The sequence below is a fragment of the Bacillus sp. 204(2023) genome, assembly GCF_037027505.1.
Classification (GTDB): domain Bacteria; phylum Bacillota; class Bacilli; order Bacillales; family Bacillaceae; genus Bacillus; species Bacillus subtilis.
Genome location: NZ_JAXCHE010000003.1, coordinates 115,344 through 446,340, shown reverse-complemented (window position 1 = coordinate 446,340; position 330,997 = coordinate 115,344). Strand labels below are relative to the sequence as shown.

The following is a 330,997-nucleotide window of genomic DNA, read 5'->3' as shown; positions in this document are numbered from 1 at the left end:
TCAGACTTAAGAAACCGCCTGCGAGCCCTTTACGCCCAATAATTCCGGACAACGCTTGCCACCTACGTATTACCGCGGCTGCTGGCACGTAGTTAGCCGTGGCTTTCTGGTTAGGTACCGTCAAGGTACCGCCCTATTCGAACGGTACTTGTTCTTCCCTAACAACAGAGCTTTACGATCCGAAAACCTTCATCACTCACGCGGCGTTGCTCCGTCAGACTTTCGTCCATTGCGGAAGATTCCCTACTGCTGCCTCCCGTAGGAGTCTGGGCCGTGTCTCAGTCCCAGTGTGGCCGATCACCCTCTCAGGTCGGCTACGCATCGTCGCCTTGGTGAGCCGTTACCTCACCAACTAGCTAATGCGCCGCGGGTCCATCTGTAAGTGGTAGCCGAAGCCACCTTTTATGTTTGAACCATGCGGTTCAAACAACCATCCGGTATTAGCTCCGGTTTCCCGGAGTTATCCCAGTCTTACAGGCAGGTTACCCACGTGTTACTCACCCGTCCGCCGCTAACATCAGGGAGCAAGCTCCCATCTGTCCGCTCGACTTGCATGTATTAGGCACGCCGCCAGCGTTCGTCCTGAGCCAGGATCAAACTCTCCGATAAATGGATCACAGGTTAAGTTCACCGCATCTGCGGCGACACCTGTGTGACCTGCGTCGTGCAGGCCCTAGTTTGACTGACTACGCACATCGCTGTGCGATTTTTAAAAATGAATTAACAGGTACGTTTTGTCTTGTTTAGTTTTCAAAGATCATTCAATAATGGAGCGGGTGATGAGAATCGAACTCACGACATCAGCTTGGAAGGCTGAGGTTTTACCACTAAACTACACCCGCGTGGTATCTTAAATGGCGCGCCCGAGAGGAGTCGAACCCCTAACCTTTTGATCCGTAGTCAAACGCTCTATCCAATTGAGCTACGGGCGCTTATCAAGCGACTTAACTATCATACTATCATTTGATGGTGAAGTCAAGAAGTTTTTTTAAAATGTTTTTTCGAATCTTTTTCAATTCGACTTTTCTTATTATACACATTTTTAAAATCTTGTAAACACCTTAGAAAAACTTTTTTTGTTTTTCGTTTTGTTTCACGCTGTTCATCAGCGACGTTTAATAATATACCATGCCTGTTTTATTTGGTCAACACTTTTTCTGTATTTTTTATTCTCTTCTTTCACCCCTTCTCATGTATATATTTTATCTCATCTTACAAATAATATAAGAAAATCTCTTAAGAAGAAATGAGGCGTGTTATGTATTACTACAAAGAGGAACTGATTAATATCATTAAACCGGACAAGCCAGACCCGGCAGCTGCTAAGGTCCTGCAGGAGATATTAGGCGGTCATTACGGAGAAATGCGTACAATGATGCAGTTTTTTTTCCAAAGCTCTAATTTCAGAGGAAAGCAGAAACAGTATCGCGATCTGCTTCGCGGCATTTTTTTAGAGGAGATTGCCCACGTTGAACTGGTTCAAAACACAATCAATGCTTTATTAGATGAATCAGGCGGTGAAGGTGTCGGCAGTCAAGGTACAGATCAAGCGCCACTTGATGAAGCGGTTAAACATGCTAATCCTCATCATTATATTATTGGAGCGCAAAGTTCCCTTCCTGTTGATGCAGGGGGCAATCCGTGGAACGGGTCATGGGTGTATAACCACGGAAACTTAATTACTGACCTGCTGGATAACCTGCTTCTTGAGTCGACAGGTGTGCTGCAAAAAACAAGAATTTATGAAATGAGCTCTAATCAGACGTTCCGCGAAACACTTGCTTTTCTGATTGTACGCGACAATGCTCACCAGAATGCATTCGCGAAAGCGCTCGAGACATTGGGCGTTGAATGGGCGAAGCTGCTCCCTGTGCCAAATTATGACATTAATAAATATCCTGAGTGCAGAAAGTATGTCGAATTAGGCTACCATAATGCACAGTTTAACTTTAGGTTGGATGAAACGAGAATCAGTGAAATCTATCAAGGGAAATCTCCAAGCCGAAATGGCGGAGAGTTACAAGTAATAGATCCTCCGGCAGGGTTTCCCGTACCAGTGCTTCCTGAAATACCGAATGAACACAGTCCTGGGTTAGGCGATATGAATGCTTAATCCAGTGGGAAGGTGCTCAAGAAACTTCTTGAGCACCTTCTTATTGTACATTACTGATTCATTCAACGATTGGCGTTAAAGAATCACCATTCCATATTTCTCCCTTGTTGAGTGTCCAGCTGTCATGATATAAAGCTGAAGCACCCTTGTTTACTGCTGGGCTCCATTCATCATTCCATGCCAGAAAGTAAATGGTTTTAGGATATTTTTGTTTTATTGCATTGATGAACAGGCTGTAATCGAAGCTGCCGTTTGCTGTTTGCGGGCCGACTTCTGTAAAAGCAAATGGTTTATTAAGCGTTGTTAGCTGATCGTATCCATTGATCGAGTAGGCATCTTGAAAATACGCATCTAATCCGACAATATCCACGTAAGACGCGCCCGGGTAAAAATCAGTTTTAAAATCTCGGTTGGCGTCGGGAGAGTAAACCCAAATCAAATGATCAAGTCCTCTTGTGTCGGTCATATAATGATAGATTTTCTTGTAGAGCTGTTTATATAGAGAGATTCTTTCATTATCCTTTTGGTTATATGATGTAAGTCCCCACCAAAACCATTCGCCGTTCATTTCATGCAGCGGCCTGAACAGAACAGGCACACCTTGGTTCTCCAGCTCTTGAAGTCCGTCAGCAATTTTGCTGAACATGGCATTTAGCCGCTTTCCTTCTGCTGTTGAAGAATCTAGTATTTTTTTATACTGATCGTTTGTAATCGGTGTTTTAAAATGCCCTGACTGAAAAGCAGGGTTCGCCAGGTGCAAACTAATTTGCGGAATTCCGCCATTTTTCCAATACGAAATTAAATCACCGTTGCAGCTTACATCTATTGAATCTTCAATTTTAGCTGTTTCAAGCCACCCTCTGGCATAATCGCAGCCGTAAATAGCAGGCGATTGCCCGGTGGCGCTTCGGATTCTATCAGCCTCAGCCATAGAAAATGTGTCATGACTGTAACCTCCGAACGCTCCGGAAAGGACTCTGTTTTCCGTTCGGTTCGGCAGGTGTGCAAGCCAGTTCATCACTGCTTTTGTTGTCTGCTGGGCATTAGGATTCACAGGCGACACAGTATGCGCTTCAATTGGTTTTGCTAAAACAGCAGACGCAAGTAAAAATATAATGAGCAAAGAGATCGTATGTTTCTTAAACAAATGCAACTCCCCCATTCATTAAGGATGAGATATCATGAATTCACATGTTCCTTCTATTGAAAACTCGCCAAAATGCGCAGGCAAGACAAAGTGTGAGCCTGCATTGCATTCATACTGAATACCATTATTTATGATTCGTCCTGATCCGCTCAGAACACTCCCCAGCAAATAGGTTTGATGTGAAGGAAAAGCAGCTCGGCCGCTAATCTTCCATTTGTACACTGAGAAATAATCTGATTGCACATAAACAATGATCTCAGCGTTACCAACTTCTTTTACTTCCGGTGTATGCACTTTATCGATATGCGGTATCGTTATAACTTCCATGGCTTTTTCTATATGAAGAGTTCTTTTTTGGCCCTGGTCATTACAGCGGTCATAATCGTATACGCGATACGTTGTATCAGAGTTTTGCTGGATTTCAAGGACAAGGGTTCCCTCACATAAAGCATGGAGTGTACCGCTTGGCACATAAAAGAAATCTCCGGGCTTGATTTTGATTCGCCTCAGCAGACCGTTCCAATCACCGCTTTCTATTCGTTGTTTGAACTCTTCCTTTGTGCTTGCATGATGTCCCAAAATTAGTTCGGCGTCATCTTTGCAATCAATGATATACCAACACTCCGTTTTACCAAGGTCGCCATTTTCGTGCAGTTTTGCATAATCATCATCAGGATGGACTTGCACGGAGAGATCCATATTGGCGTCCAGCAGCTTTACCAGCAGCGGAAACACCTTCCTATCTGGAAAACCGAAAATCTCTGGATGATCTTGCCATACTTGATCTAGTGTCTTTCCTGCCAGCAACCCATTTTTTACAGCCGACGGGCCATGGGCATGTGCAGAAACGGCCCAGCACTCACCTGTTTTTTGTGAGGGTATTGCGTAGCCAAAAGCGTCACGAAGCTTCGTCCCTCCCCATAGTCTTTCTTTAAAGACAGGCTCTAAAAATAAAGGATGCGTCATGATCGCACCTCCCCGGATGCTGCCTCTGCTTGTAAGGCCTGATGCGCCAAAACTAGCGTGCCGATGATTCCGGCGTTACTGCCTAAACGTGGAGGTACAATATAATTACTTATATCATCTGACAATTCAGAAAAATCTAAGTAGCTGTTCATGATTTTTGGTACATATTGATAGATATAAGAAAACACTTGTTTCTGTTGCATGACGCCGCCGCCAAGAATGATTTTTTTAGGTGCAAGGATCAAAATATACTGAGCCAGTGCTTGGGCAATATAGTACCCTTCCAGTTCCCAGACTTGTGCTATATCTGATAAATCCGCGGCTTTTTTTCCCCAGCGCGCTTCAATGGCGGGACCGGAAGCCAAGCCTTCAAAGCAATCTCCATGATAAGGACACTTCCCTTGGTATGCGTCATCCGGGTGCCTCCGGATATAAATATGGCCCATCTCTGGGTGCGACAGCCCCTGAAGGAGCCTGCCCCCTACAATTGCGCCCGCGCCTATGCCAGTCCCAATCGTTATATACAGGCAGCTGTCGAGCCCCTTCGCTTCACCGAAAAGGAATTCACCCAGCGCCGCAGCGTTGACATCTGTACTAAATCCGACTGGGATTTTCATTTCGTTCTTAACGGTTTGCAAAAAGGGGTAGTGTCTCCAGCCCGCTTTCGGCGTGGCCATAATGGTACCGTATGTTTGACTGGTTTTATCGTTATCAACGGGACCAAAGGAGCCAATGCCGATGGCCTGTAATGAAAATTGCCGAAAATATTGAATTACTTTCTCTATCGTTTCTTCCGGCATCTTTGTGGGGAATTCTATTCGGTCAATGATTGTTCCATCTTCCTTACCGACAGCACAAACAATCTTTGTGCCGCCTGCTTCAATACCGCCAAGCATGCAGATGGCCTCCTTGTTGTCTCCGCAATCAGCGCCGTATGTTTACAGAAGTCACAACAAACTTGTCATGCCGATGACGTGAAAAGGAATATTCAAATGGAATCCCGGTATCTAAGAAGCCCACATGTTCCACTTCAAGAATTGGATCATCCTGTTTACAGCCCAGATGCTGCTGGTCAATATGATCAGATTTGCAGGCTCTGATTTTCCGATGCGTTCCGGCGATTTTGAGCTGCAGCACATTTGTAATATGATTGTAGATCGAATCATGAAGGACATCGTCATTAATGCCCGGTATTAAATGAGTCGGCATATATGTTTTTTCTAATACATAGGGTTCACCTTCTACAATTCGCAGCCGAACGACATAATAAACCGGTGTTTTCTGATCAATAGACAAATGGGCGGCCACTTCCTCAGTGGGAAATTGCACTTCAAACTGAATGACCTTGCTTTGGATTTTTTTATCTTTCAGCAAGTTGGTCAATCCGAGAATCTCATTGCTGACTACATGGACATGGTCATCCTGTATTGCAGATTGAATAATAAACGTGCCATGGCCTCGTTTTCTGAACAGCAGACCCTCGGCAACTAAATTATCCAAGGCTCTCTTCATCGTCATGCGGCTTGAGTTAAATTCTTTTGCAAGAGATACTTCATCAGGAATGGGCTGATCGATCGGATATACGTTATTTTTAATTCTATTTCTCATTTCATTTGCAATAATTTCGTATTTATTCATTGGTATCCTCCGGCAGCTGTTAGAGTCTGATATCACATAAGCTTTTACGGATATCATAAGTTCTTTTCCCTATTTCATCAATGTTGCGGATTTTCGTCATCTCTATTCGTTATGATGATTGCCGGAAGATCTTGACCTTTAGGAAAATCTAGAAACCGCTATGCTCAGCAACCTTTTTGAACCATTTTCCGCTCTTTTTGACGGTTCTTTCTCCGTCTTTCTCAAGATTGACTGATACAAATCCGTATCGGTTTTTATAGGCATTTGTCCAAGACCAGTTGTCCATGAACGTCCATAAGTGATAGCCTTTTACGTTTGATCCTTCCTGTATGGCGCGGTGAATCCATTTGAGGTGCTCTTTTATAAATTCAATCCGGTAATCATCTTGAATGATGCCTTGTTCATCCCTGAATCGCTCTTCACCTTCAACCCCCATACCGTTTTCAGAGATAAAACACTCGATGTTGCCGTAGTTTTCTTTTAAATTAATCAAAATATCATAAACGCCTTTTTCATAGATCTCCCAGCCGCGATGCGGATTCATTTTGCGGCCCGGCATGACGTAGGGATCAAAATACCTGTCAGGCAAAAAAGGAGCGTCGGGATTCGGAAGATGTTCTTTCGCTTTCACACGTCTCGGCTGGTAATAATTCACTCCCAACAGGTCAACCGTGTTCTTTTTGATGATGTCAAGATCTTCAGCGTTGTAATCTGGCATAAAGCCTTCATTCTTCAAAATGTCAACCAGCTCTTTGGGAAATTCGCCTTTGACAGATGGGTCTAAAAAAGATCTGTTAAAAAACGCGTCTGCGATTTCCCCGGCTTTCACATCCGCCGGATGGCTGCTTCTCGGGTATGATGGAGTCAAATTTAAAATGATTCCGATTTTTCCGTCCTGCTCCATCTCCCTGTAAACCTGAATCGCACGGGCACTTGACAGCATCGTATGAAATCCAACTTGGACAGCCTCTTTAAAGTCGACCTTGTTTGGATAATGAAAATCATATAGGTATCCGCCTTCTACGGGAACGATTGGTTCATTATGCGTGAACCATTTTTTCACCCGTCCGCCATACAAACGGAAGCAAGTTCTTGCATAGTTTTCATACGCGTCAACCGTCTCTCTGTTGACCCAGCCGCCGATTTTTTGAAGCGCCATCGGCATATCGAAATGAAACAAATTGACAAATGGTTCAATTCCGTTAGCGATCAGCTCATCAATGACATTGTTATAGAAATTTGCGGCTTTATCGTTGATCTCGCCCGTTCCGTTTGGTATTAAACGTGACCAGGAAATCGACATCCGGAACGAGTTGTGGCCAAGCTCCTTCATCAGCCTGATATCTTCTTTATAATTGTCGTAAAATTGGGATGTGGCTGCGGGTCCGACATGGTCAAAAAAACGATGCGGTTCTTTTTCAAACCAATAATCCCATATATTCTGGCCTTTTCCGTCTCTGTCGGCGGCACCCTCCGTTTGTGTTGCTGAAGCGGATGATCCCCACCAAAAATCCTTTGGAAAACGATATTGTTCTGTTTGTGCCAAGTCTCTCTCCCCTTATGTCACATTTTTATGCTGTTATCATTTTGCTGAGCAGCTGTTTCCTGTACAGCCTGTTCTTTTTCTTTTGCCAGATTTAATTTATCCATTGCTTTTAGAAACGGAAACCAAATCACGAAGACAATCAGCAGATTGATAAGCTGCATCACGCCCCCCATGATCGAGTTCGTCGCCATGATGCCATTAATGAATAATGGAACCGTCCACGGCACCGTCACACCAGTCGGAGGCGGAACGAGCCCCGCCGACATGGCCAAATAGGTGACGAGCGTAACAACCATCGGCGCCAGCACCCAAGGCACAATAATGATCGGATTCATGACAATCGGAAGCCCGAAGATAATCGGTTCGTTGACGTTAAAAATACCGGGAGCGAGGCCAAGTTTTGATACTTGCTTCATCTGCCTGCTTTTCATGAATATGAGAATGGTAAACACAATCGCAAGCGTCATCCCGGTTCCGCCCATCCCTACTGTATAAATCTCCATAAACGGTTTTGAAATAATATGAGGGATTTCTTTTCCCGCCGTGTAAGCAGAAAGGTTTTCTACCTGCAGTGTATTCCAAATCGGGTCCATCACGGAGTTGATAATGATCTGTCCATGCAGTCCGAAAAACCAAAGAATTTGAATGAAAAACACGGCAATCAGAGTCGGGATGATACCGCTTCCAAGTCCGACAAGCGGAGCCTGAATCGCGTGATAAATGACGTCGTGCATATTTGTTTTAAAAAACAGAGTCACCATTACGTTAATCAGCAAAAATACGGTCAATGTGATAAAAGCCGGAATAAGTGCGGCGAATGATTTTGCTACAGCAGGCGGAACGCCGGCTGGCATTTTGATTGTCAGGTTTTTTTGAACGATTCTTCTGTAGATTTCGCCAGAAAGAAATGCCGTAATCATCCCAAGAAACATCCCTTTTGCACCGAGACGGTCGACCGGGATAACCCCTGTAATGGCATCTCCTGTTTCTGGCTGAATGATAAATGGCGTTAAGAGCAAAAAGGAAACCAAAGCGATCGCTCCGCCAAATACAGCTTCGACCTGATAGCTTTTTGACAGGTAATAGCCTATCCCGAACACAACAAAGACAGACATAATGCCCATTGTCGCCGTGGAGGCAATGCCGAAATGAGACTGAAACGATGTAAGCATTGAGGCGTTCATGATTTTGTTTAGAAACGGCAAATTCGTTAACACGACAAAAATGGACCCGAATATCGTCAGCGGGAAAGCCAGCATAAATGCATCACGCAGCACTTGCAAATAACGATTATTGTTTAACCTCCCTGCAATTGGAACAAGGAATTGGCTGATTTTCTCGAACACCCTATCCACCCCGATTATTTATAGATTCTTGGTTTTAAAGAGATCAAGCATCTCTTTCACTAATTCTTTCATGGATAATGTTGACATCAGATGATCCTCTGCATGCATAAGCAGCAATGAGAAAGCTTGTGCTTCTCCGCCGGATTCCTTTTGTATCATTTGAAAGTGAATGTCATGGGCCGCGGATAAATCCTGCTCCGCCTTGGCAATGAGGGCATCAGCCTCGTCCTTGTTCCCTTCTTTATAGCTGCGCAGTGATTGTATGATGCAGCTGCGGGCATTTCCGCTGTGCAGGATTAGCTGAAAACTGATTTGCTCGTCTGTTAAATTCGTGATTTTCACCTGTTCCATTATTGATTCACCATTAAGGACAATGCCTGCTCATACGCTTTTTTCCCATCTGCCATTCCGTAGGCCATCATGTCAATGACTTCAACTTGAATGTTGTATTGATCTGCTTCTTTTTGGAGCTCGCTTTTCAGAAAGCTCATTTGCGGACCAATCAAAACGGCATCTGCTTTTCTCATGTCTTCTTTTGCCTTATCTTGGCCAACAGCCCAAATCTCTGCTTCCTCACCGATAGACTGTGCGTATTCCTTCATTTTTGTCACCAATAAACTGGTAGACATTCCTGAACTGCATGCGAGTAATATTTTTTTCAACTGCTATCCCCCCTTGTGATTAAAACGCTTACATGGATTATTATAGTCATTTATTTTTAAATGTCTATACTTTTATAAAATAAATATAATCATACACTTGTCCGGTTCATCACTTTGTAAATTTTTCTATGGAAGATTCATTCATAATGTGGTACACTCATCAACGGAAACGAATCAATTAAATAGCTATTATCACTTGTATAACCTCAATAATATGGTTTGAGGGTGTCTACCAGGAACCGTAAAATCCTGATTACAAAATTTGTTTATGACATTTTTTGTAATCAGGATTTTTTTTATTTATCAAAACATTTAAGTAAAGGAGTTTGTTATGAATTTCAAAGTTTTCCTGCTTGCAGCTTCTACGATTGCAGTCGGATTGGTTGAGTTAATTGTGGGGGGAATTCTTCCTCAGATCGCAAATGATTTAGACATTTCCATTGTTTCAGCCGGACAGCTGATCAGTGTGTTTGCGCTGGGATATGCAGTATCTGGGCCGCTGCTTTTGGCATTGACTGCGAAGATTGAGCGGAAGCGCTTATATTTAATTGCTTTATTTGTTTTCTTCCTTAGCAATCTTGTCGCCTATTTCAGCCCTAATTTCGCAACACTGATGGTATCTAGGGTATTGGCAGCAATGAGTACAGGGCTGATTGTTGTGCTTTCTTTAACAATTGCCCCGAAAATTGTAGCGCCTGAATACAGAGCCCGCGCAATCGGAATTATTTTTATGGGATTCAGCTCTGCTATCGCATTAGGCGTGCCGCTCGGAATCTTAATCAGCGATTCCTTCGGGTGGCGGATTTTATTCCTTGGCATCGGCCTGTTGGCGCTGATCTCCATGCTGATTATTTCAATCTTCTTTGAAAGAATACCAGCGGAGAAAATGATTCCTTTCCGGGAACAACTCAAGACGATCGGTAATCTGAAAATCGCGAGTTCACACCTCGTCACGATGTTTACATTAGCTGGCCACTACACGCTATACGCTTACTTTGCGCCGTTTTTAGAAGAGACTCTTCACCTGAGCTCTTTCTGGGTCAGCATTTGTTATTTCCTTTTCGGGATATCTGCTGTATGCGGAGGCCCTTTCGGAGGAGCGCTATCTGACCGGCTTGGTTCCTTTAAGAGCATTTTGCTGGTGACCGGTTCCTTTGCCATCATTATGTTCTTACTGCCGCTGTCTACATCGTCTATGATTTTCTTTTTGCCTGTCATGGTGATTTGGGGTCTTCTGAGCTGGAGCCTCGCCCCAGCTCAGCAAAGCTATTTAATTGAAATTGCACCTGATTCGTCTGACATTCAGCAAAGCTTTAACACATCGGCCCTCCAAGTCGGAATTGCCCTTGGCTCAGCCATTGGCGGTGTTGTTTTGGATCAGACGGGTACTGTGGTGTCAACAGCATGGTGCGGCGGATCGATTGTGATCATCGCTGTCCTGTTTGCTTTCATTTCTTTAACAAGACCTGTTCAGACAGCAAAAAAATCCTCCTTGTAAAAGGAGGATTTTTTATTATTTAGCTGAAAGCTCATCTTCTGTGACCCATTTGTGGTTTTTCACTTTTTCGCCGCTCGTTGTCGATGTATAGTCAACCATGTATACAGTTGTTTTTTCCGCGGAATCGATCTCGGCTGTTGCTCCTTTCATGCCTTTCATATGAGAAGCCTCTAAAATCACCTGATCTCCGGGCTGTAACGTTTTATCTCCAGCATCTTTGATTTCTTCTTGGATCACCCATTTGTGATGATCCACACGCTGTCCCCCATTAGTCGGAGTATAAGAAACAACATACGCCGTTGTATCATAGGCGCCTGTTACCGTAGCTTCGGCACCTTTCATGCCTTTCATATGGGAAGTATTGATGGTTACCTGGCTGCCTACTTTGTATTTCGGATTTTTAGATTCCTGTAATCCCTCTGGAACGTCAGCTGATCCAGAATGGTCCATCTCTTCATGTGTTGAGGAGTCTGAATGATTGTCATGTGTGCTTTGTTTCGTACTGTTGTTATTGCCGCATGCTGATAAAACTAAAACAAGAGATAACATCAGAATTCCCAGTGCATTTTTAGAGATTTTCATGTTCATTCTCCTTTGCTTCATTTTTTTCCTGTAACTTTTGCCCGCAGATAATGAAAACATGCCCTCTCGATAATACTATACCCCCGAACGGTATGTAAATACGCTGATATTCTCATAAAGCGTTCCCGCAGTTTGTCCTATTCCCCTTTGTTTGCAAAGCCAAACATGAAAAAAAGCCGCTGTCAGGCGGCAATTACTGATTTAAGATTTTTATATACACACCTTTTTTTGCTTTTTGATAAGCGGCCTCACCCATTTTCCTCACCTTTTCAGAAGCATCTGAGGATTTGATCCATTCGCCATCAAGAAAAATGGATGGATCGATTAGGCGCATTTTCTTCTTTTGATGGAAATCGTACTGGATGTCATCTTCTATTACTTGTATGCCGGGATGAATAGATGTAAGCAAGCTCAGGACTTCTTCATTTTTTGATGCACGCAGGATGTTCAGTACCTCTTGGTCTGTTTTCAGGAGGTCCTCTGCGGATATGACATCTTGCCGCAGCGCTGCCTTCAATGCTCGCGCTAAATATTCATATCCATATACATTCACAGGATTCAAAAAGAAATCAATCACTTCCTTGTAGTACACACTGACAAACCATTCGGCGGCTTCAATACTATCAGGAAACATCCTTCCGTTTCTCACAATAAGATGATCCAAAAAGGTTTGCGCTTCGTGCAGGCTAATGTGTCCATATCGGTACATATCACGCAGCGTATAGTCTGTCCGATCAGCACACAGCTCCGGTGCGGGCTGTTCGAGCAATGTCCACCTTGAATCGTCAGATAAAAGTTCTTCAGTATGATAGCCGTGTTTTTGTAAAATGTCCGGGATTTCAGAGTGAACAATGACTTGTTGAAAGATGTTTTCATGATAGTCTTCTGCTTGATTTTCAAAGACAACGTCGACCACATGAGAAAAAGCTGTGTGTGATACGTCGTGGAGAAGACCTGCAATCTGTTCTTCTATCGTTCCTCCGAGCTTTTTGATCAGGAGCATTACGCCGATGGAGTGCTCATACCTAGTCACATTCCACTTTCGATTGACTAAAAAGCTTGCTCCGCCTTGATAGATTCCTTTTAATCTTTGCACAGGAGCGCTTTTGATAAGCTCTTCCAGCACTCCATCTATATGGTGATGCCCGTAAATAACATCGCTGATTTCCATGCCGTCACCTCAACATCTATTTTTTTTGTTATATATTGTTTATATTGATAGTACATATGCAATCTTTCAATAGAGGAGTGTTACGATGATCATCATCCCAAACAATGAGATAGCGAAACATATGTTGACCGATTTTTTTGCCAAGCATTGGAGTACACCCGAGATGGCGATTTCCAGCGGCATTTTTCGGTGTGATGAATTAGATGGCTATGCCGTTGTAAATGAGAGTGACGAAATCATCGGTTGTATTACATACTTGATAGATGGGAAAGATTGTGAAATTATTTCATTAGATAGTATGATTGAAAATAAAGGAATCGGCACAGCTTTACTTCAGCAGGTTGAAGAGACGGCTAAACATGCACATTGTCAACGAATAAAGCTTATCACAACGAATGATAATGTACATGCGATGGCGTTTTATCAAAAGAGAGGCTATCAATTCGCCGAAGTGTTTCCGAACGCAGTTGAAAAAGCGCGCCGACTCAAGCCGGAGATTCCCGAGGTGGCTGAAAACGGCATTTTGATTCGGGATGAAATTCTATTTTCGAAGGTAATTGATTAAACGAATAGGAGTCTTTTATGTCCAGTCATTATAAATATCCTCTCATTTTCACGGCATTCCTATTAATCGCTTTCTGCTTGATCTTTTTTTCCTATCACCTGATTCATCATGTTCGTTTGGAGTATCCGAATTGGCAGGGAGAAAGCAAAGACCAGAATTGGGAAGCTGTTTTCAAAAAAAATGAAGATGCACCGAATGAATACAGCGGTAAACTTTATTGGATCGGTGATACAATTGAAACAGACAACACTTATTTGGAATCACTGATTGTAAAAAAGGATGATGAAGTTCTGCTGAGTTCTGACACGGAAATCCCGATGCATGATTATGCTGGAGGCACTTTTTCTGATGGAAGCGCAAAAGAAAAGTCCGTTTCTTTTTTAGAGCGGTTAGATGGACATGAGCTTGAAGGCCATGATATTACGATTGAAGTGAAATGGAAACAAGGTAATCATTATTCTGCGAGCCAGCTTACGCTCAATGAAAAGACCTTGTTTGAAGAAAAGCAGCAATAGATGATCAAAACGAAAAATAGACAAATGAAAAGGCATAACATATTTTATACAGCTCATATGTTATGCCTTTTTCTTCATTTCCGCCAAAAAGTGGAGCAGTCTGCCTTATCCCGAATATTAAACTCAATCATGTTCTCAAGTAGCGTGTAATCAACTGGACCGTTCCAAGGGATACGTATCAGCTGCTCGGTGTAATCATATCCGGCCTTCACAATATCATCCTCTACGTGCGCTATCGTTACTTTTTCAGGAGCGACAGCTAAATGCTTTTTAGAAACACTAAAGCCAATAATAAATGTACCGTGATCCGTAAACATCGGCTGGTTCCATTTTATTTCTGTATGTAAATTTGGATATTTATTTATTATCCAAGTCAACACCTCATCCGTTCTTTCTCGGTGGAACGGGTCATCAATCCCCGCTAAATACTCAGAAAAAACGTCCATGTTGTTCCCTCCTAAAATAAAATGATGCCACTCCATATGAATTGCTCAGACATGTGCTTACTCAATACCTCTTTCCAACGTAATACTTAAAATTGTTCAAGATGTAAGCGGGTTGCTTCTATGCGACTATAGCAGATTTCAGTCCGCCTATCCACGGCCAGTATCTATTCCTCCAATTTATTTCTTTAGTACTATAGCTCTTTCCTTCTAAAACTTCTCATAAAAGAATAACCATTATTTAAGGGTGCCAGTTCATTATTCTTGTAAATCCAATCTTTAAAATCCATTAATACTAGCTTAACAGTTTAAAAATATAATTGGGTTGTCATTGAGATTCATCTATATTTAGGAGGTTATCCAGTTGAAAAAATTCCCGAAGAAATTACTGCCTATCGCGGTTTTATCATCAATTGCGTTCAGCAGCTTAGCCAGCGGCAGTGTGCCTGAAGCCAGCGCCCAGGAAAAGAAAAAGGGAAACCAAGACGAAATTAAAAATGTTATTGTTCTGATTGGTGATGGTATGGGTGTGTCTTATACGTCCGCTTATCGATACTTAAAGGATAATAAAAAGACAAAAGTTGTGGAGCCTACGGCTTTTGATCAGTATCTTGTCGGCCAGCAAACAACTTACCCCGATGATCCAGAACAAAATGTAACGGATTCTGCAGCGGCGGCAACGGCTATGTCTGCGGGAATTAAAACATACAATAATGCCATAGCCGTTGATAACGACGGGTCAGAAGCCAAAACGGTACTTGAAGCGGCGAAGGAAAAAGGAAAAGCAACAGGACTTGTGGCCACTTCTGAAATTACACACGCTACTCCGGCCTCTTTCGGTTCACATGACCACAGCCGAAAAAATATGAACTCGATTGCTGATGATTATTTTGATGAGATGGTCAACGGCAAGCACAAAATTGATGTCCTTCTAGGCGGAGGAAAGAGCAATTTTGACCGTAAGGACCGTAATTTGATCAAGGAATTCAAAAAAGCGGGATACAGCTATGTGGATAACCGCAAGGACATGCTGAAAAACAAAGACAGCCAAGTTCTCGGCCTATTCGCTGACGGCGGCCTGCCTAAAAAGATTGACCGGACGAAGGATGTTCCATCACTTAAAGACATGACAAACACAGCCATAAAAAAATTAAACAAGGATAAAGACGGATTCTTCCTCATGGTGGAAGGCAGCCAAATTGACTGGGCGGGCCATGACAATGATATCGTCGGCGCCATGAGCGAGATGGAAGACTTCGAACAAGCTTATAAGGCGGCTATTGATTTCGCTAAAAAAGACAAGCACACATTGGTTGTCGCAACGGCTGACCACTCAACCGGCGGATATTCCATCGGTGCGGACGGCATCTACAATTGGTTCAGTGAACCCATTAAAGCCGCAAAACGCACACCAGACTTTATGGCAGAAAAGATCGCTGACGGCGCGGATGTTGAAAAAACGTTGAAAACATATATCGATCAAAAAAAATTGGCTTTAACAAAAGCCGAAATTCAATCTGTTGAAGAAGCGGCAAAATCGAAGGAAGTACTGGATATCGATAACGCAATCGAGAACATCTTTAATAAACGCTCTCACACTGGATGGACAACAGGCGGACATACCGGTGAAGATGTTCCCGTCTATGCATACGGTCCGTCTAGTGAGACATTTGCCGGCCAAATCGACAATACAGAAATCGCCAAAAATGTCTTCAAGGCTTTACAATACAACATTAAGATTAACGATAAGTAAAAGAATACAAGGTGTCCCGTTGCTTGTATGAAGTAACGGGATCTCTTTTTAATGGAGGAATCATCATGAGAGGAATTCTTTCGATCTTCGTTTTTATCGTCGTGCTCGCGGGCTGCTCATCGAACACCAATACAGAAAAACAAAGTGCTGGCGGAGAGCAAGCGGTAAAAGCTACACCGCAAAGCACATCATCTCAAAAAGACAGCATAGATGACTACCAGCCTAATTCCCAAGTAACCGATGACCGGTCATTGCTGAAGGTGGGCCAAACGTTTTCTGATGACAAGGGAAAAGCTGCTTTAAAGGATATCAAGCAAGTGAATCAAACATATAAGATTAGCGACGTGGAGTTAACAGTAAAAGAAATGAAGCTGATCCACTTGCGCCCAGACTACAGCATGATTGATTACTTTCATGTGTTAACACACGATGAAGAGTTTGATTTTGTTAAGGTCTTTGTTGACATCAAGAACACATCTTCAAAGAAAGTAAATGTTGCGCCGATTGCCTTGATGAAAACAAATACAGGGGAAACTTTTGATTGGAACAAAGATATTTATCTTGAAGAGTTAAATGGCGAATTGGAAGGCGGAGCCGAAAAGTCCGGAAATCTCGGTTTTATTGTAAACGCATCAAGCGGCCATGCTCATGATGAACAATCAGCTGATAAGAAGAAAAAAGAGATCAAGTGGATTGAAATTACAACAAGTGACGTTTTTGACCAAAACCATAAGAAGATCAGTAATTCTAAAAAGATCAAAATTGAATTTTAACGATTGCCTTCCAACATGGAAGGTTTTTTTATCGGTGAAGTTAAACAGATACGATCTTATTTTTTTGGGCGAAAATAGAATAATTCATCTGTTCATCAAGCCCTAACTTTGGAGCTGTTCTTATCGATGCTAAATTGTTAACTTCACTATCCTATCTTGGTGATGGCATATCCAAAACGTTTAGTTGAGCTGTTTGTAGTCATTTCTTCGTCAATTCTTTTTATAGTGCAATCTTTAGATGCTGTAAACCCTGTTTAAGCGATTAAAAGAAAAGGTATATCTTCTCATTTCTACAATACCGATTTTTAGTGTTTTACGCACCCTATCCCAGTTATCACTTGAAGGAAATAAAGTAAATCGAACTTCTTTTTCTTTGCTATAGTGATAAAAGTCTATCAGTGAGTTATGAAATTCAGTATTTTTTTCTTCTCCCCATACAAAATAAATACCTGAGATAAAAAGGACTTGGATCGTTTGTATGATTAACATAAACAAGATCAAAAAAAAGCACTGTTGAAGTATTAAGTACTAGTAAAATCAATAGAGTACTTTTTGTTTGTTCATGACACAGTGCTGATTGTTAGTCTAATTTTTTAATTACAATTGAAGCGTTTACGTTAGTTTGTGTCCCTCCTGCCAAAGTCTGCAGAGTCACTGCGGCAGCGGACGTATGATTTCGAAGAGTTAGAACATCGCCAGCTGCTATGGCTATTATAGCCTGACCATTGTTTTGCTGAGTACCTGCACCCGAACCGTAGACTGTATTCGTAATCGGCGCACCATTTAAAAATAGTGTGAATTGGTTAGGTTCTACTCCCGAAACAGAAAAAGTGACCTCATAGTCTCCCGGAGTGGTAATTGCAATTTGAGAAGTTCCGGGAGCATGTGTAATTCCTGGGGTGGTTATCCCTGTTGAATCAAAAATGACATCAGCCTCTATAGCTACCGTTTGAGCGCTTAAGTTATATATATACCCGTATTCGGATAACCCAGCTGCTCCTGTGCCGGTGGCTCCGGTGGCTCCGGTGGCCCCTGTGGCTCCTGTGGCCCCCGTGGCTCCTGTGGCTCCGGCTGGTCCGGCGTCCCCTGTAGCTCCTGTGGCCCCTGTGCCTCCGGCTGGTCCGGCGTTCCCGGTTGCTCCTGTGGCTCCCGTCGCTCCGGTGGCTCCGGCTGGTCCGACGTCCCCTGTAGCTCCCGCGGCTCCCGTCGCTCCGGTGGCTCCGGCTGGTCCGGCGTCTCCTGTGGCTCCCGTGACTCCTGTTACTCCGGTCGGCCCTGGTGGTCCTGTGGCTCCCGTCGCTCCCGTGGCTCCGGCTGGTCCGGCGTCCCCTGTGGCTCCTGTCGCTCCGGCTGGTCCGGCATCCCCTGTGGCCCCCGTGGCCCCCGTAGCTCCTGTCGCTCCCGTGGCTCCCGTGGATCCGGCCAGCCCTGGTGGTCCGGCGTCTCCTGTGGCTCCCGTGACTCCTGTGGCTCCGGCCGGCCCTGGTGGTCCTGTGGCTCCCGTAGCTCCGGCCAGGCCTGGTGGTCCTGTGGCTCCCGTAGCCCCGGCCAGGCCTGGTGGTCCTGTGGCCCCTGTTGCTCCGGGCAGCCCTGGCAGCCCCGGTGGTCCTTGTGGTCCTTGTGGTCCTGTGGCTCCAATACTGCCTGGAATACCGCGTAATCCGCGTGGTCCCTGCGGCCCTCTTGCTACCCTTACGCAACAGCAGCACATACATGAATGTTTAGGCTCATGATTTTTTTTGGGGCCCACTCTACAACTGGGGCTTGAAGAGTTAGATCCACAGTAAGGGCACCTATGTGACGATTTCCAAGACATAGTTTCTATTCACATCCTTTTATAACTGCACTTTCCATACGCTTATTCATAATATGAAAAATGATTTTGAGTGTGAATTAATCGAAAGTATTCCTTCTGTTGCCGTCTCCCTCTGAAAATGAGCCCTTACATATATCATCCTTTTGCCAAAACCGATGATCCGCAAAATGGCTCCGGTTATCTCCACAATGCCAATAAGACTCTATCAGTAAAAAAGAGTGAGACCGTTTTCATCTCACTCTTTTTTCTTATTTCATGCGAAGGTATTTTTTGCTGTTTATTTTCTCTGCTCTATAAATTGATCGATCCGCTCCATTGCCTCTTCCATATTCATGCAATTATGAAAGCTTTGATTGATTTTTTGAATCCCTTCTATATATCGATCGTTATTCAACACTTCTTCCACTGCATGTTTTAATGACTGCGCGGTTACATGGTCTTTAGATACTGTATAACCGGCTTGTAATTCAGTCAGCCGCTGGGCCACCATTGGTTGGTCCTTATCGTGCGGCATTACAACTAACGGAACGTTAAAATGAATGCCTTCATTTACACTGTTCATTCCCCCGTGAGTGATGAAAACATCTGATTGTTCCAGCACTTCCAATTGAGGCACATACGAAGCAATGATAAAGTTCTCAGGCGCTTGCTTTAATTTTGTCAGATCAGCTTTTTCTCCCGCAGCTATCACGACCTTGCCTTTGACATCAGAAAATGCATCTATACATAAGTTGAAAAACTCTTCTGTTTCGTCTAATACAGTCCCCATTGAAATATAAATGACCTTTTCACCTTTTAGCTGTTCTATCGGGAAATCTGTTTTTTCCGCTCTTTTTGGAAAGCTGGGACCGATAAACAGATATTCATCCCCGAAACGATCGCTTTCAGGCTGAAAATAACGGCTCGTATACACCACATTCAATTCCCCTTTATTGTTCATGAATTGAACCAGGTTTTTCGGGGCAACACCGTACGTTTCTTTCATTTTTGCCAAAAGGTCTTCGCACTCTTGATCCAATTCAAGCGGCGCTCCAGACTCCGGATGCAGCGGCAGGATTTTCAGGTGCTCCTCGCCAAACAAGAAAGACGCCGATGAAGAGACTCCTGGAATATCTAAGTAATCCCTTACCAATTCCCCCGCGCCGAATTTATCATAATAAACAAAATCAAATTGAATGCTCTTAGATAAGTCTTTGACAATCTGTAAAATGTCCAATGACGTTTTGATATGGATTTTCACGAAATCAAGAATGCCATTGGGCGAACCGACATGAATAGGTGTTGTTCGCAGCAGATCCCGGTGAAGATGGACCGTTGCTCCCGTTGCTTCTAATCGTTTTTTATATTTTTCAGTGGATATATAATGGACATCATATCCCTTATCGGAAAACGCTTTTGTAATGCCTAAGGTAGGATTCACATGGCCTTCCGCAGGAAAATTCAAAATCAATACTGTCTTCATGTAGACAACTCCCTCTCAAATCGTATTCTGACTCTTTGTTTGATCAGACTACTACTAATCGTAAAATGGGAACACAACCCATGCAAGGTACAAATGAATGAACTATTCTGCTGCTCTGGACTTAATCAAAAAAAAGACACCCCAGCTCTGGTGTCTTTTTTTACACTTTTCTGATCGTAAAAAATTTCCGCAGAAGCCATGGGCCCGGTGTAAAGCCCAGCGTTAACTGCCAAGCGCCAATAGCCTGCAATCTGTATTCGCGGACGGTCTGCATCTTCCGGCTCATGCTCCTGACATCCTCAAACCATACCTCATGCGTCCGCCCCTGCCGATCACTGTACCGGAAAAACGGTGATTGATATTCGGCTGAATATTGTATCGGGGCTTGGTACCTCATCGCTCTTTCGATTGCATTTTGATTTGAAATCGCTGAAGCAACTGTGCCCGGCTGGTACGGGATGATCCAGTCGTACCCGTAGAGCGGGACTCCGATAATGATTTTTCTGCTCGGCACCTGCGCAATCGTAAACTCAATGGTTCTCCTTATTTCAGTAATCGGCGCTACAGGACCCGGCTCACTTCCGGCATGATGCCAATCATAAGCCATGATAAACATATAATTGACAACCGCTCCTATCCCCCCGTAATCGTAGCCTCTCAGCCAGGGAATATTATCGCTTGTTTTTGCCGGAACAGCTATCGTCAGCACATATCCTCCCGCCTGAAGGCGATCTCTCAGCTGACGCAAAAAACCAGTGAAAAGGTCACGATCCTCGGCGCTCACCTTTTCAAAATCGATTGTCACACCGCCATATCCCCTTGTGGAAACTAAGTAATAAATATTGTTGACCAGATTGGTTCTCGCTGTCGGGTTGTTCAGGACTTGGTGAACGAGTTCTGTACTGAATCCTGTTGATGTAAGGTTTGTTATGGTCGCAAGCGGCGTCACCCGTCTTTGCCAAGTTGTCTCAATAGCAGCCGCATCATTCAATTGGTTTGCAATGTCGCCGTTCGGTGCAAAATGGTATTCGAAAATCGAAATCGAAGACGAGTATGGCGCATAATCATTGATTAATTCCCGATCGAGGTCAGGATTTCGGAGCACGTAAAAACTCAATGTCCCCGCAATGTAATTTGAGATCGAAGGAATCGTTATTTTTGCTCCCGCTTGTAAAGCATTTGGGCTGATGCCCGGATTGGCGGCCCGCAGTCGCTCTAATGGCACAAACGCTTTAGCTGCAATGGCGGTAAGCGTATCTCCCGGCTGGACTGTATATACATAAAGAGGGATAAGCAGAGCCTGCCCCGGCACGATATTCGTTTCATCTAAACCATTCACACCCCGTATTTGATCAACAGAAGCACCGTATCTTCTGCCTATCGAAAACAAAGAATCACCAGGCCCGACGATATGGATAAACATGTTTAACCCCCATTATTCGTTAGTCAAACCATCATAAAATCTTATTAACGGGGCCTCTTAGATATGTGGTGAATACATAAAAAAATACCAAGGGTTCTGCTCCCCCTTGGTACCGGATCATAGAAATCAATTCTCTTTTCCTTCTTCAAGCACATGCTTCAAATGCTCACAATCATGGTTGAAATGAGCCAGCACATACTGTTTGGCTGCTTCTTTGTTTTTCTTTTTCACTTCTTCAAATATCCTGCGGTGCTCACTCAGTATCGTTTCTGCACGGTGGTCGCCGGTATAATTAAGGATTCTGCAAAAATGAATCAGGTCATTTACATGCTCAAGCAAATTTTTCAAATGTCTGTTATGGCTGAAATCAACCAGCAGCTCATGAAATTTTTGGTTTAAACGAATGATTTCCGTATCTTCCGTGCCGTTGTGAATCGCCTTCTCTGTTTCTTCAAGCTGTTTTTCGAGTATGGTCAGCTCTTCTTCGTCCGCTTCGTCTATGACTAATTCGACTGCCAGCTGCTCCAGCGGAATTCTGATTTTATAAATCTCATCTACATCTTTTGCCGTTAATGACGTGATCGAAAACCCATTTCGGTCATCCGCTTTTAACAACCCGTCTTTCTCAAGCAATCGCATGGCTTCCCTTATCGGAGAGCGGCTGACGCCAAAGCTTTTCGCCAGCTGTGTTTCGTTTATCCGTTCCCCAGGCTTAAAAGTCCCGTTGAAGATCATTTTTTTTAGCTGGTTATAAAATTGCAGGTAGTAGGGAGTCGGCTTATCTAATTTAAAATCGTCCATATATAATACCTCTTTTGAATATATTCAAGGGCTTTTCTTCATCAAAATCATATAACAGATGGTAATGGGAAGCAACAAACTGCCTTGTCAGATCCCAGAATTTGAGGTACGATATGTTTGCTGAACGACGGTCGACGGACTACTGGCAACTGAAAAAACGGCGTGTTTTTCGTCGTCAATAGGACACCATACCTCCGCCAGAATAGCGCACGATTACATTTTTACATCTTTTCAATGGAGGAAAAAATATGCTCATTATTCTTGTTATGTTTCTTCTCGGAATTATTTTAGGCTTTATTGGCGCCGGTGGAGCCGGCTTTGTCATTGCCCTTTTAACGCTTCTTTTCCATATCCCTATTCATACGGCTTTAGGCACTTCGCTTGCTGGCATGGCTTTTACAAGCTTATCAGGGGCATACAGCCACTATCGCGAGGGCAACATTCAAATGAAAATCGGCTTAATAGTCGGAGGCTTTGCTGCGGTTGGCTCATTTTTCGGCGCCAAGCTGACATCTTTTATTCCGGCTGATTTGCTTCATTATTTGACGGCTGGAATGTTATTTTTATCAGCAATTCTCATTTTAATCAGATTATTTATTTTAAAAGAGAAGGCTCAAGTGAATCAAAGCACTCTTTCAACGTATACGAGAGCGATCATCTTAGGAATTGCAGCCGGCGTTCTTTCCGGCACATTCGGCATCGGATCGGCACCTTTTATTCAAATCGGTTTAATGATTATGCTGAATCTGTCCATTCGCCATTCTGTCGGAACGACGATGCTTGTGATCATCCCTCTGGCTGTAGGTGGAGGCATCGGATATATCACAGAAGGTTTTGTTGATTACGTTTTGCTTGTCAAAGTTCTGGTCGGGACAATGTGCGGTGCCTATGTAGGCGCGAAATTCACCAACCTCATGCCAAAGGTGGTTTTGAAATCAGCCATCTTTTTGACTCCGGCGATTGCAGGCCTGCTGTTGTTACTCTAAATAAAACAAAAAACCTGACGTCATGTCAGGTTTTTTTATGAATTCTGCCCTACTCGTTCTTTCGTTAATCCAAAAAACGCCAGTGAGCCGATGACAGCTGTCACAAACATGATGGCTCCCATCGGAACGGCTGTTGTCTCATTAATGCCTACAAGCGGTGACACGATTGAACCGAGGAGCAGCGGAAGCATTCCAAGCAGCGCACTTGCACTTCCGGCGCGATGCCCCTGCCTTTCCATGGCCAAGGTAAACGTGCTGGTCAGAACCATGCCAATCGTAATCATGTAAATGAAAATGGCTATGACTAATGTAGCAAGAGGACCGTGAATCATGGTCATGCTTAATAGCACAGCCGTCGCAATCATAGCCGTAATGACCGCTATACGAAGCAGGCTTTTTTCATGAATGATTCCGCCAAAGCGTCCGATGATAAAGCTGCCCGATATAATCGCCAGCCCGTTAATGCCAAAAAGAATACTAAATACCTGCGGAGACACCCCGTAGATATCCTGGTATACAAAAGGCGTACCAGACACATATGCAAAGCTTCCCCCGTGAATAAATCCGACAGTTAACGCGTACCCCATAAAGGACCGGTCCTTCAGCAGGCTGCCCATCGTTATGACGGATGTTCCGATTGAGCTTGGAATCCGTTTTTCCGGCGGAAGCGTTTCTTTTAACCTCAATGCAATCAGAAGGACTAGTAAAAATCCGATGATCATGAGAACGTGAAAAATTGTATGCCACGTTGCGAACGGCAAAAGCAAAATGGCACCGCCTGTCATAGGCGCAACCATTGGCGCCACCGCGGTAATGACCATTAACAGCGAGAAAAATTTAGAAAGCTCTCTTCCGGTAAACACATCGCGGACAATTGCGCGAGACAGCACAAGCCCTGCAGAAGCAGTGAAGCCCTGTAAAAAACGCGCAGCCACTAAAGTTGTTATATTGGGCGACAGTGCACAAAACAGAGAAGATAACGCAAATAAAAAAATACAGATTAATAGCGGTTTTCGTCTTCCCTGCGCATCGCTGACCGGCCCGACAATCAGCTGGCCGATCGTAAGCCCGACCAGACAGGCTGTTAAACTTAACTGAACGAGTGAAGCACTTGCTGATAAATCTTCCGCGATTTCAGGAAAACTTGGCAAATACATATCTATATTAAGCGGGCCCAATATAGCAAGCATGCCGAGCAGAAACGCTAGTGCCAAGCGTTCTTTTCCAGTTGGATTGTGCAGCATGTTATCAAACCTTCCCTTCAACCTAGTCCCTTATATAATGGATGTCAGCTCCAACTATGGATTGAAGCTGTGAAACATTTGTATATTGTATCATAACTTTCAGCCTGTGAAAGCCGCTTGAGCATGGGCTCGGCAAAGTGATATTCCGCTGGGAGGTTTTTCGAAGATGCAAATGGCTTGCAAGATGAAATCAATCGTTGTATATTAATTGACGTGTCAATCATTGATATATCAATTAATAGTTTTGACAGGAAAGAAGGGATGGGTTTTGGCGTCATTTTGTTCAGAGGAAGCCGAGATTTTATATCAGCTGCAAGGCGTGAACAAGGTGATTGGCGTGAAGTTCGAGGCATGCACGGGCATCAGCCAATCTCGTTTGGAATTGCTGACATTGCTTTATCATGCAGATGAGATCAGTCAAAGCGACCTTCAAAAGAAAGTAAATATCGATAGCGCAGCCGTTACCAGACACCTGAAACAGCTGGAAGCCAAAGGCATGGTATCAAGGCGGCGCAAGCCCGAGGACAACCGCATCACCCTTGTTCGGTTAACAGACCAAGGAAGAGAGCGAATTGAGTCTTCTAAGAAGGAAAAGGAGCGTTTCATGAAGGAAATGCTCGCAAATGTAAGCGCAGAAGAACGCCGCCTGCTCATTGATGTGCTGGCGCGCATGCGAAACAATATAAATAATATCGAAGCTTAAGAGGAGTGTATCAACATGATCAAAACAAACGATTTTATGGAAATTATGAAAGGCCGCCGTTCTATTCGCAACTATGATCCGACAGTAAAAATCAGCAAAGAAGAAATGACAGAGATCTTAGAGGAAGCAACAACTGCGCCATCTTCTGTTAACGCGCAGCCATGGCGTTTTCTTGTCATTGACAGCCCGGAAGGAAAAGAAAAGCTCGCACCGCTTGCAAGCTTTAACCAAACACAAGTCACAACATCATCTGCTGTCATCGCTGTATTTGCAGACATGAACAATGCAGACTACTTAGAAGAAATCTATTCAAAAGCCGTGGAACTTGGTTACATGCCGCAGGAGGTCAAAGACAGACAAATCGCTGCGCTGACCGCACATTTTGAAAAGCTTCCGGCACAGGTCAACCGTGAAACGATCCTGATTGACGGAGGTCTCGTTTCCATGCAGCTGATGCTGACTGCACGCGCGCATGGCTACGATACAAACCCGATCGGCGGATACGATAAAGAAAACATCGCGGAAACCTTCGGATTAGATAAAGAACGTTATGTACCGGTTATGCTACTTTCTATCGGAAAAGCAGCAGACGAAGGCTATGCTTCCTACCGTCTGCCGATTGATACAATTGCAGAATGGAAATAAAACAAAGAGCCCGGGAATGTTTTCCGGGCTCTTTGTTTTTAAGTACAGCCGCCGTTTGATCGTCTGACCTTTTTTGGGTAACACGTCTGAAGTTCGTCGTTTAGATCATGAAAAAAGAGTGATGACCATTCATCACTCTTCTCTCGATTACTCTTTTCCTTTCTTCCTGCCGAACGGCCACCAGTTTCCTTCTCCAAAGGTCGCAATGATTGCCGGGATGAAAAGTGGAAGTATGACAAGGCCGTAAAGCAAGAGCCCGATGATAATAACACTTGCCACCTGCATCAGTGTATTGACGCCTGAAGGCATCATCGCCGCGAACGTACCGGCCAATATAATGGCAGCTGTAATAATGACAGATCCCATTTTGCTCATTGACCTGACAACACCTTGCTCAATGCCAAGGTGCACCTCTTCCTTAAATCGATCCAGCAAGAAGATTGAATAATCTACCCCTAACGCGATCAAGATGACAAAGCTGAAGAATGGTACTGCCCAGCTGACACCCGCGTTTCCTAAGCCGTTTACAAAAATTAATTCTGTTATGGATATCGACGTATAGTACGTCAGCAGCAGTGACGCGAGCATATAAATCGGCACGATCATGGAGCGGAACAAAATGGTTAACACGATAAACAGGCCTATAATCATGATCACCATTGTTCTGGAGAAGTCCGTTGTGGACAGCTCTTTTAAGTCCGCATTCATACTCGTGACCCCGCCGTACACGATCTGAGCATCCTCCAAAGGAGTGCCGTCAACTTCGTTTGCGACAGCTTTTTTGATTTGGTTTATTGTCGTAATAGCTTGTTCTGAGTACGGATTTGAATCCAGAACGACACTTAATTGAACACCTTTGCCGTCTGCAAAGGAATACTGGTCAATTGACTTCTTAAAGTCTTTGTCCTTCATTACTTGATCAGGAATGAATATGCCTGTATCTCTTACAGTTGGACTTTTGCTCATGTCCTCTAACATATCACTGGAAGCTGTAATACCGTCAGAGACTTTCGTCAGGCCATCATTTGCGCTTTTCACGCCTTCGGACAGCTTCTTCAGGCTTTCTGTCAGCGTTCCGGCTTGTGCCTGCTGGCCTGAGAGCTGTTGGTTCGCTTGTTCAAGGCCGGTTTGAATCTGGCCAAGCTGTCCGCTGATTGCCGTAAGCTGCTGCACGGTCTGTGCGGTGTTGCCGGTTTGAGAAATCTGTTTGCTCACGAGCTGCAGCTGCTGATTGATTTTGCCCAAGCCATCTGCCGCATTCTCCAGTGAACCGCCAGAGCTGCTGCTATTTGAGGCCGAGCCAGTTTGCCCTGCCATTTGATTCAGTCCGTTTTCTATATCCGTTAATCCGCTTTGGACATCAGCAATCCCTTTTACCGTCTTATCCAGCCCGTCTGAAACCGATCCTAGCTGGTTATCAATATATAAATCTTTGATTTTTTCACCAGTCGGCTGCGTGATGGTCATGACAGAGTCAACATGATCGACTTTCTCGATCGCTTTGCTGATATTTCCTAGATAAGGGATTGTATCAGCTGTTGTAAGATCTTTGTCTCCTTTTACGACAACATTGATCGGGAACGCTTTTCCTTCCCCGAATCCATCCTTAATGGCCTCGAGGGCTTTTATAGATTGATAATCGCTGCTGATTTCCGCAGTTGAGTCGAATGAAATCTGGTCATCATAGGTCAAGATGAACGGAAGCGTGATAATGACCGTGATGACTATAAACAGAAACGGACGCGCAACGGAGTGTCTGCCGAGAAACGCCCATAGTTTGTTATCACTGTGTGACAGCACCTTCTTAGAAGGCCAGAATAATTTTTCACCCAGCGTCACCATAAATAATGGCAGCAGTGTGTAGAGGATGATCATTAAAATTCCCACACCGACTGCTACCCCTACTGCGGATTGGAAAATCGCAAACTTCGCAAATCCTAAGGCGGAAAATCCGATCAATACCGCAAATCCGCTGATAAATAAGGTTTTTCCCCCTGTGCGGTAAGCGATAAGCGCCGCTTCTTTTTTATCATGCCCGTTTGCCAATTCTTCACGGAATCGTGTAAGAAGCAGTATGCAGTAATCTGTTCCAATACCGAACAAGATCGCGACTAAGAAGGTTTGCGTAAACGTCGAGATAGGAAAATCAACATTGTATACAAGGATGCCCAGTATGGATTGACTGATCAGATAAGAAAAACCGACAACCACAATCGGGATAAAAGGCGTCACAACAGATCGGAACACGATCAACAGTAAACCGATAATCAGGCAGACTGTGATCACTTCCGTTTTCTTAAGCCCTTCCTCTGAGCTGTGAGCGAAATCCTGGTTGATAAGGGAAGCTCCCGTAATATATGCCGTCAAATCATCAGGAACGATTTGATAAATCTCGTCCGCAATTTTTTCCGCCTTTTTATCAGAACCTGTAATCGTGACAGGCACGAGAACGGTTTTCTTGTCTTTCGACATCAACTGGTCTTTGACTTCTTTTTCCGCTGACAGAGGAGATGTTACCTCTTCTACACTGTCGATCTTTTTGATTTTATCGATCATTATCCGAAGCTGATTCTCTGTTTCTTTCTTTAGAGCATGGTCTAATGTAAAGACGACACTGATCGAATTATTGTCTTCTCCCGCTTGTTTTAAAATGGCGTTTGCCCTTTCTGAAACCGCATCAGCGGGAAGCTGGGCCTGCCCCTTTTGATTGGCCAGCTCCGTTAAGTTCGGAGAAAACAAACTCAAAACGACGGTTAGTGCTAATACTATGGCTGCAATTGCCCACTTGAATTTGATGATTGCTCTCATTCGGCAGAATCTCCTCCTTTAAATTTGCTTTTTAAAATGGTGAATATCTCGATGATAGAATGTAAGTGTTCCTCATCTATATCATCGATCAGCGGTTTGAGCGCGTTAAAGATGGCAGAATCTAATTCTTCTAGTATGTGTTCACCACTGGGTGTAATGTTAATAAGCTTAGAGCGCCTATCATTTGTTGCCGGACAGTCGCCCCATTGAACCAATCCCTTTTCGAGCAGCTTTTTCAGTCTGTTAGAGATCGCGCTCTTATGTACATTTTGGTACATGGCCAGGCTGCCGGGAGAGGTTGGGCCCTTGACTTTTAAAATTTTCAACAGGTCTGCCTGTTCCCTTGAGATATGCTTGAAGACATCCTGATTGATTTCACGATGCACAAATTCTGTCCCTTCAAGCAGGACTTCCACAAACAGGTTTATCGCCTGACATAGCTTTTGTTCATTCAATATCTTCCCCTCCTCATTATAGTTTACCCCGCTAAACTTTATGTTCAATGTCAATTAGTTTATTCCCCTAAACTATATATGTCAACAAATTTTATTCACGAGCACTCTCCATAAGAACGCACGTTCGTGTATAATAGAAGCTATACACACGAAAGGGGGAATTTTAACATGTCAGATTTTGCATTCGAATTGTATGAATATAACGTCTGGGCCAATCAGCAAATATTCAACCGATTAAAAGAGCTTCCAAAAGAGGTATACCATCAAGAAATTCAAAGCGTGTTTCCATCAATATCCCATGTATTGTCTCATGTTTATCTTTCTGATCTCGGCTGGATTGAAGTGTTTTCCGGCAAAACCTTGAGCGATGCGTTGGCTTTAGCTGAACAGCTTAAAGAACAGACAGAGGCAAAAGAAATAGAGGAAATGGAAGACCTTTTTCTGAGGTTATCCGAGCGCTATATACTATTTTTACAGCAAAAAGAACAGCTCAATCAGCCACTCCAGATTCAAAATCCCTCAAGCGGAATCATGAAAACAACTGTTTCCGAACTGCTTCCCCACGTTGTCAACCACGGGACATACCACCGCGGCAATATCACAGCAATGCTGCGGCAGGCAGGCTACGCATCCGTACCGACAGATTATGGGCTTTACCTGTTTATGAAAAAAAATGAAAAAGCATAAAAAAGCGGCTCCCTAAATGGAGCCGCTTTTTTCGGGAAATAGTCCAAATCACATTAAAATTCTTTTCATCAATCCTTTTTTAGTAAAAAAGATAGAAATTTTAGTGTTATAATAATCATTAAAAATAGATTGCTGACTCAATAAACAATTTTCAATGGAGGAACACATAAAGTGACAGACGACATGACGAAAGACAATATAAATCAGCAAACGTTGCAGAGAGGCTTGAAAAACAGGCATATCCAGCTCATCGCCATCGGCGGAGCCATTGGGACAGGCTTATTTCTCGGCTCGGGCAAATCGATTCATTTTGCCGGACCTTCGATTTTATTTGCTTATATGATCACAGGGATCATTTGCTTTTTAATTATGAGATCGCTGGGTGAACTGCTGTTATCAAACTTGAACTATCACTCTTTTGTGGATTTTGTACAAGACTACCTAGGCGATATGGCAGCATTTATCACCGGCTGGACATATTGGTTCTGCTGGATTTCCATTGCGATGGCTGATCTGACAGCAGTCGGGCTCTACACTCAATATTGGCTCCCGGGTGTGCCGCAATGGGTGCCTGGCTTAATCGCTCTTATTATTTTACTGATTATGAATCTGGCGACAGTCAAGCTTTTTGGAGAATTAGAATTTTGGTTTGCTTTGATTAAAGTCATTGCCATTTTGGCGTTAATCGTCATTGGCCTTGTGATGATTTTCAAAGGCTTTTCCACAAGCTCAGGGGTGTCCAGCTTCACAAATCTCTGGAGCCACGGTGGCCTGTTCCCGAATGGCATGCATGGGTTTATCCTTTCGTTCCAGATGGTTGTGTTTGCTTTTGTCGGCATTGAGCTTGTCGGGCTTACGGCCGGTGAAACAGAAAACCCTGAAAAAGTAATTCCTAAGGCGATCAACAATATCCCTGTCCGTGTGCTGCTTTTTTATATCGGGGCTCTTCTCGTGATTATGAGCATTTATCCTTGGGATGTCATCAATCCCAGCGAAAGCCCATTCGTACAAGTATTTGTCGCTGTTGGCATCGTCGGGGCTGCAAGTATTATCAACTTTGTTGTGTTGACTTCCGCTGCTTCAGCATGCAACAGCGCTGTATTCAGTACAAGCCGTATGGTCTATTCCCTGGCGAAAGATCACAATGCGCCTGAGTCAATGGCGAAACTGACTCAGCGTAAAGTGCCTAGAAATGCTTTATTCTTTTCGGCTATCGTGATTTTAATCGGTGTTACGTTAAACTACATCATGCCAGAAGGCGTATTCACCCTGATCACAAGCATTTCAACCGTATGCTTTATCTACATTTGGGGGATTACGGTCATCTGCCATATGAAATACCGCAAAACAAGACCTGAATTAGCGAAAACAAACAAGTTTAAGCTTCCGCTTTATCCGTTTACAAATTACCTGATTCTTGCGTTCCTGGCGTTTGTTCTGGTTGTGCTGGCACTGGCACAGGATACTCGTGTTTCCTTATTTGTCACACCGGTTTGGTTTATTTTGCTGATTGTGATTTATAAAGTGAGAAAAGCGAAGCATCAATAACACTCGAAACTCCTGCCTCAAAAATGAGAGCAGGAGTTTTTTTGATGAAAATGACCTTTGCTTTTGAATTTGAAGATATGCTATAGTGTTTGTAATCAAAACAAGAAGGGATGATGGGTGGACAATGATTAACTAATCTTATTTTTACCGTTTGAAATCAATATTTCAAATCAAAAAATAGGATTAGTCTGCCCATTTTCTATATATACGACACTGCTATTTATAAAAAATAGCTTATTTGATCATGCACAGGCACGGCTAATCCTTCCAACACATTTGGGAGGATTTTTTTATTCTCCCTTTAAAGCGAGGGATATGGATGAAAGAGATCGTAACATTAACAAACGTTAGCTATGAAGTAAAGGATCTGACTGTTTTTAAACATGTAAATGCCAGTGTTCAGCAAGGAGATATCATTGGGATTATCGGAAAAAACGGCGCTGGGAAATCTACGCTGCTGCACCTCATTCACAATGACTTAGCCCCTGCACAGGGTCAAATCCTTCGGAAGGATATAAAACTGGCTTTGGTTGAACAGGAAACAGCGGCATATTCCTTTGCGGATCAGACACCTGCCGAAAAGAAGTTACTGGAGAAATGGCATGTGCCTCTTCGTGATTTTCATCAGTTAAGCGGCGGTGAAAAACTGAAAGCGCGGCTGGCGAAAGGACTATCAGAGGATGCAGATCTGCTGCTGTTAGATGAACCGACAAACCACCTTGATGAAAAAAGCTTGCAATTTCTCATCCAACAGCTGAAACATTATAGCGGCACTGTGATTCTCGTTTCTCACGATCGATATTTTTTAGACGAAGCCGCAACAAAAATATGGTCGCTTGAGGATCAGACGCTGATTGAATTCAAAGGGAATTACTCCGGGTATATGAAGTTCCGGGAGAAGAAAAGACTCACCCAGCAGCGTGAATATGAAAAGCAGCAAAAAATGGTTGAACGAATTGAAGGACAAATGAATGAGCTCGCTTCTTGGTCGGAAAAAGCCCACGCCCAATCGACGAAAAAGGAGGGGTTTAAAGAATATCACCGGGTAAAAGCGAAGCGTACGGATGCCCAAATAAAATCCAAGCGGAAGCGGCTGGAAAAAGAGCTGGAAAAAGCAAAGGCGGAACCCGTTACCCCAGAATATACAGTCCGCTTTTCAATCGATACAACCCACAAAACAGGAAAACGTTTTTTAGAAGTTCAGAATGTAACAAAAGCGTTTGGAGAAAGGACTCTCTTTAAAAACGCAAACTTTACAATTCAGCACGGCGAAAAGGTTGCGATCATAGGCCCCAATGGCAGCGGAAAAACGACATTGCTGAACATCATTCTTGGACAGGAAACAGCAGAAGGAAGCGTATGGGTGTCGCCGTCCGCAAACATCGGCTATTTAACGCAGGAGGTGTTTGATTTGCCATTAGAACAAACACCGGAAGAGTTATTTAAGAATGAAACATTCAAAGCAAGGGGGCACGTTCAAAATCTGATGAGGCACTTAGGTTTTACAGCCGCCCAATGGACTGAACCGATCAAGCATATGAGTATGGGTGAGCGTGTAAAGATCAAGCTGATGGCATATATTCTGGAGGAAAAAGACGTGCTGATTTTAGATGAGCCGACAAACCATCTCGACCTGCCGTCACGCGAACAGCTGGAAGAAACACTGTCACAATACAGCGGCACATTGCTGGCGGTTTCACATGACCGATACTTTCTCGAAAAAACAACAAACAGTAAACTCGTCATCTCGAACAACGGCATCGAAAAGCAGTTAAACGACGCTCCTTCAGAAAGAAATGAGCGGGAGGAGCTTCGGTTAAAGCTTGAGACAGAAAGACAAGAAGTACTGGGAAAGCTCAGTTTTATGACGCCAAATGATAAAGGGTATAAGGAGCTTGATCAGGCTTTCAATGAGCTTACGAAACGAATAAAAGAGCTGGATCATCAAGACAAAAAAGACTGAGGGAGAAAGTTCAAGCGGCATTGAAAAGGACAACAGCTGTTGTCCTTTTTTCTTTATATGTTCAAGCCTTCCCATGACCTTAATGTTTCTAATGATGACTTATAGTACCCCTATCACCGCTTCCAGATAGGCATGCTGTGTTTGGGTAACGTAGCGGCTTTTCAGCTTAGCTGTTTCCGCATACGTATATTGGTCATGGCATAGCCCATCTTCTGATAAAGATAGACGGCTGTCTCGTTGTGCGCAAACACATGGAGGGCCAGCCTTTCCGCACCAAGCTCTCTTGCTCTTTCATCAAGCGTTTGAAGCGCCAATTGAGCAAGTCCTTTTCCGCGAAAAGCTTCATACAATCCAAAGGAATAGATAAACGCTTCCTTTTGCGGGTGAAACGGATCAGCATACAGCCAGAGCCAGCCCATTCTTTCCCCTTGTACATTTGTGATGTTCCAAAAATAATGATTGCTGCTGTCTCGCCCGTTCGGAATCATGTTCTCATATGCCTGCTCCGATTTCTCAAGCGCCTCTTTTTCCGTCCAAGTTCCCGACGTTATGTTTTGTTTCGCATAATTTTGCACGGACATCCCGCGAAAGGCTTCGAATTCTTCCTCAGTCATGTCTTCCAAAGTGAATGCCATCCTGTATTCCTCCTTTATAAAAAAAGCCCAGCTGATGCCGGACGAATAACGCAGAAATGGAGCTCTTTTTTTACTGATTCAGTTAATTCCTGGACTTTCTATTATTCGATAAGAAAAGGAGATTTCCTGCAAATGGGCTTGTTCTTAAACATTAGTGAAAAGCTTACGTGTAACTCCCCATGATGATCATGATAGAAACAATCAAACAAATCATCGCTGGTATCGCCATGATGACCGATTGTCTTGCTCGAAACATATGCGCATGAATGGCTCCCGCCATGAGAACGACAAACAGAACACCTGCTCCAATCGCTGCATACCGATTCCAAATTCCCGCTGTCATAGCAAGTGCCCCGGCTACTTCAAGAATGCCAGTAACTGTCAGAAACCATAATGGATATTGATAATGCCGCCAATGCTCAACTTGAAAGGGAACGCGGCTTACCTTTATGATGCCTCCCGCAAACATAAAAACTGTCAAACTGACTTTCATAATAATAGATATCATCTTACGTCATTCCCTTTCGGAAGCATCCCGTATATCAAAAGATTCACAACCTCTGCTGCGAGGCTTGCCGGATCTTTGATTCCGGTTAACAAAAATGAATCGGTTAAATGTTCAATCATGCCGACCAAACACTCAGCGACAGTTTCCATATCCAGTTCAGAGTGAAAATAGCCAAGCCGCTGTTCTGCTTCTAAGTTCTCTTTCAAAACCATCGCCAAGTCTTTTTTCATTTGTTTTGCTTCCGGGTTGAGAAAAAAGCCGATCTTGGTTAAATCCTTATCCTCAGCCAAAAATTGAAAAACAGTCTCTACAGCTAGCAGTACCCGTTTTGACACATCCTCCGTGTTTAATCCGTTTTCCAAAAGAAGTGACTCTGTCAACTTTCTGACTCGAAAGTGAAAATCGGTTATTAACTCGGCAAAGATGGCTTCTTTGCTTTGAAAGTACAGGTAAAATGAAGGCTGTGTGAACCCAGCTTTTTTCACAATTTCACTTACCTTCGCGTCATGGAATCCCCGAATCGAAAATTCATTAGCGGCAGCTTTGAGTAACCGTTTCCGGCTTTCTTCTCCTTTACGTCCTTTTTTGCTTTTCAACGAGGACCGCCCCCAAAAATAATACTCGAAAGTAATGTTATTCACGAGTATTATTTCATGGCATTAGCTTCATTGTCAATGATTTCAAACTGATCCTGTTTGCCAGCTTCTGAATCAATTCATTGATTACTATATCAATGGCTTTTCATTCACTGATAGGTATTTGCTGAATAGGTTGACACTTAGGCTGTGACAAACTTTATTCTTTTTTTCTAACGAGCATCACTCCGGGGCCAGATAGAGTTTTGCCCGTAAATGCAAGGAACAATTGGGTGCAGCGGCGCATAATGTACTGTACAGAAAGATGGAAGGGTGTGATGGGATGCCGTCTACAGTAATCAACCTATATTATTTGAAGATCAACAGTATTTCGGGCAATGGTTCAATTACAATAGGCGAAGCTGCTTATAACAGCCCTACCAACAATCAAAAATCTCAAGGGACCAACTCTTCTTTCGGTGATACATCACCTACAGAATCCGTAATGGAAAACTTCTTAAACGATCCTGATGTAAATGACCAGACATCTATCGGCAACTCTGATACATCCAACGTTAATGCTCCTCCGATTGCACCACCGCCAATTTTAGATTAAAGGGGTTTCGTCTATGCCATATCAAATTAATATCGCAAATATTAAGATCAACGGCGTCACGCAAAACGGAAATATAGATGTCGGACCGACTGTTCACAACAGCCATACTGCGAACAGCAAATATTTTGGAGCAAACTTTTCCTTAGGGGATCTTTCGCCTACGTCTTCACTTTTGAACACTGGAAATATTGATTCAGACGTTAGTGACCAAGACCAAATCGGAAACCCTTCTGCACCGATCGCAAATCAAATTTAAGGAGAATCTCATATGGATTTCGAAAAAATTCGAAAGTGGCTTGAGATTACGAATGAATATAAACAAAGTGACTTTTGGACAAATGTGCTCAAATATAAAGCCCCGGAACATTTTTTTGATTCCGAAGCTTCTACGTTTGTTTACGACTTTTATCAGGATGAAGAATATAATTTTATCATTGTGGAAATGCCCGGTGTGTATGAGGAAGAATTAACGATCCGCTTACTATCTAAAACCCAGCTGCTGATCAAAGGAACGATCACGCCTGTTTTTCCAGCCGAAATGGAAGTGCTGCGTGAACGGTATTACGGAGAAATTGAGCGAATCATTCAGCTTCCCGAAGCCACTGAATCTCATTTGTTACAGATTCAGCTGTTAAACGGGCTTCTGCACATTTCGTACCCAAGACAAGTTGAAACCATTGCGTTCAATAAGGGACTTTAAGATTGATTGTTCCTTCATTCCTTATCCATAGGGACTGATATATGGTCTTTATATTGATCCACATAAATATCTCCATTACCCAGCAGCACTGCGTACACGGTCTCTTTCACCTTTATGTCTCTTTTTCGCAATTCCTCCAAAAGCCAGGATTCCGTCAAACGATTCTGCTTTAAATTATTCTCAATGATTTCTCCGTCCATAATAAGCTCTATCGGAAGCCTGTGTTCTTGGTTTACCGCAATCATTAAATCCTGTTTGGTCACATGCCGGAATTGCGGTTTTCTTAACACAGTCAGCCGACCATTCGTTTCAAGAATGGCAAAAAGAACTTCTTCGATATTAAATATTTCTTTTTCCCGTAATTGCTGATTTAAATAATCAAGTGTGTAACGCATTTTCCTCATATTTGATTCAAGTATGTTCCCGTTTTGAATCAGCACTGTTGGATCTCCGGCAAAAAATTTCCTCAGCTTCCTGTTCTTTATCGACAGAAACGAAATTAGAAAAATGGTTAGCACAAAAATACTAAACGAAATGGCCATATTGTGCGGTTTTATTGAAGTATTGTAAGCTAATCCGGCAGCAATCGCCCCTAGTGTGATCGCCGCAATAAAATCAAAAATCGTCATTTGAGAGATTGTCTGTTTGCCTAAAATTCGTTCTGCGATTAACAGCAAGCCAAAGCTGGCAACCGTTCTAATGACAACTTCAAGTTCAATCATGCTATGGCGCTCCCCGCTTCCCAGATTGTTTTGGCCAAAAACTCCTGCTGCTATCATTGTTTGGCTTACTATATCCATCTATACCAAAAATATTGTTCGGTTCAGGACAGAATGAACCGACTGCCTTTCGGATATATTAAATTGCGATTGGTCAGAAGGAAAGCCAATCCCATGACAAATCTAATTCATCATTGGTCAGGTGGTAGCATGAATTTCACTTGGGAATCTCTTGTTCTCATTGTAGCCGGAGTCATTTTGCTGAGAGTTTCAGGAATGAAATCAATCGCACAAATGACTTCAACTCAAACGGTTGTCATGATTTCGATCGGAACTATTATCGTTCAGCCAATCATCGAGTACAGCCTCTTCAAAACATTAATTGCGGCGGCAATTTTCACAATCACACTCATCGTTATGGAATGGATCCAAATGAGATCGAACTTCATTGAAAAGATGTTAACCGGAAAAGCAAAAATTGTTATTGAAAACGGACAGCTTCATATCGAAAACTTAAAGAAGATGAGACTTACAGTTGATCAGCTTGAAATGCAGCTACGGCTTCACGGCGTTACGGCTATACAAGATGTCAAAATTGCGACATTAGAGGCAAACGGGCAATTAGGAATAGAATTAACTGATGACGCCAAACCTTTAACTGTCAGGGATCTAAAAAAACTCATTCACCCGAATTTCATTAATAAGGACGGACAAGCCCATTTGTCTAGCAATCAGAATATTTTTGATGAAATTGGCAAAAAGAATAAAAAAAACATCCCTAAAAAACTGCATTAACAAAAGGCACTTGGAGAATTTTGCAGGTTTTTGTCTCTCACTGAATGTTTTTGCCGTTTTGTTTAAGCAATTGCTGCTCACACACCATATTGTATAAACAGTCATAACGGAGAGGAGAGATGAATGATGAAATTCCCAGTTTATATTCATTCGATATCCGGAAACAGCGTTTTTAATAATGGTTTTGCATTCTCCATCAGCCCTTTCTCTGTTTCTAAAGAGACAGATGGTTCCGGAGGGAATAATACAGGTTTGGTTTTTGAATCAAATGCTTTAAGCCAAACAAGCTCGGCCAATCAAGCCCTACATGTTACAAATGCGGTCCAAGAACTGCTTTCCAAGCTTTTAGCGTAAAAATAAGAAATGAACACTTCATGAGGTGCCGTATGGATTTTCCAATTATTCACACAAACTTTTGGGATGCTGTGATAGCTGTTCCAATCATCATATTGATAACCCAAATCCTCAAAATATTATTGAAAATCCCCAAAACTTTTGTACCGTCAGTTGCCTTAATAACAGGCCTTGTCATTTCTGTTTTCATAAGCCATCGACACAGCCTCTTTTCTGGCGTATTTATGGGCTGGTTTTATGGCTACGCTGCTATAGGCTCCTACTCATCATTAAAAACGACCATCTTATCCTTTAGGCAAACGAAAAACGATACATCAAATTCATAGATGACATATAACGATCTGCCGCCTCTTTATCAGGCGGCTTTATTTCTGCTGATAGTTTGACCATCTTCAAAAAAGGTGCTCATTCACTCGCTTAAAGAGGCGCTATTATTTTTACCATTATGTTGATGCAATGATATAAAAACGCAATATCATAGAAGTAAACAGACTGCCAGCGTCCTCTATGACGGCTACTTCTGAGTGAAAGGAGTTTTTGAAGCATGCGATCTCAAATCAACATCTCAAATCTCACGATAAATGGAATGACACAAAACGCCAATACAGATATCGGACAAAACTTGCAAAACAGCCATACTGCGAACAGCAAAAATTACGGAGTCAATTTCACATTAGGAGATTACTCTCCATCTCATTCAATTATTATTTCAGCAAGTTGTGATAATGATACAAGTGATCAAGGGCAGGTTGATAACCCTTCTTCGCCTAGTGAAGAATAAAAAAAGAACTCATTTGAGTTCTTATTTCTTTATTCGCCTTCATATAATCGATAAACCCTTTTCAGCTTTTGTTCAAGCTGTTCAAAATGAACAAAACGGGCTTCTCTTAGAAACTCAGTCCCATCAATGAACAAAAGAAGCACAGGAACGGTGAAAACTGAAAATCTGCCGGCGACCTCTGCTACATCGTCAGCATTGATATGCCCCAATTTGATGTTTGGAAACTGATCCAATACTATTCTGAGCTGGGGCAGAACTGCGTGACATACTGTACAGGCAGGCCTTGATATATAAATAAAACTGAATTTGTGCTGTTTGATAAAGTTTTCTATAGAAACTAATGAATGTAATTCTGTCATCTCTTTCATCCATTTACTCCTTCAAATAGGTCTGTTTTTCATGACCAAGCTCATCAATACGTATCATTCACTATACAGATTTTTATTTATGATATCCGCTTTTTTGCTTTGCAGAGTACCTGCAAGCTTGCCGGAAAATGTAAAAACAAAAGAACAGTTACTGACAAGCAGCAACTGTTCTTACATACTTTCTTATTAAAAATGCAAAGCGTAAGCTCCTGAACCGATGAGTGCAACCCCTATGGAAATTGCAATGAGCACCAGGTTATATTCAAAACCTCCCGCGCCATTCGCAAAACCTTTCGCTCCATGGACTTTTACGATGGCACCTAACATAATGATCGTTATGATAGCAGCTCCAAGCGGGAGGAATACGCCTAAAATAAATAGAATTCCGCTTACTAACTCCCCAAGACCTGATAGCGCGGCCGCAACGTTTCCTGGCTTCACCCCAATTGATTCGAACCATTGTCCGGTTCCTTTAATCCCGTATCCGCCAAACCAGCCGAATAATTTTTGTGTGCCATAAAACAAAAACACCACACCAATCATTATACGAATAAGCAACAGTCCTGCATCTTCCATTTGTATCTCTCCTCATCTTTGATTTCATCTGATTCTTTGCTGACAGTATCCAGCAATCATCAATTGAATATATGTTTCTTTATTTTTTATGTGTCAAATCAATCTAACTCTCTTACTTCAAACGGCAGCAGCCCTTGTTCAATTTGTGTGCGATGCGGTTCATATTGTACAGGCAGCATCAGTTTTTCGCCCATTGTTTCCTGTGTTTCATCATGTGCAAAGCCTGGGGGATCAGTTGCGATTTCAAACAGGATTTCCCCGTGTTCCCTGAAGTAAATGGCATTAAAGTAGTTTCTATCCCGAACAGGAGTTACACCATATCCGTGGGAAGCAATATATCTTTGCCAATCTAACTGATCTTCATCATCGTTAGCCCGCCAAGCGATGTGATGCACCGTTCCGGCCCCCATTTGCCCGCGGCCAATAGGCGTTAACTTAAGGTCAATCACATTTCCGATATCACCGGCGGAACGATAACGAACGAAGTCTCCTTCTTTGCCGACTCGCTCCAGCCCCATGATGTTTTCTAAAAGGTCAGCGGTTTTGTCAGGCTGCGCTGATAATAGGGTTGCACCCCCAAAACCTTTAATGGCAACATCGGGCGTTACATCTCCGAAAGTCCACGTATTAGCCTCTCCTTCTTCTCTTTCCACGATTTCTAAGTGCAGTCCATGAGGATCATCAAATTCTACATATTGTTCCCCAAAGCGCTCGATTTTGGTGTATGGAACGTTGAACTTTTCTAGTCTCTTTTCCCAAAATGCCATAGCCCCTTTCGGCACGACATACGAAGTCACGCCAACTTGACCGTCTCCAATGACGCCTTGGCGGGCTCCGGTCCACGGAAAGAAGGTAATGATTGTTCCCGGCTTCCCGCCTTCATTCCCAAAATAAAGATGATACGTACCTGGGTCATCAAAATTGACAGTTTGCTTGACCAAACGAAGCCCAAGCACTCCTGCGTAGAAATCTGTGTTCTCTTGAGGGTGACCGACAATCGCTGTAATATGATGAATTCCCATCGTTATTTTCGCCATTTTTATCCGCTCCTTTTACATATACTCAACAAACTCATTCACAGGCTTCCGGTAGCCGCGCGGTCTTCTGCTCTCTGTTTTTTCTTTTCCAATCGTAATCATCATGACAACCTCAAATTGGTCGTCTATGTTCAAAATCCGTTTTACGGCTTCCGCATCAAAGCCGATCATCGGGCAGGTATCCCAGCCTTTTTCCTTAGCACTCAGCATAAACATCATCGCAGAAAGTGAAGCATTCCTTATCGCCTCATCTCTCTTAAATTGTTCTCCCCTGTTTTCATAAAACGAAACGGTGTCGTGCACCATGTGGTCATACTCTTGCTTATTTAATATCCCCAATACCTTTAAACCTTCATAGATATCAGCCGCTTGTTGATATGCCTGCTTATCCCCTAATACCAAGAGAACCGCAGAAGAGCTAACCACTTTAAATTGTCCGTTTGCGGCCTGCTTCAGTTTTTCTTTTACGTCCTGGTCAAGAACCGTCACATATTTTGTATGCTGCAAATTAAAAGCCGATGGCGCCAATGCAACCAATTCAAACATTTCATTGAGGTCTTCTTTTGTGATTGGATGACCTGAAAGAAAATTGCTTGCAGATCGTCTTTCATTGACTAACTGTATAAATTCAGCCATTATGATACACTCCCTTTTATCTCGAATTCGAGATATTATATTATAAAAAATCCATATTGAATATTGTGTAAAAGAAATGACAACGATTGAACACTTAGAGTTGCGCTTGATCGCTGATCTTTTCAACTAAATGTCTCGAATTAAAATATCTTGAATATGAGATAATAATAAAATATAGATCTTCTCATGTCAATAGGTTTTTGAAAATTAGGTGGAAATTTTTCACTGACGGCAGCATTTTAATAGCGAATCATCACTGTTGTTACATAAGAACTCATTTGTTTGCTTTATGACCTTTTAGCACAGCTCCAACTTTTTTTCTGTCACCTTATTTATTAGTAAACAGGAAACAACGTTGCTGTAGACCCACTCGAAATTGAATTGGTATGATAAGCAAAGTGATTACACAGGAAAGGATACGGAGAGCGTATATAGAGCACTCCTATTTTTTTGTGCAGTTTTATAGGAGGAAAAAATGGCAAGTGAAAGAGAACAAATAAGCAGAAAAGTTGCTTTGATTGCATTGATCGCCAATCTGATCTTAATGGCAGGAAAGGTCTTTTTTGGGCTGGCAGGCGATAGTGAAGCCGTGTTTGCAGACGGAATACATTCCGCGGCAGATGTCGTTGCTTCGATTGCAGTCTTGGCAGTGATCGGCATTTCCAATAAACCGCCCGATCAAGACCATCCTTTTGGTCACGGAAAAGCTGAAGTCATTAGTGAGGCGATTGTAGGAATTATCTTAGTGATCGTATCCGTTTATATCCTCATAGAAGCGATTCTGTCCTTTGTTAAAGGGCCAAGCGTTCCCCAATACAGCGCATTGTTTGCGGCTCTGATTTCGTACGTGGCTAAGGAAATCTTATATCGTTATTCTATAAAGCAAGGGGAAAAATGGAACAGCAAAGCGATTATAGCGATTGCGTACGATCATAAAGGCGATATCGTTGCCTCTCTTGCCGCTTTTATCGGCGTCCTGTTGGCTATCATCGGAAACACCCGCGGCTGGCCCTATCTGTTGTACGCAGATGCCATTGCCAGTGCAATCGTTGCTTACCTCATTTTTAAGATTTCAATGGAATTAATCAGGCCGTCTGTTGATGTGCTCATGGAAAAGAGTGTTGATCCCGAGCTGATAGAGGAATATAAAGCTGTTATTTTTCAATGTGATCAAGTAAAACGAATTGATAGAATCCGCGCGCGAGAACATGGCCACTATAAATTGCTTGATGTCCGTTTATCTTTGGATCATGATTTGACAATTAAGCAGGGACACGATATTGCCCGCGAAATTCGAAATGAAATCAAAAGACAGTTTTCAGATGTGGAAGAAGTGCTCATCCATGTAAATCCTTATTTCGAAGAATGAAAAGCTCCTTTTTAGAAGGAACTCAAGCTGTCGAGAAAATCCCGACAGCCTTTATTTTTCCTTAAAATATCCATTCTCCTGTAATAAAATAAAAGAAAGACGACTTAAAAGGACAGTGTCTTTCTCATGTTCCACACAAGAAACTTTTCTCAAAACACAGCCGAATTTGTTCTGCTTGACGAAGAGGATCACCTGTTTCGGAAAATTGATCAGTACATAGACTTCTTTTTCATCTTTCATCATTGAAAAGGTTAAACCTTACTACAGTGAAAATAAAGGCCGCCCCTCACTTGATCCACTTATTTTATTTAAAATGATGTTTATCGGATACCTCTATGGTATCCGGTCAGAAAGACAGCTTGAAAAAGAAATTTACTACAATATAGCGTACAGATGGTTTCTCGGATTGAACATAAACGATCCAGTTCCGCACCATTCCACCATCAGCAGGAACAGAATCACACGCTTTAAAGATACTACCATCTTCCAAGACATCTTTGATGAAATCGTTCTCCAAGCCATCAATCATGACATGGTGGGCGGACGAGTCCTATTCACTGACTCCACACACCTTAAAGCCAATGCCAACAAGCATAAATACACAAGAAAAACAATTGCGCAGGATACCCAAAACTATATCAAGGATTTAAATGAAGCCATTCAAGAGGATCGGGAGGAACACGAAAAAAAGCCATTAACAGCCAAAGAGGAAGTGAAAGCTGAAAAAAAGATCCGCCACAGTACAACCGATCCAGAAATGTCCATGATTCTATACCCTATCTTGACCGATTGGATCATCAAATCGCACGATTTAGTTTTCAAGTAGAAGCCATTGCCCTTGATTACGGATATTTAACGACTCCGATCTGTAAAGGATCATCTGACTGGAAAATCTTTGGTGTAATCGCACATAGACGTTATCACCCTATCCGAGGCTTGTTTCCAAAATAGAAAATTCATTATGACAGTGAACAAGTTAGATATATTTGTCCAAATCACCAAACACTTACATACTCAACAACTGACCGAAAAGGCTACCGATCATACAAATCAAATCCTGAAATATGTTCCTCATACCCGTTGCTTGAAAACTTTACAAAATCAAAAAAGCGGCAGAAAGTGATTACTCGACATGTATGAGAAGATCATAAAGAAAAGGTCAGACAAAATCGCTTGTCTGTTTCAGGAAAAAAACTCTACAAAAAAAGAAAAGAGAAAATAGAGCGAAGCTTTGCAGATTCAAAACAACTGCATGGGCTTCGCTATTGCAGGTTGAGGGGAAAACGAAATGTGAGTGAACAAGTTCTCTTCACAGCCGCATGCCAGAACATGAAAAAGATTGCCACATACCTAGCCAAGCAGGGCTAGGCATGTGGGATCGCTTTTTCTGCATCTGAAACTTGATGAATATCTACAGAAACTGTATAAAACAAAAAAGCTTGTAGAAAAAACATTGTTTTCTCTACAAGCTGAGGGTTCTATGCCCCCTTTTTTCATCAGTCAGTTTGACCTTTGTTTTTATATTTTTTTATAGTAAACGTTGCAATCCCTACTACAATTAAAGCTGGTACACCATAAGCAAATACTTGATACACAATATCTCCTGCTGGCATTTGATAACCCCCAAGTAATCTTAATAGTAAGTGTTGCCCTGGGCTTTAGCTTTATCTTTACCTACGATGAGGGAAACACTTCGTGTTATACTGCCTACTCCTCCACCGATATTCAATGTAGCTGAAAGTCTAGCTTCGGCTTTTTTGAAATCAGTTTCTTTTTTTCTAATGATTCTCATCTTCGGGTTAGTGTAACTACCTGTAACCGTCCAAATGTTCCACTTTCCAGCGCTAGAGATTGAATCAAATCCACCCTGGACGAGTGAATAGCTGGCTTTAAAACTTAATGAAAATGTACCATTATTGTTGTAATAAACTTTCCTGCCTGAGCAGTTAGTGTAACCTGATCCACCTTGGCACTTTCCATCTTTAATACCTACACCAGCCACAGAGAAATCAGGTTCATCCACAGCCGCTTGGGTATAGGAACCATCGGCAAAAATGTAAGTTATTTCATAACCATTATCCGTTTCTTTCTTAATCGTGTCAACAGCTTTTTCTTCCGGTAAAACAAAAGAATCTAGGGCTTCTCCTTTAGCAAGCTTGTCCAAAAGCTTTTCCTGAGTCTCAGAAGATACTACTCCTTCAATCTCCATATTTTGCTTCACCTTGTCTAGCTGTTCCTTAGTAAAACCGAGCTGCTCTTTAGGACTATTGCTTTGAGTTTCTTGGGCAGATACTTGTTGCGGCAAAGATAATCCAATTGTTGCAAAAGCAATTACAAACAAAAGAACTAATTTCTTCATTTTTTCCCTCTCCCTTAACAATTCTTTTTATCCAAGAGCCTATACCTACATCTCAACCAACACTCTAAGCATAATACAATAATCCTATAAGCACCCCTCCTCAGGAAAAACACTAACACATCAAATATCCAAAAATAAACATTTTTTACGCTAATTGGTTCTAAATTACTACATAATTTGGAATTAAATAATCACAAAGACCTATTACTTGTGACACCCCACACAATGTCTGTCACTTTATGTTTTTAACTGTTTTGAAATTTCCTACAATACATGATTATTTCACCTTTACATTTATTTCCGAGGCTGTATAAATAGGACAAGAAAGGGATTTGCCGACTTGGATACTGAGAAAGTAATCCCTTATGACTTAGTGGCAACCAAAATGAATCACTGGTATCTCGCATTAAAGAATAATTGGGTTGCCGGTGCGAAGGGGGTTGTCATTATTTCAGAGTTTTAAGCTTATTTTCAGGTCTTGGTGCATTTGAGAAGGCCCTCAGAAGAGTTCATGTCAATTCGAAATAGATAGGTTTTGCGAGAAAGAATCCGCAATTGCTAAAACTTACTCGCCGCTACATAACATACCTGAATCAAAGAACCTAGGGGATATTAAATCGCTCGTACCTTTTTCATTTTTCCGCAAACTTTACCTTTAGAACTCAGCGTACTATATAATGTGTGTATATCAATCATAGGGACAGAAAGGTTGTTAGAATGAAGGAATTTTTTTCGATTGGAGAAGTGTCAAAGTTATTCAATGTGAAAATCTCTGCTCTTCGGTATTATGATGAAATTGGCCTTTTGAAACCGGAATATAAAGATGAGCAAACGAACTATAGATATTATTCTACCCAACAGTTTGAGCGGCTGGATACCATCAAGTATTTGAGGGCCCTAGGCCTGCCAATCAATAAGCTTCTTGATTTTTATAACTCTCAAAATGCAAACACTCTTCTTCATTTACTAAAAAGCCAGCAGGCTGAAATTGATCGCAAGAAGAAAGAATTGGAACGCATCGAACGAAAGATCTCCCGACGCATCGCACATATAGAAGATGCCGTTAACATGCCGTTACATCAAATTTCAAAAATCAAACTTCCTGCAATGCGTGTGGCTTACTTGCAGCATGAATATGTTCTCGGCCATGATATCGAACATTCGTTAGCTGAATTGAGAACCCACCTGAATGTGAACGAAGATATATTCATAGGCAAGATCGGTTTATCCATATCAGCAGCAAATGTGAAAGCAAAACAGTTTGACAAATATTCCAGTATATTCATGATTCTTGAAGATGAAAATGAAAAAACTTCTTCAGAAATCATCTTTCCTTCAAAAGAATATCTGCAAATTAGGTTTAAAGGGTCACATCCAGAAGCCGAACCATACTACAAAAAATTACTGGCATATATGAAAAAACATCATTATGAGGTAGCAGGGGACTCAATCGAAATCACACTCATTGATTATGGCATTACGAATAACCTAGATAATTATGTGACTGAAATCCTGCTGCCCATCAAATAATCTCATGAATATGTTTTTATCTCCCTTGACTCTCTACTAACTAGAGGGTTTATTTTTTATGCAGGAATGATTTTTGGAGGAGAAGCTTATGTTTGGAACGATTTTTAACACAGTGATGATCATTGCAGGAAGCATAATCGGGGGGATATTCAAAAAAGGCATTAAAGATGAATACCAGGATATTTTGATGCAGGCAATGGGATTCGCTGCGGTCGCACTGGGGATCAACGCCATTACACAGCATTTGCCTGATAGTAAATACCCCATTCTATTCATCGTGAGTTTAGCCATTGGAGGTTTGCTAGGCCAGATCATCAATTTAGAATTACGATTCAACAAGCTGGTGAACAAATTTTCTAAAAGCAATTTAGCAGAGGGCTTATCAACTGCGGTCTTATTATTTTGTATAGGTTCGCTGTCAATATTGGGCCCTGTTGAAGCCGCTTTGCATGGAGATTATACATACCTCCTGACAAACGGGATGTTAGATGGGATCACCTCCATTGTGCTCGCTTCAACTTTTGGTTTTGGAATAGCGGCTGCCGCCATTGTATTATTTGCCTGGCAAGGCTCCATCTATTTATTTGCTAAAGTAATGGAGAGCGCAATCAATACAGACCTTATTAATGAAATCACAATTGTGGGAGGCATACTCATCCTCAGTTCAGGTCTAAGCATTCTTGGAATCAAGAAGTTCAAAACATTGAATTTGCTGCCTTCCCTCTTGATCCCTCCTGTTGTGATTTTTGTGATTCATGCATTTGGATTGCGGTTTTAATAAAGCGGCTCCACAAAGGAGGTTAATATTCTGTTATATTGATTTTCAATAATCTGTTCCAATCGTTTTATTTCCTTTTCATCTTGGATTTGACGCCTAATAACAACTGTATTATATTGTAAATAAAGTCTGTTATATCAAAATCAGATTCCCCATCACGAAACGGCACATTCATTTAAACAAAATTGGGAGGGGCATTTGTATGTCAAACCATTCATCTAGTATTCCCGAATTAAGTGACAACGGTATCCGCTATTATCAAACTTATAATGAAAGCCTTAGTCTTTGGCCAGTCCGTTGTAAATCATTCTATATATCTACTCGTTTTGGTCAAACACATGTGATTGCAAGCGGCCCAGAGGATGCCCCGCCGCTTGTATTACTCCACGGAGCATTATTCAGCTCGACGATGTGGTATCCCAACATCGCCGATTGGAGCAGCAACTACAGAACTTATGCAGTTGATATCATAGGTGATAAAAACAAGAGTATTCCTGAGAATGTAAGCGGTACAAGAACGGATTACGCCAATTGGCTTCTTGATGTGTTTGACAATCTGGGGATCGAAAAGTCCCACATGATCGGACTTTCGCTTGGCGGTCTCCATACGATGAATTTCCTTTTACGTATGCCTGAGAGAGTAAAAAGCGCAGCTATACTGAGTCCGGCAGAAACGTTTTTGCCATTTCATCACGATTTCTACAAATACGCTCTTGGCCTTACAGCGTCAAATGGAGTTGAAACATTCTTAAATTGGATGATGAATGATCAGAATGTGCTGCACCCGATTTTTGTGAAGCAGTTTCAAGCAGGGGTAATATGGCAGGATGGAGCAAGAAATCCAAATCCTAAAGCCGACGGATTTCCGTATGTTTTTACCGATGAGGAATTACGTTCAGCAAGAGTTCCTATCCTATTATTACTTGGTGAACATGAAGTCATCTATGATCCCCACTCAGCCCTGCACCGAGCCTCTTCATTCGTTCCAGATATTGAGGCGGAAGTCATTAAAAATGCCGGACATGTTTTATCGATGGAACAACCCGCTTACGTAAATGAACGTGTAATGCGTTTTTTCAATGCAGAAACAGGCATTTCACGGTAAGGGCTTATAAGATAGTGATTTGCATTCATAAAGTCCTGCAATATGCTTCTAGCCGGGCATTTCAAAAAATAGAGTCCCTCTTATGGACTCTATTTTTCTTGGACAAAACCCGCAGCTGGTTTTGTGTGCTTGTTTCTTTAGGTTTCTTATATGATCAGTTGGTTTATTCTTAGAATTATCAAGAACCTAGGCATTATGGAGAGAAGGCAGCGTCAAAAAAATCATTTGATGTGCTTTATGACTTTCACCGGATTCCCTGCCACGACAGAATTAGGGGGAACATCCTTCGTCACAACCGAGCCCGCAGCGATAACAGAGTTATCTCCTATTATCACGCCAGCAAGGATGACACAGCTTCCGCCAATCCATACATTGTCTCCAATACTAATTGGAATGCCGTACCCGCTTTTATGTCTGTCTTTAGGTTCGATTGAATGTCCCGCTGTATAAATGCCTACATCAGGACCTATCATGCAGTTATCACCTATCCGTACTTCAGCAACATCCAAAACCGTACAATTATAACCCGCGTAAAAATGATCACCCACATGAATATTGTATCCAAAATCACAGTGAAAGTTATGTTCAACGTTGGGATTAATCCCTACAGTTCCAAACAAATTCCTAATGATTTCTTCCTTTTTTTCAACTTCTTCAGGTTCAGCATGATTAAATTCTCGAACAAGTTTATGTGCGCGAATGTTTTGTTTTCTTAATTCTTCAGTGCCGCGTTCATAGTAAATCTTGTTTTTGGAGTTCATCTCTTTAGCCTCCGTTCAATATGAAATATACACCTATTTAAGTTCATTAGATTTTCACTGGTGCCGTGCCGCTCAATACCCTTTTATTTTCAGCCCTGGCAGCAATGTTTTCAGCTCAATTAAATCATGGATGACAAAGTCAGCTTGAGCAAGTTCCTCTTCCTGTGCAAAATCAAAATGGCATCCTATGGCCAGCAAACCATTATCTTTAGCCGCATTTATGTCAGACAGACGGTCTCCGACAACTGCCGCCTGCTGAATGGATAGTGTTTACTAAATCGCCTTTATTCAGTGTATGTATTTGTTGAATACTAAACGTTTCAGTCACCCATCTGTCCAACTGATAAAAACTCACAATTGCTTTGAGGTATTCTATTAAGCCGTTACTTGCTATAAAAATTGAATAATTGTTGTCTCTCAAATAACTGAATATCTCTTCAACGTGAGGATATAATGCGCCTTTCCCTTGATTGATATTAGCGATTAACCTTTCTAAAAAATAAGCATCCATCTTTTCTCTAATTTCATTGGAGTGGTTTGGCAATAAAACCTTCCATACTTCAGGTAAAGGAACACCCATGATCTCCCTGTATTTCTGAATAGGGGTGACCGTGTCCCATTTGCCAAGTGACCTTAAAAAATCATAAGCATCTTCTAATGACAATTCTAAAATGTGATCAGTTTGAAACAAAGTTCCATCCATATCGAAAATGAGTGATTGCGCCATAAGCGTCTCCTTTTAACTGCCGACTTCATCTTCTAAATACTACCATAAGCAAAAAAGCAGATCATTAAAGATCTGCTTTTTCTATTACACACTGATTTGTTTCTTTTGTTCATGATCTATTTCTGGCTGTATTTCCTTTGTCAGTTGATGCCCTTCTATATCCACATTCGGAATCATCTTGTCCAGCCATTTCGGCAAATACCAGGCTGCATTCCCCATCAGCTTCATGACACTTGGAATCAATGTCATTCTTACAATAAAGGCATCAAAGAGCACACCAAAGGAAAGAGCTAATCCGTTGGCTTTAATAGAAGCTTCGCCGGCAAAGATAAATCCTGCAAAAACGAAGATCATGATCAAGCCGGCTGCTGTAACAACAGGACCGCTATGTTTTAATCCAGCCTGAATGGCTTGTACTGGATTCTTTGTTTTTACATATTCTTCACGCATTCTGCTGACAAGGAATACTTGATAATCCATGGCTAACCCGAACAGAATCCCAATAGATAAAATCGGCAGGAAGGCGAGTATCGGCCCTTTTTCAGGTATTTTGAAAAAATCGATGAGATTGCCGTCTTGCAAGACAAATACACAGATTCCAAGAGTGGCTGTCATCGTCAACATGAAACCTGCAACAGCAACAAGCGGCACAAGCAGCGAACGGAAAACGATGGTCAGCAATACAAACGCAAAGCCAACAATAAGTACAGCAAACACCGGTATCGCATCATTCAGGCGATCTGAAATGTCAATATTCACTGCAGTCGATCCAGTAACAAGCAAATCTACTCCGTTTTTATCTGACAAACTGCGTACATCGTGTACCAAATCTTTCGTTGTGACATCATTTGGACCTGTTTCCGGAACGACCGTAATGATGGCAAAGTTCCCTTCTTTATTAGGCATTGCAGGGGTGACACTTGCTACATGGTCTAAACCCTTTATTTCTTTCACTGCATCTGCGAAAGCCTCCGCCTTATTTTCTGCAGCATTTGTGGCATCCGCTACGATTGTTAATTGGCCATTAAATCCTTCTCCAAAGCCTTCGGCAAGCAAGTCATATGCCCGGCGATCCGGATTATCCTTAGCTTTCATCCCAGCATCAGGCAAGCCCAGTTCCAAATGCATAGATGGGATACTAATGACGAGCAAAATCAGAATGCTGCATACACTTAGCATGATAGGATGCTTGGTGACAAAGCGTCCCCAGACATTTGTTTCAGTGCTTTGTTTTTCTATTTTCTTGTTTGATTTCGGAATCATCCGCTTCCCTGCAATCGATAAGACCGCAGGCACAAGTGTGATGGAAGCCAAAACAGCCATCAGTACACTAAGCCCTGCTGTCAGCCCCATCGCAGACATAAAAGGAATGTTAACGACAGTCAATCCGCAAAGTGCAACGATAACTGTAAGTCCGGCAAAAACGACTGCGCTTCCCGCTGTTCCCACGGCTCTCGCAATTGATTCATTCTTTTGTATGCCTTCGCCTAAAAACTGGCGGTGTTTCGTAAAAATAAATAAAGCATAATCAATACCAACAGCAAGGCCAATCATTCCGGCTAATGAAAGACTGACGGAAGCAATATCAAATACTTGTGTCCCAATCAAAACCAGTCCAATACTTACACCTAAACCAATCAGTGCAGTTAAAATCGGCAAACCTGCTATTAATAAAGAACCGAATGTAATGGCTAAAACGACAAAAGCCAAGATAATGCCGACAATTTCAGAGACACCGCCTATCTCCATCTCGGCTCCCGGTACATCTCCGCTTAGCTCAGTTTGCAATCCTTCATCATCAGCCATTTTCAAACTGTCTTTTAAGTGTTTGATAGAGTAATCCTTTATATCATCTGCTGATGATTTATACTTGATATCAGCATAGGCAACTGTGCCATCTTTCGCGATTGTCCCTGTCACAAAAGGACTTGCAATCGAGTCAACAGAATCATCTTTACTGATTTCTTTGAACGTATCTTCTATTGCTTTTTTTGCTGGCTTCCCAGTAAGTTTCTCCCCATCACCAGCACCGAAAATAACCCGTATGCTCCCTTTATCAGGACCGTGAGGAAATTCTTTTTGAATCACATCCATCGCTTTTTCCGAAGGTGTGTCAGGTATGGACATATCCTCAGAAAAACTTGGTTGTAAGGTGACTGCAAGGCCTATCGAAGCAACTAACACAACGATCCACGCACATATTACTTTTATGCGATTGCGAGCAACCCATCCTCCTAATGTATATAACATTTTTGACATGATAATCTCCTTTCAACACATTGCTTGATCACATTCTTTCTCATTGTAGTTGACAATGAAATGAAAAAAACGTACATTCGGGCATGTACGTTTGGGCAATTTTCAAATATGCAGTTTAGTTGTCTATTGTCAGAATACCTTTTTGCATGGCAATCGTTACCGCCTCAGTTCTTGAATTCGCGCCTAATTTATTGTAAATGGACGTTAATCTGGACTTTACTGTTCGCTCAGAGACGCCCAAATCAAAGGCAATCGCTTTGCTTTTAAGACCTTTAGCAATTGCTTTTAGAACAATGACTTCCTTTTCTGTCAGCTGCGTCTCATTGCGCTGCTTTTTCATCCGCTCAAATTGGATTTCTTGCAGACGTTTGAGGATATCAGGCTGCAACAGCACATTCCCTCTGATCGCTGCATCCATTGTGTGAAAAAGGGTTTCTGAACTCGTATCCTTTAACAGATATCCTTTCGCCCCTAATTCAATCCCTTCAATCATTAAGTGATCTTCATTATATGTAGTCAAAATAATGATGGGGGTATCGTGTTTTTCTTTTATTTGTTTAATGGCCTCTAACCCGCTCATCTCCGGCATATACAAATCCATCAGAATGATATCCGGTTCTAATTCATCTGCAAGACGGACTGCGACTTTTCCATTTTCCGCCTCTCCTATAATGGTGTATTGATCATTCGTTTCAATTAAAAGCTTCAGACCTTCCCTCACGACAAGATGGTCATCAACGATTAAAACCTTATTCATCTTGCATCTCTCCCTGAATTGGTACAGTGATCTCAATTTGTGTTCCTTTCAATTTTGTACTCTTGATATTGAATTGGCCATTTATTGCCCTGACGCGTTCTTGTATGCCAAGAAGCCCATAATGTCCTCTCTTTTTCTTTCCTTTTTCAACATCAAATCCCTTGCCGTTATCCTTAACTGTTAAATGGAGCCTTCCCTTTTCATCATCCCAAATGGATATCCAGATTGTTTTCGCCTCAGCATGCTTTGCCGCATTCGTCATGCATTCTCCAATGATGTAATAACAGTTTTCAGCTGTACGCACATCCAGCACCTGATGCAATCTGTAATCTAATAAACAAGCCATGCCTGTCGACTCTATAAAATGATCCATTAGCGAGGTAATTCTTTCTTTTAAAACACCGATTTCTTCTGATTTGCTGCGGAGATCGTCAATAGCTGAACGTGCATCAGCTAATGTGCTTTTCACTCTATTCATCGATTGTTGAACGATTTCTTTTGCTCTCTCTGTGTTGCCTTTGGCGAGATGAACATGAATCGCATCCAGCTGCATATTTAAACTGACAAGACCTTGAGCAAGCGTATCGTGCAAGTCTCGGGCCATCCGCTGTCTTTCGTTCTGCAGCGTCAGCTGTTCTACCTGCTGATGAGCCAGCTCCAGCCTTTCGAGAGTCAGCTGCGCTTTTATCCTTTCATCGACTTGGGCAAATAATGTAGCGGCATAAGTAATAATCACGATCATGATAGGTGCAGCAATCACAATAAAATGCAAATATTCACCTTTGTGAATCTGATTAGCTACATTTATTAACAGAAGAAGCAATAAAAATAGAATGAGGAAAGTTTTTCTTCTGTCTGCCATTCCTATAATCTGTCCAATCAAAAATGCATAAAGGCCAATGAGGACCAGCACTAAGAAGCCCGTCATGAGATTAGCAAGTGTAAAAGTGATCAAACCTTGCAGTACAAAGTATAGAATGACCCTTTTCTTCACCCAGCGATATGAATGCCAATGCAGAAAAGAAAAAACAGCCATCAATATCGTGAAGACATTAAGCAATAAAATGGACCAGCTCGCAGTAATAAATTGCAGCACGACAGAGGCTACATAGATCATGAGAATAAAAGCCAGGCCCGGCACTCTGAGTGCAAGCATGTTTAATGCCCGTCTATCATGCGAGTAGTATTTTTCTTTGAAAGGATTCCTGATACGCAAACCTCATTCACTTCCTTTCCATTGGCAGAAGCGATATACACTCCAGCCACATATACATGTATCCCATCATTTTATAGGAAGAGAAGGTACTCAACAATACAAAGATGCGGTGAAGCATAAGCGTTTCCAACATGGATCATTGCCCAAACGTACATAAGCGTTCTGCCTTTATGTACGTTTTATCTTTCCGAATTTCCATTTACAATAATGGAGAAGTCACTATTTAAAAGGAATGATCATCATTGAAATCGATTGATCTCACAATTTTATCATTAAAGAGAAAAGGAATCCGGACCGAAAAAGTGTTAAAAAATCAGTGCCTTGATCGATTAAGCAATGAGAAAGACAAACATACTCAATCAAAAATCACATGCAAGGAAAAAGAGGAATGAACATGTATTGGTTTTTAGGCGCTTTATTATATTTTCTGATCGGTACTTATATATTCATTGGAGTCACTAAAGACAGCCAATCAGGCTCATGGAGACTGCTTGCATTAGCAGCTCCACTCATCATTGCTGGCTACCCTTATTTTTATTCAAAGAAGCTTCTTTCCAAAAGACAATGAAACAGCTGTCATTCAAACCGCACATTGGTAAAATGATCAATACCGGGATACAATCTAGGTATTCTATGGAAAGGAGTCTTGCTTTATGAGTCAAAGAGTGTCCTACTATGAGATTGCACCTGAAGGTATGAAAATCATGATGGATATGGAGAAATACACGAAACAATCTTCAATTAACCGAACTACGAGAGAGCTAATTAAAATCAGAGTCTCTCAAATAAACGGCTGTGCTTTCTGCTTAGATATGCATACTTCTGATGCCCGCAAAATGGGCGAAACTGAACAGCGAATTTACTGTTTACATGCTTGGAATGAATGTGATTTTTACACACCTGAAGAGAAAGCGGCTCTCGAACTATCTGAACACATCACGCTCATTCCATCTAAAAGGGTTCCTGATGAGCTATATCATCGGGTGCGGGAACATTATGATGAGAAACAATATGTTGACCTTGTTCTGATCATTAATCAAATAAACAGTTGGAACCGCATCTCTATTGCAATGGGGAATCGAGCTGCTTCAAAATAAGAAGAAGGAGTAAGATTAGAACAAATCTTACTCCTCCTCCTGGATATCGTGCCTTCGCTTCAACATCCTAAATCTTCACGTTTAGGTGCTTTTCAAACGCGATTTTCCCGCTTTGTGTAATCCTAATCGCTCTCGTTTTAGGCATACGAACGATCCATTCTTCTTCTAACATGCGCACCAATAGGGCGTTTCCTAATGCTCCTGCAATATGATGCTGCCGTTCACTCCAATCCAAACAGCACCGGGCAAAGGCTCTCCTCTTATTCCGTTGTTGCTCTTCATTGATGCCTAACTTTGAAAAGAATAAAGCACCCTCTGGAGTCACCTCAAAGTTTAAATCAACTTTTTTTAACATCCCTTGCTCAACTAATGAATGTGCCATTTGCACGCCCACATAACCTGCCAAATGATCATAACAGGTACGGGCGAAATGCAAGTCCTTTTTCTCTTTTGACTCTTTTAAAGATTTGACTTTTGCTTTAGGCGCAATATGAAGCAATTGTTCGATCACATTTGCAGCATCTGAGTCAGACAATCTGTAATACCGATGTCTCCCATGCTTCTCTACGCTAATCAGCTTTGCTTCAAGCAATTTATTCAGGTGAAAACTGGCGGTTTGAGGTTTAATGTTAGCGAGATATGCAAGCTCTCCCGCAGGGTGTATCCTGCCATCCATCAGACTGAGAAGAATGGAAGAACGCGAGGGATCTGATAGCAACGAAGAGATTTTTGCAATATTAGGATTCATGATTTTCCTCCTTACATTCATATTTCGATGATAGTTGAAATGTTAATCCTTTACAATATAAATGTAAGCGTGACAAGGAGGAAAAAACGTTGGACATCAAAAAACAAGACACTCGTCGATTTAAGGAAATCAAACCCAAGATCATGTATTATGGTACCTCGACATTTCTTCTAACCACATTGAATGAGGATGGAACCACTAATATTAGTCCTATGTCTTCTTCTTGGGCTCTTGGACATTATATAATCCTTGGAGTAGGACTGGGAGGAAAAGCCATCGACAATTTGGAAAGACACAAAGAATGTGTCATAAACTTGCCTGGCCCGGAATTATGGGAAAACATTGAAAGAATTTCATCTTATAGCGGAAAAAAGAGTATACCGCCTTTAAAGAAGCAGCTCGGATTTACATATAAAAAAGAAAAATACGAGGCAGCAGGGTTAACGCCTTTACAATCAAAAACAGTATCACCAACACGAATTAAAGAATGCCCTATCCAAATCGAAGCCGAAGTGAAACACATTCGGCTTCCAGAATATGAATCGTCATTCGCAATTGTAGAGACGCAGGCACTACATTTTCATGCCGAGGAAAGTATCATTCTGGACGAAAACCATATCAACCCTTCCAAATGGAGCCCGCTTATCTATAATTTCAGACACTACTTTGGTTTAGGAAGAGAAGTCGGAAAGACTTTTCGTTCAGAGACATGATCATTTTAAGACCGAACCATGATTTGGTCTATTCTAGTAACCCTTGTTATTATCAGATCAAGCGATCATTAGGCTTGATCTCTTTTTTAGTGAAACATCCATTTAAGGATATAAAAGTTACCTGCTTGCCAATTCTTTTATCATTAAACCCAACTCATAAATCCCCTTTTGAAGGTCTTCAAGAGATGCATAAGCATATGATAAGCGAATATAATTCCCTTTTTCCTGAGCATAGATACTGCCGAGATTGAGCAGAATCCCTTTTGATAAGGCTTTAGTATAAAGTAATTTCATTGATATGGAAGGCAATATTTTTATCCAGACAAAAAACCCTCCTTTTGGGATATTCCATGTCGCCACATCTTTCAAATGAGTTTCTATAGCACTCAAGGCCAATTCTCTTCTCACCTTTAATTGCTGCCTAACCTTTTCTACATGCTGCTGGTAGTGGCCGGAAGTAAACCACTCTGCCGCTACTCTCTGGGATAGCGAACTGGATCCGTAATCTGTTTGCATTTTAATGTCAGATAAACGTTCAATCACCGGTTCCGGCCCGACGATCCATCCAATCCTCAAACCTGGGCTTAATGTTTTCGATAAACTTCCTATGTACAGTACGTGTCCATTTTTATCAATTGTTTTAATAGGATATGGCGGAATTTCATCGATCCATAACTCACGATAAATGTCATCTTCAATAATAGGAAGCTGTGTATTCTCACTTACTGCTAGGATTTCTTCACGCCGCTTTTTAGACATAAGAATACCAGTCGGATTGTGAAAACATGGATTTGTATATAAGATAGCCCTTCCCCGCTCTCCTCTTGTTAAATGAACATTTTCAGGCAAAAGTCCTTCATTATCCATAGGAAGTCCAGTCAGCTTCATACCAGCTGATTGAAATACGTGTAATGAATAAAGGTAGGAGGGCTGATCAAGATAAACGGTTGATCCTCTTTGTAACAGCCCCATTGATATCAGCTGCAAGGCTTGCAACGCTCCTGAGACAATCAGAATGGAAGAAGATGAGACGTTGATTCCAATGGTTTTTAAATAGTTGCTTAATGCCTCCCTCAAAGGTAAGTAACCTTTTGGCTCTTCATAACCGAATGCCTCCATGTGATGAGATACCCTCCCCATCATCTCTTTCATAACAGCCAAAGGAAAAATCTCAGCTGAAAGTTCACCTTTACTGAGCTGTATAAGGTCTGTATTTGATTCTGATTGATTTATCTCTTGAACGATTTTTCGGCTTGGCATCTGAATGCCAGAGGTGACATATTGATCCCAATCGGGAGCAGAATTCTTAGCCATCAGTGTCCATGTGTTGTTGATAACAACTGTGCCTTTCCCCATTGTGCCTTCTATTAACCCATCGGCCATCAATTCCTCTAACGCTGTAATCACTGTGCTCCGATTTACCTGAAAATCTTTTGCAAGCGTGCGCTGGCTTGGAATCTTGCTTCCAATCGGCCACTCTCCATTTCCTATTTTCTCTTTAATAAAATGAACGATTTGTCTGTACTTAGGGAGCTTTTTCATCTTTTTTTCTTCTGGAAAGCTCATAGAATCGGTCTCCTTAAAATAAATTGGTTGGGTCAAAATCCGTTTAACTGGTTGAAGCCATATCACCAAATCTTTATTAATATAAAAACACATTAAATAACTGGTTGGTTTTTGTAAATAGGAGTGGGAAATATGCAAAAGAAAACAGTTCAATTGATAACCTCAAACAGTCTGATGATCTGTTTATGGGCATCTGCTTTTCCGGGAATTCGCGCAGGACTAGAAGGGTACACACCAGAACACCTTGCTTTATTTCGCTTGTTAATCGGCTCTATGGCATTATTGCTTTTTGCTGTTTTGACTCAGATGCGCCTACCCGACTTGAAAGACATTCCTGCCATTTTTCTTTTAGGGTTTTTAGGATTTGCACTCTATCACATTTTGCTGAACATCGGTGAAAAAACAGTTAGTGCCGGAGTTGCAAGCTTACTCGTTACTACGGCACCGATCTTCTCAGCCATGCTATCCCGCCTGTTTTATAAAGAGCATTTTGGATTTACGAAATGGCTTGGCTCTATGATCAGTTTATTGGGTGTATTATTGATTGCATTTGGGGCGGGAGACTTTACATATTCAATGAGCGGTATCTTGGTCATCCTGCTGGCAGCATTTTCGGAGAGTATTTATTTCGTTTTTCAAGCCCGCTATATAAAAAAATATGATTTTATTCCATTCGTTACATTCACCATTTGGGGCGGAACAATACCTATGCTTGTGTTTCTGCCAGGCTTAGGCGAAGAGATGATAAACGCTTCAATAAGCGCAACTTTGTCTATCGTTTACTTAGGATTATTGCCGACGGTTATTCCTTACTTCGCACTAGCATATGTCACTGCACTCGTCGGCGCTTCAGAAGCAACTCTTTCTCTTTATGTAACACCGGCTTTAGCCTTGGTCATTTCATGGGTATGGATAGGCGAAATACCTGCATTTCTTTCTCTGCTGGGCGGAGTGGTTACAGTCAGCGGAGTATGTTTTACCTACCTAAAAGTAAATAAAATGAATAAGATTTTCAACACCCTTTTTTCTGCTAAAAGGGTTAAAAAACTCTAAAACAAAAAAGATACCAACATCGTTTGGTATCTCCTTTAAAGGTTCCTTCATTAAGATTCTCCAGAAAAGTAAATGGAGTATTCAGTTACTGGCTTAAACCCTAGTTTAGCTGCTAATGCAATGGACGAATTGTTGCAGATATCACAATCCCAGCTAGGAACAATCCCATTTTCCACACAAAACGCTATAAACCTATTTGCTGCGCAATAAGCTAACCCCAGTCCTCTATATTCTTCAAGTGTATAGATATCCATTTCCGCTCGATTATGCCCTAAAAATATAGAGGTACACTCACTTACTACGTGATTGCCATGTAATACGGCAAATCCAAAACCTTTTGAAGCAAACTGTGAGACAGAATCCCAATACTCCTCATAATACGCGCTGTTAAACGCTGTGCTGTGTGAAATGATGTCTTCGTCTATTCTTCTCAATACAAGACCCTTTGGCAGTTGCAAAGTCTTTTTGAAAGATTTTGGTTGATAAGAAAATGCAGCTCTTCTCATTTGGTTCAAGTCATCTTTCAGTATGGGTTTCAGTACGCTATCCCATGTATCACTGGAAGAAAACAAGGTAAATCGTTTTGATGATTTCACTTGTTCTTCATAATATCCTGCAATGAAATCATGAAAATCCCGATTCCCTTGGTCTCCCGCAATAAAATAAATGCCTGATTCAGTTCCTATAAAAAACGATTTAGGAAAGGTTTGATCATCTGCATAAACAGCTCCCGGAATGGTTTGGTCTAATATTGAATAGACAAATGTGGGACAATATTTGTCATCAAACATTGTTTTTAAGCTACTGTATTTTTCTTTTGTTAATTCCTGCAAAACAGACAACTCCTTTAAAACCCCGTCTCCTTCATGATTCTGTTCACAAAATCAATTTTCCTCTGTAACAGCTAAATAACTTCCCTGTTACGGATCTCAGACAAATAAAAACAGGTGTCTGCACTCAGCTCACAGACACCTGTTGAACAACACATTGCATTATATAAACCCAAGGAAACGCTGAGTATATCGATTCTTTATTCCCCAGTTACAGCAAACTGTTTTAAACGGTCACCAATTTCATCACGGACCCTTTGGAAACACTTCTTCTGTTCCGTGTGCTTTTGCCGGATCATCAAATTTATCCGATGTTTGATTTGAAATATCAATCCCTGCTTCTTTCATAGCTTTGACAGCTTTCAGATGTCATGCATGACATTCGATTCCTGCGCTGTACACATTCCACTTGTCCCCAAGGTTTTCTCCCCCACCCTTCAGCTATTTGACTGCGGCAAGAGTTACCTGTGTATTGTTTTCCTTGATATAGTGACCTTGTCCTTTTAGAAACAAGAATGGATTATCAGCAGCCAAATATACAGGCCGACAAGTGTGATCAATAAAGTGGGTATCGTGAGGATAATTCCTGATTTAAAATACGTGCCCCAGGAAATTTTCATACCTTTGTGCGAAAGGACATGAAGCCATAATAATGTCGCCAAGGAACCAATCGGTGTTATTTTAGGTCCTAAATCTGAACCGATCACATTTGCATAAATAAGCGCTTCTCTCATCATCCCATGTGTATCTGTACCGGCAATAGCCAGTGCATCAATCATGACAGTCGGCAGGTTATTCATAACGGAAGAAAGAATTGCCGCGATAAAGCCCATTCCAATCGTACCTGCAAACAATCCTTGATCAGCCGTGGCTTGAATCACATCTGAAAGGACATCTGTCAATCCAGCATTTCGGACACCATACACAACAACATACATGCCAATTGAAAAGAATACGATAGCCCATGGCGCTTCTTTCAGCACTTTTTTTGTATGAACGGCTGGACTCTTTTTTGCAGCCATTAAGAAAAAGATTGCAATGATCCCTGCTACCACTGATACAGGGATAGATAAGAATTCACTTGCAAAGTATCCAACTAACAGAAGTCCCAAGATATACCATGACAGTCTGAACATGTTTTGATCTTTAATTGCTTCAACAGGTTTTTTAACCTCAGTCAGATCATAGCGTTTTGGTATGCTTTTTCTAAAGAAAAGGTAAAGTACAATGATGCTCGCCAGCAGCGAAAACAGGTACGGCACAACCATTCTGGATGCATAATCAATAAACGTAATATGAAAATAGTCCGCTGAAACAATGTTGACCAAATTGCTCACTACTAAAGGAAGCGAAGTGGTATCCGCAATAAATCCGCTGGCAATGATAAAAGGAAAAACTAATTTTTCATTAAAATGTAATGCTCTGACCATCGCTAATACGATTGGTGTCAATATAAGAGCTGCACCGTCATTTGCAAATAACGCGGCGACGATAGCTCCTAATAGAGATACATAAACGAACATCCGCACACCGTTTCCTTTTGCAGCCTTAGCCATATGAAGCGCTGCCCATTCAAAGAAACCGATATTATCAAGAATTAACGATATCAGTATGATGGCCACAAAAGCCAAGGTCGCATTCCAAACAATCCCTGTCACAGTTAACACATCATGAAAATTGACAACACCTGCTATTAGAGCTAAAACTGCGCCTCCACAGGCTGACCACCCTATAGATAAATTTTTCGGCTGCCATATGACCAATACTAGAGTTAATAAAAAGATGAATACTGCCAAAATCATTGATGTCAATCTAATGCCTCCTTACTGGCAACACGCTTGAGTTTTCTTTTGTTTGATATGGTTTAACAATTCATCCTCCTGATCGATTTGATGTAAGATCAATTGCAATGTATCAAACTCAGGACAGGAACCATTTATTGAATAATAACGCCATTGGCCTCTTCTGTCCTCATTCACAAAACCTGCGTTTTTTAATTTCCGCAAATGCTGGCTTATGGCGGGCTGGCTCATTTCGAACATATCAACCAATTGACAGACACAATATTCTTGTTCAAGAAATAATCTCATCATTATAAGCCTAGTTTGATCACTAAGTGTTTTCAAACAACGAGTCATCGCCGCAACATCAATCGTCATTTGAACTCCTCCTTCCTAAATCAACATATAAGCAAATCGTTATATACACGCCAAATGATTATACATTCTTACGTTTCTATATGTAGCGCTCCGTTTATCCTAAGGATCAAAACTTCGAAAACGAAAACCTGAGTCGCTCCCCGCGTTTCCTTAGCGCCCCCGTCATTATATAAACTTTTATTTATATAAACAATCCCTGATATTTGGATCATCAAATATTTTTGATTCAATGATTATCAATCTCTTTATGAGAACTCTGCCTTATTTACCTTTATCCATTGTCGAAGCTGCTCCATTTTTAAAGAATGCGTTTCTATTTTAATCAAGTTTATTATGGAATTCCGGGTGTTTTCAATCATAATCCAGTCTGGTATAAATATTAGACTATTTCAGTTATGGGAGTGGTCATAGAGCCCAAGATGAAAATAGACAATCTTTTGGATATTAAAAAACAGGTCTCTTTAGAGGCCTGTTTACATTGCAAGTATTTTTTCCATTGCCATGACACCTACATAATGGCCATAGATTTTCTCCTGTTTTTTAAATACTCCAACTTTGCGATATTCCATTGAAGTATAGAACCCTTGTTCCAATCGATGAAAAGGAATGTAATAATATGATGTTATGTATTCACGATTGAATGACTTCTTTTTCGACATCCGATAAGAGTTCCCTCGATGATTCCGCTCAGCAACAAAAATCTTATATTTCACTGTACGATGGAACCAATTTGTCATATAATCCGTAGCTTTTGCAGTTCTTATCAGTTACATACTCTCTGTAGCAGAGGTAGCTTGAACTCCCTTAAACGCATTCATCACCAAATCATGCACATAGGAATCATTCACCTCATCCCCTGTTATAAGCAGACGATAGAAAATTGGTCCGTAAATGAGATCTATGCTTACTTCAATATCAAGATTCTCTCTTAATTCACCTTTCTGAATTCCCTTTTCTAGAAGGCCTTTCGCTTGGAGGCGGCGAGGCTGGAAAAATCGTGTGCGATATTCTTCTGCCAATTTTTCATCCAACTGCCCTGCACCTATTAATTCCTTAATAACGGTTCCTTCCCTGCTTGTCAAAAACCTAGCTAAATTCGTGGCGTGGGTTACTATATCTTGTACTGACGACCCTGTATCAGGCACAGGCAGCCTGTCCGTCGCGGTCGAAAGAAAGCTGTCCATGATAACGGCAGCTTTGTTAGACCACCATTTATAAATCGTTGCTTTACTCACTTTCGCACGCTCTGCAATTTTATCGACTGTCACCGCATCAAAGCCTTTTTCCAGCAATAGGTCATAGGCTGCAGAGAGAATCGCCTTATGCGTTCCTTCATCACGCGGCCGCCCTCGTTTACTCTGCACATGAATCATTCCTTCCCGAAATACAAAACTATACGTTCAGTATACTTAACCTGAATAAAAAAGAAAACAGAAATCCATTTACAAAACTGAACGTTTAGTATATTATTTTCATTAATCAACAAAACTGAACGTTCAGTTTATAAAATTGCTTGTGTTGAGAAGTCATCATTACACTCAAAAAAACACTTAAAAAGGAGTTCATTCTTATGGCTAATAGTAACAAACAAGCAGGTCAGAGGATTTCACCCAGTTTAACCCTTCTTCTCGCAACTGCATGCGGTATCATTGTTGCTAATCTTTACTATGCACAACCCTTGGTCGGATTAATTAGTAAGGCAATTGGACTTTCTCCAAGCAGTGCTGGATTGATTGTTACACTCACCCAAATCGGATACGTTGCCGGCTTACTATTTCTTGTCCCTTTAGGAGATATCATCGAAAACAAAAAACTTATTGTTGTATCGCTCCTTCTAAGCGCAGCGGCTTTGACACTAACAGCATTTGTGAAGCATGGAATACTGTTTTTAGCAGCTGCGTTTTTCGTCGGATTGGGATCAATCGCAGCCCAAGTGCTTGTTCCATTTGCATCATACCTTGCATCAGACGCTGCACGCGGCCGGGTTGTTGGCAATGTCATGAGCGGCTTATTACTCGGTATTATGCTTTCCCGTCCGATATCTAGTCTAGTCGCTGATATCTGGGGGTGGAATGCAATATTCGCTTTGTCCGCCGTGGTAAGTGTTATCCTGGCCATCGTATTATCAAAAGTGCTTCCTGCCAGAAAACCAACAGCAAATACAAACTATACTGCCTTACTCGGTTCAATGTGGAAGCTGCTGCGCACGACTCCAGTCTTACGCCGCCGTGCCATCTATCATGCGTTTGTATTTGGAGCTTTCAGCTTGTTCTGGACTACCGTTCCTTTATTATTGTCCGGTCCTGGTTTTCATTTTTCTCAGAAGGCAATAGCACTCTACGCATTGGTGGGCATTGCGGGTGCAGTCGCTGCACCAATAGGCGGCCGGCTGGCTGATCGAGGCTTAACCAGGCTTGCCACTGGAATCGCTCTCGGTGTTGTCGTTGTCTCTTTATTACTGCCGCTCATGATTCAGAGCAGCTCCCCCGTCGGCATAACAGTTCTAGTGGCAGCAGCTATTCTGTTAGATATGGGTGTATCTGCAAACCTTGTGCTGAGTCAACGTGCCATTTTTTCGTTGGCGCCTGAAATTCGCAGTCGATTAAACGGATTATTCATGGCGATCTTCTTTCTAGGCGGTGCGATAGGGTCATCAATTGGAGGATGGGCATATGCCTCAGGCGGATGGGGTACAGCATTATGGATTGGAATTGCTTTTCCGGTCATCGCTTTGCTTTATTTCATCACAGAGAAATAATCTTTCACCAAAATGGCTTATTTTTGGCAGAAAAAATACCAAGGGTTTTGACGCCCCTGGTATTTCTGTGATTCAGACCTTCACCGCTGACACCCACAAGCCCTCAAAAAGTGTTTTTGATTACATTTACCGGCGGCATGTCAGTTACCGTTAAAAAGGTCATTCTATTTTTTAGTGATGATTAAGATTTCTAAAGTTGCTGCCCTTCACTTCAGCTACGTCATATACGGTGACAAAGGCGGATTTATCAATATCATTAATAATTTCCTTTAGTTTGGTTTCTTCTAAACGGTTGATGACACATGTGATTTCTTTAAATTTCTCGTGGGAAAAACCCCCGTAAGCTTCTTTATATGTGGCGCTTCGGCCTAATTGATCACGTATTGTCTCTACCATTAATTCAGGTTGGGTTGTAATAATTTGAAAGGTTTTAGAACCGCTTAAGCCTTCCTCCACAACATGAATCACTTTGGATGCAATGTAGTAAGCAATGACTGAAAGCAATGCCCCTTGTAAGCCAAATACTGTGGAAACAAAAATAAACACAAATAGGTTTAAGAATAGAATGAGATCGCTCGTTCCGAATGGCAGTTTTCGGGATAGCAGCACAGCAAGCATGTCAATTCCATCTAATGCGCCGCCATTACGCAGCGCCAGCCCCATTCCAAATCCAAGGATAATCCCGCCGACAACGGTAATTAACAGGGTATCTCCTTCTATGATGGCGGGTGTGTGGTGGAAAAAGCTTGTCCCCGCGGCAAGCGATACGATTCCGATAATTGATAATAATGCAAAGCTTTTCCCAATTTGCTTATATCCTAACCAGACAAATGGAATGTTGATCACAGCAATCAAAATCCCCAGCGGCAAGTTGAATAGCTGTGAACCAACGATGCTAAGACCAGTCACCCCTCCATCAGATACACTGTTTGGAATGAGCACTGTTTCTAGTCCATATGCCGCTATGATTCCTCCAATGATAACCATGATGATTTGGAGAATCATTTTCGCTTTAAATTTCTTATGTTTTTTTGGTGTATTCATACCATTCCTCATTTCTCAAATATTTCGTTATATTTAAATATACCATAATAGATATTTTCAGCTAAAAACATGCGTTTTTTTAAATAAAGTAATTAACAGTAAGGTAACCCTCTTTGACTTAGAACATTCATGTACCGTGCCGCCTGTTGAGCAAGCGGCCCCTTTCACTTCAGATCGTGAATCGCCATCAAACTCCAACACCGAAAATCCTGAATTATTCTGATATGATACCTTAAAAAGGAGGATTGATTACATGGATAGCCTGTGCCGCAGTAAACAAGCCCCATTTGAATACACCTTATCTCTTATAGGGGGTAAATGGAAAATGAGAATACTCTATGAGTTAGGGTGTGAAAAAACGATGAGATACGGCGAGCTGAAAAGGGCTATGCCCTTCATCACCCATAAAATGTTAAGCGCACAGCTTAAGGAATTGCAAACTGACGGCCTTATTCATCGGACTGAGGTTTCTCAAACCCCACTGAAAGTAGAGTATTCGTTATCTGACAGAGGGCGATCTTTGTACCCCCTCATAGATGAAATGTGTAAGTGGGGAATGGCACAAGGAATGCCTCATATGTAAAGCTACTTACTAAAAAGTGCGTACTTGTTTCCCAATGAGAGGAATTTTATACTGAATGAAAATGCTTCGTGTGGAGGAAAAAATGACAAAACAAGTCTATATCATTCATGGCTACAGAGCCTCCTCAACAAATCATTGGTTCCCTTGGCTGAAAAAACGCCTGCTCGCAGATGGGGTCAAAGCAGACATTTTAAACATGCCTAATCCACTTCAGCCAAGACTTGAGGATTGGCTGGATACACTCTCTTTATATCAGCACACTTTACATGAAAATACGTATTTGGTTGCGCACAGCCTAGGGTGCCCAGCCATTTTGAGATTTTTGGAACATATTCAATTACGAAAACAGCTTGGCGGAATCATACTTGTTTCCGGCTTTGCCAAATCATTGCCCACTTTAAAGATGTTAGATGAATTTACACAGGGATCGTTTGATCATCAAACAATCATTGAGTCCGCGAAGCACCGTGCTGTCATTGCTTCTAAGGACGACCAAATTGTGCCTTTTTCATTCAGCAAGGATCTGGCACAACAAATTGATGCTGCGTTATATGAAGTTCAGCACGGAGGTCATTTTCTAGAAGATGAGGGATTTACTTCTTTGCCTATTGTTTATGATGTTTTAACCTCTTATTTTTCAAAGGAAACTCGCTAACATCTTTCACCCATCTGCTTCAATCGAGCCCGCGAAAAGCGGGCTTTCTGAGTTATCGTTTGATCAATACAGATAACTCACCTTCAAATACTTTTTCTTCTTTTTGATTATAAGTAGATAACAATACAGTGAGTATTCCCAATTCATTTCTCTTCGGCTGCTTATCAAGAACCTCAACAATTGTAAACAATTCATCATCCGGATATACGGGTTTTATGAATGTCATATGATTCATCTCTGTTCCGGCTATAATATCGTCTCCATAGAAACCTTCTTCAATCCAAAGTTTAAAAGATATGGCCAGTGTTTGTATGCCGGAAGCGATAATTCCATTAAATCTGCCTTTACTCGCTTTTTCTTCATCTACATGCATATACTGAGGGTCAAATTCACCCGCAAACCGCATAATATCATCTTTTGTTACTTTTAATGATTTCGTTTTGAAAACCTGGCCAATTGTAAACTCATCTAACTTCATTCTTACACCTCTATTTTTCAATTGTCTATTTTGTTTATTTTAGCACTGTGATGAGCAAATAAAAAATTCTGTTTTTCGCTAAACAGACGTATCGGGGCTGGACTGCAGGCACTCATCATATACTTAAAAAATATTGAACAGCTCTCAACACTTAGTCGTCACTTGGCCGTTTTGCTAAAACTGAAAGCTCCCTCATATCTTCCAGGCAGCCTTCAGTTTTTTTATGCCTTCTCTTATGTCGGATTCAGAAACCCCTGCAAACCCGAGCGAGACCGTTTTTGCAGGAGGATGATGTTGATAAGAAAGAGAAACAGGATAAATTTTTACTCCATGTTTTTTCGCCTTCTCAATTAACTCTTTTTCACCAAATGGCAAATAAACGTCAAGTAAGATACGAAGCCCAGAGTTTTCTCCGCGAATTCTGACATGCTCTCCTAATTCCCTTTGCACTGCCTCTAATACAATGGCTCTTTTTTTGCGGTAAAGTTTTCTCATTCTGTTGATGTGTTTTTGCCACTCTCCATTTTTTATAAATTCAGCTAGGGTTAGCTGACTGTGGCAGGACACTGTTTGCTTATATAAGGACGTAATTTCATGCCCCTTTTTTAAAAGAGGTGAAGGAAGAATCATATAGCTGATACGCAGCGAGGGCAATAGAGACTTAGAAAAAGTGCCCATATAAATGACACGGTTATGCTGATCAAGCCCTTGCAGAGAAGGAACCGGCTGTCCTGTGTACCTAAATTCCCCGTCATAATCATCCTCTATGATAAAGGATTGATGTTCAGCCGCCCATTTGAGCAGCTGAATTCTTCTGTTGATCGTCATGATTGTTCCCAGCGTAAATTGATGGGAAGGTGTGACATATACAAGGTTTGGCTGCTGTTCTTTGACCTTCTGTATACAGATTCCTTCCTCATCTACTGGTATCGGAACAATATTCATGCGGTTGGCTTCAAAAATCTTGCGTGCTCTTGGATAACCAGGATCCTCATACCCTATAGAAATATTCGGCTCAAAAACTTGGCACAAGATTTGCAGCAGAATAGGGTTCCCGGCACCTATAATCACTTGTTCAGGGCCGCAATGAACACCCCGAGATTGATACAGGTACTCTGCAATGAGTGTTCTCAGCTCAAACTCTCCTAAAACATGTCCCGGCCGATAAAGCTCGTGTCCATATTGGTCTAAGCTATTGACCATGCTTTTTCGCCATGCGGAAAAAGGGAAGTAAAAAGAATCTACATTCCCATAATGAAAATCAATCCATTGTTTATTTTCTTCTGCTTCTTGTTGAATGGGTGTTGTGCTTGGCATTCTATCATAAGCAAAATCAGAATCATGATAATCAGCAAACCACCCGCTTCTTGGCTTGCTCACAATATAGCCCTCAGCAGCGAGCTGTTCATAGGCACGTTCAACAGTCGTTTGGCTGATGGAAAGCTGATTCGCCAGGAGTCTTTTTGAAGGAAGCTTCATTCCTTTTTGAATACGGCCCCGATGCATGTTTTCTTTAAAATATCGATAAAGCTGCTGATAAAGCGGAATATCCAGATTTCTATCCAAAAAAGGCATGATATCCATTTGCGCGTTGTTCTCCTAACTGGTATGCATTTTTTTATGAAAACTGGCTGTTTATAAAAGGCCAATTCCAGTTTATAGTCATTGTAATCCTTAGCTACTGGTTTTGTTAAGAAAATACAGACAATGAACAAGAAAGATATGTGGAGTGATTGTAATGAACAAACGAACAAATGGCTGGATAAATGGTTTTATAGGCGTACTCATTTTCAGCGGCTCGCTGCCTGCGACCCGTTTGGCTGTGTCGGACTTCGATCCGCTGTTCCTCACCGTATGCCGCGCTGCGATAGCTGGTGTACTGGCGGGAGGTCTCCTCCTCATCTTCCGGCAGCAGCATCCTGCCAAAAGAGATCTCATTTCATTATTAGTGGTAGCGTTTGGCGTAGTGATTGGTTTCCCGTTGCTGACAGCTTTAGCGCTTCAGCATGTCACATCCGCACACGCCATTGTCTTCATTGGACTTCTTCCGCTTGCAACGGCGGTCTTCGGCGTACTGCGCGGGGGTGAACGCCCTCGCCCCGTCTTCTGGATTTTCTCAACCGTTGGCAGCTTGTTAGTAGCAGGTTTCGCCCTGATTCAGGGGGGAGGTTCATCCCCGCTTGGTGACGCGTACATGCTGGCTTCTATTGTCGTATGCGGTCTCGGTTATGCAGAAGGGGCAAGACTTTCACGGCGTCTGGGGAATTGGCAGGTGATCTCATGGGCACTCGTTCTGTCGCTTCCTCTTATGCTGCCATTGTCGTTCTTTTTTACGCCGGACTCATGGTCGGACATCGGCGTTCCCGCACTGCTCAGTCTTGCATATGTATCCTTATTCAGCATGCTAATCGGCTTTGTGTTCTGGTATCGCGGTCTTGCCCAAGGCGGAATTGCGGCGGTTGGGCAGCTCCAGCTTCTCCAGCCTTTTTTTGGACTGCTGCTTGCCTCAGTGATACTGCACGAGAAAGTGGGCTGGGCACTCGTAGCAGTGAATATCGCCGTTATCATGTGCGTTGCAGCAGCTCGGAGATTTGCAAAGTAAGGCTGATCGGCCGGATGAGTAAAATAAATGAAAGCATGAAAAATACCAAGAGTCTGCGGCTCTTGGTATTTTTCATGCTGCCGAGAGGACTTGAACCTCACATAAAGAAGTGAAAAGGTTTTTCCTACTTGTTAATCACAATCGATAATTTATAATTGACATTCTTATTTAATTCCACTAAAAATTGATCTAATGCTTCATTAGACGGAAATCTGCATTCTAGAAGATAACAGCCATCCCCGCTGATTTTATAATTATTCATGACATATTTCTTTTGTGTTTTGATAAATGACAGGTATGGCTGATGATGGGTGCTTTTTGTATAGATATTAAGCAAAGCATGTATATAATACCCTAATTTCACTTGGTTCACTTTAATTGTATATCCCTCTATGACGCCGTTGTCTTCTAACTTGGCAACCCTTGAGGCTGCTGCTTGCCCTGTTAAATGAACTTTATCACCTAATTCTTTCATCGTAATACGGCTATTCTGAGATAACTCCTCTAATATTTGCATGTCTGTGTAATCCAACATGAAATCAAATCCCTTCTAAAATCTTTCTGTTCATCATCTCTCTAAAAAGGTGCAGTCCTGCACATTGCTTTAACATTTGTTTCATTTAATTAATCTGATTCTGCCTTAATGAGAATTTATACAAAATAAATTACATACTTTCAAAAATCAAGTCAATCGACAGAAAGACTTGATTTTTTCCATGTATTTATTCAGCTGCTGTCTGTACACTATACAGATATTAAAGAAAAGGAGTTTTACACATGAACATTCAGCAAATTCGTAATGCCACACTTGTTGTCGAATATGCGGGCAAAACGTTTTTAATAGACCCAATGTTAGCTGAGAAGGGTGCTTATCCCCCATTCCCAAATGCCCCAAGACAGGATCAAAACAATCCTTTGGTTGAATTGCCAGCCTCTGTTGACCATATTATTAACGATATCGATGCTGTTATTGTTACCCATCTACACCTCGACCATTGGGATGAGGCAGCTAAAGAGGTATTGCCAAAAGATATCAAGCTGTTCTCCCAAAATGAAGAAGACGCAACAGAAATACGAAATGCCGGATTCAAAAATGTCGAGGTTTTAACAAAAGATACGGTCTTTGAAGGGATTCAACTTATTAAAACAAAAGGCGAACACGGAAGAGGAGACATTTTAAAACTCGCAGGCCTTGTATGCGGCGTTGTGTTCAAACACAAAAGTGAGAAAACGTTATATGTAGCTGGAGATACAGTCTGGTATGATGCGATTCAAGAAGAGATTGATACACACCAGCCGGAAATCGTTGTAGTGAACGGCGGAGATAATCAATTCTATGAAGGCGGTTCTCTCGTCATGGGTAAAGAAGATATCTATGAAACGTATAAGGCTGCAGCAAAAGCAAAAATCATCGTGAGCCACATGGAAGCTGTCAACCATTGGAGTTTATCAAGAGAAGAATTAAAATCCTTTATTCATGAAAAAGGAATCTCCTCTGATGTGTTAGTGCCTGATGATGGCGAATCATACTCATTTTAAATGCTTATTTAATGACGGGTAAGGTTATAATGTCCGGTGAGAACAATACAGAATGAGTGCGTCGCTTTTTTTGAAACGATTGAAGTACAGTGCCTTAAAAAGACTTTGTATTCTACCCCGCAATTAGATACACCGTTTCCGGGTGTAGATGGTTTAATAGAATCTGAAAAGAAAAACTTTGATGCTTTTCCCGGATTTTAAATGCCAATTAAAGCGATAGAGCTGATGATGACATTGCAGCCGATTGTTTTGGAAGCATACAGAACTCCAGTTGCCGGTGTCTTTTGCGTATTGAAGACGGTAAAATGATTGAACAGAGATCTCATGTTGCTATCTATGACATTCTTTCGTCAGTTTGGCGTCTATCCCTACTTCGTGATCAAGCAATGGCTTGGTCTAAAGCATTATCCGATTGGTTATTGGTGTCACGTTTATGTAACTACCCAATCATAGTAACATACAAGCTTCTTTCATCGATTAAAACCTTATATAGAAGTAAGAACACCTTCATGGTTTCATCACAATTATAAAAAACTAGTTACTGATTAGTAACTAGTTTTTTATTCCAAAAGATTTACATGTTTGGTTTCACCATATTTTCTGGTTTAACCATCTCATCAAATTGTTCTTCCGTTAATAGTTCGAGTTGGACAGCAGCCTCTTTTAACGTTAAGCCTTCTTTATGAGCAAACTTAGCAATTTTCGCAGCATTTTCATATCCTATATAAGGATTCAATGCTGTAACAAGCATTAAAGATCCGGAAAGATTTTCTTTAATGGTTTTATCATTAGGTTCAATACCAACCGCACAATGATCATGGAAAGATTTTATTCCATCACTCAGTAGCTGCACGGATTGAAGGAAGTTATAGATAATAACTGGTTTAAATACATTTAGTTCAAAGTTGCCCTGACTTGAAGCAAAACCAATAGTTGCATCATTCCCCATAATTTGAGCCGCAATCATGGTAAGGGCTTCACATTGAGTAGGGTTAACTTTTCCTGGCATAATGGAGCTGCCAGGCTCATTTTCCGGGATTGAAATTTCCCCGATCCCACAGCGAGGACCGCTTGCAAGCCATCTAACATCGTTCGCAATTTTCATTAAGTCAGCAGCTAATGCCTTCATAGCACCATGTACATACGTTATTTCATCATGACTAGTTAAGGCATGGAACTTATTAGGTGAACTTTTAAACTGTTGGCCTGTAAACTTCGAGATTTCCTCTGAGACAACTTCTCCAAACTGTGGATGTGCATTAATGCCTGTCCCTACTGCCGTACCCCCGATAGCAAGTTCACGCATTTTTTCAGTTGCTTCCAATATCATTTCTTTCGAACGATCAATCATATATACCCAACCGCTAATTTCTTGTCCAAGGGTAAGAGGTGTAGCATCTTGAAGATGTGTACGACCTATTTTTACAATGTCATTGAATTTTTTTGCTTTTTCATCTAATGTGTTCCGAAGTTGATCAAGTGCAGGAACTAATTGTTCATAGATAGCTAATACACCTGCAACATGCATCGCTGTTGGGAAAGTGTCATTCGAGCTTTGACTGCGATTGACATCATCATTTGGGTGTATAGTTTGTGTAGAGCCTTTCTCTTTTAATAAAAGTGTTGCAAGGTTTGCTATAACTTCGTTAACATTCATATTGCTTTGTGTACCGCTTCCCGTCTGCCAAACAACGAGTGGAAAATTGTCAGCATATTTACCTTCAAGAATTTCATCACAAACTGCGGTAATAACCTCTGTTTTTTTACTATCCAAATTCCCTAAACGATTATTAGCAATCGCTGTACTGCGCTTCAATATAGCAAAAGCTTTAACAATACGTTTTGGCATTTTTTCAGAACCTATCTTGAAGTTCTCTTTACTACGTTGTGTTTGCGCTCCCCAAAACTTATCAGCAGGCACCTTTATTTCTCCAAAAGTATCTTTTTCAATTCGATAGTTCATTAAAATAGTCCTCCTTCTGAACACATAATTAGTTTAAAATTTATATAAGAGTTTATATATTTTGTTGATGAATTTATCATAACACTCATAAATTATGATGTATAATGCATAATAAATATGATTTTAATTCCTTCATGTAATGAATTATAAAAAAGGAGGATTTTTTTAATGGAATGGGAACAATTAGAGTACTTCCAAACTCTTGCTCGTATACAGCATGTAACGAAAGCTGCTGAAACGTTATCAATTACACAGCCAGCACTTTCTCGGTCTATTGTTAGATTAGAAAATCAATTAGGTGTTCCGCTTTTTGATAGACAAGGCCGGTCCATAAAATTAAATAAATATGGGGAAAGATTCCTCAAGAGGGTCGATTCCATAATTAAAGAATTTACTGAAGGAAAGGAAGAAATTCAATCCCTTTTAAAACCAGATCAAGGTGAAGTGTCTTTAGGCTTTTTACATACTCTGGGTACAACTATCGTTCCAAATTTAATTGGAGCATTTAAAGATCAATACCCAAATGTTCATTTCCAACTAAACCAGTCTCACTCTAATCAGCTTTTAGATAAACTAAAATCAGGTGAACTAGATCTTTGCCTGCTTGCTTCTTTTCCAGTCGAATCAAATATAATGTGGAAACCCTTATGGAAGGAGGAGCTCTTTTTATTTTTGCCCAAAAATCATGTGTTAGCTGCCCGTAAGGATATTACCTTAAACGAAATTGCTAATGAGCCTTTTGTTTTAATGAAAGAAGGTTTCGCTCTTCGAGTGACAATAGATCATATTTTTGAACAGGTTAATATTACCCCAAACATTGTATTTGAAGGTGAAGAAGCTGCTACAATCGCAGGTTTTGTGGCAGCGGGTCTTGGTGTTTCAATTCTTCCTGATTTTAAAGGGTTAGACCAAACAAATATTGCAAAGGTTCGGATTAGTTGGCCAAGGTTTGAGCGTACAGTCGGTATCTCTTGGATTGAAGGGAAATATCTACCACCTGTCACCGAAAACTTCAAGCAATATATCATCAATCAGTTTCCTCAAATTGATTCGATATAGTATCAACTAACTGTCATATATGAAATATAAAGGTTATTACGGAAAACTCACATAAAAAAGATACCAGTTTTGCATGGTATCTTCTTTCATATCCAGAACATCACATCATCTACAACCTAAAGTTTATCCCCCTATGTGTTTTGCTTCTGTTTAAGGCTGTTCCACATTTTAATAGATACGACTGAAATCAAAACAAATGATACGATAACCAAAACAGTACCCGCTAACGACTCGCTAAAGTTAATGACAATAAAGCTAGAAAAAATCAATAGGGGAATATTCGTAATAACGACAGTTAAAATGTAAACACGGTATTTTAACCCCACTGCTGCTGATAAAAAACAAACGACATCTGTTGGGGCTATCGGACAAATCATCCCCAATGCCAAAAACTTATAATTGTAAGTCTCCAATAACTTTTTTAGTTCTGGATGTTTCTGCTCCAAATCCTTCATCATTTTTCCGCTTGAAAATATTCTAGAGAAAAGATAAACCAAGGTCTCGCTCAAAAAAATGCCAACCATCGATAATATAAAACTAACAATTGGATCAAAGCATATCCCTCCTAAAAACATGAGAGTTACTCCTGGAATAAAAAAGAGAAGCCTAATGATCCAGAGCGCAATAAACAGCAGCATTGCGTATTTTGTATTCTCCGATATAAATTCCTGTAAATCATCCATATCGAGTGACAGTAAATGATATTCCTTTGCTATATAAATGGCTAAAAACCACAAAGCTAAAATAAGAAATTTATTTTTCAATTTCTACACTCTCCTCACTTTCCATACCTACATGATAAGCAATAAGAATGAAGAAACATTCCGTAAAATCCTTAAGGTTTCTTAAGTTTTATTCTAAAAGAAAAAAGCTTATGGAAACTTTCCTCCATAAGCTTTTATATATGCAATGGGTGTTCGACAATAAAGCTCATCCAGCCTTCTCTATATTCCGCATGGATATTACCATTATGAAGCTCAACGATTCTTTTTGAAATAGCTAGCCCAAGGCCGCTTCCTTGTTGATCTGTTCTTGCCTTATCACCCCTGAAAAACCGTTCAAACAATTTGTCTATATTGTCAGCCGGAAAACCCTCAACTTGATTAGAAGTTTTCAAAAGTGCTTTGTCACCAATGATCTCAAGGCTTATGAATAATTCAGATGGTTTCCTGCTGTATTTTATCGCATTCATAAAGAGATTATCATAAACGCGAACCATCTTTTCTATATCTATTACAACAGGTACATTGTCTTCTGCAATTGATTTTTGAACACTTATTCGTTCCTTTTCAAAAATAGGAATGTATTCTCCTATTATTTGTTCCAATAAACCTGACAAATCAGCTTCTTTACAGGTTAACTTAACGTCCGGGCTCGATAAATGCGTATACTCAAACAGTTCATCAATCAGGTATTTCAGTCTTTGCGATTTCGAATCAATCGTTTGAAGATATTCCTGAAATTGCGCTTTGCTGTCGTATTGCCCTTTTTTTAATAAATCCAAATATCCGATAATTGATGTTAATGGTGTTCTTAAATCATGGGATACATTTGAAATCAGTTCACTTTTCGACCTTTCTAACTGTCTTTCGTGTTCAAACTTTTTTTCTAACTCTTTGGACATATCATTAATGTTTTGTGCAAGCTGAGTCAATTCATCCCTACTTTCAATCCTAATGGTCAAGCCTAATTTTCCATTAGCAATATGATGAACACTCTCAGTAATAAGCTTCAAATATAATATTTTTTTCCGTGCCATGATAAAAAAAACTGCAATAAAAGTAAGAATAGCTGCCGAAAACTGAAGCAGTATCATAAAATAGCTGCTCCGGATGCTAAACTCTTTGAGATAATTCATCTTTTGTAGATAGACGTTCGATAATATAATGAGTGCCATCATACCCAATGAAACAAGAAAACTAATTGCAATCGCGCCAAGAAGCTTTGCAACCAGTTTATTTCCAAAATTTCTCATATTTTATATCCCGTTCCCCAAACAGTTTTGATGTAAATGGGATGTTTGGAATCCTCTTCTATTTTATCTCTGATTTTTGTAATGTGAACCATGACAGTGTTGTCCGACTTAAAAAAGTCTTCCTTCCATACTGCTTCATATATCTTCTCCACACTCAAAACCATTCCTTTGTTCATGCAAAGAAGTTCGAGTATATCAAATTCTTTTGGGGTCAGCCTCACTTCCCGGCACCGCACCCATACTTGCCGTGTATCTGTATTTACGGTCAAGTCACCAATTTCAATGATGTTCTTCGTGCTGCTTGTATCAGTATTGTATTTTTTATATCTTCTTAACTGAGATTTAACCCTGGCGATTAATTCTAATGGGTTAAACGGTTTTGATAAATAATCATCGGCACCCGCGGCAAGTCCCTGAATTTTATCCATATCCTCCGATTTTGCAGAAAGCATGATAATAGGCAGATTTCGTTCTTGCCTAATCTTCATACATGCTTCAATTCCATCTATGTTGGGCATCATAATATCCAAAATCATGAGGTCAAATTCTTTTTGTTCCAGCAGGTTTAAAGCTTCGATTGCGTCTTTAGCCTTTTGAGTGTGCAGGCCTTCATTTTCTAAATAAACAGAGATGAGATTTCTAATGTCTTTGTCATCATCAACAATAAGAACGTTCGACTCCATATAATTCCTCCAAATCATTTTGCGGCATTGAGCAGCTAAAGACATAAGCCGGCGGTACATTTCTAAGCTCTCTTTTTACATCTATTTTGGTAAAAAACTGTTCAAAAAACGGTTTTTTCAACGTAGTGTATTGAAAAGTAATGAATTCACCATCTCTTTTTAAAATCTTTGCAGTATCTAATAAAATGTTGGCTGAAACAGTTTTTGGCAAGCTTGCAAAGGGAAGGCCAGAAATCACATAGTCTATATAAGGCATACCATAATCCTTTGCATACTGGCTGCTATTTTCAGCAGATCCATTTACAATAAATACATTCTTTTCGTCTTTAAATGTCTCTTTCAATAGTAAATAAAATTCTTCATTTTGCTCCACTAATAAAATAGTCGTTTCAGGTCTTCTTTTTTCAAGCAGTTTTTTTGTGAATACACCCGTACCCGGCCCGTATTCGACAATGTATGCAGCCTTCTTGAAATCAATTCCTTTCACCATTTTATCTCCAAGATACCTTGAACTAGGAAGGATCGCACCAACAGTTCTCGGATTAACTATATACTGAAATAAGAATAACAGGCGTTTCATATCTAATCTCTCCATTTGTTTTGCATTTATATCCCACTTTACATTCAAAACCTGAAGAAAAAGGGGCAAAACTTCTTAAGAATTCTTAAGTTTTCGCGATGCTATTCAAGATCGTTTCCTCTTCTTAAACAGTTTTCAATATCATCCTATCTATTCCATGGTAATATTTAGATACATAAACTTATATATGAAGCTGACCTGAATTAATAGAGAGGAATGAAAAAATGAAGAAACGCAGAAAGATATGTTATTGCAATACTGCCCTGCTGCTTATGATTTTGCTTGCTGGATGTACGGACAGTAAGGATGGAGAAGCACAACAACCTTCAAATCAAGCTTCTGCTGTACAATCTGACGAAAAACACACTGAGCCTGAAGAGAGCACCAAAATACGCAAGGATGAAACGGAGCCAATAACAGAATCAGAAGAATCCGCAACAAAAGCTGCAAATGATACCTCTTCAGCAGAAGAGAAAAGCAAAGAAGACAATGTATTGGCAGCATACTCTTCGGAAAAAATCGAATATGCCAGGGTTTGGCTTCAACTTGGACCTAATCAAGAGATAGATGAATTAAATGTTCGACATATTTCGGCTGGCGAGCCAATTAATCCTAATGATGATACAAGTGCCAGCTATCCAGAAGATGTAACCCAGTTAGCTGGCTCTCGTTTAGTGGATGGATCAGTCACTTATCATGGCAATGGGGATGGCACGATTCATGTATATAATGTGCCTTTACGCTGGGATTCCGCTGATGATGTAGAAAAAGGCGTCATGCGGGAAGTGACTGAGAGTATCATAAAAAACAGAAAAACAGTGTATGTTGATATAGGTGACAAGGAAAAAATCAAGCGGATCATCGATATCATGATGAGTCATTAATCAGTATTCGTTTGTCTGCACCTGACTAAAAACAATGGTTAATAAGGTATATTAATACAAAAAACAAAGTTTGGAATGTAGTAACTTGCTAAAAATCTTCCGGTTCTATTAGTTCTCCTAGGCATTCTAAATGTGATGAGCCGTGCCATTGAGCTATTTCTAGGTGTTGCATTAATATTTTATAACGCTGTCTAGTGGCATACAATGTTAATCAAAAGAAGCATTTCAGCAGTAAGTGAATGTTGTCCTAAGAAAAAGGATCTTATTACGCTATGATGCTATTCCTTTAGCCTGAACCTTGGCGTGCCTAATCCTTTAATCCCTTTCCATCGAGAATTTTTTGCACATATTTTTCGACTCTCGATTCTCGGGTTTTGGATTGTTTGGCTTGAGAAAAATAAAGAGTGTACGCTCTTTGCCGTCCCGGGGTCAATGCTTCAAAAGCAGTTTTCAAGGCAGGGATTTCATCGAATTTATTTTGAAGTTCTTCAGGAATGTTCAATTCAATATTTTTGTTAACATCCACTTTCAAACCGGCTTTTTCAACTTCAATGGCTTCGTGAATATAGGCTTTCAAAATGTTTTCTAGCTCATTTATTTCCTGAACATTTGTAAACCGAATCTGGCGCGCCGCCTGTACATTCTCCGTTTGTTGAATGAGAATTCCATGGGCATCCTGTAATAGGGCACCTTTGTGAAACAGAAGCGCACAATATTCTTTAAACCCATGTATTAAAACGACATTTTTATTATTGTATGTGTAACAAGGATGCATCCACTTAAAATCTTCAGTCAGCTCACAGTCAAGAATGATGGTTCTCAACTTCTCAAATTCTTCCTTCCACTTTTTCGCTTTACTTAAAAATTCATCAACCTTTGGATTCGTTCTGCTATTTGTCATGAAGGAATTCCCCTCTTTCCAAGCTTTTTACATTTACGTGAATTGACAATAATGAAGTCCAGTTTTATTTTTGACATCTCGGTATTTATTTTATTCTTCTATAGGTTCCTTCTCTTATTATTCAATAGATTAAGCTTAAAGTAGGGATGATGCAACAAAAAAAAAGAAGGCCCACAAGCCTTCTCTTTTTGTATAATTATTTCACTGACAATCTGAAAAAATAACAATTCGATGATTATATATCTTTTTTATTCTTGCCAATGCATAAGGTTACGGCAACACTAGCTATACTGACTAAAGTTCCTGCAATAGAAACTAAAATTGTCAAAAAGCCATTGGGAATAAGAAAACCAATTGGAATGAGCCCCAGAAAAGTGAAAACGATAAAACATTGGTATACACCAGATATTATTCTTACAACCAAATTGCCAAAAAAGGACATGACTAATGGAGGGATAAATAAAAATACAACGATTCCAATTGAGATCATCAAGATAATAGGTTCATCAAATGAGATGACATGATCTCCAGGCGACTCTTTAGCAGCCGCTAAAACAATAACGATAGACATCATTAGTGTAACAAAAACAAGAGAAAACCTTTTTAACAACGTGATGACTCCTTTACCTAAAGCGAGTAATCCTGCCTTTTTCAAATCCGATAACCATTTTATGTGATTCAATTAAAGAATATGCAGTGAGTGACACAGCTATAAGGAATCCTGGTCAAATCTTTATAATAGATTTAATGGAGCAACTATAGTTCGTTAGAATATTAGACGATAAAATAACTTTAACTAACAATATAACAAATTAATGTAAATTAAACAATCCTACCCTTTATCGGCCCTAGACCATACCACCACTGGAATGAGTAATAAGGACATAATCCCTCCAGTAAATGATAATGCTAGGTAACTTGAACCTGCCACAATCATTCCAGATAATGCCCCGCCAGCAGCTCCTGACAACGCAATCAGAACATCCACCGTTCCCTGCGTTTTAGCTCGCGTGGCAGTATCAGTTGAATCTACAATAAGGGCAGTCCCGCTTATTAAACCAAAATTCCACCCTAATCCGAGTAAAGAAAGAGCAATGACGAGAAGAACCATAGATTCTCCCGGAGCAAATGCTGCTATTACACCTGCCAAAAGCAACGTTGTTCCAGAGGAAATAGCCATTGCGGTACGTCCCAACCTATCTACAAGAACACCTGTAACCAGTGAAGGGAGATACATAGCACCTATATGAAAACCAATAACAAGACCTACTGCCCCCAAGTCATGCCCATGATGTCTCATATGAACCGGTGTCATTGTCATAATAGCTACCATTACGATTTGAGTAAGAATCATAACCGTTGCCCCAACGATTATGCCTTTTTTGTTTTCTGTATGCTCAGTTGCCGCCAAATGTCCTTTAGCACCAGGCTCTTCATTTGCCGCTTCTATTGTTCTTGCTATAACTAATGGATCTGGACGAAGCATAATGAAAAGGACCACACCTGCTAAAATATATGCTGCTGCGGCTAAAATGAAAGGGCCAGCAAGTGATGGAACACCAATAGAAAGAGCGAAATCCCCCATCACATTCACTAAGCTTGGACCTGCCACTGCGCCAAATGTAGTAAAAACCATCGTAATACTAACAGCAGTCGCTCGCTGCTTACGATTTGCTAAGTCTGTACCAGCATAACGGGCTTGTAAATTTGTGGCTGTTCCTGCACCGTAAATAAGCAATGAAATAAATAACAAGAAAATACTATTTATGATTGCTGCCATAATAACGCCTATTGCTCCAAGTCCGCCAATCATAAAGCCAGCTGAAAGACCTGTTCGACGGCCATAACGTTGAGAAAGTCTTCCAACAATTAATGCAGATCCTGCTGACCCTAAAGTAAATAAAGCAGAAGGCAGACCAGCAAACGCATCAGTGCCAAGCATTTGCTGTGCAATAAGCGCACCGACAGTCACTCCTGCCGCCAGCCCCGCACCGCCAAAAATTTGTGAGATACTCACAACGAACAATGTACGCTTGTATAACGATTTTTGTTTTTCTGGTGAACTGATGTAGCTTTGTAATGAAGCAGTTTGAACATCTATTGCTTTTACGCTGTCCTTGTCTAACATCATCTGACCTTCCTTTCTAAAAGCCAATTTTGTATAAACCTCCCTCTAGATGTGGATCATCATAACACGCACAAAAAAGCCATACAATGTCATAATTGTATGGCAAACAATATTAGGTAAGATCGTCTAGCAAACGTCTCAGGATCATTAATCCTTGTTCAAGCTCTTCAAGTGTTTTTGGTGCACAGACAGAAACCCTTACAGCCCTTTCAGGACAACTATTTCCCACTACAAAGCGTTCAGCCGCATACACTTGCACGCCATGTCGAGCAGCCAACTCTTCAAATTCGGCACCAGACATTTTACCCGGTAACAACAACCAACGAAAAATGCCTGTTTCAACACCTAAACATGCATATCCCGCAACATATCGGTTTACGAGTTGATTTCTGCGAATGGTTTGTTCACGATGACTCTCAATTAAGACTTCAAATTGATTTGATACAATCGTGCGAGCAGTAAGTTCAGCTAATAGCGGGGAAACGGTTATATTTAAATTATAAAGCGCCTTTGATATTGGCTCCTTATATTGTCTCGGCACTGCTACATAAGCCAAACGCAGGCCTGGCGCTAACGATTTTGATAAACTTGCAATATGGATAACCTGTTGCGGTGCGAATGAGGCGAGCGCCGGAAGCGGATTTTTGTTGAGAAGATGGTACGATGCATCTTCAATAACAAATAGATTATATTTCTTTGCAATGTCTGCAACCATTCTTCGATTCTCAACAGACATAAAGGAAGTCGTCGGATTATGGTAATCCGGGATTAAATACAAACCTTTAATATTTTCATTTTTACACGCATATTCAAGTGACTCCGGACTCATTTCATCGTTCTCTGATTTTATCGGTACGATTTGCACACTAAGCAATGATGCAACAGTTTTTAAACCAGGGTACGTATGATGGTCAACTCCGATGCGGTCTCCAGGCTTACAAAGACTCGCCAATGTCGCTGCAATCGCATTTTGGCCTCCATTTGCAAATAAAATGTGATCAACGGATGTTTCAAATCCGCCTCTTTGGATGAGCTTTACAGCTGCATCTTTTTGCCAAAGGCTTTCGCCTGCCCGGCCGTAGCTAAACCATTTTTCATAATCCTCCTCCTGAATCATGTTTTTCAGTTGGTGTAACAAGGGCTCATATGAAGCGTGATCTGGAAGTATTGCTCCCATTTCAATTAAATGTGTCGGCTTTGTATCCTCAAGTAAATACGCATTCGACAACGCATCATACGATACAAATGTGCCGCTCCCTACAGTCGCACTTAACAACCCCTTTAACTCACACACTTTAAATGCTTTTGAAATCGTACTCACATTTAAATCTAAATAATCGGCCAATTCTCGCTGTGGAGGAAGTTTTGTTCCAGGTAATAAAACTCCGTTTAAAATATCCTGTTCCAATTGCCCTGCAAGTGCTTTATAAATAGGCTTTTCAGCTTTATCAATCGATGGCTTCCAGCTCATCGGATAATTTTCAAAAGAATTGATAGGCATGATACGCATCCTTTTTCACTCAATTATATGAATGTGCCGTTTATAAGACAATTATAACTTTCTTTTATTGATGCCTTTTTATGAACAGCATGCTTCAATAAAACCTGTACAAATACAAGTGAATCACTTACTTTATTTCATATAAGTCATCCTGCAAAACTGTGCACAGAATGTCGGATAAATACATTTCACTCCTGTTATTCTTTGGTTAAAGGAGGCCAAATAAATGGATTTGCTTAAAAGTATGAATAGGGCGTTAAAGTATATTGAAGAAAACCTCACTAATGATATTGATTTTCAAGAGGCAGCAAAGCTTGCTTTCTGCTCTGAATATCATTTTAAAAGGATGTTTTCCTTCCTTGCAGGTATTTCATTATCGGAATATATTCGTCGCAGACGTCTTACTCTTGCAGCTTTTGAACTGAAAGACAGCAATGTAAAAGTGATTGATATTGCAATAAAGTACGGTTATAACTCACCTGATTCTTTTGCACGGGCATTCCAAAATTTACATGGCATAAACCCATCAAAAGCCAGACTTAATGGCCATTCCCTTAAAGCTTATCCACGAATGACCTTCCAGCTAACAATTAAAGGAGGAAATGAAATGAACTACCGTATTGAAGAAAAAGAGGCATTTCGCATCGTTGGCATTAAAAAAAGAGTTCCTATTATTTTTAAAGGGATTAATCCGGAGATTGCATCTATGTGGGAAAGTTTAGATGAAAAAGCAATAAATAAACTAAAAGAGCTTTCTAATGTAGCACCATCAGGCCTCATTAGTGCATCCACCAATTTTTCTGAAGGTCGGACAGAGGAAAACGGAGAGCTCGATCACTATATTGGCGCACCCACAACGAAACAGTGTCCAGATAATTTCTCACGGCTTGAAGTTCCTGCCTCAACATGGGCTGTATTCGAATCAATCGGGCCATTTCCGGATACACTGCAAGAAGTATGGGGACGCATTTATTCCGAATGGTTTCCATCGTCAAATTACGAACAAATAGAAGGTCCAGAAATTTTGTGGAACGAGCATAAGGATGTAACATCACCATCTTTTAAAAGTGAAATTTGGATACCAATTACAAAAAAGAAAAATTGAAGGTTCTTGAAGAAAAAATACCAAGGGCGTCAAAACCCTTGGTATTTTTGATATTGCCGAGAGGGCTCAAACTCCACCAGTGTTTTTCATTGTCGGACCGGTCATGTAAGCAAAAAAAGCCCCTATATATCCCGATTTGCATGATTCCTAATCTTTAATATCGATTTTTCACTCTCCATAGAAGGCTCTTTATGTAAAGCCAATATTAAAGTTATCCCTATAATACAAATAGCACCAATCCATTGAAAAGAACCAAATGGCGCTTTTAACCAAACGACAGTTGTTACAACAGCTGATAGAGGCTCTAGACTGCCTAGTAGGCTTGTTTCTTTTGGAGAGAGGCTTTCCAAGCTTTTTATGAAGAACCAGAACGCAATCATTGTTCCAAATAATATCACAAATAAAATATATGCATACGCCTCAGCAGTTAATCGTTGAAAATCCAGTTGCCATGGCGGATGGATAAAACCCAATGCAAAACCGCCAATAATCATAGCCCAACCTACAACGACAAGAGAATCAAATTTATTTAATAAACCAACGGCATACAAAGTATAAAAAGCTGCCGCGAATCCTGATAAAACTCCCCATACTACTGCAGCTGCCGGCACTGAAAGTTGAGACATTGAACCATTTGTTAACAAAAAAAAGCAACCCACTAAAGCAAGTACAACAGTAATGATATCTTGTTTGGTAAGAACCGTTTGTTTTCGCAAAAGCGTGTAGATAATGACGATTACTGGGGATAAATATTGCAATAATGTAGCAACGGCAGCATTCCCATGTTGAATGGATGCCATATATGTGTACTGCACAGCTAGCATTCCCAATAGGCCAAAAATAAGAAGCTGGCCAGCCGACGCTTTGTTTCTCCAAACCTCAATAACCTGAGACCGATCCTTTCTGAACAGTTGCAGCATTAAAAGTAACATTCCAGCCGTAAGCAAGCGTGTCGTTACAAGCCAATTGACATCAATTTGATATTCTTGAAAAAGTTTTTTGGCTACTGTGCCTCCAATCCCCCAACATGTCGCCCCTGTTATAACATAGAACAATCCCATTCTTCTATTGGAAGTATTCATACATGACTCCTCACTAATAAATATAATAATAGTGTTATAATAAATGCAAAACATGATAAAAAATACTCAAATTGAATGAAAAAATATAAATATATTGAGGTGAGAAGTCAGAATGAAGAATTTTGTGATCGATCAAAATTTAAAAGAATTAACAGAGCATCGAACGGTAGAATTACCAGTTGCCTGTTACGAGACAAGGATCAATCAAAATATAAATGGCTATATTCCGCTTCATTGGCATGATGAAATCCAATTTGTTTTGATACTAAAAGGGATAGCTCTTTTTCAAATAAATGAAGAAAAAATAGAGGTTCACGAAGGGGATGGATTATTTATCAATAGTGGCTGCCTGCACATGGCCGAAGAAAAGGAAGGCTCGGATTGTACGTATATTTGCTTGAATGTGTCACCCTATTTCGTTTTATCTCAGGAACTGTATTCAAGCTATGTTCAGCCCTATATGTTTTCAACCAATTTGCCCTATTTATTTTTGGATGGAAATCAACAGTGGGCAAAAAATATTCTAGATGCTGTTAAAAAAATAAATCAATTGATTCAACAAAAGACATCGCTCTATGAGATTGACATTACGATGCAATTAACGTTAATGTGGAAAAACCTGGTCGTTAATGGTTTTCAATTAGAGTACGATCAATCTGAAATGATAAAAAGTCATCGAATGAAACAAATGTTAAACTGGATCCATCTCCATTATGCTGAAAAAATCACATTAGAGGACATTGCAAAAGCTGGCCAACTGAGCCGTTCTGAGTGCTGCCGTTATTTTAAACGAATGCTGAATAAGACGCCATTACGTTATGTAATGGATTATAGAATTCAAAAAAGCTTATTATTACTGCAACACCCTGAATCTAATGTGACAGAAGTGTCTTATCAAGTTGGATTTAACAGTACCAGTTATTTCATAAGTAAATTTCAACAAACGATGAATATGACGCCATTATCATACAAAAAAATTCATATGAGACATTAATTCATAAGGTTTATTCAATTCCCTGTTAATGGTGCCTCTTCTCATGTATGAATCGGCTGTTCATCTAGCAATTAGTGGAACGTCATGAGTTTAAAAAGGAAGCAAAATAAAAACACACCTGAATTTTGGTGTGTTTCAAAAATGATCTCAATAAAGTGGAAGTCTTCTATTTTCAGCTACAAAAGCACGTCATTTTAGCATTTGAAGTCATTTATTACCCTTATTTTATATTCATGTTGGGCCTACACTGTTTCAGCTGGAAACTTCAATATTTGAGTATCTATGCTCTCTTTCTAATAGCACGTCATAAATTTTGGGACATCTGTATAATACAATGCTCAATGATTCGGTTGGCTTAGGCAGTTCCATGGGCTCTCTAGCAAAAGCTTTACTGAAACAAACCTCTTATACCATGTGATTTTTTGACGCACCCATGCCGAATATGAACAGCAGAATGCTGACCATAAGCAAAAGTAATATTGGGAAGTTCCAGCTTGCCGTGACGTCATGGAGCAAACCAAACAAGGTCGGTCCTGTTGCAGCCAGCAAATATCCAACAGATTGCGACATCCCCGACAAAGAAGCCGCACCGGAGGCATCCTTCGTCCGCAAGCTTAAAAAGATCATAGCCAAGCTGAACGCACATCCCCCAGAAATTCCGAGTAAAATTGTCCATAAGAAAATAAGTGCATTATCGCCGAAATAAAGGCCACCCAATGAAACAAAAAACAGGATAGTCATCATGACAACCAGTAAACGCTGGTTCTTCATGCGTCCGGCAACAATCGGTACGATGAATGATACGGGAAGCGAGGCGAATTGAAATAGCGATAGCATCCAGCCAGCGCTGTCTTCATTCAAGCCACGGCTTGTCATGATTTCAGGTAACCAAGCGATCAATACATAGAAAAGCAGAGACTGCAATCCCATAAAAAGTGTAACCATCCATGCCAGCGGTGAACGCCACAGACTTCGCCGCGTCGACGCACCGCTAGTTGCTACCATGGCTGACGCTTGACTCGTCCGCGCTTTAGGAAACCAGAATAGTGCAGCTATCAGAGCGAGCAGGCCCCAGACTGCAAGTGCGCCATTCCAGCCAAAACTGCGGGCGATTGGGACACTTACACCGGAGGCTATCGCACCGCATAAATTCATCGACACTGAATACAGCCCTGTCATAAGACCGACATTACGAGAAAAATCTCGTTTAACAATACTTGGGATTAGCACGTTGCATACCGCAATTGCGAGCCCAAGCAAAACGGTGCCTGCAAACAAAGGAACTGTTGCAGTCAGCGAGCGGACAGTGATACCTAGCATAAGCAGAACCAATGCATAAAGTATAATCCGTTCCATCCCGAAGCGGCGTGCCAAGATTGGCGCGAAGGGGGAAAGAAGCGAGAAAGCAAGCAGCGGCAATGTTGTAAGCAAGCCTGCCGCGGTATGCGATAATCCAAGAGATTCGCGAATCGATCCTACCAGTGGGCCTACCGATGTTAACGGTGACCGCATCGTCAGTGATATAAGGACGATGCCTATGATGATCGGCCAACTCAATGAGAGCGAACGCTTTGTCTCAGTTGGTTTGGTACCACTTTGTACGCTCATGGCCGTTCCCCCTCTTCAGCGGCGATAACATCCTTCGATTCCTGGATATAACGATGAACTGCCTCCACGGCACGATCCGCATCCTGACCGACAATTGCTTCGACTAGTTGTCGGTGCATTTCCAAAAAATCCGTATCGACTTCAAAACTAGTCAGGCTTGTAATCGAATCTTGTAATGCTTCAGCGATATGGCTGTATATTTCGATCAATATTTCATTATGCGACGCCTTTACAATGCTTTGATGTAGACAGATATCCGCTGTTACAAAGTCATCAATGTTACCGATTTCTGCCGCTCCCTCGCAGCGTTCCAGTTGGAGAAGAAGTTCGCGGGCCTCGTCATCGGTTCTGCGTTGTGCAGCAAGATGGGCTCCCTCACGTTCAAGAGCATACCGAACTTCTAATGTTTGCAACGTATCGGAGCGCGAAATGCGTTTTTTCAATACGACCCCCAAAGCACTTGAAGAGCAGACATATGTTCCGTCACCTTGTTTCGTCTTCAAAAGTCCTGCATGTATCAATGCCCGAATTGCTTCCCTTAATGTATTGCGGCTAACATTCAGCTCGGTCATCAACTCAGGTTCGGCAGGAATGCGCATCCCGACACCCCACTTACCTGATTCGATCAGACTTTCCATTTGTAGAGCGACTTGCTCAACCAGCGTCTGCCGGTTTGTTTTCTGAAGCATTTGTTTATCCTCCTATAAAGCATTTATCAAACATAGGATGTTTGGTTAATTGGTATTTTATCACTCCTCTGAAATTAAGACAACAAAATAATAAGCCAATGAAAGGGGCAGGGAATCATGCGGATCATGTGAAGATATTAAATTTAACAGCAATACAGAATTCCCCTTACAAAAAAGATATCTATAAAGGAGATTTAATATCTCATTTTCAATGAAAAACCTGATCTATGTTAATTAGTCGAGGTTTCAGGATATACACATCGCAATTGACCTTTTCCTTGATTGGAAATCCGACACGTTCCCTATTGTTTTTGCTTGATCTGTTTTTCCAAAAAAGTTATTGACATCAAAAATTCGATCATGTTATTATTAAAATTTTGATATTACACCTCCATATATGGTAATCTTAAGAAGGTTACCATATATGGAGGTGGATGATATGTTTCAAATTGGCGATAACATTGTTTATCCAATGCACGGAGCAGGTATAATTGAAGCCATAGAAGAAAAAGAATTCTTAGAGGAAAAACAACAGTATTATGTCATAAGAATGTCAATCAGTAATATGACAGTTATGATTCCAACGCGTAAAATATTGAATTCGAATATACGACCAGTTACCGATATACTTGCATTAAAACACATTATGCACATTTTTCAGCATGGAGAATCAGATAGGCTACTGCCATGGAAACAAAGGTATAAAATAAACACGGACAAAATAAAAACGGGTGAAATACAAGAAGGTGCTGAAGTTGTACGTGATTTAATGCGTATGAAAAAAGAAAAAGCACTTAATGCAAGCGAAAAAAAAATGCTGGATAATGCATATGAATTTTTGATTAGTGAACTGGAAGTAATTAAAGGAATCACTGAAAAACAAATAAAAAGTTTTGGTTAGATAGTGTATTTCATCCCAAAAGATATTTCGGAATATTATGATGAAAAGCAAAACTTCTCCAACTTATTTTTAGAACATTAACGACCTCTTTTGTTATTCCTACATTCTAATCCATTTTTATTATTTACATTTCTTCTGCGAAGATTGAAGTTTCACCAAAAAACTCAATAAAATAGTCACTTGTTTTTAGTATCCTGATTCACACTGGCACGGACAAGGAGCCGTAAGGATGGAAGAGAGGTAGGGCTTTCATTGTTTTAGGTATCTCTAAGTGATTATTCCAGGAGAAAAAACAATCGATCTCCTCAATTATCTTTAAGAATTTCTGATATCCACTGCGACATTGAATAATAATTGTTTATCTTCTTTTCATACAAGAGATATGCGAGTTGGTAACATCTAGATGAAACCATTTTTATAATTCATCTAATCTTACTTAAAGTAACGAACGTGAAAAAAGAAAGAGTTATATTTGAACAAAACATTAAATAATTTATATACATTCCGCATATTGTCAATCCAGTATGTTATACTGTAAACAAACCTTTGAAGTTTTAAATCTTTTTCTATACCTTGTAGCATCTCCCTACTCGAACGTTGAGTAGGGTTTTTTATTGAGTATGATATAGACATAAAAAAACAGGCCCTATATAAAGAGCCTGTTTGTATAAACGATTGAAGATTAAGCTTTTTGAACGTTAGCAGCTTGAGCTCCACGAGCACCTTGCTCAACGTCAAACGATACTTTTTGACCTTCGTCTAAAGATTTGAATCCGTCACTTTGGATTGCAGAAAAGTGTACGAATACATCGTCTCCATTTTCGCGTTCGATAAAACCAAAACCTTTTTCTGCATTAAACCATTTAACTGTACCTTGTTCCATTTTTGTTGCCTCCTAGTGTGTAACCACACAGTATATACTATCCTTGCCCAAAGTATCATCAAGACGAAAAGTCAATCTTCATACTATCCTTTACACCGAACAAAAATAATTCTTCTTTATTATATCAGGAATCGGAAATAACTGCAAATTATATTTCCGATTTATTCATGGCATTATTTGTTAAACATGTGTATACCAGCGCAGAATAAGAGGCCTATTAAAAACTTTGGTTTGAAAACCCCGTGAAAAATGAATCACGAGTGTCTTTCTTTGCTTAATAGTACTTCATTAAAACCTTTTTCCTCAAACAATCAATGTTCACGATCTAAATAAATCGATCCCCATGGCGGAGCATTGAGAGAGTTTGACCCGATAAAGTGCTGGGTATAATCTTCATACGCCTTTTGTATCCCGGCTGACTCTGCTAATAATAAACTGGAAATCAGTTTATTATTTCCAATAATTTTACAGATTAATGGGAAGAATACTTATCATATATGGGGTGTATAACGTTGAGCCTCCATAGGCTATAAAACGTTTTCTACACTTAGAAGATCACCAGGGAAGGGGAAACTTTTGAATATGAAAGAACAAAACCTAAGGACTTTGAGAAAACTGGTTACACCTTATGAAAAATCCGATTTACACAAAAGTATTTGTCAAATCATTAACACATTGGTACCATTTTTCCTGTTATGGTGTTTGGCATATAAGAGCTTGTCGATTTCTTATTTCCTTACATTAGCGATTTCTGTTGTTGCGGCAGGTTTTTTAGTGAGAACCTTCATCATCTTTCATGATTGCTGCCACTATTCCTTTTTTAAGAACAGAAAGGCGAATCGAATCCTTGGAACATTAACAGGAATTCTGACTCTGCATCCTTTTGATCATTGGGCACACGATCATTCTGTCCATCATGCGACAAGCAGCAATCTGGACAAACGCGGTACAGGCGATATTTGGGTACTGACGGTAGAGGAATATAAAGAAGCCTCAACTAAGACAAAAATAATGTACCGTTTGTACAGAAATCCGTTTGTTATGTTTATTATTGGGCCGATTTACGTCTTCGGGATTGCCAATCGTTTTAATCGAAAAGGGGCAAAACGCAAAGAACGGATGAATACGTATGTAACGAACCTGGGGATCGTCGCTTTGGCAGCACTTTTATGTTTGGCTGTCGGCTGGCAAAACTTCCTGCTGGTTCAGGTGCCGATTTTTATGATATCGGGCTCTCTCGGAATTTGGATGTTTTATATTCAGCATACGTTTGAGGATTCTTATTTTGAAGAAGATGAGCATTGGGAATATGTAAAAGCAGCAGTTGAAGGAAGCTCTTTTTATAAGCTTCCAAAAGTCATGCAGTGGCTAACAGGCAATATCGGTTTTCATCATGTTCATCATTTAAGCCCGAGAGTCCCAAACTATAAGCTTGAAAAAGTGCATAACAACACTGAACCATTGCAAAACGTTCCGACTATTACACTGGCAACAAGCCTTAAATCATTAAAGTTCCGCCTATGGGATGAAGAAGGCAAAAAATTTGTTGGTTTTAGCCACTTAAAAAAAGCTTCTAAAAGCCAAGTATCGGCGCGGCTAACAACGGATTAAAATAAACTCCCCATAATCGCAGAATAAAAGTGCAGACTTGCGCAACGATGTTGTGCAGAGGTCAGCACTTTTTTAGTGGACTCCACAATGCGGTACAGCCGTATTTTCCGCAAAAGAATAACGCCAAAGATGGTTAAACCCTTGGTATTATTGGGGTGCGGCTGAGAGAACTTGAACCTTTAACGGGTTATTCACCCCACTGGGCCCTCAACATAGTAAATTTATATCATTAGTTATGAAAGCTTGTTTTCATTACACTTTCTAACTCCACTTTACATCATTTCTATAAGTTTGTATGAATTATGGTTAATAATTGGTGAGCAAAAACCCACTTCCTCACTTCTCCAAATCTCATTATAAAATGATTTCATATTCGTTCCCTCTCCTAAAACAATTACAACTACAGAGACACTATCTTTCTCGGTAATTGAATTTACAAAAAATCTCTTTTATATCGAACGGCTAGATAGATTGCTGAAGCGAAGAATGCAATAGAATACTTAAATAAGAAGAAAACTTGCCACATATATTCTTTTGGGAAAAGCAAGTCGCAAAAAATTAGTGCACATAACGTACAGAGGCTACCTTTTAAAGCGATTTGGTTTGTTCTTTCGTCAGTCTTACCCATTTTTTTAGTAAATACGAATGTCAGAATCAATCCGACTACAAGCAATACAAACCCACTGCCAATAAGAATATTCCAATTTCCCGGAGAATGTTCAGCCCAGGACTTTAAAGGGGAAAAAATTGCGTTGGTGATCGTATCTGTGATCGAATTCATTTTCATTTTTGATCATTTCCTTTCTCATAAGTAAAAATCTCGTTTACATCCACATTAAAAAATTCGGCAATTCGAAAAGCTAACAGCAGAGTCGGAACATAATTTCCTTTCTCCATTACAAAGATGGTTTGTTTGGAAACCCCGACTTTCTTTGCTAATTCTTGCTGAGACAATCTGGCAAGTACACGATATTCATAAACCTTATTTGAGATCGAATCACCAAAGTCTTTCTTCATGACCATCACCTCTTGAACCAAATTATAAACTCACCTTACAAAAAAGTAAAGTAAACTTATACAAAAATATAAAATACTTTTATGTTAACTAAGATTACTTTGATTTAATCATGAACCAGAATGCAGAAAGAACCTGACGAAAAAGGCTGACGAAAATTCGTCAGCCTAATCTTGATCTTCTAGATTTTCTCATATACGTTTTCCATAAATGATATATCGCTTTGGAGCATTTCCAATGTATGAAAATGGATAACACGTAGTTAGAATGAGCTCCTCTTCACTATGCTGCAGCGTAATAATGGAAGTATCATTTTTATCGACAATTTTCATGTTCTCAATCTTATACTGAAAACTTCCATATGGCAGCTTCACCTTTAATTGATCACCTTTTTTCAGTTCTCCCGTTCGGCGGAAGACGGTATCCCGATGCCCTGATAGAACAATTTGTCCGTTTTCATCTGGATAATAACTGCCTTTGTAGTGGCCGACTCCTTTTTCCAGGTCATCCGCATCGGTTCCCTCTACAATCGGAAGCTCTGCGTTGATCTTTGGAATCTCCAAAATGCCAACTGCCTCTCCAAACTTAGGCTTAAATTCTTCTTTATCTGAGCCTTCATTTTTTCCAGAAGGGCTCTTTAGTGCAAGTTTAGCCTCATCTAAAGTTTGTTTTGTCTTATGACTGATGTCCACCACTTCCCAGATCCCGTAACCTATAAAAACGAGTCCGGCAATAATGATGAATATAGGAAGATATTTCTTCATGCAACATCAGGCATTTCTTTTTCTTCTAAAGTACCAAAATGCAGTTCCTGCTACTAACAATACCAAACCAACAAGGATCAGATTATACGTATTTGTTGCTGTATTTGGAAGCTCATTTCCTGATTCTGTTCCCTGATCTTTGTTTGGATTATTAGGCTTGCTAGGTTTTACAGGTTCCTCTGATTTATCAGACACAGGAGGATCCTTCTGTTCGACAGTAATATCTACTTTAGGATTATCTGGCTTATCGATACCGCTGCCTTCTACAGTTGCAACGTTTGTAATTGTTTTACCTGAATATTCGGACTCAATTTTCGTCTGGAATGTCACAGTCCGCCACTCAGTGTCAGTGACGTCACCAAAGTTGGCAGTGACTTTACCGTCCTTGATTGTTGCTTTTCCTCCGTTGCTCGCTTTCAAGCTGCCTTCGACATATTTCAATCCTGCCGGAAGTTCATCTGAAATAACCAGATTTTCTACTTTACCGTCGGATACTGTGTTCCGTGTCTTAATCGTGTAAACAACAGTGTCGCCTGCTTCGTATTTCTTTTTGTCTGTGTCGAGATTCTTCGCTGTTTTTTCAGATTCTAAAACAGGATTTCGCGGATATACCTTCACTTCATGGCTCGGTTTGTCAGGAGTCTTGATATTATCGCTGCTGACACTTGCAGTGTTGACGATATCTTTTCCTGCTTGACCAGACTTCACTTTTGCTTCGAATGTCACAGAGTGCCACTTCGTATCGGTCACATTGCCAAACTCTCCTGACGTCTTACCGTCGGCATAATATCCATGATCATCGTCTTGATCATCACTTACTGCTGTACCATCCACTTTCAATGTTCCTGCAACATATTCTAATCCTTCCGGAAGAGAATCCGAGATGACAAGATTTTTGACAAGACTGTCTTCCATCGTGTTTCGGGTTTGGATTGTGTAAAGAAGCGTGTCGCCCGATTCCGGATGGTCCGCATCTTTATTTCCATCAGCTTTTTTCTTAATGGAGGCTGTTTTCTTTGATTCTAGTTTTGGATCTTTCGCATCCACTTTGATGTCTGTTCCCGGTGTATCTGGTGTGTCGATATTACCGCCGTCAACGGTTGCCACGTTTTTAATCGTTTTTTCCGCATATCCGGACTCAATTTTCGCTTGGAATGTCACACTACGCCACTCGGTATCAGTGACGTCTCCAAAATCAGCAGATACCTTACCGTTTTCAAAACTTCCTTTGCCATCATGGCTTACTTTCAAACTGCCTTCAATGTACTTCAGACCGTCTGGAAGTTCATCTGAAATAACGAGATCAGTTACTTTACTGTCCGCTACTGTATTTCTTGTTTTGATCGTGTAAACAACCGTATCTCCCGCTTCATATTTCTCTTTATCTGAATCGAGATTTTTCACTGACTTTTCTGACTTTAATACTGGATCTTTCGGAGAAACTTTGACCTCTTGGCTTGGTGTATCAGGTTTATCAGTATTGTCACCGCTAATGCTAGCCGTATTGACAATATTTTTGTCTGCTTGACCGGATTTTACTTTCGCTTCAAAGGTAACAGTATGCCATTCCGTATCAGTCACATCGCCAAACTGGCCTGATACTTTGTCGTCTGTCACGTCACCTTTATCATCATCACGGGCATCACTGACTTCTTTATTATCTACTTTTAGTGTGCCAGGAACATATTCTAAGCCTGCCGGCAGTTTATCTGCGATGACAAGATCAGTTACTTTACTGTCCTTAACTGTATTTCTTGTTTTGATCGTGTAAACAACCGTATCTCCTACTTCATACTTCTCTTTATCGGAATCCAGATTCTTTGCTGTCTTTTCTGACTCTAACACTGGATTTCTTGGATAAACTTTAACTTCATGGCTTGGTTTGTCTGGTTTATCAATATTGTCACCTGTGACGCTGGCAGTATTCACAATTTTCTGATCATTTTGCCCAGCTTTCACTTTCACTTCAAAGGTAACAGTATGCCATTCTGTATCAGTCACATCACCAATTTGACCCGACACTTTGCCGTCTGTCATATCGCCTTTATCATCATCTTGGTCATCACTAACTGCTTTATTGTCTACTTTTAGTGTCCCTGAAACGTATTCAAGTCCTTCTGGAAGTTCATCTGAGATGACAAGATTTTTCACCAAGCTGTCCTCAACCGTGTTTCTTGTCTGGATCGTATAAAGAAGGGTATCTCCCACTTGTGTCTGATTCTCTTCTTTATTGCCCTCTGCTTTTGCTTGAATATTTGCTGTTTTCTTTGACTCTAAGACAGGGTTCCTAGGGTAAATTGCGACTTCATGATTCGGCTTATCCGGAGTCTCGAGATTACTGCCGGTAACATTAGCCGTATTTTGAATTGTTTCGCCAGCCTGGCCAGCTTTCACTTTCGCTTCAAATGTAACTGTATGCCATTCTGTATCAGTCACATCACCAATTTGACCTGACACTTTGCCGTCTGTCATATCGCCTTTATCATCATCTTGGGCGTCGCTGACTGCTGTGCCGTCTACTTTTAAAGAACCTGAAACGTATTCTAATCCATCCGGAAGTTCATCTGAGATAACGAGATCTTTCAGAAGACTGTCCTCAATCTTATTTCTCGTTTCGATTGTATAAAGAAGGGTATCTCCTGCTTCTGGATGTTTATCATCTTTATTGCCCTCTGCTTTTTCCTGAAGGCTTGCGGTTTTCTTCGATTCTACATCCGGTTTTCTTGGATAAATCTCGGTATCATTGTTTGGCTTATCTGGTGTCTCGATGTTGCTGCCAGAAACGGTAGCCGTGTTCTTAATCGTTTCACCAGCTTGGCCGGGCTTTACTTTCGCTTCAAAGGTCACATTATGCCACTCCATGTCAGTTACATCACCAATTTGGCCTGACACTTTGCCAGCTGTCACATCACCTTTGTCATCGTCTTTAGCATCGCTGACTGCTGTACCGTCTACTTTCAGAGTGCCTGGAACATACTCCAGTCCATCTGGTATGGCATCTGAAATTGTAAGGGCTTTTACCTCACTGTCTTCTTCAGTATTTCGTGTTTGGATTGTGTAAAGAAGCGTGTCTCCGACTTCTGGGTGATCCGGATATTTGTTTCCTTCCACTTTTTCCTTAATTGCTGCTGTTTTCTTTGATTCTAAAGCAGGGTTCCTAGGATACACTTTCACTTCATTATTTGGCTTATCCGGTGTTTGGATATTATCTCCTGAAATGTTTGCCGTATTGATAATATTCTTTCCTGCTTGACCAGGCTTCACTTTCACTTCAAAGGTCACATTATGCCATTCAGTATCGGATACATTACCAATCTGTCCCGACACTTTGCCATCCGTATATTGTCCCTTATCATCATCTTGAGCATCACTGACTGATGCGCCGTCCACTTTCAAAGTGCCCGGAACAAATTCCAAGCCTTCTGGCACCGCATCTGAAATGATTAGGTTTTTCACCTGGCTGTCTTCAACGGTATTCCGCGTTTGTATCGTGTAAAGAAGTGTATCTCCCACTTCTGGGTGATCCGCATCTTGGTTTCCATCCGCTTTTGCCTTAATAGCAGACGTTTTCTTTGATTCCAGTACAGGATCTTTAAAAACAACCGGAGTCGTTACTTCGTTTGATTCGGTTTTTTTACTTGTATTCGTTAGTAAACTGTTATAGTTTATTTGCGCTTTATTAGAAATTTCTTTACCTGCATAACCTGTTTTGGCTTTCACTTTAAACTGTACAGTCATCCCATTAGGCAAGTTTTTGGTGTTAGGCAAATTTCCTAATGTAATATTTACTTTATTGCCATCGAAATTGCCTTCATCACCATCGGATGCATCAGTTAAATTCTTTGTTGTCGAACCGTTAATTAATTTTAATGATCCCGGAACATATTCAGTTCCCTCTGGAATTGCATCGGAAAAGTTTGCAGCAGAAGCAACGTCTCCGCCTTCATTTTTGATTTGAACCGCGTATGTAAGTTCATCCCCGGCTTGTACTTCTCCCTGTGGTGAAACCGTTTTATGCGCTGTGACACATGGTTCTGTACCCAGGAAAATATCATCTAAAAAGTTTCCGTTTCCTATGCTTCCACTGGCTGAACTCACCGCTTCAAAACCGAACCGGGTTGTAGTCTGTCCTGCCGGTACAGTATAAGAACCTGTATGAGTTCCCCAAGCTGTTCTCCCATCAGACATTTGTTTTTGGACGACGGTATCGTACGGGCTCTTAGTCGCTGCCCCGATGCGTACCTGCATAGTGTCAACCCCTGCCCGACCCATATGGGATAGGCGCCAATAAATGGTTTGTCCTGGCGTTGTTTTCACATCTTGATACAACATCCCGTTTTCCACGGCGTTTAATTCCGCCCACCGCTTTCCATCTGGAGGTGCAGGATAATACTTTGCACCAGAAGGTAAATTCTGAGCATGGTTCCATATTTCAATTACTTTATAGCCAGCTGCATCATCAGTCGTCTTCCAGCCAGGAACCTCGGATTCGTAAAAATAGATACCCGAACCATTGATTGCAGATCCTCTCGCAGCACCTTGTTCAAAGCTTCCGTTAATCAGCGCGACCGGAGCCGGGCATGTATTATCAGCAGTTTGAGTTACGTCTGTATTATCTGCAGCATGAATATGATTGGGCAAAACAGTCAACACATTGCCAGCAACCAATAACAAGGTTGCAAAAATCATTAGGGTTTTCCTAAGATTCAGTATGTAAGCTTTAGGCACAAAGCCCTTTCTCATAGACTCCCACTCCCATTATTTAATTGTTTTATGAACCTACCTCCCGATAAATTCAAACGAATCGGAATATTCGTTCTTTATATAACCTCCTCTCGACTTAAATATATATAACAAATAAATCTTTTACAATGTGACAAAATATTCATATATTTGTCATAAAATAAGGTTAGATTGCAAAAAACAGCAAGTATTTGTCGTAATTTGTAAAGGGCATTTAGTACTTTTTTGTTTGAATTTTCTTGAATTCCTAGTTATAAGTGTTTTGTTCAAATCACGATTGTAAAAAATAGGGAGTGAGAAGAACAAACCATTGATCAGCATCATCAATATAGAATTTGACTCTGATGCAAAAACAAAAGAAGATACCAATATAGTTTGGTATCTTCTTTGTTAGTTCGAGCCCCTCAATCTAGTAAAAACATATCACCATTTACAAAAGCGTTTATTTAAAGCATCTGTTTATTTTATTTACACTGATTTGGATCAATTATTTTGAAGTAAATCCTTCAAACAATAAGCCTTATTGCCTGAGCAAGCGTTCAAGTTATGGCTTTGTATTATGAGATGTTTAACAAACAATTAGGATTTTCAAAAGTTGGAGATTCATCTCTAAAATACAAGTATTTAGTCAAAATTTTCACAAAGTTTATTTACTTTCTCGAGAAGCATACATTATAATACTTTAAATAGTTAGACAAATCACACAATTAAGGAGATTATTCTAAATGACCGTTCAAAGTGTAGTCATCAAAGAATTAGCAATGTACCATCCCAAAAGAAAAGTAACCAATAAAGAAACGCTAAAGCATTTTACATCTATTGGGCAAGATGAACAAGAAGTAGAAAACTTCTTAAAAAAAATTGGCAAAAAAGATCGATATATCACTGAGGATGGAGAGACTACATTATCTATGGCCATAGAAGCCTCAAAAGCAGCTTTGGCAAAGGCAAACTTATCTGGGGAAGATATTGATCTTCTTGTATTTTCCTCCGGAACTCCTGAATATTTATTTCCACCTAATTCACTCATTGTTCATAATGAGATCCATGGTAAACGAGAAGCAGTGGTTTATGATGCAAACTCAGCTTGTGTAGGGATGGTTGTATCATTAGATCAAGTATCTAAAGCCTTGCTTGGCAATCCAGATTCAAAATATGCCTTAATTGTTGGGTCAGAGAGAATGTTCCACTATGCTGAAAAACACGACCCATTTTCTTATGGCAATTTTGGAGATGCTTCTTGTGCGATCATTCTTGAAAAAGTAAATGCAGAAGGGCTGGGCGTTTTGGACTCCTCTTATAATACAGATTCGCATTACTATAAAGAATTGGTCTTCCCTGCATGTGGTATGTCAAACATTTTAAACGAAGATATCCCTAAAGAGGAAAAGCTGTTTGTATGGGCAAGCAATTTAAGCTGTGGAGGAGTATTTGATTACGGAACGACTCAAATTACAAGTTTGCTGGACAAACATGGTTTAACTACTAAAGATATAAAACAATATTTCTGCACTCAAGTTTCTTTTGATGCTGTCAATAATATGTTGCAGCCAATAGAAGAAGATCCTGATAAGTTGTTTGTGATTGGTGATGAATACGGATACACTGGGACCAGCAGTCCTTTTATTGCTTTACAAAAAGCAGTAGAAACCGGAAAAGTTCAGCGAGGAGATTATATTATATTTTGGTCGATTGGTGCTGGATATACCGCTTGTGCTATATTGATGAAATATTAATTCAACGCGTACATTGATTAAGAAATATAATTGCATCTTTAAAAAGTGATGACTTGTTTCTTTATGATACTTTTCGAGTTCTTCTATGTTAGTTTAAATTTTTTCATGAATCTATGCCATTCTCTAATAGTGAGTATCTCGCTTTCCTTCTTATCGTATCGTTTTTTATCAAAAGGCTTAATCCAAAAAAAGATTAAGCTTTTTGATTTGTCTATGCCCCCACTCTATCCGCAGCCGGTAATGAATCGTCCCCACATTAAAACCCAAGCTTTTGAATCGTTTGTCTACAGCAGACACCGCACATTTTCACCCCTTATTGATAGTAGCTAATTCCTTCAAACTCTACAATTCTTTCATCTGTCTCGATGTCTTCATCCTCCAGTATGTTGAATGTGGCTTGAAGTTTGGCATTCACGTTATCTATAACCGCAAGAGTTTGGACTATGACTCTTTGAGCAACATCACTGTAAAAGACATCTTCCATCATTTTTTCAATGAGTTCCTCAGCAATTTCTAAACAACCTAGAGACTCCAAATCACTCTCTAGTTGGACCTGATTCAACAGATTAATGTTAAACATCTGATTTCCTCCCTTAACGTTCTCTTAGATAAACGCCTATGCAGATTGAAAAACCCCATAAAAAAACAAAGGTATAATACAATACCTTTGCAATGACATCTGAATTAACACTCTCAGAAATTAGACCGAACATTGAAGCTACCACTGTCACAGATACAGCCATAATAAAAATCGTATTTTCTGTCCAACTATAACGGCCAGCCAAACTTTGAAGCTTAGAATATATCAAAAGGAATAAGAGACCGCCGCCAAGTAAACTCACGATTACAAAAAATATCGCAAGTAACATATTCACCATCCTTATATTGAATTAAGTTCTTGGGTTTCACCCAAACCCACCAACGGAAGCTTTGCACTCAATCATCAATTACAATAGAATTAAACTAAAGATTATTTAAACAGCATAGAAAAGGGGTAAATGTTTTGAATATAAATTTAATATTATTTGTCTCATCAATTAATCAAGAACCTACAGAGGAAAATACTCAAACATTAGTGAAAACATTTGAATCTGACTTTCGCCCTCAAGTAGGAGATATAATTGACGATCCTGGATTTGATTCAGGCTTCCATAATGGATACGAGGTGGTAAAAGTTACAATAAATTATGCTTCAAATGAGTGCCTTGTTTCACTGACGCCGTTAGCAATTGAAGTTGAAAAAATTAGTGTTGAAGATTATATAAAAAAGCTTAAAACACATGGGTGGAGTATTCAGTCTAGGTAGCACTCAGCAGTTTTTATTATAAGGTACTATTCCTCAAACTGGCGCGTTTGGTTGGATTGCTGTTAATCTAGCCCCCTATTCCCCCGAATCATCGGGGGACTCCCTCGCCGGTAGGCAGGAACAAACGGTTGTTTGTTCAATGCCAAGAGGGTTTGGGTAGCGCTGAATATGTCAACTCCTTATCCTCACTTCGTTCCGGTACCGTTGACACATACGTTTAATCGCATCACCTGTGTTTATAAAGATTTAGCAGCTTGTTTTTAAACGACCATATCAGCAACATCAGCTATAAACACATTCAACATTTTTTCATGTTTGTCTGCCAGTTCAGCTTCTACAATCATGTCTGACAGATCAGTTTTCCCTAGGTGCTTATCAGCTTCAAGCACCATTTTCATAGTAGGAGCGCAAGAGTTACGAAGCCAGTTTCTTTATTTTTGATAGAAATCTTTTTGTGGTTTGACGTACAAATGAAGTCTCCCAATATCCCCTATAAATTCAGACCAAAAAAGGCTCGTTTTCCAATGCTCTCTAGTGATGTTTTCATCAGCATCAACGAACCTTACATAATTATTAATGATTTGCATAGCGATTAAGGTTAAATCCTTTGTTTTCAATAAAGCATCTATCGCAACTTGTGCACGTTCATTTTTAAGCCGCAGTTCATAACGATTCCAATCGCCTAGTTCTTCTAACGGAATGTTATACTTTTCTGCTTGTTCATAGTTTTTCTCGTAAAAGCAAAGGTACGCTTCTGACTTTTTAGAACCGAAATATATTGTCGTTCCACCTGTAATTCCATCAGATAGATCAAATGAGCCATTAAAATCGGATTTTCTAAAGCGTGAAATACATTCGCCCTTTTGGGCTTTCTTTAACAATTCCGGTATGGAAAAGTACGTCTTTTTATCATCAATCGCCAAATCAAAGCGAGTAAATGAACCACCTTGAGCCATGCAATCTTGAAAGAAGTCGTACCATGTTTTCTTCCGGCATTCCAAGAAGGATTCAAATTGACGGCAACCTTGACCGGACATTTCTATCAAAACACCTCTGTTATCATCTGGCGCCGAATAAAAGACTTTGATATAGTCCAGTTCGTACGTGCCAACGTAGCCATAGAAACCAGATTGCTTTTCAGTCATAAAGTCTTTGCTAAGGTGAAGAACCTCTTCAATAATTCGGTCAACATCATGAGTTTTAAAAGAGACTCGAATATAATCAACCATTGATACCAAAGGACTTTCAACGGTTTCATTTTTTTCTTTTACGATTACTACCCCCCTGTTAGCGTGGGGGGGTTGTTTTAGCTCATCCATTCGCTTCGCTCACTCCTTCGCCGCTGGCCGTCTGGTCGCTTACGCTGCCGCTATTACATCACAATAATAGAACGACTAGGACATGCTTCCATCAAAACAATCGATGTTTATGGTCATCTCTTTCCTAATAAACAAAAAGAAACTGCTGATAGCTGGATGAATTATTCTAACAAGTGGAGTAAAAAGGAGTAAACCTTAAAATTAAAAGAGAGCATAAAAAAATACCAAAGGTCTACAACCCTTGGTATCATTGATGCGGCCGAGAGGACTTGAACCTCCACGGGTTATTCACCCACTAGGCCCTCAACCTAGCGCGTCTGCCATTCCGCCACGACCGCGTGATCATTAAATTGTGTTTGTGCTGGTTTAGTAGGCTCTTAACCTAGTAAAACCGATTTGCGTGCACTTTGTAAATAAAGTGCGGGTGAAGGGACTCGAACCCCCACGTCGTAAGACACTAGATCCTAAGTCTAGCGCGTCTGCCAATTCCGCCACACCCGCAAAAAGACAAATGGTGAGCCATGAAGGACTCGAACCTTCGACCCTCTGATTAAAAGTCAGATGCTCTACCAACTGAGCTAATGGCTCTTACTATTAGATTTCAAAAATAAAAATGGCTGGGCTAGCTGGATTCGAACCAACGCATGACGGAGTCAAAGTCCGTTGCCTTACCGCTTGGCTATAGCCCAACGAAATGGAATGACCCGTACGGGATTCGAACCCGTGTTACCGCCGTGAAAGGGCGGTGTCTTAACCGCTTGACCAACGGGCCGATGGTTGAGAACTTATATCGAAATCTTATGGCGGAGAAGGAGGGATTTGAACCCTCGCGCCGCTTACGCGACCTACACCCTTAGCAGGGGCGCCTCTTCAGCCACTTGAGTACTTCTCCAATATGGCTCCACAGGCAGGATTCGAACCTGCGACCGATCGGTTAACAGCCGATAGCTCTACCACTGAGCTACTGTGGAATAATGAGACAAGACTTATTATATCAGCCTTGATTTGCAGTGTCAAGAGGTAAATGTTTTTATTTATCTCTCGTGACGACTTTTATAATGTAACATAGGCTTGCCATATTCGTCAACCTTTTTCACAAAAAAATTCTTTTTATTTTTCCGCGGCATTTTCCGCATCTGTATCTGTCAGGGTTCATGGCGCGCTTCTTTATATACTGTTGGCCGCAGGCCGTACAGATATACATATAAGTTTTTTTGTTTTCCGCTTTTTTCTTAAGGGGTGTACAGAACCTCGGCGCGTTGACCTGCTGCAGTAGCATTCTAAAATCTCTGTCTCTGTGCTTGTACCCTTTTCCTTCAAGGTGGAGATGATAATGGCAGAGCTCGTGCTTGATGATGCCGATCAGCTCCTCCCTGCCGTGTTCAATCAGATATTTTCTGTTCAATTCAATGTTATGAGAGGTTAACAGGTACCTTCCGCCCGTGGTTTTAAGCCTGTCATTAAAAAGCGCCTGATGGCGGAACGGCTTTTTAAAATATGTTTTAGAAATATCCTCTGTCAGCTTTTGAAGCTCTATATTATCCATAGTGCACCTCACTTAAAAAACATTGAACGGGACAATTCACCGTTCGCATACAATATGGTAATCACCGTCCCTCTTATGATAAAAGCTGAGGAGGAATGAGCCTATGCCAAATTGGCTTAAAAAGCAGATGCAAAAAGCGTTCCTTGAAAAAGATAATTACCAAATTAAACTGCTGAATCAATGCTGGTATTTCTATAGGAAAAAACACTGCTCGTAAGCAGTGCTTTTATTTTACCATAGACAGCGATACTCTGCCTTTTTGTACATCTACGCCGTCAACCCAAACTGTCACAATATCGCCGACAGATACGACATCAAGAGGATGCTTGACGAATTGATTGCTCAATTTTGAGATATGCACAAGCCCGTCTTGTTTGACTCCGATATCAACAAACGCTCCGAAGTCCACTACATTGCGCACGGTGCCCTGCAGTTCCATTCCCTCTTTCAAATCTTCCAGCTGAAGGACGTCTGTTTTCAGCAAAGGCTTAGGCACCTCATCGCGTGGATCGCGTTCCGGCCTTGTCAGCTGTTCACAAATGTCTTTCAGAGTGATTTCGCCGATTCCCAGCTCTTTTGCCGTTTCAGAAAGCGCCAGCTGATTGATTTTGTCCTTCAATTCCGCCGTGCCGATATGTTCTGTTGAAAGTCCGAGTTTTTTCAAAAGTGCTTTTGTTTCTTTATAGCTTTCCGGGTGGATGCCTGTTCTATCCAAAGGCTCTGTCCCTTCCTGCACTCTTAAGAAACCGATACATTGCTCGTAGGTTTTCGCACCTAACCTTGGGATGTCCTTCAGTTCTTTTCGATTTGAAAACTTTCCGATTTCCTCACGTTTTTTGACAACGTTGCCTGCTACAGACTTCGATAATCCCGCTACATACTGAAGCAGCGCGGCGGAGGCTGTGTTGACGTTTACTCCCACCTGGTTTACGACCGTTTCGACGACAAACCGCAGAGATTCATTTAAGCGTTTTTGGCTGACGTCATGCTGATACTGTCCGACACCAACAGACTTCGGATCGATTTTAACAAGCTCCGCGAGCGGGTCTTGAAGTCTTCGCGCAATAGACACGGCACTGCGCTCTTCAACCTTAAGGTCAGGGAATTCTTCTCGGGCCAGCTCTGAAGCCGAATAGACGCTTGCACCCGCTTCATTGACGATCACATAATAAATTTTGCGCGGCATGTCTTTCAGTACATTGACGATGAATTGTTCTGTTTCTCTGGATGCTGTGCCGTTTCCGATCGCCACCATCTCGACTTGATACTGCTCAAGAATCTTTTTCACTTTTTCATGGGCTTCTTTTGTTTTGTTGACTGGCGCATGCGGATAGATCACATCAATTTTCAAGACTTTTCCAGTCTCATCTGACACAGCGAGCTTACAGCCGGTTCGAAAGGCTGGGTCAACACCGAGAACGGTTTTGCCTTTCATCGGCGGCTGCAAAAGAAGCTTTCTCAAGTTCTCTGAGAAAATATGGATCGCCTGTTCATCAGCTTTTTCTGAGAGCTCTTTCCTGATTTCACGCTCGATTGCCGGCTGGATCAGCCTTTTATAGCTGTCTTCAATTGTCTCCTGCAAAATCTCTCTTACGGATGTTGAGCGATTTTTGATGATTTGTTTTTCTAAATACGCCTTAATGTGATCCGCAGGCGGTTCAATCGCTACCTTTAAAATGTCTTCTTTTTCGCCGCGGTTCATTGCCAGCACCCTATGCGGAACAACTTTTGCAATTGGCTCTTCATACTCGTAATACATTTCATACACATTTTTCTCATCGGTGTCTGCCGACTTTCCGGCTGCAGACTTAATGGTTCCTCTTTTGAAGGTTTCCTGGCGAATCCACTTTCTGAAGGTCGGCTCGTCTGAAATTTGTTCCGCAATAATGTGCTTGGCGCCTTCAATCGCTTCTTCTCGTGTGAACACTTCTTTTTCTTCGCTGATGTATTGGTCTGCAGTTGCTGCCAGACGATCATCTTGGGGAAGTGTCAGGATATAGTCGGCAAGCGGCTCAAGGCCTTTGCTTTTGGCGACTGTCGCCTTTGTTTTACGTTTTTGTTTATAAGGGCGGTAAAGGTCTTCCACTTCCTGAAGCTTCACCGATTGCTCGATTTTACGTTTTAGATCATCTGTCAGTTTATCCTGCTCTGCAATCAGCCTGATGACTTCTTCTTTTCGCTGATTCAGGTTTTGTATGTATTGCCAGCGTTCAGAAATCGTCTGAATCTGAACCTCATCCATTGAACCCGTCTGCTCTTTTCGATACCGGGCAATAAACGGGACTGTATTGCCGTCCTCAAGCAGGCGGATGACACTTTCAACGTGTTTTTGTGATAAACCTATTTCTTTCGCAATTTGCTGTTTTAAAAGGGCTGACGTTTCCATGTAACCAAAGCCTCCAATTTTGTCGTTCTTTCTCTAGTGTATCAAAAACCGAAAAAAACACATAAAAAAAGAAGCCGGATGTCCAGCTTCTTTTTCTGGTTTCCTAGGACAGCTGTCCGAGAATATAGGTCAGGTCATCTTTTCTCGATGTCGTATACATTTTCAGCGAATTCGATATTTCTTCTACCGATTGGCCTTTTTTCAAATGGGAGCGGATATCGGGTACGTTGAGTCCATCTGTATGTATAATGAACTTTGAACCCTTTTCATAGGTGGCGGTGTGCGTTTTGTATTTTTGCGGCTTGCCTGATAAATAGCCCGAAATCGGCAGAGGATAAAAGCTTTCACCAGACGGGGAATGCAGAATAAACCGTACATTTCCGACAGAGCAGTACGTAAACTGCCTTTGCTCAAAATTGATTTTCAGGATAGATGCTGTAGCGCCTCTTTTGTTTTTCATCGCCTGATTACAGCGTTCGATAATGCTTTCTACGTCTTCATTCGCATAGTTTTCCACTAAGTCTTTGATGGCTGCAGAGGATTCGTTAGCAAGTGATCCACTTCCCAGTCCGTCAGCAACCGCACAAATTAACTCCTTATCATCAGCTTTCATAAAAAAGCTGTCACCGCAAATCGATTTCCCTTCTTTATTCAGTTGATATACTAGAGTTTGAATATGCTCGTTTTCTTCAACCTGGATCATTACATTAACTCCATCGAGGGATCTTCAATCAAGGCCTCTCTGAGCTTCTTCACAGCTTTGCGCTGCAAGCGCGAGACGTGCATTTGAGATATACCGAGAATGTCCCCAGTTTCTTTTTGGCTTTTGTTTTGTATATACGTAAGGTCTATGATTTGTTTCTCACGGTCCGAAAGGACATGAAGCACGCTTTGCAGCATCAATTGCTGGTTGACCCGCTCATATCCGTCCTCCTGTGATCCGACGATATCAAGAATCGTGACGGTGCTTCCATCCGAATCCGCTTCAATGCTATGGTCAACGGATAAGGCTTGATAGCTTTGGCCCATTTCCATCGTCTCAAGAACCTCTTCTTCAGAAACATCGAGGAATTCGGCAATCTCTTCAACTTTCGGCGATCTTTGTGTTTCAGTCGTCAGCTGATCAACCGCCATTTTGATTCTTGGACCCAGTTCTTTAATCCGTCTCGGCACGTGAACGCTCCATGTTTTATCTCTGAGGAAACGTTTAATTTCACCGATGATTGTCGGAATTGCAAAAGCTTCAAACGATTTCCCGACAACAGGATCGTAACGCTTAATCGCGCCGAGCAGCCCGATCATGCCGACCTGGCGGAGATCCTCGTGGAAGCTTTTGCCTTTTGAATATTTTTTCGCAAGCATGTCAACCAGATTTGTATACACCCGCACAAGCGTTTCCTGCGCCTGTTCATCTTGCTTTGTTTGGTAATCGTTTATGAGCCGATCGACTTCATCTTTAGTTAGTTTCGTAGTTTTTGATGGTTGTGTCATGATCAACTCGCTCCCCATTTAAATACTTTGTCATCGCTACAGTGACGCCGGAGTGGTTTTGCACTCTGACTTCATCCATGAGCGTTTCCATTAAATATAGACCGAGCCCTCCTTCTGATAATTGATCAACTGTGTGCGAAGGTGTGTACGGCCCTAGATCTTGCTGCTTTTGATCAAAGTCAAAACTGTCTCCTTCATCCGCCACAATCACCTCTAAACGGTCTTCAAACACACCGAATCGAATTGACACTTCCCCATTTTTATCTTCTTTGTAAGCATGCTGAACCGCATTTGTGCACGCTTCACTGACTGCGATTTTCAAATCTTCAATTTCATCATACGTATAGCCCATTCTGCTTGCGACGCCTGACAGCGTCAGTCTAATAATTCCCACGTATTCAGGCTGGGCCGGCACTTTCATTTCGATGTAATCAGCTTTATTCTTCATTGCACTCCACCTTCTGACTTTGCAGAAATATCAATGATGTCCTTCAGGCCTGTAATGTCAAACAGTCGGATCAGCCGGTCAGAAAGATTTTCAAGTTTCAGCGAACCGCCTTGTTTTTTCACTGTTTTAAAAATCCCTACAAAAACGCCCAATCCGGTGCTGTCCATGTAGCTGACATCTTTCAGGCAAATTCTTAAGTCCGCGCCTTGTTCTGCCAAGGGCACAAGCTTCTCTCTTAGCACCGGCGCTGAGTATACATCAATTTCTCCTGCAATGTTTACTTGTATATCATTCTCGTTTTGCTTCACATCAACATTTATATTCATTCGTATCACCTCAAATTTTCCTTCAAATCACTAGTTTCTTTATACCCTCGGCTGGCAGACGCTAAACCTTTCTCCGCAAAACAATTAACGTAAAATCATCATGAAGCTGAAAGTCCTGTAATTTGAGGAGGCTGTCATAAATGTTTTTGACCATTTCCTGCGCGGAGGAACACATATGTTCCTCAATGAGCTTCTGCAGATCAGGACGCTCCAAGAAACCGTTTTCTGTTCTACATTCTGTGACGCCGTCAGAAAATAAAACAATCATATCGCCCTTTTCCAGATGCTGATCGAATTGTTTATAGTCATAGTCCTGCGAGATGCCGAGAACGAGTCCTTTGGCCTCTAAATCATAAAACGTGTTGTCTTTTTGAGAATAATAGAATCCCGGTTCATGTCCAGCCGAAGCATATGTAAATTGATGCTTGTCCATATTGTAATTGGCATAAAACATCGTAATAAACATACTGGCGTCAACGTTTTGTTCAACAACACGATTTAAATTTTTCAGCACCTGAGAAGGGTGTATGCCCGTTTCCGGCAAAGAGTCCATTGCGTATTTAATCATGGACATACAAAGAGCCGCTGGAATGCCTTTTCCGATCACGTCCGCGATTGCAATATTAATGGATTCCTTGTCTTTGACGAAGTGGTAGTAGTCACCGCTCATCTGTTTGGCAGGCACACTGATGGCGCCGATATCCAGCGCGTCCTCCTGCGGAATTTTTGTTCCGAGCAGCGTCTGCTGGACATTAGCTGCGATTTCAATTTCTGATTTGATTTCCTGCTGTATCCCTCTAAGGGTTTGATGCTCCTGATAAGCCATTCCATAACCAATCATGACTTCTATTAAAAAATCCAGCGAATGAAACACATCTTCCGGGAGACTTGGATACAGCTCCTTCAGCACTTTTCTGTGAATGCTGATGATTTCTTCCGGAGGAATTTGGTGCTCGATTGTTTTTCGGCTGAATTTTTGGGCTTGATATAAAGATGTTTCTGTTAATTCGGCTATATATCGGCTAAGCAGCTGATGATACCGCTGCTCAATAACCTCCCTAAAATCCACGTTCTTACCTCCTACCGAAGCCATTTGATGGCTTGTATCTCTGTTCCTTCCCCCGCTACGGAATTTAAGCTGAATTCATCCATCAGCCTTTTGACACCGGGAAGTCCCGCACCAAGTCCTCCAGACGTTGAAAACCCGTCTTCCATGACTTTTCGGATATCAGGAATTCCCGGCCCTTGGTCTTCCGCTATGATTTTCAGGCCTTTTTTTCCTCTGTCTGCGACCTGTTCAATTCCAATCTGCCCTTTGCCGGCATATAAATAAATATTCCTGGCTAATTCTGAAATAGCCGTTGTAATTCTGGCCTGGTCTACCGTGCCGAAACCCAGTTCTTTCGCAACGTTTCGTCCCAGCTGTCTGGCGGCCACAATATCCCATTCTGTCATGATTCTTACACAGGATTGGTCGTTCATTCGCTATTCCCCCAATTCCCGCTTCAATGTCTCAAGCCCCTGCTCTAAGTCGAGCGCAGTTTCGATTTCCTCAAGCGCGATTCCAAGTTCAATCAGCGTCACTGCCACAGCGGGCTGAATGCCGGTCAAGACGACTTTTGCCCCCATTAACTTAGACATTGTAATGACGTCGCCCAGCACTTTTGCGATAAATGAATCAATCATATCCACAGATGTCAGGTCAATGACGACTCCGTTAGCACCTGTCTCGTATATTTTATTTAATAAGTCTTCTTGAAAGGTTAATGCTGTCTGGTCATCAAGTTCCCATTGAATGGATACTAATAAGCAATTATACAGTTTCAAGATCGGGATTTTCGGATGTCTCAAAATGTTATTCCCCCAATGAAACGATTTTTCGATCCGTCATTTCCAAAGCGGTTTGAATTCCTTTTTGCAGGGTATTCTTAGTTATAACTTGGGATAAATCAATCCCCAGGTTGACGATTGTTTGAGCAATTTCCGGACGGATTCCAGCCAGCAGGCATTTTGCTCCGACAAGCCTAACAGCTTCTGATGCCTGAATAATATGATGGGCAACCATCGTATCGACGACAGGGACACCTGTAATGTCAATCAGCACGACTTGAGAACGGTGTTTGACGACGCCATTAAGAAGATTTTCCATAATTCGTTTCGCGCGTTCGGTATCAATTGTTCCGACAAGAGGCATTACAGTGATATTTTCAAACACCGGGATAAGCGGCGCAGATAGCTCCTGCAGGGCGATTTTTTGCAGGGAAACTGTTTTTTCCCATGAGATTGAGTATTGATTAAAGATTTCTGTGTTAATCGGGCTGAAAAAACGATCAATCTGCCAGATTAGTTCTGTACTCTCTTGATCTGGCAATCTCTTATCATTCATTTTCGTGTAGAGACGCTTCCAGAATTCAGCAAGCGCAGTAGCCAAAAACTTCAAAGAAAGCCCGATTTGGACCGCTCGAAGCGCCAGTTCGCTGATTTGGCTTTCAGCAGCGTTTTCGTCCTTAACAGACAGCAACAGAATGTCGATATATTCTTTAGATATATTTTCATACACTTGGTCAGTCAGCTGATAGGATTCTTGCTCGCTTAATTCTTTTAGTGTGTCAGTCCACAGTTGGAGCAGTTCATTTTGATTTTCGGCAATGAACTGGTATACAGTCTGATTCGACATCAAATTCGCTTACCTCCCAATAAAAAACAACATATTTTTTTTCGTTATTTCACTATTATATCGTTTATGTTTTTTGAAAACAAAAAAAGTTGCTCTATTTGAGCAACCTGCAAATATGTCTAAAAATCAATGAGTGCCAAACTGATTTGTAAGGCTTCATCAACCTTATCCATCATTTCATCATCCAGATGAGTAATCTTATCCGTTAACCTTTGCTTGTCAATCGTCCGAATTTGCTCCAGCAAAATAACGGAATCTCTTTCAAAACCGTAGCGTTTTGCATCGATTTCGACGTGGGTTGGTAATTTCGCTTTCTGTATTTGTGCTGTTATGGCTGCAACAATAGCAGTTGGGCTGAAGCGATTTCCGATGTCATTTTGGATCACTAAAACCGGGCGCACCCCGCCTTGCTCTGAGCCAACAACAGGAGATAAATCAGCAAAATAAACATCGCCGCGTTTCACAATCAAATGATTATCCTCCGCTGACTAAGCGCTCAACTGTCGTTTCAGCCTCGCACTCCGCAAAGTGAGCCTCAGAAGAAATATTCAGGTTGATTTTCGCCATTTCCATATAGCCGCGTCTCATCAAATCACGGTTGTGACGAGTTGTTCGTTCGCTGACATACGCTCTCACTGCTTGTGATATCAGTTCGTTTCTGCTTCGTTTCTCCCGCATCGCTACACCATCCAATTCAGCTACTAGGTTTTCGGGCAAGCTGATTTTCATTTCGGTTCTTGCGCTGGATTCAGACAAAAAACATACACCTCCACCAAACTTACGGATACGACTCTTTTATCCATCCAGTGATAATGATACCATTATTCACTCTTCAAGCAAAGCTGTTTTATGAATTCTCCATTTAGGTAAGTTAATTGCTTGTATTTACCTGCAATAAAGGATTTCTTACTTCCATTATACTCCCATTTTCCAAAAACATACGGGGAACACGGGAACTTATTGTACAGGCCACCTCATAGTTAATGCTTTCGAGCCTTCCTGCAATCTCATCCATGGAAATATATTCATCCCCCTGCCGGCCTATTAATGTGACTTTTGTGCCCGGCGGATATTCCTGATCCAGCTCCACCATAAATTGGTCCATGCAAATTCGGCCGGCAATTTTCAGGCGTTTTCCCTTCACAAGGATGTCGGTCCCTTTCAATTTTCGGAGCCAGCCGTCCGCATAGCCTACAGGCACCGTCCCGATCCATGTATCTTTTTCTGCTGTGTACTCGGCTCCGTAGCTGACGCTCTCGCCTTTTCTGATCAGTTTGACATGCGACAGCGTCGAATGCAGGGTAAATGCCGGACGCAGCTGAAACGGTATCTCGTCCGAAATGTCAGCAGACGGGCGAAGGCCATACATGCCGATGCCGAATCTGACTGCATTAAAAAAGCCTTTTTTCAGCCGGAGTCCGGCGGCGCTGTTCGCGCAGTGGACCATCAGATTCTTTAACGGCAGCGGAGCAATCAGCTCTTTAAAGCGCTCAAACTGCATTAAGAAATAACCTCTTTCTTTTTCATCCGCTGTCGCAAAATGGGTAAATACCCCTTTGCACTTTAAACGAGGGTTGCGGTCAAGAATGGCCATCACGTTCTGAACTTCTTCCTCTGTTTTTACACCAAGCCTGTTCATCCCCGTATCGATCTTCAGATGAAAATGAAGAGAACCTTTTTTCGTGTGGCGGGCTGCCTCCTGAAGCCATTCAACAGAATAACCCGTTAAGGTCACGTCATACTCAGCAGCGATTGCCACATACTCCGGGGGAACCGCGCCAAGCACCAATATAGGCGCCTTCAAGCCCTTTTTGCGCAGTGAAATCGCTTCATCCAAAATAGACACAGCCAAGCATGAAGCACCTGCGTCAAGAGCAGCCTTTGCTGTTTCTGCATCACCATGCCCGTAGGCGTTTGCTTTCACAACTGCCATCAAGTGGACATGTTCACCGATATGTTTTTTCATATTGCTGACATTTTCCTTTATCGCGGACAAGTCAATTTCCGCCCACGTATCTCTGTAAAAAGGTTTTGTGCTCATTACGACACTTCCTAGCTTTTATTCAATATCATTTACATATCATACTAAAATTAAAGGCTAAAGGGAAACGATGTCTAACGAAAAAAAGGCCAAATCATGTTTGGCCTTTGGCTGTTATTTCGATGATTGTCCCTGCATGCTTTTCGCTACTGTCACCATTTCCTCTTTAGAAAGATCTTTAGAAGAGAGAAGGTAATCTACGCCGTCATATGTCCATGATAATGATGCATCCGACAGGGCGCCGATGGTGTAGCCGAGATTTACCGGTTCGCCGTTCAGCGTAACGGAGGAGGAAGCCTTGGCAATCTGGGCTTTTTCCTGAATTAACGTAAATGATTTTTCTCCTCCGTACGTCATGATGATGCGCTTCCCGTCTTCAGTAGATAGATCTTTTTCTTCAAGCAGCTTGACGCCAAGCGGCAGTTCCAGCGGCGTTTTGACCGCGAATGTATCGGAAGGCTTTGCGCTTGTGGCAACATCCATTTGAGAAAGAGTCATATTTTTCTTTTCGTCAAATGATTCTTTATCAAATTGTTTATTAAATTCAAAGCTGCTGAATTCTACTTTGACCATCACTTTCCGGTCAGTATCCATCACTTTGACAGATGACGGGCTCATATCTTTTTTGTTAAATGTGATTTCTTGCGTGGGCAGCATTTTGTTGTGCTGATAGTTTGTTTTTGTTTCGAATACGTATTTCTTTTCTTTCGCTGTGAAAACTGCATCCGAATCGTTTTGAACATCCTTTACGAGCGATTCAAACAGATAAACCTGGCTGCTGTTGTTCGGCCAATCGCTTTGAAATCTGAAGCTCTTATTTAAAGACGGCGTGAGAACGAATACTCCGTTTTCATTTCGTAAAATGACTTGGTTTTGGTCCTTTTTCGGATTTTCTAAATAAACCCTGTACAGAGACGGCTTTTTGTGCCAGATTTCCACATTGTATACTTGAGGCTCACTCCCTGTCTCGATGGTCATTTTCGCTTTTGCTTTGTACGAGGTGTATTCTTTCGCCTTTTCATCTAACCCGGCCACAATATCTTGCTGTGTTTTTTGCCCGCAGGCAGAAAGAATAAGAACAGCAAGCAGTCCCGTTAAAAGCAAAACAAAGCTTTTTCTCACCTTTTTCAACCCCTTTTTCTCAATTGATGTAAAAGGAAGAAATCGCTTGTTTGACTTTAACGGTACGCTCGGTACACGTTTAGGCAGAACAGATGCGTACCATAAAAGCCTCAAACAACTTGTCTCCCTTAATGCACTATCAAATATATGAGTGGGGTTTCCCTAATATGCAGACTAGCTTGACAACCTTTCAATCACAACCTGCGCGGCAGCGTATTCTTTTGTATGAGTGATCGATACGTGAACGGCGGCCTGGCTCAGTTTCGTACAAATGATATAGGGCTTGCCATTTTGGTCTTTCCTAATTTCAATGTCCTGAAAGCTGAGCTGCCTCCCAATGCCGGTGCCAAATGCTTTCGAGAAAGCTTCTTTTGCCGCGAATCTGCCCGCGAGAAATTCGATTTTTCTTTTCTCTGAAAGCTCATAGTATTGGTCAAGCTCGCTTCGCGTCAAAATCCGCTCGGCAAACCTTTTCTGGCGCCCAGCCATAGAGGCGATGCGTTTAAGCTCGGTAATGTCCAGCCCAATGCCGTAAATCATGTATGATAACCTCCTTTGCGTACGTACTATTTAAATGGTTTGTCTCATAAACGTGTTACTATAGATATACCAAAATGAAGAAAAGGGGCTCGGAATGTTTATACGGACTGAAAATTTTCAAACGTTTATCAGGTTTTACCCCGTTGTCACCTTTATATTGGCTTTGCAAGCTGTTCTCTGGCTGTTTTTTTCACTTCCTGCCCATTCAGTCGTGTTATGGAGGGATACCGTCACAGGCTATAATCTAGGTGTCGCAAACGGTGAATGGTGGCGGCTGATCACACCAATTTTGCTGCACGCCGGTTTCACACATCTGCTGTTTAATTCCATGTCCATCTTTTTATTTGCCCCGGCTTTGGAACGCATGCTGGGAAAAGCGCGTTTCCTTCTTGTATACGCCGGCTCCGGCATCATCGGCAATATCGGCACTTATGTTACAGAGCCGCTTGATTACGTGCATGTCGGTGCTTCAGGCGCCATTTTCGGGCTATTTGGCGTGTACCTGTTTATGGTTCTTTTTCGCAATGAGCTAATAGGGCAGGAGCATTCAAAAATGATCATCACACTGCTCGCATTTGCCGTTCTCATGTCGTTTATCAACTCCAATATTAACATGATGGCCCATCTGTTTGGACTATGCGGCGGGTTTCTTCTTTCGTTTTTATGCGTGCAAAAAAAAGAGCGGCGGTATTAACCGTCGCTTCAGATTGTTGACAAAATCCTAAAATGGTTTTCATTTTAGGATTTTGTCATCTTTTCAGCGTGATTGAAAACCCTTGAAGTCTAGGAAGGACGAGCATAGGAGCGGAGCGAATGTTTTAATTCGAGAGCACCGAAGCGCAGTCCTGACAACGAATGCGAGGGTTTGCCGACACGCTGGAGCGGCGGTATTAACCGTCCGCTTTTTCATATGAGTACCAGTTTAAAATGAAGGCTGCATCCTCTTCACCTACATCCCTCACCGTTAATTCTTCCATGTGACTCGATGATTTCACCGAAGTAGAAATGGTATACAAGCGGCCTTTCTTTTGGAAATAGGATTGGCTGAACTTGCAGACCTGCATTCGTTTTTTCAATACAATGGCGGTTGTTCTGCCTATAAATCTAGACGTCAGCTGAAGACGGTCCCCGTTGATCGTCCATGCAGCCTCTTTATATGCGAGATAGCCGAAGAACAATTCTATCGGCAGCAGGATGACTGACAGATAGCCCCATGGCTGAAAGAAGATACATAACGGAATGATTAAAAAGAGTGAAAAAATGACAGAACGGAACAAATAGCGTTTCAACGCGCGCCGCGGCAGGCGGCGGCAGTTTTCTTCCAGCGTGTATTCCGGCGTAAATGTTCGGAGCATGTGCGGAAGCTTTTTTTTATGAATCATTGGAAAGAGAATGGTCAAAGCGCCTTCTTCTTTTTCCCGGTCGCCGCCTCCTGCGCTGACGATGGACACCGTTACAAAGCCGAAAAGCTGGCGAATGATATTTTCTTTGATTTTAATGGCTTGTATTTTTCGCAGCGGAATCGTGACTTGATGTTTTTCAATAATTCCCCTTGAAATCACCAGTTCCTGTTCTTTTTTTATGATTTGAAAGTTTGCGTATCTAAACATCATGCCCGCGATACTGAAAATCCAGGCGATAAATAAACCGATAAAAATGAGTACCGCGTAAATACCGATGCTGGCGTGCTGAAGGAAGGAAAATTTATCGAATAACCAATCCATCGGCAGCACTTCATCAAGCTGGGAAATAAGTGCAAATACAGCTGAGATAATGACTCCGATTCCGCCGGAGGTAGAAGCGGCCATGAGCAATTCTTTCGCGTTCATGCGATAGTGCTCTTGCACCTCAACGGCCGGAACCAACTCCTCTTCAGCTTCAAGCCGTTCTCCATCAAGTTCATTTTCTCGTCTTTGCGCTTTTTTCTTAAAGACAGCTTCTTTGATGCGTTCGGCTTCTTCAACAGAAATAGCAGAAAGAACGGCTTCTGCCTCTTTGCCTCCGCCTGCTGTTTCAATTTGCAGCTTCACAAGCTTAAAGATTTGCTGGACAAGGCCGGCGCTCGTATTCATCGTTTGAATCCGATCAATCGATATGTATCGCTTTTTCGTCACAAATAAGCCTTCCTCGATTCTAAATTCATCATCTTCAATTCGATAGGTAAACCTTCTCCATTTGATAATGCTTGCCGCTACAAGCCAGATGAACAGCACACCGAGAGCAATGGCCCCGTAAAAACGGACAGTATGGTTTGAATTGACAATATACACAAAAAAGAATGGCAGAATGATATTTTTTATCGTTTGAATAATGGTATGGCATAAATTCAAAATAACTGCTGCCGGGTGCAGGCGTTTCGGTTCAGACATCATCGTCAGTCACCCTTGCCAGACGGGAAATGGAGTCTCTCAGCCGATCCGCTTCCTCCATCTCTAAAGCGGGGATCGAATGAACGGTCGCGGCCGTGGAAATTTTCACCGTTGCCAGGTTGTATTTTTTTAATAATGGCCCTTGTGACGTATCGACGTGCTGAACTCTGACCATCGGAACAATCACACGTGTCACCACAAAAATACCTGACTGAATATCTATTTCATGTTCATGGACTTCATATCGCCACACCTTATGACGGACCTTCGGAATGATAAAGACCGTCACAATCGATCCCAGCAGCCAAACCGCGCCGAGCACGCCGCTGATCCAGTACGGCCAATGAAAATAATAGCTTAACATTGCAACTGCAATGACAATAAGCAAGCAAACAGCGGATATGATGATCTCTTGAAGTCGCCAAACCTTTAATCCGTCTGGACTGATTTGGTTTTTTGGCTGCTCTCTCAAAAATACCTACCTCCCTTTTTTTCGTCGTTACTTATACGTCTCTTTTACAGAAAGGTTTCATTCTTAAGCATACAGAGAAAAATGGCTTCCGTCAGCTGAAAGTTTGCTGAATAACAAATCGCGAACATAAAAAAGCCCAAAACATCATGTTTTGGGCTCTGAATCGATCAAATTAGTAAGATTTTTTCTGGCGTCTGTCACCTGAAGAACGGCGATCGTTTGAACGCTTTTTGTCATAGGAAGAACGGTTGTTGCTTTTCCCTTTTCCGCCGCGGTAGCCGCCGCCGCCTTGACTGTCTCTGCGTTTAGAAGAGCGCTGGTTCTTGTAGCGTTTGCTGACCATCGGCGCTTCGTCTGTTAAGCGTACCGGTGTGTCGTCTGGCTCTTTTGTAGCCATTTTGATAGCCGCCGCAACCACTGTTACTGCATCATGATCTTCAAGCAGCTCAGCTGCCGCTGTCATGTAGAAGTTCAGGTTGTTTTCACTAATTGTTGTGCGAAGACGTTCAACAGTAACCTGCTGCTGGCCTTCTAACGCTTCATCAAGTGTAGGCTCCTTCATGCGGTCCATTTTGCGTTTTGTTGTTTGTTCAATTGCGCGAAGCATGCTTTTCTCACGCGGTGTAATGAACGTCATCGCCATACCTGTTTTTCCTGCACGGCCCGTTCTTCCGATACGGTGAACGTAGCTTTCAGGATCTTGAGGCACGTCGAAGTTGTATACGTGTGTAACACCTGAGATATCAAGTCCGCGAGCGGCAACATCAGTTGCGACTAGAACTTCGATTGCGCCTTCTTTAAATTTACGAAGCGCAACCATACGTTTCGCCTGCGTTAAGTCACCGTGAATACCTTCAGCTGCATATCCGCGAAGGTTCAGGGCTTCAGCCAGCTCATCGACACGGCGTTTTGTACGTCCGAATACGATCGCAAGCTCAGGAGACTGAATATCAAGAAGGCGAGTCAGTGTATCGAATTTTTTGCGTTCTTGCACTTCCAAATAGAACTGCTGAATGTTAGAAACCGTCATTTCTTTCGCTTTTACTTTTACGTGTTCCGGCTCAGTCATAAAGCGCTCTGCAATGCGTTTGATCGGCGCAGGCATTGTGGCAGAGAACAGAAGTGTCTGATGCTCGCTTGGCACGTTTGAAAGGATAGATTCAATATCGTCAATGAATCCCATGTTCAGCATTTCATCCGCTTCATCCATTACAACGGTATTTACATTGTTTAAACGAATTGTGCGGCGATTGATGTGGTCAAGAAGACGTCCAGGTGTTCCGACAATGATATTCGGATTCTTCTTTAACGCCCGGATTTGCCGTCCAATATCCTGTCCGCCGTAAATAGGAAGAACCTTCGCACGTTTATCTTGTCCGATTTTATACAATTCTTCAGATACTTGAATGGCTAATTCACGGGTTGGCGCGATTACGATTGCTTGAATATTAGGAGACTCGGGGTTAATTTTTTCAACAAGGGGTATACCAAACGCAGCTGTTTTACCTGTACCTGTTTGCGCTTGTCCAATGACGTCTTTATTTGAAAGTCCGAGCGGTATCGTTTGTGCCTGAATCGGTGTTGCTTCTTCAAATCCCATACGATTAATTGCTTTCATGAGATCAGAACTTAAATTAAAATCTTGAAACGTTATAGTCAAATTATTCAAACTCCTTCTAATTGCTGTTTCAGTAATGTCGTGATTTACCACTTATAAAACTGCCCTTTAGACAAGAAGGACAGGATCCATCCGTATACAAAGCCCGAATTACTTTAAGTTTTATCTTACCATTACACTATTTGTTTTTCAATAAGATGAGAAGCAGATCGGCATCTCGAATATGCCGGCTGCTGCTCCATCCGCTCCCAAGAATCCAGCGGAGAACTTCGGGTCACGATGAAAAGTCCGGACGAATATGTTCGTATCGCGAAATAACCTATATATATTGTATCATAGCCGCAGCCGGCCAGATATACATAATTTTCGGCCGGCATACATTAGTGTTTGCATATCATGTTATTTTATGATGCAATATGCGTTTTTTCGCAAAATATTTTCTTATGAAAGCGGGCTCTCTATTAAATCTTTAACGATTTCTTCAAGCTTCATACCTCTGGACGCTTTGAATAAAATCAAATCGCCTTTTGATGCGTTTTCCTTCACAGCTTGGAGGAGATCTTTTTTCTCAGTGTAATGGCTGACGCGGTCTTTCTCAAAGTGTTTCAGGGCGCCTTCCGCGATAAAAGCTCCCAGTTTTCCGTACGTAAAGACGCGGTCAATTTTATCAGGTCTGATCACAGCGCCGCACTCTTTATGGAACGTTTCTTCAAGATCGCCGAGTTCAAGCATATCACCGAGCACGAGCATTTTTTTGCCGTAGCCTTCGAGGCTTTCTGTCAATTGAATTGCAGCTTTCATGGAAGTCGGGCTCGCATTATAAGCGTCATTGATTATCGAAAGGCCGCTGTCTGTTTTGATGAGTTCAAGTCTCATCCCGGTTACCTTTAGGCCGCTCAGTCCTTTTGCCGCATCCTCAGGCGTGATGCCAAAATAAGCCCCTGCAGCAATCGCAGCCATGGCGTTCATCACATTGTGCTTGCCGAGTATTGGAATAAAAAACGTGTTTTCTATCCCTTTGATTGTAAAATGGGTTCCTTCCTCACTCTGGCTGACATCCTGAAGCTGATAATCATTATGCGCTCCCGTACCGTACGTTTTCGTCTGGCAGCTGTATGCATTTTGAAGGAGCGGTTCGTCCCCGATATAAATCAGCACTCCGTCTTCTTTAAGCCCGTTAATGATTTCAAGCTTCGCCTCCGCGATACCCTCTCTAGAGCCAAGGTCTTGCATATGCGATTCGCCGATATTCGTAATCACTGCCGCATCCGGGTTTGCCAGTCGGCTCAAGAGGTCAATTTCCCCTTTGGCGCTCATTCCCATCTCCAATACGGCGATCTCCGTATTTTCAGGCATCGCTAAAACCGTCAGGGGCAGACCGATGTGATTATTGAAGTTTCCTCCTGTTTTGTGGACATGGTACCGGGTTCCCAGTACGGCGTGAATCATATCTTTTGTTGTTGTTTTGCCATTGCTTCCGGTTACTCCGATGACACGCGTGCCAAGCTCCTGCAAATAGGCTTTTGCAAGCTGCTGAAGTGCGGTAAGGGTATCATCCACTAAAATGACGGCGTGATTCTCGGGCGGATTTGGTTCTGACCGATCCCAAAGAACAGCCGCTACACCGGCTTCAAAAGCCTGCTCCACAAAAGTGTGGCCGTCAAAACGTTCCCCTTTCAGCGGAATGAAGAGCTGATGTTGTTCCAGTTTTCTTGTATCGGTTGCCACTCCATGAATGACTGTTTGTTCATATTGCGGATTTGTTAGTGTGCCTTTAACCATTTCGGCAATGTTTTTTACTGTTCGCTTAATCAAGTAAGGTCCCTCTCTTTCTTTTGTATATACGGGAAAAAACACTGCCCTTTTACCGGCAGTGTCCTTCTTCATTAGAATGTATGCTTAATCAATTGTTTTTCAGCGTGGCGTTCTTTTGCAAGCTCCACAAGCTGTTCAATCAGGTCAGCATATTCCACTCCGGCTTCTTTCCAGAGCAGCGGGAACATGCTGAAAGGTGTAAAGCCAGGCATTGTGTTGACTTCATTGATCAGAACTTCGCCGTCAGCTGTCAGGAAAAAGTCCGCTCTGACGAGTCCTGAACCATCGATCGCTTTAAACGCCTTGATCGCCATATCACTGATTGTAGCGTATTCCTCATCAGTCACAATTGCCGGAATCATCAGATCAGTATCTCCATCCTCATATTTCGCTTTGTAATCGTAGAAATCTGTCTTCGGTGCGATTTCTCCCACAACAGAGCATTTAGGATCGTCATTTCCAAGAACGCCGATCTCAATCTCGCGGCCGTTAATTCCTTCTTCAACGACGACTTTACGATCATATTGGAAAGCAAGCTCAAACGCTTTTTGCAGTTCTTCACGGTTTCGGCATTTGCTGATTCCGACACTTGAGCCGAGGTTCGCCGGTTTTACGAAGCAAGGGTAGCCTAATTCCTGTTCAACCTGCTCACAGCTTTCTTTCGGAGAACGAGTCCAGTCTTTCTTAAGGAAAGCTGCGTATTTAGCCTGAGCAAGGCCGGCCTGAGCAAATAAATGTTTCATGACAACTTTATCCATGCCAGCTGAGGAAGCAAGCACTCCGTTGCCGACATAAGGAATGTTCAACAGCTCGAGCATTCCCTGGATCGTACCGTCTTCTCCGTTCGGTCCGTGGAGGAGCGGGAATACGACGTCAACGGCTTCATTTTGCTGTGACGCTTCCTGCGGAAACATCTCCTGGTTCAGGGCAGCTGGAGAAAAAGCACTGCCTCCTTGCTCAAATTGAAGCATTTTCACGTTTGAAACAGGCTCAGTTAAACGGGCGCCTCTAACCCATTCGCCTTTTTCTGTTATATAAATCGGATGTATATCAAACTTCTCAGTATTTAGCGCTTTGATTACAGCCAGAGCTGTCTGCAGGGAAACATTATGTTCTGCCGACTTTCCTCCGTACACTAATCCTAGACTTGTTTTCAATGGATACTCCCCCCACTACAATTCATCTTTACTATCTTATCATTTTCACCGGAAAATGATCTAATTATTTTTGGGCATGCTGATGTTGAATGCATTTGTATGTAATTCCTTTTTATTTTATATTAAAATGGCATTGAAAAGGAGATGTGACATATGAAAAAAATCACAACAAACGAACAATTTAATGAACTGATTCAATCTGATAAAGAAATCATTGTAAAGTTTTATGCTGATTGGTGCCCAGACTGCACACGCATGAATATGTTCATCGGCGATATTTTGGAAGAGTACAACCAAAACGATTGGTATGAGCTGAATAAGGACGAGCTTCCTGACCTGGCTGAAAAATACCAAGTAATGGGCATTCCCAGCCTGCTTATTTTCAAAAACGGTGAAAAAACAGCTCACCTTCACAGCGCCAATGCCAAAACGCCTGAAGAAGTGACTGAATTTTTATCTGAACATATAAGCTAATTCGTTAAACAGCCTTATTTTATGTCGTCAGGCTCTACATGAACATGAACATGAGTGACATCGTGTTCATGTTTTATTTTGTCTTCAACTTCATCCGCCACTCCATGGCCTTCTTCTACTGTAAGCTTCGGATCAACCGTAATCACCATCTCGATATGAACTGTACTGCCTAAATACCTCGCTTTCACATCCTTTAGGCGATGCACATTTTCGATCCTGCCGACGGTCTGTTTGTAAGGCTCAAGATCTTTTAAATGGAAGCCGTCTGTTAAGGAATGTGAAGCGTCTTTAAAGATATCCCACGCAGTTTTGCAAATGATGATGCCGATGATAAAAGCCGTTACCGGATCAATCCACGGCAGCTTCAGCTGGGACGAAAAAACACCGATAAACGCGCCGGCACTTACAAAAGCGTCTGACCTGCTGTCCTTTGCCGCTGCCATCAGGGCAGAGCTTTTAATGGACGCTGCCAGCCTTTTGTTATATAAATAGATGCCATACATAAACACAGCACTGCCTAACGCCGTCCATGCCGCGATAAGATTTGGCGTTTCCGTTGTGCCGCCCGCAATCGCTTTTCCTCCGCCGATTAACACTTCAATGCCGACTGCCATCATAATAAAAGACGCAACAAGAGACGAAATTGTTTCAGCCCGATAATGGCCGTATGGATGATCGCTGTCAGCCGGTCTTTGAGAAATCCGCAATCCTATCAGCACTGCTACTGACGCAACAATATCTGTTCCATTATTTAACCCGTCTGCTCTCAGCGCTTCAGAATGATATAGAATCCCGATGACTAGCTTTACAACAGCAAGGATGACATATGCAAAAATATTGAGGAGCGCCCCTTTTTCTCCCTTTTTCAGATTTTCTGTCCGCTCCATTGAATACCAGCCTCCATTCTATTACATAGTATGGTTCAAAACATGAAAAATAGCAGGACGCGTTCAATGAAGCGGAATATTTCGACAGCAAATTATTGCCCGGGAAACTTTTTGTCGATTTGTTGAATGTTTGTAAATTGGCGAAAGAATAGGACTGTTTTCATCTTTACAGGCGATTGCGGACATTGTATACTGAAGTTAATTGATAATGATTATCAATATCGTTTGATTGGAGGTTGGTGACACAATGACACCTCAGTCTGCAGAAATCAGAAAAAAACAGCTCATTCATCTGTTAATACAGAATGGTATATACAAAAAGTCAAAGCGTCATCTGTATGAATTGTCGCTGACGGAGTTAGAAAGTGAATACAAACATGTCAGGAGGGCGCCGGAGCATGCCGAAGCGTAAAGTGAAAACTTACCAACAGCTGATCCAGGAAAACAAAGAGGCGATTATGGGCAATCCAAAGCTGATGAACGTTATTTATGACAGGATCGACCGCAAGCATCAAAAAAATCTGCAAGAGCAAAACAATACATAAAAAGAGCCGGCTAGGCTCTTTTTTATGACTCAAACGCTTCAGCTGCCAGCTTGTGTATCACGGCGTCATCCATCGGCGGGTTGTGAAGACCGGCGCGCACATCACGGTAATAGCGCTGAAGCGGGTTGGTTCGTTCCAGGCTTTTGGCCCCGACAATTCTCATCGCTTTATCAACAACAGACAGCGCAGCGTTTGTGACGATATGCTTAGCCGCACCGAGTTCGCTTGTCAAGTGTGGACGCCGCTCCGGATCGTCATACAATTGAGCGATATGGAAAAGAAAGTGTCTGGCATTGAGCAGTTCAAGCTCCATTTCGCCTGTTCTTTGCTGTACGGCCGGGACATTCTTGATCGGTCCATTCAAGCTGTTTGGAGAATACTCAGATGCAAATTGCACTGCATAGTCACGAGCAGCTTGAGCAACACCAAGATAGATCGCCGGAATGTGAAGCAGCCAGCCATTCGGCTTAGCTCCGCGAGGCCCTTGAAGCAGTTCCACCAGCTTATTCTCATCAAGCATGACTTCATTCAGTACAAGGTCATGGCTCCCAGTCGCCCGCATCGCCATCATATCCCACGTTTCTTCAATCGACAAGCCGGGATCATCTTTATGAATGAGAAACACGCCTGTTGTTTGTTTGTCTTCAATCCATGCGGTTACTAAAAAATAATCCAGTGCTTGAGACATCGTCGTAAAGGTTTTTCTCCCGTTCACTGCCCATTTGCCATCCTTTTTGACGGCGTGTGTACCCGGACGCCCTCCTCTTGTCGGGCTTCCGGTTTTCGCTTCAGTCGCCGCCCTGTTAATGACGGCTCCGTTTTGGACTTCCTTGGCAACAAATGCAAATACGTCTTCATCCCAGCTGTTGCCTTCTCCAAGCTCCCCGATCACGCTCAAATGCCAGCCGATGCTAAGAGCCGTCGGAGCATCTCCCCGTGCAAGCCGTTCTTGAAACAGGAGCATATCGTAAACAGAAATGCCCCCTCCGCCATGAGATGCCGGCAATGTTAATGCTGTATACCCAGCATCACGCAGTTTTTGTATTTTCTCTGCAGGAAAACGTCCCTGTTCGTCATCTTCAGCAGCTGTTTGCTGAAATTCATCCGCAATCCGTCCGATTTTCTCCATCCATTGCCGCTGTTGATCGTTTTGTATAAATAATGACATCCGGCAGCCCCCCAGTTTTAATTCCGATAAATTTAATATGTATTATAGATTTCCTGCCATTTTTCCGCAACTGTTAACCTTTTGTCCAGTATAGAAAAACACGCCGTTCCCCAAGGGAACAGCGCGATTACACAGGATTTGCATCCCGGTCTTGTTTCATGCCGAGATAAATCAGCATATATGTCAGGTAACCCATCGTCATCACCAGGCCGCCAAAGAAAAAGCTTGAGAAAATCGGCTCTTCAAAAGCGGTCACTGCGGCCAACACAATCCAGCTGGCATACAGATAGATGATAAAATAGCGGATGCCCGTCTTCATTTTATATATCATGTACAGTCCCACGAGAGAAAACAACCCAAGCGCGAGCCTGAAATAAACAAGATGTTCAAACTGAAACATGAATGACACAAATGAGAATCCAAGCAGCAATACGATCGGTAAAGCGGTAATAAAGTTCCTCAATCGAGACACCTCCGTCAGTACCTTTAGTATAAACCAAAATATCACTTGATATTGATTTACGTGAGCTTTTTCACAAAAATGTCATTCCTTGCCTTTAGACCCGAACATCCCGTTTACAGAAGCACCACCAGCCAACAACGATGAAGAATATGGCATGTATGATGAGAATGCCAATTGAAAACAATGGCGTCATGCCTGAAAACAACGCTGTCTCTCCGCTTCTGTATTGCGTAAAGTCAGTGTTCGCAAAAAGCAAAAAGCTGCCCCACTTGTTTTCAAACAACTTCATGAGCTGAACAAGTGTACTCGCTCCGTATAAAACGACAAAAGAAACAACAACTGCTACCGCGCTGTTGCGGAACAGCGAAGAACAAAGCAGCCCGAATAATCCCATCATTACAGCTTCAAGCCAGTTTGACCCGATCAGCGCCAAGGTGTTGACCAGCAATGTCTTTGATTCCGCAGTCACCGATGTGCCAAAAAACACGAGACCGAATAATAATGCCAGAATGTAGTATGCCAGATACAAATAGAAGCTGACCATCACGACTGTGATTAATTTTGACCAAAAGACCTTTTGGCGTTTAACCGGACGAATGAGCAAAAATTTGATCGTCTTTTTATCAAATTCCATCGAAACAATTGTTGCTGCAATTACGATCGTTAAAGCCTGCAGCAAAATGTTCAGGCTCGGTGTATACGATAAATAGCCGATGAAGTTTTCATCTGTCCCGGCACTGATGACAATCCGTTTAATGATCAATGCCATGAAGAATTGAAAGACAGCCATCAGGATAAGGGAAACCAAAGTGACCTTCCGATTAAAAAGTTTCATATGTTCATTCCAAATTAATTTAGACAAGCTCTTCTCCCTCCTCTTGATGAGCTGTTGTCGCTTTTATAAATTCGTCTTCCAGTGACTGCGTGTAAGGCGTAATGGAAAATACATTCAGATCTTGTCCGACAAGTGATCGGTTCAGCTCCGGTATGTTTTCTTTTGCCACCTCAACTACAATCGTCCCGTCTTGGCTCTCAGCTTGATATTGATTGCCTGTAAGCCAATTGAGTGCTTTTTCTTGCGGCTGCACTTCTATAATCGCTTTTTCTGTGGTTTGATCAGTTCCTTGTAAGCTGACTTCCGCTTTGATCTCACCTTTTTGAATGATGATGACACGGTCGCACAAGTCTTCAACCTCGCGCAATAAATGAGTGGCGAACAGGACAGCTGTTCCTTCCATTTCTGCGAGTTCCTTAATATGATCGCGAAAATCCTTCATCCCCGCAGGATCGAGGCCGTTTGTCGGTTCATCTAGAATGAGAAGCTTCGGCCGGTGAAGAATTGCCTGGGCGATTCCCAGACGCTGGCGCATCCCAAGGGAATAGGTTTTCACCTTATCATGAATCGCTGACGTCAGCCCGACACGTTCCACCACTTCATCAAGCCGTTCATCCGCTATTTTTTTGTGCATATTCGCAAAGTGCTTGAGGTTTTCCCAGCCTGTCAGGTACGGATAGAACTCAGGGTTCTCAACAATCGCTCCAACCGCTTCCATCGCTTTTTCAAACTCTGTATCATGCTGGAATCCGCTGATTGTCACGCTTCCGCTGTTTTGTTTCAGCAGCCCGACGATGATACGGATGAGTGTTGTTTTTCCGGAACCATTTGGACCAAGAAGGCCGATGATTTCACCCTCCATGACGTCCATGCTGATCTGTTTTAAAATCTGTTTAGACCCAATCTTTTTATCGAGGCCTTCAATATGTAAAATCGGCTCAGCCATAAAGCCTTCCTCCTTTTTCGACAAAAAATAAACAGTGCCCAACATTAGGCACTGTTTGTATTATAGCATTTGTTGCTTCCAAATGTTTGGTTAAACCGATGATGAGCGTTTACTCCGACTGTTTGTTCTGTTCAGTTTCTGTAATGATGACAGGCATTGTCACCTGTTGTGTTCACCACTGTGCGAAGCAATGCCAAGCTCCGATTCCGAGTCTTAATTCCATGTTCTGAACAGGCAGGCCGGCAGATCGAGGCACACTCATTATTCGATTTTAAACTATATTTTATCGCTATTCTCTCGGGGTCCTTTAGACCTATCTTCCTTGTTGGTGACATCCAGAATATCAAGGAGAAATACAAAGATCGGAATCCCGATAATTAAACCCCAAATGCCGAAGAAGTGTTCAGAGAAAATGAGTACTGTGAAGGTGAAAAAGATTGGCAGCTCTGTTTTCGCCGACATCAGCTTCGGATTTAAGAAATAGGTTTCGATCGCATGAATGGCAAATATGACAAGAACAATGTAGAGCACATACATTCCACCGCCAGTGCTGTAGGCGATAATGCTGAGCGGAATCAGGGAAATGACGACGCCTGCTACAGGGATCAATCCAAGGAAGAACACCATAATCGACAGCCCAAACAGCTGCGGAAAATGCATAATCCAAAGCGCGATAAACGTCAGAATACAGTTGACGAGCGCAATGATAAATTGAGCCTCGAGCACCTTGCCGAACGTTCTTGCAAATTTGCTTCCGAAAAAAGCAATTTCCTCATAAAAGACCCTCAGTTTGCTCGTTTTAAATTTCGCCATGAATTCAGAAAGCCGTTTTTTCTCAAATAAGAAAAACATGCTGAGAATGAGCGCCATCACGACCTGCAAGCCGAATGTGCTGATATCGGCCAGATAAGTATACACTACATTGAAGCCCTCTTTGACATATGAACTGATGTTAATATCTCCGAAGACACTGGTGATCTCATCAAAGAAAGGGATGCTGTCAGGATGATACGCAATATGTTTAATCTGCTTTACCAGCTGCTGGATCTGCGCCGCGACGACCGGATAAAACACAAAGCCCCCGACTGTAAGCAGCACAGCCAGCAACATGTAAAGAAACGTAATGACAACCCGCTGGCTCACGCGGAAGAACTGGCTTACAAACTGCCGCACGACAAGCTCCAAACGATCCATTAGAAATGTGAAAATGAAGGTAAGCAATATTAAGTTGATCATGCTCTTAAATAGATATAACACACCAGTTAACACGACAAAGATGGAGAAACGCCTTACTCCCGGGTGCTGAAAAAATTTAACTAAAGCGGCCATTTATACACTCCTGTTAGGACAAACGTCCTTCATTCAATATAGTATCCATTTGTAAATTATATAACAAAAAAATGCTGAGGTCTCTGTCCTTACCTTAATAATTCTTAAACAATTAAAAAAACGGCCCCATGGATGGGCCGTTCTTTTTTCAGACTGCTGTTTTCATTTTTTTCATGCCTTCCACAGCCTCTACGCTTTTTGCTTCATCAAATTCATTTTCGCTTTTGGCAACAATGATCGTGGCGATTCCGTTTCCGATCAGGTTCACAATGGCTCTTCCTTCACTCATGAAACGGTCAACACCTAGCAGGAGTGCAAGACCCTCCAGCGGAATGACCTGCAGCGCTGACAGCGTTGAGGCAAGGACGATAAATCCGCTTCCCGTCACACCTGCCGCTCCCTTCGATGTCAGCATCAGAACGAGGATAATCGTAATTTGCTGGCCGATGCTGAGGTCTACTCCAAACACCTGTGCCAAAAAGACAGTCGCCATTGATAAATAAATGGATGTGCCGTCGAGGTTAAACGAATAGCCCGTCGGAATAACAAGCCCGACAACTGATTTGGAACAGCCGTAGCGCTCCATTTTATCCATCATACGCGGAAGCACCGATTCGGAAGAGCTTGTGCCAAGCACGATCAAAAGCTCATCCTTAATGAAGCGAAGGTAATTCCACAGGCTGAATCCGTAAAGCTTGCAGATGATATTTAAAGCAACAAATACGAACAGGAACATCGTAATATAAACAGACATCATTAAGCTTGCCAGCGGTTTGATGGAATCGAGCCCGAAGTGTCCGATTGTATACGCCATCGCCCCGAATGCCCCGATTGGCGCGGCACGCATAATGTAGCCGATAATTTTGAAAAAAACGTGAGAAACCTTGTCGAAGAAATCAATGACGCTTTTCCCTTTTTCGCCTAATGCCGCAAGACCCACTCCGAAAAGAATAGAAAAGAATAAGACCTGCAAAATGTCCCCTTTTGCGAAGGCATCAACCATGTTGGATGGAACAATGTGTGTCACAAATTCAATCCAGTCGATTCCCTGACCGCCATTTTGCGTGTATTGTGATACATCTCCCTTTTCAAGCTTGCTGTAATCAAGACCCGCACCCGGCTTCATAATATTGACCACAAATAAACCGATAATGAGTGCGAGGGTGGTGACAATCTCGAAATAGATAAACGCTTTTCCCCCTACTTTTCCAACCTTCTTCATATCGCCCATTTTTGCAATCCCGAGAACGATTGTGAAGAAAATAATTGGTGCGATCACCATTTTAACAGCGTTAATAAATGTATCGCCAAGCGGTTTCATTTCTTTGCCGACATCCGGCCAAACCAGCCCGACAATGACCCCGATGATGACCGCGGTTATGACTTGAACTGTTAAATTTTTAAACAGTTTCATATCTTTCATCCCCCTGTCCTATTCGCCTTTTGTGTCTTTCTTACTAGGATGATAGCGTTTTCATAACGTCTGGGGAAGTTTATGATCATAACGGACATTTTGGTCTTTTTGGTCTCAGGTTTATCCTTTTAACACGTAGCGGTTGACCGGCCGGCCGACTCCTCCGTATTGAACGTCCAATTGGATGGCCCCGGTTTTTTCTAAGTAATCAAGATATCGTCTGGCTGTCACTCTGGCGATGCCGAGCGCCTTGGCGACCTCTTCAGCAGAAAGGGATGCGGTTTGCTGTTTCAAAAAAGCAGTGACTTCATTCATCGTGAAGTGATTCAACCCTTTCGGCAGATCCTGTACGGCCTGCTGCGGAATATTCAGGATCGCATCAAGCTGTTCCTGGGACAGCGTATCATTCGCTTCGATTTTTTGCTTATATTGCTTGTACTTTTCGAGCGCCTGTCTCATTCGCTCAAGCTTAAACGGCTTTAAGATATAGTCAACCGCCCCGTTTTGCAGCATGAGTGAGATCGTTTCCTTGTCTTTTGCAGCGGAGACGACAATGACATCCACTTCAAGCTTTTGCTTTCTGATCTCCTGCAAGGTCTTGATGCCGTCTTTTTTCGGCATGTACACATCGAGAATGACGAGATCCGGCTGTTCTTCTTTAATCAGCTTCATGCCTTCCTCTCCGTTTCCTGCCGTTGCACAGACAGTAACGCCTTTAACAGTTGTAATGAAATCCTTATTGACCTCTTGAACCATCGGATCGTCTTCAATGAGCAGAACCTTCCATTCTTTACGAGCCATGCTGTGCTTCCTCCCCCTTCATTGGAAAAACGATAGAAAAAGATGTCCCCTGCCCCGCATGTGAATCAACTTCTATCATGCCCGATCCTTTGTCTATGATTTGTTTCACTAGATACAGGCCATAGCCTGTGCCGCCAGTTTTATTGACCGTAAAACCTTTGTCGTAAAGGCGAGGCATATGTGCCGGATCAATTCCGCAGCCGTTATCTTCTATTAAAATAGCAAGGATATCATCTGTTTGTTCGATACTTATGTCAATTCGTTTGTCTTCAGATTGAACGGTTTCAAATGAGCCGAAGGCATTTTCAATCAGATTCCCCAAAAGCACGACAATATCATGCTGATCAACATGCTCGGGAAATTGCTGAAGACTGCTGTTTTCATCTATATGAACAGCAACGCCGAGCTCTCTTCCCCTTCTGATTTTACTTAATAGAAGGCCTGCCGCAGCGTCATTTTGAATCGAGCGGTGCAGAAATTCAGTCACATTTTCCTGCTCAGTTGACGCCTGAAATGCAAGCTGCAAGGCTTTTTCAGATTTCCCCAGCTGGATGAGGCCGGCGATCGTGTGCAGCTTATTCATATGCTCATGGTTTTGGACACGGAGCGCCTCCACAAAGTTTCTGACACCAGTCAATTCCTCTGCCATCTTGGCCGCTTCCGTTCTGTCCTGGAAAATCGCGACAGCGCCGATCACTTTTTTCTTCATGACGATCGGAATTCTGCTGCTCATGATGACTTTTCCGCTGACACGAATTTCTTCATTATAAACCGCTTTGTTCCGCTCCACGATTTCGGGCAGGCGCGAATCCTTGAGAACCTCCCAAATCACCTTGCCGATCAGATCCCCCTGCACTTCAAAGATCTGTTTCGCTTTTTCATTAAAAATCGTAATGACGAGCCGATTGTCAATGGCGATCACCCCTTCATTCATCGAGTGAAACGTCGCTGTCCGTTCTTCATACATTCGGACAATCTCATGGGGTTCAAGCTGAAACATTTGTTTTTTGATATGGCGGGCCAGCAAAAAGGAACCAGCAAGGCCGAAGCCGAGTGTCAGCACAACGATGAATGCGATATCACGCTTTAAATGAAGCAGGATGTCAGCGATCCCCGGCAGCGTTTTTCCGACAAGCACCACGCCTATTTGGTTCAGGTCTTGATCCTTAACCGGATAAAAAGCGCGAACCGCCGTGCCGATCTCGCCCTTTGCTTCAGAGAAATAAATGTGCTCCGCAAACGCTGCCTCCTCGTCTGCACCTTCTGATTTCTTGCCGATGCTTGTGCTGACAGGATGCGTATATCGGATGTGATTCATATCCATGACGACAATATAGTCTGCTTCATTAATCATCCTGATTTCTTCAACAGCATAACGAACAGCTTCTGTTTGTTTTTTTCGCGCCAAGGCTTCTTTCACTTCTGTCATCTCTGACACCGTCCGGGCCGTATTCATCAGCCGCTTTTTCAGCTCCCGCTCCTCTGTATGCTGAATGTTGCCGATGAGCACAATGCCGCCGATCAAAAAGGAGAAAATGACGAGTATATAGGATAAGATCGTGATTTTCCAACGGATTGAGAGCTTCTTTTTGTTCATCAGCTTCTCCTTTCAGGTCTTTACGAATGTCATTGCCCCCATTATCCTTAACATAGGGGAGGGCTTTTCATGAAGAGTTTGCTTGCATGTCTCGCACTGATGATCGCTGGAATTGCAACCGCTTTATTTATCGGATTCCATGATCATACAGGCAATAAAAAGATTGTTTATGATGACGACCAGGAAGGCCTGCAGGATCAAATCGTGTTTAAATTCAGCCACGTGGTTGCTGAAAATACGCCAAAAGGGCTGGCCGCCAATAAATTCGCTGATCTGGTGAACGAAAAATCAGGCGGGAAAATAAAAATAGAAGTATTTCCGAATGGAAGCCTGTACTCGGACATTGAAGAAATTGAAGCATTGCAAAACGGCGATGTTCAATTTATCGCCCCCTCCACATCGAAGCTCGGCATGCTCTCGCCTGAATGGGGAGTGCTGGATCTGCCGTATGCTTTTACAGATTACAACGCCGTCAAAAAAGGGCTGAACGGAAGCATCGGCACACAGCTGTTTGATTCTCTAAAGAAAAACCAATTAAAAGGACTGGCCTATTGGACGAACGGCTTTAAGCAAATCACAACAAATCAAGGGCCGGTCAAAACACCGGATGATTTAAAAGGGCAGGATCTGCGCATTATGCAAAGCGATGTGATTGAGGATCAGTTCAAGCTGCTTGGCGCAACACCTCATCAGGAATCCTTCAATTCTACCTTTCAGCTGTTAGAAAACAATGTAGTCGATGGCGAAGAAAATACAATTTCAAACATCTATTCTAAAAAATTTTATAATGTTCAGGACTATTTGACAATAAGCAGCCACGGTTACCTCGGCTACGCTGTCATGACCGATGAACACTTCTGGAAGGCGCAAACACCAGAAACAAGGCGCATTTTGACTGAAGCGATGAAGGAGACGACGGAGTGGAATGAAACGTATGCCGAACAAATGAACAAGGAGCAGCTGGAAGAAATCAAAAAGAATTCTGCTATACATATTTATGAGCTGTCAGATAAAGAGAAACAAGAATGGATGAAGCGTCTTGACCCTGTTTACCGGCAGTATGAGCCCATCTTTGGCCGGGAGCTGATCCGGGAACTGTTGGAGCTGCGAAAAGATTCATAGTTCCCATCTCGATACGCTGTTTTTCGTTTATCTTTCTATCGATCGGAAATATAAAAAAAGATAATCGAAAAAGGAGATGGGTACATGTTTAAGCACACAAAAATGCTGCAGCATCCTGCTAAACCAGATCGTCCAGATCCATTATTCGCTAAAAAAATGCAAGAAATTTTAGGCGGGCAATTCGGAGAAATTTCAGTTGCCATGCAGTACTTATTTCAAGGCTGGAACACAAGAGGAAATGAAAAATACAAGGACTTGCTGATGGATACGGCAACTGAGGAGCTCGGGCATGTTGAAATGATCGCAACGATGATTGCCAGACTTCTTGAGGATGCCCCTCTTGATCAGCAGGAAAAAGCTGCTGAAGATCCGGTCATCGGCTCCATCCTAGGCGGCATGAACCCTCACCATGCGATTGTATCAGGACTTGGCGCCATGCCGGAAAGCAGTACAGGCGTACCTTGGAGCGGCGGTTATATCGTAGCAAGCGGAAACCTGCTGGCAGACTTCCGCGCCAACCTGAATGCGGAATCTCAGGGCCGTCTGCAGGTCGCACGCCTGTTTGAAATGACGGATGACAAAGGCGTCAAAGATATGCTCAGCTTCCTGCTGGCGCGTGACACGATGCACCAAAATCAATGGCTCGCCGCCATTAAAGAATTAGAAGCACAGGAAGGTCCGGTTGTGCCGGGTACATTCCCGAAAGCGCTCGAAAAACAAGAGTTCTCACATCAGCTTATCAATTTCTCAGAAGGCGAAGAAAGCGCCAAGCAAAACTGGCTGAATGAAAAAGCGCCGGACGGAGAAGCCTTTGAATATGTGAAAGAAGCAAAAACGTTTGGAGAAAAACCGGAGTTAAAACCAGCACCGCCTTTTGTTCATAATACACTTCCGGGACGCGAGTAAAGAGACAAGCCCAAAACATGATGTTTTGGGCTTTGATTATGCCTTCAGAACCGTCCAGTCTGGTTCGTACCGGATATCAGGGTTATGTACCAGATCATGAACGAACGGTTTATCCTCTTCGTACACCGTCACCTCTATTGAAAGAATTACAGCCTTCTGATCGTTTTCCTCGTATATGCTGTCATGTTCGTTCTCCATAAAAAGATCATAGGCTTCTCTGTTTTCCCATACACTGATGATTTCTGCGGTGAGCGGCTCGTCTATCGTTTTTCGCCAGCCGCCGGCCTGTTTGATAAAGCCGCTTATATGCGATAATGCTCCCCACTGTGACTGCGCTTTTGCAAATGCTTCAGCGTTTGGAGCGTCTACTTCACATACAATCCTTTTGATCAGCATGGCTACTCCTCTATGATGACGGTTTCGGCTTGTTTATGCTCCACACAGAGATTTACCGTCCTGACGTAAGAGCGTGTGCGGTGAATCGTGCCTTTCGGGATCAGCAGGCTGTCATTTGCTTTGAGCACCGCGGTTTCTTTGTCTTTAAAATCGATCAGCAGCTCACCTTCAAGAACAATAAACAATTCGTCTGAGTCAGGGTGATGGTGCCAGTCATATTCTCCCGTAAACACCGCAAGGCGCACGCAGTGGTCGTTGACCTCTGAGATTGAAAAATTGGCGTGCTTTTCTTTGACTTCATTTGCGATGGCAAGCAAGTTTTGTATCTTGGACATTAGCGAAAACCCCTTTTTCACTTATTGTATCTCAATAGCGGCATAAATTGAGAAGATTCCAAAAAAAAGCGATCCAGCTGATGTGCCGGATCGCTTTTTATTTACAGGTTGTCTGCCTTTATGCTTTTGATTAGTCGTTGTTGCGGGCGTTTCCGCCTTTTGAGCCAATTTCTTGGTAGAATTCTTTATCATGATTTTTGCTTGTTGCCTCTCCGCCTTTTCGGCCGATTTCTTGATAGAATTCTTTGTCATGATTTTCGCTAGTGGCTTCTCCGCCTTTTTCACCGATTTCTTGATAGAACTCTTTGTCATGATTTTCGCTAGTGGCTTCTCCGCCTTTTTCACCGATTTCTTGATAGAATTCTTTGTCATGGTTATTGCTAGTGGCTTCTCCGCCTTTTTTCCCAATCTCTTGATAGAATTCTTTGTCATGGTTCTTGCTTGTTGTTTCTCCGCCTTTTCTACCTGCTTCTTCTCTGCTCATTTTGTTATCGTCTGCCATTTTGAATTCCTCCTTTAATTGGTGTTGGTTGTTGTATTCCCGCTATCAATTCTTTTAAACAAACAAAACACATTGGGTGTGTTTTCAATAAAAAAGCAGACGGATCGCGGTCCGTCTGCTTTCTGCTATTCCATCTCTCGTTCTGTTTCTTTCAGTCGTTCAAGAATGCGCCTCTTTTTGTACAGCATCATGCCTGTCTCGGTAATGTCGTTTAATGTTGAGCGATTGGCAGCGGCGCCAAAAACCATTCCGGCAACCGGCACCATCTGGAAAAGTTTTTTCCAGCCAAACGTGTCTCGATAGCCCAAAACGACTTCTCGCCAGCCTTGGATTTGAGAAGCGACATTCTTATATGTACGGTCTTGATCGTAGTGTTTTAATTCTTGCAAAATCGATCTTTTGCCGACAACATCAGCCGACGTCAGCTGCAGGCATTTCACAATGAAGACGCGTTCTTTTTTCTCCTTTGGGTCATAGCCGTATGCGACTGCGATATCCTGTAATGTTTTTAGTGATAAGCCAAGCACTGCCGGAATGTCTGCCGCCAGCGTAAACACGCCGCCCACACCGGTTGTCGCGCCTTGAACGGTTGCTGCGTTGGTTCTGTTTTTGCCCATTCCTTCCACAATTTCATCCATGACAGGAAGAGGCGCTTTCCGGATGTCCTCCAGCGATTCAAAGATCTCCTCCGGCAGTTTCTTTTGAAACATCCTGATAATCTGTTTTTCAGATGTCAGGTACTGTCCGCCTGTTTGAACAAAGCTGCCGACCTCATCCAAGAGCTTGCCGATCTTTTTCTGGATGAATTCTGGTGTCAGCTTGTCCAGGAGTTGAAACGGGAGACGGCTGAGCTTTTCCCAAAACCAGACTTTTTGCTGATCTTTTTCCCATTTCTCTATCTCTTTTAATTGCTGATGTAAGTCTTCTTTTCGTTCTGTTGGCACCCAATCCGCACTTCCCTTCCGTTTTTTCTACTATATAGTATACCTTCATTTTTTCGGATGCGTTTTTATTTTTCACCTGCGGGTACCATTTTTATAAAAGGAAAAGGAGTGATGGACATGCCTTGGTCGATGAAGGATTATCCTGCTTCATTAAAAAATCTTGAGAAGCCGGTGAGAAAAAAGGCGATAGACATTGCGAATGCGATGATGGATGAAGGCTATGAGGAAGGGCGCGCGATTCCAATTGCGACAAGCAAAGCGAAGGAATGGGCGGAAAACGCCTCTACAGATGAAATTGATGATTTCCTGACGCATGATGATGAGACAGAACGCGATGATGGTTCTAACAGCGGCGGAGACCCTGAACTCATGCATAAGGCAGAGCATGTCATCAAGCATAAAAACGGCTGGGCAGTCAAAGCCGAGGGAGCCCAACGCGCATCTGACATCAAGGATACAAAGAGAGAAGCGATTGAACGGGCAAAGGAAATCGCTGCGCATAAAGGCACTGAGGTCGTTGTCCATTTGGCTGACGGCAGTGTGCAGAGAACGATCAAAACGGGATCATAAAGCGATGTGCTTTTAGGTGTTTCGAAATAATCAGGAGCGGTTATTGATTGGTAAATCATTTATGAGAGGTGATCATGATGCTTAGCTTTTTGGTTTCATTAGTTGTTGCTATCGTTATCGGATTAATTGGAAGCGCCATTGTAGGAAACCGGCTGCCGGGAGGAATTTTCGGCTCTATGATTGCCGGGCTGATCGGCGCTTGGATCGGACACGGACTTCTTGGCACTTGGGGACCGAGCCTCGCTGGCTTTGCTATTTTCCCGGCCATCATCGGGGCAGCCATCTTCGTGTTCTTGCTGGGCCTGATATTCCGCGGGCTGCGGAAGGAAGCCTAGACTCATTAGATACAGGAGGCATCGTTTCGAACTGAAACGATGTCTTTTTATATGGGACCTTATCCCGAATCCCTACATATCATGTTACATAACAGGGAAAAATTCAGGAATGTATTTTGAACATTTTCGGTTGACAAGAAACCGGGATGGTCATATGATGTAGATAAAATAATTTGCCTTAAGGAAACTCTTTGTTGTACGGCAAAAACAAACAGAATTCAGGTGAGACATGATGAACAAGGACATCACAGCACAATCTCCCCGTTCCAAAGCCGTCCAAGATGCGCTTGACGGGAAAATCAGAGGATTCAGAGGGCTGCTCCCTTTTCTCGGCCCTGCATTTATAGCAGCCATTGCCTATATTGATCCCGGCAACTTCGCAACGAATATTTCGGCGGGTTCTAAATACGGATATATGCTCTTATGGGTGATCTTATTTTCTAATATCATGGCGCTTTTAATTCAATCCCTATCCGCCAAACTTGGTATTGCGACAGGCAAAAATTTGCCTGAGGTTGCCCGTGAAGAATTCCCGAAGCCTGTCTCGATCGGATTATGGATTCAGGGCGAGCTGGTTATTATCGCAACTGATCTGGCGGAATTTATCGGAGCGGCTCTGGGACTGTATTTGCTGTTCGGCATTCCGATGCTTGAAGCGTCTATTATAGCTGCGATCGGTTCCTTCGCGATATTGGAGCTTCAGCGCCGCGGTTATCGCTCACTTGAAGCCGGTATTGCCGGTATGCTGTTTGTGGTCGTGATCGCCTTTGCGCTGCAAACCTTTTTCGCAAAGCCTGATGCCGTGTCAGTGATGAAGGGCCTTTTTGTCCCGGCGTTTCATGGCACCGACAGTGTGCTTCTTGCAGCGGGTATTCTTGGCGCAACTGTTATGCCGCACGCCATTTATTTGCACTCTGCCCTTACACAGCGGCGGGTGGTTGGAAAAACTGATGCAGAACGGAAAAAAATCTTTAGGTTTGAATTTATTGATATTTTAATAGCGATGCTGATTGCAGGGGCTATTAATGCAAGTATGCTGATTGTGGCTGCCGCATTATTCTTCAAAAACGGCCTGTTTGTTGAGGATCTCGACGTCGCATTTCAGCAATTCGGACATCTAGTCAGCCCTATGTCTGCGGCTTTATTCGGGATCGGGCTGCTCGTTGCCGGTCTATCCAGTTCGTCTGTCGGCACACTTTCAGGCGACGTGATTATGCAAGGATTTATCAACTACCGCATTCCGCTGTATGTACGGCGTTTTATCACGATCATTCCGCCGATCTTGATCATCGCGTCAGGCGTTAATCCGACGACCGCTCTCGTACTGAGCCAAGTCGTGCTGTCCTTCGGGATCGCCTTTGCCCTCATTCCGCTTATTATGTTTACAAGCAATAAACGGATCATGGGTTCTCTGATCAACGCCAAATGGGTCACAGTGGTGTCTTGGCTGATTGCTGTATTGATCGTTGCTTTGAATGTGTTTTTAATTGTAGATACGTTTCGATAAAAAAACCGGCTTCTAAAGCCGGTTTTTATTTTTTCGCAAAAGCTCATTGATACCCTTTTTGACAGAAATTTGTTATGATAGAAGAAAAATCGGAGTTTTGATGATGTCAGTATTTATTCTGTTTTATTTGTGGATTGTTCCTATTGTTATCGGCATTTTATGTTCTGTTGCTGCCCATAAATCCAAGGGAAAAATGAGAGTCGCGCCCGGCATTGCCATGATCGTGCTCAGTATCATTTCCCTAATCACGGCGTTTACGGCCGGACACACAAATTTCCATGTGTTTATCGGCGGCATGTTTTTATTCGGCACCTTCTTGGTTGGTTCTGCTTTTCCTTTCTTCTTCGGGCTGAAGAAAAAAGAGAAATAACCCTATACGGAAAAGAGTTCTGTAAGATTTGATAAGAATAAGCATGCAAGGACAAATGCATCTTCCTTTGAAACAAGATGCATTTGTCCTTTTGTCTGTTTCGAGTATGGCCAAATCAGTTCCTAATACATACACCGATCATTTTATGAATTCAAACATGTTATAGCTGAAAATACGTTTGTTTCCAACGAAAAACAGAGGCCTTTTGGGGCCTCTGTTTTTTTAAAATAACCGTTTCAAACTTTTCTTCAGTGACGGCATTTCAAATTTTTGGTTTTCGAAGAAGTTTTTCAGCATGTATTTGCTAAAGCCTTTCGCCTGCCCGTAGGTGATTTTGCCAGGAAGCGGCGGTTCGTTTCCAATCATGACATCCACAACGACCGGTTGGTCAGAGTGCAGCGCCTCATGGAAAGCCGGCGCAAGCTCTTCCGCTTTGGTCACTTTGATGCCCTTTGCTCCGCAGCTTTCTGCAAATGCGGCATAGTCGACATTTTGAAGTTTTGTGACATAGTCGATATTGCCTTTGACCTGCTGCTCATATTCGATCATGCCGAGATTTTCGTTGTTTAAAATAACGACAGTGATCGGGAGCTTATATTTGACGGCGGTCGGAAGATCCTGCATGACCATGGAAAATCCCCCGTCACCACAAACAGCGATCGCCTGGCGCTCCGGATCGGACAAGCTCGCTGCGATCGCTCCCGGCAGGCCGCAGCCCATTGTCGCAAGCCAGCTGGAAACGATGAAATCCTGGTTCGCGTTCATTTTGAAATGACGCGCCATCCAGACTGTCACAGTGCCGACATCGACAGAGAGCACCGCCTCATCGGCTGCCGCTTCCTGAAGACGGGCCACGACCTGCTGAGGTTTAAGCGGTGTTGTTGCCTCTGCCTCGTCTTTTTCAATTTCGTTCCACCAATGCTGCATATGTTCTGTGCAGGCATTCAGGAATCTTCTGTCTTCCTTGCGTTCAATATACTCTGTCAATTCGCGCAGGCCGAGAGCCGAATCGCAGACAAGGCCCGCTGTCACCGGATACCGTTTTCCGATTTTTGCCGGGTCTGAATCGAGCTGTATCGCCGGCGTGTCATCTGGCAAATAATCACGGTACGGGAATGACGTTCCGAGCATGATTAATAAATCACATTCCTCCATTGCCTCGTAAGCCGGCTTTGTTCCGATCTGCCCGAGGTTGCCGAGAAAATGCGGATGCTTATCGGGAACAACACCCTTTGCCGGGAGTGTAACAACGATCGGAGCGGCGGCTTTGTCCGCAAATTCTAAGAGCTCCCGTTTCGCCTTTTTCATTCCCTGCCCTGCCAGGATAATCGGCTTCTTAGCGTTATTAATATATTGGGCGCAGGTGACGAGCTGTTCTTTTTTCGGTTCAAGGTTCCCTTCAATATACACCGGTGAAGTATACACGGGCTCCCGTTTGATTTTCTCCGCAAACAAATCATCTGACACGCTCAATACCGCAACGCCTTTTTTGCTGTAGGCGGTCCTGATCGCCTGATTTAAGAGATCCGGAAGTGATTCTGCGCTATGTACCTCTCTGTTGAACACAGCCACGTCCTCAAACATTTGCTCCAGCTTAATTTCCTGGAAATAGTCCCGTCCGACTTCGCCAGAAGAAACCTGTCCTGCAATCGCCAGCACAGGGGCGCCGTCGGCTTTTGCATCATATAAACCATTTAATAAGTGCACCGCTCCTGGCCCTGCGATTGACAGACAGACTCCGATCTTGCCGGTGAGTTTTGCTTCAGCCGCGGCTGCCAGTGCCGCTACCTCTTCGTGGCGGGTTTGAATGAACTTCAGTTGATTTCTTTCGTGTCTTAATTCTTCAATAAACTCATTTATACTGTCTCCGGGGATGCCGTATACATGATCAACTCCCCATTGCTCAAGCAGCTCTGTCATTACTTGTCCTGCAGTTTTGTGTGCCATAACGTATCCTCCTTTTTCCTTTTTTCAATACCACAGGAGAAAGGCTTTAAAACCCGGAGACCTGAATCACTTGCCCAGTCTTCTTTTCAACAGGTCGATCGCCGCGAGCAACCCTCTATCCTTGACGGTGACATTTACATCTTGAGCGCCGTTCTTGAAATCATTGATCTGCCTTTTTCGGTTCGGCACCATAAAAAGCGGCAAACGCCCCGGGGAAACCCACTTTAATCCCGCTGTCTCTGTGCCGTCAGCCACTGCTTGTCCGCCTGTTATGCTTCCGAAAAACAGATGCTGTTCATCTTGAAACTTTGGCCTTTGGTAAACACCTATTTTCGCAGAAAGCGCTGCATTGTATCCCGTTTCTTCCAATACCTCCCGCACTGCCGCTTCCTCAGCCGATTCCCCGGGATCAACCCTGCCGCCCGGCAAATCCCATAGAGGGACATCTTTTCGTTTCACCAGCAGAATTTGCTGACTTTCGTTCAGTGCGATCACAAAAGCACCTTGTGTATACACCGCCATACCTCCTTTTCCAACAAAAAAGGACCAAGGTGATTCCCTTGGTCCTAGAGCTTTACTTTTTAAAATGATACGGCAGTGTGGCAACCATTATGTCCTTTTTCCAGAACAGCCGGACTCTGAGGAGAAAGGCCGATTGGTTGTGAAGGATGGTGTGCCAGCGTTTTTTCGTTATAAATTGCGGAAACAGCACCATAACGGAAAACTGCTCCTTCTTCGCTTTTGCCTCAACTGTTTCCAAAAACTTATCAAACGGATGGACAAGGCTTCTGTACGAGGAGTGAAGCGTAACGAGACGCACTCCGTTATTAAGCTCTTCCCAGCGTTTTTCGAATTTCTTTTCCTGTTCTCTGTCAAATGACACGTGAACGGCGATCACTTGATCGGACAGTGATTTCGCATAGTGAATCGATTTTTGCACGACGGTGGTGACACCGGCCACAGGCACAATCACAACGGTGCCTTTGATTTCTTCCGGCTCTTTGTCTACGATGCGAAGCTGTTCACCAACCGCTGTATAGTGATTTTTAATCGCAAAAAACAGCAAAACGACGATAGGCATAAAGATTAACACAGGCCATACGACATTAAACTTCGTCACAAGCAGAATGGATAGAACCATAAACGATATCAGAGCACCGCAGGAGTTGATCAGCATTTTTCCGATCCAGCCTTTTGGTTTTTGCTTGATCCATTTCATGCACATGCCGGTTTGTGAAAGCGTAAATGGAATAAATACGCCCACAGCATATAACGGGATTAAGTGCTCCGTCTGTCCTCCGAATAAGATAATGAGAACAATGGAGGCAAAGCCTAAAAAGATAATCCCATTTGAGAAGCCTAAGCGGTCGCCCCTGACTGTAAACATTCGCGGCATATACTGGTCTCTCGCCAGGTTGAAGGCAAGCTGCGGGAAGGCTGAAAATCCCGTATTTGCCGCAAGAACCAAAATAAGCGATGTGACACCTTGGATGACATAGTAGAACACATTCCGTCCGAAGGTTTCGGACGCAATTTGTGAAACCACTGTTTCATCAGGCTTCGGCGCCGTACCATACCCGTACGCGAGCACCGTGATGCCGGAAAACAGAATCGCCAGCAAAATCCCCATCATCGCAAGCGTTCTTGCCGCGTTTCGCGCAGGCGGGTTTTTGAATGCAGGAATCGCGTTAGAAATGGCCTCAACCCCGGTCAACGCTGAGCATCCGGAGGAAAAAGCCTTAAGCAGCAAAAACAGCGTAATGCCGGCTACAGGTGTGCCCAGCGGTGTATGATGGGCTGGCTGGTCTATTTGTCCTGTCATAAGTTTAAACAATCCGACTGCAATGAGAACCAAAAGCGCCACCACAAACAGATAAACCGGGTAGGCAAGAATGGATGCCGATTCCGAAAGACCGCGCAGGTTCAAAATCATAATCACTAACACGAGAAAAATAGCGATCGGCACATGATAATCATGCAATGCAGGAAAGGCTGACGTGATGGCGTCCGTGCCTGCGGAAATACTTACCGCTACTGTTAAAATATAATCAACAAGCAATGAACCGCCCGCAATCAATCCCGGTTTTTCACCGAGATTTTCTTTAGAAACGATATACGCCCCGCCGCCCTGCGGATAAGCGTAAATAATTTGCCTGTATGAAAGAATCAGTGCGAGCAGCAAGATGAGAACGCCAACCGCAATCGGAATGGAGTACCAAAATGCGGCAGCACTGATTGTTGCCAAAATGATTAGAATTTGTTCTGTCCCATATGCGACAGATGACAGCGCATCTGAGGAAAGCATAGCCAAGGCTTTTAATTTCGTCAGTTTTTGCTCTCCAGCTGCTTGGGATTTTAGTGGTTTCCCAATCAAAAAACGTTTGATTGAATGATACATCGATGTCTTCCCCTTTTAATTTCTCATTTTTCAATTAAAACAATAAAACATCAGTGTCTTGCTCTCACATGTTGTTGATAGTCCTTTCTGCTATGATGTCTCTGTATGCGATTTGCATTCAAAAATGAACAACAAAAAACACAGAGGCAAACGGATGCCCCTGTGCCATAACATCGAACACAGGTTTCATTCATCTCCTCTCACGAACGCTTACGAGGTTAGCTGACGGATTCGGGCATATGAGAGTTAGCCCTACCTAAAAAGGATTCACCCCAACGGCAAAAAGCCGTTCTATTGGGTCCCCCGCTCTGATTTCAGATTAAGCGATTTGTTTTCTAAAAGAGATCATACTCCCGTTCCCGCACGTTGTAAAGAGGCTTATTGGCTGAGAGAAAAAAATAAAATGACAGGTTCCACAAATGGAATTTACTTACCAAAAATAAAAAAACAGAGGCTAAAATCGCCTCTGTTTTATTCTGTATCTGTCTTTCTTTTTCTGCGTCTTACGGCAATCCAAATGAACACTGCCGCAATCACCATAATGAGTGCCAGCACACCAATATACATCCATTTCTGGCTATGATCCTGTGTTGGTTGTTCAGCGCCGGAACTGTTTGTTTCCGATTTGAGCTGCTGGTGGTTTGTAAACACCTGCTGGCTGTTTGTTTCATTAAGGACGGTTGCCGACTCATCGTTGCTGTTCAGATAACTGATGATCTCTTTTGTGACAGCCGTGCCATCTCCTTTTGACGGTGCAAAGACTGCCATTGTATAGCGTGAATCCCAAACCGATGCTTGGGTAAATACCACTTGTTTTGTTGTCTCATTCAGCATCTCGAAACCAGATACATCAAACGATCCGTTTTTTTCCTGCGGCACAAGCAGATCTGATGATTTCTCCTTCAGAAGAGAAAATTGATTGATCCCTCCTATGAAAATGAGGTTTCGTCCTTTCGCATCCTTTGCTGTAACGTCAGATGATTTCTTTACCGTATATGAATGCTGTGCTTCGCTGCCAAAGGATTCCGTTACGAGAGAAAGCTCCTCTAGCTTCGATTGGCTAACGGTGTCAGGAAGCACGATTAACGTTGTTTGATCCTGGTTTCCGGCGTAAGGCAGCGGCCACTCTTGAAAATCCGCTGACGGAGACATGCCTTTGATGGCGTATGATAATGTACTGTTTTTATCGATAAAAACCCACTTTTCTTCATCAGTGGTGTTGCAAGGGTTGTTTTCCTTTAAACCGGTCGTGACGAACTGAATATCAATGTAGCGGTTTTTTTGCAGCAGCTTAGGGTCCACTTTCACTGTGACATGATAGAATCCGTTTTTATCTTCTTTTCCTAATTCATCAAGTCGGACCGAGTGCGGCTGGCCGTTGATCATCACTTTCAGTTCTGCGGCCTGAGAGGCTGACTCGTTTTCAGCCGTTGAGGCTTGAATCGTTTCAGACTTTTTCAGTTTAAGCGACAGCTTCGCCGATTGGTTTTCATCTAAAACAGCCGAAGCCGGATAAAAATAATGTGCTGAAGATGTTTTGTCGGCTCCAATTGTGATATCACCCGCTCCAAAATTCTCAAGGGTCAGCTTATCGCTTTCTTTTTTTTCAGTCTGCTGAAGCTTGCTGATTGAAAGTGTATCGCCGCTGAGCTGGCCTGTATATGTCTGATCTGTCATCACGCTGATTTTTTTAGTGAGCGCGTCCTCGGACGCCGCTTGCGCAAACAGAACCGGCTGCTGTTTGCCCTCTGCTTTCAGCACCCGCTCCGCAAGCAGAAGGTTTTCTCCTTTTGCCTGTAGCCCAGCTTGTTTCAACAGTTTTTTCACTTTGCCGTTCCAATGCTTGTCCACGCCGATAACAATCGTCGGCTTATCGATTTTTTTCAGTTCAGATTCCGTGACATACGCAATACTGACACTGCTGTCCACCGTTTTCAAATAGCCTTCTGTTTTAACAGCAGCTTCTATTTCTGCTGAACTTGGGTTATCCGGAATGACGATAGCTGTTTCTTCCGCTGTATTTCCAGATTGGGCGAAAGGATACGGATAATGGTCCAGCGACGCTCCCTTCGCTTCACTGCTGTCAGCAAGTGTCAGCCGGCTGTCCGGATAAATTTTGATCCAGTTGCCTGATGTATCCTGTCTGACGCACACGCCCTCTTTCATTACGCCGTAGAATTTCAGCGATACGTTGTGATAGCCTTGCGCAGACTGGCTTTTATTCAGATTCAGCTTCACTGTTTTCCGTTTGGAATCACCATCAAGCTTTAACGTCTTGACCGGTTCATCATCAATGACAGCCGTTAACGATGATGGAGAAATTAAAAGATTTGATGCCTCGTATTCGATTACCAATTGCTGATTGCCTGAAGAAGCGCCTGCCGGGATCTGATACGTCAGCTCTGCGCTGTCTTTTGATCCATACAGTGTAATCAGCTCGCTTGTCAGCACCTGCTGTTTGGCTTGTTCTTGGCTGCTTTTCCCGAGGAGCGAACCGCTGACCTGTACGTCTTTGGCAAGAGCCGTTTGTCCAGTCATCGCCAGCAGCATGAAGCTTGTGAGAAAAATCATTATTTGTTTCAAAAAGGTCACCCGCTTTTATGTTGATTGTATCGTTCTGTCTTGTACCATTTGACCTCTTGCTTGAATAAACGGTGCTTGATTTCTACGAATAAAGAGTAGATAACAAGCACAATCCATGCCTGCGAGTATGTGAAGTACATGAGAAATACGATAAAAAAGTTTTGCTTGTTCATTTCTGTTTTTTCAATGCTCAACGTAATCATGACCTCCGTCATAAATAAGAAAAACGCCAAAATCCAGAGAATCATTGCCAAAAATCCAACCGACAAATGCAAATCATAAAACAAATTCACTACAAAAATCGCATTTGACATGATCACGCCAAAGAAAAACAGGAAGTACGTAAAGAAAAAATAAAACAAATCAAAGATAATCCGTTTTCGTTTCAGCTTAAAAAACTGCGCCAAAAATTTGAGCACGACATATTGATTGCCGCGCGCCCATCGGGTGCGCTGGCGCCACCATACTTTCCATGTTTCCGGTTCCTGCTCCCACGTGATGGCGGCAGGGAAAAAGCGGATGTGATAGCCGAGATTATACACCCGGATGGTCAGCTCAGTGTCCTCAGCGAGCGCTTTGTCATCCCAGCCTCCGAGCTTTTCGATAATGCTTCTGCGGATCGCGAAGTTGGTGCCTGGGATCGTGGCGATTTTGAACCACTTCCATCTGCCTCCCTGGGCCATCCACTGAAAACAGATCGTTTCGATATTAATAAACCTCGTCATCAGCGTCTTTGCCGCATTGATGACGCGGAATTTCCCTACCACGGCGCCTGCCTTTTCGTCATTCATCAGGCCGAGCACGAGGTAATACACGGCCATTTTCTCAGGCGTGTTGTCGGCGTCATACACACAGATCACATCGCCGTTTGATTCGGCAAAACCTGAGTTAAGTGCAGAGGATTTTCCTTTTCCTGCATTTGGCGGCTTCGTAATCACCATTTTGATGAAATCGTATTTCTCGGAAAATTCATTGACGATATCACCCGTCCGGTCTGATGAATTATCGTTAACAACGATAATCTCCAGCCGGTCCTTCGGATAATAAAGGTTGACCATCGCCTTCAGCGTCTGCCGAATCACAACCTCTTCGTTATGCGCCGGGATGAGAACGCTGACCTTCGGCAATTCCTTCATGTTTTCTCTCCACTTCGGGATATTCCGTTCGAAGGTCATATAGTGGCGAAACCCGCCCTGCATGAGGAACATGTGGTAGAGAAGCATCACCCATATTAAACTTAGCGAGATAAAGAACAGCGTATTACCCAAGGCTTCTTCTCTCCTTAAAAATTCGTTTTTTCAATGTGGCTCTCAAGTAAAACGTATAACTGACAAACATGATGACAAATAAGAGCACAACAGCAGAGAGAATCCATAACGCCTTTTCAAGAGGGGTTTGTCGGTGATGATCGAAAAACTCGTCAATGGCGCTTACACCGTTTTTCACCTGAATCGTTCCGTCACCGCTTGTATGAATTTCCACTTTGTCTGTTTTGACGGTTTGTTTCGTTTTCTTTAAATCGAGCCATTCACTGTCTGGAATGCGTTCCATCTGATCAACCAGCTCAGGCAGATATTTCATCCCGAGGTACGGGTGATAAAATCCTCCGGCTACTCCGCCTTCAAAATCAATCATCTGGGAGATGTGCTCCTCCATCTCACCGAGCGGGTTTTGCTTTGATGTGTCGACAAAGCCGATCGTTTCCGGATAAAGCGTCATTCCTTGCAACATCGAAGGAGCAGTCACAAACGGAGGTGCACCGGATGTTTTCCATGTTGTGCTGCTGAGCTGGACCTGGCCGAAAATGCTTGTAAAATACTGCGAGGCGATTTGATAGCCATATTCGGACATCGTGTAATGCGGCGCTTCAAACGCCAGCGGGTAAAGACCCGATGATGTCAAATCCTCAATGGCACGCGTCAGTTTTTGTTTTGTATACGTTTCTTCCTTTTCCCGAAATGGTTCAAGATAGCTGTGATAGGCTTGTTCGTTCGGGAAGTCCTGTTCTTTCTCCAAAATGGATGGGGGGTCTTCGGCATTTCCGGATGTAATCGGCTGATCCGCCTTTGCATCCCAAAATTCAAAGCCCTCTCCTGTTTCACTGTAGCGATAAGCGTGAGTATAGCCGTGAACAATGATACTGCCGCCCATGCTTTGCAGCTTTTTCAGCACCTTGACCATCTTCGGTTGATCAGACAAATACACTTTGTCGCCTGTTTCCGGATTCAAATAAACCGGAATGACCGCCAGGATAAAAGGAATATGCCGCTTATGCAGGTATGTACCGGCTTGAAGCAGCAATTTTTCATCAGACATCGGGCTGATATCCTCGAGACGCAAATACAATAACGTCGTCCCCGCCTTCTCTCCGAAAGCTTCTCTGAGCTGTTTCGCCACGATCAAATTGCCATTTAACAAATTTGTTAATCCAATGTACACATTCCCTTTTTTTGTTTTCCATATAAAAGAATGCGTTGTGCCGTCATCGGCTTTGAAGGTGTAAAGCGCCGTTCCTTTCAGGCCTGATACACTCAGCACGTTAAGCCCGCTTTCCAGAGACACATCGGCCTTTTCTGACCTGCTGTGAACCTGAAACACATTTTCTTTGCGGGCTAATGAAAGCCCAGAAAATTGGCTGATTTGGCCTGCGTTATAGCCAATGGCGACAACCGGTTTTTTTACGCCGCTGATAAGAGACAGCAATTTTTTGCTGAGCTTTCTTTTCGTTTGGCCGTAATAAATCATATGGTCTTTCCCTTTGAAATCCGATGCTTCAACGTCTGAATCTTTTTTGACTGTCACATGGGATGTAAAGTGGCCCGCAAGCAAATCGAGCATTTTGACTTGTGACGACTCTTTGCCATCCAAGCTTGAATAGATGATGAGAATGCCGGCATCCTGATCTTTCGCTTGCGCAGAAACGGGAAAAGACGCAATAGCTGAAAATAGAAGCATCATGACGCATAGCAGTGTGATTCCTTTATAGTTCATTCATCATCATCTCGTTTTCCAGTTCTTCTAAAAATTGATCAGCTGTTTTGATATCGTTGTGGTAGGGCAAATAGCAAACGTGGAACGTAAGCGACACATACTTTCCATTCTCCAGCTGATATGTATCCAATTGTTTCTTCAGCTTAGTCAGAACTGCCGGCATATGTTCAGCAGGCGTGTGCGTCAGCACGATCCCGATACGCTCGTCAGAGGGACGGAATTTCTTATCCGTTTCCCGAACGCTTGTCCTGATTTGCTGACTGACATATTGGAAGAGGCGGTCGGTTTCTTTTTCACCGTACAAAGACTTAAACTCTTTGAAATAATGCATATGCAGCAGCAAAAACACAAAAGAATTGCCGTAGCGCTCCGCCCGCTTGATTTCTTCTGAAAGCTCCAGCTTCATCCTTTGCTTGTTATCAAAACCGGTCACTCTGTCAACAGCAACATAGCTTTTAATTTCGGATTGAAGCCGTGTAATCGAGCGCCGAAGCTCTGCTGTAATATCGTGGATTCTTCCAGAAATAAAAGAAAACAGCAAAAGCGCGATTCCCCACACGACAAGCATTCGCAGCCCTTCCTCAGCCGGAAAGAGCGATGTCTGTCCAGTCTGGAAAAACATCATTAAGGTGCCGAGAACAAAGAGTACGATTAAGGTCACTGCCAGCGCGTAAATCGGGCCGAACCAGATGCCTGCGGCGATGACGACAAATGTGATGCAAAGGATCAGAGCACCTTCTGATTGCTGGGCTGACACATAATAAATAAACAAAGACAGGGCCGCTATGAGCCCTGAAAAATAAGCAAATAATTTTTGTGATTCACTGAATGATATTTTCATTAAAAAGCTTCCTTTCGGCTAACAGCGGCAGCAGATTGTCAAATGAATGCGTCTGAGTGCCGCTCATATAGCCTCCATAATACGATTTCACCGGATCATGAATTTCAAAGTCATTCATTCTGTCATATATGGCTTTGATGACAGTACTGTTTTCATGCTGTTTTGTCAAAAACAATGCGGCTAATGCATATACGGATGGAGACTCATATTGGACGGCAGGCTCCTTGGTATCTGCCGAATACCGCCCGTACAGCTTTCCGTTTTTCTGAAATTCCTGCTTGATCCAGTCCGCTAAAACAGATGCTTTTTCATCCCCTTCCGGCAAATGCCAAGCAGCGTAAAGCTGATCAATCAGGTTGATTTCACTATCATATGTGTATTCCTTCGTCTCCGAGCTGTATGTTTTCGGCAGAAAGCCATTTTTTAAAGGAGCTAAATAGAGAACATTGGCATTCCGCTGTTCTGTTTCTTCGTCTATGATTCCATTCTTCTTTAAGACAGCTAAGGCATCAGGCATGACGTATGAAAGCGTCACATCCTTTGAAGCGGCCTGTGAGTCGTAAAAGTCTGTAAAAAACCCGTTGTTCATATTGTATGTCTTCAAAGACGTGCCGATATCCCTAGCCGTTTGCGCGTAGTCGCTGCGGCCCCATTTTGCGGCGGCTTGGTCAAGAGACAGCATAATTCTCATATCATCTATCAGCGCATTCGTCCCGCTCGCTTGGCCATTTTGAATCTTCCACGTCACCAAGTGATTGCTCATCAGAAATGAATCAGTCAGATGCTGATATTGATCCTGGAAATGTGGTGCGTCATTTTTGCTGAGCAGAAACTCCATCCACAGTCCGAGAGATTCCGACAAGTAAGAAGGCTGGTCTGAAAAATCGGTTTTGATCAGCCCTTTGTCATTCATTAAATTGTGATAGATGAAATATTCCGCCGGCTGGAGCGGGCTGGCATTCACTTCTGTCGCCGACTGATTTTGGGTCTTGTTTCCAGCTTCAGCACACCCTGCGGAAAGTCCGATAGATAAGAAGAATAAGATGACAGCAATTAGTACATGCCTCACAGGCAAATCCCCCTTTGTCGCCTGAAGCAAATCAGACGCTCACAAATAGTTATAGACGAAAATATGACTGCCATGTTACAAAGTACATTTACTATAAAAGAAAAAAATGCAGATTGCTAGCTTTTTTTCCCCTTTTTGAACATTAAGAAAACAGGACCTAAGTCCAATAGAAAAACCTGTGCGATAGGCACAGGTTTTTTTATTATTTATCCAAACCGAGTTTTTTCAGCTGTTCTGCCAGCGCGTTGTTAATCGGCTCATCTTTATTTTGTTTTTTCATATAAGAGGATACGTCCCGTTTGGTAGCACGCGCTTTGTCTTTGTTTTTTCGTTTTTCAAATACAGAGAGCTTCTCACGGTGACCGCACACACACGCAAAGGTTTGGCCTTCGCCTTGGCCGCGAAGCTCCATTCTTTTATGGCAATTCGGGCAGCGTGCGTTTGTTTTTCGTGCAATCGTTTTTCTGCTTCCGCATTCACGATCTTGGCACACGAGCATCGTCCCGCGTTTGCCGTTTACTTTCAGCATCATTTTGCCGCATTCCGGACATGCCGTTCCCGTGATGTTGTCATGTCGGAAGGTTTGGCTGCTGTTTTTGATTTCTTTTACCGTTTGGTGAGCGTAAGCCTTCATATCTTTAATAAAAACAGCCGATTTCAATTTGCCGGCCGCGATCGCAGACAGCTTTTGCTCCCATTCTGCTGTTAAGGCCGGTGATTTCAGATCCTCCGGAACAAGTTGCAGGAGCTGTTTTCCTTTAGATGTGATAAAAATATCTTGGCCTTTTTTCTCGATTAAAAAGCTGTTGAACAGTTTTTCAATAATGTCGGCACGCGTTGCCACCGTGCCGAGACCGCCTGTTTCTCCAAGCGTTTTGACGAGGCCTTTTTCTTCTCCCTGCATAAACGCGCTTGGGTTTTCCATCGCTGACAGCAAGGTCCCTTCGTTAAAGCGGGCAGGCGGCTTCGTTTGGCCGCTTGTTTCCGTTAACGTGCGGACGGCAAGTGTGTCGCCTTTTTGAAGCGCAGGAAGGGTCTGGTCTCTGTCATCCTCCTGCTCATCATCCTCATCCGCCATATCATAAACGGCTTTCCACCCTTGCGACTGCACGGTTTTGCCTTTCGCCGTAAAGGTTTCTCCGCCGATTTCTGCGATGACCTTTGTTTCCTCATATTCGAATGCAGGCATTAATACAGCCAGGAAACGTTTCGCAATCAGGTCATACAGCTTTCGTTCTTTATCACTCAGACTGCTGAGAACGAGCGGCTCTTCGGTCGGGATAATCGCGTGGTGGTCTGACACCTTCGCGTCATTGACATATCCTTTATGAGATTTAATGCCGCGTTTTTTAATTTGGCTGACATATTGGGCATATGGTTTTACTTCCATGCCTTCCAGACGGTCTTTTAACGTCGGGACGATGTCACTGGATAAAAATCTAGAGTCCGTCCGCGGATATGTGACGAGCTTATGCTGCTCATATAGCTTCTGCAGGACAGAAAGCGTTTCTTTGGCAGAAAAACCGAAGCGCTTGTGAGCGTCACGCTGCAGCTCCGTTAAATCATAAAGCGCAGGGGCAAAGCTTTTTTTCGCTGTTTTTTTCAGCTCAACTACGACCGCTTGCTTTCCGTCGAGGTTTTTTAGCAAACGGCTTGTTACATCTTGATTGAACGTTCTCGTCTGCTTTGATTTCTTATCCTGCCACGTCAGCGTCATGCCGTCGACTGCAGCACGGATGCCGTAATACGGAACGGGCGTAAACGCTTGAATGTCTGCCTCTCGCTTTGCAATCATGGCAAGCGTCGGAGTCTGCACACGCCCGCATGAGAGCTGGGCATTGAATTTTGTGGTAAGTGCACGGGTGGCGTTGATCCCCACAATCCAATCCGCTTCCGCTCTGGCGACGGCAGAATGGTACAGGTTTTCATATTCTTTGCCGCTGCGCAGCTTTTGAAAACCTTCCTTGATCGCTTTATCCGTCACAGATGAAATCCACAGCCGCTTGATTGGTTTTCGGACATTCGCTTTCTCAATGATCCAGCGCGCAACAAGCTCACCTTCCCGGCCTGCGTCAGTCGCGATGACAATCTGATTGACGTCTTTACGGGTAAGCTGGGATTTGACTGCATTGAACTGCTTTCCGGTTTTTTTTATCACCACAAGCTTTAAGGGTTCTGGGATAATCGGCAGATCCTCTAGGCGCCATGATTGAAATTCTTTTCCGTAGCCTTCCGGATCAGCAAGCGTCACCAAATGGCCTAAAGCCCAGGTCACAATATATTGATCGCCTTCGAGATAACCGTTTCCTTTTTTATGGCACTTCAGCACCCGGGCTAAATCCCGGCCGACTGAAGGTTTTTCAGCTAATACAACTGTTTTTGACATGCTTGATCACTTCTCTTTCTTTCACGCTCATCCTGTTATTATAACAGACTTCACGCGGCACTCTCTAACCGCGCCCGTTTTTCGTGTCAATTTCCGAGAAAATGACGTGAGTGACGGTTTGCGCGTAGGGCGATGTTTTGTTAATGAAATCTTCTACCGCTTCGAGGCTTTCGGCATTGATTTTCAGCATATAGCAGGCTGCACCTGCAATCCGGTAGCAAAATTCAATATTCGGCAATGTTTGAATATAGCTTTTGAACCGCTCGTAATCCGCGTTTTTAACGGTTGCTTCCACAATGCAGGAAACGGGAAGCCCAAGTTTTTTCTGGTCGACCTCCAGCGTGTATTGCTTGATGATGCCAAACGATTCAAGCTGTCTTACCCGTTCTGTTACAGATGGAGGCGACAGCTTAATTTTTCTGCCTAATTCCCTCATCGACAAACGGCTGTCCTTCTTCAGCTCCTCAATGATATTCAGATCAATCTGGTCAAGTTTCATTTCAACATCCTTCTTTTTTGATTTTGTACACATTATCTCGGGTATTTTTGTAAATGACAAGTACAGTTCCCTAGAAAAGGCATGTAAAAATGAATGTTTTCCGAACATTTTTTGAAAGCTGTCATATGCCCCTCCGGATTGTTTATAGTATAAAATGAAAACGTGTCCACAAGGAGGGCGATTTATGCTGCACACGCCGATCGGAAGACTTCGCACGATGGGTTTTATTGAAGGAATGTCACTCTTAATCCTGCTGTTCATCGCTATGCCGCTTAAATATTGGGCAGGCCTTCCGCTTGCGGTGACAATTGTCGGTTCGGTTCACGGCGGGTTGTTCATTTTGTATTTGCTTGTCTTGGCTTATGCAACCTTCTCTGTCAAATGGCCGCTGAAATGGTCAGCTGCCGGCTTCATCGCCGCTTTTGTCCCATTCGGAAATTTTTTGTACGACCGCGGATTAAGGAAATATAAATAAGGGAACGCAAAAAAGGCTGGATTTTTATGATCCAGCCTTTTTTATTAAAACCACTTTGTCAGCCACGCTATATAGTAGGCCCCCGGAATAAACATGAGCTGGGCGAGGAGTGTGCCCGCCACCCTTGATGTGACCATTGTGACAGAGGTCCATTTTAAATAGGTATAGCTTCGTTTTCCTTTTGCCACATCATCGGCTAGAACGGATACTTTAGGATCAACAAAAATGGCCAGCAGCATCGTCGCAATTCCGTTGATCAAACCCGAAGCCATGACGGCTGTCGTGCTGCGCTCCGGCGCCAAAAGGCCTGCGTATAAAGCCGAAAGCACACCAATCGTATAAATCGATGTGATCAGCATGTTGATGACAAACAAACGCTTCGGAATCAAGCGCATATGAAATCCTTTTACATATGAAATGGACGGCAGACGTAAATAGGAAAGGGCATTTTTGAATCCTTGTTTCGAGAATCCCTTTCGAAATACTTGAAAAACAGAGCCGCCGCCGCCCGCCAAGTGAATAATCGCCCGTGAAAAAAGAGCGACAAAAGACGGGAGCAGGATAATGCCCAAAATGGTGCCGACTGTCGATCCGAAAATTAAAAAGCGGAACTGCTCCCCTACAATCGCCAGTGCGTTTTTTCCAGCATCATCAATTAAATGCCCGGTAAAGGGCTGCTGCACCATGTTCGACATTCTGGATACGATGACCATGACATTAAACAGAGAAAGCGCGGACGCAATAAATCCAACGCGGGCCCCGGAAAGCCTTGTGGCATAGGCTAAGGTTTCTATCGAGTGAATCAGCAATAAAAAACAAAAAATAAAAAGTACTTGTGTTGTAATGACATGCACGTTATTCTTCCTCCAATTTCATCCTAGAGATAAGACTGGAAAGAAGACAAGGAGGTTTCAGTACGATGTGTTTTTTGCAATAAAAAAACCGTCCGGCGTACGCCGGGCGGTTTGTCTTATTCTTTTCTATACGCAAATAAAGATTATATCATCCGCCAAGTCAGGCGGGTTAGATTCATAAAGCATTGTTCCGAAGAATCATTCTGGAAAGTAAACACCATGGAAATTTCTTGAACACAAGACAACGAAAGCCCTACCTCTCAATCGTCACTGCGGCTCCGAAGCCGCGCCGGTGTGAATTGTAAAACAAAAAAGTCTTTTTTCCATCTCATCGTTAGGGGCGATTTGTTATGAAGGAAAAGAATAAGGGCAGCTAATTATGCTGCTTGGGAAGCGGTAAGCTTCTCTCTCAAAACAGAAAAAAGAAGTTTACTTTCTTTTTTATTTGCTTATTTTTCTTACTAGCTATTCATAATAACATATCGCCCCTGAAAACACAAATTTTTTATAGTTCGAGTGAGACCGGTGTTTTCTCCCCGGCATTCATTAATCTGATATCCTCCGGTTCAATTTCAAGAATCACCAGATTCGGATCATCCTTGCCGTCAAACCAGCGCTCTAATTTGGAACTCCATATTTTGTCCTTGAGTTCTGCCGAATTGTTGATTTTGGCTTTTCCGGCAACTTCGACATATGCGTCGCCAAAGCCTTCACAATCATAGCCTAATAAAATGTGGACATTGGGGTTGTTCTCAATTTCTTCCGCTTTATGAGTTTCCTTGCTTGTCGGTGTGTAAATCGTCAGCCCGTCATGGAAAAAAGTCATGTAGCGGGAATGCGGTTTGCCCTTTTGAACTGTTGCGAGCGAACCTACTTTATGGTGATCTAGAACATCAAGCACTTTTTGTTTAATGTCTTGCTGATTCATCTCGAATCACTCCTTTTTAACGTCTCCGCTGTTACTTTTCCACATCCGGGGAAGATTTAAACAAGAAAGTGTGCTCTTTATTTTTCGCCTTCCCATTCACGCTTTAACAGACTGTAGTAGACGAGGTCGTGATGCATGCCATTTACGTATAAGCCGTCCCGTGCCCTGCCTTCCTCTAGAAACCCGAGCCGCTCCGGAACCGCTCTGCTTTTTTCGTTTCCGACAGCCGCACAGATCGCCACACGATTCAGCTCAAGCTCTTCAAAAGCATACGTAATGAGTTTTCGGCAGGCAGCTGTAATAATGCCTTTCCCTTCAAATTCTTTGGCAATCCAATATCCGATTTCCGCCTTTTGATTCACTTGATCAAGGTTATGCAGCCCGATCATGCCGCATAGGCTGCCATCATAAAGGAGCCCCGCTTCGATGCCGGTCAGGTCTGCATACTGATGCCGCCATTCTGGAATGATGGTTTCTCTGTACGTGTCAGCGCTGCTTGGATCTACCGCCCAAAACAGCCACTGGCTGAGCCGCTGCTGATTTTGGATAATGAGTTCGGCCAGCCGCTCCGCATCATTCGGCTCCAATAATCGGATGGTGATGTGCTCATTTACCTTGCAAGTGAACATTGCCTCGCCCTCTTTCCTTTTTTACCCATTATAGCGATGATTCTGTTTTTTTCAATACAAAAAAGGATGGGCTGTTAAGCCCATCCTTATATTCGTGGATCGGTAAAGATATCATGTTTATCCGTGCTCGTCGATGACATTTCCGTCACGACGGCACCTTCTTCCCCGGCCTGGAACCAATGCTTTGTGTTTGGTGGAATCGTGTATTGCCCGCCCGGTTCTAGCTCAATTTCGTGCCAGACCGTATAGTGTTCTCTGTCTTCATGAGGAGGGAGAACTTTTGGAAGCGGCGTTTTTTCTCCTTCTACGTAAAGATACACTTTTCCGTAGCGGCAGCGGAAGGTCTCCTGCTTGCCTTCCTGGCCGTCGACCGGCGGATGGCGGTGTTCCGGGCAAGTCTGTCCCGGAAACAGCACCAATTCCTTTGAACAATAACGGTCTGTATTGACGTAGACGAAGAGCTGGAGCCCGACTTTTCTTTCTTTTCCTAAGCCGTAATCCATCAGCTGGATTTGGTCTACTTCCTCGTCCGTTAATACAATCCCTGCTTTTTGATAGTAGCTGTTCACTTCTTCTTTCGTGATGCCCATATGTCTCACTCCCTCTTATGTCGTCACAAAGTTTCCGCCGTTGACATGCAGGGTCTGTCCTGTCATGTAAGAGGACTCATCTGATGCCAGGAGCACATAACAGCCGACGTGCTCAACAGGCTGTCCAGGACGGCCCATCGGCGTATCTTGCCCAAATTGAGCAACTGTTTCTTCAGGGAACGTAGCTGGGATTAGTGGCGTCCAGATTGGACCCGGCGCGACTGCATTTACACGGATGCCATCTTTAACAAGCGCCTGCGCCATTGTTCTTGTAAAGGCGTTGATCGCCCCTTTTGTCGCTGTATAATCAATCAGTGTCGGGTTCCCTACGTACGGGTTGATGGATGTCGTATTGATGATGGCGCTGCCCGGTTTCAGGTAATCAATTGCTTTTTTAGTCAAATAAAATTGAGAATAAAAGTTTGTTTTGAATGTGCGGTGAAGCTGTTCGCTCGTAATATCTTTGATGCTTTCCTTCGGATGCTGTTCACCTGCATTGTTGACAAGGATGTCGAGGCCGCCTAGTTCCTTGACCGTTTTTTCAACCGCTTCATTGCAGAATTCCTCTTCACCTACGTCACCAGCAATCAGCAGGCATTTTACGCCTTCTTGTTCAACACGTTTCTTCGTCTTCTCAGCGTCTTCATGCTCATCCTTATACACAATGGCGATGTCTGCGCCTTCCTTTGCGTAAGCGACGGAAACCGCGCGTCCGATCCCGCTGTCGCCGCCTGTAATAAGAGCTACTTTTCCTTTTAATTTGTCTGCTCCTTTATAATCCTCGTACTCATACACCGGACTTGGATTCATTTCGCTTTCAATTCCCGGCTGGCGACTTTGAGTTTGTGCCGGCAGTTCTTTTGGATAATTTGTCATGATGATTCTCCTCCTTTGTTTTCATGTCTATTTGTTGTGTACCTCACACACTCTTTGGATAAACATGGCTTGGCACCTTCGCATTGCTTTATCAGAAAAATGTTTCACATGGAACGCTGGGAGGAAATTAACTCAAAAAGGGGGTTGGTTGCTGAATGATTAACATGCTTTCTAGAAGATTCAGCAGGCCAAAGGGCGTCATCGGCATGATTGCCGGGTACATCATGGCTGCTGAAAATCAAACACTGAATCAGTGGACAATCAATCAGCTGGGTATCACGCGCGGGGACAGCATTTTAGAAGTCGGGTTTGGCCCGGGATACTGCATGCAGCAGATATTGAAACGCAAAAAGGATGTTCATCTTCATGGGATTGATGTGTCAGAGGCCATGCTGAAGCTGGCCGCCCGCAGAGTGAAATCAGAGGAGGTACGCCTGATACAAGGAAGCGTCGAGACATTTCCTCTTTCCGCCTCGTTTTATGATAAAGTGATTTCCGTTAACAACTACACCATTTGGAATGACCAAACAAAAGGCATGAAACAGATTTATCGTGCCTTAAAGCCCGGCGGCAAAGCAGCCATTACGATGCAGCCCCGGGAAGCGGATGCCAGCCCTGAGAAAACCAAATCATTTGGAAAACAGATGATTGCCGACTTCAAAGCAGCCGGCTTCGAAGACATTGATATACAATTTAAGAACATTAAGCCTGAGCTTTCCGTCTGTGCAACTGCAAAGAAGCCCGCCACATAAAGGGACGGGCTTCTTCTTTTATGAATGTACAGCCTGATTGCGCAGGACGTCTTTTTTCACTTTGCCAAGGTTGTTTTTCGGCAGTTCGTTAACAAATTCAACTTCAGGTATTTTGTAAGCGGACAGGCGTTCTTTACAAAATTCGATGACATCCTCTTCCGTGATGCGCTGGCCGCCATTTTTCACGATAAAAGCTTTCGGTTTTTCACCGTAAAGCGGGTCTGGAATACCGACCACAGCCGTTTCAAGGATTCCCGGGATCTGCTGGATAACTTCTTCAACCTGATCAGGATAGACGTTATCGCCTCCGTAAATAATGACATCCTTGTAGCGTCCCGTGATGAAAATAAAGCCATCTTCATCCACATAGCCTGAATCTCCGGTTCTGAACCATCCATTTTGCAGCACTTTAGCTGTTGCTTCAGGATTGTCTTCATAGCCTTTAAATAAGAATGGAGTATGAACAACGATTTCGCCGATTTCTCCTTGAGGAAGTTCTTCTCCGGTCAGAGGATCTTCCACTTTGACTTTAACACCTGCCACAGGTTTTCCTGCAGATGCCGCTTTATCCATTCCCATATCAGGCATCCATGTGCTGATTCCCCAAGCTTCAGTGCTTCCATAGCCGTGTGCGAGCGGAATGCCGATATCAAGATAGCGGCGGATCAGGCTGCTCGGCACTTTTGTTCCGCCTGTCATTAAAATCACAAGCGAAGATAAGTCGGTTTGATGCGTTTCCCACGCTTCAAGCAAATACGTGTAGAACACAGGAAGAGCCATCACAGTTTGAATTTTTTCTTCTTCAATGACCTTCAGCATGTGAACAGGATCTTGATCCTTTGTAAACACAAAGGTTGTTTCTGCAAACGTTCCAAGCATGATGCAAATGAGCGCACTCGTATGATAAATCGGATGGCACGCGAGAAAACGAAGGCCCTTCATGCGTGCTATTGAGCTGTTGGATTTTTTAACGTATCTGTATATGCCGCCATGTGTAATCATGCATCTTTTTGGGTTTCCCGTTGTTCCAGATGTAAACATCAAAAGTGCTGTATCATCAGGGGAAACCATTTCCGTCTCTGGCAAATGATCAGGACCTGCAAACAGCGCTTCAAATTCAGCAGATGTTTCGTAAGCTGTTCCTGTTTCCATTGTTACACACAGTGAGGACAATTCAGGAAGAACTTCATCCAGTATCTCTTTAAACTCCGCTCCGTAAAACATCGCTTTCGGTTCACTTGCTTTTAAAATGCCTGTCATTTCATATGGTTTGAGCTGCCAGCTGACAGGTACGACAACAGCACCTATTTCAAGCGCGGCGAACATAACAGTTGAGGCGGGATGGCCGTTTTTGCAAAGCAATGCAACACGGTCGCCCTTTTGAATTCCTTTTTGAAGCATGGCATTCGCCAGCTGATTAATCCGTTTACGGTAACCTTTATATGTCAGTGTATGGTCTCCGCTTTTTACAGCCTCTATTTCTTCGCTATTCGGCATGTCATGCAGAATCAGATGCTGTAATGTTTCCATATCGTCATCTCCTATATTATCTTGAATCTTCAATAATTTGTTAGATTTTCTTCCTTACCTCACCCATTTTAACCCAAAAAAGATAACTTGTAAAACTATTTCATTTTGGAATTATTCCAATACTGAATGATAAAATAGTCCCACATTTTCTTATTTTGTTCCCCATCCACAGAAAAACACACGCCAAATTTTTGACGTGTGCCATGCAGGATTACAGTATGTTTTTTTCTTTCATCCATGTGAAAAATATGCGGTTTAACCGCTGATACAATTCTTGTTCTCTTTCTTCCTGAAACCCCGCCATGCTTTCTCCGCTCTCGATAATAGCCGAGCTGATCGCGCTTAAAATCTCCGAGCCTTCAGCGGATAATGAGCTAGGCGCCATCATGACGAGGATGCGTGTCATCCTGAGGGTATTTCCGTCCATGCCATCCACTTCATAGGAGGTGCTGAGATCAAACATTTTGAAAAAAGGCAGGACGATTTCATCATTTTTGAGATGATAAAGCGCCATGTTTGTTCCGGGGATTCCCAATCCCCCTTGTTTCTCCCGTTCAGCCAGGCAAACCGCGGCTTTTTCCGGATCACGGATCAAGCCATCCTTCTTCAGCTGTTGAAAAAGCTCTAACAGAAGCATGCTATGATCCGGGTTTGTTTTGAGTGGAGCTAGCGTAAAATGGCGCAGAACATCTTGGATAACCTCCATATACCGCCCTATGCTTTCCGCCGCCTCTAGCATGTCAGGTACATCAGCTTGCTGCGCCTCTTCCTTCGAGCTTCTTTTTTTGTTAAGAATAAGGGGAATCTTCCGCTTGATATACTGCTTGACCTGGTTTGCGTCTTCCTCATTTAATAGCGGGCTGACCATGATGTAATCAATGTTTTCATAAGGAATCGGTACAGTGGACACAATCATATCATAGGCTTGAACATCCTTCCCCTTTAGCTCGATCAAGGATGACATATCAAACGATTCAATTTCCGGCAGCTCTTTTTTCAGTCTGGAGGCAAGCATTTTCGAGGAGCCGATCCCGCTTGAGCAGACGACAAGCGCTTTCACTTTTGCTTCTTCTTTTTTGATTTCAAGAGCCGAGCCAAAGTGAAGAACGATAAAAGCGATTTCATCATCAGAAAAGGACATGCCCGGAAAATACTTTTCGACGCCTTCTTCGATCGCCATATAAAGCAGAAAATAATCGCGCTTGATCTGTTCCTTCATCGGATTGTATATCTCAATATTTTCTTTTATGCGGCTGACGGCCGGCTCCAAATGGGCGATCAAGCCTTCATATAAAGAGTAGTTTTTCGTCAGATCCATTCTGATTTTGTCTGAAATAAAAGCAATGAGCCGCTTTGTTTGCAGGGCTGTTTCCAGCTCAATTTCCTGCGCTTTGTATTCTGTTTTGTATTTTCGATTGGCGCTTCGAAGGTGGATTGTAATATAGCCGACCTCCGCCTCTGGAATCGTCACGCCGAAGGCACGTTCAAGCTCGCCCGCGATTTCAAGAGCCGAACTGTATTCTTTCGCATTCTTCAGTTCCTCAAGCTCATTTTGCTCCATGGTGATGGTTTCCCCAAGCTTAATTCGTTCGATCGCATACGTCAGATGGACGACGAGCGCTATATAGGAGCTGTCGGACAATGAAAAAGCGATTTTTTCTTTGAGCTGAAATAAGATGCGCTCCATTTTTAGCAGCTCACCTTTGCTGACAACCCCGAACATTTTCTCTGAAGAATCGGTTTTTCCTTTGATGTTTAATTCAACCGCTTCCAAAAACATTTGGATGTCGAGACGGTTCACAATCAAGTTGCCGACAATTTTCCGTTTCGCATTCTCCGGCCCTATGAGCTGGATGCCAAAACCTCTTTTGCGGATCAGTGTCAGTCCGAAGGGAGAAATCCACTTCTCGAGCTCATCTAAGTCATAGCTGACCGTGGCATTCGTCACCTGGAGATCATGAGCAAGCGTGTACAGTTTGACGGGCTCCTGAGACTCTAATAACGAACAAAGAATGAGCAGTTTCCGTTCGTCGGCGCTGTATTCATGCTGTTCATATGATAAATCAGTAAGCAGCTTTTGTTTATCCTCGGGACTTCCCACTGCTTTCAACCCTTTACCGGGCTGTTTATCTAACGTAAGCCCCACGGTTTCCATCAGCGGTTTAATTGATTTGAGTTCCCTGTGAATGGTTCTCGTGCTGACTTGCATCAGCTCAGCAAGCTCAGTTACGGTTATATATCTGTTTTGTAATAATAAGTGCTTTAACAGCTTTTGTTCTCTGGCAGTCATATACATAAAAAAGACCTCCTAGACAATCTTGATGTGCGGATGAAGTCGCAAGGAGATGCAGTAGAGGATATAGAGAGGTTTCCTTTTAATATAAAACGCTTTCAAGAAAGAATCAATCACTTATAAATGGTAATTTGGCACTAAGCGGTGTGACAATATTGAAAAAGCATCAGCTGGTAAGCTGATGCTTTTTATGGAATATCGTAACCCTGTACGGCTGTAAAAATGCGGAACCATTGATCCTGGTCAATCTTGTATGACAACGCATTTATCGCGGCGGAAATCCGCTCGCGCTTTCCGCTTCCGACAATCGGCATGATGCCGGCCGGATGCGTGAACAGCCATGCGTACATGACCTCGTCCAATGAAGCAGCGCCGATTTCCCCTTGGACGGATTCAAGCGCCGTGCGGACACGCTGGTCTTTATCCGTGTTTCCAGTGAATACTTTGCCGCCTGCCAGAGGCGACCAAGCCATCGGCGGAATCCGTTTTTCCTGGCACAGGTTCAAAGTGCCGTCGAGCATATTTTCTAATTCGTATGCGGAAAGCTCAATCTGGTTGGTTACGAGCTTCTCAGGCAAATACGATTCCAGCATCCGATACTGGTGATCTTTAAAATTTGAAACGCCAAAGTACCTGACCTTGCCAGAGCATTTCAAGGCCTGAAACGCCTCTGCTACCCCCTCCGGATCCATGAGCGGGTCCGGTCTGTGAATCAACAGCACATCAATATAATCCGTCCTTAAGTTCATAAGCGATTGCTCAACGGATGCCAAAATATGCGATTTGCTTGTGTTATAATGATGCGATCTGTGAGCGGGCCGTTCAGGCGATTCAAGAACGATACCGCATTTTGTGACCAGCTCTATGTTTTCTCTTAATCCAGGCGAAAGGGCAAGGGCGTTTCCAAACAGCTTTTCGCACGTATAGCCTCCATAAATATCCGCATGATCAAAGGTCGTGATGCCGTGATCGATACACCATTCAATGAGGCTCAGGAGTTCAGCATCGGAATAGTTCCATTCATTCAGCCGCCAAAGCCCGTGTATGACTCTTGAAAATTGAAGATCCTCCGCCAATTGAATACGCTGCATGCAAAATCCCTCTTTTCTTTGTATAGACCGGGTTTTGCCCCTTACTAGTTCATTCGGCCTCAGATCCCCTTTTTCCTTTCGCTCCTTTTAAAAAGACATTTTAATTCGATTGAAATTGCTTTTTCGCTTTCTCAACGACATAGTGGCTGCCGCCGCGGTCCTGCACATTTTGGATCATCATGGCGACAAGCAGGTCTTTGTTTTTGTAATCGTAGCCGACAAACCAGCCATTTTCCGTGCCGTCTTTATCATCTTTTGATGTTTTCAGCTCGGCTGTTCCTGTTTTCCCGGCCACTGTGATTCCTTTCACGACAGGCTGATACGCTGATCCGCGCTCATCTTCCACAACGCCTTTCAGACCTTTTGTAATGTCTGCCGCTCCTTCCTTGGTGACCACTTGCTTGTGCCAAACATCAGCTGTTTGTGAATCTTTTTTGATCAGCGTCGGTTTGACAAGGTCTCCATTGTCAACAAATGGCGTGTAAGCAGTTGCCAAGTGAAGCGGAGACATTTGCATTTGCCCTTGTCCGTAGCCTGTATCCGCAAGCAAAATGTCTGAATCAAGCTTGTCATTTGCAATAGACGATTTCTGGATCGGGAATTCGTACGGAACGTCCTCTGAAAAACCGAATGTCTTCAAGCCTTTTGTGAAGGTGTCCGCTCCCATATCAAGCGCATTCTGGGCAAAATAAATATTGTCTGACGTAATAAGGGCGTTTTCCAAATCGACTTGTTGAAGTCTCTCAGACACACGTGTCACTGAATAGCCGCCCCAGCTCGAATCTTTTTGCCACTCCTTGCCTTTGATTGTTTTCTTCTCATCGGCTTTAAGGGTGCCGTTTTTGATTCCAATAGCAGCCGCAATCGGTTTAATGGTAGAACCTGGCGCGTATGTCTTATTGAATTTCGCTGAAAACGGATTGTTTTTATCTTTGTTTAGCTTTTTCCATTCCTTATCGCTCCAGCCGAAAATAAATCCGTTTGGATCGTAGGAAGGCGCGCTGACAAGGGCGAGTGTTTCGCCTGTCTTCGGCTGCAGCGCGACTGCCGCCCCGCTGTCATCCTTCAGTTCATCATACAGCTTCGTTTGCGTTTTGATATCAATTGTGAGGTGAAGATCCTCGCCGTCCTTTGCTTTCTTTTCAGCGATGACTTCCCCGGTTTGCGGCACGTAGATTTTCCAGCCAGTTGTGCCTCTTAGCTTGTCTTCATACACATTTTCAAGTCCGGCGATACCGATGTTAGACGTATCGCTGTACGTTCCTTCTTTCTTTTTCTTCAGTTCTTCCGCTGTAATGGCGCGGACATAGCCTGTCAAATGGGCTGTCTTTTCGCCATACGGATAGTAGCGGGAGCTGACATTCGTTCTTGTTACGCCTTGTAATGACGTCGCTTCAGAAACTAATTTCTCCTGGTCAGGCTTGACCTTTTTGAGCGGCACAAACGAATCGTCTTTTACCCAGCCTTGATCCAGCTTTTTCTTGATGTCATCTTCAGTCAAATCAAGTTTTTTGGCGAGTTCTTTTATGACTTTCTCTTTTTTATCGCCAAGCTCTCCGGGAACAATTCCAATTTCCGGAACATCTGTATTGACAGCTAAACCTTTTCCATTTTTATCGTAAATTTGGCCTCGTTTCGGTTCAATGCTCATAATTTGCACGGTTTTGTCGTCAGCCAGCTGCTTGAAAATAAACGATGGGTCCCAATCTATATTCCATGACTCCTCGTCATCTGTTTTTTCTAATTTCAGCACAGCAGTATTCTTGAAGCTGACTTTGCCGGCATTTGTGTTCATGCTGACTTTATACGGGATATGTTTCATCGTCTTGTTGTCTTGATCGTCCTTATCTACTTCTCCCGCAGTGACTTTCAAATTTTTTACGCCGGCCTGCTCATAGATGGCTTTATACCTGTTGACGAAATCTTTTTTGGAGATTTCTTTTTTGACATCTTTAGTCAGGCTTTGATACATGTCATCGAATTGCTGATCGTTCCACTGTTTCACGAATGCTTCCATGCGATCCTCTGGTGAATCTGTTTTGGAGCATCCGATTAACCCAATCAATCCGACGCATAGAAATACTAGTAGAATACACTTTTTTAACATGACTTTCCCCTGCCTTCCACTTGTTATTTTCTCTTAATTGAATTGGTGCGTGCAAGATTTTTTTTGAAAATGAAGGAAAAGTTCACCGATTTTGCAGAAATCTCCTATCGTTTGCTGTAGACTATTTGAAAAGACAGAAAGAGGGGATAGCATGGTCAGGGAGGCAGCAATGCTTCACATTAAAGAAGGCCTTGAACAAGAGTTTGAGGATGCATTCCGGCAAGCGGCGTCGATTATTTCCGGCATGAAGGGCTATATCACTCACTCGTTATCAAAATGCATGGAGGAAACGCATAAATATCTGCTTCTTGTGGAGTGGGAAACACTTGAGGACCATACGGAAGGCTTTCGCGGTTCTTCAGAGTATCAAGAGTGGAAAGCCTTGCTTCATCGGTTCTATACCCCGTTCCCGACGGTCGAGCATTTTCAGGATGTGTAATAGATTTATATAATATGAAGTGTAAAACCGATAAGGGAGACAGACCATACAAAAACGGCGGTATAAATATTAAAAGCGCCTGAGCCGTCATTTTCTTTTTTGCGTTCTTCAAGCCCCTGCATAAACATGACGGCGCCAAGAAAGACGAGCATGACCGATTGGATAACAGAGGTGTGTTCCGTATAGTTAAAAGCAATAAGCGCCAGTATAATAATGATAACCGCAAAAGACATTTTAAAAATCCGAAACAAAAGGACCATCCTTCCTTATATACGAAATATTGAACATTATGGCTATATTTGCCTACGTCCTCCATTATTCTAGCGCACTTTGTTTGTCTGTAGAACAGAAGACAGAGAATTTTAAGTTTCTTTTAATATTTCGATCACACATAAAAAACGCGCCTGTCATGAGGCGCGTTTTCTATGAAACTGATAATTCTTTATAGCCTAACTTGTGAACGGCTTCAGCCATCGCTTGATAGCCTTTGCAGTTCGGATGGACACCGTCAAAGGACAGATATTCCCGCTCCTTGCCTTTGAAAATACTATAGGCATCTGCGATTTTGACATGGGGTGCTGATGCAAGTGTTTCTAAATGTGAATTAAAGGATGTGATCCATTTGCCGGCAATTTCAATGCCTGGAAACGGATTGTATAAGTTGAACACTCGGATGGCGTACGGGGAAGGTTTTTCTCCTTTAATCTCGGCGACTTTGGCAATCATCTTTTCAAAATTCTCATGGCAATGGGCGGATACACGGCTGAAAATCGTTTCATCCTTAGAGGTTTGGTAGGCTAAGACCGAATCGATGAGATCGTTTCCGCACCCTGTGATCGTTATCATATCAGCATCTCGAATGCATTTTTGCACATAGGGATATGAGAGGAGTCCCAAAATCTCTTCTGTATTCAGGCCTGATCTGGCAAATATGTTTATTGCCGTTCTTGTTTTCAAGTCAGCTTCCATCATGTCCCCAAAACGCTGGACGAAGCCGGGTGAAAACAGCCCGGAGCCTCTCCCTGTCGTCAAGGAATCGCCCAGAGCTGTATATCGAAGCACCATGTTCTTTCCTCCACTCTTGAACGTCGATACGTTAATGTACGCAGCAGAGAAAAGATTGGCTACTTATGTATATCCTATTTTTCTTGAAATCTGTAAAGCGGCGTCCTTCACCTTTTCTGTTAAATAGGGCAGCCTGTCTTCTGTAAATCTCGCTTCAAAGCCTGCAATGCTAATGCCGGCTGCCACCTGGCGCTTATGGTTAAAGATCGGGGCGCCGATCGCCGCCGTATAGTTTTCGAGCTCTGAATAGCTGACAGTATAGCCATTTTGCACAGAGGCATCAATCTCCTGAATCAGTTTTTCGGGATCGGTAATCGTTCCGGAGCCAATCGAAATGAGCTCGGTTTGTTTGATGTATGCTTCGATTTCTTCACGGGGAAGAAAGGACAGAATGCTTCTGGCGCACGCTCCCGCGTATAGGGGGGAACGCCTGCCGATCGCCGTATACAGCCGCACAGTCTGTGTCCCTTCTATTTTCTCAACGTATATCGCTTCATTGCCGTCCCTCATGATCAACTGCACGGCCTCATCCACTTCCCGGCACAGCTCTTCCATCACCGGTTTCGCTATTTTTCTGATATCCAGCCTGTCAGCGACAAGCTGTCCGAATTCCAAAAACACCAATCCCAGCGAATAAGCGCCGGACGCATCCCGACTGAGGAACCCCATTTCCTCCAAGGAGCTGACCATCCGGTGAACAGAGGTCTTCGGCATTCCCGTCAGCGACACCAGTTCACTTAAGGTTAGGCTTGGTTTGTGCAAAAACAAATTAAGCAGCGCCATAGATTTGACTACGGTTTTGTTTTTATTCTGCATCATGCATCCCCTTTGCTATGTCAGCCATTCCATCTTCATTCTCGTTTTCAGTTCTTTTATATGCTGTTCCCGTTCTACCGCAAGCGCTTCTGCCTCCTGAAGGGACACAGGTTCAAACTGGACGTGCTCGCCCGGCATGATTTGGGAAACAATCGGTAGATCAGCGGATATGATGTGCGCGATCCTCGGATAGCCGCCAGTCGTCTGCCGGTCTGCAAGCAGGATAATCGGGTTGCCGTCAGGCGGCACCTGAACTGTTCCGAATGAAACCGCTTCCGACACCATCTCAAGCGGGGCCTTCAGTTCGAGCGGTTCTCCTTTGAGCCTGTAGCCCATACGGTCAGACTGCGGCGTGACACGAAATGCTTCTTGATAAAAACGCGTTTTTGATTCTTCTGTGAAAAAGGCAAATTGCTTTCCTTCCAGCACCCGAATGACGGGATTCTTCTTCAATGGCAGAAATCTGCTGCGGCTGACTGACCACTTCGGTGCTGCAAATCCCTGTTTTCCAAGCTGCGAACTTAAGCGGGAAAGGATGGTTTGCGAAAGAGCTGACATCTCTCCAATGTTCAGTTCATCTTCTTTTTGAAGCGCTCTGCCATGAAGTCCGCCGATGCCTGCTCTGACGTATGTGCTTTTACTTTCCATGACGGCAGGCACCTCGATGCCGCCGGCTGCCGCCAAATAAGCACGGCTGCCGAGTTTGCAGGGGCCGAAGCTGACCGTGCTGTTTTCCTTGATGAGCACAGGCTTCCATAAAGGCGCTTCCTCGTCATTAATACGCAGCGTGAAGTCCGCCCCTGTCACAGCAATCAGTGTCTGTTTTGAAAAATGAAACGACGGACCGGGCCCCATCATCGTTATTTCGAGACCTGCTTCATTTTCGCCGTTTCCTATCAACAGATTGGCAATGCGCAGTGAAACCGTGTCCATAGCGCCGCTGGCCAGAACGCCGTATTTTTGGTAACCCGTTCTGCCTATATCCTGAACCGTTGTGAGCAGTCCGGGCTTTAATACTTTCATGCTCAATTGGACTCCTCCTTATAGGCGTGATAGTCTTTTTCTGAGATGCGAACGAATTTCACAGTATCTCCCGCCCGCAGCAATGTCGGCGGGTTTTCCTGCGGCCGGAAAAGAGCCAGCGGCGTTTTGCCGATCAGCTGCCAGCCGCCCGGCGTTGAAATCGGGTAAACGCCTGTCTGCAATCCCGCAATACCGACCGAACCTGCGGGAATCGACGGTCTTGGCGATGATTTTCTCGGAGCTGCAATGCGTTTTGACATCCCGCCTAGAAAAGGAAAACCGGGCGCGAAGCCAAGCATATACACCACATATTCACCGTTTGTATGAATGTCGATTACTTCCTCCGGTGACAGCTGATTGATCTTCGCCACCTCTTCTAAATCCGGACCGAATTCACCGCCATAGCAGACGGGAATTTCTACAATGCGGCGGTTGACCTCATAGTCTTCGGCTATTTCTGCCAGCCGCTCTTCGACATCGCGCTTGACCTTCTCAAAAGGTGAGCTTATGCCTTGAGGCAAATGCTTGTACACTTCATACATATCATAAAATACGGTTAGACTTGTAAAAGCCGGGATACATTCAATGAATCCCGGAAATGGCTGTTCTTCTATATAAGCGGCCGCGGCGTGGACAATGCCGTTGACCTGTTCATTGATTTCTTCTCCGAATCGGATCATCATTGCAGAATCACCGAGCTGTTCGATTTGATATCGTACAGTCATCTTTCTCACCTCTTTTATTTCTCGTTCATCAGGATGACGAGAGGTTACAGCACCGCAAGCGACTCGTCTCGAATATCTGTGATGAGCATATGCCCCGGCGCATGTGTGATGACCATTTCAGGCTTTACATTCATAGCCACGGCTTGCGGGGTCACTCCGCATGCCCAAAAAACAGGAACCTCGCCGTCACGAATGGAAACGGCATCTCCGAAATCCGGTTTCCCGAGATCGCGAATCCCTATTGCTCCCGGATTGCCAATATGGATCGGCCCTCCGTGCACAGCCGGAAAACGCGAGGTCACTTGTGCGGCACGTACAGCCAGCCGTTCAGGAACCGGCCTCATGCTGACAACCATCTGTCCGTGAAACGCCCCCGCCGGAACACAATCGATATTCGTTTTATACATCGAGACGTTTGTCCCCTCATCAATATGCCGGACAGCTATCCCATTATTGATCAGTGCCTGTTCAAAGGAGAAACTGCATCCGATCAGAAAGCCGACAAAATCGTCCTCCCAGTATGGCGTAATATCAGATACTTCTTCCGTTAGGATACCGTGCCTGTAAATACGGTATTTCGGAAAGTCCGTTCTGATATCAGCATCCGGCGCAGCCAGAGACGGCACAGGCGAACCTGCTTCAGTCACATCCAGCACGGGGCAGGGCTTTTGATTTCGCTGGCAAAACAGCAGAAAATCAAACGCAAGGTCCTTTTTCAAAACCACAAGATTCGCTTGGGCGTAGCCGCCGGACATGCCTGCGGTCGGCCCGTTTATTTTCCCCTCTCGTATCAGGGCGCGTACATCCTTTGGCGCCATTTTGTTTAATTGCTCCACTTATATCAGCTCCACAATTGAGGAAGTTGTGTAATTAACGTGTAGATTCCCATAACTGCCATTACAATCACTACAAGCGCGCCTGTGCTTGTCAGCCAAAGCGGATGCTTATAATCACCGACAATGTTTTTCTTGTAGGCGGCAACAAGCAGCGTTCCGAGCGCAATCGGCAGAATTAAGCCGTTCAGTGAACCGACAAGGACGAGGATCTTCGCAGGCTGGCCGATTGTGACAAAAGCTAACGTAGAAACCACAATAAATCCGATAATAATACCGCGTGAATTCTTTTCAATTTTTGGAGAAAAGGTCTTGAAAAATGAAACAGATGTATAGGCTGCTCCAATAACAGACGTAATCGCCGCAGACCACATGATCAATCCGAAAATTTTATAACCGACATTTCCAGCAGCCAGCTTGAAGACAGAAGCCGCCGGGTTGCTTTCATCGATGTGCAGGCCTTTCGATACAACGCCTAGAACCGCAAGAAAAAGAGCGATACGCATGACAGATGTAATTAAAATGCCGACAACCGAGCTTTTTGTCACCTGCGGAATGGATTCCTTCCCTTTAATTCCGGCATCAAGCAAACGGTGTCCCCCGGCAAATGTGATATAACCGCCGACGGTTCCGCCCACTAGGGTGACAATGGCAAATATGCTGATGTGTTCCGGGACGAATGTATTTGCGACTGCCTGTCCGACCGGAGGAGCTGTCGTCGCCGCAACGTAGACCGTTAAAATAATCATCACGAACCCCGCGATTTGCGTAAAACGGTCCATCGCTTTTCCTGCTTCCTTGATGACAAAAATCAAAATGGCGATAACAGCACTGATTAAAGCGCCTGTTTCAGGTGTAATGCCGAACAGCACCTGAAGTCCCAGCCCGGCCCCTCCGATATTCCCAATATTAAAAGCTAGTCCGCCAAGCACGACGAGAATGGCGATGAAATATCCCAGTCCGGGAAGCACCATATTCGCAATTTCCTGACCTCGTTTTCCAGAAACTGCGATGATGCGCCACACATTGGTTTGGGCGAAAATATCTAAAATAATAGAGATTAAGATGACAAAACCGAAGCTTGCTGCGAGTGTGTTTGTGAATGTTGCGGTTTGGGTGAGGAAACCCGGTCCGATTGCTGATGTCGCCATTAAAAAGGCGGCGCCCATCAGCAATGACCAGCTGCCCGCTTTTTTTCCTGCTGTCTTTTTCTGCTGCTCCATCTATTGTTCCTCCTTTATGTTGACCTCTGTTCTGAAATAGCTGTCACTTCAATTCCAGCCGCTTTGAGCTGTTTTCTGATTTTTTGCGCAAATGTCAGCGCATGGGCTCCATCTCCATGAATGCAGACTGTATCTGCTTTTAATGACACATCATGTCCTTGCTGAGATTTGACCGCCCCTTCTTTCACCATTTTGATGACCTGGGTGACGGCGGCATCATCACTTTCAATGAGTGCGTCCGGCTGGGAGCGCGGTGTCAGCGTGCCGTCCGATTGGTATGTTCTGTCGGCGAACACTTCATTTGCGGTCTGAAGTCCGATCCGTTCTCCCGCTTTTACAAGCTCGCTCTCAGCAAGACCGAAAAGAATCAGGCCGGGATCAACCTTATAGACAGCTTTCGCGATAGCATCCGACAGTTTTTGATCGACTGCCGCCATATTGTATAAAGCGCCATGCGGCTTGACGTGCTGCATGTGAAGTCCCTCTGCTTTTAGAAAGCCAGAGAGCGCGCCAATTTGATAAACGACAAGATCATACGCTTCCTCAGGAGAAATCGCCATATTGCGGCGCCCAAAACCGAGTAAATCCGGCAAGCCCGGATGCGCACCCATTTTCACGCCTCTTTCTGCTGCAAGCGCGACGGTTTTTCGCATAACACTAGGATCTCCTGCATGAAATCCGCATGCGATATTCGCTGATGTCACATACTCTAAAATATCTTGGTCAAGACCTATCTTGTAGGCTCCGAAGCTTTCTCCTAAATCACAGTTTAAATCAATCTGAAACACAGAATCCCTCCTGCCAAAGCAAACGATATGCTTTATGTCATTTATTGTCCCGAAATTCGGAACGACTATTCCGAATTTTTGAACTTTATTTCATTATAAGTGAATCATATCAGTTTGTGAAATACTTTTGTCAGAAAACCTACCATGGTCCCAGAATAAAACCTGCCAAACTAAAAAAGAGAGTCCATCTTAGGACTCTCTTTTTTTATAGTACCCAATGGCGAATCGCTTTAGCGACACCATCCTCAATATTTGTATCCGTGATATAATCAGCCGTTTCTTTTACGATGTCTTGCGCATTGCCCATTGCAACGCCAAGACCCGCTTCTTTGATCATCGCAATGTCATTAAGGCTGTCGCCCATCGCCATCACATTCTCCATTGTAAAGCCGAGTTTTTCCGTAACCTTGGCAAGGGCTGCAGCTTTGTTGATGCCAAGCGCGTTGACTTCAATGTTTGTCGGACTTGAATTTGTGATTTCGAGCTCTTTGTTTTTTCTCAGCTCCTCAAGCACTTCGTTTCGGATATCGTCATCCTCGATGTCAAAGCCGAATTTGAGCCATTCATGATCCGTAATGTTTTCCGGAAACTCGCCTCTCCATACTTTATTCACCGTAGAAGCCCAGAAATTAGTGTTGTGCTTATTCCGCAAATCCCACATCATTTGAATATGGTCCGTATGAAGCAGCTTCCGTTCCACCAAATTAAAATTCGAATCCCAAATTTCACTGCCGTTTGCCGTGATTAGAAAGGATGACAGCTTTAGCGATTCCGCCAGCTCCCTGCACGTCATCAGCGTCCGGCCCGTGCTGATCACCACATACACACCTTTATCCTCCGCTTCACGAATGGCTTTGCGGTTTTCATCCGAGATCAGCTGCTCGTCGTTCAGCAGTGTACCATCCATATCAATTGCGATCAGCTTGATATCTACATCTTCTCTTTGAACAGACATATATGTACCTCTCTTTATCTTTTTGTTGTGCTTCTCTCTATTCTAATACATTATACCCAGCGGGACAAAAAAGCGATTTCCTATGTTTGAGGAGAATGGATAAGAGGAAAACAAACGGTGAGGTGATCAAACATGACAGAAAAAAAACAGCAAAACAAACCAAATGAAAACCCCGAGCACAACGACTTAACCGATCCGATTCCTAATGAAGAGCTGAAGGAAAATATGAATGATGAAAAACACAAACGCCAGCAAAGAGATAACTCTCAAAGCGAACGGGATTACGACACAAAATAGAACCCCTCACAAAATGTTGTGAAGGGTTTTTTTCATTTTTCAATATAGATGCCGATTTCAGCTTCAGCAACAGGCTGCTCTCCAACTGATGCCTTGGCATGTCCGAACACAAATCCGCGCCGATTGCGCGTGACTTCAAACGTAAGATCAAGCCGGTCACCGGGCACAGCTTCTCCCAGCTTTTCCGCTTTCTTCACCGAAGACAATAATCCCAAGCTGTTCTTATCTGTAATTCCTGTAAAAGCCGCGGTTTGCGCAAGCGCTTCAATCACAAGTGAAAACGGCATTTCTGTTTGCGTATCAGTGATAAACCAGTCGTTCTCACTAATCAGCTTATAAGCTGCCGCATGTTTGCCGGGCTCGCTATCCGTCACGCCATCAATAAACAAAAATGGATAGCGGTGAGGCAAAGATAATGAGTTCATTTTATATCTCCTTTTTTTGACCATTATATCTCAGCCTAAAGTGAAACGATAGGATATAATGGAAAAAACACAAAAGGAGGCCGTTATGTTCCCAAAACCGCTTGTCATTCTCGTACACGAAATATATGGTGTAAACAGCCATATGAAAAAGATGGGCCGGCTGATCAAAATGGCTGGATATGATGTGTTGACGCCCAACCTGCTCGGCGAGGATGAAGTCTACACACTGAAAGAAGAAAAAACGGCATACGAACAATTTACAAAACACGAAAGGCTGAAAACGGGAGAAACCATCATCCAGAATGTGATCAGGCAAAACGCCGGACGGCACATCTTTGTGATTGGATTCAGCGTGGGGGCTACTATCGCATGGAAATGCAGCAGTATGCCTGAGGTGAGCGGATCGGTTTGTTATTACGGTTCCCGGATACGCGACTCTCTTCATCACGTGCCAGCCTGCCCGGTCCTATTGTTTTTCCCTAATTATGAGCCGTCGTTTGACGTAGCGCTTCTTATCAAAAAACTGCGGGAAAAACAGCATACCCATCTTGAGATTTACCAATTCGATGCGCTTCACGGCTTCGCCAATCCTGATTCTGTTTATTTCAACAGGGCCCTTTTCTTCAAAACGCTTTCTATCATAAAAAACGGGGCGGAAAGCCGGCTCCGCACCGTTTCATCATCATTTTTTTAAACGTGCACGGCGCTTTATTATCGGTGCCGTCATGTTCCATGTTCTTTTTGCATTGCATTTTATTTTGCCTGTCTCATCTCACCGAATGGATAAAAGACGAGAGATTCAGTACCGATGATATCGTCCTCAGAAGGCATGCCCATTCCGTTTCTGCTATCCAGTGAATTGAGACGGTTATCTCCCATCACAAAATATTTACCGGAAGGAACCTCAACTTCGAAGTCACCTGTTAAGGTTACACCCGACTCTTTGACCTCCTGTTTATATTCCTTTAAGTATGGTTCTTCCACCTTTTTATCATTTATGTATAGCTGATCATTTTTCATTTTAATGCTGTCACCAGGCAAACCGATTAAACGTTTGACAAATGAGCGGCCGCTCTTTTTGTCATGAATGACTATGATGTCTCCTCTGTGAAACCCGCCAGTCCATTTGACTGCTTTATCAACCAGAATTCTTTCTGAGTCTTTAAGCGTTGGGGCCATTGATGATCCTTCAATAAGAAAAGGCTTGTAAAACACCAATCTGATCGTAAAAATGAGAGCTGCGATCATAATGATACTGAGTACAACGATCGTTTTGATTTTTCTTTTTTTCTTTAACGTGATTGTTTTTGCATTCAACTTCCTTCACCCGATGCTTTCCTAAGAATTCCAAATTATTATACAGCATTTGGATCTGCTTGGTTAGACTTTCGTGGAAATTTTCGTAAGGAAATGGACAGGCCGGGGCAGCCATCTGCCCCGGCCTGATTCATCAGAGCTTTCTTAAGCGCGAACAGATTTCATCAGTGACCTCAGCCGTTGTGCTTTGTCCCCCAATGTCGCGTGTTTTGATGCCGTCGGCAGTCACTTGCTCCATTACATCCAGAATTTTCGCCCCCAATTCTTCCTCTCCGAAGTGGTCGAGCATCAGCTTCGCTGTCCAAATCTGGCCGATCGGATCGGCAAGGCCCTGTCCGGCAATGTCAGGAGCTGAGCCGTGAACCGGTTCAAACATGGACGGATATTTGCCGGATGGATTGATGTTCGCAGAAGGCGCAATGCCGATGCTTCCCATCAGGCTTGAGCTGATGTCGGTTAAAATATCACCGAACAAGTTGCTCGCCACAATGACATCAAACGTTTCCGGACGCGTCACAAAAAAAGCGGCCAGCGCATCAATATGCTGAGATGATGTTTCGATTCCGCTATAATCAGCGGCTGTCTGCTGAAAGACTTCATCCCAAAACGGCATCGCGTGATAAATGCCGTTAGACTTTGTGGCGCTTGTCACATGGCTGCGCCGTTTTTTTGCCAATTCGAAGGCAAAGCGCATGACACGTTCTGTCGCTTTTCTCGTAAACACGGCATTCTGGATGGCGATTTCGTCATCGCCTCTGTGAATGCGCCCGCCGACTTCACTGTATTCACCTTCACTGTTCTCGCGAATCACCACGAAGTCAAAATCATTTGGATGCAGAAGCGGCGACGTAATGCCTGCCATTTGTTTGGCGGGTCTCATATTAATGGAAAGTTCAAGCTCCCTCCGGATTTTCAGCAGCAGTCCCCATAACGATATATGATCGGGAACCAGCTTCGGATTTCCGACGGCTCCCAAAAAAACCGCTTCAAATTGAGTAAGCGTATGTATTCCATCTTCGGGCATCATTTTGCCGTGCTCCAAGTAATAATCACAGCTCCATGGAAAAGCCGTGAATGAGAATGACAAACCTCCGTGTACCTCAGCGGCTGTATGAAGCACTTTCTCAGCAGCCGCTACAACCTCTTTTCCTACTCCGTCTCCCGGTATTGCCGCAATCTCGAATTGTTTCATCGTCATTCTCCTTCCCCTGTTTTCGTAAGCGCTTTCTATTATACTAGATTGCGAGATAGTAAAAAAAGCCCGTGACATGGTGTCACGGGTGGTCGGTTATTGATTAAGTTTCTTTAAAATGATGGCGTGCAACGGTTCATGGGACTGAATGCCGCACACCTCTTGAAGTACGCCGCTGTATCCTTTTTCTTCGATCAGCGCTTGCAGTTCAACCGCTTCAGGGTCACCGGTGAAATCGAAGCGCAGTGCTGCGGCAATTCCTTCCGCCAGTGCATTCGGTTCTTTTATTTTCTTTGCCGGGCCTACAAGTCTATCATTTTCTCCCAGTTTTCTGAGAGGTGACCTCGCTACGCGGGTCACATCGTCCGAAATGAAAGGATTTTCAAAGCGACCGATGATTTTTTTGATATATTGTTCGTGTTCAGTTTGCTTAAAGCCATGCGATTTGACGAGATAGTCACCAGTTTCAAGCAGCGCCGAATGAACGACACGGCGGATTTCCGGATGATCGATTGCTTCTTTGACTGTCTTGAGTCCGCGCTGATAGCCGACATACGCTGTCACCGCGTGTCCGGTATTGACCGTAAACAGCTTCCGTTCGATGTACGGCGTTAAATCATCAACAAACAGTGCGCCGTTTATGACTGGTGTTTTCCCTTTAAAGCCTGATTCATCAATGACCCATTCGAAAAATGGTTCAACCGATACTTTCAGCGGGTCCTCATGATGCTGAATCGGGACGATCCGGTCAACGGCAGAATTCGGAAAACCTACCGTTTCACTGACGGATTTCTGCTCTGCTTCCGTTAAATGGCTGTATATCTCTTTCTTTAAGAAGCTGCTGCCGCCAATCATATTTTCGCAGGCAATGATATTCAGTGTGTTTGCAGTGTTTCTCCGTCTTAAACCTTCTGCGATAGATGGAGCAATCAGCTTCAGCACATTCGGGCCGACAGCTGTTGTGATGAGCGCCGCCTCATTCATCAGCCGGTACAGCTCTTCGGGCTGACTGCCGCTGTTAATCGCGCTGACCGGGCCAATGACCTCTGATGAACGTCCCTCTTCTGCCAGTTCTACTGTGTATTCTTTTTTTTCGTTGAGGAGGCTGACCATCGTGTCGTTTACATCTGCAAACACCACATCATAGCCGGAGTGGTGAAGCAGCGCGCCGATAAACCCTCTCCCAATATTCCCCGCACCGAAATGTAAGGCGATCATGTCAGTTCACCTCGTTGAAAATAGCAATCAAATCTTCTTCGCTTTTAGCGGAGATCAGGCGTTCAATGTTTTCTTCTTCTGAGCAGATAATGGCGATATTAGACAAAATGTCTAAATGCTCATTATTTTTGCCCGCAATGCCGAATACCACTTTTGCCGTGTTGCCTTCTCCGTACTCAACGCCCTCTGGAATTTGTATGATTGAAATTCCAGAGTGAAGCACCTCGCTTTTCGCTTCTTCTGTGCCGTGTGGAATGGCAATGAAATTCCCCATAAACGTAGAAGACGTTTCTTCACGTTCAAACATTTTGCTAATGTAATCCTCTGTCACGTAGCCGTTGTCAATCAGCGTCTGGCCTGCCAATTTGATGGCCTCTTCTTTTGATGATACCGTTTGATTGAGTTTAATATTTTCCTTTGCGAGTACTTGCATGAGTATCACTCTCTTTCTATAAGATTACTTTTTCAGCTTTTCAATCAGCTCATCGTATTTCGGGCTGTTTAAGAAGTTATCCACTGATATGTGCGTCGCGTTCGGCAGCTTTGCTTTCGCGCGGTCTGTTAAATCTTTGTGGGTGATGACAATATCCGCATCGCTTGGCAGATTGTTAATGGCCGTGTTGGTCACACTGATGTCAAGCTCCGCTTTTTTCACTTTGTTTCTTAAGATGGATGCCCCCATGGCACTTGATCCCATTCCCGCATCACATGCAAAGATAATTTTGTTCACGCTTTCAGGAGACAGTTCAGACGCTTCTTCTGCTTTGGCTTGTTCCGCTTCTAAAGCAGCTGCTGCTTGGCTTTTCTTCCCCTTCATGGACTGCATTTTTTCTGTTGCGGCAGCCAGGTCTTCTTCACTAGCTTTTGAGGATTTCAGGATCACTGCTGAAACGATGAACGATACAGCTGCAGCGACCAATACACCCGCCAATACGCCGAAATAGCCTCCTCTTGGCGTCATTGCCATCAATGCGATAATGCTTCCCGGTGACGCTGCCGCGACAAGTCCGGCATTAAAGATCGTAAACGTTAAGAGTCCGCTTGCTCCGCCGGCAATGGCTGCGAGAATCAGGGCCGGTTTCATCAGAATGTACGGGAAGTAAATCTCGTGAATCCCGCCGAAGAAATGGATGATCGCCGCACCGGGAGCCGTTGATTTTGAAGATCCTTTGCCAAAGAACATGTACGCCAGCAAAATGCCGAGCCCCGGTCCAGGGTTTGCTTCTACTAAAAACAGAATTGATTTTCCTGTTTGGGATGCTTGCTCGATTCCGATCGGGCTTAAGATTCCGTGGTTAATGGCGTTGTTGAGGAACAACACTTTCGCCGGTTCTACAAAAACACTGGCTACCGGCAGTAAATTAGCGTGTACAATGACTTCCACACCAGCCGCCAGCAATTTATTTAGCGTCAGGACAACCGGGCCGATGGCGTAAAACGCGAGAATCGTTAAAGCCGCACCGACAATCCCTGCCGTAAAGTTGTTGATCAGCATTTCAAAGCCTTGTTTGACTTTATCCTTAAATAATTTATCAGTCTGTTTAATGAGGTATCCGCCAAGCGGACCCATAATCATTGCGCCTAAAAACATTGGAATATCCGATCCGACAATCACCCCAATTGCCGCTGTCGCTCCGACAACTCCGCCGCGGTGGTCGTAGATCATTTTTCCGCCTGTATACGCTATCAAAAGCGGCAATAAATACGTAATCATCGGGCTGACCAGCGTGTTCAGCTGTTCATTCGGAAACCATCCTGCCGGAATAAACAGCGCGGTAATAATACCCCACGCGATAAACGCGCCGATATTCGGCATGATCATTCCGCTCAAATAACTCCCAAAGCGCTGCACTTTCACTTTCATGCCGCCTTGCTGCTGTTCTTGCTGCTGCATATATAAACCCTCCCTGTTTTGTTTGTCGCTGTAAGATACAAAAATATGTTCAGAGAATGATGCTTCCCTTTGACTCTATGTTAAAACGCTTACAGTCCCTATACAATTGAAAGTAAAGAGGACTTTGGCACATGACTGTGACAATTTTTTAAAAATAAAAAGGCTCCTGGTTTCAGGAGCCTTTTCTCTTTCCTCTATAAATAATATTACCGTTTTGAATCACGTACTTTGCGATCATTCGCTCACTCACAATAAAAACGGGATAGGCGCACACAAGCGCAAAAACAGCCATTGGCACGTGCTGTACAGCCGGCAGCATTGAACTTGCCGCATTGCGGAGGAGCAGCAAAAGATAAATGAGCAGCACAATGGCAGCTAATGATACCAGCATAATCGGAGCTGATACTTTATATTCATAAAGCCGTTCCCGGCAGTGTCCGCAGCGAAATTGACAAGGCACATTTGATGATCTGACCATGTCGCCTGTCAAAGGTTTGCCGCAGTTCGGGCATGGTGTTTCTTTCATAGGGTATTCCTCACTTTCTATTCCATATGTCTATTATACCAGAGTCCCTTCTGTTTCGTTTTGTTGCTGTTCAACACATTTTCACATTTTTTATCATCAGCTTACTTGTCTCTGTCTCTAAAATCCTCTACGCTTAAATAGATCTTAATGAAGAGGGTGTATGAATGCTTCCGATTAATAGACAGCAACACATACTGAAGTGGCTGAAAGAAGAAGGCGCGCTCAGAATTTCTGACATCAGCGCAAGGTTTGGCGTTTCGGAAATGACGGTATACAGAGATGTCAATCAGCTGGTTCAGTCAAATCAGGTCATTAAAACGGCCGGCGGCATCACGCTCCCCGCCCGAACACCTCAAGCGGATCATATGTGCAGCTATTGCTTGAAGCCCGTCAATCAAGCTCATTCGGTTCAGCTGATTACGGTAAACCAAGACATTGAACAGCTATGCTGCGCACATTGCGCGTTTTTGCGTTACGCGGATAAAACGGAAGAGGTTTCACACTTGATTTGCAGAGATTTTCTGTTACAGACAACCGTCAGTGCCGGTTCGGCTTATTTCGTCGTAAATGCTGAATTAAACCTGCACTGCTGCCAGCCGCAGGCCATTCCGTTTGCAACACTTGACCATGCCGAACGATTTCAAAAAGGATTCGGCGGAGCCGTCCGCACTTTCGACCAAGCGCTGGAAGACATGCTTCAAGACCGAAAGAAACGTTGCACCTGCACCAAGAAATGACACAACACATACAGCGGAAGGTGGTGTCTGAGTGATGAAGCGAAACAGATGGTGGATCATCCTTCTGCTTTTTCTTGTTTTCCTGCCGAAAACAAGCCTTGCTCACGCCTATATTGTCAAATCTTCACCTGGGGAAAACAGCGAATTAAAAAGCGCCCCTGCACAGGTGGAAATCGAATTTAATGAACCGGTTGAAGAAGGGTTTCATTACATTAAAGTCTATAATTCAAACGGCGACCGTGTGGATACGGACAAGACTGAAATCAAAAAAGATAATCATCACATCATGACAGTGAAGCTGAAAAAGAATCTGCCTCATGATGTGTACAGAGCGGAATGGAATGCCGTATCCGCGGACGGGCATCCTGTTTCCGGCGTCATCCCGTTCAGTATCGGGAAAGCGGATGGCGGATTCAGCAGCCAAAAAGCAGCCGATTCAGCGCTGAATCCGGGAACAGCAGCAGATCGCGCGATTCTGTATACAGCCTTATCTCTGTTTATCGGAACGGTTTTCTTCCATCTTTTCTGGTATAAAGGGAAATCAGAACAGCTCGTCAAACGGACGAGACGTATCCTGACCGGCTCGATCGCAGCACTGGGGCTGGCGCTTTTGCTTCAGCTTCCGATTCAGACAAAAGCGAACGCAGGCGGCGGCTGGGGCAGCGCACTCCAGCCTGGCTACATCAGAGAAACACTGTTTGAGACAGCAGGCGGCTCCATTTGGATCATACAGGCCGCGCTGTTCGTGCTGCTCGCACTGTCTGTAATCCCTGCGATACGGAAAAACCGCTTTTCATCCTTTGGCTATTGGACAGCGCCGCTCATTTTCTTTTTCGGTCTCCTTCTCGCCAAGGCGTTTACCGGGCATGCTGCTGTCGTTGAAGAAAAAACGGTCGGCATTTTGATGGATTTCCTTCATTTAACTTCCGCTTCCATCTGGGTCGGCGGAATAGCGGCACTCGTTTTGCTGCTCTCAAAAGAATGGAGGCAGCCTGACAAAACGCTCGCGTGGGAGACGGTCAGACGGTTCTCTCCATGGGCGCTCACTGCAGTCGGCGTCATTTTGTTTTCAGGCTTGCTCAATGGATTTTTCATCATTCGTTCAATGGATTCACTGTTCCATACAGCGTACGGCCAAGCTCTTTTAGTGAAAAGCGGGCTGTTTGTTTTCATGCTGGTCTTAGGTGCGATTCATTTTCTGCTTACCAGAAAGCAGCGCCGCACAGGAATCAGCCGAACGTTGAAAGCGGAGTGGGCAATCGGCATCGCTGTATTGATCACAGCGGCCGTGTTTACAAGCCTGCCAAGCCCGCCTGAGCCGGCGCCGGAACCGTTCTACCAAACCAAAGCGATTGAGAACGGACAAAGCGTTTCTCTCAGCATCAGCCCAAACCAGCCCGGAAAAAATGTTTTTGAGCTGCGGGTCACCGACCATAACGGAGATCCCGTGAAAAACATCCAGCAAATCACGTTAACCGTTTATAAAACAGGCCTGTCAGGCAGCGAAAACAAAAGCACCTTTACATTAAAAGAAAAAACAAAAGGCGTCTTCCAGGATCAAAACCTGTCGATTAATGAAAAAGGAAACTGGAAGATCAAAGTCCACGGCCTGACCGGCGACTTTAACGAAATCAATATCATGTTTACAAAGACCAATTAAGGAGTGTTTACGTTGTTGAAAAAAATCGCATTGACACTATGTCCGGCTATTGTCGGCTCCCTCTTATTCTTTACGGCCCCTGCCAGCGCGCATGTTTCTGTAAAACCGGCTGAGTCTGCTGCAGGCTCTTGGGAAACGTATACAATGAAGGTTCCTTCTGAGAAAAATCTGCCGACAACGAAGGTTGTCCTCAAAATGCCGAAGGATGTTGAATTCCAGCAATATGAGCCAATTCCGGGCTGGAAGGTTTCCACTCAAAAACATGATGACAAATCAGTGTCCGTGACATGGGAGGCGACTGACGGAGGCATTCAGGAAGGACAGTTCCAGCAGTTTACCTTTGTTGCCAAAAACCCTGACAAAGCGGAGGAAGCTGCATGGGACGCATACCAATATTACAAAGACGGCAGCATTGTTGAGTGGACAGGTGACGAGGATGCCGATACACCTCATTCCATTACAAACATCACGTCTGCAAAACAAGTAACAGATGAGCACGGCGCCACGAAGACAGAAGACGATTCCGAAAACTCAGGTTCTTCAGCTCTAGACATTACAGCGATTGTGCTGTCTGCGGCTGCCATTATTTTATCTGTAGCAGCGCTTGTTAAGAAAAAACGCGCCTAATAAAGAAAGCGATCCAGATGTCATGTCTGGGTCGCTTTTTATGTTTAACCGCGGCCTGCCTGGAAGGAAGGATATTTCGTCATTCCCCCGTCTGCAAACAGCGTAATGCCTGTGACGTAGCTGGATTCCTTCGAAGCAAGCCACACCGCTACTGCTGCGATTTCCTCCGGTTCGCCGATATAGCCCATCGGAATCATGCTTTCTACATCTGCTTTCTGTTTAGGGTCAGCGAATTTTTCAGCATTGATTGGCGTGTTGATCGCACCTGGCCCGATATTGTTGACGCGAATGCCCTTCGGCGCGTATTCCAAAGCCAACGTTTCAGACATCAGCTTAATTCCGCCTTTACTAGCTGCATAGTGGACAAATAACGGCCACGGAATCCTTTCATGCACGCTGGACATGTTGATGACATTGCCCTTGATATCGTTTTCTACGAAATATTTAATCGCTTCACGGCTTCCTAAAAAGGCACCTGTTAAGTTCGTGCCGATGACTTTATCCCAATCCTTAAGCGGCATTTCGTGAGATGGCACAGGATTTTCAAGGCCGGCATTATTAATCATAATATCGAGTGTGCCGAACTCTTTAATTGCCGTTTGCACGATATTTTTTACATCTTCCTCTTTCGTGACATCTCCTTGGACGACAACAGCTTCACCGCCCGCCTTGATGACCTCTTCTTTCACCTCGTTCGGATCTTGTTTATCACTATAATAGTTGATAACCACTTTTGCCTGCTCCTTGCCGAAGCGAATGGCTATTGCCTTTCCGAGCCCTGAAGCAGCTCCTGTAATAGCGACGACTTTTCCTTTTAAATCCGGATACATATACATCCTCCTCCATTTGTTATGAATTTGTTTTGGCGATTCCTAAGAATACAGCGGCGGCAATAATCAGGATAATCCCGATCGCAATTGCTATAAGCTGGCGTTTCGTTTTCTTTTCACGCAGGATGAAAATACCGCCGAGCGTAGAAATGACAATTCCCATTTGTGAAAGGGAAAAGCTCGTTGCAACGCCGACTCGCGGCTGAGAAATAAACAAAAACATATTTCCGCCTGCCCAGATTAAGCCTGGGAGAATATTTCTGATCGCATACTTGTTAAAGGGTTTGTGTCTATAGGTTAAAACTAACCCCCCGACCACCATGCCAATTGCCTGTGGCAGCAGCGCGGACCAGCCGGACACATTGAATAATCTAGCCACGACTACATAAACCAAATAACCAAGAGTCGAAACAAGGAGAATCAAAATGCCCTTTTTCAAATTGCTTGGCTCGCCCTCTTTTTTATCATTCTTATCTTCCAAGGACGTGAGAATGATTCCCACAATGATAAAGATCAAAGCGAGAACGCCAAGCGTAATCGCAATCGGTGTTGACCATTCACGAAACACGATCACACCGAAAAGCGAGGTGGAAACGAGCTGCATTCCTGTGGATATCGGCATTGTTTTCGACACGCCCATCAATTGAATGCTTTTCAGCTGGTTGGCCTGTCCAAGTGACCAAAATAAGCCGGATACGATTCCAACAATAAAAATGCGAAGTGACAGAACGGGCTGAACAAAAAAGTAAATAACGATAGAAACAATGAGTGCCCCGATCGTCGTTCCCAGTGTCTGGCTGTACGGCCCGCCGCCTAATTTCACATTGAAGAGAACAATGCTCCCCCAAAACAAAGCCGGGAGAAGAGCCAATAATAAATCCATTGTTGGGGAACCTTCTTTCAAAATGTATTTGCTGTTATTTTGGCTGGAATTGTTGTGATTATTCGCCGGAACACAAAAAGAGCTGCCGGAAAATCCGGCAGCTCTCAGGAGCGTGCATTCTTTTATAAACCGATGGACAAATATTTTGTTTCAAGGTACGGCTCGATACCTTCCGAACCGCCTTCACGGCCAATGCCGCTTTCTTTCATTCCTCCGAATGGCGCTTGAACCGCTGACGGTCCGCCGTCATTCCAGCCGATAATGCCATACTCTAGATTCTCGGAAATATAGATGCCGCGGCGGTAGTTTTCTGTGAAGAAGTAAGCAGCCAAGCCAAACGGTGTATCGTTGGCAAGCTGAATCGCTTCATCAATATCAGAAAACGTGACGATCGGTGCGACCGGGCCGAATGTTTCCTCATGCATGATGTTCATGGACGTATCGACATTGGTGAGCACTGTCGGATTCACAAAGTAGCACCCTTTGTCATCGTTTCGGTCATATGTGCCCCCAGCAATAACCTTCGCGCCTTTTTCAACCGCATCATCAATTTGGCTGACGATTTTTTCGAAGCCTCGTTTGTTGATAATCGGGCCGACATTGACGCCTTCCTCAAGTCCATTTCCGACTTTCAGCTTAGACACTTGCTCGCTCAGTTTCGCAGCAAATTCATCTTTAATGGATTCATGAACGATCAGGCGGTTGGCACATACGCAGGTTTGGCCGGCGTTTCGGTATTTGGACGCCATCGCCTGTTCAACAGCAAGGTCAATGTCCGCATCTTCATCTACGATCAGCGGGGCGTGTCCGCCGAGTTCCATTGAGACGTGCTTCACGGTGTCCGCGCTGTTTTTCATAAGGATTTTCCCTACAGGTGTTGAGCCTGTGAACGTGATTTTGCGGATTTTCGGACTGCTTGTGAACACATTTCCGATTTCTTCTCCATCGCCGATTACAACCTGAAGAACATCCTTCGGAATGCCCGCTTCATATGCGAGGCGCGCTAGTTCATAAGCAGACAGCGGTGTGTCCGGCGCCGGCTTGATGATAAATGTACAGCCAGCGGCAAGAGCAGGCGCCGCTTTGCGTGTAATCATCGCATTCGGGAAATTCCAGGGCGTGATAGCAGCAACGGGGCCGACCGGCTGGCGTGTGACAACAATTCGTTTACCCGTTGTCGGGGCCGGGACCGTTCTTCCGTACACACGCTTCGCTTCCTCTGCGAACCATTCGATATAGCCTGCGCCGTAAAGCACTTCGCCGACTGCTTCCTGGTATGGTTTTCCGTTTTCCTTTGTAATTAAATCTGCAAGCTCTTCTTTATGTTCAACAATCAGCTCATACCATTTTTTCAAAAGAGACGCTCTTTCGTTCGCTGATGTTTTAGACCACGTTTTAAACGCTTGATGTGAACGTTCAATGGCTTCTTCTACCTCTGTGGCTGATTGCTGAGGAATCGTTTTGATCTCCTCGCCCGTAGCCGGGTTGTAGACCGTTAATTGATCTGGCATATTGAACATTCCTTTCTTTTCATGATTACTTAAAATGATAGCAGACCCAGCCGTTTTCTTTCCAATGATTAAGCTCGCAGGCCCGCCTCCAAGATGCTGAGCCCTTCATTTAATAGGCTGTCTGAGATGACGAGCGGTGTCAAAAAGCGGATGATATTACCGTTAATTCCCGCTGTCAGCAAAAGTAATCCGTTTTGATTCGCATAGGCCGCGATCGCTGCTGCTTTTGCCTTATCAGGCTCACGCGTGTCAGGATCCTTTACGATTTCGATTGCGGCCATCGCCCCGAGTCTGCGGATGTCACCGATGAACGGGAATTCTTGTTTCCACTCATACGCCTTGTCTTCAATGATTTTGCCAATTTCTTCAGATCGCTCATTCAGTCCTTCTTCTTCGATAATATCCAAGACTGCCAAAGCCGCCGCGCAGCCGAGCGGGCTGCCGGCATACGTGCCGCCCAGCTCCCCTGGCGCTGCCGCATCAAGCATTTCCGCACGCCCAATCACACCGCTTAATGGCAGGCCTGCCGCAAGCGATTTAGAAACCGTGATCAGATCGGGCACTACATCAAAGTGCTCAATTGCGAAATAAGTGCCAGTTCTGGCAAAGCCGGTTTGGATTTCATCAGCAACAAAAACAATGCCGTGTTCTTTGCAGAATGAAGCGACGTGCTGTACGAACCGTTTCGAAGGAATAATAAACCCGCCTTCTCCCTGCACTGGCTCCATCACGACACACGCCACCGTTTCAGGCGCCACTGAAGCGATAAAGAACTCATTGAATGCTTGAATGACCATATCGTCATAGCTTTCATCACTCATGCCGGCCGGCTTCTGATAATAATAAGGGAACGGCGCTTGATAAACCTCTGGCGCAAAAGGCCCGAAACCGAATTTATAAGGTTTTACCTTGCTTGTCATGCTCATCGTCATATTCGTGCGCCCGTGAAACCCGCGTGTAAACGAGACAACGCCTTGGCGCTTTGTATACTTTCTGGCGATTTTCACAGCGTTTTCGACCGCTTCTGCCCCTGAGTTAAGAAAAATCGCTTTTTTCTCATGGCTGCCCGGTGCAATGCCGCACAGTTTTTCGGCTAACTCGATATAAGACGGGTACATCATGACATTGAAGCCAGGATGAATCAGCTCCTCTGCCTGCCGCTTCACAGCCTCAACCACCTTCGGATGCGAGTGTCCGACATTTAACGTGCCGATGGCGCCTGCAAAATCAATAAATCTCCGGCCATCCAGATCGTACAGCTCGGCCCCTTCTCCTTTGACCGCCAGACTGCGGTTGCCGTTGCTCACACCTTTTGACACAAATTGATCCCGTTTTTGCTGCCATTGTGCAGTTGTGATGCTTGCTGTTGTTTGACTCATATGAATATCCCCCTGTCGGTATTTTCTTATCATTCTGACTTCTCTTTGGTATGATGAAAAGTACCAATTATAACTTTTTGATGGTATCAGAAGGAGAAACTACAAAATGGATATCACAATTACACTCGATCGTTCAGAGCAAGCCGATTATATCTATCAGCAAATTTATCAAAAGCTGAAAAAAGAAATCCTCAGCCGCAATCTGCTGCCGCACTCGAAGGTTCCCTCCAAGCGGGAGCTGGCTGAAAATCTCAAGGTAAGCGTAAATTCAGTGAATTCAGCCTATCAGCAGCTGCTGGCTGAAGGGTATTTGTACGCCATTGAACGAAAGGGTTTCTTCGTGGAGGAACTAGACATGTTTTCCACCGAGGAACACCCTCCATTTGCACTGCCGGATGATCTAAAAGAGATTCACATCGACCAGAGCGATTGGATATCGTTTTCACACATGAGTTCCGATACAGACCATTTTCCGATCAAAAGCTGGTTCCGCTGCGAGCAAAAAGCGGCCTCCCGCTCATACCGCACGCTCGGCGATATGTCACATCCGCAAGGGATATATGAAGTGAGAGCGGCCATTACCAGGCTCATTTCCCTGACGAGGGGTGTAAAATGCAGGCCAGAACAAATGATCATAGGGGCAGGCACACAGGTGCTCATGCAGCTGTTGACTGAGCTTTTACCCAAGGAAGCCGTGTATGCGATGGAGGAGCCAGGCTACAGGCGCATGTATCAGCTTTTGAAGAATGCCGGAAAACAAGTCAAGACGATCATGCTGGATGAAAAGGGCATGTCGATTGCTGAAATCACCAGACAGCAGCCAGATGTGCTGGTGACCACCCCATCGCATCAGTTTCCATCCGGAACGATTATGCCTGTATCCAGAAGAATTCAGCTGCTGAACTGGGCAGCCGAGGAGCCGCGCCGATATATCATTGAGGACGATTATGATAGTGAATTCACATATGATGTAGACAGTATTCCGGCGCTGCAAAGCCTCGACCGTTTTCAAAATGTTATCTATATGGGAACCTTTTCAAAGTCCCTTCTCCCCGGCTTGCGGATCAGCTATATGGTGTTGCCGCCTGAGCTGTTGAGGACATATAAACAGCGGGGCTATGATCTGCAGACTTGCTCATCACTTACACAGCTCACCCTGCAGGAATTTATTGAGTCTGGTGAATATCAGAAGCATATAAAAAAAATGAAGCAGCATTATAAAGAAAAGAGAGAACGCCTGATCACCGCTTTAGAAGCAGAGTTCAGCGGAGAGGTTACCGTAAAAGGAGCAAATGCGGGGCTGCATTTTGTTACCGAATTTGATACCAGGCGCACCGAACAAGACATCCTGTCACATGCTGCCGGTCTGCAGCTTGAAATATTCGGAATGAGCCGATTTAACTTGAAGGAAAACAAGCGGCAAACGGGCAGGCCCGCTCTCATTATCGGCTTTGCACGGCTGAAGGAAGAAGATATTCAGGAGGGTGTGCAGCGGCTTTTCAAAGCGGTTTACGGACATAAAAAAATCCCCGTTACAGGGGATTGATTCACCAGCGGTCCTGGTCTACATTCAGCACGGCTTCAAGCAGGCCCGGAAATGCCTTTTCAAGGTCTTCAGCGCGAAGCGAATAATACCGGCGCTTTCCTTCTATCCGAACTTGAGCGATGCCTGATTCTCTCAAAACTTTAAAATGATGCGACAAAGTCGATTTGGCAACCTGCACATCTGCACAGGTGCTGCACGTTTTTTCTTTTGCTTCAGCTAATTGCTTGACGAGCTCTAAACGAAGCGGATCACTAAGTGCATGAAGAACCTTTGTCAGCTGCAATGTTTCTGTTTCTGGATGGTTTGGAATGTTCATGACACAAATGTATCACACAACAATTAGAATGACAATTTTACTATATAAGGGTTTTTCCTTTACCTCATTTAGAATACATGTTACATTTAGTTCGATGAAATTCGAACAATAAATTCGCATAACAACGGAGGAGATTTAAATGATCGTATTACAAGCTTACATCAAAGTAAAACCAGAAAAACGCGAGGAATTTTTGAGCGAGGCTCAATCACTTGTTCAGCATTCAAGAGCTGAGGAAGGCAACGCGCAATACGACCTATTTGAAAAAGTAGGCGAAGAAAATACATTTGTCATGCTTGAAAAATGGAAAGATGAAGCGGCAATGAAATTCCATAACGAAACTGCGCATTTCCAAGGGTTTGTCGCAAAAGGAAAAGAACTGCTGAGCGCTCCTCTTGATGTTGTCCGCACAGAGCTTAGCGAGTAAAGGAAGGGTGTCTCATATGAATGAAGTGATTAAATCTTTAACAGACCACCGCTCGATTCGCAGCTACACAGATGAGCCTGTAGCTCAGGAGCAATTGGACCAAATCATTGAAGCGGTGCAATCAGCCCCTTCTTCTATCAACGGACAGCAAGTGACTGTGATCACAGTCCAGGATAAAGAGCGCAAAAAGAAAATCTCCGAGCTGGCAGGCGGCCAGCCATGGATCGATCAAGCTCCTGTTTTCCTGCTGTTCTGCGCAGATTTCAACCGGGCCAAAATTGCGCTTGAAGATCTGCATGATTTCAAAATGGAAATCACAAATGGATTGGAATCTGTTCTTGTCGGCGCAGTAGACGCTGGTATTGCCCTCGGCACAGCAACAGCAGCGGCTGAGTCACTCGGACTTGGCACAGTTCCGATCGGTGCGGTTCGCGGAAACCCTCAAGAGCTGATCGAACTGCTTGAGCTTCCAAAATACGTGTTCCCTTTATCCGGCCTTGTCATTGGGCATCCTGCCGACCGTTCAGCGAAAAAACCGCGCTTGCCGCAGGAAGCTGTCAATCATCAGGAAACTTATTTGAATCAAGATGAGCTGACGCCTCACATTCAGGCATACGACGAACAGATGTCTGAATACATGAATAAACGGACAAACGGAAAAGAAACAAGAAACTGGTCACAGAGCATCGCTTCCTACTATGAGCGCCTGTACTATCCGCACATCCGTGAAATGCTTGAAAAACAAGGATTTAAAGTTGAAAAATAAGCTCTTATTCGGCCTGTCGGATTTTCCGGCAGGCCTTTCATTTACCCGGTTAAAATCCATTGACTTCTATTTTGTTTATTTGGTAAAATTTTTTCATAGTTACTCATTGGTTTTCTGTGAACCAATGGGTTTTCTAATGTTCAAGAAAGAAGGAAGCCATGAGATGCTTGATAAAAAAACAGATATCTTGTTAGCTGCGCGAAAGCTTTTTTCGGAAAAGGATTTTACGTCGGTTTCCATGCAGGCGATCGCAGAAGAATGTAAGATGTCAAAAGCTTCGATATATAAGCTGTTTCAATCTAAAGAAGATCTGCTTTTGGAGCTGCTGTCATTTAACCAGAAGCAAATGGTGGCCGCGGCCTCAAGACTTCAGGAAAATACCGCACTTACACCGGAGGAGCGTTTGACGCAAAAGGTCAAAATGGAACTGGAGGGCTTCAGGCGGAATCAGCAGTTTTTCAATATGCTGACCTACGGAAACCCCAAGCTGCACAATGACCGGGTCAAACAGCATATCCATCAGACCAGATCGACGATTATCTGCTGGCACCGCGATTCGCTGATCCAGGCGTATGGAGAAACCATTCTCCCGTTTGTGTGGGATTTGGTTATCATTCTTCACGGCATGATGCGTGAGTTTTTAATGCTGATCAAAATCGAGGAAAAACCGCTTGAGCTTGACCCGATCGCAGAGTTTATCATCAGCACCCTCAATCAGATTATCAAAAACAGGGAAACCCGCCAGTCTCTTCTTCCGCCCGAAGCCATCGAGCTTTATATTCATTCAGCATCCTCCTACAAGCCAAAGGATAAATCAGTCCTATTATCGGAAAGCCTGAAGGAATTACATAAAGGCATCTCTTCCCTGTCCGCCGCGGACTATGACGTAGATGAACTGACATCCGCAGCCGCTATGCTGGAGGAAGAAGCGAAGAAGGAAGAACCCCGCGCTTTTTTACTCAAATCACTGATTGGCTATCTGGAACAAACCGGTGTTTTAACACAGCCCGTTTCCATGTTAAAAACACTGTTAATTACTTAGAGAAAAGAAGGGATATGTATTGAACACAAGTATTGAACAAAAACCTTTTAACCGTTCTGTCATTGTCGGCATTTTGTTAGCCGGAGCGTTTGTGGCGATTTTGAACCAGACATTGTTGATTACCGCACTTCCTCATATCATGAGGGATTTCAATGTCGATGCCAATCAAGCACAATGGCTGACCACATCATTTATGTTAACCAACGGGATTTTAATTCCGATTACCGCGTTTTTAATTGAGAAATTCACAAGCCGGGCGCTGCTCATCACAGCAATGAGCATTTTCACTGCCGGAACAGTCGTCGGAGCGTTCGCGCCGAACTTCCCGGTTCTGCTGACAGCGCGTATCATTCAAGCGGCTGGAGCCGGCATTATGATGCCGCTCATGCAGACTGTATTCCTGACAATCTTTCCGATTGAAAAGCGCGGCCAGGCGATGGGTATGGTCGGATTGGTCATCTCATTCGCGCCTGCGATCGGACCGACTCTTTCCGGATGGGCTGTCGAAGCTTTCTCTTGGAGATCATTGTTTTATATTATTCTTCCGTTTGCTGTGATTGATTTGATTCTTGCCAGCATCCTGATGAAAAACGTGACGACTTTAAGAAAAACACAGATTGATATTTTATCAGTCATCCTTTCAACATTTGGATTCGGCGGCCTTCTGTACGGATTCTCAAGCGTCGGCTCTTACGGCTGGTCCAGTTCAACCGTCTTGATTTCACTGCTGGTGGGTGTCATCGCGCTGCTCTTGTTTATCACAAGACAAATGAAGCTTGAAAAACCGATGCTGGAATTCCGCGTCTTCACGTTTGGTGTTTTCAGCTTAACAACACTGCTGGGAACCCTTGTCTTTGCATTATTGATCGGTACGGAAACCATCCTGCCGCTTTATACACAAAACGTCAGAGACGTCACAGCTTTTGATACAGGGCTTATGCTCCTTCCGGGAGCCGTTGTGATGGGCTTTATGTCGCCGATTATCGGCAGAATTTTTGACCGTGTCGGCGGAAGAGGGCTGGCGATTGCCGGTTTCTGCATCATCTTCCTGACATCTCTGCCGTTTATGCAGCTGACTGACCATACGTCACTCGCTTGGATTGTCGTTTTATACACCGTTCGTCTCTTAGGCACCGCCATGATCATGATGCCGGTGACAACAGCCGGAATCAACGCGCTGCCGCGCCACTTGATTCCGCACGGAACTGCGATGAACAACACGATTCGCCAAGTCGGCGGCTCGATCGGAACCGCACTATTGGTTTCCGTGATGAGCAACCAGGCGGCACATGCAGGCACGACAAATGTGAAGCACGCCGCCCTGCACGGCATGAATGCCGCTTTTATTGTGGCTGCCGTCATTGCACTTGTCGGCTTCCTTCTCTCATTCACATTAAAGAAACCTCAGCGCCCTGCCGAACAGCAGCCGGCACGCTGATTAACAAAAAAAGAGCCCCGCTATTTAGCGGAGGCTCTTTTTGGTTTTACTTTTCTAAACCGTCTTTCACTTCTTTGATCATTTGTGCCATAGACTCAAGACCGCCTCCTGATAAGTACCAAGTAGCAGAATCAAGGTAGACGACATGATCATTTTTCACTGCGTTTACATTTTTCACATAATCATTTTCAACGACTTGTTTAGTAGATGATGTTTCACCGATCGCTGTACCGCGGTCAATGACAAACAGGTAATCCGGGTTTGTTTTTGAAATGTACTCGTAAGAAACGCTTTGTCCGTGAGTAGACGCTTTGATGTTTTTATCAGCCGGTGTCACGCCGAACACGTCATGGATCAGGCCGTATCTTGATTTAGGACCGAATGCGCTGATCTTCCCGTCGTTCGCCATGATGACAAGACCGTTTTTGTTAAGCTTTTCAGCCGTTTTCTTTACATCTGCGATTGAATGATCGATTTTTGCGAGTTCATCCTTCACTTCATCTTCTTTATCGAAGATCTTACCGATTGTTTCTGCGTCAGACTTAAATGATTCCATATACTTCGCTGTGTCTACGCCAAGGTAAATTGTCGGCGCAATTTTAGAGAATTCTTTGTAAGACTCAGATTGTCTTCCTGAAATAATGATCAAGTCAGGGTCTAAATCTGCCACTTTCTCGAAGTCTGGCTCTTTTAAGCTTCCGACGTCAGCATATTTGTCATCCTTGAATTTGGACAGATATTTAGGAAGGGCTTGTTTCGGCAATCCCGCTACTTTATCATCAAGTCCAAGTTTATCTAATGTATCTAAGCTTCCAAAGTCAAATACGACAACTTTTTTAGGGCTCTTCGGTACTTTTGTTCCGTTTTTGTCCAGCTGGTGTTTCACCGTGATTTGTTCTTCCTTAGAATCAGAACCTTTGCTGCTTGTGCTTTGGTTTCCGCATGCAGAAATCACAACTGCCGTCACCAAAGCGATGAATAGTAATGCGAACTTTTTCATGCTCTTCACCTCTTCTATATATTAAGAAAAATAGACACCTATTCTTTGATTATCAATCGTCTGAATTGGGATGGTCATATCGTAGATTTCCTCAAGCACTGATGTTTCTATCATTTCTTCAGGCGGTCCTTCTTTAACGATTCGGCCGTTTTTCAAAGCGACGATATAGTCAGAATAGACTGAAGCAAAATTGATATCGTGAATGACGATGACGATCGTTTTTCCAAGCTCCTCTACCAGCCGTTTCAGCAGTTTCATAATTTCAACTGAGTGTTTCATATCCAGATTGTTCAGCGGCTCATCCAGAAAGATATAATCTGTGTCCTGGGCAATGACCATGGCGATAAATGCCCTTTGGCACTGTCCGCCGCTCAGCTGATCCAAGTACTTGTCTTGAATGTCTTCCAGCTTCATATAGCTAAGCGCCTGGTTGATATGAACCCAGTCTTCCTCTGTCAGCCGGCCCTGTGAGTACGGAAACCTGCCAAAACTGACGAGGTCTTTGATCGTGAGCCTGATATTGATTTGGTTCGCCTGCTTCAAAATGCTCATTTTCTTGGCAAGCTCTTTGCTGTCACATGCTCCAATCTCTTGTCCGTCTATGTAAATCTCGCCGGAATCTTTTTTGATCAGGCGGCTCATGATAGACAGCAGCGTACTTTTGCCGGCGCCGTTAGGACCGATAAACGAGGTGATTTTGCCCTTTTGAATCGTGACTGACGTCTCTTCAAGGACAACTTTCCCGCCATATTGTTTGCTTACATTTCTGACCTCTACCATGATTTATTCTCCTTTAACAGCAAGTAGATAAAATAAATCCCGCCGGCAAAATTAATAATGACGCTCAGCGTCGTTGAGAAGGTAAACACTTTCTCAACCACAAACTGCCCTCCGACCAGCGCAATGATGCTGATGAAAACGGAGCCTGCGATTAAGTATGAATGCTTATAGGTTTTCAGGAATTCTCTCGCCAGGTTGACGACCAGAAGGCCTAAAAACATAATCGGCCCGACTAGCGCTGTTGAAACAGAAACCAAAATCGCAACCACGATCAGCATCTGCTTCACCACTTTGTCGTAGTCAATGCCCAAATTCACGGCGTGCTCGCGTCCGAGCGACAGCACATCAAAAAATTTTGTAAAACGCCAGACATAAACGCCTGTCAGCAGGAAAATGATGAACGCGAGCCATAACAAATCCGTATTGATATTGTTAAAGCTGGCAAACATCTTGTCCTGCACAACTTGGAACTCGTTCGGATCAATCAGCATCTGCATAAAGGAAGACAGGCTGCTGAACAGCGTGCCAAACACGATTCCGATAAGCAGAAGGAAAAAGATATTTCTCCCCTCACCCTTGAACATGATCTGATACAAAACAAGAGAAAACAGGATCATCAGCAGAACAGATATGATAAAGTTGATGTTTTTATTCATGATGACCATATTCGCAGAACCGAACAAAAAGATAATGCCAGTCTGAATCAGCATGTAGAGAGAATCAAGGCCCAAAATGCTCGGCGTCAGGATGCGGTTGTTCGTAATCGTTTGAAAGATCATGGTCGAAAACGCAATCGCTCCCCCCGTCAGCACAATGGCAGCGACTTTTTTGATTCGTCTCGGCAGGGTGTAATCCCAATTGCCTAAGTCATAAAACAAAAACAAGCCAATACATACAATGGCTAAACCAACGAGCAAAGCTATTTTCATCTGGTTACGCATAGGCTTTTCTCCTTAACAGCATAAACAGGAAAATGCCGCTGCCGATGATTCCGACCATCAGGCCAATCGAGATTTCATAAGGGAAGATAATGATTCTGCCCAGTATATCGCAAAACAGCACAAACACCGCTCCCAACAGCGCAGTATGCGGCAGGCTGCTCTTCAGATTGTCTCCTCTGTAAATCGATACAATATTCGGGATGATTAAACCGAGAAACGGCAGCATACCGACAGTCAAAATAACAAGGGACGTGATCAGGGACACGATAATGAGCCCGATGTTCACAACCCGTTTGTACTTCAGGCCGAGGTTGACAGAAAAGCTTTCACCCATACCGGCCAATGTGAATTTATCCGCATACACATAGGCAATGATGACGAGCGGAATACTCAGATAAAGAAGCTCGTATCTTCCTTTCACGACTAAAGAGAAGTCTCCCTGCAGCCATGATGACACATTCTGGATCAAGTCATATTTATATGCGATAAATGTCGCGATTGAACTGACGATATTCCCGAGCATTAGACCGACAAGCGGAATAAAGATGGTGTCGTTAAACTTGATTCTTTCAAGGATTTTCATAAACAGAAAATTTCCTGCAAGGGCAAAGACAAACGCGACCAGCATTTTGATTAAAGGACTGGCGGATGTAAACAGCAGCAAGGAAATTAAAATGCCGAGCCTCGCCCAATCCATCGTGCCCGCCGTCGTCGGTGACACGAATTTATTTCTGCTGATCTGCTGCATAATCAAACCGCAGATGCTCATGCTTAATCCCGCGATGACAATGCTGATCAATCGCGGCAAACGGCTTGCAAACAGCGTTGACGCCTCTTGTTTGCTTAAATCGAAGAGATCAAGCGGCGACAGATCTTCTACACCGATAAATACAGATGTGACTGCTAATATGATAAGTAGAATAAATAAGTAACGTAGCTTCATGCTGCCTCCTTACATCCTTACAGCAAAAAGAACGTATCTCCTACTCCGCAAGGACTCAAAACAATATGGCCATATAGTAATTGATTATCATTATCATTTACATATTACCATTTTTCTAGGGTTAGTCAATATTCTTTAAAAATATTAACCTAGTCATTTATCCATTTTACTAATCATTCTAACCATTTTCCATCCCAAAACGTTAGGCTGTTTACCATATTTTTCTTTATAACGCAGGTATACGGTCAGCAGACCTGACATTATTCCTCGTGAAAAATACAAATGTTCTCTCCAGAAAGAAATTCCCCCTTGATTTACAGTACTGAAAGAGAGATAATAAATACTAAATTTGTGTGAAAATTTTAAACATTAGGAGATGTAAACATGAAGGTCGTTAAATTCGGAGGCAGCTCACTTGCTTCAGGCGCCCAGCTTGACAAGGTGTTTCACATCGTTACCTCAGATCCGGCACGGAAAGCTGTAGTCGTTTCAGCTCCGGGAAAACGCTATGCCGAGGATACGAAAGTGACTGATCTCTTAATCGCATGTGCAGAACAATATTTGGCATCAGGCAGCGCACCTGAACTGGCGGAAGCTGTTGTTGAACGGTACGCTCTCATCGCCAATGAGCTTCAGCTGGGGCAAAGCATTATCGAAAAAATCAGAAATGATCTGTTTACGCTTTTAGAAGGAGATAAAAGCAATCCCGAGCAATACCTTGACGCAGTCAAGGCCAGCGGGGAGGATAACAATGCCAAGCTGATTGCCGCTTATTTCCGCTATAAAGGCGTCAAAGCGGAATATGTAAACCCGAAGGATGCCGGCCTCTTTGTGACAAATGAACCCGGCAACGCGCAAGTTCTTCCTGAATCCTATCAAAACCTCTATCGTCTTCGGGAACGTGACGGACTCATCATTTTTCCCGGTTTTTTCGGATTCAGCAAGGATGGCGATGTGATCACATTCTCACGGAGCGGTTCTGATATTACCGGTTCGATTCTTGCCAACGGACTACAAGCCGATTTGTACGAAAACTTTACAGACGTAGACGCTGTGTATTCTGTCAATCCGTCCTTCGTTGAGAATCCAAAGGAAATCAGCGAGCTGACATATAGAGAGATGCGGGAGCTGTCCTACGCGGGTTTTTCAGTGTTTCATGATGAAGCGCTCATTCCGGCATTCAGAGCGGGGATTCCTGTTCAGATCAAAAATACGAACAACCCCTCATCCGAAGGCACCCGCGTCGTCAGCAAGCGGGATAACACAAACGGGCCTGTCGTCGGCATTGCCAGCGACACTGGTTTTTGCAGCATTTATATCAGCAAGTATCTCATGAACAGAGAAATCGGTTTTGGCCGCAGAGCCCTTCACATCCTGGAGGAGCATGGTTTGACGTATGAGCATGTTCCATCGGGAATCGATGACATGACAATCATTTTACGGCAGGGGCAAATGGATGCCGCCACTGAACGCAGCGTCATCAAACGGATCGAAGAGGATTTGCATGCCGATGAAGTCATCGTCGAGCATCATCTCGCCCTGATTATGGTTGTAGGGGAAGCGATGCGCCACAATGTCGGTACAACGGCAAGAGCCGCCAAAGCATTATCAGAGGCACAGGTGAATATCGAAATGATCAATCAGGGATCTTCTGAAGTGAGCATGATGTTTGGCGTAAAAGAAGCCGAAGAAAGAAAAGCCGTTCAAGCATTATACCAGGAATTTTTCGCGGGCGTGCTGATCTCTTAATCGTACATAAATAGCGGGCGGCAGCGCCCGCTATTTTTTATATCACCCTCATATAGCCGAATTGTTCATTTTTTCTCTTGTCCACTATTATCCCTGCCAAATGGATCGGTTCAGCATATCTTATAGTATCCTTCATAGGGAGGTGAAACCTTATGTCAGGATACTCTAACGGCGGCGGTTACGGCGGCATCAGTTCTTTCGCTTTAATCGTTGTATTGTTTATTCTTTTAATTATCGTAGGGACTGCGTTTGTTGGCGGCTTCTAAGCTGCTGACCGTCTCTGCGGGACCCTGTCCGCCACAGTTTTGCAGTATATGCTGAAGCAATCTCGAAGGGGGTGCACAAAATGTCAGGTTACGGAACTTCTTTCGCTTTGATTGTTGTGTTATTTATCCTCTTGATCATTGTGGGAACTGCATTTGTAGGAGGCTACTAAATAAACGTAATCTCCATGAAGGCGGCACCGCAAGACTATGTCTTGCGGTGTTTTTTTTGAAAAGAAAAACCCCTTCTCGCTAATGAGAAGGGGCTTGTTCTTACGTCATTCCTCTTTCTGTCACATGAAAGTCGAGTGCTTCCGCATTAGCAGAAACGCCAGCCGCTGTAAAAATCGCGGCTGCGGCCAAACAAATAACAAACAACTTAGATTTCAATTTCATACAAACCTTCACTCCTTTGTATTTGTTTTCTTGCCTCTTCAACTTGTAGAAAGTAGGAAGCAGACAGTTTAAACCATTTCTGTTCATAGTAATATTTTGCTACTTCTAGGGCTAAATCCTCTATATCAGCGCACATATTTTTATTTTTTAAGTACTGGAAACATCGTTCGATTCCTTCTTCATTGGGCTGATCCTGATATAGGGATTGCAAAAACTCGAATTTTACGGCATAGTCTGCATCGTCTGTTTCTTTAGCATATTCATAGCCCCGCTTGTGATATTCCGAAGCTTTATCATGTTTTCCCTGTTTATAATAAATCAGGGTGATTAAAAAATAGGCTTGCGGGAGAGAATTGACGATCCTGCTGCTTTCAAATGTGGAGACCGCTTTTTCAAAGTAATCAATGGCAGGGTCTAGAAGGTCTTGATTGTAATAGCATAATCCGAGATTGTAGTATGCTCTTCCGACCAGCTGGGCTTTTTGTTCCGCTTGGGCCATATTGAGCGCCAATTTGAAATGGCGTGCGGCTTGTTCGAAATTTCTTTCATCCATCAGGTTGACCCCGAACACGAAATGGCATTGAATGATTCTCACATTATAGGTTTCCTGCTCCACGTAAATTTCATAGGCGTTTTTTATATTAATCAATGAAAAATACGTTTGCTTCATATAATAATAAGCTTCCGCGATTTTAAAATAAAATTCAGCCCGTTCAATATGGTCTGCGACAAAGGAGAGCTTTTTCTCCGCCTGTTTATAGTATGTAATGGCAGAAATAAATTCCCGCTTATCAAACTCATACATCCCGCGAAAAAAATTCACGTAATAGTCGAGCAGCCCTTTGAGATCTGCCTGGTTGCTGTCAATGTTTCTTGATAATTCAGAAAGGCTTGGCTGGTCTTCGATATTTAATTTCTCTAACGGCTCTAGATAATCCAGCATAAGCTGGTGCCGGAATTCCATTAGTGAATAATAAAGCAGCAAGTTGGAATCATGCTGCATGTGTTTCAGTTCCTGCTGGATTTCAGCTTTTAACACTTCGGCATCCGGCACGCTGAATGTCCGGATATATCTGTACCACTCGTTAATTTTTTGACCGACCGCTGAAGAAGGAATTACCCCGCTCTTCATTCCTTCACCCTCTCCCATCAAAAACTGTTTATGTCATATTTTATCATGTTTATAGACCGTCCCAACCCGAAAAACACGCAATCTTTGTTTTCGGGAGCACGCAATAAACCGAAACGGTGTATAAAAAAGGCGGCTCCATCAGATGATGCCGCCGCCCTGTATGCTATTGCTGTTTTGCCGTTAAAGGAAGGCGGATGATGAACTTTGTGCCTTTCCCTTCTTCACTCTTGATTTCTACTGAGCCCTGGTGCATTTCAACGAGCTGCCTGACGATCGAGAGACCGAGTCCGTATTCACCGTATGCTGTGTTCGTTCTTGAAATATCTGCTTTATAGAATCGCTCCCAAATATGCTCAATATCCTCTTTTGGAATGCCGATACCCGTGTCTTCAATTTCAATAATCGTCTCTTTATAACCTTCCATTCCCCGCAGCCAAATGTCACCGTTTTGCGTAAATTGGATGCTGTTTTTCGTAATGTTGACGAGAATTTGAATGAACCGGTCATAATCGGCATGTACGATGACGTGATCCTCTACTTGGATCATCAGCTTGTTTTGTTTTTCTTCCGCCTGCTGCTGCAAGTGCTCTTTCACGATTTCAAACACCTCGATCAGAGGAACGTCTAGCTTGTTCAAGGTAATTTGCTGGGATCTGATTTTTTCATAATCCAGATTTTCTTTTACGAGCCGCAGCATGCGCTTCGTTTCCTCACTGATCAGCGAGAAGCATTTATCCTTTTTATCCTCAGGAATCGTATGGCTGTTCAACCCTTCAACCAAACCGTTGATCGTCGTCAGCGGTGTTTTTAATTCATGTGAAACGTCAGCGATAAACTGCCTTCTCCGCTTCTCAAGGCGCTCGATTTCATCCCTTGACTGCTTTAGTTTTTTCGCCATGATATTAAAGTCAGAGGCCAGAACGCCGATTTCGTCCCCGTAGCTGTTTTCCAAATGGATGTCATAATCGCCGGAAGCCACTTTATCTGTCGCTTCTCTCAGCTTTTGAATCCGCTTGACATGGAATTTGGACAGAAGCCAGCTCACGAGAATCGTAATCACAAGCGTGCTGATCACAGCGTAAAACATATAGAGGTTGACCTGATTGACCATCTGTTCAACACCGCTGATCGGAGAAATCAGCAGAACGGCGCCTTTAAATTCGTTCTGAACAAATATAGGCTGCGCCACAAGTGACACTTCATCATCAAAACGGCCATCTGCCCTAATCATGACAGTCTGCCCTTTTTTTAGCTTATTCCATTCTGATTTCTTCAGCTGTTCCCTTGGTGGGTGATGAAAGCCTTCAGGAAGAAAATAAGGCTGCTGCTTTTCATTAAAGATGATAAACTGCGTCTTTCTTGTGCTTAACATGTCCTGATAAGGATAGAGCCTGCGCATGTCCACCTGGCCGGCTTGGAATTCATTTGCAATCTGCACCGCATATGATGTCAATTCCTCTACTTTGTTCTGATAGGCAAATTCCTTCACAAAGTGGGAAAACAGAGAAATGATAATGACAAACGCTAAAATCAAAATGCTGATATGGCTTAGCAGCAGCTGATATAAATATTTAATCTTCATCAAATTTATACCCTACTCCCCACACAGTATACAGGAAAGGCTTGTCCTCGCTGGCAAGCTTTTTCCGCAGCCGTTTGATATGAACGTCAACCGTTCGCTCATCTCCATAAAACTGATAGCCCCATACCTGCTCAAGCAGCTGTTCTCTGGAGAACACCTGCCGCGGATTTTGGACAAGGTAATAAAGCAGATCGAATTCCTTCGGCGTGAGATTTTCTACAGGCTCTCCGTTTAATAATACTTCTCTCGTCTTCTTATTAATGGTAAAGCATTCCGTTTCAATCATATCTTCATCAATAACCGCTTTGCCTGTCGCCTTGTATCTTCTGATGACGGCTTTGATGCGGGCAACCAATGTCAGCGGACTGAACGGCTTTGTGACATAATCATCCGCCCCCATCTCAAACCCGATGACCTGATCTGATTCAGTGTCTTTGGCAGTCAGCATGATAATCGGCACCGTGCTTGTCTCTCTTATTTTTCTGCAGATGGTCACGCCGTCCATAGATGGAAGCATGATATCCAAAATGATCAGATCCCAATTTTCTTCCGTAAAACGCTGGTACCCTTCTAACCCGTCATGAACGAATTCGGCTTCAAAACCTTCTTTAAAAAAGAACATCTCCGTCATCGTACATACACTAACATTATCTTCTATCATTAATATTTTCATTATATCCTCCGGTTGTTTTGATGCTTTTTTATATAATAGCACCATTTTAAATAGAAGGTTTTGCGTTTCACAATTGTTAGTTTTTATTTCATCAACTAGAAATAGATTGTTCATATTTTTTTCATACCTTTGGACTACTATTAATTTATCAGCAAGGGGACGCGCCCCAGAGGCGGTCTTATCCATAAAAATACCAATGCGGAGGAACATAAATGAACTTTATCAAACGGGCCTTTTGGAATATGAAGGCTAAAAAGGGAAAAACGTTATTGCAATTATTTGTGTTTACAGTCATATGTGTCTTTGTTCTATCAGGCCTCACCATCCAGTCGGCAGCACAAAAGTCAAGCGAACTGGCCAGACAGGAACTCGGCGGAAGCGTGACACTTCAGGTTGACCGCCAAAAGCAAATGGAAAAACAGCAGGACAGCGGTGAAAAACGCAGCTTCGAATCTACACCGATCAAAGTGTCTGATGCGAATAAGCTTGCAGCGCTTGATCATGTGAAGAGCTACAATTACACCACATCAGCTTCAGCCAACGCGGGAAACTTTGATGCGATTGAAAGCTCAAGCTCTAGTTCAAGTGATTCCAGCTCAAGCAGTTCAAGCTCAAACGCTAAAAACAGTCAAGGCGGAGGACAAGGCGGACCGCAAATGGTTCAAGCCGATCTTTCTATTGAAGGTGTCATCAGCACAGCGTTAGTCGATGATTTCTCTGACGGAGATTCAAAAATCACAGACGGACGCGCGATTACAAAATCAGATGTCGGCAAAAAAGTAACAGTGATCAACGAAACATTAGCGCAAGAAAATGATTTAAGCGTTGGCGATTCGATCACAATTGAATCAGCAACGGATGAGGATACAACAGTAAAACTGAAGATCGTCGGTATTTATAAAACAACATCTTCAGGTGATGACCAAGCCCAAAATTTCTCTTTCTTAAATCCTTATAACAAGCTTTATACGCCTTACACAGCAACAGCGGCGCTGAAAGGCGACGACTATAAAAATACGGTTGACTCAGCCGTTTACTATATGGACGACGCGAAAAATATGGATGCTTTCGTAAAAGCAGCGAAGAAAACATCAATTGACTTCGATACGTACACACTGAATACAAACGATCAGCTTTACCAGCAAATGGTCGGCCCGATTGAAAATGTAGCTTCTTTCTCTAAAAACGTGGTGTATCTTGTATCAGTGGCCGGCGCCGTCATTCTTGGCCTGATTGTCATGATGTCAATCAGGGAGCGCAAATACGAAATGGGTGTGTTAATGGCTATCGGTGAAAAACGATGGAAATTGATTGGACAGTTCTTGACTGAGATTCTGATTGTGGCCGTTATCGCTATCGGCCTTGCATCTGTGACGGGAAATCTCGTCGCGAATCAGCTTGGAAATCAGCTTTTATCCCAGCAAATCAGTTCATCAACCGATTCAACGCAAACTGCAAGCGGACAAATGCCCGGCGGCGGTGGCATGGGCGGCAAAATGTTCGGCCACAGTTCATCCAACGTGGACGTTATCGATTCACTGAACGTCGCGGTTTCTATGAACGACATGCTTATTCTTGGCGGGATCGGCATCCTAATCGCAATCATTGCAACATTGCTGCCGTCAATTTCAGTCCTGCGGCTTCATCCGAAAACGATATTGACAAAACAGGAATAGAAAGAGGCGGAACCTATGAGCTTATTACAATTTCAACAAGTCGGCTACTGGTATAAAGACAAAAGCCAGCCATTGTTTCAGGATATTAACATCAGCTTTCAAAAAGGAAAATTCTACACAATCGTCGGAACATCAGGGACGGGGAAAACCACTTTCCTGTCTCTGGCAGGCGGACTTGACGCACCAAAAGAAGGAAACATCCTTTACGACGGAAAAGCGGTTTCTAAAATCGGCTTAACCAATTTCAGAAATCAATATGTATCAATCGTCTTTCAGGCGTACAACCTGCTCCCGTATATGACGGCTTTGCAGAACGTCACAACCGCTATGGAAATCACAGGTTCTAATGAAAAGAACAAAGAATCATATGCGCTTGACATGCTGCAGAAGGTTGGCATCAACGAAAAACAAGCCCGGCAAAAAGTGCTCACACTGAGCGGCGGACAGCAGCAGCGGGTATCAATTACAAGGGCTTTCTGCTGTGACACGGATCTTATCGTAGCCGATGAACCGACCGGAAACCTTGATGAGGACACATCAAAAGAAATTGTACGCCTCTTTCAAGATCTGGCGCACAAGGAAAATAAATGCGTCATTATGGTGACGCACGATGAACAAATTGCAAAAGTATCCGACATTAATATCAGACTTTCAAGAGGAAGCTTTACTGTGAAGGAAAACATCGCAGTCGTATAACAAAACGCGCCTCTGTCAGTGCAGACAGGGGCGCACCTAAATCCCCCTTTTATATAGAAGTGAACATAAAAAGAGCGGCGGCTGCATCCCCCCGCTCTTTTTATCGTTTTTTTGCTTCCGCCCCTTTTGACTTCTCTCTTCGTTTCTTTTTCCAAACAGCCACAATAAACAGAAAGAGCGGAAACAATAATTGAAAAGGCAAATGAATATACAGCGGCACCACTTTCAAGCCTTCGTTCAAGTGCTCTGAAAAGTTAGTCGCGATCGTTATAGAAAGGATTAAGATGCCCAATCCCATCGGATAAGCCAATTGAGAGGGGTTCTTTTCCTTAAAGAGCGTAGATGTCCCAACCACAGTGGCATATAAGTAGAGGCTAACCTTAAAGAAGCCGCCGATGATCAGCGCCAGCATAAAAAAGACATCGAGCCGGTCTAAAAATTCTTCGACCTTGATTGTCTGAATCGTACTTAAAAGCGGGAACTGGGATCTGAGTGTAAGATCAACATCAAGCACGCTGATATTAATCGCCACGGTGAGCGCCACAACCAATCCGCTAATAGCCATGGCGATCATCCCCACTTTTTTCACATCTTTTCTGTCATTCAGGTTAGGGAAAATCATCACAAATAAAACGACTTCGCCAAACGGAACGTACATGGTCTGAGTGAAAACAGAGTAAAGGACAGGAGAAATGCCGTCTGCCAAAACCGGTTTTAAGTTATGCGGGTCTATAGAACCTGAGACAACAATCAGCAAGAGGCCGATTGCGCCCAGTAAATACATGGCTCCGAAAAGCAGCTCAGCCGCGCGGGCGAGCACTTCGATTCCTTTTCTTACGGCGTATATGCTAACTACCACTAACAAACCATTTACAATAATGATAGGTGTATCATGATAAGCAAATGTCAGCAGCATTTCTCCAAAGTCACGCAGGACCCTTGCGGCAATATAGGCAAAGTACAAGATATAGAGAAATGAAAACAGCCAGCTCAGCTTGGTTCCCAGCATATCATCCATATATTCTTTCGGAGAAGAATTGGGGTAACATTGATAAATTCCTTGATACAAATAGAAAAGAAACAAACCGGCCGCACACCCCAACAGAACTGCGATCCAAGCATCCCTGCCCGCCATTGATCCGGGTGTAATCAATAAGGAGCTGCCCAGCTCAAAAATGATAATCATGACAAACAGCTGCCTTATGCTTATTCTGGCTTTTTCCATCTGTCACTTCCCCTTTCTTCAGACCTAATCATCTTTAAACTGGTGTTTGATCGGATTGTTCCGCAATCCCGTCCTTCTGATATACGTCTCGGCCTTCACATCGATGGGCAGTTCGGGCAAATATTCTTTGTCCCATGTGTCCTTCATTTTCTCCCACTGCTCCGGATACTTTCTATATATCGTGTCACCAAAACCGACAAAATCTATCTTATTCTTCTTGATTTTTTTCACAGTATGGCTGATTTCCTTTTCAAGCTCTTTGTTGAGCGCTTTTTCAATAGCGGCCAGCACCTTCGGATTAGACAATTGGAAAGGGTATTTGACAGCATCTATAATTCCTTCAACCGTCACTTTCACATGGATGTGCGGACGTCCGTTCCGCATATCAGGTACCAGCTTTGTATCTTGATGGGTAACCTGCAAGCTGACCGCATCTTTCGTCTTGCCCCAATCAGCATTAATAAACGTATGCTGGACCTTATTCATAAGCCAGACTGCCCCCACGCTTTCATCATCTTCAATCCAATACTTTAAATACCCAGCCTTATCAAAAACCGCCAAGCCGTCTGCCTGAAGAATGGCTTTCGGGTCAGTTGCCTGCGTGTTTTCCATGCTGACTCCTTTTTTATCATCGCCAATCATCAAATAACCCGGAATAATCGGTGCCCTTGTGTCGCTGGCAAGTGTTTTCAAAACGTCCTGAATATTGGTTTTGACCACTCGACCGTATTGCGCTTCCGTGAAATCGAGGGTTTTATTGACTTTGTTTGACGGAATTTTATCAATAGGCGTCAGGATTTTCACGATATTTTCTGCTTTTGTTTTATGGGCAACGACGAAGGTCGCCGTTGTCCTGAATTCCGTGTCCCGGTCAAGATTGTCTAATACAAAATCCAGCCCTTCCTCTTTCGCCAGCTTTTCGCTGATTACGACCAGGTTGGTATGGGCAAAATAAAGCCGCCGCGATACCTTCATAGAGGCTTTTCTGAGTGCTTCCGTCAAATTGTCGCCTTCAATTGAATAGACAGATACAGGCGGCCTGTCCCCAGCACCGCCTCCCTGAAGCCCGCCGGCGACATTTCCAGGATTGATAATTTGAAGATGCAGCACGTAGTTGCCTTCGTTTGTCCGATCGATGCCAATCGCCGAGATAATCGCAAGATCTGTCAGTTCCCGCTTATCCCAGCAGCCGGGCAGCACAATGACGCTCAAAAGCATGAGAACGGCTAATAGACATTTACGTACCATTCTGATCCCCTTCTTCCAAGTCTTTGTTCACCATTCCTCGTGAAGCGGCCGGCTCTGGGCGTTGATCCTTCCCCTGCCGCACCTTATCTTCCTTACTGATCGATTCCGGCCTTTTTTCATCAGCCCACCACGGAATTCGGAAAAGCGCGTCCTTTACACCTTGTGAAGAAAAGGGTGCAAGCGGCGACATATATGGAACGCCGAATGAACGAAGACTGCATAAGTGGACAAACATCATAATGATCCCTAAAATCAGCCCGTAAAAACCCATAACAGCTGAGGCAATAATAAAGATAAACCGAATAAGCCGGGCTGAAATCGCCATTGCAAACGCCGGTGTTGCGAAGCTCGCAATCGCGGTGAGTGCCACGATAATCACCATTGCCGGAGAGACGATACCAGCCTGTACGGCAGCCTGGCCGATTACGAGCGCGCCTACGATTGACACTGCCGAGCCGACAACCCGGGGCAGCCTGACTCCCGCTTCCCTCAGAATCTCAAAAGCAACCTCCATCGTCAGCGCCTCCACAACAGCCGGAAACGGGACAATTTCCCGCTGGGCCGCAATGACCACTAACAGCTGAGTCGGTATCATTTCTTGATGAAACGTCGTGGCTGCCACGTATACAGCTGGTGCTACAAGCGAAATGAAAAAGACTAGAACACGAAGAATCCGTATGCTTGTCGCAATGTCAAAACGCGAATAATAATCCTCAACAGACTGAAAAAATTGAACAAATAAGGCCGGGGCAATAAGCACAAACGGTGTTCCGTCCACAATAATCGCGAATCTTCCTTCTAACAGATTCCCCGCTACAACATCAGGGCGTTCTGTATGATACATGGTCGGAAATGTCGTAAAGGTTTCATCTTCAATAAGCTGCTCAATATATCCAGATTCCAAAATACTGTCAATATCTATTTTTTCCAGGCGCTGTTTCACTTCCTTCAGCACCTTTTCATCACATATTCCTTGAATGTACATGAGAGCGATATCCGTATTCGTAACAGAACCTTTTTTCATTTTTTCAACCCATAAATTCGGATTTTTAATGTATCGCCGGATCATGGAAATATTGGTTTGCAGAGACTCTGTAAACCCTTGGCGCGGGCCGCGGAATGATACCTGGGTGCTCGGCTCTTGGATGGAGCGCTGCTCTCCCCCTTGAGTGCTGCAAATCAGCGCTTCGTCATAGCCATCGGCAAAAACGAGCGCATTGCCAAGCATTAACTCGGAAAAAAGCTTGTCCCAGCTCTTTTCCGCTTTCACTCCGCCCAGCGGGAGCGTTTTTTCAAGAATTTGCTGGATCGCATGGGAATTCTGGATAGACTCATCCTGTACCAAAGGATCGATTAACGACTCATGGATTGTGTTATTATCGACCAATCCTGCAATATAAATAACAGCCAGATGGACATGATCCTGCTCCCCGATTTTAATCTCGCGAATGATGACGTCAGAGCTGCTTCCGACTTCCTTTTTCGTTTCCGCTATATTCTTTGCCAAACTTGGAGAAATGAGAACCGGCCTTTCTTTTTCTTGCTGCTGTTCCTGATTCCTTTCGTCTGTATTCTGCTTGTCTTTTGAATCGGTATTGTTCTTTCGCTTAGAAAATAAAGGCATACACAAATACCTTTCCTTGTCGTTTTCTCATATTCTTCCTTTTAAAATTGAGATTATGCATTATGTTTAGATGCGGTATAACTTCTCCGCCAACGATAGACACTAAAAGCGGAGGATGATGAAGCATGAAGATATTGGGCGTGACAGGAGTCATATTAATTTGTTTATTAGCTATTTCTGTATTGATGGACATGCTTCAAGGGTTCAGTTTAACAAAAGCCATTTATAACAATATGTCCAGCTTTAAGATGACAACATTTGCGGAATGGGTCGTGATTTTATTTTTTGTGTTAGTACTTGTGAGAGAAATGTACGTGATCTATAAATCGAAAAAAAAGAACCCCTAGAGGGGGCGCTTTTTTCAGACGATAATATTGCCGTCTATTGTATCACTGCTGTGTTTGTTGATAGTCCCTTTAAAAATGCGGTTGCCGATGATTTTGGAATTGGTTGACGTGTTTGTTTGAATAGCTGTCGCAGTGCCCACAGAGAGGTTATTGATGGTGTTTCCTGAGATGATAGAACCCGCAGAGCCATTGAGATAAATCACAATCGGATTCCCGGCTGTTCTGTTGACTGAAATGGTATTATCAAAAATCTCATGCACACCGGCGCTGATATAGATGGTGACCAAAAGCGGAGATCTCTCTAAGTGGTTGCCGATAATTGAGGTTTTTGCACTTGTGGAGCAGTAGATGGGGTAATTTTTAAACTCTTTAAATGTATTGTTTTTGATGATAGCGCCGGCATTGTTTGTAACGGAAACAGAATATGATTCCGGCACTGCTTCAAACGCGTCAGGATTCAGTGTATTCCCTTCAATCACCGCGTCCCCTTGAGCAATCCAAATGCCCCGGCTGAATTTTCTCAGGAGATTATCTTTAATGATCATGTTTCCGCCCGAAACGCTCACACCGTCAACGACTTGAATGAGACAGTTATTCAGAAAAGCGATGTCATCTGATAGCACTGCGCGAAGACCGATGCTGCGCCTTGTTTCAGACAGTCCGTTTTGAATTTGGTTTCCGTCTACCTTTACGTCGGAAGACTGATAAACCAATATCCCTGTGTTTTCAAAGTTGCTGATTTTGTTGTTCGTCACAAGAACGCTCTTTCCCCTGACATCAATTCCAGTTGAAAATCCGGTAATGAGGTTGCCAGCGATCACTGCATCACTGGTCTCTTTTCCTTGTGATACACCGAGTCCGGTTATCCCGACTCTTGGCGCAGCCGCCGCGTCTTCAGGGCGCCTCAGTATATTTCCCTTGATCACTGTTTGCGTCCCATATCCGTAGCTGATTGTATTGTCTGAGTGATTTCCTTCTATTAAAATGCCATACCCGTTAAAATTGGTCACAGAACTTGAAACGTTTCCAACAAAGTGGTTATTGCGAATTGATACATTAATCGGTTCCTCATAATCAACATCACCTTCGCCATATCCTTCAATGTCAATTCCGAATTTCGGCGCTGTTCCATTCCCCGTTCCGGCATCTTCAATCAAGCATTCCTCCACCGTGACCATGTCACATCCGGTAATGGAAATGTTATTTCTCCTCGACCGCCGAACCTCACAGCGGCGGATGATAATTTGCTCTGACGTTCGATAATCTTGATTGGTCTTTAATCCCCTTGGGCTGACTATGATCCCATCGCCGGTAAAATCGGATATTTTCACATCATCAATGACAACATTCGAGCATCCTTCAATACATATGCCAAAGCCCCATTCATGGGTTGACCTTATCCCTGCCGAGGCATACGTATGCTCATCCCGTTCGCCGATAATTTGTCCCCCGGAAATGGTTATATTCTCTTGCTTGCCTACATAAAATGCGGAATAACCCCACGAACTATTCGGTATCACTTTCATGATACATTCGGGGTCCATCATAATCTCAAGGTTGCCGGGAACAATGATCCCCGCGTTACGAAACCTCTGATTAAGATCTCCGCCAAGCGTTGCGTCTATTAAATATGTTCCCTTTGGAAACCAGACAGTATGATAGCCTTTCGAAACAGCTGTACTGAGGCACTGATTAATCCGTTCTGTCGAATCCGTTTTACCATCTCCAGGAACACCGAAATCCGCTGCATTTAATATGAATTCAGCCAATTGCGAGCCTCCTTCTCTATGATTACTATCATGTTACTCACAAAGGCCCGATCTGCTTGTACATTTCTCTAAAATTTTATTAAAAAAATATAAAGGAAGAGTTGTGTAAGAAAATCTCACGATAAAAAGTTTAAAAATCAGGAGGAAATCACTATTTTTAGGTATTTATAATTTTTCCAATATGGAACTATTTGAAATGAGTATAAATTATATTGACACAAGTATTATATAAGAATATGATTTTTATAATACACTTTTTTTAGAAAGGGTTTGGCTGACATGGCTTCGATTGATAACGAAAGTATCATTAAAAGCGTCCCGCAAAAAGGGTTCTTTGGTCACCCGCGAGGACTATTTACACTATTTTTCACCGAATTTTGGGAGCGTTTCTCTTACTATGGAATGAGAGCAATCTTACTTTACTATTTGTATACAGAGACGGTAAACGGAGGGCTCGGCTTTGACAAGGGCACTGCGGTTGCCATTATGTCGATTTACGGATCACTCGTATACATGTCCACCATTATTGGCGGATGGCTCGCTGACCGGGTATTCGGTACCGCAAACACCGTGTTTTACGGCGGCATATTCATTATGTTCGGCCACATTGCACTCGCCTATCCGGGCAGTTCGATCGCATTCTATATCAGTATGGTGCTTATCATTGTCGGAACAGGCTTATTAAAACCAAACGTTTCAAGCGTGGTTGGGGATCTTTACACGAAAGAAGACCCGCGCCGCGACTCAGGTTTCAGTATTTTCTACATGGGGATTAACCTCGGTGGTTTACTTGCGCCGTTAATTGTCGGAACACTCGGACAGAAGTACAACTATCATCTCGGCTTCGGAGCTGCCGCGGTCGGAATGCTTCTCGGACTTATCGTTTTTGCTTTGACAAGAAAGAAAAACCTCGGGCTTGCAGGTTCCAATGTGCCGAATCCGCTGTCTAAAAAATCTGCGATTGGCACCGGAATCGGTGTTATCATCGTGGCGATCGCAGTGATTATCTCTGTACAAACAGGCGTGCTGACGATCAAGCGTTTCATCGACCTTGTAAGTATTCTCGGTATTTTGATTCCTGTTATTTATTTCATCATCATGTTTACAAGCAAAAAAGCGGACAAAACAGAAAAATCCCGTCTTGCCGCTTACGTTCCTTTGTTTATCGGTGCTGTCATGTTCTGGGCCATTCAGGAACAGGGAGCGACCATTCTTGCGGTATACGCTGATGAACGCATAAGACTTTCATTGGGCGGATTCGAACTTCAGTCATCTTGGTTCCAATCATTAAATCCATTGTTTGTCGTCATTTTTGCGCCAATATTCGCATGGCTCTGGATGAAGCTTGGCAAACGCCAGCCGTCTACACCAGTTAAATTCTCAATCGGAATTATTTTAGCCGGATTGTCATTTATCATTATGGTATTCCCTGCTATGCAAGGAAAAGAAGCACTCGTAAGCCCGCTTTGGCTCGTTCTCAGCTTCCTGCTTGTCGTGCTTGGAGAGCTGTGCCTGTCTCCAGTCGGTTTATCCGTGACAACGAAACTGGCACCAGCTGCCTTCTCTGCACAGACAATGAGTATGTGGTTTCTGACGAACGCAGCAGCCCAAGCGATCAATGCCCAAGTAGCCGAATTGTTTGATAAAATTCCTGAAACAATGTACTTCGGCACCATCGGTTTGATTTCTATCGTTCTTGGCGGCATTCTCCTGCTACTCTCGCCGATGATCAAACGCGCGATGAAAGGGGTCTTATAATCAGAAACAGCCCGCGGATTTTGATCTGCGGGCTGTTTTTTTATTGATCCAGCCATTTGCTGAAGCTTTGATCAAAGGCTTCCGGTTCTTCCAGCATCGGCTGATGGCCGCTCCTTTCAAAAATAACCTTATCCACATGGGGATATAAACCGTCAACTGCATCCCATAAGGCAGCTGCATGCGGCCGCTCTTGATAAAAGCTTTTTGCTTCAGCGCGAATACACATGTGCACAAAGCGCCTTTCAGGATCTTTTTCGATGTCCTGTGGCAAATTCGCGATGTCTTTTTCAAAGCGCTTCTTTCTCTCAAGACTGGCTGTTCCCATGAAAAATGATTCACTTTTTCGCTGTCTTTCTTCACTGTTATCAGGCGCAGTATTGAAGAGCGCCACCTTCCGAACTTGTTTGGGATATGTCCTGGCATACTCTAAAGCCATAAAAGCGTGCCCGGAATGTCCCAGGATAGTAACATCCTTAAGCTGAAGAAATGTTCTCATCCTTTCGATATCAGCCAAGACGGCATCAAGCCTCGAATCCTCCGCACGAAGCTCCCGCTTAGGCTTAGCAAATCCCCTATGGTCGACAAAGACCCATTGATATTTCTGTTTGATATCTGAGGAAAAAAGGCGCGGGTAGTAAACCGCACTCCCGATCACAAGGATGGGTGCGCCCTCGCCCTCAATTCGATAAGCTAAATCAAAGCCGTCCGAGTGACAGATCCCCGCACGTTTCCATTTCTCACACCCCCTTTGTTTTCATTATATAAAAAAAGCCTGACGCATGGCGTCAGGCTATCGATATTACCGCTTTAAATCTTCCAGGGTCTTTTCCCATCTGCTCAGCACCTCTTCAGCGCTGTGAAGCTGTATACGGACACCTGAAGTCAAATCAGCGTATTTCGCAACGTCCTCCTTCACTGAAACGATGCGGCAGGAAAAACGGTCTCTATCATATTCAGCATCTTTCAAAGGCGGTAAAGGCGCGCATTCAAGCTTTACATAATAGGCCGCTCCCTTCCACCACGCCGTGAACTGTGCTTTTCCTGTACGAAGGATGTTGGCCGAAGTCATTGTGTTTTTCCACAGAGCGATTCGGATATCAGTTCGGCTCAGCGCGATGATTTCACCTGCACTGATCATAGCGGCATGCGGCCAGCCATCCTCTGATACTGTTTGCAGAACGAAGGCCTCATGCTGCTTCTCATTCAGGCAGCTCCCGTCAAGCAGTTCAAAGAGACGGTCTGACATACAGTTCACGCGGATCAAGCCTTTCGTTCCGGCACCGCCGGAACTTCAATTGCTGTTTCTGTTTCCTTTGGGTCAATTTTAAACGCTGGATTGTATTTTTCGGGATTTGTAATGCTTTCCGGTTCACAGGATCTCCATGTAAAAAAGCATGTTTGGCACTGATAAACTTCCCATGCGCCTTCTACAGGCGATTTGCTCATGACTTCTCCCTTTTTTGAGTCGCATCGAGGACATGTATGCATTTCGAACATCCTTTCCTTATTTATTCATTAAGTCCATTAGTTTTTGTTCCCATTCTTTCGTTGTTAGCGGAGAATCAAGCGGCTGTGAATAATGGCCTCTTGTTTCCGGCGCAACCGGTGTAGTGGCGTCGAGAATCATTTTGTGAGTGATTCCTGATGGATTGGATCCCGGATCAAGCGGCAGGACAGATAAGTCCGGAATGATGACCGCATCGTGTTTCGGATGCATTTTGGTCGAAAGCGCCCACATGACCTGCGGAAGGTTGAATGGATCGACATCCTCATCAACGACAATGACCATTTTGCAGTAGCCGAGTCCGTGCGGCGTTGTGAGTGCGCGCATGCCGACCGCTTTCGCAAATCCGCCATAGCGGGTTTTTGTGGAAACAATCGCGATTAAACCGTGTGTGTACATGGCGTTCACTGCCACAATTTCGTTCGGATACGCTTCTTTTAACTGCTGATAAAGCGGCACGCATGTGTTAATGCCGATCATGTAATCGCATTCTGTCCAAGGCATGCCTAAGTATAAATGTTCAAAGATCGGATTGTTTCTGTGATAGACGCGTTTAATTTTGATAATCGGCATGCTGCGTCCGCCGGAATAATGGCCTGTGAATTCGCCGAACGGCCCTTCATATTCGCGCTCTCCGGCAATAATCTCACCTTCAAGCACCACTTCAGCGCCCCACGGAACATCAAGATCAGACAGCTTGGATTTGACGATGCGATATGGTTCGCCTTGAATCGCACCTGCCATTTCGTATTCTGATTGATCATAGAGAAGCGGAGTCGATGCCGCCGTTGTAATGACCGGCTCGCAGCCAAGCGCAATGGTGACCGGAAGATTGATGCCGCGTTCTTCAGCTTGGCGCAGATGGATTGCAATATCGTGCTGCGGGACAGGCTGAATGCCAAGGCGGTCTTTTCCTTTGACCTGCATTCTGTAAATGCCGACATTTTGTTTGCCGAAGTTGTCAGGGTCCTCTAGATCACGAGAAATAACACACGCTTTGTCTAGATAGTAGCCTCCGTCTCCTTGGTTTATTCTGAAAAGAGGCAGTATATCGAACAAATTGATATCTTCTGTGATTTCATTTTCATGAAATGGCGCTGTTTCCTCACGTTTGACCGGCATCGGAAATTGGTCATAACGCTTTGCGAATTCAAAAAACTGTTCTTTTACCGGCGTGTCTTTTGGCATGCCCAGCATCATCGCATGGTTTGGCCAAGAGCCGATGACATTCATCGCAATTCGCGCGTTATGATAGCCATAAATGTTGTTAAATAAGAGCGCGGGGCTTTTATCGCCAAGATTGCTGGCTGCCCGTGCGGCGGCCCCTAAATCCGGTTCCGGCTTTACCTCTTCATTCACTGTAAGCAGCTGTCCTTCTTTTTCAAGGGCAGCGAGAAATTCTCTGAAATCTTGATAAGCCATGATCAAGCTCCTCCTTTTTGTTTTTCAATCCCATTCCAGCGCTTCGCTTCAGGAAGCCGAATGCCGAATTGGTCCAACGTTCTGAATACAATATGGTCAACCATTTCCTCTAAGCTGCTCGGCTGATTATAAAATGCCGGCATCGGAGGAAGAATGATGGTGCCCATTTTCGTAAGCGCTAGCATATTTTCGAGATGAATCTGGTTCAAAGGCGTCTCTCTCGTTAAGAGAACGAGTTTTTTTCTCTCCTTGAGCATGACATCCGCCGCACGTGTCAGCAGATTATCCGCCATGCCGGTGCGAATGCTTGCGAGAGATTTCATGCTGCACGGCGCAACAATCATTCCATCGGTATCAAACGACCCGCTTGAAATGGCTGCCGCCTGATCCTTATGTGAGTAAGTGTATGTGGCCAGTTGTTCTACTTCTTGTAAGGTATAGCCTGTTTCATGTTTGATCGTGACGTTTGCCCAAGGAGACACAACGAGATGGGTTTCCACTCCGGCGGCCTTCAGCCACTGTAGCAGCCTGACCCCGAAAATGGCCCCTGTTGCCCCTGTCATTCCGACAACGAGTTTCACTTTGCCCCCTCCTTTACGCTTGAATTCTGCTTTCATTTCAATCATACTCCTGATATATCCATATGAAAAATATCTATTAAATCTATATTTAATACCTAAAAGGTATGAAAAGGAGGCGCTTTCTTTTGGATATTCGCCAGCTTCGATACTTCATTACCATTGCCCAAGAACAGAAAATTACGTCCGCAGCCAAAAAGCTTCACATGGCGCAGCCGCCTTTAAGCAGGCAGCTCAAACAGCTGGAGGACGAACTTGGTGTTGTTCTGTTTGACCGGAACAAGAAAAAACAAATGACTCTTACATATGAAGGAGCTGTTTTTCTAAAAAGAGCAAAAGAGATTCTGCATAGGTTTGAAGATGCAGTCATTGAGGTACAGGAGCTGAAGGAGGAAGTAGCCGGCACACTTGCCGTGGGATCAACGATTTATTGCGCGGCTCTGATGCTTGAAAAAGTAACACAGATCAAAGAGAGATACCCCCTTCTCACCTTTAATATTTGGGAAAATGAACCCACGACACTGTTGGAACTGCTGGAAAGCCGGCAAATCGATGCGGCGGTCACGACAACACTGATCAAAAGTGACACGGTACAATTCAAGCAGCTTGATGACATTCCATGTGTGCTCGTGCTTTCAGATGAAGCCGGATATCCGTGCGGAGACACCATTAAGATGGAGGACATTCCTTCATTTCCGCTGATCCTGCTGAGGCCTGTCAACGGAAAAGGCGTCTATAATCAGGTCATGAATGAATTTCATCGTTTGAACCTGGAGCCGCGCATTGTTTGTGAATGCCACGACTCTGCAACTTTGCTCAGCCTCGTGTCATCCGGATTCGGCGCGTCTATTTTGCCTGTCACAATGATTCCCGTTCATATGAGAAATCACGTTCACACCGTTCATATCGAAAATAATCCCTTCATTATGACACCGGCTGTCATGTGGAGAACGGACAGTTATTTGCCTAAACCGGCACAGCAATTTTTGGATTTATTTTAAAAGATTTTGCCTTATGAAAACCAATTACTTGACTCATACTAAAAAAAAGTTATCCTTTAGATTTGTAAGCTATTTTTTTATTTCAATAAAATCAACCAGAAAAGTGGGGAATAAGATGAAAAAAGCATTATTGGCTTTATTCATGGTCGTAAGTATTGCAGCTCTTGCAGCTTGCGGAGCAGGAAATGACAATCAGTCAAAAGATAATGCCAAAGATGGCGATCTTTGGGCTTCAATTAAGAAAAAAGGTGTGCTCACAGTCGGAACGGAAGGAACATATGAGCCGTTCACTTACCACGACAAAGACACTGATAAACTGACTGGCTATGATGTCGAAGTTATCACAGAAGTCGCAAAACGCCTCGGGCTTAAAGCCGATTTTAAAGAAACACAATGGGACAGCATGTTTGCCGGCCTGAATTCCAAACGGTTTGACGTCATTGCCAACCAAGTCGGAAAAACAGACCGTGAAAACAAGTATGATTTCTCAGATAAATACACAACATCAAGAGCCGTTGTCGTGACGAAAACAGACAACAACGATATTAAGTCTGAAGCAGATGTAAAAGGAAAAACATCAGCTCAATCACTGACAAGCAACTACAACAAATTAGCTACAAATGCCGGCGCGAAAGTAGAAGGCGTTGAGGGCATGGCACAGGCTCTTCAATTGATCCAGCAAGGCCGCGTTGATATGACTTACAACGATAAGCTTGCCGTATTGAACTACCTGAAAACATCCGGCAACAAAAACGTGAAAATCGCGTTTGAAACAGGCGATCCGCAGTCAACCTATTTCACGTTCCGTAAAGGAAGCGGCGAGGTTGTTGATCAAGTCAACAAAGCATTAAAAGAAATGAAAGAGGACGGGACTCTTTCTAAAATCTCTAAAAAATGGTTCGGCGAAGATGTTTCTAAATAATCTGCCGGCATTGACGCTTGGCACGGCGATCCCGTGGGATCTGGTGCAGCAGTCATTCTGGCCGATACTTTCAGGGGGAATCTATTATACGATTCCCCTTACGATTCTTTCCTTTATATTTGGAATGATCCTGGCGCTGATTACGGCGCTTGCCAGAATGTCGAAAGTGAGACCTTTGAGATGGGTGTTCAGCGTATACGTATCTGCAATACGCGGCACTCCTCTTCTCGTTCAATTGTTCATCATTTTCTATCTGTTCCCAGCCTTTAACATCACATTAGATCCATTTCCAAGCGCAGTTATTGCCTTTTCATTAAACGTCGGCGCCTATGCATCTGAAATCATACGGGCATCCATTTTATCCGTGCCGAAAGGGCAATGGGAAGCCGGATACACGATCGGCATGACACATCAGAAAACACTGTTCCGCGTCATTTTGCCGCAGGCGTTTCGTGTGTCGATCCCGCCATTATCCAATACCTTTATCAGCCTGATTAAAGATACATCCCTCGCCTCTCAAATTCTGGTCGCTGAGCTGTTCAGAAAAGCCCAGGAAATCGGCGCGCGGAATCTTGATCAAATTTTAGTGATCTATATTGAAGCAGCCTTTATTTATTGGATTATCTGCTTCCTGCTCTCACTCGTCCAGCATGTCATCGAACGGCGTCTTGACCGCTACGTGGCCAAATAAGGAGGTTCCGAGTATGCTTACCGTTAAAGGATTAAACAAATCATTCGGTGAAAATGAAATTTTAAAAAAGATAGATATGAAGATTGAAAAAGGAAAAGTCATCGCCATACTTGGGCCTTCAGGTTCAGGGAAAACGACGCTGCTCCGCTGCCTGAACGCTCTGGAGATCCCGAATCGCGGAGAGCTTGCATTTGATGATTTCTCCATCGATTTCTCCAAAAAGGTGAAACAGGCGGATATCCTAAAGCTTCGCCGAAAATCCGGAATGGTGTTTCAGGCGTATCACCTGTTCCCGCACCGCACAGCCCTCGAAAACGTGATGGAGGGCCCTGTTCAGGTGCAAAAACGGAACAAAGAGGAAGTCAGAAAAGAAGCGATTCAGCTTCTTGATAAAGTCGGATTGAAAGACAAAATGGATTTATATCCATTCCAGCTTTCCGGCGGACAGCAGCAGCGCGTCGGCATCGCCCGCGCACTGGCGATTCAGCCTGAGCTCATGCTGTTTGACGAACCGACCTCAGCGCTTGATCCCGAGCTTGTCGGAGAGGTGCTGAAGGTTATCAAGGACTTGGCCAATGAAGGCTGGACCATGGTCGTCGTGACCCACGAAATCAAGTTCGCGCAGGAAGTTGCGGATGAAGTCATCTTCATCGACGGCGGCGTTATCGTGGAGCAAGGACCGCCGGAGCAAATTTTCTCCGCACCAAAAGAAGAACGGACACAGCGGTTCTTGAACCGGATTTTGAACCCGCTGTAATAAGAAAAACAGGGCGCCTGCGCCCTGTTACAGATTGTTGACAAAATCCTAAAACGATTTTCGTTTTAGGATTTTGTGATTTTCAGCGTGATTGAAAACCTTTGAAGTCTAAGAAGGGCGAGCATTGGAGCACAGCGAATGTGAAATTCGTGAGCACCGAAGCGCAGGCCTGACAACGAATGCAAGGGATTTCCAACACGCTGAAACAGGGCGCCTGCGGCGGCCCTGTTTTTTTGTTGAGCCCCTTTCGCCTATTCCGCCCTTCTGTCAGATGTGCTACAATGACAATCGACTGATTTTTACGAAAGAAGGGACCTCACGTGAAGCAAGAACTTGTTCTGCGCTGGACATTTTATTTTGCCGGTTTGATCATTTTGGCTTTTGGTGTATCCCTGACGATAGAAGGAAAAGCACTCGGCATTAGTCCGTGGGATGCATTTCATTACAGCCTGTTTCAGCACTTCGGGCTTACCGTCGGCCAGTGGTCCATCATTATTGGAGCGCTCATCGTCGGATTCACGTCATTGTTTACGAGAGCTTGGCCGAAAATTGGGGCCCTCCTGAATATGGTGCTCATCGGTGTATTTATAGATTTTTTCAATTTCATTCTGCCTGCCCCCTCGACCTACACAGGCTCGATCATCGTCTTCTCTCTAGGCGTGGTTCTGATCGGTTACGGCGTCGGTGTTTATGTATCAGCAGGCCTTGGTGCGGGGCCGCGTGATTCACTGATGATGCTGATTACGGAAAAAACCGGCTGGAATGTGCAATGGGTGCGGAACGGCATGGAAATAACCATTTTGTTTGCGGCATGGGGCATGGGCGGCCCGATCGGTTTTGGCACCATTTTGACCGCCATCCTCACCGGACTTATTTTGCGCTTTTCATTGCCGCAGTCAATCCAGCTGCTGAATTATGCTGTGGCAAGGCGGACAGCCGCTGTGAAAGCATCTCCGCCTGTCCACTAAAACAAAGCCGCCTTGGCTTTGTTTTTTTATTTTCTCCTCTATATGAGTCTTGTGGAAGTATGATAGGATGGTTTTGACAATCTTTTGCAGACGGAGGATCTAGAATGAAGATTTACGGAATTTATATGGACCGCCCGCTTTCACAGGAAGAAAATGAACGGTTCATGTCTTTCATATCACCTGAAAAACGGGAGAAATGCCGGAGATTTTATCATAAAGAAGATGCTCACCGCACCCTGCTGGGAGATGTGCTCGTTCGCTCAGTCATAAGCAGGCAATATCAGTTGGACAAATCCGATATCCGCTTTAGCACGCAGGAATACGGGAAGCCGTGCATCCCTGATCTTCCCGACGCTCATTTCAACATTTCTCACTCCGGCCGCTGGGTCATTGGTGCGTTTGATTCACAGCCGATCGGCATAGATATCGAAAAAACGAAACCGATCAGCCTTGAGATCGCCAAGCGCTTCTTTTCAAAAACAGAGTACAGCGACCTTTTAGCAAAAGACAAGGACGAGCAGACAGACTATTTTTATCATCTATGGTCAATGAAAGAAAGCTTTATCAAACAGGAAGGCAAAGGCTTATCGCTTCCGCTTGATTCCTTTTCAGTGCGCCTGCACCAGGACGGACAAGTATCCATTGAGCTTCCGGACAGTCATTCCCCATGCTATATCAAAACGTATGAGGTCGATCCCGGCTACAAAATGGCTGTATGCGCCGCACACCCTGATTTCCCCGAGGATATCACAATGGTCTCGTACGAAGAGCTTTTATAAATGGCTCATCAACAGTTTGACACCGCGCTCAATATCTTCCGTTTTCACATTGGAAATATTGATTTTCAATAGATTTTCTTTCGGATAATCTGATAAATAATGACGGTCTATCGCCTCAAGGAGAACCCCTTGTTTTTTCAGTATATGAATCACTCTTGAGGCGGGCAGATCCTGAGGAAGCACCAGATGGGTGTGCATACAGGGTGCCTGCCCGCTGGAGAACGTAAAGCGTCCGCTTCCCAGCTGCCTGTGAGTTCGAATGGCTTGATGTAGCCTCAGTGACCGCTCTTTATAAGAATCTCTGATTTTCTCCTTATGCCTGCCGTACATACCGCTTTTCAGGTAAATCTCCAATGCCGCTTGAGAAATCATTGAACAGTCGATGTCGTTCAGCTTTTTGTACGCATAGAACGTGTCAGTCAGCGCTTCGGGTAAAACAGCCGCCCCCACGCGAAGGCCGGGGAACATCATTTTCGAGAAGCTTTTCAAATAGATGACATGTGAGGACAGATCATATGCGTACAGCGGATCTGCCTTTTTATTTTCCTCCAGATCACCGAGGTAATCATCCTCAACGAGATAGACATCATACGCTTCTGCCAGTCTCACAAGCTCCTGTTTATCACGCTCTGACAATGAGCAGCCAAGCGGGTTATGGAAGCGCGGCATCGTATAAAAAAATTTAATCGATTCTGTTTGAAATAACCGCTCAACCTCGGCTATATCAAGCCCTTCTTCCATTCGTTTCACCCCGATGGCGGGAATCCCGAGCGTCTCAAGCTGTTCGACCATCAAATGGTAGCCCGGCTGTTCAATGGCGATCTTCTCTTTCCCATTTGGGAACGGCATGGCACAAAGCAAGGATAACGCCTGCTGGACACCTGATGTAATGAAAATATGCCGTTCATCCGCAAATACCTGTTGAGTGGCCAAGAGCTTTCGGAGTACACGGATGAGTGATGGAAGACCCTTTGGCGTCCCATAAATAAACAAATCGTTCTTGTATGTATCAATCGCTTTGTTGATACAGTGCTGAAAATCAAGATACGGAAACACATCTGGGTCCGGCGCAGATGTGGCAAAGTCGATGGGACCCTGCTGCCCGCTTTTGGCTTTTCCCGTCTTTTTCACAATATAATAGCCGCTTTTCGGAACAGAATAGATAAGGTGGCGCTTTTCCAGCTCCTGCAACGCGCGGATCACTGTGCTTTTGCTGACTTGGTAGCGGGCGGACAGCTGACGGATAGATGGAATCCTGTCTCCTTCTTGATAGGCGGTGCTTTGCATCATCTCCTCTATCCTCGTTACTAGACCCATATATTTCTCCATGCCTTCTCCCCCTGTTTTGTACCGGTACAGTTCATTGTTTTTCTCATTGTACCGTTCTGACCGCGGCCATACAATAAAGGGAGCGACCGGCGCTGCAATTCAGGTAAAGGAGCACTTCCCATTATGGTTAAACATCAGCAAGCCCCCGCTTATATGGCGGCTATTTTATATTCGTTCATTATCGGTTTATCCTTTCTATTCGTAAAAATCGCACTGCAAACAGCAGAGCCGTTTGATATTTTGGCGCATCGGTTCACCATTGCGTTTGCTGCGGCCACTATACCGATCTTATTCGGCTGGGTAAAGCTATCAATCCGCGTAAAGGACGTCATTGCCATTTTGCCGCTCGCCCTGCTGTATCCCGCGTTATTTTTCAGCTTTCAGGCATTCGGCCTTGTGTACTCGTCCTCCTCTGAAGCGGGAATTATTCAGGCAGCCATTCCGATTTTCACGATGGTCTTTGCCGCTTATGTTTTAAAGGAACGCCCAACGTGGACGCAAAAGGGATTCACGGTTTTATCCGTTGCCGGCGTCATGTTTATTTTTGTGATGAAAGGCGTTGACGTGGAATCAGCCAGCTTAAAAGGGTCTTTGCTGATCCTATTGTCCGCTTTGTCTTCAGCGATGTACAATACTGCTGCCAGAAAAATGACGCAGCGGTTCAAGCTGACCGAGCTCACCTACATCATGTCGGCCATCGGCTTTGTCGTCTTCAACGCCATCGCCCTTGTGCGTCACGGAGCGGCGGGAACAGTCGGCACTTATTTTCTGCCGTTCCGGGAGCCCGGCTTCGTTCTCGCCATTGTGTATTTGGGCGTGCTGTCTTCACTTGTCACTTCATTTCTGTCTAACTATACGCTGTCGCGAATTGAGGCGTTTAAAATGAGCGCTTTTAATCATGTATCTACCATTGTGACGATGATTGCAGGAGTTGTGATTCTCAACGAAAGCCTGGCCTGGTATCATCTTGCCGGGGCTGTTTGTATTATGATTGGCGTGGTGGGGAGCAATATCAATCTGGAGAAAAAAACAAAGCGCCCTGGTATGCCTGCAAAAAAATGAGAAATTATGCTAGACTGAAAGGAAAAACATGGTTAGAGGTGTAGGTTTACCGTATGATTCAATATGCTAGTGAAAGTATCAATCTTCCAGGAGAAATCGCTTTTAAGGATGTAAGAGAAATCTTTTTTTATCAACTCGCAAAATTATCATGTTTTTACTTTCTGTTGTTTTGCGCCATATTTGCTGCAGTTAACTTCATTAACGGATGGCCCCGTATCGTTTATGGCAGTGACGCGCTTAACTTGTTTATGAACAGTATGTTGATTATCGTGATGTCCGTTCTGTTTACACTGCTGCTCCTCCTTCTTCTATATGTGAAGTTTTCAAGAGCATACAAGAAGAACGAACGGATGAAATCTAAAAGAACATATACTCTGAACCAAGAAGGAATTCGTATATGTTCTAAAAAATATGACCTCATTTTCAATTGGGATGAAATCACAGCTGTTTTCGAATATAAAAATATCTTCAGGGTCAATACATCAAGCAGCCAATATATTGCAATACCAAAACATTTTTTTCATTCCGAAGTGGAGATGAACAGATTCAAGGAGATTATCCTTAAAAATACCGAAACAAAAAAACTCAAATTTAAAAAGGATCAGCATTGACAGTGCTGATCCTTTTATATTGATTGGTGGGTTTCTTTTGCCTTTTGTTTATCTAAAAACGGCACCAGCTCTATTACAGCCGATAAACCCACAAACACGATGCACACAGCGACAATCAGCAAATAACCATGAGTCATGTCAAAAAACAAACCGCCCGCATACACGCTGAGAGCTCCGGCAACCTGATGGATAAAGAAATTGATGCCTAACAGCGAGCCGATCAATCCTGAATGATAGCTTTCAGAAATAGATGCCGCGGTCAGCGGGATCACGCCTGTGTAACTGAGTCCAAATAACAGGATAAAGCCAAAATACCAAAGTTCGCTGTGATGAATTCCGAGAATGGGAATGAGCAGGCAAATGAGGCTGAGCAGCCGAATGAAAAATAAGATGGATAGCATGACGCTTCTGCTGCCGAGGAGATCGGACAGCCAGCCCGCCAATAATCCACCAATGATGATAAATGCTCCGAACGCGGCCATCATTCCGTTGACATGAGAGACATGCGCATCCTTCAGTATCGGGACGAGGTGAGCATCAATAATTCCCATCGTAAATCCGCAAGTAAACACGCCGAAGTACAGGATATGAATGAGGCGGGATTGCTTCATTACGTTCCAAAATCCCCGCCAATCATAAGATTTTTTCACAGACTCCGCTTGCGCATGTGGCGGGTGCTTCATCCCAAAGACGAGGAGCGGCAGCAGAACAGCCGCCATGACGATTCCCAAAATCGTATAGGTGCTCTGCCAGCCGGCATGATACGGAGCCGCAGCCCAAATGGGCGAGAGAAGCAGCAGGCCCGCAGAGTTGGCATTGGTCAAAATAGCAAGCGCCAGACCTTTGTGTGTGTCAAACCAACGGCTGATGAAATACTGGGTCGTCACGCCGACCGCGCAGGAATAGCCGATTCCGCCAAGCACACCGTAAATGGCGGAAAACACATGAACATTCGGTGAATAAGGAAGCACCAAAAAGCTTGCGCTGATGCAGACAGCTCCAAGCGCCATAATTTTTCTGACACTGAAACGGTCGATGAAAAAACCGACAAAAAACTGGACGATGCCGGTTGTGATCATAAAAATGCTGACAGAAACCGAGATCAGCGACCTGTCGGCATGGAAGGCATCCGCCATTGGCAGCATAAAAAATTGAAAGGAATTTCTGAATGAGTTCATTCCGATGGCGAAAACAAACGTAAACAGCAATACAAACCATTTCATCCTGGGAGACGTGCGCATGTTTCGACCTGCCTTTATTTGAGTATTTCGACTATTATACCATGCAAAAATTGGCATTCAACACAAAAAAGCGGAACAGCCGAAGCTGTCCGCTTTTGATCATGGTTGAATGATCGGATGCTGATTCAAGATCGCAAAAATCCGTTCTGCGACTTCTTCCGTTTGTGACAGCAGGAACATGTGCCCGCCGTCAAATTGATGGAATGTGATGTCTTTTGCCCACTTCTTCCAGCCCTCCGCATCTCGTATGCATTTTTTATCATCAAGCCCGTTAAAGACATGAACAGGCGACTGGATCGGAGTCAGATCGTGAAGCTCAAATTGTTCAAGAGCCCGGTAATCTGATCGGAAAGAAGGCAGGAAAAAGGACATGACCTCCTTATTTTCAACAAGCTCTGCGGGCATTCCGCCTAATTGGATAATATGATCGAGAAACTGATCATCAGGCAGGTGGGACACTTTCTTCCGCTGAGTATGAGGCGGCTGGATTGCAGAAATGATAACCGCCTGCGGAAAGACGCCTTCACGCTCAAGCTTTTGCGCCAGCCTGAAGGTGATCATTCCGCCCATACTGTGTCCGAACAGCACAAACGGCCGATGAGGGCGAAGGTTCAGTTCTTGCTTGTACAAATCCGTCAGCTCTTCGAGATCCTCAATGGCTGACGTTTGATTCGTGCCGTGTCCCGGCGGCTCGGCAGCGAGCATCTCGCACTCTCCCTGCAAAAAAGCATGGAGAGGGCGAAACGACGCTGAGTAGCCGCCGGCAAACGGAAAACAGATGAGCTGCGTTTTTTCCGACGCATCAAATGATTTGAAGAGTTGGCTCATTGGCTGTCTCCTCCTTTCATCACTTCATTTATGAAACCGTTACGGTTTGTGTATTAAGAAATTCGAGCAAAATCCCCGCATTCCTATCTAGCGTTTCGCCCTGCAGCATTTCTGCGTGTGTTCCGAAGCCTCTTTTCATACGGTAAGCACCTGTTGTAGCTTCTTCCCATGATGCAAGCCATTCCGGCATGTCAAAATCAGCGCCGGAAGTCAACAGATCAATATCTGCTTTCACCTGGCCTGTGCTGATCAGGTTGACGTAGTATGAGTAAAAGGCATGTGTTTTTTGCTTGAGGCCATGTTTGACGGCTTCGCTGTTGAGCGCTTCATTGTCCCGATTGACATTCATCAACGCTTCGACATCACTTTCAACCGTGCGTCCGTCCAGATCACTGACACCTTGTTTTTTATAGGAATCCACCATGATGATCCGCTGAACAATACGGCCTTGTTCCTCAAGCTTTTTGGCAGCTTCAAACGCCAGGCTGCATCCCGCTGAATATCCAAACAATGTTAAAGGCCCTTCCGGCTGCAGCTTCTGGATCAAATCCGCATAGCGGTCAAGCCGGTCTTCCTCCTCAATAAAATCAAAGGCGTACAGCTTGTATGACGGCAAGCGGCTGGACAGATTTTGGTACATAAGGCCATAGCCCAAGACCGGCGGGAATGCGAAAATGATCTGCTCCTGATCCTGATTCATTATCGTTACATCCTGCAAGCCATCAGGGCCCCCGTTCTTCACATACGCTGAAATGCCGGCGATCGTCGGCGCTTCAAACAAAAGCTTTACTGGAAGATCAATCTCAAGCTCTTTCTTGATGCGGGAAGCGGCGGTCATGGCCTTCAAGGAATGCCCTCCGAGCGCAAAGAAATCGTCATGAATGCCAATTTGCTTTCTGCCGAGAACCTCAGACCAGATTTGTGCGATTGTTTCCTCCATCTCGTTCCGCGGTCCAATCCATTCTTCCGCCAGCTGATCCTGATCAGGTTTTGGGAGCAGCCGTTTATTGACTTTCCCGTTCGTCGTTAAAGGAAGCTCATCCAAGAAGGTAAAGGTTTGCGGCACCATGTAAGCAGGAAGCTGTTTTTTCAGGTGCGCCTTCACGTCTTCAGCTGAAAGCTGCGTTCGGTTCACAAGGTATGCGTTGATTGATGCATCGCCAGACTCAGGGCGGTCCGCCACAACGACCGCATCTTTCACACCTGGGTATTCCTGCAGCTGCTTTTCGATTTCTTCAAGCTCAATCCGGTGTCCGCGTATTTTGACCTGGTCGTCAATACGGCCGGCGTATTCAATCGTTCCATCCGGCAACCAGCGTGCTAAATCCCCTGTGCGGTAAAGCGTTTCTCCCGGCTTGAACGGGTTCTTAATAAACTTTTCCTTCGTGAGGTCAGCACGATTTACATATCCTTTTGACACGCCCATTCCGCTGATGCACAGTTCACCGATCGCCCCGAATGGCTGGAGCTGGCTTTGCTCGTTCAGAATATAAACACTGGCATTGCTGATCGGCTTTCCAATCGGCAATGAGGAGATGGAATCCGGTATATCATGCACGACGTGAGCAGTCGCAAACACTGTTCCCTCAGTCGGCCCGTAGCAGTTAATCAGCTTGCCCGGCCCCATGACCCGCAGCGCTTTTCTGACATGAGGCACTGAGGCGCGCTCTCCGCCGAATAATATACAGCGTAGTCCCTTCATCCAATCCTCTCCCACATCTGTGAGAAGATTAAATAGTGCGGTTGTCGCAAACATGACATTGACATTCTCTTGCAGGATCAGATCTGTGAGCCGTTCTGTATCAAGCAGCGTATGTTCATCTGCGATAATGAGCCGTGCCGCATTCAGCATAGTAGCATAGAAATCAAAGGTAAATGCGTCAAAGGCGTAATTGGAAACAGATAAGAATGTATCTTTCTCAGAGAATGCCATGTAGTCTACATGCTTGACCAATCCTTGAATATTGGCATGAGTGGTGATATTGCCCTTTGGCTTTCCGGTTGTGCCGGACGTGTACATGATATATGCCGGATCATTAGGATCAATCGCGGTTGCAGGATCGCTTGCCTGTTCTTCAAACCGTGTTTGATCATCAATGAAGAGCGTTGTGCCTGTATACGGCAGCTCAGCCGCTTGTTCTTTCATCTCCTGATGCGTCAGAAGACAGGCTGCCGCACTGTCAGCCAGCATATACGAGATTCGGTCCTCTGGCAGCTTCGGATCAACCGGCAGATAGGCTGCTCCCGCCTTTAATACACCGAGAATGCCGATCACCAGTTCAAGTGAGCGCTTCGTGTACAGCGCTACAACAGAGCCTTTGCCCGCACCGTGTTTTTGCAGCCGGCGTGCAAGGCGGTTCGTTTCCTCATCTAATTCGCGATAAGACAGGGTCTGGCCGGAATACGTAAGCGCCGGCGCATCCGGATTGACATTCACTGCTTCCTTGAACCAATCCGTCAGAGGCTTTGTTTCATGAGCTTGAGCCGGCGGGTTTAAGCCGGTTAGCAAAAATTCTCTCTCCCTGTCGTCAACGAGGTTGATCGTGCTGACAGGCTGATCCGGATTCTGGATGAGCTGCTGAATTGCTGTGAGAAGCTGAGATTTCAAGCGCAGGATAAACGCCTCATCAAACACATTCTCATTATAGGCAAGCTTAATCAGCATCTCATCTCCAGGGGAAGCCATCAGGTTGAGATCATAATTCGACTTCTCAAAAACATGAACATCCACCATATCAAAGCCGTTTTCACTGCTTTCTTCATTTTTCGCATCCTGAAGCGGATAGTTCTCAAAAACAATGATGTGGTCAATCAGTTTCGGCTGATCGGCCTGGCTTTGGATGTCATAAAGCGGCACATATTGGTGCGGCTCAGACTGCAGCGATTGCTCCTGCAGCTGCTTGAGCAAGCCGTTAAATGTGATACCCTCAGACAGCTTCACACGTCTCGGGACAACGTTGATAAACAGCCCGACCATATGTTCAACGCCTTTGATTTCCGCGGGACGCCCTGAAACAACTGTACCGAAGGCCAAATCGCCAGACTGCTGATAGCGGCTGATCAATACGCTCCAGACTGCCTGCAGCGCCGTACTCAAAGTGGTATGCTGCGATTTTGCAAGCTCGGTAAAGGCCTTTGTTTCCGCCTCCGACAGTGAAAAGAGCAGCTCTTTCGGCTCATAGCCGTCCTTTTGTTTCTTTCTTTGCTCCGCAAACGTCGTTTGTCCTTCAAAGCCCTCTAAATATTCGCGCCAGTAACGCAGTGATGCTTGTTTATCCTGCTTTTCAAGCCACTTGATGTAGTCTTTATACGGTTTGACGGGCGGCAGGCTGTACGGCTTTTGTTCGCGCAGAGCATTGTATACCTTAAATAGATCCTGTACGACGATGCCGAAGCACCATCCGTCCAAAATAATGTGGTGGTAGCTCCACACCCATTCAAAGCTTTCTTCAGCTTTCTTGAAAATGGCTGCCCGCATCGGAATATCCCGCGTCAAATCAAAACCCCTGATCTTATCCTGTTCTTTGTACTCATTGATTTTGGCTGTTTGCTCGCTGCCCGTTAAGTGTGTCAGATCGATTTCTTCTATATGGAACTGCCGTTTTTTCAATACGACTTGGACAGGTCTTTTTACTTTTTCGTGAATGAACACGGTACGAAATACATCGTACCGGTCCATGATCACATTCATGCTTTCTTCAAGACATTTGATATTCAAGCTGCCTTTTACTTTCATCGTGATTTGTTCAAGGTAAAAGCTTTGGCCGGGATTCAGGATGGCATGAAAAAGCATCCCTTCCTGCATCGGCGATAGGTAATACATATCTTGAACCTGATCCTTGCTAAATTGACTCATATGTTTCGCTCCCGCCTTCTGTAATTCCCTTGTGTTTTATTTTAAATTCTCCTCAAGCATGTCAAAGATATCTCCCATCTCGTCCATTTCAAGGTCTTCGGCGCTAAAGTCGCTTGGTGTGAATTCCTTGTCTTCTTTTTCCGTGCAATGGCGGATTAGCATCAGGAGGTTTTCTTTAAACCGTTCCATTTGCTCCTCGACTGTAGCTCTTTCAAACTCCTTCTCATTGTAGGAGCAGGAAAGCACAAACCGGCCGTTTCTGATCATGCCGCTGAAGCTTAATGCGTACAGCGCTTCTGATTCCTCGCTTACTTGGCGCCCCATATCGAAAGCGGACGGTTCAAAGAAATCGGTTTTGACTTCACTGTCGAATTGGCCCAAATAGTTGAAGCTGATCTCCGGTGTGAAGCCCTTTGTTTCCGCTGTTTCTGTGAAATAACGAAGAATGCCGTAGCCAACACCTTTGTCCGGAATGCGGCGCAGGTTTTCTTTGACTGTTTTGATCACAGCTGAGGCATCTGCTTCAGACATGTCGAGCACAACAGGGTATTGTGCCGTAAACCAGCCGACTGTTCTGGAGATATTCACATTCGGGATGATGTCCTCCCGGCCGTGTCCCTCAAGGTTAATGCCAATTTTGGCACCCTTTGTCCATTCTTTCATTGTCAAACCGAGCGCGCTGAGAAGAATATCGTTGATTTCAGTTCCATATGGCTGATGAACATCTGTTAAAAGATGCTTAGTGTCTTCTTCCGTTAATTCACATAGGACGGATGATGTATCCTTGACGATCCGCTGCTCTGTTTCACAATCCTTCGGTAAAGGAGAAACCTGTTCAGCGGCAATTTGCGACCAGTATTCAGCCTGCTGTAAAAGATGCGCTGATTGGCTGAATGCCGCCAGTTCTTCCGCCCAGTCCTTGAAGGAGTTTGTTTTTTGCGGGAAGACAAGGCTCTCTTCTTTCTCAGCCTGCATGTAGCCTGAGGCAAAATCTTCAAGCAAAATCCGCCATGACACACCGTCGACCACGAGATGATGTACAGCAATGAGCAGGTGATCTCCAGCTTCTGTGCGATATTGCTCCGCCTTTAGAAGCGGCCCGTTTTGCAGATCGAGACTGCCTTGCAGCTTGTTCGCGAGAATCTTAATCTGGCTTCTCAGCATCTCTTCATCGGAGCCGTACAAATCCACGATTTCGAAGCTGACCTTGCTCTCACCGATCGGTTGATACGCCTGAATGATGTCCCCGTTTTCCTCACGGTAAACCATACGGAGTGCGTCATGATGCTCGATCAGCGCCTGCAATGTTTTCTCCACCCGTTCAGGATCAAATCCCTTCTTGGCGTGAAGCATCACCGATTGGTTCCAGTGGTGCTTGTTCGTGAAGTTCTTTTCAAAGAACCAGCGCTGGATCGGCGTCAGGATGACTTCGCCCTCCACCGGGCCTTGGTCTGCCTGTTTGCCTTCGGCACGCTCTACATATTGGGTAAGCTCTTCGATCGTCGGATGCTGGAAGAGATCTTTCATTTCCAGCTTCCAGCCGTGCTGATTCAAGCGGCTCGCCATTTGAATTCCTTTGATGGAATCTCCGCCAAGCGAGAAGAAATTGTCGGTGACACCGACTTCAGACATTCCAAGCACGTCCTGCCAGATGCCGGCAAGCAGCTCTTCCATGTCGGTCGTCGGCGCTTTGTATTCTCCGCTTCCCGCTTCGATGTCCGGCTCAGGCAAGGCTTTGCGGTCGACTTTGCCGTTTGCCGTAACCGGAAGCTCGTTCAGCGTCACCCAGAACACCGGGATCATGTAATCCGGCAGGGTTTCCTTCAGTGCTGATTTCAGTGCTTCTATGTCAGCTGTTTCCGGTGTGACATACGCCGCGATCGCTGTGTTGCCTCCTTTATCTTTGACAGCTGTCACCGCCGCATCCTGCACCTCAGAAAGCTGGGCGAGCTGGACTTCAATTTCTGAGAGCTCGATCCGGTAGCCGCGGACCTTGACCTGCTGGTCGATCCGGCCGATGTATTCGATGCCGCCGCCCGTCCATTTCACCAAATCGCCGGTGCGGTACATGCGCTCACCCGGCACAAACGGATCAGCGACAAACCGCTTCGCGGTTTCGTCTTCTCGATTCAGATAGCCGCGTGCCAGTCCGCGCCCCGCCACGCAAAGCTCTCCGGCTACGCCTTCCGGCTGCACCTGATTGCCCTCGCCGAGAATGTATACTCTCGTATTGGCGATGGCCCGTCCGATGGAAAGTGAGCCTTCCTCCGGATGGATTTCTGTGCTTGTGGCAACGACCGTATTCTCTGTCGGCCCGTAGTTGTTGACGAGTGTGTACGGCTTTTTCACTGCGCGCTTCAGCTTGTCTCCGCCTGTGAGCAATACGCGAAGTGATGTGTTCTCAAGCTCCATGAACTGTTCCGCAAGCTGTGTCGGCAGGAACGTGATCGTTATGCCGTTCGTTTCAAAATAATCGTTCAGGCGGACGATATCGAGGCGGATCGCTTCATCAATGACGTGAAGCTCAGCACCGATCGTCCAGGTCGGGAATATCTCCCAAATGGAAGCGTCAAATCCAAAGCCCGCGTACTTCGCACTGCGGTCCTCCGCTGTCATGCTGAACGCGTCGTGGTGCCAGAAGCACAGGTTCACAAGCGCATGGTGCTCGACCATGACACCCTTCGGCTGTCCGGTCGTTCCAGACGTGTAAATCATGTACGCCAAGTTCTCCGCGGTTACAGCGGTTTCTGGATTTCCCTCGTCGTTTTCATCAAGCGGCAGGCTTAGAATCGTGCGGCTTCCGTCGAGAAGAATGACATCTCCCGTATAGCTGTCCGGCACTGAAATCCCCTCTTGCTTCAAGAGAAGCTTCGCGCCGCTGTCCTGTAAAATATATTCAATCCGCTGATCCGGATAGTCAGGATCAATCGGCACAAACGCCGCTCCCGCCTTCAAGACGCCGAGCACCGCGGCGGACATTTCAAGCGACGGCTTCGTGAGAACGCCGACGCGGTCATCCGGGCTGATGCCGCAGTCCATCAGAATCCGCGCAAGACGATTTGCCTTCGCATTCAGCTCGCCGTACGTCCAAGACTGGCCGTTATATGTGACAGCCGGGCGGTCTTTGTGGCGCTGGACAGTCTCTTCGAATAGCTGATGAACCGTTTTGTCTGTTGGCACAGGCAGCGATTTGCCCTTCCATGCCTTAAGAAGCGCTTGTTTTTCTGTCTCGGTGACCAGTGACAGGCTGGAAAGCGGCTGGTTCGGGTTATCCGCAACAGCCTTTAGTAGCCGCAGAACGTATTCGCTCCATTTTTCAGCTGTTTCTTTCGCGAACAGATCTGTCGCATATTCGAGCTGCAAGCCAATGCCATTTTCTTCAGTAAATCCGCCCAGTGTCAGATCAAACTTAGAAGTTCCCTGATGAGCCTCATAAGGTGAAATGCTCAGATTTTGCAATGTAAGCTGTTCTTTATCAGGGTTTTCTGTCGTCACCATCACATTAAACAATGGGTTTCGGCTCATATCCCGAGGGAGATCAAGCTGATTAACCAGATCTTCAAACGGATACTCCTGATGCTCAAGCGCTGATAGGTTCGTCTGCTTTGCTTGCTCCAAAAGCTCCGCAAATGTTTGCTGTTCTTTCGCTTCCATTCTCAGGGCAAGTGTATTGACGAACATTCCCGGCATGTCCTGAACATCAGCATTCGTCCGGCCGGCAGTAACGGAGCCGATGACGATATCCCGCTGTCCGGAAATTTTGCTTAAAAAGACGTGGAAAACAGCATGGAGCACCATGTGCAAGGTCGTTCCGGTTTCCGCAAGCAATTTTTCTACCGCCTTTGCCGTCTCACTTCCCGTACGGAAACGGATCGTATCACCTTTAAAGCTTTGCACAGGCGGACGGGCATAATCGAGCGGGAGATCAAGCTCTGGCAGCTCGCCTGAAAGAACTGACATCCAGTACGCCTCATGCTCCTTCATCCGTTCTTTTTGCTCAGCTTCATTTTGCCAAACGGCGAAATCTTTATAATGAAGCGCCGGCTGCGGAAGCTGCTCTCCTTTGTAAAGCAGCGCCAATTCTTTTACAAAAATGCCTCTTGAGACGCCGTCTGCGATGATATGATGCATATCTAAAAGCAGCAAATGTTTTTTCGCTTCTATTCGAAGCAAAGCTGCGCGAATGAGCGGTGCGTCGTTTAAGTCGAATGGCCGGATAAATTCCTTAATCTTTTGGTCCGCTTCGTCTTCTTTGGCTTCAAACACATGAAGATCAACCTCCGCCTTCTCAATGATGCGCTGAACAGGCTCACCATTAGCTTCCATAAATGACGTCCGCAATGATTCGTGACGGTTCACAAGCTGATTGAGTGAATCGCGCAGGCGCGAAATATCAAGCTCTCCTTCCATTAGCAGAACAGATGGCATGTTGTAGCTTATCGTCTGGCGGTCAAGCTGATTGAGCACGTACATCCGTTTCTGTGCGGATGACAATGGATACATAGCCTGCTTGTTAGCCGGTTTGAGGACTTGATGGCCGCCTGAAACAGCAGACGTCTCCATATAAGCCGCCAGCTGGCGAACAGTCGGCTGCTCGAACAGTGCTTTAAGCGGTACGCTTTTCTCCAATTCCGCCTGAATGTTGGCAATCAGCATCATCCCTTTTAATGAATGGCCGCCTAAATCGAAAAAATTGTCGTCAATGCCGATGGCCTCTATGCCAAGCGTTTTCTGCCAAATGCGGCATAAGCTTTCTTCAAGCGCTGTCTCCGGTGCGGCCAAGGCCTTGCCTCCGGATTGTGCCGCGTTCGGCTTCGGCAAAGCGTTTCTGTCGGTTTTTCCGTTTGCCGTCAGCGGAATCGCGTCAACCTGCACAATGAAAGCAGGAATCATATGAGACGGCAGTGTTAGGGAAAGCTGGTACCGGAGCTCTGCTTTTTCAAGAGCTTGATCCGACGTATAATACGCGCAAAGCTCTTGAAGACCGCCCTCGGAAACCGCTAATACAACCGCTTCTTGAATTCCGCTGAGGCTGAGCATGACCGTTTCAATTTCTTTCGGCTCAATGCGGTAGCCTCGGATTTTCACCTGATCATCAGCCCGGCCGATAAATGCAAGCGTACCGTCAGAAAGTCTTCGTACGACATCTCCAGTTTTGTACATGAGGCTTCCCGGCGAATATGGATTTTCTACAAATCTCTCGGCTGTCAGCTGAGGCCTGTTGAGATACCCTCTCGCAAGCCCCTGTCCCGTGATATAGAGCTGTCCGCTCGCTCCCGGCGGCACAAGCTTCAATGCTTCATTTAAGACAAGCGCGCCGGCATTCGCAATCGGCCGTCCGATTGTCGGGCGTTTCGCAAATGCATCCGGCTCAGACAGATCAACCCGCCCGGCGATGGCGCCGATCGTTGCTTCTGTCGGGCCGTAGTGATTGATAAATTCGGTATGTCCATACATCTTACGGAAGGCGAGAACATCAGTCGGGATGATTTTTTCTCCTCCCAAGACGATCAAGCGCAAGGATTCAAAGTTCGCATCTTTTGCAAAACTGGCGGTGTTCACTATTGTATGGAACAGAGACGGTGTCAGTTTGATATAAGTGATCCCATGCTCCTTGATATAGTGCGCTATTTCATCCGGCGCCGTATAGGTTTCCTTCTGGACGATATGGAGCTCGCCCCCGCCCAGAAGTACGGGGAACATGCTCGTATAGCCAAGGTCAAATGCGTAAGATGAAAGCAATACAGTCTTATCATTTTCCGTCAGGCTCGCCTCTTCACTAAACCAAGAGACATAGTTTGTCAGATTGCGATGCTCAATCTGCACGCCCTTTGGCTTTCCGGTCGTACCGGACGTATAAATGACGTATGCAAGATTGCGAGACCCGGAAATGGATGATGGGCGCTCCTTGCTTTCATTTCTCCATTTACCGTCATCAAGGCTGACGATTGTCCCTTCATATTGGCCAATAGCCGTCATGTTTCTTTCATTCACGACCGCAAATTTTGCTCCGCTGTCCTCTAATGAATAACGGATTCGTTCTTCAGGTGTATCAGGATCAATCGGAAGGAAAGCTGCCCCCGCCTTCATGACACCGAGAATCGATACCATAACCTCAGCTGACCGGTCCATAACAATCGCGACGATGTCTTCATTTCCGGCCCCTTGGGCACGAAGATGATGCGCCAGCTGGTTCGCCTGTTCATCAAGCTCGCGATAGGTCAGCAGATTTCCGCCAGCCTTCACCGCAGGATGGTCAGGTGTTTGCTGGGCCTGTTTTTCAAAAAGAGCTGCAAAGGTTGCTTCGGTAATTTGAGTCATATGTCTTTCTTCTAGCAAAGCAGCCGTTTCTGCAGATGAAAGCAGATCTACATCAGACAGCCGAACGTTTGGATTAGCCGCGGCCGCTTTGATGATATTGACAAAGTGGCGGCTCCAGCGGCGGATCGTCTCGTCCTTAAACAAGGCAGTCGCATAGTCAAAGCTTAGGCCGATATCCTCTTCACGCTCGACCGCTTCCAAGGAAAGATCAAATTTCGCAACATGATGAAGCATAGAATACGAGGAAATCTTCAAATCTCCTAATCTTAATGAAGGAATCTCCATATTCTGCATGTTGAACATCACGCTGAACAGCGGACTTCTGCTTGTATCCCTTGTAAGCGGAAGCTTTTCAATCAGCTCCTCAAGCGGATAGCTCTGGTGCTCGAATGCTTGAAGGCTGGCTGTTTTGACCTCTTCAAGGAATTGCGCGAAGGTTTTATCCCCCGCTGGTGCCGTTCTGAGTGCCACCGTGTTGACAAACATACCCGGCACACCTTGCAGATCAGGATGTGTTCTGCCAGCTGTCGGCGAGCCGACAATGATATCATCCTGTGACGCGTACTTGGAAAGGAGTACATTGAACGCCGCCAGCAAAAACATGTACATTGTCGTATCTGTTTCTGCCATGAGCGATTTGATTTGAGCCGTGATTTGCTTATCAAGCCCAAACATCACGCGCTCTCCCGCAAAGCTCCGTTCAGCTGGCCGCTCGAAATCCGCGGGAAGATCCAGTATTGGCAGTTCGCCTTTAAAGACATCGAGCCAGTATTCCTCATCTTTTTGATAATTAGTTTGTTCTTTGTGCCAAACTGCGTAATCTTTATAGTGAATTTGTGGCAGTTCCAGATCTGCGCCTTGATATATTTTGGCAAGATCACCGATTAGAATGCCTGTTGAACTTCCGTCAGTAATAATATGATGCATATCAATGAGCAGCAGGTGGCGTTTTTCTTCCAGCTGGACAAGCTTCGAACGGACGAGCGGCGCGCGGTTTAATTCAAACGGCTGAACAAATGCTTTGATTATCTCTTCCGCGTCTTCTTCCCGTCCCTTGGCAGCCGCCAGCTGGAACGATATGTTTTTATGAACGGTTTGCACAACCTCTCCGTCGATCATGTCAAACGATGTACGGAGGATTTCGTGCCGGTTGATTAATTGCTGAATCGCGTTTTCAAGCCGGGCTTTATCTACTTCTCCCTCCAGCAGAAGTACAGCGGGGACGTTGTAGCTTGTGTTTGCTTGTCCAAGCTGATTGAGGATATACATTCTCCGCTGGGCCGGGGATACAGGATAATGCTGCTGATAAGATGCTTGCCTGATCGGTTCAAACGTCTGCTCCTCCTTGCTTTCGTTCTCTTCCAAATACAGTGCCAGTTCTTGAATAGTCGGCTTTTCAAAAAGCACTTTTATCGGAACTTCCTTATGAAAATGCTCTTGAATTTTCGCCGTCATCATCATCGCTTTCAAAGAATGGCCGCCGATCATAAAGAAGTTATCGGTAACGCCTGCTCTGACGCCGAGTATTCCTTCCCAGATCTCCGCTAATTTCTTTTCACTCTCTGTTTCTGGTGCTGCGTATTCCGGCTGCACGGCTTCTGATTGCGGTGCAGGCAGTTCCTTTTTGTTGATTTTCCCGTTTGGCGTGAGCGGCAGGCTGTCCATTTGAATCAGGTGGGCAGGGACCATATAGTCAGGCAAAGACTGAGACAGTGTTTTTCTCAGCTCGCCCACAGCCACTTCACGATCCGCCGTGAAGTACGCGCAAATTTCATTTTCATCCGCTTTGTTCTTGCGGATGATCACCGCAGCCTCTGTCACATGCGCAGCCATGTTCAGTTTTGTTTCAATTTCGCCAAGCTCAATTCGGAAGCCGCGCACCTTCACTTGGTTGTCGATTCTGCCTAAAAATTCGATATTGCCGTCCGGCAGCCATCTTGCCAAGTCACCAGTGCGATAAATTCTCTCACCAGGTCTGAACGGATCTTCGAGAAATTGCTTCTCTGTCAGCTCAGGGAGATTGACATACCCACGCGCTACACCGATTCCGCCTACGCAAAGCTCACCAGGCGCGCCGATTGGCTGCAGGCATTGCTGCTCATCCAGGATGTAGGCAGTGGAATTTCCGATCGGCTTCCCGATTGGGATAGAGCCGCCATACTCGCGGTCGATCAGAAAACTGGTTGAAAACGTCGTGTTTTCTGTCGGGCCGTATCCGTTCCACAATGAAAGCGACGGCGATGCCTGTTTTACTTTGCTGACAATATGCGGGACAAGGGCGTCTCCGCCGATGATTAAATGGCGCAGTGTGCCGAACATACCCGCATCCTTTGCTGCAAGCTGGTTGAATAAAGGTGATGTCAGCCACATGGTTGTGATGCTTTGCTCACGCAGGAATGCAGCAAATTGTTTCGCATCAAGCAGCGTCTCTTTTTTGACCGGATAAAGCGCTGCGCCATTCAGCAGTGCGCCGAACACTTCAAACGTTCCGGCATCAAAGCTGACAGCTCCCGTTTGCGCCATGCGGTCCTCTTCAGTAACAGGAACGTACCCGGCATTTTTGACGAGGCGCAGAATGCTTTTATGTTCGATCATGACGCCTTTTGGTTTGCCCGTTGAACCGGATGTGTACATGATGTACGCCAAATCAGACGGGGCGGATGGCAGGTTGAGATTGTCAGCCTCTTCACTCTCTTCAAAGCCTATGTCCAGTGTAAGAACCGGCACCTGCAGCTGATGTGCCTGCCCTGTATAAGAATTTCCGGTCAAAACCATTCGAACGGAGCTGTCCTCTGCCATGAAACGAAGACGATCCCCCGGAAGCGCTGGATCAAGCGGCACATATGCGGCGCCTGCTTTTAACACAGCCAGCATGCCGACAACAGTTTCTACTGATCGATCGTTCATAATCGCTGCTGTTTCCCCTTTTTGAAGCCCTTGTTCGACAAGCTTTCTCGCCAGACGGTTAGCCGTTGCATTCAGCTCGCGGTACGTCAGCTCGGTTCCTTCATATACGACGGCAGTGCTCGCCGGCGTCCGTTTCGCTTGCTCTTCAAACACTTGGTGAACAGCCATTCCTTCAGGGAGTTCGGCTTTCGTGCTGTTAAACACCTCGACAATTTGCCGCTGCTCTTCGTCTCCCACAAGCCCGTACTCACGCACAAAAGCGGCCGGCTGATCGACAGCTGCTTCCATCATGCGGGTAAGGTGCTCCGCTGTCCGTTCGATAAAAGCGGAATCAAAGGCGGCTCCGTTATATTTAATTTTGACGGTCCACGTTTTGCCCGGATACACAATCAGGTTGAAATCGAAGCTTGTTTGTTCAAATGCGCTTTCTACCTTAATCGAAAATCCGAGGCGGTCTTCCATGCTGCCGTTTTCAAGCTCTTGATCAAGCGGATAATTTTCAAACGCGACCAGATGGTTTAAGAGATTGCCATCAAGGGCTGAGCGTTTTTGAATCTCATAGAGCGGCACGTAATCGTAACGCTCTGCCTCTACTGCATGCTGCTGAACAGCTGTGAAAATATCAGCGAATGCAGCATCTCGTTCAACTTTCACCCGCACTGGAATGGTGTTGATAAACAGCCCCGCCATCGTTTCGATTCCGTTGATTTCAGACGGTCGTCCCGAGACGACCGTTCCGAAGACAACATCATCCGTAAAGTTATATTTGCTGAGAACAATGCCCCAAACAGCCTGAAATAGGTTAGGCCCTGTCACTTGATGAAGGTTTGCGGTTTTCTGAATGCGGGCAACCAGTGTTTCGTCCCATGTAAATGAATATTCTTTATTGACGTATTCGTCTTTTTTCACAGGCAGGCGGCCCGGGAGCACGCTTGGCTGTTCAAAACCCGCCAAGCGCTCGCTCCAGTAGCTCTCCGCTTCTTCATTGTCCTGTTTTCCAAGCCACTTGATGTAATCGGAATAAGGCTTGCCCTGACCGTTTGCCGGTGTCCTGCCTGCTCTGAGCGCTTCATAGTTTTGGAAGAGGCTTTTCATGAGGACGCCCATGCTCCAGCCGTCCATCATAATATGATGATTGCTCCAGACAAGATACAGCTGATCTGCATCAAGGCGGAAAACCGCTACCTTGAACAATATGTCTTTTGCCAGGTTAAAGCCTTGGCGCTGAACGTCTTGTTTGTAACGCTCAATGTGCTCTTTCTGGCGGTTCTCGTCTGCATGACTGATATCCTCATAATGCACCTTTGTTTTGCGTTCCGCTAACACGACCTGACGCGGTTTTTGCAGCTGCTGATGCACAAATACCGTACGGAGAATATCGTATGACCGAATCAGTTCATTGACGCTTTTCTCAAAGATTTCAAGATCAAAAGCGCCGTGAATCCCAAGCTCTAATTGTGTGAAGTACGAGGAAGAATGCGGATCAAGCATCGCATGATACAGCATTCCCTCCTGCATTGGTGTCAGTGCGTACACCTTTTGAATCGATTTTTTGCTCATATGCCACCTCTATTAGAAAATTTCCATTAATTTATCCAGCTCATCCAGCGTCAAATCGTCGTCACCAAGATCACTCGGGGTCAGTTCCGTACCGTCTTGAGATAGGCAATGTTCAATGATTCTGAGAAGATGCGCTTTAAAGCTGTCACTGAATGTTTGTACTGTTTTTTCATGAAATTCAAGAGAATGATAGGCCAGTGACATCGTCAGTTTTCCGTTTTCGATATATCCGACAACATCCAGCGCATTCGGTTTTTCTGTTTCAGGGCTTAATGACTGTCCTGATGGCAGCTCTGATCTCGTAAACAAACCTGCATCCGACATTTCGTCAAACTGACCTAAATAGTTGAAGCTGACATCCGGCTGAATCGAGAACGCCACATCTTCTTTATGTTCCGGTGCCGTCAGATAGCGCAGAATGCCGTATCCGACTCCCTTATTCGGCACATGTCTGATATCTTCTTTCATTTGCTTCAGCTGGTAGCCCAGATCATCCGCATGCTTCATATCGAGCACCATTGGGTACATACTTGTAAACCAGCCGACTGTGCGGGAAATGGTCAGATCTTCTATGATTTCTTCACGTCCATGCCCCTCTAAATGAACACTTACTCGATCCTGACCCGTCCACTCCTTCATTGCCAATCCGAATGCCGTCAGCAAAATATCATTCATTTCTGTGTGATATGCCTCATGCACCTTTGTGGTGAGCTGTTCTGTCTCTTCAGCAGTCAGCGAGAAGTCAATTGTCTTTGTATGTTTCATTCGCTGATCACCAGATTCGCGGTCTTTCGGAAGCTTTGCCGCGACTGCTTGTTCTTCAAGCTGTCTCCAATACTCTTTTTCTTTCAAAAAGGCTTTGGAGTTCGCGAAGTCTTGCAATCTCTCTGCATACTCTGCAAATGAATGTGTTTTCTGCGGAAGAACCGGTTCATTGCCTTGCTCAAGCTGTGTATATACCGCGGCGAAATCCTCCAGTAAAATCCGCCACGACACGCCGTCAACCACTAAGTGGTGAATGGCAAGAAGCAAGTGGTCTCCGTCTTCCGCTTGGAACAAGCCTGCTTTTAACAAGCCGCCTTCCTGCAAGTCGATGCTGCTTTGCAAACGCTCAGCTTCTCTCTCTATACGGTCTTCGTAATCTGCAGCTTGGCCCTCAATCTGGATGACCTCCAATTGAGCGGAAGAGGCTTCAAGTCCTCTGTTGTATTGAACGACGTCTTCCTGTCCCTCACGATAGACAATACGGAGCGCGTCATGATGCTCGATCAGCGCCTGCAATGTTTTCTCCACCCGTTCAGGATCAAAGCCCTTTTTGGCGTGAAGCATCACCGATTGGTTCCAGTGGTGCTTGTTCGTGAAGTTCTTTTCAAAGAACCAGCGCTGGATCGGCGTCAGGATGACTTCGCCCTCTACCGGGCCTTGGTCTGCCTGTTTGCCTTCGGCACGCTCTACATATTGGGTAAGCTCTTCGATCGTCGGATGCTGGAAGAGATCTTTCATTTCCAGCTTCCAGCCGTGCTGATTCAAGCGGCTCGCCATTTGAATTCCTTTGATGGAATCTCCGCCAAGCGAGAAGAAATTGTCGGTGACACCGACTTCAGCCATTCCAAGCACGTCCTGCCAGATGCCGGCAAGCAGCTCTTCCATGTCGGTCGTTGGCGCTTTGTATTCTCCGCTTCCCGCTTCGATGTCCGGCTCAGGCAAGGCTTTGCGGTCCACTTTGCCGTTTGCCGTAACCGGAAGCTCGTTCAGCGTCACCCAGAACGCCGGGATCATGTAATCCGGCAGGGTTTCCTTCAGTGCTGATTTCAGCGCTTCTATATCAGCTGTTTCCGGTGTGACATACGCCGCGATTGCTGTATTGCCGCCTTTATCTTTGACAGCTGTTACCGCCGCATCCTGCACCTCAGAAAGCTGGGCGAGCTGGACTTCAATTTCTGAGAGCTCGATCCGGTAGCCGCGGACCTTGACCTGCTGGTCGATCCGGCCGATGTATTCGATGCCGCCGCCCGTCCATTTCACCAAATCGCCGGTGCGGTACATGCGCTCACCAGGCACAAACGGATCAGCGACAAACCGCTTCGCGGTTTCGTCTTCTCGATTCAGATAGCCTCGTGCCAGTCCGCGCCCCGCCACGCAAAGCTCTCCGGCTACGCCTTCCGGCTGCACCTGATTGCCCTCGCCGAGGATGTATACTCTCGTATTGGCAATGGCCCGTCCGATGGAAAGCGAGCCTTCCTCCGGATGGATTTCTGCGCTTGTGGCAACGACCGTATTTTCTGTCGGCCCGTAGTTATTGACGAGTGTGTACGGCTTTTTCACTGCGCGCTTCAGCTTGTCTCCTCCAGTAAGCAATACGCGAAGTGATGTGTTCTCAAGCTCCATGAACTGTTCCGCAAGCTGTGTCGGCAGGAACGTGATCGTTATGCCGTTCGTTTCAAAATAATCGTTCAGGCGGACGATATCGAGGCGGATCGCTTCATCAATGACGTGAAGTTCGGCACCGATCGTCCAGGTCGGGAACATCTCCCAAATGGAAGCGTCAAATCCAAAACCTGCGTACTTCGCACTGCGGTCCTCCGCTGTCATGCTGAACGCGTCGTGGTGCCAGAAGCACAGGTTCACAAGCGCATGGTGCTCGACCATGACACCCTTCGGCTGTCCGGTCGTTCCAGACGTGTAAATCATGTACGCCAAGTTCTCCGCAGTTACAGCCGTCTCTGGATTTCCCTCGTCGTTTTCATCAAGCGGCAGGCTTAGAATCGTGCGGCTTCCGTCGAGAAGAATGACATCTCCCGTATAGCTGTCCGGCACTGAAATCCCCTCTTGCTTCAAGAGAAGCTTCGCGCCGCTGTCCTGTAAAATATACTCAATCCGCTGATCCGGGTAGTCAGGATCAATCGGCACAAACGCCGCTCCGGCTTTCAAGACGCCGAGCACCGCGGCGGACATTTCAAGCGACGGCTTCGTGAGAATGCCGACGCGGTCATCCGGGCTGATGCCGCAGTCCATCAGAATCCGCGCGAGACGGTTTGCCTTCGCATTCAGCTCGCCGTACGTCCAAGACTGGCCGTTGTATGTGATAGCCGGACAGTCTTTGTGGCGCTGGACAGTCTCTTCGAATAGCTGATGAACCGTTTTGTCTGTCGGCACAGGCAGCGCTTTGCCCTTCCATGCCTCAAGAAGCGCTTGCTTTTCTGTCTCGGTGACCAGTGACAGGCTGGAAAGCGGCTGGTTCGGGTTCCCAGTAACTGCATCTAAAAGCTCCATCCAATATTGCTTCCATCGTTCAATCGTTTCCTGCTTAAACAGAGCTGTATTGTATTCGAGTACGAATGTAAGCCCTCCGTCGGTTTCGTCAGCCGTCAGCGTGAGGTCAAACTTGGCTGTTTTCCGTTCAAACGGATGCGGCTCAAGCTGAATCCCTTTCATTGTTAAATCCTTTATATTCGCATTTTGCATTGAAAAAACTACATCGAATAACGGATTTCTGCTTGTGTCACGCTGAACCTGAACATTTCCGATCAAATCCTCAAGCGGGTAATCCTGCGCATCAAAAGCGCTGAGTGCCGTTTCTTTCACTTCGTTAAGATAGTCAGCAAACGTCTTTTCACCCTCCGGATACGTGCGCAGCGCCAATGTATTGACGAACATTCCGATGACGCGGCTGACGTCCGCTTGAGATCGTCCGGCCACAGGTGAACCGACGATGATATCGTCTTGCCCGCTAAGTTTTGATAAAAATGCACTGTATGAAGCCAAAAGCACCATGTAAAGCGTGGAATCCGTTTCTTTTGCAAGCCTGCGCAGAGCATCAGCTTTGCCTGCTTCTAATGAAAATGCAATGCGGTCTCCCTCAAATGTTTGAACGGCAGGCCGACTGTAATCAGTCGGAAGCGTCAGCACCGGCAGCTCTCCGTCCAGCTCCTCCAGCCAATGCTCTTCTTGCTTCTTGTAAAGCTCAGACTGAATGAACTGCTGCTGCCACACGGCATAATCCTTATATTGAATACGGAGCGGCTCAAGGGTTTCTCCGTCGTACAGCTTTGAAAGCTCCTCAATCAGCACACCGACAGATGCACCGTCAGAAATAATATGATGCATATCGAACAGCAGCACATGCTCAGTGTCTGAATGCTTGATAAGCCCTATTCTGAACAGTGGAAGTTGGTCTATTTTGAAAGGCTTAATAAACTCAGAAACGATCCGCTCTGTCTCTTCTTCCGGGGCTTCGAAATAGGCTATCTCACACTCAGCCTCTTCCCAGATCCGCTGCACCGTTTCTCCATCTTTTATTTCAAACGTGGTTCTCAAGGCTTCATGACGCTGCATTAACTGCTGCATGACGCTGTTAAGCCTTTCAACATCAAGCTCACCTGTCAGGCGCAGAACCGCCGGCATGTTATAGCTCGTTTGCGCATCCTCAAGCTGCTGAAGCACGTACATCCGTTTTTGCGGTGAAGAAACAGGATACGTATCTTGTTTCTCTGCCGGGCTGATACTTGCGGCTGTCCCTTTTTCAGCAGAGGCAATCACCTGTGCCAAGCCCTCAACCGTCGGTGACTGGAAGAGATCCTTGAGTGACAGCTCAACGCCCAGTTCCTGATGAACCAAGGCAAGCATCTTCATGCCTGCTAATGAATGTCCGCCAATGTCAAAGAAGTGGTCATAAGCGCCGACTTGTTCAGCCTGAAGCACCTGTGCCCAAATGTCTGCGACTTTTTGTTCCATTTCATTGCGTGGCGCAACATATGAAACACCTCTTGAAACGTTGGCATCAGGAATCGGCAGCGCTCTCCGGTCAATTTTTCCGTTCCCTGTCAGCGGCAGCTCGTCCATTTGGATAAACACCGCAGGAACCATATATGCCGGCAAGTCCTTCGCAGCATGCTCTCTCATCTCTTGTGATGAGATGTCTCCCTCTCCGACATAGTAAGCGCACAACAGTTTATCTCCCGCTCCTTGATCAACGGCAAGCACAACACTTTCCTGAACACGATCATGGGTTTGCAGCTGATGTTCGATTTCTCCAAGCTCGATGCGCTGTCCGCGAATCTTCACCTGATGGTCGATTCGCCCGATAAATTCGATGTCGCCATTCGGCAGCCATCTCGCAAGGTCTCCCGTTTTATACATGCGTTCGCCGGATGTAAACGGATGGGGAACAAATTTCTCCTCAGTCAGTTCTGGACGGTTATAATAGCCTTTCACGAGTCCTTCACCGCTGACGCAAAGCTCTCCGGCAATCCCGGCAGGCTGCACGTGTCCCGTACGGTCAAGAATGTATACTTCCGTATTGCTGACCGGTTTTCCAATCGGAACAGACAGCGTGTGCTCCTCCAATTCATCAACCGGATGATACGTCGCGAAAACCGTGCTTTCAGACGGTCCATACATGTGAAGGAGCTTGCCCTTTCCAACCGTTTGCAAAGCTTTTCTGACATGCTCAACCGAAGCCCGTTCCCCGCCAAACATAATCTTGCGAAGCGTTGACAAGCACGCCGGATTCAAGTCCACAAGCAAGTGGAACAAAGCGGTTGTAATCATGAGAATGCTGATGTTCTCCCGTTCAATGACGCGGGACAGACGAGCCATGTCCAAAACGGTTTCTTTCGGTATCAGCACCAGCTTGGCTCCGTTTAACAAAGAGCCGAACATATCGAACATAAACGCGTCAAACACGTAATTGGAAAGACCGAGAATCGTATCCTGTTCTGTAATGCTGAGATAATTCGTTTCCTTCACCGTGCGGAGAATATTGGCATGTGTCACGATATTCCCCTTAGGTGTTCCAGTCGTTCCAGAAGTATACGTCAGGTTGGCCATTGCCGCAGAATCAAGAGGCAGTGCGAGATTTCGCGCATCGGCATGATAGCTTTCTTCCTCATCGGCTAGCACGATAACGCCCTTAAATTCCGCTTCTTCCGCCAAAGCCTTTAATTTCCTCTGAGTGAGAAGCACCTTTGCTCCGCTGTCACGGAAGAAATGCTGCATCCGCTGAATCGGATGTTCCGGATCGATCGGAACATAAGCCGAACCTGATTTTAATACTGCCAAGATCGACACAATCATATCCATTGACCGCTCGCATAAGACAGCCGCAGTTCTGCCTTCGCCAGCTCCAAGAGAAAGAATGCCGCGGGCTAAACGATTGGCCCGTTCATTCAGTTCACGATAAGTGAGTGATTCGCCTTCATATTGAAGCGCAGTGTGGTCTGGCGTATTCGCCGCTTGCTCCTCAAACAGCTGAACAATTGTTTTATCTTTAGGATAAGGTGTTCTGCCCGGGTTAAACTGCTGAATTTGCGAAGCAGCCTCCTCTTCGGAAAGAAGTTTGTACTCAGAAATCTGTTTCTCAGGCTCAGCAGCAACATCTTCAAGCAAACGCGCAAAATGCGTAAGCACACTGTCTGCCGTGCTTTGTTTAAACAGCTTCGTGCTGTAGTCCAAATCAAGCTCAATGCCTTCATCGGTTTCTCTTGCCTGCACCGTCAAATCAAATTTGGCAATCTTGAAATTGGTCTCATGAACAGACAAGGACAGATCGCCGACAGCCGGAATGCCCTCTGTCGCGTTTTGAAGGCTGAACATCGTGTCAAACAGCGGATGCCTGCTAACATCACGCGGGATGTTCAAATCTTCAACAAGCCACTCAAACGGATAGTCCTGATGAGAAAAAGCATTCAGCACCCGTTTGCGGACACGCGAAATCAATTGGGTAAACGTCTCATCCTGCTTCACCTCACTGCGAATCGCAAGCGTATTGACGAACATCCCGATAATGCCCTCTGTATCGGAGTGATTTCTGCCCGCTGACGGTGTCCCGACAATGATGTCATCCTGCCCCGTATACTTTGACAAAAGCGTATAGTAAGCGGACAGCATCACCATATATAAAGTGGCGCCGTTTTGTTCAGCCAAACGATTGAGGCGATCCTTTACCCCCGCATCCAGCTTGATTGACACCCGATCCCCTTCAAAGCTTTGAACAGGCGGTCTTGGGTAATCGGACAGAAGCTGAAGCACCGGGAGCTCGCCTGCAAAGACTTCCTTCCAATAAGCCTGGTCCTTCTTGTACCCTTCAGCAGCCTGTCTGCTTTGCCATACAGCGTAGTCCTTATACTGGAGACGAAGATCAGGAAGCTGTTCGCCTTTATAAATGCGTGCTAACTCCTCCAGCATAATGCCAATGGATACACCGTCAGAAATCAAATGGTGCATGTCAAACAGCAGCATATGACGGTTCTCTTCAAGCCCCAGCAAACCGATTCTGAACAGCGGAGCTTTCGCCAAATCAAATGTCCGAACGAATGAAGCCATAATTGCCTCATCTGAGCGGCCGCCTCTTTCAATCATTTCGATGTTAAAATCAACGCTATCGTGAATTTTCTGTCTCGGCGTGCTGTTTTCAAGAACAAATGATGTTCTCAATGACTCGTGGCGTCGGATTAACCCCTGAAATGCGCACTCCAGCTTTTGAATATCTAAAGGCCCTTCCAGAATTGCTGCTGCCGGCATGTTGTATCCGACTCCCGCATCCTCGAACTGGCTGACGATATATGTTCGCTGCTGTGCCAGAGAAAGCGGATAATGCTCCTGTTTTTCAGCAGGTTCAATCACCGAAAATGCCCGGCTTTCTCTGTGATCAGCTTCCTCTGCAAGAGCCGCAATCGTCGGATGCTCAAACAAAAATTGAAGCGGAATCTCGATGCCTGTTTCCTTATGAATCTTTGTTAAAAGGGTCATGGCCTTCAATGAATGCCCGCCCGTTTCAAAGAAATTGTCAAAAATCCCCGCCTTCTCAACGTTCAGCACGTCCTGCCAAATGGCTGCGATTGCTTTTTCAGTCTCATTTCGCGGCGCTGTATAGGCAGTGCCGCTGACAGCCTTCACCTCTAGTGCAAACAGCTTGCGGCGGTCGACTTTGCCGCTTGGCGTAAGCGGAATTTCTGTCACTTCTGTAAAGTAAGCCGGCACCATATAGTCAGGAAGCTGTCTGGCCGCATGCTCCCTCAAGCCGGCTGGCGCAAATTCGCTTCCAGGCTTCTGCACAACATATGCGCAAACCTCAAGATTTCCCTGTTCGTCAGGGCGTGCCAAAACAACGGCTTTTGCAACGTCTGGCGCCTGCTGAATCACGGCTTCAATTTCCCCAAGCTCAATCCGGTATCCGCGGACTTTGACCTGGTCATCCTCTCTGCCTAAATATTCGATTGTTCCATCTGGAAGCCAGCGCACTACGTCCCCGGTCCGGTACATGCGATCGCCCGGCACGAATGGATCTTGTAAAAACTTCTCTTCCGTTAATTCAGGCAAATGCAAATAGCCTCGGCCCACACCGTCTCCCGCGATATAAAGCTCACCCGCCACGCCTTCAGGCTGCAGCCGGCCTTTTTGATCCAAAATATATAAGCGGTTATTCCCCAGCGCTTTCCCGATCGGCACATACGCTGATTGAACTGCATTCTCAGGGATAACCGGATGAACAGACGCGTCAACGCACGTTTCAGTCGGCCCGTACACATTAGTCAAACGCGGCGCTGTGCCGGCTTCTTTAAACAGCTTCAGCAGCTTGTCCGCAACAACAGATGACAGGCCTTCTCCTCCGATCAGCATGTGCTTCAGTTTTAGGCCTTCAAAATCGCCCGCTGCTGCCAGCATTTGCAAATGAGCCGGTGTTCCATCCGTCGCCTCAATGCTGTTTCTCCGATAATATGCAGTAAGGGCGGTCCCGTTCGTCACTGTTTTCTTCGGTACGATATAAAGGGTTTGGCCCAAAAGAAGCGACGCGAAGATCTGCTTCACTGACGCATCAAAGTGGAACGGCGCAAGCAATGCCATCCGCAGGGTTTGGCTGCCGCTTTGATAAATCGTCTGCTGCAGAGATTCAACCAAATGATGAACCTGGCGATGCTCGATCATAACGCCTTTCGGGCGTCCGGTTGTTCCCGATGTGTAAATAATGTAGGCAAGGTTCCGAGCGTTCACATCTGCATTCAGGCTTTCTTCTGCACCTTCCTCAATCGCCTGATCTAAGTCAATCAGCTCAGCATCGGCTTCAGGCGCCGCAACCTTCGATTCAGTCAGGATGAAGTCCGCCCCGCAGTCCTCCAAAATATATTGAATGCGCTCAGCAGGAAAACCCGGATCAATCGGCACATAGGCTCCGCCGGCTTTTAAAATCCCCATGATAGCTGTAATCATCCGTTCAGAACGTTCAATCAAAACCGCAACAGGACTGTCCAGGCCAACCCCTTTCTGTTTCAGCACATTGGCGATGTGTGCGGATTGTTCATGTAACATTCGATAGGACAATGTACGACCTTCAAATACAACCGCTGGATGATCTGAAAGCTGCTCAGCCTTTTCTTGGAACAGTTCCGGGATCGTCATGTCCTTACGGTAGCTCACAGATTCACCGCCGGCCCTCGCAAGCAGCTTCTCTTTCTCCGCATCAGAAATCATCGTTAATTCATCAATTGTATGTTCTGGATGCGTTAACGCGTTCTCCAGCATCGTAATCATGCGCTCACAAATCATGTTGATTTCTTCACGTGAAAATAAATCAGTGCGGTAATCAAAATCGATGGTGAGTTTCCCAGTATCCCATCGATCCTTCACATGGATCGAGACATCATTTAATCCGCTGCCGCTGAAAATCGGCTCAGTCAAAAAGGCAAGGTCCTCTTCTTTTTGCCACTGCATCACCTGATATTCAAGAGAAACAGTAAACAGCTTGGTCAGAGAGCTCTTTGTTTCACGCAAATCGTTGATCAGGAGATTATACGGGTACTTTTGGTGGCGGAGTGTCTTCATGAGATCCTTCATCCGGTCTTTGACAAATTCTGAAAACGCCTGCCCGCCGTCAATGTTTGTCCGAAGCGGAACCGTAGAAACAAACATGCCAAGCATCTGCTTCTCTTTCGCATTTGTCCGGTTGCCCATAAAGGTTCCCGTCACAACATCATTCTGGCCGCTGACCCTGTACAAATAGGCGGCGAGCAGCGATTGAAATACCGAAAGAACACTGACTTTATTCGCCTCACAAAACGATAGAATCTGCTGATGAAGCGCTTCAGGCACATCTTTAGAGAACCTCTCAGCATCTAAACTTCCTCCTGCGGAAGCATTCCGTTTCAGGGAAACAAGTTCAGGCACCGATTCAAATTGCTTGTTCCAAAACGCCTTGTCCTTTTCAAACCGCTTCGATTGAGCATATTCCTGTTCAGATAAAACATGATCGATAAATGAATGCGAGATTCCTTCTTTTGTCTCTGAGCCGCTGGCTAATTCTAAATAAATGTGCATGATCGCATTCCCGAGAATATTCATGGAGATGCCATCAGAAATCACGTGATGAACATTTGCGTAAAACCACACTTCATTTTCCTTTATGGTGAACAAGGAAAAACGGAACAAATCACAATCGTACAGCGGCAAGGGTTTTTTCGTTTCCTCCCAGCTCCATTGTGAAATAGACTCTATCGCATTCGGATCTCCAGTAGTGTCAGTATGTTTTATATCAACAGGCCGATACTCGCTAATATATTGAACAGGCTCTCCGTTTTCATCGAGCCGCAGCCGAAGGCGCATGGCGTCATTTCTGCGAATAAACTCTTGAATCGCCTGCTCAACAAGCACATAATCAATCGCATCAGCTGAAACCAGCTTACCAATCCCCGCAAGGTTTGAAATACTTGTGTGAGGATAGAATTTTTCTGTATACCAAATTCGTTTTTGTGCATCCGTTAAAGGATAAAAAGTTATTTCCATATTTTCATACCTCCCCTAGTCTTCATAAGCAGTGAACTTGTGCAGAGCATTTTCTCTTTTTTATCCATATCAGCTTTTAATTCTTATGAACTAACAACCGAAATAGCCCAAAGTACTACACTTAAAAAGCAGTGCTTCCAAACAAAAAAACAGATTGCCGCTATTAAAACGGGCAGCCGTCAGTCAGCATTGCGGCGTTTAACATAAGCGGATAAAGACCGCAACATCCCCCATCCTAATAGGAAACAATTTTGGCTATTTATTCATTGTTTTCAATATTTTTTATCTTACTACCGTTCACTTTAAATGAAAAAAATGTTTTTATCACCGAAAAATGGGTGAAAAGTTTCATGCGGGATGCCGAAAGATTCCAGTTTATTTACAGGGATATTTTTGCGGGATGCCGCAATCATTTCCACTAAACATTATTTACAGAAAAATAAAAATTTTTAAACCAAACTGCTGCGTTCAATCTTTTTTTATTGCTGAATGCAATTTACAATCTTTACATGACTATGTGTACCGCGCAAAACCGAAAAAAAGGCAAAAAAAAGACACCCTTGCGAAGAGCGTCTTACAACGATTCTTTCATGACATTTTTGTCGATATCAATCAATTCCATATAGCCTTTCCCCCACTCATACATGGCTTCAAGAATAGGCATGAGGCTTTCTCCATGCGGGGTCAGAGAATATTCAACCTTCGGCGGGACAACCGGATACACTTCCCTGTGAACAATCATATCCTGCTCAAGCTCTCTCAGCTGATTCACGAGGATCTTCTGCGTAATATCAGGAATCAATGTTTTTAATTCATTGAACCGTTTTGTGCCTTCTTTTCCTAAATGCCACAAAATGAGCATTTTCCATTTACCGCCAATCACTGCAAGCGTTAATTCCTTCTCACAATTAAACCTTTTGTCGTCCATCCGGCTCAATAGAATCCCCCCTTAGTAACCTTTTTGTATGTTAGATACGTATCATCACTTACTTACTTTTTTGCAGACTCTTTTTTCATTATACTCACTCATAAAATCAAGCGAAAGAAATCTGATTGTCTCTCCTCACAGTATCCTCCAAGTAACTTGTTGACTTTAAAGTGCCTACTTCTCAACAAAAGAAGGAACCTATAGAATGAACAATAATTCGAAAAAGGGAGTGGATCAACAATGGAATTACAGCTTGCATTAGACCTCGTCAACATCCCAGAAGCCATTGAGCTCGTCAAAGAGGTAGAACAATACATCGACGTAGTTGAAATCGGAACACCGGTCGTCATCAATGAAGGCCTAAGAGCCGTTAAAGAAATAAAAGAAGCATTTCCTCAATTGAAGGTTCTTGCAGACCTGAAAATCATGGATGCCGGAGGCTACGAAATTATGAAAGCGTCGGAAGCAGGAGCTGACATCATCACCGTTTTAGGGGCTACAGACGATGCAACGATTAAAGGCGCAGTAGAAGAAGCCAAAAAACAAAAGAAGAAAATCTTAGTGGACATGATTAACGTGAAAGATATCGAATCCCGTGCGAAAGAAATTGACGCACTCGGTGTTGACTACATCTGCGTCCACACTGGCTACGATCTTCAAGCAGAGGGCAAAAACTCTTTCGAAGAATTAACGACAATCAAAAACACCGTAAAAAACGCAAAAACCGCAATCGCGGGCGGCATCAAACTTGATACACTGCCAGAAGTGATCCAGCAAAAGCCTGACCTTGTCATTGTCGGGGGCGGAATTACAAGCGCAGCTGATAAGGCAGAAACAGCTTCAAAAATGAAGCAGCTTATTGCCCAAGGATAAATCAGATGAAAACGACTGAATACGTAACGGAAATTCTCAATGAGTTACACCGTTCAGCGGCTTATATTTCTGATAAAGAAGCTGACCAGCTTGCCGATCACATTCTTTCGTCCCGCCAAATTTTCACCGCGGGTGCGGGGCGGACTGGCCTGATGGCAAAATCCTTCGCAATGAGATTGATGCACATGGGCTTCAACGCCCATATTGTCGGTGAGATTCTCACTCCGCCGCTCCGCGAAGGAGATCTAGTTATTATCGGCTCAGGATCAGGCGAGACAAAAAGCTTGATTCATACCGCAGCAAAAGCAAAAAGCTTACACGGAATTGTTGCCGCTTTAATCATCAATCCGGAATCAAGCATCGGAAAACAAGCGGACCTCATCATCAGAATGCCTGGTTCTCCTAAAGACCAGTCTAACGGAAGCTATAAAACCATTTAGCCAATGGGATCATTATTTGAACAAACTTTGCTGCTCTTCTATGATGCAGTGATTTTAAAACTCATGGAGAAAAAAGGACTCGATTCTGAAACTATGTTCACTCACCACGCAAACCTTGAATAGCATCACACAACCGGCCTGAAAATTAGGCCGGTTTTATTTTTTTAAAAATAAAACTTTAAACCCAAAAACCCGATAAGTAATATGACCTATAAATCATAAAAGGAGGAATTATGTTGATAAAACGATTTAAGATGAAGCTAGGAACTAAAATTCTTTGCCTCGTTTTCGTGGTGATTCTTTTGTTTTCGGCATCAGTTGGCACTGTGATGCTTAAAGAAATTACAGAAAGCATGAAACAAATGGCAACTGAAAAAGCGAAAGGTGATCTCGCTTTAAGCAGCACATATATTGATGATGTCATGTCAGGCGACTGGCAGGTGAAAAACAATAAGCTCTATAAAGGGCAAACACAAATCAATGGAAATGAAGATATTGTTGATCTGCTTGGTGAAAAAACAGGTGATACCATTACCATTTTCCAAGGCGATACTCGTGTTGCAACCAATGTCATGAAGAATGGCGAAAGAGCTGTCGGCACCCAGGCTTCTTCTGAAGTTATCGCCGCTGTTTTAAAGAAAGGAAAGCGTTTTTACGGACAAGCAGATGTAGCAGGTTCTTCTTATCAGACTGCATACATGCCGTTAAAAGATCAAAATGGGAACATCATCGGCATGCTGTATACCGGAGCTAATCAAAGTATTTTAGCATCACTTACACAATCACTTTTCACTCAATTCGCTATCGTTCTTGTTATCGTCATTATGGTATCAGTCATCCTTGTCTTGGTTTTCACCAGAAAGATCAACAAGCGGCTGAACGCTTTAAAAAGCGCCTTTGAAAGTGCCGGAAACGGAGATATGACAATAGAGGTGTCAGACAAAACCGGTGACGAGCTTTCAGAACTAAGCGTCTATTATAATAAGATGAGAATGAAGCTGAACGATACCATACAAACCGTACAACAATCAGCCCTTCAGCTTGCGTCAGCCTCTCAGCAGCTCTCAGCCGGAGCAGAGGAAACAAATCAAGCTTCAGAAAAAATCACAGAAGCTGTACAGCAGATTGCAAATGGAGCCCAAGATCAGATCACCCGAATTGAAAACAGTGAAAGCTCATTAAAACAAGCTTCAGCAGACATCCGGGATATTTCTGCAAATACTGCCGCTATCGCTGACAAAGGGCAGCTCGCGCAATCAAAAGCAGACATTGGGCAAAAGGAAATTGCAAATGTACAGGCGCAAATGGATGCGATTCACCAGTCAATTCAGAAAAGCGGAGAAATCATACACCAGTTAGACGGACGCTCTAAACAAATTGAGCAAATTTTATCGGTCATCACCCAAATTGCCGATCAGACAAATCTGCTTGCGCTGAATGCAGCAATTGAAGCTGCTAGAGCCGGTGAACAAGGAAAAGGCTTTGCTGTTGTTGCTGATGAAGTACGGAAATTAGCAGAAGAGTCTCAACAGTCCGCGGGGCAGATTTCAAAACTGATCATAGAAATACAAAAGGATATGAACCGGTCTGCAAGATCTGTTGAGCATGTGAAAACAGAAGCTGCAGAAGGAGTCACCATGATCCAGCGCACCAGAGATGCATTTAAGGAAATTGCAGCTGCAACAGGTGAAATCAGCGCCGAGATTAGTGATTTATCAGCATCTGTAACAAACATTTCAGCCAGTGCACATCAAATAAATGATTCCTTTGCAGCCAATACGGCCGACATTAAAGAATCTACTAAAAATACCCGGCAAGCGGCTGCATTAACAGAGGAGCAATTTGCTGCAATGGAGGAGATTACCGCAGCTTCTGAAACACTTTCTCAATTAGCTGAGGAGCTTACCGGTATCATAAGCCAATTTAAAATGATTAATCAAGCCGAAAACGGCTGATGACTTACAATCATTATTGTAAATTGGCAATCGTATTTTGCTGAAAACAAATATTTCGATCTGCTAAAATTACGATTTCTGCAATAAACTGAGCGTAAAACATAAAATTTAAACCTTTACACCAAATGCTTTCTGGATTACTCTTGTGTCAGTTTTAAAAGCGGGAGGTGAACATCACGACGGACATCATAAAAACAATACTTCTCGTCATCGTCATCATAGCAGCTGCAGCTGTCGGCCTGATAAAAGGAGACTTTTTCTCAGCTGATCAAAAAACGTCTCAAACGAAAGAATATGATGAAACAATCGCCTTTCCTTCTGACCGTTATCCCGAAACGGCCAAGCATATTAAGGATGCGATAAATGAGGGCCACTCAGAGGTGTGCACTATTGACAGAGACGGAGCTGAAGAACGCCGCGAGCAATCATTAAAGGACGTACCTTCCAAAAAGGGGTATGACAGAGATGAATGGCCAATGGCCATGTGCAAAGAAGGCGGTGAGGGAGCTTCTGTAGAATACATTTCTCCCGCTGACAACCGCGGAGCAGGCTCTTGGGTCGGGCATCAGCTTACCGATTACCCAGACGGCACAAAGGTTTTATTCACAATTCAGTAAACAGTACATAGAGGAGGAACAGCACATTGATCAAATCATGGAAGCCGCAAGAACTTTCGATTTCATATCATCAATTTACTGTATTTCAAAAGGATTCTACACCTCCTGTAATGGATTGGACTGACGAAGCGATTGAAAAAGGATATGCTGCGGCAGACGGAGCCATTTCCTTTGAGGCACAGCGAAATACAAAGGCCTTTATTCTTTTGCGCCTGAACAGTTCAGAAACAGTAAGCTCCTACGAAAAAAAAGTGACTGTTCCTTTTCATGTCACAGAAAACGGAATTCATATTGAAAGCATCATGTCTAAAAGACTGTCCTTTGATCTGCCTAAAGGAGACTATCAATTGACATGCTGGACTGTGCCGGCTGAAATGTCAGATTTGCACGCCGACACTTATATTATTGATGCTGTTTCTGTGTAATGAAAAACCCCTGAGAGAATAACTCTCAGGGACTCTTTATAAACTTTCTCCGTTCGTCTTGATGACATCTTGATACCAATAAAAGCTTTTTTTCTTCAAGCGTTTTAAATCGGATGTGCTTTCTTCATCACGATTGACATATACAAATCCGTATCTTTTTTGGTAGCCGTTCAGCCAGCTTAACAGATCAGTAAACGACCAGCTGCAATAGCCGATTAAATCGACACCGTCACTGATGGCTTGTCTGCATTGCTCAAGATGCGAACGTAAATAATCAATTCGATAATCATCCTGTACAGTGCCGTCCTCAACTTTATCAAATTCACCCAAACCGTTCTCTGTTATAAACACTGGAAGCTGATAGCGGCTTGTAATTCGGCGAAGACCGATACGCAGCCCAATTGGGTCAATTGTCCAATCCCAGTTGCTCGTTGTCAGATGCGGATTTTTTTTCGTTTTGAACACTCCGGGTATCCCCGTCTCCTGATTAGTTCCCTTTTGGCCTGTCGTATTCATTTTCCCTTCAGACACACCATCAAGCGGATTTCGTTCATAGGTGATCGTCTGATAATAATTGACACCTACAAAATCAGGCTTCCCTTTGGCGAGCAGGTCCATATCTCCTGCTTCAATTGTCGGCGCCCATCCCTGTTTTTCCAAGTAGCGGAATGGAATTTGCGGGTAGGTTCCCCAGCAATACATGTCAAGCCACCAATTGTTCATAAATTCTTCGGCGTTTTCAAATGCCAGTATATCCTCTGGATGGCTTGATAAAGGGTAAGCCGGAGAATAAGCAAAGCTAGGACCTATTTTGCCTTCAGGTACATATTCTCTAAATGATTCGATGGCTTTTGCATTAGCCAGAAACGCAATATGGTTTGCTTCGTAAAATCGTTTTCTGTCTTTCACTCCAGGCGGATGCATGGCTGTAATAAATCCGTGATTAAAATTGTAGTTCTGTTCGTTTAACGTAACCCAATATTTCACCCTGTCTCCAAAACGTTTATAAAGAGTAATACAGTAGTGATTAAAATCCTCTATGATGTTTCTGGATTCAAACCCGCCGTATTCGTCCATAAGCGCTTGAGGCAAATCCCAGTGATATAAAGTCAGAACCGGCTCGATGTGATGAGAAAGCAATTCATCAATCAGACTATCGTAAAACGCTAGACCTGCTTCATTGATCTCTCCTTTTCCTTTTGGAAAAACCCGTGGCCAGTTGACGGAAAATCGATATGCTTTTAACCCCATCTCAGCCATCAGAGCGACATCTTCTTTAAATCGGTGATAATGGTCAACCGCAATGTCGCCATTGGTTCCTTTAAACGTTTTGCCCGGTATTTTCGTAAACACATCCCAAACAGAGGGGCCCTTGCCATCTTCATTCCAAGCGCCTTCAATCTGGTACGCTGCAGAAGCAGAGCCCCACAAAAAATGTTTCGGAAAAGATTCTGGATGCTGGTGGATCATAGTGTTTATCACTCCTGAATTATTGATAAACCTATCATAGGCTATGAAACGCGTTTCATATCAACTCGATGTTAGTCGCGGAACAGCTCAGCTAATATTTTTTCTCTATGTCCAAGAAAATATCGAGTTAATTGAACATGCTCTGTATTCTCATATTCAATATGATGTATTCTTCCACCATCAAAGCTTAAAATATTAGCATTGGGATAGCCCAGTAGGATTGGGGAGTGAGTCGCAATGATCATCTGTACATTTCCGCCCTTCACCAAATCATGTATAACTCTCAAAAAAGCTAATTGTCTAGCTGGAGAAAGTGCTGCTTCTGGCTCATCTAAAAGGTAAATCGCTTTCTCTTTAAAACGATGACGGAATAGAGACATAAAGGACTCTCCATGTGATTGATTGTGTAGCGGCCTCCCTCCATAGGAACGGTATGGCTGAGGAGCATCTAGTTCCATCTCATCCAGATGAAGAGAAAGATGATAAAACGATTCAGCCCTTAAGAAGAAGCCATTTGTTACCTTTGGAAGCCAAGATAAACGTATGTAATCTCCTAAATGGGAATCTGACTCCCGTAATTCATAGACATTATTTCGGCTTCCGCCCGCTGTATTGAATTCACACTTATCTGCTATCGCTTCAAGCAAAGTAGATTTTCCAGATCCATTTTCCCCCACAAAAAAAGTCACTTGGCTAGTAAATAAGATGTCATTTAATTGACTTATAGCAGGGATAGTAAAAGGAAATCTGTCAAAGTCCAAAATCTTATCTCGAAGAAGAGTAACCTTTTTTAAAAACATAGCATCTCCTTTCTATACTCAGTTAAATAATATATTGAGAAAGATCTTCTGCATCCATAAAAACATAGCCCATCCTAGTATTCCAACACATAATGCAAACCAAAACGGCACATGAATTTTCAGCAAAAAAGCCAAAATAGCTAGTAAACAAACTGTAGCTGGGATTCCTGTAAGCACACCAGATGCAAATTGACTTAATTGAGCTGTTTTTTCACCTTGTATTTGCATCCAAAAAAGGCTTAATAAACTGACCAAGGGCAAAGCAGCAATGATGCCGCCATAGGTCGGATGTCTTTTTGATATTTCAGTAACAAAACCAATAATCAACGCAGAGATGATTACTTTACTTAAAACTGCCATTGTTTAGCTTCCCTACTTAAAAGTTCAAATGCCTGTTCAAGTAATTCCTTTTCTGATGTGCTCATTCGTTCAATTATTTCTTTTAATTTCTCTTTATCTAGCTGTGTATGCTGTTCAAGAACAGATCTTCCTTCTTGTGTTAAGAAAACTAAAACTTTTCGTTCATCCTGTTGACTTCGCCGTTTAGCTATAAATCCCTTTTGAATCAAACGTTTAGTATGCTCTGACGCTGTATTGTGAGAGACAGACAAGTATTCAGCCAAAGCTCCTATTGTCGCCTCACCTTGCTTTTCAATATGCTGCATAATCCGTATTGCCTGGTGAGAAATATTATCTTTATGTTGATAATGTAATAAATAATAAATATCTGTCCACTGCTGATTAAGTTTAGAGATTAAATTCATTTCCATCATTATACACCCCATTTATATCTTATTGTAAGATATAATCAACAAAAGCGATATATTTTTTCGGAAAATTCATTCAGTAACTTTTAACAATAAAAAAGCACCCAATTCCCATTGGATGCTTACCATTTTAATGTCTTTTTTCAAATTTATGCGGATGAGGATGGTGCTTTGGAACAAAGCCGTTTTGTTTCATCATTTCAAAGTGTTTGTCCAAGTGATTTTTGATGTGTTCTCCTCTTTCTTTAGGCAGGACACCATATTGTACATACTTTGAGATCACGTCTTTGCGCTTTTTAAGAATCTCTGCTTCCAGTTGTTCAATCTCTTTCTTTTGCTGATCTGTCAGTGTAACATTTGCGGGAGGCTGCTGCTGTTTTTCAGCGGCCTCAGCTGTACCGGTCAGAGAAATGACAGCCGCTGCAATGAACATTGTGATGATGTTGATGGTTATTCGTTTCATCCAGTTTATTCCTCCAATCCTATTTTTCATATGTTTTGCTGCCTTGTATTTTTTATGCATAAAAATAAAAAGAGCGAACCATTATTCGCTCTTTCTAATCTCTTCGTCAGCATTAAGTTCTTCTTCACCTGGTGTCGCATAAGTGACATACGTTCCCGCGATTAAATCATGCAGGGTCCGTTTGTCTTCTCGTACGGCAATCAGAATCAGGCTGGCGATCAAGCCGAGTCCGAAGGTTATACCGTAAAACAGGCCGGCTACAATAACCCGTAAAAACATTGTTAACAGGCTGACTTGTGATCCGTCTTTTTTTACGATTCTGATTCCGCAGATTCTTTTTCCGATAAGGTAGCCGCGCCAAAACACCGGCAGCATAAATAGAGTACAGCAGTACAATCAGGCTGGTTTGTAAATATTCATTTAACTCCCCATTATGGTTTAAATGTTTCCATTTTCTTTCTCATCGAATATATCATATGCCTTAGGGGCATCAGCAAGACTTAAATTTAATCGGTTTCATGCTTCTTGACCATTTCTTCCGGTATTGGCATAGATGAGTGACGGGTCTGCTGCATCCTTCACTTTCAAATGCGTTTCCTTGGTACGTCTGGCATTCATCCTTGGACAACCCCTTTTTTCATCACCTCTTCCCTTCATAGACGCTTTTAAACACCCACCTATGCTTTTTGTATACACAATTCGAACTTTTTGAAAACGTCATCAACATATTGCAACCCCTTATGTTCAATGCTATCTTTTTAGTTGATTAACAGATTGGGGGAACTATAGGTGAAATCATTCATGCATTCCAAAGCCGTTATATTCAGTTTCACAATGGCTTTCTTTCTTATATTGGCAGCCTGTTCCGGCAAAAATGAAGCCGATTCCAAGGATACAGGCTGGGAGCAAATCAAGGACAAAGGGAAAATCGTAGTCGCTACATCAGGTACGCTCTATCCCACTTCTTATCACGATACTGACTCAGGCTCCGATAAGCTGACGGGCTACGAGGTTGAAGTTGTTCGTGAAGCGGCAAAACGCTTGGGGCTGAAGGTAGAGTTCAAGGAGATGGGCATTGACGGGATGCTGACAGCGGTGAACAGCGGACAGGTTGACGCAGCCGCAAATGACATCGATGTCACGAAGGACCGTGAGGAGAAGTTCGCATTTTCCACTCCATATAAATACTCATACGGCACGGCAATTGTCCGAAAAGACGATTTATCAGGGATTAAAACGCTCAAGGATTTAAAAGGGAAGAAAGCGGCTGGCGCGGCTACAACCGTCTACATGGAGGTCGCGAGAAAATACGGCGCCAAAGAAGTGATTTATGATAATGCGACGAATGAGCAATATTTAAAAGATGTTGCCAACGGACGCACTGACGTCATTTTAAACGACTATTACCTGCAGACACTTGCGCTCGCGGCATTCCCGGATCTCAACATTACAATTCATCCTGACATCAAGTACATGCCGAACAAACAGGCCCTTGTCATGAAAAAAAGCAATGCGGCACTTCAGAAAAAGATGAATGAAACATTGAAGAAAATGAGCAAGGATGGCACTTTGACAAAGCTGTCGAAACAATTCTTCAATAAAGCAGATGTATCAAAAAAACTTGATGCCGACGTTCAGGACGTTGATTTTTTGTAATCGGACGCCATGATTAGTAGCATTCAATGGGAATATATTTTCAACACGAAGCTGGCTATTGAATCGTTCCCTTATGTCATAAAAGGCATTGGGTATACACTGCTCATCTCTTTTGTAAGCATGTTTGCGGGAACTGTGATCGGCCTGTTTATATCACTCGCCAGAATGTCTAAACTTGCTTTGTTAAGATGGCCGGCGAAGCTCTATATCTCATTTATGCGGGGCGTTCCGATTTTGGTGATTTTGTTTATTCTTTATTTCGGGTTTCCTTATATCGGCATTGAATTTTCCGCTGTCACGGCTGCTTTAATCGGCTTTAGCCTAAACAGCGCCGCCTACATTGCGGAAATTAACCGTTCAGCCATTTCATCCGTCGAAAAAGGGCAGTGGGAAGCCGCATCCTCGCTGGGTCTTTCCTATTGGCAGACGATGAGGGGCATCATTTTGCCGCAATCGATACGTATTGCGCTGCCTCCGCTTGCCAATGTATTGCTCGACTTAATCAAGGCGTCCTCTCTCGCTGCGATGATTACAGTGCCGGAATTGCTCCAGCATGCGAAAATCATCGGGGGCAGAGAGTTTGATTATATGACCATGTATATTCTGACCGCTCTCATTTATTGGGCCATCTGCTCCATTGCCGCGGTCTTTCAGAATATCCTTGAGAAAAAATACGCTCATTATGTTTAAACAAACGTTTCATTAAAAAAAGCCGCTCCCCAGGGGACGGCTTTTTTTCTATTGATTCAGCTTCCATTTAAACGGGTCTTCAAACAGCGACCAGTCGGAATCAAATTCATATTCAGTCAGCAGGCATTGATCAAGCTCTTTCGTAATCGTTTCTTCATCCAGGTCAGTTCCGATAAAAACTAGCTGCGTTAAGCGGTCGCCGAACTCTGGGTCCCACTCCTCCAGGATTTCCGGCTCCTGCTGTTTGACTTGCTCCTGCTCAAGCTTCGGCAGCGCCGTCACCCAATAAGATACAGGCTCAATCGTAACCGACGGACCTGCTTGCGACATCAGCAAAGCGAGGTTGTTATGAGATGCGCACCAGACGATTCCTTTGGCACGAACCACGTTCTTTGGCATTTGATCCAACCAATGATAAAACCGTGTAGAATGAAACGGCAAACGTCTCTTATATACAAATGAAGAGATACCGTATTCTTCTGTTTCCGGGGTGTGTTCCGCATGGCCTGCCGTCAGCTCTTGAATCCAGCCGGCCGATCCGCTCGCTTCCTCGAAGTTAAATAACCCTGTATGCAAAATCTCCTGCGGTTTTACATTTCCTTTGACGGAACGAATGAACCTGGCTCTTGGCTGCAGTTTACGAAGAACGTTTTGAAGCTGTTCGAGCTCTTGCTCGCTGACCAAATCACATTTATTTAAGATCAGTACATCGCAAAACTCAATTTGATCGATCAAGAGGTCGGCAATTTCTCTTTCATCCTCTTCCCCCAATGCTTCTTTGCGGTCCAGAAGGCTTTCGCCTGACTGATAATCATGCCAAAAACGGTTGGCATCAACCACTGTCACCATCGTATCCAGCTGACAGAATTTTGTAAGATCGATTCCCATCTCTTCATCGATATAAGAGAAAGTCTGGGCCACCGGGATCGGTTCGCTGATTCCTGTCGATTCGATGACGATATAATCAAACCGTCCGTCTTTTGCCAGCTTCTCAACTTCAATTAATAAGTCTTCGCGAAGCGTGCAGCAAATGCAGCCGTTTGACATTTCCACAAGCTTTTCATCTGTTCTGGAAAGGCCCCCTTCCTGCTTAACCAAGCCCGCGTCAATGTTCACCTCGCTCATATCGTTTACGATAACCGCTATTTTCAAGCCTTCGCGATTTTGCAGAATGCTGTTCAGCAATGTTGTTTTTCCCGCACCTAGATAACCGCTCAGTACAGTAACCGGAATTTTTTTCATAATAGTGCCTCCATTAAAATAGAATGATTACGATTTAAATTGAATACTTCGCCGTATGTACAATGGTGTAGAGCAGCTTTTCGCGCTCCGAAAACATTCTCGTTGCTGCCCGATTTCTAAATCCGTAAAGGCTCCAATCGCGTTTAATCCTTTTTCCCCATCGCAAATCCTTGCCGACAATCGGAAAACAGCAGCTTCATAGGGCAATTGCTCCACTTGCGTTGCTGAACCGATGGAAAGCGCAAATATCTCATCAGAAAGTAGCTTGGGTTTCGTTTCCAGTTTTCAAGAGACGCTTCATGGGGATCAATGACAGCAAGATCCTTAGCCTTTCCGCTTTTCACAGATACAGCCAATGATAAGCCATTTCTAACAAAACGTAATTGTTACGATTTAAATTGTATGGTCTTTTTTCCTTTTTGTCAACGGTTTTCAATTCAGCTGATCACCACTTTTGTATGTTCAGGGATATTTTCATATACCCATTTCGCATCTGGAATGGTCAGCCTGATACATCCGTGAGATGCTTTCGTTCCTAGTTTTTCTGCTTCCGTTTTGATGACTTTTTGATCCTTAGTCATTGGCACACTATGAAATAGAAATTCACCGTGATTTTTCCATGATACCCAGTATTCTGCGCCTTCCCGGTATCCTTCGGAGAAAAACCATTCTCCCCGTTCAGGCTCTACATAAAAGGTGCCCTTTGGCGTAGCATCATCTTTTGTTTGATCAAGACCAGAAGAGATCATCATTGTATAGATGGTGTTGCTTCCTTCCTTGATGTAAGCCTTCTGCTCCTTCACATTCACATCAATCCAGACATGCTTCTGTTTAATATCCGGGTATTCTCCGCCCGAAGGCTTTGTCCAATCAATGCTTGTTTTTGCTGTTTTTCGAACGTCCGTTATGTTTTTGACCGTTTTCTTTGTATTGATACTTGCGTGTTCTTCTGCATGATCGGAGCAGGCTGACAGCAGGCAGGCTGGCATAAGAACTGCAATAATGAATAATGAGAGTTTCATATTTTATCCACTTCCTTCGAAAAAAACAGCTTCGCATAGGCATCGTGGAGATGGATCGATTCTTCATTGCGGCATTCAATCTCAAAGGCTGACACCCATTCAAGCTCAAACAAATCCGCAGCAATCAGCCGGGCGAGATCCTCAACAAACCTCGGATTTTCATAGGCCGTTTCTGTCACGGCTTTTTCATCAGGCCGCTTCAATACCGGATGCAGTCTCGCAGAAGCATTTGATTCTGCGACGTGAAGCAAATCAGCTTTAACATCACTTGGCAGCGATGCGGCCGGGTGAATATCCGCCCAAATGCTGACCGTTCCCCTCTGATTATGGGCACTGTATTCGCTGATTTCCTTGGAGCAAGGGCACAGAGTCGTTACTTTTGCTGAGATGCCGGCACGCTGTTTAAACGGCTGATCTTTGCGATAGGTGACAGACATGAATATATCAGCATGCATCAAACCCGCTTTCTCAAGCTTCGGGCTTTTCCGTTCGAAAAACCACAGAAACCTTACTTCAACTGTGGCAGATGATATGTCCATGTTTTCTGCAAGCTCTTTCGTAAATTGCTGAAGAGAGGAAAATGAGAGAACCCAGCCGTTTTGATGATAGACTTGCAGCAGCTCTGTTAACCGGCTCATATTAATCCCCTTCTGATTTCTCGGCAAATTACAAGTCATTGTAAAGTTCGCAGCAGTTGTTTGCTCGGCAGGCATCATGGCAGAAGTGATTGTGACTGGATGGGACACATTAGCGACACCTACATGCTGAATGTCAAAAAAATAATCCTTCCTGATATTTTGCAGGTCCTTCATTTTCTCTTTTTCCACTGGTTTCTCGCCTTTGATCGGACTGACCGATCCAAAGTATTGAAGACGCTCCGTTTTTTTCGGGAGCAGCGTATGTTGATTCATTCAGAAAACTCCTCTCGTTAACAAATCGTAATAATTACTATTTATTTTGATCGGTTCACTGTTGAAAATCAAGAGAAAATAAAAAAGACACGCAACGCGTGTCCGTCAAAATCCTAAACATCCGCCGGGCTGCTTTCCGCGCTCCAGCTTTTCCGCCAGTAATAGCCTGCGGCAAGCACAAGTGCAAACGCCAGCAGCGCGATACAGGAAAACGTGATAAAACCGATAGCATATGTGCCTGTCATCTGTTTGAGAGATCCTAAGATGTTCGGCAGGAAAAACCCTCCGATTCCTCCGGCCGCACCGACGATTCCCGTCACCATGCCAATTTCTTTGCGAAAACGCTGCGGCACGAGCTGGAATACTGCACCGTTACCCATTCCGAGCCCCATCATTCCGACAAACAATAGAACAATAACCAAAGAAAGAGATGGCAGGCTGCTGACTCCGGCCATACACAGTGCCACGATGACAAACAGTACAGAAAGAACTTTCGTGCCGCCGACACGATCCGAAATCAAGCCCCCGACAGGCCGGAAAAAGCTCCCCGCCGCCACACATAATGTAACGAAGTCCCCTGCGTGAATTTTTGACAGCTGGTATTGATCAACAAAGAAAATAGATAAAAAGCTTGAGAGCCCGACAAATCCGCCAAATGTGACGCTGTACAGCAGGCAGAAAAACCATGTTTCCTTTTGCCCGAACACATGCAGATAGCTTTTGAGCGGTTGCGCAGCCGGCTGTGCAGGAGAATCCTTTGCCATGGATACAAAAAGAATAAAGACGATCAATAATGGAATAAGCGCAATTCCCATGACAATGTGCCAGCCGAACTGCTCTGCCAGACGAGGGCCAAACAGGGTTGCAAACAACGTGCCGCTGTTCCCCGCTCCGGCAATCCCCATCGCAAGTCCCTGCAAATGAGGCGGATACCAGCGGCTGGCCATAGGCAGCGCTACAGCAAAGCTTGCCCCCGCCACGCCAAGCAGAATCCCGATGGCATACAGCTCAGTCAGGGAACGGCCGCCGAAAGTCCCCCAAAGCAGCGGAATCATCGTCACCAGCATCCCGATCACTGCCGTTTTTTTCGGTCCGATTCTGTCCGTTAAAATACCAAGAATGATACGAAACACAGATCCAGATAAAATCGGCACAGCTACGACAAGCCCTTTCTCAAAAGGAGACAGGCCAAAATCCTGAGAAATATAAACACCCAGCGCCCCTAGCATAACCCATATCATAAAACTGACATCAAAGTATAAAAAGGAACAGAGCAAAGTGAGTGGATGACCGCTAGTTTTCAGTTCCGACAGCTTCATAAGATTCCCCTTTCTAGACCCTCATTATTTTACATTTTCTGAATCAAGGATATAGGACCCTTATTTTCTGGAAAAGACATGTGTAAGTTTTTGTGACACGTTTAATGCGTTAACAGTGCATTGTGACATAATTTTTAATAGGAGAAAACTTACGAGCTTTGCCAAAGGAGGTCTGATACATGAAGAAACAAAGATTGGTGTTAGCGGGAAACGGCATGGCCGGAATCCGCTGTATTGAAGAAGTATTAAAGCTGAATCGCCACATGTTTGAGATTGTCATTTTCGGAAGCGAGCCGCATCCCAATTACAATCGCATTCTCTTATCCTCTGTATTGCAGGGTGAAGCGTCACTCGATGATATTACACTGAACAGCAAGGATTGGTACGACAAGCACGGGATCACGCTTTACACAGGCGAAACGGTTATTCAGATTGATACAGACCAGCAGCAGGTCATCACAGATCGCAAGCGCATTTTGTCGTATGACAAATTAATAGTGGCAACAGGCTCCTCCCCTCATATTCTTCCTATCCCCGGGGCAGACAAAGAAGGCGTCTATGGATTTCGGACAATAGAAGACTGCCAAGCGCTGATGAAGATGGCTCAGCACTTTCAAAAGGCTGCGGTAATCGGAGCTGGCTTATTAGGACTGGAAGCTGCAGTCGGTTTACAGCATCTCGGTATGGATGTCAGCGTCATTCACCACTCCGCCGGCATTATGCAAAAACAGCTCGATCAAACAGCGGCGCGGCTGCTGCAAACAGAGCTGGAACAAAAAGGCCTAACCTTTCTTTTGGAGAAAGACACCGTCTCCATTTCCGGCGCCACCAAGGCAGACCGAATCCATTTTAAAGATGGCTCTTCATTAAAAGCAGACTTGATTGTGATGGCGGCCGGCGTCAGACCGAATATTGAATTAGCTGTATCCGCTGGAATCAAAGTGAACCGCGGGATCATCGTGAATGACTTCATGCAGACAAGCGAACCGAATATCTACGCCGTTGGTGAATGCGCTGAGCATAACGGAACGGTGTACGGATTGGTGGCACCGCTTTATGAGCAGGGAAAAGCTCTCGCCAGTCATATTTGCGGCGTTCCATGTGAGAAATATCAAGGCTCAGCACCATCTGCGGCGTTAAAAATAGCTGGAATCGATGTGTGGTCAGCAGGAAAGATCCAAGAGGATGAACGCACGACGAGCATCAAAATCTACGACGAACAAGCAGGAATTTATAAAAAAGCACTTTTTGTAGATGACAAACTGGCCGGCGTTATTTTATTCGGAGACACCCGTGACAAGCAGTGGCTTCTCGACAGCCTGCTTAAACAACGAGACATCTCCATTGTCAAAAAGCAGATCATCGAACCGGAGACAAGCGGCCCTTTATTTGAATCCATGCCTTCCAGTGAAACGATTTGCCAATGCAACACAGTAACGAAAGGCGCGATTGAAGACGCGGTGAACACGAAAAGCTTAACAACTGTTGAGGAAGTCAAGCACTGCACCAAAGCCTCTGGGTCCTGCGGAGGATGCAAACCGCTCGTTGAAGACCTTTTGAGGTACATGACCAACAGCGAATATACGAAGCCCGCTGGCACACCTTCGTTTTGCAGCTGTACTGATTTTACAGAAGACGACATCATCGCTGAGCTTCAGCGCAGGCCATTCACTAATCCGTCAGAAGTGATGAACCAGCTTGACTGGAAAACAAAAAAAGGATGCAGTACTTGTGTTCCTGCGATTCAATACTATCTGGAAATGCTGTACCCTGGGTTTTTCCAGCCTGAGCCAGCCACTGAAGAGACATGCATCCTGATTCCGCAAATGTACGGCGGGCGGACAAACGCGGAGCAGCTAAGAACCATCGCCAACATCATTGAGGCATACAGCATTTCCGACGTATCCATCACTCACGGCCAAAGGCTGAAGCTTTCCGGGATCAAGCCTGCGGATCTCCCGAATATAAAAAAAGACCTGAAAATGCCCGTTTACACCAATGAACACCGACACACGCTGCAAAGCATCAAAGCATGTACATGCGGGCAAAATCGATCGATTCAGCAGCTGGCAGCCCAAATCGAAAGACAACTTGAGATGCTTCCCTTACCCGCTCCCATTTCTATCAGCTTATCATGTGAAACAGACTGCACCGATGCCGCACTGCAAGATGTCGGCGCAATTCGGACACAAGCTGGCTGGGACATTCACATCGGCGGCGTCCGGGGAACTCATGCCCGTTCAGGAGCTCTGTTTTGCGTGACTGAGAACGAAGACAGCACTGCCGGCATGATCAAAGGACTGATCCAGTATTATCGGGAAACGGCTCATTACTTAGAAGCTGTTCATCAGTGGATAGACCGTCTCGGGATCGTTCATATCAGAGAAGTGCTATTCGAAGAAGACCTAAGGGCACAGCTGCTGGAAAGCCTCCAAACAGATCTGTCACTGATTCAAAACCCGACTGTAGAGACGGGCGCATATAAGAAAGGATGAGGCATTTTGACTGAACGACTGCTTAGATATTTCCGTGATAAACAGCAAGACGTCCAATCAGAAAAAACATATGACACCCAATGCCCGTTTTGCAGCATGCAGTGCAAAATGCAGCTCGTGGAACAAACCATCGTCACGCGCAAAAAGTACACTGCGATCGGGATTGATAATCCTACAACACAGGGCCGGCTATGCATGAAGGGCATGAATGCTCACCAGCATGCCTTGAACTCCTCTCGCATCACCCGCCCTCTGCTGAAGAAAAACGGCGAGTTTATCCCTGTTTCCTGGGAAGAAGCATTGAATTACATGAAAGACCAAGTGACAATGATCCAAGCAGAACACGGCCATGATGCCATGGCGGTATACGGAAGCGCCTCGATTACAAATGAAGAGGCGTATTTGTTAGGGAAATTCGCACGGGTGGGCTTACAGACTAAATACATCGACTACAACGGAAGGCTTTGTATGTCCGCCGCAGCAACCGCAGCCAACCAAACATTCGGCGCGGACAGAGGCTTAACGAATCCCTTATCAGACATTCCTCACACCCGTGTGATCATTTTGGCCGGCACCAATATCGCGGAGTGCCAGCCTACGATTATGCCATATTTTGAAAAAGCGAAAGAAAACGGAGCTTACATCATTGCCATTGATCCGCGTGAAACAGCAACAACAAAAATCGCCGATCTTCATCTGAAAATCAAACCCGGCACAGACGCCGCCCTTGCCAACGGTCTCGTCAAAATCATCATTGACGAACAGCTTATAAACGAGGATTTCATTCAATCACGAACAAATGGATTCGAAGAGCTGAAGCAGCATACTGACTCGTTGGACCTGAATGACATCGCCGAACAGACGAGTGTCCCGCTGGTGGATATAAGAAAAGCTGCTGTAAAGTTTGCCAAGGAAACGTCCGGCATGCTGTTTACAGCCCGCGGGATTGAACAGCAAACCGATGGAACAGCGGCTGTGAAAGGCTTCTTAAACATGGTGCTGATCACAGGAAAAATCGGCACACCTTACTCAGGTTACGGGGCGATCACCGGACAAGGCAACGGGCAAGGTGCAAGAGAGCATGGCCAAAAAGCCGATCAGCTTCCGGGCTATCGATCTATTGAAAACGAACAACACCGGGCACATGTTGCGAAAGTGTGGGGAATCCATCAGGATGATCTGCCGCGAAAAGGTGTCTCAGCCTATGAAATGATGGAAAAAATCAATGACGGCGACATCAAAGGATTGTTCCTCATGTGCTCCAATCCTGCTGTCTCCAGTCCAAATGCGAATCTCGTGAAAAAGGCTTTACGTAAACTGACATTCTTTGTTGCAATCGATTTGTTTATTTCTGAGACTGCGAAATACGCAAATGTGATTTTACCCGCCTCCTCTTACTTAGAAGATGAAGGCACCATGACAAATGTAGAAGGACGCGTGACATTAAGAGAAGCAAGCCGGCCATGTCCCGGCGAAGCAAAGCATGATTGGCAGATCATTTGTGATCTCGCATCCGCTCTCGGCAAGGGCCGCTACTTTTCTTATACGTCAGCGGAGGATATTTTTAATGAATTGAGAGAAGCGAGCCGAGGCGGGATTGCCGATTATTCAGGCATCTCATACGACAGGCTCAGACGTGAAGGCGGCATTCATTGGCCGTGTCCAGAATCTGATCATCCCGGAACTGGGCGCTTGTTTACAGAATCATTTGCTCATCCGGATCAAAAAGCGGCATTAAGTGTGATTCCAAACGAACCGCCTGTTCCAAAAGAGAAGCCGACAGCCGATTATCCGCTTTATTTAACGACAGGCAGAGTCATGTCTCACTACTTAACAGGCGTCCAAACAAGAAAAAGCGCCGCCCTTGCCGCGAGACATTTTGAATCGTTTATGGAAATCCATCCGCAAACAGCAGCGACCTACAATATCGAGGACCGTGTACTGGTAAAAATAGAATCGCCGCGGGGAAGCATCACCGTCCGCAGCAAATTATCAGAACAAATCAGAAAAGATACTGTTTTTGTTCCCATCCATTGGGCAGACGCTCAAAATGTGAATGATTTAATCGGAGAAGCCTTAGATCCAGCCTGTAAAATGCCCGGTTTTAAGGTATGCGCCGTCCGAATCAGACCTATTTAAATTTTTCATAAAATTTTTAGAACTTTTCGTATATTTTGTTACATTTTATAACATGTATCTTAAATATTCCTTTTTGCTGTGCTACGCTGGAAAAAACATTGATAAGGAGCGGATCATCTGATGGGAAAAAAACAGCTAGTTCTTGTTGGTAATGGAATGGCCGGGGTAAGGGCCATTGAAGAGATACTGAGTGTTGCTAAAGACGAGTTTCAGATCACAATTTTCGGTGCCGAACCGCATCCCAATTACAACCGAATCCTTTTGTCAAAAGTGCTTCAAGGCGATACAGATATTAAAGATATTACGTTAAACGATTGGGACTGGTACGAAGAAAACAACATTCAATTGTATACAAATGAAACAGTCATCAAAGTGGACACGGAAAACAAAACAGTCATCACAGATGCAGACAGAATCCAGCCTTACGACGAATTGATCCTGGCAACAGGCTCGCTCCCTTTTATCCTTCCGATTCCGGGTGCAGACAAAAAAGGCGTCACAGCTTTCCGGGATATAAAAGATACAGACACAATGCTCGCCGCGTCAAAACAATATAAAAAAGCAGCCGTCATCGGCGGAGGACTTCTTGGTTTGGAAGCAGCTCGCGGACTGCTGAATCTTGGCATGGATGTGTCCGTCATCCACCTTGCCCCATTCCTGATGGAGCGCCAGCTTGATGCAACGGCAGGACGCCTGCTGCAAAACGAGTTAGAAAAACAAGGTATGACCTTTTTACTTGAAAAGCAAACCGAAGAAATTGTCGGTGATGACCGTGTTGAAGGCCTCCGCTTCAAAGATGGCACAAGCATTGAAGCCGATTTAGTCGTCATGGCTGTCGGCATCCGTCCGAATACAACACTCGGCGCCGAGAGCGGCATTCCGGTTAACCGCGGCATCATCGTCAACGATTATATGCAGACTGAAATCCCGCACATTTACGCGGTCGGCGAATGTGCCGAGCACCGAGGAATCGCCTACGGGCTTGTGGCACCGCTCTATGAACAGGCAAAAGTGCTGGCGAAGCATATTTGCGGCATCGAAACAAAACCGTATGAGGGCTCCGTTCTCTCCACACAGTTAAAGGTATCAGGCGTCGAGGTTTTCTCTGCCGGTGACTTTAACGAATCAGAAGAGAAAAAAGCGATTAAAGTCTTCGATGAGCAGGACGGCATCTATAAAAAAATCGTCCTGAGAGGCAATCAAATAGTCGGTGCTGTTTTATTCGGCGACAGCAGCGAAGGCAATCGCCTGTTTTCTATGATTCAAAAAGAAGCCGATATATCTGAAACCTCTAAAATATCAATCTTACAGCCTCTCAGCCAAGAAGCAGGCACAAGCATAACCGCAGCGATGAGCGACGATGAAATCATCTGCGGCTGTAACGGCGTGTCAAAAGGTGCGATTATTCAAGCCATACAGGAAAAGGGCTGCTCGTCAACGGACGAGATCAAAGCATGCACCGGCGCATCCCGCTCATGCGGAGGCTGTAAGCCGCTCGTAGAAGAAATCCTCCAGCATACGCTCGGATCAGACTTTGATGCGTCAGTGCAAAAAGAAGCCATTTGCAGCTGCACCACATTGTCGAGAGATGAAGTCGTAGAAGAAATCAAAGCCAAAGGGCTGTCACATACAAGAGAAGTCATGAATGTGCTCGGCTGGAAAACGCCAGAAGGCTGTTCCAAATGCCGCCCGGCTCTGAACTACTACTTAGGCATGATCAATCCAACCAAATACGAGGATGAACGGACATCCCGCTTTGTTAATGAACGAATGCACGCCAATATTCAAAAAGACGGAACATACTCAGTCGTTCCTCGGATGTACGGCGGCGTGACCAACTCCACAGATTTGCGCAAGATTGCCGATGTCGTTGACAAATATGAGATCCCGCTCGTGAAAATGACAGGCGGCCAGCGAATTGATCTTATCGGCGTGAAAAAAGAAGACCTTCCGAAGGTATGGGAAGATCTTGATATGCCGTCGGGCTACGCGTACGGAAAAACGCTCCGCACAGTGAAAACATGTGTAGGCGAGCAATTCTGCCGCTTCGGCACACAAGACTCCATGGCACTGGGCATTGCGCTTGAGAAAAAATTCGAAGGGCTGAACACGCCGCACAAAGTCAAAATGGCCGTGTCTGCATGCCCGCGAAACTGTGCTGAATCCGGCATTAAGGACCTTGGCGTTGTCGGCATCGACGGAGGCTGGGAGCTTTATGTCGGCGGGAACGGCGGAACCCACTTGCGTGCCGGCGATTTGCTGATGAAGGTGAAAACAAATGAAGAAGTCTTAGAATACGCAGGCGCTTACCTGCAATATTACAGGGAAACCGCAAACTATCTGGAGCGTACGTCCGCATGGCTTGAGCGCGTCGGTTTATCCCATGTCCAATCCGTGTTAAACGATCCGGAAAAGCGGCAGGAGCTGAACGACCGAATGAATGAAACACTCTCTGTCCACAAGGATCCGTGGAAAGACTTTTTAGAGGATAAACAAACCTCGAAAGAATTATTTGAAAATGTCGTGACCACATCATAATGACAAAAACAATCATTGAGGAGGAATGGACATGGTAAACAAAGACGTAACAAAAGTATGTATCGGAAAAATTGAAGAATTGCCTGAACAATTAGGCAAAACAGTGTATATTGAAGATAAGGAGCTCGCGGTTTTCAAGCTTTCAGACGGAAGCATCCGCGCCATCGAAAACCGCTGTCCGCATAAAGGCGGCGTCCTGGCAGAAGGCATCGTCAGCGGTCAATATGTTTTCTGCCCGATGCACGACTGGAAAATTTCCTTAGAAGACGGAATCGTCCAAGAACCTGACCACGGATGCGTCAAAACATATGAAACGCTGATCGAAGGAGAACATGTTTATCTCGTATATTGATCAAAAGACCGGATCACTTTTCTAGTGGTCCTTCATTTTTTACAGTGACGGAAGGATGACATGATCATGAAGAACGGAATCGTATATTTCGTGGGAGCCGGACCCGGCGACCCAGGCCTGCTCACCATCAAAGGAAAACAGGCGCTCGAGGAAGCAGATGTGATTTTATATGACCGGCTCGCCAACCCGAAGCTGCTCGAATTTGCATCACCGGATTGTCAGTTTATTTATTGCGGAAAACTGCCAGACCGCCATTTTATGAAACAAAAAGAAATTAACGCCCTGCTGGTTGAAAAAGCATTAAATGGGTTAACCGTCGTTCGCTTGAAGGGCGGAGATCCGAGCGTATTCGGCAGAGTCGGCGAGGAAGCAGATGCTCTTCATGAGCACGGCATTCGCTATGAAATGGTGCCGGGAATCACCTCTGGAATTGCAGCGCCGCTATATGCGGGCATCCCCGTCACGCATCGGGATTTTGCATCGTCTTTTGCCATGATTACAGCGCATGATAAATCATTAAAAGGCACGCCGAACCTTGACTGGGAAGGGCTTGCCCGAAGCGTTCAAACCCTTGTTTTTTACATGGGTGTCAAGAACTTGTCTTATATTTGCCAGCAGCTTATTTCATACGGGAAATCGCCTTCTGTCCCTGTCATTGTCATCCAATGGGGAACGTGGGGCCGCCAGCGGAGTGTGAAAGGAACACTTGAGAACATCCAGCAAAAAGTGCAGGAACACCAGATTACAAACCCCGCGATTATCGTCATCGGAGACATCGTCAACTTTCAAACACACAGCTGGTTTGAAAGCAAACCGCTTATCGGACGGCATTTGATGGTTGTGACTCATGGCGAAGATGAAGACCCGCTTGCAGACAAGCTGCGCGATTCCGGCGCCGATGTCATCGAGTGGCCGAAATGGCGGACCGAAAACATGCCTGTCAATGAAGACATTCTTCGAAAGATTGGCACCTTTGAAGACGTTTTTTTCACATCGCGCCGGGCGGTTTGTGAATTTTTCAGAGCACTGGCTTCTCAGAAAATCGACATCCGCCAGCTGACAGCCAAACTGAGTGCAGCATCTGAACAAGCAAAGACGGAGCTTGAAAAACGGGGGTTTCTTGTCAACGCCATTCAGCCTGATTCAGAAAAACGTCTTGTTGTCGGGAGCCGCCATGCAGTGGAAAACATGCAAAAGCATGAATCCTGTTCGTTTTATATCACTCATGAAAACGTCATAGATGACCGGTTCACCCACATGATTCAGCGTACCATCAGTGAATCCCCGCTGCACATGGTCATTTGCCCGAACAAGCTGTCCGTGCAGCAATTGATCAATGGTGGCGAACAAATTGGCATTTTGCCGGAACCGTCAGCAAGCCGGCCTCCTATCGTCTGTATAGGCGATGACTCAGCTGCCGGGGCTTATGGATTCACAGCCATCCAAGAACAGGATGAATTATTTGCTTTCATCCAAAATCAACAAGCGGAAAAAAAACTCCTTCACAGCTGATGGCAAACAGCCCTTTCCCCCAAGGGCTGTTTTATTTATGTACCAATTTTTTATGATGGGTGGAATACATCGCCATATTCTCAGCCTTAGGATCCAAATAAGCCTTAGCGCTGTTGACTGCTGTCGGGCCTTCCGTAAAGCCGCCGGCAATTAATCTCAGCTTGCTTTCATAAAAAGCCGCGTCGCCCGCCACAAACACACCCGGAAGATTCGTTCGCATATGTCTGTCAGCTTTCACCCTGCCTTCTTCAATCTCCAGCCCCCACTCCATCATCGGTCCTAGATCAATTTTGAAGCCATGATTAATGATCAGCTCATCAATTTCTATGTCTTCCCTCTGGCTAGACTCAGTATGACAAACGGTCACGCTTTTGATGCCCTCTTCATCTCCGTTCAACTGCTCCAGCCGATAAGGAGTAAGCACCCGCACCGATGATTGCTTCATTTTCGTCACGCTGCTTTCCATTCCGCCGAATTCCTCACGCCGATGAACGACAGTCACAGACGCCGCAATCGGTTCAAGCTCATTAGCCCAATCGACCGCAGTATCTCCGCCGCCTGATATCACCACGCGCTTATCTTTAAACGCATCGAGCTTCTCCACTCCATAATGAAGATTTTTGCCCGCATATCGGGCCGCATCCTCGCTGTCAAACTCATTGACCTCAAGTGTACCCATGCCGCAAGCCAAAATCACAGTTCTTGTATAGTGCTTTTCCCCTTCAGAACCCGTCAGAACAATGGTGCCGTCATCTAGGCGTTCAAACCCGGTCACACGCTGATTCAATACGATATCAGGATCAAACGTTGCCGCCTGCTCCTTCAGCTGCTCGATCAGCCGCTTTCCCGCAATCCCCGGTATGCCGCCGATATCGCGAATGATTTTCTCAGGAAAGAATAAAGACACCTTCCCTCCGAGCTTCGGCAAAAATTCGATTACCTTTGTTTTCAGCTCCCGCATCCCGCAGTAAAAAGCAGTAAACAGCCCAATCGGCCCCCCGCCTATAATCGTAACGTCATATACCTCTTGATTCTCAGCCATCCGTCCTACCTCCCGTTCACATCTATATCAAAGTTTTAATTGAGAATGAATATCAATACAAAGTATATCATATTTCAAGGGCCTTTGTTTATTCATTTCTTGTACCTTGTGGTCAATTGCTGAAAACTCTATAATAGGCAAAAAACAAATGGGAGTAACAGATGAAAAGACGAGTCGAAACGATCACCTTCGAAGGACATACACTAGAATATTCAGTGGCTGGAAAGGGTGCCCCCATCCTTGTCATGCATGGCGGGCATTCAAATTGTTACGAGGAATTCGGATACACAGCGTTGATTGAGCAAGGGTATTCCATCATTACGCCTTCAAGGCCCGGCTATGGACGAACGTCAAAAGAAATTGGAAAAAGTCTTGCCAACGCCTGCCGTTTCTATGTGAAATTATTAGATCATCTACAAATCGATAGTGTTCATGTGATCGCCATCTCAGCAGGAGGGCCGAGCGGCATATGCTTTGCCTCACATTATCCGGAAAGAGTAAATACATTGACCCTGCAATCCGCGGTCACCAAAGAGTGGCTCACCCCAAAAGACACTGAATATAAATTGGGGAGAATTCTCTTCCGCCCGCCGGTGGAAAAGTGGATATGGAAGCTGATTTCTTCCTTGAATAACGCTTTCCCGCGTTTGATGTTTCGAGCGATGAGCCCCCAATTCAGCACGCTTCCATTTCAGCGAATCAAGTCCTTGATGGATGAAAAAGACATAGAAGCATTTCGGAAAATGAACAGCCGGCAGCGCTCGGGTGAAGGGTTTCTGCTAGACTTGTCACAAACCGCCGCTGTCTCTTCAAAAGAGCTGCAAGCCATCATATGTCCGGTGCTGATTATGCAAAGTGGTTATGATGGATTGGTTGACTTGTCACATGCACATCATGCAAAAGAGCACATTCGTGGCGCTTCTCTCTGTTTGCTTCACTCATGGGGGCATCTGATTTGGCTCGGAAAAGAAGCTGCAGAAACAGACAGTATCCTACTCGGCTTTTTGGAATCCTAACTAAAGTGAAACGATCCTTTCCCCTCCTCCGTCAAACAAGCAGTGCCTTTTTTTTCTGGTATCATAAGAAAGGCAGCTTAACATGAGCGGAGGTTTTATTGTGACAGCACAATCATCTTTTCTTCAGCTGAATTCTATTTTTATCAGCATTTTAATAGAAGCCATTCCGTTTATTCTGATTGGCGTCATACTTTCCGGAATCATTCAAATGTTTGTTTCTGAAGAAATGATTGCAAGAATCATGCCGAAAAACCGTTTTCTCGCCGTTTTATTCGGTGCGCTGGCCGGCGTTTTATTTCCCGCCTGCGAATGCGGCATCATCCCGATTACGAGGCGGCTTCTGTTAAAGGGAGTTCCTCTGCATGCGGGCGTTGCTTTCATGCTGACCGCGCCTATCATTAATCCTATCGTTTTATTTTCTACTTATATTGCGTTCGGGAATAGATGGAGCGTGGTCTTTTACAGAGGCGGACTGGCTCTCGCCGTTTCGCTGATCATCGGGGTCATCTTATCCTATCAATTTAAGGATACCCAGCTTTTAAAGCCTGATGAACCCGGGCACCACCATCATCATCACGGCACCTTGCTCCAAAAACTGGGCGGGACCTTGCGGCATGCCATTGATGAATTTTTCTCCGTGGGGAAATATTTAATCATCGGCGCCTTTATCGCAGCCGCTATGCAGACGTATGTCAAAACATCCACTCTGCTTGCGATCGGGCAGAATGATGTATCCTCTTCCCTCGTGATGATGGGACTGGCGTTTGTCTTGTCGCTTTGTTCAGAGGTCGATGCGTTCATCGCGTCTTCCTTCAGCAGCACGTTTTCATTAGGATCGTTAATCGCCTTTCTCGTCTTTGGCGCAATGGTGGATATTAAGAATCTATTGATGATGCTTGCGGCCTTCAAAAAACGATTTGTTTTCCTGCTGATTACATATATTGTCGTGATTGTTTTAGCGGGATCACTACTGGTAAAGGGGTGATTCGGTGTTTCGTCTATTGGTGCTGATGGGATTTACGTTTTTCTTTTATCATCTGCATGCCTCAGGAAATCTAACAAAATATATCAATATGAAATATTCCTATCTTTCCTTTATTGCGATCTTCCTGCTGGCTATTCTGACCGCCGTCCAAGCATATCTATTTATCAAGTCGCCTGAAAAAAGCGGGCATCATCATGACCATGATTGCGGGTGCGGCCATGATCACGAGCATGACCATGAACAAAACAAGCCATTTTTTCAGCGTTATTTGATTTATATTGTTTTTCTATTTCCTTTGGTGTCAGGCATCTTCTTCCCGATTGCAACGCTTGACTCATCCATTGTTAAAACAAAAGGGTTCTCGTTTAAGGCGATGGAGAGCGGAGATCACTACTCCCAAACACAGTATTTGCGGCCTGATGCCAGCCTTTATTACGCGCAAGACAGCTATGACAAACAAATGAAACAGCTGTTTAGTAAGTATTCCAGCAAAAAAGAGATTTCTCTGACCGATGACGATTTCCTAAAAGGAATGGAAACCATCTATAACTATCCGGGTGAATTTCTCGGACGGACGATAGATTTCCATGGATTTGCTTACAAAGGAAACGCAATTAACAAAAATCAGCTGTTCGTATTAAGGTTTGGCATCATTCACTGTATCGCTGATTCCGGCGTGTACGGGATGCTTGTGGAATTTCCGAAGGACATGGACATCAAGGATGATGAATGGATTCACATTAAGGGCACTCTGGCCTCAGAATATTACCAGCCATTCAAGTCAACTCTCCCTGTCGTCAAAGTAACTGACTGGAATACCATTAAAAAACCTGATGATCCGTATGTTTACAGAGGATTTTAAGTGAAGACGAAACCAGTACAAGTACTGGTTTCTTTTTTATTTCTTTTTCATCAGCATCAAATCGAGATAGAGCTGGCACCGCGTTCTGAAATCGCTTAAATCGATCGACGTCATCTCAGTAATCTGTTTGATGCGGTAATTCAATGTATTTTGGTGAATAAACAGCTGTTCTGCCGCTGGTTTTGTTTTGCAGTTGTTGAGGAGATAGATTTCCAAGGTTTTGAGCAGCTCAGTGCTGCTTTCTTCGTCTTTCGCTTTTAATAAAGCTAAATCTTTATTCTCGTATTCTAAAAATTCATTTTTCTGTTCGATGCTTTCTAAATAACGGTAAATGCCGAGTTTGGCATATTCATATGGAATGTTTTCCTGATTGCCGGTGATTTCTGCGGCTTTGATGACTTCAAGTGCTTCTGTGTAGCTCTTGCCAAGTTTTAATAGGTGATTATATTCGTTTCCGATACCGATATAAATAGGGGTAGGTATTTTTTGAAAGTGAAAATGTGTTAACAGCTTGTTAATAAACTCAGAAGCTGCTGAGGAGACGGAGCTTTTTTGGGAAAAACTCGCTACGACGATGACAATATTTGATTCGATCGTTAAGACATGACTGACCTTATCCCGTAAATTCAGGTACGACCTGATATTTTCCTTTAAATCCTCAACCGCTTCCCCATCCCCATTTGCGGCGTGCAGGATCACAACTGAAAACATGGAAGGCAGCACGGTGTTGATCCTTTCAGCTTCCCGTCTGAGTTCCTTCTCAGAGGTAAATTGCTGATAGATCGCCCGTTTGATGAGATCCTCTGCTTTTTCTTCCTTTTCCTGTTTCAATTTATTCGCTTTATAAATGATTTTCCCGACATGGAAGGAGGTCTCGTACAAAAAGTCGAGCTCTTCATCCGTCAGATTTTGGTCCAGCTCCTGAATCCAGATGTAGCCCATGACTTCCCCTTTGTGCTTTGCACTCACGACCACCCTCTGGTTTAACCCGATGCTTTCAATTTTATTGACGCGAAAAGGCTCAGGCTCTGTTTTCAATTTTTCAATAATTCCGTCCTTCAGAAACCTCTCAAAAATCTGGACCGGACACTTTTTCGAAAAAATAGTCTGCTGGTTGGCAGAATCAAAATGGTTAATATAGTAAGAATTATAGGCTAACAAAAAGAAATCCGCGCTTTCCAGTATCACTGGCTTTTGCAGTTCATAGCTAATAAAATCAATCAGCTTATCAACATCTGAAAATGAAAAAACTCTCTCTAAAAGCTCTTCCATACCTTTTTCTCCTATACTTTTTTTACTTTAATCATATCCATACGGGGTCTTTTTGTATAGAAAAAAATACGTTTGTTTCCAAAAGAAAAAAATGGCCGCTTAAAAGGAGAAAAGAGGAAAAAGGGACAGCCCCTTCCTCCTCCTTTCGATCTTTATTGTGACATTGTATCTTGGTAGTCGTTGAACTGGTCTGTGACAGCTTGTGACGGAGCCTGCGTCAATATGCTGACAAAAAAGACAGATAATAGACTCGCAGCAAAACCAGGTATCATTTCATACAGAAAGTCCGAAAGACCGGCATTCGCCCAAATGATTACAGTCGCTGCTCCCACAATCATGCCGGCGAGTGCCCCCCATTTGGTCATTCGTTTCCAAAACAGACTGAGCAGTACAACCGGCCCGAATGATGCACCGAAGCCCGCCCACGCGTAGCTGACCAATCCAAGGATGGTGTTATTTTTCTCCCAAGCCAGAACCAACGCGACAATTGAAACAGCCAGAACAGCCAGACGGCCTAAAAACACCAGTTCTTTATCTGAAGCTGAGCGTCTGAACATCGACTTATACAAATCTTCTACCAGAGAGCTTGATGTCACAAGCAGCTGGGAAGAAATGGTACTCATAATCGCGGCCAAAATCGCTGAAATCAGAAAACCCGTGATAATCGGATGGAACAAGATATTCCCTAATTGAATAAAAATCGTCTCTGGGTCCTTCAGTGTCATGCCGCGCTGATGGTAATAAGCGATTCCGCCCAAACCGGTCAGCACTGCGCCTACTGCAGACAAAATCATCCAGCCCATCCCAATTCTGCGCGCTCTTTTGATCTCTTTTACGGACGTTATCGCCATAAAACGCACAATAATATGCGGCTGGCCAAAGTATCCCAGCCCCCAGGCAAACAAAGAAATAATGCCAAGGACGCTCGTTCCTTTGAAAATATTAAACATATCAGGGTCTACAGAGCGGATTTCAGCAACTGTATCACCTGCTCCTCCTGTGTGGAAAAACGTAACGATCGGCACAAGAATGAGTGCGGCAAACATAATGATCCCCTGAACAAAATCTGTCCAGCTGACTGCCAAAAAGCCGCCAAACAGGGTATATGCCACAACAACACCCGTCACAATCCACAGGCCGGTGTGATAATCCATCCCCAAGATGCTGTTGAATAAAACGCCGCCGGACACCATGCCGGACGATACATAAAACGTGAAAAAGACTAAAATGACAATTCCCGAAAACAGTCTGAGAAGCTTTGTTTGATCTCCAAATCGATTTTCCAGAAATCCGGGAATTGTAATAGAATTCCCCGCTTTTTCAGTATAGGTTCTCAGCCGCGGCGCAACGTAGAGCCAGTTCGCCCATGCTCCAAGGCAAAGTCCGAACACAATCCAAACTCCGCTCAGACCTGTTGAAAACATGGCGCCCGGGAGCCCCATTAGCAGCCAGCCGCTCATATCGGCAGCGCCGGCACTGAGAGCGGTTACTGCCGGACCCAAAGAGCGTCCTCCCAGCATGTAATCCGTCAGATTCGACGTACGCTTGTAAGCAAAGTAGCCGATTAACAGCATTCCCGCCATATAAATACAAATCGAAATAATCAGCTGTGTGTTTTCTATGGCACTTCCTCCTCTTTTTTATAGTATATGGATGAAATGGACACCCCCGCAGGGAGGATGCCCATTTAGTCCCGCTTAGAACATTTCACTGATTGTTTTTGCTTGCATATGCAGAGCCAAGTAATCCGGCCCGCCTGCTTTTGAATCCGTTCCCGACATTTTGAAGCCGCCAAACGGATGGTAGCCGACGATAGCACCTGTACAGTTGCGGTTGAAGTATAGGTTTCCGACATGGAATTCCTGTTTCGCACGCTCGATGTGCTTGCGGTTGTTTGTGATAACCGCGCCTGTCAAACCATATTCAGTATTGTTTGCCACTTCTAAAGCTTCATCAAAGTCTGACACTTTACAAAATGCAACGACAGGTCCGAAAATTTCTTCCTGCATGAGTCTTGCTTTCGGATCAAGGTCAGCGAAGATCGTCGGTTTGATGAAGTATCCTTTCGAATCATCACCAGTACCGCCGCTTACTAAACGCCCTTCCTGTTTTCCGATCTCAATATAGCTCATAATTTTATCATAAGAACCTTGGTCAATGACAGGTCCCATATAAACATCTGCACTGTCAGGTTTAGCTGTTACTTTTGATTCCGTAATTTCAATGACACGCTCTAATACTTGATCATACACTTTTTCATGAACAACTGCACGTGAACCTGCAGAGCATTTTTGTCCCGCAAAGCCGAATGCTGAAGTAAAGATCGATTGAGCCGCTAATTCAATGTCCGCATCCTCATCAACAACAACCGTATCTTTACCGCCCATTTCAGCGATGACACGCTTTAAATGCTGCTGGCCCGGCTGAACCTTCGCCGCGCGTTCGAAAATTCTCGTACCAACTTCTCTTGATCCCGTAAATGTGATAAGGCTTGTTTTCGGATGGTCAACAAGATAGTCGCCTACTTCAGCTCCGCTTCCCGGAACAAAGTTGACTACGCCTTTTGGCAATCCGGACTCTTCAAGCACCTCAACAAATTTTGCTGCAATAACAGGTGTAGCACTCGCAGGTTTCAGAACCACTGTGTTTCCAGTAACGATCGGCGCCACTGTTGTGCCTGCCATGATCGCAAACAAGAAGTTCCAAGGCGGGATCACGACTGTCACTCCAGTCGGCGTGTATACATATTGGTTTTTCTCGCCTTCACGGCTGTTGACCGGTTTGCCTTTTGCCAGTTCGATCATTTGGCGTGCATAATACTCCATGAAGTCAATCGCTTCAGCCGTATCGGCATCCGCCTCGTTCCAAGGCTTTCCTGCTTCTTTCACAAGCAAAGCTGAGAATTCATGTTTTCTTCTGCGGACTTTGGCAGCAGCGCGGAACAGGACAGCCGCTCTCTCTTCAGGAGACGTGTATCTCCACTCTTCAAATGCTTTTGCAGCCGCTTGAATCGCTTGCTCAGCGTGCTCTTGAGAAGCTTTTGACACTCGGCCGACGACTTCTTCTTTATCAGCCGGGTTGATTGAAACGATTTTCGCTTCTGTTTCCACTCTCTCGCCGTTAATGACAAGCGGATAGTCTTTTCCTAAATATTCGCTTACTGTCGCAAGCGCTTTTTTAAACGCTTCCACGTTGTTTTGATCTTGGAAATTTGTGAATGGCTCGTGTTTGTAAGGTGTTGTCATGATAATCTCTCCTTTTTTACTTCTTTGTCATTCCTTTGAAAGCAAATGCAATGTTTGACGGACGTTCTGCAAGGCGTCTCATAAAGTAGCCGTACCAATCCTCGCCGTATGGCAGGTAGACTCTCATGTTATAACCTTCTTTTACGAGGCTGAGCTGGGTTTGCGACCGCATGCCGTACAGCATCTGAAATTCAAACTTGTCATGGGCAATGCCATGTTCCTTGGCAAGCTGCTTTGTAAAGTCGATCATTTTGTCGTCATGTGTGGCAATCGCTGTATAGTGACCGTTTAAGAGCTGCTTTCGGATGATTTTTTTGTAATTTTCATCAACATCGCTTTTCTCCGGGTAAGCTACTTTTTCTGATTCTTTATAAGCTCCTTTTACAAGGCGAAGGAACGGGTTTAAAGAATCCAAATCGTCAATGTCTTTTTCCGTCCGGTACAGATAGGCTTGCAGCACTGTGCTTACGTACTCGTATTTCCTTCTGAAATCTTTGAAAATATCAAGCGTTTTCTGGCATCTGACTTCGTCCTCCATGTCAATGGTGACCATGATTTTATGTTTCTCGGCAGTCTGAAGGATTTTTGTCATATTTTCATACACCAAATCCATATCTATATCCAAACCTAAAGACGTCATTTTTAAAGAAACGTGTGAGTTCAGCTCCTGATCCGCGATGGTCGCAATGGTTTGAATGCACTCTTCCGTACGCTCCCGTGCGACCTCGGGACTGTTCACAAACTCGCCTAAATGATCGACAGTAACTGACAAACCTTGGCTGTTAAGCTGTCGAATGGTCGGGATTGAACTATTAAAGTCATTCCCGCCGATAATTTTACCCGCTGCCACTCTGCTTCCCCAGTTCTTCGCCATTTTATTGAGAAAGCCGCTTTTGGATAAAAATAAGAAAAAATCTCTTGTGATCACTTCCAACCTCAACACCCCGCAATCTAAGAAGTTTTTGTATGAGTTTATTGTAAATGGACAAAACCGGCGTTCACAATATTCTCAAAATACAAAGATTCTGATTATTTTTGTGGTTTTGCCACAATCAGATAGTTAGAAAGTCGGGGGATTCTGTCGAATAAAGGAGAAAAGGAAGCGACAAAAAACATCAGCTTCCTCCATCCTTCCACACTTCTTCAACCGTATTCAAAAGCAAACGGTTCAATTCAGATGTCATATCTTTTTTCTCTGCCTTCAGTTCTTTTGCCGCTTCCATGATTCTTTCAATTTCCGTTTCAATGAATTGGTGAATCACATCGATTCTTGCTTCGAGGTCAAGCTCTTCTCCTCTTTTTTTCCGTGCAAGCAAGGTCTCCATTTCAGCCTTCAGCTCGGGTTCAGCAACAAGTTCATTCATCAAAACAGTAAAGTCCATTGGCGGAATGGTTCCGTGCTTTTCAATCCATTGGCAAGCCAAAATAGGCCGAAGAACGTAGAAGTACTTTTTAATTTTGACCACTTGTCCTTGTAGATAATCCTTGACGTTCCTTCTCGCCATATTGATATAGTGATACACGCTTGCTTCAGGCTTAAATGCCTCCGTGCGCAGTTTTCTTAACTGCTCTGCGGTCGTAAATGCTTCGTAATACACAATGTCTGAGGACAGCCATTCGAGGAGCGGCGGGTTTGATTTTTTGAAGAGGCGCAGCGTCTTTCTCAGCTCCCAGCCGCTGATATCCAGTAAATCGTGAATCGGTTCCTCAATCACATCCCGCTCCTGCTCAATTGAAAAATACCACTCCTTTTTCGGCACATAAATAAAGCGGACGTCGTAATCACTATCCTGCGAGGGAAATCCCCATGCGCGGCTTCCTGACTCGACGGCATACACGATTTTGACTCCGTATGACTGCTCGATCCGTTTTAATTCATCAATGATTCTTTGTTTCATATCTATTCGTCTCCAGTCTGTTCTCATTCCGGCAGTTCGCAGAAAAAAACCGCCTGATGATATGCGGCGGCTTTTCACATTTATCAGCCTTTAAGATGCTGCTTAAAGAAAGCAAGTTTTTCCGTTTGAAAAGCAGGGATATACTCATGTCCGAAGTAGCGGTACACCTTCAGCTCTTTCTCTGTTTCCAAATGATTGTAGGCGGCAAACACGGTGGACGGCGGCGTGACCTTGTCAATCAGGCCGATTGACATCAGGACAGGCACCTTCACTCGGTCAGCGAGATTCATAATATCGAAATATGAAAGTGTCTTCATCGCCTGCACTTCTGTTTCCGGGCTGCCATTTCTTCTGAAGAAGGAATTGATTTCAAGGTACGGCTGTTCAAGCGCCACATCAATGGCCCGTTCAAAGTTGCTTAAATAAGGATAATCGGCAACCGCGGCTTTTGGAATGTCTGACAGCGCTGCTGCGGCAATGGTTAAACCTCCGCCTTGGCTTCCTCCTGTCACACCGATCCTTGTTTCGTCAACCTCGTCGAAGCTGCTGATAACCTCAAGCGCGCGGACGGCGTCCAAATAAACACCGCGGTAATAGTATGTATCTTTATCAAGAATTCCTTTCGTCATCCAGCCCAAAGCGTGACCGTGCGGTGAAATACTCGTATCCTCGCTGCTCTGCTGGCCGCGGACAAGCATGCCGAATGCGGCGTAGCCATGGAGTGCCCAGTTTACCATTTCATGAATCTCACCATCATAGCTTGCATTGTAGCCATGATATTTCACGATCGCCGGATGCGGGCCTTCCTTGTCAGGCACCGCGTACCATCCGGTAATGCGGGCGTTTTCGAAGCTTTTATATGTGAGACGGTACACTTTTACTCCGTCAGCAGGATAGTCAACCGGCTGTAAATCAGGTTCTGCTTGGACTTTTGCAAGTTCCTCCAAAGACATTTTCCAAAACTCAGAAAAATCTTTCGGTGCTGTTTTTTCAGGCTTATATGTTTGCAATTGGTCGAGCGGCAGATCGAATAGTTGCATTTCCGATTATTCCCCTTTGTTTTATAAGATTTAGTTTGTATTCCTATACTACCACGTTTCGGCTTTGTTTTCTAAATATTTTCATCTTTGTTTCCCAGACAGCCTTCATCAAACGTTTGTTTAAGACTTTCCCAGCTTAGTTCCATAAAGGCCTGGGCGGTCAGACTGACATAGCGGTTCTTTAAAAAGACAAAGACGAGGGTTCGTGATGGCGCGGATTGAATCGATAAATAGATCACACCCGGATCTTTATCCCTTCTGACCATATTCGGTGCCATTGTCACACCTAATCCGTTAGCCACAAGAGATTGGGCGGTTTCAATATGGCTTGTCTTAAAGGCAGCATTCGGCTTAAAGCCGCTTTCCGCACAGAGATCGAGAACTGTCCTGCGAAAGCCGAAGCCTTCTTTTAACAGAATAAAGGGCACGTTCCTTACCATGTCAAGCGGCACACACGGCTGGCGTCCCTCATCTTCTTCCAGCGCTTTCTCAATCAGCGCGACCATTTCCGGCGGCATCCACCTTTGTTTTTCCTTCGGCACCGCGAGAACAACCGGTTCCGTGAGCAAGGGTGTAATGGAGAGGCGTTCATCCTCGATCGGCAAGGATAAAACAGAAAGGTCAACTTCTCCCTTTGCCGTCATCTCCTCTAATGAAACCGGATCTTTTTCAACAAGCTGAACCTCCACATGAGGATAGCGCGCCAAAAACTGCTTCAGCAGCGGAGGAAAGAGATATCTCCCTGTTACAGCAGGAATCCCAATGGATAATTTATGACCGATTCCCTGTGATCGCTCCTGCATTTCCCGAAGCAAATCATCTCTGGAACGAATGATGTCCTCGGCTTTTTCAATGAAACGCCTGCCGTGGGGTGTCAATGTAACAGAGCCATGAGATCTGTGAAAAAGGGTAAGCCCCAGCTCAGCCTCAAGCTTTTTGATTTGCTGGCTGAGAGACGGCTGTGCGATATGAAGATGTTCCGCCGCCTTTGTAAAGCTTTGGCGCCTGGCGATTTCCGCTGCATATTCCATCACTTTAATATCCATTTCAGCCTCCATAGGTTGAACCTATCGTTTTCATCATTTTTATATCTTGGACGAATCATAACAGAAATTGCTAACATAATCCATATCATCATTTACAAAAGAAGGAGCTGGTTCAAATGACAAATGAAACACCGTTTTCTAAAAACGCCGAGATGTATCGGGATGAAAAGGTATTTGCCGAGGGGGAAGATTTGGGGTTGATGATCAAAACGGCGGAATGCCGGGCAGAGCATCGAGTGCTGGATATCGGAGCGGGCGCCGGCCATACGGCCCTGGCATTTTCTCCTTATGTACAGGAGTGCATCGGTGTTGATGCGACGAAAGAGATGGTTGAGGTTGCGTCCTCCTTCGCGCAAGAAAAAGGAGCTGAAAACGTACGCTTTCAGCAAGGAACGGCAGAGTCACTCCCCTTCCCCGACGATTCATTTGACATCATCACCTGCCGATACGCAGCCCACCATTTTTCAGATGTCCGCAAAGCTGTCAGAGAGGTTGCACGCGTACTAAAACAGGACGGACGTTTTCTCTTAGTTGATCATTACGCGCCTGAAAATCCCGTTCTTGATGAGTTTGTCAATCATTTGAACCGGCTTCGAGACCCTTCCCATGTTCGAGAAAGCTCATTATCAGAATGGCAGTCGATGTTCAGCGCCAATCAACTGGCCTATCAAGACATCCAAAAGTGGAACTTGCCGATTCAATATGATAGCTGGATCAAACGAGGCGGAACTCCCGCTGACCGGGAAAAACAAATCATTGCCCACTTGAACCACGCATCAGACGAAGCACAAGACACGTTCTGCATTACATTAAACCAAAACGGACAGCCCATTTCCTTTTGTTTAAAAGCGATTTTGATACAAGGGATAAAACGATAAAAAAAGCCGTGCGCTGCGCACGGCTTTTTACATCGGCTGATAAAGATCCCAGCCAATTTTTAATGTCTCAACAATGTAATCGGCAACCTCTTCCGGGGAAAGGTTGTCTGTTGCCACTTTTGAATTGTGCTTGTCATAAATGACTTTTCTTTCGTTAAACAGCTGTTCCATTTCATCCATTGAACGGTTATGCAGTACAGGGCGGCTTTCGATCAATAAATCCGCGCGCTGCTTCCAGTTCTCCCATGACAGGTCAAGATGAAGCACGAGACAGTTTTCCAGACAGCAATTTCTGATTTCTTCTTGTTTAAAAGATCCCCCGCCCAGAGATACGATTTTGAATCGTTTATGATGGCAGATGTCTAAAATATATTCCTTCTCCGTTTTCCGGAAAAAGTCTTCTCCCTTTTTCTCAAATATCTCAGGAATTGACATATTGAAATCCTTTTCGATCTGCTGGTCAATATCAATAAAATCTCTATATAATTTTTTAGCGACCAATTGGCCGATTGTTGTTTTTCCTACACCCATGAATCCGATCAGGACGATATTTCTTTCTCTTACTGGGATGGCTCGTTTAGCGTTCATCTTCGGCGAAATCCTCCTAAGGAATGAAATTTTATCTTCATTATATGCTTATTTAGCTAATATTTATATAGATACCGGCTTTACCGGTCAAGCTTATAGTGCGCTTTGTTGTTTAGCCATTTTTGCCTGAATGACATTCATTGTACAACATTTCTGCAGATATTTTAATACTTCGACGCAAAAAAGCATTAAAACCTTCCGCCTTTATTGTTTTTCCAGCTGACTCTTCGATTGAAGGGTCTTTTTCTGTATGATGAATAGGAAGGGAGAAATGGCGATGATCATTTGGATAAACGGGGCATTCGGTTCCGGAAAAACACAAACAGCCTTCGAACTGCACAGAAGGCTGAACCCATCTTACGTGTATGATCCCGAGAAAATGGGTTTTGCGTTGCGCTCCATGGTGCCGCAGGAGATCGCAAAGGACGATTTTCAAAGCTATCCCTTATGGCGGGCGTTCAATTACAGTTTGTTAGCTTCTCTGACAGATACATACCGCGGCATCATTATTGTGCCTATGACGATTGTACATCCTGAATACTTCAATGAGATCATCGGCAGGCTCAGACATGAAGGCAGGATCGTTCACCACTTTACACTAATGGCTTCAAAGGACACCTTGTTAAAAAGGCTGTGCACCAGAGCAGAAGGAAAAAACTCATGGGCCGCCAAACAAATTGACCGCTGCGTTGAAGGTTTATCATCACCCATTTTTGAGGACCACATTCAAACAGACAACCTGTCGATTCAGGATGTGGCAGAGAACATTGCCGCGAGAGCCGAACTCCCATTAGATCCTGATACAAGAGGCAGCCTCCGAAGGTTCGCCGACAGATTAATGGTCAAGCTGAATCATATCCGCATCAAATAAAGCTTCTGTACACGACAAAAGCCCGCTCCGAGAGCGGACTTTCTTCAACTTATTTCCACCAGTCATCAAACATAGACGCCGGAACCTGGCGTTTATGTTCAGTCATGCTGTAGCGTTTTTCCAGCGCTTCTGATACTTTCGCTGATACTTCTTTTCCTTCGAGATAATCGTCAATCTCGTCGTAGGAAATGCCAAGCTCTGATTCATCCGACTGCTGCGGTTTTTCGTCGAGCAGATCGGCAGTCGGTTCTTTTAAGTATAAGCGTTCCGGTGCACCCAGCTCTTTCAGCAGGGTTCTTCCCTGGCGCTTCGTCAAGCCTGTCAGCGGCAGGAGGTCTGCTCCGCCGTCACCGTACTTCGTAAAGAAACCAGTCACTGCTTCAGCAGCATGGTCTGTTCCTAACACAAGAAGGCCTTCCTGGCCGCCGATCGCGTATTGCGCGATCATTCTTGTTCTTGCTTTTACGTTTCCTTTATTAAAGTCAGTCAGCTGATCGCCTGTTTCCTGCTGATACTGATCAGAAAAAGCGCTGACTGTCGATTTAATATCAAACTTCCATGATTTATCCGGCTTAATAAACTTCAAAGCAAGCTGGGCATCGTCTTCATCCTGCTGTGTGCCGTGCGGAAGACGGACAGCGATAAATTGAGCGTCGCCGCCCTCCTCGCGAATGCTCTCCACCGCAAGCTGAGCGAGTCTTCCCGCAAGTGTTGAATCCTGGCCTCCGCTGATTCCCAATACAAAGCCTTTAGCACCGGTTTTCTTTACATATTGTTTTAAAAAATTGACTCGGTCCTCAATTTCTTGCTTTGGATCAATTGAGGGCTTCACATGTAACTCACGCATAATCTTTTCCTGCATGCTCATCCCAATCATTCCTCCTGTACATTTTCCCTTGTTACTGATCATTTCCCCAAATCAATGAAAATGAATCATGACTGTTATGTATCCCTATTAAATATAGCACAGGTCTTCATTCACAGTGAACAAGAGAGATCAGCTGACTTCAACCCGTATGGATGTCACACTGTCGCCATTGCATTTCCCTTTTTCAATCGGGCAGGAAGAAAACGCGACAATTAAATCCATCTCCGCCCTGAGCCTTACATAATCTCCGGCATTCGAAAGCGGCGTTTCCACAGACAGATTCCCTTTTTCATCAAGGACAGTATTCATAAAAATCGCAAATGGGTAATGCATGTGAGGCTTCGGTACGCCAAACTGCTCAAGCGCACGGTTCATATTGTCATAGCACGTATCCTGAAACTCATCCTTTTGCTTCCCATATAAGAGCCTGTTCATATCAGGACGGCAGGCGGGCAGCAGCAGATCATGCTTGCCGACCGTATCTTCAATCAGGGTTAACATCGGCTTATACAGGTTGGAGTAGAGATGGTCGTTGACCTTCACATGAATGGAGTGATTGGCGTCTATCGTCGCTCCCTGATCAAGGTGTTCATAAAAATCCTTGGCATGGTATGCGACAAAATCAGCCACCTGCTGCCCTTCTACATCAACCACCTTTAAAATCTGCCCCTTTTTCAGCTTCAGTCCAAGCCCTTTTTTCGGCTCCACAATATATTGCTGTGTCATTGGTTTGCTCCTTTTTTCATTAGTATGAGCGTCCGCTTCCTTCTCCATGTAAAAAGAGGCAAAAATCCGATGTATATAAGCTTCGGACAGATCACAATCTAACCTTAGATAAAAGGGGTTGAATAAATAATGAGCCAAACAAAAAAAGACCAGCCAAAAGGGAATCTGGCTTGGTGGCAGCTGTCACTGATCGGAGTCGGCTGCACGATTGGAACAGGCTTTTTTCTCGGTTCCAGCATCGCAATTGTAAAAAGCGGTTTTTCCGTTCTCCTTTCATTTCTGATCGCAGGGATCGGTACGTATTTTGTCTTTGAACAGCTCGCCAAGCTGTCGGCGAAGCAGCCGGAAAAGGGCTCGTTTTGTGCGTATGCCCGAAAAGCATTCGGCAAATGGGCAGGCTTCAGCAACGGCTGGGTGTACTGGTCATCAGAAATGCTGATTACCGGAAGCCAGCTGACAGCCATTTCGCTATTTACGAAGCATTGGTTTCCTCAAGTGCCGCTATGGGTGTTTGCCTCAATCTACGCGGTACTGGGGCTCCTTATTATTTTCACCGGCCTGTCCGTCTTTGAAAAAACAGAAAACGTGCTGGCAGTCATTAAAACAGCTGCTATTTTTATGTTTATTGTCATTGCCATCCTGGCTTTATGCGGTATCCTGTCCGGCGGAAATCATGGCATACATGTTCCAAATAAGACGAGTGAGTTTTTCCCATACGGCGCCATGGGGTTGTGGACAGGTTTAATCTACGCGTTTTACGCTTTTGGCGGAATTGAGGTTATGGGGCTGATGGCGGTTCACTTAAAAAAACCTGAGGAAGCGTCTAAATCAGGGAAACTGATGCTGGCAACGCTGGCGATTATTTATATCATTTCAATCGGGCTTGCTCTGCTTTTGGTTCCGTTACACGCGTTTACTGAACAGGACAGTCCGTTCATTACATCATTAAAAGGATATAACCTTGAGATCATCCTTGATATATTTAACGGAATTTTCATCATCGCCGGGTTCTCGACCCTTGTCGCTTCGCTTTTTGCCGTTACGACATTGCTTTGTACAATGGCTGATGACGGCGACGCGCCGAAATGCTTTACTCTAAAGGAAGGCAAAAAAATATGCTGGCCGGCACTTGGGCTGACGTTTGCGGGGCTTGTCCTCTCCATTATTCTGTCGTTAGTGCTGCCTAAAAACATTTATGAGCATATGACAACAGCTGCGGGGCTTATGCTTTTATACACTTGGCTGTTTATCCTGTTCTCCAGCAAAAAGCTGACTGATCCCGAGGGCATGGGAAAAACGCAAATTTATTTAGCTATGGTTCTGATTGCTGCAGCTGTGTCCGGTACATTGTTTGAAAAATCAAGCCGGCCCGGTTTTTTCGTCAGCATAGGTTTTCTCGTGATCATCGCCATCGTTACCATAATCTATCAAAAAAAGCAGGGTCATAAAGACCGCCCTGCCAGCTCGTGATTTATTTCATTTTGTTGAACATGTTCTTTAAATAAGAAAACGGGCACTTCGATACCTGTTTTTCGTCATCACGGAGGAAATACTGCTTCCATTCACGATTATCCTTTCCTCCGTACCAGCCTAATTGCGGGTGAATTGGAGCCTGATCATAGGCCTCTAAACGAGATCGGATCAGCCTGCTCATGTTACGGCCAAATGCAGTTGATCCATTTAGGTCCTCAAACACCCACCTTGGCTGAAACGTTATCATAAAAAAAGGAAAGCTTCGGCTTTTTCTCGCCTCGTGCGCCGGTGTAGCGCAGAGAAGAAAGTACGGCTCGCCGTCAAAACAAAACTCCCATTTATAATGCTCGGGATCGGCCGGAATGTCTTCCGGCCATTCTTTTTCGTCTTGATGACTCAGTCTATTTAAAAAGCGCCAAAACAGCTCTTCATACGCTTCAATCGAATAGTGCTCAGCCAAATCTTCCGGCGTATCAAACAACACAACGAAGGATGCGTATTTTCCCGTGTCCCGCGATATCTTGCCGTACTCCGCAAGCAACGGAGCCAGGTCCTCCGCTGTACGGTTTTCCCGCGGATCTCCTGCAAAAGCAATCCGAAGCTGATCAGTCAGAAACGCCTGGCGTCCGGGAATGCACGGAAACATATCCGCTTCGTCCCCCAGCGTTTCTGCCAGCAGCTCAAAAGCGATTCTTTGCCATTCCGAGAGCTCATCTTGACTACGTTCCAGAAAACTTTTGGTGTAAATCCCATTCACCATTGATCCACCTCCAGTATCATCTGGATACTATATTAAAACTGGAAGCGGAAGGTGACTGTCCTTCATGAATCAGCCCAATAACTGTTTGATGCCCTGATAACCAAAGTAAAAGCCAAACACAAGGAGGGATACACCGGCGATTCCGGTCAATCCTCTCAATAGCTTTTCATGAAGCAGGTTTCTGAACGTACTGGCTGTGATAGCCATGCAGAAATCCCAGATTAAAATGCCGATCATGATGCCGGAGCTATAGATTAGAAGCTGATTCATATTGTAGGCCTCTGCTGTTTTCGCAAGAATGCTTCCGTAAATTCCAAGCCAAAAAAGGATGCTCAATGGGTTTGACAATGAAATGAGAAAACCCGATGCGAATGTTTTTCTGTATGACGGTTTCCCTCGCGAGCTTCGCACATCCATCGGTTCTCTGACGTTTTTCAGCGTTTCAATTCCGGTATAGGTCAGGACAAAAAAGCCGAACAGCCACAAAAACGTTTTCACAAATGGAGCGGTCAAGAACTGCGACAGCCCGAAATAGATAAAAAGCATGTACAGCCCATCCGCTGTCATGGCGCCTAAACCGAAAATCCATGCATGCCAAAAACCGTTTTTAATTCCTTTGTCTATTTGCGCCGCATTCACTGGCCCCACAGGCGCAGACAAGGACAGTCCCAGCACAATATAGCTCAAAAAAATGTTCACCGGCCCGTACTCCCTTCTCTTATGTAACTTGTACAATTTATTCGGGAACGGGCCAAGCTATGCACAAATTCACTTACTGTTTCAGACGTTCAAGCTCTTCCTCCATAATATCGGCGGCTTTGCCTACAAAACTAAAAATGAGTTCCAGCTCCTCTTCCGTATATTCGCGGCACAACTCCATCGTCGACTCAGACAAAGGACGGAACAAATCCTTTATATGTTTTTTCGAAGCAGTCAAAGGGACGATTACGACTCTCCTGCGATCGTTCGGGTCCTTTTCACGAGCCACATACCCCGCTTTTTCCAGCCGGTCAACCAGTGCCGTGACTGACCCCGTGCTGAGGCCGGTTTTTTTCCCCAGTTCTCCGGCCGTCATCGGACCTGCTTCATTTAAAATGTCAGCTGATTTCAAATCGGTGGGAAACAGACCGAGAGCTTGAGCGGCTGCCTGATGAAACAGAACCGTTCTTGTGCCCAGTTTTCGAAAAAGCTGAACAGCAGTCTTTTCCAACTCACTTCTGGAATTTCTTGTTGACAACTGACAGTCCTCCCTATAAAATCGAGTTTATCTTGATAATCGAGATATTCAATGATCAAACTATTATCATGATATCAGAACTTACATAGAAAAGTAAGAGGAGGTAGAACAAATGGACACAACAACAGCAAAACAGGCTTCCACCAAATTTGTGGTCCTCGGTCTCCTGCTGGGCATCTTGATGTCTGCAATGGACAATACGATTGTTGCCACCGCGATGGGCAATATCGTAGCCGATCTTGGAAGCTTCGATAAATTTGCCTGGGTGACGGCATCCTATATGGTGGCGGTTATGGCTGGCATGCCGATTTACGGCAAGCTTTCCGATATGTACGGCCGAAAACGTTTTTTCCTGTTTGGACTTATTTTTTTCTTAATCGGTTCTGCTTTATGCGGGATTGCCCAGACGATGAATCAGCTGATCATCTTCCGGGCCATTCAAGGGATAGGAGGCGGCGCGCTCCTGCCGATTGCCTTTACCATTATCTTTGATTTGTTTCCGCCGGAAAAACGCGGAAAAATGTCCGGCATGTTCGGTGCTGTATTTGGATTATCCAGTGTTCTTGGTCCGCTCTTAGGCGCGATCATAACAGATTCGATCAGCTGGCACTGGGTGTTTTACATCAATGTGCCGATCGGCGCATTGTCATTGTTTTTCATTATTCGCTACTACAAAGAATCTCTGGAGCACAGAAAGCAGAAAATAGACTGGGGCGGCGCGATTACCTTAGTCGTATCCATTGTATGCCTGATGTTCGCCCTTGAGCTTGGCGGCAAAACATACGATTGGAACTCCATTCAGATCATTGGGCTGTTTATTGTATTCGCCGTTTTCTTCATTGCCTTTTTTATTGTGGAGAGAAAAGCAGAAGAGCCGATTATTTCTTTCTGGATGTTTAAGAACCGCTTGTTTGCCACAGCGCAGATTCTCGCTTTTCTGTATGGCGGAACATTTATTATTTTAGCGGTATTTATTCCGATTTTCGTTCAGGCGGTCTACGGCAGCTCGGCGACAAGCGCGGGCTTCATTCTGACGCCGATGATGATTGGATCAGTCATCGGAAGCATGATCGGCGGGATCTTCCAAACGAAGGCAAGCTTCCGCAATTTGATGCTGATATCTGTTATAGCTTTCTTTATCGGCATGCTGCTTCTTTCCAATATGACGCCTGACACAGCACGGGTATGGCTGACAGTCTTTATGATGATTTCAGGCTTTGGTGTAGGCTTTAACTTCTCCCTGCTGCCGGCGGCATCGATGAATGATCTTGAACCTCGCTTTCGGGGAACAGCAAACTCTACAAATTCATTTTTGCGATCATTTGGCATGACCTTAGGCGTCACCATTTTCGGAACGGTGCAAACAAACGTATTCACGAACAAGCTGAGTGACGCCTTCAGCGGTATGAAAGGCTCAGCGGGATCAGGCGCTGCGCAAAATATTGGCGACCCGCAGGAGATATTCCAAGCGGGAACACGTTCCCAGATTCCTGATGCGATCCTGAATCGCATTATTGACGCGATGTCATCAAGTATTACGTATGTCTTTTTGCTCGCTTTGATTCCAATTGTCCTCGCGGCGGTTACCATTTTATTTATGGGGAAAGCCAGAGTGAAAACAACAGCCGAAATGACAAAGAAAGCAAATTAACATAAAAAAAGCAGTACATGCTGGGCATGTACTGCTTTTTTCTATTACACTCCTAATCTTGCAAGAATAAACGTCCATATACAAATGATCACTAACAGAATCAGGCTGTACGCCACTGTCCTTTTAAACAGTTTAGATTCCTTGCCTGTTTGGCCTACCGCTGCGGCAGCGATGGCGATAGATTGAGGAGAAACAAGTTTCGCCATGACACCGCCCGCCGTATTTGCGGCTAACAGCAAGTCTGAACCCGCACCGATCTGCGCTCCGGTGACAACCTGCAAATGGCCGAACAAAGCGTTATTGCTGACAACAGAACCGGTGATAAACACGCCAATCCAGCCGAGAACAGGACTGACAAACGGGAACAGGTCTCCTGTTTTCGCCAATGCTAACCCAATTGAAGAGCTGAGCCCTGCGAAGTTGGCCAGATTGGCAAACCCCATCACGAAGCAGATCGTCATAATCGGCACCCACAGCTCTTTTCCTGTCTCCTTCAGGGAAGCAAAGGCATCCCGGGAGGAGAACTTATTGCTGAACAGCCCTGTCACGATGACCGCCGCTAAAATCGCTGTACCAGTCGCTGACAGCAGATCAACTTTAAAGACTGCATCTAACGGCATGGCAGATGGCGCGATCGGCGGCATTTTCATAATTTGCTGATGCAGAAAAGGCATTTTGAACAGGAGCGTTGATTGATATAACAGTCCGCCTTCTTGGAAAAGCGCTTTGAAGGCAGGAAGGCTCCAGATGGTGATCGCCGCAGTTAAAATGTAGAAAGGAGACCACGCTTTCGCAATGTCAGCGGCACGGTATGCCTTTTTCTCACCAGCATCGCCGGCCCCTTCCTCGCGGTAAATCTCTTTCGGCTGCCATTTGCGGAGGAAGAGGGCAAGCCCGCCCATGCTGAATAAGGCCGCCAAAATGTTTGCTAATTCCGGCCCGAGCACCGCCATTGTCAGTGTCTGAACCGCTGTATACCCACCGCTTACAACCAGAAGAGCGGGCCATGTCTGTTTGATTCCTTTCATTCGGTCTAATAAGAATACAAGCAGGAATGGTATGAAAAATGAGATCATCGGCAGTGTCCACATTAATGTCCGTGACAGCTCAAGAGCAGACAAATCACCAATCTGCGCCCCTGTGATGACAGGAATCCCGATCGCCCCAAAGGCTCCGGAGGCGGCGTTTGCAATCAAGCAGAGCGCCGCCGCTTTCAACGGTTTAAAACCAAGTTCGACGAGCAGCGCCGCACTAATCGCAATCGGAACACCAAAACCAGCCGCGCCTTCTAAAAACGCATTAAAACAAAAACCAATTAATAATAGCTGTAATCGTTGGTCAGGCGAAATGCCGGCAATGCTGGACCGAATAATGGTAAATTTCCCGGTTTTCACTGCGATTTTATACAGCCACACCGCCATCAGGACGATGTAGCCAATAGGCCACAGCCCGCTCCCGATTCCTAACAAAACAGAAGAAATCGCTTTTTCAACCGGCATATGAAATGCCCAAACGGAGACGAAGAAACTGACGGCTAGGGTAAGAAATGCCGCAAGAATGCCTTTCATTTTCAAAACAGTTAAAGCCAAAAGAAAAAAGAGAATCGGAGTGAGCGCCACAAGTGCGCTCACATACTCGTTTCCAAACGGATCATACAACTGCTCCCACATTGACAATCAGCCCTTTACTCTAAAGTTGCGGTTAGTTGACTTTTTGTTCTGCAAAATGAGGTTTTAAAATGTTTTTAAGGACGCCGGCGCTGTGAAGGAACTGTTCTTTTTCTATCTCGTTCAAGTTCAGCTCAGTGATACCTGCGATCCCTCCGCGGTTCACGACAGCCGGCACACCGATGTACACGTCCTCTGCACCGTATTGCCCGTCCAAATATGTGCTGACAGTTAATATGCTGTTTTCATTATGCAGAATGGCTTTTGTAATGCGAGCAAGACTCATCGCAACCCCATAATAAGTCGCGCCTTTTTTCTCAATGATATGGTAAGCTGCGTTTTTCACATCATCTACAATTTGGTCCAGCTCCTCTTGTTTGTACGCATCGTTTTTCTCAACGAGTTCACTGACCGGCACACCGCCGACATTCGCGTGGCTCCAAACAGGAAGCTCTGTGTCGCCGTGCTCTCCGATAATATGCGCGTGCACGTTTTGAGGCGCTGCGCCAAAGTATTCACTCAGCATGAAACGGAATCTCGCAGAATCTAGTGTTGTGCCGCTTCCGATCACCCGCTCTTTTGGCAGGCCGCTGAATTTCCATGTTGCGTAAGTCAGGATATCAACCGGATTTGTCGCGACTAAGAAAATGCCGTCAAATCCGCTCGCCATGACTTCACTAACGATGCCTTTGAAAATCTTCAAGTTCTTTTCTACTAATTCAAGGCGTGTCTCACCAGGTTTTTGGTTTGCTCCTGCGCAAATGCAGACAATATCAGCATCCTTGCAGTCTTCATATGTTCCGTAAGATGTTTTGACCGGTTGTGGCGCAAACGCCTTTCCGTGGTTTAAATCCATCACATCGCCCATTGCTTTTTCTTTATTTACATCAATGACCACAAGCTCATCTGTGATCCCTTGGTTAATTAACGCAAATGCATAACTGCTTCCAACAAAACCCGCTCCGATTAAAGCTACTTTATTTACATGTTTGTTCATCATTAATCATCCTTCCAGGGTATGTTTCTCTTTGATGTCTTTTTGTTTGTGAAGTATTTCACATTTATATTGTGCAACATTTCACAAACTTTTGCAAGAGAAAAGTTTTGTCTGATTTATGAACAAAAAAGAAACCATCTATGATGGTTTCTTTCGGTAAGTCCCCTCTATCATTGCCCTCAATGAGGAAGAGAACCGCTTAAGCCCGCGTCATTATATAAACCATTTTGCACGTAATCAAAGCCAGGCTGATTCTGGCCAGGCACTTGGGCGCTGCCATTATTAAAAATCACTTTGGCGTTGGTTGTATCCGTATCCGCAGGCAGCATCAGCGTGTAAATTCCGTCTGCATTTTTAGTCATTGGTTTTCCAGGCCAAGATCCGGTCAATTCAATTGCCCCGCCCCCATCATGTTTATAGATATAAGCATTTACCTGGCTCCAATGATTCGGATTTTGATAGCCGATGGTTTTGGCCGAAGCTGGATCTCTTTTAACAAAGCTGTATTCCTCGGTCCTCGTTACACCATCACTGTTCGTTCCTTTTAACATGATGGTGTATGTTTTGCCAAATGGATCTCCTTTTCCGATTGTGAATTGATCTCCATCCTTAAACGCTGTCTCTGGTCCATTATTGATTTCATAAACGGCTTTTGTTGTATTCGCATCTGCACGCAAGGTAATCGTCAGTTGATCATTGAAAGAATGTGTTACACCTGTTTTGTAATTCTCAAGGAAAACATGAGGCTCTTTTGCAATATCATCAGGATAAAGCACAGCCACAGATCTGGCATTGATCGTGCCTGTCAGTTTACCATCATTCACTTGAAATGAACCCGCCCCAGCTTTATTATCATACCTGCCATCAGGCAATTTTGTTGGCGTATTGATAGAAACAGAGGAAGAACCTGCATTTGCCAGCACAACGCCATGTGAGCCGCGCTGATTCATAAATATCTGGTTGTTTCCATTCGGGTTCGAGAGTTCCTCAGGCTGTCCAGCCATCACATTGTGAAATCTATTGACCGCAGTGATAGCCTGATCTTCAAATAAAGCACTCCCGCGATCGCCTATTTGGCTTTTCCCCGGGAATCTCACACCATTTCCGCCTCCCTCAGGTCTGGAAAAGAAAAGAGGCGTACTGCCTGAACGAGAAGCTATCACCGCCCAGCCTAAACGGATATCATCATCGCTCATCCATGTCGACTCTTCATCATCATTGGCATACGTATCATGCGATTCTACCCATGTCACTAGCTTGTCCGCAGACACATCTGATGCATAGTGGGAGATATTCGACACGCCCAGATTACGATTCTTTAAAGCGGACCTTATGGAATGCCCATAGTTAGACGCTGTCACATTCATATAATTCGCATATGAAGCATCTCTTGAAGCACTATCCTGCAGGATTTCTCCGTATTGGAACTCTGCAGATGTATTTGTGATATTCGGCCAAAATTGACTGCCGTAACTGCCATCATCCGGAAGCTCTATATGTTTGGCGGCATCAAATCGAAAACCGTCTGCCCCGTCATTCAATGCTCTTTCTAAGAACCGTTTCAAATAGGACTGTACTTGTGTATTTTGTGTATTCCAGTCATACAGCCCGAGCAATGCATTCTGCGTGACATCCCATCGATCAGACCAGTTTTTAATTTGTGTGTTTCCATGTGTCCAGTTTGGAATACTCTTAATCTCATTGGAAATCGCGGCATAGTCACTGGTGGTATGATTGATGACCGCGTCAACAATAACCTTTATGCCATATTCTTCAGCGGCTGCACACATTTCTTTAAATTCTTGTTCAGTTCCTAAGTAACGGTTGCCAATTTGGTACGATGTCGGCTGATAGAGCCAGTACCAGTTCGACATGTTTTTATTTCCTTGGTTCCCTTCCTTGACTTGGTTAATCGGAGACGTCTGAATCGCTGTATATCCTGCATCATGAATATCCTTCATATTGTGTTTTAACGTATTGAACGACCAATTCCAAGCATGAAGAATGGTTCCGCTTTTGATCGACGGTGCTGTAAGCTCATTTGATTTGTTAGCCGTTTCAGCATTCGCAGCCGTTGGTCCTGCCAGAACCAAATGAAACAGCAATAAAAATCCAGCGAATAACGGCAGTAAAGAGGTTTTGAATCGTTTTGCAAACATTCTTGACACTCCTTATTTGATTTTTGAAGACTTACTTCGGAGTCAAAAATCCCTCTTACTTCATTCTTCCGCTTCCTCCTTTCAAACTGATGTGAAGACTGGAGAATTTTGTTAACGCTTACATTTTAAATTATCACAATCACTCTATCAAAACAACTTGGCAGAGTGAATACAAATCAATGTTCCTATAAAAAAAGCTGCCCGAAACTGTGAACGCTTCCCTCGCTTTCCAAACAAAAAAAGAAACCATCTATTTTTCAAGATGATTTCTTTTTTACTTCTTCTTTTACCGCTCTTCTGTAAGCCAGCTTCACAATCACATACCGAAGCAGAAACAGAACGCCGCCGCAGACGATAAAAAGAAGAATCATTTTCAGCCAAGCGAAGAATGTATGGGGAATCCCCCTGTCGTACATCGTAAGCACCACTACCGCAAAGGCGACCGCAATTGATTCTATTCGCTGCTGCTTCACCCGTTTTTGCAGTTCTTCTTTGGTGTCTATTCTCGGCATGAGCATTCCGGATGCCGCAGCCCTAATGCAGTAATATAAGATAATGATGAACAAAAACACAAGGCTTGCAGCCCATTCTTTAAACGGAAATTCAAACATAATGCCGCGGATGATCACATCAAGCAGCGCAAATGCTCCCGCTATCATCCCAATCTCCGACCAGATTTTTTGTTCTTTTTCTTTTACTCTCTTATTTTTCCCATTCACGCCTGAAAGTCTATTACGCAGATTATTCATGACCTTCCTCCCGCACTTTTACGAATGGCTTATGGCTTACATGTTACAATAACAGCCTGCGCTTCTGCAATGAATAACTCAAAAGCCCGCCGTACAAGCCGGCGGGCAGCAATCGTTAAAACGGCCCCCAATTGATCATGACGCCGATCACGATAAAGACAAGCCCGATCAAGAACCAAATCAGAGCAAGCGGCACCATAAACCGCAGCCACTTGACATACGGAATACCGCTGGCGGCAAGCACCGCCATGAGAACACCGGAAGTCGGGTTCACACAGTTGACGACCCCTTCTCCAAGCATAACTGCCTCCACCGCAACCTGTCTCGTAATTCCCATCAAATCAGCGAGCGGCGCCAGGATTGGAATAAATACAACGGCTTCGCCAGACCCTGAAGAGATGAGAAAATGAAGCAGCGCACTGGCGATATACATGCCGATTGCCCCGGCAATCGGGCTGAATCCGTCCAAAAGTGAAGCCAAAGCATTGACGACAGTATCGAGAAGCTTTCCATTTTCAAGGATAACGGAAATGCTTCGTGCCATCCCGACAATCAGCGCCCCGTATACAAGGCTTTGGCAGCCCGTAATGAAGGTTTTGGCAATATCGTTCGCCGCAAGCCCGCCTATTAAACCGGCAAGGACAGAAATAAAAATAAATGTCGCAGCCATTTGGGAATCTGACCAGCCAAGCTTCAAAGCGCCGTATAAAAATCCGACAAGTGAGAGTCCCGCCACAGCCAAAATCAGCTTATGGCGAACGGTAAACGGCACTGACTGATCTTCTTCTTTACCGGCTTCGCCCATTCCTGCCGCAGGGAACCAATCTGTTCCTAACACACTGGCATCTTTTGATTTTTTTAATTTTCTCGTATACAAATAGATATAAATAATAGAAGACAGCAAAAAGCATATGTATATCACAACTCGCAGGCCGATTCCAGAAAAAAGAGGGAGCTCCGCGATTGATTGTGATAAACCGAGCGGTGATGGTGATAATATGGTGGAGTTAAATCCAGCGTAGCAGCCGATGTAAATAACAGCGGCTCCCGCGACTGCGTCCCATTTTAAGGATCGTGCCACAATGAGGCCGATGGGGATAAAACCGATAACTGAATTCACGACAATCCCGGTTGTTCCGAGAATGGAGAACAATGCGCCGACAATACAAATAAATAATAATTGCTTTGTGCGGAATTTGCTGATGACATTGTAAATCAGGCCATTGATGGCACCCGTTTTTTCTAGAATAGCAATGGTGCCGCCTGTGAATAAAATCAGAAAGATGATGGGTGCTGATCCAACCATTCCATCCTGTAGAGAAGTAAAAAAGCTGATCAAGCTGACCGGAGACTGTTCAATTGAATGATAGCTTCCTGGAACAGCGGTCGTGACATCCCCCTTTGTCACGCGGTCAAATTCACCTGCCGGCACAATATATGAAGCGATTGCGCAAATGAAAGCAATCATAAATAAGAGGACATAGGCGTCAGGCATTTTAAATGTCATACGTTTTTTCTTAGGCTGTGTTTCGGCTGCTGGCATACTCATATTTCGATCCATCCCCTCTGTTTGAAAATATTAATTATTCTGAAAAGTAGCAATATGTGCTATATTATATACAGCCTATCTTCCTGTTTCAATATAAATAAAGTAAAGAAGGTAAAAATTCATTCTGATAGAAGGAGGTATTTCTTACCATGCAAAAGCTTTCAGAAGACATGAAACAAACCATTATGGACATCTTCGAGCATCTGCACGCGAACCCTGAAGTCAGCTGGAAGGAATATGAGACAACTTCATTTTTGAAACAAAAGCTTGAGGATTTAGGGTGCCGGACGCGCACGTTTTCAGACTGCACCGGGGTTGTCGGTGAAATCGGCTCAGGCTCACCTGTTGTAGCGGTACGCGCTGATATTGACGCGCTGTGGCAGGAGGTTAACGGCACATTTCGCGCCAACCATTCCTGCGGACACGATTCACATATGACAATGGCATTGGGCACGTTAATGCTGCTCAAAAAACAACCTGAGCTTCCGAAGGGCACAATCCGTTTTATCTTTCAGCCGGCAGAAGAAAAAGGCGGCGGCGCCTTGAAAATGATAGAAGAAGGCGTGCTTGATGATATCGACTATTTGTATGGCGTTCACGTCCGTCCGATCCAGGAAACACAGAACGGCCGCTGCGCTCCGTCTATTCTGCACGGATCAAGCCAGCACATTGAGGGAACGATCATCGGGGAAGAGGCTCATGGCGCCCGTCCGCACCTCGGGAAAAACAGCATTGAAATTGCGGCATTTCTTGTACATAAGCTCGGACTCATTCATATTGACCCGCAAATCCCGCATACCGTCAAAATGACAAAACTTCAAGCCGGCGGTGAAAGCTCTAACATCATTCCAGGAAAAGCATCGTTCAGCCTTGATTTGCGCGCACAGACCAATGAAGCCATGGAGGTGTTAATCGCCGAAACAGAAAGAGCCTGTGAAGCGGCCGCCGCTGCATTCGGCGCAAAAATCGAGCTGCAAAAAGAACACAGCCTTCCTGCGGCAACACAAAACAAAGAAGCTGAAGCGATCATGGCAGAAGCCATTACAGATATCATCGGGGCTGAGCGGCTTGATGACCCGCTTGTCACTACCGGCGGAGAGGATTTCCATTTTTACGCCGTGAAGGTGCCGAATCTGAAAACAACGATGCTCGGACTAGGCTGCGGGCTCCAGCCGGGGCTCCATCATCCGCACATGACCTTTGACAGAAATGCGATGTTCAACGGCATTCACATTTTAGCGAATGCCGTATTAAAAACTTTTCAAAAGGCTGATTCACCCGCTGCCGCTTACGTAAAATAACGCAAAAAAAGCAGCCTGAGACAGGCTGCTTTTTTGATTACTTCTTCAAATCTTCAATTGAGTTGACATTTTTCATATATTGAGGAACAACAAGCCCCATCTTCACACCAGTCATACTGGTGCCAATATCATCATATTTGCCTTTATATTTAGCGGCGTATGCTTTATGGGTATTCGGCAGCCATGCGGAAAGGGAGGCATCCGCACTTCCCGTCGCAATTGCAGTCCACATCGGCCCAGCCTCTACCTGAGTAAGTGTTACCTCATAGCCCAAGTCTTCTAAGACTTTGCCTATGACGTTTGTACTTGCAATCTCACTGTCCCACGCCACATAGGCAAGGTTGATTTTGTCTCCCTTCACCTTTTGAACGCCTTTTGTCCATTCGGCAATCTGATCCTTGTGTTTATTGACGTACTCAGCAGCAACTTTGGCAGGTTTCTCGCCTTCTTCCACCTTGATCATGATTTCGCCCATTTCGTCCTGAGTCCATTTAAACTGGCTCAGAAGCTTTGCGGCATTCGGCTGCTCTTTGCTGAAGCCTTTGCGTGTGATCGTATGGATTTCCTCTGCGCTGCCATAAGATTGTTTCGGATCATCGAGATATTTCAGCTTATATCTGGAGAACATCCAGTGCGGTGTCCATCCTGTAATGATAATCGGTTTCTTACGGTCGTATGACTTTTTAAGCGTAGCGGTCATCGCAGCACTTGACGCTGAAATCAATGTCCAGTCATTCAGGTCATAATCCTTCATCGCTTTGTCAGTCAGGGACATAATCCCTGAACCGGGGTCAATCCCGATGATGGTCTTATTCACTTGTTCTGCTGCGGATGCATTTTCATCGTTTTCTGAACCGCAAGCCGCAAGTGAGAGCGCCAGCATGGCGGAAACGCCGATGCCGATGATTTTTTTAAGCATCAGGCATTCCCCCTGCTTTTCTTCTTCACTTTAATATTTTGAGTAATACGGTCCAGGGTAATGGCAACGATAACGATGGCGATACCGGCCTCTACTCCGACCCCGGTTTTCAGCTGTGTAACGGCACTGTATACTTCAGAACCAAGTCCCGGTGCACCGACCATTGCGGCGATAACAACCATTGATAACGCAAGCATGATGCTCTGGTTAATTCCGGCCAAAATCGTTTTTGTCGCAAGCGGAAGCTGAACTTTAAACAAACGCTGAGCTGTTGTAGAACCGAATGCCTCAGTCGCTTCAATCAGATCCGCCGGCACTTGTTTAATACCGAGAACAGTCATGCGGATTGTCGGCGGCATCGCGAAGATAACAGATGCAACAACACCCGGCACAACACCGATGTTAAAGAAGAAAATCGCCGGCAATAGATATACGAAAGCAGGCATTGTCTGCATTAAATCAAGAATTGGCGTTACAATACGGCGAACCGTTTCTTTCTGAGACGCCCAAATTCCGATCGGAACCCCGACCACAATCGAAATAATCACAGATGTCAAAACAAGCGCCAATGTTTGCAGCATTGGGTCCCAATATCCTAAATAATCGATCAGGAGGAATCCAATCAACGTAAATAACGCAATTCCCCTTGTACTGATCCACCACGCAAGTGCGGCGAAAATAATCGTTAACAAAATAGATGGAATAAATCCAAGACCGGTGACAATTCCATTTACAAAAGCGGCCAATCCGTTTGCAATTCCGTCGAAGAATCCGCCAAACGTCATCGTAATCCAGTCAACAAAACGGTCAATGATATCTGCTAAAGGTATTCTAGGCAGTCTATCCATCTTATTTCACCTCCTGTGCAGAAGGATCTTGTGTTTGTTCGTTAGTGCCTTCAGCATTGATATACTCGTTATTGCCGGCAAGTGCGCCAATCAGCGCGCCTCTTACGACAATTCCTTTCATTCTTTGCTTCTCATCCACAACCGCAATTGGAATATTCGCATCGGACACAACGTCAAAAATCTCAGTCAGATACGTATTCTCTGGTACAGTCGTAAATTCTGTATTCAAGATGTCTTGAAGTGACAAATCAGACTCAGCCGCTTTTTTCGCATCAGACGCATAGATAACACCTAACAATTTCTTTTGTTTATCCACTGCGTAAATCGAAGAAATTCCAAGGTTTTTCATCAGCGTCAATGCTACGCGAGGCCCTTTATCAATCCGCACTGTTTCAGCGCGTTTCATAATGTGGCCTGCTGTGAGGACTTTAGATAAATCAACATCCTCGACGAATTTTGCAACATATTCGTTAGATGGATTCATCAGGATTTCTTCAGGCGTGCCAATCTGAACGATGTTACCGTCCTTCATTAGGACAATTCTGTCGCCGATCCGCAACGCTTCATCCAAGTCGTGCGTAATAAAGATAATTGTTTTTCCAACATTATCGTGAAGATCAAGGAGCTCATCCTGCATATCTTTACGAATCAATGGATCAAGCGCACTGAACGCTTCGTCCATCAGAAGGATGTCAGGATCATTTGTCAACGCGCGGGCAAGGCCGACACGCTGCTGCATCCCGCCGGAGAGCTGGTCTGGATATTGATGTTCAAATCCTTCGAGCCCGACGAGCTTAAGAGACTCAAGCGCTTTTTGCTGCCGCTCTTGTTTGTCTACGCCTTGAAGCTCCAGTCCGTATTCTGTGTTTTCAAGTATCGTTCTGTGCGGGAACAGAGCGAACTTTTGGAAGACCATGCTGATTTTTTTCCGGCGGACTTCCCGGAGCTGGTCTTTTGACATATTTGTTATCATGTCACCATCAATGTAAATACTTCCGGCAGTCGGTTCAATAAGCCGGTTTAACATCCGTACTAAAGTTGATTTACCGCTCCCTGATAGACCCATGATGACAAATATCTCACCATCATATACTTCAAAATCTGCCTGATTAACCCCAACGGTTGATCCGGTTGCTTTCAGGATCTCTTTTTTTGTCTTTCCGTTGGCAAGCATTTGAACTGCCTTCTTTGTTTGTTTCCCAAAAATCTTAGAGACTTTCTCGACTTTTATCTTAATTGGTTTCTCATCTACACTCATATTTTCCCTCCATATTAAGCAATCTTTATTACCGTAACATTTATGTAACTTCCCACACAAACAGCATATTCTCTTTTATTCTGTACCATTTCTTTATAAACATCCATGTGACCACATGATCTTATTTATGCTTCTAAATGCTCTGTAATCCTCCTATATGATTGTATTTTTCGGGTGATTTTTCTCCTATCTTTAGTTGAAAACGCTTTTATTGGAATTGACTTCCTCCTTCCTCTTATGACTTCCTGCTCCTTTACTGGAAAAATAAGTTGCTTTTCCAACACCCATTATGTATTATAGTTTCATGACTATGAAACAATCAGATGATCAAATCAGAGCGCAAATTTTTAAAGCACTGTCTGATGAATCAAGGCTTGCCATTATTCGTACGCTTTATGTCAGCGGAAAAGAACTCAGCTGCGGTGAAGTAGGTGAAAAGTGCAATATTGTCAAAACCACGGCATCTTATCATTTTAAAACGCTGCGTGAAGCGGGATTGACGGCAACCAGGAAAGATTCGCGGACAAAATACGTCAGTCTGCGTGAAGACACATTTCAAACATACCTGCCTGGCTTTTTGGAAACCCTCTAACAAAGGGTTTTCTCTATACATATCTGTTTCATAGTTTTAAAGTTATAAAACAATAGGAGTGATAAAATTTGAATCGCATTTGGCTTTTCTTCAGTGTCATGTTTGTCATTGGCACGGATACCTTTTTGCTTTCGCCGCTTCTCCCCCTTTTACAGAATCAGTTTCATGTCTCTACTGATTTGTCAGGCTGGATGGTCAGTGCTTATGCACTCGGTTATGCGCTCTTTGCTTTCATTGCAGGCCCAATCTCAGACCGGCTGAACAGGAAAACAGTCATGCTGTGGGGACTTGCAGGCTTTATCGTATCCACGTTTTTATGCGGCATCGCTCCCTCTTTTGCCGCCATGTGCCTGTTCCGTTTTGCCGCAGGCGTTAGCGCTGCGTTTGTGACGCCTCAAATTTGGGCGTCCATCCCAGTCATTGTCCGGCCTTCTCAGATCATAAAAGGCATGGGGATTGCGACAGCAGGTTTGGCCGCTTCACAAATGCTCGGACTTCCTATTGGAGGGTTTCTCGCTTCCTTTACATGGCATACGCCATTTTTCGTTTTGTCAGCGTGCTCGCTTATTCTACTATTGATCCTGGCGGCGGTCATGCCTGATATCCGGCCTTCTGAACCATTGGCGCGCCCATCAATAGTCAACCCCTATCGGGAGCTTTTTTCATTGCCGAAAACATCGGTTATTCTGCTTGCCTATTTTCTGTTTCAAACCGGAAACTTCGCTTCGTTCAGCTTTCTGGGTACTTGGCTTTCCGCGGATTATCATTTAACCGTGTCACAAATTGGCGCAGCTATGCTTGTACTCGGACTGGGAAATATGCTCGGGAGCCTTATCGGCAGCCGGGTTTCAGAAAAGCTGGGCATGTTTAAAACACTGATCAGCGGGATGCTGCTAATGGGCGCTCTCTATTTCGCTCTTCCGTTCTTTCCAAACTTGTTTTTAGTAGAAGCCAGCTTTTTTCTCACGTTCTTTACAGCTGGCATCATCTTTCCGTTAATGATGGGTGTCTTTCAATCCATTGCACCAAATGCACGAGGAACCATCGCTTCCCTTTCCAATGCCGCTATGTATGCCGGAACCACTGTCGGTACAAGTATTGCAGGTTTTTTATATCAAAGCACACAGCATTTCGGAGCTGTTACAGGATTTACTGCCATTCTGTTCATACTTTCTATGACGCTCTACCAGACAATTAGTAAAACCGGGAAACGCCAATCCGCAGCCCGGGCGCAGATGTAAAAAAAAGCACCTCATTCAAGAGGTGCTTCAGATTGTTGACAAAATCCTAAAACGGTTTTCATTTTAGGATTTTGTCATCTTTTCAGCGTGATTGAAAACCCTTGAAGTCTAGGAAGGACGAGCATAGGAGCGGACATTCACAGGATGTGATGACGACGGCGTTTAGGCAGGACGCCTGAGAATTTAGCCGTTGATCCACTTCGCATTGAGCACCGAAGCGCAGTCCTGACAACGAATACGAGGGTTTGTCGACACGCTGAAAGCACCTCTTTTAAGAGGTGCTTTTCCTATTCTAGCTCAGTTTGTTTCGTTTCTTTCCCCATAATCAAAATACAAGCAACCGCGAGTAAGATTGCAATGCAAAAGATTGAAAAGATGACCGAAAACGAAATATGACGGGCTGCCAGGGTTCCGACGAGCAAAGGCCCGAAGATGCCGCCGATTCTTCCAAACGCTGCTGTCGTTCCTGAACCTGTTGCTCGAATCGCAGTCGGGTATTGCTCCGGGGTATAAGCATACAGCACGCCCCACGCACCGAGATTGAAAAACGATAACAGCATTCCAGCCGTAAGCAGAAGACTTAAGGAATCCGCTGTTCCGAAGAAATAGGCGCTTCCTGCTGTACCAATCAAGTAAATGACAAGTATCCACTTCCGGCCCGCTTTTTCAATCAGCCATGCGGCAGAGAAATAGCCCGGTAGCTGAGCAAGCGTCATCAGCAGGACATATTCAAAGCTTTGAATCATGCTGAAGCCTTTCAGCAGCATGACACTCGGGAGCCATAGGAACATGCCGTAATAAGAAAACACCACACAGAACCAAACGATCGACAGCATCACCGTCGGCCGTATATACTGTCTTGCCCAGACGCTTTTTACATTCTCCCACACCGACCTCTTTTTGGCAGAAAGCGATTCATATTTCGGCGAATCAGGCAGACTTGTCCGCAGGTACAGCGCATAAAAAGCAGTCAGCGCAGTTAACAGAAGGGCAGCCTGCCAGCCGAAGCTTGGTATCACAAAGTAAGAAATCAAGGCCGCTGCGAGCCAGCCCACGGCCCAAAAGCTTTCCAAAAGCACAATCACTCTGCCCCGCTTTTCAGGCACAACCGCTTCCGAAACGAGTGTTGAAGCGACTGGAAGCTCGCCGCCAAGTCCCATACCAATCACGAAACGAAGGATTAGAAATGCCGATAAGCTCGTCACAAAAGCGGAAATGCCGCTTCCGATGGAAAAGCATAAAAGGGTGATGATAAACACTTTTTTGCGGCCGATTCGATCAGCAAGCAAACCAAACAAAAACGCACCCGCAGCCATGCCGATGGAATTGACGCTTCCAATCCATTTCATTTCTTCGGGCGACAGATTCCACTCTACATGGAGCGCGGCGATAATAAACGATAATATTCCGACATCCATTGCATCAAACAGCCACCCCAAACCGGCGACGCCCAGCAGTTTACGCTGGGATATAGGCTGTTGTTTTCCCATTGCCAACACCTCTGATATGCAAAATGATTACCGTTTAAGTTTACACCTGTCTTTACACATTGTCATTAACTAAATGATGTAATTGAAAAACCCCGCTTATGTTCCACAAGCGGGGTTTTTATTATTGCTGCAATGCTGCTTTTTTAATATTGTCCTGAAGCTGTGCAATTCGTCTCGCGCCGTCTTCGCGGAGGCGTTTGTTTTCTTCCTCGATTTGTTTTGTTTCCTGCATGCCGCTGACAATCGTGTTCCAAGACGATTCAATCGTTTCAATATCTATGCTCGGTCTGCCGGCCATTCTGGCAATTTCAACACTTTGGCTCGAGATATTTTCAGCATTTCGTTTCAGCATCTCGTTTGTCCGGCGGTCAAGCTCGCTCATGGAATCAGCCACAAGCTTTTGCCGCTTTACCGTAACAGCCTGAATAATGCCGTTTTTGAAAATCGGAATGGTAATGATAAACGCGGAGTTGATTTTCCCGATCAGCTTTGCATTTCCTCGCTGCAGGAGACGGATTTGAGGTGCGGTTTGAAGCGCCACCATCCGTGCCATGTCCAGATCATACACCCGTTCCTCAAGCGCCTGAATGCCGTTGCGCAACGTATCGAGCTGCATTTGCGCCAGCTGGTTCCCGCTTGCCGCTTTTTCCTCATATGAAGGAAGGATCGACTGCATCTCTTCCAGTTTCATCTGCCCGGCAACGACGTATTTTTCAAGCTCCATATAGTATTTGATATTGTTTTCATACATTTCATCGAGCGTGTAGTTCGTCTTCGTCATCTCATCTTTGTATTTTGAAATCTCAACGTGGATTTTTTCAATCTCTCCGCCAAGTGTCTGATACTTTTTAAAGATTTTTTCAATCATGCTGCCGCCGCGTTTGAAAATTTTCGCCATTAATCCCTTTGGCTCATCAAAATCATTTTTGTCGAAGCGGTCCATGATTTTCCCAAGCTGAGTCAGCATTGTGCCGGAGTCTGTCACGCTTGTTGTTTTCATCATCCCTAAGATGCGGTCAGAGAACTTGGATATTTCAACGGCCGGCTCCTTGCCGTACTCAAGCAGCTCCATTTGGTTTTTGACGTCAATTTGTTGAGCAAGCCGCTTCACTTCTGGTTCCTGACGGAGCTGAAGACGGATATCGTCAGCTTTTTGCTGGGAAATCTCTTCATTTTTATCGAGAACAAGCGGATTTTGATTTTCTGTTGTCATGCTTTTCTTCTCTCCTTATTTTTGGGTAATGGTTCTGAAGAGCCTTTTCACAAGCGAAGGCTCTTTGTAGTCCTGCTGAAACACCATGTCATCCAGCCAGTGGATATCATACTGATCCTCTTCAATAAACTGCTCAATATCCTGGTGTCCGGGCGGATTATAAATGATGATATCGATTCCGATTTCATTCAGGAACAGCAGGGCGGCAGCATCCGAACGCGTGAGTCCGCCGCTCATTTCCGTATGATATAAAACGAGTTTCGGAACGGTTTGCGCATAGTCGAACATTTGAATCAATTTCAGCAGATTAGCAGGCAGGTTTGTTGTTTGTTTAAACAAATAGATTTGAACATCCTTGACTTGTTCCTGATGCAAAGCTTTAAGCCGCGGGTGCCTGCACATTCTCGAAATCGTTTTTGCAATGGCAGTCTGAACGCCCGCCGGCAGCTGTTTGTACTGCCACACATTGCTTGCCATCAGCTTGTCCGGATCAATGTTCCCTTCTTGATCAAGTGCGTGGCTGTAGTGAAATTGATAGTTCGACTTTATTTCTTCTGTAAATGGAAAGCTTCTGACCATTTCTGTTTCCTGATAATCCGCTAGAGTATGAAGCCTGTTCCAATATTCCTTATTGTCTTTCGACACGCCCATAATTTTGGCGAATACATTCGGAATCTCAATGGAATGTTTATCAGCTTTGAAATTCGGCCGAATAAAGGCGCGTTCTTTCGTGATTAAAAACAATTCATCATAGGTCGTTTTCAGCGTAACGGACACCGGTGTGTGATCTCTGAACTGCCACGGCTTATACAGCATGGATTCCTCGTGATTCAGCACATGTTCAATTTCCTTTGTTGAGCGGTAAGCCACTGTTGATTTCCGGTCTGGTTTTTCTTTCGGAAACGGCTGAAGCTCCGAAACATCCGGGAGCTTTTCCGTAAAACTGAGCTCCTGCTTCGGGTCGACAAGCGCCAGCTGATCGGTTCCCGCCGGATGGAACAGTAGTACATCACAGCCGACTAGCATCAGATAATATAAGAAATAGAGCTGGCTTTTCGTCGCATCTCCATACCAAACAACCTTCGGCATCTCCCGCTCTATATCGGTTTTTTCCAGCCAAGGATTCAGATGGTTTAAGGAAAACTTCGAGACATCAAGCAGCACTCTGCGAAAATCAGGATGATTCAGCCCCTTTTCATGACTGTCCGCAAAGGTATGTAAAAGCGTCATCAGCGCTTTTCTTAAATGGCGGTGCATCAGGGGATTTGAGTGCTTCGCAATCAGCTTTTCCCCGTCCAGAAAGGCAACAAAGCGGCTGACTGACAGCCCTTTTTCTTTCTGATTGATGGAATGAATATGCTGAAGCTTTTGAAATGTTTCCGGTTCGATTGTTTTATCGAGCGTTTCACTCAAAATCGTTATGCGGTCGTTTACAGACAGCTCATACAGCTCATTATAGTAGTCCGTCTCATCAATAGGCGTGCCCAATATCTGTCCGGCAAGACGAGAAAAAGAAAGGCCTTGTGCAGTTTCATAGTGATCCCGCTCCGGCAATGGCTGAAACAGCAGGCTTTTCCAATCCCCATCAGCCGGAAGTGCTTTATGAATGGTTAGTTCTTCTTGTCTCATCATATCCTCCTTTCCGGTTTGTCATTGAACGATATTTCGGTAACAAAAAAGGAAGGACATTGAACCTCCCTCCTTGTTTTGTTTTATTCTTCTTTTGAAGCGGCTGTTTGTTCGCGCACCTGCTTTTGTTTATTGATGTAGTGAATGATCAATGTTACCGCAAATGCAGCGATAATGATAATGAAGAATACAGAGTGCGGCATTTCGTAATGGAAAGCGCTCCCCGCCATTTTCAGCGCGATAATGCCGATTAAGACGAATGCTGTGTTTTCCAGCTCAGGAATTTTATCAATCAGCACAAGGAACACTTTTGCCACTGTACGCATCATTAAAATACCAAGCATACCGCCGATCAGAAGCACCCATACTTTTTCAGATACTGCAAACGCGGCCAGGATGCTGTCCACAGAGAAGGCAAGATCCATTAATTCTACTGAAATGACAGTCGCCCAGAAGATCCCGAACGTACGGACCATCCAAGAGTTTTTCTTGATGCCGTCCGCTTCCTCTTCTTTTTCGCCAATCCAGAAGTGCTTAATGACGAGCCAAGCCAGGTAAAGCGCGCCAAGCACCTTGATCCACCAGAATTTAATGAGAAGCATACCGAGCCCGATGAAAATAAACCTGAAAATATAAGCTCCAAACAAACCATACGTTAACGCTTTTTTCCGCTGTTTTTCCGGCAGGTGTTTAACCATGACCGCAAGAACTAGCGCGTTATCGGCCGATAAAAGGCCTTCCAGAACAACAAGGGAACCGATCAAACCCCAGGAAACAGGATCAGTCAGAACTTCCCCCCACATTTTCCAATCGAAAAATGAAGCATACGTAGACAAAATATGATGTAAAAAGTCCAAGTTTTTTCCTCCTATTAATTTGAAACGGTGACTTCTCTATTTGTCACTCGCTTACACTTGCAAACCGTAATTCCGGCACAATGCAGCCAGCCCGCCGGAAAATCCGCTGCCGATCGCATTGAATTTCCACTCGCCGCCGTGTCTGTAAAGCTCACAAACGACAACAGCTGTTTCAATGGAGAAGTCTTCTCCCAAATCGAAGCGAAGAAGCTCATTCTGCGTTTCTTCATCCACAACGCGGACAAATGCATTGGAAACTTGTCCAAAGTTTTGGCTGCGTGCTTCAGCGTCGTGAATGGTCACTGTGATGCCGATTTTCTCAATGTGAGCAGGGATTTTTGAGAAATCAACGATAATCTGCTCATCATCTCCGTCGCCCTCACCCGTGCGGTTGTCACCCGTATGGATGACACCGCCGCTCGGATGTTCAAGGTTATTATAGAAGACGAAATCGAGATCATTTACGCAGTTATCATGCGCATCAACTAAAAAGGCCGAAGCATCCAGGTCAAAATCGTGTCCGCCGGAGTACTTGTTTGTATCCCAGCCTAAGCCGATCACTGCTTTTGTCAGTCCCGGATTTGTTTTTGTTAAATCAATGCGCTGTCCTTTTGATAATTGAATGGCCATACTGCCTCTCTCCTTTCTGCTCTTCGTATTTGTCTTAACCGACTTGCAAACCGTAGTCTGTTGCAATGCGGGCAAGGCCGCCTTGGTAGCCTGAGCCGATTGCGGAGAATTTCCACTCGCCGTTATGTCTGTAAAGCTCCCCTGCAATGATTGCCGTTTCAATAGAGAAATCTTCTGCAAGATCGTAACGGATGAGCTCTTCATTTGTTTCTTCATTTACGATGCGGACAAACGCGTTTGATACTTGTCCAAAGTTTTGGCTGCGCGCTTCTGCATCGTGAATGGTAATAACAAATGAGATTTTATCAATGTTTGCCGGTACAGCGCTGAGATTTACTTTTACATTCTCATCATCGCCTTCGCCAGCACCAGTCAGGTTGTCGCCTGAATGAACGACTGAACCGTTGCCGCCTTCAAGCTGGTTGTAGAAAATAAAGTCGTTTGGAGATGCGCATTTGCCTGCAGCGTCTAACAGAAACACACTTGAGTCAAGATCAAAGTCGTGCCCGCCGTCATACTTGTTCGTATCCCAGCCTAAACCGACAACAACCTTTGAAAGACCCGGATTTGTTTTTGTTAAATCTACTTTTTGTCCTTTTGCCAATGAAATTGTCATGTTTCATCCACTCCTTTTCTTTTATACGTATCGGCTGATAATATCTTCTAATCTCGTATCGTTTGTGCCTTCACCGATCGCCGCAAACTTCCACTCACTGCCGCTGCGGTAGATTTCTGCTGTAATCAGGCTTGTTCTGCCGGCGTAATTGTCTCTCAAATTGTACTTGAGCATTTCCTCGTGATTAGATTGATCAACTACGCGGATAAACGCATTTTGAATCATGCCGAAATCTTGTTTTCTTCTGACACAATCGTAAATGTTCACTACAAATACAAGCTTATCGATGTTTGCAGGCACTTTATCTAAATCTATCATAATTTGCTCGTCATCGCCCGCACCGTCACCCGTCAGGTTGTCGCCTGTATGCTGTACACCGCCGCAGCGGCTTTTCAGGTTGCCGAAATAAATCAGATTTTTCTTTTCGGTGAATTTTCCGTTTTCCAGCATCAGCACTGAAGCGTCACAGTCGATATTCGGACCGCCTCCGCCAAGCAGTTTGCTGAAGAACCCTCCGCCTGAGGACACTGGGTCCCAGCCGAGACCGACCATCAATTTTGACAGACCGGCTTTTCCTTTTGTTAAATCAATTCGTTGACCTTTTTCTAAAGAAATTGCCACACGATTCACTCCTACTCATCGAAATGTGAAGATAGTCACATTTATTTTTACGCTCACAAGGAAAATAAGCCGTAAATTACTAATATATACGTTTGTTATTATATCAAAGTTTCGTAAAAGTTAAGAATAATTGACGAAAAACCTCGAAAAAAAACTTCCATATTTGATATATGATTTGCAAATGCTATAAAGTGCGCTTCTTAAACAAACCATTTGACGCGGGCAAGTCATTTTGCCTATTCTTGTGTCACCATCTAAAAACAGACAGAAAGGAAGCGGCCTTTTGATTCATTTAAGCATACTTGATCAGGCACCTGTTTCTAAAGGAGAGAGCCCTGTGACAACTCTTCAGCATTCGGTTGAGCTTGCTCGATTTAGCGAAGAGTGGGGCTATAAGCGTTATTGGTTTGCCGAGCATCACAGCACGAAAGGACTGGCAAGCACAGCGCCTGAAATCATGATCGCCCGCATCGCAGCACAGACAAACACCATTCGTGTCGGATCAGGCGGCGTGCTTCTGCCCCAATACAGCCCATTTAAAGTGGCTGAAACCTTTCGCCAGCTTGAGGCCCTGTATCCAAACCGGATTGACCTCGGCGTCGGTCGCTCCCCCGGCGGCACGACAAAAACCAGACTTGCATTAACGGACGGGGTGAAAAAAAGCTTAACCGAATTTAACAGACAGCTGCAGGATGTCTCTTATTTTCTAACAGATTCCCTTCCTCCCGACCATCCGTATGCCGGAATCAAAGCGGCGCCCCTTATTGGTACGGCACCCGAGCTATGGGTGCTCGGTCTTGGTGAAAACAGCGCAAGACGCGCGGCGCATCAGGGGATTGGATATGTATTTGGGCATTTCATTAATCCCGAGCGAGGAGAAAATGCATTCCGCATCTACCGGGAAAGCTTTCGGCCCTCAGCCCATTTTTCGAATCCGTCCGCACTGTTTACGATTTTTGTCATTTGCGCAAAAACAGCTGAAGAGGCACAAGAACTCGCATTAAGCCAAGATTTGTGGCTTCTTCGCGTCGGGAAAGGCTTGGACAGCCGCGTGCCAAGCATCGAGGAGGCGAAAGCCTATCCCTATACAGCGTCCGATAAAAAACTCATAGAAGAAAACAGAAAGCGGATGGTGATCGGTTCTCCAACCACTGTCAAACAACAGCTGTTAGACCTCACAGACCGCTATGAAACAAATGAAATCATGGTTCTGTGCAATGTGTTTGATTTTGAGGCGAAAAAAGAATCTTATGAGCGCCTTGCCGGATTGTTTCTATAAAAAAAGCAGTATTCCCTAGGGAAAACTGCTTTTCATGTTATCGGCTTCTTTTTTTGCGCTGAGCTTCTTTTTTGATAAACGTCCAAACTCCCTGAACTGCAAATCCGATTAATAGCAAAACGATCAAAAGCAGGGTAATAGACGGACCTGGCGGCGTCCCGAGCTGATAGGATGATGTCAGTCCCGTAAATACGCTGAATAATGAAATGAGTATGGCTGTAATGAAAACCATGTTAAAGCCTTTTGCAATTCTGATGGCGAATGCTGCCGGCAATACAAGCAGGGCCGATACAAGAAGGACCCCGATGATCGGAATAATGACTGAAATCGCAAGGCCTGTGACAATACTGAATGACAACGAGAGAACGTTTGTATTGATTCCCGATGTTTTGGCTGTTGCTTCATCAAACGTCAGCAGGTAAAGCGGCCTTCTCAGTACGATAAAATAAAGCAGGATCAGCAGTGTGATAATACTGATAATATAGACCTGCTGCTGGTTTACTGTCACAAGCGATCCAAATAGGTATTGATCGATGCTCATATTGGCTGTGCCTTTGGAAAGGCTGATTAAAAACATCGCGAAGGACAAACCAGCTGCCATTAAGATGGCAATGGACACTTCTGAATACGTCCGATACGCCCGCCGCATGTATTCAATTCCGATCGCGCCGATGGTCACGACGACTATGCTTGCTGCGGTTATATTGGTGCTGAGAAAAAAGCCGATGGCAACACCTGACAATGAGATATGTGAAAGTGTGTCAGCCATTAAGGCCTGTCTTCTGAGAACGAGATACACTCCTAGTATCGGAGCCATGACGGCGATCATGCCGCCTGCTAGAAAAGCTCGTCGCATGAATTCCAAGTCAAACATTTCCATCCGCCTTTTTCTCCTCTCTCTAATCGAATCACTTTATCTAAAAATTGCTGTACTTCGTTTTGTTCGTGAGTAACCATCACAACTGTGCGATTGTGATTTTTCACGAGGTGATGCATAAATTCGTAAAATCCTTTTCTGCTGTCGTAATCAACAGCTGTCGTCGGTTCGTCCAGCATCAGCAGATCCGGGTTGCTGGCGAGCATTCTGGCGATACAGATTTTCTGTTTCTGTCCGCCTGATAAATCACCGATTTTACGATGGCGGAGCTCCCACATTTCCACCATTTTCAGTGCTTTTTCTACTTCAAGATGATCTTCTTCATTTAAACGTTTAAACCATTTCCCTTTTGTATAGCGGCCTGACTGAACAAGCTCCAGCACCGTGCTCGGAAAGCCGGCATTAAATGAAGAAATTTGCTGCGGGACGTACCCTATGGTCAGGCGTTTCCCTTCTGTATTCCTTTTACTGATCGTCACTGTGCCTTCCCACGGTTTCAGCATGCCGAGCATTACCTTTATGAGCGTCGATTTAGAGGCGCCGTTTGGTCCAGTGATGCCGACGAACTCACCGCTTTCAATATCAAGTGATACTTTATCTAAAACAGGCGTATGGGAATAGCCGAAAACGATATCTTTCAATGAGACGAGATTCATGTTAATCTTCCTTTCTCACAAAGAAATAGTGTGCACCCTCCGGCGCACACTATCTTATGATTTAACCAATAGTGAATCTTTCAGGGCATCGAGGTTTTGTTTCATAATGTCGATATACCCTAAACCTTTATCCTGTTCTTCTTTGCTCAAGCCTTCCAGTGTATTCAGCACTTCTGTCTTCGCGCCGATTTCACTGGCGAGCGTATCTGCGACCTTTGAGGATGCAATTTCTTCAAAGTAAATGACTTTTACATTATGTTCTTTGGCATATGTTTTCAGCTTTGCCAAGCTGGCTGCACTCGGTTCTTGGTCAGGTGACAGCCCTGCAATCGGAACCTGCTTCAAGCCGTATTCTTTTGCCAGATAGCCAAAAGCTGTATGCTGCGTGATAAATTCTTTTTTCTCCGCTTTTTTTGCGGTTGTACGATATAGTTTATCAAGATCCTGCAGTTTTGCAATATATTCTTTACTATTTTTCTCATAGTATTCTTTGTTATCCGGGTCCTGCTTCACGATTTGCGCCGTAATATTTTTAACTTCCTTCTGTGCCAGAACAGGGCTGAGCCATACGTGAGGATCCATTGCATGACTGTGCTCATGCTCCCCATGATCATGCTCTTCGTGTTCTTCTTCAGAGCCTTCCATTAAATCAATACCTTTGCTTGCATTAACGAAAACGGCATGGCCTTGGCCCATGCTTTTTTCAGCTGACGGAACCCATGTCTCCATGTATTCACTATTATAAACGAACAAATCAGCATCCTGAATGTTAGCAATGTCTTTCGGCGTCGGTTCCCAATCATGCGGTTCAACGGAAGATGGGATTAACAGATCCACATCGCCTTTGTCTTTTACAATTTGTTTTGTGAATTCATACATCGGGTAGAACGTTGTGACAACGTGCAGTTTATCATCCTTTGAATCCGCCGACCCTTTTGTTGATGAGTTGCCGCATGCTGCAACTAATAAAAAGCACGCTGCAATCAGAAACAAACCGCTCCATTTTTTAAACATATCGTATATCCCCTCTTTTTCAGTAACTTTAAATCAAAATGATAACGATTTTGTAATCCTATATCATAATAAACCGAAGTCATTACGTTTTGCAAGAATAAATTTCATTTTCATTTATTCTTCCCGCCTGCAGAGCGAATATATGTACTAAAAAAACCCGGCTAAGAATGCCGGGCTACTTCAATCATTAGTTTGTTTTGTCCAGAAGATAGACCCTGCTCTCATAAGGCCGGAACACCATTTCGTCAGCAAGATCATCGTTGTTATAATTGCTGAGAAGCAGTGAGGCCTGAGCTTTGCCGCAGTTCTTAGGCCACTGAAAAACAGCCTGCTCTTTTGAAAAATTATTGACCGACAAAAGCTGCTGTTTACTGTTTTCTCTCATGTATACAAACAACTGCGGATCGTCCGGAAGCAAAAGATCAAAGCTCCCTTTCATGAGGTCAGCGTACTGCTTTCTCAGGCTGATCAGTTTTTTGTAATAGTTTAAGACAGAATCAGGATCTCCCTGCGCTTCCTCCACATTGATTGCGGTGAAGTTCGGATTGACCTTCAGCCAAGGCGTGCCGTCAGTAAATCCGGCATTTTTGCCGCTGTTCCACTGCATCGGGGTCCGGGCGTGATCCCGGCTTTTGGCTAAGATCGATCTCATCACATCATTTGGATCATAGCCTTTTTCAAACACCCGTTTATGATACATATTGATCGTTTGGATATCTTTGTAGTCTTCAATCCGGGTGAACGGCGCGTTTGTCATCCCGATTTCTTCTCCCTGATAAATATACGGCGTGCCCTTCATAAAATAAAGTACGGCTGCCAGCATTTTCGCTGATGCTTTGCGGTATTCCCCATCGTCTCCGAATCTGGACACAATCCGGGGCTGGTCATGGTTGCACCAAAACAATGTATTCCAGCCTTGATGCTCAAGCTTCTTTTGCCATTTTGTCAAAACCGATTTTAAATCAGAAAGCTCAAGGGGCTTCAAATCCCAATGTTCTTTTCCGGGCTGCTGATCAAGCTCCATATGCTGAAAGTGAAAAATCATATTCAGCTCATGCTTATCTGTTCCCGTATATTTCAGGCCTTCTTCCGGTGTGACACTGCCGACCTCTCCGACAGACATGACATCATATTGGGAAAACACTTCATCTGTCATTTCTTTTAAATAGTCATGGATTCGTTCGCCATTTGGCTGAAAGGGCTTCGGCTCTGCCTGCTGATTGATATAGTCCTCATACGAAGGAAGATATTCTTTCTTAGAAATGAGATGGAGCTGATCAATTCGCAAACCGTCGACCCCTTTATCGAGCCAAAATTTCATCATGTCATACACCGCCTGGCGAACTTCAGGATTTTCCCAGTTTAAATCAGCTTGTTTGACGGCATTCATATGGAGATAGTATTCTCCGGTGTGCTCTTCGTATTGCCAGACCGGGCAGCCATAGTCTGAGAGCCAGTCTGTCGGCGGGCCGTTCTTTGTGCCAGGACGCCAATAATAATAGCTGCGGTATTTGCTGTTTTTGTCCAGCTCCGCTTCTTTAAACCACGGATGCTCGACCGAGGTGTGATTTAACACAAAGTCCATCACCAGCTTTAATCCCCGCTGATGCACCTGGTCCAGCAGCTCGTGAAAATCGTCCATTGTTCCGTAAGAATCCATAATCGCCTTATGGTTTGTCACATCATAGCCGTAATCAACATTCGGAGAAGGATAGATCGGGCAAATCCAAATCACATCTGCCCCAAGTTCCTTTATGTAGTCAAGACGGGAAATAATCCCCCGCAAGTCCCCAATTCCGTCTCCATTGCTGTCCTGAAAGCTTCTCGGGTAAATTTGGTACACCACTGCATCCTTCCACCAGTCCGTTTTCATCCCGGAATCCCCCTGTTTTGTCTTCTATTCAAGCTGAGACGGATAAAGTGTCATTCCGCCGTCGACGAAAAGTGTTGTGCCGGTCACATAGCTTGCTTCCTCAGATACGAGCCAAGCTGCTGCTGCCGCCACTTCTTCAGGCTTTCCGAAGGCTTTCATCGGGATTTTTTTCAATTGTTTTTGCCTGCTCTCTTCCTTTTTCGTATCAACATTTGATTCTGTGGCAATGGTGCCGGGCGCTATCGCATTGACGCGGATTCCCTTATCCGCATAATTGAGCGCCAGCGTTTCCGTCATCATCTTGATGCCGCCTTTGGATGTGGAATACTGAACGTTTACAGGGCGCGGAATCTGCTGGTGAACACTTGAGATATTCAGCACATTGCCCTTGATATTGTTTTTCATCATGTGGTTAAGTGCTGCTTTCGCTCCCAGAAAGGTTCCGGTAACATTGACATCAATCACTCTCTGCCAATCTTCAAGACTCATCTCATGCGGCATCGCCTCAACGCCGTTAAAACCGGAGTTGTTTACCATCACATCGAGCGTGCCGAAATGCTCTAATGCTGTGTCCAAGAGCGCCTGAATCCCCTCTTCTTTTGACACGTCCGCCTCAACTGCGACGGCTTTCCCTCCGTTCTGCTTAATGATTTCCAGAGTTTCATCGGCTCCAGACGGGTCGCTGTGGTAGTTTACAACAACATTCATTTTCTCCTGTCCGAACCGTTCCGCAATGGCTTTCCCGATTCCTTTTGAAGAACCTGTCACAATCGCTGTTTTTCCGGTTAAATCTTTGTACATACTTGATATCCTCCTCTGATTTCTCACTATGCAGTGGAAAATACCCTGTTTTTCCGAGTTGAAAACAGCACAAAAAAAGCAGAGAACCTGTAGTTCTCTGCTATTTCCTATTGAAAACGCTGCTCGGCAAGCTTCTTTTTAATATTCATCAGCCTGCGGTAAAAGAAAGCGGCGGACTCGTAATGTTCCAGCTGATTGAAACGTTCCGCTGTATCATGCAGCAGATCTTCGGCGTCGGCAAGAAGCTGCCTGGATTCCAGCAGGTCAAAGCATTCTGTAAGCACGTTCAGGTCGCCGCTTCCAAGATACAACTCATGAATGAGGCGGAATTTCGTCAAGTACATGTCATCCTCCCATTCAGCCGCGCTCTTTATCCCGCGGTCATACGCCTCTACTGCCTTGTCGTATTTTCCCTCTTTACAGTAGATATGGGTCAGTGAAAATACAGCTTGAACAGCTTGCTGAAAGTTGTGCTCCTCAAAAATGGCGGCGGCTGTTTTGAAATAGCCCTCCGCTTCTTTGTAATCACCCAGACTGTACTTACAGTGTCCGACATTATAATAGGCAGCGGCGATCATGTACGCTTCTTCAAGCTGCCTGGCATGATCTAAAGCGCTGCACAAGTGGGTCAGTGCTTTTTCATGATGATACACATCGGTCAAATTTCCGGCGATGATAAATTCACACTGAACCCGGCGGCGACCGTACAGTTCATATTTCGTATAAATATCAAGCGCCTGGCTCGCATAATTCATGGAAAAATACGTTTGTTTGATGTGATAATACACTTCTGCGACTTTAAAAAGAAACTCAGCTTTTTCGATCTCATCCTCGACATACTCGAGCTTTTCCTCGGCATGTTTATAATGGTCGATCGCTAATATGAAATTTTTTTGCTTGAATTCGTACATTCCTCTGAAATAATAAAAGTAGTATTCCAGTAAGCCCGTGAGTTTTTGCTGATTGCTTTCAATTTCGTTCAGCATATCAGAGAACGGAGGCTTGGTGTCGCTGTCTTTCACCGGCATCAGCTTATCAAGCATGATTCGATGGCGGAATTCCATCAAAGAAAAATATAAAAGCAAGTCCTGGTTCTCTTCCATATCTTCTAAATCGTATTCAATCTCCTGCTTTAACGCTTCTGCTTGATCTGCTTCAAAAGCGCGAATGAGCTTGTACCATTCATTCAGCTTTACTGCTACTTCTTCTGATGGAATCTTTGCTCTCATCGGTCTGCCTCCTTCCTCCTGCTACTATTTATGTTATATTTTATCATAGCTGTTCGCTTTTAGAGAGAGTCAATCACTTAAAAGCGTTAACATTCAGCACATCTTGAGAAAGTGAGACCGATATGAAGTTACCCGCAAAAACATTTGTCATCTTATGTATTCTATTTCTTCTAGATCTTTGTTTTAGTTATATTCGGCATGAATGGCATTCTCAAAACGCCTTGCAGGACATGCCTGTCCCCTCGGATCTTCATCCGATTGTGAAGCAGAATGCCGATGCACTCAAAGCCGCTGCAGCGAATAAAGGCATTACCGTCGTCATTACTGAAGGATTCAGGTCCTTTAAGGAACAAGATGAATTATATAAACAGGGACGTACAAAAAAAGGGAATATTGTCACCTATGCAAGAGGAGGGGAATCGTATCATAACTATGGTTTAGCGATTGATTTCGCCCTTCAAAAAAAGGATGGCAGCATCATATGGGATATGGAATATGACGGCAATCAAAACGGAAAATCAGATTGGCTGGAGGTTGTCGAGATCGCTAAGACACTCGGTTTCGAATGGGGCGGGGATTGGAAACGATTCAAGGACTATCCCCACTTGGAGATGATTCCTAACTAGACACCCCTCACAGCCTTTTCTTTTTCCTTTTGTGCGCATCAATATAGGAAGGGTAAACCGGCTTATAGACAAGTTTGTAGTGCTGGTCACTGCCTGCTGTAAAATCGGGCTGCCATTCCAGCTTCACATCAAAAGCGGCTAAAAATGCTTCTCTCGCTTCTTCAGCGGAAACATCCGGCCTGTGATTTATCGCTTCCAATTGTTCAGGTTCAATATCAGGCGCCATAAAAGCGTCAATCAACCCAGTTTCCGGATTGACAATGATGCGGGCAGCGCCGAACCGCAGCGGCACTCCTTTATACCAGACAGAAAAATGGTTGCGGACTCTCCCTCTTTCATCAATTCGGACGGGATTCATCCTGAAAAACTCAGTCGCTCTCGGATAGAGGGCATACAAAAATTGAAGCGCTATCTCTTGGCATTCTTCCGTGGAGCATTGGCGGTTGTTCGGCCGCTCCATAAAAGAAAGCGCTGCTTTTAATTTTCCGGTTCTTTTATCCGTCTTCATTTTGATTGTGTTTTTATTTCTCGTTTCAAAATAGCTTCCTATGCTTAAATCCTTACGCTCCGGCGCAGCGCCCCTGCGCCACGTGCTTCCAATTTGTTCTCCAAAGTCTCTTTCACTGACTTTCTGCATATCAGAGGTAAAACCCAGCAAGGCAAATATATCAACTTCTTCCTTGTTCTGAAGCTGCGGCAGTGGCGCCGTGTTTTCTATTCTTTCATCTGCGATATGCTGGTCGGGCACAATTTCGTCTACATCTGCGGGATAGCTGTATCCCGGGAGAATCGGTTCATAAACAAGCCTTGGTTCCTGTTCGCCATCAATGACATCGTACATCAGCTCAAAAGACATTGTGTTTAAGTAATGGGACACAACCTTCTCTTTTGCTACAAATTCCGTCGGAACTTCAGCTTTATGCCCTTCCCCGTAATATAGAAAGTGGACAATCTGACCGCTGCGTGTCATATCAATTAAAAAACCTGAATTGGGAATCGGAAGCCCCAGCTCTATTTTGGTATAGACAAACCGGATGTGCTGCCCCCGTTCTTCCTTGCCTTGAAAATGAAAATTCATAAATGTGCCGGGATGATTGGCAGCGGCAAACTGAAGAGCCGTCAGCTTCAGCTCGGCATCTGGAAGTTGTTTGTCTGTCTCGGAGCGGACAGTTGTTGAAAAGGTGAGCAAAGCGCCGTCATTTCTAAGTTCAACTGTAATGTGCTTTTCCGGATCTTTAGGGTCCTTCCAGATAAAATATGCCTGCCCGTTCTTCTTTTGCTTTTGGTCGTAATCTTCTATCTCAAGCTCATAATGCGTCGGTACATTTCCGATCTCCTGCGCCTTCTTTTTCAGCTGTTTATTAACCAATGAAGTCATCCCTTTCAAAGAGTCTACGACAAAGAGAATCCTGTTTATTATATAAAAAGACCTTTCTTCTTTTAAAGTGAAGAA

307 protein-coding genes, 9 tRNA genes, 1 rRNA gene, 10 pseudogenes and 2 riboswitches are annotated in these 330,997 nt (G+C 44.3%); of the genes and pseudogenes, 107 read left to right on the top strand and 220 right to left on the bottom strand.

Annotated features, from left to right (window positions below):
* The 3 genes from WA279_RS09560 to WA279_RS09550 all read right to left on the bottom strand — a co-directional run.
* Positions 1-609: ribosomal RNA gene (locus WA279_RS09560) — 16S ribosomal RNA — on the bottom strand; the annotation flags it as partial.
* Positions 610-768: 159 nt separating this feature from the next.
* Positions 769-842, bottom strand: a tRNA-Gly gene (locus WA279_RS09555).
* Between the two features lie 13 nt (positions 843-855).
* Positions 856-932, bottom strand: a tRNA-Arg gene (locus WA279_RS09550).
* Between the two features lie 326 nt (positions 933-1,258).
* On the opposite strand from WA279_RS09550, the gene WA279_RS09545 reads away from it, so the two are divergent.
* Complete coding sequence (locus WA279_RS09545; RefSeq protein WP_024573398.1) at positions 1,259-2,113, top strand: manganese catalase family protein; 855 nt, start codon at positions 1,259-1,261, stop codon at positions 2,111-2,113.
* A 58-nt stretch (positions 2,114-2,171) separates the two neighbouring features.
* On the opposite strand, the gene gmuG is transcribed toward WA279_RS09545, so the two are convergent.
* From gmuG to WA279_RS09505, 8 genes are all read right to left on the bottom strand, one after another.
* Positions 2,172-3,260 (bottom strand): mannan endo-1,4-beta-mannosidase, encoded by a 1,089-nt coding sequence (gene gmuG, locus WA279_RS09540; RefSeq protein ID WP_336155209.1) that lies wholly within the window; start codon positions 3,258-3,260, stop codon positions 2,172-2,174.
* 18 nt (positions 3,261-3,278) lie between these two features.
* Positions 3,279-4,226, bottom strand: a complete 948-nt coding sequence (manA, locus tag WA279_RS09535) for a mannose-6-phosphate isomerase, class I (protein WP_336155207.1) — start codon at positions 4,224-4,226, stop codon at positions 3,279-3,281.
* On the bottom strand, positions 4,223-5,122 hold the full coding sequence (gene gmuE, locus WA279_RS09530; protein ID WP_336155205.1) for a fructokinase GmuE: 900 nt from the start codon (positions 5,120-5,122) through the stop codon (positions 4,223-4,225). Before gmuE ends, manA begins: the two co-directional genes overlap by 4 nt.
* 28 nt (positions 5,123-5,150) lie before the next feature.
* Positions 5,151-5,864, bottom strand: a complete 714-nt coding sequence (gmuR, locus tag WA279_RS09525; protein WP_015715336.1) for a transcriptional regulator GmuR — start codon at positions 5,862-5,864, stop codon at positions 5,151-5,153.
* Between the two features lie 148 nt (positions 5,865-6,012).
* Positions 6,013-7,410, bottom strand: coding sequence for a 6-phospho-beta-glucosidase GmuD (gene gmuD / locus WA279_RS09520; protein WP_336155204.1), 1,398 nt, complete (start codon positions 7,408-7,410; stop codon positions 6,013-6,015).
* A 17-nt stretch (positions 7,411-7,427) separates the two neighbouring features.
* On the bottom strand, positions 7,428-8,756 hold the full coding sequence (celB, locus tag WA279_RS09515; RefSeq protein WP_003244271.1) for a PTS cellobiose transporter subunit IIC: 1,329 nt from the start codon (positions 8,754-8,756) through the stop codon (positions 7,428-7,430).
* Between the two features lie 18 nt (positions 8,757-8,774).
* Entirely contained in the window at positions 8,775-9,107 is a 333-nt protein-coding gene (locus WA279_RS09510) for a PTS lactose/cellobiose transporter subunit IIA (RefSeq protein ID WP_049140474.1), read from the bottom strand.
* Positions 9,107-9,418 carry a PTS sugar transporter subunit IIB gene (locus WA279_RS09505; protein ID WP_003242472.1) on the bottom strand — a complete coding sequence of 104 codons (312 nt, stop codon included), beginning with the start codon at positions 9,416-9,418 and terminating at the stop codon, positions 9,107-9,109. Before WA279_RS09505 ends, WA279_RS09510 begins: the two co-directional genes overlap by 1 nt.
* A gap of 176 nt (positions 9,419-9,594) precedes the next feature.
* Positions 9,595-9,694: riboswitch (purine riboswitch) on the top strand.
* A 55-nt stretch (positions 9,695-9,749) separates the two neighbouring features.
* Here WA279_RS09505 and pbuE point away from each other — a divergent pair.
* On the top strand, positions 9,750-10,916 hold the full coding sequence (gene pbuE, locus WA279_RS09500) for a purine transporter PbuE (protein WP_003234105.1): 1,167 nt from the start codon (positions 9,750-9,752) through the stop codon (positions 10,914-10,916).
* Positions 10,917-10,931: 15 nt separating this feature from the next.
* Here pbuE and WA279_RS09495 read toward each other — a convergent pair whose 3' ends face one another.
* Together WA279_RS09495 and WA279_RS09490 are read right to left on the bottom strand one after the other, a co-directional pair.
* Positions 10,932-11,558 carry a YdhK family protein gene (locus tag WA279_RS09495; RefSeq protein WP_077671242.1) on the bottom strand — a complete coding sequence of 209 codons (627 nt, stop codon included), beginning with the start codon at positions 11,556-11,558 and terminating at the stop codon, positions 10,932-10,934.
* A gap of 133 nt (positions 11,559-11,691) precedes the next feature.
* A complete protein-coding gene (locus tag WA279_RS09490; protein WP_336155200.1) occupies positions 11,692-12,669 on the bottom strand; it encodes an HD domain-containing protein in 978 nt (325 codons plus the stop codon).
* Between the two features lie 85 nt (positions 12,670-12,754).
* On the opposite strand from WA279_RS09490, the gene WA279_RS09485 reads away from it, so the two are divergent.
* Positions 12,755-13,234, top strand: coding sequence for a GNAT family N-acetyltransferase (locus WA279_RS09485; RefSeq protein WP_336155199.1), 480 nt, complete (start codon positions 12,755-12,757; stop codon positions 13,232-13,234).
* 17 nt (positions 13,235-13,251) lie between these two features.
* Entirely contained in the window at positions 13,252-13,749 is a 498-nt protein-coding gene (locus WA279_RS09480) for a YdhH/YoaO family protein (RefSeq protein ID WP_251187155.1), read from the top strand.
* Between the two features lie 74 nt (positions 13,750-13,823).
* Here WA279_RS09480 and fra read toward each other — a convergent pair whose 3' ends face one another.
* Positions 13,824-14,195, bottom strand: coding sequence for an iron chaperone frataxin (fra, locus tag WA279_RS09475; protein ID WP_251187156.1), 372 nt, complete (start codon positions 14,193-14,195; stop codon positions 13,824-13,826).
* Positions 14,196-14,556: 361 nt separating this feature from the next.
* On the opposite strand from fra, the gene phoB reads away from it, so the two are divergent.
* A complete protein-coding gene (gene phoB, locus WA279_RS09470; RefSeq protein WP_326228453.1) occupies positions 14,557-15,945 on the top strand; it encodes an alkaline phosphatase PhoB in 1,389 nt (462 codons plus the stop codon).
* 65 nt (positions 15,946-16,010) lie between these two features.
* Complete coding sequence (locus WA279_RS09465) at positions 16,011-16,718, top strand: DUF4352 domain-containing protein (RefSeq protein WP_336155195.1); 708 nt, start codon at positions 16,011-16,013, stop codon at positions 16,716-16,718.
* A gap of 580 nt (positions 16,719-17,298) precedes the next feature.
* Here the strand turns inward: WA279_RS09465 and WA279_RS09460 are convergent.
* The 4 genes from WA279_RS09460 to WA279_RS09445 form a co-directional block, all read right to left on the bottom strand.
* Positions 17,299-18,429, bottom strand: coding sequence for a BclA C-terminal domain-containing protein (locus WA279_RS09460; RefSeq protein WP_336155193.1), 1,131 nt, complete (start codon positions 18,427-18,429; stop codon positions 17,299-17,301).
* Positions 18,430-18,811: 382 nt separating this feature from the next.
* Entirely contained in the window at positions 18,812-19,996 is a 1,185-nt protein-coding gene (locus WA279_RS09455; protein WP_251187159.1) for a glycosyltransferase, read from the bottom strand.
* Positions 19,997-20,156: 160 nt separating this feature from the next.
* Entirely contained in the window at positions 20,157-21,419 is a 1,263-nt protein-coding gene (locus WA279_RS09450) for a glycoside hydrolase family 18 protein (protein ID WP_336155190.1), read from the bottom strand.
* 126 nt (positions 21,420-21,545) lie between these two features.
* Positions 21,546-22,220: a GntR family transcriptional regulator gene (locus tag WA279_RS09445; protein ID WP_336155188.1), complete on the bottom strand. Its 675-nt coding sequence runs from the start codon at positions 22,218-22,220 to the stop codon at positions 21,546-21,548.
* Between the two features lie 248 nt (positions 22,221-22,468).
* Between WA279_RS09445 and WA279_RS09440 the strand changes: the two genes are divergently transcribed.
* Entirely contained in the window at positions 22,469-23,206 is a 738-nt protein-coding gene (locus WA279_RS09440; RefSeq protein WP_335388955.1) for a sulfite exporter TauE/SafE family protein, read from the top strand.
* A 35-nt stretch (positions 23,207-23,241) separates the two neighbouring features.
* On the opposite strand, the gene WA279_RS09435 is transcribed toward WA279_RS09440, so the two are convergent.
* Complete coding sequence (locus tag WA279_RS09435) at positions 23,242-24,450, bottom strand: Bcr/CflA family efflux MFS transporter (protein WP_336155187.1); 1,209 nt, start codon at positions 24,448-24,450, stop codon at positions 23,242-23,244.
* A gap of 208 nt (positions 24,451-24,658) precedes the next feature.
* On the opposite strand from WA279_RS09435, the gene WA279_RS09430 reads away from it, so the two are divergent.
* On the top strand, positions 24,659-25,153 hold the full coding sequence (locus WA279_RS09430) for a MarR family transcriptional regulator (protein ID WP_015252703.1): 495 nt from the start codon (positions 24,659-24,661) through the stop codon (positions 25,151-25,153).
* A gap of 15 nt (positions 25,154-25,168) precedes the next feature.
* Complete coding sequence (locus tag WA279_RS09425; protein ID WP_014112842.1) at positions 25,169-25,798, top strand: nitroreductase family protein; 630 nt, start codon at positions 25,169-25,171, stop codon at positions 25,796-25,798.
* A 147-nt stretch (positions 25,799-25,945) separates the two neighbouring features.
* On the opposite strand, the gene WA279_RS09420 is transcribed toward WA279_RS09425, so the two are convergent.
* A complete protein-coding gene (locus WA279_RS09420) occupies positions 25,946-28,606 on the bottom strand; it encodes an MMPL family transporter (RefSeq protein ID WP_336155184.1) in 2,661 nt (886 codons plus the stop codon).
* Positions 28,603-29,061 (bottom strand): MarR family transcriptional regulator, encoded by a 459-nt coding sequence (locus tag WA279_RS09415; protein WP_336155183.1) that lies wholly within the window; start codon positions 29,059-29,061, stop codon positions 28,603-28,605. Before WA279_RS09415 ends, WA279_RS09420 begins: the two co-directional genes overlap by 4 nt.
* Before the next feature lie 168 nt (positions 29,062-29,229).
* On the opposite strand from WA279_RS09415, the gene dinB reads away from it, so the two are divergent.
* From dinB to vmlR, 3 genes are all read left to right on the top strand, one after another.
* Positions 29,230-29,748, top strand: a complete 519-nt coding sequence (dinB, locus tag WA279_RS09410) for a damage-inducible protein DinB (RefSeq protein WP_336155181.1) — start codon at positions 29,230-29,232, stop codon at positions 29,746-29,748.
* A gap of 171 nt (positions 29,749-29,919) precedes the next feature.
* Positions 29,920-31,296, top strand: a complete 1,377-nt coding sequence (locus WA279_RS09405) for an amino acid permease (RefSeq protein ID WP_014475969.1) — start codon at positions 29,920-29,922, stop codon at positions 31,294-31,296.
* 319 nt (positions 31,297-31,615) lie between these two features.
* On the top strand, positions 31,616-33,259 hold the full coding sequence (vmlR, locus tag WA279_RS09400; RefSeq protein ID WP_336155180.1) for an ABC-F type ribosomal protection protein VmlR: 1,644 nt from the start codon (positions 31,616-31,618) through the stop codon (positions 33,257-33,259).
* 161 nt (positions 33,260-33,420) lie between these two features.
* Here vmlR and WA279_RS09395 read toward each other — a convergent pair whose 3' ends face one another.
* From WA279_RS09395 to WA279_RS09385, 3 genes are all read right to left on the bottom strand, one after another.
* The gene (locus WA279_RS09395; RefSeq protein WP_336155178.1) at positions 33,421-33,894 is read right to left on the bottom strand and encodes a GNAT family N-acetyltransferase; all 474 of its coding nucleotides are present in this window, start codon (positions 33,892-33,894) and stop codon (positions 33,421-33,423) included.
* A 163-nt stretch (positions 33,895-34,057) separates the two neighbouring features.
* Entirely contained in the window at positions 34,058-34,402 is a 345-nt protein-coding gene (locus tag WA279_RS09390) for a DoxX family protein (RefSeq protein ID WP_251187169.1), read from the bottom strand.
* Positions 34,399-34,998, bottom strand: a complete 600-nt coding sequence (locus WA279_RS09385; RefSeq protein ID WP_336155176.1) for a TetR/AcrR family transcriptional regulator — start codon at positions 34,996-34,998, stop codon at positions 34,399-34,401. The genes WA279_RS09390 and WA279_RS09385 overlap by 4 nt, the downstream gene beginning before the upstream one ends.
* A 322-nt stretch (positions 34,999-35,320) precedes the next feature.
* Between WA279_RS09385 and WA279_RS09380 the strand changes: the two genes are divergently transcribed.
* From WA279_RS09380 to cotP, 3 genes are read left to right on the top strand one after another with little or no spacing between them, the layout of a single operon-like run.
* The gene (locus tag WA279_RS09380; protein ID WP_003243854.1) at positions 35,321-35,593 is read left to right on the top strand and encodes a spore germination protein; all 273 of its coding nucleotides are present in this window, start codon (positions 35,321-35,323) and stop codon (positions 35,591-35,593) included.
* Positions 35,594-35,606: 13 nt separating this feature from the next.
* Complete coding sequence (locus WA279_RS09375) at positions 35,607-35,849, top strand: spore germination protein (RefSeq protein WP_014478992.1); 243 nt, start codon at positions 35,607-35,609, stop codon at positions 35,847-35,849.
* A gap of 12 nt (positions 35,850-35,861) precedes the next feature.
* Positions 35,862-36,293 carry a spore coat protein CotP gene (gene cotP / locus WA279_RS09370; protein WP_268550059.1) on the top strand — a complete coding sequence of 144 codons (432 nt, stop codon included), beginning with the start codon at positions 35,862-35,864 and terminating at the stop codon, positions 36,291-36,293.
* A gap of 14 nt (positions 36,294-36,307) precedes the next feature.
* Here cotP and WA279_RS09365 read toward each other — a convergent pair whose 3' ends face one another.
* Positions 36,308-37,015 carry a DUF421 domain-containing protein gene (locus tag WA279_RS09365; protein WP_336155174.1) on the bottom strand — a complete coding sequence of 236 codons (708 nt, stop codon included), beginning with the start codon at positions 37,013-37,015 and terminating at the stop codon, positions 36,308-36,310.
* A 207-nt stretch (positions 37,016-37,222) separates the two neighbouring features.
* Between WA279_RS09365 and WA279_RS09360 the strand changes: the two genes are divergently transcribed.
* From WA279_RS09360 to WA279_RS09345, 4 genes are all read left to right on the top strand, one after another.
* Positions 37,223-37,807 carry a DUF421 domain-containing protein gene (locus WA279_RS09360; protein WP_251187172.1) on the top strand — a complete coding sequence of 195 codons (585 nt, stop codon included), beginning with the start codon at positions 37,223-37,225 and terminating at the stop codon, positions 37,805-37,807.
* 123 nt (positions 37,808-37,930) lie between these two features.
* Positions 37,931-38,161, top strand: coding sequence for a spore germination protein (locus WA279_RS09355; RefSeq protein WP_038827548.1), 231 nt, complete (start codon positions 37,931-37,933; stop codon positions 38,159-38,161).
* A 32-nt stretch (positions 38,162-38,193) separates the two neighbouring features.
* Positions 38,194-38,487 (top strand): hypothetical protein, encoded by a 294-nt coding sequence (locus WA279_RS09350; RefSeq protein ID WP_041517676.1) that lies wholly within the window; start codon positions 38,194-38,196, stop codon positions 38,485-38,487.
* A gap of 218 nt (positions 38,488-38,705) precedes the next feature.
* On the top strand, positions 38,706-38,942 hold the full coding sequence (locus WA279_RS09345) for a spore germination protein (protein WP_003244342.1): 237 nt from the start codon (positions 38,706-38,708) through the stop codon (positions 38,940-38,942).
* A gap of 29 nt (positions 38,943-38,971) precedes the next feature.
* Here WA279_RS09345 and WA279_RS09340 read toward each other — a convergent pair whose 3' ends face one another.
* The 4 genes from WA279_RS09340 to WA279_RS09325 all read right to left on the bottom strand — a co-directional run bounded on the left by WA279_RS09340 (position 38,972) and on the right by WA279_RS09325 (position 41,559).
* Complete coding sequence (locus tag WA279_RS09340; RefSeq protein WP_015715312.1) at positions 38,972-39,310, bottom strand: thioredoxin family protein; 339 nt, start codon at positions 39,308-39,310, stop codon at positions 38,972-38,974.
* Between the two features lie 186 nt (positions 39,311-39,496).
* Positions 39,497-39,886, bottom strand: a complete 390-nt coding sequence (locus WA279_RS09335) for a DoxX family protein (RefSeq protein WP_217018507.1) — start codon at positions 39,884-39,886, stop codon at positions 39,497-39,499.
* Positions 39,887-39,984: 98 nt separating this feature from the next.
* Positions 39,985-40,923 (bottom strand): ring-cleaving dioxygenase, encoded by a 939-nt coding sequence (locus WA279_RS09330; protein ID WP_336155169.1) that lies wholly within the window; start codon positions 40,921-40,923, stop codon positions 39,985-39,987.
* 15 nt (positions 40,924-40,938) lie between these two features.
* Positions 40,939-41,559, bottom strand: a complete 621-nt coding sequence (locus WA279_RS09325) for a nitroreductase family protein (protein WP_122895065.1) — start codon at positions 41,557-41,559, stop codon at positions 40,939-40,941.
* Positions 41,560-42,034: 475 nt separating this feature from the next.
* Between WA279_RS09325 and mneP the strand changes: the two genes are divergently transcribed.
* Together mneP and WA279_RS09315 are read left to right on the top strand one after the other, a co-directional pair.
* Positions 42,035-42,928, top strand: a complete 894-nt coding sequence (gene mneP, locus WA279_RS09320) for a manganese transporter MneP (protein ID WP_038428417.1) — start codon at positions 42,035-42,037, stop codon at positions 42,926-42,928.
* 126 nt (positions 42,929-43,054) lie between these two features.
* Positions 43,055-44,296: pseudogene (locus WA279_RS09315) on the top strand (transposase).
* A gap of 265 nt (positions 44,297-44,561) precedes the next feature.
* Here WA279_RS09315 and WA279_RS09310 read toward each other — a convergent pair.
* Positions 44,562-45,287 (bottom strand): hypothetical protein, encoded by a 726-nt coding sequence (locus WA279_RS09310; protein WP_017695978.1) that lies wholly within the window; start codon positions 45,285-45,287, stop codon positions 44,562-44,564.
* Between the two features lie 717 nt (positions 45,288-46,004).
* Between WA279_RS09310 and WA279_RS09305 the strand changes: the two genes are divergently transcribed.
* From WA279_RS09305 to WA279_RS09295, 3 genes are all read left to right on the top strand, one after another.
* The gene (locus tag WA279_RS09305) at positions 46,005-46,817 is read left to right on the top strand and encodes a MerR family transcriptional regulator (protein WP_336155166.1); all 813 of its coding nucleotides are present in this window, start codon (positions 46,005-46,007) and stop codon (positions 46,815-46,817) included.
* Between the two features lie 88 nt (positions 46,818-46,905).
* Complete coding sequence (locus WA279_RS09300; protein WP_015252719.1) at positions 46,906-47,595, top strand: DUF554 domain-containing protein; 690 nt, start codon at positions 46,906-46,908, stop codon at positions 47,593-47,595.
* 202 nt (positions 47,596-47,797) lie between these two features.
* On the top strand, positions 47,798-48,700 hold the full coding sequence (locus WA279_RS09295) for a carboxylesterase (protein ID WP_336155165.1): 903 nt from the start codon (positions 47,798-47,800) through the stop codon (positions 48,698-48,700).
* Positions 48,701-48,921: 221 nt separating this feature from the next.
* On the opposite strand, the gene WA279_RS09290 is transcribed toward WA279_RS09295, so the two are convergent.
* The 5 genes and pseudogenes from WA279_RS09290 to WA279_RS09270 all read right to left on the bottom strand — a co-directional run bounded on the left by WA279_RS09290 (position 48,922) and on the right by WA279_RS09270 (position 54,420).
* Entirely contained in the window at positions 48,922-49,461 is a 540-nt protein-coding gene (locus WA279_RS09290; RefSeq protein WP_336155163.1) for a sugar O-acetyltransferase, read from the bottom strand.
* A gap of 72 nt (positions 49,462-49,533) precedes the next feature.
* Positions 49,534-50,188 (bottom strand): annotated as a pseudogene (locus tag WA279_RS09285) (HAD hydrolase-like protein).
* A gap of 84 nt (positions 50,189-50,272) precedes the next feature.
* Entirely contained in the window at positions 50,273-52,447 is a 2,175-nt protein-coding gene (locus WA279_RS09280; RefSeq protein WP_336155161.1) for an MMPL family transporter, read from the bottom strand.
* A gap of 115 nt (positions 52,448-52,562) precedes the next feature.
* On the bottom strand, positions 52,563-53,204 hold the full coding sequence (gene ydfI / locus WA279_RS09275; RefSeq protein WP_003244318.1) for a two-component system response regulator YdfI: 642 nt from the start codon (positions 53,202-53,204) through the stop codon (positions 52,563-52,565).
* Complete coding sequence (locus WA279_RS09270) at positions 53,197-54,420, bottom strand: sensor histidine kinase (protein WP_251187181.1); 1,224 nt, start codon at positions 54,418-54,420, stop codon at positions 53,197-53,199. The genes ydfI and WA279_RS09270 overlap by 8 nt, the downstream gene beginning before the upstream one ends.
* 242 nt (positions 54,421-54,662) lie before the next feature.
* On the opposite strand from WA279_RS09270, the gene WA279_RS09265 reads away from it, so the two are divergent.
* The 3 genes from WA279_RS09265 (at position 54,663) to WA279_RS09255 (ending at position 55,517) form a co-directional block, all read left to right on the top strand.
* Complete coding sequence (locus WA279_RS09265) at positions 54,663-54,812, top strand: hypothetical protein (protein WP_015382874.1); 150 nt, start codon at positions 54,663-54,665, stop codon at positions 54,810-54,812.
* On the top strand, positions 54,809-54,988 hold the full coding sequence (locus tag WA279_RS09260) for a hypothetical protein (RefSeq protein ID WP_080030634.1): 180 nt from the start codon (positions 54,809-54,811) through the stop codon (positions 54,986-54,988). The genes WA279_RS09265 and WA279_RS09260 overlap by 4 nt, the downstream gene beginning before the upstream one ends.
* Positions 54,989-55,073: 85 nt before the next feature.
* A complete protein-coding gene (locus WA279_RS09255) occupies positions 55,074-55,517 on the top strand; it encodes a carboxymuconolactone decarboxylase family protein (RefSeq protein ID WP_100506834.1) in 444 nt (147 codons plus the stop codon).
* A 67-nt stretch (positions 55,518-55,584) separates the two neighbouring features.
* On the opposite strand, the gene WA279_RS09250 is transcribed toward WA279_RS09255, so the two are convergent.
* Positions 55,585-56,265: an ArsR/SmtB family transcription factor gene (locus tag WA279_RS09250; protein ID WP_251187182.1), complete on the bottom strand. Its 681-nt coding sequence runs from the start codon at positions 56,263-56,265 to the stop codon at positions 55,585-55,587.
* Between the two features lie 89 nt (positions 56,266-56,354).
* Here WA279_RS09250 and WA279_RS09245 point away from each other — a divergent pair, with 89 nt between their 5' ends.
* The gene (locus tag WA279_RS09245) at positions 56,355-56,978 is read left to right on the top strand and encodes a flavin reductase family protein (RefSeq protein WP_029725823.1); all 624 of its coding nucleotides are present in this window, start codon (positions 56,355-56,357) and stop codon (positions 56,976-56,978) included.
* 117 nt (positions 56,979-57,095) lie between these two features.
* On the opposite strand, the gene WA279_RS09240 is transcribed toward WA279_RS09245, so the two are convergent.
* Positions 57,096-58,544 carry an aminotransferase-like domain-containing protein gene (locus tag WA279_RS09240; protein ID WP_021481657.1) on the bottom strand — a complete coding sequence of 483 codons (1,449 nt, stop codon included), beginning with the start codon at positions 58,542-58,544 and terminating at the stop codon, positions 57,096-57,098.
* A gap of 132 nt (positions 58,545-58,676) precedes the next feature.
* Here WA279_RS09240 and WA279_RS09235 point away from each other — a divergent pair, with 132 nt between their 5' ends.
* Positions 58,677-59,597, top strand: coding sequence for a DMT family transporter (locus WA279_RS09235; RefSeq protein ID WP_336155154.1), 921 nt, complete (start codon positions 58,677-58,679; stop codon positions 59,595-59,597).
* Positions 59,598-59,647: 50 nt separating this feature from the next.
* Here the strand turns inward: WA279_RS09235 and WA279_RS09230 are convergent, their stop codons facing one another.
* The 5 genes and pseudogenes from WA279_RS09230 to WA279_RS09210 all read right to left on the bottom strand — a co-directional run bounded on the left by WA279_RS09230 (position 59,648) and on the right by WA279_RS09210 (position 63,950).
* A complete protein-coding gene (locus WA279_RS09230) occupies positions 59,648-60,439 on the bottom strand; it encodes a GNAT family N-acetyltransferase (protein WP_336155153.1) in 792 nt (263 codons plus the stop codon).
* 188 nt (positions 60,440-60,627) lie between these two features.
* Positions 60,628-60,944: pseudogene (locus tag WA279_RS09225) on the bottom strand (arsenate reductase/protein-tyrosine-phosphatase family protein).
* A complete protein-coding gene (locus WA279_RS09220; protein ID WP_336155151.1) occupies positions 60,931-62,238 on the bottom strand; it encodes an arsenic transporter in 1,308 nt (435 codons plus the stop codon). Before WA279_RS09220 ends, WA279_RS09225 begins: the two are co-directional and overlap by 14 nt.
* 12 nt (positions 62,239-62,250) lie before the next feature.
* Positions 62,251-62,586 (bottom strand): metal-responsive transcriptional regulator AseR, encoded by a 336-nt coding sequence (aseR, locus tag WA279_RS09215; RefSeq protein ID WP_003243257.1) that lies wholly within the window; start codon positions 62,584-62,586, stop codon positions 62,251-62,253.
* A 767-nt stretch (positions 62,587-63,353) separates the two neighbouring features.
* On the bottom strand, positions 63,354-63,950 hold the full coding sequence (locus WA279_RS09210) for a TetR/AcrR family transcriptional regulator (RefSeq protein WP_015715300.1): 597 nt from the start codon (positions 63,948-63,950) through the stop codon (positions 63,354-63,356).
* Between the two features lie 206 nt (positions 63,951-64,156).
* On the opposite strand from WA279_RS09210, the gene WA279_RS09205 reads away from it, so the two are divergent.
* Entirely contained in the window at positions 64,157-65,344 is a 1,188-nt protein-coding gene (locus WA279_RS09205) for an MFS transporter (protein ID WP_336155148.1), read from the top strand.
* Between the two features lie 171 nt (positions 65,345-65,515).
* On the opposite strand, the gene WA279_RS09200 is transcribed toward WA279_RS09205, so the two are convergent.
* Positions 65,516-66,388 (bottom strand): YitT family protein, encoded by an 873-nt coding sequence (locus tag WA279_RS09200; protein ID WP_029725818.1) that lies wholly within the window; start codon positions 66,386-66,388, stop codon positions 65,516-65,518.
* A 253-nt stretch (positions 66,389-66,641) separates the two neighbouring features.
* On the opposite strand from WA279_RS09200, the gene WA279_RS09195 reads away from it, so the two are divergent.
* Positions 66,642-66,971, top strand: coding sequence for a winged helix-turn-helix transcriptional regulator (locus WA279_RS09195; protein WP_219144778.1), 330 nt, complete (start codon positions 66,642-66,644; stop codon positions 66,969-66,971).
* An 82-nt stretch (positions 66,972-67,053) separates the two neighbouring features.
* Positions 67,054-67,626 carry an alpha/beta hydrolase gene (locus WA279_RS09190; protein ID WP_336155144.1) on the top strand — a complete coding sequence of 191 codons (573 nt, stop codon included), beginning with the start codon at positions 67,054-67,056 and terminating at the stop codon, positions 67,624-67,626.
* A gap of 52 nt (positions 67,627-67,678) precedes the next feature.
* Here the strand turns inward: WA279_RS09190 and WA279_RS09185 are convergent, their stop codons facing one another.
* Both WA279_RS09185 and pdxR read right to left on the bottom strand, forming a co-directional pair.
* Entirely contained in the window at positions 67,679-68,104 is a 426-nt protein-coding gene (locus WA279_RS09185) for a MaoC family dehydratase (RefSeq protein ID WP_133953621.1), read from the bottom strand.
* A gap of 192 nt (positions 68,105-68,296) precedes the next feature.
* Complete coding sequence (pdxR, locus tag WA279_RS09180) at positions 68,297-69,688, bottom strand: MocR-like pyridoxine biosynthesis transcription factor PdxR (RefSeq protein ID WP_336155143.1); 1,392 nt, start codon at positions 69,686-69,688, stop codon at positions 68,297-68,299.
* Positions 69,689-69,842: 154 nt separating this feature from the next.
* On the opposite strand from pdxR, the gene WA279_RS09175 reads away from it, so the two are divergent.
* A complete protein-coding gene (locus tag WA279_RS09175; RefSeq protein ID WP_015382853.1) occupies positions 69,843-70,706 on the top strand; it encodes a DMT family transporter in 864 nt (287 codons plus the stop codon).
* Positions 70,707-70,830: 124 nt separating this feature from the next.
* On the opposite strand, the gene WA279_RS09170 is transcribed toward WA279_RS09175, so the two are convergent.
* A complete protein-coding gene (locus WA279_RS09170) occupies positions 70,831-71,241 on the bottom strand; it encodes an Lrp/AsnC family transcriptional regulator (protein WP_041519106.1) in 411 nt (136 codons plus the stop codon).
* Between the two features lie 242 nt (positions 71,242-71,483).
* Here WA279_RS09170 and WA279_RS09165 point away from each other — a divergent pair, with 242 nt between their 5' ends.
* A complete protein-coding gene (locus WA279_RS09165) occupies positions 71,484-72,245 on the top strand; it encodes an MBL fold metallo-hydrolase (RefSeq protein ID WP_133953624.1) in 762 nt (253 codons plus the stop codon).
* Positions 72,246-72,442: 197 nt separating this feature from the next.
* Here WA279_RS09165 and WA279_RS09160 read toward each other — a convergent pair whose 3' ends face one another.
* Positions 72,443-72,571: a hypothetical protein gene (locus tag WA279_RS09160; protein WP_336155140.1), complete on the bottom strand. Its 129-nt coding sequence runs from the start codon at positions 72,569-72,571 to the stop codon at positions 72,443-72,445.
* 248 nt (positions 72,572-72,819) lie between these two features.
* On the bottom strand, positions 72,820-74,208 hold the full coding sequence (gene fumC, locus WA279_RS09155; protein WP_134155677.1) for a class II fumarate hydratase: 1,389 nt from the start codon (positions 74,206-74,208) through the stop codon (positions 72,820-72,822).
* Positions 74,209-74,376: 168 nt separating this feature from the next.
* Here fumC and WA279_RS09150 point away from each other — a divergent pair, with 168 nt between their 5' ends.
* Positions 74,377-75,267 (top strand): LysR family transcriptional regulator, encoded by an 891-nt coding sequence (locus WA279_RS09150; RefSeq protein ID WP_336155138.1) that lies wholly within the window; start codon positions 74,377-74,379, stop codon positions 75,265-75,267.
* Between the two features lie 131 nt (positions 75,268-75,398).
* Here WA279_RS09150 and WA279_RS09145 read toward each other — a convergent pair whose 3' ends face one another.
* From WA279_RS09145 to WA279_RS09130, 4 genes are all read right to left on the bottom strand, one after another.
* Positions 75,399-76,031, bottom strand: coding sequence for a TVP38/TMEM64 family protein (locus tag WA279_RS09145; RefSeq protein WP_217020385.1), 633 nt, complete (start codon positions 76,029-76,031; stop codon positions 75,399-75,401).
* A 134-nt stretch (positions 76,032-76,165) separates the two neighbouring features.
* On the bottom strand, positions 76,166-77,242 hold the full coding sequence (locus WA279_RS09140) for a sensor histidine kinase (protein ID WP_336155135.1): 1,077 nt from the start codon (positions 77,240-77,242) through the stop codon (positions 76,166-76,168).
* Entirely contained in the window at positions 77,239-77,925 is a 687-nt protein-coding gene (locus tag WA279_RS09135) for a response regulator transcription factor (RefSeq protein WP_336155134.1), read from the bottom strand. The genes WA279_RS09140 and WA279_RS09135 overlap by 4 nt, the downstream gene beginning before the upstream one ends.
* Positions 77,900-78,505: a class I SAM-dependent methyltransferase gene (locus WA279_RS09130; protein ID WP_336155133.1), complete on the bottom strand. Its 606-nt coding sequence runs from the start codon at positions 78,503-78,505 to the stop codon at positions 77,900-77,902. Before WA279_RS09130 ends, WA279_RS09135 begins: the two co-directional genes overlap by 26 nt.
* 224 nt (positions 78,506-78,729) lie before the next feature.
* Here WA279_RS09130 and WA279_RS09125 point away from each other — a divergent pair, with 224 nt between their 5' ends.
* Complete coding sequence (locus tag WA279_RS09125; RefSeq protein ID WP_336155132.1) at positions 78,730-79,389, top strand: hypothetical protein; 660 nt, start codon at positions 78,730-78,732, stop codon at positions 79,387-79,389.
* Positions 79,390-79,696: 307 nt separating this feature from the next.
* Here the strand turns inward: WA279_RS09125 and WA279_RS09120 are convergent, their stop codons facing one another.
* From WA279_RS09120 to WA279_RS09105, 4 genes are all read right to left on the bottom strand, one after another.
* A complete protein-coding gene (locus WA279_RS09120; RefSeq protein WP_024572649.1) occupies positions 79,697-80,290 on the bottom strand; it encodes a YdeI/OmpD-associated family protein in 594 nt (197 codons plus the stop codon).
* A 235-nt stretch (positions 80,291-80,525) separates the two neighbouring features.
* Positions 80,526-80,900: a hypothetical protein gene (locus WA279_RS09115; RefSeq protein ID WP_336155129.1), complete on the bottom strand. Its 375-nt coding sequence runs from the start codon at positions 80,898-80,900 to the stop codon at positions 80,526-80,528.
* Positions 80,901-81,122: 222 nt separating this feature from the next.
* On the bottom strand, positions 81,123-82,421 hold the full coding sequence (locus WA279_RS09110) for an MFS transporter (RefSeq protein ID WP_336155230.1): 1,299 nt from the start codon (positions 82,419-82,421) through the stop codon (positions 81,123-81,125).
* 109 nt (positions 82,422-82,530) lie between these two features.
* Entirely contained in the window at positions 82,531-83,919 is a 1,389-nt protein-coding gene (locus WA279_RS09105; RefSeq protein ID WP_336155128.1) for an aminotransferase-like domain-containing protein, read from the bottom strand.
* Between the two features lie 226 nt (positions 83,920-84,145).
* Here WA279_RS09105 and WA279_RS09100 point away from each other — a divergent pair, with 226 nt between their 5' ends.
* Complete coding sequence (locus WA279_RS09100; protein ID WP_336155126.1) at positions 84,146-85,024, top strand: AraC family transcriptional regulator; 879 nt, start codon at positions 84,146-84,148, stop codon at positions 85,022-85,024.
* 122 nt (positions 85,025-85,146) lie between these two features.
* On the opposite strand, the gene WA279_RS09095 is transcribed toward WA279_RS09100, so the two are convergent.
* Complete coding sequence (locus tag WA279_RS09095; protein WP_015252746.1) at positions 85,147-86,106, bottom strand: DMT family transporter; 960 nt, start codon at positions 86,104-86,106, stop codon at positions 85,147-85,149.
* Positions 86,107-86,218: 112 nt separating this feature from the next.
* On the opposite strand from WA279_RS09095, the gene WA279_RS09090 reads away from it, so the two are divergent.
* A complete protein-coding gene (locus tag WA279_RS09090; RefSeq protein ID WP_336155125.1) occupies positions 86,219-87,100 on the top strand; it encodes an AraC family transcriptional regulator in 882 nt (293 codons plus the stop codon).
* A gap of 405 nt (positions 87,101-87,505) precedes the next feature.
* On the opposite strand, the gene WA279_RS09085 is transcribed toward WA279_RS09090, so the two are convergent.
* Together WA279_RS09085 and WA279_RS09080 are read right to left on the bottom strand one after the other, a co-directional pair.
* Positions 87,506-88,708, bottom strand: a complete 1,203-nt coding sequence (locus tag WA279_RS09085; RefSeq protein ID WP_336155123.1) for a CynX/NimT family MFS transporter — start codon at positions 88,706-88,708, stop codon at positions 87,506-87,508.
* Positions 88,705-89,397, bottom strand: a complete 693-nt coding sequence (locus WA279_RS09080; protein WP_014475898.1) for a FadR/GntR family transcriptional regulator — start codon at positions 89,395-89,397, stop codon at positions 88,705-88,707. The genes WA279_RS09085 and WA279_RS09080 overlap by 4 nt, the downstream gene beginning before the upstream one ends.
* Positions 89,398-89,836: 439 nt before the next feature.
* Between WA279_RS09080 and WA279_RS09075 the strand changes: the two genes are divergently transcribed.
* Positions 89,837-90,298, top strand: coding sequence for a CarD family transcriptional regulator (locus WA279_RS09075; protein ID WP_253137392.1), 462 nt, complete (start codon positions 89,837-89,839; stop codon positions 90,296-90,298).
* Positions 90,299-90,980: 682 nt separating this feature from the next.
* Here WA279_RS09075 and cspC read toward each other — a convergent pair.
* Both cspC and WA279_RS20860 read right to left on the bottom strand, forming a co-directional pair.
* Complete coding sequence (gene cspC / locus WA279_RS09070; RefSeq protein ID WP_003234247.1) at positions 90,981-91,181, bottom strand: cold shock protein CspC; 201 nt, start codon at positions 91,179-91,181, stop codon at positions 90,981-90,983.
* Positions 91,182-91,492: 311 nt separating this feature from the next.
* The gene (locus WA279_RS20860; protein ID WP_349891409.1) at positions 91,493-91,624 is read right to left on the bottom strand and encodes a molecular chaperone TorD family protein; all 132 of its coding nucleotides are present in this window, start codon (positions 91,622-91,624) and stop codon (positions 91,493-91,495) included.
* A gap of 139 nt (positions 91,625-91,763) precedes the next feature.
* Here WA279_RS20860 and WA279_RS09065 point away from each other — a divergent pair, with 139 nt between their 5' ends.
* Positions 91,764-92,792 carry a fatty acid desaturase gene (locus WA279_RS09065; RefSeq protein WP_041336973.1) on the top strand — a complete coding sequence of 343 codons (1,029 nt, stop codon included), beginning with the start codon at positions 91,764-91,766 and terminating at the stop codon, positions 92,790-92,792.
* A 433-nt stretch (positions 92,793-93,225) separates the two neighbouring features.
* Here the strand turns inward: WA279_RS09065 and WA279_RS09060 are convergent, their stop codons facing one another.
* The 4 genes from WA279_RS09060 to WA279_RS09045 all read right to left on the bottom strand — a co-directional run bounded on the left by WA279_RS09060 (position 93,226) and on the right by WA279_RS09045 (position 99,260).
* A complete protein-coding gene (locus WA279_RS09060) occupies positions 93,226-93,579 on the bottom strand; it encodes a DUF2178 domain-containing protein (protein ID WP_251187201.1) in 354 nt (117 codons plus the stop codon).
* Positions 93,576-93,809, bottom strand: a complete 234-nt coding sequence (locus WA279_RS09055) for a helix-turn-helix transcriptional regulator (protein ID WP_003240464.1) — start codon at positions 93,807-93,809, stop codon at positions 93,576-93,578. Before WA279_RS09055 ends, WA279_RS09060 begins: the two co-directional genes overlap by 4 nt.
* A 189-nt stretch (positions 93,810-93,998) precedes the next feature.
* Positions 93,999-94,571 carry a class D sortase gene (locus WA279_RS09050; RefSeq protein WP_327828069.1) on the bottom strand — a complete coding sequence of 191 codons (573 nt, stop codon included), beginning with the start codon at positions 94,569-94,571 and terminating at the stop codon, positions 93,999-94,001.
* A gap of 6 nt (positions 94,572-94,577) precedes the next feature.
* Positions 94,578-99,260 (bottom strand): isopeptide-forming domain-containing fimbrial protein, encoded by a 4,683-nt coding sequence (locus WA279_RS09045; protein ID WP_336155119.1) that lies wholly within the window; start codon positions 99,258-99,260, stop codon positions 94,578-94,580.
* Between the two features lie 779 nt (positions 99,261-100,039).
* On the opposite strand from WA279_RS09045, the gene WA279_RS09040 reads away from it, so the two are divergent.
* Positions 100,040-101,050, top strand: a complete 1,011-nt coding sequence (locus WA279_RS09040) for a ketoacyl-ACP synthase III (RefSeq protein WP_327828073.1) — start codon at positions 100,040-100,042, stop codon at positions 101,048-101,050.
* Between the two features lie 313 nt (positions 101,051-101,363).
* On the opposite strand, the gene WA279_RS09035 is transcribed toward WA279_RS09040, so the two are convergent.
* Together WA279_RS09035 and WA279_RS09030 are read right to left on the bottom strand one after the other, a co-directional pair.
* Positions 101,364-101,630 (bottom strand): hypothetical protein, encoded by a 267-nt coding sequence (locus WA279_RS09035; protein ID WP_335388966.1) that lies wholly within the window; start codon positions 101,628-101,630, stop codon positions 101,364-101,366.
* Between the two features lie 13 nt (positions 101,631-101,643).
* The gene (locus WA279_RS09030; RefSeq protein ID WP_336155115.1) at positions 101,644-101,919 is read right to left on the bottom strand and encodes a hypothetical protein; all 276 of its coding nucleotides are present in this window, start codon (positions 101,917-101,919) and stop codon (positions 101,644-101,646) included.
* A 134-nt stretch (positions 101,920-102,053) separates the two neighbouring features.
* On the opposite strand from WA279_RS09030, the gene WA279_RS09025 reads away from it, so the two are divergent.
* A complete protein-coding gene (locus WA279_RS09025) occupies positions 102,054-102,356 on the top strand; it encodes a hypothetical protein (protein ID WP_041904602.1) in 303 nt (100 codons plus the stop codon).
* A gap of 260 nt (positions 102,357-102,616) precedes the next feature.
* On the opposite strand, the pseudogene nicK reads toward WA279_RS09025, so the two are convergent.
* Positions 102,617-103,675: pseudogene (gene nicK, locus WA279_RS09020) on the bottom strand (DNA relaxase NicK).
* Positions 103,676-103,729: 54 nt separating this feature from the next.
* Here nicK and WA279_RS09015 point away from each other — a divergent pair.
* Positions 103,730-103,845: pseudogene (locus WA279_RS09015) on the top strand (tyrosine-type recombinase/integrase); the annotation flags it as partial.
* 84 nt (positions 103,846-103,929) lie between these two features.
* Here WA279_RS09015 and WA279_RS09010 read toward each other — a convergent pair.
* From WA279_RS09010 to WA279_RS08975, 8 genes are all read right to left on the bottom strand, one after another.
* Positions 103,930-104,013, bottom strand: a tRNA-Leu gene (locus WA279_RS09010).
* An 81-nt stretch (positions 104,014-104,094) separates the two neighbouring features.
* Positions 104,095-104,176: transfer RNA gene (locus WA279_RS09005), tRNA-Leu, on the bottom strand.
* 11 nt (positions 104,177-104,187) lie between these two features.
* Positions 104,188-104,263: transfer RNA gene (locus WA279_RS09000), tRNA-Lys, on the bottom strand.
* A gap of 26 nt (positions 104,264-104,289) precedes the next feature.
* A tRNA-Gln gene (locus WA279_RS08995) sits at positions 104,290-104,364 on the bottom strand.
* Between the two features lie 11 nt (positions 104,365-104,375).
* Positions 104,376-104,447, bottom strand: a tRNA-Glu gene (locus WA279_RS08990).
* 29 nt (positions 104,448-104,476) lie between these two features.
* Positions 104,477-104,567: transfer RNA gene (locus WA279_RS08985), tRNA-Ser, on the bottom strand.
* 4 nt (positions 104,568-104,571) lie between these two features.
* Positions 104,572-104,646, bottom strand: a tRNA-Asn gene (locus WA279_RS08980).
* Positions 104,647-104,768: 122 nt separating this feature from the next.
* On the bottom strand, positions 104,769-105,221 hold the full coding sequence (locus WA279_RS08975; protein WP_069703788.1) for a SprT family protein: 453 nt from the start codon (positions 105,219-105,221) through the stop codon (positions 104,769-104,771).
* A gap of 103 nt (positions 105,222-105,324) precedes the next feature.
* On the opposite strand from WA279_RS08975, the gene cmpA reads away from it, so the two are divergent.
* Entirely contained in the window at positions 105,325-105,438 is a 114-nt protein-coding gene (gene cmpA / locus WA279_RS08970) for a cortex morphogenetic protein CmpA (protein ID WP_003225207.1), read from the top strand.
* A gap of 9 nt (positions 105,439-105,447) precedes the next feature.
* On the opposite strand, the gene WA279_RS08965 is transcribed toward cmpA, so the two are convergent.
* The 14 genes from WA279_RS08965 to acpS all read right to left on the bottom strand — a co-directional run bounded on the left by WA279_RS08965 (position 105,448) and on the right by acpS (position 116,252).
* Positions 105,448-107,607, bottom strand: a complete 2,160-nt coding sequence (locus WA279_RS08965) for a Tex family protein (protein ID WP_024572530.1) — start codon at positions 107,605-107,607, stop codon at positions 105,448-105,450.
* Between the two features lie 103 nt (positions 107,608-107,710).
* Positions 107,711-108,310: a phosphoserine phosphatase RsbX gene (rsbX, locus tag WA279_RS08960; protein WP_003234303.1), complete on the bottom strand. Its 600-nt coding sequence runs from the start codon at positions 108,308-108,310 to the stop codon at positions 107,711-107,713.
* The gene (gene sigB, locus WA279_RS08955; protein ID WP_251187207.1) at positions 108,310-109,098 is read right to left on the bottom strand and encodes an RNA polymerase sigma factor SigB; all 789 of its coding nucleotides are present in this window, start codon (positions 109,096-109,098) and stop codon (positions 108,310-108,312) included. The genes rsbX and sigB overlap by 1 nt, the downstream gene beginning before the upstream one ends.
* Entirely contained in the window at positions 109,064-109,546 is a 483-nt protein-coding gene (gene rsbW / locus WA279_RS08950) for an anti-sigma B factor RsbW (RefSeq protein WP_014662856.1), read from the bottom strand. The genes sigB and rsbW overlap by 35 nt, the downstream gene beginning before the upstream one ends.
* Entirely contained in the window at positions 109,543-109,872 is a 330-nt protein-coding gene (rsbV, locus tag WA279_RS08945) for an anti-sigma factor antagonist RsbV (RefSeq protein WP_014662855.1), read from the bottom strand. Before rsbV ends, rsbW begins: the two co-directional genes overlap by 4 nt.
* 61 nt (positions 109,873-109,933) lie before the next feature.
* Entirely contained in the window at positions 109,934-110,941 is a 1,008-nt protein-coding gene (rsbU, locus tag WA279_RS08940) for a phosphoserine phosphatase RsbU (protein ID WP_251187208.1), read from the bottom strand.
* Between the two features lie 11 nt (positions 110,942-110,952).
* Positions 110,953-111,354, bottom strand: coding sequence for a serine/threonine-protein kinase RsbT (gene rsbT / locus WA279_RS08935; RefSeq protein WP_003246640.1), 402 nt, complete (start codon positions 111,352-111,354; stop codon positions 110,953-110,955).
* A gap of 3 nt (positions 111,355-111,357) precedes the next feature.
* Complete coding sequence (rsbS, locus tag WA279_RS08930; RefSeq protein ID WP_003225190.1) at positions 111,358-111,723, bottom strand: RsbT antagonist protein RsbS; 366 nt, start codon at positions 111,721-111,723, stop codon at positions 111,358-111,360.
* Between the two features lie 4 nt (positions 111,724-111,727).
* Positions 111,728-112,552, bottom strand: coding sequence for an RsbT co-antagonist protein RsbRA (gene rsbRA / locus WA279_RS08925; protein ID WP_080314625.1), 825 nt, complete (start codon positions 112,550-112,552; stop codon positions 111,728-111,730).
* Between the two features lie 116 nt (positions 112,553-112,668).
* Positions 112,669-113,019 (bottom strand): type II toxin-antitoxin system endoribonuclease NdoA, encoded by a 351-nt coding sequence (gene ndoA, locus WA279_RS08920; RefSeq protein ID WP_003156187.1) that lies wholly within the window; start codon positions 113,017-113,019, stop codon positions 112,669-112,671.
* Between the two features lie 4 nt (positions 113,020-113,023).
* Entirely contained in the window at positions 113,024-113,305 is a 282-nt protein-coding gene (gene endB, locus WA279_RS08915; protein WP_003225183.1) for a type II toxin-antitoxin system antitoxin EndoAI, read from the bottom strand.
* A 115-nt stretch (positions 113,306-113,420) separates the two neighbouring features.
* Entirely contained in the window at positions 113,421-114,590 is a 1,170-nt protein-coding gene (gene alr / locus WA279_RS08910) for an alanine racemase (protein ID WP_336155108.1), read from the bottom strand.
* A 114-nt stretch (positions 114,591-114,704) separates the two neighbouring features.
* Entirely contained in the window at positions 114,705-115,721 is a 1,017-nt protein-coding gene (locus WA279_RS08905; RefSeq protein ID WP_080030712.1) for a LolA family protein, read from the bottom strand.
* A gap of 165 nt (positions 115,722-115,886) precedes the next feature.
* Positions 115,887-116,252: a holo-ACP synthase gene (acpS, locus tag WA279_RS08900; protein WP_015252768.1), complete on the bottom strand. Its 366-nt coding sequence runs from the start codon at positions 116,250-116,252 to the stop codon at positions 115,887-115,889.
* A 94-nt stretch (positions 116,253-116,346) separates the two neighbouring features.
* On the opposite strand from acpS, the gene WA279_RS08895 reads away from it, so the two are divergent.
* Positions 116,347-116,946, top strand: a complete 600-nt coding sequence (locus WA279_RS08895; RefSeq protein WP_015482831.1) for a rhomboid family intramembrane serine protease — start codon at positions 116,347-116,349, stop codon at positions 116,944-116,946.
* 196 nt (positions 116,947-117,142) lie between these two features.
* On the opposite strand, the gene WA279_RS08890 is transcribed toward WA279_RS08895, so the two are convergent.
* From WA279_RS08890 to WA279_RS08870, 5 genes are all read right to left on the bottom strand, one after another.
* Complete coding sequence (locus tag WA279_RS08890) at positions 117,143-118,624, bottom strand: PH domain-containing protein (RefSeq protein WP_336155107.1); 1,482 nt, start codon at positions 118,622-118,624, stop codon at positions 117,143-117,145.
* A complete protein-coding gene (locus WA279_RS08885) occupies positions 118,614-119,093 on the bottom strand; it encodes a PH domain-containing protein (RefSeq protein ID WP_336155106.1) in 480 nt (159 codons plus the stop codon). Before WA279_RS08885 ends, WA279_RS08890 begins: the two co-directional genes overlap by 11 nt.
* Positions 119,094-119,265: 172 nt before the next feature.
* Positions 119,266-120,753, bottom strand: coding sequence for a degradosome RNA helicase CshA (gene cshA / locus WA279_RS08880; RefSeq protein ID WP_336155105.1), 1,488 nt, complete (start codon positions 120,751-120,753; stop codon positions 119,266-119,268).
* A 399-nt stretch (positions 120,754-121,152) separates the two neighbouring features.
* Positions 121,153-122,526 (bottom strand): UDP-N-acetylmuramoyl-tripeptide--D-alanyl-D-alanine ligase, encoded by a 1,374-nt coding sequence (locus WA279_RS08875; RefSeq protein ID WP_336155103.1) that lies wholly within the window; start codon positions 122,524-122,526, stop codon positions 121,153-121,155.
* A 71-nt stretch (positions 122,527-122,597) separates the two neighbouring features.
* Positions 122,598-123,683, bottom strand: coding sequence for a D-alanine--D-alanine ligase (locus tag WA279_RS08870; RefSeq protein ID WP_336155101.1), 1,086 nt, complete (start codon positions 123,681-123,683; stop codon positions 122,598-122,600).
* A gap of 153 nt (positions 123,684-123,836) precedes the next feature.
* Between WA279_RS08870 and WA279_RS08865 the strand changes: the two genes are divergently transcribed.
* The gene (locus tag WA279_RS08865) at positions 123,837-124,157 is read left to right on the top strand and encodes a thioredoxin family protein (protein WP_003234326.1); all 321 of its coding nucleotides are present in this window, start codon (positions 123,837-123,839) and stop codon (positions 124,155-124,157) included.
* A gap of 14 nt (positions 124,158-124,171) precedes the next feature.
* On the opposite strand, the gene WA279_RS08860 is transcribed toward WA279_RS08865, so the two are convergent.
* On the bottom strand, positions 124,172-125,044 hold the full coding sequence (locus WA279_RS08860; RefSeq protein ID WP_014475869.1) for a cation diffusion facilitator family transporter: 873 nt from the start codon (positions 125,042-125,044) through the stop codon (positions 124,172-124,174).
* A gap of 247 nt (positions 125,045-125,291) precedes the next feature.
* Between WA279_RS08860 and WA279_RS08855 the strand changes: the two genes are divergently transcribed.
* Both WA279_RS08855 and fbpB read left to right on the top strand, forming a co-directional pair.
* A complete protein-coding gene (locus tag WA279_RS08855) occupies positions 125,292-125,456 on the top strand; it encodes a Fur-regulated basic protein FbpA (RefSeq protein WP_003225157.1) in 165 nt (54 codons plus the stop codon).
* Positions 125,410-125,589, top strand: a complete 180-nt coding sequence (gene fbpB, locus WA279_RS08850) for a Fur-regulated basic protein FbpB (RefSeq protein ID WP_010886410.1) — start codon at positions 125,410-125,412, stop codon at positions 125,587-125,589. Before WA279_RS08855 ends, fbpB begins: the two co-directional genes overlap by 47 nt.
* 22 nt (positions 125,590-125,611) lie before the next feature.
* Here the strand turns inward: fbpB and WA279_RS08845 are convergent, their stop codons facing one another.
* From WA279_RS08845 to dctS, 8 genes are all read right to left on the bottom strand, one after another.
* Positions 125,612-126,757, bottom strand: a complete 1,146-nt coding sequence (locus tag WA279_RS08845) for an acyl-CoA dehydrogenase family protein (RefSeq protein ID WP_015715274.1) — start codon at positions 126,755-126,757, stop codon at positions 125,612-125,614.
* 127 nt (positions 126,758-126,884) lie between these two features.
* Positions 126,885-127,220, bottom strand: a complete 336-nt coding sequence (locus tag WA279_RS08840) for a hypothetical protein (RefSeq protein ID WP_003225151.1) — start codon at positions 127,218-127,220, stop codon at positions 126,885-126,887.
* 94 nt (positions 127,221-127,314) lie between these two features.
* Complete coding sequence (locus WA279_RS08835; RefSeq protein WP_015715273.1) at positions 127,315-128,082, bottom strand: ABC transporter permease; 768 nt, start codon at positions 128,080-128,082, stop codon at positions 127,315-127,317.
* Positions 128,075-129,001 carry an ABC transporter ATP-binding protein gene (locus WA279_RS08830; protein WP_003246573.1) on the bottom strand — a complete coding sequence of 309 codons (927 nt, stop codon included), beginning with the start codon at positions 128,999-129,001 and terminating at the stop codon, positions 128,075-128,077. Before WA279_RS08830 ends, WA279_RS08835 begins: the two co-directional genes overlap by 8 nt.
* A gap of 276 nt (positions 129,002-129,277) precedes the next feature.
* The gene (locus WA279_RS08825; RefSeq protein WP_327828090.1) at positions 129,278-130,330 is read right to left on the bottom strand and encodes an AI-2E family transporter; all 1,053 of its coding nucleotides are present in this window, start codon (positions 130,328-130,330) and stop codon (positions 129,278-129,280) included.
* Positions 130,331-130,478: 148 nt separating this feature from the next.
* Positions 130,479-131,744 carry a C4-dicarboxylate transporter DctP gene (dctP, locus tag WA279_RS08820; protein WP_095843484.1) on the bottom strand — a complete coding sequence of 422 codons (1,266 nt, stop codon included), beginning with the start codon at positions 131,742-131,744 and terminating at the stop codon, positions 130,479-130,481.
* A 120-nt stretch (positions 131,745-131,864) separates the two neighbouring features.
* Positions 131,865-132,545: a two-component system response regulator DctR gene (dctR, locus tag WA279_RS08815; RefSeq protein WP_047182122.1), complete on the bottom strand. Its 681-nt coding sequence runs from the start codon at positions 132,543-132,545 to the stop codon at positions 131,865-131,867.
* Positions 132,535-134,142 (bottom strand): two-component system sensor histidine kinase DctS, encoded by a 1,608-nt coding sequence (gene dctS / locus WA279_RS08810; RefSeq protein ID WP_336155096.1) that lies wholly within the window; start codon positions 134,140-134,142, stop codon positions 132,535-132,537. The genes dctR and dctS overlap by 11 nt, the downstream gene beginning before the upstream one ends.
* Positions 134,143-134,211: 69 nt before the next feature.
* On the opposite strand from dctS, the gene dctB reads away from it, so the two are divergent.
* Positions 134,212-135,264 (top strand): C4-dicarboxylate TRAP transporter substrate-binding protein DctB, encoded by a 1,053-nt coding sequence (dctB, locus tag WA279_RS08805; RefSeq protein WP_003234350.1) that lies wholly within the window; start codon positions 134,212-134,214, stop codon positions 135,262-135,264.
* Between the two features lie 84 nt (positions 135,265-135,348).
* Positions 135,349-136,170: a manganese catalase family protein gene (locus tag WA279_RS08800; RefSeq protein ID WP_015382816.1), complete on the top strand. Its 822-nt coding sequence runs from the start codon at positions 135,349-135,351 to the stop codon at positions 136,168-136,170.
* 36 nt (positions 136,171-136,206) lie between these two features.
* On the opposite strand, the gene WA279_RS08795 is transcribed toward WA279_RS08800, so the two are convergent.
* The 4 genes from WA279_RS08795 to WA279_RS08780 all read right to left on the bottom strand — a co-directional run bounded on the left by WA279_RS08795 (position 136,207) and on the right by WA279_RS08780 (position 138,347).
* A complete protein-coding gene (locus WA279_RS08795) occupies positions 136,207-136,566 on the bottom strand; it encodes a YdbC family protein (protein ID WP_336155093.1) in 360 nt (119 codons plus the stop codon).
* Between the two features lie 2 nt (positions 136,567-136,568).
* A complete protein-coding gene (locus WA279_RS08790) occupies positions 136,569-136,901 on the bottom strand; it encodes a cupin domain-containing protein (RefSeq protein ID WP_327828096.1) in 333 nt (110 codons plus the stop codon).
* A gap of 130 nt (positions 136,902-137,031) precedes the next feature.
* On the bottom strand, positions 137,032-137,403 hold the full coding sequence (gene gsiB, locus WA279_RS08785) for a glucose starvation-inducible protein GsiB (protein ID WP_251187219.1): 372 nt from the start codon (positions 137,401-137,403) through the stop codon (positions 137,032-137,034).
* Positions 137,404-137,528: 125 nt separating this feature from the next.
* Positions 137,529-138,347 (bottom strand): EcsC family protein, encoded by an 819-nt coding sequence (locus tag WA279_RS08780; RefSeq protein WP_336155092.1) that lies wholly within the window; start codon positions 138,345-138,347, stop codon positions 137,529-137,531.
* Between the two features lie 117 nt (positions 138,348-138,464).
* Here WA279_RS08780 and WA279_RS08775 point away from each other — a divergent pair, with 117 nt between their 5' ends.
* The 5 genes from WA279_RS08775 to WA279_RS08755 all read left to right on the top strand — a co-directional run bounded on the left by WA279_RS08775 (position 138,465) and on the right by WA279_RS08755 (position 141,295).
* Entirely contained in the window at positions 138,465-138,917 is a 453-nt protein-coding gene (locus tag WA279_RS08775) for a DUF2188 domain-containing protein (protein WP_336155091.1), read from the top strand.
* A 77-nt stretch (positions 138,918-138,994) separates the two neighbouring features.
* Positions 138,995-139,252 (top strand): GlsB/YeaQ/YmgE family stress response membrane protein, encoded by a 258-nt coding sequence (locus WA279_RS08770; RefSeq protein ID WP_003246519.1) that lies wholly within the window; start codon positions 138,995-138,997, stop codon positions 139,250-139,252.
* 229 nt (positions 139,253-139,481) lie between these two features.
* The gene (locus WA279_RS08765; RefSeq protein ID WP_032680356.1) at positions 139,482-140,759 is read left to right on the top strand and encodes an Nramp family divalent metal transporter; all 1,278 of its coding nucleotides are present in this window, start codon (positions 139,482-139,484) and stop codon (positions 140,757-140,759) included.
* Positions 140,760-140,862: 103 nt separating this feature from the next.
* On the top strand, positions 140,863-141,129 hold the full coding sequence (locus WA279_RS08760; protein ID WP_009966591.1) for a hypothetical protein: 267 nt from the start codon (positions 140,863-140,865) through the stop codon (positions 141,127-141,129).
* 28 nt (positions 141,130-141,157) lie between these two features.
* Positions 141,158-141,295 carry a hypothetical protein gene (locus WA279_RS08755; RefSeq protein ID WP_050496044.1) on the top strand — a complete coding sequence of 46 codons (138 nt, stop codon included), beginning with the start codon at positions 141,158-141,160 and terminating at the stop codon, positions 141,293-141,295.
* Positions 141,296-141,351: 56 nt separating this feature from the next.
* Here the strand turns inward: WA279_RS08755 and WA279_RS08750 are convergent, their stop codons facing one another.
* From WA279_RS08750 to lrpC, 10 genes are all read right to left on the bottom strand, one after another.
* Positions 141,352-143,076 carry a pyruvate oxidase gene (locus WA279_RS08750; RefSeq protein WP_336155089.1) on the bottom strand — a complete coding sequence of 575 codons (1,725 nt, stop codon included), beginning with the start codon at positions 143,074-143,076 and terminating at the stop codon, positions 141,352-141,354.
* Positions 143,077-143,142: 66 nt separating this feature from the next.
* Positions 143,143-143,592: an 8-oxo-dGTP diphosphatase MutT gene (gene mutT, locus WA279_RS08745; protein ID WP_326069662.1), complete on the bottom strand. Its 450-nt coding sequence runs from the start codon at positions 143,590-143,592 to the stop codon at positions 143,143-143,145.
* Between the two features lie 58 nt (positions 143,593-143,650).
* A complete protein-coding gene (gene kimA / locus WA279_RS08740) occupies positions 143,651-145,474 on the bottom strand; it encodes a potassium transporter KimA (RefSeq protein ID WP_336155084.1) in 1,824 nt (607 codons plus the stop codon).
* 192 nt (positions 145,475-145,666) lie between these two features.
* Positions 145,667-145,810: riboswitch (cyclic di-AMP (ydaO/yuaA leader) on the bottom strand.
* A 135-nt stretch (positions 145,811-145,945) separates the two neighbouring features.
* Positions 145,946-148,057 (bottom strand): cellulose biosynthesis cyclic di-GMP-binding regulatory protein BcsB, encoded by a 2,112-nt coding sequence (locus WA279_RS08735; RefSeq protein WP_336155082.1) that lies wholly within the window; start codon positions 148,055-148,057, stop codon positions 145,946-145,948.
* 5 nt (positions 148,058-148,062) lie between these two features.
* Entirely contained in the window at positions 148,063-149,325 is a 1,263-nt protein-coding gene (locus WA279_RS08730) for a glycosyltransferase family 2 protein (protein WP_336155080.1), read from the bottom strand.
* On the bottom strand, positions 149,318-151,027 hold the full coding sequence (locus WA279_RS08725; protein WP_336155226.1) for a DUF2334 domain-containing protein: 1,710 nt from the start codon (positions 151,025-151,027) through the stop codon (positions 149,318-149,320). Before WA279_RS08725 ends, WA279_RS08730 begins: the two co-directional genes overlap by 8 nt.
* Positions 151,028-151,037: 10 nt before the next feature.
* The gene (epsK, locus tag WA279_RS08720; protein ID WP_133953664.1) at positions 151,038-151,889 is read right to left on the bottom strand and encodes a cyclic-di-GMP receptor EpsK; all 852 of its coding nucleotides are present in this window, start codon (positions 151,887-151,889) and stop codon (positions 151,038-151,040) included.
* Positions 151,870-152,958 carry a lipoprotein YdaJ gene (locus WA279_RS08715; RefSeq protein WP_133953665.1) on the bottom strand — a complete coding sequence of 363 codons (1,089 nt, stop codon included), beginning with the start codon at positions 152,956-152,958 and terminating at the stop codon, positions 151,870-151,872. The genes epsK and WA279_RS08715 overlap by 20 nt, the downstream gene beginning before the upstream one ends.
* Before the next feature lie 202 nt (positions 152,959-153,160).
* Complete coding sequence (locus WA279_RS08710) at positions 153,161-155,344, bottom strand: DNA topoisomerase III (RefSeq protein ID WP_336155077.1); 2,184 nt, start codon at positions 155,342-155,344, stop codon at positions 153,161-153,163.
* 64 nt (positions 155,345-155,408) lie between these two features.
* Positions 155,409-155,843 carry a transcriptional regulator LrpC gene (gene lrpC, locus WA279_RS08705; protein WP_003246585.1) on the bottom strand — a complete coding sequence of 145 codons (435 nt, stop codon included), beginning with the start codon at positions 155,841-155,843 and terminating at the stop codon, positions 155,409-155,411.
* A gap of 184 nt (positions 155,844-156,027) precedes the next feature.
* On the opposite strand from lrpC, the gene WA279_RS08700 reads away from it, so the two are divergent.
* Positions 156,028-156,318: a DUF3817 domain-containing protein gene (locus WA279_RS08700; protein ID WP_014475846.1), complete on the top strand. Its 291-nt coding sequence runs from the start codon at positions 156,028-156,030 to the stop codon at positions 156,316-156,318.
* 44 nt (positions 156,319-156,362) lie between these two features.
* Here WA279_RS08700 and amj read toward each other — a convergent pair whose 3' ends face one another.
* The 5 genes from amj to WA279_RS08675 form a co-directional block, all read right to left on the bottom strand.
* Entirely contained in the window at positions 156,363-157,172 is an 810-nt protein-coding gene (gene amj, locus WA279_RS08695) for a lipid II flippase Amj (RefSeq protein ID WP_336155075.1), read from the bottom strand.
* Positions 157,173-157,677: 505 nt separating this feature from the next.
* A complete protein-coding gene (locus tag WA279_RS08690; protein WP_003234396.1) occupies positions 157,678-158,100 on the bottom strand; it encodes a pyridoxamine 5'-phosphate oxidase family protein in 423 nt (140 codons plus the stop codon).
* 77 nt (positions 158,101-158,177) lie between these two features.
* Positions 158,178-158,729 carry a GNAT family N-acetyltransferase gene (locus WA279_RS08685; RefSeq protein ID WP_336155073.1) on the bottom strand — a complete coding sequence of 184 codons (552 nt, stop codon included), beginning with the start codon at positions 158,727-158,729 and terminating at the stop codon, positions 158,178-158,180.
* Between the two features lie 86 nt (positions 158,730-158,815).
* Complete coding sequence (gene lyxE, locus WA279_RS08680) at positions 158,816-159,319, bottom strand: D-lyxose ketol-isomerase (RefSeq protein WP_336155072.1); 504 nt, start codon at positions 159,317-159,319, stop codon at positions 158,816-158,818.
* A gap of 15 nt (positions 159,320-159,334) precedes the next feature.
* Positions 159,335-160,195, bottom strand: a complete 861-nt coding sequence (locus WA279_RS08675; protein WP_336155070.1) for an SDR family oxidoreductase — start codon at positions 160,193-160,195, stop codon at positions 159,335-159,337.
* A 155-nt stretch (positions 160,196-160,350) separates the two neighbouring features.
* Here WA279_RS08675 and WA279_RS08670 point away from each other — a divergent pair, with 155 nt between their 5' ends.
* A complete protein-coding gene (locus WA279_RS08670; protein ID WP_336155069.1) occupies positions 160,351-160,947 on the top strand; it encodes a class I SAM-dependent methyltransferase in 597 nt (198 codons plus the stop codon).
* A gap of 18 nt (positions 160,948-160,965) precedes the next feature.
* Here WA279_RS08670 and WA279_RS08665 read toward each other — a convergent pair whose 3' ends face one another.
* The 4 genes from WA279_RS08665 to pbpC all read right to left on the bottom strand — a co-directional run bounded on the left by WA279_RS08665 (position 160,966) and on the right by pbpC (position 167,968).
* On the bottom strand, positions 160,966-162,477 hold the full coding sequence (locus WA279_RS08665) for a class I adenylate-forming enzyme family protein (protein ID WP_336155068.1): 1,512 nt from the start codon (positions 162,475-162,477) through the stop codon (positions 160,966-160,968).
* A gap of 211 nt (positions 162,478-162,688) precedes the next feature.
* On the bottom strand, positions 162,689-164,773 hold the full coding sequence (gene mtlR / locus WA279_RS08660) for a mannitol operon transcriptional activator MtlR (protein WP_336155067.1): 2,085 nt from the start codon (positions 164,771-164,773) through the stop codon (positions 162,689-162,691).
* A gap of 185 nt (positions 164,774-164,958) precedes the next feature.
* Positions 164,959-165,861, bottom strand: a complete 903-nt coding sequence (locus WA279_RS08655) for an aldo/keto reductase (protein ID WP_336155063.1) — start codon at positions 165,859-165,861, stop codon at positions 164,959-164,961.
* A 100-nt stretch (positions 165,862-165,961) separates the two neighbouring features.
* Entirely contained in the window at positions 165,962-167,968 is a 2,007-nt protein-coding gene (gene pbpC, locus WA279_RS08650) for a penicillin-binding protein 3 (protein ID WP_014478860.1), read from the bottom strand.
* 151 nt (positions 167,969-168,119) lie between these two features.
* Between pbpC and WA279_RS08645 the strand changes: the two genes are divergently transcribed.
* Positions 168,120-168,407 carry an antibiotic biosynthesis monooxygenase family protein gene (locus WA279_RS08645; RefSeq protein ID WP_336155060.1) on the top strand — a complete coding sequence of 96 codons (288 nt, stop codon included), beginning with the start codon at positions 168,120-168,122 and terminating at the stop codon, positions 168,405-168,407.
* A 5-nt stretch (positions 168,408-168,412) separates the two neighbouring features.
* Here WA279_RS08645 and WA279_RS08640 read toward each other — a convergent pair whose 3' ends face one another.
* The 9 genes from WA279_RS08640 to WA279_RS08600 form a co-directional block, all read right to left on the bottom strand.
* On the bottom strand, positions 168,413-168,658 hold the full coding sequence (locus tag WA279_RS08640; RefSeq protein ID WP_003240256.1) for a YczI family protein: 246 nt from the start codon (positions 168,656-168,658) through the stop codon (positions 168,413-168,415).
* Between the two features lie 172 nt (positions 168,659-168,830).
* Positions 168,831-169,472 (bottom strand): spore germination lipase LipC, encoded by a 642-nt coding sequence (lipC, locus tag WA279_RS08635; protein WP_336155058.1) that lies wholly within the window; start codon positions 169,470-169,472, stop codon positions 168,831-168,833.
* Between the two features lie 63 nt (positions 169,473-169,535).
* Positions 169,536-170,288 (bottom strand): IclR family transcriptional regulator, encoded by a 753-nt coding sequence (locus tag WA279_RS08630; RefSeq protein ID WP_336155056.1) that lies wholly within the window; start codon positions 170,286-170,288, stop codon positions 169,536-169,538.
* Between the two features lie 15 nt (positions 170,289-170,303).
* Positions 170,304-171,311 (bottom strand): 5-oxoprolinase subunit PxpC, encoded by a 1,008-nt coding sequence (gene pxpC, locus WA279_RS08625; protein WP_080332310.1) that lies wholly within the window; start codon positions 171,309-171,311, stop codon positions 170,304-170,306.
* Between the two features lie 2 nt (positions 171,312-171,313).
* The gene (gene pxpB, locus WA279_RS08620) at positions 171,314-172,036 is read right to left on the bottom strand and encodes a 5-oxoprolinase subunit PxpB (RefSeq protein WP_014475832.1); all 723 of its coding nucleotides are present in this window, start codon (positions 172,034-172,036) and stop codon (positions 171,314-171,316) included.
* 44 nt (positions 172,037-172,080) lie between these two features.
* Positions 172,081-172,854 (bottom strand): putative hydro-lyase, encoded by a 774-nt coding sequence (locus tag WA279_RS08615; RefSeq protein ID WP_010886407.1) that lies wholly within the window; start codon positions 172,852-172,854, stop codon positions 172,081-172,083.
* A 23-nt stretch (positions 172,855-172,877) separates the two neighbouring features.
* Positions 172,878-174,092 carry an NRAMP family divalent metal transporter gene (locus WA279_RS08610; protein ID WP_014478854.1) on the bottom strand — a complete coding sequence of 405 codons (1,215 nt, stop codon included), beginning with the start codon at positions 174,090-174,092 and terminating at the stop codon, positions 172,878-172,880.
* A gap of 14 nt (positions 174,093-174,106) precedes the next feature.
* Entirely contained in the window at positions 174,107-174,880 is a 774-nt protein-coding gene (gene pxpA / locus WA279_RS08605; RefSeq protein ID WP_003234423.1) for a 5-oxoprolinase subunit PpxA, read from the bottom strand.
* Between the two features lie 205 nt (positions 174,881-175,085).
* Positions 175,086-175,835, bottom strand: coding sequence for a phosphoglycolate phosphatase (locus tag WA279_RS08600; protein ID WP_003234424.1), 750 nt, complete (start codon positions 175,833-175,835; stop codon positions 175,086-175,088).
* Positions 175,836-175,967: 132 nt separating this feature from the next.
* On the opposite strand from WA279_RS08600, the gene WA279_RS08595 reads away from it, so the two are divergent.
* Positions 175,968-176,132 (top strand): hypothetical protein, encoded by a 165-nt coding sequence (locus tag WA279_RS08595; RefSeq protein ID WP_003234425.1) that lies wholly within the window; start codon positions 175,968-175,970, stop codon positions 176,130-176,132.
* A 32-nt stretch (positions 176,133-176,164) separates the two neighbouring features.
* On the opposite strand, the gene WA279_RS08590 is transcribed toward WA279_RS08595, so the two are convergent.
* Positions 176,165-176,557: a 3-hydroxyacyl-ACP dehydratase FabZ family protein gene (locus tag WA279_RS08590; RefSeq protein WP_122895042.1), complete on the bottom strand. Its 393-nt coding sequence runs from the start codon at positions 176,555-176,557 to the stop codon at positions 176,165-176,167.
* An 85-nt stretch (positions 176,558-176,642) separates the two neighbouring features.
* Between WA279_RS08590 and WA279_RS08585 the strand changes: the two genes are divergently transcribed.
* A complete protein-coding gene (locus WA279_RS08585; RefSeq protein ID WP_116316421.1) occupies positions 176,643-177,251 on the top strand; it encodes a dienelactone hydrolase family protein in 609 nt (202 codons plus the stop codon).
* Positions 177,252-177,310: 59 nt separating this feature from the next.
* On the opposite strand, the gene sipU is transcribed toward WA279_RS08585, so the two are convergent.
* The 6 genes from sipU to WA279_RS08555 all read right to left on the bottom strand — a co-directional run bounded on the left by sipU (position 177,311) and on the right by WA279_RS08555 (position 182,704).
* Complete coding sequence (gene sipU / locus WA279_RS08580) at positions 177,311-177,874, bottom strand: signal peptidase I sipU (protein ID WP_003234434.1); 564 nt, start codon at positions 177,872-177,874, stop codon at positions 177,311-177,313.
* Between the two features lie 133 nt (positions 177,875-178,007).
* Entirely contained in the window at positions 178,008-179,072 is a 1,065-nt protein-coding gene (locus WA279_RS08575) for a tartrate dehydrogenase (RefSeq protein ID WP_336155051.1), read from the bottom strand.
* Positions 179,073-179,162: 90 nt separating this feature from the next.
* Positions 179,163-180,284, bottom strand: a complete 1,122-nt coding sequence (locus tag WA279_RS08570; RefSeq protein ID WP_336155050.1) for a mannitol-1-phosphate 5-dehydrogenase — start codon at positions 180,282-180,284, stop codon at positions 179,163-179,165.
* 1 nt (position 180,285) lies between these two features.
* Positions 180,286-180,717 carry a PTS sugar transporter subunit IIA gene (locus tag WA279_RS08565; RefSeq protein WP_003246714.1) on the bottom strand — a complete coding sequence of 144 codons (432 nt, stop codon included), beginning with the start codon at positions 180,715-180,717 and terminating at the stop codon, positions 180,286-180,288.
* A gap of 24 nt (positions 180,718-180,741) precedes the next feature.
* Entirely contained in the window at positions 180,742-182,178 is a 1,437-nt protein-coding gene (locus WA279_RS08560; RefSeq protein WP_010886406.1) for a PTS mannitol transporter subunit IICB, read from the bottom strand.
* A 172-nt stretch (positions 182,179-182,350) separates the two neighbouring features.
* Positions 182,351-182,704, bottom strand: coding sequence for a hypothetical protein (locus WA279_RS08555; protein ID WP_123372807.1), 354 nt, complete (start codon positions 182,702-182,704; stop codon positions 182,351-182,353).
* Between the two features lie 164 nt (positions 182,705-182,868).
* Between WA279_RS08555 and ycnK the strand changes: the two genes are divergently transcribed.
* Genes ycnK through WA279_RS08540 form a run of 3 tightly spaced genes read left to right on the top strand, consistent with a single transcriptional unit; the run spans position 182,869 to position 185,728 of the window.
* The gene (ycnK, locus tag WA279_RS08550; RefSeq protein WP_268549835.1) at positions 182,869-183,441 is read left to right on the top strand and encodes a copper uptake transcriptional regulator YcnK; all 573 of its coding nucleotides are present in this window, start codon (positions 182,869-182,871) and stop codon (positions 183,439-183,441) included.
* Positions 183,442-183,475: 34 nt separating this feature from the next.
* A complete protein-coding gene (gene ycnJ, locus WA279_RS08545; RefSeq protein ID WP_336155048.1) occupies positions 183,476-185,101 on the top strand; it encodes a copper transporter YcnJ in 1,626 nt (541 codons plus the stop codon).
* A 12-nt stretch (positions 185,102-185,113) separates the two neighbouring features.
* Positions 185,114-185,728, top strand: coding sequence for a YcnI family copper-binding membrane protein (locus WA279_RS08540; protein WP_014475816.1), 615 nt, complete (start codon positions 185,114-185,116; stop codon positions 185,726-185,728).
* Positions 185,729-185,772: 44 nt separating this feature from the next.
* On the opposite strand, the gene gdh is transcribed toward WA279_RS08540, so the two are convergent.
* The 4 genes from gdh to gabT form a co-directional block, all read right to left on the bottom strand.
* A complete protein-coding gene (gene gdh, locus WA279_RS08535) occupies positions 185,773-186,558 on the bottom strand; it encodes a glucose 1-dehydrogenase (protein ID WP_336155046.1) in 786 nt (261 codons plus the stop codon).
* 19 nt (positions 186,559-186,577) lie between these two features.
* Positions 186,578-187,441: a glucose uptake protein GlcU gene (gene glcU / locus WA279_RS08530; RefSeq protein WP_003234455.1), complete on the bottom strand. Its 864-nt coding sequence runs from the start codon at positions 187,439-187,441 to the stop codon at positions 186,578-186,580.
* A gap of 122 nt (positions 187,442-187,563) precedes the next feature.
* Complete coding sequence (gene gabD, locus WA279_RS08525) at positions 187,564-188,952, bottom strand: succinate-semialdehyde dehydrogenase (protein ID WP_336155044.1); 1,389 nt, start codon at positions 188,950-188,952, stop codon at positions 187,564-187,566.
* A gap of 68 nt (positions 188,953-189,020) precedes the next feature.
* Positions 189,021-190,331 carry a 4-aminobutyrate--2-oxoglutarate transaminase gene (gabT, locus tag WA279_RS08520; RefSeq protein ID WP_336155043.1) on the bottom strand — a complete coding sequence of 437 codons (1,311 nt, stop codon included), beginning with the start codon at positions 190,329-190,331 and terminating at the stop codon, positions 189,021-189,023.
* A 106-nt stretch (positions 190,332-190,437) separates the two neighbouring features.
* Between gabT and gabR the strand changes: the two genes are divergently transcribed.
* On the top strand, positions 190,438-191,877 hold the full coding sequence (gabR, locus tag WA279_RS08515; RefSeq protein ID WP_336155042.1) for a MocR-like transcriptional regulator GabR: 1,440 nt from the start codon (positions 190,438-190,440) through the stop codon (positions 191,875-191,877).
* Between the two features lies 1 nt (position 191,878).
* Here gabR and WA279_RS08510 read toward each other — a convergent pair whose 3' ends face one another.
* Positions 191,879-192,193 carry an ArsR/SmtB family transcription factor gene (locus WA279_RS08510; RefSeq protein ID WP_003234476.1) on the bottom strand — a complete coding sequence of 105 codons (315 nt, stop codon included), beginning with the start codon at positions 192,191-192,193 and terminating at the stop codon, positions 191,879-191,881.
* A gap of 139 nt (positions 192,194-192,332) precedes the next feature.
* Between WA279_RS08510 and WA279_RS08505 the strand changes: the two genes are divergently transcribed.
* The 4 genes from WA279_RS08505 to WA279_RS08490 all read left to right on the top strand — a co-directional run bounded on the left by WA279_RS08505 (position 192,333) and on the right by WA279_RS08490 (position 195,866).
* A complete protein-coding gene (locus WA279_RS08505) occupies positions 192,333-192,620 on the top strand; it encodes a putative quinol monooxygenase (protein ID WP_003234477.1) in 288 nt (95 codons plus the stop codon).
* 16 nt (positions 192,621-192,636) lie between these two features.
* Positions 192,637-193,386: an oxygen-insensitive NADPH nitroreductase gene (gene nfsA, locus WA279_RS08500; RefSeq protein ID WP_336155041.1), complete on the top strand. Its 750-nt coding sequence runs from the start codon at positions 192,637-192,639 to the stop codon at positions 193,384-193,386.
* Positions 193,387-193,549: 163 nt separating this feature from the next.
* A complete protein-coding gene (locus WA279_RS08495; protein WP_003246592.1) occupies positions 193,550-194,428 on the top strand; it encodes a TetR/AcrR family transcriptional regulator in 879 nt (292 codons plus the stop codon).
* A 19-nt stretch (positions 194,429-194,447) separates the two neighbouring features.
* Positions 194,448-195,866: an MDR family MFS transporter gene (locus WA279_RS08490; RefSeq protein ID WP_014478836.1), complete on the top strand. Its 1,419-nt coding sequence runs from the start codon at positions 194,448-194,450 to the stop codon at positions 195,864-195,866.
* 46 nt (positions 195,867-195,912) lie between these two features.
* Here the strand turns inward: WA279_RS08490 and yclQ are convergent, their stop codons facing one another.
* Genes yclQ through yclN form a run of 4 tightly spaced genes read right to left on the bottom strand, consistent with a single transcriptional unit; the run spans position 195,913 to position 199,530 of the window.
* Positions 195,913-196,866, bottom strand: a complete 954-nt coding sequence (gene yclQ, locus WA279_RS08485) for a petrobactin ABC transporter substrate-binding protein YclQ (protein WP_046160056.1) — start codon at positions 196,864-196,866, stop codon at positions 195,913-195,915.
* Between the two features lie 21 nt (positions 196,867-196,887).
* Positions 196,888-197,646: a petrobactin ABC transporter ATP-binding protein YclP gene (gene yclP / locus WA279_RS08480; protein ID WP_003234487.1), complete on the bottom strand. Its 759-nt coding sequence runs from the start codon at positions 197,644-197,646 to the stop codon at positions 196,888-196,890.
* Entirely contained in the window at positions 197,640-198,587 is a 948-nt protein-coding gene (yclO, locus tag WA279_RS08475; RefSeq protein WP_003246705.1) for a petrobactin ABC transporter permease YclO, read from the bottom strand. Before yclO ends, yclP begins: the two co-directional genes overlap by 7 nt.
* Positions 198,580-199,530 carry a petrobactin ABC transporter permease YclN gene (yclN, locus tag WA279_RS08470; protein ID WP_014475804.1) on the bottom strand — a complete coding sequence of 317 codons (951 nt, stop codon included), beginning with the start codon at positions 199,528-199,530 and terminating at the stop codon, positions 198,580-198,582. Before yclN ends, yclO begins: the two co-directional genes overlap by 8 nt.
* Before the next feature lie 384 nt (positions 199,531-199,914).
* Here yclN and WA279_RS08465 point away from each other — a divergent pair, with 384 nt between their 5' ends.
* The 3 genes from WA279_RS08465 (at position 199,915) to WA279_RS08455 (ending at position 201,715) form a co-directional block, all read left to right on the top strand.
* Positions 199,915-201,279 (top strand): aspartate kinase, encoded by a 1,365-nt coding sequence (locus WA279_RS08465; protein WP_251187250.1) that lies wholly within the window; start codon positions 199,915-199,917, stop codon positions 201,277-201,279.
* 152 nt (positions 201,280-201,431) lie between these two features.
* Complete coding sequence (locus WA279_RS08460) at positions 201,432-201,545, top strand: YjcZ family sporulation protein (protein ID WP_003234495.1); 114 nt, start codon at positions 201,432-201,434, stop codon at positions 201,543-201,545.
* An 80-nt stretch (positions 201,546-201,625) separates the two neighbouring features.
* Complete coding sequence (locus WA279_RS08455) at positions 201,626-201,715, top strand: YjcZ family sporulation protein (RefSeq protein ID WP_015482794.1); 90 nt, start codon at positions 201,626-201,628, stop codon at positions 201,713-201,715.
* Positions 201,716-201,815: 100 nt separating this feature from the next.
* On the opposite strand, the gene phrC is transcribed toward WA279_RS08455, so the two are convergent.
* The 4 genes from phrC to yclJ form a co-directional block, all read right to left on the bottom strand.
* A complete protein-coding gene (phrC, locus tag WA279_RS08450; protein WP_003224994.1) occupies positions 201,816-201,938 on the bottom strand; it encodes a phosphatase RapC inhibitor PhrC in 123 nt (40 codons plus the stop codon).
* Complete coding sequence (gene rapC, locus WA279_RS08445) at positions 201,922-203,070, bottom strand: response regulator aspartate phosphatase RapC (protein WP_336155038.1); 1,149 nt, start codon at positions 203,068-203,070, stop codon at positions 201,922-201,924. The genes phrC and rapC overlap by 17 nt, the downstream gene beginning before the upstream one ends.
* Before the next feature lie 163 nt (positions 203,071-203,233).
* Positions 203,234-204,655: a two-component system sensor histidine kinase YclK gene (yclK, locus tag WA279_RS08440; RefSeq protein ID WP_336155037.1), complete on the bottom strand. Its 1,422-nt coding sequence runs from the start codon at positions 204,653-204,655 to the stop codon at positions 203,234-203,236.
* The gene (gene yclJ, locus WA279_RS08435; protein WP_003246532.1) at positions 204,642-205,325 is read right to left on the bottom strand and encodes a two-component system response regulator YclJ; all 684 of its coding nucleotides are present in this window, start codon (positions 205,323-205,325) and stop codon (positions 204,642-204,644) included. The genes yclK and yclJ overlap by 14 nt, the downstream gene beginning before the upstream one ends.
* Before the next feature lie 212 nt (positions 205,326-205,537).
* Between yclJ and WA279_RS08430 the strand changes: the two genes are divergently transcribed.
* On the top strand, positions 205,538-207,001 hold the full coding sequence (locus WA279_RS08430) for an ABC transporter permease (protein ID WP_336155035.1): 1,464 nt from the start codon (positions 205,538-205,540) through the stop codon (positions 206,999-207,001).
* Positions 207,002-207,016: 15 nt separating this feature from the next.
* On the top strand, positions 207,017-207,697 hold the full coding sequence (locus tag WA279_RS08425) for an ABC transporter ATP-binding protein (protein ID WP_336155033.1): 681 nt from the start codon (positions 207,017-207,019) through the stop codon (positions 207,695-207,697).
* A gap of 100 nt (positions 207,698-207,797) precedes the next feature.
* Here WA279_RS08425 and gerKB read toward each other — a convergent pair whose 3' ends face one another.
* From gerKB to gerKA, 3 genes are read right to left on the bottom strand one after another with little or no spacing between them, the layout of a single operon-like run.
* Complete coding sequence (gerKB, locus tag WA279_RS08420; RefSeq protein WP_251187255.1) at positions 207,798-208,922, bottom strand: spore germination protein GerKB; 1,125 nt, start codon at positions 208,920-208,922, stop codon at positions 207,798-207,800.
* 24 nt (positions 208,923-208,946) lie between these two features.
* A complete protein-coding gene (gene gerKC / locus WA279_RS08415; protein WP_251187256.1) occupies positions 208,947-210,170 on the bottom strand; it encodes a spore germination protein GerKC in 1,224 nt (407 codons plus the stop codon).
* Complete coding sequence (gene gerKA, locus WA279_RS08410) at positions 210,160-211,794, bottom strand: spore germination protein GerKA (RefSeq protein WP_336155030.1); 1,635 nt, start codon at positions 211,792-211,794, stop codon at positions 210,160-210,162. Before gerKA ends, gerKC begins: the two co-directional genes overlap by 11 nt.
* A 125-nt stretch (positions 211,795-211,919) precedes the next feature.
* Between gerKA and WA279_RS08405 the strand changes: the two genes are divergently transcribed.
* A complete protein-coding gene (locus tag WA279_RS08405; RefSeq protein ID WP_088325300.1) occupies positions 211,920-212,141 on the top strand; it encodes a hypothetical protein in 222 nt (73 codons plus the stop codon).
* 14 nt (positions 212,142-212,155) lie between these two features.
* On the opposite strand, the gene WA279_RS08400 is transcribed toward WA279_RS08405, so the two are convergent.
* Positions 212,156-213,910: a right-handed parallel beta-helix repeat-containing protein gene (locus tag WA279_RS08400; RefSeq protein WP_336155028.1), complete on the bottom strand. Its 1,755-nt coding sequence runs from the start codon at positions 213,908-213,910 to the stop codon at positions 212,156-212,158.
* 279 nt (positions 213,911-214,189) lie between these two features.
* Here WA279_RS08400 and WA279_RS08395 point away from each other — a divergent pair, with 279 nt between their 5' ends.
* Positions 214,190-215,668 carry a peptide MFS transporter gene (locus WA279_RS08395; protein WP_336155027.1) on the top strand — a complete coding sequence of 493 codons (1,479 nt, stop codon included), beginning with the start codon at positions 214,190-214,192 and terminating at the stop codon, positions 215,666-215,668.
* A gap of 40 nt (positions 215,669-215,708) precedes the next feature.
* On the opposite strand, the gene WA279_RS08390 is transcribed toward WA279_RS08395, so the two are convergent.
* From WA279_RS08390 to WA279_RS08370, 5 genes are all read right to left on the bottom strand, one after another.
* Positions 215,709-216,386 (bottom strand): alpha/beta fold hydrolase, encoded by a 678-nt coding sequence (locus WA279_RS08390; RefSeq protein ID WP_336155224.1) that lies wholly within the window; start codon positions 216,384-216,386, stop codon positions 215,709-215,711.
* A gap of 81 nt (positions 216,387-216,467) precedes the next feature.
* Positions 216,468-216,932: a pyridoxamine 5'-phosphate oxidase family protein gene (locus WA279_RS08385; protein WP_128737504.1), complete on the bottom strand. Its 465-nt coding sequence runs from the start codon at positions 216,930-216,932 to the stop codon at positions 216,468-216,470.
* Complete coding sequence (gene bsdD, locus WA279_RS08380) at positions 216,929-217,156, bottom strand: phenolic acid decarboxylase subunit BsdD (RefSeq protein WP_010886405.1); 228 nt, start codon at positions 217,154-217,156, stop codon at positions 216,929-216,931. Before bsdD ends, WA279_RS08385 begins: the two co-directional genes overlap by 4 nt.
* 16 nt (positions 217,157-217,172) lie before the next feature.
* Positions 217,173-218,594: a phenolic acid decarboxylase BsdC gene (gene bsdC / locus WA279_RS08375; RefSeq protein WP_003234529.1), complete on the bottom strand. Its 1,422-nt coding sequence runs from the start codon at positions 218,592-218,594 to the stop codon at positions 217,173-217,175.
* 2 nt (positions 218,595-218,596) lie between these two features.
* A complete protein-coding gene (locus WA279_RS08370) occupies positions 218,597-219,211 on the bottom strand; it encodes a non-oxidative hydroxyarylic acid decarboxylases subunit B (protein WP_014478815.1) in 615 nt (204 codons plus the stop codon).
* Positions 219,212-219,300: 89 nt separating this feature from the next.
* On the opposite strand from WA279_RS08370, the gene bsdA reads away from it, so the two are divergent.
* The 6 genes from bsdA to WA279_RS08340 all read left to right on the top strand — a co-directional run bounded on the left by bsdA (position 219,301) and on the right by WA279_RS08340 (position 224,290).
* The gene (gene bsdA, locus WA279_RS08365) at positions 219,301-220,173 is read left to right on the top strand and encodes a transcriptional regulator BsdA (protein ID WP_336155024.1); all 873 of its coding nucleotides are present in this window, start codon (positions 219,301-219,303) and stop codon (positions 220,171-220,173) included.
* 115 nt (positions 220,174-220,288) lie between these two features.
* Positions 220,289-221,095, top strand: a complete 807-nt coding sequence (tcyA, locus tag WA279_RS08360; protein WP_336155022.1) for a cystine ABC transporter substrate-binding lipoprotein TcyA — start codon at positions 220,289-220,291, stop codon at positions 221,093-221,095.
* Entirely contained in the window at positions 221,082-221,786 is a 705-nt protein-coding gene (tcyB, locus tag WA279_RS08355) for a cystine ABC transporter permease TcyB (protein ID WP_014662754.1), read from the top strand. Before tcyA ends, tcyB begins: the two co-directional genes overlap by 14 nt.
* A 13-nt stretch (positions 221,787-221,799) precedes the next feature.
* Positions 221,800-222,543: a cystine ABC transporter ATP-binding protein TcyC gene (tcyC, locus tag WA279_RS08350; protein ID WP_003246629.1), complete on the top strand. Its 744-nt coding sequence runs from the start codon at positions 221,800-221,802 to the stop codon at positions 222,541-222,543.
* Positions 222,544-222,863: 320 nt separating this feature from the next.
* A complete protein-coding gene (locus WA279_RS08345; protein ID WP_014475783.1) occupies positions 222,864-223,511 on the top strand; it encodes a YczE/YyaS/YitT family protein in 648 nt (215 codons plus the stop codon).
* Positions 223,512-223,615: 104 nt separating this feature from the next.
* A complete protein-coding gene (locus WA279_RS08340) occupies positions 223,616-224,290 on the top strand; it encodes a 4'-phosphopantetheinyl transferase (RefSeq protein WP_032726545.1) in 675 nt (224 codons plus the stop codon).
* Here the strand turns inward: WA279_RS08340 and WA279_RS08335 are convergent.
* Positions 224,285-225,619, bottom strand: a complete 1,335-nt coding sequence (locus tag WA279_RS08335) for an aminotransferase-like domain-containing protein (RefSeq protein ID WP_336155019.1) — start codon at positions 225,617-225,619, stop codon at positions 224,285-224,287. The two genes, WA279_RS08340 and WA279_RS08335, sit on opposite strands and share 6 nt — an antisense overlap.
* Before the next feature lie 123 nt (positions 225,620-225,742).
* On the opposite strand from WA279_RS08335, the gene WA279_RS08330 reads away from it, so the two are divergent.
* Complete coding sequence (locus WA279_RS08330; RefSeq protein ID WP_015382749.1) at positions 225,743-226,681, top strand: DMT family transporter; 939 nt, start codon at positions 225,743-225,745, stop codon at positions 226,679-226,681.
* A gap of 53 nt (positions 226,682-226,734) precedes the next feature.
* Positions 226,735-227,292: a YcxB family protein gene (locus tag WA279_RS08325; RefSeq protein WP_133953699.1), complete on the top strand. Its 558-nt coding sequence runs from the start codon at positions 226,735-226,737 to the stop codon at positions 227,290-227,292.
* A 14-nt stretch (positions 227,293-227,306) separates the two neighbouring features.
* Here WA279_RS08325 and WA279_RS08320 read toward each other — a convergent pair whose 3' ends face one another.
* From WA279_RS08320 to hxlR, 6 genes are all read right to left on the bottom strand, one after another.
* Positions 227,307-228,533, bottom strand: a complete 1,227-nt coding sequence (locus tag WA279_RS08320; protein WP_336155015.1) for an MFS transporter — start codon at positions 228,531-228,533, stop codon at positions 227,307-227,309.
* 99 nt (positions 228,534-228,632) lie between these two features.
* On the bottom strand, positions 228,633-229,361 hold the full coding sequence (gene srfAD / locus WA279_RS08315) for a surfactin biosynthesis thioesterase SrfAD (protein ID WP_336155013.1): 729 nt from the start codon (positions 229,359-229,361) through the stop codon (positions 228,633-228,635).
* Positions 229,362-229,389: 28 nt separating this feature from the next.
* Positions 229,390-233,217 (bottom strand): surfactin non-ribosomal peptide synthetase SrfAC, encoded by a 3,828-nt coding sequence (gene srfAC / locus WA279_RS08310; protein WP_336155012.1) that lies wholly within the window; start codon positions 233,215-233,217, stop codon positions 229,390-229,392.
* 36 nt (positions 233,218-233,253) lie between these two features.
* Positions 233,254-244,005 carry a surfactin non-ribosomal peptide synthetase SrfAB gene (srfAB, locus tag WA279_RS20855; protein ID WP_442894662.1) on the bottom strand — a complete coding sequence of 3,584 codons (10,752 nt, stop codon included), beginning with the start codon at positions 244,003-244,005 and terminating at the stop codon, positions 233,254-233,256.
* A 12-nt stretch (positions 244,006-244,017) separates the two neighbouring features.
* Positions 244,018-254,781, bottom strand: coding sequence for a surfactin non-ribosomal peptide synthetase SrfAA (gene srfAA / locus WA279_RS08285; RefSeq protein ID WP_336155011.1), 10,764 nt, complete (start codon positions 254,779-254,781; stop codon positions 244,018-244,020).
* A gap of 574 nt (positions 254,782-255,355) precedes the next feature.
* Complete coding sequence (hxlR, locus tag WA279_RS08280) at positions 255,356-255,718, bottom strand: transcriptional activator HxlR (RefSeq protein WP_003246265.1); 363 nt, start codon at positions 255,716-255,718, stop codon at positions 255,356-255,358.
* A 231-nt stretch (positions 255,719-255,949) separates the two neighbouring features.
* On the opposite strand from hxlR, the gene hxlA reads away from it, so the two are divergent.
* The 5 genes and pseudogenes from hxlA to nin all read left to right on the top strand — a co-directional run bounded on the left by hxlA (position 255,950) and on the right by nin (position 260,019).
* Positions 255,950-256,582 carry a 3-hexulose-6-phosphate synthase gene (gene hxlA / locus WA279_RS08275; RefSeq protein WP_063336040.1) on the top strand — a complete coding sequence of 211 codons (633 nt, stop codon included), beginning with the start codon at positions 255,950-255,952 and terminating at the stop codon, positions 256,580-256,582.
* A gap of 5 nt (positions 256,583-256,587) precedes the next feature.
* Positions 256,588-257,145 (top strand): annotated as a pseudogene (gene hxlB, locus WA279_RS08270) (6-phospho-3-hexuloisomerase).
* Positions 257,146-257,255: 110 nt separating this feature from the next.
* A complete protein-coding gene (gene tlpC, locus WA279_RS08265) occupies positions 257,256-258,977 on the top strand; it encodes a methyl-accepting chemotaxis protein TlpC (protein ID WP_003246498.1) in 1,722 nt (573 codons plus the stop codon).
* A gap of 167 nt (positions 258,978-259,144) precedes the next feature.
* Positions 259,145-259,594, top strand: coding sequence for a DNA-entry nuclease (gene nucA / locus WA279_RS08260; protein ID WP_014475770.1), 450 nt, complete (start codon positions 259,145-259,147; stop codon positions 259,592-259,594).
* A 26-nt stretch (positions 259,595-259,620) separates the two neighbouring features.
* Entirely contained in the window at positions 259,621-260,019 is a 399-nt protein-coding gene (gene nin, locus WA279_RS08255) for a DNA-entry nuclease inhibitor (protein WP_015715226.1), read from the top strand.
* 36 nt (positions 260,020-260,055) lie between these two features.
* On the opposite strand, the gene bglC is transcribed toward nin, so the two are convergent.
* The 7 genes and pseudogenes from bglC to WA279_RS08220 all read right to left on the bottom strand — a co-directional run bounded on the left by bglC (position 260,056) and on the right by WA279_RS08220 (position 264,147).
* A complete protein-coding gene (gene bglC / locus WA279_RS08250; RefSeq protein ID WP_336155006.1) occupies positions 260,056-261,489 on the bottom strand; it encodes a 6-phospho-beta-glucosidase in 1,434 nt (477 codons plus the stop codon).
* A gap of 71 nt (positions 261,490-261,560) precedes the next feature.
* The gene (locus WA279_RS08245; protein ID WP_336155004.1) at positions 261,561-262,289 is read right to left on the bottom strand and encodes an AAA family ATPase; all 729 of its coding nucleotides are present in this window, start codon (positions 262,287-262,289) and stop codon (positions 261,561-261,563) included.
* A gap of 18 nt (positions 262,290-262,307) precedes the next feature.
* Positions 262,308-262,649, bottom strand: a complete 342-nt coding sequence (locus tag WA279_RS08240) for a DUF3147 family protein (RefSeq protein WP_032724911.1) — start codon at positions 262,647-262,649, stop codon at positions 262,308-262,310.
* On the bottom strand, positions 262,637-263,059 hold the full coding sequence (locus tag WA279_RS08235) for a MarR family winged helix-turn-helix transcriptional regulator (protein ID WP_174223465.1): 423 nt from the start codon (positions 263,057-263,059) through the stop codon (positions 262,637-262,639). The genes WA279_RS08240 and WA279_RS08235 overlap by 13 nt, the downstream gene beginning before the upstream one ends.
* A 127-nt stretch (positions 263,060-263,186) precedes the next feature.
* The gene (locus WA279_RS08230) at positions 263,187-263,519 is read right to left on the bottom strand and encodes a YckD family protein (RefSeq protein ID WP_021481829.1); all 333 of its coding nucleotides are present in this window, start codon (positions 263,517-263,519) and stop codon (positions 263,187-263,189) included.
* An 81-nt stretch (positions 263,520-263,600) separates the two neighbouring features.
* A pseudogene (locus WA279_RS08225) lies at positions 263,601-263,922 on the bottom strand (RDD family protein); the annotation flags it as partial.
* 35 nt (positions 263,923-263,957) lie between these two features.
* Positions 263,958-264,147: pseudogene (locus tag WA279_RS08220) on the bottom strand (hypothetical protein).
* A 161-nt stretch (positions 264,148-264,308) separates the two neighbouring features.
* Between WA279_RS08220 and WA279_RS08215 the strand changes: the two are divergent.
* Positions 264,309-265,175 carry a transporter substrate-binding domain-containing protein gene (locus WA279_RS08215; RefSeq protein ID WP_336155001.1) on the top strand — a complete coding sequence of 289 codons (867 nt, stop codon included), beginning with the start codon at positions 264,309-264,311 and terminating at the stop codon, positions 265,173-265,175.
* A gap of 9 nt (positions 265,176-265,184) precedes the next feature.
* The gene (locus tag WA279_RS08210) at positions 265,185-265,865 is read left to right on the top strand and encodes an amino acid ABC transporter permease (RefSeq protein WP_015382730.1); all 681 of its coding nucleotides are present in this window, start codon (positions 265,185-265,187) and stop codon (positions 265,863-265,865) included.
* Between the two features lie 48 nt (positions 265,866-265,913).
* On the opposite strand, the gene zinU is transcribed toward WA279_RS08210, so the two are convergent.
* The 5 genes and pseudogenes from zinU to WA279_RS08185 form a co-directional block, all read right to left on the bottom strand.
* Positions 265,914-267,107 (bottom strand): zinc metallochaperone ZinU, encoded by a 1,194-nt coding sequence (zinU, locus tag WA279_RS08205; RefSeq protein ID WP_336154999.1) that lies wholly within the window; start codon positions 267,105-267,107, stop codon positions 265,914-265,916.
* A gap of 27 nt (positions 267,108-267,134) precedes the next feature.
* A pseudogene (locus tag WA279_RS08200) lies at positions 267,135-267,288 on the bottom strand (hypothetical protein).
* 256 nt (positions 267,289-267,544) lie between these two features.
* Entirely contained in the window at positions 267,545-268,129 is a 585-nt protein-coding gene (locus tag WA279_RS08195; protein WP_336154997.1) for a L,D-transpeptidase, read from the bottom strand.
* Complete coding sequence (gene folE2 / locus WA279_RS08190) at positions 268,126-269,040, bottom strand: GTP cyclohydrolase FolE2 (protein ID WP_336154995.1); 915 nt, start codon at positions 269,038-269,040, stop codon at positions 268,126-268,128. The genes WA279_RS08195 and folE2 overlap by 4 nt, the downstream gene beginning before the upstream one ends.
* 113 nt (positions 269,041-269,153) lie before the next feature.
* Positions 269,154-270,359: an MFS transporter gene (locus WA279_RS08185; RefSeq protein WP_251187277.1), complete on the bottom strand. Its 1,206-nt coding sequence runs from the start codon at positions 270,357-270,359 to the stop codon at positions 269,154-269,156.
* 179 nt (positions 270,360-270,538) lie between these two features.
* Here WA279_RS08185 and nasB point away from each other — a divergent pair, with 179 nt between their 5' ends.
* The 5 genes from nasB (at position 270,539) to cobA (ending at position 279,395) form a co-directional block, all read left to right on the top strand.
* Complete coding sequence (gene nasB / locus WA279_RS08180) at positions 270,539-272,854, top strand: assimilatory nitrate reductase electron transfer subunit NasB (protein ID WP_336154993.1); 2,316 nt, start codon at positions 270,539-270,541, stop codon at positions 272,852-272,854.
* A 6-nt stretch (positions 272,855-272,860) separates the two neighbouring features.
* Positions 272,861-274,993 (top strand): assimilatory nitrate reductase catalytic subunit NasC, encoded by a 2,133-nt coding sequence (nasC, locus tag WA279_RS08175; protein WP_336154992.1) that lies wholly within the window; start codon positions 272,861-272,863, stop codon positions 274,991-274,993.
* 120 nt (positions 274,994-275,113) lie between these two features.
* Entirely contained in the window at positions 275,114-277,531 is a 2,418-nt protein-coding gene (gene nasD / locus WA279_RS08170; protein WP_336154990.1) for an NADPH-nitrite reductase, read from the top strand.
* 31 nt (positions 277,532-277,562) lie between these two features.
* The gene (nirD, locus tag WA279_RS08165; RefSeq protein ID WP_003246252.1) at positions 277,563-277,883 is read left to right on the top strand and encodes a nitrite reductase small subunit NirD; all 321 of its coding nucleotides are present in this window, start codon (positions 277,563-277,565) and stop codon (positions 277,881-277,883) included.
* A gap of 60 nt (positions 277,884-277,943) precedes the next feature.
* Positions 277,944-279,395 carry a uroporphyrinogen-III C-methyltransferase gene (gene cobA, locus WA279_RS08160; RefSeq protein ID WP_251187282.1) on the top strand — a complete coding sequence of 484 codons (1,452 nt, stop codon included), beginning with the start codon at positions 277,944-277,946 and terminating at the stop codon, positions 279,393-279,395.
* Positions 279,396-279,426: 31 nt separating this feature from the next.
* Here the strand turns inward: cobA and ffoR are convergent, their stop codons facing one another.
* Entirely contained in the window at positions 279,427-280,437 is a 1,011-nt protein-coding gene (gene ffoR, locus WA279_RS08155) for a ferredoxin--NADP(+) reductase (protein WP_336154986.1), read from the bottom strand.
* A gap of 161 nt (positions 280,438-280,598) precedes the next feature.
* Between ffoR and WA279_RS08150 the strand changes: the two genes are divergently transcribed.
* From WA279_RS08150 to WA279_RS08140, 3 genes are all read left to right on the top strand, one after another.
* Positions 280,599-281,453: an alpha/beta fold hydrolase gene (locus WA279_RS08150; protein WP_335388853.1), complete on the top strand. Its 855-nt coding sequence runs from the start codon at positions 280,599-280,601 to the stop codon at positions 281,451-281,453.
* A gap of 100 nt (positions 281,454-281,553) precedes the next feature.
* Positions 281,554-282,438: a permease gene (locus WA279_RS08145; protein ID WP_129092924.1), complete on the top strand. Its 885-nt coding sequence runs from the start codon at positions 281,554-281,556 to the stop codon at positions 282,436-282,438.
* Between the two features lie 4 nt (positions 282,439-282,442).
* Complete coding sequence (locus tag WA279_RS08140; RefSeq protein WP_335388852.1) at positions 282,443-283,300, top strand: TIGR03943 family putative permease subunit; 858 nt, start codon at positions 282,443-282,445, stop codon at positions 283,298-283,300.
* Between the two features lie 36 nt (positions 283,301-283,336).
* Here the strand turns inward: WA279_RS08140 and putR are convergent, their stop codons facing one another.
* The 7 genes from putR to WA279_RS08105 all read right to left on the bottom strand — a co-directional run bounded on the left by putR (position 283,337) and on the right by WA279_RS08105 (position 291,801).
* Positions 283,337-284,572, bottom strand: coding sequence for a proline utilization transcriptional regulator PutR (gene putR, locus WA279_RS08135; RefSeq protein WP_268549894.1), 1,236 nt, complete (start codon positions 284,570-284,572; stop codon positions 283,337-283,339).
* Positions 284,573-284,724: 152 nt separating this feature from the next.
* Positions 284,725-286,179, bottom strand: coding sequence for a sodium/proline symporter PutP (putP, locus tag WA279_RS08130; protein WP_072173908.1), 1,455 nt, complete (start codon positions 286,177-286,179; stop codon positions 284,725-284,727).
* Positions 286,180-286,269: 90 nt separating this feature from the next.
* Positions 286,270-287,817, bottom strand: coding sequence for an L-glutamate gamma-semialdehyde dehydrogenase (gene pruA, locus WA279_RS08125; protein ID WP_003234655.1), 1,548 nt, complete (start codon positions 287,815-287,817; stop codon positions 286,270-286,272).
* 16 nt (positions 287,818-287,833) lie between these two features.
* Positions 287,834-288,745 carry a proline dehydrogenase PutB gene (gene putB / locus WA279_RS08120; RefSeq protein WP_336155218.1) on the bottom strand — a complete coding sequence of 304 codons (912 nt, stop codon included), beginning with the start codon at positions 288,743-288,745 and terminating at the stop codon, positions 287,834-287,836.
* 187 nt (positions 288,746-288,932) lie between these two features.
* The gene (locus tag WA279_RS08115; protein WP_251187286.1) at positions 288,933-289,715 is read right to left on the bottom strand and encodes a nucleotidyltransferase domain-containing protein; all 783 of its coding nucleotides are present in this window, start codon (positions 289,713-289,715) and stop codon (positions 288,933-288,935) included.
* Between the two features lie 83 nt (positions 289,716-289,798).
* Positions 289,799-290,755, bottom strand: a complete 957-nt coding sequence (gene cah, locus WA279_RS08110) for a cephalosporin C deacetylase (protein WP_335388851.1) — start codon at positions 290,753-290,755, stop codon at positions 289,799-289,801.
* A gap of 71 nt (positions 290,756-290,826) precedes the next feature.
* Entirely contained in the window at positions 290,827-291,801 is a 975-nt protein-coding gene (locus tag WA279_RS08105; protein WP_335388850.1) for a LysR family transcriptional regulator, read from the bottom strand.
* 116 nt (positions 291,802-291,917) lie between these two features.
* Between WA279_RS08105 and WA279_RS08100 the strand changes: the two genes are divergently transcribed.
* The gene (locus WA279_RS08100) at positions 291,918-292,679 is read left to right on the top strand and encodes a class I SAM-dependent methyltransferase (RefSeq protein WP_336154979.1); all 762 of its coding nucleotides are present in this window, start codon (positions 291,918-291,920) and stop codon (positions 292,677-292,679) included.
* 27 nt (positions 292,680-292,706) lie between these two features.
* Here the strand turns inward: WA279_RS08100 and WA279_RS08095 are convergent, their stop codons facing one another.
* Positions 292,707-293,267 carry a shikimate kinase gene (locus tag WA279_RS08095; protein ID WP_003246473.1) on the bottom strand — a complete coding sequence of 187 codons (561 nt, stop codon included), beginning with the start codon at positions 293,265-293,267 and terminating at the stop codon, positions 292,707-292,709.
* 277 nt (positions 293,268-293,544) lie between these two features.
* Between WA279_RS08095 and tmrB the strand changes: the two genes are divergently transcribed.
* Positions 293,545-294,138, top strand: a complete 594-nt coding sequence (tmrB, locus tag WA279_RS08090) for a tunicamycin resistance ATP-binding TmrB (protein ID WP_336155217.1) — start codon at positions 293,545-293,547, stop codon at positions 294,136-294,138.
* A 49-nt stretch (positions 294,139-294,187) separates the two neighbouring features.
* Here the strand turns inward: tmrB and nadE are convergent, their stop codons facing one another.
* Positions 294,188-295,006 (bottom strand): ammonia-dependent NAD(+) synthetase, encoded by an 819-nt coding sequence (gene nadE, locus WA279_RS08085; protein WP_336154976.1) that lies wholly within the window; start codon positions 295,004-295,006, stop codon positions 294,188-294,190.
* A 129-nt stretch (positions 295,007-295,135) separates the two neighbouring features.
* Positions 295,136-295,732, bottom strand: a complete 597-nt coding sequence (locus tag WA279_RS08080; RefSeq protein WP_003246345.1) for a DUF1989 domain-containing protein — start codon at positions 295,730-295,732, stop codon at positions 295,136-295,138.
* 129 nt (positions 295,733-295,861) lie between these two features.
* On the opposite strand from WA279_RS08080, the gene WA279_RS08075 reads away from it, so the two are divergent.
* Positions 295,862-297,202, top strand: coding sequence for an amino acid permease (locus tag WA279_RS08075; protein WP_336154972.1), 1,341 nt, complete (start codon positions 295,862-295,864; stop codon positions 297,200-297,202).
* Position 297,203: 1 nt separating this feature from the next.
* Here the strand turns inward: WA279_RS08075 and WA279_RS08070 are convergent, their stop codons facing one another.
* The 3 genes from WA279_RS08070 to WA279_RS08060 all read right to left on the bottom strand — a co-directional run bounded on the left by WA279_RS08070 (position 297,204) and on the right by WA279_RS08060 (position 299,202).
* Positions 297,204-297,965, bottom strand: a complete 762-nt coding sequence (locus tag WA279_RS08070; RefSeq protein WP_336154970.1) for a YqcI/YcgG family protein — start codon at positions 297,963-297,965, stop codon at positions 297,204-297,206.
* Positions 297,966-298,034: 69 nt separating this feature from the next.
* Positions 298,035-298,664 (bottom strand): LysE family translocator, encoded by a 630-nt coding sequence (locus tag WA279_RS08065; RefSeq protein ID WP_003246469.1) that lies wholly within the window; start codon positions 298,662-298,664, stop codon positions 298,035-298,037.
* Positions 298,665-298,737: 73 nt separating this feature from the next.
* Entirely contained in the window at positions 298,738-299,202 is a 465-nt protein-coding gene (locus tag WA279_RS08060) for a MarR family transcriptional regulator (protein WP_014475735.1), read from the bottom strand.
* 112 nt (positions 299,203-299,314) lie between these two features.
* On the opposite strand from WA279_RS08060, the gene bmr3 reads away from it, so the two are divergent.
* The gene (gene bmr3 / locus WA279_RS08055; protein WP_003234681.1) at positions 299,315-300,853 is read left to right on the top strand and encodes a multidrug efflux MFS transporter Bmr3; all 1,539 of its coding nucleotides are present in this window, start codon (positions 299,315-299,317) and stop codon (positions 300,851-300,853) included.
* A 44-nt stretch (positions 300,854-300,897) separates the two neighbouring features.
* Here bmr3 and WA279_RS08050 read toward each other — a convergent pair whose 3' ends face one another.
* From WA279_RS08050 to WA279_RS08030, 5 genes and pseudogenes are all read right to left on the bottom strand, one after another.
* Positions 300,898-302,523, bottom strand: a complete 1,626-nt coding sequence (locus WA279_RS08050) for an L-lactate permease (RefSeq protein WP_336154967.1) — start codon at positions 302,521-302,523, stop codon at positions 300,898-300,900.
* A 31-nt stretch (positions 302,524-302,554) separates the two neighbouring features.
* Positions 302,555-303,520, bottom strand: a complete 966-nt coding sequence (locus WA279_RS08045; protein ID WP_336154966.1) for an L-lactate dehydrogenase — start codon at positions 303,518-303,520, stop codon at positions 302,555-302,557.
* 176 nt (positions 303,521-303,696) lie between these two features.
* Entirely contained in the window at positions 303,697-305,676 is a 1,980-nt protein-coding gene (amyE, locus tag WA279_RS08040; protein ID WP_336154965.1) for an alpha-amylase, read from the bottom strand.
* A 147-nt stretch (positions 305,677-305,823) separates the two neighbouring features.
* Positions 305,824-306,425, bottom strand: a pseudogene (locus WA279_RS08035) (DUF6773 family protein).
* A gap of 115 nt (positions 306,426-306,540) precedes the next feature.
* Positions 306,541-307,974, bottom strand: a complete 1,434-nt coding sequence (locus WA279_RS08030) for a YfcC family protein (protein WP_003246402.1) — start codon at positions 307,972-307,974, stop codon at positions 306,541-306,543.
* Positions 307,975-308,123: 149 nt separating this feature from the next.
* Here WA279_RS08030 and WA279_RS08025 point away from each other — a divergent pair, with 149 nt between their 5' ends.
* Complete coding sequence (locus tag WA279_RS08025) at positions 308,124-309,275, top strand: M20 peptidase aminoacylase family protein (RefSeq protein ID WP_336154963.1); 1,152 nt, start codon at positions 308,124-308,126, stop codon at positions 309,273-309,275.
* A gap of 37 nt (positions 309,276-309,312) precedes the next feature.
* Here the strand turns inward: WA279_RS08025 and opuAC are convergent, their stop codons facing one another.
* Genes opuAC through opuAA form a run of 3 tightly spaced genes read right to left on the bottom strand, consistent with a single transcriptional unit; the run spans position 309,313 to position 312,300 of the window.
* Positions 309,313-310,194: a glycine/proline betaine ABC transporter substrate-binding protein OpuAC gene (gene opuAC / locus WA279_RS08020; RefSeq protein WP_003246462.1), complete on the bottom strand. Its 882-nt coding sequence runs from the start codon at positions 310,192-310,194 to the stop codon at positions 309,313-309,315.
* Positions 310,194-311,042, bottom strand: a complete 849-nt coding sequence (gene opuAB, locus WA279_RS08015; protein ID WP_003234703.1) for a glycine/proline betaine ABC transporter permease subunit OpuAB — start codon at positions 311,040-311,042, stop codon at positions 310,194-310,196. The genes opuAC and opuAB overlap by 1 nt, the downstream gene beginning before the upstream one ends.
* A 1-nt stretch (position 311,043) precedes the next feature.
* Positions 311,044-312,300, bottom strand: a complete 1,257-nt coding sequence (opuAA, locus tag WA279_RS08010) for a glycine/proline betaine ABC transporter ATP-binding protein OpuAA (RefSeq protein WP_123373956.1) — start codon at positions 312,298-312,300, stop codon at positions 311,044-311,046.
* Positions 312,301-312,589: 289 nt separating this feature from the next.
* On the opposite strand from opuAA, the gene WA279_RS08005 reads away from it, so the two are divergent.
* Both WA279_RS08005 and WA279_RS08000 read left to right on the top strand, forming a co-directional pair.
* Entirely contained in the window at positions 312,590-312,892 is a 303-nt protein-coding gene (locus WA279_RS08005) for an ArsR/SmtB family transcription factor (protein ID WP_010886398.1), read from the top strand.
* A gap of 68 nt (positions 312,893-312,960) precedes the next feature.
* Entirely contained in the window at positions 312,961-314,133 is a 1,173-nt protein-coding gene (locus tag WA279_RS08000; RefSeq protein ID WP_336154959.1) for an MFS transporter, read from the top strand.
* Positions 314,134-314,420: 287 nt separating this feature from the next.
* Here the strand turns inward: WA279_RS08000 and niaP are convergent, their stop codons facing one another.
* The 7 genes from niaP to WA279_RS07965 all read right to left on the bottom strand — a co-directional run bounded on the left by niaP (position 314,421) and on the right by WA279_RS07965 (position 321,189).
* A complete protein-coding gene (gene niaP / locus WA279_RS07995; protein WP_015252880.1) occupies positions 314,421-315,623 on the bottom strand; it encodes a niacin permease NiaP in 1,203 nt (400 codons plus the stop codon).
* A 121-nt stretch (positions 315,624-315,744) separates the two neighbouring features.
* Positions 315,745-316,836 (bottom strand): toxic anion resistance protein, encoded by a 1,092-nt coding sequence (locus tag WA279_RS07990; RefSeq protein WP_003234715.1) that lies wholly within the window; start codon positions 316,834-316,836, stop codon positions 315,745-315,747.
* 15 nt (positions 316,837-316,851) lie between these two features.
* On the bottom strand, positions 316,852-318,465 hold the full coding sequence (locus tag WA279_RS07985; protein ID WP_064672035.1) for a YceG family protein: 1,614 nt from the start codon (positions 318,463-318,465) through the stop codon (positions 316,852-316,854).
* An 83-nt stretch (positions 318,466-318,548) separates the two neighbouring features.
* Positions 318,549-319,322, bottom strand: coding sequence for a TerC family protein (locus WA279_RS07980; RefSeq protein WP_003234719.1), 774 nt, complete (start codon positions 319,320-319,322; stop codon positions 318,549-318,551).
* Between the two features lie 51 nt (positions 319,323-319,373).
* Positions 319,374-319,952: a TerD family protein gene (locus WA279_RS07975; RefSeq protein ID WP_003241242.1), complete on the bottom strand. Its 579-nt coding sequence runs from the start codon at positions 319,950-319,952 to the stop codon at positions 319,374-319,376.
* Between the two features lie 34 nt (positions 319,953-319,986).
* Complete coding sequence (locus tag WA279_RS07970) at positions 319,987-320,568, bottom strand: TerD family protein (protein WP_003234723.1); 582 nt, start codon at positions 320,566-320,568, stop codon at positions 319,987-319,989.
* A gap of 21 nt (positions 320,569-320,589) precedes the next feature.
* A complete protein-coding gene (locus tag WA279_RS07965) occupies positions 320,590-321,189 on the bottom strand; it encodes a TerD family protein (RefSeq protein WP_024571892.1) in 600 nt (199 codons plus the stop codon).
* Positions 321,190-321,472: 283 nt separating this feature from the next.
* Between WA279_RS07965 and WA279_RS07960 the strand changes: the two genes are divergently transcribed.
* Positions 321,473-322,468 carry an LLM class flavin-dependent oxidoreductase gene (locus WA279_RS07960; protein ID WP_336154957.1) on the top strand — a complete coding sequence of 332 codons (996 nt, stop codon included), beginning with the start codon at positions 321,473-321,475 and terminating at the stop codon, positions 322,466-322,468.
* A 37-nt stretch (positions 322,469-322,505) separates the two neighbouring features.
* On the opposite strand, the gene znuB is transcribed toward WA279_RS07960, so the two are convergent.
* The 6 genes from znuB to rapJ all read right to left on the bottom strand — a co-directional run bounded on the left by znuB (position 322,506) and on the right by rapJ (position 328,918).
* A complete protein-coding gene (znuB, locus tag WA279_RS07955) occupies positions 322,506-323,348 on the bottom strand; it encodes a zinc ABC transporter permease ZnuB (RefSeq protein ID WP_003246340.1) in 843 nt (280 codons plus the stop codon).
* Complete coding sequence (gene znuC / locus WA279_RS07950; RefSeq protein WP_014475714.1) at positions 323,306-324,001, bottom strand: zinc ABC transporter ATP-binding protein ZnuC; 696 nt, start codon at positions 323,999-324,001, stop codon at positions 323,306-323,308. The genes znuB and znuC overlap by 43 nt, the downstream gene beginning before the upstream one ends.
* A 54-nt stretch (positions 324,002-324,055) precedes the next feature.
* A complete protein-coding gene (locus tag WA279_RS07945) occupies positions 324,056-325,015 on the bottom strand; it encodes a metal ABC transporter substrate-binding protein (protein ID WP_335388847.1) in 960 nt (319 codons plus the stop codon).
* Positions 325,016-325,202: 187 nt separating this feature from the next.
* A complete protein-coding gene (locus tag WA279_RS07940; protein ID WP_046160023.1) occupies positions 325,203-326,888 on the bottom strand; it encodes a glycoside hydrolase family 13 protein in 1,686 nt (561 codons plus the stop codon).
* A gap of 24 nt (positions 326,889-326,912) precedes the next feature.
* Positions 326,913-327,689 carry an SDR family oxidoreductase gene (locus WA279_RS07935; RefSeq protein ID WP_015382686.1) on the bottom strand — a complete coding sequence of 259 codons (777 nt, stop codon included), beginning with the start codon at positions 327,687-327,689 and terminating at the stop codon, positions 326,913-326,915.
* Between the two features lie 107 nt (positions 327,690-327,796).
* The gene (rapJ, locus tag WA279_RS07930; RefSeq protein WP_015715201.1) at positions 327,797-328,918 is read right to left on the bottom strand and encodes a response regulator aspartate phosphatase RapJ; all 1,122 of its coding nucleotides are present in this window, start codon (positions 328,916-328,918) and stop codon (positions 327,797-327,799) included.
* A gap of 122 nt (positions 328,919-329,040) precedes the next feature.
* Between rapJ and cwlK the strand changes: the two genes are divergently transcribed.
* Complete coding sequence (gene cwlK / locus WA279_RS07925; RefSeq protein WP_017695036.1) at positions 329,041-329,544, top strand: peptidoglycan L-alanyl-D-glutamate endopeptidase CwlK; 504 nt, start codon at positions 329,041-329,043, stop codon at positions 329,542-329,544.
* Positions 329,545-329,551: 7 nt separating this feature from the next.
* Here cwlK and WA279_RS07920 read toward each other — a convergent pair whose 3' ends face one another.
* Entirely contained in the window at positions 329,552-330,913 is a 1,362-nt protein-coding gene (locus tag WA279_RS07920) for a YcdB/YcdC domain-containing protein (RefSeq protein WP_336154954.1), read from the bottom strand.
* Between the last annotated feature and the right edge of the window lie 84 nt (positions 330,914-330,997).

Excerpts from the sequence above, each read along its gene's own strand:
- WA279_RS09510 (WP_049140474.1), bottom strand. The coding sequence starts at position 9,107 with ATGGAACAGGTGAAAATCACGAATTTAACAGACGAGCAAATCAGTTTT.
- WA279_RS08150 (WP_335388853.1), top strand. The coding sequence starts at position 280,599 with ATGAAAAGACGAGTCGAAACGATCACCTTCGAAGGACATACACTAGAA.
- WA279_RS08430 (WP_336155035.1), top strand. The coding sequence starts at position 205,538 with ATGAACTTTATCAAACGGGCCTTTTGGAATATGAAGGCTAAAAAGGGA.
- WA279_RS09365 (WP_336155174.1), bottom strand. The coding sequence starts at position 37,015 with ATGATTGAACTTGAAGTTGTCATTAGAACGGTTGCCAGCTTTGGCTTG.
- WA279_RS08975 (WP_069703788.1), bottom strand. The coding sequence starts at position 105,221 with ATGGATAATATAGAGCTTCAAAAGCTGACAGAGGATATTTCTAAAACA.
- WA279_RS09435 (WP_336155187.1), bottom strand. The coding sequence starts at position 24,450 with ATGCTGCACAATCCAACTGGAAAAGAACGCTTGGCACTAGCGTTTCTG.
- WA279_RS09045 (WP_336155119.1), bottom strand. The coding sequence starts at position 99,260 with ATGATTTTTGCAACCTTGTTATTGGTTGCTGGCAATGTGTTGACTGTT.
- WA279_RS08670 (WP_336155069.1), top strand. The coding sequence starts at position 160,351 with ATGATTAACATGCTTTCTAGAAGATTCAGCAGGCCAAAGGGCGTCATC.
- gabT (WP_336155043.1), bottom strand. The coding sequence starts at position 190,331 with ATGAGTCAAACAACAGCAAGCATCACAACTGCACAATGGCAGCAAAAA.
- WA279_RS08750 (WP_336155089.1), bottom strand. The coding sequence starts at position 143,076 with ATGGCACACAAAACTGCAGGACAAGTAATGACAGAGCTGCTTGAGCAA.
- WA279_RS09290 (WP_336155163.1), bottom strand. The coding sequence starts at position 49,461 with ATGAACTCCAAAAACAAGATTTACTATGAACGCGGCACTGAAGAATTA.
- WA279_RS08590 (WP_122895042.1), bottom strand. The coding sequence starts at position 176,557 with ATGAACTCATTATCTTTGCCTCACCGCTATCCATTTTTGTTTATTGAT.
- WA279_RS09330 (WP_336155169.1), bottom strand. The coding sequence starts at position 40,923 with ATGGCGAAAATAACGATGGGAATTCATCATATTACAGCGATTGTCGGT.
- znuC (WP_014475714.1), bottom strand. The coding sequence starts at position 324,001 with ATGAATCTCGTCTCATTGAAAGATATCGTTTTCGGCTATTCCCATACG.
- rsbV (WP_014662855.1), bottom strand. The coding sequence starts at position 109,872 with ATGAATATAAATGTTGATGTGAAGCAAAACGAGAATGATATACAAGTA.
- WA279_RS09350 (WP_041517676.1), top strand. The coding sequence starts at position 38,194 with ATGGATTTTCCAATTATTCACACAAACTTTTGGGATGCTGTGATAGCT.
- WA279_RS08690 (WP_003234396.1), bottom strand. The coding sequence starts at position 158,100 with ATGAATCAGCAAGACATTAAACAAAAAGTGCTTGATGTTCTAGATCAC.
- alr (WP_336155108.1), bottom strand. The coding sequence starts at position 114,590 with ATGAGCACAAAACCTTTTTACAGAGATACGTGGGCGGAAATTGACTTG.
- pdxR (WP_336155143.1), bottom strand. The coding sequence starts at position 69,688 with ATGGATATCATGCCTTTTTTGGATAGAAATCTGGATATTCCGCTTTAT.
- rsbX (WP_003234303.1), bottom strand. The coding sequence starts at position 108,310 with ATGATCCAGGTTGAAGAAAACGAGCATATTCAAACTCTAGTATATCAA.
- WA279_RS07990 (WP_003234715.1), bottom strand. The coding sequence starts at position 316,836 with ATGACAACAGAAAATCAAAATCCGCTTGTTCTCGATAAAAATGAAGAG.
- WA279_RS08080 (WP_003246345.1), bottom strand. The coding sequence starts at position 295,732 with ATGACACAGCAATATATTGTGGAGCCGAAAAAAGGGCTTGGACTGAAG.
- WA279_RS09260 (WP_080030634.1), top strand. The coding sequence starts at position 54,809 with ATGAACATGTATTGGTTTTTAGGCGCTTTATTATATTTTCTGATCGGT.
- WA279_RS08700 (WP_014475846.1), top strand. The coding sequence starts at position 156,028 with ATGCTGCACACGCCGATCGGAAGACTTCGCACGATGGGTTTTATTGAA.
- nasB (WP_336154993.1), top strand. The coding sequence starts at position 270,539 with ATGAAGAAACAAAGATTGGTGTTAGCGGGAAACGGCATGGCCGGAATC.
- folE2 (WP_336154995.1), bottom strand. The coding sequence starts at position 269,040 with ATGAATCAACATACGCTGCTCCCGAAAAAAACGGAGCGTCTTCAATAC.
- WA279_RS08610 (WP_014478854.1), bottom strand. The coding sequence starts at position 174,092 with ATGGAGCAGCAGAAAAAGACAGCAGGAAAAAAAGCGGGCAGCTGGTCA.
- amyE (WP_336154965.1), bottom strand. The coding sequence starts at position 305,676 with ATGTTTGCAAAACGATTCAAAACCTCTTTACTGCCGTTATTCGCTGGA.
- pbpC (WP_014478860.1), bottom strand. The coding sequence starts at position 167,968 with ATGTTAAAAAAGTGTATTCTACTAGTATTTCTATGCGTCGGATTGATT.
- WA279_RS07940 (WP_046160023.1), bottom strand. The coding sequence starts at position 326,888 with ATGAAAACGGACTGGTGGAAGGATGCAGTGGTGTACCAAATTTACCCG.
- WA279_RS09135 (WP_336155134.1), bottom strand. The coding sequence starts at position 77,925 with ATGGAGTCGAACGTTCTTATTGTTGATGATGACAAAGACATTAGAAAT.
- WA279_RS09295 (WP_336155165.1), top strand. The coding sequence starts at position 47,798 with ATGTCAAACCATTCATCTAGTATTCCCGAATTAAGTGACAACGGTATC.
- phrC (WP_003224994.1), bottom strand. The coding sequence starts at position 201,938 with ATGAAATTGAAATCTAAGTTGTTTGTTATTTGTTTGGCCGCAGCCGCG.
- yclO (WP_003246705.1), bottom strand. The coding sequence starts at position 198,587 with ATGCGTAACCAGATGAAAATAGCTTTGCTCGTTGGTTTAGCCATTGTA.
- yclQ (WP_046160056.1), bottom strand. The coding sequence starts at position 196,866 with ATGAAAAAGTTCGCATTACTATTCATCGCTTTGGTGACGGCAGTTGTG.
- tcyC (WP_003246629.1), top strand. The coding sequence starts at position 221,800 with ATGCTTACCGTTAAAGGATTAAACAAATCATTCGGTGAAAATGAAATT.
- WA279_RS08710 (WP_336155077.1), bottom strand. The coding sequence starts at position 155,344 with ATGTCAAAAACAGTTGTATTAGCTGAAAAACCTTCAGTCGGCCGGGAT.
- ffoR (WP_336154986.1), bottom strand. The coding sequence starts at position 280,437 with ATGGCTGAGAATCAAGAGGTATATGACGTTACGATTATAGGCGGGGGG.
- rapJ (WP_015715201.1), bottom strand. The coding sequence starts at position 328,918 with ATGAGAGCAAAGATTCCATCAGAAGAAGTAGCAGTAAAGCTGAATGAA.
- WA279_RS09100 (WP_336155126.1), top strand. The coding sequence starts at position 84,146 with ATGGATTTGCTTAAAAGTATGAATAGGGCGTTAAAGTATATTGAAGAA.
- nadE (WP_336154976.1), bottom strand. The coding sequence starts at position 295,006 with ATGAGCATGCAGGAAAAGATTATGCGTGAGTTACATGTGAAGCCCTCA.
- WA279_RS09310 (WP_017695978.1), bottom strand. The coding sequence starts at position 45,287 with ATGAAGAAATTAGTTCTTTTGTTTGTAATTGCTTTTGCAACAATTGGA.
- WA279_RS08855 (WP_003225157.1), top strand. The coding sequence starts at position 125,292 with ATGACACCTCAGTCTGCAGAAATCAGAAAAAAACAGCTCATTCATCTG.
- dctS (WP_336155096.1), bottom strand. The coding sequence starts at position 134,142 with ATGAACAAAAAGAAGCTCTCAATCCGTTGGAAAATCACGATCTTATCC.
- WA279_RS08320 (WP_336155015.1), bottom strand. The coding sequence starts at position 228,533 with ATGCGCACGTCTCCCAGGATGAAATGGTTTGTATTGCTGTTTACGTTT.
- WA279_RS08565 (WP_003246714.1), bottom strand. The coding sequence starts at position 180,717 with ATGCAAGTACTCGCAAAGGAAAATATTAAACTCAATCAAACGGTATCA.
- znuB (WP_003246340.1), bottom strand. The coding sequence starts at position 323,348 with ATGGAAATGTTTGACTTGGAATTCATGCGACGAGCTTTTCTAGCAGGC.
- WA279_RS09440 (WP_335388955.1), top strand. The coding sequence starts at position 22,469 with ATGCTCATTATTCTTGTTATGTTTCTTCTCGGAATTATTTTAGGCTTT.
- WA279_RS08765 (WP_032680356.1), top strand. The coding sequence starts at position 139,482 with ATGATGAACAAGGACATCACAGCACAATCTCCCCGTTCCAAAGCCGTC.
- WA279_RS08575 (WP_336155051.1), bottom strand. The coding sequence starts at position 179,072 with ATGACGATGAAACAATTCGAGATTGCGGCAATACCGGGAGACGGAGTA.
- WA279_RS08405 (WP_088325300.1), top strand. The coding sequence starts at position 211,920 with ATGAAGATATTGGGCGTGACAGGAGTCATATTAATTTGTTTATTAGCT.
- WA279_RS08325 (WP_133953699.1), top strand. The coding sequence starts at position 226,735 with ATGATTCAATATGCTAGTGAAAGTATCAATCTTCCAGGAGAAATCGCT.
- WA279_RS09130 (WP_336155133.1), bottom strand. The coding sequence starts at position 78,505 with ATGAAACGCCTGTTATTCTTATTTCAGTATATAGTTAATCCGAGAACT.
- WA279_RS09140 (WP_336155135.1), bottom strand. The coding sequence starts at position 77,242 with ATGAGAAATTTTGGAAATAAACTGGTTGCAAAGCTTCTTGGCGCGATT.
- WA279_RS08100 (WP_336154979.1), top strand. The coding sequence starts at position 291,918 with ATGACAAATGAAACACCGTTTTCTAAAAACGCCGAGATGTATCGGGAT.
- WA279_RS09035 (WP_335388966.1), bottom strand. The coding sequence starts at position 101,630 with ATGTTTAACATTAATCTGTTGAATCAGGTCCAACTAGAGAGTGATTTG.
- WA279_RS08630 (WP_336155056.1), bottom strand. The coding sequence starts at position 170,288 with ATGCAGAATAAAAACAAAACCGTAGTCAAATCTATGGCGCTGCTTAAT.
- WA279_RS08825 (WP_327828090.1), bottom strand. The coding sequence starts at position 130,330 with ATGGCCGCTTTAGTTAAATTTTTTCAGCACCCGGGAGTAAGGCGTTTC.
- WA279_RS08865 (WP_003234326.1), top strand. The coding sequence starts at position 123,837 with ATGAAAAAAATCACAACAAACGAACAATTTAATGAACTGATTCAATCT.
- cmpA (WP_003225207.1), top strand. The coding sequence starts at position 105,325 with ATGCCAAATTGGCTTAAAAAGCAGATGCAAAAAGCGTTCCTTGAAAAA.
- WA279_RS08045 (WP_336154966.1), bottom strand. The coding sequence starts at position 303,520 with ATGATGAACAAACATGTAAATAAAGTAGCTTTAATCGGAGCGGGTTTT.
- WA279_RS09085 (WP_336155123.1), bottom strand. The coding sequence starts at position 88,708 with ATGAGCGTACAAAGTGGTACCAAACCAACTGAGACAAAGCGTTCGCTC.
- gmuE (WP_336155205.1), bottom strand. The coding sequence starts at position 5,122 with ATGCTTGGCGGTATTGAAGCAGGCGGCACAAAGATTGTTTGTGCTGTC.
- srfAC (WP_336155012.1), bottom strand. The coding sequence starts at position 233,217 with ATGAGTCAATTTAGCAAGGATCAGGTTCAAGATATGTATTACCTATCG.
- WA279_RS09340 (WP_015715312.1), bottom strand. The coding sequence starts at position 39,310 with ATGAAAGAGATGACAGAATTACATTCATTAGTTTCTATAGAAAACTTT.
- WA279_RS09375 (WP_014478992.1), top strand. The coding sequence starts at position 35,607 with ATGCCATATCAAATTAATATCGCAAATATTAAGATCAACGGCGTCACG.
- lipC (WP_336155058.1), bottom strand. The coding sequence starts at position 169,472 with ATGGTGCTTCGATATACAGCTCTGGGCGATTCCTTGACGACAGGGAGA.
- nasD (WP_336154990.1), top strand. The coding sequence starts at position 275,114 with ATGGGAAAAAAACAGCTAGTTCTTGTTGGTAATGGAATGGCCGGGGTA.
- WA279_RS09300 (WP_015252719.1), top strand. The coding sequence starts at position 46,906 with ATGTTTGGAACGATTTTTAACACAGTGATGATCATTGCAGGAAGCATA.
- pruA (WP_003234655.1), bottom strand. The coding sequence starts at position 287,817 with ATGACAACACCTTACAAACACGAGCCATTCACAAATTTCCAAGATCAA.
- dctP (WP_095843484.1), bottom strand. The coding sequence starts at position 131,744 with ATGAAACTGTTTAAAAATTTAACAGTTCAAGTCATAACCGCGGTCATC.
- WA279_RS09125 (WP_336155132.1), top strand. The coding sequence starts at position 78,730 with ATGAAGAAACGCAGAAAGATATGTTATTGCAATACTGCCCTGCTGCTT.
- WA279_RS09175 (WP_015382853.1), top strand. The coding sequence starts at position 69,843 with ATGAACAAACGAACAAATGGCTGGATAAATGGTTTTATAGGCGTACTC.
- tmrB (WP_336155217.1), top strand. The coding sequence starts at position 293,545 with ATGATCATTTGGATAAACGGGGCATTCGGTTCCGGAAAAACACAAACA.
- WA279_RS08005 (WP_010886398.1), top strand. The coding sequence starts at position 312,590 with ATGTATTATAGTTTCATGACTATGAAACAATCAGATGATCAAATCAGA.
- WA279_RS09455 (WP_251187159.1), bottom strand. The coding sequence starts at position 19,996 with ATGAAGACAGTATTGATTTTGAATTTTCCTGCGGAAGGCCATGTGAAT.
- lyxE (WP_336155072.1), bottom strand. The coding sequence starts at position 159,319 with ATGGGCATCACGAAAGAAGAAGTGAACAGCTACTATCAAAAAGCAGGG.
- WA279_RS09040 (WP_327828073.1), top strand. The coding sequence starts at position 100,040 with ATGACCGTTCAAAGTGTAGTCATCAAAGAATTAGCAATGTACCATCCC.
- WA279_RS09060 (WP_251187201.1), bottom strand. The coding sequence starts at position 93,579 with ATGAAAATGAATTCGATCACAGATACGATCACCAACGCAATTTTTTCC.
- WA279_RS08800 (WP_015382816.1), top strand. The coding sequence starts at position 135,349 with ATGTTTAAGCACACAAAAATGCTGCAGCATCCTGCTAAACCAGATCGT.
- WA279_RS09055 (WP_003240464.1), bottom strand. The coding sequence starts at position 93,809 with ATGAAGAAAGACTTTGGTGATTCGATCTCAAATAAGGTTTATGAATAT.
- WA279_RS08240 (WP_032724911.1), bottom strand. The coding sequence starts at position 262,649 with ATGGCAGTTTTAAGTAAAGTAATCATCTCTGCGTTGATTATTGGTTTT.
- WA279_RS08770 (WP_003246519.1), top strand. The coding sequence starts at position 138,995 with ATGCTTAGCTTTTTGGTTTCATTAGTTGTTGCTATCGTTATCGGATTA.
- glcU (WP_003234455.1), bottom strand. The coding sequence starts at position 187,441 with ATGGATTTATTATTGGCTCTTCTCCCGGCTTTGTTTTGGGGGAGCATT.
- WA279_RS09325 (WP_122895065.1), bottom strand. The coding sequence starts at position 41,559 with ATGGCTGAATTTATACAGTTAGTCAATGAAAGACGATCTGCAAGCAAT.
- epsK (WP_133953664.1), bottom strand. The coding sequence starts at position 151,889 with ATGAAAATATCATTCAGTGAATCACAAAAATTATTTGCTTATTTTTCA.
- kimA (WP_336155084.1), bottom strand. The coding sequence starts at position 145,474 with ATGTATCATTCAATCAAACGTTTTTTGATTGGGAAACCACTAAAATCC.
- WA279_RS08425 (WP_336155033.1), top strand. The coding sequence starts at position 207,017 with ATGAGCTTATTACAATTTCAACAAGTCGGCTACTGGTATAAAGACAAA.
- WA279_RS08460 (WP_003234495.1), top strand. The coding sequence starts at position 201,432 with ATGTCAGGATACTCTAACGGCGGCGGTTACGGCGGCATCAGTTCTTTC.
- gerKC (WP_251187256.1), bottom strand. The coding sequence starts at position 210,170 with ATGGTACGTAAATGTCTATTAGCCGTTCTCATGCTTTTGAGCGTCATT.
- WA279_RS08095 (WP_003246473.1), bottom strand. The coding sequence starts at position 293,267 with ATGAACGCTAAACGAGCCATCCCAGTAAGAGAAAGAAATATCGTCCTG.
- WA279_RS07935 (WP_015382686.1), bottom strand. The coding sequence starts at position 327,689 with ATGTACAAAGATTTAACCGGAAAAACAGCGATTGTGACAGGTTCTTCA.
- WA279_RS08965 (WP_024572530.1), bottom strand. The coding sequence starts at position 107,607 with ATGGAAACGTCAGCCCTTTTAAAACAGCAAATTGCGAAAGAAATAGGT.
- yclJ (WP_003246532.1), bottom strand. The coding sequence starts at position 205,325 with ATGAAAATATTAATGATAGAAGATAATGTTAGTGTATGTACGATGACG.
- WA279_RS08505 (WP_003234477.1), top strand. The coding sequence starts at position 192,333 with ATGATCGTATTACAAGCTTACATCAAAGTAAAACCAGAAAAACGCGAG.
- fumC (WP_134155677.1), bottom strand. The coding sequence starts at position 74,208 with ATGAACTATCGAATTGAAAAAGATACTTTTGGAGAAATAAAGGTGCCT.
- WA279_RS08645 (WP_336155060.1), top strand. The coding sequence starts at position 168,120 with ATGGTCAGGGAGGCAGCAATGCTTCACATTAAAGAAGGCCTTGAACAA.
- WA279_RS08895 (WP_015482831.1), top strand. The coding sequence starts at position 116,347 with ATGTTTATACGGACTGAAAATTTTCAAACGTTTATCAGGTTTTACCCC.
- ycnJ (WP_336155048.1), top strand. The coding sequence starts at position 183,476 with ATGAAGCGAAACAGATGGTGGATCATCCTTCTGCTTTTTCTTGTTTTC.
- WA279_RS08335 (WP_336155019.1), bottom strand. The coding sequence starts at position 225,619 with ATGGAGAAATATATGGGTCTAGTAACGAGGATAGAGGAGATGATGCAA.
- gmuR (WP_015715336.1), bottom strand. The coding sequence starts at position 5,864 with ATGAATAAATACGAAATTATTGCAAATGAAATGAGAAATAGAATTAAA.
- WA279_RS09425 (WP_014112842.1), top strand. The coding sequence starts at position 25,169 with ATGATCAAAACAAACGATTTTATGGAAATTATGAAAGGCCGCCGTTCT.
- srfAD (WP_336155013.1), bottom strand. The coding sequence starts at position 229,361 with ATGAGCCAACTCTTCAAATCATTTGATGCGTCGGAAAAAACGCAGCTC.
- gsiB (WP_251187219.1), bottom strand. The coding sequence starts at position 137,403 with ATGGCAGACGATAACAAAATGAGCAGAGAAGAAGCAGGTAGAAAAGGC.
- WA279_RS09095 (WP_015252746.1), bottom strand. The coding sequence starts at position 86,106 with ATGAATACTTCCAATAGAAGAATGGGATTGTTCTATGTTATAACAGGG.
- yclP (WP_003234487.1), bottom strand. The coding sequence starts at position 197,646 with ATGGTAGAGGTCAGAAATGTAAGCAAACAATATGGCGGGAAAGTTGTC.
- putR (WP_268549894.1), bottom strand. The coding sequence starts at position 284,572 with ATGGAAGAGCTTTTAGAGAGAGTTTTTTCATTTTCAGATGTTGATAAG.
- WA279_RS09050 (WP_327828069.1), bottom strand. The coding sequence starts at position 94,571 with ATGAAGAAATATCTTCCTATATTCATCATTATTGCCGGACTCGTTTTT.
- WA279_RS09170 (WP_041519106.1), bottom strand. The coding sequence starts at position 71,241 with ATGTTGGATTACACAGACATGCAAATATTAGAGGAGTTATCTCAGAAT.
- WA279_RS08030 (WP_003246402.1), bottom strand. The coding sequence starts at position 307,974 with ATGAGTATGCCAGCAGCCGAAACACAGCCTAAGAAAAAACGTATGACA.
- WA279_RS08075 (WP_336154972.1), top strand. The coding sequence starts at position 295,862 with ATGAGCCAAACAAAAAAAGACCAGCCAAAAGGGAATCTGGCTTGGTGG.
- WA279_RS09280 (WP_336155161.1), bottom strand. The coding sequence starts at position 52,447 with ATGTCAAAAATGTTATATACATTAGGAGGATGGGTTGCTCGCAATCGC.
- lrpC (WP_003246585.1), bottom strand. The coding sequence starts at position 155,843 with ATGAAACTTGACCAGATTGATCTGAATATCATTGAGGAGCTGAAGAAG.
- WA279_RS09380 (WP_003243854.1), top strand. The coding sequence starts at position 35,321 with ATGCCGTCTACAGTAATCAACCTATATTATTTGAAGATCAACAGTATT.
- WA279_RS09120 (WP_024572649.1), bottom strand. The coding sequence starts at position 80,290 with ATGACAAATAGCAGAACGAATCCAAAGGTTGATGAATTTTTAAGTAAA.
- pbuE (WP_003234105.1), top strand. The coding sequence starts at position 9,750 with ATGAATTTCAAAGTTTTCCTGCTTGCAGCTTCTACGATTGCAGTCGGA.
- tlpC (WP_003246498.1), top strand. The coding sequence starts at position 257,256 with ATGTTGATAAAACGATTTAAGATGAAGCTAGGAACTAAAATTCTTTGC.
- WA279_RS08685 (WP_336155073.1), bottom strand. The coding sequence starts at position 158,729 with ATGTTCACTTGCAAGGTAAATGAGCACATCACCATCCGATTATTGGAG.
- cwlK (WP_017695036.1), top strand. The coding sequence starts at position 329,041 with ATGAAGTTACCCGCAAAAACATTTGTCATCTTATGTATTCTATTTCTT.
- vmlR (WP_336155180.1), top strand. The coding sequence starts at position 31,616 with ATGAAAGAGATCGTAACATTAACAAACGTTAGCTATGAAGTAAAGGAT.
- WA279_RS08210 (WP_015382730.1), top strand. The coding sequence starts at position 265,185 with ATGATTAGTAGCATTCAATGGGAATATATTTTCAACACGAAGCTGGCT.
- niaP (WP_015252880.1), bottom strand. The coding sequence starts at position 315,623 with ATGGGAAAACAACAGCCTATATCCCAGCGTAAACTGCTGGGCGTCGCC.
- gerKB (WP_251187255.1), bottom strand. The coding sequence starts at position 208,922 with ATGGAAAAAGCCAGAATAAGCATAAGGCAGCTGTTTGTCATGATTATC.
- WA279_RS09030 (WP_336155115.1), bottom strand. The coding sequence starts at position 101,919 with ATGTTACTTGCGATATTTTTTGTAATCGTGAGTTTACTTGGCGGCGGT.
- WA279_RS08395 (WP_336155027.1), top strand. The coding sequence starts at position 214,190 with ATGGCTTCGATTGATAACGAAAGTATCATTAAAAGCGTCCCGCAAAAA.
- WA279_RS08615 (WP_010886407.1), bottom strand. The coding sequence starts at position 172,854 with ATGGCGCCAAAGGATGTACGCGCCCTGATACGAGAGGGGAAAATAAAC.
- WA279_RS09355 (WP_038827548.1), top strand. The coding sequence starts at position 37,931 with ATGATGAAATTCCCAGTTTATATTCATTCGATATCCGGAAACAGCGTT.
- WA279_RS08600 (WP_003234424.1), bottom strand. The coding sequence starts at position 175,835 with ATGTCTGTTCAAAGAGAAGATGTAGATATCAAGCTGATCGCAATTGAT.
- opuAA (WP_123373956.1), bottom strand. The coding sequence starts at position 312,300 with ATGAGTGTAGATGAGAAACCAATTAAGATAAAAGTCGAGAAAGTCTCT.
- WA279_RS08570 (WP_336155050.1), bottom strand. The coding sequence starts at position 180,284 with ATGATCGCCTTACATTTCGGTGCGGGGAATATTGGGAGAGGGTTTATC.
- WA279_RS08025 (WP_336154963.1), top strand. The coding sequence starts at position 308,124 with ATGCAAAAGCTTTCAGAAGACATGAAACAAACCATTATGGACATCTTC.
- WA279_RS09075 (WP_253137392.1), top strand. The coding sequence starts at position 89,837 with ATGTTTCAAATTGGCGATAACATTGTTTATCCAATGCACGGAGCAGGT.
- WA279_RS09420 (WP_336155184.1), bottom strand. The coding sequence starts at position 28,606 with ATGAGAGCAATCATCAAATTCAAGTGGGCAATTGCAGCCATAGTATTA.
- WA279_RS08830 (WP_003246573.1), bottom strand. The coding sequence starts at position 129,001 with ATGGCTGAGCCGATTTTACATATTGAAGGCCTCGATAAAAAGATTGGG.
- WA279_RS09465 (WP_336155195.1), top strand. The coding sequence starts at position 16,011 with ATGAGAGGAATTCTTTCGATCTTCGTTTTTATCGTCGTGCTCGCGGGC.
- dinB (WP_336155181.1), top strand. The coding sequence starts at position 29,230 with ATGTCAGATTTTGCATTCGAATTGTATGAATATAACGTCTGGGCCAAT.
- WA279_RS08245 (WP_336155004.1), bottom strand. The coding sequence starts at position 262,289 with ATGTTTTTAAAAAAGGTTACTCTTCTTCGAGATAAGATTTTGGACTTT.
- WA279_RS08195 (WP_336154997.1), bottom strand. The coding sequence starts at position 268,129 with ATGAAACTCTCATTATTCATTATTGCAGTTCTTATGCCAGCCTGCCTG.
- WA279_RS08585 (WP_116316421.1), top strand. The coding sequence starts at position 176,643 with ATGTTCCCAAAACCGCTTGTCATTCTCGTACACGAAATATATGGTGTA.
- nfsA (WP_336155041.1), top strand. The coding sequence starts at position 192,637 with ATGAATGAAGTGATTAAATCTTTAACAGACCACCGCTCGATTCGCAGC.
- WA279_RS07975 (WP_003241242.1), bottom strand. The coding sequence starts at position 319,952 with ATGGCCATTCAATTATCAAAAGGACAGCGCATTGATTTAACAAAAACA.
- WA279_RS09495 (WP_077671242.1), bottom strand. The coding sequence starts at position 11,558 with ATGTTTTCATTATCTGCGGGCAAAAGTTACAGGAAAAAAATGAAGCAA.
- WA279_RS07945 (WP_335388847.1), bottom strand. The coding sequence starts at position 325,015 with ATGTTTAAAAAATGGAGCGGTTTGTTTCTGATTGCAGCGTGCTTTTTA.
- WA279_RS08760 (WP_009966591.1), top strand. The coding sequence starts at position 140,863 with ATGTCAGTATTTATTCTGTTTTATTTGTGGATTGTTCCTATTGTTATC.
- ycnK (WP_268549835.1), top strand. The coding sequence starts at position 182,869 with ATGCTTCCGATTAATAGACAGCAACACATACTGAAGTGGCTGAAAGAA.
- WA279_RS09445 (WP_336155188.1), bottom strand. The coding sequence starts at position 22,220 with ATGGACGATTTTAAATTAGATAAGCCGACTCCCTACTACCTGCAATTT.
- rapC (WP_336155038.1), bottom strand. The coding sequence starts at position 203,070 with ATGAAGAGCGGGGTAATTCCTTCTTCAGCGGTCGGTCAAAAAATTAAC.
- mneP (WP_038428417.1), top strand. The coding sequence starts at position 42,035 with ATGGCAAGTGAAAGAGAACAAATAAGCAGAAAAGTTGCTTTGATTGCA.
- WA279_RS09190 (WP_336155144.1), top strand. The coding sequence starts at position 67,054 with ATGACAAAACAAGTCTATATCATTCATGGCTACAGAGCCTCCTCAACA.
- WA279_RS08675 (WP_336155070.1), bottom strand. The coding sequence starts at position 160,195 with ATGACAAATTATCCAAAAGAACTGCCGGCACAAACTCAAAGTCGCCAG.
- WA279_RS09240 (WP_021481657.1), bottom strand. The coding sequence starts at position 58,544 with ATGAGCTTTCCAGAAGAAAAAAAGATGAAAAAGCTCCCTAAGTACAGA.
- WA279_RS09200 (WP_029725818.1), bottom strand. The coding sequence starts at position 66,388 with ATGAATACACCAAAAAAACATAAGAAATTTAAAGCGAAAATGATTCTC.
- WA279_RS08510 (WP_003234476.1), bottom strand. The coding sequence starts at position 192,193 with ATGAACATTCCAAACCATCCAGAAACAGAAACATTGCAGCTGACAAAG.
- WA279_RS07985 (WP_064672035.1), bottom strand. The coding sequence starts at position 318,465 with ATGAGACAAGAAGAACTAACCATTCATAAAGCACTTCCGGCTGATGGG.
- tcyA (WP_336155022.1), top strand. The coding sequence starts at position 220,289 with ATGAAAAAAGCATTATTGGCTTTATTCATGGTCGTAAGTATTGCAGCT.
- WA279_RS08555 (WP_123372807.1), bottom strand. The coding sequence starts at position 182,704 with ATGAAAGAAACACCATGCCCGAACTGCGGCAAACCTTTGACAGGCGAC.
- opuAB (WP_003234703.1), bottom strand. The coding sequence starts at position 311,042 with ATGGATAGACTGCCTAGAATACCTTTAGCAGATATCATTGACCGTTTT.
- pxpC (WP_080332310.1), bottom strand. The coding sequence starts at position 171,311 with ATGAAAGTATTAAAGCCCGGACTGCTCACAACGGTTCAGGATATAGGC.
- dctB (WP_003234350.1), top strand. The coding sequence starts at position 134,212 with ATGAAGAGTTTGCTTGCATGTCTCGCACTGATGATCGCTGGAATTGCA.
- WA279_RS09065 (WP_041336973.1), top strand. The coding sequence starts at position 91,764 with ATGAAAGAACAAAACCTAAGGACTTTGAGAAAACTGGTTACACCTTAT.
- WA279_RS09390 (WP_251187169.1), bottom strand. The coding sequence starts at position 34,402 with ATGATATCTATTATTATGAAAGTCAGTTTGACAGTTTTTATGTTTGCG.
- WA279_RS08655 (WP_336155063.1), bottom strand. The coding sequence starts at position 165,861 with ATGCAGCGTATTCAATTGGCGGAGGATCTTCAATTTTCAAGAGTCATA.
- opuAC (WP_003246462.1), bottom strand. The coding sequence starts at position 310,194 with ATGCTTAAAAAAATCATCGGCATCGGCGTTTCCGCCATGCTGGCGCTC.
- zinU (WP_336154999.1), bottom strand. The coding sequence starts at position 267,107 with ATGAAAAAAATTCCGGTTACTGTACTGAGCGGTTATCTAGGTGCGGGA.
- WA279_RS09150 (WP_336155138.1), top strand. The coding sequence starts at position 74,377 with ATGGAATGGGAACAATTAGAGTACTTCCAAACTCTTGCTCGTATACAG.
- manA (WP_336155207.1), bottom strand. The coding sequence starts at position 4,226 with ATGACGCATCCTTTATTTTTAGAGCCTGTCTTTAAAGAAAGACTATGG.
- WA279_RS08790 (WP_327828096.1), bottom strand. The coding sequence starts at position 136,901 with ATGTCCAAGATACAAAACTTGCTTGCCATCGCAAATGAAGTCAAAGAA.
- WA279_RS08370 (WP_014478815.1), bottom strand. The coding sequence starts at position 219,211 with ATGAAAGCAGAATTCAAGCGTAAAGGAGGGGGCAAAGTGAAACTCGTT.
- bglC (WP_336155006.1), bottom strand. The coding sequence starts at position 261,489 with ATGATCCACCAGCATCCAGAATCTTTTCCGAAACATTTTTTGTGGGGC.
- WA279_RS09250 (WP_251187182.1), bottom strand. The coding sequence starts at position 56,265 with ATGAATCCTAATATTGCAAAAATCTCTTCGTTGCTATCAGATCCCTCG.
- WA279_RS09110 (WP_336155230.1), bottom strand. The coding sequence starts at position 82,421 with ATGATGTTAGACAAGGACAGCGTAAAAGCAATAGATGTTCAAACTGCT.
- gerKA (WP_336155030.1), bottom strand. The coding sequence starts at position 211,794 with ATGCCTTTATTTTCTAAGCGAAAGAACAATACCGATTCAAAAGACAAG.
- pxpB (WP_014475832.1), bottom strand. The coding sequence starts at position 172,036 with ATGACTGTACGATATCAAATCGAACAGCTCGGTGATTCTGCAATGATG.
- cobA (WP_251187282.1), top strand. The coding sequence starts at position 277,944 with ATGATCATGAAGAACGGAATCGTATATTTCGTGGGAGCCGGACCCGGC.
- gabD (WP_336155044.1), bottom strand. The coding sequence starts at position 188,952 with ATGCCAGATCAATTAACGGTCTACAACCCGGCTACGGGCGAGGAGATC.
- WA279_RS09080 (WP_014475898.1), bottom strand. The coding sequence starts at position 89,397 with ATGCTTCAGAAAACAAACCGGCAGACGCTGGTTGAGCAAGTCGCTCTA.
- WA279_RS08495 (WP_003246592.1), top strand. The coding sequence starts at position 193,550 with ATGCTTGATAAAAAAACAGATATCTTGTTAGCTGCGCGAAAGCTTTTT.
- WA279_RS09345 (WP_003244342.1), top strand. The coding sequence starts at position 38,706 with ATGCGATCTCAAATCAACATCTCAAATCTCACGATAAATGGAATGACA.
- bmr3 (WP_003234681.1), top strand. The coding sequence starts at position 299,315 with ATGGACACAACAACAGCAAAACAGGCTTCCACCAAATTTGTGGTCCTC.
- WA279_RS09165 (WP_133953624.1), top strand. The coding sequence starts at position 71,484 with ATGAACATTCAGCAAATTCGTAATGCCACACTTGTTGTCGAATATGCG.
- WA279_RS09480 (WP_251187155.1), top strand. The coding sequence starts at position 13,252 with ATGTCCAGTCATTATAAATATCCTCTCATTTTCACGGCATTCCTATTA.
- hxlA (WP_063336040.1), top strand. The coding sequence starts at position 255,950 with ATGGAATTACAGCTTGCATTAGACCTCGTCAACATCCCAGAAGCCATT.
- WA279_RS08795 (WP_336155093.1), bottom strand. The coding sequence starts at position 136,566 with ATGCTGATCAAAAGGATTGTATGTGAAGTAGACGCTCCAAACGCTGAA.
- WA279_RS08185 (WP_251187277.1), bottom strand. The coding sequence starts at position 270,359 with ATGAAGCTGTCGGAACTGAAAACTAGCGGTCATCCACTCACTTTGCTC.
- fra (WP_251187156.1), bottom strand. The coding sequence starts at position 14,195 with ATGGACGTTTTTTCTGAGTATTTAGCGGGGATTGATGACCCGTTCCAC.
- WA279_RS08050 (WP_336154967.1), bottom strand. The coding sequence starts at position 302,523 with ATGTGGGAGCAGTTGTATGATCCGTTTGGAAACGAGTATGTGAGCGCA.
- WA279_RS08665 (WP_336155068.1), bottom strand. The coding sequence starts at position 162,477 with ATGGAAACATTACAGCATCTGATTCTGCATGACATGCCGAATAGCGAA.
- WA279_RS09195 (WP_219144778.1), top strand. The coding sequence starts at position 66,642 with ATGGATAGCCTGTGCCGCAGTAAACAAGCCCCATTTGAATACACCTTA.
- WA279_RS08845 (WP_015715274.1), bottom strand. The coding sequence starts at position 126,757 with ATGTCATTATTTATACAAAACGATCAACAGCGGCAATGGATGGAGAAA.
- rsbT (WP_003246640.1), bottom strand. The coding sequence starts at position 111,354 with ATGAACGACCAATCCTGTGTAAGAATCATGACAGAATGGGATATTGTG.
- WA279_RS09450 (WP_336155190.1), bottom strand. The coding sequence starts at position 21,419 with ATGTTTATCCATATCGTCGGGCCTGGTGATTCTTTGTTTTCGATAGGC.
- cah (WP_335388851.1), bottom strand. The coding sequence starts at position 290,755 with ATGCAACTATTCGATCTGCCGCTCGACCAATTGCAAACATATAAGCCT.
- WA279_RS09090 (WP_336155125.1), top strand. The coding sequence starts at position 86,219 with ATGAAGAATTTTGTGATCGATCAAAATTTAAAAGAATTAACAGAGCAT.
- yclN (WP_014475804.1), bottom strand. The coding sequence starts at position 199,530 with ATGAAGCTACGTTACTTATTTATTCTACTTATCATATTAGCAGTCACA.
- WA279_RS09305 (WP_336155166.1), top strand. The coding sequence starts at position 46,005 with ATGAAGGAATTTTTTTCGATTGGAGAAGTGTCAAAGTTATTCAATGTG.
- WA279_RS09395 (WP_336155178.1), bottom strand. The coding sequence starts at position 33,894 with ATGGCATTCACTTTGGAAGACATGACTGAGGAAGAATTCGAAGCCTTT.
- WA279_RS08775 (WP_336155091.1), top strand. The coding sequence starts at position 138,465 with ATGCCTTGGTCGATGAAGGATTATCCTGCTTCATTAAAAAATCTTGAG.
- WA279_RS08235 (WP_174223465.1), bottom strand. The coding sequence starts at position 263,059 with ATGGAAATGAATTTAATCTCTAAACTTAATCAGCAGTGGACAGATATT.
- WA279_RS08115 (WP_251187286.1), bottom strand. The coding sequence starts at position 289,715 with ATGAAACAAAGAATCATTGATGAATTAAAACGGATCGAGCAGTCATAC.
- WA279_RS08560 (WP_010886406.1), bottom strand. The coding sequence starts at position 182,178 with ATGCAGCAGCAAGAACAGCAGCAAGGCGGCATGAAAGTGAAAGTGCAG.
- WA279_RS09545 (WP_024573398.1), top strand. The coding sequence starts at position 1,259 with ATGTATTACTACAAAGAGGAACTGATTAATATCATTAAACCGGACAAG.
- cspC (WP_003234247.1), bottom strand. The coding sequence starts at position 91,181 with ATGGAACAAGGTACAGTTAAATGGTTTAATGCAGAAAAAGGTTTTGGT.
- WA279_RS09235 (WP_336155154.1), top strand. The coding sequence starts at position 58,677 with ATGCAAAAGAAAACAGTTCAATTGATAACCTCAAACAGTCTGATGATC.
- WA279_RS08455 (WP_015482794.1), top strand. The coding sequence starts at position 201,626 with ATGTCAGGTTACGGAACTTCTTTCGCTTTGATTGTTGTGTTATTTATC.
- srfAA (WP_336155011.1), bottom strand. The coding sequence starts at position 254,781 with ATGGAAATAACTTTTTATCCTTTAACGGATGCACAAAAACGAATTTGG.
- cotP (WP_268550059.1), top strand. The coding sequence starts at position 35,862 with ATGGATTTCGAAAAAATTCGAAAGTGGCTTGAGATTACGAATGAATAT.
- WA279_RS08890 (WP_336155107.1), bottom strand. The coding sequence starts at position 118,624 with ATGATGTCTGAACCGAAACGCCTGCACCCGGCAGCAGTTATTTTGAAT.
- WA279_RS07970 (WP_003234723.1), bottom strand. The coding sequence starts at position 320,568 with ATGACAATTTCATTGGCAAAAGGACAAAAAGTAGATTTAACAAAAACA.
- WA279_RS08860 (WP_014475869.1), bottom strand. The coding sequence starts at position 125,044 with ATGGAGCGGACAGAAAATCTGAAAAAGGGAGAAAAAGGGGCGCTCCTC.
- WA279_RS09255 (WP_100506834.1), top strand. The coding sequence starts at position 55,074 with ATGAGTCAAAGAGTGTCCTACTATGAGATTGCACCTGAAGGTATGAAA.
- bsdC (WP_003234529.1), bottom strand. The coding sequence starts at position 218,594 with ATGGCTTATCAAGATTTCAGAGAATTTCTCGCTGCCCTTGAAAAAGAA.
- WA279_RS09460 (WP_336155193.1), bottom strand. The coding sequence starts at position 18,429 with ATGTGCTGCTGTTGCGTAAGGGTAGCAAGAGGGCCGCAGGGACCACGC.
- WA279_RS09185 (WP_133953621.1), bottom strand. The coding sequence starts at position 68,104 with ATGAAGTTAGATGAGTTTACAATTGGCCAGGTTTTCAAAACGAAATCA.
- tcyB (WP_014662754.1), top strand. The coding sequence starts at position 221,082 with ATGTTTCTAAATAATCTGCCGGCATTGACGCTTGGCACGGCGATCCCG.
- WA279_RS09360 (WP_251187172.1), top strand. The coding sequence starts at position 37,223 with ATGAATTTCACTTGGGAATCTCTTGTTCTCATTGTAGCCGGAGTCATT.
- WA279_RS08340 (WP_032726545.1), top strand. The coding sequence starts at position 223,616 with ATGAAGATTTACGGAATTTATATGGACCGCCCGCTTTCACAGGAAGAA.
- acpS (WP_015252768.1), bottom strand. The coding sequence starts at position 116,252 with ATGATTTACGGCATTGGGCTGGACATTACCGAGCTTAAACGCATCGCC.
- ydfI (WP_003244318.1), bottom strand. The coding sequence starts at position 53,204 with ATGAATAAGGTTTTAATCGTTGATGACCATCTTGTCGTGAGGGAAGGT.
- gabR (WP_336155042.1), top strand. The coding sequence starts at position 190,438 with ATGGATATCACAATTACACTCGATCGTTCAGAGCAAGCCGATTATATC.
- WA279_RS08070 (WP_336154970.1), bottom strand. The coding sequence starts at position 297,965 with ATGGTGAATGGGATTTACACCAAAAGTTTTCTGGAACGTAGTCAAGAT.
- WA279_RS08595 (WP_003234425.1), top strand. The coding sequence starts at position 175,968 with ATGACAGAAAAAAAACAGCAAAACAAACCAAATGAAAACCCCGAGCAC.
- aseR (WP_003243257.1), bottom strand. The coding sequence starts at position 62,586 with ATGACGATTGATGTTGCGGCGATGACTCGTTGTTTGAAAACACTTAGT.
- WA279_RS09205 (WP_336155148.1), top strand. The coding sequence starts at position 64,157 with ATGGCTAATAGTAACAAACAAGCAGGTCAGAGGATTTCACCCAGTTTA.
- WA279_RS08105 (WP_335388850.1), bottom strand. The coding sequence starts at position 291,801 with ATGGATATTAAAGTGATGGAATATGCAGCGGAAATCGCCAGGCGCCAA.
- WA279_RS09335 (WP_217018507.1), bottom strand. The coding sequence starts at position 39,886 with ATGGAAGATGCAGGACTGTTGCTTATTCGTATAATGATTGGTGTGGTG.
- WA279_RS09485 (WP_336155199.1), top strand. The coding sequence starts at position 12,755 with ATGATCATCATCCCAAACAATGAGATAGCGAAACATATGTTGACCGAT.
- WA279_RS09160 (WP_336155140.1), bottom strand. The coding sequence starts at position 72,571 with ATGAGATCTCTGTTCAATCATTTTACCGTCTTCAATACGCAAAAGACA.
- gdh (WP_336155046.1), bottom strand. The coding sequence starts at position 186,558 with ATGTATCCGGATTTAAAAGGAAAAGTCGTCGCTATTACAGGAGCTGCT.
- srfAB (WP_442894662.1), bottom strand. The coding sequence starts at position 244,005 with ATGAGCAAAAAATCGATTCAAAAGGTGTACGCACTGACACCAATGCAG.
- sigB (WP_251187207.1), bottom strand. The coding sequence starts at position 109,098 with ATGACACAACCATCAAAAACTACGAAACTAACTAAAGATGAAGTCGAT.
- nirD (WP_003246252.1), top strand. The coding sequence starts at position 277,563 with ATGGTAAACAAAGACGTAACAAAAGTATGTATCGGAAAAATTGAAGAA.
- rsbW (WP_014662856.1), bottom strand. The coding sequence starts at position 109,546 with ATGAAGAATAAAGCTGATTACATCGAAATGAAAGTGCCGGCCCAGCCT.
- WA279_RS09490 (WP_336155200.1), bottom strand. The coding sequence starts at position 12,669 with ATGGAAATCAGCGATGTTATTTACGGGCATCACCATATAGATGGAGTG.
- WA279_RS09105 (WP_336155128.1), bottom strand. The coding sequence starts at position 83,919 with ATGCCTATCAATTCTTTTGAAAATTATCCGATGAGCTGGAAGCCATCG.
- WA279_RS08230 (WP_021481829.1), bottom strand. The coding sequence starts at position 263,519 with ATGAAACGAATAACCATCAACATCATCACAATGTTCATTGCAGCGGCT.
- bsdD (WP_010886405.1), bottom strand. The coding sequence starts at position 217,156 with ATGCATACATGTCCTCGATGCGACTCAAAAAAGGGAGAAGTCATGAGC.
- mtlR (WP_336155067.1), bottom strand. The coding sequence starts at position 164,773 with ATGTATATGACTGCCAGAGAACAAAAGCTGTTAAAGCACTTATTATTA.
- dctR (WP_047182122.1), bottom strand. The coding sequence starts at position 132,545 with ATGGCTCGTAAAGAATGGAAGGTTCTGCTCATTGAAGACGATCCGATG.
- WA279_RS08330 (WP_015382749.1), top strand. The coding sequence starts at position 225,743 with ATGGTTAAACATCAGCAAGCCCCCGCTTATATGGCGGCTATTTTATAT.
- WA279_RS08465 (WP_251187250.1), top strand. The coding sequence starts at position 199,915 with ATGAAGGTCGTTAAATTCGGAGGCAGCTCACTTGCTTCAGGCGCCCAG.